Source organism: Porphyrobacter sp. ULC335, assembly GCF_025917005.1.
Lineage (GTDB): Bacteria > Pseudomonadota > Alphaproteobacteria > Sphingomonadales > Sphingomonadaceae > Erythrobacter.
In genome coordinates this window covers 897693-1353193 of the sequence record NZ_CP078091.1, presented here as the reverse complement: position 1 = coordinate 1353193, position 455501 = coordinate 897693, and the positions used below count along the sequence as shown (strand labels likewise).

441 protein-coding genes, 7 tRNA genes, 2 pseudogenes and 1 riboswitch (2 of these 451 cut by a window edge) are annotated in these 455501 nt (G+C 64.6%); of the genes and pseudogenes, 222 read left to right on the top strand and 228 right to left on the bottom strand.

Annotated elements, in window-relative coordinates:
• The 8 genes from KVF90_RS06605 to KVF90_RS06570 all read left to right on the top strand — a co-directional run.
• Positions 1-238, top strand: the end of a protein-coding gene (locus tag KVF90_RS06605; protein WP_264394051.1) for a carotenoid oxygenase family protein. The gene continues 1241 nt to the left of window position 1, outside the view; only the last 238 of its 1479 coding nucleotides appear in the window; the start codon falls outside the window, past its left edge; the stop codon is at positions 236-238.
• A gap of 161 nt (positions 239-399) precedes the next feature.
• On the top strand, positions 400-1662 hold the full coding sequence (locus KVF90_RS06600; RefSeq protein WP_264394050.1) for a hydroxymethylglutaryl-CoA reductase: 1263 nt from the start codon (positions 400-402) through the stop codon (positions 1660-1662).
• Between the two features lie 3 nt (positions 1663-1665).
• Positions 1666-2595, top strand: a complete 930-nt coding sequence (locus KVF90_RS06595) for a UbiA family prenyltransferase (protein WP_264394049.1) — start codon at positions 1666-1668, stop codon at positions 2593-2595.
• Entirely contained in the window at positions 2592-5003 is a 2412-nt protein-coding gene (locus tag KVF90_RS06590; RefSeq protein WP_264394048.1) for a PEP/pyruvate-binding domain-containing protein, read from the top strand. The genes KVF90_RS06595 and KVF90_RS06590 overlap by 4 nt, the downstream gene beginning before the upstream one ends.
• Positions 5000-6088, top strand: a complete 1089-nt coding sequence (locus tag KVF90_RS06585; RefSeq protein ID WP_264394047.1) for a DUF3419 family protein — start codon at positions 5000-5002, stop codon at positions 6086-6088. Before KVF90_RS06590 ends, KVF90_RS06585 begins: the two co-directional genes overlap by 4 nt.
• Positions 6085-7383 carry a diacylglycerol/polyprenol kinase family protein gene (locus KVF90_RS06580; protein WP_264394046.1) on the top strand — a complete coding sequence of 433 codons (1299 nt, stop codon included), beginning with the start codon at positions 6085-6087 and terminating at the stop codon, positions 7381-7383. Before KVF90_RS06585 ends, KVF90_RS06580 begins: the two co-directional genes overlap by 4 nt.
• Positions 7380-8201: a GNAT family N-acetyltransferase gene (locus tag KVF90_RS06575; RefSeq protein ID WP_264394045.1), complete on the top strand. Its 822-nt coding sequence runs from the start codon at positions 7380-7382 to the stop codon at positions 8199-8201. Before KVF90_RS06580 ends, KVF90_RS06575 begins: the two co-directional genes overlap by 4 nt.
• Positions 8198-9616, top strand: coding sequence for an AMP-binding protein (locus KVF90_RS06570; RefSeq protein WP_264394044.1), 1419 nt, complete (start codon positions 8198-8200; stop codon positions 9614-9616). The genes KVF90_RS06575 and KVF90_RS06570 overlap by 4 nt, the downstream gene beginning before the upstream one ends.
• 80 nt (positions 9617-9696) lie before the next feature.
• On the opposite strand, the gene KVF90_RS06565 is transcribed toward KVF90_RS06570, so the two are convergent.
• The 9 genes from KVF90_RS06565 to KVF90_RS06525 form a co-directional block, all read right to left on the bottom strand.
• Positions 9697-10668, bottom strand: coding sequence for a zinc transporter ZntB (locus tag KVF90_RS06565; protein ID WP_264394043.1), 972 nt, complete (start codon positions 10666-10668; stop codon positions 9697-9699).
• Positions 10669-10727: 59 nt separating this feature from the next.
• Entirely contained in the window at positions 10728-11855 is a 1128-nt protein-coding gene (locus KVF90_RS06560) for a cobalamin-independent methionine synthase II family protein (RefSeq protein WP_264394042.1), read from the bottom strand.
• Positions 11852-12712, bottom strand: coding sequence for an alpha/beta fold hydrolase (locus KVF90_RS06555; protein WP_264394041.1), 861 nt, complete (start codon positions 12710-12712; stop codon positions 11852-11854). The genes KVF90_RS06560 and KVF90_RS06555 overlap by 4 nt, the downstream gene beginning before the upstream one ends.
• A 24-nt stretch (positions 12713-12736) precedes the next feature.
• Positions 12737-13282 carry a VOC family protein gene (locus KVF90_RS06550; protein ID WP_264394040.1) on the bottom strand — a complete coding sequence of 182 codons (546 nt, stop codon included), beginning with the start codon at positions 13280-13282 and terminating at the stop codon, positions 12737-12739.
• A gap of 21 nt (positions 13283-13303) precedes the next feature.
• The gene (gene wrbA, locus KVF90_RS06545) at positions 13304-13906 is read right to left on the bottom strand and encodes an NAD(P)H:quinone oxidoreductase (protein ID WP_264394039.1); all 603 of its coding nucleotides are present in this window, start codon (positions 13904-13906) and stop codon (positions 13304-13306) included.
• Positions 13907-13916: 10 nt separating this feature from the next.
• Positions 13917-16136, bottom strand: a complete 2220-nt coding sequence (locus KVF90_RS06540; RefSeq protein WP_264394038.1) for a TonB-dependent receptor — start codon at positions 16134-16136, stop codon at positions 13917-13919.
• Positions 16137-16445: 309 nt separating this feature from the next.
• Entirely contained in the window at positions 16446-17981 is a 1536-nt protein-coding gene (locus tag KVF90_RS06535; RefSeq protein ID WP_264394037.1) for a hypothetical protein, read from the bottom strand.
• A gap of 147 nt (positions 17982-18128) precedes the next feature.
• Positions 18129-18959, bottom strand: a complete 831-nt coding sequence (locus KVF90_RS06530; RefSeq protein WP_264394036.1) for an IclR family transcriptional regulator C-terminal domain-containing protein — start codon at positions 18957-18959, stop codon at positions 18129-18131.
• On the bottom strand, positions 18940-20100 hold the full coding sequence (locus KVF90_RS06525) for a CaiB/BaiF CoA transferase family protein (protein ID WP_264394035.1): 1161 nt from the start codon (positions 20098-20100) through the stop codon (positions 18940-18942). The genes KVF90_RS06530 and KVF90_RS06525 overlap by 20 nt, the downstream gene beginning before the upstream one ends.
• Before the next feature lie 103 nt (positions 20101-20203).
• Between KVF90_RS06525 and KVF90_RS06520 the strand changes: the two genes are divergently transcribed.
• The gene (locus KVF90_RS06520; protein WP_264394034.1) at positions 20204-20986 is read left to right on the top strand and encodes a citryl-CoA lyase; all 783 of its coding nucleotides are present in this window, start codon (positions 20204-20206) and stop codon (positions 20984-20986) included.
• Positions 20987-21048: 62 nt separating this feature from the next.
• Entirely contained in the window at positions 21049-22401 is a 1353-nt protein-coding gene (locus KVF90_RS06515; RefSeq protein ID WP_264394033.1) for an aminopeptidase P family protein, read from the top strand.
• On the opposite strand, the gene KVF90_RS06510 is transcribed toward KVF90_RS06515, so the two are convergent.
• Positions 22398-23333: an SMP-30/gluconolactonase/LRE family protein gene (locus KVF90_RS06510; RefSeq protein WP_264394032.1), complete on the bottom strand. Its 936-nt coding sequence runs from the start codon at positions 23331-23333 to the stop codon at positions 22398-22400. The two genes, KVF90_RS06515 and KVF90_RS06510, sit on opposite strands and share 4 nt — an antisense overlap.
• 139 nt (positions 23334-23472) lie before the next feature.
• Between KVF90_RS06510 and KVF90_RS06505 the strand changes: the two genes are divergently transcribed.
• From KVF90_RS06505 to KVF90_RS06490, 4 genes are all read left to right on the top strand, one after another.
• Complete coding sequence (locus tag KVF90_RS06505; protein ID WP_264394031.1) at positions 23473-24966, top strand: CoA-acylating methylmalonate-semialdehyde dehydrogenase; 1494 nt, start codon at positions 23473-23475, stop codon at positions 24964-24966.
• Positions 24967-24971: 5 nt separating this feature from the next.
• Positions 24972-25916 carry a polysaccharide deacetylase family protein gene (locus KVF90_RS06500; protein WP_264394030.1) on the top strand — a complete coding sequence of 315 codons (945 nt, stop codon included), beginning with the start codon at positions 24972-24974 and terminating at the stop codon, positions 25914-25916.
• A 125-nt stretch (positions 25917-26041) separates the two neighbouring features.
• On the top strand, positions 26042-26809 hold the full coding sequence (locus tag KVF90_RS06495) for a hypothetical protein (protein ID WP_264394029.1): 768 nt from the start codon (positions 26042-26044) through the stop codon (positions 26807-26809).
• A gap of 176 nt (positions 26810-26985) precedes the next feature.
• Positions 26986-28293, top strand: a complete 1308-nt coding sequence (locus KVF90_RS06490; RefSeq protein WP_264394028.1) for a lipopolysaccharide biosynthesis protein — start codon at positions 26986-26988, stop codon at positions 28291-28293.
• A gap of 126 nt (positions 28294-28419) precedes the next feature.
• Here KVF90_RS06490 and gcvPB read toward each other — a convergent pair whose 3' ends face one another.
• From gcvPB to gcvT, 5 genes are read right to left on the bottom strand one after another with little or no spacing between them, the layout of a single operon-like run.
• Entirely contained in the window at positions 28420-29976 is a 1557-nt protein-coding gene (gene gcvPB, locus KVF90_RS06485; RefSeq protein WP_264394027.1) for an aminomethyl-transferring glycine dehydrogenase subunit GcvPB, read from the bottom strand.
• Positions 29976-31349 carry an aminomethyl-transferring glycine dehydrogenase subunit GcvPA gene (gcvPA, locus tag KVF90_RS06480; RefSeq protein ID WP_264394026.1) on the bottom strand — a complete coding sequence of 458 codons (1374 nt, stop codon included), beginning with the start codon at positions 31347-31349 and terminating at the stop codon, positions 29976-29978. The genes gcvPB and gcvPA overlap by 1 nt, the downstream gene beginning before the upstream one ends.
• Positions 31350-31383: 34 nt before the next feature.
• The gene (locus KVF90_RS06475) at positions 31384-32175 is read right to left on the bottom strand and encodes a hypothetical protein (RefSeq protein WP_264394025.1); all 792 of its coding nucleotides are present in this window, start codon (positions 32173-32175) and stop codon (positions 31384-31386) included.
• On the bottom strand, positions 32172-32540 hold the full coding sequence (gene gcvH, locus KVF90_RS06470; RefSeq protein WP_264394024.1) for a glycine cleavage system protein GcvH: 369 nt from the start codon (positions 32538-32540) through the stop codon (positions 32172-32174). The genes KVF90_RS06475 and gcvH overlap by 4 nt, the downstream gene beginning before the upstream one ends.
• Before the next feature lie 3 nt (positions 32541-32543).
• Positions 32544-33683, bottom strand: coding sequence for a glycine cleavage system aminomethyltransferase GcvT (gene gcvT / locus KVF90_RS06465; RefSeq protein ID WP_264394023.1), 1140 nt, complete (start codon positions 33681-33683; stop codon positions 32544-32546).
• Positions 33684-33852: 169 nt separating this feature from the next.
• Positions 33853-33954: riboswitch (glycine riboswitch) on the bottom strand.
• A 140-nt stretch (positions 33955-34094) separates the two neighbouring features.
• On the opposite strand from gcvT, the gene KVF90_RS06460 reads away from it, so the two are divergent.
• The gene (locus tag KVF90_RS06460) at positions 34095-35294 is read left to right on the top strand and encodes a cation:proton antiporter (protein WP_264394022.1); all 1200 of its coding nucleotides are present in this window, start codon (positions 34095-34097) and stop codon (positions 35292-35294) included.
• An 89-nt stretch (positions 35295-35383) separates the two neighbouring features.
• On the opposite strand, the gene KVF90_RS06455 is transcribed toward KVF90_RS06460, so the two are convergent.
• From KVF90_RS06455 to KVF90_RS06420, 8 genes are all read right to left on the bottom strand, one after another.
• The gene (locus tag KVF90_RS06455) at positions 35384-36580 is read right to left on the bottom strand and encodes a serine hydrolase domain-containing protein (protein ID WP_264394021.1); all 1197 of its coding nucleotides are present in this window, start codon (positions 36578-36580) and stop codon (positions 35384-35386) included.
• A gap of 31 nt (positions 36581-36611) precedes the next feature.
• The gene (metH, locus tag KVF90_RS06450; RefSeq protein WP_264394020.1) at positions 36612-39242 is read right to left on the bottom strand and encodes a methionine synthase; all 2631 of its coding nucleotides are present in this window, start codon (positions 39240-39242) and stop codon (positions 36612-36614) included.
• 87 nt (positions 39243-39329) lie between these two features.
• The gene (locus KVF90_RS06445) at positions 39330-40373 is read right to left on the bottom strand and encodes a homocysteine S-methyltransferase family protein (RefSeq protein ID WP_264394019.1); all 1044 of its coding nucleotides are present in this window, start codon (positions 40371-40373) and stop codon (positions 39330-39332) included.
• Complete coding sequence (gene metF, locus KVF90_RS06440) at positions 40370-41299, bottom strand: methylenetetrahydrofolate reductase [NAD(P)H] (RefSeq protein WP_264394018.1); 930 nt, start codon at positions 41297-41299, stop codon at positions 40370-40372. Before metF ends, KVF90_RS06445 begins: the two co-directional genes overlap by 4 nt.
• Positions 41296-42282: an ArsR/SmtB family transcription factor gene (locus KVF90_RS06435; RefSeq protein ID WP_264394017.1), complete on the bottom strand. Its 987-nt coding sequence runs from the start codon at positions 42280-42282 to the stop codon at positions 41296-41298. The genes metF and KVF90_RS06435 overlap by 4 nt, the downstream gene beginning before the upstream one ends.
• Positions 42283-42380: 98 nt before the next feature.
• Positions 42381-43565: a galactokinase gene (gene galK / locus KVF90_RS06430; RefSeq protein WP_264394016.1), complete on the bottom strand. Its 1185-nt coding sequence runs from the start codon at positions 43563-43565 to the stop codon at positions 42381-42383.
• Between the two features lie 18 nt (positions 43566-43583).
• A complete protein-coding gene (locus KVF90_RS06425) occupies positions 43584-44612 on the bottom strand; it encodes a UDP-glucose--hexose-1-phosphate uridylyltransferase (protein ID WP_264394015.1) in 1029 nt (342 codons plus the stop codon).
• Positions 44609-46099, bottom strand: coding sequence for a sodium:solute symporter family transporter (locus tag KVF90_RS06420; RefSeq protein ID WP_264394014.1), 1491 nt, complete (start codon positions 46097-46099; stop codon positions 44609-44611). Before KVF90_RS06420 ends, KVF90_RS06425 begins: the two co-directional genes overlap by 4 nt.
• 108 nt (positions 46100-46207) lie before the next feature.
• On the opposite strand from KVF90_RS06420, the gene KVF90_RS06415 reads away from it, so the two are divergent.
• The gene (locus KVF90_RS06415) at positions 46208-48313 is read left to right on the top strand and encodes an alpha-galactosidase (protein ID WP_264394013.1); all 2106 of its coding nucleotides are present in this window, start codon (positions 46208-46210) and stop codon (positions 48311-48313) included.
• Positions 48310-50214, top strand: coding sequence for a beta-galactosidase (locus KVF90_RS06410; RefSeq protein WP_264394012.1), 1905 nt, complete (start codon positions 48310-48312; stop codon positions 50212-50214). Before KVF90_RS06415 ends, KVF90_RS06410 begins: the two co-directional genes overlap by 4 nt.
• 28 nt (positions 50215-50242) lie before the next feature.
• Here KVF90_RS06410 and KVF90_RS06405 read toward each other — a convergent pair whose 3' ends face one another.
• On the bottom strand, positions 50243-51139 hold the full coding sequence (locus KVF90_RS06405) for an NAD(P)H-binding protein (protein WP_264394011.1): 897 nt from the start codon (positions 51137-51139) through the stop codon (positions 50243-50245).
• A 101-nt stretch (positions 51140-51240) separates the two neighbouring features.
• Between KVF90_RS06405 and KVF90_RS06400 the strand changes: the two genes are divergently transcribed.
• Together KVF90_RS06400 and KVF90_RS06395 are read left to right on the top strand one after the other, a co-directional pair.
• The gene (locus KVF90_RS06400) at positions 51241-51645 is read left to right on the top strand and encodes an MAPEG family protein (RefSeq protein WP_264394010.1); all 405 of its coding nucleotides are present in this window, start codon (positions 51241-51243) and stop codon (positions 51643-51645) included.
• A 3-nt stretch (positions 51646-51648) separates the two neighbouring features.
• Positions 51649-53370: an N-acyl-D-amino-acid deacylase family protein gene (locus KVF90_RS06395; RefSeq protein ID WP_264394009.1), complete on the top strand. Its 1722-nt coding sequence runs from the start codon at positions 51649-51651 to the stop codon at positions 53368-53370.
• On the opposite strand, the gene KVF90_RS06390 is transcribed toward KVF90_RS06395, so the two are convergent.
• The 5 genes from KVF90_RS06390 to KVF90_RS06370 all read right to left on the bottom strand — a co-directional run bounded on the left by KVF90_RS06390 (position 53367) and on the right by KVF90_RS06370 (position 57893).
• The gene (locus KVF90_RS06390) at positions 53367-54155 is read right to left on the bottom strand and encodes an SDR family oxidoreductase (RefSeq protein WP_264394008.1); all 789 of its coding nucleotides are present in this window, start codon (positions 54153-54155) and stop codon (positions 53367-53369) included. The genes KVF90_RS06395 and KVF90_RS06390 overlap by 4 nt on opposite strands.
• 80 nt (positions 54156-54235) lie before the next feature.
• On the bottom strand, positions 54236-55798 hold the full coding sequence (locus tag KVF90_RS06385) for a hypothetical protein (protein WP_264394007.1): 1563 nt from the start codon (positions 55796-55798) through the stop codon (positions 54236-54238).
• The gene (locus KVF90_RS06380; RefSeq protein ID WP_264394006.1) at positions 55795-56178 is read right to left on the bottom strand and encodes a GtrA family protein; all 384 of its coding nucleotides are present in this window, start codon (positions 56176-56178) and stop codon (positions 55795-55797) included. The genes KVF90_RS06385 and KVF90_RS06380 overlap by 4 nt, the downstream gene beginning before the upstream one ends.
• A 4-nt stretch (positions 56179-56182) precedes the next feature.
• Positions 56183-56872 carry a class I SAM-dependent methyltransferase gene (locus tag KVF90_RS06375; protein ID WP_264394005.1) on the bottom strand — a complete coding sequence of 230 codons (690 nt, stop codon included), beginning with the start codon at positions 56870-56872 and terminating at the stop codon, positions 56183-56185.
• A complete protein-coding gene (locus KVF90_RS06370; protein ID WP_264394004.1) occupies positions 56859-57893 on the bottom strand; it encodes a glycosyltransferase family 2 protein in 1035 nt (344 codons plus the stop codon). The genes KVF90_RS06375 and KVF90_RS06370 overlap by 14 nt, the downstream gene beginning before the upstream one ends.
• A gap of 557 nt (positions 57894-58450) precedes the next feature.
• Between KVF90_RS06370 and KVF90_RS06365 the strand changes: the two genes are divergently transcribed.
• Positions 58451-61228 carry a TonB-dependent receptor plug domain-containing protein gene (locus KVF90_RS06365; protein WP_264394003.1) on the top strand — a complete coding sequence of 926 codons (2778 nt, stop codon included), beginning with the start codon at positions 58451-58453 and terminating at the stop codon, positions 61226-61228.
• Positions 61229-61348: 120 nt separating this feature from the next.
• Here KVF90_RS06365 and KVF90_RS06360 read toward each other — a convergent pair whose 3' ends face one another.
• From KVF90_RS06360 to KVF90_RS06345, 4 genes are all read right to left on the bottom strand, one after another.
• Positions 61349-62011 (bottom strand): hypothetical protein, encoded by a 663-nt coding sequence (locus tag KVF90_RS06360; RefSeq protein ID WP_264394002.1) that lies wholly within the window; start codon positions 62009-62011, stop codon positions 61349-61351.
• Between the two features lie 141 nt (positions 62012-62152).
• A tRNA-Thr gene (locus tag KVF90_RS06355) sits at positions 62153-62228 on the bottom strand.
• Positions 62229-62314: 86 nt separating this feature from the next.
• Positions 62315-63181: a class I SAM-dependent methyltransferase gene (locus tag KVF90_RS06350; RefSeq protein ID WP_264394001.1), complete on the bottom strand. Its 867-nt coding sequence runs from the start codon at positions 63179-63181 to the stop codon at positions 62315-62317.
• Between the two features lie 187 nt (positions 63182-63368).
• Positions 63369-63442, bottom strand: a tRNA-Cys gene (locus KVF90_RS06345).
• 126 nt (positions 63443-63568) lie between these two features.
• Between KVF90_RS06345 and KVF90_RS06340 the strand changes: the two genes are divergently transcribed.
• Both KVF90_RS06340 and KVF90_RS06335 read left to right on the top strand, forming a co-directional pair.
• A complete protein-coding gene (locus KVF90_RS06340; protein WP_319641057.1) occupies positions 63569-64360 on the top strand; it encodes a thioesterase family protein in 792 nt (263 codons plus the stop codon).
• Between the two features lie 118 nt (positions 64361-64478).
• Entirely contained in the window at positions 64479-65192 is a 714-nt protein-coding gene (locus KVF90_RS06335; RefSeq protein ID WP_264394000.1) for a hypothetical protein, read from the top strand.
• A gap of 156 nt (positions 65193-65348) precedes the next feature.
• On the opposite strand, the gene KVF90_RS06330 is transcribed toward KVF90_RS06335, so the two are convergent.
• The 7 genes from KVF90_RS06330 to KVF90_RS06300 form a co-directional block, all read right to left on the bottom strand.
• A complete protein-coding gene (locus KVF90_RS06330) occupies positions 65349-66167 on the bottom strand; it encodes a crotonase/enoyl-CoA hydratase family protein (RefSeq protein ID WP_264393999.1) in 819 nt (272 codons plus the stop codon).
• A 72-nt stretch (positions 66168-66239) separates the two neighbouring features.
• Positions 66240-66590, bottom strand: a complete 351-nt coding sequence (locus tag KVF90_RS06325; RefSeq protein WP_264393998.1) for a hypothetical protein — start codon at positions 66588-66590, stop codon at positions 66240-66242.
• A complete protein-coding gene (locus KVF90_RS06320; RefSeq protein ID WP_264393997.1) occupies positions 66587-67009 on the bottom strand; it encodes a JAB domain-containing protein in 423 nt (140 codons plus the stop codon). The genes KVF90_RS06325 and KVF90_RS06320 overlap by 4 nt, the downstream gene beginning before the upstream one ends.
• A 62-nt stretch (positions 67010-67071) precedes the next feature.
• Positions 67072-67578 (bottom strand): hypothetical protein, encoded by a 507-nt coding sequence (locus KVF90_RS06315; RefSeq protein ID WP_264393996.1) that lies wholly within the window; start codon positions 67576-67578, stop codon positions 67072-67074.
• 4 nt (positions 67579-67582) lie between these two features.
• Positions 67583-67927 carry a hypothetical protein gene (locus KVF90_RS06310; protein WP_264393995.1) on the bottom strand — a complete coding sequence of 115 codons (345 nt, stop codon included), beginning with the start codon at positions 67925-67927 and terminating at the stop codon, positions 67583-67585.
• Complete coding sequence (locus KVF90_RS06305; protein WP_264393994.1) at positions 67905-68507, bottom strand: hypothetical protein; 603 nt, start codon at positions 68505-68507, stop codon at positions 67905-67907. The genes KVF90_RS06310 and KVF90_RS06305 overlap by 23 nt, the downstream gene beginning before the upstream one ends.
• Positions 68508-68661: 154 nt before the next feature.
• Entirely contained in the window at positions 68662-69861 is a 1200-nt protein-coding gene (locus tag KVF90_RS06300) for an LL-diaminopimelate aminotransferase (protein WP_264393993.1), read from the bottom strand.
• A 160-nt stretch (positions 69862-70021) separates the two neighbouring features.
• Here KVF90_RS06300 and KVF90_RS06295 point away from each other — a divergent pair, with 160 nt between their 5' ends.
• The 7 genes from KVF90_RS06295 (at position 70022) to KVF90_RS06265 (ending at position 76930) form a co-directional block, all read left to right on the top strand.
• A complete protein-coding gene (locus KVF90_RS06295; RefSeq protein WP_264393992.1) occupies positions 70022-71929 on the top strand; it encodes a PHA/PHB synthase family protein in 1908 nt (635 codons plus the stop codon).
• A 126-nt stretch (positions 71930-72055) separates the two neighbouring features.
• Positions 72056-72850, top strand: coding sequence for a phasin family protein (locus KVF90_RS06290; RefSeq protein WP_264393991.1), 795 nt, complete (start codon positions 72056-72058; stop codon positions 72848-72850).
• Positions 72851-73042: 192 nt separating this feature from the next.
• The gene (gene clpS / locus KVF90_RS06285; RefSeq protein WP_264393990.1) at positions 73043-73453 is read left to right on the top strand and encodes an ATP-dependent Clp protease adapter ClpS; all 411 of its coding nucleotides are present in this window, start codon (positions 73043-73045) and stop codon (positions 73451-73453) included.
• Between the two features lie 10 nt (positions 73454-73463).
• Positions 73464-73970 carry a DUF427 domain-containing protein gene (locus KVF90_RS06280; protein WP_264393989.1) on the top strand — a complete coding sequence of 169 codons (507 nt, stop codon included), beginning with the start codon at positions 73464-73466 and terminating at the stop codon, positions 73968-73970.
• Between the two features lie 161 nt (positions 73971-74131).
• Positions 74132-75307, top strand: coding sequence for an LptF/LptG family permease (locus tag KVF90_RS06275; RefSeq protein WP_413677044.1), 1176 nt, complete (start codon positions 74132-74134; stop codon positions 75305-75307).
• A 7-nt stretch (positions 75308-75314) separates the two neighbouring features.
• Positions 75315-76424, top strand: a complete 1110-nt coding sequence (gene lptG, locus KVF90_RS06270) for an LPS export ABC transporter permease LptG (RefSeq protein WP_264393987.1) — start codon at positions 75315-75317, stop codon at positions 76422-76424.
• Entirely contained in the window at positions 76421-76930 is a 510-nt protein-coding gene (locus KVF90_RS06265) for a GNAT family N-acetyltransferase (protein WP_264393986.1), read from the top strand. The genes lptG and KVF90_RS06265 overlap by 4 nt, the downstream gene beginning before the upstream one ends.
• A gap of 7 nt (positions 76931-76937) precedes the next feature.
• Here the strand turns inward: KVF90_RS06265 and KVF90_RS06260 are convergent, their stop codons facing one another.
• The gene (locus KVF90_RS06260) at positions 76938-78038 is read right to left on the bottom strand and encodes a fatty acid desaturase family protein (RefSeq protein WP_413677016.1); all 1101 of its coding nucleotides are present in this window, start codon (positions 78036-78038) and stop codon (positions 76938-76940) included.
• Between the two features lie 115 nt (positions 78039-78153).
• On the opposite strand from KVF90_RS06260, the gene KVF90_RS06255 reads away from it, so the two are divergent.
• Positions 78154-79359: an N-acetyltransferase gene (locus tag KVF90_RS06255; protein ID WP_264393985.1), complete on the top strand. Its 1206-nt coding sequence runs from the start codon at positions 78154-78156 to the stop codon at positions 79357-79359.
• 333 nt (positions 79360-79692) lie between these two features.
• Positions 79693-80481, top strand: coding sequence for a response regulator (locus KVF90_RS06250; RefSeq protein WP_264393984.1), 789 nt, complete (start codon positions 79693-79695; stop codon positions 80479-80481).
• Between the two features lie 28 nt (positions 80482-80509).
• Here KVF90_RS06250 and KVF90_RS06245 read toward each other — a convergent pair whose 3' ends face one another.
• Complete coding sequence (locus KVF90_RS06245) at positions 80510-82345, bottom strand: CHASE domain-containing protein (RefSeq protein WP_264393983.1); 1836 nt, start codon at positions 82343-82345, stop codon at positions 80510-80512.
• 109 nt (positions 82346-82454) lie between these two features.
• Between KVF90_RS06245 and KVF90_RS06240 the strand changes: the two genes are divergently transcribed.
• Both KVF90_RS06240 and KVF90_RS06235 read left to right on the top strand, forming a co-directional pair.
• Positions 82455-82673 (top strand): NepR family anti-sigma factor, encoded by a 219-nt coding sequence (locus tag KVF90_RS06240; protein WP_264393982.1) that lies wholly within the window; start codon positions 82455-82457, stop codon positions 82671-82673.
• Positions 82670-83293, top strand: a complete 624-nt coding sequence (locus KVF90_RS06235) for a sigma-70 family RNA polymerase sigma factor (protein ID WP_264393981.1) — start codon at positions 82670-82672, stop codon at positions 83291-83293. Before KVF90_RS06240 ends, KVF90_RS06235 begins: the two co-directional genes overlap by 4 nt.
• Positions 83294-83357: 64 nt before the next feature.
• Here the strand turns inward: KVF90_RS06235 and KVF90_RS06230 are convergent, their stop codons facing one another.
• Together KVF90_RS06230 and KVF90_RS06225 are read right to left on the bottom strand one after the other, a co-directional pair.
• A complete protein-coding gene (locus tag KVF90_RS06230; RefSeq protein WP_264393980.1) occupies positions 83358-83966 on the bottom strand; it encodes a superoxide dismutase in 609 nt (202 codons plus the stop codon).
• Between the two features lie 72 nt (positions 83967-84038).
• Positions 84039-85349: a dicarboxylate/amino acid:cation symporter gene (locus KVF90_RS06225; RefSeq protein WP_264393978.1), complete on the bottom strand. Its 1311-nt coding sequence runs from the start codon at positions 85347-85349 to the stop codon at positions 84039-84041.
• A 95-nt stretch (positions 85350-85444) separates the two neighbouring features.
• On the opposite strand from KVF90_RS06225, the gene glmM reads away from it, so the two are divergent.
• On the top strand, positions 85445-86782 hold the full coding sequence (glmM, locus tag KVF90_RS06220; protein WP_264393977.1) for a phosphoglucosamine mutase: 1338 nt from the start codon (positions 85445-85447) through the stop codon (positions 86780-86782).
• 12 nt (positions 86783-86794) lie between these two features.
• On the top strand, positions 86795-87019 hold the full coding sequence (locus KVF90_RS06215) for a DUF1272 domain-containing protein (RefSeq protein ID WP_264393976.1): 225 nt from the start codon (positions 86795-86797) through the stop codon (positions 87017-87019).
• Positions 87020-87140: 121 nt separating this feature from the next.
• Here KVF90_RS06215 and KVF90_RS06210 read toward each other — a convergent pair whose 3' ends face one another.
• Positions 87141-87959, bottom strand: coding sequence for a sterol desaturase family protein (locus tag KVF90_RS06210; RefSeq protein WP_264393975.1), 819 nt, complete (start codon positions 87957-87959; stop codon positions 87141-87143).
• 76 nt (positions 87960-88035) lie between these two features.
• The gene (locus tag KVF90_RS06205) at positions 88036-89097 is read right to left on the bottom strand and encodes an AraC family transcriptional regulator (RefSeq protein WP_264393974.1); all 1062 of its coding nucleotides are present in this window, start codon (positions 89095-89097) and stop codon (positions 88036-88038) included.
• 200 nt (positions 89098-89297) lie between these two features.
• On the opposite strand from KVF90_RS06205, the gene KVF90_RS06200 reads away from it, so the two are divergent.
• The 3 genes from KVF90_RS06200 (at position 89298) to thiD (ending at position 91337) form a co-directional block, all read left to right on the top strand.
• On the top strand, positions 89298-89609 hold the full coding sequence (locus KVF90_RS06200) for a UrcA family protein (RefSeq protein ID WP_264393973.1): 312 nt from the start codon (positions 89298-89300) through the stop codon (positions 89607-89609).
• A 269-nt stretch (positions 89610-89878) separates the two neighbouring features.
• On the top strand, positions 89879-90304 hold the full coding sequence (locus tag KVF90_RS06195; RefSeq protein ID WP_264393972.1) for an NUDIX hydrolase: 426 nt from the start codon (positions 89879-89881) through the stop codon (positions 90302-90304).
• A gap of 193 nt (positions 90305-90497) precedes the next feature.
• On the top strand, positions 90498-91337 hold the full coding sequence (gene thiD, locus KVF90_RS06190; RefSeq protein WP_264393971.1) for a bifunctional hydroxymethylpyrimidine kinase/phosphomethylpyrimidine kinase: 840 nt from the start codon (positions 90498-90500) through the stop codon (positions 91335-91337).
• On the opposite strand, the gene KVF90_RS06185 is transcribed toward thiD, so the two are convergent.
• The 3 genes from KVF90_RS06185 to KVF90_RS06175 all read right to left on the bottom strand — a co-directional run bounded on the left by KVF90_RS06185 (position 91292) and on the right by KVF90_RS06175 (position 92846).
• Entirely contained in the window at positions 91292-91831 is a 540-nt protein-coding gene (locus KVF90_RS06185) for a GNAT family N-acetyltransferase (protein ID WP_264393970.1), read from the bottom strand. The genes thiD and KVF90_RS06185 overlap by 46 nt on opposite strands.
• On the bottom strand, positions 91812-92687 hold the full coding sequence (locus tag KVF90_RS06180; protein WP_264393969.1) for an LOG family protein: 876 nt from the start codon (positions 92685-92687) through the stop codon (positions 91812-91814). Before KVF90_RS06180 ends, KVF90_RS06185 begins: the two co-directional genes overlap by 20 nt.
• A gap of 85 nt (positions 92688-92772) precedes the next feature.
• Positions 92773-92846, bottom strand: a tRNA-Gln gene (locus tag KVF90_RS06175).
• A gap of 184 nt (positions 92847-93030) precedes the next feature.
• On the opposite strand from KVF90_RS06175, the gene KVF90_RS06170 reads away from it, so the two are divergent.
• Together KVF90_RS06170 and KVF90_RS06165 are read left to right on the top strand one after the other, a co-directional pair.
• The gene (locus KVF90_RS06170; RefSeq protein ID WP_264393967.1) at positions 93031-94293 is read left to right on the top strand and encodes a Ppx/GppA phosphatase family protein; all 1263 of its coding nucleotides are present in this window, start codon (positions 93031-93033) and stop codon (positions 94291-94293) included.
• Positions 94290-94949 (top strand): RlmE family RNA methyltransferase, encoded by a 660-nt coding sequence (locus KVF90_RS06165; protein ID WP_264393966.1) that lies wholly within the window; start codon positions 94290-94292, stop codon positions 94947-94949. Before KVF90_RS06170 ends, KVF90_RS06165 begins: the two co-directional genes overlap by 4 nt.
• 50 nt (positions 94950-94999) lie before the next feature.
• Here KVF90_RS06165 and KVF90_RS06160 read toward each other — a convergent pair whose 3' ends face one another.
• Positions 95000-95692 (bottom strand): c-type cytochrome, encoded by a 693-nt coding sequence (locus tag KVF90_RS06160; protein WP_264393965.1) that lies wholly within the window; start codon positions 95690-95692, stop codon positions 95000-95002.
• Between the two features lie 118 nt (positions 95693-95810).
• Here KVF90_RS06160 and KVF90_RS06155 point away from each other — a divergent pair, with 118 nt between their 5' ends.
• From KVF90_RS06155 to bla, 8 genes are all read left to right on the top strand, one after another.
• Entirely contained in the window at positions 95811-96704 is an 894-nt protein-coding gene (locus tag KVF90_RS06155) for a prephenate dehydratase (protein WP_264393964.1), read from the top strand.
• 73 nt (positions 96705-96777) lie between these two features.
• Positions 96778-97473, top strand: a complete 696-nt coding sequence (locus tag KVF90_RS06150; RefSeq protein WP_264393963.1) for a hypothetical protein — start codon at positions 96778-96780, stop codon at positions 97471-97473.
• The gene (locus tag KVF90_RS06145) at positions 97470-98801 is read left to right on the top strand and encodes a DUF4350 domain-containing protein (RefSeq protein ID WP_264393962.1); all 1332 of its coding nucleotides are present in this window, start codon (positions 97470-97472) and stop codon (positions 98799-98801) included. Before KVF90_RS06150 ends, KVF90_RS06145 begins: the two co-directional genes overlap by 4 nt.
• Entirely contained in the window at positions 98798-99760 is a 963-nt protein-coding gene (locus tag KVF90_RS06140; RefSeq protein WP_264393961.1) for an AAA family ATPase, read from the top strand. Before KVF90_RS06145 ends, KVF90_RS06140 begins: the two co-directional genes overlap by 4 nt.
• A gap of 15 nt (positions 99761-99775) precedes the next feature.
• Positions 99776-101149, top strand: a complete 1374-nt coding sequence (locus KVF90_RS06135) for a DUF58 domain-containing protein (RefSeq protein ID WP_264394704.1) — start codon at positions 99776-99778, stop codon at positions 101147-101149.
• On the top strand, positions 101146-102219 hold the full coding sequence (locus tag KVF90_RS06130) for a stage II sporulation protein M (RefSeq protein WP_264393960.1): 1074 nt from the start codon (positions 101146-101148) through the stop codon (positions 102217-102219). The genes KVF90_RS06135 and KVF90_RS06130 overlap by 4 nt, the downstream gene beginning before the upstream one ends.
• Positions 102220-102273: 54 nt before the next feature.
• Positions 102274-103161, top strand: coding sequence for an RDD family protein (locus KVF90_RS06125; protein WP_264394702.1), 888 nt, complete (start codon positions 102274-102276; stop codon positions 103159-103161).
• Positions 103158-104090 (top strand): class A beta-lactamase, encoded by a 933-nt coding sequence (gene bla / locus KVF90_RS06120; RefSeq protein ID WP_264393959.1) that lies wholly within the window; start codon positions 103158-103160, stop codon positions 104088-104090. The genes KVF90_RS06125 and bla overlap by 4 nt, the downstream gene beginning before the upstream one ends.
• An 82-nt stretch (positions 104091-104172) precedes the next feature.
• Here bla and KVF90_RS06115 read toward each other — a convergent pair whose 3' ends face one another.
• Positions 104173-105264: an isoaspartyl peptidase/L-asparaginase family protein gene (locus KVF90_RS06115; protein WP_264393958.1), complete on the bottom strand. Its 1092-nt coding sequence runs from the start codon at positions 105262-105264 to the stop codon at positions 104173-104175.
• Positions 105265-105339: 75 nt separating this feature from the next.
• On the opposite strand from KVF90_RS06115, the gene KVF90_RS06110 reads away from it, so the two are divergent.
• Both KVF90_RS06110 and KVF90_RS06105 read left to right on the top strand, forming a co-directional pair.
• Positions 105340-105852 (top strand): GNAT family N-acetyltransferase, encoded by a 513-nt coding sequence (locus tag KVF90_RS06110; RefSeq protein WP_264393957.1) that lies wholly within the window; start codon positions 105340-105342, stop codon positions 105850-105852.
• Positions 105853-105868: 16 nt separating this feature from the next.
• Positions 105869-106819, top strand: a complete 951-nt coding sequence (locus tag KVF90_RS06105) for an SDR family NAD(P)-dependent oxidoreductase (RefSeq protein WP_264393956.1) — start codon at positions 105869-105871, stop codon at positions 106817-106819.
• Here KVF90_RS06105 and KVF90_RS06100 read toward each other — a convergent pair.
• On the bottom strand, positions 106816-107754 hold the full coding sequence (locus KVF90_RS06100) for an alpha/beta hydrolase (RefSeq protein WP_264393955.1): 939 nt from the start codon (positions 107752-107754) through the stop codon (positions 106816-106818). The genes KVF90_RS06105 and KVF90_RS06100 overlap by 4 nt on opposite strands.
• Before the next feature lie 102 nt (positions 107755-107856).
• Between KVF90_RS06100 and ispG the strand changes: the two genes are divergently transcribed.
• The 5 genes from ispG (at position 107857) to KVF90_RS06075 (ending at position 111758) form a co-directional block, all read left to right on the top strand.
• Positions 107857-109014: a flavodoxin-dependent (E)-4-hydroxy-3-methylbut-2-enyl-diphosphate synthase gene (gene ispG / locus KVF90_RS06095; RefSeq protein ID WP_264393954.1), complete on the top strand. Its 1158-nt coding sequence runs from the start codon at positions 107857-107859 to the stop codon at positions 109012-109014.
• Positions 109011-109514, top strand: coding sequence for a thioredoxin family protein (locus KVF90_RS06090; RefSeq protein ID WP_264393953.1), 504 nt, complete (start codon positions 109011-109013; stop codon positions 109512-109514). The genes ispG and KVF90_RS06090 overlap by 4 nt, the downstream gene beginning before the upstream one ends.
• Positions 109511-110056, top strand: coding sequence for a manganese efflux pump MntP family protein (locus KVF90_RS06085; RefSeq protein WP_264393952.1), 546 nt, complete (start codon positions 109511-109513; stop codon positions 110054-110056). The genes KVF90_RS06090 and KVF90_RS06085 overlap by 4 nt, the downstream gene beginning before the upstream one ends.
• 37 nt (positions 110057-110093) lie before the next feature.
• Positions 110094-110987, top strand: a complete 894-nt coding sequence (locus KVF90_RS06080; RefSeq protein ID WP_264394700.1) for a histone deacetylase — start codon at positions 110094-110096, stop codon at positions 110985-110987.
• Between the two features lie 69 nt (positions 110988-111056).
• Positions 111057-111758 (top strand): murein L,D-transpeptidase catalytic domain family protein, encoded by a 702-nt coding sequence (locus tag KVF90_RS06075; RefSeq protein ID WP_264393951.1) that lies wholly within the window; start codon positions 111057-111059, stop codon positions 111756-111758.
• 73 nt (positions 111759-111831) lie between these two features.
• Here KVF90_RS06075 and KVF90_RS06070 read toward each other — a convergent pair whose 3' ends face one another.
• Positions 111832-113265: a L,D-transpeptidase family protein gene (locus KVF90_RS06070; RefSeq protein ID WP_264393950.1), complete on the bottom strand. Its 1434-nt coding sequence runs from the start codon at positions 113263-113265 to the stop codon at positions 111832-111834.
• 157 nt (positions 113266-113422) lie between these two features.
• Here KVF90_RS06070 and KVF90_RS06065 point away from each other — a divergent pair, with 157 nt between their 5' ends.
• From KVF90_RS06065 to KVF90_RS06055, 3 genes are all read left to right on the top strand, one after another.
• Positions 113423-114313, top strand: coding sequence for a DMT family transporter (locus tag KVF90_RS06065; RefSeq protein WP_264393949.1), 891 nt, complete (start codon positions 113423-113425; stop codon positions 114311-114313).
• Positions 114314-114430: 117 nt separating this feature from the next.
• On the top strand, positions 114431-117103 hold the full coding sequence (gene acnA / locus KVF90_RS06060) for an aconitate hydratase AcnA (protein WP_264393948.1): 2673 nt from the start codon (positions 114431-114433) through the stop codon (positions 117101-117103).
• A gap of 7 nt (positions 117104-117110) precedes the next feature.
• Positions 117111-117635: a rhodanese-like domain-containing protein gene (locus tag KVF90_RS06055; protein WP_264393947.1), complete on the top strand. Its 525-nt coding sequence runs from the start codon at positions 117111-117113 to the stop codon at positions 117633-117635.
• 77 nt (positions 117636-117712) lie between these two features.
• Here KVF90_RS06055 and KVF90_RS06050 read toward each other — a convergent pair whose 3' ends face one another.
• From KVF90_RS06050 to KVF90_RS06040, 3 genes are all read right to left on the bottom strand, one after another.
• Positions 117713-119119: a hypothetical protein gene (locus tag KVF90_RS06050; RefSeq protein WP_264393946.1), complete on the bottom strand. Its 1407-nt coding sequence runs from the start codon at positions 119117-119119 to the stop codon at positions 117713-117715.
• Between the two features lie 243 nt (positions 119120-119362).
• Positions 119363-120400: a Holliday junction branch migration DNA helicase RuvB gene (gene ruvB, locus KVF90_RS06045; protein ID WP_264393945.1), complete on the bottom strand. Its 1038-nt coding sequence runs from the start codon at positions 120398-120400 to the stop codon at positions 119363-119365.
• The gene (locus KVF90_RS06040) at positions 120397-120825 is read right to left on the bottom strand and encodes a hypothetical protein (RefSeq protein ID WP_264393944.1); all 429 of its coding nucleotides are present in this window, start codon (positions 120823-120825) and stop codon (positions 120397-120399) included. Before KVF90_RS06040 ends, ruvB begins: the two co-directional genes overlap by 4 nt.
• 122 nt (positions 120826-120947) lie before the next feature.
• Here KVF90_RS06040 and KVF90_RS06035 point away from each other — a divergent pair, with 122 nt between their 5' ends.
• Positions 120948-121265: a GIY-YIG nuclease family protein gene (locus KVF90_RS06035; RefSeq protein ID WP_413677043.1), complete on the top strand. Its 318-nt coding sequence runs from the start codon at positions 120948-120950 to the stop codon at positions 121263-121265.
• A 113-nt stretch (positions 121266-121378) separates the two neighbouring features.
• On the opposite strand, the gene ruvA is transcribed toward KVF90_RS06035, so the two are convergent.
• Positions 121379-121987 (bottom strand): Holliday junction branch migration protein RuvA, encoded by a 609-nt coding sequence (ruvA, locus tag KVF90_RS06030; RefSeq protein ID WP_264393942.1) that lies wholly within the window; start codon positions 121985-121987, stop codon positions 121379-121381.
• A 78-nt stretch (positions 121988-122065) separates the two neighbouring features.
• Between ruvA and aroC the strand changes: the two genes are divergently transcribed.
• Complete coding sequence (aroC, locus tag KVF90_RS06025; protein WP_264393941.1) at positions 122066-123136, top strand: chorismate synthase; 1071 nt, start codon at positions 122066-122068, stop codon at positions 123134-123136.
• A 46-nt stretch (positions 123137-123182) separates the two neighbouring features.
• Here the strand turns inward: aroC and KVF90_RS06020 are convergent, their stop codons facing one another.
• The gene (locus tag KVF90_RS06020; RefSeq protein ID WP_264393940.1) at positions 123183-123455 is read right to left on the bottom strand and encodes a hypothetical protein; all 273 of its coding nucleotides are present in this window, start codon (positions 123453-123455) and stop codon (positions 123183-123185) included.
• 280 nt (positions 123456-123735) lie between these two features.
• On the opposite strand from KVF90_RS06020, the gene ahpC reads away from it, so the two are divergent.
• Entirely contained in the window at positions 123736-124302 is a 567-nt protein-coding gene (gene ahpC / locus KVF90_RS06015; protein WP_264393939.1) for an alkyl hydroperoxide reductase subunit C, read from the top strand.
• A 311-nt stretch (positions 124303-124613) separates the two neighbouring features.
• Positions 124614-126203: an alkyl hydroperoxide reductase subunit F gene (gene ahpF, locus KVF90_RS06010; protein WP_264393938.1), complete on the top strand. Its 1590-nt coding sequence runs from the start codon at positions 124614-124616 to the stop codon at positions 126201-126203.
• Here the strand turns inward: ahpF and KVF90_RS06005 are convergent.
• Entirely contained in the window at positions 126200-126814 is a 615-nt protein-coding gene (locus tag KVF90_RS06005; RefSeq protein WP_264393937.1) for a DMP19 family protein, read from the bottom strand. The two genes, ahpF and KVF90_RS06005, sit on opposite strands and share 4 nt — an antisense overlap.
• A gap of 178 nt (positions 126815-126992) precedes the next feature.
• On the opposite strand from KVF90_RS06005, the gene katG reads away from it, so the two are divergent.
• Complete coding sequence (gene katG, locus KVF90_RS06000; RefSeq protein WP_264393936.1) at positions 126993-129212, top strand: catalase/peroxidase HPI; 2220 nt, start codon at positions 126993-126995, stop codon at positions 129210-129212.
• A gap of 62 nt (positions 129213-129274) precedes the next feature.
• Here the strand turns inward: katG and KVF90_RS05995 are convergent, their stop codons facing one another.
• A complete protein-coding gene (locus tag KVF90_RS05995) occupies positions 129275-130102 on the bottom strand; it encodes a LytTR family DNA-binding domain-containing protein (protein ID WP_264393935.1) in 828 nt (275 codons plus the stop codon).
• Positions 130103-130265: 163 nt separating this feature from the next.
• Between KVF90_RS05995 and KVF90_RS05990 the strand changes: the two genes are divergently transcribed.
• The 4 genes from KVF90_RS05990 (at position 130266) to KVF90_RS05975 (ending at position 134783) form a co-directional block, all read left to right on the top strand.
• Positions 130266-130811: a DUF2306 domain-containing protein gene (locus KVF90_RS05990; RefSeq protein WP_264393934.1), complete on the top strand. Its 546-nt coding sequence runs from the start codon at positions 130266-130268 to the stop codon at positions 130809-130811.
• A gap of 48 nt (positions 130812-130859) precedes the next feature.
• A complete protein-coding gene (locus KVF90_RS05985; protein ID WP_264393933.1) occupies positions 130860-132698 on the top strand; it encodes a gamma-glutamyltransferase family protein in 1839 nt (612 codons plus the stop codon).
• Positions 132699-132792: 94 nt separating this feature from the next.
• Positions 132793-133626 carry a cupin-like domain-containing protein gene (locus tag KVF90_RS05980; RefSeq protein WP_264393932.1) on the top strand — a complete coding sequence of 278 codons (834 nt, stop codon included), beginning with the start codon at positions 132793-132795 and terminating at the stop codon, positions 133624-133626.
• Entirely contained in the window at positions 133623-134783 is a 1161-nt protein-coding gene (locus KVF90_RS05975) for a GNAT family N-acetyltransferase (RefSeq protein WP_264393931.1), read from the top strand. Before KVF90_RS05980 ends, KVF90_RS05975 begins: the two co-directional genes overlap by 4 nt.
• Here the strand turns inward: KVF90_RS05975 and KVF90_RS05970 are convergent.
• Complete coding sequence (locus tag KVF90_RS05970) at positions 134780-136735, bottom strand: hypothetical protein (RefSeq protein WP_264393930.1); 1956 nt, start codon at positions 136733-136735, stop codon at positions 134780-134782. The genes KVF90_RS05975 and KVF90_RS05970 overlap by 4 nt on opposite strands.
• A gap of 163 nt (positions 136736-136898) precedes the next feature.
• Here KVF90_RS05970 and KVF90_RS05965 point away from each other — a divergent pair, with 163 nt between their 5' ends.
• The gene (locus tag KVF90_RS05965) at positions 136899-139211 is read left to right on the top strand and encodes a trypsin-like serine protease (protein WP_264393929.1); all 2313 of its coding nucleotides are present in this window, start codon (positions 136899-136901) and stop codon (positions 139209-139211) included.
• Between the two features lie 110 nt (positions 139212-139321).
• On the opposite strand, the gene KVF90_RS05960 is transcribed toward KVF90_RS05965, so the two are convergent.
• Together KVF90_RS05960 and KVF90_RS05955 are read right to left on the bottom strand one after the other, a co-directional pair.
• Positions 139322-139564, bottom strand: a complete 243-nt coding sequence (locus tag KVF90_RS05960) for a hypothetical protein (protein WP_264393928.1) — start codon at positions 139562-139564, stop codon at positions 139322-139324.
• Between the two features lie 50 nt (positions 139565-139614).
• Positions 139615-141594, bottom strand: a complete 1980-nt coding sequence (locus tag KVF90_RS05955) for a TIR domain-containing protein (protein ID WP_264393927.1) — start codon at positions 141592-141594, stop codon at positions 139615-139617.
• 180 nt (positions 141595-141774) lie between these two features.
• Here KVF90_RS05955 and KVF90_RS05950 point away from each other — a divergent pair, with 180 nt between their 5' ends.
• The 4 genes from KVF90_RS05950 to KVF90_RS05935 are packed head-to-tail and all read left to right on the top strand — an operon-like array spanning position 141775 to position 144211.
• Positions 141775-142680: an SPFH domain-containing protein gene (locus KVF90_RS05950; RefSeq protein ID WP_264393926.1), complete on the top strand. Its 906-nt coding sequence runs from the start codon at positions 141775-141777 to the stop codon at positions 142678-142680.
• A gap of 7 nt (positions 142681-142687) precedes the next feature.
• A complete protein-coding gene (locus KVF90_RS05945; RefSeq protein ID WP_264393925.1) occupies positions 142688-142903 on the top strand; it encodes a toxin-antitoxin system HicB family antitoxin in 216 nt (71 codons plus the stop codon).
• On the top strand, positions 142896-143219 hold the full coding sequence (locus KVF90_RS05940; RefSeq protein ID WP_264393924.1) for a hypothetical protein: 324 nt from the start codon (positions 142896-142898) through the stop codon (positions 143217-143219). Before KVF90_RS05945 ends, KVF90_RS05940 begins: the two co-directional genes overlap by 8 nt.
• Before the next feature lie 17 nt (positions 143220-143236).
• A complete protein-coding gene (locus KVF90_RS05935; protein WP_264393923.1) occupies positions 143237-144211 on the top strand; it encodes a hypothetical protein in 975 nt (324 codons plus the stop codon).
• On the opposite strand, the gene bchJ is transcribed toward KVF90_RS05935, so the two are convergent.
• The 6 genes from bchJ to KVF90_RS05905 form a co-directional block, all read right to left on the bottom strand.
• Positions 144186-144803 carry a bacteriochlorophyll 4-vinyl reductase gene (bchJ, locus tag KVF90_RS05930; protein WP_264393922.1) on the bottom strand — a complete coding sequence of 206 codons (618 nt, stop codon included), beginning with the start codon at positions 144801-144803 and terminating at the stop codon, positions 144186-144188. The two genes, KVF90_RS05935 and bchJ, sit on opposite strands and share 26 nt — an antisense overlap.
• On the bottom strand, positions 144793-146418 hold the full coding sequence (gene bchE / locus KVF90_RS05925) for a magnesium-protoporphyrin IX monomethyl ester anaerobic oxidative cyclase (protein WP_264393921.1): 1626 nt from the start codon (positions 146416-146418) through the stop codon (positions 144793-144795). The genes bchJ and bchE overlap by 11 nt, the downstream gene beginning before the upstream one ends.
• Before the next feature lie 80 nt (positions 146419-146498).
• On the bottom strand, positions 146499-147062 hold the full coding sequence (locus KVF90_RS05920; RefSeq protein WP_264393920.1) for a VOC family protein: 564 nt from the start codon (positions 147060-147062) through the stop codon (positions 146499-146501).
• Positions 147059-148174: a 4-hydroxyphenylpyruvate dioxygenase gene (gene hppD, locus KVF90_RS05915; protein ID WP_264393919.1), complete on the bottom strand. Its 1116-nt coding sequence runs from the start codon at positions 148172-148174 to the stop codon at positions 147059-147061. Before hppD ends, KVF90_RS05920 begins: the two co-directional genes overlap by 4 nt.
• 70 nt (positions 148175-148244) lie before the next feature.
• Positions 148245-149771, bottom strand: coding sequence for an acetyl-CoA acetyltransferase (locus KVF90_RS05910; protein ID WP_264393918.1), 1527 nt, complete (start codon positions 149769-149771; stop codon positions 148245-148247).
• A gap of 10 nt (positions 149772-149781) precedes the next feature.
• Complete coding sequence (locus KVF90_RS05905; RefSeq protein WP_264393917.1) at positions 149782-151050, bottom strand: acetyl-CoA C-acetyltransferase; 1269 nt, start codon at positions 151048-151050, stop codon at positions 149782-149784.
• Between the two features lie 119 nt (positions 151051-151169).
• Here KVF90_RS05905 and KVF90_RS05900 point away from each other — a divergent pair, with 119 nt between their 5' ends.
• Together KVF90_RS05900 and KVF90_RS05895 are read left to right on the top strand one after the other, a co-directional pair.
• Positions 151170-151943 (top strand): crotonase/enoyl-CoA hydratase family protein, encoded by a 774-nt coding sequence (locus KVF90_RS05900; protein ID WP_264393916.1) that lies wholly within the window; start codon positions 151170-151172, stop codon positions 151941-151943.
• Between the two features lie 41 nt (positions 151944-151984).
• On the top strand, positions 151985-153148 hold the full coding sequence (locus tag KVF90_RS05895; RefSeq protein ID WP_264393915.1) for an acyl-CoA dehydrogenase family protein: 1164 nt from the start codon (positions 151985-151987) through the stop codon (positions 153146-153148).
• Positions 153149-153494: 346 nt separating this feature from the next.
• Here KVF90_RS05895 and KVF90_RS05890 read toward each other — a convergent pair whose 3' ends face one another.
• Entirely contained in the window at positions 153495-156107 is a 2613-nt protein-coding gene (locus tag KVF90_RS05890; RefSeq protein WP_264393914.1) for a TonB-dependent receptor, read from the bottom strand.
• 205 nt (positions 156108-156312) lie between these two features.
• Positions 156313-158346, bottom strand: coding sequence for a TonB-dependent receptor (locus KVF90_RS05885; RefSeq protein ID WP_264393913.1), 2034 nt, complete (start codon positions 158344-158346; stop codon positions 156313-156315).
• A 129-nt stretch (positions 158347-158475) separates the two neighbouring features.
• On the opposite strand from KVF90_RS05885, the gene KVF90_RS05880 reads away from it, so the two are divergent.
• From KVF90_RS05880 to KVF90_RS05865, 4 genes are all read left to right on the top strand, one after another.
• The gene (locus tag KVF90_RS05880) at positions 158476-159984 is read left to right on the top strand and encodes a flavin-containing monooxygenase (RefSeq protein WP_264393912.1); all 1509 of its coding nucleotides are present in this window, start codon (positions 158476-158478) and stop codon (positions 159982-159984) included.
• 136 nt (positions 159985-160120) lie between these two features.
• The gene (locus KVF90_RS05875; protein WP_264393911.1) at positions 160121-160882 is read left to right on the top strand and encodes a competence/damage-inducible protein A; all 762 of its coding nucleotides are present in this window, start codon (positions 160121-160123) and stop codon (positions 160880-160882) included.
• A gap of 56 nt (positions 160883-160938) precedes the next feature.
• A complete protein-coding gene (locus KVF90_RS05870; protein WP_264393910.1) occupies positions 160939-161922 on the top strand; it encodes a polysaccharide deacetylase family protein in 984 nt (327 codons plus the stop codon).
• Positions 161923-161934: 12 nt separating this feature from the next.
• The gene (locus KVF90_RS05865) at positions 161935-162834 is read left to right on the top strand and encodes a GNAT family N-acetyltransferase (RefSeq protein ID WP_264393909.1); all 900 of its coding nucleotides are present in this window, start codon (positions 161935-161937) and stop codon (positions 162832-162834) included.
• Here KVF90_RS05865 and KVF90_RS05860 read toward each other — a convergent pair.
• From KVF90_RS05860 to rplK, 3 genes are all read right to left on the bottom strand, one after another.
• Positions 162793-163104 carry a hypothetical protein gene (locus KVF90_RS05860; protein ID WP_264393908.1) on the bottom strand — a complete coding sequence of 104 codons (312 nt, stop codon included), beginning with the start codon at positions 163102-163104 and terminating at the stop codon, positions 162793-162795. The genes KVF90_RS05865 and KVF90_RS05860 overlap by 42 nt on opposite strands.
• Positions 163105-163397: 293 nt before the next feature.
• Positions 163398-164090, bottom strand: a complete 693-nt coding sequence (rplA, locus tag KVF90_RS05855; protein ID WP_264393907.1) for a 50S ribosomal protein L1 — start codon at positions 164088-164090, stop codon at positions 163398-163400.
• Between the two features lie 4 nt (positions 164091-164094).
• Positions 164095-164526 (bottom strand): 50S ribosomal protein L11, encoded by a 432-nt coding sequence (gene rplK / locus KVF90_RS05850; protein WP_264393906.1) that lies wholly within the window; start codon positions 164524-164526, stop codon positions 164095-164097.
• 255 nt (positions 164527-164781) lie between these two features.
• Between rplK and KVF90_RS05845 the strand changes: the two genes are divergently transcribed.
• Positions 164782-165456 (top strand): PspA/IM30 family protein, encoded by a 675-nt coding sequence (locus KVF90_RS05845; protein ID WP_264393905.1) that lies wholly within the window; start codon positions 164782-164784, stop codon positions 165454-165456.
• Between the two features lie 194 nt (positions 165457-165650).
• On the opposite strand, the gene KVF90_RS05840 is transcribed toward KVF90_RS05845, so the two are convergent.
• The 7 genes from KVF90_RS05840 to KVF90_RS05810 form a co-directional block, all read right to left on the bottom strand.
• Positions 165651-166637: a hypothetical protein gene (locus tag KVF90_RS05840; RefSeq protein ID WP_264393904.1), complete on the bottom strand. Its 987-nt coding sequence runs from the start codon at positions 166635-166637 to the stop codon at positions 165651-165653.
• Positions 166576-167478 carry a hypothetical protein gene (locus KVF90_RS05835; RefSeq protein WP_264393903.1) on the bottom strand — a complete coding sequence of 301 codons (903 nt, stop codon included), beginning with the start codon at positions 167476-167478 and terminating at the stop codon, positions 166576-166578. Before KVF90_RS05835 ends, KVF90_RS05840 begins: the two co-directional genes overlap by 62 nt.
• 243 nt (positions 167479-167721) lie before the next feature.
• Positions 167722-167916, bottom strand: a complete 195-nt coding sequence (locus tag KVF90_RS05830) for a hypothetical protein (protein WP_264393902.1) — start codon at positions 167914-167916, stop codon at positions 167722-167724.
• Positions 167917-168049: 133 nt separating this feature from the next.
• Entirely contained in the window at positions 168050-168586 is a 537-nt protein-coding gene (gene nusG / locus KVF90_RS05825) for a transcription termination/antitermination protein NusG (protein ID WP_264393901.1), read from the bottom strand.
• A gap of 58 nt (positions 168587-168644) precedes the next feature.
• Positions 168645-168887, bottom strand: a complete 243-nt coding sequence (gene secE, locus KVF90_RS05820) for a preprotein translocase subunit SecE (protein WP_264393900.1) — start codon at positions 168885-168887, stop codon at positions 168645-168647.
• A gap of 176 nt (positions 168888-169063) precedes the next feature.
• On the bottom strand, positions 169064-169216 hold the full coding sequence (locus tag KVF90_RS05815) for a hypothetical protein (protein ID WP_264393899.1): 153 nt from the start codon (positions 169214-169216) through the stop codon (positions 169064-169066).
• A 256-nt stretch (positions 169217-169472) separates the two neighbouring features.
• Positions 169473-169548: transfer RNA gene (locus KVF90_RS05810), tRNA-Trp, on the bottom strand.
• Between the two features lie 95 nt (positions 169549-169643).
• On the opposite strand from KVF90_RS05810, the pseudogene aat reads away from it, so the two are divergent.
• Positions 169644-170234, top strand: a pseudogene (gene aat / locus KVF90_RS05805) (leucyl/phenylalanyl-tRNA--protein transferase); the annotation flags it as partial.
• Between the two features lie 74 nt (positions 170235-170308).
• On the opposite strand, the gene KVF90_RS05800 reads toward aat, so the two are convergent.
• The 4 genes from KVF90_RS05800 to KVF90_RS05785 all read right to left on the bottom strand — a co-directional run bounded on the left by KVF90_RS05800 (position 170309) and on the right by KVF90_RS05785 (position 172523).
• Positions 170309-170908 carry a DUF2155 domain-containing protein gene (locus KVF90_RS05800; RefSeq protein WP_264393898.1) on the bottom strand — a complete coding sequence of 200 codons (600 nt, stop codon included), beginning with the start codon at positions 170906-170908 and terminating at the stop codon, positions 170309-170311.
• 5 nt (positions 170909-170913) lie between these two features.
• Positions 170914-171357, bottom strand: a complete 444-nt coding sequence (locus tag KVF90_RS05795) for an NADH:ubiquinone oxidoreductase subunit NDUFA12 (protein ID WP_264393897.1) — start codon at positions 171355-171357, stop codon at positions 170914-170916.
• Positions 171358-171441: 84 nt separating this feature from the next.
• Complete coding sequence (locus tag KVF90_RS05790; protein WP_264393896.1) at positions 171442-171927, bottom strand: DUF192 domain-containing protein; 486 nt, start codon at positions 171925-171927, stop codon at positions 171442-171444.
• Positions 171928-171932: 5 nt separating this feature from the next.
• A complete protein-coding gene (locus tag KVF90_RS05785) occupies positions 171933-172523 on the bottom strand; it encodes a regulatory protein RecX (RefSeq protein WP_264393895.1) in 591 nt (196 codons plus the stop codon).
• 227 nt (positions 172524-172750) lie between these two features.
• Here KVF90_RS05785 and KVF90_RS05780 point away from each other — a divergent pair, with 227 nt between their 5' ends.
• The 7 genes from KVF90_RS05780 to KVF90_RS05750 all read left to right on the top strand — a co-directional run bounded on the left by KVF90_RS05780 (position 172751) and on the right by KVF90_RS05750 (position 181620).
• Complete coding sequence (locus KVF90_RS05780) at positions 172751-174484, top strand: fatty acyl-AMP ligase (RefSeq protein WP_264393894.1); 1734 nt, start codon at positions 172751-172753, stop codon at positions 174482-174484.
• 159 nt (positions 174485-174643) lie between these two features.
• The gene (locus tag KVF90_RS05775; RefSeq protein WP_264393893.1) at positions 174644-175738 is read left to right on the top strand and encodes a phytanoyl-CoA dioxygenase family protein; all 1095 of its coding nucleotides are present in this window, start codon (positions 174644-174646) and stop codon (positions 175736-175738) included.
• Between the two features lie 189 nt (positions 175739-175927).
• The gene (locus KVF90_RS05770) at positions 175928-177139 is read left to right on the top strand and encodes a toxic anion resistance protein (RefSeq protein ID WP_264393892.1); all 1212 of its coding nucleotides are present in this window, start codon (positions 175928-175930) and stop codon (positions 177137-177139) included.
• 11 nt (positions 177140-177150) lie between these two features.
• Complete coding sequence (locus tag KVF90_RS05765) at positions 177151-177969, top strand: hypothetical protein (protein WP_264393891.1); 819 nt, start codon at positions 177151-177153, stop codon at positions 177967-177969.
• Positions 177970-177972: 3 nt separating this feature from the next.
• Positions 177973-178272, top strand: a complete 300-nt coding sequence (locus tag KVF90_RS05760; RefSeq protein ID WP_264393890.1) for a polyhydroxyalkanoic acid system family protein — start codon at positions 177973-177975, stop codon at positions 178270-178272.
• Between the two features lie 163 nt (positions 178273-178435).
• Entirely contained in the window at positions 178436-179077 is a 642-nt protein-coding gene (locus KVF90_RS05755; protein WP_264393889.1) for a biliverdin-producing heme oxygenase, read from the top strand.
• Entirely contained in the window at positions 179074-181620 is a 2547-nt protein-coding gene (locus KVF90_RS05750) for an HWE histidine kinase domain-containing protein (protein WP_264393888.1), read from the top strand. Before KVF90_RS05755 ends, KVF90_RS05750 begins: the two co-directional genes overlap by 4 nt.
• 3 nt (positions 181621-181623) lie before the next feature.
• Here KVF90_RS05750 and KVF90_RS05745 read toward each other — a convergent pair whose 3' ends face one another.
• From KVF90_RS05745 to KVF90_RS05735, 3 genes are all read right to left on the bottom strand, one after another.
• A complete protein-coding gene (locus KVF90_RS05745) occupies positions 181624-182421 on the bottom strand; it encodes a class I mannose-6-phosphate isomerase (protein WP_264393887.1) in 798 nt (265 codons plus the stop codon).
• The gene (locus KVF90_RS05740; protein ID WP_264393886.1) at positions 182421-183461 is read right to left on the bottom strand and encodes a mannose-1-phosphate guanylyltransferase; all 1041 of its coding nucleotides are present in this window, start codon (positions 183459-183461) and stop codon (positions 182421-182423) included. The genes KVF90_RS05745 and KVF90_RS05740 overlap by 1 nt, the downstream gene beginning before the upstream one ends.
• Positions 183462-183547: 86 nt before the next feature.
• Positions 183548-184273, bottom strand: coding sequence for an energy transducer TonB (locus KVF90_RS05735; protein WP_264393885.1), 726 nt, complete (start codon positions 184271-184273; stop codon positions 183548-183550).
• A gap of 311 nt (positions 184274-184584) precedes the next feature.
• Here KVF90_RS05735 and KVF90_RS05730 point away from each other — a divergent pair, with 311 nt between their 5' ends.
• On the top strand, positions 184585-187509 hold the full coding sequence (locus tag KVF90_RS05730) for an ATP-binding protein (protein ID WP_264393884.1): 2925 nt from the start codon (positions 184585-184587) through the stop codon (positions 187507-187509).
• A gap of 147 nt (positions 187510-187656) precedes the next feature.
• Here the strand turns inward: KVF90_RS05730 and KVF90_RS05725 are convergent, their stop codons facing one another.
• From KVF90_RS05725 to KVF90_RS05715, 3 genes are all read right to left on the bottom strand, one after another.
• On the bottom strand, positions 187657-191199 hold the full coding sequence (locus tag KVF90_RS05725) for a TonB-dependent receptor (protein ID WP_264393883.1): 3543 nt from the start codon (positions 191197-191199) through the stop codon (positions 187657-187659).
• A 262-nt stretch (positions 191200-191461) separates the two neighbouring features.
• Complete coding sequence (locus KVF90_RS05720) at positions 191462-192391, bottom strand: isopenicillin N synthase family dioxygenase (RefSeq protein ID WP_264393882.1); 930 nt, start codon at positions 192389-192391, stop codon at positions 191462-191464.
• A 51-nt stretch (positions 192392-192442) separates the two neighbouring features.
• Positions 192443-193924: a NupC/NupG family nucleoside CNT transporter gene (locus KVF90_RS05715; protein WP_264393881.1), complete on the bottom strand. Its 1482-nt coding sequence runs from the start codon at positions 193922-193924 to the stop codon at positions 192443-192445.
• A 213-nt stretch (positions 193925-194137) separates the two neighbouring features.
• On the opposite strand from KVF90_RS05715, the gene KVF90_RS05710 reads away from it, so the two are divergent.
• Positions 194138-194833, top strand: coding sequence for a queuosine precursor transporter (locus tag KVF90_RS05710; RefSeq protein ID WP_264393880.1), 696 nt, complete (start codon positions 194138-194140; stop codon positions 194831-194833).
• Positions 194834-194993: 160 nt separating this feature from the next.
• On the opposite strand, the gene KVF90_RS05705 is transcribed toward KVF90_RS05710, so the two are convergent.
• From KVF90_RS05705 to KVF90_RS05690, 4 genes are all read right to left on the bottom strand, one after another.
• A tRNA-Lys gene (locus KVF90_RS05705) sits at positions 194994-195069 on the bottom strand.
• Positions 195070-195078: 9 nt separating this feature from the next.
• Entirely contained in the window at positions 195079-195588 is a 510-nt protein-coding gene (gene folK / locus KVF90_RS05700; RefSeq protein WP_413677014.1) for a 2-amino-4-hydroxy-6-hydroxymethyldihydropteridine diphosphokinase, read from the bottom strand.
• A 2-nt stretch (positions 195589-195590) separates the two neighbouring features.
• On the bottom strand, positions 195591-196469 hold the full coding sequence (aguB, locus tag KVF90_RS05695) for an N-carbamoylputrescine amidase (protein WP_264393879.1): 879 nt from the start codon (positions 196467-196469) through the stop codon (positions 195591-195593).
• A gap of 18 nt (positions 196470-196487) precedes the next feature.
• Positions 196488-197384, bottom strand: coding sequence for a class I SAM-dependent methyltransferase (locus tag KVF90_RS05690; protein ID WP_264393878.1), 897 nt, complete (start codon positions 197382-197384; stop codon positions 196488-196490).
• Between the two features lie 105 nt (positions 197385-197489).
• Between KVF90_RS05690 and msrA the strand changes: the two genes are divergently transcribed.
• On the top strand, positions 197490-198035 hold the full coding sequence (gene msrA, locus KVF90_RS05685) for a peptide-methionine (S)-S-oxide reductase MsrA (RefSeq protein WP_264394696.1): 546 nt from the start codon (positions 197490-197492) through the stop codon (positions 198033-198035).
• 104 nt (positions 198036-198139) lie between these two features.
• On the opposite strand, the gene KVF90_RS05680 is transcribed toward msrA, so the two are convergent.
• The 3 genes from KVF90_RS05680 to KVF90_RS05670 form a co-directional block, all read right to left on the bottom strand.
• Entirely contained in the window at positions 198140-198451 is a 312-nt protein-coding gene (locus tag KVF90_RS05680) for a GIY-YIG nuclease family protein (protein ID WP_264393877.1), read from the bottom strand.
• A gap of 198 nt (positions 198452-198649) precedes the next feature.
• Positions 198650-199054, bottom strand: coding sequence for a DUF6924 domain-containing protein (locus tag KVF90_RS05675; protein WP_264393876.1), 405 nt, complete (start codon positions 199052-199054; stop codon positions 198650-198652).
• Positions 199055-199161: 107 nt separating this feature from the next.
• The gene (locus KVF90_RS05670) at positions 199162-200415 is read right to left on the bottom strand and encodes an RsmB/NOP family class I SAM-dependent RNA methyltransferase (RefSeq protein ID WP_264393875.1); all 1254 of its coding nucleotides are present in this window, start codon (positions 200413-200415) and stop codon (positions 199162-199164) included.
• 125 nt (positions 200416-200540) lie between these two features.
• Here KVF90_RS05670 and KVF90_RS05665 point away from each other — a divergent pair, with 125 nt between their 5' ends.
• Positions 200541-200702, top strand: a complete 162-nt coding sequence (locus tag KVF90_RS05665; RefSeq protein WP_264393874.1) for a DUF1674 domain-containing protein — start codon at positions 200541-200543, stop codon at positions 200700-200702.
• A gap of 122 nt (positions 200703-200824) precedes the next feature.
• On the opposite strand, the gene KVF90_RS05660 is transcribed toward KVF90_RS05665, so the two are convergent.
• The 4 genes from KVF90_RS05660 to KVF90_RS05645 form a co-directional block, all read right to left on the bottom strand.
• Positions 200825-202240 carry a cytochrome P450 gene (locus tag KVF90_RS05660; protein ID WP_264393873.1) on the bottom strand — a complete coding sequence of 472 codons (1416 nt, stop codon included), beginning with the start codon at positions 202238-202240 and terminating at the stop codon, positions 200825-200827.
• A gap of 83 nt (positions 202241-202323) precedes the next feature.
• Positions 202324-203358 carry a ferrochelatase gene (hemH, locus tag KVF90_RS05655; RefSeq protein WP_264393872.1) on the bottom strand — a complete coding sequence of 345 codons (1035 nt, stop codon included), beginning with the start codon at positions 203356-203358 and terminating at the stop codon, positions 202324-202326.
• 79 nt (positions 203359-203437) lie between these two features.
• Entirely contained in the window at positions 203438-205711 is a 2274-nt protein-coding gene (locus tag KVF90_RS05650) for a molybdopterin cofactor-binding domain-containing protein (RefSeq protein ID WP_264393871.1), read from the bottom strand.
• A gap of 3 nt (positions 205712-205714) precedes the next feature.
• Complete coding sequence (locus KVF90_RS05645) at positions 205715-206722, bottom strand: Mrp/NBP35 family ATP-binding protein (RefSeq protein ID WP_264393870.1); 1008 nt, start codon at positions 206720-206722, stop codon at positions 205715-205717.
• A gap of 132 nt (positions 206723-206854) precedes the next feature.
• On the opposite strand from KVF90_RS05645, the gene hflK reads away from it, so the two are divergent.
• The 3 genes from hflK to KVF90_RS05630 all read left to right on the top strand — a co-directional run bounded on the left by hflK (position 206855) and on the right by KVF90_RS05630 (position 210532).
• A complete protein-coding gene (gene hflK, locus KVF90_RS05640) occupies positions 206855-207964 on the top strand; it encodes a protease modulator HflK (protein ID WP_264393869.1) in 1110 nt (369 codons plus the stop codon).
• Positions 207965-207968: 4 nt separating this feature from the next.
• The gene (gene hflC / locus KVF90_RS05635) at positions 207969-208814 is read left to right on the top strand and encodes a protease modulator HflC (RefSeq protein WP_264393868.1); all 846 of its coding nucleotides are present in this window, start codon (positions 207969-207971) and stop codon (positions 208812-208814) included.
• 176 nt (positions 208815-208990) lie between these two features.
• A complete protein-coding gene (locus tag KVF90_RS05630) occupies positions 208991-210532 on the top strand; it encodes a Do family serine endopeptidase (protein WP_264393867.1) in 1542 nt (513 codons plus the stop codon).
• A 95-nt stretch (positions 210533-210627) separates the two neighbouring features.
• Here the strand turns inward: KVF90_RS05630 and KVF90_RS05625 are convergent, their stop codons facing one another.
• The 4 genes from KVF90_RS05625 to KVF90_RS05610 all read right to left on the bottom strand — a co-directional run bounded on the left by KVF90_RS05625 (position 210628) and on the right by KVF90_RS05610 (position 214625).
• Positions 210628-212781 carry a transglycosylase domain-containing protein gene (locus KVF90_RS05625; protein WP_264393866.1) on the bottom strand — a complete coding sequence of 718 codons (2154 nt, stop codon included), beginning with the start codon at positions 212779-212781 and terminating at the stop codon, positions 210628-210630.
• 158 nt (positions 212782-212939) lie between these two features.
• Entirely contained in the window at positions 212940-213350 is a 411-nt protein-coding gene (gene msrB, locus KVF90_RS05620) for a peptide-methionine (R)-S-oxide reductase MsrB (RefSeq protein ID WP_264393865.1), read from the bottom strand.
• Between the two features lie 140 nt (positions 213351-213490).
• Entirely contained in the window at positions 213491-214159 is a 669-nt protein-coding gene (locus KVF90_RS05615) for a glutathione S-transferase family protein (protein WP_264394694.1), read from the bottom strand.
• A gap of 76 nt (positions 214160-214235) precedes the next feature.
• On the bottom strand, positions 214236-214625 hold the full coding sequence (locus KVF90_RS05610; protein ID WP_264393864.1) for a hypothetical protein: 390 nt from the start codon (positions 214623-214625) through the stop codon (positions 214236-214238).
• Between the two features lie 121 nt (positions 214626-214746).
• On the opposite strand from KVF90_RS05610, the gene KVF90_RS05605 reads away from it, so the two are divergent.
• On the top strand, positions 214747-215139 hold the full coding sequence (locus tag KVF90_RS05605; RefSeq protein WP_264393863.1) for a VOC family protein: 393 nt from the start codon (positions 214747-214749) through the stop codon (positions 215137-215139).
• Between the two features lie 2 nt (positions 215140-215141).
• Here KVF90_RS05605 and metW read toward each other — a convergent pair whose 3' ends face one another.
• Both metW and metX read right to left on the bottom strand, forming a co-directional pair.
• Positions 215142-215729, bottom strand: a complete 588-nt coding sequence (gene metW, locus KVF90_RS05600; protein ID WP_264393862.1) for a methionine biosynthesis protein MetW — start codon at positions 215727-215729, stop codon at positions 215142-215144.
• On the bottom strand, positions 215726-216817 hold the full coding sequence (gene metX / locus KVF90_RS05595) for a homoserine O-acetyltransferase MetX (protein WP_264393861.1): 1092 nt from the start codon (positions 216815-216817) through the stop codon (positions 215726-215728). Before metX ends, metW begins: the two co-directional genes overlap by 4 nt.
• Before the next feature lie 127 nt (positions 216818-216944).
• Between metX and hisC the strand changes: the two are divergent.
• Together hisC and KVF90_RS05585 are read left to right on the top strand one after the other, a co-directional pair.
• A pseudogene (hisC, locus tag KVF90_RS05590) lies at positions 216945-218012 on the top strand (histidinol-phosphate transaminase); the annotation flags it as partial.
• A gap of 30 nt (positions 218013-218042) precedes the next feature.
• Entirely contained in the window at positions 218043-218951 is a 909-nt protein-coding gene (locus KVF90_RS05585; RefSeq protein WP_264394691.1) for a prephenate/arogenate dehydrogenase family protein, read from the top strand.
• Positions 218952-219073: 122 nt separating this feature from the next.
• On the opposite strand, the gene KVF90_RS05580 is transcribed toward KVF90_RS05585, so the two are convergent.
• The 4 genes from KVF90_RS05580 to ftsE are packed head-to-tail and all read right to left on the bottom strand — an operon-like array spanning position 219074 to position 221999.
• Positions 219074-219757 (bottom strand): lysophospholipid acyltransferase family protein, encoded by a 684-nt coding sequence (locus KVF90_RS05580; protein ID WP_264393860.1) that lies wholly within the window; start codon positions 219755-219757, stop codon positions 219074-219076.
• Between the two features lie 8 nt (positions 219758-219765).
• On the bottom strand, positions 219766-220299 hold the full coding sequence (locus tag KVF90_RS05575; protein ID WP_264393859.1) for a YdcF family protein: 534 nt from the start codon (positions 220297-220299) through the stop codon (positions 219766-219768).
• Between the two features lie 9 nt (positions 220300-220308).
• Entirely contained in the window at positions 220309-221256 is a 948-nt protein-coding gene (locus tag KVF90_RS05570) for a cell division protein FtsX (protein ID WP_264393858.1), read from the bottom strand.
• On the bottom strand, positions 221253-221999 hold the full coding sequence (gene ftsE, locus KVF90_RS05565; protein WP_264393857.1) for a cell division ATP-binding protein FtsE: 747 nt from the start codon (positions 221997-221999) through the stop codon (positions 221253-221255). Before ftsE ends, KVF90_RS05570 begins: the two co-directional genes overlap by 4 nt.
• 166 nt (positions 222000-222165) lie before the next feature.
• Between ftsE and KVF90_RS05560 the strand changes: the two genes are divergently transcribed.
• Together KVF90_RS05560 and KVF90_RS05555 are read left to right on the top strand one after the other, a co-directional pair.
• On the top strand, positions 222166-223173 hold the full coding sequence (locus tag KVF90_RS05560; protein ID WP_264393856.1) for a zinc-ribbon domain-containing protein: 1008 nt from the start codon (positions 222166-222168) through the stop codon (positions 223171-223173).
• Positions 223174-223282: 109 nt separating this feature from the next.
• Positions 223283-223369, top strand: a tRNA-Leu gene (locus KVF90_RS05555).
• Positions 223370-223561: 192 nt separating this feature from the next.
• On the opposite strand, the gene KVF90_RS05550 is transcribed toward KVF90_RS05555, so the two are convergent.
• Together KVF90_RS05550 and KVF90_RS05545 are read right to left on the bottom strand one after the other, a co-directional pair.
• On the bottom strand, positions 223562-223798 hold the full coding sequence (locus KVF90_RS05550; protein WP_264393855.1) for a hypothetical protein: 237 nt from the start codon (positions 223796-223798) through the stop codon (positions 223562-223564).
• Between the two features lie 17 nt (positions 223799-223815).
• Complete coding sequence (locus tag KVF90_RS05545; protein ID WP_264393854.1) at positions 223816-224580, bottom strand: DJ-1/PfpI family protein; 765 nt, start codon at positions 224578-224580, stop codon at positions 223816-223818.
• Between the two features lie 664 nt (positions 224581-225244).
• Between KVF90_RS05545 and KVF90_RS05540 the strand changes: the two genes are divergently transcribed.
• Entirely contained in the window at positions 225245-227101 is a 1857-nt protein-coding gene (locus tag KVF90_RS05540; RefSeq protein WP_264393853.1) for a DUF1800 domain-containing protein, read from the top strand.
• 20 nt (positions 227102-227121) lie between these two features.
• Positions 227122-228570 (top strand): DUF1501 domain-containing protein, encoded by a 1449-nt coding sequence (locus KVF90_RS05535; RefSeq protein WP_264393852.1) that lies wholly within the window; start codon positions 227122-227124, stop codon positions 228568-228570.
• Positions 228571-228590: 20 nt separating this feature from the next.
• Here the strand turns inward: KVF90_RS05535 and KVF90_RS05530 are convergent, their stop codons facing one another.
• The gene (locus tag KVF90_RS05530; protein WP_264393851.1) at positions 228591-230243 is read right to left on the bottom strand and encodes a DUF885 domain-containing protein; all 1653 of its coding nucleotides are present in this window, start codon (positions 230241-230243) and stop codon (positions 228591-228593) included.
• Positions 230244-230537: 294 nt separating this feature from the next.
• Here KVF90_RS05530 and KVF90_RS05525 point away from each other — a divergent pair, with 294 nt between their 5' ends.
• From KVF90_RS05525 to KVF90_RS05515, 3 genes are all read left to right on the top strand, one after another.
• Positions 230538-232331 (top strand): hypothetical protein, encoded by a 1794-nt coding sequence (locus KVF90_RS05525; protein WP_264393850.1) that lies wholly within the window; start codon positions 230538-230540, stop codon positions 232329-232331.
• 2 nt (positions 232332-232333) lie between these two features.
• Complete coding sequence (locus tag KVF90_RS05520; RefSeq protein ID WP_264393849.1) at positions 232334-233719, top strand: patatin-like phospholipase family protein; 1386 nt, start codon at positions 232334-232336, stop codon at positions 233717-233719.
• Between the two features lie 100 nt (positions 233720-233819).
• Positions 233820-236015 (top strand): putative bifunctional diguanylate cyclase/phosphodiesterase, encoded by a 2196-nt coding sequence (locus KVF90_RS05515; protein WP_264393848.1) that lies wholly within the window; start codon positions 233820-233822, stop codon positions 236013-236015.
• Here the strand turns inward: KVF90_RS05515 and KVF90_RS05510 are convergent, their stop codons facing one another.
• Both KVF90_RS05510 and KVF90_RS05505 read right to left on the bottom strand, forming a co-directional pair.
• Complete coding sequence (locus KVF90_RS05510) at positions 236016-236531, bottom strand: DUF6702 family protein (RefSeq protein ID WP_264393847.1); 516 nt, start codon at positions 236529-236531, stop codon at positions 236016-236018.
• Positions 236528-238963, bottom strand: a complete 2436-nt coding sequence (locus KVF90_RS05505; RefSeq protein ID WP_264393846.1) for a M1 family metallopeptidase — start codon at positions 238961-238963, stop codon at positions 236528-236530. Before KVF90_RS05505 ends, KVF90_RS05510 begins: the two co-directional genes overlap by 4 nt.
• Positions 238964-239101: 138 nt before the next feature.
• On the opposite strand from KVF90_RS05505, the gene KVF90_RS05500 reads away from it, so the two are divergent.
• The 5 genes from KVF90_RS05500 (at position 239102) to KVF90_RS05480 (ending at position 244066) form a co-directional block, all read left to right on the top strand.
• The gene (locus tag KVF90_RS05500; protein WP_264393845.1) at positions 239102-239287 is read left to right on the top strand and encodes a DUF5522 domain-containing protein; all 186 of its coding nucleotides are present in this window, start codon (positions 239102-239104) and stop codon (positions 239285-239287) included.
• Positions 239288-239342: 55 nt separating this feature from the next.
• Positions 239343-240455 (top strand): S-(hydroxymethyl)glutathione dehydrogenase/class III alcohol dehydrogenase, encoded by a 1113-nt coding sequence (locus KVF90_RS05495; protein ID WP_264393844.1) that lies wholly within the window; start codon positions 239343-239345, stop codon positions 240453-240455.
• 81 nt (positions 240456-240536) lie between these two features.
• On the top strand, positions 240537-241640 hold the full coding sequence (locus tag KVF90_RS05490) for a GNAT family N-acetyltransferase (protein ID WP_264393843.1): 1104 nt from the start codon (positions 240537-240539) through the stop codon (positions 241638-241640).
• Positions 241633-243138: a lipopolysaccharide biosynthesis protein gene (locus KVF90_RS05485; protein ID WP_264393842.1), complete on the top strand. Its 1506-nt coding sequence runs from the start codon at positions 241633-241635 to the stop codon at positions 243136-243138. Before KVF90_RS05490 ends, KVF90_RS05485 begins: the two co-directional genes overlap by 8 nt.
• Before the next feature lie 55 nt (positions 243139-243193).
• Entirely contained in the window at positions 243194-244066 is an 873-nt protein-coding gene (locus KVF90_RS05480) for an alpha/beta hydrolase (protein ID WP_264393841.1), read from the top strand.
• Between the two features lie 44 nt (positions 244067-244110).
• Here the strand turns inward: KVF90_RS05480 and KVF90_RS05475 are convergent, their stop codons facing one another.
• From KVF90_RS05475 to KVF90_RS05385, 19 genes are read right to left on the bottom strand one after another with little or no spacing between them, the layout of a single operon-like run.
• The gene (locus KVF90_RS05475) at positions 244111-244479 is read right to left on the bottom strand and encodes a hypothetical protein (protein WP_264393840.1); all 369 of its coding nucleotides are present in this window, start codon (positions 244477-244479) and stop codon (positions 244111-244113) included.
• A 9-nt stretch (positions 244480-244488) separates the two neighbouring features.
• Complete coding sequence (gene fliD, locus KVF90_RS05470) at positions 244489-245919, bottom strand: flagellar filament capping protein FliD (protein WP_264393839.1); 1431 nt, start codon at positions 245917-245919, stop codon at positions 244489-244491.
• A gap of 30 nt (positions 245920-245949) precedes the next feature.
• Positions 245950-247089: a flagellar biosynthesis protein FlhB gene (locus KVF90_RS05465; RefSeq protein ID WP_264393838.1), complete on the bottom strand. Its 1140-nt coding sequence runs from the start codon at positions 247087-247089 to the stop codon at positions 245950-245952.
• Positions 247090-247881, bottom strand: coding sequence for a flagellar biosynthetic protein FliR (locus KVF90_RS05460; RefSeq protein WP_264393837.1), 792 nt, complete (start codon positions 247879-247881; stop codon positions 247090-247092).
• A gap of 14 nt (positions 247882-247895) precedes the next feature.
• Positions 247896-248168, bottom strand: coding sequence for a flagellar biosynthetic protein FliQ (locus tag KVF90_RS05455; RefSeq protein ID WP_264393836.1), 273 nt, complete (start codon positions 248166-248168; stop codon positions 247896-247898).
• Complete coding sequence (gene fliP / locus KVF90_RS05450) at positions 248168-248980, bottom strand: flagellar type III secretion system pore protein FliP (protein WP_413677013.1); 813 nt, start codon at positions 248978-248980, stop codon at positions 248168-248170. Before fliP ends, KVF90_RS05455 begins: the two co-directional genes overlap by 1 nt.
• On the bottom strand, positions 248980-249270 hold the full coding sequence (locus tag KVF90_RS05445; RefSeq protein WP_264393835.1) for a flagellar biosynthetic protein FliO: 291 nt from the start codon (positions 249268-249270) through the stop codon (positions 248980-248982). The genes fliP and KVF90_RS05445 overlap by 1 nt, the downstream gene beginning before the upstream one ends.
• A 15-nt stretch (positions 249271-249285) precedes the next feature.
• Entirely contained in the window at positions 249286-249609 is a 324-nt protein-coding gene (locus tag KVF90_RS05440) for a FliM/FliN family flagellar motor switch protein (protein ID WP_264393834.1), read from the bottom strand.
• Positions 249606-250556 carry a FliM/FliN family flagellar motor C-terminal domain-containing protein gene (locus KVF90_RS05435; RefSeq protein WP_264393833.1) on the bottom strand — a complete coding sequence of 317 codons (951 nt, stop codon included), beginning with the start codon at positions 250554-250556 and terminating at the stop codon, positions 249606-249608. Before KVF90_RS05435 ends, KVF90_RS05440 begins: the two co-directional genes overlap by 4 nt.
• Positions 250553-251149, bottom strand: coding sequence for a flagellar basal body-associated protein FliL (fliL, locus tag KVF90_RS05430; protein WP_264393832.1), 597 nt, complete (start codon positions 251147-251149; stop codon positions 250553-250555). Before fliL ends, KVF90_RS05435 begins: the two co-directional genes overlap by 4 nt.
• A 32-nt stretch (positions 251150-251181) precedes the next feature.
• A complete protein-coding gene (locus KVF90_RS05425; RefSeq protein WP_264393831.1) occupies positions 251182-252552 on the bottom strand; it encodes a hypothetical protein in 1371 nt (456 codons plus the stop codon).
• Between the two features lie 27 nt (positions 252553-252579).
• Positions 252580-253017, bottom strand: a complete 438-nt coding sequence (locus KVF90_RS05420) for a hypothetical protein (RefSeq protein ID WP_264393830.1) — start codon at positions 253015-253017, stop codon at positions 252580-252582.
• Complete coding sequence (locus KVF90_RS05415) at positions 253010-254344, bottom strand: FliI/YscN family ATPase (RefSeq protein WP_413677012.1); 1335 nt, start codon at positions 254342-254344, stop codon at positions 253010-253012. Before KVF90_RS05415 ends, KVF90_RS05420 begins: the two co-directional genes overlap by 8 nt.
• Complete coding sequence (locus KVF90_RS05410) at positions 254341-254982, bottom strand: flagellar assembly protein FliH (protein ID WP_264393829.1); 642 nt, start codon at positions 254980-254982, stop codon at positions 254341-254343. Before KVF90_RS05410 ends, KVF90_RS05415 begins: the two co-directional genes overlap by 4 nt.
• Positions 254966-255994: a flagellar motor switch protein FliG gene (gene fliG, locus KVF90_RS05405; RefSeq protein ID WP_264393828.1), complete on the bottom strand. Its 1029-nt coding sequence runs from the start codon at positions 255992-255994 to the stop codon at positions 254966-254968. Before fliG ends, KVF90_RS05410 begins: the two co-directional genes overlap by 17 nt.
• On the bottom strand, positions 255991-257652 hold the full coding sequence (fliF, locus tag KVF90_RS05400) for a flagellar basal-body MS-ring/collar protein FliF (protein ID WP_264393827.1): 1662 nt from the start codon (positions 257650-257652) through the stop codon (positions 255991-255993). Before fliF ends, fliG begins: the two co-directional genes overlap by 4 nt.
• A gap of 3 nt (positions 257653-257655) precedes the next feature.
• Entirely contained in the window at positions 257656-258015 is a 360-nt protein-coding gene (gene fliE, locus KVF90_RS05395; protein ID WP_264393826.1) for a flagellar hook-basal body complex protein FliE, read from the bottom strand.
• The gene (locus KVF90_RS05390) at positions 258012-259154 is read right to left on the bottom strand and encodes a sigma-54 interaction domain-containing protein (RefSeq protein ID WP_264393825.1); all 1143 of its coding nucleotides are present in this window, start codon (positions 259152-259154) and stop codon (positions 258012-258014) included. Before KVF90_RS05390 ends, fliE begins: the two co-directional genes overlap by 4 nt.
• Positions 259155-259188: 34 nt before the next feature.
• Positions 259189-259323, bottom strand: coding sequence for a hypothetical protein (locus tag KVF90_RS05385; protein WP_264393824.1), 135 nt, complete (start codon positions 259321-259323; stop codon positions 259189-259191).
• Between the two features lie 271 nt (positions 259324-259594).
• Between KVF90_RS05385 and KVF90_RS05380 the strand changes: the two genes are divergently transcribed.
• From KVF90_RS05380 to KVF90_RS05370, 3 genes are all read left to right on the top strand, one after another.
• Positions 259595-260425 carry a flagellin gene (locus KVF90_RS05380; protein ID WP_264393823.1) on the top strand — a complete coding sequence of 277 codons (831 nt, stop codon included), beginning with the start codon at positions 259595-259597 and terminating at the stop codon, positions 260423-260425.
• 267 nt (positions 260426-260692) lie between these two features.
• Positions 260693-261319 (top strand): cytochrome b/b6 domain-containing protein, encoded by a 627-nt coding sequence (locus KVF90_RS05375; RefSeq protein ID WP_264393822.1) that lies wholly within the window; start codon positions 260693-260695, stop codon positions 261317-261319.
• A gap of 9 nt (positions 261320-261328) precedes the next feature.
• On the top strand, positions 261329-261826 hold the full coding sequence (locus KVF90_RS05370; RefSeq protein WP_264393821.1) for a helix-turn-helix transcriptional regulator: 498 nt from the start codon (positions 261329-261331) through the stop codon (positions 261824-261826).
• Positions 261827-261836: 10 nt separating this feature from the next.
• Here KVF90_RS05370 and KVF90_RS05365 read toward each other — a convergent pair whose 3' ends face one another.
• The 13 genes from KVF90_RS05365 to flgB are packed head-to-tail and all read right to left on the bottom strand — an operon-like array spanning position 261837 to position 271582.
• Positions 261837-262742, bottom strand: coding sequence for a flagellar motor protein MotB (locus KVF90_RS05365; RefSeq protein ID WP_264393820.1), 906 nt, complete (start codon positions 262740-262742; stop codon positions 261837-261839).
• Position 262743: 1 nt separating this feature from the next.
• Positions 262744-263607 carry a flagellar motor stator protein MotA gene (motA, locus tag KVF90_RS05360; RefSeq protein WP_264393819.1) on the bottom strand — a complete coding sequence of 288 codons (864 nt, stop codon included), beginning with the start codon at positions 263605-263607 and terminating at the stop codon, positions 262744-262746.
• Between the two features lie 13 nt (positions 263608-263620).
• Positions 263621-264541 carry a hypothetical protein gene (locus KVF90_RS05355; protein ID WP_264393818.1) on the bottom strand — a complete coding sequence of 307 codons (921 nt, stop codon included), beginning with the start codon at positions 264539-264541 and terminating at the stop codon, positions 263621-263623.
• Positions 264542-264555: 14 nt separating this feature from the next.
• Positions 264556-265896, bottom strand: a complete 1341-nt coding sequence (flgK, locus tag KVF90_RS05350) for a flagellar hook-associated protein FlgK (RefSeq protein WP_264393817.1) — start codon at positions 265894-265896, stop codon at positions 264556-264558.
• Positions 265896-266228, bottom strand: a complete 333-nt coding sequence (locus KVF90_RS05345; protein ID WP_264393816.1) for a flagellar biosynthesis protein FlgJ — start codon at positions 266226-266228, stop codon at positions 265896-265898. The genes flgK and KVF90_RS05345 overlap by 1 nt, the downstream gene beginning before the upstream one ends.
• The gene (locus tag KVF90_RS05340; RefSeq protein ID WP_264394687.1) at positions 266225-267331 is read right to left on the bottom strand and encodes a flagellar basal body P-ring protein FlgI; all 1107 of its coding nucleotides are present in this window, start codon (positions 267329-267331) and stop codon (positions 266225-266227) included. Before KVF90_RS05340 ends, KVF90_RS05345 begins: the two co-directional genes overlap by 4 nt.
• A 19-nt stretch (positions 267332-267350) precedes the next feature.
• Positions 267351-268061 carry a flagellar basal body L-ring protein FlgH gene (locus tag KVF90_RS05335; RefSeq protein ID WP_264393815.1) on the bottom strand — a complete coding sequence of 237 codons (711 nt, stop codon included), beginning with the start codon at positions 268059-268061 and terminating at the stop codon, positions 267351-267353.
• Positions 268062-268069: 8 nt separating this feature from the next.
• Entirely contained in the window at positions 268070-268861 is a 792-nt protein-coding gene (gene flgG / locus KVF90_RS05330; protein WP_264393814.1) for a flagellar basal-body rod protein FlgG, read from the bottom strand.
• A 26-nt stretch (positions 268862-268887) separates the two neighbouring features.
• Positions 268888-269634, bottom strand: a complete 747-nt coding sequence (locus KVF90_RS05325) for a flagellar basal body rod protein FlgF (RefSeq protein ID WP_264393813.1) — start codon at positions 269632-269634, stop codon at positions 268888-268890.
• Between the two features lie 3 nt (positions 269635-269637).
• The gene (locus KVF90_RS05320; protein WP_264393812.1) at positions 269638-270453 is read right to left on the bottom strand and encodes a flagellar hook basal-body protein; all 816 of its coding nucleotides are present in this window, start codon (positions 270451-270453) and stop codon (positions 269638-269640) included.
• 31 nt (positions 270454-270484) lie between these two features.
• A complete protein-coding gene (locus KVF90_RS05315) occupies positions 270485-270814 on the bottom strand; it encodes a flagellar hook assembly protein FlgD (protein WP_264393811.1) in 330 nt (109 codons plus the stop codon).
• On the bottom strand, positions 270814-271224 hold the full coding sequence (flgC, locus tag KVF90_RS05310; RefSeq protein WP_264393810.1) for a flagellar basal body rod protein FlgC: 411 nt from the start codon (positions 271222-271224) through the stop codon (positions 270814-270816). The genes KVF90_RS05315 and flgC overlap by 1 nt, the downstream gene beginning before the upstream one ends.
• Positions 271225-271228: 4 nt before the next feature.
• Positions 271229-271582, bottom strand: a complete 354-nt coding sequence (gene flgB / locus KVF90_RS05305) for a flagellar basal body rod protein FlgB (RefSeq protein ID WP_264393809.1) — start codon at positions 271580-271582, stop codon at positions 271229-271231.
• Positions 271583-271801: 219 nt separating this feature from the next.
• Here flgB and KVF90_RS05300 point away from each other — a divergent pair, with 219 nt between their 5' ends.
• Together KVF90_RS05300 and KVF90_RS05295 are read left to right on the top strand one after the other, a co-directional pair.
• Positions 271802-272479: a MotA/TolQ/ExbB proton channel family protein gene (locus KVF90_RS05300; protein ID WP_264393808.1), complete on the top strand. Its 678-nt coding sequence runs from the start codon at positions 271802-271804 to the stop codon at positions 272477-272479.
• Entirely contained in the window at positions 272476-272964 is a 489-nt protein-coding gene (locus KVF90_RS05295; RefSeq protein WP_264393807.1) for a hypothetical protein, read from the top strand. Before KVF90_RS05300 ends, KVF90_RS05295 begins: the two co-directional genes overlap by 4 nt.
• Before the next feature lie 21 nt (positions 272965-272985).
• Here KVF90_RS05295 and KVF90_RS05290 read toward each other — a convergent pair whose 3' ends face one another.
• Positions 272986-274056, bottom strand: a complete 1071-nt coding sequence (locus KVF90_RS05290) for a GGDEF domain-containing protein (protein WP_264393806.1) — start codon at positions 274054-274056, stop codon at positions 272986-272988.
• A gap of 164 nt (positions 274057-274220) precedes the next feature.
• Between KVF90_RS05290 and KVF90_RS05285 the strand changes: the two genes are divergently transcribed.
• The 6 genes from KVF90_RS05285 to KVF90_RS05260 all read left to right on the top strand — a co-directional run bounded on the left by KVF90_RS05285 (position 274221) and on the right by KVF90_RS05260 (position 279493).
• On the top strand, positions 274221-274757 hold the full coding sequence (locus KVF90_RS05285) for a flagella basal body P-ring formation protein FlgA (protein ID WP_264393805.1): 537 nt from the start codon (positions 274221-274223) through the stop codon (positions 274755-274757).
• Positions 274758-274831: 74 nt separating this feature from the next.
• Complete coding sequence (locus tag KVF90_RS05280; protein ID WP_264393804.1) at positions 274832-275140, top strand: flagellar biosynthesis anti-sigma factor FlgM; 309 nt, start codon at positions 274832-274834, stop codon at positions 275138-275140.
• 4 nt (positions 275141-275144) lie between these two features.
• Positions 275145-275507: a flagellar protein FlgN gene (locus tag KVF90_RS05275; RefSeq protein ID WP_264393803.1), complete on the top strand. Its 363-nt coding sequence runs from the start codon at positions 275145-275147 to the stop codon at positions 275505-275507.
• Between the two features lie 106 nt (positions 275508-275613).
• Complete coding sequence (locus tag KVF90_RS05270) at positions 275614-276642, top strand: transglycosylase SLT domain-containing protein (protein WP_264393802.1); 1029 nt, start codon at positions 275614-275616, stop codon at positions 276640-276642.
• A gap of 95 nt (positions 276643-276737) precedes the next feature.
• Positions 276738-278759: a flagellar biosynthesis protein FlhA gene (locus KVF90_RS05265; RefSeq protein ID WP_264394685.1), complete on the top strand. Its 2022-nt coding sequence runs from the start codon at positions 276738-276740 to the stop codon at positions 278757-278759.
• The gene (locus tag KVF90_RS05260) at positions 278756-279493 is read left to right on the top strand and encodes a sigma-70 family RNA polymerase sigma factor (RefSeq protein ID WP_264393801.1); all 738 of its coding nucleotides are present in this window, start codon (positions 278756-278758) and stop codon (positions 279491-279493) included. Before KVF90_RS05265 ends, KVF90_RS05260 begins: the two co-directional genes overlap by 4 nt.
• On the opposite strand, the gene KVF90_RS05255 is transcribed toward KVF90_RS05260, so the two are convergent.
• Positions 279490-282273: a DUF3857 domain-containing protein gene (locus tag KVF90_RS05255; RefSeq protein WP_264393800.1), complete on the bottom strand. Its 2784-nt coding sequence runs from the start codon at positions 282271-282273 to the stop codon at positions 279490-279492. The two genes, KVF90_RS05260 and KVF90_RS05255, sit on opposite strands and share 4 nt — an antisense overlap.
• A 117-nt stretch (positions 282274-282390) precedes the next feature.
• Between KVF90_RS05255 and KVF90_RS05250 the strand changes: the two genes are divergently transcribed.
• Positions 282391-283353: a bile acid:sodium symporter family protein gene (locus tag KVF90_RS05250; protein WP_264393799.1), complete on the top strand. Its 963-nt coding sequence runs from the start codon at positions 282391-282393 to the stop codon at positions 283351-283353.
• 91 nt (positions 283354-283444) lie between these two features.
• On the opposite strand, the gene KVF90_RS05245 is transcribed toward KVF90_RS05250, so the two are convergent.
• From KVF90_RS05245 to KVF90_RS05235, 3 genes are read right to left on the bottom strand one after another with little or no spacing between them, the layout of a single operon-like run.
• On the bottom strand, positions 283445-284731 hold the full coding sequence (locus KVF90_RS05245; RefSeq protein WP_264393798.1) for an acyl-CoA dehydrogenase family protein: 1287 nt from the start codon (positions 284729-284731) through the stop codon (positions 283445-283447).
• Complete coding sequence (locus KVF90_RS05240) at positions 284731-286098, bottom strand: phosphotransferase family protein (protein WP_264393797.1); 1368 nt, start codon at positions 286096-286098, stop codon at positions 284731-284733. The genes KVF90_RS05245 and KVF90_RS05240 overlap by 1 nt, the downstream gene beginning before the upstream one ends.
• Before the next feature lie 7 nt (positions 286099-286105).
• A complete protein-coding gene (locus tag KVF90_RS05235) occupies positions 286106-287533 on the bottom strand; it encodes an aldehyde dehydrogenase family protein (protein ID WP_264393796.1) in 1428 nt (475 codons plus the stop codon).
• 185 nt (positions 287534-287718) lie between these two features.
• Between KVF90_RS05235 and KVF90_RS05230 the strand changes: the two genes are divergently transcribed.
• Both KVF90_RS05230 and mtnP read left to right on the top strand, forming a co-directional pair.
• Complete coding sequence (locus KVF90_RS05230) at positions 287719-288423, top strand: glutathione S-transferase family protein (protein WP_264393795.1); 705 nt, start codon at positions 287719-287721, stop codon at positions 288421-288423.
• 39 nt (positions 288424-288462) lie between these two features.
• Positions 288463-289329: an S-methyl-5'-thioadenosine phosphorylase gene (gene mtnP, locus KVF90_RS05225; protein ID WP_264393794.1), complete on the top strand. Its 867-nt coding sequence runs from the start codon at positions 288463-288465 to the stop codon at positions 289327-289329.
• Position 289330: 1 nt separating this feature from the next.
• Here the strand turns inward: mtnP and KVF90_RS05220 are convergent, their stop codons facing one another.
• The 3 genes from KVF90_RS05220 to KVF90_RS05210 all read right to left on the bottom strand — a co-directional run bounded on the left by KVF90_RS05220 (position 289331) and on the right by KVF90_RS05210 (position 291789).
• Complete coding sequence (locus KVF90_RS05220; protein ID WP_264393793.1) at positions 289331-290119, bottom strand: transglutaminase-like domain-containing protein; 789 nt, start codon at positions 290117-290119, stop codon at positions 289331-289333.
• A 129-nt stretch (positions 290120-290248) separates the two neighbouring features.
• A complete protein-coding gene (locus KVF90_RS05215) occupies positions 290249-290860 on the bottom strand; it encodes an LON peptidase substrate-binding domain-containing protein (protein WP_264393792.1) in 612 nt (203 codons plus the stop codon).
• Positions 290857-291789, bottom strand: coding sequence for a tetratricopeptide repeat protein (locus KVF90_RS05210; RefSeq protein ID WP_264394684.1), 933 nt, complete (start codon positions 291787-291789; stop codon positions 290857-290859). The genes KVF90_RS05215 and KVF90_RS05210 overlap by 4 nt, the downstream gene beginning before the upstream one ends.
• Positions 291790-292021: 232 nt before the next feature.
• Between KVF90_RS05210 and KVF90_RS05205 the strand changes: the two genes are divergently transcribed.
• A tRNA-Gly gene (locus tag KVF90_RS05205) sits at positions 292022-292096 on the top strand.
• Between the two features lie 124 nt (positions 292097-292220).
• Here KVF90_RS05205 and KVF90_RS05200 read toward each other — a convergent pair.
• Positions 292221-293120, bottom strand: a complete 900-nt coding sequence (locus KVF90_RS05200; RefSeq protein ID WP_264393791.1) for a LysR family transcriptional regulator — start codon at positions 293118-293120, stop codon at positions 292221-292223.
• Positions 293121-293325: 205 nt separating this feature from the next.
• On the opposite strand from KVF90_RS05200, the gene KVF90_RS05195 reads away from it, so the two are divergent.
• Entirely contained in the window at positions 293326-293937 is a 612-nt protein-coding gene (locus KVF90_RS05195; protein WP_264393790.1) for a glutathione S-transferase family protein, read from the top strand.
• Positions 293938-293992: 55 nt separating this feature from the next.
• Positions 293993-296056, top strand: coding sequence for a pyridoxamine 5'-phosphate oxidase family protein (locus KVF90_RS05190; protein ID WP_264393789.1), 2064 nt, complete (start codon positions 293993-293995; stop codon positions 296054-296056).
• Positions 296057-296243: 187 nt separating this feature from the next.
• Here the strand turns inward: KVF90_RS05190 and KVF90_RS05185 are convergent, their stop codons facing one another.
• Entirely contained in the window at positions 296244-296762 is a 519-nt protein-coding gene (locus KVF90_RS05185) for a nuclear transport factor 2 family protein (RefSeq protein WP_264393788.1), read from the bottom strand.
• A 52-nt stretch (positions 296763-296814) separates the two neighbouring features.
• On the bottom strand, positions 296815-297540 hold the full coding sequence (locus KVF90_RS05180) for an SDR family oxidoreductase (protein WP_264394682.1): 726 nt from the start codon (positions 297538-297540) through the stop codon (positions 296815-296817).
• A 143-nt stretch (positions 297541-297683) separates the two neighbouring features.
• On the opposite strand from KVF90_RS05180, the gene KVF90_RS05175 reads away from it, so the two are divergent.
• Positions 297684-298553, top strand: coding sequence for an AraC family transcriptional regulator (locus tag KVF90_RS05175; protein WP_264393787.1), 870 nt, complete (start codon positions 297684-297686; stop codon positions 298551-298553).
• A 13-nt stretch (positions 298554-298566) separates the two neighbouring features.
• On the opposite strand, the gene KVF90_RS05170 is transcribed toward KVF90_RS05175, so the two are convergent.
• Complete coding sequence (locus KVF90_RS05170; protein WP_264393786.1) at positions 298567-299538, bottom strand: alpha/beta hydrolase family protein; 972 nt, start codon at positions 299536-299538, stop codon at positions 298567-298569.
• 59 nt (positions 299539-299597) lie between these two features.
• Positions 299598-300224 (bottom strand): NAD(P)H-dependent oxidoreductase, encoded by a 627-nt coding sequence (locus KVF90_RS05165; protein ID WP_264393785.1) that lies wholly within the window; start codon positions 300222-300224, stop codon positions 299598-299600.
• A gap of 119 nt (positions 300225-300343) precedes the next feature.
• Here KVF90_RS05165 and KVF90_RS05160 point away from each other — a divergent pair, with 119 nt between their 5' ends.
• The 3 genes from KVF90_RS05160 (at position 300344) to KVF90_RS05150 (ending at position 302615) form a co-directional block, all read left to right on the top strand.
• Positions 300344-301210: a LysR family transcriptional regulator gene (locus KVF90_RS05160; protein WP_264393784.1), complete on the top strand. Its 867-nt coding sequence runs from the start codon at positions 300344-300346 to the stop codon at positions 301208-301210.
• Between the two features lie 182 nt (positions 301211-301392).
• Positions 301393-301704: a hypothetical protein gene (locus tag KVF90_RS05155; protein ID WP_264393783.1), complete on the top strand. Its 312-nt coding sequence runs from the start codon at positions 301393-301395 to the stop codon at positions 301702-301704.
• 206 nt (positions 301705-301910) lie between these two features.
• On the top strand, positions 301911-302615 hold the full coding sequence (locus tag KVF90_RS05150) for a CPBP family intramembrane glutamic endopeptidase (RefSeq protein ID WP_264393782.1): 705 nt from the start codon (positions 301911-301913) through the stop codon (positions 302613-302615).
• Positions 302616-302681: 66 nt separating this feature from the next.
• On the opposite strand, the gene KVF90_RS05145 is transcribed toward KVF90_RS05150, so the two are convergent.
• Both KVF90_RS05145 and KVF90_RS05140 read right to left on the bottom strand, forming a co-directional pair.
• Complete coding sequence (locus tag KVF90_RS05145) at positions 302682-304010, bottom strand: sensor histidine kinase (protein WP_264393781.1); 1329 nt, start codon at positions 304008-304010, stop codon at positions 302682-302684.
• Positions 304007-304798 (bottom strand): response regulator transcription factor, encoded by a 792-nt coding sequence (locus KVF90_RS05140; RefSeq protein WP_264393780.1) that lies wholly within the window; start codon positions 304796-304798, stop codon positions 304007-304009. The genes KVF90_RS05145 and KVF90_RS05140 overlap by 4 nt, the downstream gene beginning before the upstream one ends.
• 151 nt (positions 304799-304949) lie before the next feature.
• On the opposite strand from KVF90_RS05140, the gene KVF90_RS05135 reads away from it, so the two are divergent.
• The 4 genes from KVF90_RS05135 (at position 304950) to KVF90_RS05120 (ending at position 308171) form a co-directional block, all read left to right on the top strand.
• Positions 304950-305159: a ParD-like family protein gene (locus tag KVF90_RS05135; protein ID WP_264394680.1), complete on the top strand. Its 210-nt coding sequence runs from the start codon at positions 304950-304952 to the stop codon at positions 305157-305159.
• 1 nt (position 305160) lies between these two features.
• Entirely contained in the window at positions 305161-305928 is a 768-nt protein-coding gene (gene map / locus KVF90_RS05130; protein WP_264393779.1) for a type I methionyl aminopeptidase, read from the top strand.
• A 199-nt stretch (positions 305929-306127) separates the two neighbouring features.
• Positions 306128-307075 carry a CPBP family intramembrane glutamic endopeptidase gene (locus KVF90_RS05125; protein ID WP_264393778.1) on the top strand — a complete coding sequence of 316 codons (948 nt, stop codon included), beginning with the start codon at positions 306128-306130 and terminating at the stop codon, positions 307073-307075.
• A 91-nt stretch (positions 307076-307166) separates the two neighbouring features.
• Positions 307167-308171 (top strand): alpha/beta hydrolase, encoded by a 1005-nt coding sequence (locus tag KVF90_RS05120; protein ID WP_264393777.1) that lies wholly within the window; start codon positions 307167-307169, stop codon positions 308169-308171.
• Between the two features lie 48 nt (positions 308172-308219).
• Here KVF90_RS05120 and KVF90_RS05115 read toward each other — a convergent pair whose 3' ends face one another.
• From KVF90_RS05115 to KVF90_RS05100, 4 genes are all read right to left on the bottom strand, one after another.
• Positions 308220-308903, bottom strand: coding sequence for a glutathione S-transferase family protein (locus KVF90_RS05115; RefSeq protein ID WP_264393776.1), 684 nt, complete (start codon positions 308901-308903; stop codon positions 308220-308222).
• Positions 308904-308920: 17 nt separating this feature from the next.
• Positions 308921-309829, bottom strand: a complete 909-nt coding sequence (locus tag KVF90_RS05110) for an NAD(P)/FAD-dependent oxidoreductase (protein ID WP_264393775.1) — start codon at positions 309827-309829, stop codon at positions 308921-308923.
• Positions 309819-310283 carry an RrF2 family transcriptional regulator gene (locus tag KVF90_RS05105; protein WP_264393774.1) on the bottom strand — a complete coding sequence of 155 codons (465 nt, stop codon included), beginning with the start codon at positions 310281-310283 and terminating at the stop codon, positions 309819-309821. Before KVF90_RS05105 ends, KVF90_RS05110 begins: the two co-directional genes overlap by 11 nt.
• 104 nt (positions 310284-310387) lie before the next feature.
• A complete protein-coding gene (locus tag KVF90_RS05100) occupies positions 310388-310801 on the bottom strand; it encodes a RidA family protein (protein ID WP_264393773.1) in 414 nt (137 codons plus the stop codon).
• Between the two features lie 223 nt (positions 310802-311024).
• Between KVF90_RS05100 and KVF90_RS05095 the strand changes: the two genes are divergently transcribed.
• Positions 311025-311927, top strand: a complete 903-nt coding sequence (locus KVF90_RS05095) for a LysR family transcriptional regulator (protein ID WP_264393772.1) — start codon at positions 311025-311027, stop codon at positions 311925-311927.
• A gap of 16 nt (positions 311928-311943) precedes the next feature.
• On the opposite strand, the gene KVF90_RS05090 is transcribed toward KVF90_RS05095, so the two are convergent.
• On the bottom strand, positions 311944-312567 hold the full coding sequence (locus KVF90_RS05090; protein ID WP_264393771.1) for a TetR/AcrR family transcriptional regulator: 624 nt from the start codon (positions 312565-312567) through the stop codon (positions 311944-311946).
• A 161-nt stretch (positions 312568-312728) separates the two neighbouring features.
• On the opposite strand from KVF90_RS05090, the gene KVF90_RS05085 reads away from it, so the two are divergent.
• From KVF90_RS05085 to KVF90_RS05075, 3 genes are all read left to right on the top strand, one after another.
• Positions 312729-313136 (top strand): VOC family protein, encoded by a 408-nt coding sequence (locus KVF90_RS05085; protein WP_264393770.1) that lies wholly within the window; start codon positions 312729-312731, stop codon positions 313134-313136.
• Between the two features lie 92 nt (positions 313137-313228).
• Positions 313229-313717: a hypothetical protein gene (locus tag KVF90_RS05080; protein ID WP_264393769.1), complete on the top strand. Its 489-nt coding sequence runs from the start codon at positions 313229-313231 to the stop codon at positions 313715-313717.
• Between the two features lie 40 nt (positions 313718-313757).
• Positions 313758-314720, top strand: coding sequence for an alpha/beta hydrolase (locus KVF90_RS05075; RefSeq protein WP_264393768.1), 963 nt, complete (start codon positions 313758-313760; stop codon positions 314718-314720).
• A 105-nt stretch (positions 314721-314825) separates the two neighbouring features.
• On the opposite strand, the gene KVF90_RS05070 is transcribed toward KVF90_RS05075, so the two are convergent.
• Together KVF90_RS05070 and KVF90_RS05065 are read right to left on the bottom strand one after the other, a co-directional pair.
• Entirely contained in the window at positions 314826-315665 is an 840-nt protein-coding gene (locus KVF90_RS05070; RefSeq protein ID WP_264393767.1) for an NmrA family NAD(P)-binding protein, read from the bottom strand.
• Positions 315658-316113, bottom strand: a complete 456-nt coding sequence (locus KVF90_RS05065; protein ID WP_264393766.1) for a nuclear transport factor 2 family protein — start codon at positions 316111-316113, stop codon at positions 315658-315660. Before KVF90_RS05065 ends, KVF90_RS05070 begins: the two co-directional genes overlap by 8 nt.
• A 57-nt stretch (positions 316114-316170) precedes the next feature.
• Here KVF90_RS05065 and KVF90_RS05060 point away from each other — a divergent pair, with 57 nt between their 5' ends.
• Together KVF90_RS05060 and KVF90_RS05055 are read left to right on the top strand one after the other, a co-directional pair.
• On the top strand, positions 316171-316791 hold the full coding sequence (locus KVF90_RS05060) for a TetR/AcrR family transcriptional regulator (protein ID WP_264393765.1): 621 nt from the start codon (positions 316171-316173) through the stop codon (positions 316789-316791).
• A gap of 109 nt (positions 316792-316900) precedes the next feature.
• On the top strand, positions 316901-317503 hold the full coding sequence (locus KVF90_RS05055; protein WP_264393764.1) for a DUF4269 domain-containing protein: 603 nt from the start codon (positions 316901-316903) through the stop codon (positions 317501-317503).
• 22 nt (positions 317504-317525) lie between these two features.
• Here the strand turns inward: KVF90_RS05055 and KVF90_RS05050 are convergent, their stop codons facing one another.
• Together KVF90_RS05050 and KVF90_RS05045 are read right to left on the bottom strand one after the other, a co-directional pair.
• Positions 317526-317957, bottom strand: coding sequence for an organic hydroperoxide resistance protein (locus tag KVF90_RS05050; protein WP_264393763.1), 432 nt, complete (start codon positions 317955-317957; stop codon positions 317526-317528).
• Positions 317958-317992: 35 nt separating this feature from the next.
• On the bottom strand, positions 317993-319009 hold the full coding sequence (locus KVF90_RS05045) for an alpha/beta hydrolase (protein ID WP_264393762.1): 1017 nt from the start codon (positions 319007-319009) through the stop codon (positions 317993-317995).
• A 112-nt stretch (positions 319010-319121) separates the two neighbouring features.
• Here KVF90_RS05045 and KVF90_RS05040 point away from each other — a divergent pair, with 112 nt between their 5' ends.
• Positions 319122-319586 carry a MarR family winged helix-turn-helix transcriptional regulator gene (locus KVF90_RS05040; protein WP_264393761.1) on the top strand — a complete coding sequence of 155 codons (465 nt, stop codon included), beginning with the start codon at positions 319122-319124 and terminating at the stop codon, positions 319584-319586.
• A 176-nt stretch (positions 319587-319762) separates the two neighbouring features.
• On the opposite strand, the gene KVF90_RS05035 is transcribed toward KVF90_RS05040, so the two are convergent.
• Together KVF90_RS05035 and KVF90_RS05030 are read right to left on the bottom strand one after the other, a co-directional pair.
• Positions 319763-320386: a hypothetical protein gene (locus tag KVF90_RS05035; protein WP_264393760.1), complete on the bottom strand. Its 624-nt coding sequence runs from the start codon at positions 320384-320386 to the stop codon at positions 319763-319765.
• A 287-nt stretch (positions 320387-320673) separates the two neighbouring features.
• Positions 320674-321783: an aldo/keto reductase gene (locus tag KVF90_RS05030; RefSeq protein ID WP_264393759.1), complete on the bottom strand. Its 1110-nt coding sequence runs from the start codon at positions 321781-321783 to the stop codon at positions 320674-320676.
• A gap of 94 nt (positions 321784-321877) precedes the next feature.
• Between KVF90_RS05030 and KVF90_RS05025 the strand changes: the two genes are divergently transcribed.
• Entirely contained in the window at positions 321878-322765 is an 888-nt protein-coding gene (locus KVF90_RS05025; protein WP_264393758.1) for a LysR family transcriptional regulator, read from the top strand.
• A gap of 59 nt (positions 322766-322824) precedes the next feature.
• Here the strand turns inward: KVF90_RS05025 and KVF90_RS05020 are convergent, their stop codons facing one another.
• Positions 322825-323730, bottom strand: coding sequence for an SDR family oxidoreductase (locus KVF90_RS05020; protein WP_264393757.1), 906 nt, complete (start codon positions 323728-323730; stop codon positions 322825-322827).
• Positions 323731-323828: 98 nt separating this feature from the next.
• On the opposite strand from KVF90_RS05020, the gene KVF90_RS05015 reads away from it, so the two are divergent.
• Positions 323829-324653: a helix-turn-helix transcriptional regulator gene (locus KVF90_RS05015; protein ID WP_264393756.1), complete on the top strand. Its 825-nt coding sequence runs from the start codon at positions 323829-323831 to the stop codon at positions 324651-324653.
• A 5-nt stretch (positions 324654-324658) separates the two neighbouring features.
• Here the strand turns inward: KVF90_RS05015 and KVF90_RS05010 are convergent, their stop codons facing one another.
• From KVF90_RS05010 to KVF90_RS05000, 3 genes are read right to left on the bottom strand one after another with little or no spacing between them, the layout of a single operon-like run.
• Positions 324659-324814: a hypothetical protein gene (locus KVF90_RS05010; RefSeq protein ID WP_264393755.1), complete on the bottom strand. Its 156-nt coding sequence runs from the start codon at positions 324812-324814 to the stop codon at positions 324659-324661.
• A gap of 19 nt (positions 324815-324833) precedes the next feature.
• On the bottom strand, positions 324834-325421 hold the full coding sequence (locus tag KVF90_RS05005) for a uridine kinase (protein WP_264393754.1): 588 nt from the start codon (positions 325419-325421) through the stop codon (positions 324834-324836).
• Between the two features lie 19 nt (positions 325422-325440).
• Entirely contained in the window at positions 325441-326157 is a 717-nt protein-coding gene (locus KVF90_RS05000) for a winged helix-turn-helix transcriptional regulator (RefSeq protein WP_264393753.1), read from the bottom strand.
• Positions 326158-326237: 80 nt separating this feature from the next.
• Between KVF90_RS05000 and KVF90_RS04995 the strand changes: the two genes are divergently transcribed.
• The 20 genes from KVF90_RS04995 to KVF90_RS04900 all read left to right on the top strand — a co-directional run bounded on the left by KVF90_RS04995 (position 326238) and on the right by KVF90_RS04900 (position 342950).
• The gene (locus tag KVF90_RS04995) at positions 326238-326606 is read left to right on the top strand and encodes a DUF1428 domain-containing protein (protein ID WP_264393752.1); all 369 of its coding nucleotides are present in this window, start codon (positions 326238-326240) and stop codon (positions 326604-326606) included.
• A 5-nt stretch (positions 326607-326611) separates the two neighbouring features.
• Positions 326612-327409, top strand: a complete 798-nt coding sequence (locus KVF90_RS04990) for a VOC family protein (protein ID WP_264393751.1) — start codon at positions 326612-326614, stop codon at positions 327407-327409.
• A gap of 11 nt (positions 327410-327420) precedes the next feature.
• On the top strand, positions 327421-327897 hold the full coding sequence (locus KVF90_RS04985; protein ID WP_264393750.1) for a VOC family protein: 477 nt from the start codon (positions 327421-327423) through the stop codon (positions 327895-327897).
• A 2-nt stretch (positions 327898-327899) separates the two neighbouring features.
• Entirely contained in the window at positions 327900-328571 is a 672-nt protein-coding gene (locus KVF90_RS04980; protein WP_264393749.1) for a dihydrofolate reductase family protein, read from the top strand.
• Between the two features lie 553 nt (positions 328572-329124).
• A complete protein-coding gene (locus tag KVF90_RS04975; RefSeq protein ID WP_264393748.1) occupies positions 329125-330099 on the top strand; it encodes an ArdC family protein in 975 nt (324 codons plus the stop codon).
• Entirely contained in the window at positions 330096-330314 is a 219-nt protein-coding gene (locus KVF90_RS04970) for a hypothetical protein (protein WP_264393747.1), read from the top strand. The genes KVF90_RS04975 and KVF90_RS04970 overlap by 4 nt, the downstream gene beginning before the upstream one ends.
• A gap of 14 nt (positions 330315-330328) precedes the next feature.
• Positions 330329-330730 (top strand): DUF2958 domain-containing protein, encoded by a 402-nt coding sequence (locus KVF90_RS04965; protein WP_264393746.1) that lies wholly within the window; start codon positions 330329-330331, stop codon positions 330728-330730.
• Positions 330731-330865: 135 nt separating this feature from the next.
• On the top strand, positions 330866-332704 hold the full coding sequence (locus tag KVF90_RS04960) for a ParB/RepB/Spo0J family partition protein (RefSeq protein ID WP_264393745.1): 1839 nt from the start codon (positions 330866-330868) through the stop codon (positions 332702-332704).
• Between the two features lie 549 nt (positions 332705-333253).
• On the top strand, positions 333254-333577 hold the full coding sequence (locus tag KVF90_RS04955; RefSeq protein ID WP_264393744.1) for a DUF736 domain-containing protein: 324 nt from the start codon (positions 333254-333256) through the stop codon (positions 333575-333577).
• A gap of 215 nt (positions 333578-333792) precedes the next feature.
• Complete coding sequence (locus KVF90_RS04950; protein WP_264393743.1) at positions 333793-334065, top strand: helix-turn-helix transcriptional regulator; 273 nt, start codon at positions 333793-333795, stop codon at positions 334063-334065.
• 12 nt (positions 334066-334077) lie between these two features.
• Entirely contained in the window at positions 334078-334959 is an 882-nt protein-coding gene (locus KVF90_RS04945; RefSeq protein ID WP_264393742.1) for a replication initiator protein A, read from the top strand.
• A gap of 176 nt (positions 334960-335135) precedes the next feature.
• A complete protein-coding gene (locus KVF90_RS04940) occupies positions 335136-335642 on the top strand; it encodes a DUF2840 domain-containing protein (RefSeq protein ID WP_264393741.1) in 507 nt (168 codons plus the stop codon).
• A complete protein-coding gene (locus KVF90_RS04935; protein WP_264393740.1) occupies positions 335639-336220 on the top strand; it encodes a S26 family signal peptidase in 582 nt (193 codons plus the stop codon). Before KVF90_RS04940 ends, KVF90_RS04935 begins: the two co-directional genes overlap by 4 nt.
• Positions 336217-336549: a DUF736 domain-containing protein gene (locus KVF90_RS04930; protein ID WP_264393739.1), complete on the top strand. Its 333-nt coding sequence runs from the start codon at positions 336217-336219 to the stop codon at positions 336547-336549. Before KVF90_RS04935 ends, KVF90_RS04930 begins: the two co-directional genes overlap by 4 nt.
• A gap of 4 nt (positions 336550-336553) precedes the next feature.
• The gene (locus tag KVF90_RS04925; RefSeq protein ID WP_413677011.1) at positions 336554-337222 is read left to right on the top strand and encodes a lytic transglycosylase domain-containing protein; all 669 of its coding nucleotides are present in this window, start codon (positions 336554-336556) and stop codon (positions 337220-337222) included.
• A gap of 239 nt (positions 337223-337461) precedes the next feature.
• Positions 337462-339219: a relaxase/mobilization nuclease domain-containing protein gene (locus tag KVF90_RS04920; RefSeq protein WP_264393738.1), complete on the top strand. Its 1758-nt coding sequence runs from the start codon at positions 337462-337464 to the stop codon at positions 339217-339219.
• A gap of 71 nt (positions 339220-339290) precedes the next feature.
• Positions 339291-339722, top strand: a complete 432-nt coding sequence (locus tag KVF90_RS04915) for an antitoxin Xre-like helix-turn-helix domain-containing protein (RefSeq protein WP_264393737.1) — start codon at positions 339291-339293, stop codon at positions 339720-339722.
• Entirely contained in the window at positions 339709-340410 is a 702-nt protein-coding gene (locus tag KVF90_RS04910; RefSeq protein WP_264393736.1) for an RES family NAD+ phosphorylase, read from the top strand. The genes KVF90_RS04915 and KVF90_RS04910 overlap by 14 nt, the downstream gene beginning before the upstream one ends.
• A 99-nt stretch (positions 340411-340509) precedes the next feature.
• Positions 340510-342498, top strand: coding sequence for a conjugal transfer protein TraG (locus tag KVF90_RS04905; protein ID WP_264393735.1), 1989 nt, complete (start codon positions 340510-340512; stop codon positions 342496-342498).
• Positions 342495-342950 carry a CopG family transcriptional regulator gene (locus KVF90_RS04900; RefSeq protein ID WP_264393734.1) on the top strand — a complete coding sequence of 152 codons (456 nt, stop codon included), beginning with the start codon at positions 342495-342497 and terminating at the stop codon, positions 342948-342950. The genes KVF90_RS04905 and KVF90_RS04900 overlap by 4 nt, the downstream gene beginning before the upstream one ends.
• A 389-nt stretch (positions 342951-343339) precedes the next feature.
• On the opposite strand, the gene KVF90_RS04895 is transcribed toward KVF90_RS04900, so the two are convergent.
• The 3 genes from KVF90_RS04895 to KVF90_RS04885 form a co-directional block, all read right to left on the bottom strand.
• The gene (locus KVF90_RS04895) at positions 343340-344152 is read right to left on the bottom strand and encodes an outer membrane protein (RefSeq protein ID WP_264393733.1); all 813 of its coding nucleotides are present in this window, start codon (positions 344150-344152) and stop codon (positions 343340-343342) included.
• A 179-nt stretch (positions 344153-344331) separates the two neighbouring features.
• Entirely contained in the window at positions 344332-345039 is a 708-nt protein-coding gene (locus tag KVF90_RS04890) for an anti-sigma factor domain-containing protein (protein ID WP_264393732.1), read from the bottom strand.
• Positions 345032-345601, bottom strand: coding sequence for a sigma-70 family RNA polymerase sigma factor (locus tag KVF90_RS04885; RefSeq protein WP_264393731.1), 570 nt, complete (start codon positions 345599-345601; stop codon positions 345032-345034). The genes KVF90_RS04890 and KVF90_RS04885 overlap by 8 nt, the downstream gene beginning before the upstream one ends.
• A 343-nt stretch (positions 345602-345944) precedes the next feature.
• On the opposite strand from KVF90_RS04885, the gene KVF90_RS04880 reads away from it, so the two are divergent.
• Positions 345945-346853, top strand: coding sequence for a hypothetical protein (locus KVF90_RS04880; RefSeq protein ID WP_264393730.1), 909 nt, complete (start codon positions 345945-345947; stop codon positions 346851-346853).
• A 243-nt stretch (positions 346854-347096) separates the two neighbouring features.
• Here the strand turns inward: KVF90_RS04880 and KVF90_RS04875 are convergent, their stop codons facing one another.
• Genes KVF90_RS04875 through KVF90_RS04865 form a run of 3 tightly spaced genes read right to left on the bottom strand, consistent with a single transcriptional unit; the run spans position 347097 to position 348381 of the window.
• Complete coding sequence (locus KVF90_RS04875; protein WP_264393729.1) at positions 347097-347714, bottom strand: LysE family translocator; 618 nt, start codon at positions 347712-347714, stop codon at positions 347097-347099.
• Complete coding sequence (locus tag KVF90_RS04870; protein WP_264393728.1) at positions 347711-348055, bottom strand: antibiotic biosynthesis monooxygenase family protein; 345 nt, start codon at positions 348053-348055, stop codon at positions 347711-347713. The genes KVF90_RS04875 and KVF90_RS04870 overlap by 4 nt, the downstream gene beginning before the upstream one ends.
• Entirely contained in the window at positions 348052-348381 is a 330-nt protein-coding gene (locus KVF90_RS04865) for an NIPSNAP family protein (RefSeq protein WP_264393727.1), read from the bottom strand. Before KVF90_RS04865 ends, KVF90_RS04870 begins: the two co-directional genes overlap by 4 nt.
• Before the next feature lie 75 nt (positions 348382-348456).
• On the opposite strand from KVF90_RS04865, the gene KVF90_RS04860 reads away from it, so the two are divergent.
• The 6 genes from KVF90_RS04860 to KVF90_RS04835 all read left to right on the top strand — a co-directional run bounded on the left by KVF90_RS04860 (position 348457) and on the right by KVF90_RS04835 (position 358306).
• On the top strand, positions 348457-349146 hold the full coding sequence (locus tag KVF90_RS04860) for an ArsR/SmtB family transcription factor (protein ID WP_264393726.1): 690 nt from the start codon (positions 348457-348459) through the stop codon (positions 349144-349146).
• 415 nt (positions 349147-349561) lie between these two features.
• Entirely contained in the window at positions 349562-350440 is an 879-nt protein-coding gene (locus tag KVF90_RS04855) for a diacylglycerol/lipid kinase family protein (protein WP_264393725.1), read from the top strand.
• A 434-nt stretch (positions 350441-350874) separates the two neighbouring features.
• A complete protein-coding gene (locus tag KVF90_RS04850; protein WP_264393724.1) occupies positions 350875-352614 on the top strand; it encodes a hypothetical protein in 1740 nt (579 codons plus the stop codon).
• An 82-nt stretch (positions 352615-352696) separates the two neighbouring features.
• A complete protein-coding gene (locus KVF90_RS04845; protein WP_264393723.1) occupies positions 352697-354181 on the top strand; it encodes a hypothetical protein in 1485 nt (494 codons plus the stop codon).
• Positions 354182-354185: 4 nt separating this feature from the next.
• Positions 354186-355148 (top strand): hypothetical protein, encoded by a 963-nt coding sequence (locus KVF90_RS04840; protein ID WP_264393722.1) that lies wholly within the window; start codon positions 354186-354188, stop codon positions 355146-355148.
• A gap of 89 nt (positions 355149-355237) precedes the next feature.
• Positions 355238-358306 carry a thioester reductase domain-containing protein gene (locus KVF90_RS04835; RefSeq protein WP_264393721.1) on the top strand — a complete coding sequence of 1023 codons (3069 nt, stop codon included), beginning with the start codon at positions 355238-355240 and terminating at the stop codon, positions 358304-358306.
• Between the two features lie 361 nt (positions 358307-358667).
• On the opposite strand, the gene KVF90_RS04830 is transcribed toward KVF90_RS04835, so the two are convergent.
• The 6 genes from KVF90_RS04830 to KVF90_RS17420 form a co-directional block, all read right to left on the bottom strand.
• Positions 358668-360935, bottom strand: a complete 2268-nt coding sequence (locus KVF90_RS04830; RefSeq protein ID WP_264393720.1) for a YadA family autotransporter adhesin — start codon at positions 360933-360935, stop codon at positions 358668-358670.
• 145 nt (positions 360936-361080) lie between these two features.
• A complete protein-coding gene (locus tag KVF90_RS04825; protein ID WP_264393719.1) occupies positions 361081-361962 on the bottom strand; it encodes a hypothetical protein in 882 nt (293 codons plus the stop codon).
• Positions 361963-362648: 686 nt separating this feature from the next.
• On the bottom strand, positions 362649-363314 hold the full coding sequence (locus KVF90_RS04820) for a hypothetical protein (RefSeq protein WP_264393718.1): 666 nt from the start codon (positions 363312-363314) through the stop codon (positions 362649-362651).
• A gap of 209 nt (positions 363315-363523) precedes the next feature.
• Positions 363524-364189 (bottom strand): CPBP family intramembrane glutamic endopeptidase, encoded by a 666-nt coding sequence (locus KVF90_RS04815; protein ID WP_264393717.1) that lies wholly within the window; start codon positions 364187-364189, stop codon positions 363524-363526.
• Between the two features lie 100 nt (positions 364190-364289).
• A complete protein-coding gene (locus KVF90_RS04810; RefSeq protein WP_264393716.1) occupies positions 364290-364517 on the bottom strand; it encodes a DUF4287 domain-containing protein in 228 nt (75 codons plus the stop codon).
• A 20-nt stretch (positions 364518-364537) separates the two neighbouring features.
• Complete coding sequence (locus KVF90_RS17420) at positions 364538-364960, bottom strand: DoxX family protein (RefSeq protein ID WP_413677010.1); 423 nt, start codon at positions 364958-364960, stop codon at positions 364538-364540.
• A 72-nt stretch (positions 364961-365032) separates the two neighbouring features.
• Here KVF90_RS17420 and KVF90_RS04805 point away from each other — a divergent pair, with 72 nt between their 5' ends.
• The 8 genes from KVF90_RS04805 (at position 365033) to KVF90_RS04770 (ending at position 374118) form a co-directional block, all read left to right on the top strand.
• Positions 365033-365569 carry a MarR family winged helix-turn-helix transcriptional regulator gene (locus tag KVF90_RS04805; protein WP_264393715.1) on the top strand — a complete coding sequence of 179 codons (537 nt, stop codon included), beginning with the start codon at positions 365033-365035 and terminating at the stop codon, positions 365567-365569.
• Between the two features lie 536 nt (positions 365570-366105).
• Positions 366106-367713 (top strand): phage tail sheath family protein, encoded by a 1608-nt coding sequence (locus tag KVF90_RS04800; protein ID WP_264393714.1) that lies wholly within the window; start codon positions 366106-366108, stop codon positions 367711-367713.
• 34 nt (positions 367714-367747) lie between these two features.
• Positions 367748-368314 (top strand): phage tail protein, encoded by a 567-nt coding sequence (locus tag KVF90_RS04795; RefSeq protein ID WP_264393713.1) that lies wholly within the window; start codon positions 367748-367750, stop codon positions 368312-368314.
• 283 nt (positions 368315-368597) lie between these two features.
• Positions 368598-369026, top strand: coding sequence for a thermonuclease family protein (locus KVF90_RS04790; RefSeq protein ID WP_264394676.1), 429 nt, complete (start codon positions 368598-368600; stop codon positions 369024-369026).
• Complete coding sequence (locus KVF90_RS04785; protein ID WP_319641064.1) at positions 369023-369388, top strand: excalibur calcium-binding domain-containing protein; 366 nt, start codon at positions 369023-369025, stop codon at positions 369386-369388. The genes KVF90_RS04790 and KVF90_RS04785 overlap by 4 nt, the downstream gene beginning before the upstream one ends.
• Positions 369389-369439: 51 nt before the next feature.
• Complete coding sequence (locus tag KVF90_RS04780; protein ID WP_413677009.1) at positions 369440-369661, top strand: DUF6961 family protein; 222 nt, start codon at positions 369440-369442, stop codon at positions 369659-369661.
• A 326-nt stretch (positions 369662-369987) separates the two neighbouring features.
• Positions 369988-370491, top strand: a complete 504-nt coding sequence (locus KVF90_RS04775) for a hypothetical protein (RefSeq protein ID WP_264393711.1) — start codon at positions 369988-369990, stop codon at positions 370489-370491.
• A 288-nt stretch (positions 370492-370779) separates the two neighbouring features.
• Positions 370780-374118: an amidohydrolase family protein gene (locus tag KVF90_RS04770; protein ID WP_264393710.1), complete on the top strand. Its 3339-nt coding sequence runs from the start codon at positions 370780-370782 to the stop codon at positions 374116-374118.
• A gap of 261 nt (positions 374119-374379) precedes the next feature.
• On the opposite strand, the gene KVF90_RS04765 is transcribed toward KVF90_RS04770, so the two are convergent.
• From KVF90_RS04765 to KVF90_RS04745, 6 genes are all read right to left on the bottom strand, one after another.
• On the bottom strand, positions 374380-375780 hold the full coding sequence (locus KVF90_RS04765; protein WP_264393709.1) for a DUF1501 domain-containing protein: 1401 nt from the start codon (positions 375778-375780) through the stop codon (positions 374380-374382).
• A gap of 8 nt (positions 375781-375788) precedes the next feature.
• Positions 375789-377693, bottom strand: a complete 1905-nt coding sequence (locus tag KVF90_RS04760; RefSeq protein ID WP_413677008.1) for a DUF1800 domain-containing protein — start codon at positions 377691-377693, stop codon at positions 375789-375791.
• A 127-nt stretch (positions 377694-377820) separates the two neighbouring features.
• On the bottom strand, positions 377821-378171 hold the full coding sequence (locus KVF90_RS17415; RefSeq protein ID WP_413677042.1) for a winged helix-turn-helix domain-containing protein: 351 nt from the start codon (positions 378169-378171) through the stop codon (positions 377821-377823).
• A gap of 179 nt (positions 378172-378350) precedes the next feature.
• Entirely contained in the window at positions 378351-378818 is a 468-nt protein-coding gene (locus KVF90_RS04755; RefSeq protein ID WP_264393707.1) for a MarR family transcriptional regulator, read from the bottom strand.
• 958 nt (positions 378819-379776) lie between these two features.
• Positions 379777-380025: a hypothetical protein gene (locus KVF90_RS04750; protein ID WP_264393706.1), complete on the bottom strand. Its 249-nt coding sequence runs from the start codon at positions 380023-380025 to the stop codon at positions 379777-379779.
• 104 nt (positions 380026-380129) lie between these two features.
• Entirely contained in the window at positions 380130-381935 is a 1806-nt protein-coding gene (locus KVF90_RS04745) for a recombinase family protein (RefSeq protein WP_264393705.1), read from the bottom strand.
• 424 nt (positions 381936-382359) lie between these two features.
• Here KVF90_RS04745 and trbB point away from each other — a divergent pair, with 424 nt between their 5' ends.
• The 14 genes from trbB (at position 382360) to KVF90_RS04675 (ending at position 394492) form a co-directional block, all read left to right on the top strand.
• Positions 382360-383292 carry a P-type conjugative transfer ATPase TrbB gene (trbB, locus tag KVF90_RS04740; protein WP_413677007.1) on the top strand — a complete coding sequence of 311 codons (933 nt, stop codon included), beginning with the start codon at positions 382360-382362 and terminating at the stop codon, positions 383290-383292.
• Positions 383292-383621 (top strand): TrbC/VirB2 family protein, encoded by a 330-nt coding sequence (locus KVF90_RS04735; RefSeq protein ID WP_264393703.1) that lies wholly within the window; start codon positions 383292-383294, stop codon positions 383619-383621. The genes trbB and KVF90_RS04735 overlap by 1 nt, the downstream gene beginning before the upstream one ends.
• Complete coding sequence (locus tag KVF90_RS04730) at positions 383621-383896, top strand: VirB3 family type IV secretion system protein (RefSeq protein ID WP_264393702.1); 276 nt, start codon at positions 383621-383623, stop codon at positions 383894-383896. Before KVF90_RS04735 ends, KVF90_RS04730 begins: the two co-directional genes overlap by 1 nt.
• Before the next feature lie 2 nt (positions 383897-383898).
• A complete protein-coding gene (trbE, locus tag KVF90_RS04725) occupies positions 383899-386361 on the top strand; it encodes a conjugal transfer protein TrbE (RefSeq protein WP_264394672.1) in 2463 nt (820 codons plus the stop codon).
• Entirely contained in the window at positions 386358-387110 is a 753-nt protein-coding gene (gene trbJ, locus KVF90_RS04720; RefSeq protein WP_264393701.1) for a P-type conjugative transfer protein TrbJ, read from the top strand. The genes trbE and trbJ overlap by 4 nt, the downstream gene beginning before the upstream one ends.
• Positions 387111-387116: 6 nt before the next feature.
• Complete coding sequence (gene trbK-alt / locus KVF90_RS04715) at positions 387117-387449, top strand: putative entry exclusion protein TrbK-alt (protein WP_264393700.1); 333 nt, start codon at positions 387117-387119, stop codon at positions 387447-387449.
• Between the two features lies 1 nt (position 387450).
• Positions 387451-388764: a P-type conjugative transfer protein TrbL gene (gene trbL, locus KVF90_RS04710; RefSeq protein ID WP_264393699.1), complete on the top strand. Its 1314-nt coding sequence runs from the start codon at positions 387451-387453 to the stop codon at positions 388762-388764.
• A gap of 7 nt (positions 388765-388771) precedes the next feature.
• Positions 388772-389452 carry a conjugal transfer protein TrbF gene (gene trbF, locus KVF90_RS04705; RefSeq protein ID WP_264393698.1) on the top strand — a complete coding sequence of 227 codons (681 nt, stop codon included), beginning with the start codon at positions 388772-388774 and terminating at the stop codon, positions 389450-389452.
• A complete protein-coding gene (trbG, locus tag KVF90_RS04700) occupies positions 389452-390417 on the top strand; it encodes a P-type conjugative transfer protein TrbG (RefSeq protein WP_264393697.1) in 966 nt (321 codons plus the stop codon). The genes trbF and trbG overlap by 1 nt, the downstream gene beginning before the upstream one ends.
• The gene (locus tag KVF90_RS04695; RefSeq protein ID WP_264393696.1) at positions 390414-391610 is read left to right on the top strand and encodes a TrbI/VirB10 family protein; all 1197 of its coding nucleotides are present in this window, start codon (positions 390414-390416) and stop codon (positions 391608-391610) included. The genes trbG and KVF90_RS04695 overlap by 4 nt, the downstream gene beginning before the upstream one ends.
• Positions 391607-391849: a DUF2274 domain-containing protein gene (locus tag KVF90_RS04690; RefSeq protein ID WP_264393695.1), complete on the top strand. Its 243-nt coding sequence runs from the start codon at positions 391607-391609 to the stop codon at positions 391847-391849. Before KVF90_RS04695 ends, KVF90_RS04690 begins: the two co-directional genes overlap by 4 nt.
• Positions 391850-391962: 113 nt before the next feature.
• On the top strand, positions 391963-392100 hold the full coding sequence (locus KVF90_RS04685; protein ID WP_264393694.1) for a hypothetical protein: 138 nt from the start codon (positions 391963-391965) through the stop codon (positions 392098-392100).
• A 47-nt stretch (positions 392101-392147) separates the two neighbouring features.
• Positions 392148-392771 (top strand): lasso peptide biosynthesis B2 protein, encoded by a 624-nt coding sequence (locus KVF90_RS04680; protein WP_264393693.1) that lies wholly within the window; start codon positions 392148-392150, stop codon positions 392769-392771.
• Positions 392772-392929: 158 nt separating this feature from the next.
• A complete protein-coding gene (locus KVF90_RS04675; RefSeq protein WP_264393692.1) occupies positions 392930-394492 on the top strand; it encodes an asparagine synthetase B family protein in 1563 nt (520 codons plus the stop codon).
• Here KVF90_RS04675 and KVF90_RS04670 read toward each other — a convergent pair.
• The 3 genes from KVF90_RS04670 to KVF90_RS04660 all read right to left on the bottom strand — a co-directional run bounded on the left by KVF90_RS04670 (position 394489) and on the right by KVF90_RS04660 (position 399607).
• Positions 394489-396621: an Atxe2 family lasso peptide isopeptidase gene (locus KVF90_RS04670; RefSeq protein WP_264393691.1), complete on the bottom strand. Its 2133-nt coding sequence runs from the start codon at positions 396619-396621 to the stop codon at positions 394489-394491. The two genes, KVF90_RS04675 and KVF90_RS04670, sit on opposite strands and share 4 nt — an antisense overlap.
• Positions 396621-398774 carry a TonB-dependent receptor gene (locus KVF90_RS04665; protein ID WP_264393690.1) on the bottom strand — a complete coding sequence of 718 codons (2154 nt, stop codon included), beginning with the start codon at positions 398772-398774 and terminating at the stop codon, positions 396621-396623. Before KVF90_RS04665 ends, KVF90_RS04670 begins: the two co-directional genes overlap by 1 nt.
• A gap of 287 nt (positions 398775-399061) precedes the next feature.
• A complete protein-coding gene (locus tag KVF90_RS04660) occupies positions 399062-399607 on the bottom strand; it encodes an RNA polymerase sigma factor (protein WP_264393689.1) in 546 nt (181 codons plus the stop codon).
• A gap of 666 nt (positions 399608-400273) precedes the next feature.
• On the opposite strand from KVF90_RS04660, the gene KVF90_RS04655 reads away from it, so the two are divergent.
• The 6 genes from KVF90_RS04655 (at position 400274) to KVF90_RS04630 (ending at position 404377) form a co-directional block, all read left to right on the top strand.
• Positions 400274-400582: a transcriptional regulator domain-containing protein gene (locus tag KVF90_RS04655; RefSeq protein ID WP_264393688.1), complete on the top strand. Its 309-nt coding sequence runs from the start codon at positions 400274-400276 to the stop codon at positions 400580-400582.
• Positions 400530-401075 (top strand): DUF2285 domain-containing protein, encoded by a 546-nt coding sequence (locus KVF90_RS04650; protein ID WP_319641056.1) that lies wholly within the window; start codon positions 400530-400532, stop codon positions 401073-401075. Before KVF90_RS04655 ends, KVF90_RS04650 begins: the two co-directional genes overlap by 53 nt.
• A 191-nt stretch (positions 401076-401266) precedes the next feature.
• Entirely contained in the window at positions 401267-402055 is a 789-nt protein-coding gene (locus KVF90_RS04645; RefSeq protein ID WP_264393687.1) for a LuxR family transcriptional regulator, read from the top strand.
• A gap of 233 nt (positions 402056-402288) precedes the next feature.
• Positions 402289-402915 (top strand): acyl-homoserine-lactone synthase, encoded by a 627-nt coding sequence (locus tag KVF90_RS04640; RefSeq protein WP_264393686.1) that lies wholly within the window; start codon positions 402289-402291, stop codon positions 402913-402915.
• Positions 402912-403781 carry a phytanoyl-CoA dioxygenase family protein gene (locus tag KVF90_RS04635; protein WP_264393685.1) on the top strand — a complete coding sequence of 290 codons (870 nt, stop codon included), beginning with the start codon at positions 402912-402914 and terminating at the stop codon, positions 403779-403781. Before KVF90_RS04640 ends, KVF90_RS04635 begins: the two co-directional genes overlap by 4 nt.
• On the top strand, positions 403778-404377 hold the full coding sequence (locus KVF90_RS04630; RefSeq protein WP_264393684.1) for a GntR family transcriptional regulator: 600 nt from the start codon (positions 403778-403780) through the stop codon (positions 404375-404377). Before KVF90_RS04635 ends, KVF90_RS04630 begins: the two co-directional genes overlap by 4 nt.
• A 232-nt stretch (positions 404378-404609) precedes the next feature.
• On the opposite strand, the gene KVF90_RS04625 is transcribed toward KVF90_RS04630, so the two are convergent.
• The 4 genes from KVF90_RS04625 to KVF90_RS04610 all read right to left on the bottom strand — a co-directional run bounded on the left by KVF90_RS04625 (position 404610) and on the right by KVF90_RS04610 (position 407389).
• Positions 404610-404867: a tyrosine-type recombinase/integrase gene (locus KVF90_RS04625; RefSeq protein WP_264393683.1), complete on the bottom strand. Its 258-nt coding sequence runs from the start codon at positions 404865-404867 to the stop codon at positions 404610-404612.
• Entirely contained in the window at positions 404860-405870 is a 1011-nt protein-coding gene (locus tag KVF90_RS04620) for a tyrosine-type recombinase/integrase (protein ID WP_264393682.1), read from the bottom strand. The genes KVF90_RS04625 and KVF90_RS04620 overlap by 8 nt, the downstream gene beginning before the upstream one ends.
• A 272-nt stretch (positions 405871-406142) precedes the next feature.
• Complete coding sequence (locus tag KVF90_RS04615) at positions 406143-406283, bottom strand: hypothetical protein (protein ID WP_264393681.1); 141 nt, start codon at positions 406281-406283, stop codon at positions 406143-406145.
• A gap of 380 nt (positions 406284-406663) precedes the next feature.
• Positions 406664-407389 (bottom strand): LuxR C-terminal-related transcriptional regulator, encoded by a 726-nt coding sequence (locus tag KVF90_RS04610; protein WP_264393680.1) that lies wholly within the window; start codon positions 407387-407389, stop codon positions 406664-406666.
• Positions 407390-407830: 441 nt separating this feature from the next.
• Between KVF90_RS04610 and KVF90_RS04605 the strand changes: the two genes are divergently transcribed.
• The 4 genes from KVF90_RS04605 to KVF90_RS04590 all read left to right on the top strand — a co-directional run bounded on the left by KVF90_RS04605 (position 407831) and on the right by KVF90_RS04590 (position 411927).
• Positions 407831-408838 (top strand): GlxA family transcriptional regulator, encoded by a 1008-nt coding sequence (locus KVF90_RS04605; RefSeq protein WP_264393679.1) that lies wholly within the window; start codon positions 407831-407833, stop codon positions 408836-408838.
• A 163-nt stretch (positions 408839-409001) separates the two neighbouring features.
• Positions 409002-409799, top strand: coding sequence for a S1 family peptidase (locus KVF90_RS04600; RefSeq protein WP_264393678.1), 798 nt, complete (start codon positions 409002-409004; stop codon positions 409797-409799).
• Positions 409800-409955: 156 nt separating this feature from the next.
• Entirely contained in the window at positions 409956-410576 is a 621-nt protein-coding gene (locus KVF90_RS04595) for a ferric reductase-like transmembrane domain-containing protein (RefSeq protein ID WP_264393677.1), read from the top strand.
• Between the two features lie 46 nt (positions 410577-410622).
• The gene (locus tag KVF90_RS04590; protein ID WP_264393676.1) at positions 410623-411927 is read left to right on the top strand and encodes a serine hydrolase domain-containing protein; all 1305 of its coding nucleotides are present in this window, start codon (positions 410623-410625) and stop codon (positions 411925-411927) included.
• Positions 411928-411989: 62 nt separating this feature from the next.
• On the opposite strand, the gene KVF90_RS04585 is transcribed toward KVF90_RS04590, so the two are convergent.
• The 5 genes from KVF90_RS04585 to KVF90_RS04565 all read right to left on the bottom strand — a co-directional run bounded on the left by KVF90_RS04585 (position 411990) and on the right by KVF90_RS04565 (position 415983).
• A complete protein-coding gene (locus KVF90_RS04585; protein WP_264393675.1) occupies positions 411990-412634 on the bottom strand; it encodes a hypothetical protein in 645 nt (214 codons plus the stop codon).
• Positions 412622-412960, bottom strand: a complete 339-nt coding sequence (locus KVF90_RS04580; RefSeq protein ID WP_264393674.1) for a PadR family transcriptional regulator — start codon at positions 412958-412960, stop codon at positions 412622-412624. The genes KVF90_RS04585 and KVF90_RS04580 overlap by 13 nt, the downstream gene beginning before the upstream one ends.
• 307 nt (positions 412961-413267) lie before the next feature.
• Complete coding sequence (locus KVF90_RS04575) at positions 413268-413993, bottom strand: LuxR C-terminal-related transcriptional regulator (RefSeq protein WP_264393673.1); 726 nt, start codon at positions 413991-413993, stop codon at positions 413268-413270.
• A gap of 320 nt (positions 413994-414313) precedes the next feature.
• Complete coding sequence (locus KVF90_RS04570; protein WP_264393672.1) at positions 414314-415036, bottom strand: ABC transporter permease; 723 nt, start codon at positions 415034-415036, stop codon at positions 414314-414316.
• Positions 415033-415983 carry an ABC transporter ATP-binding protein gene (locus tag KVF90_RS04565; protein WP_264393671.1) on the bottom strand — a complete coding sequence of 317 codons (951 nt, stop codon included), beginning with the start codon at positions 415981-415983 and terminating at the stop codon, positions 415033-415035. The genes KVF90_RS04570 and KVF90_RS04565 overlap by 4 nt, the downstream gene beginning before the upstream one ends.
• Before the next feature lie 170 nt (positions 415984-416153).
• Between KVF90_RS04565 and KVF90_RS04560 the strand changes: the two genes are divergently transcribed.
• Together KVF90_RS04560 and KVF90_RS04555 are read left to right on the top strand one after the other, a co-directional pair.
• Entirely contained in the window at positions 416154-416528 is a 375-nt protein-coding gene (locus KVF90_RS04560) for a DUF2975 domain-containing protein (RefSeq protein WP_264393670.1), read from the top strand.
• Entirely contained in the window at positions 416528-416764 is a 237-nt protein-coding gene (locus KVF90_RS04555) for a helix-turn-helix domain-containing protein (protein ID WP_264393669.1), read from the top strand. Before KVF90_RS04560 ends, KVF90_RS04555 begins: the two co-directional genes overlap by 1 nt.
• Here KVF90_RS04555 and KVF90_RS04550 read toward each other — a convergent pair.
• Positions 416712-417452, bottom strand: coding sequence for a LuxR C-terminal-related transcriptional regulator (locus tag KVF90_RS04550; protein WP_264393668.1), 741 nt, complete (start codon positions 417450-417452; stop codon positions 416712-416714). The genes KVF90_RS04555 and KVF90_RS04550 overlap by 53 nt on opposite strands.
• A gap of 134 nt (positions 417453-417586) precedes the next feature.
• A complete protein-coding gene (locus KVF90_RS04545) occupies positions 417587-418015 on the bottom strand; it encodes a DUF6640 family protein (RefSeq protein WP_264393667.1) in 429 nt (142 codons plus the stop codon).
• A gap of 69 nt (positions 418016-418084) precedes the next feature.
• On the opposite strand from KVF90_RS04545, the gene KVF90_RS04540 reads away from it, so the two are divergent.
• On the top strand, positions 418085-418699 hold the full coding sequence (locus tag KVF90_RS04540; protein WP_264393666.1) for a TetR/AcrR family transcriptional regulator: 615 nt from the start codon (positions 418085-418087) through the stop codon (positions 418697-418699).
• Positions 418700-418741: 42 nt separating this feature from the next.
• Here the strand turns inward: KVF90_RS04540 and KVF90_RS04535 are convergent, their stop codons facing one another.
• On the bottom strand, positions 418742-419446 hold the full coding sequence (locus KVF90_RS04535; RefSeq protein ID WP_264393665.1) for a hypothetical protein: 705 nt from the start codon (positions 419444-419446) through the stop codon (positions 418742-418744).
• Positions 419447-420030: 584 nt separating this feature from the next.
• Between KVF90_RS04535 and KVF90_RS04530 the strand changes: the two genes are divergently transcribed.
• Entirely contained in the window at positions 420031-420513 is a 483-nt protein-coding gene (locus KVF90_RS04530; RefSeq protein ID WP_319641055.1) for a GFA family protein, read from the top strand.
• A 301-nt stretch (positions 420514-420814) separates the two neighbouring features.
• Here the strand turns inward: KVF90_RS04530 and KVF90_RS04525 are convergent, their stop codons facing one another.
• Positions 420815-422191, bottom strand: coding sequence for an apolipoprotein N-acyltransferase (locus KVF90_RS04525; RefSeq protein ID WP_264393664.1), 1377 nt, complete (start codon positions 422189-422191; stop codon positions 420815-420817).
• A gap of 94 nt (positions 422192-422285) precedes the next feature.
• On the opposite strand from KVF90_RS04525, the gene KVF90_RS04520 reads away from it, so the two are divergent.
• Positions 422286-422843, top strand: a complete 558-nt coding sequence (locus KVF90_RS04520; RefSeq protein WP_264393663.1) for a PadR family transcriptional regulator — start codon at positions 422286-422288, stop codon at positions 422841-422843.
• Between the two features lie 32 nt (positions 422844-422875).
• On the opposite strand, the gene KVF90_RS04515 is transcribed toward KVF90_RS04520, so the two are convergent.
• Positions 422876-423520: a DJ-1/PfpI family protein gene (locus KVF90_RS04515; protein WP_264393662.1), complete on the bottom strand. Its 645-nt coding sequence runs from the start codon at positions 423518-423520 to the stop codon at positions 422876-422878.
• A gap of 53 nt (positions 423521-423573) precedes the next feature.
• Between KVF90_RS04515 and KVF90_RS04510 the strand changes: the two genes are divergently transcribed.
• A complete protein-coding gene (locus tag KVF90_RS04510) occupies positions 423574-424584 on the top strand; it encodes a GlxA family transcriptional regulator (RefSeq protein WP_264393661.1) in 1011 nt (336 codons plus the stop codon).
• A 237-nt stretch (positions 424585-424821) separates the two neighbouring features.
• Here KVF90_RS04510 and KVF90_RS04505 read toward each other — a convergent pair whose 3' ends face one another.
• Both KVF90_RS04505 and KVF90_RS04500 read right to left on the bottom strand, forming a co-directional pair.
• Positions 424822-425529: a LytR/AlgR family response regulator transcription factor gene (locus tag KVF90_RS04505; RefSeq protein WP_264393660.1), complete on the bottom strand. Its 708-nt coding sequence runs from the start codon at positions 425527-425529 to the stop codon at positions 424822-424824.
• Positions 425523-426884: a sensor histidine kinase gene (locus KVF90_RS04500; RefSeq protein ID WP_264393659.1), complete on the bottom strand. Its 1362-nt coding sequence runs from the start codon at positions 426882-426884 to the stop codon at positions 425523-425525. The genes KVF90_RS04505 and KVF90_RS04500 overlap by 7 nt, the downstream gene beginning before the upstream one ends.
• Between KVF90_RS04500 and KVF90_RS04495 the strand changes: the two genes are divergently transcribed.
• The 3 genes from KVF90_RS04495 to KVF90_RS04485 all read left to right on the top strand — a co-directional run bounded on the left by KVF90_RS04495 (position 426883) and on the right by KVF90_RS04485 (position 431293).
• Positions 426883-427041 carry a hypothetical protein gene (locus KVF90_RS04495; protein ID WP_264393658.1) on the top strand — a complete coding sequence of 53 codons (159 nt, stop codon included), beginning with the start codon at positions 426883-426885 and terminating at the stop codon, positions 427039-427041. The two genes, KVF90_RS04500 and KVF90_RS04495, sit on opposite strands and share 2 nt — an antisense overlap.
• Before the next feature lie 179 nt (positions 427042-427220).
• Positions 427221-428090, top strand: coding sequence for an ABC transporter ATP-binding protein (locus KVF90_RS04490; RefSeq protein WP_264393657.1), 870 nt, complete (start codon positions 427221-427223; stop codon positions 428088-428090).
• The gene (locus tag KVF90_RS04485; protein WP_264393656.1) at positions 428084-431293 is read left to right on the top strand and encodes a hypothetical protein; all 3210 of its coding nucleotides are present in this window, start codon (positions 428084-428086) and stop codon (positions 431291-431293) included. Before KVF90_RS04490 ends, KVF90_RS04485 begins: the two co-directional genes overlap by 7 nt.
• A 67-nt stretch (positions 431294-431360) precedes the next feature.
• On the opposite strand, the gene KVF90_RS04480 is transcribed toward KVF90_RS04485, so the two are convergent.
• Together KVF90_RS04480 and KVF90_RS04475 are read right to left on the bottom strand one after the other, a co-directional pair.
• Positions 431361-432002: a TetR/AcrR family transcriptional regulator gene (locus KVF90_RS04480; protein ID WP_264393655.1), complete on the bottom strand. Its 642-nt coding sequence runs from the start codon at positions 432000-432002 to the stop codon at positions 431361-431363.
• 22 nt (positions 432003-432024) lie between these two features.
• On the bottom strand, positions 432025-434214 hold the full coding sequence (locus KVF90_RS04475; protein ID WP_264393654.1) for a TonB-dependent receptor: 2190 nt from the start codon (positions 434212-434214) through the stop codon (positions 432025-432027).
• Between the two features lie 134 nt (positions 434215-434348).
• Between KVF90_RS04475 and KVF90_RS04470 the strand changes: the two genes are divergently transcribed.
• The 4 genes from KVF90_RS04470 to KVF90_RS04455 are packed head-to-tail and all read left to right on the top strand — an operon-like array spanning position 434349 to position 438398.
• Positions 434349-434948, top strand: a complete 600-nt coding sequence (locus KVF90_RS04470) for a hypothetical protein (RefSeq protein WP_264393653.1) — start codon at positions 434349-434351, stop codon at positions 434946-434948.
• Entirely contained in the window at positions 434945-436492 is a 1548-nt protein-coding gene (locus tag KVF90_RS04465) for a GMC family oxidoreductase N-terminal domain-containing protein (RefSeq protein ID WP_264393652.1), read from the top strand. Before KVF90_RS04470 ends, KVF90_RS04465 begins: the two co-directional genes overlap by 4 nt.
• Before the next feature lie 27 nt (positions 436493-436519).
• Entirely contained in the window at positions 436520-437299 is a 780-nt protein-coding gene (locus KVF90_RS04460) for a hypothetical protein (RefSeq protein WP_264393651.1), read from the top strand.
• Positions 437292-438398 carry a saccharopine dehydrogenase NADP-binding domain-containing protein gene (locus tag KVF90_RS04455; protein WP_264393650.1) on the top strand — a complete coding sequence of 369 codons (1107 nt, stop codon included), beginning with the start codon at positions 437292-437294 and terminating at the stop codon, positions 438396-438398. The genes KVF90_RS04460 and KVF90_RS04455 overlap by 8 nt, the downstream gene beginning before the upstream one ends.
• 309 nt (positions 438399-438707) lie before the next feature.
• Here the strand turns inward: KVF90_RS04455 and KVF90_RS04450 are convergent, their stop codons facing one another.
• Entirely contained in the window at positions 438708-439532 is an 825-nt protein-coding gene (locus tag KVF90_RS04450) for a CPBP family intramembrane glutamic endopeptidase (RefSeq protein ID WP_264393649.1), read from the bottom strand.
• Between the two features lie 81 nt (positions 439533-439613).
• Between KVF90_RS04450 and KVF90_RS04445 the strand changes: the two genes are divergently transcribed.
• Together KVF90_RS04445 and KVF90_RS04440 are read left to right on the top strand one after the other, a co-directional pair.
• Complete coding sequence (locus tag KVF90_RS04445) at positions 439614-440060, top strand: hypothetical protein (protein WP_264393648.1); 447 nt, start codon at positions 439614-439616, stop codon at positions 440058-440060.
• Between the two features lie 49 nt (positions 440061-440109).
• Complete coding sequence (locus KVF90_RS04440) at positions 440110-440379, top strand: transcriptional regulator (RefSeq protein ID WP_264393647.1); 270 nt, start codon at positions 440110-440112, stop codon at positions 440377-440379.
• Positions 440380-440540: 161 nt separating this feature from the next.
• Here KVF90_RS04440 and KVF90_RS04435 read toward each other — a convergent pair whose 3' ends face one another.
• Positions 440541-442289, bottom strand: coding sequence for an FAD-dependent oxidoreductase (locus tag KVF90_RS04435; protein ID WP_264393646.1), 1749 nt, complete (start codon positions 442287-442289; stop codon positions 440541-440543).
• A 41-nt stretch (positions 442290-442330) separates the two neighbouring features.
• Here KVF90_RS04435 and KVF90_RS04430 point away from each other — a divergent pair, with 41 nt between their 5' ends.
• Complete coding sequence (locus KVF90_RS04430) at positions 442331-443242, top strand: LytTR family DNA-binding domain-containing protein (protein ID WP_264393644.1); 912 nt, start codon at positions 442331-442333, stop codon at positions 443240-443242.
• Positions 443243-443330: 88 nt separating this feature from the next.
• Here KVF90_RS04430 and KVF90_RS04425 read toward each other — a convergent pair whose 3' ends face one another.
• The 5 genes from KVF90_RS04425 to KVF90_RS04405 form a co-directional block, all read right to left on the bottom strand.
• Entirely contained in the window at positions 443331-445376 is a 2046-nt protein-coding gene (locus KVF90_RS04425) for a serine hydrolase domain-containing protein (RefSeq protein WP_264394667.1), read from the bottom strand.
• Entirely contained in the window at positions 445376-445723 is a 348-nt protein-coding gene (locus tag KVF90_RS04420; RefSeq protein WP_264393643.1) for a hypothetical protein, read from the bottom strand. The genes KVF90_RS04425 and KVF90_RS04420 overlap by 1 nt, the downstream gene beginning before the upstream one ends.
• A 124-nt stretch (positions 445724-445847) precedes the next feature.
• Positions 445848-446564 carry a DUF4386 domain-containing protein gene (locus KVF90_RS04415; RefSeq protein ID WP_264393642.1) on the bottom strand — a complete coding sequence of 239 codons (717 nt, stop codon included), beginning with the start codon at positions 446562-446564 and terminating at the stop codon, positions 445848-445850.
• A 292-nt stretch (positions 446565-446856) separates the two neighbouring features.
• On the bottom strand, positions 446857-447957 hold the full coding sequence (locus KVF90_RS04410) for a CPBP family intramembrane glutamic endopeptidase (protein ID WP_264393641.1): 1101 nt from the start codon (positions 447955-447957) through the stop codon (positions 446857-446859).
• Between the two features lie 111 nt (positions 447958-448068).
• A complete protein-coding gene (locus KVF90_RS04405) occupies positions 448069-449148 on the bottom strand; it encodes an AraC family transcriptional regulator (protein ID WP_264393639.1) in 1080 nt (359 codons plus the stop codon).
• Between the two features lie 196 nt (positions 449149-449344).
• Here KVF90_RS04405 and KVF90_RS04400 point away from each other — a divergent pair, with 196 nt between their 5' ends.
• The gene (locus KVF90_RS04400; RefSeq protein ID WP_264393638.1) at positions 449345-450178 is read left to right on the top strand and encodes a DUF2306 domain-containing protein; all 834 of its coding nucleotides are present in this window, start codon (positions 449345-449347) and stop codon (positions 450176-450178) included.
• 85 nt (positions 450179-450263) lie between these two features.
• Here the strand turns inward: KVF90_RS04400 and KVF90_RS04395 are convergent, their stop codons facing one another.
• The 3 genes from KVF90_RS04395 to KVF90_RS04385 all read right to left on the bottom strand — a co-directional run bounded on the left by KVF90_RS04395 (position 450264) and on the right by KVF90_RS04385 (position 452919).
• The gene (locus KVF90_RS04395; RefSeq protein ID WP_264393637.1) at positions 450264-450647 is read right to left on the bottom strand and encodes a response regulator transcription factor; all 384 of its coding nucleotides are present in this window, start codon (positions 450645-450647) and stop codon (positions 450264-450266) included.
• A 275-nt stretch (positions 450648-450922) separates the two neighbouring features.
• Entirely contained in the window at positions 450923-452212 is a 1290-nt protein-coding gene (locus tag KVF90_RS04390) for a sensor histidine kinase (RefSeq protein ID WP_264393636.1), read from the bottom strand.
• A complete protein-coding gene (locus tag KVF90_RS04385) occupies positions 452212-452919 on the bottom strand; it encodes a response regulator transcription factor (RefSeq protein WP_264393635.1) in 708 nt (235 codons plus the stop codon). Before KVF90_RS04385 ends, KVF90_RS04390 begins: the two co-directional genes overlap by 1 nt.
• A gap of 133 nt (positions 452920-453052) precedes the next feature.
• Here KVF90_RS04385 and KVF90_RS04380 point away from each other — a divergent pair, with 133 nt between their 5' ends.
• The 3 genes from KVF90_RS04380 to KVF90_RS04370 all read left to right on the top strand — a co-directional run.
• Positions 453053-454075, top strand: a complete 1023-nt coding sequence (locus tag KVF90_RS04380; RefSeq protein ID WP_264393634.1) for a type 1 glutamine amidotransferase domain-containing protein — start codon at positions 453053-453055, stop codon at positions 454073-454075.
• 127 nt (positions 454076-454202) lie between these two features.
• Positions 454203-454862, top strand: coding sequence for an ABC transporter ATP-binding protein (locus KVF90_RS04375; protein ID WP_264393633.1), 660 nt, complete (start codon positions 454203-454205; stop codon positions 454860-454862).
• On the top strand, positions 454859-455501 hold the 5' end (the start) of the coding sequence (locus KVF90_RS04370; RefSeq protein ID WP_264393632.1) for an ABC transporter permease. Its footprint extends 1835 nt past the window's final position; 643 of the gene's 2478 nt are visible here — the first part of the coding sequence; it begins with the start codon at positions 454859-454861; its stop codon lies beyond the right edge, outside the window. Before KVF90_RS04375 ends, KVF90_RS04370 begins: the two co-directional genes overlap by 4 nt.

Here is a 455501-nt window from a genome sequence, read left to right as displayed (position 1 = left end):
GCGCGCGGACAGCTTCGACTTCGGGGAACATCAGCTCGTGGAGGAGTTCCAGTATGCACCAGGCAAAAGCGCGCGCGAAGGCGATGGCTGGCTGATCGGATCAACCCTCAATCTGAAAGCCGGTGTGAGCGAGTTGCATCTGCTTCGTGCTGGCGATGTGGCAGCTGGCCCGGTTGCAAGCTGGCGCGCCGATGTCGCGCTGCCGATCAGTTTTCACGGGGTGTTCGTCGGGGCATAATCGCTACGGCGCCTCACCGGAGGAATTCTGCCGGCCGCTCATTTGGATCGCCGCCCGGTTACTTCGCCGCGCACGCGCCACGCTTTGGCGTTGCATTAATTTAAGCACTCATGGTTTAAGCCCCTTACGTGCCGGGCCCGCCGGCGCGTGGGAGAATGAGTGTGTTGTTTCCCCGGCGTCTGCTGGCTTTCATCGAATCGCTGGGGGGTGCCGGTGCGGCAGACGCCTTGAGCGCGCGGCTTGGCGGTGCGGGCACGGCGGGGACGAAGCGCTTCACCGTCCGTCGCGGGATTGATCCCGATGCGATCCGCCAATGGTGGGCCGATGCAGGCACCGGAGCGACGGGGCCAATTGCCAGCGAAGAGGCGCTCGCCGCGCTCGGACAATGCGCGGGCAATATCGAAAATCCGATCGGCATGACCGCCCTGCCGCTGGGCGTGGCGGGGCCGCTGCGGGTCAACGGCCTCCATGCATCGGGCGATTACTGGCTACCGCTTGCCACTAGCGAGGCGGCGCTGGTCGCCTCCTATGCACGCGGTGCGCACGCCATCAATCAGGCCGGCGGGACGAGCGCGGCGCTGCTGGGCGAGAATGTCGCCCGCGCGCCCGCCTTCGTCTTTACCTCGCTGGCCGAAGCCGGAAGCTTTGTCGCCTGGGCTACCCAGCATGAAGCCGAGCTGGCCGCCGCCGCGCACGCCACCACCCGCCACGGCCGCCTGCAATCGATCGAGCCGATGATCGACAGCGACACCGTGTTCCTTGTCTGCCGCTACACCACCGGCGATGCATCCGGGCAGAACATGGTCACCATCGCTACCGATGCGCTGTGCCGCTGGATCATCGCGCACACACCGGTGAAGCCGCTGCACTGGTTCATCGAGGGCAATTTCTCGGGCGACAAGAAGGCGAGTTACCTGGGCCTGATCGGCGGGCGCGGGCGCAAGGTGTCCGCTAGCGTCACCCTGCCCGAAGAGGTGATCCGCCGCACGCTTGGCACGTCGGCAGAAACCATGCTTGCCTATGCGCGGGTGGCGCAGTTGGGCGCGACGCTGTCAGGCCAGATCGGCGCGCAGGGGCATTTTGCCAACGGCCTCGCCGCGCTGTTCATCGCTACCGGGCAGGACGCGGCCTGCGTGGCCGAGAGCGCCGTCGGCTTTACCCGGATGGAGGCGCGCGCGGACGGCGCGTTGTTCATGAGCGTCACCCTGCCCAACCTGATGGTCGGCACGGTGGGCGGCGGAACGGGGATGCCGCACCAGCGCGCAGCGCTCGACCTGATGGGCCTTGCGGGCAGCGGCAAGGCGCGGGCGCTTGCGGAAGTGACCGCGGGGCTGTGTCTTGCTGGCGAAATCTCGATCATGGCGGCGATTGCCAGCGGGGTCTTCACCAGCGCGCACCATAAGCTCGCCCGGACGCGCGGCTGACGCATGGCGACCGCCCGCCCCTCCCTGCCCGCCCGCCTGTGGACCTATCAGGCCGAACGCTTCCCGCTCGGCAAGACCGCCGTGCTCTGCGCCGTCTTTGCAGGCGCGAGCGTCAGTGTTTCGGCGCACCTTGCCGGGCGCGGCGCCCCGCCGCTGGCCGCCTATCTCGCCGCTTTCGTCATCACACTCGCCTTCTTCTTCCAGTTGCGGGTGCTCGACGAGATCAAGGACAAGGAAGACGACGCCCGCTTCCGCCCCGAACGCCCGATCCCGCGCGGACTGGTGCGGCTGGAGACGATCATCGCGCTCGGCATCGCAAGCGCCGCCGTCGCCGCGCTGGCCGCGCTGTCGGTCGGCCCGCTGCTGCTGCTGGGACTGCTCGGCGCAGCGTGGCTGTGGATGACGCTGATGAGCTTCGAGTTCTTCGTGGCCGACTGGCTGAAGGCGCGGGCCTTTGCCTATCTGGTCAGCCACATGGCGGTGATGCCGCTGATCGACCTCGTCATCACCGGGGTCGAGTGGACGCCGCACGGCACCCCGCCAGCGGGGCTGTGGCTGTTCCTGTTCCTCAGCTTTGCCAATGGCTGCGTGCTGGAGATCGGGCGCAAGCTGTGGGCGCCGGAGAGCGAGCGCGAGGGGGTGGATAGTTACAGCCGTATCCTCGGCCCCGCGCGGGGCGCGGTGCTGTGGCTGGCGTGCCTCATGGCGGCGCTTGCGCTGCTGCTCGCGGTTGGCTGGGCGACGCGGACGCCATGGCTGACGGGCGGGATCGGGCTGGTCGCGGTGGTCTATGCCGTGCGAGCAGCGCTGCGTTACCGCGCGCAGGCTACGCCGGAGCGAGCCAAGGCGCTGGAGGATGCCTCGGGCCTGTGGGTGTTTGCCTGCTACGGCGCAGCAGGCTTTGCGCCGTTTGCGGGAGCGGCCTTCGGATGATCCTTGCGGGGGCGGCGGCCAACACGGCGGGAGCGGGGGGCAAGGGCCAAGCGCTGGCCCGGGCGAGCGCGGCGGGCTTTGCCGTGCCGCCGTTCTTTGTCGTGCCCTCGGGCGGGATGCCTGATCCGGCCTCACTGGCCGATGCGCTCGAAACACTCGGTCCGGGGCCTTACGCGGTGCGATCATCGGGGTTGGCGGAAGACGGGGCCGAAGCGAGCCACGCCGGTCAGTTCGAAAGCCTGCTGAATGTCCCCGCTGGAGCGGTTGCCGACGCGATCGCGCAGGTTGCGGCATCGGGCGCTGGCGAGGGCCTTGCCGCTTATCGCAGCGAACGGGGCATTGCCGAAAGCGCGCCACCCGCCGTGGTGGTACAGCGCATGATCCCGGCCGATCACGCCGGCGTCGCCTTCTCCGCAGACCCGGTGGCGGGCCGCCGCGACCGGGTTGTGGTGTCAGCCACGCGCGGCCTCGGTGACCGGCTGGTGGCAGGCGAGGTCGACGGGAGCGGCTGGTGGCTGGCGCGCCCTGCTCTGGAGGTGGTCGCTACCACCGGCGAAGGCGAAGGGATGACCCCGGCTCAGGTGCGCGAAGTCGCCGAATTATGCCTCGCCGCCGAAGCCGCTTTCGGCGGGCCGCAGGATATCGAATGGGCCTTTGCCGAAGGGCAGCTCTACCTGTTGCAAAGCCGCCCGATCACATCCCCCTTACGCCCCGCGCCGCTGGCCGACCCCGGCTTCATGGTGTTCGACAATTCGAACATCGTCGAGAGCTATCCCGGCATCGTCGCCCCGCTAACCTTCTCCTTCGCCAGCTACGCCTATGCGCGGGTCTATATGGCCTTCGTGGCTCTGTTAGGGGTGGAGCCGGAACGCATCCGTGCCGAGCGGGTGGTGTTCGAGAACATGCTCTCCCGCATCGAGGGGCGGGTCTATTACAACCTCGGCAACTGGCACCGCGCGCTGGCGATGCTGCCGGGATACAGCCTCAACCGCGGCTTCATGGACGGGATGATGGGGACAAGCGCCCCCCTGCCCGAACGGCTGCTGGGGCAGATCGAGCATGGCCAGCCCCAGCGCTTCCGCGAATATGTCCGCATGGCCCGTTCGGCGTGGCGGTTGTGGCGGGCGTCGCGCGCTCTGCCCGAAACGTCGGCACTGTTTCGCAAGCGGCTCGACCGGGCGCTGGCGGCGACCACGCCCGAGCGGGTGGCAACCCTGTCGCTCACCGAACTCGCGGCGGAATACCGCCGGATCGAGGCCGACCTGCTCGACCGCTGGGACGCGCCGATCGTCAATGATTTCCTGTGCATGATTGCCTTTGGCGCGGCGCGCAAAGCGCTCGAGAACTGGGCGGGGGCCGAGGGCACGGCGGCGCTCAATGATGTGCTGATCGGGCAAGGCGACATCATCTCGGCCCGCCCCGCTCAGCTGATCCGCGCCATGGGAGAGACCGCGCGGGACGATGCGGCGCTGCTCGAAGCGCTCGATGCGCAGGACCGCGCGGGCGTGGAGGCCAGCGCCATCGCGCCGGGCGTCGCGGGCTACATCGCCGAATTCGGCGACCGCTGCACCGAGGAGTTGAAGCTGGAAAGCGTCACGCTCGACGAAGACCCCACCCCGCTGTTCGCCGCCATTGCCGCCGCCGCGCGCAGCCGCCATGGCCCCGCGCCCGAACGCGGCGATGCTTGGGCACGGCTCGACAGCGCGCTCAAGGGCAAACCGGTCAAACGCCGCGTTGCCCGCTGGCTGGTGCGCTGGGCGAAGGACCGCGTGCGCGACCGCGAGAACCTGCGGTACGAGCGCACCCGTATCTTCGGCCGCGCGCGCCGCGTGCTGCTGGCGATGGGCACGCAGTTTCACGCGATGGGCCTCATCGGTGCACCGCGCGACGTGTTCCTGCTGACCCTGCCCGAAGTGCTCGGCGCGATCGAGGGCTTCGGTGTCACCGCCGATCTCGCAGGCCTCGCCGAAGTGCGCCGCCGCGAAATGGAGCGCGCCGCTGCCCTGCCCGACCCGCCCGAACGTATCATCACCGAAGGCCCCGCCTGCGCTGCCGCGACCCTCGCTGCGCCGCAAGCCGCCACCAGCGATGAACGCACCCGCTCCGGCACCGGCGCGTCCGCAGGCACCATCACCGCGGTCGCCCGCGTCATCGCTGACCCGCGCGGGCAGAGCATCGCGGCGGGCGAGATACTGGTGGCGCGGCACACCGATCCGGGATGGATCGCGCTGTTCGCCAGCGCGGGCGCCATCGTGGTCGAGCGCGGCAGCCTGCTGTCACACAGCGCCATCGTTGCGCGCGAGCTGGGTATTCCCTGCGTCGTCGGGCTTTCCGATGCAACGCGGTGGATCGTGGACGGGGAAAGCCTGACCGTGGACGGCGCAACCGGCAGGGTGAGCAAAGCATGAGCGAGATTGCCACCAAGGCCGCCTTCGATCACATCCGCTATGCCCAGCTGTGGGAAGATGCCGATGTGCTGGTCAACGCCATCGGCCCGCGCCCCGGCGGGCGGCTGGTGTCGATCTGCTCGGCAGGCGACAATGCGCTGGCGATGCTGCTGTGCGATCCGGCCGAGGTGATCGCCGCCGACCTGTCGCCCGCGCAGCTCGCGTGCCTGAAGCTGCGGTTGACGGCCTTCCCGCTGCTGGATCATGCCGAATTGACCGAATTGCTTGGCGCGGCCCCCTCCTCGCGGAGAGGCGCGCTGCTCGATCGGGTGCTGGCAGAATGCGACGCCGAAACCGCCGCCTTCTGGGCCGCGCTGCGCCCTGAAGTGATCGCCCACGGCGCGGGCGGGGTCGGCAAGTTTGAACGTTACTTCCGCCTGTTCCACCGCCGCCTGCTTCCCTTCGTCCATTCCCGCCGCACCGTCGAAGCGGTGTTCGAGCCGCGCGACCAAGCCGATCGCGCACGCTTCCTCGCCAAGCGCTGGAACAATTGGCGCTGGCGCTGGCTGCTCAAGGCGTTCTTCTCGCGGACCGCGATGGGCGCACTGGGCCGCGATCCGGCGTTCTTCGATCAGGTGGATGGCAGCGTGTCAGACCATGTCGCACGGCGCATCGAGCATGCCTTCGTCGCCAATGACCCGGTCGCCAATCCCTACCTGCGCTATGTGCTGACCGGCACGCACGGCCCTGCCCTGCCGCTCGCATGGCGGGCGGAGCATCATGCAACCATTGCCGAGCGGGTGGGTCGTATCCGCCTCCACCTCGGCCCCCTGGAGGAAGCGGCCAGCGGCGGTGTCGATGGCTGGAACCTCTCGGACATCTTCGAATACATGTCGCCCGAGGGATTCCGCGCAGCCTATGGCGCCATCCTTTCCGCCTCCAACCCGGGTGCGCGGCTCGTCTACTGGAACATGATGGCCCCGCGCGCCATGCCGCCCGAATACGCCCCGCGCGTCCAGCCCCGTCCCGATATCGCCGCGCCGCTTGCCGCGCGCGATCAGGCGTTCTTCTACTCGGCCTTCCATGTTGACGAGGTTTTGCCTTGAGCATCGCGCTGAGCCTGGCACTGCTCGCCGGATCGGTCGCGCTGCTGATGGGCGTGATCGCCGCCGTGCGTTACGCGGGCGAGCGCTTTGGCTGGCACGCAGAGGTCAGCCGCAAGACCATTCACGTCGCCATCGGCCTCTATGCCATGGCCCTGCCGCTGATGTTCGATGCCGCATGGCCGGTGGTGGCTTTGCTGCTGATCGCGCTCGCGCTGATGGGCTGGCTGCGTCTGCCGCAGGTGCGCACCAGCGGCCTCGGCAAGGCGATCCACGCGGTCGAGCGGCGATCGCTCGGCGATATCTGGCTGGCGCTCGCCATCGGCTTCGTGTTCCTGCAATCGGGCGGCGAATACATCTACTACGCCTTGCCGCTCGCAATCATCACCCTTTCCGATACCGCCGCCGCGCTGACCGGCAGCGCCTATGGCCGCAGCCGCTTTGCTGTCGAGGACGGGGTGAAAAGCTGGGAGGGGGTGGTCGCCTTCTTCATGGTCAGCGTGATCGTGGCGATGACCATGCTGCTGCTGCTGACCGATGCCCCGCGCGTGAACGTGGTGGTGCTCGCTCTGGCGATTGCGGCGTTCGGCGCGATTGTCGAGGCAGTCTCTTGGCGCGGGCTCGATAACCTGTTCGTGCCGATCTGCCTGCAATTCTTCATCAAGGGCTACCTCTTTGCAGCACCGGTGGAGCTCGCGCTGATCGGCTTGCAATTCGGCGTGGCGGTGATCGCGGTGGCACTGATCGCGCGGCGGCTGGCGCTGTCGGTTCATGCCAGCCGCGCCTTCGTGATCGCGATTTTCCTGTTCCTGGGCGCGGGCGGGCCTTACGGCGCGGCGGTGCCGATGCTGGCGATGGGCGCGCACCTGCTTGCCCGGCGGCGGCCCTGTGCCAGCCCGCACAGCGATCTCGATTTCATCGCGACCCTCTGCGGTGCGGCGCTGATCTGGTATTTCGTTGGCGAGACCATCGGGGCGAGCGCGCTCAATTTCTACAATCTCGGCATGGCGGGGATGGCGCTGGGGCTGCTGCTGGTGGCGACCCACGGCAGGATCGTGGCGGGCGTTGCGCTCGCAGCGCTGGCGGTGGCTGGCTATGTCGGGCTGCTGGGGCTCGCTCCCGGCCATGCGCTCCAGTCGGTGCACCTGCCGCTGGCAGCGGGCGTGAGCCTGCTGCTGGTCACCGCGCTGGTGCTGACGCGCACCGCATGGTTCGACCGCTGGCGCGCCCCGCGACTGGGAGTTGCGGCCAATCTGGTGCCCTTCGCGGCCTATTTCGCAACCTTGGGGATGCAATGAGCGGTTTCGACGAGATGCGCGCCAAGGGCGCGAGCCTGCGGTTCTACAACGACGGCCCGGCCTGGGACGGGGTCCCTGCGGTGGCACTGGGAACGCTAGCCTTTGACGACCCCGCCGCCGGTGCGGCGCTGCTGGCCGAGGCTTTGGTCCGGGCAGGCGGGCGCCCGGTGCTTGCGCCGATGGATGGCGACACCTGGCACGCCTACCGCACGGTGACGCAGAGTGACGGTAGCCCCGCCTTCCTGCTGGAGCCCGCCGCCCATCCGCATGTGGCCGAAGCGCTGGCCTTGGCGGGCTTTGAACCGGTCGCGCACTACGCCTCGACCCGCCTGGCGCTCGACACCCCGCAGGCCGAGCCCGCTCCGGTCGAAGGGATCACGGTCGAACCGTGGGACGGCAAGGATGCGCAGCCGCTGCTTGAACAGGTCTTCGCCTTTGCGGGCGGGTCTTTCGCGGACAAGCAGTTCTTCAAAGCAATCACGCGCGAGCAGTTCCTCGGCCTCTACCTGCCGCTGCTCCCGCTGCTCGATCCGCGGCTGGTGTTTCTGGCGCGGGAGGGGGACGGTATCGTCGGCTTCCTGCTCGGCTACCGCGATCCGGCCATGCCGACCCGCGCTGTGCTCAAGACCTATGCGGGGGTGCGGCGCGGGATCGGGCACCTTTTGGCGCACCATTTCCACGAGGCAGCGCGGGGGCTGGGCTGCACCCATGTGATCCACGCGCTGATGCACGCCGACAATGTCTCGCTGGTGCGGAGCGGCCAGCACGGGGCGGAGGTGTTCCGGCGCTACACCCTGTTCGGGCACCGCCCCGCTTGACGATCCTCGCCGCCTTTGACGCTGCTGTTGCCGCCCATTGGGATCGGCCTGCGATCATCGACAGCAAGGGGCACAGTGTCAGCTTTACAGACCTCTATCACCGCGCCGGGTTCCTGGCCGACGAGTGGGCCAAGCGCGGGATCGGGCCGGGCGACCGGGTGCTGATCGCGATGGGGGTGACGCCCGATCTCTACGCCGCGCTCGCCGCGCTGTGGCGGCTGGGGGCGGTGGCAGTGCTTCCGGAGCCTGCGATGGGGCTGAAGGGCGTCAGGACCGCGCTTGCTGCGGCTGACGTGAAGGCGTGGATCGGGGCGGGGATGCTCAGGGTGCTGCCACTGCTGGTGCCGCGGTTGCTTGCGGTGCCGCGCCTGCCGCTGAAAGGCGGAATGCTGCGCGGCACGGAGCTTTCGCCCGACTGGCCGGACGACCACCCCGCGCTGATGAGCTTCACCTCAGGATCGACCGGGCGGGCCAAGGCGATCCTGCGTAGCCACGGCTTCCTCTCCGCGCAGAATCGTGCGGTGGGACCATTGCTGGCGAGCGACCGGCAAGAGGTTGATCTGGTTGCCTTTCCCGTGTTCGTCCTCGCCAATCTCGGCAGCGGAGTGACTTCTGTGCTGCCCAACTGGCCGCTGCGCCGTCCCGACCGCGCCCGGCCTGAGGCGATACGCCAGCATTGCGCCCGGCAGGGCGTCACCCGCCTGCTGCTCCCGCCCGTGCTGGCCGAGGCGCTCACCGATGCGCCGCTGCCAGCCAGCGTCACCACGCTGTTCACCGGCGGCGGTCCGGTGTTCCCCGATGTGGTCGACCGGCTGACGGCGCAGAACCCCGCCCTCCGCGTGATGGCGGTCTATGGCTCGACCGAGGCCGAGCCGATTGCCGAGCTAGAGGTCAGCGCCCTCGCCCCTGCCGACCGCGCCCGGATCGCTGCGGGGGAAGGCCTGCTGGCTGGCCCTCCCGTGGCGGCGGTGCGGGTGCGGATTGTCGATGACGAGATCCTTGTCGCAGGCTCGCATGTCGTTGAAACCTATGTCGATCCTGCCGACAATGCCGCGACCAAAACGCGCGACGAACACGGCACCGTCTGGCACCGCACCGGCGATGGCGGGCGCTTCGATGCCGAGGGGCGGCTGTGGCTGCTGGGCCGGACGCAGGGGCGGATCGGGGGGCTTTGGCCCTTCGCCATCGAGACGGCCGCGCGCAGTTGGCCGGGGGTCCGCCGCGCAGCGCTGTGCGGGCTGGAGGGACAATCCTGCCTCGCGATCGAGGGTGATCCGGTGCACCTTCCCGACTGGCAAAAGGCAGCAGCACGGCTTGGCGTGGAACGGACCATGCCGCTCAAATCCATCCCGCTTGACCGCCGCCACCGTTCCAAGGTCGATTATGCCCGGCTTGCGCAAATGGTGCGGGCTTAGGCCTGACAGCGGCCCTCTGTTTCACATGAAACACCGGTCAAAACGGGGTAAGGGGGGTCTGGAGGGGGTCTAGGAGGGGTCTAATCCTCAAGCCAGTGGCGCCACGCGAACCAGCCCATCACGATCAGCGCGATGATGAGGCAGAACGCAACCACTCCCCAGAACGCCCACGGGTGGCCGGCATAGGGGATGCCCTCGACATTCATGCCGAGCAGCCCGGTCACGAAGGTCAGCGGCAGGAAGATGAACGCCGTCACCGCGATCCCCAGACTGCGCTGGTCGATCTTTTCGGCACGCAGATCGGTGAGCTGTTCGTGGAGCAGCGCCGCACGTTCGCGCACCGATTCCAGTTCTTCGGCCATGCGGGCAAAGCGGTCCGCCGCCTCGCGCAGGTGCATCCGGTCTTCCTTGCTGATCCAGTCGAATTCGAGCTGGGCCATTTCCGCCAGCGCATCGCGATCGGGGGCGACGAAGCGGCGCAGCACGATCGCCTGCGAGCGGATCGCGGCGATCTTGCGCCGCAGCGCATAGATGTCCCCGCCGTCGAGCATGCCCTCGCAATCGTCGAGGCTGTCGCCCAGATCGGCGACTTGCGGATCGAGCTGGACCGAGATCGCCTGCGCCAGGGCCGCCACGAAATCGCCCCCGTCGGTCAGCCGACCGGCACGCATCGCGCTTTCCACCTTGGCGAGCGCGGCCATGCGGTGGCGGCTGACCGAGGTGACGCGCTGTCCTTCCACCCAGACGCGGATCGAGACCAGCCCGTCGCTGTCCTGCATCGTATCGACAGCCGTGCCGCGCAGGTTGATAAGCGCCGCGTCATCCACCTCGTCGCAGCGCGGGCGGGTCTCGCTTGCCACCAGCGCGTTCGCGGCCATCGGCGGGACATAGTCGGGCAAGTCCATCGACTCGCCGTGGCCCACCCCCTCGACATGGAGCCAGACAAAGCCGGGGCCGGTGAAATTCGCCACATCACCCGGCCCGATTTCGGTGACGACACCGCCGCGCACCATAAGCGCTTGCACGGTGATCGGGCGGATGATTGCGTCCATCGCGGCAGTGTTAGCGCCGCCGCTGCGCTGTCGGCAAGCGGCGGCGGGGGAAAAGCCGGTCAGAAATACCTGGCGCTGGCGATCTCTGCCCCTTCGGCGAGCGCGGCAAGCTTCGCCCAGACGATTTCGGGATCGAGCGCATTGCTGCCCGCATGGACCGAGAAGCCGCAATCGACCCCCGCCATCACCCGCTCGCGTCCGAGCAGATCGGCGTAGCGGCCAATGCGCTGGGCGATCAGTTCGGGGTGCTCGATATAGGGGCTCTGCGGTTCGACCATGCCGGGACAGAGCACCTTGTTATCGGGCAGCGGGTTGGTTTCGAAGAAGACGAATTCATGCGCGTGGCGCGGGTTGGCGCCTTCGATCAGCACGGTCTGCGGCTTGGCCGTCCAGACGATATCGGCGATCTCTCCCAAGGCGACATCGCAATGGTGCGGGCCGGGGTAATTGCCCCAGCACAGATGCATGCGCAGTTGCTCGGCAGGGATGTTCTGCACCGCGTGATTGAGCGCGGCGATGTTCATGCCGATGCGCTTGCGGAATTCCTCAAGGCTCAGGTCGGTGAACTGCACATGGCGGCCCATCGCGAGATCGGGGCAATCGACCTGCAAGGTGATCCCGGCGGCCGCGATGGTCTCGTATTCGTGGCGCAGCCCTTCGGCGAGGGCGAAGACATATTCCTCGTCGCTGGCGTAGTACTGGTTGGGGAAGAACAGTGCGGTGACGCCCGGCGATGCGGCGGACATGAAGGTGGCGTGGCCATCCGCGAGGCGCACCAATCGCTCGGCATCGATGCGCGGGGCTTCCATGTCGATCACGGTGATGGGCGCGGTGCAGGCGGGTGCGGAACGCTTGGCGCGGCCCTTGTTGCCGAACACTTGGGCCTTGGCGCCGGGGAAGGCTTCCAGATCGGCGAATTCATACTGCCCCGCCTCCCCGCCAAAGCCTGACAGGCGGTGCTTGATATAGGTGGCGTAGCTGGGCTTGGACTGCTCGCCATCATTGACGATGCTGACCCCGGCTTCGATCTGGCGCTTGATGACATAGGCCGTGGCCGCTTCCACGGCGGCATCGAAATCAGCCTCGGACACCGCCTCGCCGCCTTCGCGCGCGAAAACCAGATCGAGCAGGGCTTCGGGGCGCGGCAGGCTGCCGACGTGGGTGGTGAGGAAGCGGTTGGTGGTCATGGGTTCGGCCTTGTTTGCAAAGGGGAAGACAATTGCGCAGCAGCGTTGTGCAGGAAGGCGCCCAGCATCGCGTTGAAGCGTTCGGGATTGTCAGCATTGGCGAGGTGGCCCGCGCCCGGGACCAACCCGTGCATCGCGCGCGGGACGACCGCGGCGAGCGCCTTGGCACAGGCGCGCCGCCATGCGGTATCATGCTCTCCGGTCACGGCCAGCAGCGGCACGCCCAGCGCGCCCAGCACGGCGCCGGACAGTTCGGGCGGGTCGGACGGGGCAAGCAGATCGCGACCGTCATAATCGGCCAGCATCAGCGCCAGCAGATCGCGCGCGGCCGGCGCATGGGCCTGCATCAGCGGATGGCGTGCCCAGTCGGCCCGCAGCGCCGCCATGTCGCCCGCCGCCGCCAGCGCCGCATAGCGATCAAGATCGATAGGCTCGTCGCGTGCCACCAGTCCGGGCAAGGGCGTGCCCGAGACGACCACGGCGTTGAGGCGGTGGGGATATTGCCGCGCCACATCCAGCGCCACGCTTGCCCCTTGCGACAATCCGGCAAGCGCGAAGCGATCCAACTCCAGCGCATCGGCGATGGCGATCACGTCATCAGCTTCGCGCCCAAGGTCTGGCGGGGCTGCCGTGCGCCCGCACCCGCGCCGGTCGGGCATGACGAGAAAATACTCCTGCCCCAGCCCGGCGATCTGCGGCTGCCACATGCGGTGATCGAGCGTCCAGCCGTGCAGCAGGATCAGCGGCGCGCGCCCCAGCGATCTGGCCCCGGCCACCGCAACGGACAGCACGCCGCCGGGGACCGCGACATCGACGAACTGCACCGGCTCAGGCGCGGCAACATGGGCAGCAGGCATTAGCGGCGGCCCTGTTGCGCTGGCTCAGGCCGCTTCTTCGGCGCGGAACGGGTTGTTGTTGTGGTGCTGCCCGGCGAGCCAACGCTTCAATTCGGCGTGGGCTGCCGTACGGCGGTCTGCATCGAGCGGCGCGGCGCGCGGATCATCATGGGTGAATTCGATGATCATGCCATTGGGATCGGTGACATAGAGCGAGCGGCAATAGCCATGCTCCAGCACATAGGTCTGCGGTTCCACGATCCCGGCGGCGGCGATGCGCTTGGCCAATTCGGCCTGGCCCTCGGCATCGACCTGTAGCGCGATGTGGATGAAGGGGCTGGACGGCATTTCGGGGCCGAATTCGGCCTGGTCGTCCGGATCGGCAAACTGGAAGAAGGCGAGCGCGCTGCCATCGGCCAGTTCGAAGAACACGTGGCAATAGACGCGTTCCTTGCCGAACAGTTCGTCCTTCTCGCAATAGGTCGCCATCAGCGGGAAGCCGAGCACGTCTTCATAGAAGGCGCGGGTCGCTTCGAGGTCCTTGGTGACATAGGCGGTGTGGTGCAGGCGGTTCGCCAAAATCTTCGTCATCGTGCGGTCTCCTGTAGTCAATCAAGCGGCCAGCTTGGCAGCGATCTTGGCCACGTGCGCGCCCTGGAAGCGGGCACCGTCAAGCTCGTTGTCGCTCGGCATCCGGCTGCCGTCATTACCCGCCAAAGTGCTCGCGCCATAGGGGGTGCCGCCGCTGATCTCGCCCATCTCGGAATTGCCCGCGAAGGTATAGGGCAGGCCGACAATCACCATGCCGTGATGCAGCAGCGTGGTGTGGAACGAGGTGATGGTGGTCTCCTGCCCGCCGTGCTGGCTGGCGGTGGAGACGAACACGCTCCCGACCTTGCCGACCAGCGCCTTGGTGAACCAAAGCCCGCCGGTCTGATCGAGGAAGTTGCGCATTTGCGCGGCCATGTTGCCGAAGCGGGTGGGTGTGCCGAAGATGATCGCGTCGTAATCCGCCAACTCGTCCGGGGTCGCAATCGGAGCGCGCTGGTCAACCTTCATTCCTGAAGCCGCCGCCACCGTCTCCGGCACCAATTCGGGGACGCGCTTGACCGTCACCTCGGTGCCGGGGACGCTGGCAGCGCCCTCGGCAACCGCAGCGGCCATGGCCTCGATATGACCATAGCTCGAATAGTAGAGCACCAGCACCTTGGTCATGATCTAACCCCTAAAACTTGTAACCGACTTCAAACCCGTAGCGGGCCGGACGGGCACGGAAGACGAAGCCGCCGGGCGAGAATTCGGCATTATACGTCTCGTCGAACAGGTTCTGCGCGAAGGCAGTGATCGACACGCCGTTGCCGAGCGTCACGCCCGCACGCACATCGACCAGATCGACCGGCTGACGGACCGTGGTGTTGAACGGCTCCCACCAGGTCTTGCCGATGCGGCGATAGTCGATCCGCAGCAGGCCATCGACGCTGTCGCTGATCGGGCCTGCATATTGCGCGCCGAGGTTGAATGTATAACGCGAGATCTGCGGCGCTTCGTTGCCGATCACCGACGGGTCGGCGAAGGCATTGATCTCGCTGTCGGTCACGCCGATTGCGGCGTTGATGTCGAGATCGGGGAGGATCTCCGCCGTCGCTTCCAGCTCGAAGCCGTTGATCCGCGTCTCGGGGATGTTGCCGAGGTTCTGGGTCGAGGACTGGGCGAGGAAGACGAAGAAGTAGCTGTTTTCCGACTTGGTGGTGTAGGCCGCGCCCGCCAGACGCACCGGGCCGAGCTGGGCCTTGGCCCCGATCTCGAAGGTGTCGGCGGTTTCGGAGTTGAAGATATCGCCCACGCCGACAATGCCATTGTTCACCGCTTCCGCGCCGACGCCGGTCTGGTTGAACCCGCCCGAACGGAAGCCGCGCGAATAGCCGCCGTAGATCGTCAGATCGGGGGTCGGTTCATAGGTGAGGGTCAGCTTGGGCTGCCAATCGTCGAAGGTGACAGTGCGCACCTCGCCGCTCACGGCCTGCGGCACGCCCGGCACGTTGGGCAGGAAGGCCTGCGGGGTCAGCGTTGTCTGGCGGCGGCGGTCGCGGTCATAGCGCAGCGAGGCATCGGCGCGGAACTGCGGCGAAAACTCGTAACCTGCATTGGCGAACAGCGCCCAGGCGAAGTTCTCCTGACCATCGGCCAGATAGGAGAACTGCGGGTTGATCGGGTTGGTCGAAGGACTGCGGAACACCGGGAAGACGCCCTGCCCGGTATCGATCATGTTGCCGGTCGAGATGAAGCGGGTGGTGTCGATCATGTAGCCGCCGACCATCCAGTTCAGCGCGCGGCCATCCTCGGGCGAGGCGAGGCGCACTTCCTGGCTGAACGCCTTGACGTTCAGATACTGGCTCTGGTTGAGGTCGAAGCCGTTGCCCGCGCCGAACAGGAATTCGAACAGGTTGAAGAAGAAGCTGTCCGGGATCGGCTTGAAGTCGAAGGCGTCCCCGGTCAGCACTTCCTTGACCGTGTCGTAGGACGACACCGAGGTGAGCACGGCGTTGTCGCCCGCATATTCGACCTTCAGCGCGATGTTGTAGATATCGCGGTCGTTCTGGCCGGGGTTGTTCACCTCGACATCGGCAACCGTGTTCACGTCACCGACGATGTTGTAATAAAGGCCCTGCGTGCGCAGCTGGTTCACCGAACCGCGCAGATCGAAGGTCAGCTTGTCGGTCGCCTCGATCACGAGGTTGCCGCGCAGGCTGAAATCCTCGACCGGATCGGCTTCGTCATTCAGGAAGGTGTTCTGGATGAAGCCGTCGGTGTTGTAATATGACCCGGCGATGCGGAACTTGACGTTCTCGGCAATCGGCCCGCTGATCCCGCCACGCAGGAAATAGCCGAAGCCATTGTCCACACCGGCAGTGACATTGCCCGCAAACTCGTCGGTCGCGGGCTTGGTGGTGATGATGATCGCGCCGCCGATGGCATTGCGTCCGTAAAGGCCGCCCTGCGGACCCTTGAGCACTTCGATCTGCTCGATATCGAACAGGTCCTGATTGAACTGCGCCGGGTTCACCTGCTGCACGCCGTCAACGATCACCGCGACCGAAGGCTCGGAGTTGCGGTTCTGGGTGATGCCGCGAATGATGACGAAGGCATTGCCCGCGTTCTGCGTCTCGACGAGGTTCACGTTGGGGGTCAGGGCGATGAAGTCCGCCGGACGCTCGATCCCGGCGTTCTGGATCGCCTGGGAATCAAACGCGGTCACCGCTGCGGGCGTGTCCTGAAGGGTTTCGCTGCGGCGCAAGCTGGTGACGACGATGCCCTGATCGTCGCTGGCCTCTTCCTGTGCTGCGGCGTCCTGTGCGGCGAGCGGCGCGGCGGCGAGCGCGGCGACAGCGATGGCCGTGGTGCTGACAAGCCCGCGCGCGGCGAGGCTCATGCCCGGAAACTTCATACAACTCTCCCCTGTGTGCGCGCGAACGCGCCGCTCTTTTGGCGACCCCTCCCTAGGCTGCAACTATGAAATTCGCAATGCGAAGTCAACTTCGATATGCGAAATCTCGGGATTGTGGCAACGCGGCCACGCTGCGCGGCGTTTCAGGCCGCGCCAGAGGTAACCCAGCCTGCGTCAGAGGTGCCTTGGAGAGCGTTAGAGGTGGCTTTGCGGGTGCTTGTGGGTGGAAAGCCGCCACTCCTCAGGAGGGGGCAGATTATCCCTGCGCTGTGCCTGAATGCGCCCAGAAAGCCGGGATATTGGGCCTGGTTAGCGCTCGCTCCGTTCGGCGATCAGCTTTTCGACCAGCTTTCGGGCATAGGGGACCGCGTGCTCGGTCAATGCGTCGAAGAACATCGGGCCGTTGAGATATTCCAGCGCATATGCCTCGGGCGGGTTCTTCTCGTTGTGGAATTCCGTCCAGACGCAGGCGACGATATGCGCGCGGCTTCGCTGTTCCAGATCGGTCTTCGCACAATATCTGCGTAGGGCAGGCAGATCTTTCCACAACTCCAGCGCACCAATGTCGGCAAGCCTGTCCGTTGCTTGCGTGCAGGCGAGATTGACCTCGTCATCCTCTTCATAAGTGACCGGCATCTGTTTGCAGAGGATGTCATAGGCGCGCGCGTCGCGCACCAGAAGATGGAGCACCACTGCGCCCATGGCCCAGCGATAACCGGCGCAGGCTTTGTCCATCGTCGTAATCGTGGGGACCTTGGTCGGGCCGACCCAGCAAGCCTCTGCCACCGTATCGGTTTGCAGCTTCAGCATGCTGTCCGCCTCGGCTTGACTGAGATCGGACTGGCGATAGTCGCAGGCCCGCGCCAAGGCTGGGCGGCGGGCGGCCTCGGCTACCCTTTCGCATTCTATGTCAAGCGCTGCGATGTTCCGGGATAGTTCGAAGGCCTCGTCCAATATGGCCTGCCGGGCCTGAGAACGCCGTTCCCGGGCGGCACAGCGTTCCGCGGCATGAGCACCGCGATATTGGGCGTATTCCGCCAGATTGCAGACCCGGCCAGCCATGTCATCGCTCAGGAGATCAATGGCGAAACGGTCGTCGTCACGGGCGCCAAGAGCAAGGCCCATGGGATCATCCACCAGTTCTGGCGAGGTATCCGTGCCGTTGATAGGCACAAGCGCGGCGTCGAGCCCAATTAGCGCTGCGGCGTCCTCGAAACGGCCCAATTCGCGGGTGGCATTGACGATCCGTTCGCGGGCCCAGATTTCTTCCTCTATTTTCCCGGCAAAAGCCGCTTCGATCAGCCCAGGGCCATCGCGCAGCAGCCATTCCAGCGCGGTACGTCGTTGCTCGCCATCTTCTGCGCCCCAACTGGCGTGCAGCAGCAAATGCCACCGCGCCTTCGCCGCAAGGCCCAACTGCGTCGCCAGCCAATAGCCACGCAAGGTGCGGGTCTGCCCGCGCAGTGCCTGCCAATCCGCGCTTGCGAGCAGGCCGGGCAAGCGATCGAGATCGGCGGCGCTGTAGGTGTAATATTGCGGCGGCACCTGCCCTTCCGGCGTGGCGGCGTAGTCGGGGAGGATCAGCAGGCCATTGTCGGGGCATTCGGGGATGACCTGATCAATCCATTCGTCGCCGGGATGACTGCCGTCCGGAAAGCTCTCCAACGGAAAATGCGGATGCGTCACCGCCTGTTTGAATTTCTCCCCGCCGAGCGGACAAACGAACCGCAGCTCCTCGAAATCCAGTCGGGCCACCTGCTGGTCGCTGAGCGTTCTAGCGATAGCATCGGATGGTGGAGAGATCAGGGCGACCCCGAGCAACACCGCTGTGAGAACAGAACGCATAATGCAGCATATTCTGACCGGGCGTTGAAGCCAACCTCAGCAGCAGAAATTGCTTGCGATGATCCTTGCAGCGAGACGGGCGTCGTTTCACGACCGGCAGGTTTTTCTGCGCCCGCGCGAAAGTGGGCGCTCGTATCGCCCTGCCCCCTAAGGCCGCAGCGAGGCCTCAAGCGCGGGCCAGCGCTTCAGCGACGCCTCGATCTCGCCCGCAGCCTCGCGCAGCAGCGGCAGGCGGGTGCGCACCAGCTCGTCTTGCGAAATGCGGGTGGTCGAGGTGGAGCAGTTGATGCTGGCAATCACCCGCCCGCCACGCCCGAAGATCGGCACCGCGACCGAGACGATGCCGTAATCGAGTTCATCCAGCGCCGAATCGTAACCGCGCGTGGCGATCAGGTTCAGGCGCTCGGCCATCGCCGCGCCATCGGTGACGGTGCGTTCGGTGAAGCGCTGGAACGGGGCGGCAGCCATCAGGCTCTCCCGCTCGCCCTCGGGCAGGTGCGCTGCGAGCGCCTTGCCCAGCGAGGTTGCGTGGAAGGGAAAGCGCGTGCCCACCCCCGCCGCCACGCGGAAGCGCCGGTCGGTCGAGACATGGGCGACGTAGAGGATCTCCGCCCCTGACAGCACGGCGAGCGACGCGCTGTCGCCGGTCTGGTCGCGCAGCCCTTGCAAGGGGGGCAGCACCACCTGTTCGATCTGCATCGAGGCAAGGAAGGCCGAACCAATGGTCAGCACCGCCGGGCGCAGCAGGAACTTGCGCTCGTGCTGGCCAACGTAACCCAGCTCCACCAGCGTGATCAGGCAGCGCCGCGCCACCGCCGGGGGCAGCGCCGTTTTGGCTGCCACCTCGGAGAGGGTCATTTCGGGGTGATCCTCGTCAAACGCCTTGAGGACGCGCAGGCCCCGCTCCAGCGTCGAGAGAAATTCCGGGTCTTTCCCCCCGGCAAGCTTGTCTGCGGCGTCAGCCCCTGCGGATCCCATGCACCGGCCTTTCGATGGAGCGGCGAACCGCCGCGTCGTCGGCCCCCAATAGGGGCGGCGCGGTGACGCTGTCCATCCGTTCGCCATCGAAGCTGAGGGGGAAACGGATCGTGCGGAACTCGCCCTTCGGCCCGTGCGCGTCGGTCACTTCGATGCCGAGCACCTTGGCCTGCTCGGTGGCGAGGACTTCGGCACTGTCATAGACGGGCGAATTGGGGACTTCGAGGCGGGTCAGCTCCGCCGTCCAGTGATCGCGGGTCTGCTGCGCAAAGATCGGGGCGAGAAAGGCGACGACATCTTCGTAATGCGCGATGCGCGCTTCGCGGCTGGCGAAGGCGGGCAGGCCCAGCATGTCGGGCTGGCCCACGGCAATCGCGAGGTTCTCCCAGAACTTGGGCGGGGAGGACATGTGCAGCGCCAGCCACTTGCCGTCGGCGCATTGGAAAACATAGCTCTGCGAGACGTGGGGGCGCGAGTATGGCCCCATCACCTGATCGGCGGAGAGCAGGTGGGTGAAATCGTCGAGGTTGAAGTGGCACATCGCCTCGAACATCGAGGTTTCGACCACGCGGCCCTTGCCGGTGGTGTGGCGTTCATTGAGTGCCGCCAGAATGCCCAATGCGGTGTAGAAGCCGGTCATGGCGTCGGCGATCGCCGGACCGACGACGCGGGGATGCTCGGGGTTGACCAGCAGCCGCAGGAATCCGCTGGCGGCCTGCGCCACGGTGTCGAAAGCGGGGCGATCACGCTCCGGCCCCTCGGGCCCGAAGCCCGAGATCGAGGCATAGACCAGCGCGGGGTTGATCGCCTGGAGCCGCGCCGCATCGACCTTCAGCCGGTCCGCCACGCCGGGGCGGAAGTTCTGGATGAACACGTCCGCTTCGGCCACCAGCCGGTCGAGCACGGCCAAGTCCTCGGGGTTCTTGGGATCGATGGTGATCGAGCGCTTGTTGCGGTTATAGGTCTGGAAGTGGGGCGAATAGAGTTCACCCTTGAAGCTGCGGAAGGGATCGCCGGTGCCGGGCTGTTCGACCTTGATGACATCCGCGCCCATGTCGGCCAGCAGCATCCCGGCGGCAGGGCCGGTGATGAAGGTGCCCATTTCAAGCACGGTAACGCCTGCCAATGGCCGAGCTGTCATCCAACAAATCCCATCTGATTGCCCAAAGCTTGCCTCGCGGTCGATGTGACACTATATTCTTCGCATACCGAAATCAACTTCGAATAACGAAAAGGCACGCCCCATGCGCATCGGCAAGCAGGATAACGCCGTCACCTCGATTTGCACCTCGGATGCGACGAGCATCACCGTGCGGGGGTTGGATCTGTGTAGCGAGGTGATCGGCCATGTCGACTTCACGAGCTATTTCTGGCTGCTGGTGACGGGCACCATGCCCTCGGCCCCGCAGAAGGCGCTGGCGGACGCGGTGCTGTGCGCGATTGCCGAGCACGGGCTGGTGCCGAGCGTCGTCGCCACGCGCATGACCTATGCCGCCGCGCCCGAGGCCTTCCACGGCGCGGTGGCCGCCGGGCTGCTGGGCTGCGGCTCTGTGGTGCTGGGCAGCGCCGAGGTCGCGGGCAAGTTCTATGCGCAGGTCGTCGCCGATGCCGAGGGCGGTGATGCCGCCGCCACCGCCATCGCCGCCATCAAGGCGCTGCGGGCCGAGAAGAAGGCGATCCCCGGCTTCGGCCACCCCCAGCACTCCGGCGGCGACCCGCGCGCGCACCGCCTGCTCGCCCTCGCCAAGGAGCACGGGATGGAGGGCAAGCATATCGCCATGCTGCGCACCATCGAGCAGGTTTTGCCCGAGGCTATCGGCCGCGGCCTGCCCATCAACGTCAACGGCGCAATCCCCGCCGTGATGCTCGACGCAGGCTTCCCGCTTGCCGCGCTCAAGGGCATCTCGCTCCTTGCCCGCACCGCCAGCCTGATCGCGCACCTTCAGGAAGAGACCGAGCGGCCCATCGGCTTCATCATGAGCGGCGCGGCGGCGGAGCGGATCGGGTTCGACGACGGAAGCGAATAAGCTGCCCGCTTGATCCGGCGCTGCCCCTCGGCCACTGTTGGCGCGCAGCAAAGGGGACGAGCATGATCGGACGGCATTTGATTTCATTCGCGGCGCTGTTGGCTGCGACGCCTGCGCTGGCTGACGCACCCCTGCCGCTCAGCCAAACAGAGGTCGCCGCCCCCGCCCTGCCCGCCATCCTCGCCCCGCGCGAACGGGCGGCGCTTGAGAACCGCATCCTTGCTGAACGGCTCGACACCCTGATCCCGCAGATCATGCGCGCCGAGGGCGTGGACATGTGGCTGCTGGTCGCGCGCGAATATTTCGAGGAGCCGGTGGTCGCCACCATGCTCGACGCGGAAAACATGCACGCGCGGCGGCGGACGATCCTGATCTTCTTCGATCCGGGCGAAGGCAAGCCTGTCGAGCGGCTGACTGTCAGCCGATACGGCCTCGGCGGGCTGTTCGCGCCCACGTGGAACCCGGACAAGCAGCCCGACCAATGGGCCGCGGTCGCCGAGATCATCGCCGCGCGCGATCCGAAGAAAATCGCGATCAACTCCTCGGACCTCTATCAGTTCGCAGATGGCATGACGCTGAGCCAATATGATCGCTTCATGTCCGCCCTGCCCACCGAACTGCACGAGCGCGTCACCAGTGGCGAAGGGCTGGCGATCCGCTGGCTGGAGACCCGCACGCCTGCGGAGATGGAACTCTACCCCACCGTGGTACGCATCGCCCATGCGGTGATCGGGGAAGCGTTCTCTCGCAAGGTCATCACCCCCGGCGTCACCACCGCAGAACAGGTGCAATGGTGGTACCGCGACCGGCTGCTGGCGCTGGGGCTCGACCCGTGGTTCCACCCCTCGGTCGCCATCCAGCGGCAGGGCGTGAAGGGGATGATTGAAGGCGTGGAAGTGATCCAGCCGGGCGATCTGCTGTGGACCGATTTCGGCATCACCTATTTGCGCCTCAACACCGATACGCAGCACCTAGCCTATGTATTGAAGCCCGGCGAGACGGCGGCTCCGGCGGGTCTGCGTGCGGGGCTGGCGAACAGCAACAAGGTGCAGGATTTCCTCACCCGCGCCTTCAAGGTGGGCATAAGCGGCAATGATGCGCTGGCACAGGCCCGCGCCGATAGCATCGCGGCGGGGCTCGATCCGTCGATTTACACCCACCCCATCGGCCACCACGGCCACGGCGCGGGGCCGAGCATCGGTTTCTGGGACAACCAGAAGGCTGATCCGCGCGGCAGCGGTCCGATCCGGGCGAACACGGCATGGTCGATCGAGCTGACCTCCTATGCGAACGTGCCCGAATGGGGCGACCAGCGCGTCGATTTCCGCACCGAGGAGGACGCCTTCTTCGACGGCGAGACCGTGCGCTATATCGACGGGCGCCAGACGGAAATCACGCTGATCCCCTCGGGCTAGCGGCTCGACGAACCGGTGCCCTTCGCGCGGGTCTTGACGCGGTAAACATCGGTCAGCGCGGTGATGTACAGTTCCGACAGGTCAGCCCCGCCCCACGCAAGGTTGGTCGCGCGCTTTTGCGTGGCAAGCCGTTCGATCACCTCTCTGCGAGCGGGATCGACCACGCAGATGCCGCCGGGGCAGGTGAAATAGACACGGCCTTCCGTATCCACGCGCACGCCGTCCACGCGGCCCGGCTTGCTGTCGTCGGTCACATCGACGACCAGCCGCTTGCCCGAAGCGGTGCCATCGGCAGCAAGGTCATAGGCCCACAGCGTCTGGGTGGCGGTGTCGCCGACATAGAGCACCTTTTCATCGGGCGAGAGCGCGAGGCCGTTGGGACGGGACAACGCATCGTCGATCAGCACCATCTTGCCGGTCGCCTCGTCGAGCGCGAACACCCCGGAGAAGCCCAGCTCGGCCGCACGCTGGCCGAGGCCATAGGGCGGATCGGTGAACAGGATCAGCCCGTCGCTGCGCACGACGACATCGTTAGGGCTGTTGAGGCGCTTGCCTTCATGGGCCGCAACGATGGTCTTGCGGCCACCCTCCTGCGTCCAGCGGGTGATTTCACCGCTGCCATGCTCGGCATTGAGCAGCCGGCCTTGCAGATCGAAAGTGTGGCCGTTGGCGTTCGCGCTCGGCGTGTAGAGCACTTTCGGCACGCCCGCTCCCGGCGTCAGCAGATAGACCGTGTCACCCGGAATATCGCTGAAGATCAGTCGCGCCCCGTCCCACGCCGGACCTTCGGTGAAGGTGTATCCGGTTGCCGCAAGCTCAAGGCTTTCGGGGATGATGATGCCGCCCTCGGTCTCGGGCGTTTCAGCGAGCGCACCGCTGGCCGCCCACGCCGCTGCCAGTCCTGCAATCCAGCCCCAAGTCTTGCCCATCATCCGTACCTTTCGCATCTCGTCGCACGCGCAACCTGCCCCGCCGCGTTCAGCGATGCCAGCACTTTTGAGGGGAGCCGCAAGGCTTGCATGAGGCCTTCGCGGGGGGCATTGGGGCGGCAGAGACAGGAGACCCCAATCCATGCGTCAGATCGACCACTTCATCGTCGGCGACAGCCCGGCCCCCACCCGCAAGCACGCCATCTGGAACCCCTCGACCGGCGAAGTGCAGGCCGAAGTCGCGCTGGGCGATGCCGCGCTGCTCGCCCGCGCGGTGGAGACCGCCAAGCGCGTCCAGCCCGCCTGGGCCGCCACCAATCCGCAGCGCCGCGCACGGGTGATGTTCGCCTTCAAGGAGCTGGTCGAGGCGAATATGCAGTCGCTGGCCGAAATGCTCTCCAGCGAACACGGCAAGACCGTCCCTGACGCGCGCGGCGACGTGCAGCGCGGGCTTGAAGTGATCGAATACGCCTGCGGCCTGCCGCAGATCATGAAGGGCGAATACACCCACGGCGCAGGACCGGGGATCGACGTCTATTCGATGCGCCAGCCGCTCGGCATCGGCGTGGGCATCACGCCGTTCAACTTCCCGGCGATGATCCCGATGTGGATGTTCGGCATGGCCTGCGCGGCGGGCAATGCCTTTATCCTCAAGCCCTCGGAACGCGATCCCAGCGTGCCGGTGCGCCTCGCCGAACTGTTCCTTGAAGCGGGCGCGCCCGAAGGGCTGCTGCAGGTTGTCCATGGTGACAAGGAAATGGTCGACGCGATCCTCGACCACCCGGATATCGCCGCGATCAGCTTCGTCGGAAGTTCCGACATCGCGCAATATATCTACGCGCGCGGGAGCGCCAACAACAAGCGGGTGCAGGCCTTCGGCGGCGCGAAGAACCACGGGATCGTGCTGCCCGATGCCGATCTCGATCAGGTCGTCACCGATCTGACCGGCGCGGCCTTCGGCTCGGCGGGCGAACGCTGCATGGCGCTGCCCGTGGTGGTGCCGGTGGGCGAGGAGACGGCGGAGCGGCTGAAGGAAAAGCTGCTCAAGTCGATCGCGGGGCTGCGCATCGGTGTCTCCAACGATCCTGACGCCGATTACGGCCCCGTCGTCACGCCTGAACACAAGGCGCGGATCGAACAGTGGATCACCACGGCCGAGCAGGAAGGCGCGGAGATCGTCGTCGACGGGCGCGGCTTCACGCTGCAGGGGCACGAGAAGGGCTTCTTCGTTGGCCCCACTCTGATCGACCACGTCACCCCGCAGATGACATCCTATCAGGAGGAAATCTTCGGCCCCGTCCTGCAAATCGTCCGCGCCAAGGACTTCGAGGAGGCCGTGCGCCTGCCCAGCGAGCACCAGTATGGCAACGGTGTCGCGATCTTCACCCGCAACGGCCACGCCGCGCGCGAATTCGCCGCGCGGGTGAATGTCGGCATGGTCGGCATCAACGTGCCGATCCCGGTGCCGGTCGCCTACCACAGCTTCGGCGGGTGGAAGCGGTCGGGCTTCGGCGATATCGACCAGTACGGGACGGAAGGCCTGCGGTTCTGGACGAAGAACAAGAAGATCACCCAGCGCTGGCCGGATGGCTCGCAGGACGGGTCGAACGCCTTTGTGATTCCGACGATGGGGTGAAGGGCGTGCGCGCATTCCTCATGGCGCTGTGCGCGCTGATCCTTGCGGGTGCCGCGCCTGCTGCCGCGCAGGACAAGCGGATCGCGCTCACCTTCGACGATGTGCCGCGCCAGGCGGGGGCGTTCTTCACGCCTGACGAGCGCGCGCAGCGGCTTATCGCAGCCCTGCGCGAAGCGGATGTCACGCAGGCGGCATTCTTCGTGACCACCGGACGGCTCGACACCCCCGACGGTGCAGGCGGCGAAGCGCGGATTTCAGCCTATGTCGCGGCCGGGCACGTGATCGCCAATCACAGCCATGACCATACCCGCCTGAGCAAGACCGAAGCGGCCGATTATCTCGCCGACATCGACCGCGCCGGGGCTTGGCTGGCTGGCCGCCCGGGCGTCAGGCCGTGGTTCCGTTTTCCCTATCTCGACGAGGGCGCCCGCGACAAGGCGCGGCGCGATGCCGTGCGCGCGGGGCTCGCGGCGCGGGGGCTCAGGAACGGCTATGTCACCGCCGACGGGTCGGACTGGCATCTCGAGCAGCTGAGCATCGATGCCAAGCGCGATGGCCGCGCCATCGACATGGCCGCGCTGCGACAGCTCTACCTGCAATCGCAGATGAGCGGCATCGCCTATCACGAGGCGCTGGCCCGGCGCACGTTGGGCCGTGTGCCGCCGCAGGTGATGCTGCTGCACGAGACCGATCTCGCCGCGCTGTTCATCGCCGATCTTGTCGCCGAACTGCGGCGCGATGGCTGGACGATCATCACCGCCGACGAGGCCTATGCCGACGTCGAGCTTGCCGCCGCCATGCCCGACGTGCCCTACGCCTATGGCACCCTGACCGGCGCAATGGCGTGGGAACGCGATATCAAGCCGCCCATCGCGCCGCTGTGGATGAGCACCGACATGATGAGCTGGCTGTTCGAGCAGAAGGTGCTGGCGGAGCCGCAGAAGAAGTGAGGAAGCGTGCCTGAAACCGATCTCCACAGGCAATGGCAGATTGCACCAGTACGTTACTGACCATTGGGCGACGGTCCGCCACCGGCTACGCTCGGTCGCTTCGCTTCGTTCACAGGATTCCCCCGATGTATCGCCTCGTTCTCACCGCAATGCTGGCCGCTGTGGGCGCGGGCGGCCTTCACGCAGAGAGGCCGGTCGCCCTCCGGCTTCCCGAGGCATTCCACGGCGAATGGACCACCCAGCCTGAGGCTTGCCATGCCAATCCGTCGCCTTTCGCGCTGTGGCAGGTTTCGGACAGCGGGCTCATTACCGAAGAAGGCGGTGCCGATATCCTGACGCTGGAGAAGGTCGCCGACGATCCCGCTGCCTATGATGCGGTGGTGGACATATCGGGGGGCGGCGGAGAATGGCGTGCGAAAATCCGCCTGACGATCGATCAGCGCCGCATGGCGATGGATATCGAAGATCTCGAAGGTGAAAGCGCATTGGCCAGACGGCTGTGGCGCTGCGCCGATCCGATCCCTGCGCAGTTCGTTGGCGAATGGGCGACCGAGAAGAAAGATTGCGGCGTCGATTACGCCAGCTTCCGCGTGACGCCGGCCGGCTTCGTTTCGCCCGAGGTCGGCGAGCGCACCTTGATGGTCAAGCCAACAGGCAGAAACCCGGACGAAGTCCTGATCGAAGCTTCGGTTTCCATCGCCGACATTTCTTTCGATGAACAGCGCGTCCTGCGCCTGTCACCGGACGGGAAGCAGCTGACAATTCTCAGCCTTGGCCAGATCGGGCGGGCCTCCGCAGATCCTGACTGGCAGCCCAACCCCTATGCAAGATTTCGCCCGATTGACGATCCGGAACAGGTGGAAACCTTGCTGCGCTGCCCGTCCGCAGGTTAGCGTCCTCCAGTAACGTGGTCCGCGTCCGGTGCATGGCGCGGGGGCGTTTGTTGCAAGTGCCACACCATCCGCACTTGGCGAACCGCTCGCTTTGCGGCTAAGGCCGCGCGCATGGTAAACCTGCCCCTGCCCGCCCTGCGCGCCAAGGCCGAAAGCTAGGCCGCGCCGGTCACATCATGAAGCAGGTTTTCGCCAATATGGGCTGGCTGCTCGGCGGGCGCGGGTTCAACGCGGTGTTGAGCCTCGTCTACCTCGCCATCACCGCGCGCACGCTTGGCACCGAAGCCTTCGGCTATTTCGCGCTGATCATTGCGCTGGGGCAGGCGATCACCGGCTTTTCCAGCTTCCAGACCTGGCAGTTCATTGTCCGCTGGGGGGCCGATCCCGACAATCCCGGCGTCGATATCCAGCGCGCGCGAGAGGCGACGGGGTTTGCGGTTGCGCTCGACGGGGTCTCGGTGGCGGTCGGCACGCTCGCTTCGATGGTGCTGGTGCTGACCGCGCCGCTGTGGCTCGACGTGCCGCCCGATCTGATGTGGCTGACCTTTGGCTATTGCGTGATCTCGCTGCTGACGATCCGCACCACGCCGACAGGGATGCTGCGGCTCCATTCCGAGTATGGCAGAGCGACCTGGGCGGAAGCCGTGCAGCCGATCGTGCGCACCACCGGCGCGGGGCTGGCCCTGTGGCTGATGCCCGATGTGACCGGATTCATCCTCGCCTTCGCCGCGTCCGAAGTGGCGACCGCCATTGCCCTGTGGATCGTCGCCGCGCGGGTGCAGCCGGTGCCGCTGTCTTCGATCAGCCTGCGCACGATCCCTTCGCGGCACAAGGACGTCTGGAAATTCGTGCTGTCGACCAACATGTCGGGCAGCCTCGCGGTGGCGGGCAAGCAGGTGATGATCCTGCTGGTCGGTACATTTGGAGGGGCCTATCTGGCGGGCGGTTTCCGCATCGCCAACCAGCTGGGCGTGGCGCTGATCGCGCTGGCGCAGACTATCTCGAAGGCGATCCTGCCCGAACTGGTGCAGTCCAAGGACGGCGCGGTGGAAATGGCGCGGCGCATGGCGAACATCGCCGCGATAGCCGGGGTGACGGCGGTGGTCAGCGCGATCCTGTTCGGCCGCGAAGGGCTGGCGCTGATCGCGGGCGAGCAGTTCACCGGCTTCTACTGGGCGATGATCATCCTCAGCATCGCGGGTGCGGTGGAACTGGTGGGCGCGAGCCTTGAATCGCTGCTGATCTCCGCGGGCAAGGCGCATGTTGCCTTCCTCGTGCGGCTGTTCCCGACGATCCTTGCGCTGGTGATGCTGGAAATGGCGATCGACTGGAAGGGCGCGCAGGGCGCAGGCTTTGCGGTGCTCGGGTCGAGCGTGCTGACGGTGGTCGGCTTCTATCTGGCGATCGTGAACCTGCGGCAGTTCCGGCTGGTGGTGGACGAGCCGGACGACGAAGGGGCGGACCCCGCTTCACCACCTCGCTAACGCCCCCCTCCCCTTGCGGGAGGGGTTGGGGGAGGGGTACGAGGCCGCAGGCCTCGCCACTTAGCAGCTGGCGTGGGAGCCCCCTCCCCCCGACCCCCTCCCACAAGGGGAGGGGGAGAAGGGCTGTCACCCCTCGAACGCGAGCTTGGGCTTTCTTGCCGCGCCGGTCTCGTCGAGGCGGCGGCGGGGCGCGTAATAGGGCGCCTGCTTCAGCGCCTCGTCCCCGTCCAGCGCCCGCGTCACCACAGCCCGGAAGGCGGTGATGAACTGGTCGATGGCGGCCTTGCTCTCGGTTTCGGTCGGTTCGACCAGCATCGCGCCGTGGACCACCAGCGGGAAGTACACCGTCATCGGGTGATAGCCTTCGTCGATCAGCCCCTTGGCCACATCGAGCGTGGTGAGCCCCTCGGTGAAGTCCTTGTCGCCGAACAGCGCCTCATGCATGCACGGGCCAGACGCCGCGAAAGGCGCGTGGAGAATGTCCTCCATCGAACGCAGGATGTAGTTGGCGTTAAGCACTGCATCCTCGGCCACCTGCTGCAAGCCATCGGCTCCGTGGCTGAGCATGTAGGTGAGCGCGCGGGTGAACATCCCCATCTGTCCGTGGAAAGCGGTCATGCGCCCGAAGGTCGGCCCGCGCTCCTCGCGGTTTTCTTCCTCGACGAGGTAGAACTCGCCGCCGTCCTTCTGACGGATGAAGGGCAACGGCGCATAAGGTGCGAGCGCTTCGGACAGCACCACCGGCCCCGAACCGGGACCGCCACCGCCGTGCGGGGTGGAGAAGGTCTTGTGCAGGTTGATGTGCATGGCATCGACGCCGAGGTCGCCCGGTCGCACCTTGCCGACGATGGCGTTGAAGTTCGCCCCGTCGCAATAGACGTATCCGCCCACTGCATGGACCGCATCGGCGATTTCGCGGAAGTCCTTTTCAAACAACCCGCAGGTGTTGGGGTTGGTGATCATCACTGCCGCCACATCAGGGCCGAGACGCGCTTTGAGCGCCGCCACATCCACCCGGCCTTCGGGCGTCGCAGGGATATCCTCGACGCGGTAGTTGGCGAAGGCGGCGGTGGCGGGGTTGGTGCCGTGGGCGCTTTCAGGCACCAGCACCACTTCACGTGCATCGCCGCGGGCTTCGTGCGCGGCGCGGATCGCGAGGATGCCGCACAGCTCGCCATGCGCGCCCGCCTTGGGGCTCATCGCCACGGCGGGCATGCCGGTCAGCGTGCACAGCCAATGACCGAGCTGGTGCACCACCTCCAGCGCGCCCTGCACCGTCGATTGCGGGGCGAGCGGGTGGATGTCGGCAAAGCCCGGCAGCCGCGCCATCTTCTCGTTGAGGCGCGGGTTGTGCTTCATCGTGCACGAACCGAGCGGGAAGAACCCGAGGTCGATCCCGTAGTTCTGGCGCGACAGGCGAGTGTAGTGGCGCACCGTCTCGGGCTCGGTCAGGCCGACGAGGCCGATCGCTTCCGAGCGGGCAAGGCCGCCGAGACGCGTCGGCGCATTGGCGTCAACCGGCGGCAGATCGACACCGGTCACTTCGGCGCGGCCGATTTCGAACAGCAGCGGCTCTTCCAGCATCAGCGCGCGGTTGCCGGTGGTGGTGGCGGGGCCGTTGTGCATCCCGTCCTCGGAGAGTTCCATCTCGGGCTTCCAGCCGGACTTGTTGGGGGCGTTCATCACACGGTCTCCTTGATGCTGGCTTCAAGCTCCTGCGCGAGCCGCTCGATATCCTCTTCGGTGGTGGTCTCGGTCACGGCGACGAGTAGCGCGTGCTCCAGCGCCTCGACCCCGGGATAGAGCCGCCCCAGCGACACACCGCCCAGCACGCCGCGATCCGCCAGATCACGGATGATCTCGCGCGCGGGCTTGCCGCCGAGCATCAGGGTGAACTCGTTGAAGAAGGCGTTGTTGAGCACTTCCACGCCCGGCACCTTGGCCAGCCGGTCGGCGGCGATGCAGGCCAAGCGGTGGTTCTCGGCGGCGAGTTCGCGCAGGCCCCGTTCACCCAGCAGCGTCATGTGCACGGTGAAGGCCAGCGCGCACAGGCCGGAATTGGTGCAGATGTTGCTGGTCGCCTTCTCGCGGCGGATGTGCTGTTCGCGGGTCGAGAGCGTGAGCACGAAGGCGCGCTTGCCCTCGGCATCGGTGGTCTCGCCGCACAGCCGGCCCGGCATCTGGCGCACGTGCTTGGGATCGCGCACCGCGAACAGGCCGAGGTAGGGGCCGCCGAACTGGAGGCCGACGCCGAGCGATTGCCCCTCGCCCACCACAATATCCGCGCCCATTTCGCCCGGCGATTTGATCGCGCCCAGCGCCACAGGCTCGGTGTTGACCACAACCAGCAGCGCGCCCTTGGCGTGGGCGGCTTCGGCCACCGGGGTCAGGTCGCTGATGCGGCCGAGAATGTCGGGATATTGCACCACGACGCAGGCGGTATCCTCGTCGATGCGGGCGATCAGGCCCGCAAGTTCGGGATCGGGCGTGATCGCGGGAAGCGCATCGGCGATGGTGTCACCCGTGAAGTGCGCCATGGTCTTCACCACCTGCGCGTAATGCGGGTGCAGCGCGCCCGAGAGCACCGCACGCTTGCGCTTGGTGACGCGGGTCGCCATCGCCACCGCCTCCCAGCACGCGGTCGAGCCATCGTAGAGCGAGGCATTCGCCACTGCGCAGCCGTAAAGCCGGGCGACCTGCGTCTGGAATTCGAACAGCATCTGCAGCGTGCCCTGCGCGATTTCCGGCTGGTAGGGCGTGTAGGCGGTCAGGAACTCGCCGCGCTGGATGATGGTATCGACGCTGGCGGGCACGTGGTGGCGATACGCCCCCGCGCCGAGGAAGAACGGCACCTCGCCCGCCACCAGGTTCTTCGCCGCCAGCTTTTTCATGTGGCGTTCGACCGCCATCTCGCTCGCATGCATCGGCAGACCATGGATCGGGCCATCGAGCCGGGCGACTTCGGGCACGTCCACGAACAGATCATCGACCGTGGCGGCGCCGATTGTCGCCAGCATTTCCTGCCGGTCGGTATCGGTGAGGGGAAGGTAGCGCATGGGGAGAGGTGTCCGTGGCTGGTGGTGGAAAGGCTCAGGCGCTCAACTGCGCAAGATCGGCAAGGGTCCCGGCAAATCGCGCCGGGCCAGTGTGGGTGGTACGCATCCAGGGGGCGAGCCAGATGCGGTAGCCGGCCGCGCGGGCGCGGTGGCAGAAGGCGTAGTCGTCGGACAGCAAGTGGCCCGTCTCGGGGTCGATCAACGGCTGGAACAGGGCGGTGATCGTGTCAGCTGCCAACCCGCTATCGCGGTCAAGCTGGTCGGGCATGTAGCGCAGCTCGGCGTGGCGCGCGGCGAGGGCTTCGATCACGTCGCGGCGGATCACCATCAACCCGGTGCCCGCCCGCAGCAGCTCGATCGGCTCTCCCAGCGGGAACTGGCCGTCCGGATCGGCAAGGTCGATCGCGAAGAGGCCGGAGTAACGCTCCAGCATCATCGGATTGCCTTCCCCCAGCCCCTTGGCGGCAGCCGAGGCAACAAGGCCCCAGTTGATCCGCCGCTTGGGACAGGGCGCGCCGAGCACGGCGAGGCGATCATCGGCCTGCATCCGCGCCACCGCATCGACGAGCTCTTCCGGTACGAAGCCGATATCGCCGTCGATGAAGACGAGGTGCGTCGCATCCGATTGCAGAAAGGCCGCCGCGAGCGCATTCCTTGCCCGGTCGATCGACGCATTGTTGCTGAGCCAGGCGAAGGAACAGGCAAACCCCGCTCGCTCCGCCGCGCCCGAAAGCCCGACCACGCTGCGCAGATAGTCGGCTTGCGCCCCGTCATACAGCGGGGTCGCAACCAGCAATCGCACAGGGGGCGGCGCCGACTGGGTCACAGTTCCTCGACGAACGCCTTGTAACCGTCTTCGTCCATAAGCCCGTCGAGCTCGCCGACATCGGCAATGGTCATCTTGAAGAACCAGCCGCCATCTTCGGGAGCGGAGTTGACCAGCGAGGGGTCTTCTTCCAGCGCCGGGTTCACTTCGGTGATCTCGCCGGTGATCGGGGCGTAGACGTCCGAAGCGGCCTTCACGGACTCGACCACGGCAGCATCCTTGCCCTGCTCGATCAGCGCGCCGACTTCGGGCAGTTCGACGAACACGATGTCGCCAAGCTGGCCCTGCGCATAATCGGTGATGCCAACGGTCGCGACGTCGCCTTCGACGTCGATCCATTCGTGCTCGTCAGTGTAGTAACGCATGGGTCAGTTCCCCCTGTAATAGCGGTGCGGGACAAAAGGTGTGGGCGAAACGGTGGCGGCGAGGCGCTTGCCGCGAACCTCGACTTCGAACGTGGTGCCGATGGCGGCGTAGTCGCTGGCGACGTAAGCCATCGCAATCGGAGCGCCCAAGGTGGGCGAGAAGCCACCGCTGGTGACGGTACCGATATGGTCGTCGCCTGCGAAAACCTCGGCGCCTTCGCGCGCGGGCAGGCGGCCTTCGATCTTCAGGCCGACCCACTTGCGCGCCGTGCCTTCATTGATCTCGCGGATGATACGGTCAGCGCCGGGGAAGCCCCCTTCGGTGCGGCGGCGCTTGTTGATGCCGAAGGTGAGCCCCGCTTCGATGGGCGAAGTCTCGGGCGACATGTCGTGGCCATAGAGCGGCAGGCCCGCCTCCAGCCGCAGCGAATCTCGTGCGCCCAGACCGATGGGCTTCACTTCGGGCTCCGCGCAAAGCAGATCGGCGACTTCGGCAGCGGCCTCGGCAGGGAGCGAGATTTCGAACCCGTCCTCGCCGGTATAGCCCGCCCGCGCGATGGTCACATCGTGGCCGGCCAGCTTGAACTGCCCGAACTTCATGAAGGTCAGCGCCGACAGCGGGTATTCGCCCGTCGCGTGACGCGCCAGCGCTTCGGCTGCCTTGGGGCCTTGCAGGGCCAGCAGCGCGCGGTCGTCCAGATAGTTCAGCGTGATATCGTCGGGCAGCGCTTCACGCAGGGTGCCCATGTCGTCCCACTTGGTCGCGCCGTTGACGACAAGGTAGAGCGCCTCGGGCCAGCGCGAGACCATCAGGTCATCAAGCACCCCGCCCTCCTCGTCCAGCAGCAGCGAATAGCGCTGCTGACCGAGCTTCAGCGTGCTGAGGTCGATCGGCAGCACGGCTTCAACCGCGGCGTCGAGATCGGGGCCGGACAGAACCAATTGTCCCATGTGCGAGACATCGAACAGGCCAGCGCTTTCGCGGGTCCAATTGTGCTCGGCAACAATGCCCTCATACTGGATCGGCATTTCGTAGCCCGCAAACGGCACCATCCGCGCCCCGCGCGCACGGTGCCACGCGTCGAGCGGCAAAGCATCGAGCGGGATATCTTCGACGAAATCTTCGGTGTCGTGGTCGCTCATCAAAGGCCTTCCGAAGCAGAATACGGCAGTCCGGCAGCGCCAAAGGCACCGCCCATTAACTGCCCCCTCTGTCGGGTGACCTGAGAGCTTCGATGCAACCGCCAACGTGGCGCAGCACCTCCCCTTCGGTGGCCGCGGATTTACATCCGAGACGCTTTCCAGAGTGTCACGCAGCCGAGCGGTCCGTTGGCCTGAGAGTTTCCGGGGCGGTTGCTCCTTCGGCGCCTTTGCCCCCCGCAAAGGGTGCATCGGGCTCTCCCGCTCGCCTGCCCGGCACAGAATCACTTCTGCCCCGGAAGACGCGCCTGCCCTGCTTGATTTGCTGCAGCGCGTCAATCGGGCGAACAGCGGTTAGCCATGTGGAAAACACGTTTGCGCGCACAGGCGCGGCGCAATAGACACGGCGGCGGGATGAACCTCACTGAAATCTATCTGATCGCGCTGACGATCATCTTCGCCGTGCCGTGGCTCGTCTGGCGTGTGCTGCGCACAGATTACTGGGCGCCGCTGGTGGTGGTGCAGATCGTGGGCGGCATTCTGCTCGGCCCCGGCGTGCTGGGCGCGGTGTTCCCGGACTACTATGCCTTCGTGTTCCGGCCCGACGTGATCATCGCGCTGAACGGCGTCGCGTGGTGGGCGGTGATGCTGTTCGTGTGGATCGCGGGGATCGAACTCGACCTGTCGCAAGCATGGAAGCACCGCGGCGAGACCGGGCTGACCGCAGGGCTGGCGCTGGGAATGCCGCTACTCGCAGGAACGGCGGCGGCGGCGGTGATCCTGCAATTCCCCGGCTGGCGGGGTGCGCAGGGGGAGTATTGGCAGGCCTTGCTGGGCATCGGCATGGCATGTGCGGTCACGGCGCTGCCGATCCTTGTGCTGCTGATGGAGAAGCTGGGCATCCTGCGCGAGGCGATCGGCCAGCGCATCCTGCGCTATGCCAGCCTCGATGATATCGCGATCTGGGGCGTGCTGGCGCTGATCCTGCTCGATTGGGAGCGGATCGGACGGCAGGCGATCTTCCTCGTCGGCTTTACGCTGGCCGCTATCGCCGTGCGCTGGCTGATGAAGCGCCTGTCGGAGAATGACCGTTGGCCGGTGGGCCTGATCTGGCTCGCGATCTGCGGGCTGGCGGGCGACTGGTCTGGCCTGCACTACATGGTCGGCGCGTTCCTTGCGGGCGTGGTGCTCGATGCCAAGTGGTTCGGCCATGAAGCGATGGACCGCTTCCGCAATGTCGTGCTGCTGACGGTGATGCCGGTGTTCTTCCTCTCCACCGGCCTGCGCACCCAATGGGAGGGCGGCGGGCTTGCCGTGTTCGGCGTCGCAGCGCTGCTGCTGGCCGCGGCGGTGGGGGGCAAGCTGCTGGGCGTCCACATCGCCGGACGCCTGCTCGGCTGGAGCCGCACCGAGGCGAGCCTGATCGGCTGGCTGCTCCAGACCAAGGCGCTGATCATGATCATCTTCGCCAACATCCTGCTCGACAAGCAGGTCATCACGCCCACGACCTTCACCGCGCTGCTGCTGATGGCGGTGGGCAGCACGATGCTGACGACGCCGCTGGCAACGCCCTTGCTGAAGAAGCTGGGGGATCGGGTGAAGGCGGAGGCTTAGGCTTCCTCAAACTCCGTTCGCCTCGAGTGCAGTCGCGAGGCCTTAGCGTCGCGCCATGGTGTCTCGACTTCGCTCGACACGAACGGAGATTATGGCTTCTCCACCATCCCCAGCGCTTGCGCCATCAGCGCCTTCTCGCGCGGGGTGAAATTGCCGGTATCTTCGCCGCCTTCAGGGGGCGGGTTCTGGGTGGTGAAATAGACGAAGCCCTGTTTGCCCTCGCCATCAACCCACAGCCCCGAGAGCAACCCGTAGGCCTCGCCAGGATGTCCGAGCCACGGCCCTCTTCCGAACAAGGCGTCATTACAATCGATCACACCCATTTCGATCGCTTGCAGCCCGAGTCCGTAATGACAGAATAACTCCTGCGCCCCGGTTTCACCAAAAAATGCCGACTTGGCGAGGCGCTTGAATGTCTCTGTCGCAAGCAATCTCTCGTCCCGCCAACTGATCAGCGCCTGCCCGATCTTCGCCAGATCGACCATCCCGATCCGCACCCCGCCCTGTGGCGAGAAGATCGAGGCATTGGTGCCGGGAACATAGTTGGAAAGATCGCACGCCTGCCCCTCAGCCACCGGGATCGTGCAGGCGGGCGACAGCCTGTCTGCGCCATCGGCGGCGACTTCGCCGGTGTGGCGGTAGAGCGTCACCTTGCGGGCCTGCATCTCCGCATCGCAGCCGATCCAGTTGAGGCACGCCTTCACCCCGAGCGGCGCAAACACCAGCCGCTCGACCAGCCGGTCATACCGCTCGCCGCTCGCCGCTTCGAGCGTGGTGGCGACCAGTGGGGAACCGAGGTTGGCATATTCGAACGCCGCTTCGCCCGGCGGGCCAGTGTCACGCCACGCGGCAGGGTCGGCGAGCTTGGCTTCAAGGCCCTCGCCCAGGGGGATGACATAGCCCGCCTTGTCGCTGAGACCCGCGCGGTGGGACAGCAGGTGCGCAAGCGTCACCGGCGCATCGGGATGATGGGGCGAGCGCAGGTTCCAGCCGAGGTAGTCGGAAACGTCGCGGTCGAGATCGACCTTCCCCTCGTCCATCAGCCGCAGCGCGGTCAGCGCCATGATCAGCTTTGAGATCGACGCAATCCGCACGGGATCATTGGCTTCGACCGGGCGCCCTGTCTCCTTGTTCGCCAGCCCTTCGACGATCAGCGGGCGGATGCTCTCGCGGTCAAACGCCACCACCACCGTCGCGGGCGGCGGGGGCGTGTAAACCTCGGCAGCGGAGGGAACGGCGACGAGGGCCCCAAGGAGCAGGGGAGCGGCGAGGATGCGGCGGATCATGCCGCGCATCATCGCTCCCTGCGCGCCCGCGTCAATCGAGATTCGGCCGCAGCCAGCGCTCTGCCGTCGCCACGTCAACGCCGCGCCGCGCGGCATATTCCTCTACCTGATCGCGGCCCACGCGGGCGACGCCGAAATACTGGCTTTCGGGATGGCCAAAGTAGAAGCCGGAAACCGCAGCCGTCGGCCACATGGCGAAGCTTTCGGTCAGCGTCAGGCCGGTGTTCTTCGGCGCGTCGAGCAGGTCGAACAGGATCGGCTTCAGCGAGTGATCGGGGCAGGCGGGATAGCCCGGCGCCGGGCGGATGCCGCGATATTGCTCCTTGATCAGCGCCTCGCAGGTGAGCTGCTCGCCCGGGGCATAACCCCACAGCGTGGTGCGCACGTGCTGGTGCAGCGCCTCGGCAAAGGCCTCGGCAAAGCGGTCGGCGAGCGCCTTCAGCAGGATATCCGAATAATCGTCCTTGTCGGCCTGGAAGCGCGCCGAGTGCGGGTCGATCCCGTGAATGCCGACCGCAAAGCCGCCGATCCAGTCGCCGTTCGGGTCGATGAAATCGGCCAGGCACATGTTGGCCCGGTCGCGCGATTTCTTGACCTGCTGGCGCAGGAAGGGAAGGCGCACATGCTCCTCGGTTTCCGGCAGGTGGATGGTCACATCGTCCCCGTCACGCGCGCAGGGCCACAGGCCCGCCACGCCGCGCGCGGTCAGCCACTTTTCGGCGATGATCTGGTCGAGCATCGCGTTGGCATCGGCAAACAGCTGCGTCGCGGTTTCGCCCACCACTTCGTCGGTGAGGATCGCGGGGTAATTGCCGTGCAACTCCCATGCGCGGAAGAACGGCGTCCAGTCGATGAAGCCGCGCAGGTGCTCCAGCGACCAGTCGGGAAACACATGCACCCCCGGCTGCTCGGGCGGAGCGGGCTTGTCCGACAGATAGGCGTCGTAGAAATTCGCCCGCGCGTCCTCGAGGCTGAGCAGCACGCTCTGCGACTTGCCCGCGCGCGCATCGCGCACGTGGATATATTCGTCTTCGACCTGCGCGACATATTCATCGCGCTGGGTGTCGGAGAGCAGCTTGGACGCCACGCCCACCGCACGGCTCGCGTCGAGCACGTGGATCACCGGGCCTTCGTAAGCCGGGTCGATCTTCAAGGCGGTGTGCACCTTGGATGTGGTCGCCCCGCCGATCAGCAGCGGCATGGTCATGCCGGCGCGCTGCATTTCCTCGGCGACCGTGACCATCTCGTCGAGCGAAGGGGTGATGAGGCCGGAAAGCCCGATCATGTCGGCCTTGTTGTCATTGGCGGATGCGAGGATCGTGGGCCACGGCACCATCACGCCAAGGTCGATCACGTCATAGCCGTTGCACTGGAGCACGACGCCGACGATATTCTTGCCGATGTCGTGCACATCGCCCTTCACCGTCGCCATGATGATCTTGCCCTTGGCCTTGCGCTCTTCCTCGGGGAGCAGGTCTTTCTCGGCCTCGATATAGGGGATGAGGTGGGCCACGGCCTTCTTCATCACGCGGGCGGATTTGACCACCTGCGGCAGGAACATCTTGCCGGAACCGAACAGGTCGCCGACCACGTTCATGCCGTCCATCAACGGGCCTTCGATCACTTCGATCGGGCGGCCACCGGCTTCGGCGATGGCGGCGCGCATGATTTCGGTATCGTCGACGATATGCGCGTCGATCCCCTTGACCAGCGCGTGTTCGAGCCGCTTTTCGACCGCCCAGCCGCGCCATTCCTCGGCAGCCTTTTCATCGGCGACCGACTTGCCCTTGAAGCTTTCGGCGAGCGTGATGAGGCGCTCGGTCGCGTCGGGATCGCGGTTGAGGATCACGTCCTCGCAGGCGTCGCGCAGCGCCGGGTCGATCTGGTCGTAAACGTCCAATTGCCCGGCGTTGACAATCGCCATGTCGAGGCCCGCCGGAATGGCGTGATAGAGGAACACCGAATGCATCGCGCGGCGCACGGGCTCGTTGCCGCGGAAGCTGAAGCTGAGGTTGGACAACCCGCCCGAATAATGGGCGTAGGGGCAGAGCTCGCGCAGTTCCTTCACCGCTTCGATGAAGTCGACGCCGTAGTTGTTGTGTTCCTCGATCCCCGTCGCCACCGCGAAGATGTTGGGATCGAAAATGATGTCCTCGGGCGGGAAGCCTTCCGCCACCAGCAGATCATAGGCGCGCTTGCAGATTTCGACCTTGCGCTGCTTGGTGTCGGCCTGACCGACCGTGTCGAAGGCCATGACGACCACCGCCGCGCCGTAATCCATGCAGATGCGGGCGTGTTCGAGAAAGGCTTCCTCGCCCTCCTTCATGCTGATCGAATTGACGATCGGCTTGCCGCTGACGCACTTCAGCCCCGCCTCGATCACGTGGAATTTCGAGCTGTCGATCATCACCGGCACGCGGGCGATGTCCGGTTCGGCGGCGATCAGTTTCAGGAAGGTCGTCATCGCGTGGACCGCGTCGAGCAGCCCTTCGTCCATGTTGACGTCGATCACCTGCGCGCCGTTTTCGACCTGCTGGCGCGCGACTTCCACGGCCGCAGCGTAATCGCCCGCCATGATCAGCTTCTTGAACGCGGCCGAGCCGGTGACGTTGGTGCGTTCACCGATATTGATGAAGCGGGCGGAGGAAGAGGGTTGGTTCATTTTCAATATTTCCGTTCGCCTCGAGCGTAGTCGAGAGGCCCCGCTTTTGTGTCTCGACTTCGCTCGACACGAACGGGCTTGGTTGTTCTATGCAGCAATAAAGGCCTCAAGCCCCGCGAGCCGCATGGCGGGCTCGGGGTGCGGCACCGTGCGCGGCGCTGACTTGGCCACCGCCCGCGCAATCGCGGCGATGTGATCCGGCGTCGATCCGCAGCAACCGCCCAGCAGATTGACCTGCCCGTGATCCGCCCAGTCAGCGACCAGCCCAGCGGTCGTTTCGGGCGCTTCGTCATATTCGCCCAGCTCGTTGGGGAGCCCTGCGTTGGGGTAGATCAGCAGCAGCGTGTCCGCGATCTGCGAGAGCACCTTCACATGCGGGCGAAGCTGCTCCGCGCCGAAGCTGCAATTGAGCCCGATGGTGAGCGGCTTGGCATGGCGCACCGCGTACCAGAACGCCTCGACCGTGTGGCCGGACAGGTTGCGACCCGAAAGGTCAGTGAGCGTCATCGAGATCATCAGCGGGATGTCCTGCCCCGTCTCCCGCTCCAGCTGCTTGACCGCCATGATCCCGGCCTTGGCGTTGAGGGTATCGAACACGGTTTCGATCAGGATGAAGTCCACCCCGCCCGCAACCAGCGCTTCGGCCTGTTCCTTGTAGACCGCGACGAGTTCATCGAAGTCGATCTCGCGGTAACCGGGGTCTTCGACATCGGGGCTGAGCGAGAGGGTCTTGTTGGTCGGCCCGATCGCGCCTGCGACAAAGCGGGGTCGGCCATCCTTGGCGGCATATTCATCGGCGAGCGCGCGGGCGAGCTTGCCGCTGGCGATGTTGATATCCGCCACGAGGTCCTCGGCCGCGTAATCGGCCTGGCTGATGCGGTTGGCCGAGAAGGTGTTGGTCGAAACCACATCCGATCCCGCTTCCAGATAGGCGCGGGTGATGTCGCCGATGACATCGGGGCGGGTCAGCGCGAGGATGTCGTTATTGCCCTTCTGGTCGGCGGGCAGGCCCAGCGAACCGGCATAATCCGCCTCGGTCAGCTTGCGGTTCTGGATCTGCGTCCCGAACGCGCCGTCGAAGATCAGCACGCGCTCCGCGGCAGCGGCGAGGAGTTGCTGGCGGGCGCTCATGCGGTCTCTCCAACAGGGCGCTTCCCGAGCATGTGGCAGATCGCATAGGCCAGTTCGGGGCGGTTGAGGGTGTAGAAGTGGAAATCGCGCACCCCGCCCGCATAGAGCCGGCGGCAGAGTTCGGCGGCGACCGTGGCGGCAACCAGCTGGCGCGCGGCGGGCTTTTCGTCGAGGCCTTCGAACAGCCCGTCCATCCACGCCGGGATCGCCGCACCGCAGGCGGTGGCGAACTTGCGCGCCTGGGCGACATTGGTGACAGGGAGGATGCCGGGCAGGATCGGCGCATCGATCCCGCTCGCGGCGCAGGCATCGCGGAAGCGGAAGAACGCCTCGGGCGAGAAGAAGAACTGGCTGATCGCGCGGGTCGCCCCGGCGTCAAGCTTGCGCTTCAGGTTGTCGATATCGTCCTGCGGGCTGAGCGCATCGGGGTGGGTTTCGGGATAGGCGGCGACCGAAATCTCGAAATCGGCGATCTCCTTGAGGCCCGTCACCAGTTCGGCCGCGCTAGCGAAGCCTTCGGGGTGCGGGGTGAAGGGCGCGCCGGGTTCGCCCGCGTCGCCGCGCAGCGCGACGATGTGGCGCACGCCCGCTTCCCAATATTGCTCCGCCACCTCGCGGATTTCCGCCTTGGATGCGGCAACGCAGGTGAGATGCGCGGCGGCGGGGAGACCGGCTTCGGCAATGATCCGGGCGACGGTCGCATGGGTGCGTTCACGGGTCGATCCGCCCGCGCCGTAGGTCACCGAAACGAAGCTGGGGGCAAGCGGCTGCAACTGCGTCACCGCGTCCCACAGCTGTTCTTCCATCTTGGCGCTTTTGGGCGGGAAGAATTCGAAGCTGACCGCGACATCGCCCGGCAGTCCCGAAAACAGCGGGGTATCGGTGGCGGTGCGGTATTCGTTGAGCTGGTCGAGGGTAGGGGTCATCGGGCAGTTTCCAGAGCAGGGGTCTTGGCAGGGGAAGCGGCGGCGGCACGGCGCTTGCCGATCCAGATCTTCACGATCAGCTCGCCACCTTCGAGCGCGAGCGGGGGACTGGCGGTGAAGCCGGCGGCGCGCAGCAATTCGGCCATCTGGCGGTCGGTGAAGCCGAGGCGTGCGTGCTGGTGGCGGGTGCGCAGTTCCTCGTGATCGTGGCTGGCGAAATCGACAATCGCGATCCGCCCGCCGCTGCGCAGCACGCGCGCGGCCTCAGCCAGCGCGGGCGCGGGATCGGTGGCGAAGTGCAGCACCTGATGCAGCAGCACGGTATCGAAACCGGCATCGGGGAACGGCAGATCAGCAAAATCGCCCTGCACCAGCTCGATCCGGGCGGTGGGCAGATGCTGGAGCTTGGCTCGGGCGACACGCAGCATTTCCAGATTCTTGTCGAGCGCGACGATGCGGTCGGCCTGCGGCGCGAACAGTTCCGCCATCCGGCCGGTGCCGGTGCCGATGTCGAGCAGCGCGCCGAGCGGCGCTTCGGCCAGCGCATCGGCAAGGTGGCGTTCGACCTCGGCGTCGGCGCTGTGGAGCGCGCGCAGATCGTCCCACTCGCCGGCGTGGCGCGCGAAATAGGTTTCGGCCGCAGCCTCGCGCGATTCGCGGATCGCGGCGAGCTTGCGCCGGTCAGCTTCGCACAAGGCGGCAAAGGCGGGTTCGGTGGTTTCGGCAAGAGCGAGCAGATCCTGCACGGCGGCAATCACTGCCCCGCTCGATTCGCTCTGGCGCAGGAACACCCAGCTGCCTTCGCGGCGGCGCTCGGCCAGGCCGACATCGCACAGGATGCCGACATGCCGCGACACGCGCGGCTGGCTTTGCCCGAGCACCTGCGCGAGTTCGCCCACGGCCAGCTCCATCGTCCCGAGCAGGCGGGCGATGCGCAGCCGGGTCGGATCGCCCAGCGCTTTGAAGATGTCCTCGATCACCATGGTGAGGGCATCATATAAAGATATTTTTATATGTGTAAATCGTCCTCGGAAGGGTGCGGCGCCAATTTGCGCTTCACGGGGCCGCGCTTGGTCCTTCGTCAGTCAATCCTGATCGCCGCTGCCCCACTGATCGGCCGGAACGTCTCGGTCCGGGCGGGCAGATCGGCACCGGTATTGTAGAGCGCGACAGCCGCTTCGATAACGGGGGCGGCATCATGGGCAGTGACGGCGACCAGACAGCCGCCAAAGCCTGCCCCCGTCAGCCGCACGCCGCCCGCATCGTCCAGCCCTTCCGCGATCAACGCCGCCAGCCGGTCAATCTGCGGCAGCGAGACATCGAAATCCGCTGAGAGCGACAGGTGCGCCTCGCGCATGACCTCGGCCAGCAGAGCCGTGTCGCCCTGCGCCAGCGCCGTGCCGACCGGTTCGACCCGCTGGATTTCCCCGACCACGTGCCGCGCGCGGCGATAGAGCGTGGGATCGAGCGAATCCTGCGCCGCCTCAAGCGTGGCCCAATCGAGATCGCGCAGGGCCTTCAGCCCGAAATGCGCCGCCACTGCCTCGCATTCGGCGCGGCGCTGGTTGAATGCACTCTCGGTCAGACTGCGGCGGATGCCGGTGTCGATCACCGTGATGGCAAGGCTCGGGTGGACCGGGATCGGCATGTGTTCCAGCGTCCGGCAATCGAGCAGCAGCGCATGGTCCGCCACGCTCGCCGCCGATGCCATCTGGTCCATGATCCCGCAGGCGCAGCCGACGAAATCATTCTCGGCAATCTGCGCCACCTTGGCGAGCATGGTCGGCGAAAGCCCCAGCCCCGAATGTTCCGAACAGGCCAGCGCCACCGCCACGCCGAACGCCGCCGAGGAGGAAAGCCCCGCGCCGATCGGCACGTCGCCAGCAATCGCGATCCGCGCCGGCTTGACCCGGTGGCCATAGCGTCCCAGCGCCTGGATCACCCCGCGCACGTGGTTCTGCCAGTTATTCTCGCCCTGCCGAATCGGGCCGACCAGATCGAAGCTGTCCCGCGCGCTGGCCATTTCGCCCATATCGAGCGCGACAGCCTCGAAGCGCGGCACCGGGTCATCCCTGTCCGCCGGGCCAAGCGCCACGATCGCCTCGCGGTCGATTGCGCAGGGCAGGACATAGCCATCATTGTAATCGACATGCTCGCCGATCAGGTTCACCCGGCCCGGCGCCGCAAAAAAGTGCGTCGGCTCTGCCCCGTAGGCAAGCCGGTAGCCCTGCCTTGCGCGGGCCATCAGTTTTTCGCGGCGGTCCATGTCGTGTCTTTTCCCTCTTCAGGCCCGGTAATGCACTGACCCGCTGACGGAACGCAACATCTCCGCTGCCCGCTCGGGCGTGAGATCGCGCTGCGGTTCTGCCAGCATTTCGTAGCCGACCATGAATTTGCGCACCGATGCCGAACGCAGCAGCGGCGGATAGAAATGGGCGTGGAGCTGCCAGTGATCCTGCGCGCCCGCCGTGAAAGGTGCCCCGTGCCAGCCCATCGAATAGGGAAAGCTGGTCTGGAACAGGTTGTCGTAGCGGGTGGTCAGCGCCTTGAGGATCGCGGCGAGGCTGGCGCGCTGGCTGGCGGTCAGATCGGGCATCCGCTGCACGGCAAAGCGCGGCAGCAGCAGCGTTTCGAACGGCCATGCCGCCCAGAAGGGCACCACGGCCAGCCAATCATCATTGCTCTCGACCACCCGCTCACCCGAGGACGCCTCGCGCGTCGCCACGTCGAGCAGCAGCGGGCGGCCATGGGCGGCGTAGTAATCGCGCTGCTGTGCGTCCTCGGTGGCGGTTTCCTTCGGCAGATGCGCGGTTGCCCAGACCTGTCCGTGGGGATGGGGGTTGGAACACCCCATCATCGCGCCCTTGTTCTCGAACACCTGCACACTGGCGAAGCGCGCGCCGAGTTCGGCAGTCTGGTCGGCCCAGCAATCGACCACGCTGCGCAATTGCACTGGGGTAAGCAGGGGCAGCGACTTGCCGTGATCGGGTGAGAAGCAGATCACCCGGCACACGCCTGCGGAAGCCTCGACCCGGAACAGCGGATCATCGCTCGTGCCGCCCGGCGCATCTTCGGCCAACGCGGGAAAGTCATTGGCGAAGACGTAAACGCCTTCGTAGGCCGGGTTCACCTCGCCGCCGACACGGGCATTGCCGGGGCACAGGTAGCAGCCCGGATCATAGGACGGCGGCGGGGGATCGGGCGGGCTGACCTCACCCTGCCACGGCCGCCCCATGCGCTGCGGAGAAACCTGCACCCAGCCGCCGGTGAGCGGATTGAAACGCCGGTGCGGCTGGGCGAGGTCGAGCATCATCGCGCAGTCTCCGCCAACCCGGCAAAGACCTTGCGCGGCGCGAAGGCGGCCCGGCCGCCCAGCACGAAGCGGTTGAAGGCCAGCGCCGCGATAATGCTCGTCACCAGTGTCACCACCATGAAGTCGATATAGTGCAGCGGCACCGCCCCCAGGGGCTCGGCAACGAAGGTGTAGACAGCATAAAGCGCAAAGCCCCACAGCACCCCGACAATCGCCGCGCGCGATTCCACGCCGGTGAACAGCAACCCGACCACGAAGGCCGACAGGATCGGCATTGAGCTGAGCCCGTTCAACTGCTGGAGCAGGTTGATGATGCTCGTCGCCGTCGCAAACACCGGAACCAGCGCGATCGAGGTGACGGTCAGCAGCGCGGTGACGATGCTCGACAGCCGCCAGTGGCTCTCCACCTTGCCGACGAACTTCTCGTGGAAGTCGACCGCATAGAGCCCAACCGCCGCATTCATCACCGCCGCCGTGTGCGCGATCACCGCTGCGGCAATGGCGGCCGCGAACACGCCCGACAGCCATGGCGGCAGCACCTCGCCCACCAGCCTGCCATAGGCGGCATCATCGATATCGCCGAACAGCTGGAAGGCCACCACGCCCGGGATCACCACGATCGCGGGGATGATCAGGATGCGCACGCAGGCCGCCGCCAAGACGCCCTTCTGCGCCTCGCGCACATTGGGTGCGGCCATCGCCTTCTGGGTGATCGGCTGGTTGGTCGACCAGTAATAGATCTGGATGAAGATCATGCCGGTGAAGAGGGTATGGAACGGGATCGGCGAATCCGCCGCGCCCACCATCGTCAGCCGCTCTGGCGGAACGCCGCGCGCGATGTCCCAATCGACCGCATTGAGCGCCAGCACCACGATCAGCACTGCGATGGCGAGCACGCCGATGCCCGCATAGGTCTCCATCACCGCCACCGCCCGCAATCCGCCCGCCATGGTATAGGCCGCCGCCACCACGCCCAAGAACGCCGCCAGCACCAGCAGCGGCAGATCGATCCCCGCCGTCTTGAGGAACAGCGCGCCCGAATAGAGCCCGGCAGGCAGGTAGATGAGGATCATCCCGAACAGGAACAGCGCCGACACCAGCGTGCGGATGCCGCCCCCGTTATAGCGCTGTTCGAGCAGCTCGGTCACGGTCGTAACCTTGGCGCGGTAATAGATCGGAACAAACACATAGGCGAGGATCAGCAGGCCCACAAAGCCGCTGATCTCCCACCACGCGAGCAGCAGCATCTGGTTGCCGTTCATCCCCACCAGCTGATCGGTCGAGAGGTTGGTCAGCGTGATCGCCCCCGCGACGAACAGCCACGACAGCGAGTTACCGGCAAGATAGACGTCCTTGTCCGATCCGTCGTGCTTGTCCCGGCGGATGGTCAGCCAGGTCACAAGCCCGATGACCGCGGTCACCCCGAGGCATACCGCAATCTGGACCAGACTTCCGCCCGTCCCTCCGGACATCACAGCTTGCGACATTGTGCGCTTTCCCCTCTCGTTGGGGGCGGTTACAGCGCATTGGCGGGTGCCGGACAAGCCCGCGCGCACCGCTCATCACCGGTGCCGGGGTAAGGGAGAGGGCTTCGCGTGGAATTTGTCAGGCTGGACGGCGAGCGGCTGACGCTGGTGTTCGCGCTGGAGGAAGGGGGCGCGGCGGACCTCGCCTATTGCGGCGCGCGCCTTCCCGATGGCGACGATCTGGCGATTCTCGCAACCGCCAGCGCGCGCGGGCGGCACGAAAGCCAGCCCGATGTGCCGCCGGTGCCGGGACTGCTCCCCGAAGGCAAGGCGGGGTGGAGCGGGATGCCTGCGGTGCGCCTGCGCGAACGCACAGACCACGCCTCCACCGAATGTGCCACCGATTTCCGCCTCGTCGCCTGGGAGCATTACCCGACCGAGCTGATCCTCACCTTCCATGACGCCTTGCTCGGCGTCGATATCGAGCAATGCTGGTGGATCGGCACGTCGGGCATGGTCTGCACAGAAGCTTTCCTCACCAGCGGCGGCGGGCGCAAGCTCGTCCTCGACCGGCTGAGCGCGCTCGCCCTCCCCATTCCCCGCCGTTTCACCCACCTCACCAGCTTCACCGGGCGCTGGGCGGGAGAGATGCGCGAGCACAGCCGCCCGGTCGCGCCAGAAGGCTTAGCCCGCACCTCGGTCGCCGGCAAGCCGGGCTTTGCGGGCGGCAATTGGCTGATCCTCGAAGACCCTGCCTCGGGCGAAGTGCTGGGCGCGCACCTTGCGTGGAGCGGCGATCACGATACCCGCATCGACGTGGACTTGGTGGGCAGCGCCGACGGGCGCGCGGTGCTCCAGATGGGCGCAGCGTGGGACGGGGGGGAGGTCGATCTCGAACACGGCGTCGGCTACCGGACACCCACGGCGATGTTCGCACTTGCCCCCGACCGGTCGGCTCTGGCGCAAGTGTTCCACGATCATGCCCGCGCCATTCTCCCGAACCGCAAGGCCTGGGGCCTGCGCAAGGTGCATCTCAATTCGTGGGAGGCGCTGGGGTTCAACCTTTCCGAAGACGCCCTGATCGCGCTCGCCGAAGACGCCGCAAGCCTCGGCATCGAACGCTTCGTGCTGGACGACGGCTGGTTCGGTGGACGCCGCAACGACCAGACCAGCCTCGGTGATTGGTTCGTCTCGCCCGACATCTTCCCGAATGGTCTCGGCCCACTGATCGACCACGTGAAGTCGCTCGGCATGGATTTCGGCCTGTGGGTCGAGCCCGAGATGGTCTCGCCCGTCAGTGACCTTTACCGCACGCACCCCGACTGGAGCCTGCAACAGGATGGCCGCGACAAGTCAACGATGCGCGGCCAGCTCGCACTCGACATGGCGCGGGCGGAGGTGTGCGATTACCTGTTCGAACGTCTCGACGCCCTGCTGCGCGCGTACGACATCGCCTACCTCAAGTGGGATCACAACCGCGACCTCTTCCCCTCAGCGCCCCGGCAGACAGAGGGCTTCTACGCCCTGCTCGACCGTCTTCGCGCCGCGCACCCGCACGTGGAAATCGAAAGCTGTTCAAGCGGCGGGGGGCGGATCGACTATGGCGTGCTCAGCCGTGTCCACCGCGTCTGGCCCTCCGACAACAACGACGCCATCGAGCGCCTGCGGATTATCCCGGCATGGTCGCAGTTCCTGCCGCTCGAAGTGCTGGGCAGCCATGTCGGCCCTTCGCCCAATCCGATCACCGGGCGCAGGCTCGCGATGGACTTCCGCGCCAAGGTCGCGGTGTTCGGGCACATGGGGGTGGAGGCCGATCCGGCCCGCATGAGCGAAAAGGAGCGCGAGACCCTCGCCGCGCATATCGCGCTCTACAAGGCATGGCGCGGGGTGTTGCACGCAGGCGCGCTCCACCACCTCGCGCATCCCGATCCGAACGTCACATTGATTATGGTGACGCACGAAGGCAGGGCGCTGGCGCTCGCAGCGCAGACGGCGTTCTCGCCGGTGTTCGATGCCGCTCCCTTGCGGCTCGCGGGCCTTGAGCCGCAGGCGCGTTACCGCGTCACCCTGCCTGACCCTTGGCCACCCCGCGCGCGGCACTACCTCGCCAACCCGGACGCATGGCGCGAAGGGCTGACCCTTTCGGGCGCGGTGCTGATGGGCCATGGCCTTGCCCTCCCCCTCACCCATCCCGAAACCGCGTGGCTGATCGCGCTGGAGAGACTGCCGCAATGAAACTCGGCTGCTGCTACTATCCCGAACACTGGCCGGAAGAATGGTGGGCCGAGGACGCACGCCGCATGGCCGAGATGGGCCTGAACCTCGTGCGCATCGGCGAATTCGCGTGGAGCCGGATCGAGCCGGAAGGCGGCGCCCGTTATGACTGGGGCTGGCTCGACCGCGCCATCGAAACGCTGCACGCGGCGGGGCTGAAAGTGATCCTCGGCACGCCGACCGCGACCCCGCCCAAGTGGCTGGTCGACGCGATGCCCGACATGGTCGCCATCGACGAACAGGCCCGCCCGCGCGGCTTCGGGTCGCGGCGGCACTATTGCTTCAGCCACGAAGGCTATCGCGCGGAATGCCGCCGCATCACCGCCGCGCTGGCGACCCGCTACGGCCAGCACCCCGCCATCGCCATGTGGCAGACCGACAATGAATATGGCTGCCACGATACGGTCTTGAGCTTCTCCGCCGCAGCCGCATCCGCGTTCCGGGGCTGGCTGGCAGCGCGCTACGGCACGCCCGATGCGCTCAACGCAGCCTGGGGCAATGTGTTCTGGAGCATGGAGTATCGCAGCTTCGCCGAGGTCGATCCGCCGCACCTCACCGTTACCGAAGCGAACCCTGCGCACTGGCTCGACTACCGCCGCTTCGCCTCGGATCAGGTTGCGAGCTTCAACCGCGAGCAGGTCGACATCCTGCGCAAGGCTTCACCGGGCGTCGACATCACCCACAACTTCATGGGCTTCTTCACCGAGTTCGATCACCACGATGTGGGCCGCGATATCGACGTGGCGACGTGGGATTCCTATCCGCTCGGCTTCCTCGAACAGTTCTGGTTCTCGCGCGAGGAGAAGCAGGCCTATCTGCGGCAGGGCCACCCCGATATCGCCGCCTTCCACCATGACCTTTACCGGGGGTGTTCGAACGGTCGCTGGGGGGTGATGGAACAGCAGCCGGGGCCGGTAAACTGGGCGCGCTTCAACCCTGCACCGCTGCCGGGCATGGTCGCTCTGTGGACGCTGGAGGCCTGCGCGCATGGGGCAGAGCTGACGAGCTATTTCCGCTGGCGGCAGGCGCCGTTCGCGCAGGAACAGATGCACGCGGGGCTCTTGCGCCCTGACAGCAGCGAGGCCGAGGCGGCGGACGAAGTGCGCGCGGCGGCGGCGGTGCTGGCGGAGATCGGCCCGCAGACCTGCGCCAAGGCTCCGGTCGCGCTGGTTTTCTCCTATGAGGCGGCGTGGACCATCGGCATCCAGCCCCAGGGGCAGAGCTTCCGCTATCTCGAACTGGTCTTCGAATGGTATTCGGCGCTGCGGCAGCAGGGGCTCGACGTCGATATCGTCGCGCCGGGGGCCGATCTGTCAGGCTACCGCATGGTGCTGGTGCCGACCTTGCCGATCATCCCCGAAGGCTTCGCCGAGAAGCTGGCGGCGCTGGATTGCCCTGTGCTGATCGGCCCGCGTTCGGGCAGCAAGACGGCAAGCTTCTGCATTCCCGAAGGCCTTGCGCCCGGCGCGTTGCGCGATCTGATCCCCCTCACCATCACCCGCGTCGAGAGCCTGCGTGACGGTGTGGCTGAACCCGCAGAAGGCTTTGCCGTCACCCGCTGGCGCGAGGATGTGGCGAGCGACCTCGCTCCCGAACTCGCGGATTCCGGGGGGCGGGGCGTCGTTTACTACAAGGACGGCGTGCGATATTGCACGGTCTGGCCCGACCGCGCCTTGCTGAAGCTGCTGGTGGAACGCATGGCGGGCGAAGCCGGTGTGGAATTGCTCGCTTTGCCCGACGGAATCCGGGTGCGGCGCACGCAAGCCCATGTTTTTACGTTCAATTACGCGGCCACACCGGTTTTTGTGCCCCATCTAGAGGCCACTTTGCCCCCCGCCAGCTGGCACCTAGACCCCCGCTAGCCCCGTTTAGACCCCCTCCAGACCCCTCCTAGACCCCCGCCAAAAGCCGCCGGTAATGCGATTCCAGCGTTTCCTGTCCGAATTCGGGGGTGAGGTCGGCGGAATACTCGCCGGTCGCCGGATCGATCACCAGCATCGATTCGGTGGCGTAGTAATGGGCGATCCGGGCATATTCGGCCTTCTCGGCGAACCAGGCAGAAAACGGCGCGCCAAGTCCCAGAACGCGACCGGCCCAGGTGAACATCTTCGGCGATACGGACTTGAATTTCGGCGTTTTTCCCGTTGCCTCGAACAGCATCTCCCCCGCATCGCGCAGGGAAAGCGCCGGGCCGGGACCGCCGATGGGAAGAATTTTGCCTGACATTTCAGGGTTGTCGATGCACCCGGCGATAAACCGCGCCAGATCATCATCGCTGATCGGCTTGCAGCGGGTCAGATTGCCGTCGCCAAAGATCAGGAAAGGCTTACCCGCTTTCACCCTTTTTGCCTGTCCGGACAGTGACTTGAAGAAGGCGGTGGGGCGGACGATGGTGTAACCGATCCCGCTCGCCGCCAACTCCGCCTCGAAGGCGAGTTTGGCGTGCTGGAAGGCGAGCAAGGGCTTCTGCACGCAGATCGCCGAAAGCAAGATGAAGTGCTCAGCTCCCGCCGCCTGTGCTGCTGCGAGCAGGTCGGAATTGGCACCATAATCAACGGCCAGCGCATCATGCGGCGCGCCCGAGCGCGAGGCGATGCAGGAAATCACCACATCGATTCGATCATCCGCCAACCCTTCCGCAAGCGCATCAACCTCGGCGATCGCGCCGCGTGGAAGGGCCGCAACATAGTGCCCGTCCGCCTCAAGCCGCCGCAGCACCGCTGCGCCTATCGTCCCGCTCGCCCCGGCAAGGGCAATGCGGCGCGGCGTCGGGGTGGTTGCGGTCATCCCCGCTCCCTAGCGCGCCAAACCCAGCCGCAAAAGTGCGAGTTGCCGCAAGCCCTCCACACGCCCAGCTTCGCCGCTGCGCTTGGGGAGAGGCGCCGGACATGCAGGACCCGTATATCTACGTCGCGATCGTCAGCGCTCTGGCGCTACTCGCCTATTACTTCACGCTGCTCATGGCCGGGATTGCGCGGGTCAAGTTCAAGGTGCCTGCGCCCTCGCATGAAGGGCCGGAGGAATATGTCCGCCACGTGCGCGCGCATCTCAACACATTGGAACATCTCGTGCTTTTTCTCCCGGGCTTGTGGCTGTTCGCCTATGTGGTGAGCCCGATCTGGGCGGCGGGGATCGGGGCAATCTGGCCGCCGATGCGTGTGCTCTATGCGATCGGCTATCACAAGGCCGCCGACAAGCGGCGACTGCCGCTCTACATCTCGATGCCGCCGATCTATATCTTCGTTCTCGGCTCGCTGATCGGCGGGATCGTGAAGCTGGTTGAGGGAGCTTGAGGAATGGCCGATTACGACCTTGTGATCCGCGGCGGTACAATTGCCGACGGGACAGGCGGAGATCTGATCGAGGGCGATGTTGCCATCAGCGGCGGGCGGATCGCCGCGATCGGGCAGGTCAGCGGGAGCGGCGCGGAGGAGATCGACGCCAAGGGCAGGATCGTCACCCCCGGCTTCATCGACGTCCACACCCATTACGACGGCCAATGCATCTGGGCCGAAGAGCTTTCGCCTTCGTCCTCGCACGGGGTCACGACAGCGGTGATGGGCAATTGCGGCGTCGGCTTCGCCCCCTGCCGCAAGACCGATCACGAAATGCTCATCAACGTCATGGAAGGGGTCGAGGACATCCCCGGCGTGGTCATGACCGAGGGACTCGATTGGGACTGGGAAACCTTCCCCGAATATCTCGACAAGGTCGCCGCCGGAAAGCGCGACATCGACATTGCCGCCTACCTGCCGCACTCGCCTTTGCGGGTCTATGCGATGGGCGAGCGCGGCGCGGCGCGCGATATCGCCACAGAGGATGACCTTGCGATGATGCGCCGCCTCACCGCCGAAGCGATGCACGCGGGCGCAATCGGCTTTGCGACGTCGCGGCTCTCCATCCACAAGACCGCCGATGGCGCGGCGATCCCGACCTTCGACACCGATATCGCCGAGCTTGAGGCGATTGGCCGCGGCATGGCAGATGCCGGTGCGGGGACCTTCCAGGTGGTGCTCGATGCCTTTGTCGGGTGGGACAAGGAGTACCGGGTGATCGAGCGGATGATCGCGGCTTCGGGCCGCCCTGCGACTTTCACTCTCGCTTCGGGCAATGACGCCCCGCCGCGCTGGCGGCGGGTGCTGGAAATGCTGGAGGCCACCAATGCCGCAGGCGGCGTCGCCAACGCACAGGTGATGCCGCGCCCGATCGGGCTGATCGCCGGGCTGGAACTGACAGTGCACCCCTTCGTGCTCTGCCCGAGCTGGGCCAAGATCGCGCACCTCTCTATCCCCGAACAGGTCGCCGCGATGCGCGACCCTGCCCTGCGCGCCGCGCTCATCACCGAGGATTTCACCCCCGGCCACCCGTTCAACGAACTGGCGCGCAACTGGCGCTGGTTGTTCCCGCTGGACAATCCCCCCGACTACGCCCCGCCGGCGCACATGAGCATGACCGGCCAAGCCGCTGCGCGTGGGCGCACGCCGCAGGAGATCGCTTACGACCGGCTGCTCGAAACCGAAGGGCGCGGGCTGTTCCTTGCTGCACTGGGCAATTACGAGAACGCCTCGCTGGAGAGCGCGCACGAGATGCTCCGCCACCCGCACTGCGTCCCCGGTTTGGGCGATGGCGGCGCGCATTACGGGGCAATCTGCGATGCGAGCTATTCGACGTATCTGCTGACGCAGTTCGTGCAGAAGGACGGCCCGCTCAAGCTGGGTCTGGCCGAAGCGGTGCACATGCTCGGCCAGAAGGCGGCGCGCGCGGTGGGCTTCACGGACCGGGGCACGCTGCACGTGGGCGGACGGGCCGATCTCAATGTGATCGACCTCGACGGCCTCACCCTGCACCTCCCCGAAGTCGTGCGTGATCTTCCCGCAGGCGGCCGCCGGTTGCACCAGCGCGCGACCGGTTACGAGGCGACCATCGTCGCAGGCGAGGTGATCCGCCGCTTCGACCAGTCGACCGGTGCGCGGCCAGGCAAGCTGGTGCGCGGGGCGGGGTATCGCGCGGCGGCCTAGAACGTAGAGGTGCCGATCCCGCCATCGACCACCAGCGACTGGCCCGTGACGTAACTCGCCTGCGCCGAGCAGAACATCGCCACCATTGCGCCCAGATCCTCGGCATCGCCGAAGCGACCGGCGGGCAGGCGCACCGCATTCACGAAGGCGGCGACCTCCTCGTCATAGCTGCGCCCGTTTGCCGCCGCGCGCGGGGCCAGCACCTCCTCGATCCCCGGCGTGTGGTGCATCCCCGGCAGCACCGAGTTGATCGTGACATTGTGCTTCGCCAACTCCTTGGAGATCGCGTGGCAATAATTCGCCAGTGCTGCCCTCGGCGGGCCCGAAAGCACGCGCATGGCGGCGGGATACTTGGCCGCCCCCGTGCTGATATTGATGATCCGGCCCCAGCGCCGTGTGACCATCGGGCCGGTCACCGCCTTGATGTATTCGATCGGGCTGAGCAGCGCGGTCGCCACGGAAGTCTCGAAATCCTCGCGCGAGACTTCGCGGAAATCGCCGGTGAAAGGCGGCGGAGCGCAGGTGGCGACGAGGATATCGGGATCAGGGATCACAGCGAGGATTGCCTTGCGCCCTTCGTCCGAGGCGTGGTCGGCGACCAGCGGGTGAACTGTGGCACCGGTCTCGGCGGCGATGGCGCGGCAGGTCGCCTCGAGCCGTTCGGCCCCGCGCGCGGAGATGAACACCTCGCATCCCTCGCACGCCAAGGCCAGCGCAGCGCCGCGCCCCATGCCTGCACTTCCGCCGTTGACCAGCGCCCGGCGCCCCGCAATTCCCAGATCCATCGCCGCATCCCCTTCGCGTTGCGAGCCGCCCTTGTGGCGCGGGCGCGGGGCTAGCGTAAACTGGCGAACTTGCTGGCGGGTCAGCCCTGCGGCTTGGCGACGAACAGCAGACCGCGTCCTGCATCGGGGACAGGTACGAAACCCTCGGGCGCGGCCATGTCCTTGGGAAAATCGCCGACGATCCAGATGTGGGTGAACGCGCCGCGCGGCAGCTTGGCGAGCGCGCTCGACAGCTTGGGCCGTGTCTTCCCCTGGCAATCCTCGCGCTGGACGAGGTGCGAGGGATCGCGCACGAAAGGCTCGGCCGCGGGATAACGCACCTTCAGCGGATTGACGCCCGGCTGCTGCCACTGGTCATTCACAAAAGCATCGCGCCGCGCCATCGCTGCACCCGCAAGGTGATCGAGCGCGGCCAGCGCCCAAAGCGTCCGGCATGGCTTGACCGAGAAGAAGGCAACTCGCGCGCCCTGCGGCATCTTGTCCAGTGCCGGGAGCGCGGCCTGCACCGTCCGGTCCTGCGCCACATAGGCGGCGGCGGTGGTCGCCATTCGCACCCCGAAGAAGGCCAGCGCCAGTCCGCTCGCCACCAGCAGCACCTTCGAACCGAAGCGCACCGGGCCAATCGCCAGCAGCGCCATCGCAAAGGCATAGGGCAGCAGCCGCATGTCGGCAAAGGCCGAGCCGAACACGCGGAAGGGCAGGATGAAGAAGAACACGAAGCACAGCAGCGCCGTGATGCCTATGCCGCGATCAAAGCGCACGGTCTTGCTGAACAGCGCCCAGAGTAGCAGCGCGCCCACTGCCGCTAGCGACCCCAGATCGAAATCGCGCCAATAGGTCCTGAGCGGAGACAACAGCCAGTTGATCTTGAACTGGTAGGCCCAGCCCGACATTGCCGCGCCCGAGGATTCCGCGCGCCAGATCACCATCGGCACCACCGGCAAAAGCAGTGGCCAGCACGCCGCAAGGATGCGCTGCACGGCTTTGACAGGATGCATCCGCGCCGCGATCACTTCGGCCAGCATGGTCGATCCGCACATCAGGCCAAGGAACGCCCAGCCATAGGTGTGGCTCACCCAGATCGCCGCGCCCGCTGCCGCCAGCCACAGCCCCGCAGCCAGCGCGCGCTCCTGCTGGTGAAGGCGCAGCCACACGACATAGGCCAGCATCGCCAGCGCCATGCTCAGCGCGTAGTTGATGAAGCCGTAGTTGAAGGGAAAGCCGTACAACATCGGGATCGCCGCCAGAGCGAAGGGCGTGATCCGTCCGTGAACTTCGCGGCTGACCAGCAAAAGCCCCACGGCGCCCAGAAGCTGGGTCACGATCACCGCCGCACGCACCGCGCCTTCGAGTCCGAGCAACGGATGCAGCACCTGCACCAGAATGTCGCCGCCAAGGTTCCCGATCAGCTTCCACTCGTAGGTGAAGAAAGGCTGGAGCGCGGGGCGCTGGGCCAGCTCGGTCTGCACCGCATAGCGACCGAGGTGGCCGTAAAGGTCAGTCAGCGGGGCGATGCCCACCACCAGCAGCGGCGCGATGGCGGCAAGGCACACCAGCACCACCACCGGCCAGCGGTCAAGCAGCCCAAGCGGCTGCGGCGTGCCGCCCAAGGGCACGCCGGGGGTCGAAACGGAAAGGTTCATTCGGAGACTGCGGGCTTGAAGACGAAGAATTGCGAGAGGACGAAGAAGATCACGATATAGGCGCCAATCGCGGGCAGTTGCGCCAAGGCGCTATCGGCGCCGAGCACGCTCTGCGCGGCCAGCAGCACCGCGACATTGGCTCCGTATGCGACCGCGAAGGCCGCAAGGAACTTCGCCACTTCGCGCCCCGACACCGCGCCCGTCATCCCGAAGACAAACCGGCGGTTGAGGGTGAAGGACAGCGCCAGCCCCACCGCATAGCCTGCCGCGTTGGCCCCAAGCCCGCTCATTCCCGCCCACAGCCCGCCAAAGATCACCGCCCAGCCGACAGCGGAATTAGCAAGGCCGGTCAGCACGAAACGGAACAGGCGGGCGATCATCGTCTCAGCGGGCGACGAGGCAGTATTGCGCGCCCAGCGGCAGCCAGCCGAGCGCAGGCTCGAGCGGGCGCAGGGCCGCGAGGAAGCCCGGGAAGAACAGCGTCCAGCGCAGGCTCACATCCTTGAAGCCCGCAGCCTTGAAGCGGCGGCGCATCTCGGGCGCGCTGATCAGCACCGCGTTTGCATCGAACGGGCAGGTGCGCACCGCGTGCTGGGTGAGCGGGTTCCAGGGGTTGTGCTCGAACAGGATGAAGCGCCCTTGCGCGCTCAGCGTGCGGCGGATCTCGGCGAGCAGGCGGATGTGGTCTTCGGCCGGGATGTGGTGGAACACGCAGGCGGTGAAGACGAGGTCGAAGGTGCCTGCACCGAAAGGCAGGGTCTGCCCGTCGTAACATACCGTTTCCAGCGGACGGATCGCCCGCGCTTCGCAATGGGTGAGCGAGCGGGCCGAAACGTCGAGCGCGGTCAGCGCGGCATCGGGGAATTCGCGCTGGAGGTGGGCGACACAATTGCCCCGCCCTGCGCCGAAATCCATGATCCGCGCCGGGGCCACGCCCGCCGCCGCCATAACCCGCGCCGCTTCCTTGGCCTTGTACTCGGCGAAGAACTCCGGGTCCTCACCGCTCAGCTTGACCGAGGCGGCGTGCTGCGCGTCATATTCATCGACATAGGCGTCGAATTCAGCTTGCGACACGGATACCCTCGCGCAGGTCAGGTTCGATCACCGGTGCCTCTCCATCGGCGGCAGCATTGGCGGCCAACGGATGGCGGCGCACCTCAGAGATGATGAACAGCGGACGCTGCTTGCCCTCCATGTACATCCGGCCGAGATATTCGCCGAACACGCCAAGCACCATCAGCTGCACGCTGCCCATGATGAGGATCAGCGCGGCCAGGCTCGCCCACCCTTCGACCGTGCCGCCGCGCATCCACACCCAGACAATCCCGAGCAGCGAGACGAGGCCCGCAAGGCCGAAAAGCATCCCGAGATGCGAGGCAAAGCGCAGCGGTACCACCGAGAAGCTGGTAACCGCGTCCACCGCCAGCGCGACCATCTTGCGCAGCGGATAATTGGTCTCGCCCGCGTAACGCGCATCGCGGTCATAGGGGAAGGCGGTCTGGTTGAAGCCGATGTAGCTGACCAGTCCGCGGATAAAGCGGTACCGTTCCGGCATCGCGTTGAGCTGGTCGACCACGCGGCGCGTCATCAGGCGGAAATCGCCGGTGTCGCGCGGGATATAGGTATCGACCATCGAACCGAGCATACGGTAGAACAGCGATGCAGTGCCGCGCTTGAAGGCGGTCTCGCCGTGGCGCTTGATGCGCTGGCCGTAAACGACGTCATAGCCCTGGCGCACCTGCTCCAGCATCGGGCCGAGCAGTTCGGGCGGATCCTGCAGGTCGGCATCGAGCACGAAGATCAGATCACCGCGCACATGGTTGAGCCCGGCAGTCAGCGCCAGCTGGTGGCCATGATTGCGCGACAGGTTGATCGCGACAATGCGCGAATCGCGGTCGGCATGAGCGCAGATTGACGCCCAGCTGCCGTCCTTCGACCCGTCGTTGACGAGGATCAGTTCGTAACGGTTGGCAAAGATCGCCTGCGCTGCTTTGGTCACGCGCTCGATCAGCGCATCGAGACCGGCCTCTTCGTTATAGACCGGGATGACGACAGACAGCTCGCAGGAGCCTGAGAATGTGTGCGGAACGTGCAAGTTCCCGGTCCTCCTGAAGCGATGTTTGCGGCAAGCGAGAATGGTGGTCTGGAGCTTTGGGCCCCCTGCCCCGATGTGCCCTTGCCGATCCGGCCATTGCGGCGCTGACCTGATGCCCAGACCGCCCGGACATCAGCGAGCCACCACGGCTGGCGGGGCTATATCCAGCATGGCCCCGCGAATTTCAAGGCCTGAGGTCGCCTCCTGTGCTGCATTGCAACAACACCGTTGCCTTATGGCACTGTGGCAAAAGCATGACATGACGCAAGCTTTGATAACTTATGGCGGGTTGGAGGCTGTTTTTCGTTGACCCTTCACTGTGATCCACGCAACCTTTGCAATGTCAGCAAGGTGCATGGGGGTCACGCCCGGCTGGATACCGATTGCGAGGATGGGCGGCGCGCATGAGCAGTCGCACCATTGCGCAGAAGAAAACCAAGGGATGCCACTCAAGGTCGGGCTGCAAAGCGCTCGCCGCCGTGTGGCCGATGACTTCTTTTCTCGCGGACACACGCTCGTCCGCATCAAGATGCCAGAAAACACAACAAGGGGTAGCAATGCGTAAGATCCAGAATATTCTTCAGTCCGGCTCGTCGATCGCTCTTGGCGGGGCCCTGTTGGCCGCGATGGGCGCCACTTCCGCCCATGCCGCTGGCAATAGCGACGCTGAAGCATCCGATCCGGTCATTGATGTGAGTGTCACCTCGCAAGCCTTGTTGGGCATTGCACAGCAGGCAGCCACCGAGGTCGTGGACGAGGTGGAGGACAGCGGCAATGTGCTGATCGTCACCGGCACGCGGCGCTCGAACCGCACCGTCTCGGAAAGCCCGGTGCCCATCGACGTCATTTCGGACGAACAGATTCGCCAGTCGGGCCTGACCGAAACCGCGCGCGTGCTGCGTGACCTGGTGCCTTCGCTGAACTTCCCCCAGCCTTCGATCACCGATGGCACGGACGCGATCCGCCCTGCAACCCTGCGCGGGCTCGGACCTGACCAGACGCTGGTGCTGATCAACGGCAAGCGCCGTCACGTCGCTGCTCTGCTCAACCTCAATGGCTCGGTCGGGCGCGGCAGCACCGCGGTTGACCTCAATCAGATTCCCGCCTCCTCGATCGGCCGCGTGGAAGTGCTGCGCGATGGCGCGGCAGCGCAATATGGCTCGGACGCGATTGCCGGTGTGATCAACTTCCAGCTCAATGATTCGCACGAAGGCGGTCGTTTCTTCGTCAATTACGGCGGCTTCAACACCCGCATCGACGGAGTGCAGGAAATCACCGGCGTCAACGGTACCGCAGGGCAAACGCCGACCCTGACGCCCGACGGCCAGTTGCAGCTGACGGGCACCGGGCGCGACCTCAAGGTCACCGATGGCGAGGTTCTCACCGTCTCGGGCAATATCGGCCTTCCGCTCGGCGCTGAAGGCTTCGTCAACATCACCGCCGAATACCGCGACCGTAACGACACCAACCGCGCCGGTTACGATCCGCGGCGCAATTATTCCCAATCCGGCGCGCTCGACCCGCGCGAGCTGACGCTTGACCGGCGCTATCACCGCTATGGCGATCCCAAGACCGAGGATCTCAACATCGTCGTCAACATGGGGATGCCGCTTGACGATCAGGTGTCGTTCTATGCCTTCGGCACCTACGGCACGCGCGAAGCGGAGTCGGCTGGCTTCTATCGCCGCGCTGCCGACAACCGCAACGTGCTGGCGATCTATCCCGACGGTTTCCTGCCGCTGATCAACACCGACACCAAGGATCTCGCCATCGTCGGCGGGCTTGAGGGCGACTTCGGCGGCTGGAACTGGGACCTTTCGATGTCCTACGGCGAGAACGAGACCGAGTTCTTCATCACCGACACGCTCAACGCTTCGCTCGGCGCAGCGAGCCCGACCGAATTCGATGCCGGCGCCATCGCCTATAGCCAGCTGATCGCCAACCTTGGCATCAGCCGCGACATCGAAGTGAGCGGGATCGAGGAACTGACCCTGTCATTCGGGACCGAATGGCGGCGCGAGGAATACCAGCTCACCGCCGGCGAGCCGGACAGCTACCGCGCCGGTCCGGTGCGCGTGGGTACGAACAACTCGTTCATCACCGGCTCGGGCGCAACCGCCTTTGCCGCGCCGGGCGCACAGGTGTTCCCGGGCTTCCAGCCGGTGATCGGCGGCGTGAACGTCACCACGCCGAACTCGCGCGAGAACGTCTCGCTCTATGCCGAACTTGATGCCGATCTGACCTCGGGCTGGAACGTCCAGGTCGCAGGCCGCTTCGAAGATTACTCCGATTTCGGTTCGACCTTGAACGGCAAGCTGGCGAGCCGGCTTGAACTGGTTGATGGCTTCGCCCTGCGCGGCGCGCTGTCGACCGGCTTCCGCGCACCTTCGCTCCAGCAGCAGTTCTTCGCTGCCGCGGCCACCAACAACATCGGCGGCGTGCTGGTCGATGCCGTGACACTGCCGGTCAACAACCCGGTGGCGGTCGCACTCGGCGCAAGCCCGCTCAAGGCCGAGAAATCGTTCTCGTGGTCGGCGGGCGCAGTGTTCGACCGGATCGACGGGCTCAATATCACCTTCGATTACTACCAGATCGATATCGACGACCGGATCGTGCTGACCGACAACCTCACCGCCAACCGCGATGCGGCGGGCGCGCCCACCGGCACCAATCCGGGCCGCGGGATCGCGCAGATTCTCAATGATGCGGGCTTCACCAGCATTTCGGCGGCGCGGTTCTTCTTCAACGGGATCGACACCCGCACCCGCGGTTTCGATGCCATCGCAACCTATCGCACCGGCCTTGGCGATCTCGGCACGCTGTCGCTGACCGCAGGGTACAACCGGAACGATATCGACATCACCGGGCGGCGCAGCACCCCGGGGGATCTGGCGCAGGTGCCCGGGATCGATCTGTTCGGGCGACTCGAATCCCTGCGCATCGAGCGCGGCCAGCCCAAGGATCGCATCAACCTCGGCGCGGACTGGGAGTGGGGCTGGCTGAGCACGACCCTGCGCACCAACCGCTTCGGCGAGGTGTTCTCCGCCGGTGCCACGCCGATCAACGACGTGCTGCTCGCGCCGCGCTGGGTCACCGATCTCGAATTCCGGATTCGCCCCGAAGGCACCTTTGCCGATGGTGTCGAGCTGGCCTTCGGCGCGAACAACTTGTTCGACGTCTATCCGACCACCAACCCGGTCGGCCGCGCCACCGATCCGGTCACGAACCAGCCGGGCAACCTGTCGGTCAATAACTACTTCCTGCCCTTCTCGTCCTTCTCGCCTTTCGGCTTCAACGGACGGTTCCTTTACGGCAGGATCAGCTTCGCGTTCTGAGGCTCTGGCGGCGGGCGATCAAGGCGGCGGCAAGCGGGGTATACCGTCTGCTGCCGCCAGATCCTGCGAAGAGAAACTACCGCGCACGCCTTCCAGCGACCCGCAAGGACCAGCCAAAGATCAGCGCGCCTCCCGCCAGAAACGGCACGCATTCTTGCCCATGACAAAGCTTGCCCATTTGTCTGGCTCGGCCAGTTTCCGGGCAAGTTGCGCCATGACATAGGGCGGCTCGCATTTCTGGTCCGGGGTCTGGCCACCGCGATGCGAATAGCCGCCCTTGTGCGCCGCTTCGTGCACATAAGTGCTCACCAGCCCACCCAATGGCCTGTCCAGCCGATAGCGATTGAGCATAATGAACCGCTCGCCGGTGCGCCTGTCGGTGCTGCCTTCATAGGCGAGATTGCCGCCGAACGCGGCGCTTCTGCGCGCCCGCAAGCCCCCCCTTGTATCAATATGCAATCCTGCGAACGCCGCCCGGATCGCTTTGGGGGCTTCGACCGGATCAAAGCCGCGCCAGTAACGGTTCTCCTTCACCCAGCGCAGCGGCAGTGCGGCGTGAAACGCGGCAAGTTCTGCGGCGAATTGGCGCGAGCTGACGATGTCGATCGCAACCGGCGCGGCGGCAGCGAGCTTTTCCCGTTCATCGGTCGAAAGCTTGCCGCCCCGGTCAACCGACGCAAAGCAGATGGCCGAATTCTTGCCCGTGCCACACAGGGGGCCGGTTGCGGCGTTGGCAATGGACACCCCCACGCCCAGTATGGCGAGCAACGCCGACGCCGCCATCGAACGCCTCACGTGTCGCCCGTACCCAGCGCACCGCTCATATATTGGCCTCCAGCAATTCAATGTCGGCCAGGGTGAGGTCGAACAGCGCATAGACGTTGGCGATGATTTCCGTCTCAGCGATGTGGGGGAACAGGAAGGTGGTGCCGCTTACGTGACTCGAACACGTGACCCCATCATTACGAATGATGTGCTCTACCGACTGAGCTAAAGCGGCACTCTTGGGTGCGCCCTAATTCGCGTTTGGCGCGCGTGCAATGCAAAGTTTCCATTCTGCGCACAGGCTGAACGGCCAGGACTGCGCTATCGCCTGAAGGCCCGGACGATCCCGGGGGCCGAGAAGGTAACCTCGCACCCGGCCTGTTCGAACATCCTTACGACGCTCCTGGTCCTCTGCGGATTGTCGAATTCGGGCGAGAACATATCGAAGGTGTCCAGAAGCGCCCACTCGCGACGCTCCGCCGGTGTCAGGTCCGGCGGAAAGGTTCCTGCGATGTCGACCAGTGGCAAAAAGCGGGTGAGATGGCGCAGCGGCGTTTTCACCAACGTGTCGTGCACGGCCATCATCCAGTCGAGATTGCGATCAATGAGCCCTAGCAGCCGGTCGTTGGACATGCGCCTGGTGAAAGGCCGCAGCATGTATTTGGCGTTCACCTTGGTCCACCAGCCGCGGATCTCGTAGAAATCGACAACGATCTGCCCGCCGTGCTTCGCCTTGGAGACCAGCGCGCGCACCGATTGGGCAAAGTCCGGCGTGTGTTGCAGCACCCCGCGGCAGAGCACCTTGTCGAAGGATTCGTCGGGATAGGGCATGTCGTAGATGCTGGCCTGGCACAGGTGGAAGCGTTCCGGCGCGATGCTGCCATTGGATCGCATGTTCGCTTCGACAGCGGACGAATAGTCGAGCGCGTAGAGATTGGCCTCGGTCTCTTGCAGGATCACCCGGCTGAGCCGTCCAGCGCCTGCCCCCGCCTCAAGCAGGTCGATGCCGACCAGTTCCGCGGGCGTCCAGCCAGTCAAGTGCCAGAACATCTCGGAGCTGTGCCGGTGCAGCTGGGTCCGATCAAACTTGTTCCACTGGAAACCGAAGCTTCCCGAATAATTGTCGAGATCGCCAAAGCGGGGGATGCCGCCGATGATTCTGGCATTACAGTTTACCGCAACCGTCATGATCGACCCTCGGGCTGCAACCTAAGGGGCAAAAGCTATCTGCTTGGGTTGGCCTGCGCCACCCACGCACTGTTCCGTAGGTGTTCGAGACAAGGTGTCGGACAGAACCTGCCGCACCGTCCAGCCGGCTATCGCGCCGCGCCCTCTGCAAGAGAGTGGGCGACTTCGGGGCTATATGCATGAAAGGTGGAGGCCCGAGCCGGAATCGAACCGGCGTGCAAGGATTTGCAGTCCTCTGCGTAACCACTCCGCCATCGGGCCGAGCCTTCCGGGGCACGGGGCCTCGAAGGGAAGCGGCGCACTAGCGATTCGGCGGGGCAAAGGCAATGCGAGATTGCTGGGCGACCTTACGCAACGTCAGTCTGGACGGAACGCGCGGGCCGCGCCATGTCTGGCGGCATGACCATCGCCAGCCTGCTCGCACCTGTCACCGGCCAGCCCGGCCCCGCTCGCCTGACCTATGCCGCCGACTGGATGCAGGGCCGCACGCTCTATGGCGGAGCCTCGGCGCTGGTGGCCTATACCATGGCGGTGCGCGCCTTCCCCGGCCTGCCGCCGCTGCGTGCCGGTCAGGTCGCCTTCGTCGCGCCGGTGGGCGAGGAGATCGAGCTTTCCGCCCAGATCATCCGTCAGGGCCGCAACGTCACCCAGCTGCGCAGCGAGATCGTCTGCGACGGCAAGGTGGCCCTGACCGCCTTCTGGCTATTCGGCGAAGGGCGCGAGGCCAATGCCGTGCATCCTTCCGCCCTGCCAGAGGACTGGCCCGGCCCGCCCGAGGATAATGAGGCAGTCACTCACAGCTTCGCGCCCAGCTTCGTCGCCAAGAACTTCGAACTGCGCCACGGCCAGACCAAAGGCACCGATCGCGGCGCGACCGTGCGGCGCTGGGCGCGGTTGACCGAGGCGCATGAACTCGACCCGGTGTCCAAGCTGGTGCTGATGGGCGACGTTATGCCACCCGGCGCGATGCGGGCGATGGTGCGGCAGGGGCCGATCAGCTCGATCAACTGGTCATTCAACGTGCTCGACCCGGAGAGCCGGTCGAAGGATGGCTGGTATCTGGCCGAAAATGCCAGCCAGCATGCGGACGCCGGCTATTCTTCGGAACGGCTGCGCTTGTGGGATGCGGAGGGCCGTCAGGTGCTTGACGGGCTGCAATGCGTGGCAGTGTTCGGGTAGCGGCACAGCGAGAGTGACTGTCCGCATGAGGTGCGCGGGAAGCTTTCCGCGCAGTCGCTCTTGTAAGCGGCAATAAAGCACGGCAAACCCTGCGCAAACAATCGGGAGACAGTATCTCATGCGCATCGCTCTTGCCTTCGCGGGCCTCGCACTCGCTCTTTCCGCGCCGTTGCTGGCCCAGTCGGCACAGGCTCCCGCACCGCCAGCGGCCGAACGCCCGCAACCGGTGGCGACGCTTGAGAACCGCGCAATGTCCACCAAGGATCTGAGCGATCAGCTGCGCGCCGGTGGCCTCGTGATCCTGATGCGGCATGAACGCACCAATGTGCCCTCGCGCGGGGATGACTATGATCGTCCGGCCAATGATTGCAGCGCGCAGCGCAACCTTTCGCCTGCGGGGGTAGCGGGAGCGGCGGAAACCGGCGTGGCGATCCGCGCGCTCGGCTGGCCGATTGGCCGCGTTCTTTCCAGCGAGATGTGCCGCGCGACCGAGACCGCGCGGTTCATGTTTGACCGCTACGAGATCGAACCGCGACTGATGCACCATGACAACACCGCCGAACGGACCGTGACGGTCTCCGGCCAGGAGCTGAATGCCCTGCTGGCCGACATCCCGCGGGGAGCAAAGGACAACACGGTGATGGTCAGCCACATCGGCAACATCTATTTCGCGACAGGCCAGCGCCTCAGCGAGGGCGAGTTTGCCGTGTTGCAACGGCAGGAGGATGGCCAGTACGTCATCCTCGGCACCTTCGATCCCGGCTACATCGGCGCCCATGCCCGGCAGGCGCAATACGAAGCCGAGCAAAGCGCGGCTGCCTCGGCCAAGTAGCGCGGGGACATTCGTACCGCCGCCGGCTCTTAAGCTTGCGGCCCGATTGCTGACGGTGATCGCCTCTGATGACGCCTGGGCCAAGGAAGCCATAGCCCGGATGGCTTCACCCTAGGGCGGGTGGAGGATTCCCGGAAGGAACAAGCGGCCCAGGGTTCACAGGTCTTCGAAGTTCGGCTTGCGGCGCTCCATTTCGGCCATCACCGCTTCGACCTGATTGCGGCTGCGCATGATGCCGTGCTGTTCGATGCTTTCTTCCAGCAGGATTGCATCGGTCTCGCGCTCCCACATCCCGGCCTGGAGCCGCTTGGCGGCGCGGATCGCATGGGGGTTCTTGAGCGCGATCTGGCGGGCAATGGCGAGCGCGCGCTCGCGCGGGTTCTCGTCGACATGGGTCGCAAGACCGAGAGCCTGCGCCTCGTCGCCCGAGAACTCGCGGTTGGTGTAGATCAGTTCGCGCAGCACATCATCGCGCACCAGCCCGCGCCACAGCACATAGCCGCCCATGTCGGGGACGAGGCCCCACTTCATTTCCATGATCGCCATGCGCGTGGCAGGGTGGACGATGCGTATATCCGCGCCGCTGGCGATCTGGAGGCCCCCGCCAAAGCACACGCCGTGGATGGCGGCGATGACGGGCACGGGCAGCTTGCGCCACTGCATTGCCACCTGCTGCGGACGGTTGGCGTTGCCATAGGTGCGTTCGGTCAGGCTCGGCTCATCCTCGGGCACCTTGCGCGAGAAGTTCGACAGATCGAGCCCGGCGCAAAAGGCGCGGCCCTCACCCGACAGCACGACCGCGCGCAGGCCCTTCATCCGCTGGAGCACGCTGCCCGCCTCGATGATCCGCTGAAACATCTCGGGATCGAGCGCATTCATCTTGTCGCCCCGCACGAAGCGGACTTCGGCGACGCCGTCTTCGCCAAGGGTGATGGCGACGCGATCATTGGCGATCGTGGTGGCGGTGGCCGACATGGTGGTATGATCCCTGTGTTCTCTGTGACTGGGCAAGATTGACCGAACAGCCGCCCTCTGTCCAGAGCCGTGCTAGCGCCCGGCGATGCGCGAAAGCGAGGAGGCTGGCGGGGCGTCAAGGAAGTAAATGCCGTCATCCGCCATGGCGATCAACTGCGCGAGCCCCACGCGCGCCAGCTTCGCCTGCATCCGTGCGAGAAGCGCCGCGCCCCCGTCACTGTCCGGCGCGACTGTGATCCTTTCGCCCGGCTGCTCCGCAAGGCGCCATAGCAGCGCGAATTCGCGCGGATGAAGGCCGAGCCAGCAATCATCGACCCTCCCGTCCTGGTGGGTCAGATCCAGCGTCAGATCCCCCGCCTCGCGAAAGCGCGGCACGCTGCCGTCAGGATCGGGGAAATGCCCGGTCGGCAGCGGGGCGTTCAAAGCAGGCCCCCCGCCCGCATCGAATAGACCGCGTCGGTGGTGAAGATCAGGTGATCGATGAGCTTGATATCGAGCGCGCTGGCGACTTCGCCCAGACGACGGGTGGCGGCAATGTCGCAGCCGCTCGGCCGGCAATGTCCCGATGGGTGGCTGTGCGCCAGAATGATCCCCGCCGCATCAAAGCGCAGCGCGTCGCCCAGCAAGGCGCGCATTCGCAAGCCCAGCGTGCCCATCGTGCCGATTCCGCAGGGTGCATCGCCCAGCCAGGCGCTCTGCCGGTCGACAAAGATCGCATGGCCGCGTTCGTGCGTTGCCGGCGGGGCGAGCACAACGCTGCGCAGATAGGCGATCATCGTCGTGGTGCGCTGCTCTTGCGAGACAGGCTCGTCGCGCCCGCGGGCTAGGGCGGCCATCAGCATGCGCGCGTTCCGGGGCCAAGAGTAGCGGGGGCTAGGTCAGGCATCTGGCGCTCTCCCAACCGTCAGAGTTGCAGCCCACGCGCGGAAGGCGTGACCTGCCGCCATTCGCGATAGGGACCGAAGCGTCGCTCGCGCAGGGCGTGGCGGATAAACCCTCCGAGCAGCAGCAGCAGCTGGCAATAGGCCGGGCCGATAACGAGAATCGCTACGGCCAGGGGGGAGATCGTGTCGATGATTGACCGCACCAGATGCGCCCCGACCGCCACAAGCTGGAAGCCGGCAATCCACAAAGGGTAATTGCGGTTCGCCTTGAGCGCGACGCCGATGAACAGGGCTGCCGCCAACATGTCGAGCAGCATAACGGCAGGCGCATAAGGGCCGACTTCGGCGGCCCCCAGCTCGAACCACCATATCACATAGGTCGGCAGCACCATTATAGCGATGAAGATGCCTATCAGCCAACGCTCCGGGGCCCCACCCCACCGCCAGGTTCCCCCGAGAAGGAGAAAGCTGGTCAGATGCAGGGCGGGAACCCGGTACGCGTTAAAGAAGTCGAGCAGATCGCCCATCAGTTCAGGCCAGGGCCCGCTCCCGTTCGGCCGGCGTCGGCATCAGGTCGGACGGCGGAAGCTTGGTCGGCTCGCCGCTGTCAGGGCCGGCATGGATGCGCGCAACCTTGCTCAACTCGTCATGCACGCGCAGCAGGCTGGTCGACATGGCGAGCGCCTGGCTTTCGGCCTCGGTCAGACGGACGAGCGCACGCTGGCCGGTGTTGACTTCGATTTCCGGGTTCTGCCGGGCGGAGAGCATCGCCTGCTTGAGCCGTGCCATGGCGATGATCGATTCATCGGCAAGGGCTTCGGCTTCGCGGATCAGCTTCTTCAGATTGTGCGCGTCAGCGACGATACGATTTTCCATTGGTGATCTCCAGCGTAGCGGGTGCCCTTCCCGCAACGATGCCTGTTTCCTCGGAGTAGGTGGCCTTGCCGTCTGTCGCGTCGCTGAGCGTCTTTGCCGCGGTGATCGCGAGGATCACCGAAGCCAGAATGCCCGTGGCGATACCAATGATCGCCCCCAGTCGAAACAGTACGGCATGCTCACCATCGAGCACTCCGGGGACCACCCTCGGCTCGCCCGGTCTCAGCCACGGTGCCTGCTCTATCAGAGGCATCGCGTCGCTGAGCACAAGCTGGCCCGGATCGTCCCGACCGCCGAAATCAGTCAGATCAGTCGCCAGGTTAATCTGAGAATTTATGTATGCATCTTCGCTGAAGGGGTTGAGCAATTCTGCATCCGCAGGCTTGCTTAAGTCATTCTCCGCAGCGGCCTCGGCCACTTCTGGAGCTAATGTGGCGCGATAGTTTTCAACCAGTTCGCCCAGGCTTCCGGCTTCATAGAAGTCCTTAAGCGCGCGGATATGCTGGTTGATCCGCGTTTCGGACACACCAAGTTCCGCCGCGATCACCTTGATCGGGACGCGTCTATCGATGCGTTCCATTACGGCACGTTGTCTGTCGGTCAGCCGCCGTGCGGCTCCGGACACCATCTTCTTCTCCCTTCAGCTATTCGCCCCACCTTACGCGCAAACTAACCCGAATCGCACAGGAATTCTCCCGTTTTGGATGATGACGCGCCTGAACAAGGGAAACGGTCTAGGCCGCCGAGCTGTTGACCCCCACGGATTGGAGGTAGCGCTTGATGTTGCGCGCGGCCTGGCGGAGGCGTTGTTCGTTCTCCACCATGGCGATCCGGACATAGCCTTCGCCATTTTCGCCGTATCCCACGCCCGGTGCGACGGCGACCTGCGCCTGGGTGAGCAGCTGCTTCGAGAACTCGAGACTGCCCATCGACTTGAGCGCCGGGGGCAGCGGGGCCCAGGCGAACATTGAGGCTGGCGGCGGGGGAATATCCCACCCGGCGCGCCCGAAGGCCTCGACCATCACGTCGCGGCGCTTGTGGTAAAGCTCGCGGTTGGTGTCGATGATATCCTGCGGACCGTTCAACGCCGCGCAGGCGGCCGCCTGAATCGGCGTGAAGGCCCCGTAATCGAGATAGGACTTCACGCGCGTCAGCGCCGCGATCAGCTGCTTGTTGCCCACCGCAAAGCCCATGCGCCAGCCGGCCATAGAATAGGTCTTGGACATCGAGGTGAACTCGATCGCGACATCCTTCGCGCCAGGCACCTGCATGATCGAAGGGGTCGGCTTGCCGTCGAAATAAAGCTCGGAATAGGCCAGATCGGAGACAATCCAGACCTGATTCTCCTTCGCCCAAGCCACCAGCCGCTCGTAGAACGACAGCTCGACTGTCTCTGCGGTGGGGTTGGAGGGGTAGCTCACGACCAGCACGCTCGGCCGCGGCACAGTGTAATTCATGGCCCGTTCGAGCGATTCCCAATAAAATTCGTCGGGAGTCGCCGGCACCGAACGGATCGTCGCACCGGCAATGATGAAGCCGAAGGTGTGGATCGGGTAAGACGGGTTGGGCGCGAGCACCACATCGCCCGGCGCGATGATCGCCGTGGCGAGGCTGGACAGCCCCTCCTTCGACCCCATCGTCACCACCACTTCGCTATCGGGATCGAGATCGACCCCGAAGCGGCGCGCGTAGTAGCCAGCCTGTGCGCGGCGCAGCCCGGGGATGCCCTTGGACTGCGAATAGCCATGCGCATCGGGCTTGGCAGCCACCTCGCACAGCTTGTCGATCACGTGCTGCGGCGGGGGCTGGTCAGGGTTGCCCATGCCAAGGTCGATAATGTCCTGTCCTTCCAGCCGCGCCGCATGACGCATGGCGTTGACCTCCGCGATCACGTACGGGGGCATCCGCTTCATGCGATAGAACTGGTCATTCATGGCCGTTATCACCTTTTCTTGCACGAGGCTGGTCCGGCCATCGCACTCTCTCCCTAGGCCAAACCCGCGGATCGTGGGAAGGCGTTTTCGGCGAGTTGCGACTGGGCCCGATTGACGGCACTATCGCACAAGCGCGGCAAACAAGGGACGATTTCAGGCAATGGCACAGGATACGGACCTGATGGCGGCAGCGGGCGAAGGCCTCAAAGGCTTCTTCGACATGCAGGGCGAGGCGATGCGCGAGATGATGTCCGGCAACGGACTCGAATCGCTGATGGCGAAGGGAATGGACGCTGGCGAGCTGACCGAATGGACAGCCACCGGCGCGCAGCTCCAGCAGCTCTGGCTCGATTTCGCGACCCATCAGGCACAGTCTGCTGCCGAGAAAGCGGGCAAGCAAGGCGCGGGCCTGCTCGATCCGGCGCAGTGGCTGGTGATCTCGCAATCGATGCTCGGCCAGATGCCCAAGGGGATGTTCGAAGCATCGGCCAAACTGGCGCAAGACCAGATGCAGTTATGGTCGGGCGTGATGCAGAGCTTCGTCGCCGGGGCAACTGGCGGCAAGATGACCGAAGCACCCGAGGCGGCGGCCCTGCCGAAGAGTGACCGGCGCTTTGCCGATCCGGCCTGGCGCGCACACCCCGCCTTCCTGCTGCTCCACCAGACCTATCTGATGCTGGCCGATTACTTCCGGCAGGCTGTGCGGAATGTTGACGGGCTGGACCGCGCCAAGCGCCAGCAGCTCGAATTCGCGGTGACGGCGCTTGCCGAAGCGATGAGCCCGGACAATTTCCTCACGCTCAATCCGGTGGTCCTGAAACGCACGATCGACACCAAGGGTGCCAATCTGGTGCGCGGGATGCAGCACCTCATCAACGACATGAAGCGCGGGCAGCTGACCCATACCGACCCGCAGGCCTTCCGGCTGGGCGAAAACCTCGCCGCGACGCCGGGCAAGGTGGTGCATGAGACCCCGCTCTACCAGTTGATCCACTATTCGCCTTCGACCAGCGAGGTGCTGGAAGTGCCGCTGGTGATCTTCCCGCCGTGGATCAACCGCTTCTATATTCTCGACCTGACGCCCAAGAAGAGCTTCATCAAATGGGCGGTCGATCAGGGCCTGTCAGTCTTCGTGGTCAGCTGGAAATCGGCGGACGAGACAATGGGCGATGTGGTGTGGGATGATTACATCCGCGCCCAGATGGACGCGATCGATCACGTCCGCGCGCGGCTCGATGTGCCTGCGGTGCACACCATCGGCTATTGCGTGGCCGGCACGACGCTGGCGGCAACGCTGGCGATCCAGTCACGCCGGGGCGAGGCGGACAAGGTCAAGAGCGCGACCTTCTTCACCGCGCAGGTCGATTTCGAGAAGAGCGGCGATCTGAAGAACTTCATCGACGAAGGCCAGCTGGAGATGATCGGGCAATTGTCGCCGCAGGGTTATCTCGACGGGCGCTATCTGGCAGCGGCTTTCAATGCGCTGCGTGGCCGGGATCTGATCTGGAACTACGTCGTCAACAATTACCTGCTGGGCGAGGACTACCCCGCGTTCGACCTGCTGCACTGGAATGGCGATGTCACCAACCTGCCCTCCAAGTGGCACAATGCCTATCTGCGCGACCTTTACCGCGACAACAAGCTGGTGCTTCCGGACGCGCTGGAGGCCGACGGCACGCCGATCGATCTGACCCGTGTTGCCACTCCCAGCTTCGTGCAGGCAGGGCGCGAGGATCACATTGCCCCTGCCGAAAGCGTGTGGCGCATCACCAAGCACTTTACCGGGCCGATGGAGTTCCTGCTGGCGGGCTCAGGCCATATCGCAGGCGTGGTCAATCCACCTGCTGCGGGCAAGTACCAGTACTGGGTCGGAGACAGCACCGCGCCCTCGCTCAAGGCCTTTGTCGAGAGCGCGACCGAGCACCCGGGCAGCTGGTGGCCGCACTGGCTCGAATGGCTGCACCGCCAGTCCGATGCGCGCGTTCCCGCGACGGGCAAACGGGTGCCCGGCGGCAAGGGCGACAAGGTGATCGAGGATGCGCCGGGCCGCTACGTGAAGACGCGGTAGCGGAGCATCCCCGCATCAACGTCCTGAATCTGCTAACATTCCTACATTTTTGTGCACTGCACAAAAACACTTGACTTCGCATCGGCACTCGCTATTTTGTGCAGTGCAACATGAAGCGAGGTCGTCATGTCCGAAGTTGAAAAGAATGCTACCGAAGTGAAGCCCGCCGCCGCCGCTCCGGTCGCCAAGATCGATGCTGCTGCCGAGAAGGCCTATGCCGAAGCATCGGCCAAGGCTGTTGAAGCGCCCGCCGCTGCCAAGGTGGTGAAGGCTGCTCCGGCTGCTGCGACCAAGAAGGCCCCGGCCGCCAAGAAGGCGACCCCGGTCAAGAAGGCCGCTGCCAAGACCGTCAAGAAGACGGCCGCCAAGAAGACTGCTCCGGTCAAGAAGCCGGTGCTGGCCAAGAAGGCTGTGAAGCCTGCCGCACCCAAGGCTGCCGCGCCGAAGACCAACCCCGTCATCAAGCTCAAGGATACCATCATGGCCACTGCCAAGAACACCGACATCACCGCCACCGCCAAGGAAGTCCTCGCCGACGTCCAGACCCGTGCGCAGACCGCCTACGCCCAGACCACCGTGCTCGCTTCGGAAGCGACCGAGTTCACCAAGGCGAACGTTGAAGCTGTCGTCGAGAGCGGCAAGATCTTCTTCAGCGGCGCGCAGGAACTGCTCAAGGACAACGTCGAAACCGGCAAGACCGTGATCGAAACCGTTACCGCTGACGCCAAGAAGGTTGCCGCCGTCAAGTCGCCGACCGAGCTGATGCAGCTTCAGGGCGAAATCGCCCGTCGCAACTTCGATGCGCTGGTGTCCTACGGCTCGAAGCGCACCGAAGCCTGGGTGAAGCTCTACAACGAAGCTTTCGCCCCGATCTCGAACCGCGTCAGCGTCGCGGCCGAAAAGATCAAGAAGGCTGCGTAAGCACCACAAGTTTCTGGACCGGGCCTCTCTCCTCTCTCTCCCAACCCGGTTCACGAGAGCGCGCTGAAAAGCGCAGGCCGGCCAGACGCAAGTCTGGTCGGCCTTTTCTTTTGGCCCTGCAGGATCGTGCAAGGCCAAACAAATCGCACCTATCGCTTGCACCCGCGCAGCCAAATCCCATAATGGAGGCTCATGCCGAACCTGTCCGACTTCGATCCCGCTTCGAGCGCCGCGCTGCCTTTGCCGCACGCAGCCCCTGTGCGCGGGGAAGATGAGGATGGCGGCAAGGATGAAGGCGGCTCTGGCGGCAGCCAGATCGGCGTCGCCACCAAGACCCGCGCCAAGGCCAAGAAGCCCAGCCAGTACAAGGTGCTGATGCTCAACGATGACTACACCCCGATGGAATTCGTGGTGCTCGTCCTGAAGCGCTTCTTCAGCATGGATCTGGAACAGGCCACCCGCGTCATGCTCCACGTTCACCAGCGCGGCGTCGGCGTATGCGGGATCTTCACCTACGAAGTGGCCGAAACCAAGGTCAATCAGGTGATGGACTTCGCGCGCCAGAACCAGCACCCGCTGCAATGCACGCTTGAGAAGGCTTGACCGGGCGGCCATGCGCCAGCCCCATCATCCTGAGCCCGATCCGCTCGCACCGGGGCAGGAAAGCGTCTGGGATTACCCCCGCCCCGCCATTGCCGAACCGGTGTCGCGGCATATCCGCATCACCCACAAGGGCATCGTGCTGGCCGACACCCGCGCCGCGTGGCGCACGCTCGAAACCTCGCACCCGCCGACCTATTACATCCCGCAAGCCGACATCGCGATGGCGCAACTGTTGCCCAATCCGGCGCGGTCGATCTGCGAGTGGAAGGGGCAAGCCGCCTATTGGGACGTGCTGATCGCGGGCGAACGCATCGCTCAGGCTGGCTGGAGCTACCCCTCGCCCACCCCCGCCTTCGCCGGAATCTCGGGCCACATCGCCTTCTATGCCGCGCCCTTCGATCATGTCGAAGTGGACGGCGAGCAGGTCACACCCCAGCCCGGCGGCTTTTATGGCGGGTGGATCACCTCGCGCGAGGCCGGGCCGTTCAAAGGCATTCCCGGCAGCCGCTTCTGGTAAATTGCCGGGCAAGCTTGTGTGCGGCACAGCAATTGGGGGCATGACGTGCAAGGTCAGACGCGCTAGGGCGGCTTGGCCTTCGTGCCTTCGATGGAAAGCCTCATTTGTCCAACCTGATCCCCAGCATCGATCGCTATATCCTGCGGCTGACCGTGGTGCCGATGCTGGGCGTGTTCGCGCTGGCGGCGAGCCTGCTGATGCTCGACAAGATGCTGCGCCTCTTCGATTTCGTCGCGGTCGAAGGCGGGCCGGTTGGCGTGGTGTTCAAGATGCTGGGCGCGCTGATCCCGGAATATGCGAGCCTGGCGATCCCCCTCGGCCTGCTGCTGGGCGTGTTGCTGGCCTTCAGGAAGCTCGCGACGTCATCCGAACTGGATACGATGCGCGCTGTCGGCCTGTCCTATAACCGCCTGCTGCGCATGCCTTATATCATCACGGCGGCGCTGGTGGCGGTCAATATCGCGCTGGTGTTCTACATCCAGCCGATCAGCCGCTATTATTACGAGCAGATGGAATACGAGCTGCGCTCGGGCGCGCTTGGCGCGTCGATCAAGGTCGGCGAATTCACCACGCTGGCCGACCGCATGGCACTGCGGATCGAAGAGAGCGAGGATGATGGCCGCCGGTTGATCGGCATCTTTGCCCGTGTCGCCAACAGCAAGGGGCAGGTGCTCTCGATTTCGGCGCGGGAAGGTGCATTCCTCGCCACGCGCGACAATCCCGATACGATCATCCTGCGCCTGACCGAAGGCACGATCATTCAGGACACGGGGAACGCCACCCCGCGTGTGCTCAGTTTCAGCCGCCACGATCTGCCGATCGATCTGCCCGCCATCGAGAAATTCCGCGCGCGCGGCGATGCCACGCGCGAGTACATCCTGCCGGAGCTGCTCAGGATCGGCTGGAGCGGCGACAGCGCGCCCGACCAGCGCGAGGCGAGCGTGGCGAGCTTCAATTTCCGCCTAGTCGAGATCGTGATGATGTTCCTGATGCCGCTGCTCGCGGTGGCGCTGGCGATCCCGCCCAAACGGTCAACCAGCGCGCTGGGCGTGTTCGTGTCGATCGTGATGGTGGTCGCCTATCACAAGGTGAACCAGTATGGTGAGGACGTGGCCTCGCTGGGGCGGCTCGATCCGATCCTCGCCTTCTGGGTGCCCTTCGTGCTGTTCGCGGGGCTGATCGTGTGGATGTATTACCGCGTGGCCTATGTCCCCGGCGGACAGGCGATCGGCGCGCTGGAAATGGCCTTCGCCAAGCTGGGCAAGCGGATTGGCAAACTGTTCAAGCGCCGCGCACCGCGGGCCTATCAGCCGGTAGAAGCCGCTGCGGCGGAGTAGACTGGCGATGCAGCTCGATTTCTTCCCCTCGCGCACCTTGACGCTGTATCTGGCGAAGCTGTTTGTGGTGCGCATCTTCGCGGTGCTCATCATGCTGGTCCTGGTGCTGCTGGCGCTCGATCTTCTCGCCGAGACCGGAGAGATCCTTGCCGCACCGGGCAATGGTCAGGCCGAGATCCTGCAATATGCCAGCCTCAGGGTGCCGCAGCTCCTGTCGCGCTTCCTGCCTTATTCGGTGCTACTGGCGACGCTGATCACACTGGTGACGTTGAACCAGAACAGCGAGGTCGTGGCGATGAAGGCGGCGGGCCTCAGCGCGCATCAGGTGCTCTCCCCGCTGCTGTTGACGGCGGCGGTGGTCTCGCTGGTGAGCTTTGGCTTCAACGAGCGGATCGTGACCCGCGCCAATGCCACGATCAAGGCATGGCAAGCGGCGGATTACGGCCCGATCCCCGCAGCGACCGGCGGCGCGGGTACGCCGCGGTCGAACATCTATCTGACCGACGGCGACAACATCCTCACCGCTGCGACGCTGACGGGCTCGGGCAATGCCACCGTGCTGACCGGCGTGACCTGGTATGCGCGTGCGCCGGGCGGGATCATCCGGGAACAGGTCCGCGCCTCCCGCGCGACCTTCGCCGCGCCCGGCTGGCGGCTGGAAAAGCCGGTGAAGTTCGATGTGGCAGGCGCCATCACCGAACGCCCGGCAGCGCTGGTGGTGGGGCAGAGCCTCTCGCCCGAACGGATCATGCTGCAATCGGTGGATGCCGATGCGCAAAGCTTCTGGGAATTGTCGCACAGCATCGACGCCTATGAGGCGGCGGGGCGCAACACCGACGAGATGCGCGCCAAGTGGTGGCACCGCTTGTCCGGGCCGCTGTCCGCGCTGCTGATGCCGCTGCTCGGCTCGATCGCCGCCTTCGGGCTGGCGCGGTCGGGGCAGCTATTCGTGCGGGCGATCATCGGCATGGCGCTCGGCTTTGCCTATTTCGTGGTCGACAATGCCGCACTGGCGATGGGCAGCTTCGGCGGATATCCGCCGCTGCTCGCCGCATGGGCGCCATTCTTCCTGTTCCTGCTGCTGGGTGAGACTGTCCTGATCCGGACCGAGGAATGAGCGGCTGGTCGCTCAGGCTCGCGCGGCCGACGGATGCCGAGGCGATGCCGGGGATTGAGCGGGCGGCGGCTGTCGCCTTTGCGGGGGAACCGGCCATCGACCCCGATCACACCCGCTCCGAAGCCGATTATGCCCGCCTGATCCGCAAGGGTCACAGCCTTGTCGTCCATGTCGGCGAGGCGATGGCGGGTTTCCTCGTGGCCGAGCCCTTCCGGCGGGAACTCCATATCTGGGAGATGGACGTCGCCCCCGCCTTCCAGCGGCGCGGGATCGGTGCGGGGCTGGTGCGGGCGGCCCAGATCGACGCGCGCAACACCGGCTTCAAGGCGCTGACGCTGACCACCTTCCGCGATCTCGCGTGGAACGGCCCGTTCTACACCCGCCTCGGGTTCGAGGAAGTCACCGCGCTCGACGCGCACCTTCGGCTGGCGGGGGAGCTGGCGAACGAGGTCGACGATGGCCTGCCTGCCGACCGGCGCTGTGCAATGATCTGCTTTCTGGATTGATGAGGGCTTAGGCCCGCTTGCCCATCGTGCTCTTGGCGATCCGGCCCACCAGCACCAGCATCCCGGGATGGTTCGCGCCTTCATAGGTCGAACCCGTGCCCAGCTCACGCGCGAGACGGCGGTGCGCTTCGGGCAGGTCGTGATAGGGCATCGACGGCATCAGGTGGTGCAGCGCGTGATAACGCAGGCCCACCGGCGCCCAGATTTCAGCCGCCAGCCCGGGCGGGGGCACGTTGACAGAGTCGAGGAACTGCGCGGTCACGGTCATCGCCTCGCCCTCGTTCTCCCACAGGTGCGCGACCAGCGTGCGCAGCTGGTTAAGCACCGCGGTCAGCGACAGCACGCCCATCGCGATGGCGAGCGGCTGCCAGCCGATCAGGAAGGCACTGGCGATCAGCGCGATCGCCCACAGGCTCGCGCCCGCTTCCTGCCAGCGCACACGGCCCACGAAATCACCCTCGGGCGCCTTGCGGCGGAACTCGGGATTGATCGACAGCGACGAGAAGCGCTCCCACGTGAACTTGCGCAGCGGCGGGACAATCAGACCGAGCGGGTAGAGCACGCCAAACCGCACCAGCAGCGCCACCGGCAACAGCATTGCCACCACCACGAACAGCGGCAGGCTCCACGGCTTCATCAGCGCGAGCGGCAGATATTCGGGGTCCTCCACCGTGCCATATTGCGTGCGCTTGTGGTGGATGGTGTGGACGCCTTCATACATGAAGCTCGGCGTCAGCAGCGGAATGCCGACGAGCAGGTTCCACGCCGTGCGAAAACCCGGCAGGGCATCGCGGTGGATGTGGGTCAGCTCGTGAATGAACATCAGCGCGCGGTACATCGCCAGCGCGGCGACCAGCCCTGCGGCGATCTGCACCGCAAGGCTCTGCGACAGGATCGCCACCGCGATTCCCGCATAGCCGATGCCTGCGGACAGCAGCATGTCCGGCCAGTAGATCCCCGGCTTCGCCTCGCCCAGACCCTTGGTCAGGTCGCGCGCGGCGCGCAGCATCGCCTTGTCATCCTCGGCCATGAACTGGACGCGGGTGGCCTTGGCAGGCGGCGCGGTCGCTTCGGCGCGCTTGGGATCGATGGTCTGTTGCATGTTCATTTCGGCAATTTCCTGAGGCTCGCCCTACCCGAAAACGGGGACCGAGCCAAACGCGGGTTGTTGGTGACAGTGATCGACAGCCTTGCGTGATTGGCGCAGGCGCGACACAGACACCTTGATTGATCGCAAATACGAGGACGGGTGCGTGACGGATGTGACGGCCAATGCTGCAGAGATAAGGATCGAGCCGGTCAGCGACAAGCGCGGGCGAGCAGACTTCGTCGATCTTGGGCGGGCGTTCTCCGACCGTCTGCCCCACTTCGTCCCGCAAATCCGTTCCGAACAGCTGGAACTGGTCGATCCGGGCAAGAACCCCTTTTTCGGCCACGCGCGGGTGCAATTGTTCATCGCGCACCGCGCTGGCAAGCCAGTGGGGCGCATCTCGGCACATATTGACGAACTCGCGCTCGCCATGCCGGCGGAACAGGGCTTTGGCCCCGGCACCGGTTTCTTCGGCTATTTCGATGCCGAGGACGAGGACATCGCCCGCGCTTTGCTGGCCACGGCCGAGGCATGGCTGGCGAGAGAGGGCATGAAGCGCGTGCTCGGCCCGATTTCGCTGTCGATCTGGGAAGAACCCGGCCTGCTGGTGCAGGGGCAGGATCATGCCCCGATGGTGCTGATGGGCCACCACCCCGCGCATTACGCTGCGTGGATCGAGGCGGCAGGATATGCCCGCGCCAAGACGCTCTACACCTATGATCTGGACATCACGCACGGATTTGGCCCGCTGGTCGACCGGCTTGTCCAGACGGGCAAGCGCAACGCACGGATCAATCTGCGCCGGGTCCGGAAGGATCGCTGGGACGAAGAGGTCGCGATCATTCTGGCGATCCTCAATGATGCCTGGTCGGACAATTGGGGCTTTGTCCCCTTCACCCCCGCCGAGGTCGCCTATGCGGGCAAGAAACTGCGCGCGATCATCCACGAAGAACTGAACGTGATCGTCGAGTTTGATGGTCGGCCTGTGGCCTTCATGCTGACCTTCCCCGATGTGAATGATGCGCTGGCGAAGATCAGGGGCAAGCTGTTCCCGTTCGGCTGGATTCACATGCTGCGCTGGCTGCGTCGCCCGCGCGGAGCAGGGATGCGGGTGCCGTTGATGGGCGTGCTGAAAGAACTGCACAACACCCGGCTCGCCGGGCAGCTGGCCTTCATGATGATCGAGGCGATCCGGCTGGAAGCGATCGGCAAGTTCGAATCCACCCGCGGCGAGCTTGGCTGGGTGCTGGAAGACAATCAGGGCATGCTGGCGATTGCCGATACGATCAAGAGCAAGGTCAACCGCGAGTACGTGATCTACGAGCGGAAGTTGGGTTAGGGATCGCGCTGGCGCAGAACTGTGTGCGCCACCACAGATGGCCGCCAACAAAAAAGGCCTCTACTCGCGAACGAGCAGAGGCCTTTCGGGATCGTATCACCAGCCGCTTGGACGGGAGGGGGGTCTCGGCGGTGACAATTGCATAATGATCGTCCCGAAGACCAGTTCCCGGCATCGCCGAAATTTTTTTCGACGTAACGGAAACCTGGGCAATACTGCCAAAAACCAGAGGGTTGCGGGATAACCGCGACGACGCGGTGGGGAACCGCTATGGCCTCGAATCGGTTGGGTTGGCAAATCGTGTCATCGCCTCGACCCTGCGAAAGGTGCCTCATGTCTCTCGGAAACCAGATCGCCGCCAACCTGCCGTTTCTGCGCCGCTATGCCCGCGCTTTGACCGGATCGCAGGCGAGCGGGGACGCCTTTGTGCGAGAGATGCTGGAAGCGGTGTTGGCTGACGAGGACCTCAAGGCCAGCCTCGCAGGCGGGCGCGTGCCGCTTTACCGCGCCTTCGGCAAGGTTTGGGCGAGCGCCTCGGGCAGCGCCGCAGCCGGCACCGCCGCCAGCGAGCATGAGGCCGGCGCGCAGGCCCGCCTGGGTGCAATCACACCCCCGGCGCGGCAGGCGCTGCTGCTCACCACGCTGGAAGATTTCACCACCTCGGAAGCCGCAGCAATTCTCGACCGCACGCCTGCGGAGATCGAAGCGCTCGTCGCCGAGGCCATCGCCGATATCGAGCGCGGGCAGACCACCAGCGTGCTGATCATCGAGGATGAGCCGCTGATCGCCATGCAGCTCGAAGACCTCGTCACGGGCCTCGGTCACACGGTCAGCGGCACCGCAGCCACGCGCACGCAGGCGCGCGCTGCCGTTGCAGAAGCGATGCCGGGGCTGGTGCTGGCCGATATCCAGCTCGCCGACGGATCATCGGGGCTCGACGCAGTCGACGACATCCTGAGCGTTGGCGCGATGCCGGTGATCTTCATCACGGCCTATCCCGAGCGTCTGCTGACCGGCGACCGGCCCGAGCCGACCTATCTGGTCACCAAGCCGTTCCAGGAAGCGACCGTGCGCGCGGCGATCAGCCAGGCGCTGTTTTTCGGGTCGACACGGCCTTTGTGATGCGATCGCGCCGACGCGCGATGCAGACCTAGACTTTCCCCCGCCGATCCGCGTCTTTCTCGCGGATGCGGAAGTCTGCGGGACGCCGCACCGGCACACGCAGCACGCAGCGCACGCCGGTCGGGGCGAAGTCGAGCGTCACCGGCTGGCGCAATTCGTGGGCGACGACCTTCTCGATCAGCTCGGTCCCGAACCCGCGGCGGCGCTGGGTGGGGACGGGCGGCCCACCGGTCTCCTGCCATTCGACTTCCGCCCATTCGGTCTCGGCCGCCGGGTCCTCGCCGCGCTGCCAGCGGATCGTGATGGTCCCGCCTGCCACGCTCAACGCGCCATACTTGGCGGCGTTGGTGGCAAGTTCGTGGATCGCAAGACCGAAGGACAGCGCATCATTGGGCGCCAGTTCCAGCTCCGGCCCGTCAAGCAGGATCGCATCCCCCAGCGCCACGCGGAAGTGCTGCAACTCCGCCTCGATCACCGCGCGGATCGGGGTTGTGCCCCAGTCCGTCACAGTGAGCAGATCATGCGTCGCCGATAGCGCCCGGATCCGGCCTTCCAGACTGTCGGCGAAGTCATCCAGCCCGCTCGCCCGGCGGCGGGTCAGCGACAGGATCGACAGCACGTTGGCCAGCGTGTTCTTGACCCGGTGGTTGAGTTCCCGCGTCAGCGAGTTGCGGATCGAATGCTGTTCTTCAAAGAAGGCGAGCCGCGCCTGATCCTCGAACGCCTGCTGCGTCAGCAACCGCGCCAGCAGCATCAGCAGGCTCGCCAGCGCGAGGCCGAAGATCAGCGTCACCATCGACAGCGGGGAGAGCACCTGCACATTGGCACTTTCGATCACCAGCATCAGCTTGCGGTCGGCGATGGTGACTTCCTGCTCGACCGTTTCCTTGGCGGAATCCGCGATGGTGTGGGAAACCAGCAGGTGCCCGGTCGAAACCTCGCCATCGTAAAGCCGCACGCCAAACCGGCCCTGCCCCTGCCGGTCGATCGCGGAATCGAGGAATTCGCGCGCGCGGAACGGCGTGTAGACAAAGCCTGCCAGCCGCCGGTCGCCGGATGCCTCACCCGCCCCGGCCAGCCGGAACACCGGCATGTAAATGGCAAAGGCGGGCGCAGTGCCGCTGGTTTCCTGCACCAGCACGATCCGGCCCGATGCGGCGGGGCGAAGCGTCAGTTCCGCCTCGGCCATGGCGGCGGCGCGGGCGGCGTCGGAATACATGTCATAGCCCAGCGCGCGGCGGTTGGTCGCAGTGGCAGGCGCGAACATGGCGACGGGCGCGATCCGGCCGGTGGTGCTGGACGGGCTGGGATAGATGTCGGGATAGGCCGGCTGGCTGGCGCGGGTGCGGGCAAGGAAGGCGGGCAGATCGCGCGCCTCGATCACCGGAATCCAGCCGATCCCCTCGGCGCCCGAATATTCGGTATTGAGCTTCAGCGCGCGCACGAAGCTGTCGAAGGTGTCGGGGCTCACTTCCTCGACACTGGCGAACAGCGCCGCGCCTGCGCGCAGGTATGAGGTGAAGCCGCTGCCGCTGCGGTCGAGCGCGGCGGACACGCCTTGCGCATATTCGCGCATCACCGCGCGTTCGCGGGCGCGGGCATTACTCTCGATGGCGAAGACGCTGAGCGCGGTGATCGCGGCCAGCGCGAGGAAAATCACCAGCGGGATCGCGCGCGGATACAGCACCAGCCAGCGCCGCGCCCGCCCCGAGGAGGTCGGCGGCGGCAGCGCGGCCGCATCGTCATCGGGGTTGAATGCGAGCGGGTCGATAATGCGCAATCCTGTGCGGGCATCGGCGCAAAGCGGAACGCTGGGGCCGGTGGCGGAACCAAACTGGTAGCGCATCGTTCCCGAATCGTCCAAACTCGGCTCTCAAGGGTATCGACCGGAGCGTGATGGTTCGGCCCTTGCAGCGGCGAAATCGGCTCCATCGCGGGGCCGGGACACGGGATCAGGGACGAAACCTAACATCATGGCCTCGAATCACAGACAGGGTGGCAATGGCAGCGGGGGCAAGGATGGCGCCCTGCAACGCCCGCCCGAATGGGCCGACGGGCTGAAGCAGCTCTATGATTCGGTGGTCGAGGAAGCCCTGCCAGACAGCTTCAAGGACTTGCTCGACCGGCTCGACGCGACCCCTCCCGCCCGCGGCGGGGGCGGATCGCAGAATAGCCGGGACACCAGCCAATGAGCGGCGACCCGTCGATCGGCGGCACCCGGACCCCATCGGAAAAATCCGACTTCAAACGTGATCTGACCCAGGTCGTCCCGCACCTGCGCGCCTTCGCGCGCGGCCTGTGCGGGCGGCCCGATCTGGCCGATGATCTGGTACAGGAAACGCTGCTGAAGGCGTGGGCGGCGCAGGACCGGTTCGAACCGGGCACCTCGATGCGCGCCTGGACCTTCGTGATCTTGCGCAACGCCTACCTCACCGACATGCGCCGCAACCGCTTTCGCGGCGAGTATGACGAGGGCGTGGCCGAGCGCATCCTGACCGCACCCGCCGGACAGGAAGAACCGATCCACCTATCCGATCTGCACCGCGCGCTGCTCACCCTGCCTGCCGAACGGCGCGAAGCGCTGCTGCTGGTGGGTGCAGGGGGCTTTTCCTACGAGGAAGCCGCCGCGATCTGCGGCTGCGCGGTCGGCACGATCAAGAGCCGCGTGGGCCGCGCCCGCGCCGCGCTGACCGAGATGCTCGCCAATGGCAGCATCCCGCGCCGCTCCACCGATGACGCCATCGCCCACCGCGCGATTCTGGAAGAGCTTGATACGGTGGCGGCGGGCAACGGGGTCAGCTCGCGGGGGTGACGAGCAAGAGAAAGGCCCGGAAGCGTCTCCGCCCCGGGCCTTCCCTTAAACCAAACCCGCTAAATCAGGCGTAAGTCCACACCGTGCCGCGCGCGAGGTTTTCGCTGGCGAAGGCCCAGTTGAGCTTGTTCTCGACCACCGCGTCGAGATAGCTCGGACGCTTGTTCTGGTGATCGAGGTAGTAGGCGTGCTCCCACACGTCGAGCACCAGCAGCGGGTTGAAGTCGCTATCGGCGAGCGTGTCGGCATCGTGGGTTTCCTCGATGCTCAGCTTCCCGCCCTTTTCGGCGAGCCACACCCAGCCGGACGCGAAGTGGCCGACGCCGCGGTCCTTGAGCTGCTGCTTGAGCGCATCGACCGAACCGAAAGCGTCGTTGATCTTGGCGACCAGATCATCCGAAGGCGCGGTGGTCGCCGGAGCCATCGAGTTCCAATAGAACGCGTGGTTCCAGGTCTGGGCCGAGTTGTTGAACAGGCCCTGGTTGGTCCCGCGCGACGCGGCGACGATCGCTTCGAGCGAGGCATCGGCGTGCGGGGTGCCTTCGATCGCGGCGTTCATCTTGTCGAGATAGGTCTGGTGATGCTTGCCGTAATGGAACGACAGCGTCTCGGCCGAGACGGCAGGTTCGAGCGCGGTGTCGGCATAGGGAAGCGGGGCAAGTGCGAAAGCCATGGGTGTCCTCCGGAAGGCTGGGTTGAAATCAGTCAGTATTGGTAACGCAGATGTGGGCTAAGGGTTGCAGCTTCAAGTCGCGGTTGCCTCCTTTGGCGTCTCGTCCGAGCCTGCCGCGCGGTCAACTGCGCTTGTGACAGCGACGTTCATGGTGACATTGCCGAGCGTGCGCATCAAATCGGGCAGCATCTCCACCGCCACCAGCAGCGCCAGCGGCTCGACCGGCACGCCCATCGCCAGCGCAATCGGCCCGATCGAGACGACGAAGCTGATCGAGCCCGGCAGGCTGACGGCGGAAAGGCTGATGACGCTGGCGATCAGAATGCCCGCGATGGCGACCGTGGGCGAAACTTCGACCCCGGCCAGCGCGGCGATATAATAGACCACCGCGAGGTTCATTGCCGCACTGGTCGCGCGGAAGATCACCACGGCGAGCGGCAGGACGAATTCGGCGGTCGAGGCCTTGAGCCCCAGCCGCCCCGCAGAATCGAGCATCGCGGGCAGGCTGGCGAGCGAACTTTGCGTCGAGAGCGCCACCGCCTGCGCCGGCAGCACTGCACTGGCAAAGCGCCCACCGGTGCGGCCCATTGCGATGGCCACGACATAGGCGAGGAGGAAGATGAAGGTGCCCATCGCGGTCACGGTCAGCACATAATGGCCGAGCGCGGCAAAGGCCCCGCCCCCGCTCTGCACGCCCACGCCGTAAGCCAGCGCCAGCACGCCGACGGGCGCAGCAGCGAGCACCCAGCCGATAATCAGCAGCATCGCATTGCCCAATGCGTGGAAGAAGCCGAGCAGCCGCTCGCCTTGGTCGCCCGGCAGGCGGGTGATGGCGACCGCGAACATCACGAAGAACAGCGTCAGCGGCAGCATCGCGGTTTCGGCCGCGGCGGCAACGATGTTGGGCGAGACCAGCGAGGCGAGGAAATCGAGCACCTGCGGCACCTCGCCCACGTCAGCCGGGGTCTGGGCGAGGAATGCACTCGCGCCCTGCGGCACCGGGAAGGCGCGCAGCAATGCGGGCATGGCGATCGAGGTGAAGGCCCCGCCCGCCAGCTGGATAACCACCATCAGCGCGATCATCCGCCGCGCCACCGTGCCAACGCGCGCGGCCAGGATCATCTGCACCAGCCCCAGCACCAGCAGTGCCGCGACCAGCGGGATGATCGTCATCTGCAAGGCGCGCAGCCACAGCCCGCCGATCAGCGCGGCAATGTCGGACACGGCTTGCGGCGCGCCCGCTGCGGCTCCGGCAATCCCGGCGACAAGCCCGCCTACGAGCGCGGCAAAGGTCAGCGCCACCGGCAGGCGGATCGAAACCAGCGCGAACTTCCCTTGACCGGTGCCTTCTGCACCGGCGTCCGTGTTTTCACTTTCCAGCAATGGCCTGTCCTTATGCGGGCGCAGTGCCCTTCCCTTTGCGCGATAACCGCGCCAGAAGCGCCAGACAATCTTGCTGAAGCGGGGACGGAATTTTCATGGGACGCAAGCTGTTCGGAACTGACGGAATCAGGGGCCGCACCAATGCGGGCGCCATGACCGCGGCCACCGCGATGAAGGTTGGTCAGGCCGCCGGACGCCATTTCGTGCGCGGCGGGCATCGCCACCGGGTGGTGATCGGCAAGGACACGCGCCTGTCCGGCTACATGATGGAAAGCGCGCTGGTCGCGGGTTTCACGAGCGTCGGGATCGACGTGATCATGACCGGGCCGCTCCCCACCCCGGCTATCGCGCTGCTGACCCGCGAAATGCGCGCGGACCTCGGCGTGATGATCTCGGCCAGCCATAACCTTTACGCCGATAACGGCATCAAGCTGTTCGGCCCGGACGGATTCAAGCTGTCTGACGCAGCCGAGATCGAGATCGAGCGGCTGATGGAGACCGATATCCCGCTCGCCCCCGCCGAAAAGATCGGCCGCGCGCGGCGGATCGAGGATGCGCGCGGGCGCTATATCCACGCGGTCAAGGATTCGGTGTCCTCGGAGATCCGCTTTGACGGGCTGAAGGTCGTGGTCGATTGCGCCAATGGTGCGGCCTATCAGGTCGCCCCTTCGGCGATCTGGGAACTGGGCGCGGATGTGGTTGCGCTCGGCGTCACGCCCAATGGCATCAACATCAACGATGGCGTCGGCTCTACCGCGATTGCCGCCCTGCAAGCCAAGGTGGTCGAGGAAGGCGCGGATATCGGCATTGCGCTGGATGGTGACGCGGACCGGCTGATCGTGGTCGACGAGAAAGGCCGCGCGGTCGATGGCGACCAGATCATGGCGCTCATCGCGGGCCGGATGCAGGAGCGCGGTTCCTTGCGCGGCGGCGGGATCGTGGCGACGGTGATGAGCAACCTCGGGCTCGAACGCTATCTGGCGGGCCGGGGCCTCGATCTGGTGCGCGCCAAGGTGGGTGACCGCTATGTGCTCGAGGCGATGAAGGCGGGCGGGTACAATGTCGGCGGCGAGCAATCGGGCCACATGATCCTGCTCGATTATGCCACCACGGGCGACGGCACGGTTGCAGCGCTGCGGGTGCTGGCGAGCCTCGTGCGATCGGGCAGGCCGGCCAGCGAATTGCTGCACGTCTTCGATCCGGTGCCGCAGCTTCTCAAGAACGTGCGATACGAGGGCGGCCAGCCGCTGGAAAATGCACAGGTCAAAGCCGTGATCGCCGAGGCAGAGGCTGCGCTGGCCGGCAAGGGCCGCCTCGTGATCCGCCCCTCCGGCACGGAACCCGTGATCCGCGTGATGGCGGAAGGCGATGACCAGGGCCAGGTCGAACAGGTGGTCGACGCGATCTGCGAAGCTGTGCGCGCGGCGGTTTAGGAGACTCACGCGATGCTCGAAATGCGCCCCGATTGCGAAATGTGCGGCGTCGGCCTTCCCGCCGAGGCGCCGGGTGCTTTCATCTGCTCGTTCGAATGCACCTTCTGCGCCGAATGCGCCGAGGATCTCGACGACCGCTGCCCCAATTGCGGCGGCGAGCTGGTGGACCGCCCGACTCGGGCAAAAGCGCTCCACGCGAAATACCCGCCGAGCACCGAGCGCAAGCACAAGGGGTAAGCGGGAGAGGCCGCGTCTGCTTTGGCGCGGCGCTGGAAAAAGCTGTCGTTCGGGAAGCTCGCCCGGAGCGGTCTTTTCGCAGGCCTGATTCTATCGCTCGATTGTCTGAGGCGCGGGTTGGTCAGGCGGTCACTTTGCTGCTGGCCTGCGCCGCAATTGGCTGCGTGTGCCCCGTCACTTCGCGAAACTTCTCGTGATATCTCGGGTGCTCGGTGCCCATCCACTTGTCCCACCAGGTGAAATAGAGCCCGAAATTGGAGTTGAAGCCGCCATTATGGTGCAGGTCGTGGTGCACCGTGGTGTTGATCCAGCGGGTGAGCGGCGAATCCAGCCACCAGCGCGGGAAGAACTCGAACCCAGCATGGCCCATGGCGTTACGGATGATCTGGAAATTCAGCCATGCCACCATCACCCATCCCGGCGTCGGCACGAAAAACAGCCACAGGGGCACGAACAGGAACATCACCGCCGCTTCGGGCATGGCAAAGCTGTAAGCTGCCCATGGCGTCGGGGTGATCGAGCGGTGGTGCGCGCGGTGGAAATGCCGGAACAGCCGGGGATGGTGCATCATGCGGTGCGCCCAGTAGAAATAGGCGTCATGTGCGATGATGATTGCGGCGAGGATCAGCAGGTCCACGCCCAGGCCAAAGCTGACGCCGAAGACGTCATAGAACACCCCGACCTCGCGGCCCCAGATCAGGAAGCAGGCCCCGATCACGTAGACGAACACCGATTGCAGCGACTGCACAAATTCGCGCCGCATATCGGCGCCGGTGGCCTCACGCGGCTGGATCTTGCGCTGCCTGAGGGCCGTGCGCCGCAGAACCCAGACCAGCGCGAAGATAATCGAGGCGGCGATCAGATAGCGGGTGAAATCGATGGCGAAGACAAAATGCCCCCGTTCAAGCAGGATATCGAGAGGCGGAATTCCGGTGGGCATTGTCACGTCCTTTTGCCGATGCTCGCCGCTGGCTGCACCCGTTCATCGATCTGTGCGCTGCCGTATCCGATAACGGCTAGCCGATTTCGGAAACGGCCAGCGTGCCGGCGCGGAATTCGCTCGGTGTCATGCCCTCTGCCTCGCGGAAGGCGCGGTTGAAGGGGCCGAGCGAACCAAAGCCTGCATCCAGCGCGATGGTGATGATCGGCACCTCGCGCTGCGCAGGATCGGCGAGTGCGGACTTCACCTCGGCGAGACGATAGCCATTGAGAAAGGCCGAAAAATTGCGGTGGCCCAGCTGGCCGTTGATCGTGCGGCGCAGACGATATTCCTGCTCCCCCAGCAGCGATGCAAGCTTCGCGATGGACAGGGTCTCGTCGCGGTAGGGCATTTGCGCTGCCATAAACTGCAGCAAGCGCGCAGCGAGTGGATCTTCGCCCGGGTTCTGTGAAGGTTTCACGGGCGCGCCCGTGGCCTCTGCCGGGCCGAACATGTCGGCCTGACGCATCCGCAGCAGCACGGCGCAGAAGCCGAAGACCGCCAAGACGGAGAGGCTCCCCACCAGCTGCTTCAGCGAACCGCGCGGCACGCCGGGCGGGCCGGAGAACTCGACGAAGGCGATCACGATCACATAGAGCGCGACCACGCACACCAGCACCGGACGGATGCGCCGCCGCCGCTCGACCAGATCGCCTTCCCGGCTGCGCCACACCTCCCACAGCGCCGCGGCGGCAAAGCCCAGCATAGCGGTCCGGAACAGCCCGGCGGCAATCGTGTTGACGATCCCGCCGCTGGGGAAGGTCAGCTGGACCACCAGCGTGTTGAGCACCGACAGGCCGACCAGCAGCGCGCCCAGCGGTGTGACCTGCCGTTCGTCATTGAACCAGGCCCGTGCGAACAGCCAGAACAGCCCCGGCGTCGTCCCCGCTCCCAGCGCCAGCACAAGGCCCAGGAGGTTGCGTTCGGCATTCCAGCCCGCCGTGACCAGCAGATAGCAGCCGATCGCCGCATTCATCGCCACCGCAAGCCGGGCGGGCATATCGCGCCAGTGGTCGCGGATCAGGATCCAGCTCCACAAGGCGAGCAGCGCGATCGATCCGCCACGCGCCATCTGATCGACCTGTTCCCACGCTGTCATGGGCGCTTGGCTGCCAGAGCGCGGGCGGAGCGACAAGCCGATTTCGGAATCACCCAGCCTGTCCGGATTCCATCAGCATTGCGTGATGCGAAAACGACCAGCCCAATTTCGAAACCGGACAGCCTCAGGCGTGCCGAGCTGCAAATTCTGCTGCCTTGCCGTTCAAATTGGTGGGCGGCCAAATATCGAAGGAAATGCTCATGAAGCTTGTTCACGCCCTGCTCGCCGTCGCCGCCATCGCGGCTTCAGCCACCGCAACCGCCACCCCAGTTCCGCAGAGCATTCCAGTCGCGACTGGCGACCTCGATCTTGGATCGGACAAAGGGCAACGCATCTTGGCGCTGCGCATTCAGCGCGCGGCGCGGACGATGTGCAAAAGCCAAGCGCTGGAAAGCCTGCCGCACAACATCCGCCGCGAGCGCGGGTGCATCCGGCAAGCGCAAGCGAGCGCCGAAGCTGCCGTGAAGACCCTGACTGCCGCAGGCGATCCAGCTTCGGGGAAGGGCGGTTGAGGATGCGGATCTGATCGAACTGCGCGCAAAGGTTGGCAACAAGCTGCGATAGGGTAGAAAAAATCGCCATTCGCGTTCCCACCCAATTCCGGTCAGGCGCTGGGTCGGTGCGCGATCCCGGACGCGGCACGTCGGCTTTGCCTGTCTTCCGGAAAATTGCCGACATGCAGAAAGCGACCCCTGAGCCGAACTTTCTTCCGATTGCAGCGGCACTTGAAAGCTGACATCCATGTCGCACACAGGGCGATCAGATCTGAGAATGCAATGTTATGATTGATGACAGACCATTTTCTGGAGCAAAGATTGTCCTTTATTCCGGCAGTCACCTGATCGCCTACCTCCGCGACGATAAACCGAATATCCCTTTCCCAGGTTTATGGGACCTACCGGGAGGGGGCCGTGAACTCGACGAGACGCCAGCGCAGTGCGCAGTGCGGGAAGTCGAGGAAGAATTCGGCCTAACCATCGCCATCGATAGAATTGTTCTGAACCGAAGATATGAAAGCAGGACTCGAGGCGGACGGTGTAGTTTTTTTCTAGCCGCTCCACTTCAAGCGGCAGAAATCGGACAAATCGTGTTCGGCGAAGAGGGCCAGCGTTGGAGAATGATGAGCTTCGATGAGTTTTTGGGCGAAGAAAATGCGGTTCCCGATCTGCAGGCGCGCCTTAAGGAATGCCTCCCCGAACTGAAATGATCAACTTCGGGGGGACTGCAGTATTGCAATCGCCCAGCAGCTTTTGCGCCAAAGCGACCTGTAAGGGGTCATTCCGCAAACCACCCAATGCCAGCCGCTCCGTCCGCCGCGGTGCATCCCGCAAAGCCGCCGCCCGGGACGATCACGCGCAATTTGCATGCCGCCTTTCGCGCACGCTTGCTATGGCATTGCCATGACCACGCCCCTCCCCCCTCGCATCCTCAGCATCGCCGGTTCGGACTCGTCCGGCGGCGCGGGCATTCAGGCGGATATCAAGACCATCACCATGCTCGGCGGCTATGCCATGACCGCGGTGACCGCGATTACCGCGCAGAACACGGTGGGCGTGCAGGGCATTGCCCCCATCGTCCCCGATATGGTCGCGCAGCAGATCGCATCCTGTGTCGACGATATCGGCGTGGATGCGATCAAGATCGGGATGCTCCACGACACGGCGGTGATCGCCGCTGTCGCCGGGGCGCTGGCCAAGGCACACGGCGGCGTGGCGGTGCCGATCGTGCTCGATCCGGTGATGATCGCAACATCGGGCGCGGTGCTGGTGGGACCGGATGCGGTTATCGCCTTGCGCGAGCGGCTGTTCCCGTTGGCGACACTGCTCACCCCCAACCTGCCCGAACTGGCGCATCTTGCTGGCCGCCCGCTTGCCACCACACAGGACATGATCGACGCGGCAGAGGAACTGTCCGAAGCCACGGGGGCGGCGGTGCTGGCCAAGGGCGGGCATGGAGAAGGCGACCGCATCACCGATGTGCTGATCGTCCCCGGCGCGCGTGCGATGGCCTTCGATCACGCGCGGATCGACACGGTGCACACCCACGGCACCGGCTGCACGCTGTCGTCAGCAATCGCCACGTTGCTCGGCCACGGCCAGCCCTTGGAACACGCGGTCAGGCTTGCCCGGCAGTTCGTTGTTCAGGCGATTGCGTCCGCGCCCGGTTACGGCGCTGGCCACGGCCCCTTGGGCCATCAGGCGGTGCGCGCCGCCCAGTCTTCCGGCGTCAGCGCGAAATAGACCGAATCGCACCACACGCCCCCGATCAGCGTGGTCTTTTCGGCCCGGTGCGTTTCGGTGAAGCCGAGCTTTTCGAGCACCCTGATGGACGCCGGGTTGCGGGGATCGACTTCGGTGATGACGCGCGTCACCGCACCGCCCGCGAAGGCCCGCGTGATGATGGGCACCAGTGCCTCCATCACCAGTCCCTGTCCCCAGAACTCGGGCGCGATGATGTAGCCAAGGGTCGGGAACCGGTAGAACCCCGCCTTGCCGATTGCGCGCCCCTGATATTCGAGGATGAAGTCATCACCTTCGTCATCGGTGGTCTGCGCCATCGCGGCGAGCCAATCGCGGGTTTCCTCCTCGCTGGCGTGCGGCGGGGTTGCCCAATAGGCCATCGCCTCGGGGTCAGTGAGCACCGCGTGGATTGCGGCGAAGTCCTCTTCCGGCCGCACCCGTCGCAACACCAGCCGGGCCGTGCGGATCACCGTGTCAGTCGCGGGGGAGGTCATAGAAATCGCAGATGCAGTCCCAGGCCGCCTCGGCAGTCTCAACCCAGGTAAACAGGTCGAGATCGCTCTTTGAAATCACGCCTTCCTCGGCCAGCGCTTCGAAATCGATCACGCGGGTCCAGAAATCCTTGCCGAACAGGATGATCGGCATCGGCTTCATCTTGCCGGTCTGGATCAGGGTCACAAGCTCGAAGAACTCGTCGAACGTCCCGAACCCGCCGGGGAACACCGCCACTGCGCGGGCGCGCAGCAGGAAGTGCATCTTGCGCAGCGCGAAGTAGTGGAACTGGAAGCTGAGATAGGGCGTCACATAGGGATTGGGCGCCTGTTCGTGGGGCAGCACGATATTGAGCCCGATCGATTCGCTGCCCGCATCCGACGCGCCGCGGTTGCCCGCCTCCATGATCGAAGGCCCGCCGCCGGTGGTGACGACGAACTGCCTGAGGCCGTTTTCGATCAGGCCCTTTTCACTGACGAGGCGGGCCAGCTTGTAGGCCTCGTCGTAATACTTGGCCTTCTCGGCAAGGCGGGCGGCGACCTTCTGGTCGTATTCATCGCCGTTCTTGGCAGCCGCGATCCGCGCCTCGGCCTGCGCGGGCGAGGGGATGCGCGCCGATCCGTACATCACCAGCGTGGAACCGACGCGGGCTTCGTCGAGCAGCATTTCGGGCTTCAGCAATTCCAGCTGGAAGCGCACCGGGCGAAGCTCGTCGCGCAGCAGGAAATCGGTGTCGCGGAAAGCGAGCTTGTAAGCAGGGTGCGCGGTCTGCGGGGTGCGCTCGGGGCCACCCTCGGCAAAGCGGGTTTCTTCGCCCGCGCGGTAGAACTTGCGGTCGGTCAGGTCTTTGTCAGTCATGCCTAGACCCCTAGTAGGGGTGCCCCAGACCCGCAATAGCCTAGGCTTGCGGGATGTTTCGCGTGGAACATCGGATGGGTGTGGCTGGATGCCCCGCAAGGATTCGAACCTTGATTGACGGAGTCAGAGTCCGCTCTCTTACCATTAGAGGACGGGGCATTGGCCTTCCCCCGGACATCGTCCGGCGGTGTCAGCGAGCGCGCTCCCTAGTTTCGTGCGCTGCTCAGGTCAAGCGCGGCGTTGCGCCGCCCTGCTTGCTCTTGCCGGGTGCTTGCGTTAGCTTGGCCCCAAGTGCCGTGCGCGGCGAGGTCTCGCGCAGGGTGGAAATGAAAGCGTTACGATCATGGCGGAAACTCTCCCGCCGGACAGGAATAGAAGTGCTGGGAAAAACCGGGGCGGCAAGTCCGGCAAGGTAGCCGATTTCCGCTACAAGCGCCCCCCTCAGCCCGATGCCAGAGCAGGCGGCCGCGATGGCCGCTCTCCGGCCGCAAACGGTCACGGCCGCCGCGGCAGTGCGCCCCGCGCCGAACAGGATCTCGCCGCCATCGGCGCGATGAAGCCCGCCGCCCATGGTGAGGCCTATGCTGCGCTTGATCTTGGCACCAATAATTGCCGCCTGCTGATCGCGCGCCCTTCGGGCCGGGATTTCACTGTGATCGATGCCTTCAGCCGGGTGGTGAAGCTGGGCGAGGGTCTGGCCACCAGCGGGCGATTGTCGGATGCGGCGATGGAACGGACGCTCGCCGCGCTGACGATCTGCGCGGACAAGCTCCAGCGCCGCAACGTCCGTCTCGCCCGATCGGTCGCGACCGAAGCATGCCGCCGCGCCGAGAACGGTATCGAATTCATCGAGCGGGTGCGGCAGGAAACCGGCATCGCGCTCGACATTATCAGCGCCGAGGAAGAAGCGCGCCTTGCCGTGCTGGGCTGCCACATCCTGCTCGAATCCGGCGATGGTCCGGCAGTGATCTTCGATATCGGCGGCGGTTCGACCGAGTTGGTGTTGGTTGAGGCGGGCGGCGAAGGCAGTCGCGTGCCGCGCATCCTCGATTGGCAGAGCGTGCCGTGGGGCGTGGTCTCGCTGACCGACACCGTCGGCCGCAGCGAGGACAGTGAGACTGCACGTATCGCCCGATTCGCCCAGATGCGGCAAATGGTGGCGGACAGTTTCGCACCCTTCACCGCGCGCGTCGCCGGGGCAGCAAAGCACCCCGATATTCGCCTGCTCGGCACCAGCGGCACGGTGACGACCCTCGCCAGCCTTTACCTCGAACTGCCGAGTTATGACCGCAAGGCGGTGGACGGGCTGATCGTGCCCGCTGCGGAGATGCGCGAGATCAGCGCGCGGCTGAGCGTGATGACCCCCTACGAACGATCCACCCTGCCCTGCATCGGACAGGACCGCGCCGATCTGGTAGTGGCAGGTTGCGCCATTCTTGAGGCAATTCTCGACCTGTGGCCCGCGCGGCGACTGGGCGTGGCCGATCGCGGCATCCGCGAAGGAATCTTAAGGAGTATCATGGCCGCAGAACGTCAGTCGGAACGTACGCTCAAGGCCCTGCACCGGCAGCGCGGCGGCAATGGTTCAGGGCGGCCGGCGCGATGACGCGCGGCTCCAAAACGCAGGACAAGCGGGTCAAGACCGCCAAGGGCCGTACCGCTTCCCAGGTCCGCTGGCTCGAACGCCAGCTCAATGATCCTTACGTCAAACAGGCCAAGGCCGATGGCTACCGCAGCCGCGCCGCTTACAAGCTGATCGAGCTTGATGAAAAGTTCGGCCTGCTAAAGGGCGCGAAGCGAGTGGTCGATCTCGGCATCGCGCCGGGCGGCTGGGCGCAGGTGGTGCGCGCCAAATCACCCAAGGCCGAAGTGGTGGGAATCGACCTTCTTGAAGTCGAGCCGCTTGATGGCGTCACGATTTTCCAGATGGATTTCATGGCCGATCACGCCCCCGCCGCACTCGCCGAGGCACTGGGCGGGCCGCCCGATCTGGTGATTTCGGACATGGCGGCCAATACCGTCGGCCACAAGCAGACAGACCATCTGCGCACCATGGGCCTGGTCGAAGCGGCAGCGTGGTTCGCGACGGAAAACCTTGCGCCCGGCGGCGCCTTCGTGGCGAAAGTGCTGGCGGGCGGGACCGATGCCGATCTGCTGGCGCTGCTCAAGAAGCACTTCACGACAGTCAAGCACGCCAAACCCCCGGCGAGCCGCAAGGGCTCGTCGGAGTGGTATGTGATCGCACAAGGCTTCAAGGGGTAAAAGGGACAGGCAGACGCGGGCCATTCGCCCGCGCCTTGCCCCGCGCAGGCTTACTCGGCTGCCTTCGGATCGGTGCCCGCCTCAGCTGCGGCGACGCCTTCAGCTTCTGCTTCGGCCGCAGCCGCTTCGCCTTCCGCAGGTGCGGCAGCCGGAGCAGCCGCCGCCGGGATCGCGATGTTGCCACCAATGGAGTTGAGATAGGCGGCAATCGCGGCGCGATCCTCGACCTTGGAAAGGCCGGCGAAGCTCATCTTGGTGCCAGCGACATAGCCCTTGGGGTTCTTGAGCCAGGCATCCATCTTGTCCCAGTCCCACGTGCCGCCCAGCGCTTTCAGTTCCGCGCTGTAGGCGAAGCCGCCCTTGGCTGCGACGGGGCCGCCCATCACGCCAGCCAGATTCGGGCCGATGCCGTTGGCACCGCCCGCAGCAACCGTGTGGCAGCTCTGGCACTTGGAGAACGCCTTTTCGCCTGCTGCGATCAGATCGGCTGCGGGCACTGCGTTGAGCGCCTCGCCAATCGAGATTTCCGCCGGGCCGGCAGTGTCCTCGACCACGCCTTCGATCACGTAGCCGAGCTTTTCCGGACGCTCCGGCTTGTCGCCGTGGAAATACTTGCTCGACAGGATCGAAAGACCCAGCCCGAGGCCAGCCGCGAACAGCACCCAGCCGGCCGCAGTGTTGAACAGATCGCCGCCGCCATTCTGGCCAGCCGCGTTATCTTGCGAAGAGTTGTCCTGTGTCATCCCGCGCGCTCCTTAATGTCGGCTTCCCATACGCGCAAGACTGATCGTGGCACGAATTCTTGCACCTTTTGCAAGCGGGCTTGCCGCAGGGGTCGCGCGGCTCTAGGCGCATGGCACCATGCGATCCTTCCCCGGCCCTGCCCTAGCCATTGTTGACCGGATGCGCGCCGCCGCCGCCGCAGAGCCTGCGCGCGCGATAGCCTTCCAGGGATCGCCGGGCGCCAATTCGCACCGCGCCGCCACCGAAGCGCGGGGCGACATGCTCCCGCTCCCGTGTTTCAGCTTCGAAGACGCGCTGGAAGCGGTGAAAGATGGCCGCGCGGCGCAGGCCATCATTCCGATCGAGAATTCGCAGCACGGGCGCGTGGCCGACATTCACTTCCTGCTGCCCGAAAGCGGCCTGCACATTGTCGGCGAATATTTCATGCCGATCCACCACGCGCTGATGGCGCTGGGTTCCGGCCCGTTCGAAGCCGCCTATTCGCACCCGCAGGCGCTCGGCCAGTCGCGCCATTATCTGCGCGCGCGGGGAATCGTGCCGCTGAGCCATGCGGACACGGCGGGCGCGGCCGCTTACGTGGCGGAGCGCGGCGATCTTTCTGTAGCGGCCATCGCCCCGGCGCTGGCGGCGGAGCTCTACGGGCTCACCATCATCGAGCATAATGTCGAGGACAGCGCGGACAACATGACCCGCTTCGTGATCCTTGCGCGCGATCCGCTGCCCGCGGGCGCGCTGGCGGACAAGCCGGTGATGACCACCTTCATCTTCGAAGTGAAGAACATCCCCGCCGCGCTCTACAAGTCGCTCGGCGGGTTCGCCACCAACGGGGTCAACATGACCAAGCTGGAAAGCTACCAGCAGGGCACCAGCTTTGCCGCGACGACTTTCTACGCCGACATCATCGGCGCGCCGGGCGATCCGGCGGTCGACCGGGCGCTGGAGGAATGCGCGTTCCATTCCAAGGAATTGCGCATTCTCGGCAGTTACGAACAGGCCCGCGCCAGGGGTTGAAGCACGGCTAAGGGGGCGCACGCGCGGTTTCCCGTTGCGCCTGCGCGGACGGCGTGCCACCAATCGTGACGGGATGACCGCAACGGCCGCAACAACGCCTTCCGAATCAACAGCCAATTCAGGCGGATCACCCCCCGCCGGGTGGGAAGCGCTGCGTGCCGATGGCGATGTGCAGTTCGCACCCGTCACGATCCCCGAAATCCCGCCCCGCCAACCCGGCTGGTTCGAGAAGATGCTCGTGGACCTGTTGTCATTCCTCGGCGATCTGCTTGCCCCGCTGGGCCGTGCGCTCGGCGGCAACTGGTGGTGGCTGCAATGGGTGCTGCTCGGCGCAGTGGTTTTGCTGGCGGTAGTGCTGCTGGTGCGGCTGATCGCCCCCGGGTTCGGCCGCAAGGGGCCCAGCACTGACGGCGCTGAGGAGGAGTGGCGGCCCGACGAAGCGGCGAGCCTCGCGCTGCTCGAGGATGCCGACAGGCTCGCCGCCGAGGGCCGCTTTGACGAGGCGACGCACCTGTTGCTCCAGCGCAGCGTAGGCCAGATCGCGGCGGTGCGGCCGGACTGGGTCGAACCGTCGAGCACCGCGCGCGAGCTCGCCGTGCTACCTGCCTTGCCCGAAGCCGCGCGCACCGCCTTCGGCGTGATCGCCGCGCGGGTGGAACGATCATTGTTCGCGCTCAGCGCGCTCGACCGCGCCGATTGGGAAGCTGCGCGCGGCGCCTATGCGCAATTCGCTCTGGCGCGGCTCGATCAGCCGGGAAAAACCGCGTGAAGGGCGGCGGCGCATTCTCAAAGGCAGGCGTCTTTGCCCTTGTGGCGGGCGGATTCGCGCTGTTTCTGGCGGCGCTCTATCTAATTGGCGCGGGCGAGGAATTTGCCGACCAGCGCGGGAACGGGCAGGCCCATGCCGCGGCAACGGGCCTCAACGGCTATGTCGGTCTCGTTCGGCTGGCCGAGGCGAAGGACTATTCGGTTGATCGCTCGCGCAGCCCGGAGGGGCTGGAGACCGATGGGCTGCTGATCATCGCCCCTACCCCCAATACCGAAGCCGAGGCCATCGCCGAAATCCTCGAAAAGCGCGCTTATCTGGGGCCGACGCTGGTCATCATGCCCAAGTGGTCTGCCATACCGCCCCCGCCGCTGCTGCCCTCCGAAGCCCGCGACAAGTTCAAGCCCGGTTGGGTCATGCTCGGCCCGGCAAACCCGTCCGATTGGCCCGAAGAGCTGCCCGGCCAGTACAGCTTCAAGCACAAGGTCTTCCCGGAAACCAAGATCACGGTTCCCGATGTTGCGATGGGTGTCGGACCCGCCAAACCCGCCAAGCCGACACCCCCCGGTCGCTGGAGCGGCATGGGTCAAGCTGGCGCGTTGCCCGCTTCCCCGACGCTCTATGCAGAGCCCATCGCACCGCATGACGCGCTGATTACCGACAGCGCGGGGCGGGTGCTGGCCTACACCGTCGTTCCCTATGCCAACGGTGAACCGGACGAGGAGGCCTATCCCGTCATGTTCATCGCCGAGCCCGATCTGGTGAACAATTACGGCCTCGCCGATCCCGCGCGCGCGGCCGCCGCTATCGCGCTGGTGGACGAGCTGACCTATGATGGCGAGATCGATTACATCACTTTCGATATGACGCTGAACGGCTTCGGCGCGGCGGAGAACCTGCTGACGCTCGCGTTCCGCCCGCCCTTCCTCGCCGCAACGCTGAGCCTGCTGGTCGCGCTGCTGATCGTCGGCTGGCGCGCCTTCATGCGCTTTGGCCCGGCTGCCTCCCCGGCTGGTCCCGACATCGCCTTCGGCAAGCGCCAGCTGATCGCCAATGGCGCGGGGCTGATCATCCGCGCGCGCCGCTTTAGGCTGCTGGCCAAGCCCTACGCGGCGCTGTCCGCGCGGCGTCTGGCGGAGCGGCTTGGCCTGTCACGCGCCGAGCCCGAGGCGATCGACGACGCCCTCGCCCGCCGTCTGCCGATGGAAGAACCCTTCACCCGCCGCGCCGCGCGGATGGAAGCGGCGACAAAGCCCGCCGACATTCTCGCCGCCGCACAAAGCCTCGACGATCTCAACGCCAAATTGCAACAGGGACAGACCACCCGATGACCATGACACTCGACGACGTCCGGAGCCTTGCCGACGCCATCCGCGCCGAAATCGCCAAGGCGATTGTCGGGCAGGAGGCGATGGTCGACATGCTGCTGGTGGCATTGCTGTCCGAAGGGCACGTGCTGCTGGAAGGCCCGCCGGGCACGGCCAAGACCTTCCTCGCGAATAGCTTTGCGACGGCGCTGGGCCTCGATTTCGGGCGCATCCAGTTCACGCCCGATCTGCTGCCCGGCGACATTCTGGGATCGAACCTGTTCAACTTCCAGACCAGCCAGTTCACCCTGACCCGCGGCCCGATCTTCTGCGACCTGCTGCTGGCCGACGAGATCAACCGCACCCCGCCCAAGACCCAGGCCGCGCTGCTCGAAGCCATGCAGGAACGCCGCGTCACCCTGGACGGGGAGACGCATCTGCTCCCCCAAAGCTTCATGGTCGTCGCCACTCAGAACCCGATCGAGAACCAGGGTGTCTATCCGCTGCCCGAGGCCCAGCTTGACCGCTTCCTTTTCAAGCTGCTGGTGTCCTACCCTGCCGAGCACGAGGAAGCGCGGATCGTGGCAACCTATGGCCAGCGCAGCGGCCCGCAGCGTCCCGCCGATCTCGGCGTGGTGGCGGTGACCAATGCGGCCGGCATTAGTGCTGCCAGCGCGGCGCTGTCACAGGTGACGGTGGCGGACGAAATCACCACCTATGTGGTCCGCCTGATCCGCGCGACCCGCGACCACAGCGAACTGACCGTCGGCGCATCGCCGCGTGCCGCCGTGCTGCTGGCCGGGGCCGCCCGCGCCCGCGCCGCGCTAGAGGGCCGCGCCTATGTCATCCCCGATGACGTCAAGGCGCTCGCCGTGCCGGTGCTGCGCCACCGGTTGACGCTCAGCCCCGCCGCGGAGATCGAAGGCCGCGACATGGAGGCGCTGGTCGCAGAACTGGTCGAAGCAACCGAGGCCCCCCGGTGATCGGGCGCTGACGTGATCCGCGTCCTTCGCCTTGTCCTCAATATCCTGCTGCTGCCCTTGCGGCCGCTGCTGATCGTCGCGCCGACCGAGCGCGCGGCGTGGATCGCGGCCGCGCTCGCCCCGGTGGCCGTGCTGATCGCCGCCACCGCGCCCGGCGCATGGGTGGCCGCGCCGCTGATGGGGGGCGCGCTGCTGCTGCTGATCGCGCTCGACGCGGTGATGACGGGCAAGCTCGATGGCTGGGAAATCCGCACGGCCGAGGATATCGAAGTCGGTCAGCCGAGCGTGCTGGCGATCACCGCGCGCTTTGCCGGCCGTGCGCCTTCGCGCGCCGAGGCAGCGCTCGAATGCGACCCGCGCCTTGCACCCGATGGCCGTGTGACCTTCGCGCTTGCCCCCGATCCGCTCGCACCGGGCTGGCGCGGCGAGACCACGCTTACCCCCGCCCGGCGCGGCACGGCCACGGTCGCACGCGCCTGGATGCGCTGGGAAGGCCCGCTGCGGCTCGGTGCGCGGCATGTCGACTATCCGCTGGACAAGACCATCCGCATCTGGCCCGACCTGTCGCCGGTGCGTTCGCCCGATTTGCAGGCCTTCCTGCGCAACGCCCAGATCGGCCTGATCGCCCGCCGCATCCGGGGCGAAGGCACGCAGTTCGAGGCATTGAGCGAGTACGAGCCCGGCATGGACCGGCGCCGGATCGACTGGAAGGCGAGCGCGCGTCACACCCGCCTGTTCGCCCGCGAGAACGAGAGCGAGCGCAACAACCAGATCGTTTTCGCCTTCGATTGCGGACAGGCGATGTGCGAGCCGGTGGACGGGCTCCCCCGCATCGACCGCGCGGTTTCCGCCGCGCTGACCTGCGGCTATGTTGCGCTGAAGGGCGGCGACAAGGTCGCGCTGTTTGGCTTTGCCCGGCGGCCCCAGATCATGACGCCCTTCATCGGCGACGCCCGCGCCTTCCACCGCTTGCAGAGCGCGGCGGCGGGCCTCGATTACGAGCCGGTGGAGCCGAACTTCACGCTCGCCCTCGCCACGCTCACCACCAAGCTCAAGCGCCGCTCGCTGGTGGTAATATTCTCCGACTTCACCGATCCGACCGCCGCAGAGCTGATGGTCGAGAGCCTCGGGCGGCTGGTGAACAAGCATCTGGTGCTGTTCGTCACCATGACCGACAGCGAGGTTGAAGACCTTGTCGCCGCACCGCCGGGTGACATCGCGACGCTCGCCCGGTCGGTCACCGCCGACAGCCTTGCCCAGCAGCGCAAGCTGGTGCTGACCCGGCTGCGGCGGCTCGGCATCGACGTGCTCGAAGCACCGTGGGAAACCATCGGCCCGCGCCTGATCGACCGCTATCTGGCGATCCGAAGCAGCGAGGCGATAGGATGAAGGCACCGATCATCTCATCGTGGTTCGGACGGGGTGCGGTTGCCGCGCCGCCCGACATCGAAAGCGCCGCGCTGCGTTCCGACCGCTTCCGGCTGGAGCGCGAGGGCGACTGGCGCAGGCTCGAGGATATTCTCGCCCGCATGGAACGCGGCGGATTGCGACGGATCGCCGATGACGATCTGATTGCGCTGCCCGCGCTGTACCGCACCGCCGCATCCAGCCTGTCGGTGGCGCGCGAGACATCGCTGGACGCGGCGACCCTCGCCTATCTCGAGGCGCTGGTGCAGCGCGCGTGGTTCCAGGTCTATGGCCCTCGACAGGGCTTCATTCGCTGGCTGCGCGGGTTCCTGCTGGGCGGATGGAGCCGCGCCGTCCGCGCGCTGTGGCTCGATATCTGCATCGCGCTGTTCGTCATGGTCACTGGCACCATCGTCGGCTGGCTGCTCGTGGCGCAGGACGAGGCATGGTATTACCGCCTCTTCCCCGCAGGGGCCGGAGAGACGCGCGTGCCGGGGGCAAGCCGCGAACAACTGCTGAAAAGCCTCGGGCATGATGAAGGGGCAGCGGGCCTCGCCGGGTTCGCCGCGCAGCTGTTCAGCAACAATTCGGGCGTCTGCATCCTCGCCTTCGCGCTGGGCTTTGCTTTCGGCATCCCTTCGCTGATGCTGCTGGTGCAGAACATGGCCTTGCTTGGCGCGATGCTGTGGCTGTTCAACGGGCAGGGGCTGGTGGTGGAACTGGCCGCGTGGCTCAGCGTGCACGGCACAACCGAACTGTTCGGCATTCTGCTGTCGGGCGCGGCAGGGCTGCATATCGGGCGGGCGATGGCCTTTCCCGGCAAGCTTCCGGTGCTCGATGCTGCTGCTGCCGCCGGGCGCCGCTCGGCGGTGGTGATGGTGGGCGTGGTCATCATGATGGTGGTGGCCGCGATACTCGAAGCCTACCCGCGCCAATTGGTCGAGGACACCGGCAGCCGCTTCGTGATCGGCGGTACGATGCTGACCTTCTGGCTGAGCTATTTCATTCTCTACCGCCCCGCCGGTGATGCCGCTGCGCAGGAGGCCGGATGACCGCGCACAAGCCCCCCCCGCGCCGCCGTTCGCGACGACCGGCGCGCACGTACGCTGATCACGCCTGAAGGGCTTACGCTGCCGATCACCATCGCCCCGCGCGCCAGCCGCGCAGGCGCGCTGATCATCGATGTGATGATCATCGTCGTCTCCCTGATCGCCGTAGCCTTGCTGCTGGTGTGGATCGCCGAAGGGCTGCTGGCTGGCAGCGCGCTCGACCCCGAGCAGCTGTCGAGAGGCGCGCTGGAGTTCCTCGGGATCATCATGGTGCTGTTCATCTTTGCCTGGTGGTACGGTTATTTTCTGGTGCAGGAACTGGGCCCGCGCGGGGCGACGCTCGGCAAGCGCATCACCGGCATCCGCATCGCCGCCCGGGGCGGCGCGCGGCTTACGCCCGAAGCGGTGATCGCACGCAACCTGCTGCGCGATATCGAGATTTTCTATCCCCTGGTGACGCTGTCGGTGCTGGCCGTGCTGGCCGATACGGGGCAGGATATCGGCAGCCTCGGCTGGGTGCTGACCGGCTGGTTTCTGCTGTTCCTGCTATTCCCGTTCTTCAACCGCGATGCCCTGCGCGCGGGCGATATCGTCGCCGGCACCTGGGTGGTCGAGCGGCCACGCGGCAAGCTGGCAGCGGTGCTTTCCACCCAGGGCGCAGCCACCGCCGAAGGGGCGAGCGAGGTCACCGGCGTGCGTTACGATTTCGGCGAGGCCGAGCTGTCGATCTATGGCGAGAAGGAACTGCAAACGCTGGAGCGGATGCTGCGCGACTCCCCGCCCGAGGCGCTCGCCACCGTCCACGCCACGATCTGCCGGAAGATCGGCTGGGATCCGGGCGCGGGCGACGAAAGGGCTTTTCTCGAGGCCTTCTATGCGCAATTGCGCGAGCGGCTGGAGGCCGACATGCGGTTCGGCAAGCGCAAGGCGGACAAGTTCTCATGATGATCGATCGGCGGTTCTTCATCGGCGGCTCGCTGGCACTGGGGGCGAGCGCGTGCATCCCGCCCGATCAAAGCCCGGCCGGCAGACTGGCGGCGGAACTGCGGATCATCGAGGCGGCGGGCAACGGGACACTCGGCGTCGAGCTTTACAACACCGCCACCGGCGCATCGGTGGGGCTGAACAGCGACCGGCGCTTCGGGCACGCCTCCTCGTTCAAGTTCTCGCTCGCCGCGCTGCTGCTGCAACGCCATGCGGCTGGCATGATCGACGCCGACAAGCGGGTCACGTGGACCGAGGCGGACATGCTGGAATGGGCGCCCTTCACGCGTGAACGGATCGCGGCGGGCGCGACCTTGCGCGAATTGGCGCGGGCAACGCAGACCACTTCGGACAATCCGGCGGCCAATATCCTGCTGCGCAATCTGGGCGGCCCGGCGGGGATCACCGCGTTCTGGCGTTCGATTGGCGACGATGTCAGCCGGGTGGACCGTTACGAGCCGGAAATGAACAACGTTCCGCCCGCCGAATTCCGCGACACCACCACGCCCGCCGCAATGGCGCGCACCGTGGCAAAGATCGTCTACGGCGACGTGCTGCCCGAGGCCGAGCGAGCAGAATTGAAAAGCTGGATGGTCGAGACCGAGACCGGCCTTCGCCGCGTGCGCGCGGGTCTGCCCGAAGGCTGGGTGGCGGGCGACAAGACCGGCAGCAGCGGGCTGATCGGCACCGAATACAACTACATCGACATCGGTTTCGCCGAAGGGCCGAAGGGCCAGCCGCCGATCACCTTCGCCTGCTACTTCCGCGCGCGCGGCCCGGTCGAGGACATGCAGGCCCGCGCCGAACTTGCGCTGTCACGCGTGGGCCGGATCATCAAGGAATTCGCCGAGCCGGAGCGCGGTTTGCCGCTGGTGGGGAAGATTTACTGATACCAGACCCCGTTCGTGTCGAGCGAAGTCGAGACACCTTTGACGGGCCTCTCGACTACGCTCGAGGCGAACGGAGGTTGGCTCAATGATCCGGCGTCGCCGACGCCTTCTCCTCGCCGCCGAAGATCGCCACTTCGTTGACGCCTGCACTGGTCGCGCGGCCGCGATACATGCCGGTGGTGTTGAAGCTGAAGATCGCCTCGCCCTCGGGCGTGACGAGGATTACCCCGCCGTCACCGCCGAGCGAGGCAACGTCGGCCATCACTGCATCGGCAGCACCTTGATCCGATCTGGCGAGCACTTGGTAATAGTGGCTCATCGGCGTCGGTGAACGATGAGGATCCCCGATGCCCATCTGCCGGGGCAGCAGCTCGCGCTGAACCCGCAGCCGCGCACAAATCTCATGCGCCACCCCGACGCGGATGAAATACTCCCCCCACCCCGTTGCCGACACAGCACAGGCGCGGTTATCCGCATAGGTCCCCGCACCGATCACCGGCGCATCGCCAACACGGCCCCACCGCTTGCCGGTCATCCCGCCGGTCGAGGTGCCCGCAGCGAGGTTCCCCTGTTGGTCGAGCGCCACCGCGCCGACCGTGCCGAACTTGTGGTCGACATCCAGCGCCGAAAGCTTCTCCGCCTTCAGCCGCTCCAGCGCCTCTCGCCGCGCGGGGGTGGCGAAATATTCGGGCGGGGTGACCGCAAAGCCCTTCTCCACCGCAAAAGCTTCCGCGCCAGCGCCCATCAGCATCACGTGTTCGCTCTGCGTGCGCACGGTATCGGCCAGCAGGATCGGGTTCTTCACCGTCTTGACCCCGGCAATCGCCCCGGCCGAGCGGTCACGTCCGTCCATGATCGAGGCATCAAGCTCGTTCGTCCCGTCCCATGTGAACACCGCGCCCTTGCCGGCGTTGAACAGCGGCGAATCCTCCATGATGATGATCGCGGCCTTGATCGCGTCCATCGCGGCGCCGCCCTCGGCGAGGATCTTTGATCCGGCATCCAGCGCCCGCTGCAAATCCGCCTCGTAAGCCGCGCGCTTTTCGGGCGTCATCGCCTTGGGATCGAGCGTCCCTGCCCCGCCGTGGATCGCCAGCGACCATTTGGGCGCGTCTTGAGCGGAGGCAGGTTGGGACAAGAGGGCGAGAGCGAGCAGCGCGATGAGTTTCTTCATGGCCGGAAGGTGTAACGCGGCCCTCGCCGTTTCGCCAGCTTAACAGCACGCGTCCCGCACGCTAAGGCCCGCGCCATGATTTTGCGCCCCGCCACCCTCGCCGATGCCCCGGAGCTTGCCAAGCTTGGCGCAGAGACCTTCGTCGCCGCCTTCGGCCATCTCTACACCCCGCAAGACCTCGAAGCCTTTCTGGCCGAAGTCCACAATCCGGAAGCGGTTGGCGAAGAGATCGCGGGCGACAGCTGCACCCACCGCCTGGTCGAGGATGACGGCGCGCTCGTCGCCTTCTGCAAGCTGCGTTACCCGACCAAGTTCGTGGAATATTCGGACGCGCGCGATCCGATCGAGCTCGGCCAGCTCTATGCCCTGCCCGGATACACCGGCACCGGAATTGGCGCACAGCTGATGGACTGGGCGCTTGAGGTCGCGCGGGACGCGGGCCATGATGCCATCCTGCTTTCGGTCTATGCCGAGAATTTCGGCGCCCAGCGCTTCTACCAGCGGCATGGCTTCGGCAAGATTGCGGACATCACCTTCCGGGTGGGGGAACATATCGATCCGGAATTCCTATACGAACTGAAGCTTTAATCACGGGAGACAAGCGATGAGCGGATTCGGTTGGGCAAGCACCACGGACGAGGTGCTCGGAGCCATCGACCTGTCGGGAATGACTGTGTTCATCACCGGCGCCAATTCCGGTCTGGGGCAGGAAACCGCCCGCGCGATGGCAGCCAGGGGCGCTCACGTGATCATGGCAGGGCGCGATCAGGGCAAGCTTGACGAGGCGGAGGCCGCGATCCGCGCCGCGGCGCCCGATGCGCAGCTCGACACCATCACCGTCGACCTCGGCTCGCTCGACAGCATCCGCGCATCGACGTCGCGGGCGCGCCAGCGGTTCGCCAAAATCGACATCCTCATCAACAATGCCGGCGTGATGGCCACGCCCTTCACCCACACCGCCGATGGGTTCGAGATGCAGTTCGGCACCAATCACTTGGGCCACTTCGCGCTGACGGGTGAGCTGTTCCCGCTGATCGAGCGCGGGACGGCCAAGCGCATCGTCAACCTGTCGAGCCGTGGGCACCATATGGGGCCAGTCCATTTCGACGACCCCAATTTCACGCATCGTCCCTATGATCCCTGGTCCAGTTACGGCCAGTCCAAAACCGCCAACGTGCTGTTCAGCGTGGGGCTGGAACAGCGCTTTGCGGTGCTGGGCATCCATGCCTACGCCGTCCACCCGGGCGGAATCGAAACCAACCTCGGCCGCCACATGACGCAGGGAATGCGCGATGGCCTGATGGCGCGCATCTCCAAGAGCGACACGGGCTTCGCATGGAAGACCATCCCGCAAGGCGCGGCGACCAGCTGCTGGGCGGCAACCGCGCCCGAACTGGAAGGTAAGGGTGGGGTCTATTGCGAGGACTGCCACGTCGCCGAGGTGGACGAAGAATCCTCGACCGGCGGGGTGCGCAGCTATGCGCTCAACCCCAGCTTCGCCGACCAGCTCTGGAAGCTGAGCGAGGAGCTGACCGGGGTGAAGTATCCGAGCTAGCTCGCGATAAACTCCCGCATCAACCCGATCACATCCTTCGCCTCGCGGGTCGGGAGGATCGCCATGAAGACATGCGGCGCGGCCTCGTATTCGTAGAGTTTCGCGTCCACCCCGGCGGCCCGCAGCTTGCCGAGGAAGCTGCGCGAATCGACGATGAAGATGTCATGCCGCCCGGTCCAGATGCGGGTCGGCGGGAGGGCGGCGAGGTCTTCGGGCGCGGCGTAGAGCGGGCTGACTGCCGGATCATCGATCGCCCGGCCTGCCGCCACAAGGCCTCCGCAGGCGCGCAGCGTGCCAATCTTGAGCATGATGTCATGCGGCTCCACCGCGGCAATCGCCGGGTCGGCCAGCCCGAGATCAAGCCACGGCGCGAACAGAGCGAGCTTGCCGGGCAGCGCCCCGCCCGCTTTCACCAGCCGCAAGGCCAGTGCCAGCGCCATATGCCCGCCCGCGCTATCGCCATTGAGGATGATCCGCGCCGGATCGTGCCTGGCGGCAAGCTCGGCATAGACCGCGTCGGCGAGGTCGTCCTGGGCGGTATATGGCGCCTCGGGCACCATCGGATAAAGCGGCACGGTGACACTGATCCCGCAGGCCTTCACCATTTCGGCGACCAGCGGCCAGTGCACCTTGAACATCGGCTGCACGAACCCGCCGCCGTGGAAATAGAGCATGTGCCAGGCACCCGGCCCCGATTTGGGGTGCAACGTCACCACCGGGCTGCCCAGCACCTCCCGCTCCTCGACGATGAAGCGCCTGTGGAAGCTGGCGGGCATCGGCGCATCCGGCGGCAGCCGCCTGCCTGCCATCGCACGGTGAAAGCCTTCCGCGTCATGCGGGAAGACCGGCTTGCCCCGCGCCACGATGAACTTGATCGCCCGCATCAGCAGGCTCGGCGTGGCACTGCGCAGCGCGATGGCACTTTGGGTCAACATGCTAATTCCCCTTTGGTGCGACAGAGTGCCTCGCCGCAAGGCCAAGTCAAGCGCGCCGACTGGTCATTGCCCCGCAACGCTTTGCCGCCTATATGGTGTGCCATGTCTTCCATCCGTCCGTGGCGCACGATCGAACGGCGCAAATGTCGCCAGATCATGGTGGGGAATGTCCCCGTTGGCGGTGATGCCCCTATCACCGTGCAGACCATGACCAACACCCCTACAGAGGACGTGCGCGCCACGCTGGACCAGATCCGGCGCTGCGAGGAAGTGGGTGCGGATATTATCCGCGTCTCCTGCCCGACCGAGGAATCGACCCGCGATTTCAAGAAGATCACCCGCGGCGCGCGCATCCCGATCGTTGCCGACATTCACTTCCACTACAAGCGCGCGCTGGAAGCGGCTGACGCGGGCGCGGCGTGCCTGCGCATCAACCCGGGCAATATCGGCTCGGCGAGCCGCGTCGCCGAAGTGGTGCGCGCCGCCAAGGCCAATGGCTGCGCGATCCGCATCGGCGTGAACGCGGGCAGCCTCGAGAAAGACCTGCTCGAAAAATACGGTGAGCCCTGCCCCGAAGCGCTGATCGAAAGCGCGCTCGATCACATCAAGCTGTTGCAGGACCACGATTTCCACGAATTCAAGGTGGCGGTGAAAGCCTCCGACGTGTTCCTCGCGGTCGCCGCGTATCACGGGCTGGCCGAAACGGTCGATTGCCCGCTGCACCTGGGCATCACCGAGGCGGGCGGCTTGATCGGCGGCACGGTGAAGTCCAGCATCGGCATGGGCTCGCTGCTGTGGGCCGGTATCGGCGACACCATCCGCGTGTCGCTATCGGCCGAACCGGAAGAAGAGATCAAGGTCGGCTACCACATGCTCAAGGCCTTGGGCCTGCGTACCCGCGGCGTGCGGGTGGTGTCGTGCCCCTCGTGCTCGCGGCAGGGCTTCGATGTGATCCGCACGGTAGAAACGCTGGAAAAGCGGCTCGAACACATCAAGACCCCGATGAGCCTTTCGGTGCTCGGCTGCGTCGTCAACGGCCCCGGCGAAGCGCGCGAGACCGATATCGGCCTGACCGGCGGCGGCAATGGCAAGCACATGGTCTATCTTTCGGGCATGAAGGCCCATGCGATCGATGACGAAGCGATGCTTGATCACATCGTCCGGCTGGTCGAGGAGAAGGCCGCTGCCATCGAAGCGGGCGAGGCAACCGCCTTCGATCCGCACGCCGCGCCTGCACAAGCCGCCGAAGCCGCAGAGTGATCCGCGCCGCCATTGCCGCAAGTCTGGCGCTGGCGCTCACCGCCTGCGCGACGACGCCCGAAGTGGCAGCCCCGGCGCGGCCCGATGCCAAGTCCTATGCCGTCAGCGCCAATGCGATGGGCGATGTCGATGCCGCACTCACCCGCGCCGCCGCCAGTGGCAAGCGCGTGCTGGTGGTGTTCGGCGCGAACTGGTGCCACGACAGCACCGCGCTCGCCGGATGGCTCGAAACCCCGCGCTTCACTGCGCTGCTGGCCGAGCGTTACGAACTGGTCTTCGTCAATGTCGGCCTGCCGCAGTCCGGCGACGGGCATAACCTCGATGTGGCGCGGCGCTTCGGCCTTGCGGAGATGACGGGAACGCCCGCGCTGGTCGTGCTCACTGCCGAGGGTAAACCCGTAAACCTCGACACCGCCGCTAGCTGGCGCAATGCAGCCAGCCGCAGCGAGGATGCGATCTTCGCCGAGCTCCTCGCGCTGTCCGACCGCCCTGCGGCATGATCGCCGCCCTGCTGCTCGCCCTCGCCCTGGCGATGGACGCCTTTGCGGTCGCGCTGACGCAGGGCGCGAAATTTCGTCCCTCGGCACGCGGCGGGTTCGCTATCGCGCTCACCTTCGGGGTGTTCCAGGCGCTGATGCCGCTCGCAGGCTGGGTGATCGGTGCCGTGGCGCTGATCTATGTCGAGGCATTCGACCACTGGATCGCCTTCGGATTGCTGACCTTCCTCGGCGTCAGGATGCTTGGCGGGCATGTCGGCGAGGATGAAGCCGCCCATGCGCTGACCGGCCGCGCGCTGCTGCTGGCGGGTGTGGCGACCAGCATCGACGCGCTCGCCGCCGGGATCACCTTGCCCACGCTCAGCATCGCACCCCCCGTAGCTGCCGCGCTGATCGGGATCGTGACGTTCGCCATGAGCGGGGCGGGCGTGTGGCTGGGCCGCATAGCGGGTGATCGCTGGGGCCAATGGGCCGAGCGCGTCGGGGGCGTGATCCTGATCGGGCTGGGCTGCAAGATCCTCGCCGAGCATTCGGGCTGGCTCTGAGCGGGCCGTGCTCCACGTCGTCCACCACGCCGACTATATGGCCCCGCGCCCCGAACGCGGCACCTTCCGCTTCGACAAATACTACCTCGTGATGGAGCAACTGCGCGAAAGCGGCGCGCCCATCACCGAACACGCGCCCGAACCGATGCCGCGCGAATGGCTCGAAGCGGTGCATTGCCCCGATTACGTCGACGAGGTGTTCCGCGCCGAAGTCCCCCGCGCCAAGGAACGGCGCATCGGCTTTCCGGTGACGCCCGCGATCACCTCCCGCGTGCGGCACACCAATGGCGGCACGTGGCTCGCCGCACAGCTGGCCCGCGCGCATGGCTATGCCGCCAACTCCGCCGCCGGGAGCCACCATGCGCTGCACGACACCGGCGCAGGCTATTGCGTGTTCAACGACCTTGCCGTCACCGCAAACCGCCTGATCGCCGAGCGCCATGCCGCCCGCGTGCTGATCGTCGACTGCGACGTGCATCAGGGCGATGGCACCGCCAGCCTCACCGCGGGGCGTGAGGACATCTTCACTCTGTCGCTCCACGCCGAAAAGAACTTCCCGGTCAGGAAAGCGCGCTCCAGCCTCGACATCGCCCTGCCCGATGGGCTGGATGATGATGGCTATATGGAGACGCTCACCCGCCACCTGCCGCAGGTCATGGCCGACTTCGCGCCGGATTTCGTGCTGTATCAGGCAGGGGTCGATCCGCATGTCGACGACAAGCTCGGGCGGCTGGCGCTGACGGACGAAGGACTGGCACTGCGCGATCGCTTCGTCATCGGAGAATCCCGTCGGCTTGGGCTGCCGGTCGCCAGCGCCTTGGGGGGCGGTTATGGCGACGATCCGCGCCTTGTTGCCGCGCGCCATGCGGCCTCGATGTTAACAATGGCGGCGGCGAACAGCGCATTTCCGGCACCTTCCCCCACGAATTGAGCCATAGCTGCGATGAACCGTTGACGCCCTTATTGGGAACCTGACGCGCGCGGGTTACGTTAGGTCCTAATGAAACGTCGGGACATTCTGAAAGGCACTTTGGCAGCGGGAGCGGCGTTGGCGCTGCCATCGCGCCTGTTCGCCTCTGTTGCGTCCGGCACACCGCGCGACCGTATCCTGTTCGATATCGCCAAACGCGAATTGCTGCGTGCGGGCAATGCGATCTGGAAGCACGACATTGTCGGTATCGCCGATTTCGGTCTGCATTCGGCCAAGCCGCGCTTCCACTTCGTCAATTTCGAACGCGGCGAGGTGCAGTCCTATCACGTCAGCCACGGACAGGGCTCCGACCCGCAGCATGATGGCTGGCTGAAGCAGTTCTCCAACACCGAAGGCTCGAACGCGACCAGCCGCGGGGCCTATGTCACCTGGGAATGGTACAAGGGCCGGTATGGTACGTCGGTGCGGCTTGGCGGGCTCGACGAGAGCAACAATGCAGCGCTGCAACGCTACATTGTGATGCACCACGCAGACTATGCCGAGAATTCGCATCTCGAAAGGTTTGGACGGCTCGGGCGCTCGAACGGGTGCTTTGCGATGGGCACCACACAGTTCCGCGAGGCACTGATGCACCTGTCCGGCGGGCGGCTGCTGTTCGCAGACAGCCTCGGACTGGAGGAAGACGGCAGCATTCAGCCGCTACCCGAACTGGCAATGATTGACCGCCAGCCGCTCGACTTCGGCCCCAGCGCCGCCGCCAGCGCGTTCTGAGGCGCTTCGCCGCCCCGACAACAATCCGGATTTAAGTGTTTAGTCAGGAGAGAGGGCCGGAAGCCCCCTCTGCCTAGCTATCCTGCAGATCGTCCTCGATCACGATCACCTCGTCATCCACCACATTGCTGCGGTTGCGCACGCGCGGCTTGTCGAGGCTGGCGAGCACCGGCGTATCGCGGCCGTAGATGTCCTTGAAGGTCGCCATCTGGCCGTTGATGTCGGAGGCCATCGTGAAATAGGTGATGTAGGCGGGCCACTGCTTTTCGAGCATCACCTTGGTGTATTTGCCCGAGGTCGAGATCGCCACGGCCTCGTCCTTGGTCGCGCCCTTGCCGAGGATCGCCATCGTCATCGCCAGTTCCAGCGCCCGCTCGGTGCGCACGCAGCCGTGCGACAGCGCACGGAAGTCCGATGCGAACAGATGGCGTGACGGCGTGTCGTGGAAGAAGATTGCGTGCGCATTGGGCATTTCGAGCTTCATCATGCCCAGCGAATTGCCCGGACCGGGCTGCTGCACCACAGTGATGTAGCCATTCGCGCCTTTGGTCGCGACATAGCCGTTGCGCTTGCCCCAGGCGGGGTTGGCGAGCACTTTCGCGCCCAGCCCTTCACCCTTGACGATCGACTGCGGCACCGTCCAGGTCGGGTTGAACACCACGCCTTCGACCACTTCGGCCAGCTGCGGGGTCGCGGTGCGCCCCGGCTTGCCGACGATCGTGCGATAGGTGCTGATGATCCGGTTCTTGACCGTCAGCCGCAGCTGGAATTCCGGCACATTGGTGATGAGGTATTGCGAGCCGAGGTCGCGCGCCAGCCAGCGCCAGCGGTCCATATTGGCGCGGATCAGCTTGCGCTTCGAGGTGGCGCTGGCAGGCGTGTTCGCCAGCTCGGCCTTGAGCTTGGCGTAATCCGGGTGGGTCGGATTGAGCTTCATCAGCGTGCCGCGGATGTCGCCAGTGCTGATCGCTTCGGCCAGCACGTTGCCGGCGGGGTTCAGGTCACGGTCGGGATCGACGACGAACCACTGCTCGCGCGCTTCCATCGGGGTGCGCCCGTCGCGCAGATCCTCGACCAGCCAGATGAAGCTTTGCGAGGCAAGCTCGTTCAGTTCCTTCGACGGGCCGGAGGCCAGCGCGACCTTGAGCGGCGCGAGGTCATAGTCCTTGGGATCGAGCCCTTCGGCCCCGATGCCTTCGATCAGCGCGACCAGCTGCGCGGCCTGCCCGACGGTCCAGTTCTGCACCAGCGGCGCGGCGATGCGGAGGCCGCCCTGCACCACAGGCTCTGACACCGTCTGTGGGAAAGCCTGCGCAAAGGCGTCGGTGGACTTGGGGGCCGGAGCGGGCGTCGGCGCGGGAACCTGCACCGTTGCGGGGCCGCCATAATTCTCGCCGCCGGGGATCATCCCGCGGCTCACAGCCGTGCCGTCCTGCGCCAGAGCTGCTGTCGCCACCAGCGCTGCCACGGCGGCGCCGCCTGCGAGTTTGCCCGAAAACCTGATCATTCCTGTCGCCTTTTCGCCCCATGCTGCCGCATCCGGCCGCATAATCGTCGCTGTTATCTTACGCGCAGCGCCATCCCCCTATCAACCATCTTGGCTTTCACCTGGATTAATGTTCACAGGCGTGACCTTGGAGCCGCATGCGCTTATGGGACCGGCCATGCGCCCCAGCCATCACGCCTTGTTGCCCTTTGTCGTCGCGCTGGCGGGGGTCGGCTTCCTTTCGCTGATGGACGCTTTCATGAAAGAGGCCGCGCTGCTGATCGGCGCCTATACGGCGACAGTGCTGCGCGCCTTTATCGGCACCGCGCTGATCGGACCCGTCTGGCTGGCGCGCGGGCCTGCCATGCCGACGCGGGCGGTGTGGAAGCTGCATATCGAGCGCGGGATTGTCTCGGCCTTCATGGCGCTGACCTTTTTCTATTCGCTCACCCTGCTGCCCTTGGCAGAGGCTATTGCCCTCAGTTTCATCGCGCCGCTGATCGCGCTCTATCTTGCCCGCGTCCTGCTGGGCGAGGTGATCAGCCGCGCCGCCATCGGGGCGAGCGTGCTCGGGTTTGCGGGGACGCTGGTGATCGTCGGCGGGCGGATCGGCCAAGGCGCCTTCGACGAGCGCGCTGCGCTGGGTGTCGCCGCGCTGTTCATATCGGCGATGCTCTACGCATATAACTTCATCGTGATCCGCAAACAGGCGCAGGTTGCAGGCCCGCTGGAGATCGCGACCTTCCATTCAGGCGTCGGGGGCGTGGTGCTGCTGATCCTTGCCCCCTTCCTGTGGGAGCCACCGGCGGGCGAGGCGCTGATGCCGCTGCTGGCCGCGGGCGCGCTGACTGTGGCGGGATCGCTCTCGATCGCCTGGGCCTATGCCCGCGCGGAGGCGAATGTGCTGGTGCCGACCGAGTATTCAGGCTTCGTCTGGGCCGCGCTGTTTGGGTGGCTTTTCTTCCGCGAGCCGGTGACGTGGCCGACACTGGCGGGAACCGCGCTGATCGTCACCGGCTGCTGGCTGGCGACGCGCCCTGCCCGGCCTGCGCCGATCCCTGCCAACTAAGACAAAAGACGCAAGGGAACCCCCCTTGACCTCGCGCGCGAGGCAGCGCAGGAGCGCCGACATATACCGCGCCCTTGGTGGATCGGGGGCGGGTCAATCAAAAGGACGGAACCCCCCATGACCGCAATCGGCCAGGATTCGCTCGGCACCCGCCAGACGCTTGACGTGAACGGCAAGCAATATGCCTATTACTCGCTCGCGAAAGCTGCCGAGCAGCTGGGCGACATCAGCAAGCTGCCGATCTCGATGAAGGTGCTGCTGGAAAACCTGCTGCGCTTCGAAGATGGTGGTTTCACCGTGGCGCGCTCGCACATTCAGGCGCTGGTCGACTGGCAGAACAACCCCTCGACGGGCGAAGAAATCCAGTACCGCCCGGCGCGCGTGCTGCTTCAGGACTTCACCGGCGTGCCCTGCGTGGTCGATCTGGCCGCGATGCGCGATGCGATCAAGAAGCTGGGCGGCGATACCGCCAAGATTAACCCGCTGGTGCCGGTCAACCTCGTGATCGACCACTCGGTGATGGTCGACGAATTCGGCCACCCCAAGGCGATGGAAGCCAACATGGCGCTCGAATACGAGCGCAATGCCGAGCGTTATGACTTCCTCAAGTGGGGCTCCAAGAGCTTCCAGAACTTCACCGCTGTGCCCCCGGGCACCGGGATCTGCCACCAGGTGAACCTCGAACACCTCGCGCAGGCCGTGTGGTCGTCTGAAGGCCCGGACGGCATGATGGTCGCCTATCCCGACACCTGCGTCGGTACGGACAGCCACACCACCATGATCAACGGTCTGGGCGTGCTGGGCTGGGGCGTCGGCGGGATCGAGGCGGAAGCCGCGATGCTCGGCCAGCCGGTTTCGATGCTGATCCCCGAAGTGGTCGGCTTCTACCTTGAAGGCGCGATGGCCGAAGGCGTGACCGCGACCGATCTGGTGCTGACCTGCGTGCAGATGCTCCGCAATGTCGGCGTGGTGGGCCGCTTTGTCGAATTCTACGGCCCGGGCGTGGCCAACCTCACGCTGGCGGATCGTGCCACCATCGCCAACATGGCGCCCGAATATGGCGCGACCTGCGGCTTCTTCGGCATCGACGACAAGACCCTCGATTACCTGCGCCTCACCGGCCGCAGCGAAGAGAACATCGCGCTGGTCGAAGCCTATTCCAAGGCACAGGGCATGTGGTTCGATCCCGCCAACGTGCCGGTCTTCACCAAGACACTGAGCCTCGACATGGCCACCGTCGTCCCCAGCCTCGCCGGCCCCAAGCGCCCGCAGGACAAGGTGATCCTGCAAGAGGTCGACGATCTGTTCAATTCCGACCTCTCCAAGGTCTACGGCAAGTCCGCCGCCGCGCGCGTAGGCGTCGAAGGCGCTGCGCATGACATCGGCGATGGCGACGTGGTGATCGCCGCGATCACCAGCTGCACCAACACCTCCAACCCCGACGTGCTGATCGCTGCCGGTCTGGTCGCCAAGAAGGCGAACGAGCGGGGGCTGAAGCCCAAGCCGTGGGTCAAGACCTCGCTGGCGCCGGGCTCGCAGGTGGTCACGGATTACCTCGTGAAGTCGGGACTTCAGGAGCATTTGGACGCGGTCGGTTTCGACCTCGTGGGCTATGGCTGCACCACCTGCATCGGCAATTCCGGCCCGCTCGCCGCGCCGATCAGCGCCGCGATCAACGGCAATGATATCGTTGCTGCCAGCGTGCTGTCGGGCAACCGCAACTTCGAAGGCCGCGTCAGCCCCGACGTGCGCGCAAACTTCCTCGCCTCGCCGCCGCTGGTGGTGGCTTACGCGCTGAAGGGCACCGTGACCGAGGACATCACCACCACCCCGATCGGCCACGACCAGAACGGCGATCCGGTGATGCTCGCCGATCTGTGGCCGACCAACGCCGAAATCGCCGCCAACCGCGCCGCGAACATCGACCGTTCGATGTTCGTCAGCCGCTACGCCAACGTCTATGACGGTGACGAGCACTGGCAGGCGATCACGGTCGAGCCTTCGGACACCTACCAGTGGCGCGCCGGTTCGACCTATGTCGCCAACCCGCCCTATTTCGAGGGCATGACCATGACCCCCGCGCCGATCATGGACATCGTCGATGCCAAGCCCTTGGCGATCCTCGGCGATTCGGTCACGACCGACCACATCTCGCCGGCCGGTTCGATCAAGGAAGACAGCCCAGGCGGCAAGTTCCTGATGGCCAACCAGGTCGCCAAGAAGGACTTCAACTCCTACGGCTCGCGCCGCGGCCACCACGAAGTGATGATGCGCGGCACCTTCGCCAACATCCGCATCAAGAACGAAATGGTCCCGGGCGTCGAAGGTGGCTTCTCGACCTTCGGCGGCGAGACCATGGCGATCTACGACGCGGCGATGAAGCACAAGGAAGCCGGCACACCGCTGGTCGTCATCGGCGGCAAGGAATACGGAACCGGGTCGTCGCGCGACTGGGCGGCCAAGGGCACGATCCTGCTGGGCGTGCGCATGGTGATCGTCGAGAGCTTCGAGCGTATCCACCGCTCCAATCTCGTCGGGATGGGCGTGCTGCCGCTGCAGTTCAAGGAAGGTGACACCCGCCAGAGCCTTGGCTTGGCCGCGACCGACACCTTCTCGATCCGCGGTCTGGCCGACATGGTGCCCGGTCAGGACATCACGGTCGAGGTCACCCGCGAAGACGGATCGACCTTCAGCTTCACCGCGCTGTGTCGCATAGATACCGCAAATGAAATGGAATATTACCGCCACGGCGGGATTCTCCATTACGTTCTGCGCAAGCTTGCGGCATAAGGAGGACATGACACCGCGCCGCCTCGCTCTTCTGTTTGCCCCGGCCCTGCCGCTAGCGCCGCTGATGCTGGGGCTGGCGGCGTGTGGGGGCGGGCCGGATAACAGGGGCGAAGCGCCGTCCGCACCGCTCGGATTCGAACTTGCGTTTGCGGGGCTTGGAACCGGAGCGGGCGGCAATGATGATACCGCTGCGGCATCCGAGGCTCCCGCGCCCGCGGCGCTGATTGCGCTGTCTCCGGAAGAACTCTCCGCGAGGATCAGGGACGGCAATCTCCGCCTGATCGACGTGCGCACCGATGCCGAGGTGGCCGAGGGCATGATCCCCGGCGCCGAGCACATCGCGCTCGACCAGTTTGATCCGGCGTCGCTCGATCTGTCGGACGGACGCGAGGTGGTGCTCTATTGCCGCTCGGGCCGTCGTTCCGCGGTTGCGGGCGAGAAGCTGGCGGCGGTGACGGGTGAACCGGCGACGCATCTGGAAGGCGGGATGCTCGCCTGGGAAGCCGCCGGCCAGCCGGTCGACAAGCCCTAAAGCGCTTCACCTCATTGCAAACGAAAAGGGGCGGCCAATGACAGGCCGCCCCTTTTGTTTTGTGTGTGCGGTACGCCTCAGCCGAGGAACTTGCGCCGCCCCAGGATGGCAGCGGCGGCGAGGCCGAACAGGATCGTCATGGGCGGCGCGGGCACATCGTGACCGCCCGAGGACGAAGAGCTGCTGCTGGAAGACGACGAGGACGAAGACGAGGAGCTGCTGCTTCCGCTCGAGGAACTCGAACCCGAAGACCCGCTGCTGCCCGACGAGCCACTGCTGCCCGAAGACGAGGACGACGACGAAGAAGACGACGAGCTGCTGGTGCTGCTCGTCATGTCGCCCGAAGTGCTGCCGCCGCTGGTCGCCCCGCCCGATGACGAGGAGCTGCTGCCCGACGACGAGGACGACGACGAACTGCCGCCCGAACCGCCCGAGGACGTTGTCCCGGGATGACCACCCGAGCTCCCGCCCGGCTTGCCGCTGCTGCCGCCCGAAGATGACGACGACGAAGACGAGGAGGACGACGAGGAGCTCGAAGACGAAGACGAGGACGAGCTGGACACCGCGCCGGTCGAGGAACTGACATTGCCCGAGCTGCTCGACACGTTGCCGGAGGAGCTCGACACGTTGCCCGAGCTGCTCGAAACATTGCCCGAAGAGCTCGACACCGCGCCGGTGCTCGACGACACGGCGCCCGTGCTGCTCGACACTGCACCGGTCGAAGAAGAGACATTGCCCGACGTGCTGGTGCTCGACACCGCACCGGTGCTGCTCGAAACTTGGCCGGTCGACGTCGAGGTCGACACCTGGCCGGTCGAGGAACTGATCTGACCCGACGAAGACGTGGTCGTCGAACTCACCTGGCCCGAAGACGAGGTGGTGGACGTCGAATTGTCGATGTCGATATCGACAATCACGCCGCTTGATCCGCTGCTGCTGCCGCCAGAGGTCGACGTGGTGGTCGAAACCGACACATCGCCCGAGGAGGAACCGCCGCCGCCGAAGAACCCGCCGAAGAAGCCGCCGCCGAAGCCGCCACCAAAACCGCCTCCGCCAAAACCGCCGCCCCAACCGCCGCCCGGCCCGCCACCGCCCGAAATCGGGGGAAGCGGCGGAAGCGGCGCAGGCATATAGGCAACCTGCGCCAGCGGCGGACATTCACTGGTGTCGATATAGGCTTCGATCGCACCAGCCGGCACGCTCGCCGCAGCGACGTTACCTGCCGGGCCGATCGGCTGGCATTCGATGGTCCGCTCGACGATGCGGCGGCGACGCTGTTCGACATCGGGGATGATCCGCTCGCGCGTCTTGATGTAGCGCGCGCCCGTAACCGGATCGACCTGCACCAGCTTGCCGTCGATATTGGTCGAGAAATCCGGCGTGTCGGTGTTCATCGGCTCGGCCATGCGCACCGCGCCGCCTTGCAACAATGCGACACCCGCAGCAGCGGCGGAAAGCTTCGCGATGGCCAGTTTGAGCGACATGGTCAGATACCCTGTTTGCCTGTGGCGGTGGGAACGGGGTCTGCCCGCACCTCCTCCAAATCCAGTGCTCTACTGATGACATAAGGCACACAGGGGCAATGGCGATTAACCATGCCGGACCCTCGGAGACGCCCTGACTCCCACAGAATCACGTGGTTTTCGGGTGCGCTGTCCCGAACTGGTACCGAAAAAGGGGGCTCCGTTAGCCTAAAGGTTAACACGGAGCGCCGGTGGCCGCGGGACTCAGTCCTCGAACAGTGTGGACTGGCTGGGGGGTGATTCTCTGGGTGGAGTAAGCTCCAGATGGGCCCACCCGGCATCGTTGAGCACCCGCCCGCGTGCCGTGCGCGCGATCAGGCCGAGCTGGATGAGGTAGGGCTCGACCACCTCCTCCACCGTGTCGCGCGGTTCGGCGAGACCGGCGGCCAGCGTCTCGATCCCGACCGGGCCGCCCTTGTATATCCCTGCGATCATGGTGAGGTAGCGCCGGTCCATGGCGTCGAGGCCAAGCCGGTCAATCTCCAGCCGGGTCAGTGCCTCGTCGGCCACATGGCGGGTGACACTCGCCGCCCCCGCAACATCGGCGAAGTCGCGCACGCGGCGGAGCAAGCGCCCTGCGACACGCGGCGTCCCGCGCGAACGGCGGGCGATTTCATGCGCGCCGTCAGGGGCGATGGCGAGGCCCAGCAGCCCTGCGGCGCGGGTGACGACCCGCTCCAGCTCCTCGTGCGTGTAGAAATTGAGCCGGACCGGGATGCCGAAGCGGTCACGCAGCGGCGTGGTCAGCAGGCCCTGCCGGGTGGTCGCGCCGATCAGGGTGAAGGGCGGCAGGTCGATCCGCACCGAACGCGCCGACGGCCCCTCGCCGATGATGAGGTCCAGCGCGCGGTCCTCCATCGCCGGGTAGAGCACTTCCTCGACCACGGGCGAGAGGCGGTGGATCTCGTCGATGAACAGCACGTCATGCGGTTCGAGATTGGTGAGCAGCGCGGCAAGGTCGCCAGCCTTGGCGATGACCGGGCCGGAGGTGGCGCGGAAGCCGACGCCCAGTTCGCCCGCGATGATCTGCGCCAGCGTGGTCTTGCCAAGGCCCGGGGGGCCGAAGAACAAGGTATGGTCCATCGCCTCCCCCCGCGCGCGCGCGGCGGCGATGAAGACGGCAAGGTTCCCCTTGGCGGCTTCCTGCCCGACGAACTCGGCCAGCCGGCGCGGGCGCAGGGCGGCGTCCGGGTCACCGGGTTGGCGGGTGGGGGTGTGGAGGGGGGTGTCGGGGGTGGTCATCGCAGTCCCTCATTGCCGACCGCTCCGAAGAACTCCCCGTCCCGATACAGTTGCCACGTCTCGTAACCCATGGACATCGTCAGGAATTGAAGGGTTAACACGTCGCCAATTCTCAAGGTGCAATCACCAGTTCGTGTGTCAACCTCTACAGCCACAATCTTCGCTCCGGTGAGCGCGTCATTGGCCGATTTCTCCGAATCGACTGGAGAGGGCAGGCCGTATTGATGGCCGTCGTCATCGCTGGTAACTATGATGGACTTGGAACCAATAAGGCGCCAGCCATAAGTGGTCATGACGAATTGCGATCCCACGGCAAAAGACCATTGGCCTTCGCCGCGCGCCACAACAACCGTTTGCCCGATCAACAAACCCGACAGCTCTGCCGCATAGGCTTCGGTTTGCGACTGCTTCCGAAATAGGTTCATCCAATCCGGCTCCGACAGATGGACCCTGAAACGAGTTCAGGGTGACGGTAAGGAGGCGGAAAATCAGCAATTTCGTCATGCTGAACTTGTTTCAGCATCCATCCTGCCGCATCCTCAGTACCATGCGGCACGAGCGCCTGCCCTGCGTCTACATCCTCGCGAGCCAGCGCAATGGCACGCTCTATATCGGCGTCACCAGCGACCTGATCGGCAGGCTCTGGCAGCATCGTAACGGCGGCGTCCCGGGGTTCACCAACCGCCACAAGGTTCACCGTCTCGTTCGCTACGAGCTGTTCGGCGACATGGAAGGCGCGATCTTGCGCGAGAAGCAACTCAAGCGCTGGCACCGGCAATGGAAGATCAACCTGATCGAGAGCGAGAACCGCGACTGGCATGATCTGGCGGTCGGTTTGGGTTTGCCGCCGCTCAACCATCTCTGAGAACCCGTCACCATGAACTTGTTTCAGGGTCCATTTCTCCTCAGGCACCGAAGGCGCGGTGGGAAGGATGGATGCTGAAACAAGTTCAGCATGACGGTGTTGGGCAATGCCCATCACCCCGCCGCCTTCTTCAGCGCCACGCGGATCAGGTCGCCCTCGCTCGCACCCTCGCCCAGTTCTTCCAGCGCGCGTGCCACCGCCTGTGCCGCGACCGCGGGCTTGAACCCGAGGTTCTCCAGCGCGCTCGCCGCGTCTGCGCCCCTGCTCCCCGCAGGCGCCGCCGCAACGCCAACCGCAAAGCCGCCGCTCCCGCCCGGCATCGCGCCCGCCTTGTCCTTCAGCTCGTTGACGATCCGCCCCGCCAGCTTCGGCCCCACGCCTTGCGCGCGGGCCACCATCGCCGCGTCTCCTTTGCCGCAGGCGTCGCGGAGGTCTCCGGTGGAGAGCGCGGAGAGGATCGCCAGTGCCACCTTGCTCCCCACGCCCTGCACACCGGTCAGCAGACGGAACCAGTCCCGCTCGGCGCTGTCGGCGAAGCCGAGCAGGCGCATGTCGTTCTCGCTCACCTGCAATTGCGTGTGGACGGTGCAGCCCTCCCCCACCTCGCCCAGCGCGGCAAGCGTGCGGCTGGAGCAGTGGACGAGGTAGCCCACCCCGCCGACATCGACCACGGCCCAGTCCTCGCCGGTCGCGTCGAGCCTGCCTGAGAGTTTGGCGATCATGGTTTGTTCCTGCCTCAAGCCGCACACGGCGTCCAGCCTTTATGGACAGATGCCCACACTTGCGCCAGATGGCGTGGCATGAGCTGGAACACCTTCGGGCGCGTGCTGCGCTTTACCACTTGGGGAGAGAGCCACGGGCCTGCGCTGGGCGCGGTCGTTGACGGGTGCCCGCCGGGCCTCGCCATATCCGAGGAGTTCATCCAGCCCTTCATGGACGCGCGCAAGCCGGGCACCAGCCGCTTCACCACGCAGCGGCGCGAGGATGATCTGGTGCGGATCCTTTCCGGGGTGTTCGAGGGCAAGACCACCGGCACCCCGATCAGCCTGATGATCGAGAACACCGATCAGCGGTCGAAAGATTACTCCGACATCGCCCAGTCCTATCGCCCCGGCCATGCCGATTACGCCTATGACGCCAAATACGGCATCCGCGACTATCGCGGCGGCGGGCGTTCCAGCGCGCGTGAGACAGCGGCGCGGGTCGCGGCTGGCGCAGTGGCGCGGCTGGTGATCCCGGAAGTCACCATCACGGCTTACGTGTGCGAGTTGGGCGGCGACCGGATTGATCCGGCGCGGATCGACTACAGCGAGATTGCCAACAACCCGTTCTTCTGTCCCGACCCCGAAGCCGCCAAGCGCTGGGAAGCCAAGGTGGACGAGGCACGGAAGGCCGGATCATCACTCGGCGCCATCGTCGAATGCGTCGCCACCGGCGTCCCCGCAGGCTGGGGCGCGCCGATCTATGCCAAGCTCGACAGCGATCTGGCCGCCGCGATGATGAGCATCAATGCGGTCAAGGGCGTGGAAATTGGCGACGGCTTCGAAGCGGCACGCCTGACCGGCGAACAGAACGCCGACCGGATGCGGCCCGGTGAAGACGGGTTGCCGGTCTACGCCAGCAACCATGCGGGCGGCACCGCAGGCGGCATTTCGACCGGGCAGCCGGTGGTGTGCCGCGTAGCCTTCAAGCCGACCTCGTCGATCCTCACGCCGGTGGAGTCGATCAACTCAGCGGGCGAAGCGGTGGAGGTCGTCACCAAGGGCCGCCACGATCCCTGCGTGGGCATCCGCGGCACGCCGGTGGTCGAAGCGATGATGGCGCTGGTGCTGGCCGATCACAAGCTGCTGCACCGCGGGCAGGTAGGGTAAAGCAGAGCGCGGCGGCTCCTACTGGTTCCTCAGTCCGGCAAGCCGGTCAGTCGCAGCAGGTGCAGCCCGCCTTGCCCGCGCCGATGATTGCGGTGCGCAGCGCATCGGCGAGGCGGCCCTCGGCGACATTATCGAGCACTTCGTGCTTCACCGCGATGGTGCTCTGGCTCGCCGGTCCGATCGCTTCAAAGGCTGACTGAACGATCCCGAGCACATCGCTCCGCGACAGAGTGACATAGGCCTGCGCATCTGTAAGCCGGGCGCTTTCGAAATCGAACCCGACCGGCACGATGGCAGGCTTGCCATATTGCTGCGACATAGAATGGACTTCCCCTGGTGAGCAACTTCCGGCCACCGCCCGATTGCCGACCCATCGCATTCTACCGGGTGACATAAATAACTTGCGTTAGTTTCGGACCGCCGGGTCTGCATTCGATTTGCAGGATTTTCCGATGGTTCCCGCTGTCACGGTTGAAAATTCCGATTTTCGCAATCGCAACAATCAACTTTTGTGCAGCGCAAAACTTCCTATTTGGGCCCAGTCGCTTTCAATCCCAGTTTCGACCTCTCTCAACCACCCCAGATAAGGACAAACTCCCATGGGTATCATCGGTTCGACTCTCAAGCCGTTCACCGCCACCGCCTTCCAGAAGGGCAAGGACTTCTTCGACATCACCGACGCCGATCTCGCCGGCAAGTGGTCGGTGTTCTTCTTCTACCCGGCCGACTTCACCTTCGTGTGCCCGACCGAGCTGGAAGACATGGGCGAAAAGTACGGCCAGCTTCAGGCGATGGGCGTGGAAGTCTATGCCGTCAGCACCGACACGCATTTCAGCCACAAGGCCTGGCACGACACCTCGGACAAGATCGGCAAGCTGACCTTCCCGTTCCTGGGTGACCAGAACCACGTGCTTTCGAACAACTTCGGCGTGCTGCGTGAAGGCGTTGGCCTTGCCGACCGTGCGACCTTCGTGGTCGATCCGGACGGCGTGATCCAGATCATGGAAATCACCTGCGAAGGCGTGGGCCGCAATGCCAACGAACTGACCCGCAAGATCAAGGCCGCCCAGTACGTGCGCGCCAACCCCGGTCAGGTCTGCCCGGCAGCGTGGGAAGAAGGCAGCGACACGCTGGCCCCCTCGCTCGACCTGGTCGGCAAGATCTAAGCCTTCGGGCTCAAGCATACGGCCGGCGCGAGGCTTCTCCCCCCTCCCCCACAGCCTCGCGCTGGCCGCAAATCCCGAGAGCCTTTCAGCGCTCTCGGGTCGTGACCGGGACCGGATATGCCCGCCCCTTTCCCCTTTGGGGCAGGGCGATCCGGTCCCGCGTTACCCGCCCCCTCCTCCTCGTCATTGCGAGGAGCCGGAGGCGACGCGGCAATCCATGGTCTGATGTTTCCGCCGTCGGATCGGTCGGTTCATGGATTGCCGCGTCGCCCCTTGCGGGGCTCCTCGCAATGACGAAGGAATATTGACCCATGCTCGACGCCGCCATGCAGGCCCAGCTCAAGACCTATCTCGGCAATCTGCGCGAGGGCATCGAACTGGTCGCCTCGCTCGATGACAGCGAGAAGTCGCGCCAGACCCGCCAGCTCATCGAACAGATCGCCGCGCAGCACGATCTCGTCACCGCGCGTTTCGACGGGACCGACGCGCGCAAGCCCAGCTTCGTGATCCGCCGCGCAAGCGATGCGGAGAAGTGGGTGCGCTTTGCGGGCCTGCCGATGGGCCATGAATTCACCAGCCTCGTGCTCGCGCTGCTGTGGGCCGGCGGACACCCGCCGAAGGTCGACGCAGACCTGATCGAACAGGTGCGCGCGCTGGAAGGCGACTACAATTTCGAGATGTTCTTCTCGCTGTCGTGCCACAACTGCCCCGATGTGGTGCAGGCGCTCACCCTGATGGCGCTCGAAAATCCGCGCATCACTGCAACCCTGATCGAAGGCGGCACGTTCCAGGACGAGGTCGAGCGCCGCGACATCATGGCTGTGCCCGCGACCTTCCTCAACGGTGAGAGCTTCTACAACGGCAAGATGGAACTCGCCGAAATCCTCGCCAAGCTCGACAAGAATGCTGGTGCCAAGCAGGCGGAAAAGCTCGCCGCCAAGGCCCCGTTCGAGGTGCTGGTGGTGGGCGGCGGCCCCGCCGGTGCAGCGGCGGCGGTCTATACCGCGCGCAAGGGCTTCAGCACCGGCATCGCGGCAGAACGCTTCGGCGGGCAGCTGATGGACACGCTCGGGATCGAGAACCTCCCCGGCACGCCCTACACCGAGGGCCCGAAGCTGACCGACAGCCTCAAGAAGCATGTCGGCGAATACGAGATCGACCTGATGGACCTTGCCCGCGCGGTGGAACTGCGCGCGGCAAAGGACGTGGGCGGTTATCACGAGGTGGTGATGGCCAACGGCGCGACGCTCAAGGCGCGTTCGCTGATCCTCTCCACCGGAGCGCGCTGGCGCAACCTCGGCGTGCCGGGCGAGGCGGAGTATCGCAACAAGGGCGTGGCCTATTGCCCGCACTGCGATGGCCCGCTGTTCAAGGGCAAGCGCATCGCGGTGATCGGCGGCGGCAATTCGGGCGTTGAAGCGGCGATCGACCTTGCCGGGATCGTCGGCCACGTCACGCTGATCGAGTTCGATACCAAGCTGCGCGCTGACGAGGTGCTCCAGCGCAAGCTGCGTTCGATGGCCAATGTCGAAATCATCACCAACGGCCAGACCACCGAAGTGCTGGGCGATGGCACCCGCGTGAACGGCCTTGTGGTCAAGAACCGCGCCAATGGCGAGGAACGCCGCATCACCCTCGAAGGCGTGTTCGTGCAGATCGGCCTCGTCCCCAACACCGAATGGCTGCACGAAACCGGTCTGGAGCTCAGCAAGCATGGCGAGATCGTGATCGACGATCACGGCGCGACCAACATCCCAGGCATCTACGCCGCGGGCGATTGCACCACCGTGCCGCACAAGCAGATCGTGGTCGCCATGGGCGAAGGCGCGAAAGCGGGCCTGGGCGCGTTCGACTTCCTGATCCGGAACGAACCAGTGGAGGAAGTCGCGCAGGCGGCCTAAACCTCTTTCTCGAAGGGTTTAAGGATGCCGGATTGCTGGGCGAAGGCGGTCAGCTTTTCGCCCAGACGATCCGGGTCCTCCCAGAAAGATTTGTCTAGCTTATCGAGCTTCGCCGAAGCCTTCCCGCTTTGGCCCAACCAGCCTTGAAGGCGCTCCCGGCGCTTCATCGCTGTCCAGCGAGCATGCCGGTCCACTGGCGGCAGCGTGGCTCCGAACAGAAGTCTTGCCGCTGCTTGCAGGATCAAGAGTGACGTCTCGGCCTCCAGCGCCTTCAATCCCGCGATTGCGTCTGCGTAATAGGTTCCGGAGCTGTTCCAGAAGTACTGGTGGAAGCCCCCATTGTAGACCTCGCCCTCCAGCACGCCGACAGCGAAGTAATGCCGGTGTGCTTCCGACAGGTTGGCAAGGCCCGGGTTGGCCTGCACTTCGCGGACCAGCCAGATCCAGAGCTCGCGATGCGGGTCGTATTCCTTGAGCTTCCGATAGAATTCCCGCGATGCCTCCATGCTGGCGCGGATGCCCTGCTTGCAGGCCATGCAGATACCACCTGTCTCGGCGGCAGTGCGCGGAAGGATCATGGCACTGCATTGCGTACAGGCGACTTTGCTCATGCTGACGTTATGGAATGCGGACACAGCACGGACAAGATCGCTTTCACATGCACCCCACTTATCGCCCCACTCAATCAAAAAGCGCGTATTAATCGATTGGACGCGCCATCCTGAAAGCGTAATCTTCTCGCCATAGACCCCCGCAAGGGACGAGTCTGAACTCGAGAGGAGACACATCATGGACGCAAAAACCGGAGATATCAGCGGCGGTTGCCCGTTCCACGGCAGCAACGACATGCGCAACCTGCTGGGCCGCACCAACCGTGATTGGTGGCCGCAAGCAATGCAGGTCGACATCCTGACCGAGCAGGGCAAAAGCGCGAACCCCTATGGCGAGGACTTCGACTATGCCGAGGCGTTCAACACGCTCGATTATGCCGCGCTGAAGGCTGATCTGACCGCGCTGATGACCGACAGCCAGCCCTGGTGGCCGGCGGATTACGGCCATTACGGCCCGTTCTTCATCCGCATGGCCTGGCACGCGGCGGGCACCTATCGCACCGGTGACGGGCGCGGCGGGGCCAACAGCGGTCAGCAGCGTTTTGCGCCGCTCAACTCGTGGCCCGATAACGGCAACCTCGACAAGGCGCGCCGCCTGCTGTGGCCGATCAAGCAGAAGTACGGGAAGAACATCAGCTGGGCTGACCTGTTCATCCTCACCGGCAATGTCGCGATCGAGAGCATGGGCGGCCCCGTGTTCGGCTTCGGCGGCGGGCGCGCGGATGTGTTCGAGCCTGAGTCTGTCTACTGGGGCACCGAGGAGCAGTGGGTCAACGAAGGCGTTGCCACACGCATCAACGCGCAAGAAGGCAAAGCGCTCGAAAATCCGCTCGCGGCAATCCAGATGGGGCTCATCTACGTCAACCCGGAAGGGCCGCAGGGCGACCCGCATGATCCCGAGGGCATGGCCCGCGACATGCGCGAAACCTTCGCCCGCATGGCGATGAACGACGAGGAAACCGTGGCGCTGGTCGCGGGCGGTCACGCCTTCGGCAAGGCCCACGGCGCGCACCCGGCGGACACCTTCGGCGGCGCGCCCGAAAGCGAAGACCTGCACCTGATGGGCTTCGGCTGGCTCAACGATGCTGACGAGATCGCCAGCGGCAACATCACCACCTCGGGGATCGAGGGCGCTTGGTCGAACAACCCGACCCAGTGGGGCGGCGACTACTTCCGCATCCTCTTCAAGTACGATTTCGAGCTGGTGAAGTCGCCCGCCGGTGCCAACCAGTGGCAGCCGATCAACCCCGATCCCGAAGACATGGCCCCCGACGCGCGCGATCCGAACAAGCGCGTGCCGACCATGATGACCACCGCCGACATGGCGCTCAAGAACGACCCGGGCTACCGCGCCATCTCCGAGCGCTTCCACCGCGATCAGGCGGCGCTGGACGATGCCTTCGCCCGCGCGTGGTTCAAGCTGTGCCACCGCGACATGGGGCCCAAGGTGCGTTACCTCGGCCCGGAAGTGCCGTCGGAAACACTGATCTGGCAGGATCCGGTTCCGGCGGGCACCACGCCCTCGGACGCGGAAGTCGCCCGCTTCAAGGCGGCGATCCTCGGCAGCGGGTTGTCTGTGCGCGAGCTGGTCAAGGCGGCCTGGGCTTCGGCCTCGACCTACCGCAATTCGGACCACCGCGGCGGTGCCAACGGCGCGCGCGTCCGGCTTGCCCCGCAGCGTTCGTGGGCGGTCAATGATCCGGCTGAACTGGGCAAAGTGCTCGACACCATCGATGCGCACCGCGGCAGCCTCAGCATGGCCGACGCGATCGTGCTGGCCGGCTCGGCAGCGGTCGAGAAGGCGGCACGCGATGCCGGGCATGACGTGACCGTGCCGTTCATGGGCGGCCGCGGCGATGCCACGGAAGCGCACACCGACGCGGCAAGCTTTGAACCGATGGAGCCCTTTGCCGATGGCTTCCGCAACTACCTCAAGACCAAGGCGCAGGTCCGCACCGAGGAGATGCTGATCGACCGGGCGCACCTGCTCGGCCTGTCGATCCCCGAGATGACGGTGCTGGTCGGCGGGATGCGGGCGCTGGGCGCGGTGAGCGATCATGCCCACCACGGCCACCGCATCGGTGTGCTGACCGAAACCCCCGGCAAGCTGACGCCGGACTTCTTCCGCAACCTCCTCGACATGGGGACCAAGTGGTCGCCCGTGGACGAGAGCGGGGACGAGGAATATGTCGGCGTTGACCGTGCGACGGGCCAGGAAAAGTGGCGCGCCACCCGCACCGATCTGGTCTTCGGATCAAACTCGATGCTGCGCGCGCAGGCCGAGGTCTATGCCGAGAACGGGAACGAGGGCAAATTCGTCTGCGACTTCATCTCGGCCTGGAACAAGGTGATGAACGCGGATCGCTTCGATGTGAGCTGGGCAAAGTACCACGGCTGATACGAGGCAGCGCCAAGCAGAAAGGGGCCTCCGGTGGCGGCACCGGGGGCCTTTTTCGTGGGTCAGATCCAGCGTGCGTCTTTAAGGTCGGCGATCTTGGCACGGGCGACGGGGGCTTCGATCCCGCGCGCCAGCTTCAGGCGGACGTTGCGCCCGTCGCGCAGCACATCCTCCACCGCGCCGCGCGCCACCCACCAGCTGCGGTGGACCTGCATCCCCTCGATACCGGTGACCAGCACCATCGCGTCGCGCAGCCGCATCAGCACCAGCGCCGATCCCAGCGCGGTGTGGACGCGGACATAGTGGTCCTCCATCTCCAGCGCGACGATGTCGCTCCCCAGCTCGGCGGGGAGCTGGTCGAGCAGCGGATTGGGCGGCGGAGTTGCAGGCGCAGAAATCGGGTCCGGAGCAGGCTGCGGCGGCATCGGCGCTGCCGGCTGCGTCATCGCAGGAGCGGGCGCGCGCGGGGGGCCTTGCACCAGATTGAACAGCACCGTCACAGCCCCGCCGATCACCAGCACCGAAAGATAGGTCCCCATCGCCACGTCGAGACCGGGCCAACCGATGCTGCCGAACGGCTTGCTGTTGATCGCCAGCACCGCCGCCGTCATCGGCACGGTCCCCACCAGCACCGCCGCCGCCAGCACGCCCCAGCGCGGCAGGGCCAGCGTGCGCTCACCCCATGTCGCCACACTCTGCATCGGGCGGTAGCAGGCATAGCCGAGCCACGCGAAGCCGATCCATGTCACAAGCCGTTCGGTCAGCGGCGCGGCGATGCTGCCGAACGGGCCGATGATGGCAAGGAACACGCCGATCGCGGTCATCGCCGCCAGATCGATGATGATCCGGCGCACAAGCGCGTGCTGCGGTGAGGCGGGTTGAGCAGTCATGGCGCTGGTCTGAATGCCCGCTCGCGCTTCGTAAAGTGGCAGTTCGCAGGATGTGCGGACATTTCGCGCAAGGCCCGCGCCATTTGCGCAAGTGCGATTGCCCGCAAACGGGGCGGCGGCACACCGGTCTCGGCAACCACCCATCGCATCGAGGAGACCCGCCATGAACGCCATCACCCTGCCCTTCGCCTCCAAAGTCGCTGCCGCCAAGCCTGCTTCCGGCTTCGACATCGGCCCCGCCACCCGCACCGCGATCAGCCTCGCCTGCTTTACCATGAGCTTCGCCGTCGTCGTGGCGCTGGGCAAGGCGGCGCTCGGCATGGTGGGCGACCTTGGCCACTATGCCAAGCTGCCGCTGATCCTCCACGTCGGCGCGGTGCTGCCGACCATCCCGCTGGGGGGCTGGCTGCTGCTGGCGCGCAAGGGCACAGCGATGCACAAGCGGCTGGGCAAGCTGTGGCTGGTGCTGATGCTGATCACCGCCACCACCGCGATCTTCATCCAGACAAGCGGCAGCTTCAGCTGGATCCACCTGTTCGTGCCGCTGACCTTCCACGCCGCATGGAAGGTGATGACGACCGCCCGCAAGGGCGACATCCGCGGGCACAAGAACCATCTGGTGCGCACCTACCTGCTGGCGCTGATGATCCCCGGGATCGCCGCCTTCCTGATCCCGGGCCGGATGATGAACGTGATGCTGTTCGGGTAAGCCGAAGCGCCCTTGCGCGGCGCGGATCGGGGCTTAGGGTGCGCTCCCATGCTGAAGCTCACCCGCTCCCTGCTCCTCGCAGGCGCCGCCGCCTTCCTCGCCAACCCTGCACTTGCCGAGGATGCGCCCAACCCCGCCGCCACCACAGCCGAGGCCACCAAGGGCATCGGCCCCGGTGCCCGCCCCGTCGGCGCGCAGTGGAGCCGCAGTCCGGTCATCGCCCCGCACGGCATGGCCGCGACCGCCCACCCGCTCGCCACCCAGATCGCGCTCGACATCCTGAAGGCGGGCGGCAGCGCGGTCGACGCAGCCATTGCCGCCAACGCGGCGCTCGGGCTGATGGAGCCGACCGGCAACGGCATCGGCGGCGATCTGTTCGCGATTGTCCATGATCCCGAGACCGGGCAACTGGTCGGCATCAATGGCTCGGGCCGCTCGCCTGCGGGCCAGACATTGGAGCAGTTGAAGGCCAAGCTCTCCGCAGGCGCAACCAGCCTGCCGCCGGTCGGCGCACTGCCTGTCACCATACCCGGTACGGTCGATGCGTGGTTCGACATGCACGCGCGCTACGGCACGCTGCCGATGGAGCAAGTGCTTGCACCTGCCATCCGCTACGCCCGCGAAGGCCACCCCGTCGCTCCGGTGATCGCCATGTATCTCGACCGCGGGCTGAAGAATTACGAACGCCAACAGGCCACGACCATGTTCGACTTCACCAATGCCCGCGCGACCTGGTTCAAGGAAGGCCGCGCCCCGCGCGCGGGCGAGGTGTTCCGCAATCCCGATCTGGCCAACACGCTGGAAGCCATCGCCAAGGGCGGGCGCGACGAGTTCTACGCAGGCCAAACCGCGCGGGTCATGGTGGACTACCTCCAGCGGCAGGGCAGCGCCTTCACGCTTGCGGACTTCGCAGCCCATGACAGCGAGTGGGTCGATGTCGCATGCGTCACCTACCGCAAGGGCTATGAACTGTGCGAACTGCCGCCCAACTCGCAGGGCTTCGCAGCGCTCCAGATGGTCAACATCCTGAAGAACGTCGACCTGTCGCAGTGGGAGCGCGGCTCTCCGCAAGTGCTGCATTACATCACCGAAGCCAAGCGGCTCGCCTTTGAAGACGCTGCCCGCTTCTATGCCGATCCCGATTTCGCCCGAGCGCCCGCCGAACTGCTTTCCGACGATTACGGCAGGCAGCGCTTCGCCCTGATCGATCCCGCGCGCGCCACTCCGGCGTTCAGCCCCGGCGCACTGATCGCGCCCAAGCTGGAGGGTGAGGGCGACACCACCTACATGACTGTCGCCGACAAGGACGGGATGATGGTCAGCCTCATCCAGTCGAACTATCGCGGCATGGGCGGGGGGCTGGTGCCCGACGGGCTCGGCTTCATGTTTCAGGACCGTGGGGAACTCTACAGCCTCGATCCCGCGCACCCCAATGCCTATGCCCCCGCCAAGCGGCCCTTCCAGACGATCATCCCGGCCTTCATCAGGAAGGACGGCAAGCCGTGGATGAGCTTCGGGCTGATGGGCGGCGGGATGCAGCCGCAGGGCCATGTGCAGGTGCTGATCAACCTCGTCGACTATGGCATGAACCTGCAAGAGGCGGGCGATGCCGCGCGGCTGCACCATGATGGCGGCCGCCAGCCGACCGATGCGCTGGCGGGCAGCCCCTTCGACACGGCACCCGTCGACACGCTGGGCGTGCTGCAGGTCGAACCCGGCATTCCCGCGGCGACGGTGGAGGCGCTGCGGGCGATGGGCCACAATGTCGAGGTGGAGAGCACCGGCATCCCGTTCGGCGGCTATCAGGCGATTGTACGCGATCCCGTGACAGGGGTCTATACCGGCGCGACCGAGATGCGGAAGGACGGGCAGGCCAGCGGCTACTAGATCGCCATGCCTAAGCCACTGCGTTAACCGGACTTTCATTGGCTCTGGATAGGCCATCGGGATCGAGCCGTGTTTCTCGCGCAGGGTCGCATCCATGTCGCTGATCGATTTTCCCTCGGTGCACCAGCTGGCACAACGCTACCCGCGTGAGCCGGGCCGTCTGCGCCATCACCTCGCCGCCGAGCCACTGCTCGGCTATGCCGCGCTGGCCGAAGCCGCGCGCGCCCTGCCGCGCCAGCAGGTCGAGCGCCGGGTCCACGATGCCGCCGACGCCGCAGCGTTCCGCATAATCGAGAATGATGCCCATCCGGCCGATGCCATTGCCGCAGGCGGAGCCGCTTCGGCGTGGGTCATGCTACGTTATATCGAACAATTGCCGGAATACCGCGCACTGCTTGAACGTCTGCTGGCAGAGCTTGCGCCGATGATCGGCCCCGCGACCGGGCCGGCGCTCGACATCAAGGGCTTCGCCTTCATCTCCGCCCCCGGCACCCGCACGCCGTTCCATTTCGATGCCGAATACAACATCCTGTTCCAGATCGCCGGAGACAAGGTCTTCGCCGCCTATCCGTCCGCCCCGCCCTTCCTCGATCTGGCGCAGCGCGAAGCCTATCATCGCGCGGGCGAGAACATGCTCGAATGGCGCGCCGAATACGCGGCGGCGGGTAACAAGCATCTGCTGGCGCCGGGCGATGCGCTGTTCGTGCCCCATGCCGCGCCGCATTGGGTGCGGGCCGGCGATGCGCCCTCGATCTCGCTGTCGGTGACATGGCAAAGCCGCAAGAGCCGCGCTGTGGCCGATGCGCTCAGCCTCAACCAGCTGCTGCGGCGGATCGGGTTGCCGGCCTATGATCCCTCTGCCAGCAGCGGTGCGCCGTGGCTGCGGGCAGCGGCAAGCCGGGCGGGCCAACGGATCGGGCTGGTATGAAGCCGCTGGATGGTTCCGGACTGATAGTCGACCCGCAGGCGCAGGCCCATGCCAGCCCGCCAGCGGGCGGCGGACTGCGTGCGGAATTGCTCGATCCCGCCCGCCTCTCCCTGCCGGAACGGCGGCGCTGGGCCGCGCTCACCGCCAACGCCGCACCGGGCAATGTCTTCGCGGCCGACTGGTTCATGGAGCCTGCCCTGCGCCATTGCGGGCCGGGACGATCAATGCGGCTTGCCGTGGTGCAGGACGCCGCGGGTGCGTGGGTGGGGGCGCTGCCCTTGAGCTTGAAGCCGCGGATCGGGCGCTGGCCGGTGCCGAGTTTCCACGGCTGGCACAGCACCAACCAGTTCATCGGCACCCCGCTGGTGCGCGCCGGGGCGGAGAAGGCCTTCTGGCAGGGACTGCTCGCCCATTTCGACCGCCATCCCGGCTTGGCGCTGGGCCTCTATGCCGAAACCCTGCCGCTCGGGGATCCGGCCGGCCTCGCGCTGGCGAGCCTCTGCGCCGAACAGGGCCGCGCGCTGCACCTTTGCCAAAGCTCCACCCGCCCTGCGCGGGTAACGGGAAGCACCGCCGCAGATCCGCGCGCTGAGCGAAAGCTGCACAAGCGGCTGGACGGGCTGGAGGGCAAGCTCGCGCAGGCTCATGGCGCGGTGCAACTGGTGCTCCACACGCGCCCGGAAGATTGCGAGCCGTGGCTGGCGGCCTTCCTTGCGCTCGAACGCGCCGGGTGGAAGGGGCGTGCCGCCAGCGCGCTCGGTTGCCACGCCGCCACGGCCGGGCTGTTCCGCGAAGTGATCCGCGAAGGCCACCGGCGCGGCACGGTGCGGCTCGCCAGCCTGACTGCGGGCGAAAGCATCGTGGCGATGACCAGCTGGATGGTCGATCAGGGCCGGGGGTACGGCTTCAAGATGGCCTTTGACGAAGCGTTCCGCAGCTTCGCGCCGGGGCGGCTGCTGATGCGCCGGGTGGCAGAGCTGTCCGCAGGCGAGGGGCTGGCCCTGTTCGATAGCTGCGCGGTCCGCGATGCGCCGCATGATCCGTTGTGGCCCGACCGCCGCGCCTTCGGCAGCGTTGCCGTCGGGATCGGCGGGAGTGCACGGCGCGCGCTGTTCGACCGGCTGATGCGCGCGCAGGTGGGTATCAGCCAGACCTAAGCCGGAAGCGCGAGGTGCTTGGCGCCGAACACCGCCTGCCAGCTGGCGATTTCCTCGACCACCGCCTCGTCGAGCGCGTGGACCAGATCCGCGACCGCAGCATAGGTCACCGCATCATCCGCCCCTGACAGCAGCAGCCCGATCCGCGCCTCGATCTCGCGCAGCTTTTCGGCCGCCACCCGCGAAATAGCGGCGAAGCGTTCGAAATCGCCGAAATAGCGGATGCCCGAAAGGTTGGCACCAAGGGTGGGAAACGCCACCCCGAAGAAGGTGAAGATCGGCGACAGATCGCTTGCAAGGTGCTTCGGCACCAGCCCCGCAATCCCTGCGCCCTTCAGCCCGAGATAGGCCAGCACCGAAACGACCGCGAGCACGAAGCAGCTCTCGGCAACCTTGTCGAGCCGGTGGTGGACCCTGTGGAGCCGTTCCGCCTTCATCTCGTGATAGGCGGCCTGGGCAATCACGTGGGGACGCGCGACGCCGGCGAGGCCGCTTCTGAGGTAATCTCTGGTCACCGCCGCACGCGGCAGGCCTACATCGCGCAACATGTGGCGGGCGAAGTGCTCGGGCCACTCGGCCTTGTCGCTGCGCGGCCAGCGCCCCGTCGGCCGCGTTACGCCGAGCAGCAGCAGCGCGGGCGCATGGCGCAGGTACTCCGCCACCCGCCGCATCGCGAACCAGCGCCGGTGCCAGCCAAGCCGCGATCCTGCCGCCGTCATCACCAAAATGCCGCCGAGCAACACCAGCTCGACCAGCGCGAAGACCCATTTGTATTCGATGAGCTGCGTCGGCAGGAACAGGATACCGATCATCACCGCCAGCGCCGCCAGCACGAAATTGACCGTCATCCCGCTGCGATAGGCATCGGCGAGGCGGTTGGCGACGCCGTCCGACCAGGCCAGCATCGGCAGCACATCGCTGGCGAGTTGCTGCGCGACCTGCGGATCGCCGCCCGGCATCGCCTCTGCCGCTGCGACCACCTCTGCCCCGCTGCCGGTGGCAATCGCATCGGGCGCTTCGTAATCCTGCCTGAGCGAGCCGAACCAGTGCCCGCCGCCGAACACCCGTTCGATCCGGCGATACAGCCCGAAGGCGCGGCTGGAGTGGGGGCGCCATTGCTCGGCAGAGAGCAGCGCAGGGCTCCACCCTTCCACCACCACCGCCGCGCGAATGATCGCTTCGAGCCGCGCGAGATCGGGTTCGGCCATTGTCGCAGGCTGGCCCAGCTCCTCGGGCCGATTGAGGATCCGCCACGTGCCGGGCGCTGCGGGATCTATCAGCAACACCGGCGCGCCCATCATCAGCGCGGTGGTGACCGTATGCCCCGTCCCGCCGGGCAGATTGGCGACCTTGCCGTCCCAAACCGCGATGACGAGATCGGTGCGTTCAATCATCACGCGCCCCGCCAGCGCGACATTGTCCGACGCCAGCGCCTCGAACGCGCGGGCGGCGGCGCGGTCAGCCGGATCGGCGAGGCTTGCGCGCCACAGCTTCGCAACCTCGGCATCGCGGTCGGCGATTTCGAAGCAGCTGGCAGCGGCAGTCACCGCCCGGATCGCCGCCGCCTTGGCCTCGACCGCCGGATCGCTCGCGGCGCGGCCCGCCAAGATGGCATCGGCATCGGCCAGCGTTTCGGGGTGAGCATTGATCGCGCAGTTCAGCGCGGCACCGAAGGGCAGCGGCACGGCCAACTCCCAGTGGCGAGCCAGGGCAAGCTCGGCGGCGATCTGATCGGTGCCATCGACCAGCAGGCTGTGCAACCGCACCGCCCCGCGCGTGCCGGGCAGGCTGTCGGCGATGCTATCGATCTGCGCAAACAGCCCCGCCAAGGCTTCGGCAATCGCGGGAGCGTGCGCGGAAAAGACCGGGTTGGTGGCACGGTGCCCGGTGATCCCGAGCGCCAGATGCGGCTGCCAGCTGTCGCGCACCGGAGCAGGCAGGCTGGCTGGCATCGCTACGTCGTCTCCCCCCCACCCGCGCCACGCCGCAAGCTTCCCAAAGCCTGCTTAATCACTCGCTTGGCCTGCTTACAAGCGCGAAGCGCGCCAAGCCCCGCAGGTTTGACCTTCTCCAGCGAAAAGCGCATATTTCAGGAGGTTTTCGGGGGGCATGACGATGGGCAAGTTGCCAGTGAAGGTGCCGGGGATGTTGGCGGCGCTGATCTTGGCCTTGGCAGCGGCGGCAACGCCCGCATGGGCGCAGGATGCGCCGATCCCGCGCAGCTACGCCGAACGCACGAGCGACCGCGCCCGGCCCGGCAAGCCTGCCGAAGAGATCGCGCGCGAAACCGCCACCGCCGATGCCGCAGAGGCGGCTTGCAATGCCGGCCAGATGGCGGGCTGTTCCGACCTTGGCTGGGCCTATCATCGCGGCGAGGGCCGCCCGCAGAACCGCCCGGTTGCCGAACTGGTCTATCGCAAGGCCTGCGCCGCAGCGGAGGCGAGTGCCTGCTACCGGCTGGGCCGCTTGCTGGACAGCGTGAACAACGACGATGACGAGCGCCGGGCTGCGGACGAGTACGAAGCGGCTGTGATGATCGCCCGCGGCTGCCGCCTCGGCTCGCTCGAGGCTTGCGATGCCGAAGCTGACGATCTGGCCGCTGGCACTCTGGGAGAGGCCGACCCGGCGGCGACGGAAGCGCTGCGCCGCCGCAATTGCGAGGCCGGCTGGCAGGCTTCCTGCCGGACCCTTGCCGACCTTCTGTTCGGCAGCGACCGCAGCGACGCCGACAAGGCCGAAGGCCGCGCTCTGCTCGACCGACTATGCCGCGCGGGAGACAGGTACGCTTGCAATGACGCCGAACGCCACTGGACCGCGATCGAAGGCATTCATGGCGCAACCGTGCTCGCCTACGAAGCGCTCGCCTGCGATGCGGGCGATGGCTGGGGCTGCGCGAGGATGGCCAAGGCAGCCCTGCGCCGCGCTCCCTCCGACCGCGCGGCGGCGCTCGCCTTGTTCGACCGCGCCTGTGCGGCCGAAAGCGGGACCTGCGCCGATGCCGCCAACCTGCGCGAGGAGCCGTTGCTGACATCGCGCTGCGACAATGCGGATCTGGCAGCGTGCCGCAGGCTCGGGGAATTGATGGCGCAGCAGAATGGTCCGCTCGAAAACCGCCCGCGCGCACTGGAACTGCTGGGCGCGGTATGCGAGGCGGAGGCGAGCCCGGTTTGCACCACCGCGGCGTCGCTGGTCTTTGATGCGTGGCGCGATACGGGCATGGGCCAGCCCGAACGCGCCGATTACTATCTTGTGCGCGGCTGCGAAAGCGGCTCGGCCGATGCCTGCCATCTGCTTGCGGATTCGCTGGCCGATGGCGCGCTGCTGGCGCAGGATGTGTCCCGCGCCGCCGAACTTTATGCCGATCAGTGCGATGCGGGCCGATCCAGCGCGTGCCGGTTTGTCATGCAGCTGAGCGAGACCGATCCCTCGGCCCCCTTGCTGCTCGCCACCGATTACCTGCCGCCCGATCAGACCCCCGAAGAAATCGCCGCTGCCCAGCAGGCCGAACGCGAGGCCGAGGAACGCGAGCGCGCGGAACAGCGCGCGCGGCGCTGCACCACCACCGTCGTGGTGTATGAAGGCGTCGCCTATACCGATACGCTGTGCGACAATGTCACCCGGGTCGTCAACGGCTTCACCGTGGCACGAATCGAGCAGGCCCCGTGGCAGGCCATGCTGTGGCGGCCGCCCGTGGTGAATGGCAAGAAAGTGCCGCTGCATGATCGTGTGCTGTGCGGCGGCACCCTCATTCGCACCGGATGGATCCTGACGGCGGCCCATTGCGTGACCGACGAAGGCGGCATTACCCTCGACAAGGGCGGGCATCAGGTCAGGCTCGGGGTGATCCAGCCGCTCTCGGAAGAAGGCACCAGCTACAAGATCCTGCGCGTGATCCCGCACAAGGATTACAGGCGCAACACCATGCAGTTCGATATCGCGCTGGTGCAGTATGACCCACGCTCGGGAACCAGAGGTGAAAACCTGTATGTTGCCAGGCACATCAATCTCGACCGCCGGACGCTCGCCGAACGACCGGTCCGGGCGCAGGCTCCCGTCTTTGTGTTCGGGTGGGGGCGGACCGCCTTTGGCGGCAAAAAGACGCCTGATTTCCTGCAGGGCGCACGGCTGCTGCTGCAAGACGCCAACGACTGCACCGAACTCACCAAGTTCAGAGACGAGCGCAAGGATTCGATCCTGTGCGCAGCAGGGGCGAAGAGGGAGCAGGCCTGTACCGGTGATAGCGGCGGCCCGCTGATCACCTATGGCGACAAGAAGGGCGTGCCGACCTTGATTGGCGTGGTAAGTTCAGGGGTGGATTGCGGAACGAGAGGCATCGCGAGCCGGTTTGTCCGCATCGGCCATCCCAAGGTTCAGGAATGGCTCGCCCAGAATCTGCCGGGGTTCAGACACGGGCGAACCGGACCTTGACCCGGTTCAGCGCGCTCCAGACCCCGTCTAGACCCCCTCTAGACCCCCTCTAGGGGTGCCCCCGCGCGATGTTTCGCGTGAAACATTCGCGCAGGGGCTGATACCTGGGCTTATTCAGCCGCCGGAGCTTCTTCGCCAGCGGCGGGCGCGTCTGCGGCCGGGCCGATCGGGTTGCCGGTCGGGTCAAGACCTTCGGCAGCGGCAGCGGCTTCATCGGTCGCTTCAGCAGCCGGAGCCATCATTTCGGGTTCGGCAGTCGCTTCGGCCACGGGGGCCTCTTCGGTCTTGCCGCCGCATGCAGCCAGAGCCAGCGCGCCGCCAGCAACCATCGCAAAAGTAACGATTTTCTTCATGTTGAGAACCCCCTCAAACACGCCCCAGAATGGGCGCAAGGGCGGTGCTATCATGACCCGAGGCGGATTAGCAAATCCTTGAACCGCGCCTCGCCGCGCAGGGGATCGAGCAGCGGATCATTGTGCGTCCACAACATCCCCGGATCGCGCGCGGCATAGGCTGCCTCAAGCCGAGTCAACGCCTCCGCCGTGGCACCGCGCTGGGCGAGCACTTCGGCCTGCTGGTAATGGCTGTCGTCAAACGCCTCCGAAAGCCGCGCCATTGCAGCATCGGCCCCCGCGGCATCGCCCAGCCGGTGCTTGGCAATGGCCGCGGCGGTCAGGGCATAGGCCTCGCCTGTCTCGGCCTCCGCAGCTTTCAGCGCGGCGGCAGCATCGCCCTCCATCAGCCGCGCAATGGCGACCGCGAACTGCGCGCTGGCGAGGCTCGGGTTGAGCGCCAGCGCCCGCTCCATATCGGCGATGACCTTCGGATAATCGCGCGCGAACAATGCGATATACCCCGCCGACCGAAACGCGCGGGCGTTGAGGGGATCAAGCTCAAGCACCTTGGCGATCATCTTCACGGCCAGCGCCTGATCCGCGCCATAGGCATGGAAGCTCGCCACTGCGCGCAGCACATCGGCGTCGCCGGGCGCGAGCTCCTCGGCGGCGCGGTAGTGCGGGGTGGCAGCGGTGCGGTCGAGCCGTCCGTTGTTGAGCGCAAAGCCCAGCGCGAGGTGCCCGCGTGCCAGTCGCTTTTCGATCGCCACCGCCCGTTCCGCCGCTGCCACCGCCTCGTCGAACAGCCGGCGGGTTTCGCTCTGGTCGCTCGAGACATTATTGGCGATCGCGGCAAGCATGGTCGACCGCATCGCGTGGGCGGCGGCGTAGTTGGGATCGGCGGCGGTGGCGGAATCGAACTGCACCAGCGCGGCGCGATCAGTCTCGTCGCCCGCGGAGAGTTCGTACAGCGCAAAGCCGCGCAGAAACGCCTCGTACGCGGCCACTGACTGCGTGCCGCCGATCTCCCTCTGCGCGGCAAGAGACTGCTTGGCCTCGGTGTCCGACGCGATCTGAGCCACCAGCTCAAGCGCCACCGTCTCGGCAATTTCTGACTGTACTGCAAAGGGATTCTCGAGCGCGCGGTCAAAACTGTCTGACCAAAGCACCTCGCCGTCCTCGACCGCCACAAGCTCGGCCCCAACCCGTACGCTGGCCATGTCGCGCTGGACACTCCCGCGCAGGACATGGGCCACGCCCAGCTTGCGGCCGAGCGCGAAGTCATCCTCGCCTTCGACCGAGGATGACGCGGGCGCAGCGACTTTGAGGCGCGGATTGCGCGCCAGAACCGACCGCAATTCGCGCGAGAGGCCATCGGAAAAATACTTCTTTTCCGGATCGCCCGTTTCGTTGGCGAAGGGCAGCACCACCATCGACATCGCGGCAGAAGCTGGCGAACCCAGCAGGCCGAACTGCCATGCGCCAAGCAGGCCAGCGCCCCCTACGACGCCCGCGCCGCCGATCATCAGGGTGCGCCGCGAGAGCGCAAGACCGCCCGTTTGCTGCACGGTAGGCGCAGGCAGGACGGGGTCTGGACGGCGCTGAACCGGGGCTGCGGGGGGCGAAGCCTCGCCTGCCTTGGCCCTGACAGCGACCAGAATGCGCGCCGCCTCGGCACTATCGGGCTTGCCGTCCCAGCCGCTGATGTCGAGCAGCTGGAACTGGCGGAAACCGAGCGGCGCGAATGTCCCGTCGATGGTCAGCGGCACCAGGCACTCGCGCTCGCGCCCGCGCTGCGCCTCGTCACGCACCCAGTGCGAATTGACCGAGGTTGCCGACCACAGCACCACCACACATGCGCAGGTCTCGAGCGCGTTCTCGGTGGTCTGGAGAAAATTCTCCCCGCCCTCCAGCCGTCCGTCCCACCAGACATCGAACCCGCCCTGTTCGAGCAGGTCGATCACCGGGCGGGCGCGGTCCAGATCGGTGCGCGAATAGCTGATGAACAGCCGGGGCGGCGCGAGGCTCGGATTGTCGTCGCCACTCACCTGACCTTCCCCCCCTCGCCCTGCGTAAGAATACCTTGGATGACTGCTACAGCCAAATCGCCCTCCGCGCCAAGTGTCGATACGCACGGAGCGGTGCGTGGCAGATGCCCGATCCTCTTGACAGCCCCAACCTATGATATAAAAGTGATATCACAATTATATCGTTTATGGAGATTCGTCATGTCCCCTGCTGATACCCCCGCCCTCAACCGTAGCCGGGAAATGCCGGCGGCGACCCAAAGCGGTTATGTCATGCTGCTCGTCAGCCTCGCGATGGTCGCGCTTGCCGCGTGGCTGTTCTTCAGCGCCGTCTCGGGTGAAGGCCCGCCGAACGGCCTGCCTCTGATCGGCGCTGTGGTGATCGGCTTCGTCGGCCTGTTCATCCTGACCGGCTTCTACATGATCAACCCGAACGAGGCCGCCGCGATCCAGTTGTTTGGCGCTTACAAGGGCACCGACCGCAACGAAGGTCTGCGCTGGGTGCTGCCGTGGCTCGGCAAGACCAAGATCGCGGTGCGCGCCAACAACGTGATTTCGCAGACGATCAAGGTCAACGACGCGCGCGGCAACCCGATCGAGATGGCCGCGCAGGTCGTGTGGCGTGTCACCGACACCGCGCAGGCGCTGTTCGATGTTGATGATTACCGCGAATTCGTCACCGCCCAGATGGAAGCGGCGGTGCGGGCGATCGGATCGCGCTACCCTTACGACGATATCGAGCATCTCGAAGTCACCTTGCGCGGCAATCACGAGGAAGTGGGCGTGGAACTGCGCGCCGCCCTGATCGAGCGTCTGTCGGTCGCGGGCATCACGGTTGACGAATGCGGCCTCACCCACCTCGCCTATGCCCCCGAGATCGCCGGGGCGATGCTGCGCCGCCAGCAGGCCGAAGCGGTGATCTCGGCGCGCAAAAAGCTGGTCGAAGGTGCGGTGACGATGGTGGAAATGGCGCTCGCCCAGCTCAGCGAGCGGGGCGTCGTCGACCTCGACGACGAGCGCAAGGCGGCGATGGTGTCGAACCTGATGGTCGTGCTGTGCGGAGAGCGTGACACGCAGCCGGTGGTCAACGCAGGGTCGCTTTACTGATCGTGCCATGACCGGGAAGAAAGCCTTTCCCCTGCGCCTCGATCCGGCGCTTCACGATGCGGTCCAGCGGCTCGCCGATGCCGAGCTGCGCAGCGTGAACGCCGAGATCGAGGTGCTGCTGCGCGAGGCGCTGGCGCGGCGCGGGGTCAGGCCTGCGCGCAGCGAAGCGCCGAGGCGCGGACGCCCGCCGGGCACCGCCCCTGAAGGAGATAGCGATGCGTGAACAGGACAAGCCCTTTGTGATGTACCGGCGCGGGCCGTGGAATTTCACCATTGTGCCGCGGGGCAAAGCCGGGTGGACACAATTCGGCGTGTGGATGGCGGTGTTCGCGGTGCCGACCGTGGTGTTTGCCATCTACGCGGAAAGCCTCGAAGGTCGTCCTGAATTCTGGGCCGCGCTGGCGCTATACCTGGCGGTGACGCTGGTCTGGAGCCTTGCGAGCATCCGCTGGATGAAGGCCCGCGCCGAAGTGGTCGATGTCGAGAAACTGCTGCGCCAGCAGCGCGAGGCCGAGCGCAAGGCGCGCGGCGGGCGATAGGAACGGCGCGCTGCCCGATGCGTTTTGCAGCAATGGTCGCACATTTTCACACAGCCCTGTCAGCACTCGGCTTGCTCGCTGTCCCGGCTCTTGCCACGGCGCAGGACATCGCCGCCCCCGCAGCGCCGCTGCTCGATGCTCTCGTGCTTGAGGGTGACAACATCATCACCGTGACACTCAACGGCGTTCCCCTGCGGCTGGAGGTCAGCAGCGACTCCTTCGGCCCGCCCGTCATCAACAGCGCGGTCGCGGCGCGGTTGCAGCTGCTGCCCCAGACGCGCCGCGGCTGGCGCTTCGGCCCGGTCGTGGTCGATGGGTTGAGCGCCGTGCAGGCCATCGACTTCGGCGACGGGCTGCCGGCAGCAAAGACCATCAGCTGGAGCGAACGTTTCGCCTCGCGCAAGGCCGATGGCGTGATCGGCGTGCACAACCTGCCTTACAAGCAGGTCACCTTCATGTTTGCGCCGCCCGGCGCGGATGAGACCATCCAGCGCTTTGCGATGACCCGCAGCGGGGGCGAGCGCGATACGCGGCTCGGGACACAGGTCATGGTCGGCAAGAAAAAGCTGACGATGGTGTTTGCGCCGCAGCGGGCCGAAAACCTCGTCACCGCGCCCACCGCCAACTTCATCGCCACCCATCAGGAAGGCGGGTTCGAACCGGCATCCGACGGCATCGCCGTAATGAACTTCGGGGTCGAGCGCCCGACCAGGATGATGCGCATCGCCGAGCCGATCATGCTCGGCGAGTTGGCGGTGGCGCGCTTCGCGGTGCGGGTGGAGGATTATGGCGATCCCAAGCGGGTGGGCGAGATCGCCGAAGATGACCCGCGCTTCGAAAAGGATCGCATTCTCGTCAGCCGCCGCAAGGGCAGGGGCCGGCCCGACCTGCTGACCCGCATCGGCCGCGACCAGATCAGCCATTGTTCAAGCATCACCTATGACTTCGCCTTGAGCGAAATCCGCCTCAGCTGCGGCCCTGCGCCCGAATGAACGCGTAAGCGCGGCGGGGCGGAAAGTCCTGCCCGGCCTCATCCATCCGGCAGGTGCAGTCGCCTGCCACCAGCATGCGGTAGAGGCGGGTGAAGACCGCCGCGTACCACAGGAACAGGCTGGGTGGCGGCGGAATGCTGTCATCGGCCTTGCTGCGGTCGATGGTGAAACGCCATGCTCCGCTGGGTGTGAACACGCCCGCGCCGATGAAGGTCCATGCATGCTTCCTGATCGCGGCCATCAGCAGCGGCGCGGCGAGGCTTGGGGGCAGGTGGCGCAGCAGCCAGCAGGCGGCACGCGGAATGCGGTTGGCGATGATGTAGTCGGCGGTGCGCGCTCCCGCCTCCTCGGCGATGACAAGCGCGCCCATCGGATCGTGCAGCGCCAGCCAGCGGTGCAGCCGCAGCGCCTCGATCTCGGGGATCATGTGCGCGCCACTCGGCAGCCGCGCGATCTGCGCATCGGCGAGGATCGCGGCGGTCTCGGTGTGCCCGAGCCGTTCCTCCATCACTGCCACCGCTTGAAGGACGGCGTTCGGTCCGATCAGCGCGCCGGGTTTGCGGCGCGGCAGTAACCGGCGCTCAATCGACATCGATCCGGTCCCGCCGGCGTGTCTCACCGCGTTCCTTCCCTCGGGCTTTCATCTGCGCGCGCACTGCCTCGCGGCGCTCCTGCGCCTGCGCGGCCTTGTCTGCATTGGTCACCCAGTCGGTCGCGGCGTCGGCAGCGGCGAGGCGGCTCTCGTCGAAGTGGAATTCGACCTTCTTCGCGGTCTGTGGTCCCCAGTAGCCCGCCTTGCCGAGATCGTAGAAGCTCCGCTTGAAGCCCGCCCGCAGGAAGGCATAGAGGCACCCGAGCAAGTACCGCCGCCGGAAGCCGGTGCCGCGCCACGGATAGTGAAACAGCGCCTTGCGCATATAGAAGCGACGGTAGTTCTTCATGACTCCGTCGAGCAACTCGCCCCGCTCCATCGCGGCGGGCTTCATGATCGGGGTAACGAAGTTGTACTTGCTGAAATCATGGACCTCGACCTGGTCCTTCAGCGTCTCGAACAGCGGCGTGTAGGGCCAGGGCGTGTACATCGCCCAGTTGGCGAGATCCGGCTGCCAGTCCCACGCCATCTGGAAGGTCTCCTCCAGCGTTTCGGGCGTTTCATTGTCGAGGCCGACGATGAACTGCGCCTCGACGAAGATATCCGCCGCGCGCAGCAGCCGGATCGCTTCCTTGTTCTCCTCGACCTTGGTTTCCTTGTTGAACCGGTCGAGCTTCATCTGCGCCGCGGCCTCGGTGCCGAGGCTGACATGGACGAGGCCGGCGCGGCGGTAGAAGGAGAGCAATTCCTTGTCGCGGTAAATATCGGTGACGCGGGTGTTGATGCCCCACTTCACTTTGTCGGGCAGGCCGCGGTCAATCAGCTCCTGACAGAACTTGATGAAGGTCTTGCGGTTGATGGTCGGTTCCTCATCGGCGAGGATGAAGAAGCCGACGCCGTGCTTTTCGTGCAGTTCCTCGATCTCGTCGACCACGTCTTTCGGATCGCGCACCCGGTAATCGCGCCAGAACTTCCACTGCGAACAGAACGAACAGGTGAAGGGACACCCCCGCGCGAGGTTGGGGATGGCGACGCGGGTGCCCAAGGGGATGTAGGTGTACTGGCTCCAGTCAAGCACGTCCCAGTCGGGCTTGATCGAGGCCATATCCTTGATCGTGTCGGCAGCTTCGGTGGCGATGACCGTCTCGCCCTCGCGATAGGCGAGGCCCTTGATGGCGCGCGCGTCCTGCGGCCAGCGGCCTTCCTTAATCGCAGTGAAGAGTTCGACCGCGATTTCCTCGCCCTCCCCGCGCACGATCACGTCGATGTGCGGCGCCTCGGCGAGCACCTGCGCATACATAAAGGTCGCGTGGATGCCGCCAAGCACGCGCACGGCCTTGGGCACGGTGAAGGCGGCGACTTCGAGCACGCGTTCGGCGGCGTAGATCGACGGGGTGATAGCGGTTGTGCCGACGATATCCGGTTGGAGCGCGGCCATCCGCTCCGCCAGTTCCTCATCCGACAGCCCCTCGGTCATGGCGTCGATGAAGGTGATGTCGTCGAAGCCTGCGCGCTTAAGCGGGCCGGAGAGATAGGCGACCCATGCGGGCGGCCAGGTGCCGGCAATCTCGGCTCCGCCGGAACGGTAGTTGGGATGAACGAACAGAATGCGCATGGGCCGACTCCCCCTTGTTGGTTGGCCCAAACTGGGGGAGGTGGCGGCCTCGCGCTTTGCGTCAGATCAAATGTTAGGTGTCATGCCTTCGCGGCATGTTCCGCGCGCGCCAGTTCGTGCAGCCAGTCGGCGTGGCGCGGGGCTTTCTTGGTCTGCGACCATTCCTCCAGCATCACCGGCGCGACGCGGGCGAGTTCCTCGTATTGCTCTGGAGTGCCAATGTCCGCCGCGAGTTCCACGCGGTGACCGTTAGGGTCGAAGAAGTAGATAGACTTGAAGATGCCGTGATGCGTCGGGCCGAGCACGTCGATGCCCTGCGCCTCGATATGCGCCTTGGCGGCGAGCAGCGCCTCTTCGGAAGGCACTTTCAGCGCCAAGTGCTGCACCCACGCCGGGGTGTTCGGGTCCTTGCCCATCTCCGGCTGGTTCGGCAGTTCGAAGAAGGCGAGGATGTTGCCGTTCCCCGCATCCAGGAAGATGTGCATGTAGGGATCATACTCGCCGGTCGAAGGCACGTGATCCTCGGCAAAGGCGGTGGTGTAGGTCATGCCGAGCACGCGGGCGTACCATTCCACCGTCTCCTTCGCGTCCTTGCAGCGATAGGCGGCGTGGTGGATTCCTGACAGGGCAACGGGGTGGGTCATTCGGCCGGCTCCTCGACATTGAGCACGCCGCGGATGATCTGGTCGCGCTCCATGCTCTCGAACAGCGCCTTGAAGTTGCCCTCGCCAAAGCCGTCGTCGCCCTTGCGCTGGATGAATTCGAAGAACACCGGCCCGACCTGTGCCTGCGCGAAAATCTGGAGCAGCAGGCGGGGCTGGCCGCCTTCTGTGGTGCCGTCCATCAGGATGCCGCGCATCTGGAGCTGGCTCACATCCTCGCCGTGACCCGGCAGGCGTTCGGCGAGCATCTCGTAATAGGTCGCAGGCGGCGCGGTCATGAAGGGCACGCCGAGCTTTTGCAGCCGGTCCCAGCAAGCCGGAAGATCGTCGCAGATCAGCGCGATGTGCTGGATGCCCTCACCGTTGAAGGCGCGCAGGAACTCCTCGATCTGGCCCTTCCCGCCCTCGCCCTCTTCATTGAGCGGAATGCGGATCTTGCCATCGGGCGCGGTCAGCGCCTTGGAAGTGAGGCCGGTATATTCGCCCTTGATGTCGAAGAAGCGGATCTCGCGGAAGTTGAACAGCGTCTCGTAATAGTCCGCCCAATACTTCATGCGGCCGGTGTAAACGTTGTGGGTGAGGTGATCGATGGTGTGGAAACCCGCGCCTTCGGGGTGCTTGTCCACCCCGGGCAGATATTCGAAATCGATGTCGTAGATGCTGAGGCCGCCCGCCTTTTCCGCGCCTTCGTAGCGGTCGACGAGATAGAGGATCGCGCCGCCGATGCCGCGGATCGCGGGGATGCGCAGTTCCATCACCCCGGTCTGCACCGCGACGGGCTCTGCACCCTTGGCGATCAGGTGGTCATAGGCCTTGGCCGCGTCGCGCACCCGGAACGCCATGCCGCAGGCCGAAGCGCCATGCTCGCGCGCGAAGTACCAGGCAGGGCTGCGCGGCTCGTAATTGGCGATCAGGTTGATGCCGCCCTGACGCCACAAGTGCACGTCCTTGGAACGGTGCTGCGCCACGCGGGTGAAGCCCATCGCTTCAAAGACGGGCTCAAGCATGCCCTTTTCCGGCGCGCAGAACTCGACGAATTCGAAGCCGTCGAGGCCGACAGGGTTTTCGAAAAGATCCTTGGTCGGCGCGTTCATCACTTCAGTCCCCGCTGTCGAGATAGTTTCAATTGAAACCATCTACCGCAAACGGGCGATTCGCGCAAGGTCAGGCGATGCGGCCCACCGTCCGGCCGCGTTCGTCCTGCGTCAGGGTCAGGCGCTTGCCAAAAGGCTCGCCGCTTTCGAAGGCTGCTGACGTGGCGGGATCGGTCAGATCGGCATTACCCACCACCCGCTCGCCTGCGTCGGAGCGCCCGATAAAGATCGCCTCGGCACCCTTGGGCCCGCGGTTGATGGTGTAGGTCTCCACCACAGCCGCAGCCACCGGCTCCTTCGCCACCGGCACCTTGTCGGTCGCCTTGGGCAGCACAGCGAAGCGGTCGTTTCCGCTCCAGTCGGCAGGCTCGGTGGAATAGACGCCGGTCGCATATTTGCTCATCCACCCGCCGTTCGCACCGACCAGCGCATAGGAGCCCCGGTCGCCGCGCACGCGCTGCACCGCTTCGGCGATGGCGTGGGCCGAGTAGTTGTTCCCCGCCCCGCCGAAGAACGGCAACCCGCCCGTCAGCGTCAGCCCGCGCGGATCATCGACGGAGAGGCCGAAATGGTCGCACTGGTTGAATACGGGGATCGCGAAGCACGAGTAGAAATCGATATAGTGCATCGCGTCGATGCCCTTGCCCGCGCGCGCCAGGGCCGCATCGACACTGCCAAGCGAGGCCGGGTTGCCCGCCAAGTCAGGCCGCTGCGAGAGCTTCAGTTCGGTCGCGGCAGTGACAGCGTGGATGTGGACCCACTTGTCCTCGGGCACGCCCAATTCGCGGGCCAGCCCGGCGCTGGCGACGATGATCGCCGCCGCCTGATTCACCTGATCGCGCGCCACGGTCATGCGTGGATAGGGTTCGGCAACGATGCGGTTGCGGTCGGTGACCGTGGCGAGTTCCTCCGCCGTCCGTTCGACCGGAGCCGCCGAGTGCGGGTTTGCCGCCGCGACGCGCGTGAAGGGTGCAAACAGCTTGCCGATTGCGAGGCGGTATTCCTCCAGCCCCAGCCCAAGCTTATGCCGTCGCGCGTTCTCCGCCAGCGCATAAAGCGGGATCGCCCCGCTGGCGCCGTGCATGAACAGCACCGGCTCAAGCAGTTCCTCGACCCCGAAGCCCTGATCTTCAAACTCGCCGCCGATGGCTTCCGACCAGTCTGGGATCTCGCCCTTGGCCGTCAGCGCAAGCACGGTCGAGATCGCCTCGGAACCGACGATCACCGCGCAGCGGCTGTCGCCTGCCGCGATGGCCGAGGCAAACTCGCCCACCAATTGCTGGTTGGTCTGCCCGCCGGTGGTGGTGAGGATCGCGCGCTTCGGATCAGCCCCCACCCGCTTGGCAATCGCGCGCGGTACATTGTCCGCCGCACCGAAGGGCGGCTTGCGGTCAGGCCGCGACATTTCGAAAGCACGGATCGCGGCGAGGGTGTCGATGGCCTGCGCCACGTCACCACTCGCCCCCGAATCCGCAATCGCCGACCCCAGCGCCCGTCCGGCGAGGTCCATATAGGACAGCGCTTCGTAGCCGGGTTCTCCGACCCGTTCCGAATACTGCCCGACCCCGATAATAACGGGCGTATTGTCAGCGATCATGTGTGCAGCCTCAGTCGACGAAGCCGTCGACGCGCTCGACGATGATCGCCGGGGCCATGCCGCCCGCAGCGCACATGGTGACGAGGCCATAACGACCGCCGCGACGCTCCAGCTCGTCCACCACGGTGCCGATCAGGATCGAACCCGTCGCGCCGATCGGGTGGCCCAGCGCGATTGAGCCGCCGTTGACGTTGACCTTGTCCCAATCCAGATCGAGATCGCGCACGAACTTGGCCGCGACGACCGCGAAAGCCTCGTTGATTTCATATAGGTCGATATCGTCAGTGGTGAGACCGGCCTTGGCCAGCACCTTCTTCGCGGCAGGCACCGGCGCGTTGAGCATCAGCGTCGGATCATCGCCCATGTTGCAGGTGGCGACGATGCGGGCGCGGGGCTTGAGGCCGTGCTTTTCGGCATAGTCCTTCGAGGTGATCAGCACGGCGGCCGCGCCATCAACCACGCCCGAGGAATTGCCCGCGTGATGGAAGTGCTGGATGTCCAGATCGGGGTACTTCTGGTTGATCAGCTTGCGGAAGGTCGTGCCCGCCTCGTCCAGAGGAACGTCGGCGATCTTGGGGAAGGCCGGCTCCAGCTTGGCAAGGTCTTCGCGGGTGGTCTGCGGGCGGGGATATTCCTCGCGGTCGAGCAGCACCGTGCCGTCATCGCCCACCACCGGCACTACCGATTTGGCAAAGCGGCCCGCGGCAATCGCCTCGGCGGCGCGCTGCTGCGAGCGGTAGCCGACTTCGTCCAGTTCTTCGCGGGTGAAGCCTTCCTTGGACGCGATCGCATCGCCGCAGATGCCCTGGTGCGACTGCGGGTGCACGGCCTGAAGGCGCGCATTGTAGCTGCCCATCATCGGCGGCTTGATCCCGGCGCGCATCTTTTCCTGGCTCATCGCGGCGGTGAGGCTCATCATCTCGGTCCCGCCCGCGATGACGCAATCTTCCATCCCGCTCATCACCTGCGCCGAAGCCAGCGCAACGCTGGTGATGCCGCCGCCGCAGAAGCGGTCGAGCGTGGTGCCGCTGGAGGTGATGTCATAGCCCGCGTCGAGCGCAGCCATGCGGCCCATGTCGCCCGCCTGCATCCCGTCCTGCGTGCTGACCGACCAGATCACGTCATCGACCGTCGCCGTGTCGAGATTGTTGCGGTCCTTGATCGCCTTGAGGACCGTGGCGGCGAGGTGCTGCGGGTGGCACGCGGCCAGCGCGCCCTTGCCCTGCTTGCCGATCCCGCGCGGGGTGCGCACTGCGTCGATGATGTAAGCCTCGGCCATGATGGTCCTCTCTCCATTTATAGCGAAATTGCGGTTGACGCGTCCGTAAACCCACTGCACCACTCGCACAAGAATTGCGTTTCAAATCGCAATCACATTTTTGACAGGAGAGAGATGTCGTGAGCGAGACCGCTGCCCCCGAAGTGCTGACCGAAGTTGTCGATGGCGTGTTGATCGTCACCATCAACCGCCCCGAAGCCAAGAACGCCATGACGCGCGCTGCGGCCGAGGGAATCGCTGCGGCGATGGAACGGCTGGATGCGGAAGACGACCTGCGCGTCGGGATCATTACCGGTGCGGGCGGTACGTTCTGTTCGGGCATGGACCTCAAAGGCTTCCTGCGCGGCGAAACCCCCTCGGTCGAGGGCAAGGGCTTCGGCGGCGTGGTGCAGGCTCCCCCGGCCAAGCCGCTGATCGCTGCGGTCGAAGGCTATGCGCTGGCAGGCGGGCTGGAACTGATGATCGCCTGTGACCTCGTCGTGGCCCACAAGGACGCCAAGTTCGGCATCCCCGAAGTGAAGCGCGGGCTTGTGGCGGCGGCGGGCGGTGTGATGATGCTGCCCGACCAGATCCCCGAGCGCATCGCGCTGGAACTCGCCCTGACCGGCGATTTCATCGGGGCAGAGCGCGCGTACCAACTCGGCATGATCAACGAAGTGACCGAAGGCCAGGCGCTGGAAGGTGCCAAGGCGCTGGCGGCAAAGATCGCCGCGAACGGCCCGCTCGCAGTGAAGGTGTCCAAGGCCGTGATGAAGCAATCGCGCGGCTGGGCCATGGAAGACCGCTATGCCAATCAGGGCAAGCTGATCGGCCCGGTGTTCGTCAGCCACGACGCGCGCGAAGGCGCGGCGGCCTTTGCCGAAAAGCGCAAGCCGAACTGGACGGGCAAGTAAGCCTTCGCTGAATTCTGGGATCAAACGAGAGAGGAATAACCATGCCCGTCATCGATGTGCCGCCCCCGGCCTTCATGGAAGAAGAAGAAATCGCGATTTTCGCCGATGCTGTCGGCAAGTTCTACGCCCAGCACGCGCCGCAAAAGCGGGTCGAAAAGTGGCGCGAGGACGGGATGGTGGAGCGCGAGTTCTGGCGCGAAGCGGGTGCAGCGGGCCTGCTCGGCGTCTCGGTGCCCGCCGAATATGGCGGCCACGGCGGCGATTTCCGGCATGACATGGTGGTGATCGACCAGCAGGGCAAGCACGGCGTCGACGGCTTCGGCGCTTCGCTCCACAACACGATCATCCTGCCCTATCTCGTCCGTCACGGCACCGAAGAGCAGAAGCTCAAGTATCTCCCCCGCCTCGTCGCGGGCGACCTCGTCAGCGCGATCGCGATGAGCGAACCGGATGCGGGCAGCGACCTCCAGTCGATCAAGACCACCGCGCTGAAGGACGGCAACGGCTACCGCCTCAACGGCTCGAAAACCTGGATCTCCAACGGCCAGCTCGCCGATTTCATCATCGTCGTTGCCAAGACCGATCCGGCCGAGGGCGCCAAGGGCATCTCGCTCCTCCTGCTCGAAACCGAGGGTGCGGAAGGCTTCGCGCGCGGCAAGAAGCTCGACAAGATCGGGCTCGATGCGCAGGACACCTCGGAGCTGTTCTTCGACAACGTGTTCATTCCGGCTGACAATCTGCTCGGCGGCGTTGAAGGTCGCGGGTTCTACCAGCTGATGGGCGAACTGCCGCAGGAGCGCCTCGTGATCGCGATGAACGCCATTTCGGGCATCGAGAAGGCGCTCGATGTGACGGTCGACTACGTCAAGAACCGCAAGGCCTTCGGCAAGACGATCTGGGACTTCCAGAACACCCAGTTCGTGCTGGCCGACCTCAAGGCGCGGGGCACTGCGGCCCGCGTGTTCGTCAATGATTGCATCGCCAAACTGCTCGAAGGGAAACTCGACGTGGCGACCGCGAGCATGGCGAAGTACTGGGTGACCGAGCTTCAATCGGAAGTGGTCGACAAGTGCCTCCAGTTCCACGGCGGCGCAGGCTACATCAATGATTACGCCATCGCCCGCATGTACCGCGATACCCGCATCGCGCGCATCTACGGCGGCTCGAACGAGATCATGAAGATGCTGATCGCGCGTTCTATGTGATCGTGCCCGCCTCCGCGGGCACGTCCTCGGTGCGTTTCGATCCTTACAGGATCGAGCACCTGCGGGCGGCCGGTCGGCCTTGCGGTCGCTTCGCGGCCGTTCCAGCGCGATGATTGAGGTAAGGAATAGGCGGCTTGGGTGACCGGGCCGCCTTTTTCGTGGCCACTTGCCTTGCCGAAGGTGCGCTCGCCCTCAAGCAGCGAAGCGGTAGGGCAACAAAAACGCACCGAGGACGCCAAAGATTTCAGGGCGCGGAGGCACCCTCGCACACAAAAGCGAAAGGGCGGCTCGCCGTAGCGAGCCGCCCCCTCTCCCACTCCTTTGCGGAGCTAACTTGTGATGCGCCTCAGAACTTGGCGCGCAGTGTCACACCGTACTGCCGCGGCGGCAGGGTGAAGGCCGAACGCGAGTTGGCCGCGCCCGATCCGCGCAGGGTGGTGTTGAAGGTCACCCCGCGCACCACTTCGTCGGTCAGGTTGTTGACCCAGCCTTCGATCGCATACTTGCCATCGGCGAAGCGCAGACCCGCACGCAGGTTCACGAAGGCCTTGCCGTCCTGGATATCGGCGATGATCGGGGCCGCAGCGTTAACCGCGGTCTGCACCTGCGCCTGAGTCGAACCGGCTGCGACAGTCGGGAGGATCTTCGCCTGGGTGGAGGTGCGCTGGTCACCTTCCATGCGCACCTGACCGGCGACGAAGAATTCCATCGAGTCGTTGATCGGCTTTTCCCACATCGCCCCGGCCAGCGCGACGATCTGCGGCGCGTTGGTGAGGTCGTTGCCGCACAGCGCCACCACCTGAACCGAAGTCTGCGTGCCCGCGCAATCATCCGGGTAGCTCGCTTCAAGGAAGGTCGCAGCCAGATTGAAGGTCAGTTCGTCATTCGGACGGATGACGCTTTCGATTTCGATCCCTTGCGTTTCCGCGAGCGGCACGTTGAAGGTCGCGAAGGCGGTGCCGGTGAATTCGAGCACCTGGAAGTTGCTGAACTCTTCGTAGAACGCCGCGACATTGACCGTCACCGCGCCGTCAGGGGTCTGCGCCTTCACGCCGAGTTCGTAGGCGTCGACTTCTTCCGACAGGAAGGTCGGATCCGCGCCCAGCACGGCTGCGGTGGTATCAAGGTTGATCCCGCCCGCCTTGTAGCCGTGCGTGAAGCTGGCATAGCTGGTCACGAACGGGCTGAATTCGTAGCCGAGCTTGATCGTGTAGATCAGCTCTTCATCTTCGAAGTCTGACTGGAAGGTGCGTACCAGCGGCAGTGGCGCGACCGGCGGGGTCGCGGTGGGATTGCCGAAAGCGGCCGGAAGATTGGCCGGAGCAGTAAACCCGAAGCAGCCCAAGGCCAGGAAGGTGGGACGCAAGGACGCCGGCAACCCGCCAAGCGCACCAAGCGTCGACGGGCAAACCTGATTATTGACCGCCGTCTGGGTAAAGCCGCCCGACTTTTCTTCCCACGAATAACGCGCACCGACCGTCAGTTCGAGCCCATCGGTGATCTCCAGCGAGTTGTGCGTGAAGATTGCGTAGCTCTTGGCGTCCTGCTGGAAGCGGTTGGTGTTGCCCGATCCGGCGGGATTGATTCCGGTCAGCCGCTGCAACGGGGTGGGGCCAAAGAAGATCGGCGAGGCCGGGTTGAGGCTGGCGCCGGACGTGCCGCCAGCCAGCAGCGCGCCGACATTGCGGTCATAATCCGCGCCCAGCTGGAAGGTGACCGACTGGTCGATCTGCTCGTCGGAATAGAACCCGCCGATCATGTAGTTGAGCTTGCCTCCGAGGCCTTCGCCCTGAAGCCGCAGTTCCGCTGTCCAGTTGTCGATTTCGAGGTTGAGCGCCGGCACGTTGAAAATGTCGGCAGCGGTGAAGTCCGAATCGTACTTCTCGAAGCTTTGATACTTGCGGTACGAGCCGATGAAGATCAGGTCGGCGTTTTCCGAAATGGGGAATTCAAGTTCCCCGGTGACGCCGTAGTTGTCCACGTCCGCTTCGGGCACGATGTTGGCCGAAATGATGCGGTTGTCCATCGCGCGCTCGAAGGTGCCCTGATCGTCGCGGTTCGTGGCGACCAACGGCTGACCATTGCCGCCATTGGCGCCAAGCCCGACCGCATTGTACAGGCCCAGCGTGGCGAGCGGCGTCTGATACAGTTCGATCGCGCCGCAGCAGCTCGACTGGCTCTTCGCATAATCGGCGATGATGCGTCCGCGCAGACCGCTATCGGTATCCCAGCCGATCTGGCCGCGAACCAGCCACTGGTCGACATTGTTGGTATCGCCGATTTCAGCCCCGGTGCGGTCGACGACCGTGAGGAAACCGTCACGCTCGCGATAGGCACCGGTCAGGCGCAACGCGAGGGTGTCCTTGACGATCGGCACGTTGATTGCGCCCTGCAGGCTCTTTTCGTCGAAGTTGCCGTATTCGGCGTTCACGAAGCCGCTGAACTCGGTCACGTCCGGACGGACATTGGTGATGTTCAGGGCCCCTGCCGAGGTGTTGCGGCCGAACAGGGTGCCTTGCGGGCCGCGCAGCACCTCGACGCGTTCCACGTCGACGAATTCGGTCAGCGCCACGCCGGGGCGGGCCTGATAGGCACCGTCGATGAAGATGCCGACCGCGCTTTCGAAGCCGATATTGTTCGAGGTCGTCCCCACGCCGCGAACACGCAGCACGACCGAGCCAGAGGCCAGCTGCGCCTGACTGGCGGTAAAGCTGGGAGCAAGTGCGGCGATCTGCTGGATGTTCACCACGCGCTGCGCTTCAAGCTGCTGCGGGGCAATCGCGGTCACGGCCAGCGGAATGTCCTGCACGTCCTGCGCGCGCCGCGTAGCGGTCACGATGATGACGTTGTCTTCACGGGTCGAATTTGCTCCGGCATCTTCGTCCTGGGCAAAGGCGGGGGTGGTCAGTGCGCTGCAGGCCAACAGGCCGCAGGCGTAAGTTGCGAACTTGCGCGTCATGGTTTCCCTCTCTCCACTTACCAGCCGGTCTTGATGCCGGGCTTGGATTAGCGTGCGGAAGCCTATCAGTGTCGCGCCGCCTAACAAGAGTCATAGGAAAAGTTCTGATCAGGCGTATCAATTATGCAACATGTCCTGTTGCAACGCAGCATGAGTGCCGTGCAACAGACCAAATGGTAATATTGTTTCGCCGATCAGCAGAAGATCAGAAGCCGTAGCGTAACCCGAGCCAGAAGGTGCGCGGGACGCCGAGGTCGATCGACCCGCCCTGGTTGCGGGTGACGATTTCCTCGTCTGTGAGATTTTCCGCGCGGGCCACCAGCGAGAGCTTTCCGTCCAGCGGAACGGCCAGAAACGCGTCGATCGTGGTCGCCGGGGGAAGCGAATCAAGCTCGCGATCATCCTCGAACTGGGCCGATACATGGCGCAGCGTTCCGGCGATCCGCCAGCCGGGGGCCGGTTCCCAACCAAGTGTCAGCGTTGCGGCGAACTCCGGCGTCTGCGCCGGACGGTTGCCATCAAGATCGGCCGAGGTGCCTTCGCCCCGCACTTCGGCGTCGGTCCAGGCGAGGCCTGCGTCAAGGCTGACCGCACCAAACTTTGCCGCCACACTCGCCTCGATCCCGCGCGCCGTGATCGCGGGCAAGTTCGCCCGGCGGCGCAGGTTGGGGCCGATGGTGACATTGGCGATGGCGTTCTCGACCTCGTTGTCGAAGGCGGTCACCGCAATCACCACGGCGTTGACCGGCTGCCAGTCAAACCCGATCTCGAAGCCTTCGAGCCGTTCGTTTTCTAGCGCGGCGTTCGCTTCGGTCACCACAGGGAAGACCACGAAGGGGCGGTACAGCTCGTTGAGGGTCGGCAGGCGCAACCCGGTATAGGCCGCAGCGCGCAGATCGAGGCGGCGGGTCGCATAGAACAGCGCGCCGGCCCGCCAGTTCACCGCCCAGTCGCTGCGGTCGGGTGCGACGAGGCTGCTGACCGGCGCGCCATTGGCCGTGACGGCACGGTAGAAGCCATCGGTGATGCTGGTGCGGTCGGCGCGCAGGCCGCCGTTGATGGTGAGCGGACCGATCTGCCAGTCGTCTTCGATGAACAGGCCGAGATTGCTGGTCGCCCCGCCCGCCCGGCGACGCTCGGTGATGGCGCCGGAAACGGCGTTGAGCGCTTCCTCCTGCAACTCCCCATCGGCGCGGCGGTAATCGGCGCCGATGCGGATATCATGGCCCTCAAGCAGCGGCGGGCGCAGCTCGAATTTGCCGCCGATCCCGGTGGACGGCGTGCGTCGCTGGTCGAGCGTCGGGGTGAAGCGGGTCGAGGAGATGACGATGTTCGAAAAGTCGCGCGCCTGCACATAGGCCAGCGCATCGAATTGCCACGCGCCCCGTCCGACAAAGCGGATCGAGGCTTCCTCGCCATCGCTGGTGGAATCCGCCCCTTCGAAGCGCAGCGTGCGCGCATCGCGGAAGGCGGCGACGCGGGCCTGCACTTCGACCGTGTCGGTGAGCGGCGCGACAGCGCGCAGGGCCGCGTTCCAGCTTTCGAAAGCCGCGCGCGCAGTGGCGGGAACGCGTTGATCCTCGGGCGTCGTGAAGAAGCCCTGCCCCCGGTCCCAGCGCCCGCTTGCCGTCGCAAAGCCGCGCCCGAGCCGTTGGGTGAGCACCCCGCTCGCCTCCGTTTCGCCCCGGTCATTGACCGCCGCACTGCCGAGGAACGGGCCACCCGCCCCCGGCTCGGCGCTCTCCATGTCGATCGTGCCGGCCAGCGCGCCCGCGCCGAACGGCCCGGACCCGCCCCCGCGTGTCACGCGGATCGTACCCAATGTCTCGGGTGCGATAGCGGACAGGGGAATGTAGCCGAAGAACGGATCGGCCAGCGGCACCCCGTCGAGCAGCACCAGCGCGCGGCTCGTCGCATTGCCGCCCAGCGCGCGCAGCGTCACGCCTTGTGCGCTGGGGTTCGACGAGCGGCTGTCGGAGCGGCGGAACTGCTGGAAGCCCGCGACATTGCGCAGCACATCCTCGATCCGGCCCGAAGGGCTGGCGATGATCGTCTCGCGTTCAAGCGTGGTGGTGGCGTAAATCCCGGTCGAAAGCGCCGGATCGAGCCCGCGCCCGGTGACGATGATCTCCTCGGCCAACGCCTCGTCTTCGGGCAGATCGGCCTCGTCCTGCGCGGCGAGCGGCGCGGCGGCGGGAAGGAGCAGGGCGCAGGCGAGAAGGCGGGCACGGAAGGTCATGGCTGCGCGCCTTAAAGCCTGGCTGGCGGCGCGTCACCCCAAACTCGGTTGCACTTTGCCATTCAAGACTCGCTTTTGCTGACCCGCTGTGGTTACATCAGTGTCAATTAGGGAGAGAGAGGCCCCGTCATGCTCGCAACACCGCCAGACGTCGACGTGCTGATTGTCGGTGCCGGGATCTCCGGCATCGGGATGGCCGCGCACATGGAAATGAAGGCGCCCCACCACACTTACGCGATCGTGGAACGACGCGATAATCTGGGCGGCACGTGGGATCTGTTCCGCTATCCCGGCATCCGCTCGGACAGTGACATGCACACCCTCGGCTTCGATTTCGAACCGTGGCGGCATGAAAAGAGCATCGCCGATGCACCCGCGATCCTCGAATATCTCGACCGGATCGTCGACGAGCGTGGCATCCGCCAGCACATGCGTTTCGGCCACAAGGTCATCAGCGCCGACTTCCATCACGATGACGCCCGCTGGCATGTCGAGATGGAAAAGGCCGATGGTTCGCGCACGCACATGACCGCGAACTTCCTCTACCTCGGCTCTGGCTATTACGATTACGATGAGCCCTATGACCCCGGCTTCGACTTTGGCGAATTTGACGGTCAGGTGCTCCACCCGCAATTCTGGCCCGAAAACCTCGATTACAAGGACAAGCATGTCGTCGTGATCGGATCGGGCGCGACGGCGGTGACCATTGTCCCCTCGATGGCGCGCGAAGCGGCGCATGTGACCATGCTCCAGCGCACGCCGACATGGATGTTCACCCGCCCCGCCAAGGATGCGATTGCCAATTTCCTGCGCAAGATCCTGCCGGAAAAGCTCGCCTACCGGCTGACCCGGTTCAAGAACATCAAGATGCAGGACTTCAGCTTCAAGCTGGCGCGCGACAATCCGCAGAAGGTCAAGGACGCGCTCTACAAGAAGATCGAAGCCGCGCTCGGCCCCGATTACGACAAGGACGCCTTCACTCCGCCCTACAACCCGTGGGAACAGCGGCTGTGCCTGGTGCCTGACGAGGATCTTTTCACCGCGATGAAGGCGGGCAAGGCGGATGTCGTCACCGGGCATATCGCCAAGTTCGAAAAGGGCGGCGTGCGCCTGACCGACGGGAAGTTCCTGCCTGCCGATATCGTCGTCACCGCAACCGGCCTGAAGCTGGCTGTCGCGGGCAAGATCGACGTGCGCATCGATGGCGAGCCGGTGAAGTTCAACGAGCGGTTCTATTACAAGGGCTGCATGTTCTCGAACCTGCCCAACCTTGCGGTGGTGTTCGGATACTTGAACGCCAGCTGGACCCTGCGCGCCGACATCAACTCGGATTATGTGTGCCGCGTGCTGGAACAGATGCGCGCCAGCGGTGCCACCATCGCCACGCCGGTGCTGACGCCCGGGGCCGAGGCGCAGATCGTAGAGGACGACGTGTTCGATTTCTCGTCCGGCTACATCCAGCGCGGCAAGCACATCATGCCGCGCAATTCGGTCGCCTATCCGTGGCGGCTCAATCAGGAATATGTGCTCGACCGCAAGCGCATGAAGGAAGACCCGCTGGGCGACGGCATCCTGACGTTCACCCGCGCCGGTGCGAACGCGCGGGGGCACGACGAGCAGCTGGAGGCGGCGGAGTAAGACACCCCCAACTCCGTTCGTGTCGAGCGTAGTCGAGACACCTGTCTTGGTGCCTCTGGACTTCGCTCGACGCGAACGGGTTGAGGAATGTGACGAAGCCCTTTTGTCCTTCGCCATTCTCCCCTAACCTTCCCCCATGACCTCTCCCGACAAAATCTGGACCGCCGGGCTTATCGTCATCGGCGATGAAATCCTTTCCGGCCGCACACAGGACAAGAACATCGCGCAGGTCGCGACCTGGCTGCAGGTGCAGGGCATTCGCCTTGCCGAAGTGCGCGTGGTGCCCGATGTCGAAAGCCGGATCGTCGAGGCGGTCCATGCACTCAGCGCCGCCTATGATTACCTCTTCACCACAGGCGGGATCGGGCCGACGCATGACGACATCACTGTCGATGCCATCGCCGCCGCGCTGGGCGTGCCGGTCGTCATCCACCCCGAAGCACGCGCGCTGCTGGAACGCTATTACGAAAGCCGCGGCGGCATCAACGAAGGGCGCCTTCGCATGGCGCGGGTGCCGGAGGGTTCGGAGCTGATCCCCAACCGCATGTCGGGCGCGCCCGGCATTCGCCGCGGTAATCTGTTCGTGATGGCGGGCGTGCCGCACATCACCGCCGGGATGCTCGACGCGCTCACCGGCCAGCTTGAAGGCGGCGCGCCGCTGCTGTCCGAAACCATCGGTTGCTGGGTCGCCGAAAGCGAGGTTGCCGATCTGCTCCGCAAGGTCGAAGCCGCGCACGAAACCTGCCAGATCGGCTCCTACCCCTTCTTCCGCGAAGGCAAGGTCGGCGCCAATTTCGTGGTCCGCTCGGTCAGCGCCGAAGACCTGAAACGCTGCTGCGACAGTCTTGCCGACGGGCTCGCCGCGCACGGTTACGATTTCACGCCGGGCGGCATCTGACACCCACAAGAGACAGCATCACCTCGTCTTAACCCTCTGGCGATATAGCCGGAGACATGACGACGCGGGTCTTCATCACGATCGACACCGAATATTCCTCCGGGCTCTACACGGGGCCGGGGACGGCTGACCGTGCGGAAAACTTCGCCCGCTCGATCGCCTGCATCACGCCCTATGGCAGCGCCGGGATCACCCACAAGCTTCAGGTGCTCGAGGAGCACGGCCAGAAGGCGGTGTTCTTTGTCGACCCCATGCCCGCACTGGTGTGGGGCGTGGCCGCGATCGAGGACATTGTCGCACCCATCATCGCCGCCGGGCAGGACGTGCAGCTCCATTGCCACACCGAATGGCTCGCCCACTCAGGCAGCGCCAATCCGCTCGCGTCCAAGGCCACCGGTCTAAGCATCGCGGACTTCCCGTTCGAGGAGCAGTGCCAGCTGCTCGAATACGCACGCGCCACGCTGATCGCGGCAGGCGCGCCTGCGCCGGTCGCCTTCCGTGCGGGCAATTACGGCGCCAATGACGACACGCTGCGCGCGCTTTCGGCGCTCGGCATCGCTTATGATTCGAGCCACTGTCCGGCGCTGGCAGGCGCGAGCCTGTGCCGCATCACCCTCGGTGCCGAAGACCGCGATCCGGTGGGCCACATGGGCGTGATCGAAGTGCCTGTTGGCGCGATCGGCGCGTTCGGCGGCGGGCAGCGTCATGCCCAGATCACCGCGCTGACGCTCAGCGAGATGCTTTGCGCGATCCGCCATGCGCGCGATTGCGGGCGCGACAGCTTTACGCTGGTCAGCCACTCCTTCGAACTCATCAACCGCCGCAAGCTGGCGGTGAACCACATCGTGCGCCGCCGCTTTGGCGGGCTGATCAAATCGCTGGCGACGATGCGCGGCGTGGAAACGGGCAACTACAAGGACAGTCCTCCGGTCCTGCGCCTGACGGGCGGTTCCGCACAGCCGCTCCCGGCAAGCGCGATGCGCACCGGGCACCGGCTGGCCGAGCAATTCGTCTCCAACGCGCTTTACGGTGCGACCTAGCGGCATCCGGGCATGGCCAGCGCAGCGATCGACTTCACTCTCGGCTCGCGCCGCCTGCTGAGCGTGCCGCGCGCGCTTTCGACCTGGAGCTTCAGCCTTGAAGACGTGCTGGCCGGCACCCTGCCCGCGGCCTGCCCCAGCGGGCGCGACGGGGTGCGGGTGCTCTCCGCCCCGACCGCGCGGCTGGCCGAAGTGACGGCGCACTACCCCGGTTTCATTGCCGGAGGGCGGCAGGATTATCGCCGCCACTATATCGACATGGCGCAGGGCTTTGATGCCTATCTGGCGCAGTTCTCGGGCAAGACCCGATCAACCCTGCGGCGCAAGGCGCGCAAGCTGGCGGACGAGGCGGGCGGCTATACCCTGACCGAGCATCGCAGCCCGGCCGAGATCGAAGCCTTCCTCGACGCGGCGCTGCCCCTGTCGGCGCTGACCTATCAGGCGCGGCTGCTGGGTGCGGGCCTGCCCGAAGATGCCGCGTCCCGCCGCGCGATGCTCGAAGCTGCCGGAACGGACCGGATGCGGGCCTTCCTGCTTCATGCCGGCGGCCAGCCGGTCGCCTACCTGTCACTTCCCGTGACGGGCGAGACGCTGGTTTACGCCCATCTCGGCTACCATCCCGATTGGGCGCGGCTGTCACCCGGCACAGTTCTCCAGATGGATGCGCTGGAGCGGCTGTTTGCCGAAGGGCGGTACCGGTGGTTCGATTTCACCGAGGGTGACGGGGCACACAAGGCAATGTTCGGCACGCATTCCGCCGCATGCTCCAGCCTCGTGTTGCTCGAACCGACGCTTGCCAACCGCACCCTGCTGGGCGCGCGGGCGGGGTTCGATGCGGGCGTCGGCCAGGCCAAGGCGCTGGCGCAGCGATCAGGGGCGCTGGGCCGGATCAGAGCTTTCCTGCGGGGCTGATCCCGCCCGCGTGGTTGCCAGCCTGCGATTGGCCTCCTGCTGCTGCGCGCGCTCGACCAGAGTGGTGCGCACCGAAGGCACCCCGCTGAGCGAGCCGTAACGCAGCGCGATATAGAACCAGACGACCAGCACCGCGCCAAGCAGCGCACCCGCCGCAAGGCCCAGTCTGACATCGTAACTCAGCAGCAACCCGAAGGCGGCGAGCGCAACGCCTGCCACCAGCCACTTGGGCTTCAGCCACCCGGCCAGGCGTTCGGAAGGAACGGGCATCGTCAAACCTCTTTCAAGAAACGCGGCGGGGGGAGGAGAGAGGGGCCGCGTCACCTGATGACATGGGAGAGCGCGGGCAAAAGACAAGGGAGCGAATGACCTATCCGCCAAAAGGGAAGGGACCGAAAGCACATGGCTTCCGATCCCTTCTACGTCCTCATTCAGGCAGCGCAGGAAAAACGACTCATCGATCCTGAAAGGATCGCAAGCGCGACCGCGCGCCCGCAGCGATGCGACCGACAGGTCGCATGAGCGAGGAAGCGAAGCCGCGGATGCGGCTTCGCCCCTTCAAATCACGCGCCTTCGACTTCGCTCAGGTCGACCTTCAGGCCCGGACCCATCGACGAGGTCATGGTAACCTTGCGGACGTACTTGCCCTTGGCGCCCGAGGGCTTGGACTTCACGACAGCTTCGGTCAGCGCCTTGAAGTTCGCCTTCAGCGCGTCATCCGAGAAGCTGAGCTTGCCGATGCCGGAGTGGATGATGCCCTGCTTTTCGACGCGGTATTCGACCTGGCCGCTCTTGGCGTCCTTGACCGCCTGCGCGACGTTCGGGGTAACCGTGCCGAGCTTCGGGTTCGGCATCAGGCCCTTGGGGCCGAGCACCTTACCGAGACGACCGACGACGCCCATCATGTCGGGCGAGGCGATCACGCGGTCATAGTCGAGGTTGCCGTTCTGCATGTCTTCCAGCAGATCTTCCGCACCGACCTTGTCAGCACCGGCAGCCAGCGCCTTTTCGGCATTGTCGCCGCGCGCGAACACAGCCACGCGGACGTCCTTGCCGGTGCCCGAGGGCAGCGAGACCATGCCGCGGACCATCTGGTCGGCGTGACGCGGATCGACGCCGAGGTTCATGGCCACTTCGACGGTTTCGTCGAACTTGGTCTTGTACTGGCGCAGCACGCTGAGCGCTTCGTCAACGGTGTAGAGCTTTTCGCGATCGAGCGAGGCCAGAACCTTCGCCTTCTTGGTGATCTTGGTCATGTGCTTAGCCCTCCACCACTTCGAGGCCCATCGAGCGGGCGCTACCGGCGATGATCTTCATCGCCTGATCAATGTCGTTCGCGTTCAGATCGGCCATCTTGGCTTCGGCGATCTCGCGGATCTGCGACTGCTTGATGGTTCCGGCCGAAATCTTGCTGGGCTCCTTCGAACCCGACTTCAGGCCAGCCGCCTTCTTGAGGAAGTACGATGCGGGCGGGGTCTTGGTGATGAAGGTGAACGAGCGATCGCCGTAGACCGTGATGACGGTCGGGATCGGCATGCCCTTTTCCATTTCCTGCGTGGCGGCATTGAACGCCTTGCAGAATTCCATGATGTTCACGCCGCGCTGACCCAGCGCCGGACCGATCGGCGGCGAGGGGGTTGCAGAGCCGGCGGGCACCTGCAGCTTGATATAGCCTTCGATTTTCTTGGCCATGTGGCCTTACTCCTGTCGCACTGTTGCCCGGCTGTTTCCATCCGGGCTCATGTTAAGCGGTCCAGCGCCTCTGCTTCGTGCATTGCAGAGGCTCCCGCACGGAATCACTCTGGCCTGGGGCCGAGCGAAGGCGCGCGGTTAGAGGCAGCAGCGCAAAAAAGCAACCCGCCGCGTGCGGCTGAATATTTTGGCAAGCCACTTCAACCATTAACCTCCACGTGATAGGCAGACGGCACCGTTCCATCGGGGGAAACCATGATCACTATCGCCATCCGTGTGCGCGAACTCGTCTCTAGCAATGTCGACAACCTCGTCGGCAAGGCGGGTGATCCGCGCAAGATGCTGCGGCTGCTCCAGTCCGAGATCGAGGAAACGCTGATCGCGCTTCATGGCGATGCCGCCAAGGCGAAGCGCCAGCGTGACCGATTGGAAGACACCGCCGTCCGCATCGCCGCCGGGGCCGAGGAATGGACCGGCAAGGCCAAGATCGCGGTCGATCACGGCCGCGAGGATCTTGCCCGCGCCGCGCTGCTGACCCGCGAGGCCGAGCGTGCCAAGGCCGCTGATGCCACCGCCGCCGCCGCCGCGCTGGGAGATCAGATTGCCGAGGCCGCCGCCGTTATCACCGATCTGGAAGCCAAGCGCACCGCCATCACCGCGCGCATCGCCGAAATGGTGAAGGCCGAAGCCGCAGCAAGGCCCGCTGCTGCTGCCGCCACTGACACCCACGTCGACCGCCGCATTGACCGGATTGACGCGCTGGAACGCCGCGCCGGTTTTGTGGATGTGCCCGGAGAAGCCCCCTCACCCGCCTCGCTCGACGACGAGATTGCTGGCTTGCAGAAAGCGAGCGCAATCGAGGCGGAACTGGCGGCGCTCAAAGCCGCCGCCCCCACCCCTGCAAAGAAAGCAGCGGGCAAGAAGCGCTAGGTCGCCTCGATCACGAAAGCCCGTCACCTTGGGTTTGGCACGGGGCGGCACCTGCGGTCGCTTGTTGGAGATGGTGAGGTGGAATGCCTTGCACGGCGCGCACTTTTAGGCGCGCATGGTGGACCGATGGGACTTCGGGTCGCGACGCGGAACCATTCCCTTCCTTATAAGGCGGCGGTTGTCGATCCTCCTGTTTACCGCGACCGCCCGGATAGGAAGTCGTGCACGAACAGGCCCGGCTCACGGGCGGAGTACTGCTTCTGCAGCGTGCAGCTCTTGGCCTTCTCGCGTTTGCAGATCGCTTTGGCTGCCTGCGCCGCGCGCTTGGAACTGGTGTGCGCAGTGCTTACCGCCCTTTCGCCGAGAAAATAGGGCTGCAAATATCCATCGCCCGTCCAGGCGGCGGCTTCGCAGGTAGCGCCGGGATTGGCCGCCGAGCAGGCAGCCATCGCCTTGGTCTGTGCTGCGGCAAGACTGGGTTCGCCGCTGGCAATGTAGAGCTTGCCGTCGTCCTGCTTCACATCGGCCACCCACGCCGACCCGAGATAGCGCTTGCGCACTTCGGGCCCCGGATCGCGGTCATAGGACGAATGGATCTTGACCACCTTCTCGCACGGCAGGACGGTCTTGCCCTGGCACTCGGCTTCCACCTGCGCGACTTTGGCCTTGTCGTAGGTCCAGGCGATCCACAGCTCACCGCGATCGTTGCGGTAGATCTGCTGGCTGGAATCGTTCCAAACCGCCCCCACAACGCAGCCTTCGCCCATGACGCGGGCGCACATCGCCAGCGCCCCCTCCTGAGCTCCGTTGTTGGGACCGTTCCAATTGCCATCGACCCACACGTCGGACGCGTCGGGATGCCAAGCGAGCGCAGCATGGGTTGTCACGGGCGGTGGAGGGGGCTGAGGCGGGCCGTCCTGCACGCAAAGCGGCACCGTCACCCCGCCCGAGTTGGTCATGCCGACCACCCGCTCGCCCGGCGCGTTCGAACAGGGATAGGGTGATTGGGCTGCGCCGGGCTGGGCAATGGCGGCAAGGACGAGCGCGCAGATGCCCATTGAGAAGGTCTGGATCAGAGTTCGCATGATTACTCCGGAAGGAACGGATAGGGAAAAACGTTCATTCGCCTCCGCCTGCTGATTTGAAATCATGGACGAACTGGCCCGGGCGGCGAGCGTCATACTGCGCCTGAAGGGTGCATTTGACCTTGGCTTTCTTGCAGACGCCTTGTGTGGCCTTGGCCGCGCGCGCGCTTGTGGTTTCGACTACCACACCTTGTTCGTCGGCTGAGCGATAGGCCTGCAACACGCCATCGGCGGTGTAGTCTATCACCGCGCATTCGCGTCCGCCTGTGGCGGCTCGGCAGGCGTTTATCGCCTTGTCGGCAGCCGCGGCGTAAGTCGGCTCTCCACTGGCGATGTAGAGCTTGCCGTCGTAGCCTTCCGCGCCTTTGACCCAGGCGCCAGCCAGATAGCGTTTGCGGGCTTCAGCGCCGGGAAAGCGTTCGCGTGTGCTCGATCCCAGCTTCAACACCTGTTCGCACGGCAGAATAGCATTGGCGCGACAATCGGTCTGGGCCTTGTTCACGCTGGCCTTGTCATAGCTCCATCCCCAGAACAGTTCGCCCCTGCCATTGCGATAGACCACCATGGCTGCGTTGCCCCAGCCACCGCCCGACACGCAGCCGCCGCCCATGACGCGGTTGCACTGTTCGAGGGAGATTCGCTCGCCGGCATGGCCCGGTCCCGTATAGTTTCCGTCGATCCAGAAATCCGAGGCGTCCACGTGGAAGGCAAAGGCGGCGTGAGTTCCTTGCGGCGCCGGAGCCGGAGCTTCTTGCGGCGATGCACCGGGAATACATAGTGGAACCGTCGCCCCGCCTGGCTCCGTCTTCACTGCCGCCATTTGTTCGCCAGGTGCACCGGTGCAGGGATATTGCGCCTGCGCGGGCGAGGCGACTCCGATGAGCGTTGTCAGCGCTGCGGCAAGCAGGCCGGTGGCAACTTTGCGAAAACTGATCATGCTACGCTCCGACGGCAGAGGGCGAACATAGTGGCGCCATCGTGGCCGGCCATCATCTTGGCGCATTAGTACGTTTTCTCATGTGCGCCCGAGCGTCCTTCCGCGCCGGGACGGACCAGAGGCTTGGCGATGCATCTCCGCGCGTAACGATCGGGACGAGATCGCAAGGTTCACAAGGCGATGGCGCTTGCAACCCAGTTTGCTTGGACGACGACGGCGGGCAGGGGCAATCGCCCCCTGGCCTCAAGGAATGGCAGCTTCCCCTGCACTGCCGCGCGGCACTCGCAGCCCCTTGGTGCGGCTGGTGAGGTGGAACTGGCGGCACAGCGCACACTTGTAGGCGCGCAAGGTGACGTCGGCCTGCACGGCAACCGCTTCGGCCTCCTCACGCGAGGCGAAGCGGCGCTTGCGATTGCAGATGCCGGGACGGGTTTTCACTGCGCCAGCGAATAGCGCGAGAACGGCATCGCAAGAGGCCGCAAGGGCGACCGCCCGCCCGCAGGCGCCCGAAGGAGCGAAGCGACGAAGGAACAGCGCCGAGGACGCTCGCCCGGAGGGGCGAGCGCAACCATTATTTCGCGAGTTCCACGTGCTCGAAATCGAGCTCCACCGGAGTGGCGCGGCCGAAGATCGAGACCGAGACCTTGACCTTGGCCTTGTCGAAATCGAGCTCTTCCACGATCCCGTTGAAGCTGGCGAAGGGCCCGTCGAGCACCTTGACCGAATCGCCGATCTCGTAATCGACGCTGATCTCGCGCTTGGGCGCGGCCTGGGCGTCGGCCACGCCGCCGAAATAGCGCGAGGCTTCCTTTTCGGAGATCGGCTGCGGCTTGTTGCCCGAGCCGAGGAAGCCGGTCACCTTGGGGGTGTTCTTGACGAGGTGGTAGACATCGTCGGTCATGTTCAGCTTGGCGAGGACATAGCCGGGCATGAACTTGCGTTCGACCTGCACCTTCTTGCCGCGCTTGACCTCTGTGATGGTCTCGGTGGGAACCTGCACTTCCTCGACACCGTCCGACAGGCCGAGGCGTTCGGCCTCGGAAATGATCGCGTCGCGCACCTTGTTCTCGAAACCGGAGTAAGCGTGGATGATGTACCAGCGAGCCATGGAGAGTCCTTGGAAAATTGGGTCTGACGGGCAGAGGAATGCGAGGGGGGCGCGGGGCCTATTGCAACAGGCTGATCGCGCCGCGGACGACAGCGCCAAACAGGCTGTCCACTCCGAGGAAGAAGATCGAGAGAATCAGCATGAAGATGAACACGAAGATCGCCGTGCGCACGGTTTCTTCACGGGTCGGCCAGACGATCTTGTTCGTCTCGGCCTTGACCTGATTGAAGAACTCGCCGGGCGAAGTCTTGCGCTTCTTTTCTACTGTCCCGTCTTTGGGAGCGATCATCTTGTCGGCCATGCCAGCCCTGTTCCTTCGCGTAATGCCTTCACGTCTCGTCCGGCCGGCTTTCAGGTAGGGCTCCGCGCCGCCCGGGACAAGGTCTCGGAGGGGCTGGATGATCTGCCGATGTCGGAAAGACGCGGAGGCTCTTACGCCGGGGACGGCGCAATTGCAAGAACGCTTGGCGGCGCGGTCTAGCGCAGGGCGAAAAGGCGCGCGATGAGGCCCGGCTCGGCCTGCATCGGCCGCAGCGGGCCATGAATGGCAGACAGCCGGGCGGGATCACGGGTCGGTCGCGGGCTGACCCATTGATCGGGACGCGAGGAACGGAAGGTGTAGGCGCTCATCCTGTGGTCTCCTGTGAGAGGGTCAGTCCAACGGTTCGTCGACAGGAATACACGGCTCGCCTTGCGGCAGGATGAATGGCGCTCGCGATGAAACGCAAGGATTCGCAGAAAAAGCCCGATAAAGACGTTTGCAAGAGCGGGCAGGATCGACGCCAAAGGCGTCGCAAGGCCAAGCGGCCGCCCCGCAGCGAAGCGTTCGAAGATCGTGAGAGCGAGGATTTCGCATCGCGGAGGCGATGCGGAAACAAAGACGCAATGGCAGGGGTGTGCGGACTCGAACCGCAGGCCCTCGGTTTTGGAGACCGATGCTCTACCAACTGAGCTACACCCCTGCAGCGCGTTGAAGCGGTGCCCCTTAACGAAGCCGCCCGTGATAGGCAATCCTCTTTGCCTCAAGCCGCACTCGCCTGTATTGTGCAATGCAATCATGCACGCCCCCACCCGCCCTCCTGTCCCGGTAGAGACTCTGCTGCTCGCCTATCGCAGCGGGATTTTCCCGATGGCGGACAAGCGCGACGATCCCGAGGTGTTCTGGGTCGAGCCGCGCGACCGGGCGATCATCCCGCTCAAAGGGCTGCATCTGTCCAAAAGCCTGCGCAAGGTGATCCGCAGCGACCGGTTCACGATCACGGTTGATCGCGCCTTCGAGCAAGTGATCCGCGCCTGCGCACAGCCGCGCGAGGATCATCCCGAAACCTGGATCAGCGAGCGGATCGTGCAATCCTATATCGGCCTCCACCGCGCGGGCCATGCGCATTCGGTCGAGTGCTGGCTGGCGGGGGAAGACGGCGCGGAGCCGGAACTGGTCGGCGGGCTCTATGGCGTCAGCTTCGACCGGGTGTTCTGCGGGGAGAGCATGTTCAGCCGCGCGCCCGATGCCAGCAAGGTCGCGCTCGCCTGGCTGGTGGCGATGATGGACCACGCGGGGTTCGTGCTGCTCGATTGCCAGTTCATGACCGAGCATCTGCGATCAATGGGCGCGCACGAATTGGCGCAGGCCGATTACCGCCGGCTGGTGGAACGCGCCAAGGGCCAGCCGCAAAAGAGCCTTGGCACGGCGTGGCGGGCGTTTTCGACCGGGGCCGGTTCGGGCTATGCGGCCGGAGCGGGAGTCGCTGCGGGCGCAGGCGCGGGTGTCGGTGTCGCCGAAGCGGCCGGAGCAGGCTTGGCCGAGGGATCGGCGGTCGGCGATGCCGAACCTTCCTCTCCCGGGAAGCGCATCGTGCAGTCCTTGACCCAGACGTCATAGACCGGGTGTTCGACCACATTGAGGCTGGGCGATTCGAGGAACATCCAGCCCGAGAAGACGCGCGCATGCTGGGCCGCCCCGCGCCCGCGGATGTCGACCTGCACGAAGGCGCCGGTCTGCTGCGGCAGTTCCCACGGCGCGGTGCGCTCGCAGGCGGAGACGCGGATGATCACCGGGCCGATCTCGCGGCTTTCGCCCGGCTTCAGGCGGATTTCCTCGGAGACATTGTTGCGCTTGTTGAGCAGGCCCAGCACGGCGACACGCTCGTTCATCGGGGTCGCGCCATAATCATTGACCGGCGCGGCGGGGGCAGAGGCCGCCGCCACGGGGTTCGCCTCGTCGATCGGAACCTTGACCGTGTCAGGCGCGGGCGAGACGAAGTCGCAGGCAGCAAGCAGCAGGGCGCCAGCCAGCGGCGCGGCAAGGCGAAGGGCCGCGACCATCAGCCTCAGCTATCCGCGCTGCCGGGAGTCCACGCCTCGTAATCGCCCACGGCGCGGGCACGCTGGCCGCCGCGCTCAAGATCGCCTTGCGGGCGATAGGCTTGCGCAGTGCCGGTGGCGTTGGGGGTGTAATCCACCTCCCAGATCTTGGCCGGGGGCAGATGGCTTTCCGGCACATCGTCATAGGTGCCGTGGATCCAGCCATGCCATTCGGGCGGGACGCGGCTTGCGTCATTGGCGCCGGCATAGATCACCCAGCGCTTGTCGCGGCTGGTGTAGGAACCGTCCGGCCGCCCTGCGGCTTTGGCCCCGGTCTTTGGCCTTGCCCGGTAATACTTGTTACCGGCCGCATCGGTGCCGACATGTTCGCCCTTGGCGCGGCTAGCCCAGAGGTGAGTGCCAATCGTGGCACCGTCCCACCAGGTGAAGATTTTTGCGAGGATACCCATGGGCGAGCGCCTAGCGGATTCGCGGCGGTGCGCCAAGAATGATTGTCGCTGAAACGTGAAACGAACGGCGGCGCAGCCGCGCAATTACCAGTCCACTCTATCCCCCGGCACGATGCCCAGCGCCGCCGCGCGGCCTGCGCGCAGTTCCAGCACCGCGCTGGCGAGGCCTTTCGACGATACCGAATCGAGCGAATAGGGGATGGTGTTGGCCGCGATGTTGAGCACCCGCCCGTCCGCGCCGATGAAAATGATGTCGAGCGAAAGCGGTGTGTTCTTCATCCAGAAGCTGCGCGCCTCGGGCACGGCGGAGGGGAAGATCATCCCCTCGTAATCGCCAAGCGAGGTGCGGAACATCAGCCCGCGCGCCTGCGCCTCGGGCGTGGCGGCGACTTCAACCTTGAAGGTCAGCTTCTTGCCGCCGCGATCCACCACAAGGTCGATCACTTCCAGGCCGGAGACCGGATGCCGCGCGGCCTCTGCCTGTGCGGGTGCCTGCGCGCTGGCTGTCGCGCCCTCGCCCGGCGAGCACGCTGCGAGCGCCCCCAGCATCAATCCTGCTGCCGCGAGCATGTGCCTTACCATCGGTCCTCGATCCCTTCCTCGTCGCCGGAGGCTTCGAAAGCCTCGTCGATCCATTCCTCGATATCCTCGCTGGTGCGTGCGGCAAGGATGAAGCGCGTGTGATCGTACTGGTGGCCTGCGCGCAGCATTGCTGCAACGGCTTTTTCGTGGGCCTTGCGCGCGGTGAGCGGGTCGCGGCCCTCCACCTGTGCGCCGAACGGGCCGAGCCGCTTTTTCTGCGCCATCAGCGCGGCTGCACGGCGGCTGGCCGCCTCGCCCGGCTTGTGCGCCTGTCGCAGGCTTTCGCCCACCCCGGCATGGCGCAAGGTCTCCTCGACCCGCCGCGCGCCATAGCCCCTTGCGCCCAGATCGCGCGCGCGCATCCGGGCATAGGCATCATCATCGACATAGCCGAGCTCGACCAACCGGGCGACAAGCGCGGGAATGTCCACCTCCAGAGTGCGCCCGTCCGCATCCTCGGCGAGGCCGCGTTCCCGGATCTTGCGCACCAGATAGCTTTCCAGCCGCGCGCCGGTGGTGGCGAAACGCGCCGCATAATGCAGCGCCAGATCGCGCAAAGTGGCCTCACCCAGCGGAGGTTTCACCCGCTTCGTGCCCCGGCCTCCGCCGGTGCGATCCTCCCCGGTTTGGCGACCGGGTGATGACGAATTCGCTTTACGTGAAACCATTTCGCCTTATTCGTGCCACTTTCCTTATCAAATGCGAAATATTGGACGCCGCCGGACTATGCCCGGCGACACGGGGTTATGCCAGAGCGCGGACGGGAAACTACCATGAACCGTGCCGCAACTTACGGGTATCGCTTAAAAATATGACCGAGGCTGTTTTGACGCCGACGCCGAATGATTGCGACCTGCCGCGAATCCGTGCGCAATTTGCAACCTTCAATGATGCGATCGACTATGCCGCGCGCAGCCGCAAGGGGCTGAACTTCCACGACATGCGCGGGGAACTGGCGCGGGTCTATCCCTATGCCGACATGCGCGAAGATGCGCTGGTGATGGCGCGGCGGCTGATTGCTGCGGGGATTGGCAAGGAAGACCGCGTTGCCCTGATCGCGGAAACCGGGGCGGAATTCGCCGCGCTGTTCTGCGCCTGCGTCTATGCCGGGGCCTGGCCGGTGCCGCTGCCGCTGCCGACGACCTTTGGCGGCAAGGACAATTACATCGACCAGCTGGCGATCCAGCTGATGAGCTCTGATCCGAAGCTGCTCCTCTACCCCGAAGAGATCGCGGAGATGGCTTCGACCGCCGCCGCGCGTCAGGGCTGTGCCGCGCAAAGCTGGCAGGATTTCGCACAGACGCCTGCGCCCGATTGCGATCTGCCGCAGGCCTCGCCGGACGATATCTGCTATCTGCAATACTCCTCCGGATCGACCCGCTTCCCGACCGGCGTGGCCGTGACGCACCGCGCGCTGCTGCACAATCTCTACGGCCACTCGACCACGATGGAGCTTGGCACCAACGACCGCTGCGTCAGCTGGCTGCCGTGGTATCACGACATGGGGCTGGTCGGCTGCCTGCTCTCGCTGATCGCCAATCAGGTCTCGGGCGATTACCTCAAGCCCGATGCCTTTGCGCGCCGCCCGCTGGCATGGCTCGACATGATCAGCCGCAACCCGGGCAACACGCTCTCCTATTCGCCGACCTTCGGTTACGACATCTGCGCGCGCCGCATTTCGAGCCAGAGCCAGGTGGCAGAGCGCTTCGACCTGTCGCGCTGGCGCATCGCGGGCAACGGCGCGGACATGATCCGCCCCGACGTGATGCAGAACTTCGTCAATGCCTTTGCCGAAGCGGGCTTCAAGGCTTCGTCCTTCACGCCGTCCTATGGCCTCGCCGAAGCGGTGCTGGCGGTGACGGTGATGCCGCCGGGCGAGGGTATCCGCGTCGAACTGGTCGAGGAAGAGCGCCTCTCAGGCGCCCCGCGTGACCTGTCGCGCCCGGCCCGCTACCGCGCCATCGTCAACTGCGGCAAGCCGCTGCCCGACATGGAAGTCGCCATCAAGGGCGAGGATGGCAAGCATCGCGCCGATCACCAGATCGGCAAGGTATGGTGCCGCGGCCCCAGCGTCATGCACTCCTATTTCCGCAACGAGGAAGCGACCAGCGACTGCCTGGTCGACGGATGGCTCGACACCGGGGACATGGGCTACACCGCCAACGGCTATCTGTTCATCGTCGGCCGGGCGAAGGATATGATCATCATCAACGGCAAGAACCACTGGCCGCAGGATATCGAGTGGGCGGTGGAACAGCTGCCCGGCTTCAACCACGGCGACATCGCGGCCTTCTCGATCGAGATGGAAAACGGCGAGGAAGCGCCCGCGGTGCTGGTGCATTGCAAGGTCTCCGACCCCGAGGAACGCGTGAAGCTGCGCGACCAGATCGCCGACAAGGTGCGCTCGGTCACCGGCATGAGCTGCATCGTCGAACTCGTCCCCCCGCGCACCCTGCCGCGCACATCATCGGGCAAGCTCAGCCGCGCCAAGGCCAAGAAGCTGTATCTGGCGGGCGAGATCGTTCCGATCGACTTGGCGGCCTAGGGTAACTCCGGGCGAGATTGCGCTCGCTACCGCCGGGTTAACCCGATGGTGAATGTTCCGCGCCAAGAAATCCGGCTGGGCCCCGCGCCACTGTCCCGCACGCATCGCGACCGGCGGCAGACCGCGCGTGGATTGCCGGATCGTTCAAGGCGGATCGACATGACTGAACTCGAGGTTTCCAGCGACACGTCCGTGTTCGAAGTGCCAGCCGTTCTGGATGAACACGGCAGGCTTGCCGATCACTGCGTCCGCAAAGCCCTGACGATGATGGATGCCCACGGACTGGTTGTCCTGACAGGCCTCCTGTCGGACGCCGAAGCCGATGCCGGTCTGGAGCTGATGCGCGAGACGATCGACAATCCCGATCGCAGCAAGTGCTCTTTCGCGAGCGAGACCGATAATCGCTACAAGCGTCGCGACTTCTGCTCGCTGCCTTCGACGCCGCCCGTAAAGAGCTTTGCGGCGACCTTGTGCCAGCGGCTTGAAGGCGTGCTGTCCGAATATTGCGGCCGGTCGCGCCCGCTTCTCGAAGTCGCCACCTTCACCAGCTACATTGGGTCATCGCATCAATATATCCACCGCGACCCCAGCGGCGTGATCAGCCTTTTTGCTGCCGTGGAAGATGTCTCGGAACAGCAAGGCGGCACCGTGTTCGTTCCGGGTACGCACCTCTATGGCGGGGTCGGCAACACGCATGACGGCCAGGCCGAGGAACTGATGGCGCTGTTCCGCCTGAGCTGCAATTACCGCATTTTCCTGCACAATTTCAGGAAACTGTGGCGCATGCGCAAGGGCGCGCAGCCGCCCTTGGCCCCCGGTGAATTCACCGATCGCGTGTTCTCGCGCAGCTGGGATCAGCACCAGCCAAACGTGCTGCGCTTCATGCTGGGAAAGAACGCCCAGTTCAGCATCGCCATGCTCGGCCCCCGCACCTTGTGGAAGCTCCATCGCCACCGTGCGGAACTGCGCAGGCTGTTCCATCTGGTGCAGACAGCGCCGCGCAAGGGATCGGTGATCCTGTACCGGAGCGATCTGCTCCATGCCGGGCCGGACAACCGCTCGCCCGCCCCCCGGCGGTTCTTCGGGATGAGCATCGCGCGCGATGTCATCGAACACAAATACTGGCACGATGGCTATTCGCCGCACCCCACCCTTACCGCCCAGCCCTTGTGCTTCGGCGATCTTCTCGACTTCCCCGGTCTCCCCGCATCGTCAGCGGCGCCGAGCCGCCGGGTCGCCGGGCTGGCGGATTGATCCTGTCAGGGTCGATCTGCGGCCATTGTTGCCGCTCATCACGACGAAACCGGTGATAGACGCGGCCGCGGTTTCAAGCGTAGCATGCACCCCACGCTTGAAAGGCGTGTTTTAGATGACTAATACAGTGGGGATTGCCCGGCGCGCGCATGCGGCGTGTGGCTGGCCATGAGGGAGCACGAGACTGGCATGAGCACCGAAACGCAGACGGCAACCGCCACCCCCTTCTCGCTGACCCCGCCCGATCCGGTGCCGCAGGTCGCGCCCGAACAGGCGGCAGGGTTGGTGCCGGTCACCACCGAACAGAAGTCGAAGCTCGACAGCAAGGTCGATGCCTTCGTCAATGATCTGGTGGTCGCCGATGCCAACTCGCCCGCATTCGGCGAGAAGGTCGACCAGATCACCCGCATGGGTCAGGAACAGATCCGCGCCGCTGCCGCGATGTCCAACCGCTTCCTCGACCGCCCGGTGCGCGCGATGGATGCCGATGGGTCGGTGGGCAATGATCTGGCCGAACTGCGCCGCACGGTCGAAGACCTCGATCCGGGCCGGCAGGGCAAGCTTTCGGGGCCGCGCAAGATCCTCGGGATCATTCCTTTCGGTAACAAGATCAAGAACTACTTCGATAGCTACACCTCGGCGCAGGGGCATATCGTGGCGATCCTTCAGCGGCTGGAAAGCGGCAAGAAGGAGTTGCATCTCGATAACGCCGCCATCGATACCGAACGCCAGAAGCTGTGGGCCGCGATGGGCGAGCTGGAGCAGATGATCCACATCGCCAAGACGCTCGACGCGCGGCTGGAGGCCAAGGCGCTGGAGCTGGACAGCTCCGATCCGTCCAAGGCCAAGGCGCTGCGCGAATCCGCGCTGTTCTATGTCCGCCAGCGCACGCAGGACCTGCTGACGCAGATGGCGGTGAGCGTGCAGGGCTACCTCGCGCTCGATCTGGTCAAGAAGAACAATGTCGAACTGGTCAAGGGCGTCGACCGTGCCAGCACCACCACCGTCGGCGCGCTGCGCACCGCGGTGACTGTGGCGCAGGCGATGACCAACCAGCGCCTCGTGCTCGGCCAGATCACCGCATTGAACAAGACCACCAGCGACATCATCGATTCGACCAGCACGTTGCTGCGCGAACAGACCGCGCAGATCCACGAGCAGGCGGCGTCCAGCACGATCCCGCTCGAAACGCTGCAGCGCGCCTTCCAGAACATCTATGACACGATGGACGAGGTCGACGCCTTCAAGGTGCGCGCGCTGGATTCGATGAAGCAGACGGTGAACGTGCTGACCAGCGAGGTCGAGAAGTCCAAGGGCTATATCGCCCGGGCAGAAGGCCAGGCGCAGGCGCAATCCAAGGTCGCGGCGAGTGAGCCTTCGCTGCTGTCGCTGGATCGCTGATCGGGAGTCTGATGGTCTACGAAACGCCCGAACAGCAGCTTCAGAGCGCCAAGCGGTCGCTGGCGACGCAGCGTGAGGGCGGCACCCACCGTCCCGCCCCGCGCGGCAACAGCATCGGCAAGGGTTCGGCCGAGCTCAAGATGAAGAGCCTGCTCAAGCGGGTGCGCAATATCGCCATCGCGGTGGTGGCGATCTGGATCGGTGCGGGGATTTTCAGCGCGGTCATCGGCCCGCTGTTGTTCTGGGGCTTCATGGCGATGCTGCTTGCCACCGGCATCGCGATCGCCCTGTTCGCGTCCTTCCCCAAGGTGAAAGTGCCCAAGCGCGAGGAACTCAAGCTGGGCAATCCGCAGCAGATGGTCGCGCGCACCGAATTGTGGCTGGAATCGCAGCGCTCCGCCCTGCCCCCGTCCGCTCAGGTGATCGTCGATCAGCTCGGCGTGCAGCTCGATGCGCTTGGCCTGCAACTGAAGGGGCTGGGCGATAATGAGCCAGCGATGGCCGAGGTGCGCGAACTCGTCGGCGAATACATCCCCGAAACAATCGACAATTATCGCAAGATTCCGGCGCACCTGCGCTCCGAGGAATATGCCGGCAAGACCGCCGACGAGCGCCTGACCGAAAGCCTCACCAAGCTTTCGGGCGAGGTCGACCGGGTGACGCGGCGGCTTGCCGAAGGTGCGCTCGACGATCTGGCGATCAAGAGCCGCTATCTCGAATACCGCTATGGCGGGGCGGAGGCGCTGGAAGACATGATGCCCGATACCGGCGTGCCGCTGCCGGACTTCTCGGCCATCCCGACGAAACAGGCCAGAGAACAGGAGCGCTGAGCCATGCGCGTGACCCTTCCCCACACCCTCGGCAAAGAGGAAGTGCGCCGCCGCATGCACAAGCACGCGGACGAGATCGGTAACTTCTTTCCGGCAGGACTCGCCAAGGTGACGACGGGCTGGCCGAACGAGGACCGCATGAACATCACCGCCGAAGTCATGGGTCAGGCGATCCCCGGCGGCGTGGAAATCCGCGAGGACGAGGTGGTGATCGAAATGGACCTGCCGCTGCTGCTCAGCGTGATGAAGGGCCCGCTGGAAGCTGCGGTGAAGAAAGAAGCCGGACGGCTGCTTGCTCCCTGAACAGCGCAGCGCGCACGATCCGAACCCGATTGCCAGTCCCTCACCTATGTGTCATAATTATTTGACACATTAAGTTGCCTAATTTGCCTTACACTCGGGTAGAATGCCGAGGATCGCGCGGCAATTCGGCCGCGAGCCGATTCGGGCAGGAAGGACGGGTGGCATGGCGCCGGTCAGGGACATGGCAAAGGTAGAGCCGGGCGAAAGCCTGCGCGCAGGCCTGCGGGCTGCGACGATGGCCGCGCATGATCTGCTCGATCACGCAATGCAGGCCGCCAGCGGATGGCAGACCCGCGCCGATTATGCCCGCTTCCTCGCGCTGCAACACGCCGCGCGTGTGCCACTGGAAGCATGGCTGCTAGCCAATGCGCCTGCCGATCTCGTCCCGCCAGCGCAGACCCCGCTGCTTGCCCGCGATCTGGCGGCGCTTGGTGTGGCCTTGCCCCCCTCCAGCCCCCCCTTTGACCCCCTCCAGACCCTGTCCAAACCCCCGTCGGCAGGGGCGTTTCACGTGAAACATGCCTGTGTGGGGGCGGCATGGGTGCTGGCCGGATCGGCGCTCGGCAACAAGGCGATTGCCAAGCAGGTGGCGCGGATCGGCGGCGGCGAATGGCCGGTCGCCTTCCTTGGCGACGATATGATGATGGCGTTCTGGCAAGGCCTGCGCGCCCGGATCGAACGTCCCGCCGCGCCGGAGGAGGCAGAAGGCGCAACCCGCGCGGCAGAGGCCGTTTTCGCCCATTTCCTTGCCATCGCGGAACATGGCGAAGTGGCTGGAAGTGCTGCGGAAAATCTGCCCGCATGAACCTCCACCAGCGCAACGACACGCTCACCGAATGCGACCGCGAGGCGATCCACCATATCGCTGCCGTGCAGGACTTCGGCGGATTGATCGCGGCGGACCAGCACGGCCGGGTGGCGCACATCTCGGCCAATGTCGCCGAATTTCTCGGGCTGGAAAACCTCCCCGCGACCGGAACGCCGTTAGCGGACATCATCGCGCCCGGCGCATTTGAGACCCTCACCAACGCGCTCGCCAACCTTGCCGGTATCGACACGCTGGAACGCCGCTTTGGCGTTGATTTGACAGGCAAAGGTCAACTGTTCGACTGCGCGGTGCATATCAGTTGCGGGCTCTCTGTGATCGAGTTCGAACCCCACGCCCGCAATGATTTTGCCGATCATGTCAGCATGATCGTTCCGGTCGTCGCCCAGCTCGAACGGGCCGGAACCGTCACCGCACTGTGCGACACGGCCGCGCGGTTGGTGCGGCAGATGACCGGCTATGACCGGGTGATGATCTACCGCTTCCACCCGGACGACAGCGGGGAGGTGATCGCTGAAGACCGCGACGAGGCTCTCGAACCGTTCAAGGGCCTGCGCTACCCCGCCGCCGATATCCCGCAACAGGCCCGCGAACTGTTCCGCCGCAACCGCTTCCGCATCATCGCCGACATGGATTCGGACGCCGTGCCGATCATCCCTGCCACCGGGCCGGAGGACACCCCGCTCGACCTGTCGATGTCGATGCTGCGTTCGCACTCGAAGATGCACCTCGCCTATATGCGCAACATGGGCGTGGGCGCGTCGCTGGCGATTGCGATCGTGCGGCACGACCGGCTGTGGGGGATGATCTCCTGCCACCACCGCGAAGCCCGCCTGCCGCCCTACTCGCTGCGCACCGTGGCCGAACTGCTCAGCCAGACCTTCTCGCTGATGCTTGATCGCATTCTGGTGGCGCAGGCCGAAGCCTTGCGCGAACGGGCGCGGCAGTTGAACGACCGGCTGCTGCTGCGCCTCGCCGGGGGTGTGACCCTGGCGGACAGTCTGCCGATGATCGAGGAGCTGCTGCACGGCACGATCCAGCATGACGGCATATCGCTCTTCGCCGATGGCGAATACCGCGCCAGCGGCGATGCGCCCGCAGAGGCGGAGTTCCGCGCCATCGCGCCGCTGCTCGCCAGCACGCTGGGCGGGGCGACCCATTCGACCACGCGGCTGGCCGACCAGATCAAAGATGCCGCCTGTTTCACCCAACGTGCGGCGGGCGCTCTGGTGCTGCCCCTGTCGCGCGGTACCCGCGATGCGCTGGTGCTGTGGCGCCGTCCGCTGGAACGGGTCATCACCTGGGCAGGCGATCCGGCGAAGGCGGCCGCAGCGCCGGGCGAACTGCTCCAGCCGCGCGCCAGCTTTGCAGCGTGGCAGGAGACCGTGCGCGGCCACAGTGCCGAATGGAGCGCCGACGAATGCGAGATCGCCGCGCGCCTGCGCCGCACGCTGATCGAGGTGATCCTGCGCATGAGCGAGGATCTGACCCGCGAACGTGCCCGCGCGGCCGAACAGCAGGACCTGCTGATCGCCGAGCTCAACCACCGGGTGCGCAATATCCTCGGGCTGATCCGCGCGCTGGTATCGCAATCGCAGGCCGAGGCGCTGAGCGTTCCCGGCTTTGCCGCGATCATCGGCGGGCGAATTGCCGCACTGGCGGCGGCGCATGACAATATCACCGCCAAGAACTGGGGCCCGGCAAGCCTCGCCCAGCTGATCGCAGCGGAACTCGCCCCCTATGGCGGCGCGGAGCGCGCGCGCTTCCGGCTGAGCGGCGATGATGTGCTGGTCACGCCCGAGGCCTACACCATCCTTGCGTTGGTGGTGCACGAACTTGCCACCAACAGCGCCAAATATGGCAGCCTTTCGGCCCGCGCCGGAACCATCGAGGTGAGCCTTGCGCGCACCGCTTTCGGCGATCTTGCGCTGCGCTGGCGCGAGGCGGGCGGCCCGCCGGTCACCGCGCCGACCCGCCACGGCTTCGGATCGACGATCATCACCCGCTCGATCCCCCACGACCTTCAGGGCGAGGCGGACGTGCGCTACAAGCTGACGGGGGTGGAGGCCGATTTCCTCGTGCCGGCGCGCTATCTCGCTCTCCCCGAAGCGGGCGCAAGCAGCATCCCCCCGCGCCCGCGCGAGCCGCTGCGCGATCCGGCCAGCCCATCGGGCGCCCATCCGGCGCGGGTGCTGGTGGTGGAGGACAGCATCATCATCGCGCTCGACACCGAAGAGAACCTGAAACGCCTTGGCGTGGCCGAGGTGCGGCTGGAAAGTTCGGTCACCGGCGCGCTCGCCGCGATTGCCGAGAGCCACTGGGAATTCGCGATCATCGACTTCAATCTCGGCGGCGAATCCTCCGAACCGATTGCCGATGCCCTGCGTGCAGCGGGCGTGCGCTTCGTGCTGGCCACGGGCTACGCCGAAGCGGCGGGCGGGTTCGAGCGGATGGGCGCGGAAGCGGTGCTGCGCAAACCCTATGGCATGACCGAGATCGAGCGGCTGCTGGTCGAGGCGTAAAGGTCAGGCCGAACGCGTCAGCAAGGTCACACCCGCGCCGCTGAAATCGAGGGTGCCGAGGCCATGAGCCACAAGGCACTCCCCTGCCCCCGCGCGCGCCGATCCATCCTTTGCGGCCACCTCTCCCGCCAGCGGCAGCACCAGCAGCGCGCCCGGATAGGCCGCCATGGTCGCCGCGTCAGGCGCGCCCTCTACCCGGTCGAGCCGGAAATGCGGACCATCGACCAGCACCGGGCCATCGGCAATCGTGCGGCGATGCTGTGCGGCGTAGGGCGTGCCCTCGGCCACAGCCAGCGCGCGTTCGAGATGAAGCTCGCGCGGGCGGCCATAATCGTAGAGGCGGAAGGTGGTGTCCGAGGTCTGCTGCACCTCGACCAGCGACAGGCCGGGGCCGATCGCGTGAACAGTGCCTGCGGGCAGGTAGAACAGATCGCCGGGCTGCGCGGGATGCCAGGTCAGCAGCGTCTCGATCGTGCCGTCCTTTGCTGCCGCTTCGATCTCGGCAGGTGTCACCTCCCGCTCGAACCCGATCGCCAGCCGTGCGTCAGGCTCGGCATCCAGCACCAGCCAGCATTCTTCCTTGCCCGCCTCGCCGGGCAACGCCGTCGCGTCCGACGGGTGGACCTGCACCGACAGCTTCTCCGAGGTGAACAGGTATTTGACCAGCACCTGCGGCACTTCGGGTGGAGGTTCGAACCAGATCTCGCCGATCCGCTCTCCCGGCGGCGCGGCGAAGGGCGCGGGCAGCACATCGCGGCCCCACACCTTGTCGACCATCCGCGTCGGGAGCTGACGCGCCATCACTGGTTCAGCGCTCCCGGCAGCTTGCCGACAGCCTGCGCGCCGTCGCGGGTGGTGACCAGCACCTCGCCATTGGCGACGATGATGCAGATATCGGAGAGCCCCACCGCCGAAATGCGCGGGCCATCGGTCATGGCGAATACGCCGCTGCACCCGGCGAGGTCGGCAGCACCGCGCGCCACATTGCCCGCGCCGTCCGCCTCACCCGCGAGCGCATCGGCGAGCGCGGCCCAGTTGCCGATGTCGGACCAGCCCATGTCGGCCGGGACCATCGCGGCGCGGGCGGTGTTCTCCATCACCGCGTAATCGATCGAGTCCCCGTCAATCGCGGCGAAGGGACCGGGTGCGGGGTGGAAGCAGGCGCCCTCGGTGCTGCCGCCTGCCACCGCTTCGGCCACCAGCCGCGCCATCTCTGGCCGGTGGGCGGCGAGTTCGGCGAGCAGGTGCCCGGCGCGGAAGGCGAAGATCCCGCCGTTCCAACTGTATTCGCCGCTGGCGAGGTACGCCTCGGCGCGCGCCAGATCGGGCTTTTCAACGAATTCGCGGATCGCATAGCCGCCCGGCAGGGGCTCGCCGCGCCGCAGGTAGCCATAGCCGGTCTCGGGCCGGTCAGCCGCGATGCCGAAGCTGACGAGGTAATCCTCGCGCGCCAGCGCCGCGGCGGCATACGCGGCGGCGCGGAAGGCATCGGTGTCCGCAATGTGGTGGTCGCTCGGGCAGACCAGCATCACCGCGTCCTCGGGCAGCAAGGCGGCGGCGAGCGCGATGGCGGGGGCGGTGTTCTTGGCTGCCGGTTCGATCACCAGCCGCGCGCCGGGCGTATCGCCCCACTGCGCCATGATGAGATCGGCATGGGCCGCGCCTGCCACCACCATCGGCGGGGCAAAGCCGCCATCGCCTGCCACCCGGCGCACGGCCTGCTGAAACAGCGTCTCTTCGCTCACCAGCGGCAGGAACGGCTTGGGAACAGCCTTGCGGCTGACCGGCCAGAGCCGCGTGCCGCTGCCCCCGCACAGGATGACCGGATGTATCACTGACACTCGAATACCCCTCGTTTGCAGCTGGCTATAGCAATTCGCCTTGCGGAAACGAGTCTGACCTTCGGATTATTCCGCCGTCGGTCGCATCAGAACCACTGTTGGCGCCAGTAGAACGGAGCGGCAACCGGATTGCCTTGGGCGTCCATCGCCGGACGGAAGCCGAGGCGCGTCTCGACCAGCCGGCAGGTGATGCGATCGGCCTCGGCATCGGGACTGGGGCGGACCACCGCGCAATCGCGCGCGCGGCCATCGGTGCCGACAACCACGCGAACGATCACCTGCGTCCCGCGCCGTGCGTCCCGCCCGCCAGGCGGAACGGGAAAGTCGCGGGCATTATCGATCCGGCCGGAGATGTGGACGGGTTTCGACACCGCAATCCCCCCGCGCCCGCTCCCGCTGTTGCCGCTGCCGGTGCCCAGCCCGCTACCCGCCGCGCCGGTGCCATCGCCCGCCGCCGCCGCGCCCGACTGGTTGGCCGTGCCGGTTGACGACGCGCGGGGCAGCGGATCGTCCTTCTTCACCCGCACCTTGGGCGGCTGGCTGGTGACAGGCTTTGCCACGGCGTCGCGCCCGGGATCGCCCTGCGCGCCTTCATCCGGTTCGGACTGATTCTCCGGCGGAGGCGGAGCCGGAGGCTCGGGCGGGGAAAGGTTGAAGGCGGCCACGACCTCGCGCTCGACAGCGGCGGTCATATCGGGCGCCAGCGCACGCGCGAGGCCATAGAGCGCGGCGATGTGCAGCAGCACGATGCCCGCAATCAGCGGCCAGCTCAGCCGCCGCTTGCGCGCGCCGAAGGTCTCCTTGGTCGCCATATCTGCCAGCCTGCCCCTCCGATCGATCCGTTCCGGATGTGGTTTTCCGCGCAATCGCCGAGACCCGATTATAGCAAAGCCCCAGCAATTGGCGATGGAGCGCAGCGATCGAGCGCGCACTGGATCAGGAGTGGCCCGGCGGAACCGCCCCGCCGGACGCCGACGCCGACTTCGCCCAAGGGGAAGCGGTTGCCGAAGGCATGCCCTTGCCCGCTCGGACACGCTTTGCACGTCGCCGCTCCGGGCCTTTCGCATGGGGCAAGCAAACTTCGAAAAGCGCCAGCACCGCTTCGCCCATCAGCGGCGATAGCGTGACATCATCCCTTTGGCACCGGGCGCACCTTGCCGGGATTGCCACCGGGCCCATCGACCGCAGAAGCCTCGCCGCGGCGCTGATCGGCGGTGCGGGATATCTCGCCTTTGCCTGCCTCAGCCTTATGCTGGCCCATGCGGGCGACACCGTCAGCCCGATCTGGCTGCCCAATGCCTGCGTGGTTGCCTTCCTGTTGCGCGCGCGGTTGCGGTGCGAGGTGCCGTTCCTGCTCGCCTGCCTGGCCGCCAGCCTCGCGGCCAACGCCGTGGTGCAGCTGCCCGATCAGACCGCGGTGCTGTTCTCCTTTGCCAATCTGGTGGAGATCATCGCCGTGCTGGCGCTGACCCGCGTCGCGGGACGACGGGCGCCGGATATGAACCGCATCGGCGATTTGGCCCGCTTCGTCTGGGCGGGCGGACTGATTGGCCCGTTGCTCTCGGCGCTCGTCGTCCTGCCGGTAATGGGCAGCAGCGTCGATCAGCTGCGCGCCGGAGCGATGGCGTGGTTCCTCACCGAAAGCATGGCGATGCTGCTGATCGTTCCAGTGGCGCTGCTGCTGGTTGATCGCTTCGCCGGCCGGCTCGCCCCTGCCCCGGCCCGCCCGCTGGAGAGCGCAGCCCTGCTCTGCGGGGGAATGGTCAGCGCCTTCCTGGTGTTCAACCAGACGCATTATCCGCTGCTGTTCCTGATCCAGCCGGTCACCCTGCTGCACGCCTTCCGGCTCGGCAGCCTCGGCAGCGCGCTCAACGTGGTGGGGGTGGCGGTAGTGGCGGGGGTGATGACCCTTGTCGGTTTGGGGCCAATCGCAGCGGCGAGCGGCACGGCCATTGCCGAACTGCACCTGCTTCAGGCCTTCATTGCCGCCAATTTCCTGACCGGACTCCCCGTGGCCGCGATCCTTGCCGGGCGTGACCGGATCAGGGCGCGGCTCGAAGCGGGCAAGCGCGAGGTCGATCTGCTGGCCGAGAATATCAGTGATGCGATCCTGCGCTTCGATCTGGCGGGGGTGTGCACCTATGCCTCGCCTTCGGTCCGCGATGTGATGCAAACGCAGCCGGAAACCTTCGTGGGCCGTCACGTCACAGCACGCCTGCATCCCGATGCGCATGACCGCGCGGTGCAGGCGCTGCAACGGCTGCTTGAGGGCGAAAGCGATCGCGAGCGGGTGACCTATCGCCGTTTCGCCGATGCTCCCGATGGTTCGCCCGTGTTCATCGAGGCCGATTGCGCGGTCGTCTGCAATCCCGAAACAGGCGCGCGCGAAGGCGTGGTGGTCGCCGCGCGCGACGTGACCGAGCGGGTCGAGCTGGAACTGCTTCTCACCCGCGCGCGCCGCCATGCCGAGAATGCGGCGCGGGCCAAGTCCGAATTCCTCGCCAATATGAGCCATGAGATCCGCACGCCCATGAACGGGGTGCTGGGCTTTGCCGAACTGATGTTGCAGGGCGATCTTGCCGACGATCAGCGCCGCTTTGCCGAGCTGATCGTGCAGTCGGGCCGGTCGATGATGATGCTCCTCAACGATGTGCTCGACCTCTCCAAGATCGAGAGCGGGCAGTTCGCGATCGACCCTGCGCCGGTCGATCTGCACGCCAGCCTGGCGGAATGCGCCGCGCTCCACCGCCCCGCGGCCGAGCGCAAGGGGCTGACCTTGGAACTCGCATGGGAGGGCGGCGAGGAGCCGGACCCCCGCCCCGGCGAAGCGCGCGCGCCCTGGGTGCTGACCGATGGGCTGCGGCTGCGGCAGATCCTGCTCAATCTCATCGGCAACGCGGTCAAGTTCACCGAAGCAGGCCATATCCGCGTGAGCTATCGCATCAGCCGTAACGAAGTGCGTGTCACGGTTGCCGATAGCGGCATCGGGATCAGTCCGCGCCAACTTGAAACGATCTTCCATCCCTTTACCCAGGGCGAGGCCGATACGGCCCGGCGCTTTGGCGGAACCGGGCTTGGCCTGTCGATCAGCCGCCAGCTCGCCGCGTTGCTCGGCGGGCGGATCGAGGTGGACAGCACGCCTGGCGAAGGGTCACGCTTCACGCTGGTGCTCCCCGCCACGCTCGCACCGCCGGTGGCCGACGATATCCTGCCCGAAGTCACGCCCTCGCCCGAACTGCCGCCGCGCGCGCTGGCGCCTTCGCGCATCCTGCTGGTCGAGGATCACGACATTAACCGCCTGCTGGTCAGCGAGATGCTCGAACGCTGCGGGCAGGAGGTCGATCAGGCGCATGACGGGAACGAGGCCATCGCGATGGTGATCGATTCGATCATGCGCGGGCGGCCCTATAATCTGGTGCTGATGGATGTGCAGATGCCTGATTGTGACGGACTCGCCGCAACGCGCGCGATCCGCGCCGAGGGGATCGGGCCGGGCCTGCTGCCGGTGATCGCGCTGACCGCCAATGCCTACCCGGAGGATGTTGCAGCGGCACGCGCGGCGGGGATGCAGGGGCATCTCGCCAAGCCCGTGGTGTTCGCCCAGCTCGCCCGCACATTGCAGCGCTGGCTGCCGACGTGGATCGTCGAAGCGGACGAGCTTGGCCCGCCGGGTCCCGGCAACGCGGCCATGCCTGCCGCCGCGCGGGCATCGGCGATGGCGCGATCCCCGCGGCTCGTGGCACGCTGGCAGGCGCGGCGGCGCGAGGCGATTGTGGCGGTGGAGGCCGGGCTCGGAGAGGGCTGGCTGGCCGGAACGGGCACGACGCCTGATGAACGTGCGGGCGATCTGGCGCGAATGCTCCACCGGATCGCAGGCACGGCAGCGATGTTCGATGAAGCCCCTCTGGGCGAAGCGGCCGCGGCGCTCGAACGGGCGCTGGTCGCGGGCGCGGATGCTGCAACCTGCACGGCGCTCGCCACAACGCTCCTCGCCGAGGGTCAGGGACTTACCGCAACCAGAGATGGCACCCCCGCCGGGCGGCCCTGAACCAGCGCCGCCGGGGCCCTTTAGAGCAAAAGCGCGGCACGTTTCGGGACCACCCCTTCGTTCGTCAGCAATTGCACAAGCCACAATACACAAACGGCGGAGCCCGAAGGCCCCGCCGCTCATGTGTCCGGAACGTAGTGCTACGAATTAGAATTCGTAACGTGCGCCGATCTGAACGCGCCAGACCGAAGGCGCTACGATCGTGTCGGGCAGGCCCTGTGCGGCGGTGAAGCCGGTGATCACATAGCGACCCTGCGCGTCGTAGCTGCCATCGACGAGGTCGACGCGGCCATCGGAACCGCCCAGCGTGCGCACCGAGTTCGCTTCATCGTCGATCAGGTTGAGCACGTTGACGACGTCGGCGAACAGTTCGATCCGGTCCTTTTTGATGCCGGTCAGCTTGCCGAGGAACGGCAGTTCCTGGCTGATCCGCAGATCGAGATCGAACACCCAAGGGTTGCGGCACTGGTTCCGCTCCACGGTCTGGCCGGGAGTGAAGTTGCAGTTGAGCTGCTGGCGACGGCCGGTGGTGCCGATCGGAACGCCGTTCTGCAAGGCATCGATGAACGCGGCCACAGCTGCCGGGTCCGAACCACCCGTCCGCACACCCGACGAGTTGAAGATCGCCGGAGCGATGTTCGGATCGTTGGCGCCGGTCGGAATGTAGGCCAGAATGTTTTCTTCAGCCGACTGGCTGCCGCGGAAGGTCGGAGTCGCATCATCATAGACGAGGCTGTACGGACGGCCTTCAGAGGCACGGAAGAAGAAGCCGAAGCTGGTCTTGTAGTCTTCGATGAACTCTTCCTGGAAGGCCATCGACATCGTGAAGTTGTGGCGGGTTTCAAAGCCCGACTGCGACACGCCGAGGTTCTGCGGATCAAACGCCGCAGTACCATCGAAGAACGAGCCGGCCGTGGCATCACGCGCGTTGGGCGACTGCTGGCTGTCGGTGAACGCGTAACCGAAGTTCACGTTCACGCTTCCGCCGTCGGTGATGATGCCCTTGCTGAAACGCTTGGTCAGGATCAGCGAGGCGTTGTGCGCTTCGAAGCTCGGCCCGTTGGTCAGCTGCAGGAACTCCTGCAGCGTCGAGTTTGCCGAGTTGAAGCATGCCGGGCTCACACCGGTCCACTGCGGATTGTTGCCACCAGTGCCGACAATCCGTGCCGAGCAACCCGCGCGCAGCGGATCGATCGGGCGGTAGATCGGGCGACCATCCACCGTGCGCCCGTTGAGGCCCTGCGAGGGGTCGATCTGCTGGAGCAGGTCGACGACCGTCAGCGTGTCGTTGAAGCGGGTGTAGATGTAGTCGAGGTTCAGACGCCAGTTGCTGAAGAACCCGCTCTCGGTGCCGAATTCGGTCGAGAGGCCGATGTTGGCACGCACCGCAGTCGGCACGTCAAGGTTCGGATCGACGGTCTGCACGTTGCCACCGCCAGCAGCAGCAATGGCCTGACCGGCATTGGCCACGCACTGCGGGATACCGGTGAAGCGGCCCTGCGCATCGAGCACGCTGATCTTGCCGCCCGCACCGCGGGTCAGCTGACCGGCCGCGCAGCTATTGGTGTTGCCGAGGCCGGAGGTGAAGCCGTCGTTCGAGAACGCGTTCGAGAAGAACACAACCGGATCGCCACCCGAGAAGATCCCGACGCCGCCGGTGAGGCGGGTGTTCGACAAGAAGCCATCATTGTCGAAGTCGTAGGTTGCCGAAAGACGCGGCAGGATCTGCGGATCGAGCGACGAGAAACCGGTCGAGTTCGAGAAGCCGATGCGCTGGCTGTACAGGTTGTTCTGGCTGGGCGCGCCGCCATCGAACAGCTGTACGCGAACACCGGCGTTGATCGAGAGCTGATCGGTTGCCTGCCAATCGTCCTGTGCGAAGAACGAATAGATCGTGCGCGAGAATTCAGCCGCCGAATTGTTGACGTCAAAGCCCACGGGGACGTTGATGTCAGCACCGATGGTCTGGTTGGCTACCAGGCGATCGCTGTTGACGTTGATGTTGGTGCCGCCCGCAATCAGGCCGTTCTCGAAGTCGTTGAGGTTGGCGAAGTACAGCGTGCCGGTGGCATTCTGGAGGAAGAGGTTGAACACTTCCAGGTTGTTGTATTCCGCACCCAGCTTGATGTTGTGGCCGCCGCCCGCATCGATGTTCATGATGAAGCGAGCCTGATCGACCTTCGAGTCGAGCTGGTTAAGAGCGCGCGAGAAGCCCGGGCCCGAGAACAGCTGACCATTGCGGCCGCCCGCGATCGAGCCTGCCGGGGGCAGGTTGTTGGTGCCGACGATCAGACGGGGCACGGGGTTGGCGCCATTGGCTTCGTCGAAGCCCAGCGGGCCCTGAACGTCGGAGACGTCAGCACGGCTCATGCGGAACTCGGTCGACACCGAATCGCTCCACTGCGAGTAGAGCTGGGCGGAGTAGTAATCGGAGATGGTGCCTTCGTTTTCGAAGGAATTGATGCCCGAGAAGGCCGCACCCGAATCGTCTTCGATCTTGCTTTCGTCGAGGCGCTGGTAGGTCACAACCACGCGGTGATCATCGGTGATCTGACCGTCGAGACGGCCGAAGTAACGCAGGCTGGTGTTGGCAAGCGAGGTGGCAAACGGGCCGGTGTCCTGCCCGTAAACGCGCTGGGCGATTTCACGGAAGCGGTTGAATTCCGCCAGCGTCACGCCGAGTTCGGGGTTGCCGATGCCCGCGCCCGACGGCGAATCGAATGCGCCTTCGATCAGGTCGACTTCTTCATAAGCGAAGCTGAAGAACAGGCGGTCCTTGAAGATCGGGCCGGAGAGCGTCGCGCCCCAGCGCTTTTCTTCGCCGGCGTTCACGTTCTGGCGGCGGCCGTCGGCAAGCACGACTTCGTCGTTCTGCATTCCGCCATCGAAGTAGGTGACGAAGGCCGAGCCCGAGAACTCGTTCGAACCGGCCTTGGTCACCACGTTGATGAGACAGCCGGTGAAGTCCGAGTACTCGACGTCGAACGGAGCGAATTCGACCGAAGTCTGATCGACCGCGTCGAAGGGAAGCGGCAGCGAGTTGCGCGCAGCGAAGGGCGTGCCGTTCAGGCCGAACACGTCCGCCTGCACGATGCCGTCGACGGTGAAGGTGTTGGCGCGGTCGTTGCCGCCAAGGCACGAAATGCGGTCAAAGCCTTCGGTGCCGTTGAATTCGAGGCTGACGCGCGGGTCGATGCGGATGATGTCGCGGATGTCGCGCGTGATCGACGGGAAAGCTTCAAGCTGGAGCGAACCAAAGGCCTGGCCCGGACCGACTGCAACCTGGGCCACGCCAGCGCGCGAGCCCGAAACGATGATGACATTGTCCGATGCGCCCGCAGCGGTCGCGGTCAGGCCGAAGCTGAAGGAGGTCGGACGACCGAGCGCGGTGTAAACATCCTGCACGGTCTGGCCTTCGAAGCCGTCCGAGTTGGCCGTCACTTCGTAAGGGCCGCCCGGCGGCAGAGCAGTCACGCGGAAAGTACCGTCGCTCCCGGTGGTGACGGTGCGGACCGCGTTGGTGCTGGTGTTGGTCACGGTGACGACCGAACCCGCAAGCGGGTTGCCGTTTTCGTCGGTCACGCGACCTTCGACTTCGGTGACGATCTGCTGAGCGAATGCCGGCGTGGCGATGGTGGTCGTCGCAGCAAGGCTGACGATGCTCGCCGCAAGGAGATACTTAAGCTTCATGGTTGCAAGCCCCTGGTAACAGTGGAGAGTGGTACAGAATAAGGTGATGCGGCCTGCCCTAGGCCCGAACGCTTGCGGCAAAGCGACTGTTCTGTGACAGTTTGATGAAATGCCCTGCCCCTACGGGCCGTTTCATTACTGCGAGTCTCCGCGAACACCAGAAAAGTGTCGGATTTGCGCGAGTTCCGCCTCCGGGTGTTGCATCGCAGCAACGCCCGGAACGAATTTCTTCAAGCCTATCAATGGGCCGAAAATGACGCCCTCAGGCGAGATTGATCTCGCGCAGGCGCTGCATCAGGAAATCATGCGCGGTGATCGGCGCGGGCGGCGGATTCGCGGCGCTTTCATCGATGCATTCGGGCAGGGCTTCGATCAGGAAATCGGGCCGGAAATGCAGGAAGAACGGCATCGAATAGCGCGCCCGCTGCGCCGCTTCTCCGCGCGGGTTCACCACCCGGTGCGTGGTCGAGCGCAGCTTGCCGTTGGTCTGGCGTTGCAGCATGTCGCCGACATTGATGACCAGCGCGCCTTTGGGCACGTCCACCGCATGCCACTCACCCGAACGGGTGAGCAGTTCGAGACCCGCTTCCTCCGCGCCCAGCAGCAGGGTGATGGTGTTGATGTCCTCGTGCCCGGCTGCGCGAATCGCGCCTTCGGGCGCACCGGGGCCAAGCGGCGGGTAATGCAGCAGGCGCATCACCGAATTGCCGTCCTCGACGCTGTCAGCGAAGAAGGTGCGCGGGCGGCCAAGATGCAGCGCGATCGCTTCAAGCACGCGCCCCCCGGCGGTTTCGAAGGCGGCGAACAGCGCGCTCAACGTTTCGCGGAAACCTTCGACCTCGGTGGGCCAGACATTGGGGGCCATGAACGCGCTCAGCGGGTGGCCTTCGGGAAGCGAGCGGCCGACATGCCAGAATTCCTTGAGGTCGAAGACCTCGGCGTCCTTGGCCTTTTCGGTGCCGAACGGGGTGTAGCCGCGCGCGCCGCCGCCGCCTTCGATCTTGTAGGCGCGCTTGACCGCATCGGGCAGCGCGAAGAACGCTTTCGATACCCGCTCGGCCTCGTCGATCAGATCTTGCGGGATGCCGTGATCGCGCACCACGGCAAAGCCATATTCACCGAAGCTTCGGCCGAGTTCGTCGGCGATGGTTTCAAGCGGCTGGGCGAGGCTGACAGATGCGATGTTGATCATGCCCGCGCCTTTACACGCGGGCACACACGCCTGCCAAGCCTGAAGCGCCGGTCAGTAAGGCAGGAACAGGCTGGCGAGCGCCGCGCTCATCAGGTTGGCGAGGCTGCCTGCGGCCAGCGCCTTGAGGCCCAGCTTCGCGATCACCGGGCGCTGGTTGGGGGCCAGGCCGCCGGTCACCGCCATCTGGATCGCGATCGACGAGAAGTTGGCAAAACCGCACAGCGCAAAGGTGACAATCGCCCGGCTGCGCGCGGTCAGCTCGCCCGCCTGCATCTTGCCAAGGTCGATGAAGGCGACGAATTCGTTGAGCACGATCTTGGTGCCGAACAATCCGCCCGCGATCTGTGCCTGCTCCCAGTCGGAAATGCCGATCAGGAACATGACCGGCGCGAACAGGTAGCCGAGCAGCTTCTGGAAGCTGACAGCCTGCAGCCATGACGCCGCTTCGGGGCTGAGCGGTGCGCCCATACCGTCAGCAAGGTTGACGATCCCGCCGCCGATCCCGGCAAGCATCCCGTTCGCCAGCGCGACAAGCGCGACGAACACCATCACCATCGCACCGACCGCGACCGCGAGCTTCACCCCGGTCTGCGTGCCTTGTGCGGCGGCTTCGATAATATTGGCGGGGCGCTGGCCTTCCTCGAAGGTTTCCGCTGCGCTCACCTCGTCAGCCTTCGCGCCGCCCTCTACCAGAGAGGCCGGGCCGACCGCGCTGATGCGTGCCTGGGGGAGTTCGACCTCCTGCCCGTTTTCGTCATACATGACGACGCGGGTCGCCTCGGTCAGGGAATTGCTCTTGCCGCGCGCCCGCGCGACCGCCGCCACGCCGACACCATTGCCCTGCGCAAAGGGGGCAGCGGGATCATCAGGCATCATGATCTTGGCCATCAAAATCCCGCCCGGCGCCGACATGAAGGCGGCGGCCAGCAGGAACGGCACTGCATCCTCGCCAATGAAGCTGGCATAGGCGGCCAGGATCGTCCCCGCCACGCCTGCCATGCCCACGGTCATCAGCGTGAACAGCCCGGCCGGGCTGAGCGCCGCGAGATAGGGCCGCACCACCAGCGGGCTTTCCGACTGGCCGACGAAGATGTTTGCCGCAGCGCCCAGCGCCTCGACCTTGCTGATGCCGGTGATCCAGCCGATCGCCCCGCCAACCCAGCGCACCAGCCGCTGCATGATGCCGAGGTGGTAGAGGATCGAAACGATCGCGGCGAAGAACACGATCACCGGCAGCGCGGCGATCACGAAGGTGTTGGCGAAGGGATTGGTCTCCATCGGCCCGAACACCGAAGTGATGCCGATCTTGGAGAAATCGAGCAGCGCGATCACGCCGCTGGACAACCCGCCGATCACCGCCACGCCCGCATCGGTGCGCAGTACGATCAGCGCGGTGACGGCCTGAAGCGCGAAGGCCGATCCGACCACGCGCAGGTTGATCCTGCGCCGCGCCGAGGACAGCGCGAAAGCAATGCCGAGAATGGCGAAAACGCCGACAAGGCTCAGCAGAATGGACGTGATACTCTCGTTCACGGCGGCAAATGTCCCTCAATGTGGCTGAAAGCGACTTGATCCCCGTGCGCGCAAGTCCCCCTGCCCCGCGTGCAGCACGTTCGGGCGTGGCAGTTTGCGCTTCGACTTGCAAGCGGGGATGCCGCGAGCCCGCGCCTATCCCGCAATAAACCACCGGTGACAGGGCGGGCCTCGCGCTTTTCTTTTGCCCGCGCGCTGGCTAGCACTCAGGCGATGAACACACCCGCACCCGAGACGCCCACCCACAACCCGCTCGATTCCATGCCGCTGGGGCTGTTTGTCTTCACGCTGCTGTACGGCGGGATGACGGTGCTGGCGGGCGTGCTCGCCTTCAAGCAGGTGCAATTGTGGCCGACGGGGCTGGCGGTGGAGAGCGGGATTTTCCCCTTCCTGCTGCTGGTCGTGATCTCCAGCACGCTGTCGCAGTTGTATGGGCGGCAGATGGCGCAGCGGATCGTGTGGTGGGGATTCTTCCCGCTCGGCCTGTCGGCGCTGCTGATGTGGCTGGTGCTCTCGCTCCCCGCCTCGTCCGAGATGATCGCCTTCCGCCCCGATGATCTGGCCGCGTTCGAGCGGGTGCACCGGTCGACCTGGCGGGTGTGGATGGCGGGCCCGGCGTCCTACATCACCTCGCTGCTGCTCAACATCTGGATCTTCGACCGGTTGCGCGGCGGAGGCGAGGAGAGCACAATCGGGCTGATGGTGCGCGGCGCGATTGCCTCGGCGCTCAGCCAGGCGGTCGATTCGGTGATCTTCATCACCCTGGCCTTCTACGGCGAGTTCGACATCACCGACCTGATGATCGGGCAGGTGCTCGCCAAAGTGGTGCTGAGCCTGGTGCTGGTGCCGTTCCTGATCACCGGCGGAGTGCGGGCGGCGCGGTGGCTGGACCGGAAAAAGAAAGGCTGACGTCGCGCGCCCAAACCCAAAGCGGCAAACGCAACCGGAACGTTAGGCGCAAGAACGGTCGCACAGCGACCGCAAGCCCGACCGGGCGCCCGCAGCGACGCGAGCTTCAGCTCGTGTGAGCGAGGATTTCGCAGGCCGGACGGCGTGCGGAAACAAGCAATGGTGGACCCGTCGGGGCTCGAACCCGAGACCTACAGATTAAAAGTCCGCCGCTCTACCAACTGAGCTACGGGTCCTCACATGCCTCACTTCGGCAATGAGCGCGCTCCCCTAAGGAGGGGGCGCGGGCGGGTCAAGCGGGCATGGTGATGGGCGAGGGTCAAACCGCTCACCGGGTCGCGCCAACCGGGGGCGATGGTGCAGGCCGGATCGAGCACGAAGCGCCGCTGCGCAAAGGCCGGATGCGGGATCGTGAGGCCGGGGCTGACCCAGCGCCCGCCGCTCCACAGCACAATGTCGAGGTCAAGCACGCGGTCCCCCCAGCGTTGCCCACGGCGGCGGCCGAATTCACGCTCCATGCGCTTGAGCGCGGCGAGGAGCGAAGGGGGCGCAAGCTCGCTCTCCAGCACCAGCGCCGCATTGGCGAAACGGCGGCGGGCCGCGCCCATCGGCGGGGTCGCGATCACCGGCGAGCGTGCTGTAACCGTGCCGAGCGCGGCGCATTCCTCCAGTCCCGCGCGCACCACCGCTTGCGGCAGGCCATAGGCGACATGCCGCCGGTTGCTGCCCAGCGCGATCAGGTAGGTGCTGCTCAAGATCAGATATCTTGCGCGATGCGCCCGTAAAGCTGCGGGCGGCGGTCGCGGAAGAAGCCCATCCCCGCGCGGTGCTTGGCCGCCTGCGCCAGATCGAGCCGGGCGGTCAGCACGCCGGTCTCCCCCGCGCCGAACAGGGCGAGATCATCCCCCCATTCGTCGCAGATGAAAGAATGGCCGTAGAAGCTCTGTGCGCGGTCCTCGGGCCCTTCGTGGCCGATGCGGTTCGACGCCACCACCGGCATGCAGTTCGACACCGAATGGCCGATCATCGCGCGCCGCCACATGCGGCTGGTGTCCAGATCCGCGTCATAGGGCTCGGAACCGATCGCGGTGGGATAGAGCAGCACTTCCGCGCCCATCAGCGCCATGACGCGCGCGCATTCGGGATACCACTGGTCCCAGCAGATGCCGACGCCGACCTTGACGTGTCCGCCGTCCTCGCCCGGCACATCCCACACCTTGAAGCCGTCGTTTCCGGGGCGGAAATAGTACTTTTCCTCGTATCCCGGCCCGTCGGGGATGTGGCTCTTGCGATAGGTGCCCATGACCTGCCCGTCGGGGCCGATCATCGCGAGGGTGTTGTAATAGTGGTGCCCGTCCCGCTCGAAGAAGCTGGTGGGGATCGTCACCTTCAGCTTCGCGGCAAGCGCCTGCATCGCGATGACGCTGGGATGCTCCGCCGTGGGCCGGGCGAGCGCGAACAGCGCTTCATCTTCCTCGCGGCAGAAATAGGGGCCGGAGAACAGCTCGGGCGGCAGGATCAGCTGCGCGCCTTTCGCGGCAGCCTCCTCGACCAGCGCGCTGACGGCAGCGATGTTGGTGGCTTCGTCTTCGGAGCCGAGAGCAAGCTGAAGGGCGGCGACGGTGATTGCAGTCATGCCGCCGCCCCTAGCTTATTACTTGGCCTTCTTGAACAGGAGAGTCATCCGGTCGCTTTCGCCAAGACCCTTCAGGTCTTCGCGCTTGGTGGCGAGCACGGGGGGCATTTCCCACACGCCTTCCTTGTGATCGGCGGTGTCCTTGGGATTGGCGAGGATCTCGCTGGTGCCGACCAGTTCGAAGCCGTTGATGCGCATGAAGTCGATCACGTCCTGCTGACGCAGGTAGCCCTTGGTGCCGTTGGCATAGGACCACGCCGCATCCGTCTTGGCACGGTGCTGTTCGATGCCGAGCAGACCATCATCCTTGAGCAGTTCGCGCATCGCGCGCAGTTCGGTATCGGCGGTGCCGCCGCGCATCAGGTTGTGCATCGCGCGCATCACCAGAATGCGGTCGAAGGTGCCCTTCTGCCCTTCGAGATTGTCGAGCGTGATGCCGCTGAACTTTTCAGCCGGAAGCCCGGTGTAGCCCGCCACTTCCTTGCCGAAACCGGCCGCCGTATCGCGGATGCGCTGCTGGCGCGCGGGATCGGCGGTGGCGGTGAGCGGGTTGGCATAGAGGCCGACCAGCTGACCTTCGCCGCCCAGATAATGGCCGAGTAGGCGCGAATACCAGCCGCCGCCGGGCGCATATTCGCCGACCTTCATTTCCGGGCCGACATGGAAGAAGGCCAGCGTTTCAGCGGGTTTGCGGAAGGCATCGCGCGCCTTGTCTTCGGCGCGGGTCGGGTGATTGATCGCCGCCGACACCTGCTCGCCATGCATCTTCATGAAATGCGCGGTGTCCTTGATATGCGCTTCGTCGGCGTCGGCGCCGTTCATGGCATGGCCGGCGTGCCCGGCATGCTGGGCCAGCGCGGGCGCGGCAAGGGCAAGGCCGCTCGCGGTGGCGAGGGCAAGGATCAGCTTCTTCATGGGTTCTCTCTCCGGGGAATCGAGGAATGCCACCCTTTGGGAGGTAGCAATCGCGGTTTGCTAGCCTATCTCTGCCACAAACCAACGGAGATTTCGATGAGCAACATGGACACGGCGATCATTGCAGGCGGGTGCTTCTGGTGCACCGAAGCGGTGTTCCGCGATGTCATCGGCGTGAGCCTGGTCGAAAGCGGCTATATCGGCGGCACCAAGGCGAACCCGACCTACAAGGAAGTATGCACCGGCACGACCGGCCATGCCGAAGCGATCCGCGTGACGTTTGATACGGATGTGATCGGCCTTCCCCAGATCTACGACGTGTTCCTCGGCACGCATGATCCGACGCAGCTGAACCGGCAGGGCGGCGATGTCGGGACGCAGTATCGTTCTGCGATCTTCCCGCTGTCAGACGAACAGGGCGCCGAGGCCGAAGCCGCGATTGCGCGCTGGAATGCGGATCATGGCAAACTGGCTGTGACCACCATCGAAGGCCTGTCCGGCGGCGCGCAGACTGCCGAATGGTACCCGGCCGAGGATTACCATCAGGAATACTGGGACGGTCAGGGCCAGAGCAATCCCTATTGCCTCGCGGTGATCCCGCCGAAGCTGATGAAGCTGCGGAAGAGTTTTCAGAAATATGTGAAGGACTGAGCGGAAGGGCTGCTTTCGTCATCATTCAAAAAAGCTGCCGTTGGGGTATCGCCCCATTGCGGTCCTTCCCCTCGTCGTCGCCCCGTGCTTGACACGGGGCTTGGCTACTTCTGCTCCGGCGGGAGTGCGAACCATCTTTCCCAAAGATCGTCCCATTCTGGATTGTCCGCCTCGATCAGCACAAACTTCCAATCGCGCCGCCATCTCTTGATCAGCTTTTCGCGAGCAATCGCCTGTTCGATCTCTTCATGGCGCTCGACATAAACGAGCCGGGTCTTTCCGAAATCAGCGACATGGCGCGAGCCCATCCCCTCGCGGTGCTGATACACGCGGGCCAAAGCATCCGAGGTGACGCCGACATACATGCCGCCGCGGTAGCGATTTGCCATGATGTAGACCCAGCCACCCGTCGCCATGGTCCGAGTATCGCCGCGACGGCTGAAAAAGAAACGCCAAGCCCCGTGTCAAGCACGGGGCGACGGATCTTGGAGCGGCAGAAATCCACCCACAAACGGTCATGAGACGGGTCGATACGCGATCCCGAAAGCGGCATGTCGGCTTCAGCGGCCATCTAAAAAATTTCTGCCATTCTGAAACCGACCCCGAAATGGACATTAGAACCCTCTGAATATGCCGTCCGCCCCGGTAGCATCAGCGAACTCCTCAAAGTCCATGTTGCCCAGCGAAAGGTTGTTCTCCACGCCCCAGAGTTCACTGGGAATGACCCGAAACCTCTGTTCGGTCGCAGAGACATTAAGACATAGGACAGAGAGGTCATCATTACCCATCGTGATTTCGTCAGCAATGAACACGACCGCATGATTGGTGTCGCGCGCTGCGCTCCCAATCTGGTTGGCCGACGCTCCATCATAGCGATCGTTATCGATGATTTGCAGATTTGGCACGAAGCCGTCGGGAGATGGCTCTTTTGTCGCTGCGACGAGCCTCTCCCAAGCGGCCATGTTTGAGAAGTCGCATCTAATCAGCGGTGCATCACCATCTTGCGGTATCTCGACCATTCTCACTCCCAACACAGCTTGAAGAGATTAGCAGCGGAATTTCAGCAATCCACCCACTGCCGGACATTCCAGCCGAGCGCAGCAAATCCTAAAAGCGGTCAGCGTGACTATGGTTTCACCCACCGCCCTACGAAAAACCCGTCCAGCCCGCCCTCGTCCGCCAGCATCCCGGGATGGGTGCGCAGCCAGCCCTCGGCGGTGGGGGCGAGACCGGCGGGCAGTTCCTCCGCCGTGATCGGCTTGGGCGCAAGGCCGCAATTGGCGTCAATCCACACCGCCTGCTCCTCGCCTTCCTCCACCTCCAGCGAGCATACCGCATAGACAAGCACCCCGCCGGGGTTGAGCCATTCGGCAGCCTTGGCCGCCAGCGCGCGTTGCAGTTCTACCATGTCGCCGATCTGCCCCTTGCCGATGCGGTGGAGCACATCGGGGTGGCGGCGGCAGGTGCCGGTCGCCGAGCACGGCGCGTCGATCAGGATCGCGTCGAAGCGGTGTTTCGGCTCCCACGTCAGCGCATCGGCGCGCACGGGCGAGGCTTTCAAGCCGGTGCGCTTGAGATTGTCCTTGAGCAGTTCCAGCCGGCGTTTCGAACTGTCGAGCGCGGTAACATTCCACCCGGCTGCGGCGAGTTGCATGGTCTTGCCGCCGGGGGCCGCGCACAGGTCGAGCGCGTGTTTGCCCTCCCCGGGACCGAGAAGGCGCGCCGGGATGGAAGCCGCCAAGTCCTGCACCCACCAGTCGCCCGCCTTGAAATCGGCGAGCGTGTCCACCGCCGCGCCGCGCGGCAGGCGGACATGGCCGGGGGCAAAGGTCACGCCGCCCATCGCCACGGCGCGGGTTTCGGTTTCGGCAGCGTCCTTCAGCGCCAGATCGAGTTCAGGCGGGAAGGCGAGGCCCGGCGCGATGGCGGCGGCCTTCTGAGCGCCCCAGCGCTCGGCCACGCGCTCCGGCAGGGTTGGTGCTTCGGGCAGCACGCTGCGCCCCGGCTTCACCAGAGCTGAAAACACCCCATGCGCCAGCCTGCGCGGCCCGCCCGCCAGCAGTGGCAGGCCGGTAGCGATCACGGCATGAGCCGGGGTATCGAGCCGCAGCGCCTGCGCCAGCATGATCCGCAGCACCATCCGCACCTTGGCGTCATGGGGCAGGGTCTGCTTGGTGGCGCTGTCGATCAGGGCGTCGAGATCGGTGAGCCAGCGCAGGCTCTCCCCAGCGATCGCCTTGGCCAGAGCGCGGTCGGGCGCCTTGCGGACATCGCCAAGCGCCGCCGCCTCGGCCTGTTCGAGCGTCTCGCCCCGCCGGAACACGGCATCAAGCAGGCGAAGCGCGGCGCGGCGCACGGGAAGTCCGGGGGTGGCTGACATGGGAGGCCTCTAGAGCATCGCGCGAAAAAGTGGGAACCGGTTTTTCGCTCCCCGGCGATGCCGGCCAATCACGGCGCCCCTACCCGCGCTTGAAACAAGGTGCCAGCATGGGCATTTGGTAAGGCATGACCAAAGAGAAGTCCGAAGCTGCCAAGCAGTTCAAGAAGCCCGCCCACTGGAGCAACGATCCGGTGCCGGCGCCAAAGGCAGTCGAGAACAACGAAAAGCTCTCTCCCACCCGCTATGGTGATTGGGAGAGGGGTGACGGGATCGCGGTCGATTTCTGATTCCAGACCCGGCGCAAACGGATCCAGACCCCGCCCAGCCGCGCTTAGACCCCTGCTAGACCCCCTCTAGACCCCGCTTAGGCCCCCGCCAGAACGCGTGTTCCACGTGAAACACGCAATTTTCAGAGCGGCGTGAACGTCACCTTCAACCCATCCTTGGGCTGCGGGATCGGCCAGTCCTGCCATTCGGGGTTATACCCCTCGGCCGCCTCGATCCGGTAACGCTGGAGCAATTGGGCGAGCAGGATCTTCACCTGCATATAGGCAAAGTGCAGGCCAAGGCACATGTGCGCGCCACCGCCGAACGGCACCCATGCGTATTTGTGCCGCGCCTTCACCTGCTCCGGCGTGAAGCGCAGCGGATCGAAGGCGAAGGGGTTCTCCCAATATTCCTCGGAATGATGGGTCCAGTAGATGTTGATCCCCACCATCGCGCCCGCCGGAATGCGATAGCCGCCATATTCGAACTCGCGCAAAGCCCTCCGCGGCATGGAGGGCACCGGCGGGATCATCCGCAGCGATTCCTTGAACGCCATCTCGGTCAGATCAAGCTTGGCGAGATCGTCATAGTCGAGCGGGCGCGGGTTGCCATCGCCGTCCGGTCCGCCGGTAACCGCCAGAATTTCCTCGCGAAGTTTTTCCTGCCACACCAAGTTGGTGGCAAGGTGATAGATCAGCGAAGTGGCCGAGGAGGTGATGGTGTCATGCGCCGCCATCATCAGGAAGTTCATGTGATCGACCACCTCGTCGACCGGCAGCAGGCTGCCATCCTCGCGCGTTGCGGTGGCGAACTGGCTGAACATGTCCTGCCCCCCGCCTTCGGCGCGGCGGCGCAGGGTTTCGCGGGTGAAATACTCGACGAGGAAGGCCCGGCCATCGACACCCTTCTTCATCTTGGTGAAGGGCAGCGGACGACGCACCGGCGCGACCGAGGCCTGCACCATGTCGACGAAGGCTTCGTTGATCTTGTCGGCTTCCGGCCCCCAGGGCAGGCCGATGAAGCTGTCCGCCGCGAGATCGAGCGTGAGCTTCTTGATCGCCGGATAGAACTCCATGGGCCCAGCCCAGTCCGCCACTTCGCGCGCGATCCCGCGATTGAGCGCACCCGAATAGTGCCGCATCGGCTCCGGCTTGAAGGCGATCGAAAGCGCGCGGCGGTCGATCCGGTGATGATCGAAATCCATCAGCATCAGCCCGCGCGGGAACAGCTGGTCGAGCACCGGGCCCCAACCCTGTTCGCTGGAGAAGATCTTGTCCTTGTTGAACAAAAGCAGCTCGTTCGCCTCGGCGCCAATCAGCGCGATCTGCCAGCCACCGAAGGCGCGGTTCTTGTAGACCTTGCCATGGGTCTTGATCATCCGGTCGGCAAAGGCGTGCGGATCGGCGAGCATGGTGAAGGTGTTACCGACCAGCGGCCAGCCTGCCTCGCCGGGGATATGGGCGAGGTCCGCCTCGCTCAGGCGCAGATCGCTCCAGTGGCGGGGCGCATCCGCGGGCGCGCCGTCAGGGGAGTGCGGGGCTTTGGCAAGGGTGGCCATGGTCGTCTCGATGCTCCGGTGAAGGTTCGGATTCGCAACTGACTCTGGTGTAAATACTCGCGCCGGTCAATCTGGCGCGATTGTCAAATCCATCCCGCCAGCTCGCGGCGCAGCATCGCATCGATCATCGCGAGGCCATCATCCGAGGTGTTGAGGCAATCGAGCACGGCGTATTCCTCGCCCCCATGCTCCATGAATTCATCCCGCCCTTCGAGCGCCAGCTCCTCCAGCGTCTCCACGCAGTCCGCCGCAAAACCGGGGGCAGCGACCACAAGCCGCTTGGTGCCCTTGTCGCCCTCGGCCATCAGGGTCGCGTCGGTCGAAGGCTCAAGCCATGCCGCCGGGCCGAAGCGCGACTGGAAGGTGGTTTCAAACCGCACGCCGGCAAATTCGGGTCGCGTCGCCAACTCCTCGCGCAGCAGCCGCGCGGTCTTGGAACAGTGGCAGTAATAGGGATCGCCCTTTTCCAGCGTCTGCTGCGGCATCCCGTGGAAACTGAGCAGCATGACCTCGGGCTTGAAGGTCAGCGCCTTGACCTGCCGGGTCAGATCATCGGCCAGCGCGGCGATGTAACCGGGCTCGTCGTGATAGGGCGGGACGAAGCGCAGCGCCGGTTGCCACCGCATCTTCTTGAGCACCCGGGCGACCTCGTCGAACACGGTGGCGGTCGTCGCGGCGCAATATTGCGGGTACATCGGCGCGATCAGGATGCGGTCGCACCCGTCGGCCATCATCGCGGTCAAGCGGCTTTCGATCGAGGGGTTGCCGTAACGCATCGCGTAATCGACCGCGACCTTCTCACCGAACCGCCCGACCATCGCCTCGGCCTGGCGCGACGTGATGTCGGCCAGCGGCGATCCGCGATCGGTCCAGATCTTGGCGTAGGCCTTGGCGCTTTTCTGGGGCCGCGTGTTGAGGATGATCCCGCGCAGGATCAGCTGCCAGGCGATCGGCGGAATCTCCACCACCCGCGTGTCCGAAAGGAACTGCTTGAGGTAGCGCTTGACCGAATCCGGGTCTGGCCCGTCAGGTGTGCCGAGGTTGATCAGCAGCACGCCGATGCGGCCGCTTTTCGCAGGAGGGTGGTCGCCCGGAAGGCGCTGGGTCTGCCAGGTCATAGCCCGCCTAACGGTCGGCAGGCGTTTCGTTTCCGGGCAAAGCGGCTGACCCGGCGCGAATGTTGCAAATTTGTCGGGATCATATGCCGTCCGAAAGTAGGGGCAGTCGTCTCAGTCGCAAGCCTGTAGCCGAATAAAGCGCATTGGCAATCGCGGGCGGGGCAACCACCGCGCCAAGCTCCCCCGGATCGGCAGGCGGTGCCTCACTGGCGATGAATTCGATCCGCATCTCGGGGCAATCGGCCAGCGTGGGCAGGCCCATCGCGTTGTCGTCAGCTGCATCGGGCAGCCCGCCGCGTAGCTGCACCGCGTTGCCAAGGGCAATGCCGATACCGAACACCAGACCGCCCTCGATCTGCTGGCGGGCAATGTCGTGATTGACGATCCGGCCGATATCCGCCGCTGCCGAAAGGCGGATGACGCGCACGCCGCCTTCGCCTTGGCGCGCAGTGGCGACGCAGGCGATGCGCGCGGCTTCCGGCCCTTCGCCGATACGGGCGCAGGCGATGCCCTGCCCGCTCTGGTCAGCGCCGCCGTCCCACCCGGCAAGCTGTGCCGCGCGCTGGAGACAGGCGGCCAGCCGCACATCGCTGCCAAGCATCGACATGCGGAACGACAATGGCTCGCGCTTATTCTTGGCAGCGATCTCGTCGATGAAGCTTTCGATGGCGAAGATCGTCGGCCCGTGGGCGTTGCCGCGCACCCGCCCGACCGGAAGGCCGATCTCCACCGGCACATGCTCCACCAGCAGCGCGGGCAGCTGATAGGGCGGGACAGCGCCCTCGCAGGCGAGCGGATCGGGTTCGCCGCTGGTCTCGCGGATCGCGGCCATGCTGGTGAGGTTGCCGAACAATCGCTTGCCGAACTCCAGCGCGGCGGGCGGCGTGGCGATGCGGATGCGCATGGCGTCAATCGCGCCGTCTCCACCCTTGGCAAGTTGTGCGCCGAGCAGCAGCCAGGCCGGGGCACGCGGACGGGCGCGGATCAGCTCGTCACGGCGCGGCCAGGTGAGCTGCACCGGACGCCCCAGCTCCTTGGCGATGAGCGCGATCTCGATGGCGTGGTCATGCTCGAGCCGCGCGTCGAAGCTGCCACCGGCGGGCATGGGGTAAAGCGCGACATCCTCGGTCGGAATGCCGATCGCGCGCGCGGCGGCGATGCGCGCCTGTTCGGGCGCCTGGGTGGCGATCCACAGGTCCAGCCGCCCGTCCGCGTATCGCGCCGTTGCGGTCGCAGTTTCAAGCGGGGCGGCGTATGTCGGCTCGACCTCGTAGCGCCGTCCGATATCGACCCGCTGGAGCGCATCGCCGCCATAGCCGGTCTCGGCGATGACATGCGCCTCGCCCGCGGTCAGCACGGCATCGAGCCGCGCGGCGATATCGGTGCTGCTGACCGCGCCAGTGGTCTTGAAACGCGGCTTCATCGCGGCGAGCGCGGTCTCCGCGCTCCACCATGTGTCGGCGGCCACCGCCAGCCAGCGCTTGCTCTCGACGATCCCGGCGAGGCCCCTGATCCCGGCGGCAGCATCGCGGTTGAACCCGGAAAGCTCCGAAGCGCCGATCTGCCCGTGGCGGATTGAGGCGAACACCATGCCGGGCAGGCGCACATCGCCGGCAAAGCGGTAGGAGCCATCAACCTTGGAAGGCAGATCGATGCGCGGATAGGCCGGCGCGCCGTCGACATCGGCGGGCAGCGGCTTTTCACGCGGAGGCTCGGGGCGCAGCGGCGGAGGATCGGGCGGCGTGTATTCCGCCGCCGCCTCGGCCAGTTCGCCAAAGCTGGCGCGCTGGGTTCCGTGGGTGACAAAGCCGTTCTCGACCTCGCATTCCTCCCAGGCGACGCCCCAGCGCGAGGCGGCTTCCTGCGCCAGCATCGCCCGCGCGGCGGCAGCGGCTTCGCGGCAAGGCAGTTCATAGGCTTCGAGCGAAGTGCCTCCGGCGGTCGCGTTGAAGCGCTGCGATCCGGCAAAACGCGCCGCGATCAAGTCGTCGGTTGCGGCAGACAGTCCGGTGAAGCTAGGGTCCCACAGGGCCATCCACTTCTTCGCCAGCGGAAGATTGGCATAGATGCCTGAAATCGGCGCAGGCTCGACCGCGACCTGCCGCCAGTCTGCACCCAGTTCATAGGCGACGATCTGCGGCAGGATCGTGGTGATCCCCTGACCCATCTCGAGCTGCGGCACCGCGACGGTGACCACGCCATCGGTCGCAATCTTGAGCCACGCCCCGAAGATATGCTCGCCTGTCGCCGCGATCAGCGGGGTGCGGTAATTGCGCGGCATCAGCCACCAGGCGACCACGAGCCCGCCGCCCGCCGCCGCCCCCACCAGCAACCCGCGCCGCGTTACCGCCATCGGTCAGGTTTTCCCCGTGTCGAGCCAGCGGGACAGCTTTTCCGCGATGGCGCGGAATGGCGCGGCGGTCTCGTCGTCACCCGCGGCAGGCGGCTCACCCTTGTCGCCCGCAATACGGGTTGCCAGCGTCAGGGGAATGCGGCCGAGGAACGGAATCTCCAGCGCAGCGGCGAATTTCTCCACCCCGCCCGAGCCGAAGGGATCGCTGATATGCCCGCATTCGGGACAGCAATATCCCGCCATGTTCTCGACCAGGCCGATGATCGGCACCTCGCCCTGTTCGAAGAGTTGCCCGGCGCGCGCGGCATCGATCAGCGCGAGATCCTGCGGGGTCGACACCAGCACTGCGCCATCGGGCTTGTGCGCCGAGAGCATCGAAAGCTGCACATCGCCCGTTCCCGGCGGAAGATCGACCAGCAGCAGGTCGGTATCGCCCCAATCGGCATCGACCAGCTGGGTCAGCGCCTTGCCGGTCATCGGCCCGCGCCAGGCCAGCGCTTTGCCCGGGGCGACGATGTGGCCCATCGACAGCACCTTGACGCCGTAGGGGCTATCGATCGCCACAAGCTGTTTGCCGTCGGGCGTGGCGGCGGGCTTGATCCCTTCGGTCTTGAGCAGCTTGGGCTGCGAGGGGCCGTAGATATCGCCATCGATCACGCCGACGCGGCGGCCCATCTTCGCCAGAGCGACTGCGAGATTGGTGGTCAGCGTCGACTTGCCGACTCCGCCCTTGCCCGATCCGACTGCGATCAATCTGCGTCGGCGCCGCTCTCCGATAAGCGCCACGCGCACCTCGTCTATTTCCGGCAGTGGCTGGAGCGCGGCAGTGATCGCGGCTTCCAGCTCGGCGCGGCCGGAATCCGGCAGATCGCCTGCCTCGGCAACGATCACAGCGCGGCGCGAAACGATCCTTGCAGATCGCAAGCGGTGGTTGATTTCAGGGCTCAGCGCAGCGCGGATGAGCGCCTCTTCGGCATCGGGCTGGCGGGGCGGTTGGGGCGAGTTGTTCATTTCGGCACGCCTCTAACACCAAAATCACGCAGCGAACCCCTGTTTTTCGCGAGAACCCGTGCCTATAACTGCCTTATGCAGAGTATGGACGGCTGGAGAGAACGTCTTGGCGCGGGCCTTAAGGGCTTTGCCATGGCTGGTAAGAACAACCCCTGGGGCGGCGGCGGTAACGGCGACGAGCCGGGTGGCGACGGGTCATCGGGCGATGACGGCGCAGGCGGTAGCGGCGGCGATGGCGGCGGCCCGCGCAATCCGTGGCTTCCGGGCAGCGGCGAGCCGGGCAAGCGGCGTTCAGCCAGCATCGAGGACATTTTCAAGAGCCGCGGCCCCGAAGGACCGCGCCGCGCCGGTGGCGGAGGCGGCGGCCCGACGTTCCGCCTGCCCGAACGTCCCGATGGCAAAAGCTGGCTGCCGGTGATCATTGGCGGCGTCGCGCTTGTGTGGGTGGCGGTGACAAGCTTCCACTTCGTCCAGCCGGGCGAACAGGCGGTGGTCACCTGGCTCGGCGGCAAATATTACGACACGCTCGATTCCGGTACCAACATCACCGCACCCTGGCCGCTCCACATGGTCGAAAAGGAAAACGTGACGCAGGTACGGCTTGAAGAGGTGCCCGGCACCAAGACCGAAAAGCTGATCCTGACCGGCGACCAGAACCTCGTCGATCTGAGCTACCTGATCCGCTGGAACATCTCCGACCTTGCACTGTACAAATACCAGCTCTCCGATCCGCGAAACGCACTGCTCGAGATCGGCGAGGCGGCGATGCGCGCGGCGGTGGCCAGGCAGAAGCTCGATTCCGTTTTGACCGGTGCAGGCCGCGCCGAGATTGAACAGGATGTTCGCGCGGCGATGCAGGCGCGGCTTGATGCCTATCGTTCGGGCATCAGCGTGCAGGGGATCGAAATCAACAAGGTCGATCCGCCGAGCCGCGTGGAAGAGGCCTTCAAGGACGTCTCCTCCGCCCAGCAGGACGCCGACGCAGCCATCAACCGTTCGCGCGCAGTGGCCCAGCAGGTCCTCGCCCGCGCGCAAGGCGACGCCAGCGAATTCAACGACATCTACGAGGAATACAAGCTCGCGCCCGAAGTGACGCGCCGCCGCCTTTATTACGAGACCATGGAGCAGATCCTGTCCAAGACCGACAAGACCATCGTCGAATCCGGCAATGTGACACCCTATTTGCCGCTTCCCGAAATCAAACGTCGCGCCGCGCAAGCCGCGCCGGCACAGGGGAACTGAGGCGATGGACAGCGTATTCCAAAACGCCAAGGGCCTGATCATCGGCGCGATCGTGGTGGTGGTTGCCCTGCTTTCGAGCATGGTGATCGTGCCTGAAACCCATCAGGCGGTCGTGATTCGCACGGGCGAACCCGTGCGTGTCATCAACCAGTTCCGACCCGATAAGCCCTATGGATCGACAGGTGCGGGCATCGCGCCGCGCATTCCTTTTGTCGAGGAAGTGCGGATGATCGACCGCCGGGTGCTCGATCTCGATATGGAGCGCACGCAGGTGCTCTCCAACGATCAGCAGCGCCTGCAGGTCGATGCCTATGCGCGATATCGCATCATCGATCCGGTCAAGCTGGTCGAAAAGGCCGGGACCGAACGCCAGCTTGAAGCGCAGTTGCTGCCGATCCTCACTTCGGTGCTGCGGCAGGAGCTGGGACGGCGGCCCTTCTCGGCGCTGATCAATGCCGAACGCGGGACCGCGATGGCGAACATCACCGCAACGCTCGACAAGCAGGCGCGCAATTACGGTGCGCAGGTGCTCGACGTGCGGATCAAGGCGGCTGACCTTCCCGAAGGCCGCCCGCTTGATGCTGCCTTCACCCGCATGGAGACCGACCGGCAGGAAGAAGCCGCTACCATTCGTGCGGCGGGGCAGCGCGATGCGCAGATCATCCAGGCTGAAGCATCAGCGCAAGCCGCGAACATCTATGCCGAAGCTTATGGAAAAGACCCGAAGTTCTACGACTTCTATCGCGCCATGCAGAGCTACCGGCAGACGTTCCTGACGGGCGAAGGCCAGAGCACGATGGTGCTGTCGGAGGACAGCGAGTATTTCCGCCAGTTCAAGGGCGAGCGCTGAGCAATCGACCAAGCGCCAACCGATGGCGATGGGCGACACCTATGTTCAATCGGCGTTCAGCCCCGGAAAGGGCATTTGGGGCGCGAAGACCAGCCATCCCGGCTGGCTCCGTCAAGGGTTTGAGGAACGCTGCGGCAACCCCGCGCATTCCTGCACAGGATAAGGACCATGAGGACGTGAACAACGTGCGCTACGTGTATGGACTTTCAAGCGCGCTGCTGGTGGGCGGCGCTGCCATTTCGATGATCACCGGATCGCCGCTGGGCGCGCAGGTGGCGCAGAACGATGGTGCGGTGATGGACCGCGTGGTGCCGGTTGCGGGCGCCCCGGCCAGCTTCGCCGATCTGACCGCGCAGTTGCAGCCGGCCGTGGTCAACATCGCCACGCGCCAGCGGGTCGAAGTGCAGAACAACCCCTTCGCAGGCACGCCCTTTGCCGAACTGTTCAACCGCCGCGGCGGAGACGGCAATGGCGCGCAGCCGCAGACCCGTGAAGCGCAGTCGCTGGGATCGGGCTTCATCATCTCCGCCGATGGCATCGTGGTCACCAACAACCACGTGATCTCGCCCCCGGATACGCGCGCGAAGCTCGAATCGATCACCATCACCCTTTCCGATGGCACCGAATACGAAGCCGACGTGATCGGCGCCGACGCCGCCTCAGACCTTGCGGTGCTGAAGATCCGCTCCAACCGCACCTTCCCCTTCGTACGGTTCGGGGATTCGAGCTCGGCCCGCGTGGGCGAGTGGGTGGTGGCGATCGGCAACCCCTTCGGCCTTGGCGGCACGGTGACCAGCGGGATCATCTCGGCGGTGTATCGCAACACCGGCCAGGGCGGCGCCTATGACCGCTATCTCCAGACCGATGCCAGCATCAACCGCGGCAATTCGGGCGGCCCGCTGTTCGACATGCGCGGCAACGTGATCGGCATCAACAACGCGATCTTCTCGCCTTCTGGCGGCAGCGTCGGAATCGGCTTTGCGATCCCCGCCGAAATCGCCGCGCCGATCGTCGAAAAGCTGCGCAGCGGCCAGGAAATCCAGCGCGGTTATCTTGGCGTTCGGCTGCAGCCGATCGACGAGGATCTGGCGCTGTCGCTTGGCCTGCCCAAGCGCCGCGGCGAACTGGCGCAGACGGTCGAGGACAACAGCCCCGCCGCCAAGGCCGGGCTCAAGTCGGGCGACATCCTTACCAAGGTCAACGGCAAGGACGTGACCTCTGAACAGACTGTCTCGTTCCTCGTCGCCAATCTCCAGCCGGGCACGACCGTCCCGGTTGAAGTGCTGCGCGAAGGCCAGCGGGTAAGCATCAACGTCACGCTGGGCAAGCGCCCCAGCGAGGCGGAATTGCAGACTCAAGCGCAGACCTTCGATCCCGATGCCGAGGAGCCGATGGCGCCCGGCACCTCGGACGGCACGATCGAGCAGAAGCTCGGGATGCAGGTGATGCCGATGAGCGCGGCGATTGCCCGTTCGCTCGGGGTTCCGGTCGAAACGCAGGGTGTGGTCATCGCAACGGTCGATCCGAACGGCGATGCAGCCCGCAAGGGCCTTCGCCGCGGGGACATCATCCTGTCCGCCAATTATCAGCCGACCGCCACGGTCGACGCGCTGCTGGCGCAGGTCAACGCCGCGGTCGCCGAAAAGCGCGAGGCGATCCTGCTGCGCATCCAGCGCCGCACCACGCCGGCGGCCTTCGTGGCGGTTCGCCTGCGCTGATCCGGCGCAGCGCGGCACGACAATCCGCCAAGACAAAAGGCGCCGGGAGCAGATCCCGGCGCCTTTTTGTTTGGCCTCGATCCTCGCTTGAGCCGCTACTGATCAGACGGCTTCAAGCCCGGCTGCGGCGGCGGACGGCGCGGCTCTCGCTGGGGCCGCTGGTTCTGCGGCAGGGTGCCGCCGGTGGCTTCCTCAAGGAAGTCCTGACTGGCCGCCGGCGGTGCATTCGGCCCGCGCTCGCCTTCGATATCGAAGGGCTCGCCATCGGGGTCGCGCCGCCCGGGCTCGACCATGTTGCCCTGTTCGTCGATATAGTAATAATCGTCAGGCTCGCCGAACAGCGCTTCCTGATCGGGCTCCAGCTGCCATTCGGGCAGTTCGAGCGTCACGTCGAATTCCTCGACCGGGCGGCTCTTAACGGCATAGCGCATATAGGATGCGAAGGCCTGTGCCGGGGCACGTCCGCCCTGAAGGCCAGGCACCGCCTTGGCGTCATCGCGGCCCATCCACACGCCGGTGGTGATCCCGCTGGAGAAGCCGATGAACCAGCCGTCCTTGTTCGATGAAGTGGTGCCGGTCTTGCCCGCCACCGGCCTGCCAATATCGGCAGCGCGGCCTGTACCGGTCTGCACGGCTGCCTGCAGCAGATCGGTGATTCCGGCCACCACGTAGTCGGGCACGGCGGGCGACTGGCGCTGGCCTTCGCGGCGGAAAAGCACCTCGCCGCTCGCGCCGGTCACCTTGGTGATGCCGTAAGGCTCCACAGGCGTACCCTTGGCGGAAATCCCGGCGAAGGCCTGCGTCATCTCGATCACCCGCATTTCGGACGCACCGAGCACCATCGAGGGATTGGTGTCGATCTTCGAATTGACCCCGAACCGCCGCGCCATCGACGCGACCGTCCCGAACCCGACTTCATTGCCAAGCTGCGCGGCAACGGTGTTGATCGAATAGGCAAAGGCGGTGCGCAGATCGGTCTCGCCGACATTGCGGCCATTGGAATTGCGCGGCGTCCATCCGTCGATCGTGACCGGCGTGTCGACCACCTTGTCCTCGGGCTTGTAACCCGCCTCCAGCGCGGAGAGATAGACGAACAGCTTCCATGCCGAACCCGGCTGGCGCAGTGAAGCGGTGGCGCGGTTATAGTTGCTCGCGACATAGTCGGTGCCGCCGACCATCGCGAGGATCGCCCCGTCGCGGTCAAGGCTGACCAGCGCGCCCTGTGCGCCCTTTGGCGTATTGGACTCGATCGCGGCGGTCGCGGCGCGCTGCATCCCGACGTCGAGCGTCGTCCACACCTCGATCGGTTCGTAGGTCTCGGGCAGGATGATATCGAGCTGCGGCAGCACCCAATCAGTGAAGTAGCGCACCGAATTCTGTCCGGCCTGCTCCTTGAGCTGCACCGCGCTGACATCGACATTCGCCTGATCGGCGTTGATATAGCCCTGCTCGCGCATCAGGCCGAGCACCACCCTGGCGCGGTCCACCGCTGCCTGCACGTCGGCAGTCGGCGAATACTGGCTGGGCGCCTTGACCAGCCCGGCAATGATCGCTGCCTCGCCCACGTTGAGTTCGGTCGCGGGGTGGCTGAAAAATTTGCGGGAGGCGGAATCGATGCCGTAAGCCCCGCCGCCGAAATAGACCTTGTTGAGGTAAAGCTCGAGAATCTCTTCCTTGGAGAACTTCCATTCGAGCGCCAGCGCCAGCACAGCCTCGCGCGCCTTGCGGTCGAGCGAGCGGTTATTGTTGAGGAACAGGTTGCGCGCCAGCTGCTGCGTTATCGTCGAAGTGCCGCCAAGCCGCGCGCGCGATCCGGTTATGCCTTCGATAAGCGCGCCGGTCAGACGCACCGGATCAACGCCGATATGCGAGCGGAATCGCTTGTCTTCCACCGCGATCATCGCGTTGGTCATGTTCTCGGGAATTTCGCTGTATTCCAGCCAGTCGCCGAAGCTCGGCCCGATCTCGACCAGCTCGCGCCCGTCACGTGCGCGCACCACAATGGTCTGACCCGGCTGAGTTGCCTGGAGTGTCTGGTAGTCAGGCAGCGAGGACGCGGCAAAGGCGACTGCGAAGCCGAGGAACACAAGGCCGAGAACCGCCAATGCGCCGCCCCACACAAACAATCGCTTCAGCCATAACCGAAAGCGCGAGCGTGGCTTCTCCGGCCCCGACCCGCCGGCGCCGGTGCCCGAACCGGCGTTTGCCGTGTCGGAACGCTCGGCCGCGGCACGACGTTTTCCGCGCATGCCCTTGTTCTGCAATTGCTCACCCCGTCTCGACATTCACCCTGCCCATCTGATGCCCCCCCTGTCCGGGGTGGGTAGCGGCCCATTGCATAGGCAAGTTGTAACCGGGGGTGAACCCGCGTTTACCATGCTCTCCCCCAATGCGGCGTCAGAACGGCTCAGCCATCAGCCGGGGTGAAGACCAGCGCGGCCGAATTGATGCAGTAACGCAGGCCGCCCTGTTCGGGTGGGCCATCGGGGAAGACATGGCCAAGGTGCCCGCCGCACTTGCCGCAGCGCACTTCGGTGCGGATCATCCCGTAGGCGGTGTCGCGGTGCTCCTCGATCACTTCCTCGTCCGCCGGACGGGTGAAGGCGGGCCAGCCACAGCCGCTGTTATACTTCGCGGTCGAGTAAAACAGCTGGGTGCCACAGGCGGCGCAGTGATATTCGCCCTCGTCATAGAACTTGTCGTATTCGCCGGTGAAGGCGCGTTCGGTGCCGGCCTCGCGCAGGATGTGATACTGCATCGGGTTCAGCTTCTCGCGCCACTCTGCGTCGGTGATGGTGCGGGGGTCGGGGTTATCCATGAAATGTCCTCTCTAGGAGGCACTATATCGGTTCATCGCCGATGAACCGCAAGCGCGACCGCGCGGCCGCAGCGTTGCGGCCGCCTGGCCTCAATTAGCGAAGCGGTAGGCCCGCAAAAACGTCGCGTGAGCGAGGATTCTCAAGAATCGAGAAGCGCGTAATGCGGCGGCGGCTTGATCACGTCCATCCGCTCGGTGAGCAACGGGCGGAAGCTCGGGCGGCTCTTGAACACGGCATACCAGCCGCGCGATTGTTCATGCCCCGCCCAGTCAATCCCGCCGAGATAATCCGCGACCGATATCTGCGCGGCGGCCGCCAGATCGGCGAGGCTCATGGTAGAACCGGCCACCCACGGGCGGTTGTCGATCAGCCAGTCGAGATAGTCGAGATGCCCGTGCGCCATCTTCATCGCATTGCGCAGCGCGCCGCTATCGGGCGGCAGGCGCAGCATGCGTTTCTTCATGCGTTCGGACAGCAGCGGCGCGGTGACATCGGCGTAGAAATTCTCGTCGAACAGCGCGACCAGACGGCGGATTTCGGCGCGCTGGGTGGCGGTGCCGTTGATCATCGGGTTGCGATCCACCGTCTCCTCGAAATATTCCGCAATCGCGCGGCTATCGGGGATGGTGATGTTCTTGTCCTGATTGACGATCACCGGCGTGCGGCCGGCCGGGTTCAGGTTGAAGAACATGTCGGACGCGGCCCACGGATCCTCGCGCGCCAGATCGAAAGGCACGTTCTTTTCGCTCAGCAGCAGCCGGATCTTGCGGCTGAAGGGGCAGAGCGGGAATTGATAGAGCAGCCACATGGTGACTATTTCCATGCCTCACTTGCGCGGGCGAATCCAGCGCTCGCCGGGGCAGGCGCGGGGATATGTCGTGTGCTTACAATCCGGCGGAGGATTTCATCAGCTCGCAAGCAGGCATCATCGCTGCAATCCGGGCGTCGCCTTCGGGATTGTCGTTGCTATCGACCCCCTTGCTGGCGATCATAACGATGTTTTCCCGCGTGAGCCCCTTGTCCATCAGCTTGGCCATCACCTGCACGAAGAATTCGCGTCCGCCGGTTGCTTCGACATCGGGATAGGCCGCACCGCGCGGGTCCTGCGCCTTCTGCCAGCGGCTGACGGTGGCAAAGGCCAATGCGCAGCGGGTGGCGGCGGCCTCCTTGATCGGCAGTTCCTCGATTGCGATGACATCTGCGGGCGGGGTTGGCGCGGCAACAGGCGGGGCATCCTGAAGCGCCAGCGCGGCAAGGAGGAGGGGCATGAGCATGACCTTACCTATGCCCTGCGAAATGAACCTGTGGCTACCGGAATCGCCGAAGATTGCCGATTGTCGAGGACGAAAATCCGTCCTAATCCGCAACCCGTCCTATGAGAGGAGACGGATTTACATGTTCAGTCACATCATGCTCGGAACCAGCGATTTCGACCGGGCCAAGGCGTTCTACGATAGCGTGCTCGCCACGCTCGGCGCAGGGCCGGGAATGATCAACGTCGCCGCCACCGGCCACAAGCGCGCCTTCTGGATGCACAATGGCGGGATGTTCTCGATCAGCGAGCCGATCAACGATTCGCCCGCGACCTGCTCGAACGGTTCGACCGTCGGCTTTGCCTGCGACAGCCTTGAGCAGGTGCAGGCCTTCCACGATGCGGCCGTGGCTGCGGGTGGCAAGTCGATCGAAGACCCCCCGGGCCCGCGCGTCGGCCCGATGGGCACGCTGAACCTCGGCTATGTGCTCGATCTGGATGGCCACAAGCTGTGCATGCTGCACCGCGCGGGCTGATCTTACCGACTTAACTCGAACACTGCGAATTCGGCGCGCCAGTTAGCAGCTGGCGCGCCGATCTGCTTTTCGCCCGAGAAGAACCAGGCGCGCTCGATCGCCGCGCCCTTCATCTTCGCAAGATCGCGGAAATCCTCGACCGTGACGTGGTGGATGTTCTGGGTCTCGAACCAGCTGACCGGAAGCGCGCGTGTGACCGGCATCCGCCCGCCGAACATCAGCGCGGCACGGGTGCGCCAATGCGCGAAGTTCGGGAACGATACGAAGGCCCGCCGCCCCACCCGCAGCAGCTCGTCAAGCATCAGATCGGGCCGGGTCGCGGTCTGGAGGGTCTGGCTGAGGATCGCGTAATCGAACGCCTTGTCGGGATATTCGGCAAGGTCGAGATTGGCGTCGCCCTGCACCACGCTCAGGCCCCGCGACACGCAGCGCTCGACCAGCGCGCCGTCCAACTCCATGCCGCGCGCATCGCAGCCGCTGGCGCTTTCCAGCTCCGCCATCAGTGCGCCGTCGCCGCAGCCGATATCGAGCACCCGGCTGCCGGGCGCGACATGCGCGGCGATGGCGGCAAGGTCGGGGCGCAAGCTCATTCGACAAACCCCTTCACCACGCGGTCGAGCTGGTCATGCTCGAGCAGGAAGCTGTCGTGCCCATGCGGCGCGGACAGTTCGACAAAGCTGACCTTCGCGCCCGCCGCATTGAGCGCGTGGACCACGTGGCGGCTTTCGGCGGTGGGATACAGCCAGTCGGTGTCGAAGCTGACGATGCAGAACCGCGCCTGCGTTCCCGCGAAGGCATTGGCAAGCTTGCCGCCGTGTTCCTCGGCGATGTCGAAATAGTCCATCGCGCGGGTGATGTAGAGGTAGCTGTTGGCATCGAAGCGCCGGGTGAAGCCGCTGCCTTGATATCTGAGGTAGCTTTCGACCTGAAACTCGGCGTCGAATCCGAAACCCTTGGCCTCGCGGTCCTGCAAGCGCCGCCCGAATTTCTCGGTGAGGCCCGCCTCCGAAAGGTACGTGATATGCGCCGCCATCCGCGCCACGGCGAGGCCATTGTCGGGCTTGGCATCGCTCGCGTAATAATCGCCTTCGGCCCAGGCGGGGTCGGCCATGATCGCCTGCCGCCCGACCTCGTGAAAGGCGATATTCTGTGCCGAATGGCGCGCGGTCGAAGCGATCACCAGCACGCGCGCGGCACGCTGGGGCCAGTTGGCGGCGAGGCTGAGCGCCTGCATGCCGCCCATCGAGCCGCCAACCACGGCGTGAAGCCTGTCGATCCCCAACCCGTCAAGCAGCGCCACCAGCCCGCGCACCATGTCGCGGATGGTGATGACGGGGAACCGCATCGCGTAAGGCTGGCCGTCGGGCGCAAGACTGGCGGGGCCGCTCGATCCCATGCAGCTGCCGATGACATTGGCGCAGATGACGAAGTGGCGGTCGGTATCGATCGGCTTGCCCGGGCCGACCATCCGCTCCCACCAACCGGGCTTGCCGGTGATCGGGTGCGGGCTGGCAAGATACTGGTCACCGGTCAGCGCGTGGCACACCAGCACCGCATTGCTCTTGTCCGCAGCGAGCGTGCCATAGGTCTCGTAGGCGATCTGCGCGCCTTCAAGCACCTGTCCGCTATCGAGCGGCAGGGGTTGGGCGAGAGAGAAGACGGGCGAAGAGTTCGACACTTGGCACTTTACCGGAGGAACGACAGTGCTTCGACAGGCTCGGCACGGGCGGGTTTTTTGAGGCTCGCCCCCATAACCGCTCGTCCCAAGCTTGTCGAAGGGCTGTTTTTCTATAATCGGGCTTGCGATGAGCACCAGACCCCAACCCAAGCCCTGGATCGCACAGATTCACGCCTATGTGCCGGGCAAGTCCAAATCGGCGAGCGGAAAGCCGCTGGTGAAGCTGTCGGCCAATGAAAACCCGCTGGGAAGCAGCCCGGCGGCACTGGCGGCGCTTGTCGAAGGCCATGTCGCGGCGGACTATCCCGATCCCGATGCCCGCGGCTTGCGCGAGAAGATCGCCGAAGTGCATGGGCTCGACGCTGACCGGATCGTGTGCGGCACGGGTTCGGGCGAGCTGCTGCATTGCGCGGTGCAGGCCCTGTGCGGGCCGGGGGACGAGGTGCTGGCTTCGCGCTATTCCTTCTCGCTCTACCCGCTGCTCGCGCAGAAGATCGGCGCAACGCCGGTGCTGGCGGCGGACGATAACTACGCCGCGAGTGTCGACAATCTGCTGGCCGCGGTGACCGGGCGGACGAAGGTCGTGCTGCTCGACAACCCTAACAATCCGGTCGGCACTTTCCTGCCGCCCAGCGAGGTCGCGCGCCTGCACGCCGGGCTGCCCGCCGATGTGCTGCTGGTCGTCGACGAGGCTTACGGCGAGTATATCGATCCCGCCCTGCAACGCGTGGGCTTCGAACTGGCGGCGGCGCACGAGAACGTGCTGGTCAGCCGCACATTCTCCAAGGCCTATGGCCTCGCGTCCGAGCGCGTGGGCTGGGTGACCGGAGCGCCGCATCTGATCGACCTCGTCAACCGCATGCGGGGCGCGTTCAACGTCTCGGTCAGCGGGCAGAAGGCCGCGCTCGCCGCGCTGGACGATCAGGACTTCGTGGCTGCCTCGCGCGAGCACAACGCGCGTGAACGCACCCGGCTCGCCGAAGCTATCGCGATGCTGGGCAATCACGGGCTTTCAGCCTCCCCCAGTGAAGCGAACTTCCTGCTCGTCCATTTCGAGGGCGAGGTGACCGCGACGCAAGCAGTGGAGGCGTTGTCCGAAGCGGGCTACGCCGTCCGCCATCTGCCGTCACAGGGCCTGCCCAATGCCTTGCGCATCACCATCGGCAAAACTGACGACATGACCCGCGTGATCGCCTGCTTGCGCACCCTGTGCGGGGGTAGCAGCATGAGCGTGCGCTCCGTCGCGATTATCGGCCTCGGCCTGCTCGGCGGCTCGATCGGGCTGGCGATCAAGGCGCGCGGGCTTGCCATCGCCACCACCGGCTGGGACCGCGATGCTGCCGTGCGCGAAAGGGCCGCAGAGCGCGGTCTGGTCGAGACGGTGTGCGAGCGGGCCGAGGATGCCGTCGCGAATGCGGATCTGGTGATCCTCTGCGTCCCGGTCGGCGCGATGGAGGATGCCGCGAAGGCCATCGCCCCCGGCCTCTTACCCAGCGCAATCATCAGCGATGTCGGCTCGTCCAAGGAGGCGGTCGCCGATGCCCTTGCCGCTGCGCTGCCGAGCGCTTGCATCATCCCCGCGCACCCCGTGGCCGGAACCGAGCAGAGCGGGCCTGATGCCGGCTTTGCGACGCTGTTCGCCGGCCGCTGGTGCATCATCACCCCGCCCGAAGGCGTCGATCCGGCAGCGCTGGAAGCCTTGTCGGACTTTTGGACGCAGCTCGGCTCGAAGGTCGAGCTGATGGACGCCGCCCACCACGATCTGGTGCTCGCCGTCACCAGCCACATCCCGCACCTTATCGCCTACACCATCGTCGGCACCGCCAGCGATCTGGAGGATGTGACGCAGAGCGAGGTCATCAAGTATTCCGCCGGGGGCTTCCGCGATTTCACCCGCATTGCCGCATCCGATCCCGTCATGTGGCGCGATGTGTTCCTGACCAACAAGGGTGCGGTGCTCGAGATGCTCGGCCGCTTCACCGAGGATCTCACCGCGCTGCAACGCGCGATCCGTTCGGGTGACGGGGACACGCTGTTCGACCTCTTCACCCGCACCCGTGCGATCCGGCGTGCGGTCATCGAACAGGGTCAGGACGACGAGCGGCCCGATTTCGGGCGGGAACACGGCGAATAGGCCGTCCGGGCAATGTTTCACGTGGAACAGACGCTACAGCGCAGGGCTGGAAGGGGTCTAAGGGGCGTCTAGACGGGGTCTAACCATGATCTGGCGGCCCCTGCATAGGATCAAGCCCCGGCCTACGCTTCGTTCAGCGCATTGATCGCCGCATGCACCCGCGCCTCGACATCCTCGCGCGGGAGGCCTGCGGGGATCGTCTCGCCAATCTTGTAGGTGATCCGCCCCGGGCGCTTGACGATGTGGTGATAGGCCGCGCCGCTATCGACCGCGATGGGTACCACCGGCAGGCCGAGCAGCTTGTAGAGACCCGCAAACCCGGCCTGAAGCGGCGGCGTTGTGCCGTGGGCCACCCGTGTCCCTTCCGGGAAGATTACCAGCGGCCGTCCCGCCGCTACCCGCTCCTTGGCGCTCGCGATCATCGCCCGCAATGCCCGCGCGCCTTCGCCCCGCGCGACCGGCACCAGGCCGTAGACAATCGCCGAATAACCCCAGCCGGGAATGCGGAACAGCTCCTGTTTGGCGAACACGGCCGGATAGGGAAACAGGCGCGGGGTATCGATCGCTTCGAAGTAGCTTTCGTGCTTCATCGCCACCAGCATCGGGCCTTCGGGCAGGGTGCCGTCGAGCACCACTTCGATCCCCAGCAAGTTGTTCACGCACCACAGGTGCCAGTGCCCCCAGCGCGCCACCACGCAGCGCAGCCAGCGCCGCTGCGCCGCCACGGCGACCACCGATGCAATCACCAGCAGCGCGCTGCCGCTGTAGAACAGCACATAGAAGGCAAGCGAACGCAGCGCGGCCATCAACCAGTTCAAAGGTCGGCCAGTCCTGCCGCGCGGCTGGCGATCAGCTTGTGATATTCAAGGAACAGCGTCTTCAATTCGGGCTGCGAGGGCACCGCATCGCGGATCACCGTGACATGATCGGGCAGCATCCGGTCAAGCTCGCCCGCCGCACGGCGCATATGCCAGTCGGTCGTCACCAGCCGCAGCGAGCGGACCTCGTTCTGCGCCACCCACTTGGCGGTCTCGGCAGCGTTGGAGCGGGTATCGACCGCCGTATAGCCGAGCGTCACGCAGCAGGCCATCTGGCGCGGGGAGACACCGAACTCGGCGGCGAATTCGCCGGGGCGCACCTCAGGATCGACCCCGCTGACCAGCAACTTGTCGGCCAGCTTCTCGTCAAGCACCACCAGCCCGCGCGCGATCCGCCCCGGCCCGCCGGTGAGCACGATCACCGCGTCGGTCTTGGTCAGCCCCTCTGCCGGCTTCGGCAGGGCCACCACAAACCACAGGAACCCGATCGCCCAGACCAGAATTGCCAAAGAGATAACGCGCCGGATCATTGCCGCGTCCTAAAGCATGTCGCGCAGGGCGAGCGCAATGGTAATGCGGGCGGTCACCAGCGCGAGCAGTACCCCGGCCAGCGGGATGGCGGCAATCACCAGCCAGTCGGCCAGCACCAGCCCGCCGCCGCTCACCATCCCGCTATCGAGCGCCGCGAACTGCTGGCCGAGCAGCCAGACGGCCCCGACGCCAAGCCCCGCACCCAGCACCGCCCCGAAAATCGCCTCCCGCACCACATCGCGCAGGAACACCGCAGAAATCTGGCGCTGGCTCGCGCCGAGCAGGTGCATGATCTCGACCGTTTCGCGCGCGCTGGCAAAGGCATTGCGTGCCGCCAGCCACACCGCCGCCGCCGTCGCCAGCGCAACCAGCGCGATCAGGCCGAGCGCGAGCCATTGCAGCGCCATCAGCGCATCATTGACCGGGCGCAGAAAATCGCCCTGCGCATCGACCCGAGCGCCCGGCACCTTGGCCGCGAGTGCGGCCTCGATCCGCTTGATCTCGGCAGGCCCCGCGCTGCGGCCAAGCTCGACATCGATCAGCGCGGGGATCGGAATGTCACCGCTCGCCGCGGCCTCGCCAAGCCAGGGTTCGAGCATCGCGACCAGTTCGGCCTCGGGCACCAGGCGAACCGCCGTGACGCCTTCGATCCCGGTCAGAACCTTGACCGCTGCCTCGCCGCGCTGGGTGCGCAGATCGGGATTCGGCTCGATCACCTGCACGCTCACCGCGCTCGAAAGGCCTGCGCTGGCGCTGGTGGCAAGGTTGCGCAGCGCGAGGCCCCCCGCGGCAGCGATGACCACCAGCGCAATCAGGATCGCGATCACCCAGGGGATCGGCCCGGTAAGGCGCGTCGGCGGGAGCAGCCGCGCCGCAGCCCGCCCGCGCGGACGCACCGGCGGGGTATCGGCCTCGTCGCTCTCGGGCGGGACGGGAAGCGGGGGAAGCGTACTCATACGATCCCGCTCCCTCCCCCGCTCATGCCGGAAGGGCGCGGCGGATAGCGTAGCGCCCCCGTCGGATCGGAGAGCTGGCCCTTGTGCAGGCGCATGATCAGCGAATCCGGCACCTTCTTGAGCAGGTGGACATCGTGCGTCGCCACAACCACCGTGGTGCCAACACGGTTGTTGAGCGCCTCGAACAAGCGCAGCAGTTTCAGCGCCATTTCGGGATCGACGTTGCCGGTCGGTTCGTCGGCGATCAGCATCCGGGGACGGGCGATCACCGCGCGGGCAATGGCAACACGCTGCTGCTCCCCGCCCGACATCGTCGCCGGGATGGCATGGGCGCGGTGCGACAGGCCCACCCAGTCGAGCATGTCGCCAACCGCCTTGACGACCTTCTTCTCCTCGGTCCCCGCCAGCCGCAACGGCAGGGCGACATTGTCGAAAGCGGTGAGATAGGGGACCAGCCGGAAGTTCTGGAACACCACCCCCAGCCTGCGCCGCAGCTCCGGCAGGCGGGTTTGCGGCATGGTCACCAGATCCTGCCCGAACATCCGGATCGCCCCGCGCGAAGGTCGCTGCGCGAGGTACAGAAGTTTGAGCAGACTGGTCTTGCCCGCCCCGCTCGCCCCGGTCAGAAAATAGAAGCTGCCGGGGAAGAGCGTGAAGGACAGATTGCTCAGCACCTCGGGATCGGTGCCGTAGCGCAGCCCGACATTGTCGAATTTCACGATCTCGGCGAGATGATCACTCATGTCGCGCACCTATCAGGGGGGCAGGCGGCGGGAAAGCCGCAGATCGCAAGACGGGCCTTGGATCGGGCGATTTACGCCCCGTAATGTGGAAAACAACAGGTAAATGGGGACGCGGACGGCGGTTGCTCTTGTGCGCGGACACGCGAAGGCTATTGCAAATTGTGACATGATAATCGCTTGCCCAGCCTGCGGCACCCGCTACGCCGTGCCCGATGCTGCCATCGGCAGCGAAGGCCGCACCGTGCGCTGCGCCAAATGCAAGCATAGCTGGTTTCAGGATCCGCCCGAGCTTGCAGCGGCCGGAACGCCGCCAACAACGCCTCCTCCAGCACCCGCGCCGCAGCCCGCGCCCGAACCGCAGGCACCGCCCGCAACCACAGCGGCCGCACCGGAACGCGAACCCGTAACTCCGCCGCCCCCGCCGCCGGCACCCGCGCCCGAGCGGGCGGGCGAAGGGCCGTCGGTCAGTCATTGGCGCACACCCGAAGGTGCTGCGCCCGAGCGTGGCTACACCGAAGAGAACGCATCCCTCGCCGTCCGCGCCCTGCGCCACGGGTTGAACAACACGGGTGAGGCATCAGCCCCGCCTCAGGAGCCCGAGCGTAACGATCCGCAACCGGCTTTCCCGGAGCCGGACGCGCCGGGGGACGACATTCCCGACCCACCCTTCGAAGACGAAGATGGCTACGCGGGCGACGAAGACGACGGCGGCTCGCAGTTCGATTACCGCGCGCCCTTCACGCGGCGGCGCAACCCGCTGCGGATGTGGACGCTCGCAGCCGCGCTGTTCGCCGTGCTGGCGACCGGCACGGTGGCGGCGGTCAATTACTACGGCCTTCCCGAATGGCTGCCGCTCCAGCGCCCGACCTTCGGGGTGGGCCAGCCGGGGCTTGAGCTCGATTTCCCCAAGCCCCAGCAGAAGAAGGAACCGCTCGAGAACGGGGAAGTGATTTTCCGCGTGCGCGGCACGATCACCAATACCGCAAGCGAAAGCCTCAACGTGCCCGACGTGCTGGTGGTGTTCAGCGACCGGCGCGAGCGCAATATTGGTGACTGGGTGGTGGCCCCCTCCAAGCGGCGGCTTGCCCCGGGCGAGACCGTTACCGTGACCGAGGCGATCGCCAATATCCCGGCAGGTGCGGCGATGGCTGATATCGGCTGGGCCCCCAAGTAAGGCGGCAATCGCGCGCCTTCGTCAAAGAGCTTGCGCAGCCCCGAACCCCTTGCTAGGGGCGCGCTCCTACCGCGGGGAAGGCGCTTTGGCCACCCCGACAAACCCGAGTGCGGTCGTGGCGGAATTGGTAGACGCGCAACGTTGAGGTCGTTGTGGGCGAAAGCCCGTGGAAGTTCGAGTCTTCTCGACCGCACCAAACAGTCATCCCTGAAATTGAGATTTCGCCGACCGGCGAGCAGTGCGCCAAAAACGGCGCAGTTCTGCGGGATTTGGGGTGCGGTCATCGGGCCTGGTGTGCCAGAGCACGCAGAAAGAGCCGGATCTCCCGGCCCTTTTCTCCTTATATCTCTGCCCGGAAAAACGTGACCACAAGTGCGGCCGCGCTGCATTAGGCAGCGAACCCCAGCATGCGCTCCTGCGCGCTCCAGCAGATCGGCAGTTTAGCTTCGAGCTGCTGCTTGCGATACAGGCGAGCGGGTTGGCGCCCATCGATGATCGCTTCGATGATGCGTGGGCTCAGCCATGAAAGCCGGAACAGCTTGCCAAGCTGAGTCCGACATCGCCCGTCGCGCTTGCCCAGCTGATTGACGCTAAGTTCTGGCGAGGCCTGCACCAGCTCGCGCACCTCCATCGCCTCGGCGATTAGCGATACCAGTTGGTGTCTGGGTTCATCCAGCCATTGCCGAGGTATTCGAGTTCAGTGGCCGTCGCTTTGGCGACCTCCCGTCCGAAGTATCTCTCGACCAGCCTGAGCGCGAGATCCTGTCCGGACGTCAGGCCACCGGCTGTGGCAAGCCGGCCATCTTCCACCCAGCGCTTGCCTTTAATCACATTCACACGCGGAAACATTTTCTTGAGCTGGGCGGCACCGCCATGATGGGCAGTAGCGGTCCGCCCATCAAGAACGCCGGCCTTTGCAAGGACGAACGAACCATTGCAGACCGACATAGTGACTTGCGTTGTCTCATGAACCAGCCGGATCCATTCCAGGACCTCCGGAGAGACCTGGCTGAGGTCCATAGCTGGTATGATAAGAATGTCCGGCTTTGGTGCATCCTCGATCGCAAAATTGGGAACGACGACCATTCCGCCCGACACTGTTACTGGCGACTGTGTCGCTGCTACCGTGTACAATCGGAATGGGTTGCGCGGAGGCGTTCCGACATAGACGTATTCGAGCACACCCCATGGGCCACCGAAATCAACGATTTCCGCGCCTTTCGAAATCAGAAATCCTGCATTGATGACGCCCGCCGCGGGGACATCAAGAGGGGCAGTGGTACGAGCGTCCGGAACGGCTGATTGATTACCGCCAACGCAAATCGCTTGCTGCGCACTCACCGGGATAGGCACTGCAGCCGGCACGGTCGCAATCGCCAGATACTGTAAGAAATTGCGGCGTTCCATCGTCCTGTCACTCACAAAGACTATGCTGGGCAGCGCACAACGCGTGCCTTTCGTTGCGGTGGCGCACTCCAAATGCAGCATAAGGTCAAACCCGCCACCGACTGTGCACTAGCGCGACATAAATTTGGCAGGAATGACAAAGATGCGTGATTTTCCGCCAGCAGCAAAGTCTCGAAAAGCGCAACTCGGCCTCGGCATAATCGCCGGTCGCACAGGGATCGCTGCTGCGCAGCCCCGCCGACCGATTTGGGGGCGCGCCGAAGATTGGCCTAATGACCCGGATCAGGACGTATCAAGTAGCGGCAGCTTCACCCGCCTCAGCAATCCGCTTTCAATGTGACCGGAGATTTCCCTTGGCGAGAAGCGCGTGTCAGTGAATTGAGTGGAGACGCGCGCATCCCCGCTGTTGCCGCTGGGGTCATGGGACAGCCGTCTACCTACGAGATTTATTGTTGCGGACCAACACCAAGCAACCATCTGCTTCACAGACCAAGCACGCTATTTATGACAGGTTTCGGCAAGGCCCAAGCACCAGCCGGATGGCCCGGCCTGTTCTCCCCGAGCCGCTCCGGTTCAGCTCTTTTCAGCCGGACGCAAATTTAATTGGAATTCAACGAAGGGTATCATAGCCCTCGTGCGTAGGGGCATAGAAGGGGGCGGGCGCATGTATCTTCCGGGTGATGACGACAATGTCGGGGGGCCGAATGAGGTGCGCGAGGTGCCTCGGCATTCGCCAACCCTTGGCGCTCCCACAGCTGCTTCGACCCAGACGGCCCCGTCGCCTCTTGCCCCGCGCGCGAAATTCGCTGCCGCGAGCACGCTTGCGCTGGCGGTCGCTGCTTGCGGCGGCGGCGGGAGCGAAGGCGGCAGCAGCGGCGGCGGCGGCAGTCCGCCCGTCGCCACGGTGCGCAAGCCCCAGACCGATGCGGAAGCCGCGCGCTTCCTGCTTCAGGCCTCGCTTTCGGCATCGACCGGGGCGATCGCCGACCTGCGCAGCGAAGGCTATGGCCCCTGGCTTGATCGCCAGTTCGGCATTGCCAATGCGCAGACCGGTCGCGGATTCCTGGCCGACAGAGGCTTCGACCGGGTCGACGCCAACCGCTTCTACAATGGCACGATCACCGGCGACTACATGGTCTGGTCGCAGCTGCTTTCGGGTGGCAACAGCGTGCGCAAGCGGATCGCCTTTGCGCTTTCGGAATTCTTCGTGGTGTCGCTCACCGGGATCAACATGGTCTGGCGCGCTCCGGCGATCGGCGAGTATTGGGACATCCTCAACCGCCACGCATTCGGCAATTTCCGCGACCTGTTGCAGGATATCACCCTGAACCCGGCGATGGGGACATTCCTCAACACCCGCGGCAACCGCCGGGCGGACAGCAGCGGCCGGGTGCCCGACGAGAACTATGCGCGCGAGGTGATGCAGCTGTTCACCATCGGCCTGTTCGAACTGAACGCCGACGGGACGAACCGGCTGGCAAGCGGCAATCCGATAGAGACCTATACCAGCGCCGATGTGAGCGGGCTTGCCAGAGTGTTCACCGGCTATGACTTCGATCAAGCGGGCCTCGCCTTCACGACCGAAGTGGGCGGCACGCGCCAGATTCCCGATCCCGAATTTGCCCGGCGACCGATGACTGCCGATCCCGCGCGCTGGGTTCCGGCCCGCGCCACAGGTTTCCATTCGGCCGAGGCCAAGACTTTCCTCGGCCTTACGATCCCGGCCAATACCAACGCTGCCGACAGTCTGCGCCTCGCGCTCGACCATCTGTTCAACCACGCCAATGTCGGGCCGTTCTTCGCCAGGCAGATGATCCAGCGGCTGGTGACCAGCAATCCCTCGCCCGCCTATGTCGGACGCGTCGCGGCGATCTTCGCCAATAACGGGCAGGGGCGGCGCGGCGATCTGGCGGCGGTGTTCAAGGCGATCCTGACCGACAACGAGGCGCTGGATGCGGCGGGGCTTACCAATCCCAATTTCGGCAAGCTGCGCGAACCCGTGCTGCGCTACGTCCAGCTAGCCAGAACTTTCGGCGCGCGGTCGAACAGCGGCAACTGGCAGATCGGCGACCTCAGCGATGCGGCCAACGCACTGGGACAAAGCCCGCTGCGCTCGCCTTCGGTGTTCAACTTCTTCCGGCCGGGCTATTTCCCCACCAATACCGAAATCGCCAATCGCGGCCTGCTCGCGCCCGAGTTCCAGCTGGTCAACGAGACCTCGGTGGCGGGCTATGTCAATTTCCTCGAGCGTGCCCTCACCGGCGGACGGGCGCCGGTGGCCGACATCGCGCTCGATTTCGCCACCGAGGTTGGCCTTGCCCAAGACGCCGCTGCGCTGCTCGACCGGCTCGATCTGCTGCTGACAGGCCGACAGCTCAGCGCAGGCGTGCGCGACACGATCCGCACCGCGATGGAAGATGTGGCGCTGACCGCCAGCTCCACCAACGCGGACCGGCTGCGGCGGGTGCAGATCGGCGTCACGCTGATCCTCGCTTCGACCGACTATCTGATCCAGAAATAGGCGCGGGAGGGAACGCGGATATGTTCATCGGCAAGAGCATCGAAATCGAGCGGCGGGCGTTTCTCAAGCGCACCAGCCAGCTGGCGATGATGGGCGCAGCCTCGTCCTACGCGCTTGACCTCGCCGGGTTAGCAGAGGCGGCGGCGTTCAGCAATGCGGGCGGTTACAAGGCGCTGGTCTGCGTGTTCCTGTATGGCGGCAACGATCACGGCAACACCCTGATCCCCGTCGATGCGGCGAATTACGCGCGCTATGCCACGATCCGCGGAACGGCAGGATCAGAGGAGGCATCGGGCATCGCCATCGGCCGCGGCGCGCTTGCCAACACCGTGCTTGCCACGCCGTCGGACCAGCGGCTGACCGACGACATCACCTATGCGCTCGCGCCCACCATGCCGCGCCTCAAGACCCTGTTCGATTCCGGCGCGATGGCCCCGCTGCTGAATGTCGGCCCGCTGATCCAGCCGCTAACCCGCGCGCAGTTTGATGCGGGGGTTGTCCCGCGCCCGGCCAAGCTGTTTTCGCACAACGACCAGCAATCGACCTGGCAAAGCTCGCAGCCGGAAGGATCGCGGACAGGATGGGGCGGCCGGATGGGCGATCTGGCGCTGACTTCGAACACCAATGCCATGTTCACCGCGATCAACGCGACCGGCAATGCCGTGTTCCTGAGCGGACAGACCGCTTTGCCCTATCAGGTGTCCCCTGCCGGTGCGACGCTGTTCAACCCGTTGCAGAACAACCGGCTGTTCAATTCCACCGCGGCCTCGCAGGCGCTCGGCACCTTGCTGCGCAGCGGTTCGGGCAATGTCATGGCGGCCGACTATGCGCGCTTCAACGACCGCTCGATCCAGTACGGTTCCTTCGTCAATGATGCGCTGCGGAGCGTGACGCTGAACACCAGCTTCGGGACCGGCAACCGCCTTGCCGACCAGCTCCGGGTGGTTGCCCAACTGATCGGCGCGCGGGCAAGGCTGGGGGTAACGCGGCAGGTGTTCCTCGTTTCGCTCGGAGGGTTCGATCACCATGACGGGCTGATCGGATCGCATGATGCGCTGCTTGGTCAGGTCGACGCCGCGATCGACGCCTTCTACCGCGCCACGCTGGAGCTGGGCGTGGCGGACAATGTCACCACGTTCACCGCCTCCGATTTCGGAAGGACGCTATCTTCGAACGGCGATGGCTCCGACCATGGCTGGGGCGCGCACCATTTTGTCGTAGGGGGGGGCGTGCGCGGTGGACGCTTCTATGGACGCGCCCCGCAAGTCTCGCTCACCAGCAGCGATCAGGTCGGGCAAGGTCGGCTGCTGCCAACCACTTCGGTTGACGAGCTGTCCTCCACCCTCGGCCTGTGGTTCGGTGTCGCGCCTTCGGAGCTGCCGTCGGTTGCGCCCAATATCGGGCGCTTTGCCTCGCCCGATATCGGCTTCATGAAGCCCGCGTCGACAACCGTGGCCGCGTCCCGATAGCGGCGCGGCGCTGCCGGAGCTTACGAACCACCCGGTATCGGCGGTGTCTGCCAGAACAGCGCCACTTCATCATCCGCGCCGGTCATCTCGTAACGAACCAGCGCGATCGGCAGCCGGCCTGACGCCAGAAACGCATCGTGAAATTCACGCAGCGAGAACGCGTCTCCCAACTGGCTCGCCCGGTCAGCGAGCAGCGCGTCCATCTGCAGCTTGCCGATCGTATAGGCGACGCCGTAACCCGGCGGGCGGCGCAGGTAGATCTCTGCATCGACGCGGGCGACATCCTCATCCAGCCACGGGGTCTTGGCGCGCATGTAACTGACCGCCTCGGCAACGCTCCAGCGGTTGTGCTGCATGTAGATATCGGCCGGTACGCGGGCGGCGCGGAAGATGCCGAACAGTTCCATGAACTCGTCAGCGCGCGGGGTATGGCGGGTGCCGCCTGCGAGCATCATCGCTTCTTCAAGATAGGTCGCCCAGCCCTCGGCCCGCGCGCCATCGCTATAGCGCCCCCGGATCGGGCGCGTGTCGCGCGCGGCGAGCACGGCGTCGAAACGGTGGCCGGGGATCACCGCGTGCAGGTGATCGGGGATCGGATCGCGAAACTGGATCTGCTCCCAGAAATTGGGGCCACCCGGCCGCTCGATATAGGGCGTGTTGCTGCCCAGCTCGCCGACGAAATCGGGGATGGTGACGATATCCTCTTCGGTGAGGAACCGGCGCACTTCCTTGTCGGTGGCACTGACCTTGCCCGCCTGTTCCTCGGCGCTTTGCGACAGGGTGAGCGCGGGCAGGTTGCGGTTCCTGTGGCGCAGCAGCGCGAGCGCGGCGGTCATGCGTTCATGCTCGCGCTCGGCCAGCGTCACCATTTCACCCGCGGTCAGCGGGATCATGCGGACGTGGCGGATGTACCAGTCGTAACGCTCGGCCCCGACCCCGCCCGGTGCGGCCATGCGCGGACGCTCGTCGCGCAGCCAGTCCCGGAATTCGGCAACTGCGGCGCGGGCTGCGGCAACATCGGCCGTGATGTCGGGTCGTTCCGCACGGCTGCGGGCCAGCAGGTCATCATACCAGCCGATGATCCCCGCTGGCGGGACCTTGCGATAGGGGTGGTAGTGGTTGACCCCGTCGCTGTTCTCGAGATTGTGGATCGCAAGATCGGCATAATCGCCCGCCACCTCGGTCAGGTTCTGGCGGGCAGAAGCCAGTAGCGGCGGCACCATGCGCAGGCGCGCGCGCAGTTGGGCGACCTTCTCGTCACCCCCTGCGAGGTCCGTGAAGGCCACCCCCATCAGGGGATCGAGGTAAAAGCCCGGATCGCGCTTCCATGGCCGCAGCACTTCAAGATTGAAGCGATAGCCGTTGAGGATCGATTTGACGGCGAGGAAATCGACCTGCCCGGCACGCGACCAGCTCTGCACAGGCATGGCCGCAAGGCTCTTCTCGAAATGGTCGAGCCCGGCCAGCTTCTCGGCCATCAGCGTATCGGCATAGACATCGCCGATCCGCGCGCCCGAATCCATCACGACACCGGTGGTGAAACCGGGGAGCATGAATTCCTGCAACTCGTCGTGCAGCGCCACAAGCTTGTCGTAATCCGCGTCAGGCCCTGCGGCGTGAAGACCGCCGGCCCAAAGAAACACCGCGGCCAGAAACCCGAGGATCGAACGCATCTTTGCCTTCCTTGCTAGCCGGAGCGCGTGATCGCGGTCGCGCCAACTGACCGCTCAGATCCTTCATTCCATCGCACAGGGTAAGTGGCAACCTTCCTCAGCTTTCCTGCACAGATCGGACACGAGGGCCGGATTGGCTGCAGGCTCGACATGTGCTGTGCCGGGGTCGCCGCATGGGGATGTGAAAGAACCGCCCGCAAAGTGAGAAAAGTGCAAACTCCCATTGCACTGACGACGAAGCGTGGCAGATTTGTCCCGAAAACCAAGCAACTGCCAAACGGGGGAGAGCAGCCGGTGCCGAGCATTTCGGAAAACATGATGGGTCTGTGGCGCAATTATCACCTGACAGAGCAGGGTCGCTATGTCCCCGTGCTCCCGACCGATCCCGACTATGCGCGCGTGCTGGTGCAGGGTGACTATCCCGACGGATCGGTGCGCGATTCCGCGAACATCAATTGCAGCGATCTGGCGGGCGAGCCCGGCCCGGCGATGTTCGCAGCCACCGCGGCCGAACTTCAGGCCTATGTGGCCCGGGTGCTGAACCCGCCCAGCCTGCTGGTGCCCAAGCGCAAGGCGGTCGACTTCGTGCCAATTGGCCGGGGCTGGAGCTTTTCGGCACTGGTCGGCGGGATCGACACGCAGATCGACATGACCGGGCTGTCCGGCTTTGCGCTGGCGCGCAAATCGCACATGGCAAAGCAGGCGGCCTACCCTGCACGGCGGACCGCGTTTGTCCTCGGCGGGACGCGGCTTCGCGAATTGCTGGCCTGGGCGCAGCGCGAACACAAGCTTTCGATCAAGACGTCCGGCACCCATCTCGGTCTGACCGTCGCCGGGGCGATTGCCACGGCCAGCCACGGATCGCGGCTTGGGTTTGGCGGGATGCAGGATCTCGTCACCGGGCTGCACCTAGTGAACGGGCCGAAGCAATCGGTGTGGATCGAGCGCAAGTCACGCCCGGTGCTGAACGACGCGATCATCGCCAGCTTCACCACCCAGCCGCCGATCCGCGACGATGCCGTCTTTGCCGATGCCCTGGTGCATCTGGGCGGCATGGGGATCGTCAACGGCGTCACGATGGAGATGGTGAGCGACGTCGGCTACGAGCTGAGCATCAAGCGCAAGCTGATCGACGATGCTTGGCTGTGCGACGTGGCGGCGGGCCACTGGCCCAAAATTGCCAAGGCACTGGGTCACAACGCCAAGCCGGTGTTCTACGAACTCACCATCGACCCGCTGAACTGGAACGGCAACAGGGCGGTGCACACCATGTACCTGCCCGGCCGGAAGGCGGCTTTCATGCGCGATTTGGAGGTTTCACCGCGCTGCTTTGGCGATCTGTCGGGCACGATGATCGCCGCCTATTCTGCGGCCAAGACCAATCTCAAGGCCCGGGGCGGGTTGCAGGAGATCAGCCCCGGCGCCTTCGATCTGTATTGCCAGGCGCTCGAGGCGAGTCCGAATTACACCAACCCGCCGCGCAATGCCCGCTGGAACCAACTGCACATGGACGAGATCACCGGGGGCTATCCCGGCGCGCTCTACAACGCGTCCTACGCGGTGCGGCGCGAAGAGGTGGCCGATATCATCCCGCTGATCTGCGAAGCGGTGAAGGGGCTGCAACCGACCTTCGTGTTCACCTTGCGGTTCGTATCGAATCCGGGCGGCACCCTCGCCTTCACCCGCTTTGCCGAGACTTGCGTGATCGAGATCGACGGATTTTCGCGCAACGCGCCGGGCTTCCCACCCGCGCTTGGCGAGGTGATTGCGATGGGCGCGGCGCGGATCAGGGCCTGCCTTGATGGTGCCAACGCGCCGGGGCGCAAGTTCGATTACAGCATGCACTGGGGCAAGCTGGGCAAGCTCGACGCCGCCAAGGTCCGGGCAGATTTCGGCCGGCCCGGAAAGCGCGGCTCAGCGATCGACCGCTGGCGTGCCACCCGCGCTAGGCTGCTCGATCCGGCCTTTGCCCGCGTGCTGTGGAACAAGGCGCTGATTGATTACGGCCTGCTCGACCGGCCGGAGCCTGCGCCGGAAGACGAAGCCGTTGTGAACCATCCCGACCAGACCTGCGCGAAGGAGGCGTAATCATGCGCACCGCTTTTGCCCTGATGATCGGGGGGCTTTCCCTCGCCGGATGCAGCACAACACCGATGACGGTCGACTGCGACCCGTTCCGCACGCAATTCACGGGCGCGGTCCCGCACTCCACCACGGTCGCGCAGATACAGGAGGACGTTCTCCCGCCCGGTCAGGCACTGGCGGCCGAGGCGGACGCCGAAGCTGCCAGAGCCGAGGCCTATGGGGCGCTGGTCAATCTCACGCAGCCTAACAACCTCCGTTCCGGGCAGGACGCAAGCGGGGCCGTGCTGGCGCTTTCGGGCGGCGGGCAATGGGGTGCGTTCGGCGCCGGGTATCTGCAGAGACTGAACGAGAAGGGGGCGTTGCCACGCTTCCGGATGGTCACCGGGGTCAGCACTGGGGCCTTGCAGGCGCTGTTCGTGGGCGCAAGCCAGGCACCCGGCGCGAACACCGGCGCGCTGCTGGATCAGCTGGTGGCGGAATACACGATCAAGGACGAAGACGAGGTCGTCCATCGCGGCGGCTATGCCGGGGCGCTGCTCAGGGGCTCGGTCGCCAAGCTCGATCCGCTTCGCCTGAAGATCGAAAAGGCTTTGTGCAGCAAGGTATCCGCCAACCCGCAAACGGTTGATGATTGCCCCCTCATCAAGGCGCTGGGCACTGCGGGCGCGCCTGTTGTCATGCTGGGCTTTGTCGAGGCCCGTTCGGGCGAGATGCAGGCGATCAATGTCAGCGCCATCGCGCAGGCTGCCGTCCATGACAGCATGCCCATCAAGGACGCACAGCAGTGCATTACCGGCGGCGCGCTGGCATCGGTGGCGATGCCGTTCTTCTACCAGCAGGTGCAGGTCACATCGGACCCGCCGCGTACGGTGGCAGAGCGGACGCTGACCTATTACGATGGCGGCGTGCGCCAATCGATGTTCCTGTGGGAAACCGTCAAAGCAATGGCGATGGTCGACGCCAAACGCCTTGCCCCGGCCAAGGCCTATATCACCGAAGCCGATGCGCTCGCTGTGGCCCCGCCGGTGTACATGATCCGCAACGGGCCAACGGTGGCAAAGGTCGACAAGAATGCCGATCGCAAGCGGGACGCCATTCCCACCGCCGAGCGGGGCTACAGCCTGATCGTCAACCAGTCCGAAGTCACGGCCATCGAGGCGATCCGGCTGCGCAATGGCGCGTCCGAGATGCGCGTCGCCACCGCTGACGGCTACGAACGGCCATTCCCCGGCTGGGAGGCCACAAAGGACGAACCCGGAGGCTGCATGAAAAAGACGGACGGCGCGATGTTCGAACCGGTGTTCATGCAATGCCTTCGAGACCTCGGCCGCTACAAGGCCGACGACTACAAGGGCAGGCAGGATGGCTGGATCATGCTGACTCCGCCGTAAGTCACGGCGCACTTACTTCCTAACCTGCTATACGCAGTTTCCGCGAGTACGGGTCTGTTCTGGCACGGTTTGTTAAGCGCTTGCGGGGCATGGGACGGGCGTGAAAGACACGCGCCGCCTTGATGCCATTCGCAGTCTCGGACTGGACGCGATTCCGGATCGCGACCTGTTCTCGCGCATCACCTTGCTTGCCAGTACGATGCTCGGTTGCCCGATCTCGCTGCTTTCGGTTGTCGAGCAGGATCGCCAGTGGTTTCTCGGGCGTACCGGCACCGATCTTCGGGAAACATCGATCGAGGACAGCTTCTGCGCCGTTTGCGTGCTGGGCGAAATCCCCTTGCTGATCACTGATGCGCGCAAGGATCCGCGCCTTGCCGACAATGATCTGGTCACGGGTGCGCCGTTTATCCGTTCCTATATCGGTGTGCCGATCCGCGGCGAGGGCGGCGTATTGCTGGGCGCCTTGTGCGGCATTTCGCCCGAGCCGGATGCATTCCGCGACGACCAGATCGCCCCCTTGGCGATGCTCGCCGAACTCGCCGAACAGAGCCTCGCGCTGCACGCCCGCACCCGCGCTCTCAGCCTTGCCAACACCGCACTCCAGCAATCGACCCAGATTTTCCGCCAGGCCGAACGCGCGGTCAATGTCGGCAGCTGGCGGGTGGATATCGCCCGGCGGAGGTTGCAATGGTCGGATCAGGTTTACGCGATCACCGGGCTTGAATCCGGGAATTCGGTAAGCGTGCCCGATGCTGTGCAGATGTATCATCCCGAAGACCGGATGATGGTCAGCAAGGCGCTCAGCGACACGATCGATGACGGCAAGCCGTTCATGTTCGAAACCACAATCCGCCGCCGTGACGGTGAACAGCGCCGCATCCGGGTGGTGGGAGAGCGGGTGGATATCGACGGTCGGCCCGATAGCGTTGCCGGGATCATTCTCGATTGCACCGAAGAACACCTGCGCAATGTCGCGCTGAAACGCGCGGCGGAGCGGGATCGCCTGACCGGACTCTACAACCGCGCCAGTTTCGACCGGCGGTTGGCCGAAGCGATGCAACAGGTCGAAAGCGAGCCGGTGACGATCGCCCTGCTCGATCTCGACGGGTTCAAGGACGTCAACGACACGCTGGGCCACCTCGTCGGCGACCGTGTGCTCGAAGCCATTGCCGCGCAGCTACAGCTGAGAACCGCATCGGGCGTGTTTCTGGCGCGTTGGGGCGGTGACGAATTCGCTCTGCTGTTCCCGCCGGGAATGGCGCTGGGGGACGTGACCAGCTTCCTCGAAGAACTGCTCGCCGAATTCGGTGAGATACCGCCGCTCGGCTCCACGCTGCTGCGCATCGGGGCGACCTGCGGGATTGCACGGATGACCACATCGGCCGGCAGCGAGGAAATCATGCGCCGCGCCGACCTTGCGCTCTATCGCGGCAAGGAACTGGGGCGCGGCACGGTGGTGTGCTGGGATAGCCAGATCGAAGCGCGGCAATCCGAGCGTCAGCACGCGATTGCCCGGCTGCGCAGCGCGCTCAACGGGGGCCGCGCGCTGGCCGCTTACCAGCCGATCGTCGAGCTGGAGAGCGGGAAGGTGGTCTCGGTCGAGGCGCTGCTGCGGCTGCGGGACGAGGACGGCCGGATGTTCGCGGCAAGCGATGTCTTTGCGGCACTGCTCGATCCCGAGCTTTCGCGCCGGGTATCGCGGGTGATGCTGGATCAGGTGGTGGCTGATGGCCCCGCGATCCTCGCCCTGTTCGGACCCGAGACACGGATCGGGATCAACCTATCCGACGCGGATCTGCGGCGCGGGGAATTCGTGCAGCATCTGGTCGAAGTGATCGATGACAGCGCGCTTGGCCCCGACAACATCACCATCGAAGTGACCGAGACGATGCTGCTCGATGCTGGCGGGCATCTGCGCGAATCCCTCGCCATGCTCGACGCTTGCGGGTTCACCATCTGCCTCGACGATTTCGGCACGGGCTTTTCGTCGCTCACCCATCTGCGCGCCTTCCCGATCCACAAGGTCAAGATCGACCGCGACTTCATCGCCGCCATCGGCGAGGATCACCAGTCACGGCTGATCATCCAGGCGATCGTGCAGATGGGCTACAGCCTTGGCCTGCGCGTGGTGGTGGAAGGGGTGGAGACCGAAGAGCAGGAGATCTTCCTGCGCGCCATTGGCTGCCGCCATGTGCAGGGCTATCGTTATGGCCACCCGATGTTGCTGGCAGATTTGCAGGCGCGCTTCGAAGCTTCGGCGCAGGCGCTTCCCGGTTCGGAACGCCGCCGCGCCTGATTATTCGGTCAGCGCCGCGCTGCGGGGCGCGTCTCCGGCCTTGAAGATGAAAGTGGCGACATTGGTGCCGCCGCCGATGTTCACCCGGTTTTCCTGCCGCGCCCAGACGTCGGTGAGGATCTGCGAATTGAACCGCAGCAGCGCCGGATCGCTCCCCGCAGGCGCAGGAGCTTCCTGATAGACCCACAGGCTGCCGCCGGTGATTTCGCTGCCCACGTAAGCGGGCTCGATCACTTGGCCATTGATCTGGAACAGGAAGCGGCGGGTGACATAGCCGGCAAAATCCTCGCGGCTTTTGGCGCTGCCGATGATGTCGGGGTTTTTCGCCCCCTGCACCCGCAGTGCGTGTTCGGCATCGTGGACCGGCACCTGATGCGCGATCTCCACCATCCCGCTGCGCGGGTTGAGCGCGATGGTGCTGATCGCGATCTTCTGCTGATGCGCCTCGGCGACTGGCCCGGCGAGCGGGGCCAGCGCCAGAGCAAGCCCCAGCGCCAAAGCCCGCCGCCGGATCACTTCTTCTTGCCCTGCGGCTCGGCCCCGGCCGCTTCGCCCATCAGATCGCGGCCGACGCGCGACTTGGCCGCTTCGTCCTTGAAGGCCTCGACCCGGCTCGGGATGATGCGGCGCGGGTAGTGGTTGTTTTCAAGATCGGCGTCGCCGGTTTCCCAATCGGGATCGACCACCACCTGCACCAGCTCCTTGCCCTTGGGATAGACCAGCAGCTTGGCCACTTCCTTGCTGTTGCGGCGCCAGATTTCGGCCGGGATGGTGAGCTTTTCCTTCTTCCCGTCAGCAAAGGTCAGGCCGAGGACAATCGGCATCACCAGCCCGCCCTTGTTGGTGAAGTTGAGGACGTAGTAATTGGCGTCCTCCTTCACCGCGCGGTCGAATGCGGCGCGCTCCCACGGCTGTAGCCCTTCGAGGAAGTCGGTGTAGCCCTTGCGGTCCTTGGGCGTGACGGTGAATTCATCGTTCTTGTCGTAGAAATCGGTGACGCCCGGGTTTTCGAGCACCCAGATCGGCAGGCCCTGCTGCTCGTTCATCGCGATGCCGACCGGGGTCGGCTCGTCGGCACGTTCCTGACGGCGGCGGGGCAGGTCGATGTCGGGGTTCTTGCTGTCCATCTTGAGGCGGTAGATCGAGTCGAGGCTGATATCGACGTGATCGGTGGTGTAGAACCAGCCGCGCCAGAACCAGTCGAGATCGGTGCCGCTGGCTTCCTCCATGGTGCGGAAGAAATCCGCCGGCGTCGGGCGCTTGAACTTCCAGCGGCGCGCATATTCCTTCAGCGCGAAATCGAACCGCTCGCGCCCGATCACCGTGTCGCGCAGGACATGGTAGGCCGCCGACGGCTTGCCATAGGCATTGGAGCCGAGATCGGTGATCGAGTCCGACTGCGTCATGATCGGCTGCTGGTTGTTGGACACCATGTAAGGCACCAGATCGCGCGCCAGGCTGCGGGTCCACGGCATGTTCGGATCCCACTCGTAGCCCGCGACCGAATCGAGGAAGGAGTTGAGGCCTTCATCCATCCAGGTCCACTGACGCTCGTCCGAGTTCACCGTCATCGGGAAGTAGATGTGCCCGATTTCGTGGATCACCACGCCCACCAGGAACATCTTCTCGGCCAGCGAATAGGTGCGCGTGCCATCCTTGTTGAGGGTGGTGCGCGGGCCGTTGAAGGTGATCATCGGATATTCCATCCCGCCGACCGGCCCGTTGACGGACTGCGCGGTGGGATAGGGGTAATCGAAGCTGAAGCGCGAATAGACCTTCAGCGTGTGGACCACCGCGGCGGTCGAATATTTGCGCCACAACTCGCCGCCTTCCTTGGGCCAGAAGCTCATGGCGAGCACGGTTTCATGCTCGGCGCCCGGCTGCTTCACACCCTGCGCGTCCCACATGAACTTGCGGCTGGAGGCCCAGGCGAAGTCGCGCACATTGGTGGCGGCGAACTTCCAGGTCTTGGTGCCCTTGGGATTGCCCGCCTCGGCAGCCGCGGCTTCCTGCGGGGTGACGATGAACACCGGCGCATCGGCATTCTTCGCGGTTTCGAGCCGCTGGCGCTGGGCTGCCGTGAGCACGGCGTCAGGGTTCTGGATCGTGCCCGTCGAGGCCACGATGTGATCCGCAGGCACGGTCATCTCGACCTCGTAATCGCCGAATTCCAGCGTGAACTCGCCGCGGCCGAGGAACTCCTTGTTGTGCCAGCCTTCGTAGTCCGAATAGGCCACCATGCGCGGGAACCACTGCGCCATCAGGAAGATGTCGTTGCCGCCCTTGCGCGGATCATCGGGGAAATGTTCGAAGCCCGAACGCGCGCTGACCGCATCTTCCTCGACGATGTTGAAGGCCCAATCGATGGTGAACTCCACCGTCTCGCCCGGTGCGAGCTGGGCGGGCAGATCGATCCGCATCAGCGTGCCGACGATGGTGTGCGGCAGGTCAGTCCCGGCGAGCGACTTCACTGCGCTGATATCATAGCCATAATCATTATCGGCCATCGCCTGCTGGCGGCGCAGTTCGTCCATCGAAAGCTTGGTCGGCTCGCTGCCCGAACCCAGCGTCACCTTCGGCCCGCGGCGACCGGGTCCGCCGAAAGCGTCGGTCAGTTCGGCCATCGAGTCGCGCTTGAAGATGTTCTGGTCGAGCTGCATCCACACCCACGGCAGGGCATCGGGCGAGTTGTTCGTGTAACGCACCGTGGCCCGCGCGGTCAGGCGGCGCTTGGCCTCGTCCAGCGTGGCGGTGATCTTGTAATCGACCTTCTGCTGCCAGTATTCATGCCCCGGCGCACCGCTCGCGTTGCGGGTAGCGCTGGGATCGGGCAGCACTTCATCGAGCTGGCGGAACTTGTCTTCGAAACTGCCCTTGGTCTGCTGGACCCCCTGCGCATGGGCGGGGATAGCGAACAGCAGGGCGGCGACAAACAGAACGAAACGCAAGGGGCGCTCTCCGGCAAGCATGGCAAGGCTGCCGAGAGAGCGTAAAAGCGTGCGCCGCGCAAGCGGGTATCCTGCGCAAAGCGGCAATTTTGTTTCGCACATGGCATCAGGAACACTTTCGCACTATCGACCCGCACCATGACCCAACCCGAATGGTACGCTCTGCACGAAGCCGCCTGCGCGCGCGGGGAGACGACCTATCGCGATCCGGAAACCGGCTACACCGTATTCACGCGCCTCGCCCATCTGGCGCGCGGCAAGTGCTGCGGATCGGCCTGCCGCCATTGCCCTTACGATCACGAGGCGGTGCCCAATCGCCGCTGAGGCTTGCAAAGCTGCAAACCTGCGGGAATAGGCGAGCGGTCAAGGAGACCCGCCCATGAAGACCCGCGCCGCCGTTGCCTTTGCCGCCAAGCAGCCGCTCGAAATCGTCGAGCTCGATCTGGAGGGCCCCAAGGCCGGTGAAGTGCTGGTGGAGATCATGGCGACCGGCATCTGCCATACTGATGCCTACACGCTCGACGGGTTCGATTCGGAGGGCATCTTCCCGAGCGTTCTGGGCCATGAAGGCGCAGGCATCGTGCGCGAGGTTGGCGCTGGCGTGACCAGCGTGAAGCCCGGCGATCATGTCATCCCGCTCTACACGCCGGAATGCCGCCAGTGTAAATCGTGCCTCAGCGGCAAGACCAACCTTTGCACCGCGATCCGCGCCACGCAGGGCAAGGGGCTGATGCCCGACGGCACCACGCGCTTCAGCTACAAGGGTCAGCCGATCTTCCACTACATGGGCTGTTCGACCTTCTCGAACTTCACTGTCCTGCCCGAGATCGCGGTGGCGAAAATCCGCGAGGACGCCCCGTTCCAGTCCGCCTGCTACATCGGCTGCGGGGTGACCACCGGGGTCGGCGCGGTGACCAACACCGCCAAGGTGCAGGTCGGCGACAATGTCGTGGTGTTCGGCCTCGGCGGGATCGGCCTCAACGTCATCCAGGGCGCGCGGCTCGCGGGGGCGAACCTCATCATTGGGGTCGATATCAACCCCGCGCGCGAGGAATGGGGCAAGCGGTTCGGCATGACCCACTTCCTCAATTCCAAAGGGCTGAGCCGCGAGGAAACCGTCGCCAAGATCGTCGAAATGACGGACGGGGGCGCGGATTACACCTTCGATGCCACCGGCAATACCGAGGTGATGCGCACCGCATTGGAAGCCTGCCACCGCGGCTGGGGCACATCGATCATCATCGGCGTGGCCGAAGCGGGCAAGGAAATCGCCACGCGCCCGTTCCAGCTGGTGACGGGGCGCAACTGGCGCGGCACTGCGTTTGGCGGAGCCAAGGGCCGCACCGATGTGCCCAAGATCGTCGACATGTACATGACCGGCAAGATCGAGATTGATCCCATGATCACCCACGTGATGGGTCTTGAAGAGATCAACACCGCCTTCGACCTGATGCACGAAGGCAAATCGATCCGCAGCGTCGTCGTCTTCTAGGCGTGGTGTGCTGACCCGAAGCTGGCCTGCGAAGTCCGTGGTTAACTGCGTGGTTACGCGCGCGCGCTATGGCCGGGCAGTATGTACGAAAGCACGATTGCAGCCGATCATCTGAAGGTCGCGGCGACCTCGGGCTTCCCGCCCGAGATTGACGCGCTGGCGGAGCGCAATCTGGCCGGACATCGCTTCCTGCGCGCAAGCTGGTACCGGGCGGGAAGTCCTGATGCGGGCCGCACCCTGCTGCTGCGCGGAACGGACGGCGCGCCGCTGGCCGCCATTCCGACTGTCCCTTTCGGCCCTGCGATCACCGGCGCGCGCAAGGTGCCGGGATCATACTGGCCGCTGCGCTCTCCCCTCATTTCACCCGATTGCGACATCTTCGAACTGGCGCACGCGCTGGAACACGCCGCCGCACGCAGCCTTGGCCCTGTCTGGCGAATTGGCCCGGCACGCCGCGACGACCCCGCGATCGCCCTGCTGATCGGGGCAGCACATCTCGCCAATTGGCGGATCGTTGCCCGCCCCGCCGGCACAAGCTGGGTGGTCGATCTCGACAAGGCCCGGAAAGATGGCTGGCCGCGCGCGTCGAGAGCCCGGAAACTGCGTGCCGCCTGGCGCAAGCTTTGCGAGCTTGGCACGCCGCATTGGCGCCAATACCGCGGGAGCGAATGGAACGCGGGCGTGCTTGAAGCCATGGGCCGGATCGAGGCACAAAGCTGGATCGTTCGCAAAACCGACGGACGCGGCGCCAAATTCCTGACCGCCGCCCAGCGCGGATTGTGGCAGGATGCCCTGTGCGATCCGGTCATTGCCGAAAGCCTCGTGGCGACGATTCTGACGCTGGATGATCGTCCGGTCACCTTCAGCTTCGATCTTGACGATGGCCCGGTGCGATATGGCATCGCCAGCAGCTACGCCGAGGATCTCAAGAGTTTCAACATCGGCAAGCTCGTCAATTCCCGCGTGCTCGAGGAAGCGATCGGCGCTGGCCAGCGGCTGCTCGATCTCGGTGTGGGCGATAGCGGCTACAAGGCCCAGATGGGCGCGGCCGAAGGCTATGCCATGACCGACCTCCTGTTCGTGCGCAGCCCTGCCGCGGCGCTGCTGCTGGCGCGCGTGTGGGGCAAAGAATTGCTGCCCGATTACCCCGGAACCCTCGCGCTGCGCAGTCCGGCCCATGGTTGAAGGCGGCCCCGCACCCACCGGCCCGTCGCTCGCATCTCAGGTGCGCACGGCGGTGATCTGGCGCTCGGGCAGTCAGGTGCTGACCCAGATCGTCTCCTGGGCCTCGACCCTGATCGTGATCCGCCTGCTCGCCCCGCAGGATTACGGCCTGTTCGCGATGGCGCAGGTGATGCTGATGCTGCTCAGCACGATGAACGGCTGGGGTCTGGCGAGCGCACTGATCCGCGAAGAAGAGGTTTCCGAAGAACGCCTGCGACAGACGCTGGGGATGCTGATCCTGCTCAACGGCGGGCTGGCCTTGACCCAGTTCCTCGCCGCGCCGCTGGTCGCCATGTGGTTCGAACAGCCAATGGTGACAGACCTGCTGCGGGTGCAGGCGCTGCTCTATCTGGCGGTGCCGTTCTGCGCCCTGCCCTATGCGATCATGGCACGCCGCATGGAGTTCCGCCGCCCGGCGCAGGTGCGGCTGGTGGTCGCGGTGGTTGGCGCGTTGACGGCGCTGACCGGGGCGCTGTCAGGCTGGGGCGTGTGGACGCTGGTCGCGGCGCCGCTGGCGATGATCGTGACCGAGGCGGTGGGCATGACATGGGCCGCAGGCGCGCCGATCCGCCCCAGCTTCCGCTTCACCGGCGCAGGCCACATTGCGGGCTTCGGCGGAGTGATGACCGCGACGCAGCTGTTCTGGTTCGTACAGAGTCAGGCCGATGTGGTGATTGCAGGCCGCGTGCTTGATGCGCATGATCTGGGGGTCTATTCCACCGGACTGTTTCTGGCGCAGCTGCTCGCGGCCAAGTTCGTGCCGCCGATCAACGAGATCGCCTATGCCGCCTATTCGCGCCAGCAGGATGTCGCCGCAACCGCGCTGCTGGCGACAATCCGGCTGGTGATGATGGTGGCGCTGCCCGCCTATGCCGGGCTGGCGGTGGTCGCCCCGGTGCTGGTGCCGGTGCTGCTGGGCGAGCAATGGATCGAGATCGTCCCGCTGCTGCCGATCCTGTCGGCCGCGATGGCGATGATGACGCTCCAGATCCTGTTCGCCCCCGCCACCAATGCGCGCGGCGTGCCGTGGGCGGCGCTGCGGATCACGATGATCGGCAGTGTGGTGATGCCCGCTTCCTATTTCATCGGATCGCATTGGGGCGTGCCCGGTTTCGCGTGGGGCTGGGTCGGCGGGATGGCGCTGCTGACCTGCGCGACGGTGGTCCTGTCGGGCGGCATTATCGGGCTGACGGTCCGCGGATTGATCCGCGCGATTGCACCGCCGCTCGCCGCCGCGGCGGCGATGGCGGCGGGGGTGTGGCTGGTGCTGTGGGGACTGCCGCCGGTGATGGACCTCGTCGCGCTGGGCATCGCGGTGCCGCTGGGCGTTGCCCTGTACCTTGGCGCACTGCACCTCATCGCGCCCGGCCGCATTGCCGAGGCGCTGCATTTCGCGCGCAACCGGGGCGAGAGCGAGGATGCCGCGCAAGCTGTGCCTGCCCCCGCTCCGGCCGAGTGAGCCTGTCAAAAGCGCCTGATTGACACCCCGCCCGCGATGCGGTTGGGGCAGAGGGATGAGCACCCTTCGCCCCGCCCCCGTCACCCACCTCTACCCCGCCAATGGCATCGACCTGGCGGTGCACGAATGGCCGTCGTCCGGCAGTGGAGTGCCGCTGGTGTTCGCCCATGCGACCGGCTTTCACGGACGCGTGTTCGACGCGATCATCGAGCGTTTCCCCGATCATCCCGCCTATGCCATCGACCTGCGCGGTCACGGGCAATCGCGCGCCGGGCCGATTGACGACTGGCGGCTGGTTTCCAGCGATGTGGCTGAATTTCTTGCGCAATCCGGCATCAGCGGAGCGGTCGGCATCGGGCATTCGATGGGCGCGCACACCCTGCTGCAAGTCGCCGCCGATAAGCCCGGCCGCTTTTCCCGCCTCGTGCTGTTCGATCCGGTGATCCTCGCGCCGGAATTCTACGCCCCTGGCCAGCCGCTCTACACCGCCGAAAATCCCCACCCCGCGATCCGCCGTAAGCGCGATTTCCCGAGCGCCGAAGCGATGATCGAACGCTTTGCCAGCCGCGATCCGTACAACCTGTTCGACGCCAAGGTGTTCGCAGATTACTGCCGCCACGGCCTCGTCCCCGCCCGTTCGGGAGAGGGTCTGGAACTGGCCTGCGCCCCCGAAGTCGAGGCCAGCGTCTATGCCTCAAGCCGCAGCAATGGTGCGGTGCTGGAGGCGGCGAAGCGCGTCGATATTCCGGTGCTGGTGGTGCGCGCGCAGATGACCGATCTCAACGATTTCAAAAGCTCGCCGACCTGGCCGGAGCTGGCGAATGTCCTGCCGAAGGGCACCGACCTCTACCGCCCGGACATGACGCATTTTCACCCCTTCCAGGACCCAGCCGATGCGGCGCGGATTATCGGGGAATGGATTGGCTGAAACCGGTGTTCCGCAAATGTTTCACGTGAAACACTGCCGGAAAGTCATCTCGCCGCTTCAAGTATATCCCTGATATCGCTTTGAATTCTTGCAAGCGATGCGGCGTCCGCCTGTTGGAGATTGGCGCCGATCTGCCCCGCCAGCCCGCCATAGAACGCCTTGAGGCTCGACCCCAGCGGATGGCCCGGCGCGACCGACTGGGCGAGCCACAGCATGATCGTCTGCGCGCGGGTCAGGGGCTCTCTGGGAGGGGTCAAGGACCGGTCAAGCGCGATCAAGGCCTGGCCTAACGCGGCCTGCGCCTCCTCAAGACAGATGCGGGTAAGGTCTGCGCTGCCCGACGCCTCGATCCGCGCTTCCAATGCGACGCGGCGATAGGCGGCGGCCGGGTTGCGGCTGAGCATATGCATCATGGCCCTCCCTTACCGGTCGCTGTTCGACCAGATGTCGACCTGCTGGCGCAGGAAGCTCAGAGTCGATTGCGAGGCTGACACACGCCGTTCCGAAGCGGTGAATTCACGGGTCAGCCGTTCGCGCAGATTTTCCTGCTGCTCGGCAATCTTGGCAAGGCGATCATCGCTGGCGGCCTTCTGCGTCTCGAACCGCTTGAGCGATCCGCCCAGTGATCCGGGATCGGTGACAAGGCTGTTCTCGCGCGCGAAGCGGTCCATTGTCGCAAAGACGCCGTTGACCCCGGTGGTGAACATCGCCGCAACCGCGTCGGGGCTGGTTTCCAGCGCGCGGTTGAGCCGCGCCGTTTCCAGCCGGAAAGTACCATCGCGGTTCACCGCAAGGCCCAGATCGCCCAGCGTGCGCGGCTCGCTGCCCGTAGCGCCCGGCATCACCACCCGGCTTGCCAGCCCGGCCAGATCGCGGCGCAACTCGCGCGCGCCCGGATCATTGCCCAGCTCGCCCCCGATTGGCGCGGCGAGATCATTGATCTGCGAGACGATATCGTTCAGCGCGGCGACGAAATCGCCCATCACGCTGGACATGGCATCGGGGTTGCTGGCGAAGCTCAGGCTGGTCGGCGCGCCGGTGTTGGTGCCGGTGAGGTTGAGGGTGAAGCCGCCCGGCAGGCCGGTGACGCGGTTGGTGGGGCTGGTCATCGCCACGGTGTCGAGCCGGAAGGCGGCATCGCGTGCGGCGGCTTGCAGTTCGGTGGTGTTGGTGGCGGGGCTCCAGCCGATATAGCTGAGATCGCCGGGAGCCTCTGCGCCGCCCGCACCAGCGGCTTCCAGCACAAAGCCGTTGGCCGCGCCTTCCTTGCCCTTCATCACCAGCTGCGCGCCGCTTGCGCCATTGGCGACATAGGCGCTCACCGCCCCGCCGCTCGCCTGATTGATCTTGGTGGCAAGGGTGGCAAGGGTGTCGGTCGCGGTGACGGCGATATCGACCGCGGCGCGCGCACCATCGGCCGTGAAGCTCGCGCCGCTCACCGTGCCGAAACGCAGCGTCAGCGTGCCCTCTCCCACCAGCGCATCACGGCTGGCGAGCGAGCGGCCGACGAGCGTCTGCCCCTGCGCAAGCTGGGTCACTTCAAGGCTGAAGGTGCCGCGCGGCGACAGGCCGGCAGGCACGCTGACCCGCGCCACGGACGCATTGGCAATATCGGCTTTCGGCGCAAGATCGCCGCTGCGGATCCGGTCGCCCAGCGCGCCTGCCAGCCCGGTGATCGCGCCGCGCAGCTGCCCGGCAGCGGAAATCTGCGCCTCCAGCGAGGTCTTGCGCGCGGACAGCTGGTTGCGCTGGGCAGCGAAGGTCGCGTCCGAGATGTCCGCGGCCAGCTTGGTAAAATCAATACCGCTGCCCGCGCCAAGCGCCGAAATGATCGATGAGCCTGAGGTTTGCATGTCAGTCAGAACGGGTGCTCCGGGGTGAGTTTAAGCATGATTTTCCGGCCTCCCATCGCCATCGAACCGCAGGGATTGCGGCACGTCGACCACCGGGCGGCGCGGGCGCTGGCCGCGTTTCAGCGCGAGGACGAACGCCACCAGCGAAGCAAGCGCGACATACAGCTCCTCGCGCACCATCTGGTTCGGGCGCGTGGTGAAATAGACCGCGCGGGCGAGCTGCGGATATTCGAGCACCGGCAGGCCTTCTTCCGCCGCGATCTCGCGCATGGCGAGCGCGGTTTCGCCCCGCCCCTTCGCCAGCAGCAGCGGCGCGGGCGCGCGGTCGGGATCGTAAGTCAGTGCCACTGCAAAGTGCAGCGGGTTGACGACGATGAACTGCGCTTCCTTCATCGCCTTGGCCACGCCCCCGCGTGCCAGATCGCGCTGGCGCTGGCGGCGGGCGGATTTCATCTCGGGCGAGCCTTCGGCCTGCTTGTTTTCGTCGCGCATGTCCTGAAGGCTCATCTTCAGCCGCTTGTCGCGCTGGAAGCGTTGCAGCGGATAATCGATCCCGGCGATGATGATGAGGCCGATCAGCAGCGCGCCGATCAGGCTGGTGATCGCCTCGGTCGCGACGCCCAGTTGCGCTTCGAGCGGCAGCGTGCCGAGCGCCAGCAGTTCCGGCACGCGGTCCCTGGCCCAGTACCACGCGATCCCGCCCAGCAGCGCGAGTTTTGCCAGCCCCTTGCCCAGCTCGATCAGCCCCTGCCAGCCGAGGATGCGCTTGAAGCCCGACAGCGGATTGATCCGCGATCCCTTGAAACCTGCATTGGCGGCGATGAAGCGTCCATCCTGCCCCAGCAGCAATTGCGAGGCCGTGGTGACGACAGCGACGATCAGGCCCAACGCCAGCACCGGCGGCAGCGCGGCCAGTGCGGCATCGCCCATCATCGCGCCCGGGGTAAAGCCATCCAGCGCGGCGCGATCGAAGCTGAAACCCGCGCGGGCGACCTGCGCCAGCCCTTCGTTGAGCCACGACCCCAGCCCCAGCAGCGCCAGCGCGCCTGTGCCGGTGGCGGCGGCAGTGGCGAGTTCCTTGGAACGCAGGACATCGCCCTTCTTGGCGGCGTCCTCACGCCGCTTGGGGGTTGGGTCGAAGGTCTTTTCGCCAGCAGTTTCCTCGGCCATTTACGGGGCCTCCCCCGCGATCAGGGCAGAAGATTGCTCGAGCGTCGCCTCGATCACGCCGCGCATCTGCCCGACCATCACGGGCAGCGCGATGATCATGGCGGCAATGCCAGCCAGCACGCCCGCCGGAAGCCCCAGCGCAAACAGGTTCAATGACGGCGCGGAGCGGGCGATCAGGCCGGTGACGATCTGCACCAGCAGCAGAACCAGCACCACCGGCAGCGCAATCGCGGCAGCGGTGGCGAGACCATAACCCATAAACATCACCACACTTTGCGCGCGCCACGCGCCGAAAGCGAAGCTCCCGGCGGGCAGCAGGCGGTAGCTTTCGATCAGCAGTTCAAACCACAGCAGATGCGCCCCGGTGGCGTAGAACAGCAGACTGAGGACAAGGCCGAAAAAGGTGCCGAGCGCCCCCGATTGCGCGCCGCTCGCCGGGTCGATCGAAGTGGCGATGGCAAGGCCCATGGTGCCCGAAATCTGCTCGGCGGCGATCAGGGGGATGGCGAAGGCGAGTTGCAGGACGAAGCCCAGCATCAGGCCCACCGCAACCTCTTGCAGCACAGCCAGCACGGCGGCGATGCTCATCATCGCGGGCGCGGGAGGGAGCGGCACCCAGGCGGCGATGAAATATCCGAGCACCAGTGACAGGAGTATCCGCAATTGCGGCGGCACCGCCGTCCCCCCGATCATCGGCGCGGCCATCAGCGCGGCCCCGCAACGGATCGACAGGAACATGATCTGCCACAGCTGCGCCTCGATGCTGCCGAAGCCGAAGTCGAGGACGTTCATCGCCGCGCGTCCGTTCAGGCTGACAGGTCGGCGACCTGCGCCATGATCTCGCGGGTGAAGTCCGCCAGCAGTCCCATCATCGCCGCGCCCAGCACGACAAAGACCAGCGCGGTGATCGCGAGCTTGGGGATGAAGCTCAATGTCTGTTCGTTGACCGAGGTGGCGGCCTGGATGATCCCGACCACCAGACCCACCACCAGTGTCGCGATCAGCACCGGCCCGGCGATCAGCGCGGTCACCCACAGCGTCTGATCCGCGAGCGCGAGGAGGGCAGCATCTTCCTGCATCAGGCAAAACTCAGGGCCAGCGACCCCATCAGCAACGCCCAGCCATCGACCAGCACGAACAACAGCAGCTTGAAGGGCAGCGAGATGATCGTCGGGCTCAGCATCATCATGCCGAGGCTCATCAGCACGCTCGCAACCACCAGATCGATGACGAGGAAGGGCAGGAAGATCATGAAGCCAATCTGGAAGGCGGTCTCCAGTTCGCTCGTCACGAAGGCGGGCAGCAGGATCGAGAAAGGCACCTCGGCGCCATTCTGGAACGCCCCTCCGCCGGCAATGTCGGTGAACATGATCAGGTTCGCCTCGCGCGTCTGGGCGAGCATGAAGGCGTGGAACGCCTCGCCCGCCTTGCCGATTGCGGCATCGGCGCCAAGGCTCCCGGCGGCATAGGGGGCGATGGCGTTGGCGTTCACCAGATCGAGCGTCGGCGCCATCACGAACAGCGAGAGGAACAGCGCCAGTCCGGCGAGCACCTGTCCCGGCGGGGAGCCTTGCAGGCCGAGCGCCTGCCGCAGGATCGCCAGCACCACCAGAATGCGCAGGAAGCTCGTCATCATCAGCACCAGCGCGGGCAGGATGGTCAGCAGGCCCATCACCACCAGCAGCTGGAGCGAGAGGCTCAACGGGCTGTCATCGCCAGCACCCTGATCGCCCAACGCCCGCTCGATCGCCGTACCGACGCCCGCCGTAACCGGATCGGGGACAGGCATGGCCGCAGGCGCGGCGGCCTGCGCGATGTCGGGCGCGGCGAAAAACATGGTTAACGCGGCAAGGCAAATGAAGGCCGCGCGCAAGATCGGATGGCGATGCATCAGGCGTTCTCCGGCAGCGTCACAACGGCAGCAGGCGCTTCGCCCAGCCGGACCATGCCCTGCCGGGTGCAGCCCAGCAGGATCTCGCGATCATGGAAGCGCACCACGGCGAGCTTCATTCCCGGCGCGATCAGGCTCGTCTCGATCAGCTGGAGCTGGCGAGCGCCGCCCGCCGCTCCGGGCGCGCCGTGCAGACGCGTCTGGAGCCAGCGGGTCAGCCACAGGCTCCCCCAGATCAGCCCGCCGAGCAGCGGCAGCAGCAGCGCAAGGCGCAAGAGATATTCGAGCATCGCCGCGCGCTCCGCTTACAGCGCGTCGGCGGCAGGCACCGCCTCGTCGGCGGGCGCATCATCCGGCGCGGACGGCACATCCTGCCCGTCCTCGCCGACAAGGCTGACGATGCGGAGCGCAAAGCGCCCCTTCTCCGCCACCACCTCGCCGCGCGCGATGACGCGGCCATTGGCGGTCACATCGAGCAATTCGTCAGTCAGCCGGTCGAGCGTCACGGTGCTCCCCTCGCCCAGCATCAGCACATCGCGCAGCGGCATTTCGGTGCGGCCAAGCTCGACCGAGAGGCGCACGGAGACATCGCCGAAGCGGGAGAAAGCAGCGGGTTGGTAAGCGGTCATGGTGCGACACCTTCGGCAGAAGCGGGGGCGGAATTGGGGAAACGGGTCAGGCGGATCGCCATGCGGTCCTCGGCGGTGCCGACAGAGCCGTGGGCCAGCACGGCCTCGCCCACCATCAGTGGCACCTGCCGGCCCATCGCCAGCGGGATCGTGTCACCGGGCGCAAGGCTCTGGAGCCGGGTCAGCGAGAGATCGAATTCGGCCAGCACCACGTGGAGCGGCAGCGGCATTGTGGCAAAGGGCGCGGCCATGCCGCTCGCCGATGTGCGCGGCGTGCGGCTGCGTGGACGGCGGCCGCCACCGGGCAGCAGACGCGCCATCCGCTCGGTCGCCACCACCAGGCTGGCACGCCAGGTGCAGCCCTGCCGGTTGGCGATATCGAGCGTGAAAATCAGCGTTTCGGCTTCCAGCGCGAAGGGTTTGAGCCGCGCCGCGCTTTCGCTGCGCACGATCACCTCGCCGCGCGTGGCCATCCCGCTGGGCGGCGGCATGTCGCCAAAGCTGGCGCGGGTGATCGCATCGGCAATCATCGTCGCGGTTTCCTCGACCAGCAGCGCGGCTGACCGCGGGAGCAGTTCGGGCAGGCCACCGCCGATCCGCCCGTCCCCGCCGAACGACCGGTCGGTCAGCGCGATGGCTGTGGCGAAATCGAAGCTGAGCAGCGCGGTCTCCCCGCTCGCGCCGCAACGCAGCAGCGAGTTGGCAGCAATCTGGCCGATCCGGCGCAGCGCATCCGCACCACTCAGCCGCTCGGGTTCCGAAATGCTGACATCGAGCCGGTCGCCGGACAAAAGCCCGGACAGATCATCGGCCAGCAGCCGCGACAGATCGCGCCGCCATGCCGCCATCAGCGCAGCGCTTTCTTCGGGGCGCGGGCCACGGGATGTCAGCTCGGGGCAGTGCACCGCCGCCGCGCGGACGGGCGCAAAGGCGTGTCCCATCCTCATTGGACCAGGAACCCGCGGAAGTGCACGGCATCGACCCCGCCAAAGCCCTCGTTCTCCTCAAGCACCTTGTTGACCGCCTTGGTCAGCCGCTCGGCGAGGCGCTTCTTGCCTTCGACATCATAGGCCTCGGCCTCGGTTGTCGCGGCAAGCTGGGCGAGGATCGCGGACCGGATCGCCAGTTCATGGGTCTTGACCCATTGCAGCACGCGGCCATCGCGGCGGGTGGAGACCGCCAGCTCGACCTGCACCAACCCCGGCGAATCCGCGAGGTTGGAGGTGAAGGTGTCGGAGAATGAGTAATAGGCGGTGCGATACTTGCTGCCACCTTCGCCATAGACGGTGGCGGCCGCGTCCTTGTCTTTGTCATCGCCGGGCGCGGCATAGGGGTCGGCCTCGGTCTTGAGGACGAATTTGGGCTCGTCGGGCACATGCTCGCCGGTTTCGCCGATCAGGCCCATGGCAAAGGCGCCATAGGCACCGCCCGCGCCGAGCCCGAGCAGCAGCACAGCGCCGATCGCGACCTTGATCACGCCGCCCTTGCCGGACTTGCCGCCTTCACCCGAATGTTCGGACTTGTCCTTGCCCTTGGCCATGCCCTGTCAGCTCCCTGTGTGTGCGCGTACCATCAGGCGAACATCCCGCCCGAGGTTGTGGCGCGGCTGCCGGAACCCTCCTCCCGCTCCTCGCCGCGTGCCGCGAGGGCGGCGGCGGTCGAGGGGCGGCGGTGGTCCGGCGCAGCCTCGCCGTCTCGCGATCCCGAATGGCCCAAGTATGGTTGCGAGCCTCCTTGCCCGGAGTTAGGGGAAGCCCCGTAACGCTGGTCGGCTGTGCCATTTTGGCCCGTACCGGATTGACCGAAGAAGCTGGCGGCACTGTCTGACGCTGCCGCAACGCTGCGATCGGCGAGCGCGGCGTGGATGGCCGGGACAAAGCCGGGGTCGCGGCTGGCCAGCACCGCGCGCCAATTGTCGGGCGCGGCCTGTTCCACACGGAGCGAAACCATCCCGAACTCGGCATGGCGCAGCGTCATTTCGGGCCGCGCGGAACGCAGCGCCTCGCGGATGTCGCCGACCTGGGCGATGGTGGATTCGATCTGCGTGGCAGCGGGGCGCTGTTCGGGCGCGGGGGACGCAGGGGCGGCGGCGGGTTGTTGCGGGGCCGGAGCGAGGTTCGCCAGCACAGGCGGGGGTGCCGGTGCGGGCGCTTCTGGCCCGGACAGAGCGGCGAGCGGGGCAGAGGGCATTGCTGATGAAGGCTGGGCCGGTGATGGCTGGGCGGGCGATGGCGGTGCGCCAGGGTCCGAGGTGTCCTCTGTCGCTGCGACCGGCATGGCGACGCGGGCGGGCAGCGGCACATTCTCGGCACGCATCACCGGCGACTGGGCGACGCGCAGCACGCGGGCGGCTGCGGGAGGATCGGACTTCGCCGTAACGACAATCGGTGCGGGCGGCATGAGCGCTACGGACGGGGCGAGCGGCGCGGGGATCAGGGCTGCGATCTGCGCCGGATCGGAATTCTCGAGGGCGGGGACAGGGGCAGGTGCGTCGTGGTCATCCGGCTCAGCCGCGAGCGCCGGGCGAGCTGCGTCAGGCGCGGGTTCGGAGTGAGGCAGGGGAACGGGGGTAGCGCCTTCGTCCCCATCGGCAAGAGCCGGTGCCTCGGGCATGGCATCATCGCCGGCCGGCATTGCGGCAAGTTCGGGCTTGGAAAGCAGCGGCGGCACCGCCAGCGGCAATTGCACGCCAGGTTCCGGCAAGACCTTGCCGGTCGGCACGGCAAGCGCCGGTGCGGCGATCTCCGCAGCAGGCTCGGCCCACATGGTTGCGGGGGTGGGCGGTAGAGGTGCGGGCATTGTCGCAGGGGTGGCCGCATCGAGCAGTCCGGCAAAGTCCAGCGACACGCCCGGCAGCGCCGATACTTGCGGCACGGCACCGCTCGCGGGGAGCGCCCCGGGAAGGGCGGGCATTTCGGGCATGAAGGCGGGCAAAGTCGTCACGCGGGGCATCTTCCTTCGGCAGCGGGGTCAGTCTGTCGAACGGTTCTGCAACTTGCGTGCCATCGGGATTGTGCGCGCGGCCTCGCGCCGATCTTTTACCGCGTCGAGCGCTGCGCGGGCATCGGCGGTCATCTCGGTGAGGCGCTTGGCGCGGGTCTCGGCGCGGGTCAGGCTGTCGGCCTGCCATGCGCGCTGGCGGGCGGTATCGCGCGCGGCGTCTCCGGCGTTGGCGGCCAGCTGGGCGAGACCGGCGGTAAAGCCCGCACGCGCCTGCAAGGCTGCCCCGATGGTCGCCCCCGTCCCCGGCGCGCTGGCGGTGACGAGGCGGCGGCTGCGTTCGGCAAGGGCGTGGCTGCGCGCCTCGGCCTCCAACGCTTCGGCCAGTCCGCGCAGCGCCTGCTTGCGCGCGACTTCGGCGATCAGGCTCTGGCGGCGCAGCAGCGCGAGGCGGCGCGCCTCACGCATGGTTCTGCGCCATCAGCGCGGCGAGCGCGGCGTGGCTGGGGCCAAGCGCCTCGGCAGCGCCGCGTGCCTGCGTCAGGAAAGCGTCGATCGGCCCGCTCAGCGCCAGCGCCTCGTCAAGCAGCGGGTCGCCCCCTGCACGATAGGCGCCCATCATCACCAGATCGCGCCCGCTCTCGCGCGCGGCGATCAGCGCGCGCAGGTGCCGTGCGGCAGCGGCAAGATCGGGTGGGACGAGATCGTCCATCACCCGGCTGAGCGAGGCGGGCACGTCAATCGCCGGATAATGCCCGCGCTGCGCCAATTCCCGCGAAAGGACGATGTGCCCGTCCAGAATAGCCCGCGCGGTGTCGACCACCGGGTCGTTGGCATCGTCTCCGTCAGCGAGCACGGTGTAAACCCCCGTCACCGCCCCGCCAGTGCGTGCGGAATTGCCCGCGCGCTCGACCAGCCGCGTGATCGCGGCGAGCGCGGATGGCGGATAGCCCCGCGCCGCGCCGGGTTCGCCCAGCACCAGCGCCAGCTCCCGCGCGGCGTGGGCGACGCGGGTGAGGCTGTCGAGGATCAGCAGCACGCGCTTGCCCTGCGCGCGGAAATATTCGGCAATCGCGCTGGCATATTGCGCGGCGCGCAGCCGCAGGTTGGGAGCGTGATCGGCGGGCACTGCCACCACCACGATTCCGCCGCGCCGGTGGCCTGCCATATGCCGGTTCACGAAATCGGACACCTCGCGCGCCCGCTCCCCGATCAGGGCGACCACGGTGACATCGGCAACCGCGTGGCCTGCGATGGTATCGACCAGCACCGATTTGCCGACGCCCGATCCCGCCATGATCCCGAGCCTTTGGCCGACGCCCATGGTGGCCAGCGCATTGATCGCGCGCACGCCGCAGTCGAAGGGATGCTCGACACTGGCGCGCTCCAGCGCCCCTTCGCGCTTGCCCGCCAGCGGCCAGACATTGGGCAGGTCCAGCCGCGGGCCGCCGTCGATCGGATCGCCCAGCGCATCGACCGCGCGGCCGAGCAGCGCCTCGCCCACGCGCACCTCGCCGGGAGCGCCCAGCGCCCGCACCCGCGCCTGCGGGCGCAGCAGCATGGCATCGCCGAGCAGCATCATAAGCGAGTGGCCGGCACGAAAGCCGATCACCTCGGCAAGGCATTCCGCGCCCGCATCATTCTCGATCAGCCCGAGCGAGCCGACCGGCAGCGGCAGGCCCGCAACCTCGATGAGCCCGCCATCGCAGGTCACCACGCGCCCGGTCAGCACCGGGCCGCGCGCCACAGGGGTAGCGCGCATCCGCGCCAGATCGAGCTGGAGTTCGGCGATCATAGGCGCAGTGCAGCCGCGATCGCGCGGCGCCATTCTGCGGGGCCATCGCTGATGGTGCCTTCCGGCCCCTCGATCACGACAGAGCCCGGCTCAAGCGCCGGGTCGGGCGCAAGCCTCATCATGGCGAGCGCCTCTTCGCCCTGAAGGGCAATGTCATCGGGATGGAGATGCAGCACCAGCGTATCGGCCGCGCCGCCGATCCGCCGAGCAGCGGCGATGCAACGTTCACGCAAGGCGTCCGCATCGCGTGCCGCTTCGCCCAGCACACTGTCGCACAGGTGAAGCACGGTCGCGGCCAGATCATCGGCGAGCACGCCAATGGCCGCTTCATCCATCGCGCGGAAGTTCAACCGCAATGCCCGCTGCCGGGTGGCGTGCGCCTCGGCTTCGGCCTCGGCGGCGGCGCGTCCGGCCGCTTCGCCCTCGGCAAAGGCACGCGCCATCGCTTCGGCGAGCGGATCGGCCACCAGAGGTTCCGGCGCAGGCGGCGGGACAAGGCTTTCTGGCGCACCAAACGGCAGCGCCTCGCGGAAGCCCCCGCCCGCGTCCAACAGTCCGAGCCAACCCGGTGCGCCCGTCTCCAGCTCCACGACATCGTCCCCGGCGAACGCGCCGAGCCAATCAGACGAATTCGCCATTGCCGCTTCCGATCACGATCTCTCCCGCATCGGCGAGGCCGCGTGCGATCTCGACAATTGCCTTCTGCGCCGCGGCGACATCGCTCTTGGCGAGGCGGCCGCGCAGTTCGATCTCGTCGCGAACGCCGTCCGCCGCGCGGCTCGACATGGCGGCGAAGAAGGGCGTGCGTTGCGCTTCCTTGAGGCCCTTCAATGCATCGACCAGCTTCTCGTTGTCGACATCGCGCAGCAGGCGGCCCATCGACATCGGATCGAGCACGAACAGCATTTCGAAGGTGAACAGCTCCTCCTCGATCCGCTCGGCCAGCGGCGCATCGCGCTCGGCAATCGCGGGGATGACCGTGTTGCGCAGTTCGCCAGCGGCCAGGTTGATAAGGTTCGCCGCCTCGCGCGGCCCGCCCAGCATCAGCGCTGCCGTGCCATAGGTGGCAGCAATGCGCTGGGTCAGCAGCGTGTCGATGGTGGCGATGGCGGTGCCCGAAATCGCGCCGCTTTTTGCCACGCGCTCCACCACCAGCGATTGCAGTTCGAGCGGGAGCATGGCGAGCACTTCGGCAGCGGGTTCGGGTTCGATCAGCAGCAGCAGCGCGGCGATCACCTGCGGGTGTTCGTCAAGGATCAGGCGCACCAGCACGCCGGGCGCGAGCCACTTGGCAAGCTCCAGACTGCGCGGCGCGGCATCAGGCTCGATACGCTGCATCATGCTGTCCGCGCGTGCCGGGCCGAGGGCCTTGTCGAGCAGCGTGCGCAGACGGTCCGTCCGGCCACGCATCGGCAGCATCTCGCGCGATGCCTCGCCCGCGAAATCGGCGAGCGCTTCGGCCATGTGCGGCTGGTCGATCTCGCCCAGCGCCATCATTGCGGCGCCCAGCTTTTCAAGCTCGCCGGGGGAGAGGCGCGCAAGGATCCCGGTCGCTTCCTCGTCACCGAGCAGCATCAGGAACACCGCGGCGCGGTCAATCCGGTTGAGCAGCGTGGACTGGGTCTGGGTCAGGGCGGTATCGGACATCATGCCGCATCCGCCTCGGGCCCGCGCGGTTCGGGCGCTTCGAGCATCCGCTGGAGCGCCTCGACCGCGCGTTCGGGCTGGCTGGCAGCGAGCCGCCGTGCGAGTTCAACCTGGCGCGGCAGATCGCCAATCGGAACGCCGTTGCCGGACGCATCGAGCGCAGTGCCATTGTCCTGCGCTGCCTCATCCTCGCCGGTCACCGTCAGCGGCGCATCCTCGGCGGCAGGCGCGGCAGGCTTGTCGCCCTTGCCCTTGAGCTTGCCGATCAGCGGGCGCACCGCCAGCATCAGAACCAGCAGCACAGCGATCAGCGCCGTGCCGTACCGCACCAGCATCGCGAACCAGGGTTCCTCGTAGAAGGCAGGCGGCTCAAGATCGGCGGGTTCGAACTTGCTTGCCACCACTTCGACCATGTCGCCGCGCTGGACGTTTGCGCCCACGGCGGCGCTGACCAGCGCTTCGAGCTGCTGCGCGGTCATCGGCGCGGCTTTCTTCAAGGCGGCATCGCTGACCGCGACCGCGACCGAGAGTTTCTTGAGGCTACCCGGTCCGGCAGTGGTCACGGCCACCTCGCGGCCCAGTTCATAATTGCGGTCGGTCGCGGTTTCGGTGTCGGTCGACGTCGCGGTGGCAGGCGGTGCGGGCTGGGGTGCGCCGTCGACCAGCTGCGCCTGCGGCGGCGGCGTGTTGGCGGTCACGCCGGGAACGCCGCCCGCCGGGCCTGCGCCGGTGCGGGTCGCATTGCGCTCGCTTTCGGCACGGACCACGCCTTCCTTCTCGTAAGTCTCGCGCGCGGTGGTGACTTCGCTTTTGTCGAGTTCGACTTGCACCTGCGCCGAGAAATTGCCCTCGCCCAGCAGGGGGAGCAGCAGCGCATCAACCTGTTCGCGCAGCTTGGCCTCATGCTCGCGCTGGAGGTTCAGGCCCTCGCCTTCGGCCGTGCGCGGATCGGACAGCAGGCGGCCATTCTGGTCGACCACCCGCACCGCATCGGCATTGAGCCCCGGCACCGAAGCCCCCACCAGATTGACAATCGCGCTGACCTGATCGGGCGAAAGGCTGCGCCCGCCCACCAGCCGCACCATGACCGAGGCTGAGGGCGCATTGTTCTCGCGCACGAACACCGAGCGTTCGGGCGTGGCGAGGTGGACACGGACAGACTCGATCCCGTCGATCTCCTTGATCGTCAGCATCAGCTCGCGCTCGCGCGCCAACCGCAGGCGTTCACCCTCCAGCGTGCGCGAGGTGCCGAGCGGCATCGCGTCGAGCATGGCTTCGGCCCCTTCGGGCGCGGCGATCCCGGCATCGCTCGCAACCAGCATCTTGGCGCGGTAGACATCGTTCTCCGAAACCGAGAGCGCGCCGGTGGAGTTGTCGATCGAATAGGCGATCCCGCCGGTTTCGAGCGTTGCGACAACCTTGGCACGCTCGGCGTCGGTCAGACTGGTGTAGAGCACGCGGTCTGGGCCAGCAGAGATCGTCATCCACAGCGCAGCGGCCGCCGCGACCGCGCCCAGACCCGCCAGCGCGGGCAGCGCGCGGGCCAGCGCGGGCTGGCTGGCAAAGCCGGCCATCTGCGGGGGCAGCATGGTGCGCCAGCCGGTGGCAGGGGCAAGGGGAAGACCCGCGGGATCGGCGGGAACGGGCAGAGCATCGGCCATCTATCAGCCCCCCATCCGCATGATGTCTTGATAGGCGTTGAGCAGCTTGTTGCGCACCTGCAACGTCGCTTCGAAGGCCACGCCCGCCTCCTGCCGCGCCAGCATCACCTGTGCGATGTCGGTCACCGCGCCGCGTTCATAGGCGACCTGCATCTGCGACGAATGCGCCTGCACCGCGTTCACCTGCTTCAGCGCGTTGTTGAGCGTATCGGCAAAGCCTGCCCCCGGCGCCTTGGCCGGGGCGAATGCCTGGCCTGCCTCGCTCGCCGCGCGCACATCGCGCAAGGCGGCGCTGCGGGCGAGCACCTGACTGCGCAGCGCCATCACGTCCTCGACGCCGAACCCAACCCGAAGCGCGCTCATGCCGCACCTCCGGCGGCCAGCATGCCTGCGCCGCGCATCGAGGCGAGGCGGTAGCGCAGCGTGCGCTCCGATATGCCCAGCGTGCGCGCGGTCGCCGCGCGGTTGCCGCCATTGCGGCTGAGGGTATCGATGATTGCCCGCGCTTCGGAGGCGAAGGCAACATCGGACAGCGATTGTGCCGTGGCCACGCGGGCCAGCGGCGGGACGGCGCTTTCCGGCACGGCGCGTACCGCCGTGTCGAAGACGATATGCTCCGGCAAGATCGCCGCTGCATCGCCTGCCAGCAGCAGCGCGCGGCGGATGACGTTCTCCAGCTCGCGGACATTGCCCGGCCAGGCGTGGGTCTCAAGCGCGTCCAGCGCCTCGCGCGTGATCCATCCCGGTTCGCCGGAAGCAGGCGCGTGGCGGAGCAGCATCGCAAAGGCGAGCGGCGCGATATCGCCCGGCCGGTCGCGCAGCGCGGGCAGCGTCAGGGGGAAGACGTTGAGGCGGTAGAGCAGGTCTTCGCGGAAGCGCCCGGCCTCGACCTCGGCGGCAAGGTTGCGGTTGGTGGCGGCAACCACGCGCACATCGACCTTCACCGGCTTGGTCGCGCCCAGCGGCAGCACCTCGCCTTCCTGAAGCGTGCGCAGCATCTTCGATTGCAAGGCCAGCGGCAGCTCGCCGATCTCGTCGAGCAGCAGCGTGCCGCCATCAGCCGCGCGGAACAGCCCCTCGGCCGCTTCCGCCGCGCCGGTGAAGGCACCCTTCTTGTGGCCAAACAACAGCGCTTCCAGCATCGCTTCGGGCATGGCGGCGCAATTGACCGCGACAAACGGGCCATCGGCGCGGGCCGACAACCGGTGCACGAACTGCGCCAGCACTTCCTTGCCGGTGCCGGTCGGGCCTTCGAGCAGGACGGGAATGTTACTCGCCGCGATGCGCTCTGCCAGAGTCAGCAGCGCCAGCGACTGGGGATCGCCCGCGACGGGCCAGCCCCCTTGCGCCGAGGCCGCGATCAGTGCCGCGCGCGCTTCGGGCAGGGCGGCGGGATCATAGGCAAGCGAAAGGCGGTTCGCTCCTGTCAGCGCCAGCGCGGGGCTGTCTGAATGATCGAGCGTTATGGCGATCTTGCCGCTGCGCGCAATCCCGGCAGCCATGGCGGGGGGCATCGCCTCGCCCAGCACGATCCGGTCACGCTGCCAGCGCCCCCCCCATCAGCGGCACGGTCATGCCGATCAGGATATCGTGCGCGCCGGTTGCCGTGGTGGTCGCTGTCTCAGCGTCCGCCATTAGACGGCGCACCGTGCCGATCGCCGGTTGCATCATGTTAGCCCCTGTTTGGTTGGTCTCGGCAAACCTCTGCCGCACGCACGCTGGACAGGTGGCAAATTTAAGCCCCCGTAGCATCACCTAAGCCGGTCGCGGAGAACACCTAGGGAGGCGCAGAAGCGATCCCTACCAAGCCGCCCGGAAGCGGAATATATCGTTGTTTTTCAGACATTATTTTTCTGGCTTAAACATCCCGCCGGGCGGCCGCTCTTATGGCCAGCAGCGACGGGCTTGTTCGTCCTGCCTGACCATTCAGGAGTTTCGACCAATGAACGTGATCAACACCAACACTTCGGCGATGCGCGCCACCAACTCGGCCGTTGCTGCGGGCAAGATGCTCGGCACCGCGATGGAACGCCTTTCTTCGGGCAAGCGCATCAACAGCGCCGCCGACGACGCCGCCGGCCTCGCCATCGTCAACTCGATGACCTCGCAGATCCGCGGCATGTCGCAGGGTATCCGCAACGCCAATGACGGCATCAGCCTCGCCCAGACCGCTGAAGGCGCGCTCAACGAAGTGACCAACATGCTCCAGCGTGTCCGCGAACTGGCGGTGCAGGCCGGTTCGGACACCTATGCCGACACCGACCGCGCCAACATCCAGGTCGAAGTCGACGAACTGACCGCGCAGATCGGCCAGGTTGTCGCCAACTCCGAGTTCAACGGCGTGAAGCTGTTCGACGGTTCGGTTGCCACCGTGACGGTGCTCGCCGGTGCCAATGATGCCGATACGGTCGACCTGACGCTTGATGACCTGACCGCGCTGACCTCGGGCGGCGGCGCTGCCGGCTCGTTCGACGTGACCGGCACGGACGGTACGGCGGCACGTGCTGCGCTGACCGACATCGACGCCGACATCGAGAGCATCTCGACCACCCGCGCTACGCTGGGTGCCGGGCAGAACCGTCTGCAGTCCGCGGTGAACAACCTCACCAACGTCTCGACCAACCTGACCGACGCGCGTTCGCGGATCGCGGATACCGACTATTCGCAGGAAACCACCGCGCTCGCCAAGGCCCAGATCCTCGGCCAGGCCTCGACCGCGATGTTGGCGCAGGCCAACCAGTCGCAGCAGAACGTGCTGTCGCTGCTGCGTTAAGCGAAACACCCAAAGCGCCGCCCCTTGCCCCCTTGGGGGCGGCCACAGAGCCCGGAGCCGCAAGGCTCCGGGCTTTTTTCGTGGCGCATTGCCCGGGCCGCGCCGCAATCGCAGGGCGTAAGCAGCCGCTTAGGCGGCGGCCCATAAGCGGATTGCCAATCGCCCAGCCACGGCAGGCTGGCCATGTGGGCTGCGTCAGCGGCGCGTTCTTGCCCCCAATAAGAGAGCGGTCGCTGGCACCCTTTCACGCGAAGGAGCCACGCCGCCATGACCGCACCCGCACCCGCCGCCACCATCGATACACCCCCGCGTCCCTGGGACCCGATCGTGAAGATCACCCACTGGACCATCGTGCTGGCGGTTCTCGCCAATGCGCTGGTGACCGAGGAAGGCTCCGGCCCGCACATCTGGGTAGGCTACGGGCTTGCCGCGATCCTTGGCCTGCGCCTGTTGTGGGGGCTGGTCGGCCCCACCGAAGCGCGCTTCGCCGCCTTCTGGCCAAGCCCGCGCAAGGCGCTTTCTCATATCCATGACATCCGCGCGGGGCGGGTGACGCAGCATGCCTCGCACAATCCGCTCGGCGCATTGATGGTCTGGGCGATCTGGACCTGCCTGCTCGCCATTATCGCCACCGGCATTGCCATGGCCGGCCCGCCCTCGCTCGACCCCACCCTGCGTGATGACGAAGCCCATGTCATTGGTGAAGCGAGCGCGGAGCATGACGCACGGGAGGAAGGCGACGAGGGCGAGGAGGAAGGCCCGCTCGGCGAGGTGCACGAGATTGCCGCCAATCTCCTCTATGTCCTGATCCTGCTCCATCTGGCGGGCGTCATCTGCGAGACCCGGCGCAGCGGGCGGCAGGTTCTTGTGGCGATGGCACCGCACAGGCGATAGGCTGGCGCGATGAAGACAAGAGCCCAGCAGCTCGATCGCAAGGCCACGGGAATAAGCATCCTCGTGGCCTTGCAGGCGCTTGCCTGCGCCTTCTTCCTTGCCGATCTGGCCGGTGACATTGCCGCCGAAGGCATCGGGCTGCACCTTGCGGTCGAGGGACTGGCCGCCATGGCCTTGCTGGTGGCGGTGGTGCTCGGCGCCTTGCAGGTGCGCGGCCTGATTGCGGCGGCCCGGCGTGACGAGGCCGCCGTGGCGGCAGCGCAAGGCGCGCTTGGCGATCTCATCCGCTTGCGTTTTGCCGAGTGGCAGCTGACCGCAGCCGAAGCGGATGTTGCCCTGTTCGCGCTGAAGGGTTGCGACATCACCGAAATTGCGCGGCTGCGCGGATCGGCGGCGGGAACGGTGCGGGCCCAGCTTGCGCGGGTCTATGCCAAAGCCGAAGTCGAATCCCAGTCAGGGCTGATCGCGCAATTCCTCGAAGAACTGATCGTCAGCCCCGTAAAGTGACCACGCGCGCTCAGCGCTTGCCCTTGCCCCCGGCCTCCTGCTGCGGCCCGCTCTTGGCCGCCCCCCGCCCCTCCAGCAGCAGCAACGAGATGCGGCGGTTGCGTGGATCGGCGGGGCTGTCGGCGACCAGCGGCTCGGTGTCGGCGACACCTTCGATGCGGACGATGCGCTTTTGCGCCACGCCGCCCAGCACCAGCGCCTGACGCGTCGCTTCCGCGCGGCCGGACGAGAGCGACCAGTTATTGGCCGTCACCCCGCCGCGCCACGGCAGCGAATCCGTGTGACCGCGCAGGATCAGCGGAGCGCTTTCATCCTTCAGCGTCTCGGCCATCACTTGCAGCAGCCCGCGCGCTTCCTTGGTGAGGATCGTGGTGCCGAGTTCGAACATCGAGAAATCGGCATTGTCCATCAGGTCGATGCGGATACCCTCGGGAGAGCGCATCACCCGCACCTGCCGCGCGAGGTGGCGCAACTGGCGGCGCTGGACGAGCTTCTTGTCGATCTTGTCCTGAAGCTCCTTCAGCTTCTTGGAATCCAGCTCGCCGCGCCCGCCCCCTTCGGCCGGCCCGCCGGTGACACCGCGCGGAATGGTGATCGACCGCGTGCCGGTTTGGCCCTGACGGTTGGGATAATTATCCGCATCGGTTATTGATGATCCACCCAGCAGCCCGTCTGCCCCGGCGCTTTCCTGGCGCATCTTGACGAGCGTCGGGGTGAAGTAATCGGCAATCCCCTTGCGCTGCTTCTCCTCGGTCGCGCCGAGCAGCCACAGCAGCAGGAAGAACGCCATCATCGCGGTCACGAAGTCGGCATAGGCAACCTTCCACGCGCCGCCGTGATGGCCGCCTTCGATAATCGTGACCTTCTTGACGATGATCGGCGCGGGGATCGCCAGTTTCGCATCGGCCTCGGCCACGTCAGCGACCTCTCATCATGTCGAGCAGGTCGGTCAGCTTCGGGCGGTGCGCAGGCGGCAGGCCCGAGCGTGCGGCTTCCAGCACCAGCGGCTGCGGGTAACCGTGCAGCGACGCGATGATGACCTGCTTGATCGAATGGAAGATCTGCTGGTCGTGGGTGTTGATCTGCTTCAGCCGCGTGCCCAGCGGCCCGGCAAAGCCATAGGCGAGCAGCACCCCGAGGAACGTCCCGACAAGTGCGGAACCGATCATCTTGCCGAGGATTTCCGGCGGCTCGTTGATCGCGCCCATCGTCTTGATGATGCCGAGCACCGCCGCGACGATCCCGAGCGCGGGCAGCGCATCGGCGAGCGACTGGATCATGTGCGCAGGCTCGTCCATTTCGTGCAGCTGGGTCTTGATCGCGCTGTCGATCACATCCTCCACCGCATGGGTATCGAGCGTGCCCGAGGACACGACCATCAGGGTGAGCGGATCGCAGATCATCGCGGTGACCACCGGATCGGCCTGAAGGCGCGGATATTCGGAGAAGAGCGTCGATGATCCGGGCTCGGTCACGTGGCTTTCCAGCGCGACCGCACCTTCGGACCGCAGCAGCTTCATCAGCTTGGATGTCAGCGCGATCGCGTCGATATGGTCTTCGTCGGTGTATTTCGGCCCCTTGAACACCTTGCCGATCCCGCCGCCAAGCAGCTTGATCGCGTGCATCGAGTTGCCGATCAGCGTCGCGCCGACGGCCGCGCCGCCGATCATCATGAATTCGAACGGCAAGGCCGCCAGCACAGGGCCCATGGCCCCGCCGGCGAGCATGAACCCGCCGAACACCATGACCAGCAGCACAACAATGCCTATTGCAACAAACACGGATCAGGACTCCTCAGCGCAGCGCGTCGAACAGCGTCAGCGAACTGACGCGGGCGAAGGCGGCCTGGCTCGCCTCGAGTGCGGTGAGCGATTGCTGGAGCCGGACGATGGCATCGGCGACGTCGGTATCGCCAACCCGCTTGCGGCGCTCGGCCAACGCGACCTTGCGGTCGGCCTGCTGGGTTTCGACCTGCTCGACCCACGCCATGCGGGTGCCGAGGATGGTGGTCGCGCGGTTGGTGGTATCGAGCGCGGCGTCGATCCCGGCAAGCGCGCCATTGGCCGCCGCAACCGGATCGCCCGCGCCGCCCTGCAAGGCGGTGGTCAGCGCGCCCAGCACAGCGAAGGCGCTGGTGGGCGTGCCATTGAGGTTGAACTGGAACACCTCGTTACCCGGCAGGCCCCGCTCGATCGCGGTGCCTGCGGCCACCGGCACAGCGCCGCTTTCGGGCGTGCCGACATAGGTGACATTGCCCGCCGCATCGCGGGTGAAGGCGTTGCCGGAGGATTGTCCCGCAAACAGCGGCTCCCCGGTCAGCGATGTGCCATTGGCGCGGGAGAAGAGTTCCTGCCCGAGCTGTTGGAGCTCGAAGGCGATGGCCCGCCGACCATCGGCGCCGGTCGCGGTGCTGGCAGCCTGCACCGCCAACTCGCGCGCGCGCTGGAGCAGGTTGGTGACAGCCTGAACCTCGTCCGCCGCGGAGCCCAGATCCTGACCGAGCCGCGCGGCATTGTCACCTTCGACCACGGCAAGCGCCTGACGCCGTTCGACGCTGCGCAGCTGCGCCGCGGCGGCGGGATCTTGCGATCCGCGCTCGAACTTGAGCCCGGTGGCGATCTGGGTGCGGGTGCGCTCGATCCCGGCCCGCAAGTCGGACATTTGCGACAGCGAGCGGTTGAAGAACGAACCGGCGGAATTGGTGATGGACCCCATGGCGGCGCGCTCCCCTATCTCAGATCAAGGACGGTATCGAACAGCGAGGCGGCGACCTGGATCACGCGGCTGTTGGCTTCGAAAGCCTGTTGCAGACGCACCAGATTGGCGGCCTCGGTATCGAGATCGACGCCGGTTTCGCGCAGCAGTTCGGCATCGGCGCTGGCGGCGACGACGCTGAGGCCCTCGGTGCGGGTTTCAAGTGCGGAGACCCGGCTGGAAAGACCGAGCAGCAGCGAGTCCGCGCCATTGGTCGGCCCGGTCGGCGCGCCGAGCGCGGCGATCAGCGCAGCAAGGTTGGTGGTATCGCGGCTGCCCGCAGGAGAGCCCGCCGCAGCCGTCGCCAGCCCGGCAGCCGAAGCGAGCACCACATTGATGTTGCTCGCGCCCGTGCCGGCGAAAAGCGGCTGGCCGGGGGTGCCATCGGTACCCACCCCGTTGGCCTGCGCAGTGTTGGAGATGGTGATCGCTGAAACCGCCAGCGTGTCGAGCCCGGTCTGCAGCGCGGCCATTTCCGCAAGAGCATTGGCGCGGCCCGCCATTGCGCCGCCTGCGGGGGCGAATGCCGAGCCGCCGACGGAGAAGCTTGCAGTGCCATCGGCGGCGTAGCTGACGGCCACGGCCTGCGCGGCGCCGCCCGTGACAAGCGCCACCGGGGGCGTTCCGGACAGCGTGACATCAGCCGTGCCATTGGCATTGATGGTGGGGTTGATCGCAAATTCCTTGGCGAGGCCCCGCAAGGCCTTGTCGCGGGCGTCGAGCAATGATGCGCGGCCTGCGGTGCCTTCGCGCGCGCCGACCAGATCGGCGTTGATCGCGGCGAGTTCATTGGCGAGTTCGTTCACCGTCAGCGCTTCGGCGCTGACCTCGGCCTGCACCAGCGTGCGGGCATTGGCCAGCGTGCCGTTGGCGATGCGGAGATTGCCCGCCATCTTGCGCGCGCTTTCCAGCGCGGACAGCCGCAGCGCCGGTTCGGTCGGGTTGTTCTGAAGCCGCGTCAACGCCGCCTCGTAATCGACGAGGCCCTTGTAAACGCCTGAAGTCTCCAGCGCGCTTTCCGCCTCGCGCAGGGCGAAGAACTCTGCCTCCGCCGCCGCCAGCGCCGACGAGGAATCGCGCGCCTGGCGCTGCACCAGCGCGCTTTCCGCACGCTCGATCAGGCCGGGACGCACCCCGCCAAGTGAATCCTGCGCATTGACGCCGATCGATCCGGTCATCACCAGCTCGCCCTGCGTCAGGGTGCGGCGCGAATAATCCACGTTTTCCGCATTGGCGATGTTCTGCGCCGTCAGCTCAAGGCTGCGGCGGCTCGTGGTGAGGCCCGAACGGGCAATGGTGAAGATTGCGGTGGGCATCAGCTAACCCTCTGGACCGGAAGGTGTTGCGCAAGCTGCGCTTCGATACTCCGTGCAAACCCGAAGGCACCCGACTGCGCGGCGACATCGGCGAAGTGTTCATCGCGCATTGTCTGGAACTGCTGGAGGCCACCGCCAGTCAGCGGGGTTTCCTCGGCGAAGCTGGCGGCACGCGCGGTGGCGAGCATCTTGCGCACCATGATCGCCTCGAAGCCTTCGGCCGCCTTGCGCAGCGCGGCCCGCTCGGGGGAGAGACCAGAGGAACTGGCCGCCTCCGGGCGAACCGCGCTGCCGGGCGTGACCGGGCCGTAGGGGGCAACAGGCCCGGTCACAGAACCACCATTTCGGCTTGCAGGCTGCCGGCCTGCTTGAGGCTTTCGAGGATCACCACCAGGTCCGATGCGCCCACGCCCAGCAGGTTCAGCGCATCAACGATCTCGGAGAGAGACGCCGCGCCGGGCATGTAGGCCACCCGGTCGGAGCGTTCCTCCACCGTGATGTCGCTGGATTCCTCCTGTGCGGTTTCGCCGCGGCTGAAGGGGGCAGGCTGGACGATCGCCGGGTTCTCGTCGATGCGGATCACCAGCTTGCCGTGGCTGACTGCGGCGGGGGACAATCGCACGGCATCATTGATCACCACCGTGCCGGTGCGGCTGTTGACGATCACCCGCGCGGCGACCGGCGCGGGGTTGACGCCCAGCATCTCGATTTCCGCCATGATCCCTGATCTGAGGTCGTTGCCCTGCGGCAGGGCAAGCTCGATGCTCACCCCGTCGGCGATGGCGGCGATGCCCGGATAGCGGCTGTTGATCGCGTCACGCACCCGCGCCGCGGTGAGGAAATCGGCCTTGTGGAGGTTGAAGCGCAGCGTGGGCGACAGGTCGAAGCCGGTGGCAACCGCGCGTTCGACGCTCGCTCCGTCGGCGATGCGGCCGACTGTGGCGACATTGACGCTGACTTGCGAACCATCGCGCCCGGTCACGCCCAGACCGCCGACCGCGACATTGCCCTGCGCCATCGCGTAGATCTGCCCGTCCGCGCCATACAGCGGGGTGAGGATCAGCGCCCCGCCGCGCAGGCTCAGGGCCTGACCCAGAGTGGAAACGGTAATGTCGATCCGCTGCCCGGGCTTGGCAAAGGGCGGCAGTTCGGCGGTGACGATCACGGCCGCGGCATTGCGCAGGATCGGCGAGACGCCGGGCGGCAATTGCAGCCCCAGCCTGCCGGACACACCGCGCATCGCCTCGGTCACGTATTCGAGATTGTTGTCGCCCGTGCCTTGCAGGCCGACGACCACGCCATAACCGGTCAGCTGGTTGGCGCGCAGACCTTCGAACTGTCCGAGATCGCGGATACGCTCGGCAGAGGCAGAAGCGGGGATCTGCCCGGCGACCAGCGCGATCAGCAGATAAAGGATCGGGGCGAGGATACGCATACGGTTCATGGCGGCCTCCTCAGAACGGCGAGACGAAGTTGAAGAAACGGCTCAGCCAGCCCGGACGGCTCGCCTGCTGCACCGCGCCCTTGCCCGAATAGATGATCCGGGCATTGGCGACCTGCGAGGACGCGAGGCGGTTGTCGCTGTCGATATCGACCAGCCGGATGCGGCCGGCGAATTGCACCCATTCGTCACCCTGGCTGAACATCATCTGCTTTTCTCCGACCACTTCGGCGGTGCCGTTGGGGTAGATCGCGGCAATGGTCACAGCGACCGCACCGTTGAGGCGGCTTTGCTGTGCGGCATTGCCTCCCCCAGTGAACGACCCTTCGGCCGCAGCTTTAAGGGCGTTGGGGTTCAGGAAATCGAGCGGCCCGGAGGTGGGCGGGGTGATTCCAAAGCTGCCTTCGCGCTGCGTGCGGCCCTGCGTGCTCTTGGTGGTGGTGGTGGCTTCGGTCAGGATAATCGTCACCATATCGCCCAGCGCCCGCGCGCGGGTGCCGGTGACAAGGCCGGAATAGCCATTGCCGATCTGGAAGATCGCGCCCGCGCTGGCGGGCTGCGGCGCGGGAACGGCGACGCCGAAGGGATCGCCCATTTGCGCTGCCGTCATGGCGGCACCCGGCGGCGGCGGCGCGGTGAAGCCTGCCTGCGGGCCCTGTCCGCCAGAGCCCATGCAGGCCGCCAGCGCCAGCGGCGCGGCAAGGATGAGAAGACGTCTTTGCATGATTGGCCTCACAGCGTCTGGTTGGCGTTGCGCAGCATCTCGTCGACCGCGCTGACCATCTTGGAATTGATCTCGTAGGCGCGCTGGGCCTCGATCATCTCGACCAGCTCCTCGACCACATTGACGTTCGAGGCTTCAAGCATGCCCTGCCGGATCTGCCCGCGCCCGTTCTCGCCCGCAAAGCCGAGTTCGGCGGGGCCGGAGGCGGCGGTTTCGACAAGGAAGTTGTCGCCGATGGCGCGCAAGCCCGCCGGATTGACGAAGCTCGCCACGGTCAGCTGGCCGAGCAGCGTCGGCTCGGCATTGCCGGGGGTCAGCGCGCTCACCGTGCCATCGGGCGCAATGGTGATCGACTGCGCACCCGCGGGCACCTGCAGCGGCGGCTGGAGCGCATAGCCCTGCGCGGTGATCAGCGTGCCATCGTTCGCCAGCGCGAAATTGCCCGCGCGGGTGAAGCCGATCTGCCCGCCCGGCGGCAGTTCAACCTGAAAGAACCCGTCGCCATCCAGCGCCAGATCGAAGGTGTTGCCGGTGGGATTGAGCGTGCCCTGCGTGGACATCCGGCTGGTGCCCTGCACCTGCACGCCCGTGCCAAGGTTGAGGCCCACCGCAAAGGCGGTCTGCCCGGTCGAGGCCTGCCCGGCGACGCGCTGTTCCTGATAGGCGAGCGAGGCGAAATCCACGCGGTCGCGCTTGAAGCCGGTGGTGCCGATATTGGCGAGGTTGTTGGCGATGACGCGCATCCGCGCATCCTGTGCCTCAAGGCCCGTACGGGCGACGTGAAGGGCGGAAGTGGGCATGGGTCAGGTCTCCTGAATATGGGGGGTCAGCGCAGCGCCATCAGGCCGCTGCCGGCTTCATCGAGCGTGCCTGCAGTGGCGATGATCTTGGCGCGCTGTTCAAAGGCGCGCTGCGCCTCGATCATCTGCACCAGCGTATCGGCGGTCTCGACATTGGACATTTCGAGCGCGCCGGAGGTGAGCCGCGCGGTCGGATCGGGGGGCAGCACGCCGCCACCGGGGACTTTCAGAAAGCTGTCGACCCCCTTGGCGAGCGGGCTGCCTTCGGGATTGACCAGCCTGATGCGGTCGATCGCTTCGGCAGCGGCATTGGGCGCGGCCGGATCGCTGGCGAGCACCGTGCCATCGGCGGCAAGGCTGATGCTGAAGCCGGGCGGCACCGTGATCGGTGTCCCGCCCTCGCCCAGCACCGCCAGCCCCTCGCCATTCTCGATCACGCCAGAGGCCGCCACCCGAAGGTCGCCGCGCCGCGAGTAGATCTCGCCCTGGCGGTCGGGGGACTGGTAGGCGATAAGCGCCTTGCCTTCGAGCGCAACGTCGAGCGGATTGCCGGTCGGCACGACGCGCGCCGGGGCCATGTCCGCCCCGCGCACATTGCCGCGCGCCAGGGCGCGGGCCTCCAGCGATCCGTCCTTGAGCGTTGCCGGGGTGACCGCGAAGATCTCCTGACGAAAGCCCGGCGTGCTGGCGTTGGCGAGGTTGTTCGCCACCACCCGCTGCCGGTCCATCGCCGCGTTCATCGCGGTCATGGCGGTGTAGATCAGCCGGTCCATGGCTTACTGCTGGCGCAGGTTGATGACGGTGGTCGAAATCTGCGTCGCGGTGTCGATGGCGCGGGCATTGGCCTGGAAATTGCGCTGTGCGGTCAGCAGCGAAACCATCTCCTCGGCCAGATCGACGTTCGACCGTTCAAGCGCGCCGCTGATCATCTCGCCATAGGAACCGATGCCCGGATTGCCGAACACCGCCGCGCCGGAATCGCCGGTCGCCTGGAACTTGGTCTGGCCGATGGTGCGCAGGCCATTCGGCGCGGGGAAGGTCGCCAGCGCCACCTGACCGACCGGCTGGGTGGTGCCGTCCGAATAGGCGGCGGTCACGATCCCGCGCACATTGATGGTGACATTGGCAAGCGTCGCACCGGCCCCGTTGGTCACCGGGACGGCGACATCGCCGGGGACGGTCGACGTCGGGTTGCCCGCCGCATCAACCGGGAAGGCCTGCAGGCGGTTGCCCCACGCATCTTCCACATCGCCGCCCGCGGTCAGGCGGAAATTGCCGTTGCGGCTATAGGACACGTCGGTCGAGAAGGGGTTGGACAGCGCGAAGAAGCCGTCGCCGTCAATCGCAATGTCAAGGCTGCGGCCAGTCTGTTCAAGCGGGCCGAGCACGAAATCCTGCGTGATCCCGGCAATGGTCGCGCCGATGCCGGGGCTGCGGCGCGGATCGGTCGCGGAACCGGTGGCGACCAGATCGGCGAACTGCACCGAGCTTTTCTTGAAGCCCACGGTTTCGGCGTTGGCGATGTTGTTGGCGATGACGCGCAGATCGGTCTCGGCGTTCTTGAGGCCGGACAGGGAGGTGAAGAAAGACATGGCTGTGTGATCCTCTTGGCTGAGAGTGGGGTCAGGGTTTCGGAGTGGTGGCGGGAGGCCGCAAGGCAGCCTCTTGCGCCGCGATCAGGCGGTCGAGCTTGGTGGAGATTTCTTCCAGCGTCGCGCCGCTTTCGGTGGTCGCGGCCAGTGCGGAAAACTGCGCCATCTGCGCCAGCATCGCCTCGTTATCGGTCGGCTTGAGCGGGTCCTGAAAGGTCAGCTGCGTGGTCAGCAGCTTGAGGAAGTCACCGCCGTCGAGCGAGCCGAGACCGCCGCCCTTGAGCTGCGAGGGCTTGTTGAGGCGATCCAGCGTCGCCTGCGCGGCGGGGGCAAGACTGGTGGTGGTCGTGGTGGTGGTCATCACTGGCTCCTCAGGGTTTCGAGCATCAGTTGCTTGGCGGTCTGGAGCGCCTGCACCAGGTTCTGGTACTGGCGGGCGGATTCCATGATCTCGACCATCTCGGCGGTCTCATCGACGGGGGCTTCGAACACGTAGCCCTCGGCATCGGCGAGCGGGTGGGAGGGATCATGGCGCTTGGTGGGCGCGGTTTCGGCGCGCACCAGCCCGCCGCTCGTCACCCCGGCAAGGCCCGAGGCACGGTCAAGCTCCACCGCAAACACCGCGCGGATCGGGCGATAGGCGCCTTCTTCGGTACTGGAGACGGAGCCAGCATTGGCGAGGTTCGATGTCGCCGCGTTCATCCGCACCATCTGCGCACTCATCGCGCGGGTGGTCATGGAGAACAGCGTCATGGGGGTGCGATCGGGCATCGGCCTACTCGCCCTTCAGCGCGCGGGTGATGGTGTTGACCTTGCCCTGCACGAAGCTGAGCGTTGCCGAGTACGCCACGGCGTTTTCGGCAAAGGCGACCTGTTCGCGGTTCAACTCGACCGTGTTGCCGTCCAGCGATGGCATGGTCGGGTTGCGCCACACCATTCCGGCTTCCGGGTTGGCGGTGGTCGCGCCGTTCGCCCGCGCCATCCGGGCATCAAGCGCGGCGTTGAAATCGATGTCGCGCGCCTTGTAGCCGGGGGTCGCCGCATTGGCGATGTTCGACGCGATCACGCCCATGCGTTCCGAACGCAGGGTCAGCGCGGCGCCGTGGATACCGAAAAGTCGCTCGTTCACGTGACGGGCCTCCTGATGCTGCGGGCGAGCCCGCGGGTCGCAGCCCAATCAGCAGGAAGCGTGCCAAACCTGCGCGTTACGGCGCGCGGCGCGGCGGCGCTCACGCAGGGCGGCAGGCCTTTGCCGCTTCGGGGCAAGCCGCTGCCGCTGCAGGACACCGGCTTAATCCGATGATCCCTTCGCCGTTCTGGGAACGTCTCCATCAGAAAGGGAACGCCGATGCCGCCCGCCATTTCAACGCTGTTCGATCCCGGCGCTCTGGCGATCGTTGTCGCTGGCACGGTGCTCGCCACGGTCGCGCGCTGCGGCTGGCGCGATTTCGGGTCGGCACTGCGATCGGCCGCGGGACTGACGCGGCGCGGCTTTCATATTGAGGCCAACCGCAAGGCGCTGGCGCTGGCGGCGGGCGCGATCCAGCGCGATGGCGCTCACCGCGCCGATCCCGCCCTGCCGCCGGACCGCGCGCTCGGCCTGATGCTCGAAACCTATCTGCGCCACGGCGCGCTTGATGCGCTCGGCCATATGCGCCGCGCCGAACGCGCGCTTGACGAAGCGCGGCGGGTCAATGCCGCGCAGGTGTTCGGCTGGGCGGGCGAACTTGCCCCGGTGTTCGGGCTGATCGGCACGCTCTATGGCCTCACCCAGCTCGCCCCGGCCGGTGGCGGAGCAGACGCGGCCGCGACAATCATGGGCGCCGTCTCCACCGCGGTGCTGACCTCGCTTTACGGCGCGCTGATCGCGCACCTCGTCTGCTTCCCGCTGGCAAGCGCGATCGAGCGGCGCGGGGTCTCCGAAGAGCGCGACCGTGAGGCGCTGGCCGAATGGTTCGTCGCGCAGATTGGCGGAACCGAAGCCGCCGCACGGGCCCGCCGCGCGCACTTGCGAGGCGTTGCATGACGCACGCCGCCTCGAACCCACCCGGCGGGCAAGCGCGCGCTGGCCATGGCTGGCAACTGATCCTGGCCGACCTTGCGCTGATCCTGTTCCTGCTGACCCTTTCCGCACTCCCCGCTGCCGAGGCCGAGTCCGGTGAACGGCTTGCCGATACCGACGCGCGCGAGAAGGAGGCACAAGGTGCCCTGATGCCCGAGGTCGCGCCTGCGCTGGCGCTGTTCCGGCCTGTTGCTGGCGGCCCGAGCCTTGGCGCATGGCTGGCCCAGCAGGCCCCCGATCCGCGCGCGACGCTGACAGTCTTCGTCACCTATACCAAAGGCGGTGAACCCGCCGCCTGGCGCCGCGCGCAGGCGCTGGCGGACGAAGCGCGGGCGAGCGGCACGCGGGTGCGCACGATCATCACGGCGGGGGCAGAAGCGGATGTCTATGCCAGCCTCGCCTATGACGAGCGGCTGGCGGAGACCGGGGGCAGCGACCGCGCCTCCTGATCCAGCGGCGCGGTGGGCGTTTCAGTCCAGCTCCACCCGGTTTCGGCCCTGCTGCTTGGCGCGGTAAAGCGCCGCATCCGCCCGGGCGAGCGCGCCGCGGGTATCGGCATCCTCGGTCACTTCAGCGACCCCCGCGGAAAAGGTGATCTTGCCGAATGGCTGGCCGGTGTCGCGGTTCATCAGCATCCGCGCGGCCTGGGCGCGGCGGATCGCGTCAAGCCGACCTTTCGCTGCCTCCTTGCCGAACCCGTAGAACAGCAGCACGAATTCCTCGCCGCCATGGCGCGCGACGAAGCAGGCATCGCCCGCCGCCTCGCTGAGGCTGGCCGCCAGCGCGCACAGCACCCGGTCGCCTGCGGCATGGCCGTGACGGTCGTTGACCTGCTTGAAGTGATCGACATCGCAAAAGGCAAGGGCGAGCGGTTCGCCCTTGGCGCGGGCCTCCATCGTGGCGGAAACCAGCCGCCGTTCAAAAGCACGGCGGTTGGGCAGACGGGTGAGGTGATCGACATCCGCCTCAGTCCGCGCCTTGGCGAGGTTTTCGCGCAGTCGCTCGGTCTCGGCCTCGCTGCGGGCCATCGCCGCTTCGACCTGTTCGATCCGGTCGAGCATCGCGCGCGACAGATCGAGCACCTGTGCCAGCCCCTCGGGCCCGGCCAGCGTTTCAAGCTGCACGCCGATTGCGCCGCGGTGGTCGCTGGTCTCGTTCTGCGCCGCGCGGGCGGTCTGTGCGAAGCGCATCAGTGCATATTCAAGCTTGTCGGACAGCACCTCCAGCGCGGCAATCCGGCTGTGCCCTTCGGGGTCGAGCCGGGTGAGCGTATCGAGCCAACGCTGGTCGATCGGTTCGCCCGCGACCTCGCGCTGCACCAGTGCGCCCGCCAATTCGGGGTTCGATCCCGACAGCGCACCGCAGATGGTGGCGAGGTTCTGCCCGGTTACGGGAAGGTCATGCCGGGTGACGAAATCGCCGATCTTCTCGAGCAGCACCCGCCGCGCTTCCTGGGCGCGGGTCTCATTGGGATGCAAAGCGGGCGCAGCCTCGACACGGGCGCGGGACGAGCGGGAAAGATATCCGGTGGGGAAATGCATGGGATTGTTCGCGACCATTCTTTTTTGTGGTTCGGTCCGATCTACCAAGGCGTGCTTAAACCCTGCCGCACGCAGAGGCGGGAAAACTGCGTAGCGGGGCGCTTGGCATGGCCCTTGCTGCACTTCCGGCGCGCGACATGCGCTGGAACAAGGACTGCTAACCGATGGACACAACATCATCCTGGCTCGGAGGCTGGCGGCTCAGCCCGCTGGCACTGCCGCTGCTGCTGCCGCTGTGTGATCCCGCTGCCGAGGCGCGCGGCGTGACCGATCCGGCGGCAATCGACCGCGCTGTGGAAGCCTTCACCGGCGCCGCCATCGGCGCCCCCGGCGGCGCGCGCTTGGCGACCGATACGCGGCTCCAGCTCGCCGCCTGCGCCGCGCCGCTCGGCGTCAGCTGGCACACTCCTGCACGTGCAGCGGTGCAGGTTGAATGTGCGGGGCCCGGCGGATGGCGGATCTTCGTTGCCGTCAACGCAGCGCCCGGCTCTCCCAGTGCTGCGAAAGCCGCCCCGGCGGTCAAGCGCGGCGATGCCATCACCGTCCAGGTGCGCGGGCGCGGCTTCAGCGTGCAACAGCCGGGCGAGGCGATGGAAAACGGCGCGGTGGGCGACTGGATCGACGTGCGCACCAGCCGCAAGGCCGAAGCGCTGCGCGCGCGGATCGAACGTCCCGGCCTGGCTGTTATCCCGGCGCGTTGAGGCCGCTTATCACGCCCCCTTAAACCTTTCGCTGCCCCGCCGTTCTCGCTGGCAGGAAGCTTACACGAAGGACCATGTCCATGCCCTCTGTCGAACTGAGCAAATTGCCCGGCGTCAGCGCCCCCCGCGCCGTGACCGCCAGCGACCGCGCGCAGATCGAAGCGCGTCCCCGTGCCGCCGCGCCCGCCAGCCCCGGCGCTGCGCCCGGCATCAGCCTTGAAGTCAGCGGCGCGAGCGAAGCGGCCAGCCCGCCGGTCGATGCCGAGCGCGTCACCCAGATCAAGCAGGCGCTGCGCGACGGCTCCTACCCGCTGGTGCCCGCCAAGATCACCGATGCGATGATCGCCGCGCAGGTCAGCCTGTCGCTGCCCGAACGGAGCTGAACCGATGCCCGAAACCCTGATCCCCGCACACCGCCCCGCAGCCCCGGCACCGGCCAGTCCGCTGGCGGCAGGTCTGCGGCAGATGATTGCCGTTCTCGAACGCGAGCGGCAGGCGCTTGCCGCACTGGATGCCGACGGGCTGATCGGCGCAGCGCACGAAAAGGAAACGCTGTGCGATGCGCTGGCCGAAATCGGCCCCGCGCAGCTCGACGGCGAGACCCGCACCCTTGCCGAGACCGCGCGCCAGTTGAACGAGGTCAACCGCCGGGTGCGCAATCTGCTCGCCGCCAATGTCGCCGCGCGGATCGAGGCGCTGGGCGGCCCGCGCCGTCTGCCGCGCGCAACCTATGCGCCTGCCCGGGCTTAAGTATTCATCCCGATCCGGCTTCGGCCGGTTCTGGCACGCCGTTTGCTCCAACCTCTTCTGACAAAGCGCCGCGCCGTTGCGGTGCTGGCGATCAGGCGGAGGATGCGTGAGCCAATATTCCCCATCACTGGGCCTGCCCGCGGGATCGATCCGCGCAGGGTTTGAAAACGCCGCGCGCTCCCATGCCGCCGCGCGCGCCGCGATGGAGGGCCAGGCCCTTCCCGCTGCCCGCCAGATCGCCGTCTCCGGCGGCCCGGTCGAAGCGGCGATCGCCAATGCAGCGCAAGCCACCAGCGTCGATTTCAACTACCTGCTCGCTCAGGCCGAGGTCGAATCCTCGATGAACCCCGATGCAAAGGCCGCCACTTCCAGCGCGACCGGGCTCTACCAGTTCATCGACAGCACCTGGCTCGATACCGTCAGAAAGCACGGACATCGCTTCGGCCTGGGCAGCGTGGCCGACCAGATTGACGTGACCGCATCGGGCAGCGCCTATGTCGCCGATCCGGGCCAGCGCGAGGCAATCCTTGCCTTGCGCAGCAATCCGCAGGTCGCCTCGCTGATGGCCGCTGGCCTTGCCGAAGATAACCGCGCGCATCTGATGCCGATCCTCGGCCGCCAGCCAAGCCATGGCGAGCTGTATCTTGCCCATTTCCTCGGCGCCGGGGGCGCAGGGCGTTTCCTCAGCGAATTGCAGGCCGATCCCGGCCAGAGCGCCGCCGCCCTGTTCGCCCGCCCCGCCGCCGCCAATCGCGGCATCTTCTACGCCCCCGATGGCTCCCCCCGCAGCCTTGCGCAGGTGATGGACGTGATCGATGGCAAGCTGGACCGCGCGCTTGACCGGGCCAGCGATGGCAGCAGCGCGGCGCGCTTCGCCCGCGCCGATTACGGCAACAGCAACCGCAGCAATGCCGCAGGCTTCACCCCCGCGCCCTACCTTGCCGCCGACGAGGCCGTGTTCGGTCCCGGCCTGACGCCAGCGCTCACGCAGGCTTCGCTTTCCGGGCCCTCGTTCCGTCAATCCCAAAGAGCCCCGATGTCGCAGATCCTCGGCTCAACTTTCGGCACCGATCCTGCCGCTGCCCCGCCCCAAGTGCGCCGCGCCTATGACCGGCTGAAAGCGTTCGGCCTGTGACCCAGACTGTGCTTGCCCCCTCCCTTGCCGCACGCTTCGGCGGAGCGTCCGCCGGGCTAGCCCTGCCGGTCGGGATCTTCGCGCTGCTGGCGCTGATGGTTCTGCCGATCCCGGCGCTGCTGCTCGACATCTTCTTCGTGCTCAACATCGCGATTTCGATTGCGGTGCTGATGGTGGCCTTGAACGCCCGCCGCCCGCTCGACTTCTCCTCTTTTCCCTCCGTGTTGCTGTTCGCGACGCTGTTGCGCCTCGCATTGAACGTCGCCTCGACCCGCGTGGTGCTGGTCCACGGTCACGAGGGCGGGGCTGCGGCAGGCCACGTTATCGAAAGCTTCGCCGCCTTTCTGGTCGGCGGCAATTTCGTGGTCGGGTTGTTCGTTTTCGCAATTCTCATGATCATCAACATGATCGTCGTCACGAAGGGTGCTGGGCGCGTTTCGGAGGTCTCTGCACGCTTCGTGCTCGATGCCTTGCCCGGCAAGCAGATGGCGATCGACGCCGATATCGCCGCAGGCCTCGTCACCGCTGACGAAGCGCGCGACCGTCGCCGCGAGGTTACGGTCGAGGCCGATTTCTACGGTTCGATGGATGGTGCCTCCAAGTTCGTGAAGGGCGATGCGGTTGCCGCGCTGCTGATCCTCGGGGTGAATATTGTCGCCGGTTTCGCCATCGGCATGATCAGCCACGGCCTCTCCGCGACAGAGGCAGGCGAAGTTTATGTCACGCTGGCGGTGGGCGATGCGCTGGTGGCGCAGGTGCCCTCGCTGCTGCTGTCGATCGCTGCCGCTGCGATCGTCACGCGCGTGTCGGACCAACGCGATCTTTCGGGCCAGATCGGCGGCCAGTTCGCCGACCCGCGCGGGTGGCTGCCGGTGGCGCTGATCCTCGGCGCGGTGGGCATAGTCCCCGCCATGCCGCAGACAATCTTCCTGCCCGCCGCCGCCATCGCCGCCGGTCTCTGGTGGCACCTCAAGCAGCGCGCCGCAGCGCCCGCCCCGGTGGTCGAGGTGCAGGAGGATGTCTCGCCCGACACCATCGCGCTGGCCGATGTCGCTGATGCGACGCTGGTCACGATCGAGCTGGGCTATGGCATCGTCGGGCTGGTCGATGCCGCACAGGGCGCACCGCTGATCACCCGCATCACCGGCATCCGCAAGCAGCTTTCCCGCGATCTCGGCTTTGTGCTGCCCCAGTTCCGCATCCGGGATTCGCTCGACATGGCGGCGCAGGATTATGCCGTGCTGATGGGCGGAGTGAGCATTGCGCGCGGCAATGTGCGGCCCGGCAAACTCCTCGCCATTGACGCAGGGGACGTACGCGCCGGCCATGGATTGACCGGCGAGCCGACCCGCGATCCCTCTTTCGATTGCCCCGCCCTGTGGATCGTCCCGTCCGCGCGCGATCATGCCGTGGCGGAGGGCTTCCTGGTGGTCGACCCCGCCTCGGTCATCGCCACCCATGCCAATCAGGCACTACTCGCCGAGGCGCACCAGCTGCTCGGTCCGGACGAGGTGCGCGAGTGGGTGGACGGTCTCAAGGCCCGCGCGCCCGCACTGGTCGAGGCGGTGACGCCCGATCCGCTGCCGCTCGCCGCGCTGACCCGTACCCTGCGCGCGCTGATGGCGGACGGGATCGGGCTCGCCCACCCGCAGCCGCTGTTCACCAGCCTTGCGCTGGCGCTTCAGAAGACCACCGATTTCGATGCAGTGATCGATGCCGTGCGCGCCGATCTGTCGCAGCGATTGGTGGCGCGCATTGCCGCGCCGGGCGAGCCGCTCAAGGTGGTGACGCTCGACGCCGGGCTGGAGAGCGCGATCCTTGGCGGGATGATCGATCCGGCCAATGGCCAACCGCTGATCGAACCCGATTGCGGCGGCATGATCGTGCGCGAGGCCGGGCGGATCGCCGATGCCGAGGGCACCCCGATTGCGCTGATCGTCCAGCCGCCCGCCCGCCGCGCGCTGACCGCACTGCTCAAAACCCGCGCGCCGCGCTGCCTCGTCCTTTCGATTGCGGAGCTGCCCGCGGCGCAGGCGATTGTCGTGGTGGGCGTGATCGGTGCGCCTGAAGAAGCCCCCGCACTCGCCGCGCCGCAGGTTGAAGGACTGGCCGCATGAAGCACGATCACGCCACTTTCAGCGCGCTGGCCCCCTCCTATGCCGCGCCCTACGCCCCCTCCCGCGCCGAGGTGGAGGAGCGCGTCCGCCGGTTCCTGCCGCTGGTGCGCCGCACCGCGTGGCATATCAACGGGCGCGGGCGAGAGGGGCTGGAGATCGAGGATCTGGTACAGGCCGGTATCCTTGCGCTTACCGAATGTGCCCAGCGCCACGCCGGGCCGACCGAGGATGGCTTTGCCGCCTATGCCAAGATCCGGGTGCGCGGCGCGATGCTGGATGAAGTGCGCCGCGTCGCCCATGACAGCCGCACCGCGCGCAGCAAGCGCGCCGGATATGAACGCGCACTCTCCGCTTTGCGCGGATCATTGGGCCGCGAGCCGAGCCGCGCCGAACTCGCCCGCGCGATGGAGGTGAGCGATGCCGATTTGCTCGCCATCGAAGCCTCGGGCGTGAAGCTAACCCCGATCGACGACGCCTATGACGAAACCAGCCTTGCCTTCGCCAGCGACGATCCCGATCCCTTCGAGGCGCTATGCGCCGCAGAGGACCGCGAACGGCTCCTGGAAGCGATGATCGCGCTGCCGGACCGGCTGAAGCTGGTGCTCCAGCTGTTCTTCGTAGAGGAACTGAACCTCACCGAAATCGCCGCCGTGCTCGAAGTCAGCGTGCCGCGCGTCCACCAGCTGCGCGCGAAAGCCCTCAAGGACCTGCGCACGCTGCTGGAGGCCGCCTAGAATGTCAGCCCGAACGCCTTGTAGCTTACCGCCAGTGAAGGCTGCATCCTCAGCGCCAGCGCGATTTCGTCCTTGCCTGACTTGTCGCCCATCTCACGCAGGATGATCCCGCGCAGCAGGCGGGATTCGGCCTGATAGGGCTCCGCCAGCAGCGCCGCATCGATATCCGTCTTGGCCGCCGCAAGGTTGCCGAGCCGGTAATGCGCCATCGCCCGGCTATCGAGCGCGATCGACGAATAGCTGCTCTTCTCGACAGCCTTGGTGCAGGCTTCGAGCCGCGCCTGATCCATCTTCGACCAGATGCCCGCCTGCCAGCACAGGGCATTGAGCAGATCACCATCGGTCGGGCGCTGCGCGATCATCCCGTCGAGCAGATCGATCCCTGCCTCAACCGCGCCCTGCCAGCCGAGTGCGGAGGCCATGACCAGCGCGCCTTCCGAACGCTCCTTGGTCAGCGCGTCGAAATCCTCGGCGAGTGCGACGCCTTCCTCCGCCCGGCCCAGCAGTGCGAGCACGTCGATCTGGTCGGAATAGGTCGAACCATCGGGCTGGAGCGATTCGGCCTCGACCAGATCGGCCAGCGTGCCTTCCAGATCGCCCGTTTCGCGCCGCAGCGCTGCGCGGGCAAGGAACAGATCGCGCGAATCCTCGATGGCCATGGCCGCCTCGACATCCAGAAGCGCGCCGGCGTAATCGAAAATGCCCATGCGGAAATAGGCGCGGTTGACCAGCTGCCACGGCTCGTCCGGCTTGGCATCGGCGATGGCCTTGGCATAGAGCCCTTCAAGCTCGGAAAGGCGCGCGCGGTCCTTGCCGAAATATTGCCACAGCTCGCGCACATCGCCCTTGGACCGCAGCACCGGCAATTGCCGGTCGAACCGGTTGAGTTCGCGCCGGGCGCTGCCGAGGCTCGCTGCGGCAAGCTCCTCCTCGCGGGTGCGCATCGACTGGGTGACGGCAAGGCGGCTACCATCCAGCTTCGCCTCGGCAAGCAATTCCACGCCGCCAATCGTGGCGGACACAGGCGCCGTGCTCCCTTCGAGCGCGACGTTATCCATATCCTCGGGCAGCAGCACTTCGGCGGTGCTGGTGACGTAGGTCGGCCCGGCAAGGCTGAGCGGAATTGCGCGCCAAGCGGCCCGCGCACGGTCGGCCTCGAACCCGACGTCGCGCGCGGCCTGTGCGGGCGGTTCGAACCGGTAGTCCGTGCCGTCACGCGTCCATCCCGTGCCGATGATCCCGCGCGCGGTCAGCACCGCAAGGCCTGCATCGGCATCATAGCGCAGCGTGTGATCGACCAGCTGGTTCTCGCCGATCACCTCCTCGACCGCCGAGCCGACCGAATTCTCGCGCATTTCCTCGTTGCCCTGATCGGCAAGCGTGCGCCACGCCGCCCCGGTGCTGCCGCGGAATTCGATCGTCACGTCATAGATCGCCGGAAGCCTGATCCCGGCGCGCTGATCGAGCGTCAGGCGCACCACGCGGTCGGGCGTTGACTGCATCCGCGTGTCGAACGGGATCAGCCCCGCCCCCTCGTCGCGCAGCGGCAAGCCGTGGAAGAAGCGCGGCACTTCATCAATGGTGTCGGCTCGCACCCCGGCGGTTGTGCCGTCGAGCCAGTAATTCGTGCCGCCGATCATCGCGCGCACGATCACGTGGTCGAAATTGCCCGGCATCGGCGCAAGACCCGGCAAGGCGTCGCCGCCCTCGGTCCGCACCAGCACCGGCTCGGCCTCGATCCCCAGCTCGCGCAGCATCGTGAGCAGCAGCAGCGTCTTGGCCTTGCAATCGCCGAAGCGCTTCGCCCATGTCTCTTCGGGCAGCTGGGGGATGTAATTGCCGCCCGCCATGCCGTTCATCAGATAGCTGACATCATCCTGCACCAGCCGGAGCGCCATCGCCGCGCGGGTCAGCGGGTCCTTGCTCGCCGCCGCGATGCCCGCGATCCGGCCCGCCAGATCACCGCCGGGCGTCACCTGTCCGCTGGTGCCGTAGTGCTTGGCATGATTGCGCGAAACCGCCGCCCAGTCGGCATAGGTCGACACCTGCATCAGCTCGCCCAGCTGGAAGCGCGAGGGCGCATCTTCCGGCACCTCGTCGGCCTCGGCCACGGGCACACTTGCCGACCATGTGAGGAAGCCGTTCTTGGCCACGGGTTCCGCCACCTCGGCCTTGCCGAAGCGCTGGCGGGAGACGGGCATCCCCTCGGGCCAGGACACCGTGACTCGCCCCTGCTGGAGCGGGAAGGGCTTGGCGAACAGCCCCGCCTGCCACTGCACGTTCTCGCCCATCGCCTGATCGCTCGACGTCACCGAATAGCTGAGCCGCAGCACATCGCCGAGCTTGGCGCCCTGCACCGCCAGTGTCGCGGTCAGCGCGCCGTCGACAAGCCGGTTCTCAAGCCCCCGTTCCCGCCGCAGCACTTCGAACTTCGCGCCGTCCTTCAGCACGTCGATCACCGTGCCGCCGCGCCTCAGTTCGACACGGTGGATGATGAGATCGCCCTTGTCCGGCATCCAGCTTGCCGTCAGCGTGCCGAAGCGGGTCAGCGCCTCGGGCGAATCCAGCGCGATGGCGGTATCGGCAAAGGACCACAGCCGCCCGGTCTCGATCCGCGCCTGCTGGTCGAGCAGCACGATGATGGCGTTGGAATCGGCAGGCTTGGGCGCGATTTCGGACACCTCGACCCACCCGGGCACCGCGTCGTAAAGCACCGTCTCGCCCGCATAAGCCGGCACGCTGGCAACCCCTGCGAGCAGCGCGGCGGTAAGGTATCGCATCGAAAAGCTCCCTGTTTTCAGAGCGGAGACTAGCGCGGGGTTGGGATATTGCTAGGGGTCAAATGATCCGGCCGGTTTGCGGACAGGAACCGGGGCGGGGGCCACAGGGGGCAAGCCATGCTGCGCATCATCACCAATAATTTCGCCGTGCTGACGGTGCTGGGCGTGGGTGCGGCGTGGTTCGTACCGGGCGCCTTCACCTGGATGACCGATGGGCGGATCACGCTCGCGGGCCAGCCGCTGCTGAGCCTCGCGCTCGGCGTCATCATGCTGGCGATGGGCCTGACGCTGACCTTCGAAGATTATCGCGGCCTTGCGAAAATGCCGCGTGCGCTGCTGGCGGGGGTCGGGCTGCAATTCGCGGTGATGCCGCTGTCGGGCTTCGCCATTGCCCGCGCCTTGCAGCTGGAGCCGGGGCTGGCGGTGGGCCTGATCCTCGTCGCCTGCTGCCCGGGCGGCACCGCGTCGAACATCGTCACCTATATCGCGCGCGGGCACGTGGCGCTGTCGGTGGCGATGACGATGGCCTCGACCCTCGCGGCGGTGGTGCTGACCCCGCTTCTGACGGGGTGGCTGGCGGGGGCCTATGTCGAGATTGATCGCTGGAACCTGCTCACCAACATGTTCGTGATCGTGCTTCTGCCGGTGGTGCTGGGGACGCTGCTGAACCGGTTGTTCCCGCGCGCAGCGGAGAGGGTGAGCGCGGTGCTGCCGCTGGTGGCGATCGTGCTGGTGATCCTGATCGTGGGCGGGATTGTCGGCGGGGCGAAAGCGCAGATCGCGGAGCACGCGGGCGTGCTGCTGCTGGCGACCTTCCTGCTCCACGCTTCCGGCTTTTCGTTGGGATACGTGCTGGCGCGGGTGCTGGGACTGGGCGAGGTGGAGGCGCGGACCATCAGCATCGAGGTCGGGATGCAGAATTCAGGGCTAGGTTCGGGGTTGGCGAAGACCCCTGCGTTTGCCGCACAGTTCGCCGACATCACGCAAGCCGCCCTCGCCCCGGTGCCAGCCGCGATTTCGGCGGTGTGGCATGTGCTGATCGGCAGCCTGCTGGCGGGATGGTGGCGGCGGCGGGGTTAGCTACCCGTTGTCATTCCCGCGAAAGCGGGAACCCAGAGCGGCCACAGCATGACCTCGCTCCTGGTTCCCCGCTTTCGCGGGGATGACAAGGTTAAGCGAATTGACCCCGCTTCGGCCCCAAATAGCCGAACAGATACGCCCCCACTTTCCGCATCTGGATCTCTTCCGAGCCCTCGGTGATCCGGTAGCGGCGGTGGTGGCGGTAGATGTGCTCGAAGGGCTTGTGGCGCGAATAGCCGATGCCGCCGTGGACCTGCATCGCGCGGTCTGCCGCTTCGCAGACCAGCCGGTTCGCCCAGTAATTGCACATCGAGACCTTGTCGCTGATGGTCCGCTCGATCTGTTCGTGGGGCATATTGTCCATCTCCCACGCGGTCTTGAAGATGAGGAGGCGCAGCATTTCGGCCTGCGTCGCCAGCTCCACCAGCGGGAACTGGATCGCCTGATTGCGGGCCAGCTCCTCGCCAAAGGGCTTGCGCTGACGGGCGTATTTCACGCTTTCATCGATGCAATAGAGCGCCGCACCGCAGCTGCTCGCCGCCTGCCGGATGCGGTTCTGGTGGACGAAGCTCTGCGCCAGCGCGAGGCCGCGGCCTTCCACGCCGAGGATCGCGCTGTCGGGCACCCACACGTTCGTCACGCTGAGGCGCGGGTGATCGGTGGGCATGTTGAAGGTCCACATCCACTCCTCGATCTTGAGGCCCTCGGTGGGGTTGGGGACGAGGAAGCAGGTGATCCCGCTCGCATCTCCCGCCTTGCCCGCCGTGCGCGCGAACATCGCGCAGTGGGTGGCGACGTGCATGCCGGTGATCCACATCTTCTCGCCATCGATCCGCCAGCCATCGACCCCGTCACGGGTCTCGCGCACCGCGGCGGTTTCCATGTGGGTGGCGTCCGATCCGTGGTCGGGTTCGGTCAGGCCGAAGGCGACGCGGCGGGTGCGCTCGAACCCGCCGAGAATGAATTCCTGCTTCTGCTCCTCGGTCCCCCACTGGTCGAACATCGCGACGAAGGGGAAGTTGCCGACGATGGAGTGTTCGTTCTGCAAATCGTTATGCAGCCCGAGGCCTTGGCGCGCGAAATGCTCGCGGATCACCGCCATCCACAGGTTGCTGCCGTCCTTGCCGCCGTAGCGTTTCGGCGCGGAGAAGCGCCAATGGCCCGCCTTGTCCGAGCGGCGGGTGCCTTCCTTGAGCAGTTCCTCCCACTCGTGCCGGGGCAACCCGCCCGCCTCGAAGTCCGTGCGCGCATATTCGCGGCGGTGGTCGAAGAAGCGGATGTTGTCGTCCTGCTGCTCCAAGGGCTTGATCTCGGCGGCGATGAAGGCGTCGAGTTCGTCGAGATAGGCTTGCAGGTCGGCGGGGATGGCGAAGTCCATTAGGCTTGCTCCGTTCTCTTGTCCGGGGTCGGCCACTTCTCCCGTACGATCTGGAGGGCCGGGTATTTGGGGGAATCGTCCTGCACCTTCTCGAGGATCGCAGAGCGCAGATCGTGGAGCAGGCCGTGGGTTTGCAGGGTCATCTCGCCTGACAGGATCAGGCCTGCGAAATGGCTGTTGTCGCACAGCTCCGCATCGGAGGTGGAGGACCGTGCGATGATGCCCAAGGCGTTGCGGGCAACCGCCAGCTGAAATCGGTCGTGCCCGTCCAGCTTGTCTTTGATGGTCGCAAGCCACTCGGAAACTGCGACGGCAATGTCGGCGATTTTCGCCTCACCGGTTGGCCGCACGAGCGCACGCGTACTGAAAAGGTCCTGGTCCTTGTCCTGTTGCGGCGCATCCTCTTCCAGCAGCAACAGAAGATCGAGTTCCTGCTCGCTCGTCCGGCGCGAGATCACCACGCGCTCCAGCATCCGGTCTGCGCCCGAGCGCCATTGCGCCGCCATCTTGAGGCAGCCCAGCGCCCACCACACGGTGCGGTAAATCGTCCAGAAGCGGAAGCGCGCTGGGTCGACCGTGACGCCAGCCTCGGCCTCATAGGCGGCGATGTAGTCCTCGATTGAGCCCAGCCCCAGCGCTGGGCGGTCGTAACGGTGGAAGCGCCACACGGCCATGCAGCCGAAGGCCAAGTCCTCGTGGCGGTCGCCGAAATGGGCGATTTCCCAGTCGAGCACGCCGGTGAGGGTCGAGCCTTCGACCAGCAGATTGCCCATCCGGTAGTCGCCGTGGTTGAGGACTGGCTCGACCTCGGCGGGGGAGTTGTCCTCCAGCCACTTCAGCCCCAGCGCGATGATCGGGCGATCCCCGCCGGCGTCCATGAACTGCGCTTTGAGGTCGGCAATGGCCGCGCGGTATTCCATCACCGGCACGCCCGCGGGCACATCGCCCTGTCGCAAGCGGTGAATCCGCGCCAAGTCCCGCGCCGCCTCGCGCAGCAGCCCGTCGGGATCGTCGCATCCCAGAATGACCTTGGGATCAGCCGTCCCCGGCAGCGCGCGCATAACGAAGCCCGAGCCCAGCCCGTCCGCCTCCTCCAGCACCGCCACCACTTCGGGCGCGGTCACGCCCTTGGCGCGCGCCGCCTCAATCAGCGCGGCCTCGGTGGAATGCCCGTAAGGCCGCCCCTCCATGAAGGCGAGGCTCGGCGCGCGGCGCAGCACATAGACATCGCCGCCAACACCGAACCGCCAGCTCTCCATTACTGCGCCGCCCGTCAGGCGCTGCGGCGCCAACGACAAAGCGCCGAGGCCGACGCGGGCACATACCCGCGCCAGCCCGGCGCTCAGTTCTTCAACCGAAATGCCCACGCGTCACTTACGCGGGGGCTTTTTCCTTCTTCACGGTGATCACCTGAGCATAGGTGAACTCCTTCAGGCCTTCCTTGCCGTATTCAGCGCCGAAACCCGACTGCTTGTGCCCGCCAAACGGCGCGAAGGGCGACAGGTGGAGGTATTCGTTGACCCACACCGTGCCGGTTTCGAGCTGCTCGGCGATCTCGACGCCCTTTTCCGGGTTGCCGGTCCACACCGCGCCCGCGAGGCCATATTCCGAGTTGTTGGCGCGCGCGATGACTTCCTCTTCAGTCGAGAACTTCATCAGCGGCATGACCGGGCCGAACTGCTCCTCGGCCACGATCCGCGCATCTTCGGGCGGGTTGTCGAGGATGGTCAGCGGCACGAAGTAGCCGGTGCCGCTGGGATCGGCATTGCCGCCCAGCAGGAACTTGTAGCCATTGTCCTTGGCATCCTCGATCAGCTCGAGCACGCGCTCGTATTGCTTCTTGTTCTGGATCGGGCCGACGCCGGTGCCCTGCTGCGCGCCGTCGCCGACGGTGACGGTCTTGGCGTATTCGACGATGGCGGCGGACAGTTCGTCATAGATATCCTCGTGGATATAGACGCGCTTGGCCGCGACGCAGATCTGGCCCGCGTTGGAGAAGCTCGACCAGAACAGCTGTTCGGCGACCTTCTTGGGATCGGCATCCGGCAGCACGATCGACGCGTCGTTGCCGCCCAGTTCGAGCGTGATGCGCTTCAAGTCGGCGCTGGCGCCTTCCATGATCTTCTTGCCCGTCGCGGTCGATCCGGTGAAGGTGATCTTGTCGATATCCGGATGCGAGGTCATCAGCGGGCCGAGGTCGTCCTCACCCGTGATGATGTTGACCACGCCCGGCGGCACCACGCCAGCGATCAGCTCGGCGATGCGCAAAGTGGTCAGCGGGGTGAAGGGCGAGGGCTTGAGCACAATGGTGCAACCCGAAAGCATCGCGGGCGCGATCTTCTGGATCGCCATCATCACCGGGAAGTTCCACGGCACGATGCCCGCGACCACGCCTACCGGCACGCGCCGGGTGCGGCTGAGGCGGGTATCGCTGTCCTCGTTGATCTCGTCATCAAGGCTGAGGGTGGACTGCGCCGCGCTCATGCCAGCAGCGCCGTAGATTTCGCCCTTGGCCTGATCGTGCGGCTTGCCCTGCTCGCTGGTGAGGAGGCGGTACAGCTCCTCCGCATTGGCCTTGATCGCGCCCGAGATCGCCAGAATCGCTGCGCGGCGTTCCTCGATCGGGGTGTTCTTCCAGGTCTTGAACGCGGCGCGCGCTGCCGCGACGGCCTCGTCAAGCTCGGCCTTGCCGCAGGCGGGAACCTGGCCGATCACCTGCTCGGTGGCGGGGTTCACGACATCGAGCCAGCGATCGGTGCTGATCATCTTGCCGCCGATAAGGTTCTTGTACTGGGTGACCATGGTCGTTCCTCTCTCGTCGAATGGGGGAGTCGTCTCTCCCGCACAGGTTGGCGCGTTGCATACGAAAACGCAACGCTGGCGTTGGCGGCATAGCTAGCGCGGCGCACACGGACGATCACCTGATGATTGCGCTATCGGCGCGCGGGCCTATGGAGGCGGCGAGAGACGCCCTGGAGGAGAGCCGCATGAGTGATTCCCGCCCCGATCTGGTGATTTATGGCAGCCCTGTTTCGCCCTTCGTGCGCAAGGTCGCCGGGGTCTGTATCGCCAAGGGTGTGGAATACGAGGTGGAGGCGATCAACGTCTTCGACCCGCCGCAGTGGTTCCGCGACATTTCGCCGATGAAGCGCATTCCGGTGCTGCGCGACCGTTCGGTGGCAGAGGAAGGCCTGGCGGGCACCATCGCCGATTCATCCGCGATCTGCGCCTTCATCGAGAAGAAGCACCCCTCACCCGCGCTTTACCCCGAAGCGCCGATGGCGCTTGGCGAAGCGCTGTTCATCGAGGAATATGCCGACACCGCCCTCGCCATGGCAGGGGGGCTGGGCATTTTCCGTCCGATCTTCTTTGCGGTCTCGAAGGGCGAGGAGCCGGGTCTCGAAAAGGCGCGCGAGGCGTGGAACGCGCAGCTTCCGCCGGTCTTCGATGTGCTCGAAGCGCGGCTGGCGGGGCGCCAGTTCTTCGCGGGTGACGCGCTGTCGATTGCCGACATCACGGTGGCCTGCGTGCTGATGCAGGTGTCGTTGGTCGCGGAAACCCCGCTCGACCGATGGCCGTCCCTCGGTGCGCATTTCGAGGCGATGCAGGCCATGCCGCTGATCGCCGGGCCCTATGCCGCGGCGGAAAAGATGATCCGCAGGGCCTTGCCCACGCGCTTCGACCTGACCTAAGCCACACAAGACACGGCGAGCAAGGAACAGGCGAGCAGCATGGCCAGCGAATGGTGCATCGGGATCATCGGCGGATCGGGCCTCTATGCCATCGACGGGCTCGAGGACGCGCAGTGGATCGCCATCGAAACGCCGTGGGGTGATCCCTCGGACGAGATTCTGTGCGGCCGCATTGGCGACGTGAAGGTGCGTTTTCTCCCCCGCCACGGCCGCGGACACCCGATCTCGCCCACGGAACTCAACGCCCGCGCCAATATTGACGCGCTCAAACGCGCCGGTTGCACCGATATCCTCGCGATCTCGGCCGTCGGGAGCCTGCGCGAGGAGCTGGAGCCGGGGCGCTTCGCCGTGGTCGAACAGTTCATCGACCGCACCGTCCAGCGCCCCAGCACCTTTTACGGCAGCGGCTTTGTCACCCATGTCTCGATGGCCGATCCGGTCTGCCCGCGCCTGTCCGAAATGGCCGCACAGGCAGTCGCCAAGGCCAAGGGCAAGGTCGCGGTGGGGGCGACCTATCTCGCCATGGAAGGCCCGCAATTCTCGACCCGCGCCGAAAGCCGGATGTACCGGGCGTGGGGCGCGGACGTGATCGGCATGACCGCGATGCCCGAAGCCAAGCTCGCCCGCGAGGCCGAACTGCCTTACGCGCTCGTCGGGATGGTCACCGATTATGACTGCTGGCGCGAAGGCGAGGCGGTCGATGTCGCGCAGGTGGTCGGGCAGATGCAGGCCAACGGCGCGCTCGCCCGGGCGATGGTCAAGAATTTCATCGCCGGCCTGCCGCAGGAGCGCGAGCCCTCCCCGATCGACACCGCGCTCGACGATGCGGTCATCACCGCGCCGGACGAGCATGATCCGGAACTGATGGCAAAGCTCGACGCGGTGGCCGGGCGGTTGTTCGGCTGATTCAGGCCACAGTGCCGAGGGGCGTTACCGCAACGCTCTGTCCCCGCATTTCCAGCGCTCCGAAAGCGGTGAGGAAGGCAACGTCCCCGATATCCCGGCCAATGCCGATAATGGCAATGTCCTGCGCGCTTGCCATGCCGGTTGCATCGACCAGATGCCATGCCCCGTCCAGAAACACCTCCGCCACGGCATGGAAATCGGGCGGCGTCACGCCCGGTGCATAGACACTGGCGATCCGCGCGGGGATGTCCGCAGAGCGCGCAAAGGCTATCATCAGATGCGCATAGTCGCGGCATACACCTTTGCGATCGACAAAGGTATCGACCGCCGTCGTATCGGCGTTGCTCGCCCCCGGTTCATAGGTGAGATGGTCCGCGATCCAGTCGCGCATGGCCACGATCCTGGCCCCGCCCTGGAGGTTGGCGAACTCCGTCGCGACAAGATCGGCAAAGCGGCTGGACGGACAATAGCGCGACGGCATCAGATAGGGGACAGCCTCGCCGGGCAATTGGTGGAGCGGCACCTGCGGCAGCTTCGCCAAGTCTGCTGCGATTCGGTCGATCGTGACCCGCGCCCGGTAATCCACCAGCATCTGCCCGGCGACACGCAGCCAGATCCTCTCCCCGATATGGTCCTGCGCGGGAACCTTGGCGAATTGCTCGTGCGCGGAAACCGTCATCCGGGCGTCGGCAATGGCCTGTCCGGGGATGGCCGCGGCTTCCACCTGCAGCAGGACATCGCAAGGGTTTTCAAACCAGTAGTCAAGCTGCACGTGTAGTTGAAGATCCACGGTCCGGGTTCCATTCGCGTGAGTGGCCAGGCAGGTGGCATCACCCGCGAGGATGCATACCGGCCGCGCGGGCCTTTGTTTCGTAACCGCCAGAGATAGTCTGCGGGCAGGCCGTTCCGCCCCCCACACCTATTGCAGGGTAACGATTTCCTCGCCGCCGTCGTGGCGACCGAAGAACTGCATCAACTGCACCAGCAATTCGCAGCGGTCAGTCAGCGTCTCGGCTTCGAGCAGCGCCTGCTTGCTGGCCGGATCAAAGGGAGCGATCTGGGAGACGCCGTTGATCAGCGATCGATCATCCAGCCGCTCGACCGAATCCCAATCGACACTGTAGCCCTGCGCATCTGCAAAGTGCCGCGCTTCGCGCTCGAACCCGCCGCGCTGGGCATGGGTGAGGGTTTCGTCCTCATCCTCGGCATAGATCTCCGCCTCGATCTGACGGTAGGCGGTGGTGACATCCAGCTCGCGGACCAGCCGGAACCGCGCCGTGCCTTCAAGCACGAGGTTGTAGCGCCCGTCGTCCATCGCCTGCACCTCGCCGATCCGCCCGACGCACCCTACCGAGTACAGCGGCGCACCGTCCACCGGGCGTTGCGGCTGGATCATCGCGATCTGGCGATCACGGATCAGCGCATCGCCGACCAGCGCGCGATAGCGCGGTTCGAAGATGTGGAGCGGCAGCTGCATGCCGGGAAACAGCACCGCGCCCGTCAGGGGGAAGATGGAAAGACGTTTTGTCATCCGAACAATACGCGCGAAAGACGGCGGCGGACGCCGACCACCCATTCGTCTTCAAGTCCGGTGGCCTCGAAGATCTTGAGCAGCTTGGCACGTGCCGCGCCTTCGTTCCATTCGCGATCGGCTGCGATCATGGCGAGCAGCGTGTCGGCGGCATCATCCCGCTGACCTGCGGCAAAGGCGGCCTCGGCAAAAGCAAGCTGCGCGTCCATATCGTCCGGCGCAGCAGCGGCGGCGACACGCAGCGCGGTCAGCTCGCTATCATCCACCCGCGTGCCAGCCAGTTCCAGCGCAGAACGGGCCGGAGCAATCGCGGCATCGGTGGCGAGGCGCGGATCGCTGTCGATCACCTCCATCACCTGCCGCGCCTGATCGACCTCGCCCAGCTGCACCAGCGCCCGCACGAGGCCTGCGTGGGCGGGGGCATTGTCCTGCGCGAATTCGGTAATCTGGGCAAAGATGCTTGCCGCGCGCTGCGGATCGCCGGTGGCAAGCGCTTCCTCGCCCAGCTTGATGAACTGTGCCAGCTCCTCGGGCGAGGGGCCTTGCGGCGTACCAGCAGCACCTTCGGCACCGCCTTCGACCGGCAATTGCGCGAGCAGTTGGTCGAGCATTGCCTTCAGCTGCGATTCGCTGCGGGCGTTGGTGAGATCGGCGATCGGTTGGCCCTGGAACATCGCATAGACCGTGGGGATCGAGCGCACTTGGAACTGCGCGGCGATGAACTGTTCCTCGTCGACATTGATCTTGGCGAGAATCACCCCCTTGTCGGCATATTCGGCTGCGACCTTTTCCAGCACCGGGGTCAGCGCCTTGCACGGGCCGCACCATTCGGCCCAGAAGTCGAGGATGACGAGCTTGTTTTGCGACGGGTCCACCACCGCTTGGCGGAAGCGTTCCACGGCCTTCTGTTCGTCGATGCTCAGTCCCATGCTGGCCAAGGTATCTGCTCCTGCTGTCATTGTGCGCACGTAGCGCCAGTCCGCCCCCAATGTGGGACGCCGCGCGCCAATGTGAAGCGCACAATTGTGCTGGCCGCTTGCCCGCGCGCGATCAAGCCTTAATCGCGCCAATTTAGCGCTTGCAGCGGGCATGGGTCGCTGCTAATCGCGCCGCCTCTCCGGCAGGAACCGCGGCATTGCGGCTTTCTGTCAGCGCCAGTGAGCGGGCGTAGCTCAGGGGTAGAGCACAACCTTGCCAAGGTTGGGGTCGAGGGTTCGAATCCCTTCGCCCGCTCCATTTTTTCCTAAGAAAATCAGTGATTTCCGGGCAGCGCAAGCTGTCCGAAAATGCTTATTTATACAATCAATGACGCTTTATAAGCGCTTTGAAAGCTGGAATTGGAGTGCCCAATGGCGCCCATTCAGCCTTCAGACTGATGCCCGGATCTGAACGTTTGGTTGGCGCGCAGTCGGTCACGCGCGAAATCAATGAAGGCGCGTACTTTGGCGGACGCGTTGCGGCCCCCGGCATGAACGATATGTACAGGCAGCGGTGGTTGTTCGAAATCCTCCAGAACGATCTGGAGGCTTCCTTTGGCGAGGTCCGGACCAACCTGATAGGACAGCGCGCGGGTCAAACCCCAACCTGATCGCGCCGCACTGATCGTTGCCTCGTTCGAATTGGACAGCAGCGCAGGCTTAACATTGACTGTGATATGAGCATCGCGTCCGAAGCGCCATTCGAGCGACGGCCAGGCACCCGTCGCAGCGACGATCCGGTGATTCGCCAGATCGGCAGGCGTGCGCGGCATTCCGTGTTTCTTGAAATATGCGGGTGAACCACAAACAACGCGCCGCACCGACCCGACGCGCACCGCGCTATAGCTTGAATCCGGGAGGCGCCCGATGCGGATTGCAACATCCACGCCTTCATCGACAAGGTTCACGATGCGATCTAGCAACAGCAGCCGTCCGGACACCTGGGGGTGACGATCAAGGAACTCGGTCATAACGGGCATGATGTAGATCTGGCCGAACATGACCGATGAGGTTACCGTCAGCGTGCCAGAAGGCGTTGCGTAAAGACCGGCCGCGGCGGCCTCGGCCTCCTCGATTGCAGCAAGAATGTTCCGGCAATCCTCAACATATCGCGCCCCTGCCTCGGTCAGTTTGACCGAACGGGTGGTCCGGGTGAGGAGACGAGTGCCGATAGCGTCTTCAAGCGCCGCGACAGCACGGGTGACGGCGGGCGGGCTCGTATTGAGCTGGCGCGCGGCCTCTGCGAACCCGCCGGTTTCGGCGATTCTCATGAACACCCGCATTGCATGAAAACGGTCCACTTGAGTCTTCCTTGCCTGCCGCACGCGCCTGCCCGACGTTACATGACTTCATGAGAGGCATCGACACATTATTCCGCTTGGCGGAACGCTGGCTTCCAGATTTCCAATGTTCTTGCGATCATCTGAAAGGATTAGTGGGTGATGCGCAGCGGTGACGCGCACTACACCCTCAGAAAGGCTCCTTGCCATGAAGCTCTTCTTTCACCCCATTTCCGGCCATGCCCACCGCGCCCAATTGTTCCTCTCCCTGATTGGCGTCCCGGTCGAGATTGTTGTCGTCGATCTTGCCAAGGGTGAGCACAGGTCAGCCGATTATCTCGCCATGAACCGCTTTGGCCAGATCCCGGTGCTGGAGGATGACGGCCGATTCATTTCCGATTCGATTGCCATTCTCGTCTACGCGGCCAAGAAGTTCGGCAAGACCGATTGGCTGCCCGAAGATCCGGCCGGCGCAGCGCACGTGCAGCGCTGGTTATCCGTGGCGGCCGGGCAGATTGCTTACGGTCCCTGCGCTGCGCGGCTCATTAACATCGTCAGCGCGAACTATCGGCCGGAGGAAGTCATCGATCGCGCGCACGCTATCCTTGCGCTGATGGAAGACGAGCTCGATGGCCGCGAGTGGATCGCCGCGGACTACCCGACTGTCGCCGACGTCGCGCTCTATAGTTACGTTGCACGCGCGCCTGAAGGAAATGTCGACCTGGCTCCTTACGACCATGTGCGTGCCTGGCTCGAACAGATCGAGGCGCTTCCCGGGTTTGTGGCTTTCGAAAAGACGCCGGTCGGCCTTGAAGTCTGAACCTTGAGACGGCCGGGCGGACTGCGCCGCTCTGCGTCCCTGAAGGAGCATTTGCGTGGATCGCCGGGCAATCGATAAACCCTCTCCCTTCCACCCCGGCGAAATCGCCATGCAAGCCACGGTCGGCGTTGCCGAACGAATGGAGACGCTGGGGCAAAAGGTGATCCGCGACTATATGCCGGACCAGCACCGCGACTTCTTCGCCCAGCTGCCCTTCGTGGTGCTCGGCGCAGTTGACGAGGCGGGCGATGCATGGGCGACGCTGATTGCTGGCGGCCCGGGCTTCATGCGCAGCCCCGATCCACAAATCCTCGAGTTCGCAGTTGTCCCCGACCCTCGCGATCCTGCCGTTGCCGGGCTTGGCGACAGCTCAGCGATAGGCTTGCTCGGGATCGAGTTTCATACCCGCCGTCGCAACCGCATGAACGGCCGCGTGCATAAGAACGGGGCCGGGCAATTTGCCGTCAGGGTCGAGCACGCGTTCGGCAACTGTCCGCAATTCATACAGCCGCGCGACTGTCAGTTGGTGCGCGATCCTGCCCGGTTTTCCGCCGCACCTGCCCGCAATCTCGATCCTGCCGACCCAAAGGTGCGAGCCGCGATCACTGCTGCGGACACGTTCTTCGTCGCTTCCTATTTCGACGACGTCGCCGGACGGCATGTCGATGTTTCGCACCGCGGCGGCAAGCAAGGGTTTGTGCGAATCAATCCTGACGGCTCGTTGACTATTCCCGATTTTGCCGGGAACCTCCACTTCAACACACTCGGCAATATTCTGGTCAATCCGCATGCGGGGCTGGTCTTTCCCGATTTCGAGACCGGCGCATTGTTGCAGCTGACCGGGGATGCCGAGGTCGTCCTGGATTCCCCCGAGATCTCCGCCTTCGACGGCGCCGAGCGGCTCTGGACCTTTCGTCCGCGCCGCGCGGTGGTGCGCGAGGAGGCGCTGCCGCTACGCTTCCACTCCCAGCCTCAAGGCTCGTCACCCGACAGTCTGATGACGCGCGATGGGCAGGCGGCGCGCCAACGCCTTGATGCGGAGGAGCTGTCCGGTAACTGGCGACCGTTCCGGGTGGCAAGAATTGTTGAGGAGAGCAGCACCATCCGCTCACTTCACCTCGAGCCCGCAGACAACGAGGGTATCATCGCGCATGCGTCGGGCCAGTATCTGCCGATCCGCGTCCTTCCGGAACCGGGAAAGGATCCTGTCGTGCGCACCTACTCGCTTTCAAGCGCACCTTCGGACGGGTTCTATCGTCTGAGCGTCAAGCGTCAGGGGCGTGCCTCAAATCTTCTTCACGGGCTCGCAACAGGCGACCGCATAGAGGTGCGCGCACCGGCAGGTGACTTTACCATCGAGCCACTTGAGCCACGTCCCGCGGTGATGCTGGCTGCGGGTATCGGCATTACCCCGATCCTCGCTATGCTTCGCACGCTTGTATCCGAAGGGTTGCGCCACCGCCATGTGAGGCCAACCTACGTCTTTGTCGCGGCCCGGACCCTCGCCGAGCGCGCCTTCGATAGGGAAATCTCGGAGCTCGTCCAATCAGCCAATGGAGCAATCCGACTGGTACGCGTGCTCGGCGATCCCCAAGGCGCCGAACCGGGTATCGATTACGAGGCCACCGGCAGGATTGACCTTGCGCTTTTGCGGAGCGTGCTGCCCTTCGATGGCTACGACTTCTACATGTGCGGCCCGCCGTCCTTCATGCAGGGGATTTACGATCAGTTGCGTGACCTCGGCATACCCGATGAGCGCATTCATGCTGAAGCATTTGGGCCGGCATCGCTTGAGCGCCGACACGATCAGGCAGCACCTGCCGCTGCACCCGCTGCTGCCGGGCCGGTGGATGTCGTATTCATGAAATCGGGGAAAGAAGCGCGCTGGCAGCCAAGGGGCGGATCGCTCCTCGAGCTTGCCGAAGCGCGCGGTCTGGTACCTGAATTCAGTTGCCGGAACGGGAGCTGCGGGACCTGCGCCACGCGGATTATTGCAGGGAGAGTTGCCTATCCCAAGCGACCTGCCGCCGGGGTTGCGGATCAGCATGCCCTGATCTGTTGCGCGGTTCCAGCCGCCCAGGAAGAAAAGGCGAGCAACAGCCTGGTGCTCGACCTCTGAACCCATCCCGATCCCGGTCGATCCGGACGGGGATGTGCGCACGAGTCGGGATCCTGCCGAGCTGGATCAGCAATATTCCGTGACGAATCTGTCATCACCACAAGGGTTTTGCCTGGCCTGGTAAGTGGTCTCTAGCGACGTCGTTTCAGCCGGACGGGGATCGCCAATGAAAAGCAGTTTCTGCTCCTCACTTTTTGCAGTGCGACCCGCTGCTCTCAATCACGCGCTGATAGGCCACGAGATCGAGAAAGGCTTCGGCTTCCACGACCTGTCCGGCAGCCATCCGGAATATCCACACAAACTCGTTTCGATAAGGCTGGCCCAAAGTCGTCCTGGCGGCAGCACCAAAGCGGACGATCACGCGATCGCAATCGCTGACAATGAAATGAACGCTTGGGACGAGCGGCGTTGCCAGTCGACTTACCAGAGGTCGGGCCGCATTTTCCGTGAAGTCCCGCAAACCCTTGTAGGTGCCCGCGACCGGGCCCGATCCGTGAATTGTCCAGACGACATCTTCGGCGAGCAGCCCTTCAAACACACTGCCTCCGGCGCTCCACCTGACAAATGCCGATTGAACGCTCTGCAGATTGCTGCGCTCTTCCGGGCATTGTGATCGGGATCGGGGCGGTGGCCCGGAACCGGCATGCAATGGTGTCAGGGCGCCGAGGAGGCCCCCGGCGACCAGTGCCGTCATCTTCGCGAGCACGGAGCGTTTTGATGGCGAGGGTCTCAAAGGGGATACTCCTCAAAACATCAACTCACATGCCGGCCGCCGTGGGACGGACAATGACTTCGTTGATGTCGACGCCAGCGGGTTGTTCGAGCGCAAACCGCACCGCGCGGGCGATGGCATCAGGGGTCAGCGATTTTCTGCGCCATTCGATCAGATCGGCAGCCAGAGCCGGGTCACTGATATCATGGCCCAGTTCGGTGGCGACGACGCCAGGCGAGATCAGGGTGGCGCGGATCTCGTCGTGCTCGAGCCGCAAGCCTTCGGTAATTGCCCGCACGGCATGTTTTGTGCCGCAATAGACTGCTGCTGTGGGCACAACCAAATGCGCCGCAATCGATGCGACATTGATCACATGCCCGTCGTGCTGCGCCGTGAAACGCGGCAGCACGGATGCGATACCATTGAGCACGCCGTGAATGTTGACGTCGATCATGCGCTTCCATTCGTCACGCTTGATCGATACCAGAGGCGACAGCGGCATGACGCCGGCGTTGTTCACTAGCGCATCGATCCGACCGAAGCGTTCCTCGGCTGCATCGACGAAGGCGTCAAAGCTGGCCGCATCGGTGACGTCGAGAGCGCACCACCCGGCCCGCTCGCCAAGCTCCTCCGCCAACGCAGAAAGTCGGTCGGTTCGCCGCGCGCCCAGAAACAGATTGGCGCCGCCAGGTGCGAGTTCGCGCGCAGTGGCTTCGCCAATTCCGCTCGATGCACCGGTGATGAGGATCGTCCTGTTGCGTATTTGAGCCATCATTCGTTCCTTCTTTCCGTTGCGTTCAAGCTGCCCGAACCGCTCTCACAGCGTTAGCCCGATCGTCCGCAATGCTTGCACGATCCTCCAAATCTTCCGTGCTTTTGCTTGCGTGCGATCCCGCGATCGGCGACGAGATCCCCATGTCCGATACTCCGGAACTCGCGCAAATCATTGCCCGGCACACGCCGCAGCCCGGGGTGTTCGAAACACCTGTGCCGGGATTATCGCTGATCCGTGCCGATGCTCCGGGCATGCCCATGCCAACGGTCTACGAGCCGTCGCTTTGCATTATCGCTCGGGGTGCGAAGACCGTGTCCCTTGGCGCGCGGATGCTGCATTACGATCCTTCACACTGTCTCGTCGCCTCGGTGGACCTTGCGCTGATCGGTCAGGTCATGTCCGCTGCCCCCGATGATCCTTACCTGTGTTGCAAGATCGACCTCGATCAGTCCGTTCTTGCCGATCTGATCACGGCCGATGGCACCGCCTTGCTGCCGGGCGATCCCCCTCCGCTTGCAGTGCACCCCACCGGCCCTGATCTGCTGGATGCCGCATCCCGCCTGCTGCGTCTGATTGACCGGCCTCATTCGATCCCTGTGCTCGCTCCGCTGGTGCAGCGCGAAATCCTCTACCATCTCATCACTGGACCTCAGGGTGAGATGCTTCGCCACGCAGCCTCGGGTGACAGCCATCTGGGCCAAGTGAGCCGCGCCATCGGCTGGATCCGCCGCCACTCGCGTGAACAGCTTCGTATTTGCGACATTGCCGGTGCGGCGCGGATGAGCGTTTCCTCGCTGCACCATCACTTCAAGCGGATCACCGGGCTGACGCCTTTGCAGTTTCAGAAGCAGTTGCGCCTTCAGGAAGCGCGCCAGTTGATGATTGCCGAGGGGGTGGGCGCCGGCTCTGCCGGATTTGCCGTGGGCTATGACAGCCCTTCGCAGTTCAGCCGCGAGTATCGCCGCTTGTTCGGCGCGCCGCCGCGTGCGGATGTCAGCGGGATCAGTTGAGCAAGCTTCGCCCTCAGGCTGCTTTCCGGTCCTTGCGGTCGATACGGCCCAGTGCGCCAGCCGGACCATCAAGGGCGGCACAGGCGTCTTCCCAGGCATGGTCATCTTCAATCAGCGCGGAGCGCAGATAGGACCAGACCATGCGCCGGGTCAGCTCGAGCCGGTCCGGGCCCTCATCATCGGTCTCCTTCGCATCATATCCGGCGATACCGCCGAGGCCATGCCTGCCGCCGGCGACCGTCAGCAGCGCCTCGGCACCCGGGCTGAGATGGTAAGGGTCAGCGTGCCAGTCGGCACCGCGGACGGTCAGATGAGGGCTCACGTCCCTGTCGCCGAAGACGACGAGGGTGCGAGTGGCCAGATTGGCAAAGTCGGGAGAGAATGCCGGGCCATAGGTCTTGCCGTTCTCGCTGAGATTGTCGCCGCCTGCACCGGGCGCTGCCAGCAGCACGCCAGCCTTGATCCGGGGATCGCGCAAGTCGACCTCGGCTCCGTTGATCGTGACCCGCATGCCAAGCAGCAAGGCAACCGTGTGGCCGCCGAGCGAATGGCCCACGGCACCGATTTTCTCGTAATCCAGGCGGCCCCTCAGAAGGGGCAGCGCCGTTTCAATGGCGCTCAGCCCATCCAGAATAGCGGTCAGTTCCTCTGCTCGCTCGCGCCAGAACAGAGGAGCGCCGGGCAGATCGCGGGGCAATCCGCCCACCTTGCTGTTGGCCTGCGTGGGCTGGATGACGACGAAGCCGCGCTCGGCCAGAAAGTTGGTAATCGGACCATAGCCATCCTTCGAGGGAAGATAGAGCGAAGGTCCGTGGCCATGTGACAGCAGAACGATTGGCAGGGCATCGCCATGAACGGGCGCGGTGACGCGCAGCTGCAACGGTTGCGGGCGCCCGGGCATCGGTAAGGACACCGGGCTGAAGGACGCAGTGAGGACCGGCTCCGGCGTCGGAATGAGCCGCGCGAGGTCGATCAGATTGTTCATTGCATTTTTTCCTTTTGGCGGAGCGTGCTCCGGGTCGTCGCCTGACTGGTCCGGCTCGTTCAGGCCGCGCGGCTGTCCTCACTACCGCCAGAGCCGGATCCGTTTGGCCGGATAGCGAGTGGCAGTGATGCCAGGCGTGACAGTGCGCGAGTGTAGGTGTGACCGGCTTCGGCAAGATCATCCCCGCGCACGGCGTCTGCGCCAAACACGAGAAAGGGATCTTGCCAGTCCATTGCGAAGCGATTCGCAGAGGCTTCCAGAGGAGCCAGAAGCTCGGCGACGGTGAAACGGTTGCGTCCGTCTGGCCGGTATGTGACCTCCCCGGCACCCATGGTCGCAGCGACCATCAGAGGCTTGCCGGCGAGCCTTGCGCCTTCAGTGTCCCAGTTCATATAGGCCATCCGGGTCAGGACGATGTCCTGCCACTGCTTCAGCAATGCAGGCGTCGAATACCATTGCATCGGAAACTGGAGCACGATGCGGTCTGCGCCGAGAAGCCGCGATGCCTCTCGTGCACTGTCGCGCTCCATTGCGAGCCCTGCCGGGTAAAGGGCGGCCATGTCGGCAATCGCGACATGATGCAGTCCCACCGCCGCCCGCGCCAGGGCTGCATTGACCTTCGATCGCTCGGAATCCGGATGGAAGAGCAGGATCTGCGTAACGGTTGGCCTGAGTTCGTCGTGCATTGGTTCAGCTCGCCTCGTGTCCGCTAATGACGGGTCGCATATGGCCGGCCGCAATCGATCCTTCCAATCGATATTGGTTCTGTCTTATTATCGATCATATGAATTTACGTTCAATCGACATGAACCTGCTCGTCATCCTCGACGTCCTTCTTGACGAACAGCACGTCGGGCGCGCGGCCGAGCGCGTGGGGCTCTCGCAGCCGGCGATGTCCGCTGCGCTCCAGCGGTGCCGTCACCTTTTCCGCGACGCGCTGTTCGAGCGGAGCCGGGGAACGATGCGCCCCACACCCAAAGCCGAGAGCCTGAGGCAGCCGCTCAAGGAACTTCTCGCCGCAACCACGAAGATCATCGCGCCTCCGGTGGTGCCCATTCAAGAGCTCAAGGCAACGCTGAGACTCACGATGGCCGACCTTTCTGCGTTGCTCGTCCTCGAGCCACTGCTTGCCGATCTTGCTGGGTCGGCCCCGGGGATCGACATCGTCCTCCAGCCGTGGGCCGGTGCTGCGGATGCCCGGCGCGCGCTGAAGGACGGATCGACGGACATTGCCGTCTCGGTGTTCGAGACAGACGATGACGATCTGTGCTGCCAGCCTGCGAGCAAGGAGGCCTATGTGGTGGCCATGCGCGAGGATCATGCTGCGGCGCAGGGCTTCACGCTGGAGACGTGGTTGTCGTTTCCCCACATCGTTGTTTCAGGGCGGGGCGAGGCGCGTACGGCACTGGACAGCGAACTTGCGGCGCGCGGGCTCAGGCGCCGGATCGGCGTGGTGGTTCCGACCTTCGGCATGGTTGTCCCGCTCCTGCGCTGCACTTCGATGATTGGCATGGTGCCGGAAAAACTGGTGAGGCGGACATCCGGCCTCGCCCTTTTCCAGCCGCCTGTGGCTGTGCCGAACATCAGCCTGTCACTGGGGTGGCATCGCCGGCGCGAGAACGATTCTGCGCTGCGCCATGTGGCCGACCGGCTGGCAGCCCATCTTGGTTGATGGGCCTGCTCCGGGGCCGGATCGATCACCTGACCTGCCATCCAGTCAGGCTATCGCACAAGGTCTGCACAAGGCCGGGGCACGCCATGTTTACGCAATCTACGCCTTTCAGTTGAGCCCGAACCGCATCTCACGGTCGTCGTCCGACGGCGGTGATGATGCGTCAACTGAAAGGACCGAACATGACCAATCATTATGCCAGCAATTTCTTCCGACCGCTTCGAAGCCTCGGGCTTATCGCCCTGATGGGCGCCTCTGTTGCTGCCTGTTCGACGGATACCGGGAGCTTGAGGAGTGCCGCGGCCGCAAACCTTGCGAGTGAGACGGCGCTCAACGCACAGATCATCTCCGACCGTGCGCGGGCGCAGCGGTGCGATCGTGACCCGAGCAGGAAGGAGTGTCCCCGCGCGGATCGCGAGCGGGCAGAGCGCGACAGGGAGCTGGAAGAGTGGTGCAACCGCTATCCGACCCATCGTGATTGTCGTCGCCGCTGATCGGTGCCTGCCAGTTCGCTTGGTCGGCGCCCCTCCGATGTCGCCGGAACGCCGAGGATGAGCAAGCAATTCGGGGGGAAGCGGCACTTCCGCTTCCCCATTTTCCTGCACGCATCGCGACCCCAGGCGCGCCAACCGGCCATTGGCGAGCTTGCGCCAATACGCGTGTCACCTCTCTGGAACCTTGCATTGGCGGAGCAGACCACATGAAATTCACAAGTCGCGACGCAATGGTCCCCGACGACTGGCAGAGTCCCGATCGGCCCAGCTGGGCCGGCATCGGGATCGGGCTTGCCTCATACTCGATCTGTCTCGTCCTCGTCGCTCTCGCGATGGGATACTGGGCCCGTGATGTGCCGGTCTGGCAAGGCGTGATCGGGTCCTATGCAGGCGCGATTGCGGGTCTGTGCGGTTTTGCGGCCGCCTGTCTCGTCCGGCGCACGCCGGCCAACAAGCTCGGCCTCGTTGCTACACATTGGCCCTGGTATGCCGTTGCGGTCGGCCTTGCGATCGCAACCTACGGCCTGAGCCTGTCGATCATCGATGCTCATATGCAGGTCACCGGAAGGCCGGACGAATCACAGGCTGTTCTTCACGCAGCGGTGCGCGGCGGGGCGTTGCCGTTTCTGCTGGCCCTTGTGGGCGGCGCGATCCTGACGCCGCTGGGAGAGGAACTCCTGTTTCGAGGGATCATCGCCAACGCGCTCAACAGATATGGCGCCTGGGCCGGTATCGCTGCCAGCGCGCTGATTTTCGGCATGGCGCATGGCACCGGCGCCATCCTGTGGGTGGCCATCATGGCCGGACTGGTCTCTGGCCTGCTGTTTCGCAGGACCGGTTCAGTGTGGCCTTCGGTCCTGCTCCACATGGCCTATAACGGGCTGCACTCCTTCGCGTCCGCGCTGTCCTGAATTCAGCGCCACGCCGCCAGACATGTCCAGAGCGGCAAAGCCTGGACCCTGCCTGTTGCACCTGGCTCAGCCTGCAGAAGGCTCGGCACGCAGGCCTACCCTGACAAGAGTGCCGCCGCCGGGCGCATCCAGGACGTCCACCCGTCCATCATGGCGCGCGATCACCTCCTCCACCAGGCTGAGACCCAACCCGCTTCCGGAAGCAGACGGTCGCAGCCGGTAGAACGGCTCGAAGATTCGCTCCCGCTCGCCTGGCGGGATCCCGGGGCCGTCATCCTCGACTTCGAACCCCACGCCGGTCACTCGAACGATAATCTGCTGTCCGCCGTGTTGTGCCGCGTTCTGTACCAGATTCATCACCACGCGCTCGATCGCCGCAGGATCTCCGAGGACCGGTTCGTTCGCCGCAACCTCCACCGCAACTGTCTTGCCGCTGGCGATCATGAGCGGTGCCAGCTCCGCGACCGTTGCGCGGACGAGGGCTGCAAGGTCGAAGCGTTCGCGGCGCTTGTGGTTCTCCATGCGCTGAAGGTCCAGCAACTGCTCCGCGAGGGTCGCGAGCCGTTGAATGTCACCGGCAAGAGAGCGTGTCTCGGCGTTTTCGGACGTTTCCACCTTGCTGCGCAACACTGCGATAGGCGTTCGCAGCTCATGCGCTGCGAAGCCCAGGAAACGCCGCTGGCGCTCATGATCCTCGTCAAGCCGCTGAAGGGCCGCGTTGAAGGCACTGACCAGGGGCGCGATCTCGCGGGGCGCTTCGTCCTCGCTAAGAGAACCCCTGCGCGTGTGCGCATCAATGGCCTCTGCCTCGCGCGCGATGCGATGGACCCCCGCAAGCGACCGCCGCACGATCCACGGCGTCACCACAAGCGAGGTCAGTGCCAGCAGCACGAAGATCGGCAGGACGATGACATTTGAAGCGAGGATCACCGTGAGGTTCAGATCCGAAAGCGCCCCATGCCCAAGGATCGTGAGATCCCCGATTTCAGTCTTCTGCCTTCTGGCCACCGCGGCCAGATGGTAGGGCGGATTCCGATCGCGCAGCTGGGCAAAGGACAGATCGCTCAATCGGCCAACAAGTGATGCGTAATGCTGCGGCACCGATCCGAAGCTGACACTGCGACCGGCATCGTCCTGGACCACGAACCATAATTGCGGCGTTGCCGCTTGCAATTCGGCCAGTTCAGGGGTCATTTCGACCGAAAGCTGCCCGGCTTCCTCGCGCTTGATCGCACCGGCTATCACCGGGATGATCCGCTCGTCAGTGTAGGGACCGCCGCTGTCGAACCGGATCGCAATCGCAATGATAATGGCGAAAGAGACGATGAGGATCGCAAAGTTGACGGCGAGGGGATAGATGATCAGCGGCCGCCTGAGGGAGCGGAGCTTTGTCATGCTGCTTCCCGGAGCAGGTAGCCAACACCTCTGATTGCGTGGATTTCGACACCCGCACCTGAATTCGCCAGTTTCTTCCGCAGCCGGGAGATATGCGAGTCCAGCGTATTGGACTGGACCTCGTCATCAAAGCCGAACACCGCCTGTTCGAGTGTTTCGCGCAGCACAGTCCTGCCCCGGCGTTTCATCAGTGCGGCAAGGACGCGCAGTTCGCGGCGCGGAAGATCGAGCCGTCCGCCCCGTACCTCGACCTCCTCGTTCGCAAGATCGAAAACCACGGATCCCGCCCGGATCTCGGCGCCCTCCAGTTCTGCCGGGCGCCGACGAACGGCACGGATGCGCGCAAGCATCTCGTCCATTGCGAAGGGCTTGACCAGGTAGTCGTCCGCTCCCTCGTCAAGCCCGGCCACCCGGTCCGCAACCTCGCCGCATGCGCTCAGAATGACGATGCGGATGCCGGGATTGCGGGCGCGCAATTCAGGAACGAGTGACAATCCTTCCCCATCGGGCAGCTTTCTGTCCAGCAACACCAGATCGAATCCGGCCATCAGAACGGCCTCCCGCGCGCTTGCGAACCGATCGACGTGGTCGACGACAAACCGCTCTTTCCTGAGGACCGCACAAACGGATTCGGCGAGCCGCGGTTCGTCTTCTATCAGCAGAATTCTCACAGCTTTACCCGTCGTTTCCCGGCAAAAGACTCGCCCCCGCATTCTTCGCCACCTGACGAGCGCGATCTGGCCGGAGCCTGAATAATCATCCGGATACGATGCGCTGTGCACGATCATCGGTCGGCAGCGCCCCGATCGCCACATTGCAAATCCTACTCCGCGCTTGCACGGGATTCCGGCGCAGAGACAGGTGAGGCCAGCGACATCCGACCCGATTGACCAAATGGCATATGAAGCGTATACGTTTCATATAAATGTGGAGGTCAAATTGGGAATAGTGAAAATCGACGACGCGCTGCATGAAGAGGTGCGCCGGGCAAGCGCTGTGATGTGCCGGTCCATCAACGCGCAGGCCGAATTCTGGATGAAAATCGGCAGGCTTGCTGAAGCCAATCCGGCACTCTCTTTCAATGATATCATCAGCCGCGAGCTTGCGAGCGTTCAGGTGCCCGAACCAGACGAGCGCGCGGCAGCCTGACATGGTAAAGACACCTGACGAGCTCGCGCTGATGCGAATATCAGGACGCCTGCTTGCATCGGTTTTCGCGATGCTGGACCGTCTCGATCTGACGGGCATGTCGACACTCGAAATCAATGATCTGGTCGAGCGGTACATTACTGTCGACCTTGCTTCCCGCCCGGCCAGCAAGGGCCAGTATGGCTTTGCATTCGTGCTCAATTGCTCGCTCAACGATGTCGTCTGTCATGGCGTGCCCGACGCGAACGACATCATTCGCGACGGAGACATCATCAACCTCGATATCACGCTGGAAAAGAATGGTTTCATCGCCGATTCCAGCAAGACCTGGATTGTCGGAAACGCTTCGGGCGCCGCGAGACGGCTTGTCCGCATAGCCAATGAGGCCATGTGGGCGGGGATCCGTCAGGTGCGCCCTGGCGCCCGTCTCGGGGACATCGGCTTTGCCATCGAAAAGCATGCGAAGAAAAATGGCTACTCGGTTGTCAGGGAGTATTGCGGGCACGGAATTGGCCGCGAGATGCACGAGGAGCCGCAGGTGCTCCATTTCGGCCGACCGGGCAGCGGGCTCAGGCTGCGCGAGGGCATGGTGTTTACCATAGAACCGATGATCAATGCCGGGCGGCGGCAGGTGGTCACCGACAGCGATGGCTGGACTGTCAGAACTCGCGACGGACGCCTGTCCGCGCAGTTCGAGCACACCGTCGCAGTGACCGCAGGCGGGGTCGAGGTGCTGACGCTGAGGGACGGTGAATTGGCTCTAATTTGAGCAACAGGCGCCTGCCTGACGGGATGCTCATGCGCATCTCCTTTTCCCTGCTCCCGGCTGGCCAGCGCCTCAATCCGACGAAAGCCGCAAGCCATCACGACCCTGCTCAGCCAACAGTCGTACCTTGCCCGGGACGCCATGTTCACGCAACTTTCGGGCTGCATTTCCCACGAAAGGCCAGATGAAAGAGAACGGGAAAATGCCTGAAAAGAGTGAGAGCTGGTTTCTGCGAACCGACAAGATTGCCGAAACAACCCGGGTGCCTGCGGGCGTTGAATACCACCGGGTCTACGCAGGCGAAAAGCGCCGCATCCTCCGCGGAGTTACCGCGATAGTCTTTCTCTTTGCAGGCCTGATTATCCTCGCGCAGGCGTGCCTCGCCGCCGCTGCGGCGATCGACAGTCAGCTGCTGCCGGGGCGGACAGGCTTTACGCCACTCCAATACGCAGCCGGGGCGTTCTCTCTGGCTCTTCTCATTCCGTACAGCATGCTGCTCCAGCGCTGGCTCTACGGAGTGCCCGCGCGCTCTTTGCATTCGGTCACTGGCAGCTTTCGGTTCGGCGTGTTCGGCCGCGCATTGCTCGTGTTCGGCCCTTTGGTCCTTATCGTCATGTCCGCCGGCTTTTTCGCGCCGGATGACAGGATCCCATGGAGCACCAGCGACCTCACAGCATTTTTCATCATCGGCATGACGCTCACCCCGCTAGCGGCCGCTGGTGAGGAATATGGACTGCGCGGCCTGATGTTCCGCGTAGTCGGTAGCTGGACGCGCGGATCCCTTTCCGGCGCAGTCCTCGGGATCACGCTTACGACTGTCCTTTTCTCGCTCTTCCACGGCAGCCTCGACCCTTACATCCTTGGCTCCTATCTCGTGCTCTTCGCCGCGATGGCGATCATCACCTGGAGGACGGGAGGCCTTGAGGTCGCCGTCGTGCTGCACGGCGTCTACAATGTCAGTGCGCTTGTCCTTGCGACCACGCTCCACCTCGACCTGGGAGGTGATCTTGGCAGCCGCGGCGAGATCGCCGGTACACCCGCAAACCTGGTGCCAAGCGCAGCGCTCGCGATCATTACCGCAGCTATCTGGTGGACGACACGCAGGTCGGGACCTGCACGGACGCCAGCGATGTCAGGCGAACACTCTTGACTGGCTGGCTCCCAGAATCGGTGACGCACGAGATGATCGCTGGTGTCAGGTGACCGGGGAGCGAGCTGTCCGGCAAGAACTGGAGTATTGGATGTCAGAAACTGAAGCCACTGCCGAACAGACGGGTGTGAAGGTCGCGGACCGTATTATTCCCGTGCCCGCCTCCATCAGTCCCGAAGCGCAAGCGCGGCTGCATGCTGCTGTCGGACCGGATGGCACCCCGCTCAACGCGCTGTACGCTATGCCGGGCGAAGATGATCCCGAAGCGTGGCGCCGCATGAAGCATGCTGCCGATACGCACTATGCTGCTGCGATGAAGGATCGCGGCCAGTCAGGATCTGTCGAGCTTGAGACAAGCCGGATCGGGTCTGCGACGGTGCATATCGCGACGCCGTCCCAGCTTGTGTTTGAGGACTGCGTCTACCTTGATCTGCACGGCGGTGCCTTTGTGTTCGGCAGCGGTGAAGCCTGCCGCGAGGGCGCGCGCAGTCAGGCGGCCGCGCAAGGAATGTGCTGCTACGGGATCGACTATCGCACACCGCCTGATTACCCCTTCCCGGCGGCGCTCGATGATTGTCTTGCGGTCTATAGACACGCGGTTGCGACGTACGGCGCGGGCAGGGTCGTGCTTGGCGGCCGGTCTGCGGGTGGAAACCTGGCGCTGGCCACTGTGCTGCGTGCGCATGATGAAGGCATGGAGATGCCTGCCGCGCTCGTATTGCTCTCGCCGGAGGTCGATCTGACAGAAACCGGCGACAGCTTTCACGTCAACAGAACCGTGGACGTCGTTCTGCCAAACCCCTTGATGCCTGCAAACCTGCTCTATGCGAATGGCGCGGACCTGACCCATCCCTACCTCTCTCCGCTCTTCGGCGAATTCTTCGAGGGCTTTCCGGCGACGTTAATTCAGAGCGGAACCCGCGACCTGTTCCTGTCGAACGCCGTGCGGTTGCACAGATCCTTGCGGCGCTTGGGGATAGTGGCTGAATTGCATGTGTTTGAGGCTATGCCCCATGGCGGCTTCGGCGGCACGCCGGAAGACGCTGAACTGCTGGACGAGGTGGTGCGCTTCGTCCGCCATTCCCTCCTCCGATAGATCGCCTGCCGGCAATCCTGCTGTCCGCGGCGGCCCTCCCCCTTTTTGTCAGGGACAGGTCGGTGGACATAGCGCTGGCAAGCCATGGGCCAGCTTTACCACCGGCTCCGGATAGGTCGGCAGCGCCGCGCTTGGCCGCTCGGCGAAGAATGCATACCATTCAGCCAGTGCATCGCAGCCTTCTGGTAGTGGCACGCCATAGACATGTTTGGCGAATTGCAACGTCGCCATGGTGACGCAGTCAGCGATGGTGGGCTGCGCTCCCGACAGGAATGGACCCTCATTTTCCTGTGCGAGCAGGTCGAGCATGCGCAGTCGCCCATAATAGGCATCAGCCGCAAAGGTCGCCGCTTCGCGGCTCTGACGTTCACCTTTCGCGAACAGGGGGCTGGCCTTGTGGCACCAGATCCCGAACTGCATCGCAGCCTCATCGATCACGCTCAGCATCTCGCGGATGCGTGCCCGCTCCTCCGGCGTTGCTCCTGCCATGTCGGGTGACGGAAAACGCTCCTCCAGATAATCAAGGATCGCAATCGAGGAACGGATCAGTGTTCCCTCCTGTGTCTCGAGGATGGGAACCGTGCCGAGCGGACCAAGTCCTGCAAGCTCAGGCGGCGGCCAGGCCGCGAGCGCATCAAAGGCAATCCGCTCGATGCCAGTGATCCCTTTTTCGGCGAGGTAGATGCCGACACGGCGGGGGTAGAGCCCCCATTCGAGTTCGTAGAGCTTCATGGGTATGCTTTCGTCAATCACGCCGGGAGGGGTTCGAACACCAGCGACTGGTGGAGAGATATGCCTGCAGTCACCCCGTCGGCAGCCGCCCAGCTGGCGTTGTGCGGCGCGCGCGCGGCATCGCCTGCTGCATATACTCCTGGCACGCTGGTAAGCTTTGCGGCGTCGGTCCTAATAATTGCGCCGAATGGACCATCATCAAGCACGCAGCCGAGTTGCGCCGCGATCGGGCTGTTGAGGCGGGAACGCGGTGCGAGATAGAGCGCGTCGATCGGCACCTCGTGACCGTCGGCGAGTGTCAGCGACGACAGGGCGGCATCTTCACCACAAAGCCCTGCAATCGGTCTCGGCTCGATCGCTACGCCGCGACGCGCCAGCTGCAATTGCATTGTGGCATCCGGCATATCAGCGCCATTTAGGAAAAGCGTTGTTGGTCCCCAATCAGCAATCAGCAGGGCCTGATGCGCAGATACCGGCATGGTCTGAAGCACGCCGAGGCGCCGTCCCCCATACTCGAAACCGTGGCAGTAGGGACAATGCAGCACGCTCTTGCCCCAGCGCCCGGCGAGGCCGGGGATCTCCGGCAGAACGTCGGATATCCCGAAAGCGAGAACCAGCCTCGCCGCATGAAGGCTGATGCCGTCAGCAAGGCCCACTTCGAAGCCGTCAGCCATCGCCTCCGCGCTGGTCGCGACGCCTTCGAGCATCTGGACTGTGGGGTATCGCTGGAGCTGGGCGCGCGCCTCGGCGACCATGGTCTGCGGGCTCTTTCCATCATGACCCAGGATGCCGTGCGAGGCATCGGCAAAGCGATTGCGCGGGGCCCCTGCGTCGATGACGCATACCGAGCGGCGCGCGCGGGCGAGCTGCAATGCAGCAGACAGGCCGGCGAAGCTGCCGCCGATGACAACAGCATCATTTCGCATGAACAGTCTCCAGATCAATGGACTTGCCGCTTGCAACCATGCGTGCGTGGAAGTCGGCGCTGAGTTCTGCGAGCGTCACCTTGCCGAAGTGCTCGAGAAGCAGCGCTTCTGCGTCGCTGAATGCGTTGTTCAGCGAGGCGTTGACTGCCTGTTCGACAAGGCAATCGGGTTCGTCGCTGCGGTTACCGACGGCTAGGAGCCCTGGACTGCCCAACGCTATGTAGACGTCGCGCAAGCTGATGGAGTGCAGTGCCTTTGCAATCGTCCATCCGCCCCCGTGACCTTTCCCGGACCGGACAAAACCGGCATCGCGCAAGCCCGCCATGATCCGGCGAATGACGACCGGATTGGTCTGCATGGCGGTGGCCAGAACCTCCGAAGTAATCGGTCCCGCCGCTTGCGCCATGTGAAGAAGGACGTGGAGCACGCCCGACAGTCTGCTATCCCGTTTCATGTAACTTTTATAGTTACGAATCTTTCCCGTGTCAAGGTTCACGGCGTAGCGCGGGAGAGATCCTGGCGCGGAGTTCACGGATCGCCCGGCAAGGACCGGTCCGATCAGGTCCGATCAGGAACGCGGGCCACCATTTCGATCTCGATCCTGAGTTCGGGCGAGAACAGGGCGCTTACACCGATCCCGGTCATTGCCGGCATCGTATCGCCGAGAAAGGCCACCAGCGGTTCAAATACCTCTGCGGCCTTGTCCGGTGTCCAGTCGACAATATGGGCCCGCAGGCTGACGATGTCGGAAGGCAACGCCCCGATGCTGTCGAGGCAGTGTTTGAGGTTCTGGCAAACGATGTCGGTCTGCTCTCTCAGCGAGGCCGGCACGTGATCCGTGCCCTTTTGCGCGGCGATCTGGCCCGAAAAGATCGCCAGCGGTCCTGTGTCGACCAGCGTCCCCTGCGAATGATGGTTGCCGGTTGAGTCCCAGAGCGCCGGCGGATTGAGGCGGACAAGCGGTGTGTTCATGTCGGATCTGCTCCTGAATGGGCACCATGGCCCGTTGGATGTCACGCCCCTCCATAGCCCGACCGGCAGTGAACGGATGTCCGCCCAACCATGACCGTGCGTCACGGATGACCCATGCTTTTGAGCCCCGCATCAGTGGACAGGCGAAAGCAGGAGCGGCAAGATCGCAGCAGCGTTAAGGACACTACGTGATGACCAATAGCAGCAGGGCGGCACGCGGATTGTGACCGCACGAAGCCTCAACGAGATCGTCATTTTCATGGCTGTGGCTGATGCAGGAAGCTTTGCCCGGGGCGGCCAGGCAATGGGGCTTACCGGGTCGGCTGCCAGCAAGGCTGTCGCCCGTCTGGAGGCCCGGCTCGGTGTCAGGCTGCTGCACCGTAACTCCCGCGCTGTCAGCCTCACATCAGAAGGTGAGCGTTTCCGCCAGAGCGGAAAGAATATTCTCGAAGCTGTCGATGAGGCTGAAGCGAGCATCGCTGCGCCGGATGGCAGGCCGCGGGGGCTGCTACGTCTGAGTGTTCCCGATGCCTTCGGCCGACGCGTGATCATGCCGTTGGTGAACGATTATCTTGAACGTTGGCCAGAGGTCCGCATCGACATCGATTTTTCCGACCGTCCCGTCGACCTCGTAGAGGAAGGCTTCGATCTTGCCATCCGCATAGGAGGAGAGAGCGCGCCAGATGGTATCGTGTCCCGGGTCGTCGCTGAATATCCCGTGTGGTTCTGTGCTGCCCCGTCCTATCTCGAACGCCGGGGCCATCCCGCGGACGCGGAGGCCCTGAGCGCGCACGACTGCATTCTGTTTCGATCCCGGAGCCGGACGCAGGAATGGCTTGGCCTGTCGGGGAGCGAACACGCCGACAAGTTGCTGGCCCACGGACGGTTGCGAATGAACAGCGCAGAGGCCATCCGCCTCGCTGCCCTTGCGGGCCTCGGAATTGCGCTGCTGCCGTCTTTCCTCGTCGATGACGAGTTTGCGACCGGACACCTCGTCCGGCTTTTCCCTGAACTAGGGACGCAAACCGTGCGCGTCCTATGCCTCTATCCAAGCAGACGCCTCGTTGACCCGCGGGTGCGCACTTTCATCGACAATGTGAGTGCGGCATTGACCCGTGTAGCCTGAACCGCCTCGCAGCTTGTTATCGCCCGATTGCGCTGCCATCCTGTGTGCCGCACAGCCCCGCTGCCGAGAGCGTCAACTCGATGACGGGGCGAAGGTCATCCATCGTTGCACCGTCTCGCGCCTGGACCGAAAGACCCTGGAGAACCGTCACAAGATAGCGGGCAAGACGATGGGCGTCCGGCTCCGGCATCCAGCGAAGAAGCTGCTCGCTGATTGCCTGCCGGAACGCGGTCCGCCGTTTCGCGAGTGTTCCCGCGACAGCCTGATTGTCAGGATGGCACATGATCATCCCGTTCGAAATCAGACACGCCTTGCCGCTCTTCGTCACACTTTCCGCACCTGCCTCAAGCAGCCCACGCGCCCAGTCTCGAGGCGTTTTGCTCGTCGACAGTTTCGTGAGATCTAGCCCTGCCTCGCTGTCTTCGTAGAACGCGATGGCTTCTTCCATCAGGCCAGCCTTGCTGCCGAAGGCATGGTATAGGCTTGGAGGCGCAACACCGATCGCAGCCGTCAGATCTGCGATCGACACGCCCTCGTAGCCGCGTTCCCGGAACATGCCCAGCGCGGTGCGCACCGCGGCGCTGCGCTCGAAGCTGGCCGGGCGACCGCCAGATCTGACCCCTTGTTTTTTATCGATCACTAAAATTTCCTTGATGCCCTGAGGCGATCTTTTATATCGATCGCTAAAGAATGCAAGGCGGCGAGATGGGATCCAGCGTGTGAGCATCTCGCACAGCGACCTTGGTCGCGACGCTTTGCGCGCAGAGCCCCGCCACCTTTTTCAGTCAGGAAATGAATCTTATGATCCTCAAGACTTACACCCGCATTCTGACGACAGACCTTGAGTCGACCGTCGCATCCCTCAAGGCGGTCCATGGAACCGAACCGCATCTCGCGTTCGGGTTCGATCCCTGGAAGCTTGTCGGGATCGGAGACGTGCTCGTCGTGGCCGGAACCGAGGAAACGTTGGAGCCCATCCGTGGCAGCCTTGGTCCATGGATCGTCGAGGACATTGTTGCTGCAAGGTCGAAACTTCTTGAGCACGGCGCTTCCATCTTGCGCGACATCGAAGAGGTCGCCACCGGGCGCATGATGTATATGAAGCATGCTGATGGCCATGTGGTCGAGTATGTCCAATGGCTGCCTGAACTCGCCGAGAAGCTTGTCTTCGAGCCGCTGCAGGCGGGCACGCTCTCCTCCCGGATCTGACGCCACACGAGCCGCGACCTGTTGGGACCGAACCGGAACAGCCCGGAAATCAGCGGGCTTGCAAGTCCGCCCTGCTGCCAGGGGTCTGGGGCATGGCCCGCGATCCCGGCAATCAGATCAAGCAGGCGCTCGAGCTCACTGACGGCAGCTGGAAAAACCTGTTGCGCCAGGATGTTCGCAGCCGTCAGCTCTCGGGATATGATGGCGCGACGATGCGGGGCGGGATCACATCAGCCGCGCAATTCGCGCTTGAAGAAATAGTGAAACACGAAATGGGCCGGCGAGGCGACCATGACCAGTTCCCAGCCGTCCGCACCGAGTTCGTTCAATTGATCGGCATTCATGGTTTCGGTGACGAGTTTGTATTCCCATTGCACAGCATTTTCTCCGGTTGTTGCGATATCGGGATATGGGCTGCGGACGGCCATGCGCATCGCCGCCAAATCCGAGGCGTGCCGGATTTGCGCCGACCCGCCATCGGCAAAGACTCCGGATTAGGGTCGTGGCCTGCCGCTCTCTCTGGTCGTGCGCGCAAGGCAGCTTGTCGTGCTCTGTTGGTCCCGATTTCCCGGAGCTGCTAGCCGTGGCTTCAGACCGCGAGCCGGGGCCAAGGGGAATGCCATGATCAAATCTGCCATCATCCTGACATGCGCGACGGCGCTTGCTCATCCCAACGGTTCAGCGCCTGCCTCTGTTGCCGTTCCGGTCGAGGCGCCAGGGCCGCAAGGCGCTCTGGCAGGGACGATGCTGCGCAGCGCGGACGGCGAGGGGCCAGTCGCCCTGATTATACCAGGCTCCGGTCCGACCGACAGGGACGGCAACAATCCGATGGGCGTGAAAGCAGCCAGCTACCGCCTTCTGGCAGAAGGATTGGCCGCACAGGGAGTTACTACGGTGCGCATCGACAAGCGCGGCATGTTCGGCAGTTCTTCAGCGGTTCCGGATGCCAACGCCGTGACCATCTCCGATTATGTGTCTGATATCGCCGTATGGGTACGCGCCATTCGGGAGCAGACGGGCGCGTCCTGTCTCTGGCTTATTGGCCACAGCGAGGGCGGTCTGGTGTCGCTTGCTGCGGCGCAGGAGATCGGGGACGTATGCGGGCTGGTGCTTGTCGCAGCCCCGGGCAGACCGATGGGCGAGGTCATCAAGCAGCAGCTCCGCGCTAATCCGGCAAATGCGCCCCTGGTCGCGTCGGCCGACGCGGCGATCGATCAGCTCATCTCGGGCCGAAAGGTTGAGGTTTCGACACTACCGGAGCCACTGCTGCCGTTGTTCAGTCCGGCGCTGCAGGATTATCTGATCAGTGTCTTTGCGCTTGATCCGGCCCAGTTGGCGGCACACGCCGACCTTCCCATCCTCATTGTCCAAGGGGGCAAGGACCTGCAGGTATCGGTGGAGGATGCCAACAGACTGAAAGTTGCCAACCCATCCGCCGTGCTCGAGATAGTCCCGGACGCCAATCACGTCCTGAAGGAGGTTCCGGGCGACAGTATGGCTGGCAATTTCGCCACCTATGGCAATCCGGACCTTCCAGTCGCCGAGGAGATCGTCACGATCATCGCCAATTTCGTCCGGCGCTGAAGCCCGGCGTTTGGACGCGGGATGAGATTGCTGCCGCCCGGACGGCGCAGTCTGCCAAACTGCAAGAAAGCTCGGCCGGAACGTTCTCCTTGCCCGGCTCTGCCCCTAGGATCGCACGGGCAGCAAGTCGCGCTGGCTTTCGAGAAAGCCTGCAAGTGTGTTCGCTGGTCGCCCCGTGATCCGCTCCACTTCCATTGTGATCCGGTCCTCGGACCCTTGGGCGATAGCCTCGTCCATGCCGGCGAGCGTGAGAGCATAGGATCGGGGGATGCCGAAACCGGCGTACCGGGCAGCCAGCTCGTTTGCAGAAAGGCGGCAGTGACGGACAGCGCGACCGATCCGCGCGCTGACTGCATATGCCACCTCGTCGTAGGTCAGAGCCTCAGGACCGGTCAGCACATGCTCGCCCGACGGAAGCGCGGAATCGGTCAGCGCCTCTGCTGCAACAGCAGCAATGTCGGCAGCATCGATGAACGGCACGCGTCCATCCCCCGTCGCGGAATAGAGGCACCCTTCCTCGAGGATTGCCTGCCGATGCTGGGTCGTGAAGTTCTGCATGAACCAGGTTGGGCGCAGGACCGTCCACAATGCCGCATGGGCAGAGAGCCAGGCATGAACCTCGCCCATCATCGGGCCGCCCGCCTCAAGCGAGGAGGCGCTCAGAAGGACCAGGCGTCCGGGGACCTGCGTCCGCGCCCGTTCCAGAAACGGGCGCATGACCGCCAGATGCTCTGTCTGATCGGTCGGAGCGACGAGGTATACGCCGGTAACGCTCTCGAGCGCTGCGGCGTGGGTCGCCGGATCATTCCATTCGAAGCGAACCTGGCCGGTCGCGCAGGGGCGCCGCGTTGCGATCCGCGCCGCGATCCCGCGACGTGCCAGCTGTCCGGCGACGAGCTGACCCGTCTTGCCGGCGCCGCCGGTCACGAGGATCTGCTCATCCATGGCTCGCATCCCCGCCCGTCAGCGCATCGACAAGCGCTGCGCCCTTCGTCGCGCGCAGCACAGCGATCGGGTTCCAGTAATCGCGGTAATGGACGATGCGGCCGCCCTCGGTGCGGATCACCGAGATATAGCATTGATCATACGGCTCGCCAGTCTCCACGCCCTGCCCGAAGCCTTCGAACTCGATGATCGTAACATCGGGATCGGTCGAGGGATGAACGGTCGGCTCGCCCATCCGGTCAAAGGCGATGAGGCCTGCTGCCTTTTCCAGATGGCGGGCGACGGCGTCCCTGCCATCGAGGCGGCTTGGCAGGCCCGGCAGCGCATAGGGAAACTCCATCACCGCGTGTTCGGCCATCATCTCGGTGAAGGAACCGGCATCAGCGGCGATCCTGCTACCGAGTGCCCTGCGAAGCATGGCCGAGAAACCTTGAATATTATCGCTCATGATTTACCTCCGATTCGTCGGAACGATTGCGTTCCGTCCATAGTTAGGGGATTTTCGATGGAACGCAACCGTTCCGACCACATCGGCTCCGGAAGCCGCGCTCTGAGCGGAGCGGCCATCATGCGTGCTGATGTCACCGAGGCGCTGACCCGCGCCTTCTTCCAGGAGTGGGCCCGCGCCGGATACTCAGCTTTGAGCCTAGAGCGTGTCGCCCGCTCCGCCGGGGTCGGCAAGGCCGCGCTCTATCGGCGGTGGCCCGAAAAGCCTGCGATGGCCGGCGATCTTCTGTCGCGTGCCGGGCTGACGCTCACCGATGTTGGCGACCAGGGATCTCTCGAAGCCGATCTGAAGGCCTTGCTCTACGCGCTTCGCCGGGTGCTCCGACACCCACTGATCCGGCGGATCATTACAGACCTCCATGCGGAGATCGGGCGCACTCCGTCGCTGGAATCGGCGATACGGCCTTTCCAGCGCGCGCGGCGCGAACGGATCAATGGATTGCTCGATCGCGCCATTGCCAGAGGCGAGTTGTCACCCTCGGTGGACCGCGAAACAGCAGCCGATTTCGTCGCAGCTCCGCTCTACTGGCGCCTGGCGGTGGTGGGCGGGCAAGCCGACAAGCATCACATTGCGCGCCTTGCCCACATGCTCGCCTCTGCCCTTCGTGCCGACGCCTGATCCGTCTCGACCTTCAGGGGCGTCGTGCATCTCCGGCCTGAGCCTTGACACGCCGGCTTCACCAAGGCCGCTCACAGTGCGGGAACCATCCTGACGCGCACACTGCGGCATGTTCGAGCGGATTCCAGGACGCTATCACGTGACAATGAGCAGGCCGTATTATCCGGACGCGCTGCGCAGGATTGGCGCACTGTCGGCGCTGGCGCAGTTCGACCCCCACATTGCAGGCACGCCGCCGCTGGGACTCGACCTCGCAGACAGCGACATCGACGTGCTCTGCCATGCGTCGGACCCGATGCAGTTCACCCTCGCCATTTGGACTGCCTTCAGCAGTCGGCCGGGCTTCGCGGTATGGCAATGGGTGTCTGGCGACCGCCCGGTCGTCGCCACATTCAGGGCCGAGGGCTGGACATTCGAACTGTTCGGATCGCCGCAGCCGGTGCAAGAACAGATGGGCTGGCGCCACTTTCGTGTCGAGCAGCGACTGCTTTCAATGGGCGGAACCAGGCTTCGCACTCTGGTTATGGACCAGCGGCGCGCGGGGCTGAAGACAGAGCCCGCGTTTGCTGCTGTCCTCAAACTTTCCGGGAACCCCTACCAGGCGCTGCTGGACCTCGAGACATGGTCCGACGACGCACTTGTCCGCCTCGTGGCCCAAGTCAGCGACGAGGATCCACTGAGCCCGCAACGGACCGGCCAGCCCTATGGCTGACCGGGCCGGGGCGGACGAGGGATCAGTCCCCGGTCGACACGTCGATGGTGACCTCGATGTTTCCACGCACCGCGTGGGAATAGGGACAGACGGTGTCGGCTTCGGCCACAAGAGCTTGTGCCTCAGCCGGATCCAGCCCCGGCAGCACAATGTCGAGCGTGACCGCGAGGCCAAAGCCCTTGTCGGCGCGCGGACCGATCCCGACCGTGGCGCTGACACTGGCATCGGCGGGAACGCGGGCGTGGGTGCCCTGCGTGCCGACGAGCTTCATCGCGCTAAGGAAGCAGGCAGCGTAGCCTGCGGCGAACAGCTGCTCGGGATTGTTGCCCTTGCCGTTACCGCCCATTTCCCTGGGTGTGGCCAGCGCCACCTCAAAGGCCCCGTCATCGGTGCGGGCGCGGCCGTCGCGGCCGCCGGTGGCCGTGGCGCGGGTGGTGTAGATGATCTTGGTCATGTTATTGGTCCTTTGTGCGTGGTGGGTCGGGGATATCACTTGCCGAAGGCATTCCGGAGACGCGCTGCACCCTGGGCGATGGCCGCCCGGGCCGGTTCGCTCGCGGCGAGCGGGTTGAGCATAACGAAATCATGCATCGTGCCATTGAAGCGGGTGGTGGCCACCGGCACCCCGGCTTCGATCAGGCGGCGGCCATAGGCCTCTCCCTCGTCGCGCAGCAGATCGTTTTCGGCGACAATGATGGTTGCCGCAGGCAAGCCCGCAAGCTGCTGCTTCGAGGCACGCAGAGGGAAGGCCAGTACATCATCGCGACGTTCTTCCGGGAAGTTGGCTTCGAGGAAATAGTCCATCGCCTTGCGGGTCAGGAACGGGCCGTCGCCGAAAGCCTTGTAGGAGGCGTTGTCCGAGACGTCGTCGGTCACCGGGTAGAACAGCAGTTGGTGGCGGATCGCGGGGCCGGCGCGATCCTTGGCCATCATCGTGACGGCGATGGCCATGTTGCCACCGGCGCTGTCACCCGCGACGGCCAGCCGCATGGGATCAATGCCGAGCGCTGTCCCATTCGCTGCAACATATTCCAACGCGGCAAAGGCTTGTTCGTTGTTGACCGGGTAACGGACTTCGGGGGCGTTGTCGTATTCGACGAAGACCACTGCAACGCGGGCCTGCACCGCCAATTCGCGGATCAGGTGATCATGGGTGTTGCGGTCGCCCATTACCCAGCCGCCGCCGTGATAATAGAGCACCGCGGGAAGCTCGCCCTGCAGATCGGCGGGCCGGACAATGCGGATCCGCACCGCGCCGGTCGGGCCGATGTTCCAGACGAGGTTCTGCGTAGTGGTGGGGGCCGAAGCTGCCACCTTGTCGGCCTGCACGCCCGCGAGCAATGCCCGGGCATCGGCATAGGACAATTCATATATCGGCTGGCCAGCGGCAGCGGCTTCAGCAAAGCCCGCGGCGGCCGGCTCGAGCGTTTCGGCAATGGCAGGGACAGGTGACAGGGCCAGCAGGGCGCTGGAGGACATGGCAGTCAGCAGGATCGTCTTGGTCATGGCAGAGCTCCTTTTAAGATCGATCACGATTAAATCGTGTACGATCTAAATATGCCGGTGATCCGCCATGTCAACACTTGCGATTAAATCGTGTGCGATTTATATTGCGCGAATGCGCGCTTCCCCCTCATCCGCCCCCGATCGCGATCCGCTCGACCAGTTTCTGTGCTTTTCCGTCTATGCGGCGGGACTGGCATTCAACCGCGTCTACAAGCCACTGCTCGATCCCTATGGCATCACCTATCCGCAATATCTCACTCTGGTGGCACTGAGCGGCAAGGAGGGGCAGACGGTCAGCGAGCTTGGCGAGAAGCTGCACCTGGAATCGAACACGCTCACACCGCTGATCAAACGGCTGGAAGCAGCCGGGCTGGTAACCCGCACGCGTGACACGAAGGACGAACGGGTCGTGCGGTTAGGCCTGACACAGGCTGGTCGCAGTCTGGCAGAAACAGCCCTCGGCTGCGTTCCGTCCGAGGTTCTGAAGGCAACGGGCATGGACCGCGCCGCGCTGGGCGCACTCAACGCCGAGCTGGCTTCGCTGGGCAAGGCATTGCGAAAGACTGCGGCCGGATAGGGCCCGCTTGCCGGATTTTGGCCTCCGCGGACGCAAATGGTCCTTCCTTGTCGCCCGACATCGCATTCACACATCGCTGCTGCGGCAGCCGGCAATTGACGCGTTCGACATCGCGGCAATTGTAACGGCTAGTCGCCACGGCCAGCTACAGGTTCGCGCCAGACTGTGAAGAGCCGTCATGCGCACCCTTCAACATACGCAAGCACCGGCATCAGGCCGACATGGATGAAGCCGACCTTGCCGTCGCGGTCGATCTCGAAGCGTAGCGCAACCCGGCCAGGTACCGCATCGGGGGACGTAAGATATTTGGCGGGGCTCTCGACATATTTATGCGGCTCCTCGCGGAAGTTCGGAAAGGCTGCACGCACTTCTGCTTCGGGGGTTCCCACTCCGATACCTTCGCGAAGCTTGACTTCGGATTGCCCGCCAACAGTAACGCGCTGGACCTTTCGCGCCTCAACGATGGCGTAAACGCCCGGAAACTCCGGCGATGTGATCGTGGTGCAGGATCCGGGAACCTGTGCGCCGCGTTCGATCCAACTGCTTGTCGGCGGCACTGGTTCTCCGAGTCTGAGCATTCCAAGCCCCTCCAGGCCCAGAACATTCCTCTCTGACAGCGCAGCCGCTGAAGTGTTGGCCGCGGCTGTTGCGGCCGGCGCAGAACTGCTGCCAGTAGCCGATCCTGCATCGGACGTGTCGGCCGGACCGGGCGCGCAGGCGCCCACGCACAAAACCAGCGCGGCACAGGATCCGAGCAAGGACGCTGTTTGCTGCACCGGGCTGAAATAAAGAATCTGCATGTCATTTCCCCGGATCGTGACTGTATTCCTGAGCGGCTCCTGACGAGGAGATATCTGCCGAGGCGGATCATCTTTGCCACATTTGCACTCGTCGCTATGGCGCTGGCACCGTACATGAACGGCCCTCCGCTTTTCCTGCTCCAGGTGAGCGCAGGCGCTGCCGCGCTGCTGGTTCCATGGCCCTTCACCGAGCAGCCTTGGTGCAGGTTTGCCGCCGCCAGGTCCGCAACGCTGATATCAGTCATATCAGCTGCGACGGCGACGGCCTTGTGATTGCCTCAGGCCCTTCACTCAGGGCATCTGATATCAGCGCCTCCGAAAACGACGTGGTTTCGGGCAGGTGGGCGCGACAGGCTGTACAGCATGCTCTCGCTGCCAGCGCTCACCTTGTCGAGGGCAGCGAGGTGCTCCGCAGACAGAGCAAGACCAAGCGCATCCGCATTTGCAGTTACCTGCGCGGGCCGGCTTACGCCCATCAGGGTCGAAGTGACACCCGGTCGCCCGATGACCCAGGCGAGGGCCACGCGAGCCGGTGTCTCTCCCGCCTCGGCAGCGATGCGCTTCACCTCGTCCGCGATGCGCCAGTTGCGGTTGGTGAAAAGCATGTCGCCGAACGGATTGTCACCATCAAGCCGCCTGTTGCTGGCGAGACGCTCCTCCCCGTCACTGGAACCGGCATTGGGGACGCCGCTCTGGCGCGAACCGGCCGCCTCGACGGCCGCACGATCATATTTGCCGGTCAGGAGGCCATAGGCAAGCGGGCTCCATGGCATGAGCCCCATGCCGAATGCCTTTGCGAGGGGAAGGTGTTCGCTCTCCACGGTGCGGTCTGCAAGAGAATAGAAATACTGCAGGCCGACCGGCGCAGGCAGACCCCGAACCGATGCGAGGGTCGCTATCCGGGCGACGTACCATGCCGGTGTGTTCGAGATACCCCAGTACCGCACCTTGCCGGCGCTGATGAGGCCCGCCATCGTCTGCAGCAGTTCCTCGGCCGGTGTGATACCGTCCCAGACATGGATCCAGTACAGGTCGATGAAGTCGGTTCGCAGGCGCTTCAGTGAAGCATCGATCGCGGCATTGACGTGTTTTGCTCCATTTCCGCCTGCAAGCAGGCCGCGACCGTTCGAGAACCCTGATTTGGTTGCCAGTATGATCTCGTCCCGCAAACCTCGTTCAGCGACAAAGGTCCCGATGATCTCCTCCGACTGCCCCCCGGCATAGACGTCGGCGGTGTCGATAAAGTTGCCGCCGAGCTCGACATATTTTTCCATGACAGCGCGGCTTCCGGCCTCATCGAGGCCCCAGCGTGGTGTGCCGAAGGTCATTGTCCCCAACGACAGCGGACTGACGAGCAATCCCGATTGGCCGAGCGGGCGGTACGTGCGCAGGTTCATGGCGGGTCCTTCTGTTCGAGGGAACCATTTAGTTATGGAAACAGCGTGATATCAGGTAGCAATCGCGGCATGGGTTGCTGAACGGAATTCATGAGTGGACAAGGACATCTGGGCCGGGCTCTCGGTGTTTTCCAGGATTGCTGAAGCCGGGAGCTTCGCAAAGGCAGCCGCGCGCCTCGGCGTATCGCCTTCAGCCCTGAGCCATGCCATGCGGACGCTGGAAACGCGGCTCGGCATCAGACTTCTCGATCGCACAACCCGCTCGGTCTCTCCGACCGCAGCGGGGGAGGCGCTGCTCGCCAGCCTGCTACCGGCACTGGACTCGGTTGCGCAGGCGCTGGATGCTTTGGACGCCGGACGTAACGAGCCTGCAGGCAGCATCCGGATCAATGCGCACCGTCCGGCCGCTGTCTATGTCGTCATGCCGCGTCTTTCGCGGCTCGCCGACATCGCTCCCGGTGTCAAAGTCGAGCTCGTCGTCAATGACGGCATGGTCGATATTGTCGCGGAGCGCTTCGACTGCGGGATACGCCACGAGGGCAAGCTCCAGCAGGACATGATTGCACTGCGGATCAGCGATCCCATGCCTCTCATATTCGTTGCCTCGTCGGCCTATATTGCATCGCACGGCGCTCCTGATGGCCCGGACGATCTCGACAGCCATCGCTGTGTCGTCTATCGTCACACGTCCTCTGGTGCAGTGCACCGCTGGGAGTTCGAGCAGGAAGGAAGGCGCGTCGAAAGATCGGTCGCGGGCGCATTTACGACCAATGATGTCGATCTCATGCGCGACGCGGTGCTCGCAGGTCTCGGAATAGGCTGCCTGCTACGCTCGCAGGCCGAGCCGTTTCTGCTGTCGGGCGAACTTGTCGAGGTGTTGCCGGGCCTGGCGCCCCCGCTTCCTGCCAATTATCTGTATTATCCCAGCAGACGGCAGCCGACGGCAGCGTTTCGCGCGTTCCTTGAGGTGATGCGTGAATGAGCACGGTTGGGAAGATGCCGCTTTAGCGAAAGGGATTGCAGCATCGCTTGCAGCGTCCGTCAGATTGCCGACCGCGCGGGCCCGTAATCCATGGCCTGCAGATCGGCTATCAGGCACGGACCCATCGGCGCCCAACCCAGCCTGGCCTTCGTCCAGCCGTTTGACGCTGCACCATTGCGGCCAATGAACATCGCCAGCCAGCCGAAATGGTCTTCGGCCTCTTCGGGTGACAGGGATACCAGCGGAACGTCGAGACCGGCGGCCACAGCTTCAGCGATGTTCCGGAAAGGAACGCCCGGCTCGCCCACCGCATGATAGGTCTCGCCGCAAGAGCCTCGCTCGAGCACTGCTGCAAACATCTTTGCGACATCGGTGACATGTGCCGCCGCCCAGCGGTCCGCGCCCGCACCGATGTAAGCGGCGAAGCCTGACGCGCGGGCGTGGTCGATGTAGAAGGTAATGAGACCCTGTCTGAGCGGATCATGCACCTGGGGAAGCCGGATAATCCGCACATCGACGCCTGAAGCGAGAACTGCCCTTGCAGCATTCTCGGTCGCCACCCGGGGAATGGGCGCGTTTGCGTTGAACACCGCCTCGAGCGCAGGCTCATCATCGCCCTGGTCACCAAGCACGGTTGCCGAGGTGATTATGAGAGGCCGGTCCGATCCCTCAAGTGCAGCGCCAAGCGCGGAGATCACGCGGTGGTCCTTCTCGCAGTTGGCCGCATAGTTGGCAAAATCATGGTCGAAGGCCGTGTGAATGACCGCGTCAGCCTGCGCTGCACCTTCTTGCAGGCTTCGGGCATCCTCAATGGTGCCGAAGTGCGGACGTGCACCGGCCCACTCAAGCTGATGCCTGCCGCTTTCGGAGCGCGTCAGACCCAGGACCTCATGCCCTGCGGCCAGAAGCACAGGAATGATGCGCGAGCCGACGAAACCGGTCGCACCTGTAAGAAATATACGCATCAGGAGCCTTTCACGATGGTTGCGAAGGCATCTTCGGCGTAAAGTGCACCCTATTAAAGTAGTGACGTTATCATGTTATAATTGCTGACAGGATCCCGATGCCCGAAAACAGCAGCACAGCCACTCCGCTCGGGGCTTTCCTCAGGGACCGACGCACAAGAATGGATCCGGCGTCCTTCGGCTTTGGCGGTCGGCGGCGCACGCCCGGCCTGCGCCGTGAAGAAGTGGCCCAGCGAGCCAATATCTCACCGACCTGGTACACCTGGCTCGAACAGGGGCGCGGCGGGGCGCCGTCCGCCGATGTGCTCGATCGTCTCGCCAACGGGCTGATGCTGACTGCACCCGAGCGCGAGCACCTGTTCCTGCTGGCACTGGGACGGCCGCCGGCGGTCAAGTATTCGCGGCCCGATCAAGTCACGCCGCGGTTGCAAAGGGTGCTTGATGCGCTGCCGAACAGCCCGGCGATCATCAAGACGGCCACCTGGGACGTCATTGCATGGAACGCAGCGGCGGCCCGGCTGCTCACCGATTACGGCAAACTCCCGCGCGAGGAGCGCAATGTCCTGCGTCTGATCTTCACAAATCCCGTCACGAGGGCAGCGCAGGATGACTGGTGGAATGTCGCAAGATATGTGGTCGGTGCCTTCCGGGCCGACGCCGCCCGCGCCGGGGCGGGCGCGGAAATCAATGCCCTCGTCGATGAACTGAGCCGCATCAGCCCCGAATTCGAAAGCCTGTGGCGCGAAAATGATGTTGCATCTCATGCTGATGGCATGAAGCGCCTGCGGCATCCGGAACACGGGCTGATCGAACTGGAGTTCTCGGTGTTTGCCGTGGAGGGGCGCCCCGACCTCGGGATGCTGGTCTATAATCCGGCGACACCTGAATCGGCACGCCGTGTGACAACACTGCTCGGCGCATAGGACGGTTAGGGCGAAGGCACTTCTGGCCTTGTTTCCGTGAAAGCGGTCGGTGCTCCTGGATTGGTCAGGCGCTTGGAGCGCCGCGCTGCGTTCGGGCGGCCCAGCACGGTTTTCAGCTCGTCCGCGCCCTGTTCCGGTCGCGGAAACAGTTCGTCCGCCATGATGACATAACCCCTGTCATCACCCGGGTACGATGATATCAAAGCCGTCAGGCGGCATGACGGCTTTGAAGTAATGATCTTCTGCCACATGCCACTGACGCTCCCACGGGCCGATATTGCCTTCGCGCGCCATGAGGCGTGCATGACGCTCGGCATCGGGAACGGTGACAAAGACCCGCAGATCGACCAGATCTGCCAGCTCCGGGCGGGCGGAATATGTGCCTTCGAGGATAATGACCGCCCGCGGCCCTAGGCGGATTGCCGCAGCACACTGGCTACCGTCGAATGCATCCCAGTCGAAAGGGTGCCATTGCGCTTCCCGCCCGGCACGCAGGGCTTGCAGGACCGGTCTTTGCCTTTTCCAGTCGATGCACACCGCCGCGCGCGAGGCCGGGCTGTCGGCCCGCAGCACGGTCCCGCCCGCGTAGAAATCGTCGCCTTCGATCACGGCCGCGTCAAGCGTGCTTGCGAGCGCTGCTGCCAGCGTCGATTTGCCGGAACCACTCCGCCCGTCAATCGCAACGACAAGGGGCCGTTCCGATTCCCTTGCGCGGCGCGCCAGCGTGTCTGCCAGCACAGCCTGTTCACTGATCCGCTCAAGCGTCATGCGCTCCGGCTCCCCCTCTTTAAGCCAGAGGTGGCGGAAGATGAAACAGTTCCGCAAAGCGCAAGGCGAGCGCACGATCACCTACGATGGAAAGCGCACCGTCTGCTTCCAGTTCCTCCCACGGCACCCCTGCGTAAATACCGGCAGCGATGATATCTGCAGAACCCGCACAGAAGACGGCTTCGGCCCCGTCGACGGAGGCGCGACGGATCGGCAGTTCGTTTCCTGCAGGCTCGGCAATGAATTCGTTGTCACCGATGGCAAAACCGATCCTGGCGGTTGTTCTGCTGCACGCATCCCGGTTGAGCATGGTTCGTAGCGATAGCATCAGCGACACGGCCGAGAGCGGCAGACGTGGATTGTGTGCGGTCGATTGGGCGGCCCAGCGGCCGAGTTCCTGGATCAGCGGCTCGGCGGCCTCACCCCAGGCCGTCAGACCATAGGATTGACCCTTGGCAGGCTCCGGCAGGGGCTGGCGGGCCACAACACCCGATGCTTCCAGCGCAGCCAGACGTTCGGTCAGGACCTTGGCTGAAATCCCGGGCAGGGCCGCGCGCAGGTCCGAAAAGCGGCGCGAACCGAGCATCAACTCGCGCACCACCAGCAGCGCCCAGCGCTCTCCCAGTATCTCCAGTGCGAAGGCAGTGCCGCAGGCATCGTCATACCACCGACCATGTCGGTTCGCACCCGAAGAAACACCACTGGTCGCATTTATGGTTTCTTTTAGTAACTTCATAGTTGACTAAAGTAACCTCTGGATTGACCTTGGGCAAGGGACGAGTCGCAGGCGATGGCTCGCGAGGAGGAGGACAAGCAATGTATATCGATGGTTTCGTCATACCCGTGCCCGCCGCCAACCGGCAGGCCTTCATCGACCATGCTCGCAATGCGGACAGCATGTTCATCGAAATGGGTGCGACCCGCGTGGTTGAATGCTGGGGCGACGACGTGCCCGATGGCAAGGTCACCGACTTCCGCCGCGCGGTCGATGCCCACGCCGATGAAGTGGTGGTGTTCAGCTGGGTCGAATGGCCCGACAAATCCACGCGAGACGCCGCGATGGCCAGGATGATGAGCGACGATTTCGATGACCCGCGCATGGATCAGGCCAAGAACCCGATGCCGTTCGATGGCAAACGCATGATCTACGGGGGTTTCGCCGCCCTGGTCGATCTGCCGGAGTAAGGCACATGGATCAGCAGCAACAAGCACCGGAGCACGGCGACTTCAACTGGTACGAGCTGATGACCCCTAATCCCGATGCCGCCCAAGGGTTTTATAGCCGGGTTCTCGGTTGGTCGTTCGGTCAGAGTGAGGCGATGGGCAGGGATTACCGCATGATCCATGCCGACGCGGGCCCTGTGGGAGGGGTGCTGACGCTGGACGCGGGGATGCAGCAGGGCGGCACAGCGCCAGGATGGGTCGGCTACGTCGTGGTTAACGATATTGGTGTGGCACAAAGCGTTGTGCGCGACGCGGGCGGGCAGATCATGATGGACGGGTTCGAAGTGGCTGGCGTCGGCTCCTGTGCGCTCGCGGTCGATCCTGAAGGCGTGCCCTTCTATTGCATTGAAGATCGCTCGGGCCATGTCAGCAACGCCTTTGCCAGGAATGCGCCCATCATCGGCAGCTGTGCCTGGAACGAATTGTCGGCAGGCGATCCCGACCGTCAGATTGCCTTCTACACCGGCCTGCTTGGCTGGCGGCAGGAGGGCGAGATGCCGATGGGTGAGCTGGGCGCCTATCGCTTCCTCCAGCATGGTGATTATGCTGTCGGCGCGGTCATGCCACGTTCGGATGCTTTCCCGTTCACTGGCTGGGTCTTCTACTTCCGCGTCGCTGACATCGATGCCGGAGCAGAGGCGGTGCGGGCCGGTGGCGGATCGCTGGTGCTGGAGCCTTCGGAGATTCCCGGCGGCGAATACGCACTCGTGGCGCGCGACCCGCAGGGCGCATTGTTCGGGCTGGTCGGCCAACGCGGCCAATAAGGGAGGACACGATGCACAAGAACACCATCTGTCTGTGGTATGACACCGAGGCCGAGGCGGCGGCGCATTTTTACGCCAGCATCTTTCCTGACAGCCACGTCAGCGCAGTCCACCGCGCGCCGGACGACTATCCGGGCGGGAAGGCGGGCGATGTCCTGACGGTTCAGTTTACCGTGTTGGGCGTGCCCTGCCTCGGGCTCAATGGAGGGCCTGCCTTTCCGCACACCGAGGCATTCAGCTTTCAGGTGATGACCGAAGATCAGGACGAAACCGACCGCTACTGGAACGCCATCATTGCCAATGGCGGCGCGCCGAGCGCCTGCGGTTGGTGCAAGGACCGCTGGGGCCTCAATTGGCAGATCACCCCGCGCACTCTCACTGAGGCATTGGCTGCCGGTGGCGGCGAGGCAGCACGCGCGTTTGCCGCGATGATGGAGATGACCAGGATCGACATCGCTGCCATCGATGCAGCGCGCGCGGGAGAGTAGTGATGCGCAAGATCCGCGGCGCCGCCTTCATCTCGCTTGATGGCGTGATCCAGGGCCCGGGCGGCGTGGGCGAGGACACCACCGGCGGCTTCGAAGCGGGCGGATGGGTGTTTCGCCTGTGGGACGACGCTGCGGGCGAGGAAGTCGATCGCCTGTTCGGGCACGATTACGACCTGCTGCTGGGCCGGCGCACCTACGACATTTTCGCCGCCTACTGGCCCTACGTCGAAGGCGAGGCCGCGGTGATGGGAGAAGCCTTCACTGCGGCCAATAAATACGTTCTGACGCGCGGGGATGCGCCGCTCGGTTGGGACAACAGCATTCGGCTCGGCGGAATCGCGGACGTGGCCGCGCTCAAACGGCAGGACGGTCCCGATCTCGTCATACAGGGCTCGAGCACGCTATATCCGCCACTGCTCGCGGCGGGGATGATTGACCAGCTGACGCTGATGATTTTCCCGGTGGTGCTGGGCAAGGGAAAGCGCCTGTTCGGCGAAGGGTCAGTGCCTAGCCTGCTCGAATTGGTCGCGTATCGCGCAAGTGCAAAGGGAACAATCATCGCAACCTACCAACAGCGCGGCGATCTGCCGCCGATGCCCGACTTCGCGCCCCCTGCCAGTACCAGTGAGCGCGAGGCCGAGCGGCAAAAGGCGATGAAAAGGGGAGAGTGGTAACGGAGCGGGGTTTGCGGAGCGGGGCTTGAAGACGCGCTCTGTCCCGCAGGTCCTTCGTCCCTGCTCCTGAGGGCGCGGCGTTGCCTGTTTCGGGCCCCGCGCGCACGCCGCCTCCGGCCGGAATGAGCGAGGGCCCGGCCTGCCCGGCGACAGGGTCCCGCCGGAGCGTCCGATCCCGGTCATGATGCGTTGCCTGCCTGCGGTCGGAGTGCGCGTTGTTTGCTGGCGCAGCTCGCTGGTCGCTCGCCTCGCATTACGCAATGTGGGGGCTGCGGACGGCGCGCATGCGCGCCGGCGTTGCCAGTGGCGGCCCGCGGAAGCGGCGGGATGAGCGGCGCGCCCGTCTGGGCACGGTCCGGCCAGCCGCAACCCGGCCTCTGCGAGGACCGGGTCCTCCATTTGCATTGCGGTCCTCGATGCATGGGCTGCCGATCCAGCCATTGGCGGCATGCGGATGCGGCTGTCCCGGCCCGCACCCTCCTGGTCGCTGTCACCGCCCACCCCGCCCCTTCCGAGGGCCGGTTTGTGGGGATTTGGGCAGTGCGGGAGACGGATGATGGCGCGTGGGAATGGCAAGGGCAGTGCGGGTGGCAGGCATGGGAGGGCGGCGCGCGGCGCCGCTGGCGCGCAGGACGCGCGCGGGTCGCTCTATGACGCGGTGACCGCAAGCATTATCGCGCAGCTTGAGGAAGGCGTGTTCCCGTGGGTCAGGCCGTGGAGCAAGGCGGCTGCCGCGCCCGGACTGCCGCGCAATGCCGTGACGGGACGGGCCTATTCTGGGATCAATGTCCTGATCCTGTGGGGCGCGGTAATCGAGGGCGGCTATCCCTCGCAGGACTGGTTGACCTTCCGGCAGGCGCTGGCCGCAGGCGGCGCGGTGCGCAAGGGCGAGCGCGGGCGGACCGTGTTCTATGCCGACCGCTTTGTGCCGAAGGCGGAACGCGAGGGCAGCGACAGCGGCGAGCGCGGCGAGGAGGCGCGCGCGATTGCCTTTCTCAAGCGCTTCACCGTGTTCAATGTCGCGCAGTGCGAGGGCCTGCCCGAAGGGATGGTCACCGCGCCCATGCCGCTGCCCGCGCGCGAATTGCATGACAACGCCGAGGCGCTGATCGCGGCCACGGGCGCGGATTTCCGGATCGGCGGGGCCGAGGCCTTCTATTCGCCTTGCGGCGATTATGTGCAGGTTCCCCCCCAACCCGCATTCCATCACCAGATCGACTACTACCGGACCGCGCTCCACGAGCTCGGCCACTGGACCGGTCACGGCGCGCGGCTGGGCCGCGACCAGACCGGGCGGTTCGGATCGGCCGCCTATGCGCGCGAGGAACTGGTCGCCGAACTGGCCGCTGCCTTCCTGTGCGCCGCGCTTGGCGTCGAGCCGACCGTGCGCCATGCCGACTACCTTGGCAGCTGGCTGGCGGTGCTGCGCGCCGATAATCGCGCGATCTTTCGCGCTGCCAGTCAGGCGAGCAAGGCCGCCGAGTTCCTGCTGCAGTTCCAGACCATCGGGCAGGAGCAGGCAGCATGAGCGCCGCGCCCGAACCTGCCAGCGATGGCGAGGGTTTCGCGGTCGAGGCGACCGAGGCCGGGCTGCAGACGCTGGTGCCCGGCGTGGTGCCGGTCACGCTCGGCGACCGGCTCGCCGTCCTCGCCGCCGCACCACTGGTCGCAACAAAGCGCCAGCGCCCTGCCGATCACGGGCTGTTCGATACCAACGCCCGCAACCAGCTCGAGATGTTCTGAAGGAGGCCCACGTCATGGAATTGCTGACCTTGACCCTGCGCCAGCGCTTGCTGGCCAATGGCGCAAACCGGGGCGACCATGTGCCGGTCGTCAAACTCTTCAATCCGCTCGGCGCGGCGACCTGGCTGATTTCCGAATGCGATGGCGACGGCGACACGCTGTTCGGCCTCGCCGATCTCGGCTTCGGCTGTCCGGAACTGGGCTGCGTCAGCTGGGCCGAAATCGCGGCGGTCCGCTTGCCGCTCGGCTTGCGTCTCGCGCGCGACCTGAACTTCGCCGCGCGCCATCCGCTCTCAGTCTATGCCGCCGCCGCGCGCGCGCAGGGCCACATCACCGAACGCCCCCACCATCTGGTCCGCGCCGCTGCTGATTTGGCGCGCGCGCGCGGATCGGGGCGCAGCCGTTCACCGCCGTAGCCCCACACGGCGGATGAACCCCGCGCGCAAGTTGCCCGCGCGCGGCAACCGGCCCCGCCCTGCTGCGTCCCCGCCGTCCCGCGAACGGCAGGCGCGGGGCCACCCTTTTTCTGAGACGTTCGAAGGAGAATTCCCATGCAGATCGATCATATTCCGCTCGGCCAGCTGTCGGTTGCGGCCATTAACATGCGGCGTGGGCGCAAGGTCCCCGATGTCAGCGATATCCTGCCTTCGGTGAAGGCGCGCGGCGTGCTTGCGCCGCTGTTTGTCAGACCGAGCGGTGCCCCCGACCATTTCGAGATCCTCGCGGGCAAGCGTCGCTATTTCGCCAGCCTTGAAGCCGCGCGCGAGGCGGGCGAGGAGCGCAGCCTGCCCTGCATCGTCGTCGGCGCGGACGACGACGCCGAGGCGCTGGAAATCTCGATGATCGAGAACCTGCTGCGCGAGGACCCCGACGAGGTCACCCAATGGGAAAGCTTCACCCGCCTCGCAAGGGAAGGGCGCAGCATCGCGGATATCGCCGCGACCTTTGCGCTCACCGAATTGAAGGTGAAGCGCATCCTCGCGCTAGGCAATCTCCTGCCCCGCATCCGCGAGGCCTATCGCAGCGAAGCGATCGATGCCGCGACCGTGCGCCATCTGACCCTGGCCAGCAAGGCGCAGCAGACAGCATGGCTGGCGCTGTTCGAGGATGCCGAAGCCCATGCACCGCGCGGCAGCCAGTTGAAGGCATGGCTGTTCGGCGGCGCGTCGATTGCGACTTCGGTCGCGCTGTTCGACCTGGAAACCTATGCGGGCCAGATCGTCACCGACCTGTTCGGCGAGGAAGGCTGGTTTGCCGATGCCGATGCCTTCTGGGCCGCGCAGCAGGCGGCGGTCGAAGCGCGCAAGGCCGAATACCTTGCGGCAGGCTGGGCCGATGTAGTGATCGTGCCTGTCACGGGCCATTTCGCCAGCTGGGAATATGAGTGCGCGGGCAAGCGCAAGGGCGGGAAGGTCTATATCCAGCTGCGCCGCGACGGCGAGGTGGTGTTCCATGAAGGCTACATATCACGGCGCGAGGTCGAGGCAGCCGCGCGCCGCGCGCGCGGTGAGGACGAAAGCGCCAAGCCCGCGCGGCCCGAAATGACCGCGACGCTGGCAAGCTATGCAGACTTGCACCGCCAAGCGGCGGTAGGCGCGCAGCTTGCCAGCACGCCCGCGCTGGCATTGCGGGTGATGGTCGCGCATGCGATCGCCGGATCGCCGCTGTGGAGCGTGCGCCCCGCCGATACCGCAAGCCGCAATGCGGCTATCGCGGCCAGCCTTGCGGCTGCGCCTGCAACCCGTGCATTGGCAGAGCAGCGCCGCGCGGTGCTTCGCCTGCTCGGGATGGACGAGGCGCGGGTGGGCCTGTGTCAGGACCGTTACGGCTCCGATCTGGTGCCGGTGCTACACCGCCTGATCGCGCTGTCCGATGCCGAGGTCATGCAGGTGCTGGTGCTGGTCATGGCCGAGACGCTCGCCATCGGCAGCGAGGCTGTCGAATATCTGGGCGAGCATTGCGGCATTGACATGGCCGACCACTGGCAGGCCGACGAAGCCTTCCTCGGCCTGCTGCGTGACAGGGAGGTGATGCTCGCCATCCTCGCCGAAACCGGCGGGGCGGCGGTTGCCAGCGCCAATGCGGGCGAGAAGGGCGCGACCCTCAAGGGCCTGATTGCCGATCATCTGACCGGCGCAAATGACCGGCCAAAATGCGTGCGCTGGGTGCCGCGCTGGATGGCCTTCCCGCCGTCGGCCTATACCGGGCGGGACGGCGTGCCAATGGTCGCGGCCGCGCGGCGGGCGCAATGGATGATCACGGACGAGCAGGCGGAGACTGAAAAGAACGAAGCGCTCGCCAGTGATACAGCGACGCATGATGACGCTCCGGCAGACGAGGCCCAGCCCGCCTCTCCCGATAGTCCGCAGGGCGCGGCGCTGGCTGCCTGAGCCTGCAGCGCTGCCTTGCGATGGGCGGGGCTTTGCCCCCCGCCCGTCCCGCGACGCGGGCTGATACGGGCACACAGTGCGGGGCTTCCTCGCTCGCAAGTGAACCTTGCCGCACCGCCCCGCGCGACCGGATCGACCGGCAACCAACGCATCCCTGGGCTGCCCCCCCTTTCGCGGTTCGGCCCAGCCTGCTTTGCACGCGAGGCATGGTCTGGACGCGCCCCGTGCGCCTGCCGATGCGGATGCTGCCTGACAGTTGGCCAAAGTTCGCTGTCCCCCCGTTCCTGCCCCACCGGCTGCCTCTTCCATGGCCTGTCTGGCGGCGAACGGGCTTCGCCCTTGCGCGGCCCTCGGCGCAACGGCGCGGCAGCGGCTATTTTCCGCCGATCGCTGGCGCGCTCTTTGCATCGCGAGGCAAAATAGCCGCCGCCGCTGCCGTCCTCCGCTTCGCTGCGGTCCCTGTCGGGATGCGCCGTCCGCACACAGCCGCCTGCACAGGGCCATCGAGGCTGCGATGGGCGCAGGCTCGAAAGGACAAGGAACAGTACAATGGCCAATATCGGCAACTTCACCCGCACCACCACCGGCTTCAAGGGCGAGATCGTCACCATGAGCGTGCAGCAGAAGAATGTGCGCATCACCGCCGAAACCGAGCAGGCAAGCGAGAACGCGCCCTCGCACCGGGTCTTCGCCGGCCGCGCCGAGATCGGCGCTGCCTGGAGCAAGCAGAGCCAGGAAGGCCGCGACTACCTCTCAGTCAAGCTCGACGATCCGAGCTTCCCGGGCCCGATCTACGCCAACCTCTTCGCCGAGGATGACGGCGAGACCTACAGCCTGGTGTGGACCCGCGCCCGCAAGGCCACCGGCGAATAAGGCCGCCGATCGTGCCCCGCCCGGCCATGCCGGGCGGGGCTTTCTGTGCGAACGCAAGCCGCGCGAAGGGCTGCGCCATCATCGCTTGCACTCCCGGACGGGCGACAAAAGCTGACGGCAATTCTGTCGCTCCCCCCGCCCCCGAGCAATCCGCCATCCCTCTCCGCAGCAAGCGGTCCCGCGCCGCCGTCATCACCAGCTTGCGGAGATTGTCCATGACCGCCGTTCCCGCTCCGATCCGCCCGCGCTATCTGCGCACGCCCGATGCAGCGGTGCATCTCGGGCTCTCGCCGCGCACGCTGGAAAAGCACCGCTGCTATGGCACCGGTCCGGCCTATCACAAGCTTGGCGGGCGGATCGTTTACCAGGTCGAGGACCTCGACAGCTGGGCCGCGCAGGGCCTGCGCCGGTCGACCAGCGATCCGGGCAAGGGCGTGGTCCACCCGGCCAAACGGATCGACGGCTACACCGCCCCGGTCCGGCGCTGAGGGGCAAGGCCGATGCAGCGCCGCGCCGCCTTCGATCAAGCCTCCTTGCAGCTGGATCTGTTCGTCGGTGCCGGCGGCGCAATCGCCGCGCGCGACGCACAGGACCTGATGGCCTGGCCCTTCTTCAGCTTGGCCAAGCGCAAGCGCGTCAAGCCCATCGACTTCCGCATGGGCGAGGTCGCGATCCTCGTCGAAGCCACCGCCGAACACGGCATGGCCACCATCTGGGACGCCGATGTGCTGATCTGGATTGCCAGCCAGATCGTCGAGGCGCGCGACGCCGGGCGCCCGACCTCGCGGCTGATCGCCGCCACGCCGCACGAGATCATGCGCTTCACCCGCCGCGGCACCGGCAAGGTGGGTTACGAACGGCTGAAGGCCGCGCTTGACCGGCTGCAATCGACCAGCATCGCCACCTCGATCCGTCAGGCGAGCGCGCGGCGGCGGCATCGCTTCTCGTGGATCAACGAGTGGCGCGAACGCATCGATGGCAGGGGCCGCGCGACCGGGATCGAGATGATCATCCCCGACTGGTTCTACGAAGGCGTGCTCGACCGCGCGCTCGTGCTGACCATCGACCCGGCCTATTTCCGGCTGACCGGCGGTCTCGAGCGCTGGCTCTACCGCATCGTGCGCAAGCATGGCGGACGCCAGAAGAACGGATGGAGCTTCGATATCGAGCACCTCTGGCTGAAATCCGGATCGCTCTCGCCGTGCAAGCGCTTCGCTTTCGAGATCCGCGATATCGTCCGGCGGCAATCGCTGCCCGGCTACACGCTGGCCCTGGATCGCCCGCTCGGCCGCGAGAGGCTCAATTTCGTGGCGATCCCGGTCGATCCCTTCACGGCCGCCATGCGCCGGATCGGCATGCGCCCTGTGGAGAAGTCGGTGTGATGTTCGGTCTATCGGGAACCCGTTCGCTCGGTCCATCAGGAACCGGAACTTCGGTCCATCGGGAACCGGAATCGCCCGCAAGTCGTGAGAATCGCTGCGCTTTGTGGCCGCTTAACCATCCTAACCCGGAATCCTCCGGATTCCTGCTAACGCCAGCGAGCCTGTCGGCAGCCGCAATGCGGACGCCGCCGGCGACGCCGCGGTGCGCCAGTGACGGTGATCCGCCGCTGACCCACGTCACGCTTGTCTGGCGCGGGGGTATTCGCGAGGACTGGCTGCGGTTCGGCAAGCCGGTCGCCGAGCGCATCATTGATCGCCGCACCCGTATCGAGAGCTATGCGCCGGGTCAGGTGTTCGCCCTCGTGCGCTGGGCTTCCAATGATTTTGGCACCCGGCGGTCGCTCTTCGCAATCATGCGCGCGGTGGGTCCCGGCGAGGCGTACAGCACGCTGCCGAGAGTCGATCCGGGCGGCGAGATCCTGCTGTCGGTCCGCAGCTGGCCGAAGGTGCGCGCCGTCTTCAGCCTGATCGACGCGATCGAACAGGCCGGTTTCGACCCGTGCGACATTGCGCCTGATCACTGGCGGCACATGCACAACCGGCTGTCGGTCGGCATGCCCCCGCGCCCCTATGACCGGCACCGGCACAGGGCCTGGTGTCTGCGCAGGCGGCTGTCATCATGAAGCGGCGCACGATCCTCATCGCTGGCACCGTCGCCGCAGCCGCCCTGCTCAGCGCCGCGCTGCCCATGTCGCGCGTGCTGGTCTGGAACGCGACGGCGAGCGTGCCGACCGGCCTCTATCACATTCGCGGGACAGCGGGGCTGCATGTCGGCGAGCGGGTCGCCATCGATCCGCCGCCGCGCCTGCGCCAGATCCTCGCGGCGCGCGGCTATCTGCCGGGCGGAGTGCCCCTGCTCAAGGAGGTTGCCGCGCTCACTGGCGACAGGGTCTGCCGCACGGGCCTTCTGGTCACCATCAACGACAAGCCGGCAGGAAAGGCGCGCGCGCGCGACAGCCGCGGGCGTCCACTGCCCGCATGGCAGGGCTGCCACCGCATCGCGGCCGATGAGCTCTTCGTCATGAGCCGGCGCGCGCCCGGCAGTTTCGACGGGCGCTATTTCGGACCCATAGCCCGTGCGCAGCTGATCGGCCGCGCGAGCCCGGTCTGGACCGATGAAGCCGGTGACGGCGTGCACGTCTGGTTCGCGCGCCCGACATTCCTTCCACCAGCCATCAACCAAGAGGAGTCAAAACCATGACCTGTATCGGCACCTTCACCGCCACCCGCGACGGCTTTGCGGGGCGTTTGCAGACATTGACCATCGACCGCGCCCTGACCCTTGTTACGGCTGAAGCGGGCGATGCCGGGAATGCGCCCGACTACCGCGTTCTGGCCGGCGAAGGCGAGGACAGCTTCGAAGTGGGGGCAGGCTGGAAACGCACGGGCGACAAGGCGGGCGCCTATGTCGCTGTGCTGATCGACGATCCGGCGCTCGGGCAGCCGCTGCGCGCCAACCTGTTCCAGTCCGACCAGCGCACGCATGTGCTGATGTGGTCGCGCAGTGCGCGCCGCGAAGCAAAGGACTGACGCCGTGCCCTCGCTTCGCCTCGCGATCGCGCGCGGCTGCGCTCTGGCCGTTGGATGGTCCGGCACGGCCCGCGCGCAGCTGGTCGGCGAAGTTCGGGCATCTGCGCGCATCGCCATCGCCGCGCACGTGCGCGAAGCTGCGCAGCGCTTTGCCCTTCCGGAAGCCTGGATCTATGCGGTCATCCGTGTCGAAAGCGCAGGCCGCACGCGCGCGGTCTCGTCCGCGGGCGCCATGGGTCTGATGCAGCTGATGCCCGGGACCTGGGCCCGGCAGCGCGCGCGCTTCGCGCTCGGCCGCGACCCCTTCGATCCGCGCGACAACATCATGGCGGGCACATCCTACCTGCGCGAAATGTACGACCGCTATGGCGCGGCGGGCTTCCTCGCTGCCTATAACGCGGGGCCCGGACGCTACGAGGAATGGCGCGACAAAGGGCGTCCCCTTCCGCTCGAAACCCGCCGTTATGTCGCTTCGCTTGCCGCGCTGCTGCAGCGGGACAGCGTCCCGGTTGCAGCAGCAATGCAGCCCGCCAACAGCGCGCCGCCGCGCGCGGGACACGAGCGGCAGGGTGACAGCGATGGCGACGCCGCGGCTCCGGCGAACCCCTTTGCCCGGCCTGCCCTGCCCCGCCATGATCTGTTCGCCCCCGTGACCGCCAGGAGGGACGAGTGACGCCTTGGCCGATGCATGCCCTTTCCCCCTGCCCTTTGGGCAAAGCACCGGGAGGCTGGAAACGGGTGAGCAAGCAACGAGAGGGGGATGGCAAGATAAAAGCACCGCCGCCGCGCGGGGTGCAGGTGGCTGGATTTGTTGACAAAATTGCGCCGTCTCCGGCAACCCGCCGCCAGCGCTTCTGTGAAAATGCACAGAAAATTCAGCGGAATATGCGCTGGCGGCAGCGCTGCTGACCCGTGGCCGACGACGAATTCACGATTCGACCCGGACGCGTCGGCGATCGGGGCGGTCAAGGCTACAACAAGGCCACAAGCCTCGTCGGACGCGTCCAGCAGATTGCCCGGCGCGGCGGTCGTCTGCGAACTGCCGGCCTGCCCGGTGCGCGGCGCGGGACCAGCCCTCTGGGCCGCGGCGGGCGCGCGGCACTGAGCCGGGGGCAAGCGCGCTTCAGCCGCCGGGTGATCGTCAAGGCCCGCATCGTCCGCCATCGCGGCACCCGCTTTCGCTCGGCCCCGCTGGCGCGGCACATCGCCTATCTCGAACGCGACGGCGTGACCCGCGACGGCAGCGATGGCACGATGTTCGATGCGCGCGGCGAGCGCGCCGACACCGAGCGCTTCGCAGCGCGCTGCGAGAGTGACCGGCACCATTTCCGCTTCATGGTCTCGCCCGAGGACGCCGCGGAGCTCTCCGATATCAGGACCTTAACCCGCGAGCTGATGGACGACATGGCGCGCGACTGCGGCACCACCCTCGACTGGGTCGCGATCGATCACTGGAACACGGCCAATCCCCATGTCCACATCCTCGTGCGCGGCGTTGCCGATGACGGAAGCGACCTGGTAATCGATCGCGGCTACATCACCCAGGGTCTGCGGGACCGCGCGCAGGAGCGCGTCACGCTTGAGCTCGGGCCGCGCAGCGAGCGCGACATCGCTGCCGCATTGCGCCGCGAGATCGGCGCTGAACGGTGGACCGGGCTGGACCGGCAGCTGCAGCGCGCTGGCGGGCCCGAAGGCCTGCTGGATCTGCGGCCCGATACAGCAGCAGGGAATGCGCGCGAACGGCGCTTCCTCATCGCCCGCGCTGAAATGCTCGAACGGATGGGGCTCGCCGAACGGGCCGGTCCGGCGATGTGGCGCCTCTTGCCGCGCCTCGAGCCGACCTTGCGCGAACTCGGCGAGCGCGGTGACATCATCAAGACCATCGACCGTGCCATGGCGGGGCAGGATCGCGTCCTCGCTCCCGAGCGTCTGGTAATGGACCCGCTGCAAGCCGGGGCGCTTGCGGATACCGCCATCGAGGGCCGGCTCATCGCCCGCGGTCTTCACGACGAGCTCACCGGCGAGGCCTATGCCATCCTTGATGCGACGGATGGACGCGCGCATTATCTGCGCTTCCCCGACATCGAACGCACCGGCGATGCGGCGCCCGGCGCGATTGTCGCGCTCAGCCGCTGGACCGACCGGAACGGACGCGCCCAGGCGGGTCTGCTGGTCCGCTCCGACCTTCCGCTCGAGCAGCAGATCGGGGCCCGCGGGGCAACCTGGCTGGACCGCCGGATGCTGTCTTCCTCGCACGCGGTGCAGAGTGTCGGCTTTGGCGCAGAAATTGAAGGCGCGATGCGCGGACGCACCGAATGGCTGGTGGAGCAGGGCCTGGCCACCCGGCAGGGCCAAAGGGTGGTGTTCGGCCGCAATCTGCTCGAGCGCCTGCGCGCCGACGAGATCGCGCAGGCCACACAGGCGATCGCCGGACGGCTCGGAACCGAGGCCCGACCGGCAGCAGAAGGCGGGACCGTCGCGGGCATCTATCGCGAGCGCGTCGCGCTCGCCTCGGGTCGGTTCGCGGTGATCGAGGAGGGGCGCGGCTTCCAGCTGGTGCCATGGCGCCAGGACCTCGACCACCATCTGGGCGAGGCGGTCAGTGGCCGGATCAACGCACGCGGCGGCATCGACTGGAGCTTCGGTCGCAAGCGCGGACCCGCGCTATGAGCCGATCACGGGTTGGCAACGTCTTGACATTTTCGTCATGTGATGCTTATGTGCGCGTCAGGAGATGCGATTTGGCACTTGCCGCTGTCCACTATGCAGAGGCCCCGCAGGGGCTCCAGACTTTCGCCGGGGACGTGGACCGGCGTCGCCTCACCGGCGCGGCGGTCAAGGCGGTGCTCCGCCTGACCGAGGCCTGGACCACCAGCAATGCCGAGGGGGCCGCGCTGCTCGGCGTGTCCGACAGCACCTGGGACCGGATGAAGGCGGGACGCTGGGAAGGCGTGCTCAGCCAGGACCAGCTCACCCGGGCATCGGCGCTGATCGGGATCTTCAAGGGGCTCCACCTGCTCTTCGCCAATGATCTCGCCGATCGCTGGCCGCAGCTGGAGAACCGCGCGCCGGTATTTGGCAAGCGCACCCCCATCCGGGCCATGATCGAAGGCGGTATCCCGCGCATGCTCGAAACCCGGCAGTATATCGACGCGCTGCGTGGCGGGCTCTGATCCGGCGGGAGATTTCCCGCTTGCCCGAGAAGCTTTCGAACGCACCGTCCGTCTCGTCTCGAGCGCGAGGCTGCGCGCGGCCGTGCTTGCCCCGCTTGCCGACACTGCGGACGAAGAAGCGCTGCTCGCCGAGATCGAGGGAGCGACGAGCAGCCGGCTGATCGCCGAAGAGCGGGGTCTAGCTGGGCTGGCCGCTGACGAGCTGGTGCACGGGGTCCCGCATGCCCGGTTCATCAACGCCAGCTTTGCCTATGCCAAGCCGCGCCAGCCCTCCCGCTTCAATCCGGCAGAACGCGGCGCTTGGTACGCAGCGCTCGATGTCGCCACCTGCCTTGCCGAGGTTGGTTTCCACCTCACCCGCGCGCTTGCCGATGCCGGCGACTTCGACGCCATCGTCGAATATGGCGAGATGATCGCGAGCATGTCGGGGGTCTTCGTTGACCTGCGCACGGACCCGGGCCATCCCGCGCTCGCGCCTGACCCGGCGGCAGGCTATCCGGCCGGAAACGCGCTCGCCGCGCGCGCCCGCGCCGAGGGACACAACGGCATCATCTACCCGTCCGTCCGCCATGATGGCGGCACCTGCATTGCGGCGCTGTGGCCCAATGTCGTCCAGTCGGTCGTCCCGGGCGCGATGTACCGCCTGATCTGGTCCGGCGGCCCGGCCTTTGTCACCGAGACGCTGTAGTCCGCTCCTATCCGTTGCTTCGCTGTCCTGCGACCTCACCCGTTCGGCCTTGTCATAGGCCGCCGCAAAGCCCTCCATGGCAAGCGAAAGGAGACGCCCATGCCGGCGACCCAAATCCTGTGGGGGCAGATAATCGCGGTGTTCGCTATCGCGCTCGGCGGCGTCTGGGCAGCGACCCAGTGGACCGCCGCCGCACTTGCCTACCAGCCCCAACTCGGCAGCGCCTGGTTCATGGCGCTGGGCCGGCCTGTCTATCCGCCCTGGTCGATCTTCTGGTGGTGGTTCAGCTACGAGGCCTATGCGCCGCGGATCTTCGAGACCGGCGGGATCATCGCAGCATCGGGCGGGCTCGTGTCCGTGGTCGCCGCGATCGCCATGTCGGTCTGGCGCGCACGCGAGGCGAGAAACAGCGCCACCTATGGCTCGGCGCGCTGGGCGAGCCGCGCCGAGGTCGCCGCGGCCGGACTGCTTGAGGGACGCGGCGTCGTCATAGGCCGCCTCGCCAATCTCTATCTGCGCCATGACGGTCCCGAACACGTGCTGTGCTTCGCGCCGACCCGCAGTGGCAAGGGGGTCGGGCTGGTCGTGCCGACTCTCCTCACCTGGCCGCATTCGGCGATCGTCCACGATATCAAGGGCGAGAACTGGGACCTGACCGCCGGCTTCCGTGCGCGCTTCGGACGCGTCCTTCGCTTCGATCCGACCAATGCGGCTTCGGCTGCCTACAATCCCCTCGCCGAAGTCCGCCGTGGCCTCAGCGAGGTTCGCGATGTCCAGAACATCGCCGATGTGCTGGTCGATCCCGAGGGTTCGCTCGAGCGCCGCAACCACTGGGAAAAGACCAGCCACGCGCTGCTGGTCGGTGCCATCCTCCATGTCCTCTATGCCGAGCCCGACAAGACCCTGGCCGGGGTCGCAGCGTTCCTGTCCGATCCCGCCCGCACGATCGAGGCGACACTCGATGCGATGATGCGCACCCCGCATCTCGGCGAGGACGGCGTCCATCCGGTGGTGGCGAGCGCGGCGCGCGAGCTCCTCAACAAGTCGGAGAACGAGCGCTCGGGCGTGCTCTCAACCGCGATGTCGTTCCTCGGGCTTTACCGCGATCCGGTGATCGCCGCGGTGACGCGCCGCTGCGACTGGCGCATTGCCGACCTTGTCGATCCGCAGCATCCCGTCACGCTCTATCTCGTGGTGCCGCCGTCCGACATCAGCCGCACCAAGCCGCTGATCCGGCTGATCCTCAACCAGCTGGGGCGGCGCCTGACCGAGGACCTTTCCGCCGGCTCCGACCGCCAGCGGCTGCTGCTGATGCTCGACGAGTTCCCGGCGCTGGGGCGCCTTGATTTCTTCGAGAGCGCGCTCGCCTTCATGGCCGGGTACGGGATCAAGGCTTTCCTGATCGCCCAGTCGCTGAACCAGATCGAGAAGGCCTATGGGTCAAACAACGCGATCCTCGACAATTGCCATGTCCGCGTGTGCTTCGCGACCAATGACGAGCGCACCGCCAAGCGGATCTCGGATTCCCTCGGTACGGCGACCGAACTGCGCGCGATGAAGAACTATGCCGGGCACCGGCTCTCTCCCTGGCTCGGGCACCTGATGGTCTCGCGCACCGAGACCGCGCGCGCCCTGCTCACCCAGGGCGAGATCATGCAACTGCCCGACACCGACGAGATTGTCATGCTGGCAGGCGCGCACCCGGTGCGGGCGAAGAAGGTGCGTTACTACGCCGATCCGCGCCTCGCCGGACGGGTGCTTGCGCCGCCAGAACCAGGGGCAACCAAGGACACGCCGCAACCGAGCGACTGGCAGGACTGCCTTGCCCTGTCCCCGACACTCAGTGCCGGCGAAGCCTTGGTGATGGGAGACGGTGACGCCAACGAGGGCGGCATCCGCCGCGAGCCCGAAATCACGGAACACGAGGATATTGCCCCCGTGCCGCAGCCGGTCCGCAATGAGTTCGCGTTTGACGAGTGCGGCAGCGATGCGGAGCATACGGCAGCCCGCAACCGACTCATGGCCGGTCAGATCCAGGACAATGCCCGCAGGGCCTCGCTTGATCCGGACGACGGGATCGACCTGTGACCGCGGGCAACCGGGTAAAGCATACCTTCAGGCTGCCCCCGCAGCTCTCGCGCCAGCTCGCCGACTATGCGGCTCGCAAGCGCGTCTCGCAGGCCGCGGTGGTCGAGGCCGCACTGGCTTCGTTCCTCTCGCCCGATAGTTCGGAGCGGCTCGAGGCGGCCTTCAGCCGGAGGCTCGACCGGATTTCGCGCCAGCTCGACCGCTTGGGCTATCATGTGGACGTCGGCAACGAGGCCTTTGCTCTGTACCTGCGGCGTTGGCTCTCGGTGACCGCTGCGTCGTCGGGTACCGAGACGGCAGGAGCGCGCGCCGAGGTTGAGAAGCGCTTCGCCTTCTTTGTCGAGGCGCTGGCGCGGCGCATGGAAAGCGGACGACTCCTCCATGACGAGCTTGTGCGCGGCGACGCGCCAGCCGGGACAGGTCCGGACAGAGATACTCCCGAAACCGACTGACTTCGACCTTTCATGACAATGGACGGGTGCAGCCGCGCGGTGCGCAGCCTTGGTAGAAGCTTCTCCGCGATCAGCGCTGGCAACGCTTGTAACGGCGGACTTTCAACAGAAGGCGGACCGGGACCTTAAGCCGCCCTTCCGCTCCCCACCCACGATCGGCCATGCGCCGGGCTGGTGCGCGATCCCAAAAGCGGCATGGCGGCTGCGCCTTGCTTCTGGATATTTCCTGCCACGCAGCAACCGACCCCGTTTCGGACATAACCGCTTCGGCGTTAACTACCCTCTGCGCACTTTCGGACCACTTACCACGTAAGTGATCGTGTTCCGGTTTGAGTGCCAAGCATACGGGCACGGGAGCAGGTTGCAGATGCCCCCGTGCAGGATGATTATCAGAAGCGGTAACGCACCACTGCCTTGACGGTTTGCAGGTTGAAGTCGTCATTGGCCCGCTTGAAGTCGACGCCGCCAGCCAGCACGAACGGGTTGGTGGCCGGAGCGGTGCCCTGGCCGACGCGGATCAGCGTGTCGTCGTCATTATAGCCGGTGTAAAGATACTCGATGCCGATCGAGAACGCCTTGCCGACCTTCTGCTCGATGCCAGCGCCGAGCTGGTAGCCCCAGGCTTTGTCGTCGGCAATCACGGTGAAGGAGTTGGCGGTGTTGCTGGTCTCGAACTCCTGGTCGAGCTTTGCATAGGCAAGGCCGCCCGTAAGGTAGACTAGGGTCGAGGTTGCCGGAGTGTACCCGGCCCGCAGGCGCAGCGCGGCAGTGTAATCGATCTCGCGCTCCATGTAGTAGAACGCCGGTGTCGTGCTGAAGGCTGAAACGGCATCGCGCACATTGGCGGTGCCGACCTCGCCCACCAGACCCACGACGAGCTTCCCCATCTGGCTGTCATAGCCGAAGTGGCCATTGAAAGAGACACCGTCGGAGTCGGACTCGCAATTCGCGTTCTGCGGCGAGGTCGCGGCACCGCCGCAGAACCCCGGTGAGAAGGCATTGGCGCCCGCAGCAGTGGTCACGGTTTCACCGAAGCTACCGTTCGATCCGCGGTCGAAGGAGATGAATTCATCGCCGTCGCTCGCCTGAAAGTCATAGCCGATCGAGGCACCGGCATAGAAGCCTTCAAACTCGTCTTCAGCGTTGACAGGCACGGCGACCAGAATGGTCGAAGCGGTGGCGGCGAGGAAAATTGGTTTCATGAAATACTCCTGGAAATCGCGATTCTTGTGAACTTCACGTGCGCGAGAAAGCGGGGCGATTGCCGTGACAATCGTCCTGTCGGCACCGACGGGGGCTATCGCCGGCCGCAAATAAGACTTCGCAGCCCGCTCTCTCGGTTGAAGATACGAGGATCTGAAGACGATCAGATGCGGCAGGCTCAGATCGCTGAAATTTTTCCTGTCGCGATCGGCGTGGTGCTTGGCGCCGTGTGAGGCGCACCTTCCGGGGACTCCAGCGAAACCGCAAGAATAGCGCCGTCGACCACCAGCGGCCTCAGGCGTTCAGGTAGCATCACCTGCGTCGTGCCGTTGGATGCAATCAGGCCCAGCGAGCGGGGCACGCCATCGCCGGGTATGACCCAGAGTTCAGGCGTCAGATCGGTGTCAGGCAGGGCGACTGCCCGAATGTCGAGGTACTGGCTCGCGGGTCCGATGCTGGCAGCGAGCAAGGCTCCGTCTCCCCCTGCAAGTTGGGCTATGACCACGGGCGCGGGGCTGGCAGCAGCGGGGGGGACGCCGTCCTCACGTGGGGAAAAAGGGCCGAACAGCATGATCGCCGCGAGGCTTGCCGCCATCGCTCCTGAAAGCGCGGCGGCGCCTTGCCAAAGACGGAGCTTGCCGACCTCGCCGGTGGTCCGGTTGTCATCCAGCCGCGCATCAATCGCCGCCCACAAGTCGGGAGGCGGAGCTTCCTCAAACGCTTCGCTGAGGGGATCGAGGCGTTGCCGCCACTCCACGACCTGCGCAGCGAAGGCTGGGTTGGATAATGAAAGCCTCAAGGCTTCGGCTCGCTCCTCACCTTCGAGCACCCCGAGAGCGAGCTCGGCTGCCAACGTGGCTTGTTCGGGTGTGAGTTCGTCAGTCACCTTGGAGGCACCCCCGCAACTCTAGCAAGCCTCTGCGAATCCAGCTTTTGGTTGTCCCGAGCGGTGTTCGCATCGTGGTTGCAAGTTCCGAATGGCTCAATCCGTCGAAAAAGGCGAGGGTGATTGCGCGCTGCTGTTGGGGCGAAAGCGCCTCAAGGCAGTCAAAGATCTGCGCACGATCCTCAGCCGCCGCCATCACTGCCAGCGCTTCATCGAACCCCGCGTCGCCGGCTTCAGCTGCGCGGGGCGCCACCAGGGCGGGGCTGCCGTGCTTGCGCACCCAGTCAATGGCCGCATTTCGGGCGATGGCGCATAGCCAAGTAATCGGGCTGGCAAAATCGGGATTGAAGCGTCCAGCACGGTTCCAGACTTTAAGATAGACGGACTGGAGGATGTCGTCTGCCGCATCGCGATCGCGTGCGATTTGAAGACACACGCCATAGAGTTTTGCCGATGTGCGATCATAGACGGCGTTCAGCGCTCTTCGGTCCCCGCGCGCTACGCGAGCAATTAGGCCGGACAGCTCTGCACGGCGGGCATCGGCATTGTTGGCTGTCGGCATTGCTGGGGAGTATTGAGAGCTGCCCGACCTTGCAAGTCATAATCTGGTGCGGGCCAAGGCAGGATTCTCACGCAACGGCTGCCTCGCTCGGGCGGGTTGAACTATCGTCGGTTGACTGGTCTGAAATAGCGCAGACTCGACGGCAATAGTGGACGCTGCCCGTCCGGAATCCACCCATCATCTGCCATGAGCGGGCGGTCGCCGCGATCCTAGAACCTGTCCGGCAGCTTCGATGGGATTCTCGCCAGAAGCGGAATTTCTCAAAGCGACCCCGTTGCGGACATTAGCTTGGTTGAATGTCCTGAAAAAGCTGACATTATGGTCATGTCCGGGAGACCAAAGCATGAAGCAGCTTTTCTTTGTCCTCGCATCCGCCCTTGCCTCGGTAGGTGGTGCCGCGGCGTCGGCAGAAGAACCGGAGCTGGCTGCCATCCACTGTGATTTACCTCGCGGATGGTCGGATGTGGCGGAACTCAACGCACGCTTCGTTGTGTTCGGAGAATTGCACGGGACCAATGAAGGGCCGAATTTCGTTGGCTCCCTAGCGTGTACGTTGGGACGCGAAAACAACCGTGTGCTTGTTGCGATTGAGCACGATGCAGCCGAAAACGAGGCTCTTCAGTCTGCATGGAACTCGGATGATTTCGAGCAACGACTGCGCACTTTGCTATTTGCCGAAGGCTCGGACGGGCGCAGCAGTTCGGCGATGTTTGACCTGCTGGTTCGGCTACACCGGGTTAAGCAGAGCGGCGCGCCGTTAAGCATCATCGCATTCAACGGGTTCAGAGACGAACAACAAGCGGATCGATTTTCCAACTTAACTGGGCAAGGACCTTGGGAAGCGGCGCAAGCTGAAAACATAGCTATTGCATCAACGTCGCCAACCTATGACCATGTGCTTGTCCTTGTTGGCAATTTTCACGCCATGAAGACCCCAGTCAGCCGAGGCGGATACGACTTTGATCCCATGGCGCTGCGTCTTTCGCAGTATGGCAAGACGGTCTCGTTGAACATGCGCTTTGCCGACGGAACGAGCTGGAATTGCCTGTTGAGGCCCGGCGTCGATCGGACCAAAGGTCCAGTAAAATCCGACGACATCGACTGTGGTCCGCACTCCACGAAGGGGGAGCCGAATTTGGGATCAGAACCGTTCATCAGGATCGAACAGACTGATGCGTCGAACGAGCAATCGACCTTTGACGGTTTTTTCTGGGTAGGCGCCATCAGTGCATCCGGGCCAAAATCGCCATAGGCGAAAGGCACCGCCCTTCCGCTACTGCTCGACCATAAGTCGCCTTTCCGAAAACCACCCACGAGCGGCCATGCCCGGCTACTCGGCGCGATCCTGAAACCTGACTGGCAGCTTCAACGGATTTTTCGCCGAAAGCCGAAATTCTCAAACCGACCCCCTTGCGGTCATTCGCGAGGGTCGCGGCAAGTCACTGAGCAGTTGCCTGGGTAACTCGTGCTGCACGTCCGGCAAAAACCCGCTGTGCTAAAGTGAGCGATGCACCAAGACCATTCCCAGCCCGCAGAACAGAGTGCCAAAGATCGCCTCGCTCGCGGCATGAAATCGCGAATATAAGTCTCGGATACCCCCAATCGAAAAAAACCATCCGTATGTGCCGTAAATGAAGAATGCGATGATGGCTGATCCCATCGTGAAGAGCAGGAGGGCCGGCCAGTCGGCGATTTCCGAGCCCACGAATGTGGAAAGGGATGCCCAAAGCAGGGCAACCTTTGGGTTTGTGACTGTCACCGTGAATCCGTGCAGAAAATCTTGTCGTGCGCCCTGTCCTATTGCTGGCGCAATTTGCCCGCCTTGGCCGGTCAAGACGGCCCGCCATCCCTTTAGGCCAAGCCAGAAGAGATAGGCACCACCAAATAAGCCCATTAAGCGCAGCATTACGGGGTAGGTGTCAAACAACGCGCCTAGCCCTACTGCTGTTAGGAATGACCATAGGAATGCACCAGTGGCCAATCCTGCGGCGACATGCAGAGCCGCGTTTCTCCCAGAACCGAGAGCGCGGGAGGCTACCGCGACGAGGTTTGGCCCGGGCGATATCGCCGCCACAGCAAGCGCAACCCAGGCTGTTAAGATAAACGAACTCATGTGTGTGCGGCCTTGCTGTCGGACGGAGCCTCGTCGCGGTCAAACTTGCCATAGTCCCTGATGACTCTGGCGATACGCAGGCGGTAATGGTCAAAGATGCCCTTCCGCCCCTGCGCCTGCGCACGTCGGTGTGCGTCCAGATTGCGCCAGCGAATGATGGCCTCCTCATCCTTGAAAAACGATAGTGAGACAAATCTGCGAGGGTCGCTCAGGCTCTGAAATCGCTCGACCGAGATGAAGCCCTCGACCTCGTCCAGCATCGGACGCATTTGGGCGGCGATATCGAGATACTCGCCCAGACGCCCCTCTGTTGGTTCCAATTCAAATATCACTGCGATCATGCCGTGACTCCTGGATGATGCGGGCCTGATGCCAGCTTCAGGAACGTCCGGTCCTCGCGCAGAAGGAATTTCTCTTTTTGCGCGAACTCATAATTCTCCCGACCCAGCGGGTCCGCCGCCAGCCGCGTGCGGTAGGCCTCGTAATCGGCAAGGCTTTCTATGTTGTAGATGCCATAGGCCAGCGTCGATGACCCCTCATGGGGTGCGTAGTAGCCGATCAAATCGGCTCCACAGCGCGGGATGGCCTGGCCCCAGTTGCGGGCGTACTCCGAGAATTGCGCCTTCTTCGTCGGGTCGATTTGGTAGCGAATTATACAGGTGAGCATAACAGTCTCTTTCCAAGTGAATCTTCACCCGGCTAGGCGATTGTGCGGACTGAATGCTTCGATTAGGGTCGAAGTATGAAAGAAGGTCCGGATTTCGCTTTTATCGCCACGATGATTGGCGACCCGGCCCGCGCCAACATGCTAACGGCATTGATGGGCGGGAAAGCGCTGACTGTGAGCGAGCTTGCCGACGAGGCGGGCGTTACGGTCCAGACAGCCAGCTCGCATTTGTCGAAGCTTGCCGCCAGTCGGCTGCTACGCCCGCGCAAGCAAGGGCGGCACAAGTATTTCTCGCTCGCCAGCGATGAAGTCGCGTATGTTCTTGAAAGTTTGATGGGCTTGGCGGCTGAGGCAGGTCATATGCGCAAACGGACGGGTCCAAAGAACCTAGAATTGCGCGAAGCACGGGTTTGCTACAACCATTTGGCTGGAAGCATGGGCACGCGGATGTTCGATAGCCTGGTTGCCAAGGGACAACTCGTTCTTGAGAGCGGCGATCTCACCCTGACCGGCTCAGGCGCGTCTTTGGCAATGGATTTGGGGATTGACGTTGAATCGCTAAAGAGGGCGCGTTCGCCGCTATGTCGAGAATGCCTGGATTGGAGCGAGCGAACGTCGCATCTGGCAGGTAGTCTTGGGCGCGCATTTCTCAACAGGTTCGAAGAGTTGTCTTGGGCCAAGCGTGATCAAAAATCCCGAGTGGTTTCTTTTTCGCGCTCTGGGATCGAGGCGTTCCATAGGCTGTTTCCAGCAGACAGCGCCTAATTGAACGCGCCAATCACACAACTGCAAACATCGCTCGCCCTGCCCATATGGCTCACGCGTGGAAGCAATGATCCGTCTGTCCGCTTCCCACCCAGCTGCAGTCATCAGCGGGGTCGGAGCTCGATCCCGAAAGCCGCCTGGCGGCTTTCGGCGGACGCAGTCGTTCAATCTGGAGATCGTGAACGACCGAGCCTGGGTCGCAATCCGACTCCAAGTCCACAGCCGATCGACCTTACATCACGATGCAGACTGGGCCGACTGCCGACTGCCTCGGTTTGGGTGGTGTCTCAATGCCGCCGCCTATTGCGCACGGACGAGACGGCAACCGGCGCCAGCTGTGCTATGCTCTCAAGGTGTATTGGATGAGAGAACAAAAATGTCCGGTTCTATGGCTTCACAGAGGCAAAGGTTCGGCTTGATCATCAATTCACATGCCCGTCAGGCCCCGCGCTACCTTGAGCGCAATCAGTTCTGGAAAGGTGCCATCCCGGACACAAATGTGCTGGTCACATCGTGCATCGCGGATCTGGAAGCCGCGGTTGCCATTTTACGTGAGCGTGAGGTTGATGTCATCGCCAGTCTAGGCGGAGACGGCACTCTGCATCACCTCGTAAATGCGATGGACACAACGAGGTGCTCCGCGACTATACTTCCGCTTGCGGGCGGAACGATCAATGGGATTGCGAGAGCGTTCGGCTTCTCGGGACGATCCGACCAGGTGTTCTTGCGCACGCTGATCGCCGACGCAATGCCCGCACGCCAGCAGCATATGCTACGGCTGGAAGGAGCGATAACTCGGATCGGGTTCACCATGGCGGCAGGTCTAGGGTTTGCAGCAGCCAGAAGCTATGCGGTCCTGCCGCGCCGGGGAACCGCCGCGGTCATTCGTTCCGTCGTTATGGCCGCCACGGGCCGACTGACGCACTCTGGGGTGGAAATCGCTCTCGGTTCCACTGAGCGCGAGTATTTCGATCTGGTAGCGGCGGGGACAATCACCGAGCCCTTCCTGTGGTTTCGACCATTCGGCCGTCAGCCTATCGGCTCGGCCGAACTGGGATTTACCGCTCTCAAGGTTCCACGTTCCGGCCTGCTGTTAGGTTGCTGGCCAATGCTGCGCGGAGATTCAAAGAATCCCGGAGTTCAATACTTTCGGGCACCGCAGACACAAATCGATCGTTGTGATGGTATCGTATTCGATGGCGAATTGTATGAATTCGACAAAACATCATCGCTAATTCTCAAAATTGGTCCTAAAATCAACATCATGGATGCGCATGCCTTGGGAAGGTTTTGATCAGAGATGGAATTGCCTTCAACTAGTTGTTATACTCCGAGTCGCACTTAACTCAGTAAAACTCTGTTTATTGGGATCAATTAACAAGTAAACTGATTCAATCTTCGGAAATTTTCCTAAAGTATATCTTTGGGCCCGAAAAAGCACGTCTAAGCAAAACATGTTTGCCGCTTCCAAACCAAGTCACTCATGCAGCATTCTGCACGGGAGGATGAAATATGCTTGGAATTACGACACGACTGAGTGGGCTAGTCGGGCTCAGAAACCGCCTTGCTGCCTCGTCAGATGCCAATCTCTTCGCCTATGCGACCTTGATCGACAACCATTCCCAATGGGCGCATTTCGGGGCGCTCGGGCCTGCCTGGGGCGAGTTGACCCCCACCCGGCAGGAAATGCCGGTTTTCGGAACGCCCGGCGTTCCGGGCTATGCCGCCTTGTGGAAGCGCATCCTTTCGCTGTTCGGCGGTGACGGCACCGCCACCAATCCCGGTCTCAAGCCCATCCTCGACGACATCCGAACCCTGCTCGACACGTTAGATGCGATCGCAGCTGCGGAAGATCTCGATGCGCTGCGGGGCATGGAGCCTGCTATCGCGCAAATCGGCGACATTGCCGAGCGGCTGACCGCAGTCGTGACCGCCATCCGCGGGGACGGAACCCTCACCAACACCGGCATCGTGGTAGATATCGCGAACCTGATTGGATCGACCAATACTCCCGGCATCATCCGCCCGCGCCCCGATGGAAGCGGGCGAGGTTTCCCTGCGCAATTCTGGACCCTGCGGGAGTTCCTTTCGTGGCGGCGTACCGGGCGGTTCGCGCAGAAACTGTGGGCGGCAGCGCAGGCCAGCGGACGTGACGAGCTGGTGGCCTATGCACTGGGCTGGATCAGCGGTTGGGCGCTGGCAACCGGCGGGGCGAGCGCGATCGCAAGCATCATCGGTGCCCCATATCGCAATGAATGGTGGCGGGCCCGATTTGTAGGCAATCATGTCGACCTTTGGGCGTGGGGTCATGCGACGGTCGGCCCGGCGACCAAGCCATACGACGCGTGGTCCAATCTATGCGAAGCCGAACTGCAGAAGACATTCGAAGTGCCCGGTGCCGGTTTCGATCCGGATGCGATGATGCAGTCGCTGCTAGCTGAACAGCCCTTGGGTTCGGCGCTTCCTGATTGGTTCACCGACTTTTTTATCGGCGCTTATGACGATGTGTACGGCGATCTCGGCCCCAGGCGCCCCAAGCTTGATGCTGCAATCCTGCAAGATGGTTATGCGATGACATGGTTGGTGCTGTGGTTCCAATCAAGCGCACAGAGCATCGGCTGCCACGCATCTGCTCCCGCTGCGCCAGGGGCTTGCGCCGATCCCCCTGCGTGGACCACGCCAACCGTGGCGGGCGGGCCGGAAAGCGGGGGAATCACGACCCCTCCCGCACCGGAAATTGACCCCAAAATCAAACCAGAGAACATCGTGTGCGCGATCATTCTCGCGATTCTCGGGGTCGCATCGATTCTGACAGGCGGCATCGTGACGGGCGGAGCAGCGATCGCCGGCGCAATCGCACTCGCCATCGACGCGGGCACGATCGATTGGGCCAAGTTCCGCTGCGATCTGGCCTGGTATCGGCTGTACCTCTACAATGCCCTGCGCGCCCTTCAGGAAGTGCTGATGCTCGGGGCGCTGGTACATCCATACAAGAACCAGATCGATACACCCGAAACCGTCATCAATCTGCTCGGCGGCCTTCTAGAGAAGCAAATCCGCACCGGCGACAACATCGTGATGAGCAACCCGACAGGCGAGAGGTTTCCGGCTGAGCCATGGGACGGCTCCCTGTTCTCATGGTTCGATCCGCCATCGCGAGCCATCGAGGGGCCGGGCGCCGTTGCGACCTATGCCGCGGCCTATCCGTCCGGGTTCATCAACGATCCTGCCAACCCCTTCGGTTCGGCCTCGGTGTTCGATCCGGCGGAATTTCCCTTTGCGCCAAGCACGGTTGCTCAGATGCCTGCAGGCTTTCGCAATGCGGCCGATGCTGTGGCGGACTGGCTCGTCGCGGGCGGCGACATTCCGGATCGCAACGCCGACGGCGACCGTGGTCTCGATTTCGTCTGCTGGGAATTCGTAGACGGCAACTGGAGCAATCCGGTCAACATCCGGCAGGAGAGCTGACATGGCCCGGACACCTCGCGGAAAGGACGAACAGGACGATGGCACGCGCGACGATGCCTATTACAACGAGCAATGGGCGCGCTTGCAGGAAGAGGAAAAGCAGCGGGCCGAGCGCTTTCGCCAAATCTGGTACCGGCGGTTGCAGGGGGAGCAAAAGCGCGCTCGCTACACGCCGTGGCTGGTGATCCCAGCGGCGCTTACCGATTACGGCGCACGCCCGCTTGACGGCAGCCTCGCTCACTGGTGCTCTCCGCATATCGGCGTGTTCAGCCCCGACCCGAGTGGATTGGCGCTGGCGGGCGCACAAAACACGGTGTGGGCGCGCGTGTTCAATCTTGGCGCAATGACCTCCGCGCCCACGCGCGTCAGGTTCTTCTGGGCGGATCCTTCGGTCGGCCTCGGCGCGAACGACGCGCAATTCATCGGCGAAACCATGATCGAGGTGCCACCGATGAAATCGGTGCTGGTCGAGTGCCCCGTACCGTGGGTGCCCAGTTATCTCAACAATGGCCACGAATGCCTGTTCGTGGAGGCCGGAAATCAGATCTTCGATCCGGTCACGGCACCCTTTGCCCCGCGGCAGGATCGCCATGTTGGCCAACGCAATATCCAGGTGCTGCCTGCAGTTGATCAGACCATGATGATGTGGATTCCGGGCGGTACCGGTGCCCTTCGAGGTGAGCTTCGCGCACTTGTCTTGCGCGGGCGGGCACGTGAGTTGGTGATGCAGGAAACGCCGGTCGCGACCCTAATGCAGATCGTGAATGCGATCCAGCAGGGGTTCGGTCAAGGAACGCGAGGGCACAGGGCCATCGCCGTCAGACGTGAACCGCCAGAAGCGGCGATCCGCAAGGTGACACTGACCGATGAGGCTCGCAAGGCGCATGACGAAGCTGCGCCGACCCACCGTGAGCCGACAGCCAATGCCGACCGGTGGGGCGAAAGGATTTTGGAGCTCACCACCAAGCCGGGTCTCCACCAGCAAATCCGGATCGACTTTCATGACCTCGAACTCGCGCGCGACGAAGTGATGCATGTGCAACTGACGTGGCTCGCGGAAGGCCGGTTGGTCGGTGGCTACACAGTGGCACTGGCAGATCGGAACTGGTTCGCTGACGCAAATACCAAAGTCAAACAGCAAGGAGGAGTTATGTCTGCATCAAAAGACGGATATGAGGACTTGCGGGATCTGGTGATCCACCACAACCCGCATGCTCAGGCAACGCTGACCATTGCCAAACAGCTGCACGATGATCTGCCGATCAAATCGGCGCGCCAGCTGCGCGACGGGATCAAATTGGGCGAGGCTTACATCTCTCCCGAAGTGCTCGATCAATTGGGGGCTGCACTGTTCCCGATCGAAACGGCTGAGGATCTGGTCAAGCGCGTCGGCGCCATGCTGCGCATGTTCACCGCCTTCGCGGCGCAGAACCCGGCCAGCCTCTCGGCTCCCGAGTGGCTGCTTCACAGCCGTCTGACCGGTGCCGGCCCGCGCGAATCCGTGCGTCAGGTGCTTGTCGCACAAGGCGAGCCGATCTTCGCCCTGCCCCCAGAAGAGAAGGAGTGAGACGATGGTTGCGATTGTCACACTGCGCGTAAACAGCTGCGCGACCGGTTCGGCTCTGAGCGGAGCCGCCGTCACTGATGGCTACAACATCGTGTACACCAACGCTTATGGCGAGATTGCGGTGTACTGGGACAACTCGGTCTATGCCGGGTACGGGGTATCCATCAGCAAGAGCGGTTACCAGACACGTCCTGTGAACCTTTACAACTCCCAGAACGGTACCACAGTGACGACTTGCCTAGAAGCTCCCACAAGCGGCGGCGGGGGCAGCACCGGAGGCGGGGGCAGCACCGGAGGCGGAGGCAGCGGCGGGATCAGCTGCTTCATCGTAACAGCGGCGACGGGTTCGCCCTTGTCGCAGGAAGTCGATCGGCTACGCGGGCTACGCGACGAGATCGCTGCTCGCAGTCAGGCTGCCGGAGCGCTAATCGATGCGATCTATGACGAGTACTGGCAGTTCAGCCCTGCCCTTGCCTCGCGGATCGACGCAGATGGTATGCTACGCCATGGCGCGCTGCTCGGTGCGGTGCGGCCATTGCTCGCCTGGTACAGTGCAGCAGCCGCGCTCGCTACGGGGAAGTCTGTAAATCGGCCCACGGACGAAGTGCGCAATGCTTGTGCGCCGGTCCTTCCGCCCGATCAGATCGCCGGATTGGTTGCACGTATCCGCGCGGACAAGAGCGTTCCGCCCGAAGCGCCTGCAGCCCTGCGCGAGATCGGCGAGCATCTCGTCGCAGCAACCCGATTGCCGCTGGTGGACTGGGCGATTCTGTGGCCCCTCGAGACATGCTGGCGGCTTGCCAGCGGCGAGGGCGAAGCCGAAACGGCTATCGCGCAATGGCTGGCGTCGGCACCTCTGCAGCCGCTGCTTTCAGCCGGGACCAAGGAAGCCCTGATAGCCGCCGACCTGCTTCGCTTCGCCCCCGAAGCCAGATCCCATCTGCTCACCCGCCTTGGGCTAGGCTGAGCCTGTCCGAGTGGCATGCTGCGGCCTCCCCTGCCCCCGGGGGCCGCAGCACTTCCATTGTTTGGGCCTAGAGCAAGGATGATTCAGACTTGTCTGCAGAGACCCTGATCGATCCGTTGACGGCACAGGCCATAGCCGACCCTGGCAGGGTGCTGTTTACCTTCAGCGATAGCGGCGGCACACAGCGCGAGTGCATGACCACCGGCGACCTGCTGGGCCGAGCGGCAGGCATCGCTACGGAACTTGAAAGGGCGGGCGTCGCAGCAGGCGATCGGGTTCTCTTGGTGCACCCGCCTGGTCTCGAACTGGTGGCCGCCCTATTTGGTGCCATGCGGATCGGCGTTTTGGCGGCCATAGCACCGGTCACAAGCGTCTCCGGAATGAAGTCCGAAGCGACTCGGAGCCGGATTGCTGCGATCCGACAGGATTGCAATGCCGGGCTCGCGCTCGGCCTGGCGCAGCAGGCCGGACCGGCGAATGATTTGGGCCTCGACTTCCTGGCAACCGACTCGATTACCGCCAATGGAGAGCCATCCGGTCGCCCCGGGCCCATCGCCTTTCTGCAATACACTTCGGGCTCCACGCGCCAGCCGCGCGGCGTGGCCGTGCGTCATGACAACATCATCGCAAATGCGCGCGCGTTGATCGATCATCCGCCGATCGGAGCGACTTGGCTGCCGATGTTTCACGACATGGGGCTGATCGGACACTACCTTTTCCCGGTCGTTCTGGGCGGTGCCAACCATGCGATAAGCGCACAGGACTTTTTGCGCCGTCCCTTGACGTGGTTGCGGCTCGTGACCTGCAATCGCGCCACCTATGCCGCAACTCCGCCATTCGGGCTGGAGCTTGTCCTAGAGCATCTCGCGCGCGATCCGGCGATCACGCGGGATATCGACCTGTCATCGCTGCGCGTTCTCATGCTCGGCGCCGAACCAATTTCTCCGGACCTGATGGACCGGGCGACGACGCAACTCGGCGCATGGGGCCTGCGGCCGGGCGTTTTGGTTGCCGCCTATGGGTTGGCCGAAGCAACACTGGCGGTAACGCGAGGTGGCAGCCGGTCACAATCCTTCGATCCCGGCGCTTTGTCCCGTGGGCTCGCCCGCGTCCATGGCCAAGGCAAGGGCCGCCGTCTGGCGAGTTGCGGAACGCCGGTAGAAGGGACTTCGGTGATCATTCGCGAGCCCGCATCGCACCGGATTCTGCCCGCTGGCAAGATTGGCGAAATCTGCGTTTCGGGTGCCGCTGTCACACCGTTCTATTGGCACGATCGCGACAAATTGCCCTCCCCTACGCTTGAAACCGGCGATCTCGGCTTCTTCTACCAAGGCGAATTGTACGTTTGCGGGCGCGCCGATGATGTGATGATACAGAGGGGCGCGAATCATCATCCGCAAGACATCGAAGCGATCTTGGAAGGCACGCGGTGCGCCGCTTTCAACGACGAGTTGGGACGCGCCACTTTGTTGGTCGAATCCCCCCCTCCTGCCACACCTGCAAGGATTCGGGATATGGTTGCAGCTGCCACCGGTCTCGATCTCGACCGGGTGGTCATCGCGGCGCCGCGCAGTGTGCGCAGGACAACGTCGGGCAAGGTTGCGCGCCGTCATACTGCGGCGAGCCTGCGCGAAGGGCCCGTTCGCGTCGTCAGCGATACGATCTGGACCAGCAAGGATCAGGACGATGTTCTCGCCTGGCTCACCCAACGGATTGATGAGGCACCTGATCTCCTTGATGAACCTCTGGCTGCGACCGGCATCACGTCGTTGCAGCTAGTAGAGTTGCAGCTATCGCTCGAACAGCTTGCCGAGCAGGCAGGAGTTGGAACCGAAACACCCTTGATTGACGGTCTTCGGATCCAGGCGGCCAGTAACAGGATGATCCTCGAACTTGCTGATGCCCTGAAAAGCAAAAGCGCCGTTGCCGATATGTTTAGGGACATCGCAATCTTTGCAGAAAGGGCGCAGGATCAGGAGCGTGCGCAAATGAGGACCGACGCCTGTCTCGAACTTCCGCCCTTGCACACCGCCGGTTCCGGTCCGCCCGAAGCCATCCTTCTAGTCGGAGCGACAGGATTTTTTGGCCCCCATCTTCTGTCAGCGCTGCTGCGCATGACCAGGCTGCCTGTAATCGTTATGGCACGTTCGTCATGCGGCCAGACGGCGCAAGCGCGGGTGCTCGCCAGTTTGATAAAGGCGACACCGCACGCCGCCAGCTTAGCCTCGCGCATCGAAGTGATCGAGACTGACCTGGGTGCGGAACGGCTGGGATTGCCGGACGCGGTATGGCGGCGATTGCAGCGCACGCGTCTGGCGATCTACCACAATGCCGCAACGGTCGATTATGTCAGAACCTATGATGCGCTGCGCCCCGCGAACGTGATCGGAACCAAAGCGCTGCTTGACCTTGCGCTCGGTGGGAACACGGCGCAGTTTCACTACGTCTCGACCACTTTCATCTTCGGCTGGACGCGCAAGCCGGTCCTGTTCGAAGGCGATGCCAACCATGCTATGACAGGCCTCGATTTCGGATATTCGCAATCGAAGTGGGTCGCCGAGCGCTTGGCTTTAAGGGCAAGGGCACAGGGCTTGCCGGTCACAATCTATCGCCCATCGCTAATCTCGGTTCCAGAATCATTGCAGGGCGCATCGAACGACGTTGCCGCGCGGCTTCTTGCGTTCATGATCAATCACCGCGTAGCAGTCGACACCCCGAACCAGCTCAGCCTGGTTCCGGTCGACGTCACCGCGAATAATCTGGCCGCGCTTTCGCTGCAGAGCGGCTCCCGTGGCGCGACATACCATCTGACCGCAGACCGGTATTACAGCATGACTGCACTGACACGCGAGATCGCCAGGGGTTCTGGCATCAGGTTCGACGAGTTGTCGATTCCCGAATTTCTCCGTTTCTTGAACGACAATGCCCGCGCGAGCGATCCCGTTTTCCCCCTTCTCGACTTCTTCAATCGTTGCGCACCGCAAATCTCGCAGATGACCCTCAAGCGATATGATAATCGCGCATATCGCGCTGCAAGGGACAATTCACCATGGGGCATGCGGGACCCTGAACTTGGTGAAACAAGCTGGCGGCTTGTGCGTTTCGTGGAAGAGATGGGTTGGGTGCAACAAAGCGTCGGCCGGGAAGTCTTCGCTTAATGGTACAGGTCTGATCGAAACCGCATCTAGGCGCAGTCAGATTGTTCACCAAATCGATTATGTAGCCAGAACCTGCCTTGCAGCTAAGGGCCCGGTTTCAGCCATCCGGGGCGACTGCGCGAGCTCCTCAAACCGGCTCGGCGGCTATCGCGACACTTGAGCCGAACTGAGACCTTCCGCGATCCAGCTCCACAGCGCCGGTGCGACCTTTCGATTTCTGCGCTAAGAGCACCAGGTGGTCTGGCATGTGTTGGGAGGGGCAGACCGGCATGCTGGCGGGCCAGCCGGTTGGTTGCAACGCACTTGATCAGCCTTGCGACGCCAATCCGGTACAAAGTTCTGCAGGCACTCATCAGCGTAATCAGAAGGAAAAGCCGACGCCGCCGGCCGCGCCCCCATCGCCGCGCGAATTGATGCTGGCGCGCAAGTTGACCACGAAGTCGCCATCAGCCGTCGCTTTCGAGATGCCGAGCGCAATCGCGGTCTCGCCCTGCCACGTGGCCGTGCCGATGCCGAACATGCCCCTTCCGGGCTGGATCGCCTGCGGGATCGTCGCGATCGCCATCGAAGAGGCTGTCGCGGCATCGGTGTCCTGCCGCAGCTGGCCGAGATCGAACCTCACCTCGGCAATGCGCAAATCAGTATAGGTGTTGGCCGACAAAAGCGTCTGATTGCTCGCTGAGACCAGCTGCGCGAGATTCACCGCATCGGTTGCCCGTATCCCGGGGCCGACGTTGGCGATCCGGCGGGTCGCACCCCGTCCCCCAAGCGAGACGACATTGTCTTCCCCCTCATCCGTTGAGCCAGCGCCGATCGCGACGGAGTTGGTCCCACTTGCTTGCGCACCTTCCCCGATCGCAACCGAGCCGTTGGCGCTGGCCGATGCATCGGTGCCGAGCGCGAGGCTCGCTGTGCCGGACGCGGAGGCGCTGGTCCCGATGGCCATCGTGTTGCCACCGGCCGCTACCGCCCCGCTGCCTGCGGCCAGGCTGTTGTCGCCCGTGGCGCTTGCAGCACTGGCACCTGGCGCTGCATTGGTCCGGACCGGCCCCGCTCGTCCGTCTTCGAGCGCGACGATGCGAGTGCTATTATCGGTTACGTCTGCCTCGAGCACCACGATGCGATCGGTATTATCGGTGACGCGAGCGTCGAGCACGTTAATGGCGACGGTGTTGGCTTCAACCCTGACGGTCAGCGCGCCGATAGCATCACTGTTGCCTTGGGTCTGAGCGGCTACGGCATTAAGCTGTCCGACATTGGCGGCGTCGGTCGGTGCGATCCCGGCCGCAAGGTTGACGATCCTGCGCTCCGCCCCGACCCGCCCGATCGAGACTGTGTTGCTCTGATCTGCGTTCGAGCCACGCCCGATCGCCACTGAATCCTGCGCCCGCGCCGCCGCGCCTGCACCGAGCGCGACTGCGCCTTCGGTCTCGGCTGTTGCGCCTTGTCCGGCAGCAAGGCTGGATGCCCCGGTAGCCCGCGAGGCTTGACCAAGCGCAGTGCTGAAGTTGCCCGAGGCGAGGCTGTTGCCGCCAATGGCGATGCTGTTGTTGGCGCTCGCCGTGGCCGCTTCACCGAGCGCCGTGGTGCTGCGGGCAGTCGCTCCTGCATTTGCTCCAATGGCATTGGAGGCAAAGCCGCTCGCGACGGCACCGTTGCCGACGCTCGTCGAAGCAATCCCGCTGGCAATGCTGTTGGCGCCAATGGCGGTTGTCAGGATCTCGGTTGCGCCCGCGTCCTGACCCACCGCAACCGCGCCGGTCGCGGTCGCGCGCGCGCGGGTTCCAAGTGCGGTGGTATTGAATCCGCTCGCGCGCGCCTCGAGGCCGAGCGCCAAGGCATCACCGCCAGCGAACGCGCCGTTGCCGATGGCCACGTCGCCAGGCGTTGTGGTCTGTGCGATCGCTCCCTCGCCCGCACCAGACACCGCGCCTCCGCCTATGGCTATGCCACGCTGATATGTAGTCCCGTCAGGATTTCCGAGGCTGATCGCGCCGTTGTGCGCGGAAATGCCCTGTGCCGTGGCGAGATTGGCGTAGCCCCGGATCGTTCCGGCAAAGTCGGCGTCACAGTTCGGCAGGTTGATCTGGCTAGCGCTGATCGAGGCTTCGGCTACGGCAATGCCGGAACTGGCCGTGCTGATCGCCAGGCCTGCCGTCAAAGCGTTGGCAATAACAAAGTTGCTTCCGACCAGTTCTGCAATGTTACCACCCAGGGCAGTCGCGGCTCCTGCAATACTCAACGAGGATACGATCGGATCTAGCTGCTGGGAACATACGCCCGCGACACCGCCTGTGGCCTCCCTTAAGGCCGCGTCGATAGCAATTCTGATGATCTCAGCCTTAGCTTCCTCTGGAACATTGGGGTTTCCGTTGACGCCGTCAATAATCCTGCGGATATCCGCCTGCAAGGCGAGCTGATCGATGTCGGTGCCAAGCTGCTGCGTCTCCACGTTATAGGAAGGGTTCACGGGGCCAAAGCTTGAGCCAACCGTCTGCGCCGTCAAAGCCGATGGAATGGCTAGCATGGTGGCGGACGCCATGGTTGGGGCGCAGGCCAGCAAACGGGCCCGCCAGGAGATACGGCGGGACAGATCGGCGCGAGCTTCGATGGCGGTCAGGGTCATCATGGCATCCTTCTCATGACTGGTGCCGAACGGCGCGCGCACAGGTGAACGTGCCCCCTTTTCTAGGGCCGCGCGAGCAGATCGGCATTTTTTTCAATGAGGTAGATTTACCGTAGGGGGCGCGGCCGCGCCCCCTAAACGAAAATAGCTATTTTTCTTGAGGGTCGCTTTCATCACCTGGCTTGCGCCCGAGCTTGGCCTCGATCCACATGCCCACGATCGTCAATTCCCGTGCGATCCAGATCTCGAGTTGCTCGGCGAAGGCGGGGGCGAGGATGATTTGGCTCGAGGGCAGCGCGCGCCGCACCCAACCCTTTTTCTCGGCATCGGCAAGCATGCCGGCGATATGGGCAGGGGACACGCCGTAACGCTCGGCCATCGCGGCCCGGTGGACATCGGTTGCAAGACCGTGTGCGCCAGCCAGTTCGAGCATCAGCAGATAACCGTGCTTGCGGTCCATGAAGGAGGCGATTTCGGGCATTCCTTCCATTAGCACGAAGTTGTCGTGTCCGGCGCGCAACACCACGCTGGTCCAGTATCTCTCCATGAGTTCGGGCATATTCGCCAGCGCGTGAGGCGTGTCCGGCAGATCAAAGACCATGGCGACGCTCTCGAGAACGGTCTCGAAATAATTGCGCTGAGATTCGACAAATGGCTCTGTCAGCTCAAGCCGCTTGCGACGGCGATCTTGCGGATCGCTGTAGGCCCGCATCATGCCGCGGTCGATCATCTGATCGATCAGAGCGCGCAGGCGGGTCGCGGAGGCAACCCCGGCCTGTTCCAACGTGCGAATGATCGTCGAGACCGCAGCACCGTTGATCGGATCGATCCGGTTGTGGGCGACGACATTCATGATCAGTGCGAAGGAGCCCGTGTCGGCATTGAGATCATGGCGCGTCTGAATGAAAAGCCGCGAGAGCGGGACATCGGCAGTAAAGCGGTGCCTGGCCGCAGAAAACGCGGGATGCCGACGAGTTTCCTCGACCATTTTATGAAAGCGGACCCGATCGAATCGGCCAGGCTTGGTCATAAAGCTCTTTGTGCCTTTGAGTGTGTGCCGGATAGTGCAACCATTGTCGTGAGCATGCGTTAACATGGACTTGCAAGCGCTTGTTGCTGCATGCGCTTTTGCGACGGCCCTTGGGTGAGAGACCGAGGGCCACGCGCTGAAGATGGCCAGGCTCGGCAAAAAAGCGAAACAATTGGATCGATCGAATGCTCAGGCCAATCGCTCCCCTCCCGAACGGTGGGCTGCATCTTTTTAAGATTGTGCACGACCTGAATGTGACCTGCCCGCTCGGGATCATTGCCCTAAGGTAGTCGCACAAGCAACGCCTTGGCGCCCGGCCAGTGGATCGCCAAAGCTGCCCTCGATTGCTCAGCGATCGAGGGGGCAGGGCCCGGGCAAGGCGGTGTCCGATTTCCACCCATAAGCGTCCAAATGCACCGTCGAGGCGCAATCCCGAAAGCGGTATGGCAGCTTCGGGCGGAACCAGACGTCCAATTTGGCGGACGCTAGCGGCCGGTTCTGGGTCGAGATCTGGCGGCAAGTCTTGGGACTTAGCCGTCGTTGGTAAACGGCTTGCCGAAGGCTCGTTTTGCCAGAAGCGGACGATGGTTTGCTAGAGAACGTCAATGCCAGGTATCCAAGTCCACTAACTACATTCCGATAAACAGGAACCGACCACAAAGTTGCCATCTCTCACTGCGTCACGCTTATCGAGCGACGCAATTCACGCCCGCCCACATATCGGTCACGCGGGCTTCTGCCGAGGCACCATCCAATACGCCATGCAGAGCGCCAGCACTGAACTCCCTTCCGAGCGATGATTGGCTGACGGTAACGTCGTAAGTGGCTTCTAGCTCTGCTCGAGTACTGCCAGGGCGAATACCTGCGGCGGTCGCGACATCGCTGCCCGCACGCCTGCTTAGGCCCCATCCGGCAAATCGGTTATCCTGAAAAATGACACTCAGCCCGTCCGGCCAGGTTGCGATCCGGACCGCGCCGGCGCCGCAATCCTGATTGACGCCAATTTTGGCGGGGCCGCGGATCTTCTCCAGTGAACCGAGTACCTCCATCTCCGGACCTCCAAAGGGCACAGGGCGGGCGCTGCCGCTTGGCTGAAGAAACCATCGGAGGCCCTCTCCCTCTACGGCCAGACGAGGATCAAGGGCCTGTTCGGTCGTGGCCCCAGCACCGCGTGCAGGGTTGCTGTCGGGAAACAGTTTGGCATTAGTGGGAGTTTTTCCTGCACTCTGGGCCGAACGCGCTTCGTCGGCGTCAGGATCGGCAGAACATCCGCCTGTGAACGCGAAAATCCCGATATAAAGTGCCAAAAGCGACGCGCACAAAAACTTCGATAAAAACATCGCAAGCTCCATGTTTCGTGTCGATCAGTTGTGAACGAACTGAGAGGCATATGTGCGCGATGACACAAACAGGTCCGTATCTGGAACGAAGAAGTCGCAAACTAAGCGCTCTTTGCGCAGCTTTCAGGTCAGCTCGAGGTGTTTGCACGGCAGATTGCCACCGACCTTGCCATCCGCCGCGGGTTGACCGCGGCGCAACCCGAGACGCAGGCTCTCTTAGGTCACATTTGCAGGCGCGCTAACGTGAAGCCGATCAAGTCCGCAGCGGTGTGAGCCAAGATGCAGCTCCATAGATCCCTGCGCCACATGTACAGCCCAGTCAGGATGATGGTGGCAAAGCCAACAATGATCATTTGTGCGCCACCCCATGACCAATGGGTCAGGAGAAAGGCTGCGCCTGCGATCACTCCGGCCAGCCAAGGACGACCACACAGGAACTGCAGCCGCTCAACCGCGTATCCGCGATAAAGAATTTCCTCCGTCACGCCTGCGACTACCGGCGTAAGAATGAACAGCCATAGCGGGACTTGAACGATGGCTGCCGTTGCTGCCATATTCTGGCGCAACCCGAGCATTGGAGCGATCACCGCAAACGACAGCATCACGGTCGCCATCAGGAGGACCGTGGCAAGAGCGCCCCATTTGAGTGTAGCCCAAGTGGGTTTGATCAGGCCCACCGACGAAAGCGGCAGTTTTTCCGCCTGCGTCACCCAGATCAGCATAAGGATCGCAAACCCAACCCAGACGATCTCACGCCCGTTTCGTGTTCCGATGGCAGTGTCCTCGAACAACAGCTTCGGGAGCCCCAGTTCGGGAAGTCCAAAGGCCAGCAGCAGACCGGCGACGGCGAGCGATGAGAGGCGGCGGCGGTTACCGGATTTCAGCAAGATGAACATTCCTTGAGAGCAGAACAGAGGTGACCGAAGTCGTCTTCACCCGCCGCGTGCGAGGTTGACAACAGCGACGCCCGCTTAAGCCGGTCCCGGCTCAATTGCCGGGCTCGCGTTTTCCGGAGAGCAGGGCATACACTGCCATGGCATGCCCGTGGCCAAGACCGTGCTCGGACTTGAGCCAGTCCACTATCTGCCCCGCTTTCACGCCCGCCTTCAGTCTGCCCTCATCAGAAAAACCCTTGGCATCCGCGGCAGCTTTAAGATGGGTAGGATTGAGGCCCGTTTGGCGTTCAATCGTATCCAGATAGGCTTGAAAGGACATGGTCAGGGCTCCTTGATCGATCAGGGTTGTGCGCGACGTAGAGGGAAGATCGCCCGCAGCGCAGGGTCACGGAGCCAAAGCCCGCCCCACATCACCAGACCGAGGTATAAGCTGAAGAGCGCGTGACTTAACAGCGGGGCATCGACGCGGACCTGCGTTGCCATAGCTCCCCCAAGCAGCCCAGTGGTGACAACTGCGCCAAGGATGCTCGAGCGCCGCCACAGCAAAAGGAGCAAGCAGCCAAGCTCAATGAGACCGATCCGCAGAGCCATGTCTGCGTCCCAGCCGAGAGACACCAGCGTGCCGGTTGCCACGTCTGCCATGAGCAGCTTGGGAGCGATGGACGCTCCCAGCATGAAGATGGCGAAGAGCCCCGTAAGTCCATAACCGGCCCATGTTCTCCATTTTGGCCAGACCGGGCTATTTGAGGATGGCGTTGTCATTATGAGGAACTCCTTGCACCTGACGGCGAGATCGCAATATCTTGATGTCGAGATTTATCGGAGAGTATCTTGATGTCAAGACAAATGCGCTCGCCTGATCATGTTGAAGTCCGTCGCGAGCAGTGGGTGCGCGAATTGCCCGATGTTGATACCATCGGAATGGCCGTGCTGGGCCGCGCCCGGCTGATCACGTTGCATGTCCGGCCGGCAATCGAAGCCGTGTTCGAGAGGCATGGGCTCGATGCAGGCGAGTTCGATGTGTTATCGACCCTCTTGCGCGCGGGTCCCCCCTATCGCCTCAGGCCAACCGAACTTTACACCTCGCTGATGATCTCCTCTGGCGGTCTGACCGATCGCCTTAATCGGCTCCAACGGGCGGGCCTGATTGATCGTGAGCCGAGCTCTGAAGACGGGCGGAGCCTGCTCGTCCTGCTTACGCCTGAAGGAAAGAAGCGGACCGAAACGGCATTTCGCGAAGACATGGAAGTCGAGCGCGATTTGGTGGCAGGCCTCGATGGTGACGAGTTGAACCAGCTTGCCGCGCTTCTTGCAAAACTGGCATCGAGCATAGCTGGAATGAACCGCACTCAGGCCGACCCGACTTCCTAGAATGAGGCCTACGACCAATATCGGCAGCGTCACTGATGTACGCGGCGCCGAAAAGCAATTAATGATACCGACAGCCTTTGGAGCGGTGGGTTGGAAGCCGCCATAAGCCAATCCACCCATCCCCGGTCATAAGCGGATTCGACGCGCGATTCCGAAACCAGAATGGCGGATTCTGGCGAAACCAGACATTGAGCCCCACGGTCGCGAATGACGAGGGTTGGTCGGCAGCAGCCGGAAGGTCATGGGACATTGCGCCATTTCTGACGGGATCGCTGAAGGCCTGCTTGCTCAAGCAGCTGACATCCTAACGGAAGCTTCAGTGACGTGGTCGAATGGCTAGTGGGCCCGGTGGCGGACTGTCTGTTCACGGGCTAGAGTTGGGCCACAGCAACTCTCCAGGTTGAGGGCGAATTGGCTCCGAAAGGCGTACGATCGGCAGCCCTGCCCAATGTACGTTAGACCGTGCATTGAAGTCGTCGTCAGCGCTAATTTATGGCAAGTGCAGTGGACTTTGGATTGCTCGACAAGGAAGTCTCATGCCGATCGAAGTGAATTTTCCGGGCGTCTATGAACAGTTGTCTAGCGGACAACACACGATCGCTCCGGTCGGTACGTCCATCGCCGCCTTTGTCGGCCGTGCGCTGTTCGGTCCGACGGACCGGCCGAGCGCGGTCTTCAGCTTTATGGATTTTGTCAGCCATTATGGTGGACTGCAATTCGACTATCCGCTCAGCTACGCGGTGCAGGATTTCTTCGCCAATGGCGGGTCACAAGCAATCATCGCAAGGCTGTTCGAGCCGAATGACGGCGATGGGGTTGCCAGGCTCAAATTCCCAGGCCTATCGCCGCAGTTGATCCTTTGCGCTGCCAATCCCGGCGAATGGGGCAATGGCCTGAGCGCGCAAGTGGATACTCGGGGGATTAGCGACGCGACCTCGAAGCTACTCGGCGAATATGACCTGACCGCGATCGATCTGTTCAACCTGACGCTGACCCTCACCAACGCCCGCGGCCAGACGCTGAAGTCCGAGCGCTTCGTCAACGTTGCGGTCAAGCAGACCGGTAACGCCGCACATTACCCGAACCGGCTCGATCAGGTGCTTGCCAGTCAGTCCAATCTCGCGCGGGTGGCGGCGCTGTCGCCGGTCCCGCCCGCCGATGGCGCAACGGCGGTCTGCGTCGGCGGCAACAACGGCACCTATCTCGAACCGGGCACCTATATCGGCGACCCCGATGAGAAGACCGGGATGTACATGCTTGAGCATGTCCAGGCCTTCAACTTGCTCTGCATTCCGCCTGATCACCGGATCCTGCCCGCGGTTCCCGATGCCAATCAGGACCTGCCGATCTCGGTCCGCCGGGCCGCCGCGCACTATTGCACCGATCGTCGGGCGTTCTTCATCGTTGATCCGCCGGTCGACTGGATCAACAAGGCTAAGCAGGGCCAGCTATCGGCGATCGACCCCGACGCGGTCGGCATCTCCGGCAATAACGCTTCGGGGATCGAGGTAGCGCGCAATGCAGCGGTTTATTTCCCGCGGGTCATCAAGCCCGACCTCATGAGCGAGGCGCAGCCGGCGATCTTCCCGCCGTGCGGCATCGTCGCCGGCATCATGGCCGCGACCGACGTCAGGGGCGGCGTGTGGAAGGCGCCTGCCGGAATCGACGCTGAACTCGCCGGCGTATCAGGGCTGGAACTCAATCTCACCGACAACGAGAACGGCCTGCTCAACCAGCTGGGGATCAACTGCCTCCGCAACTTCCCGATCATCGGGCCGGTGGTGTGGGGAACACGCACCATGCAGGGTGCCGACAGGTTAGACGACGACTATAAATATGTCCCGGTCCGCCGCCTGGCGCTTTTCATCGAGGACAGCGTGTTCCAGGGGACGAAATGGGCGGTGTTCGAGCCCAATGACGAGGCGCTTTGGTCATCGCTGCGGCTGATGGTGAGTTCGTTCCTCGCCGGCCTGTCGCAGCAGGGCGCGTTTTACAACTATTCGGTGGCGTGCGACGCAACGACGACGACCCCCACCGACATCGCCCTCGGCAAGGTCAACATCCTCGTTCAGATCGCGCCGGTGAAGCCGGCCGAGTTCGTCGTTATCCAGATCCAGCAGACCGCCGGTAGCACGCCGAGCTGATCCAAGCCCGCGCCATTATTGAACAGGAACCGTCATGGCCAATACCGAATTGCCCAAGGCGACCTATCGTTACGACCCGTACCGCAACTACAAGTTCCGTGTGACATGTGACGGCAAGTATGTCGCCGGCGTCTCCAAGGTCAGCGCGCTCAGCCGCTCCACCCAGGTCATCTCCCACTGCGCGGGCGGGGATCAGACAACGCCGCGCCGTATGCCGGGGCAGAGCAAGTACCAGCCGATCATCCTCGAACCGGGCGTCACCCACGACGCCGTTTTCGAACAATGGGGCAACAAGGTCTGGGACTACCACAGTTTCACCTTCGACGATCAGCAAGGCGGGACGGGCAACCAGGACGTCTCGCAAAAGAACTTCCGCAAGGACATCATCCTCGAGGTCTATAACGAGGCCGGCCAGAAGGTGATCGCCTACAACATCTATCGTTGCTGGCCGTCTGAGTTCACCGCGCTCGCCGAAATGGATGTTAACGGCAATGGCGTCGCTATTCAGATGCTCAAGCTCGAAAACGAAGGTTGGGAACGCGATACGACCATCGAAGAACCGTATGGCTGGCACGGCGCATTTGGCCACAAACTCGGTTGATCTTGGGGTAAAGCACTGGATGACGCGAGGGCGCGGCTGCATGCAGCCTTCGACCGGGCGATCAAACGAATAGGAAGTCCCGTCGGCAAAAGTAGTCTGGTTGCAGAAATTTTGAAATGGACATGGGCATCCGGTTCCGTGACCGTGCCTGCATCGCACTCGCGCGTTGACCGCGCTGGCGACGGAGGTAATAAACTGCCATCCCTTTCAGTGGATTAAATGCCAGCCGAGCCCCGGAGCCGTTCCGGTTTGTGTCACAGCATTATGCAAGCGGGATTGACTAATAGTGTTTTCACTCTTTCTTCTGGCTGCTGTGCCCGCAGGTGAAACCTTCGCCTGCACGCCGGTGGCGGTGTGGGATGGTGACGGGCCGATCTGGTGCGATGAGGGGCCAAGGATCCGGCTTGCCGGTATTGCGGCACGCGAGATTGACGGGTCCTGCAGTGCCGGCCATCCTTGTCCCAAGGCGAGTGCGCTCGAGGCTCGCGACGCTCTGGTTCGGCTCTTGGGCGAGCCGACAGGGATCGGTCCGCACGGCCACGTTACAGTCCGTGGTCCGACTATGCGATGTCTGTCAGACGGTTCTGGCGGCGGCAATCGGACGGCAGCATGGTGCATGTCGCCCAAGGGGGGTGACCTTTCTTGCGCGATGGTTGCGTCGAAGATGGCTGCCCGTTGGGATCGTTACTGGCGCGGGCACGTCTGCCAATGAAAGATTGGGGTGACGGCGAGGAGCGTCCTTCGGTCGGATTGAAGATCGAGTTCTTCGTCCTCTCATTCGCATGGGGGATGGCGATCCTGGCCACTATATTTACGCTCGTTGGTCCTACCCCGGATGGCGCGCATTCTGGTAGACTTGCCACTGTTGCGTGCCACAGCGATAGAGTAAACGGCGATAGACATTGCGATCACGCCCCGAGTGCAATTCGCCCGTTCGCGTCCAAAATCAACAGCAGCGTATATTACCCGAGTTGCGCTGCGGCGCGAGGAGCCGGTGCTGCGCCACTCTATCGCGGTCAAGCTGGCTATGGCCTTCATCTCGACATGGATAATGATGGGAAGGCCTGCGAATAGAATGCAGGCGATATATCCTAGGCCAATTGCGCCGCGCTTGATTCTCCGCTCATGGCGCTGACCCGAGACCATGAAATCTGGGCAATGGCGCTGTGGGTGGCGAAGCACCACCAGGCAGATGGGCACGCGTATATTGCTGATCGCATTGCCACCCTTGAAGCCGAAGGCGCGCCTGGCGGTGTGGCACTTTGGAAAAAAGTGGAGCAGCGTTACTCACAGCTCACAGGTACGCCAGAGCCGATCCATGGTCAGCCAAGACACATGCAGAATTAGGGACTGTCCTACACGGAACAAAAATAGAACAATGCGGCCGACTCAGCAAATCGGAGGCCCAAATGTTGATACTCGACCCGGCAGTCATCGCCGCGATCGCAGTGCTCATAACTGCAATCTCAGCGCTCATTTGGTCCATTCGGCGTAAACCATGAGAGCGGCCAGCCGAAGTCGGCTGCAACAGGCAGGGGGGGGCTTGCGAAGCAACTCGGAAGCCATGGCGACGAGCTTTTCCGACGTCGCCAGTTTTCTGGTTGCCGCAGGAAACCGGTTTGCTAACAGATGGCTAGCGAACTATTCGCTGATATGAACTAATAGGGGGAACAATGAAGAACATGGTTCTAGCGGCGGTCGCCGCTGCAAGCGCATTTGCCACTGGCGGCTGTGCTACGGTCCTCAATGGGACGAATGTGGACTACACGACAGAAACGCGACCAGACGGGGCAACTGCAAAGTTTACAAGCGGGCAAGAATGCAAAACACCTTGCACGCTTGAGATGAAGCGTAAGACTGATCAGCGTGTCGATCTTTTCGCTGCTGGTTACAAGCCCACTTACGTTCTAATCCAATCCAAGCTCGGCGGTGGTAGCTTTGGCAATATCCTGCTCGGCGGCGGCATTGGCGCTGTTGTTGATGGTACTAACGGCTCCTCTAACCGCCTATATCCGCGACCTCTTATTGTGCAGCTCGCTCGGGAAGGGACGTCTGACGAAGCCGTACTTCTTGACGAAAAAGGCACTGTCGTCTCGACAGTTCAGGCTCACAATGACTCTGTTCGTTTGGACGTTGCGAAGACCATTGGGCCGAAACTTGCGGGCCTAGAAGACTGATCAAAGGAGGCTGATAGGAACGTGGGGACGAGCCTCGAGGCTCGTCCCCACGTTCATTTATCACGTTACGCTTGATCTTGATATCGAAGCAAACGGAATGTCTTAGGGTTATCACGAATGGCCCCGACGTCGTCCTTTTTCCTGGAGACTGGCAGCAATAGCTCAGGATCCAATCGCGCAGTGAACCAGATTGCGTGATGCAATTCGTCGTCGACCAACGACATGCCCTGCCTCTGGATAAAATCCTATGTCCCGCTACTCTCTCGCGCCGACAGAGGGAGACTTTCCATGCACCGTTTCGCCGCCGCCTTGCTGGCCGGGACCGCCTGCCTTGCACCCAACCTTTTGGCACCTCTTGGTGCCGCCCCTGCAAAGGGGAAAGACACCCAGGCCGAGGAAAAATGGGATGTTGAAGCGCCAAAGGGGGCGGTGCTCAAGCAGGTGACCATCAAGACCGATGAAGGCACCTGGATGGATGTCGACGTGGCGCCCGACGGGAAGACGCTCGCCTTCACAATGCTGGGCGATATCTACACCATGCCGATCACTGGCGGGACACCGAAGCGCATTTCGGAAGGCCTGTCATGGGATGTGCAACCGCGCTTTTCGCCCGATGGCACACGCATCGCATTCACATCCGACCGCGGCGGCGGGGACAACATCTGGGTGATGAACGCTGACGGCAGCGACAAGCGGCAACTGACCAAGGAGGACTTCCGCCTGCTGAACCAGCCGGCCTGGTCGCCTGACGGGCGTTTCATTGCGGCCAAGAAGCACTTCACTACCGAACGGAGTGCCGGCACCGGCGAGATCTGGCTTTACCACGTCTCGGGAGGCGGCGGGGTGCAGGTCGTTGAGCGCGCCAACGAACGGCTGCAGAAGGAATTGGGCGAGCCCGTGTTTGCGGCAGATGGCACCGCGATCTACTACACCCGCAACACCACGCCCGGAAACACCTTCGAGTACGCGCAGGACTCGCAGGCCGGCATCTTCGCCATCGAGCGCCATGATCTGACGACGGGCGAAGTGACGACCGCAGTCAGTGGCTATGGCGGAGCGGTACGTCCCGCGCCCTCGCCAGACGGCAAGGACATCGCTTTCGTGCGCCGCGACAAGGATCAGACCCAGCTCTGGGTCAAGGACCTCGCTTCGGGCCGGGAAAGGATGATCTACGGCAAGCTTGATCTTGACGTACAGGAGACCTGGGCCGTCACCGGCGTCTATCCCAACCTGGACTGGCTGCCTGACAGCAGTGGAATCGTGTTCTGGGCGGGCGGGAAGCTCAACCGCGTGAACCGCGACGGGTCGGGTCATGCGGTGATCCCCTTCGCGGTCAATGACACGCGCGCCGTAGCTGCCGCGCCGCATCCCGTGATCGATGTCGCGCCTGACACCGTCACGACCACGATGCCGCGGTTTGCCACGCTTTCGCCCGATGGCACCCGCGTGGTGTTCGAGAGCCTGGGGCGGCTCCACGGCAAATCGGCCCGCGGCAAGGATGCGCCTGCACCGCTTACCGGCGATCCGGCCGATGTTGTCGAAGCCTTTCCCGCATTCAGCCGGGACGGCAGCCGCCTCGCTTATGTCCGTTGGAGCGACGACAAGCTCGGCGAGATCGTTATCGCCGATGCGAATGGCCAGAACCGCAGCGTGCTGACCGGACCCGGGCATTTCGGCAACATTGCCTTTTCCCCCGACGGCACGATGATCGCCTTCGAGAAACGCGAAGGCGGATACCTGACCGCCCCCGACTTTTCGGAAAATCCCGGCATCTATGTGATGCCTGTCGATGGCTCTGGCGGGGCGAAGCTTGTGACCCGTGACGGTGCCAATCCGCAGTGGGGCGAGGCGAATGACCGCTTGTTCATGGTCGCACGCGACGGCGGCAACCTCGCACTGGTCTCGACCGACCTGTCGGGCGAGGCGAAGCGCACCCACGCCAAAGGCGACCTTGCCAATGATCTGAGGATTGCGCCCGATGGCCGCACGATCGCCTTCCGCCAGAATTACGAAGTCTTCGCCATGCCGCTGGCGCCCGGCGGCAAGCCGGTCGACGTCAGCGAGACTGGAGGTTCGTTGCCTGTCACCAAGGTCAGCAGCGGAGGCGCGGATTACCTAGGCTGGGCCAATGGCGGCGAGACGCTGTTCTGGTCAATCGGGCCTTTGCTCCAAAATGTGAATGTCCCGGCGCTGTTTGCCAGTACCCCCAAGGCCGAAACCGACAAGACCGCTGCCTACACGCCGCCGACCACCGGCATTCCGCTGCAGGTAACGGTGCAGAAGGCCAAGCCTTCGGGCACGACCATCATCACCGGGGCGCGGATTCTGACAATGCGCGCTGGCCTCGGCGCCAGCGATGCCGGGGTGATCGAGAACGGGCTGATCGTGATCGAAGGCGACCGGATCGTGGGGGTGCATGATGCTACCACGGTCAAGATTGCCTTCCCCGAGGATGCGACCCGCATCGACGCCAGCGGCAAAACGATCATACCCGGCCTCGTCGATGCCCACGCCCACGGTGCCTACGGGGTGGGTGATCTCATACCGCAGCAGAACTGGTCGCTGCTACAGGACCTGGCGATGGGTGTGACCACGATCCATAACCCTTCGAGTCAGGCGAGCACCGTGTTCGCCGCAGCCGAACGCCAGCGCGCAGGGTTGACGCTGGGCCCGCGCATCTTCTCGACCGGCGAGATCATCTACGGGGCCAAGGCCCCCGATGTGTACGCGCGAATCGACAGCTACGAGGACGCGCTGGCGCACGTGCGCCGGATCAAGGCGCAAGGCGGCATTTCCGTGAAGAACTACAACCAGCCGCGCCGTGAACAGCGGCAGATGGTGGTGCGCGCCGCCGCGGCGGAAGATATCCTGGTGGTGGCCGAGGGCGGTTCGTTGTTTGGCATGGACATGAACATCGTCGCCGACGGCAACTCGACGCTCGAGCACAATGTGCCGGTTGATGTGATGTATGAAGACGTACTTCAGCTGTTTGGCCAGTCGGCTACCAACTACACACCCACGCTTGTCGTGACCTATGGAGGGCTGGCGGGCGATCCCTACTGGCGGCAGGCGACCAATGTCTGGGAAAACCCGCTGATGGTGCATACCCCACCCAAGATGCTGCTTGCCGATACAGCCCGGCGCACCAAGGCACCCGATTGGGCCTTCGTCGATGACGACAATGCGCGCGAGGCGAAGAAGCTTGCCGAGCGCGGGGTCAAGGTCAGCATCGGCGCGCATGGCCAGCAGGCGGGCGTGGGCGCGCATTGGGAGCTATGGAGCTTCGTACGCGGTGGAATGAGTCCGGTCGAGGCACTCAAGGCAGGGACTATCAGTGCCGCGCAGTCGCTCGGCATGGCCAAGGACATTGGCAGTATCGAAGTTGGCAAGCTTGCCGATCTGGTCATCCTGTCGGACGATCCCAGCGCCGACATCGCCAACACCGACAATATCGAGAAGGTCATGCTTGGCGGGCGGCTCTATGATGCAAGGACGATGAACGAGATCGGCACCGGCACCGACACCCGTCGCAGCTATTGGTGGGAGCAGGCCGGCGGCATGGGGGCGGGCGGCTCTCAGCGCTCTACCAACGAAGGCCGCGGCCACGCTGATGGAGACGCAGGATGAGCGAGAATTTAGAGGTCTCAGGGCAAGCGCGAACGCGATTAGATTTCGATAGAACTGCCGCAACGCAACGCCCCCGAATGTCAGGACGCAGCAAAGTCTGAGTAAATTTGATTAAATCTTGCGGCCCTATGATGGGGGTCTCTATAATTCATACCCCCCTCAGGGCCGAAAGCATATCGGCCAGAGACATGTGCAAGCCCTTAAGTCCAGGCGACTTTTCGCAACATGAAATCCTATTGTTGGAAAAACAATGTCTGCGCATCAAAGGCGCATGAACCCAAGGTTGGGACTGGCAAATCGGGCGATATTTGGTGCCACGAACCCGAGATTGCTCGGCGAGACGCCAAACCAGAGACCGAGTGTCGCAGCATATTCGTCAACGGACGTCGTCGGAAGGAGTCTCCCGCGTCCAACCTGATCGTCGCTTGTGAGCGAGATGCTGGGAGCACGTCCATAATACCTTCCACCGTTGACGCTTCCTCCGAGAATGAAGTGATGCGATCCCCAGCCATGGTCGGTTCCATCACCATTGAAGCTCAGGGTCCGACCAAAATCCGATGCTGTGAAAGTCGTGACAGCGTTCTCGACGCCGAGCTGTTCGATTGACGCGTAGAACCGGCCAACCGCGCTGTCGAGCGCGGCCAACAGGCCTTGATGCTTCGTCTTGAGGTCATCGTGATTATCGAAACCGCCCATGGTCACGAAGAATATCTGGCGCTTGACACCGAGCTGCTGGCGCGCGGCGATCAGGCGTGCGACCGTAGACAGCTGACCCGAAATTGAGTTCGGATCACCAAATCTCGTATGCTCCGGTGAATTGGAAAGAACGCTATCGATGAAGCCGGAATATTCGATCGAACGTGCGTTGATCCGGGCATAATCGTTCTGGAGGACATTCTGGCTTTGCTGTTTGAGGAGCGCCAGCAAAGCTGTCGAGAATGTGCTCGTGCCCGCCGCGGGGTACATTTTGATCGGGCCATATGGACTGATGTTTGTGGCTGTCGTGTTCTCGCCATTAACGAACACAGAGTTGCCGTTGGTGCTGATCGCAGTGAACATGGCGTTCTGGTTGTGCGAGAGCATCAGGTCGCCGAGCCTCCCGCCCCAACCGAAACGTGCCCTCTCGGGTGCAAAGGCCTGCCAGGTCGACTGCTGATCGTTGTGAGAAAAGAGCTTGTCCGGCCTCGGAAAAGAGCCAATGTTCTCGCTCTCGAACTGGGCTTTGGTCAGGGGGGCGATCAGCGGACCTACATTAAGCAGCGTCGCCATTTTGCCTTCATTGAAGCGTCTCGCAAGGTTTGGCATCGCGGGCGCAAGCGCAAATCTCAGGTCGTCGGTGAGGACCTGATCTTGCGGGTGGACCAAAGCGGTCCCGGCCAATTGTTCGTGCGGAATTGCAACACCAGCGCTGCCGCCCCTGATTGATGCATAGCGGGAATAGTTTGCAGCATCACAGGGGATAAGCGTGTTCGCGTGGTCATTTCCTCCGAACAGGAAGATGCATACGAGAGCCTTGTAATCGCTGGGTTGTGACTGAGCTGCGGCATCGCCAAGGCCTGCAAGGCCAAGTGCGTAGCCCGAGCCGGCTCCTGCCAGACTGAGTGCGCTGGCACGCCGGACAAACGTCCGGCGCGTGATGTCCCCAATACGTAAGATGTGCATCGTACCCTCTATTTCTGGATCAGGTAGTCGTTTGAACACATGATCAGGATCACTGCCTGACGCAGGCGCTGTAATTTCCCGTTCTGGTCGGCCGGAGACGATACGGAGATCGACTCTATGGCACCGAGTATGGTGACTCTGGAAAATTCACTGAGCTGACCTGCGGTAAGTGCAAGATCAAGTGCATCCAAAAGCTTCAAAGGTTGATCGGCTATATCTAGAAAGTATGTGTAGTCAGCCTTGATATCATCATACCAATAGACATTGTCTTCAACTGTTCGCCATATATAGTTGACGTAGCTGGCGACGGTTGTGTCGTTCGCGATCTGGAATTCCGGCGCGACCAGATTATTGGCCATGGCCTGAGATCGCGGAGGGACATATTCGGGTCTGAAGAAGTTGAAGACCGACGGAGATCTGAAGGGGGATTGGTTGAGGAGGTATTCCGGACTGAGGTCCCTGATTTTCCATGCGCCTGAAGTTGATTGCGCTCCAAAGGTTCTTCCCCATTGTGCAAACCTGACGATCGGTTCGCGCAACTTCCCGAATAGCGGGTTCTGTGCGGTGCTCGGATCGGTCGCTTCGGGGTCGAGTGCGATGGCGCGGAAGACTGCGCCCAGGTCTCCGCGAACCCCGCGGCCGTTGTCATTGAACACCGCCGCCACTCGGGCGACGTAGGCGGAACTCGGATTGCTTGTGACCAGCCGTTGGATCAGCTGCTTGCCGATGAAGGGACCGACATTCGGATGACCTGCAAGGACGTCGAGGGCGATCTTGAGGCTATCAGCTGGCCCGGTCCCCGCCGGGATGACGGTGCCGAGAAAGCGTTTTTCCTCGAGGGAATGTGTCGATCGCGAAGAAGGAGGATTCCACCGCGAGGGATCAGACGTCATCGGTTGACGGACAAGCCGGACATCGGGAACTGCCGGGCCAGGGATCGGAGACGGGAATTCGCGCACGCCCGAATAGTCGAGGTTGAAGCCGGTAAAGACTTTGGCGAGCCCCTCCACGTCCGCGTTCGTGTATGTTTCGATCGGCCTTCCGTTGCTGAGCTTCGGGGTGCCGTCGATGTTGAGATGGACGAGGCCGATTGAGAACAGCTGCATGATTTCGCGAGCATAGTTCTCGTCGGGGACCCTGCCGGTCACGGGATCGCCCATCTGGCTTCCCCGCATGTTGAGATATGCCCCCATGGCGGGACTAAGGGTGACGGCCTCAAGCAGATCACGGAACCGGCCGAAGGCGTGGATATTCAGAAGGTCCCAATAGGCGCCCACGGCCTGCGGCCGCCATGGAAGATTCATCCCGGTGAGAGAAACCACGAAGATCTGGGACAATGCGAGGGCCATTCGCTTTCGGACCTGGTTTCCCTGCGAAAGCAGCTGAGACCAGATCATCGCATCGAAGTTCAGTTCGTTTCTGAAATGCGCATTCGTATCGATTGCGTCCATTCCGCGAGAGGAAAAGAAATCGACCGACGTGGAATCGTTGGACACAGGGATCTGACGATTCAACCATGAGGCAAACCCCTCCTTCTCGACCTGGTCGATCAAAGCCGGGCTTGCGCCGAAAGTGACATGCAGCAATCCCCGTGCAGCAGCCTGCCTCGTCGGGGTAATTTGCTGGTTCGATGACGTCGGCGCGGGTGTCGGACTGGGTGTCGGCGTGGGCGTAGGACTTGGCGTCGGCGTGGGCGTAGGACTGGGCGTCGGAGCAGGGCTTGGTCCTGGCTGTGACACGGGTCCGGTTGTCGCCTTCGGCGTTTCACCTCCGCCGCATGCGGCGGTGGCAAGCGTCGAAGTCGCAAGAAGCATGCGGCGCGAAACGCCTTGCGCTGCCCGCGCCTGTCGCGGAGCTATCCTATCTCTGGCCAGCTCTTCAGAACCGCCACATTCATGGTTTCGGGCACCCATGTATTACTCCGGCTTGACAAATCGGAGCACAAGCCCCGATGCCGGACATATAATTGGGCGCTTAGTCTAATTAACCTTGTTGGGGAATTTATGGAGAAACACATATACGTGAGCATAACTCGTATATTTACTTAACTTCCCTATAAATCCATCGATAGGCGGAGAAGCCTTTCACGCATTCAATCTGATCGAAATTGGGATCGAATGTTCGAAATGCCTCTCTCAATCTGTTTATATACTTGGTAACTGAGGAGTCGTTGATTTCCGAACTCAAAAGATTTGCTAACATCGAGCGCGTTACGCTTCTGCCACGAGCACGGACAAGAGCGTCAGCCAGAATGAATTGAGTAGGCGGAAGATAAACCGGGTCAGCATTATAGGCCAACCTGCCCGGCTCATCGATAGTTACGTTTCCAAACGAAAGTGCATCAAAGTCCTTCAGTTGAACCCCGCAGTTCGGACAGTGATGTGTAGCCATTATATTGCCCCCCGCACCTGTTCTGAGAAGCGATTCTATCAGGGTAATTCCCATGGACCTCTTCCGTGAGACTACTTATGACTTCGTTCGGCGGCACTCAAACCTGCGTGCATTGTCCGTTGGTGCTCGGGTTGGCTGCATGAGATCTGGCGCTTTAAAGGTCCGGCGGCGCCTCTCAGTCAGTCCTCAATCTCATGAAGAAAATTTGCCATAGCCTCGATGGCACGAGGACTCAGGATGACGTTCCTGCGTCGGTGATCGGCGGGATCGTCCTCAAGAGCAACCAACCCCTCCATGGCAAGTAGATTGAGCCACCGCAGCGCCGTCGTGTGGGGTACCATAGACCCGATGCAAGCGCTCTTTATGGACACCACTTCCCCGCGCTCCTGCCTGATAAACAGGTCCAGAAGCATGTCCCACGCCGGCTCGCCAAACAACCTCTCGACAGAAAAGTGCTTCGCACGCGCTCTACGCTGGCGATAAATCCTGAGAGCAATATCGACGGCCGATCCAGTTCGCGCCGAAGAGGGCACCTGCTCGTCAATGCCAATCGAACGGCTCGCATAGTTCTTTATTTCGGCAATCAATACGTCAATTTTTTCGAGATGTTCGAAGAGATTCATGTCTTCTGCTTTATTCATCGGCATGGCGACCGATCTCCTCCCAAAGGGGAAAACTGATTCAGTCTAATCACTCTCGCTCTTTGAGCAGGCAGAAGAGGATTTGCCGAAAAGCTGCTGACGTCCATGAACAAGCCCACGCGCACCGCAGACTTGGACCAGAATGGGGGGGAGCCCATAATTGAAGCACGGCCGGCGCGCGTTGACACCGCCCGGAGTTAAGGCGCAAATCAGGCCTCAACCAAAGCATCAGCGATTTTCCGTAAGAGGACATTATTGCCAAAAGCAAAAGCCTCCTTTGCGTCAGAGTATCCCTCTGACCGAGTATTTTTATCAATATGGACAAGGCGACCCTCTTCCCCAATTAGGTCAGCAAATTAACTTAAAGGAATTGGTTATGCAACGGGCCTGATCATTTTAATGGTTTAAATCGATTTAAATTCAGAGACTCATTTGATTGCGGCGCTTGCCAAACTGCAGGTTTTACACCTCACGCCCCTTACCCGGCCGGGCCATTACGGCGCGCCGCAATGGGCGGCGCAGATCTCGCGACCGCAAACTTGAAGAAGAGCATGTGGCGAGCAGGCCAGGCGATTGGCTCTATCTGGCTACCAGCGCGCAAGCTCCAAAAATCTACCCAAGCCCTGACCACACAGCATGCCAACCTTTCGACATGGATGCGAAACCAGTGCGTCTTGGACCGTCTTTTACGACGGCGAGGACGCACGATTTCAACCGGCGCGCCAGTCATGCAGCATGTTTCGGAGAGAGATCGACCCCGGACGCCGGACGCCGGATCTTCTTTTGGTTTAGAATTCCGTAACGCGCTCGTCTTAATGGTCGGCCAGCGGTACACTCCAAGGTGAGTTCATGCATTCTCGGCGTGCGCCATAAAATATCTTTTCCCGGAATACGCCGAGTGCGTGTTGAGGCCCCCCTGTGGCTGCACGACATCGAGCAGCGTCGCCATCGCCTTGCAGTACGCTCAAGTATCAATTACAAAGTTCCACATCTCTTTTGTTGCGCCCTTCTGCACTTTGATAATTTGACTGAACACTGGACAATAATCAACATGAATGCAGACCATTTGCAACGGATAGAGGAGCTCATAAATGAGCTTGAGGATGCGGGCCATCTGGCTTGCGCTGCCCACATGCAGATGGCTCTCGATCTTCTTTCCGCTGAAATTGCCCGCTCTGTGCTTTAAGTCGACGACTGCAGATGGATTGAACATTGAGCCGACCGGGCGTCACATCCCGGTAATCGGGAATCTTCGCCCTTCCTTGAGGACTGCCGGACAAGGCTGAAGAAGCAACCAGAACGCCGCAGATTTCGAGATTACTCGCTAGCAGGCCTCCGCCCGGCACTTGAAGGCCACAAACCCCGCCCGTAAAGCGTTCTGGGTGCCAACGCGCGCTCCTGCGCAGGAAATCCGAAGAGTTTTCGCTGCACGGACCAGCTGGTCGGAACATTTGAGTCGAGGAGCGTTTTGCGGTCGAGGCTGGTCGGCTGCGTGCCGTCAAGGATCGACGTGGCGATGTCGGGCGCAAGATAATTCAGCCTGATAAGGCGGGCAAAGTGCGTCGGGCGGCAGCCCTGTTTCTTAGCGAGGGCCTCAATCGACAGGTCGCGATGCTCATCCACGAGGATCTGGGCTTTCCGCGCCGCTCTGATCAGATCGACGAGCTTGGGATCGGGAAGCGCGCCGGGAGCATCCGGGCGCGGTCTGATATGGAGTGAAGGCCACCGCTCGGCGGTAATCACCCGCACATCAACGTCAAGAACATAACAGGCGTCGCTGCATGGCCAATCTGCAGCCCGGCCTCTGAACGCCGTCTTTCCATCCCACGCCATGAGACGGCGCAGCTCGAGTGACCGAAAAGTAACCGACACGACTTCTTCTGCGATCTCGATCCGGTGGACAAGCGCCCGGAACAGATCCGCGCGCCATTCCGGCCGGATATCTTCGAGCGTCGTACTGAGCACTTTGCCGCGAGCGGCGAGCTGGTCGAGTTCATTACCGAACAGTCCAAGGCCCTTAAGAGCCCCACGGAGCTTACCTCTGTCGCCGAGGAACTCGCAAACGGCGGCCAAAACGGTCCTGTCGAGATTGTCGGCATTGCAGCGATAAGCGCGGCGATACTCGACCTGCGACCACGCCGCATTGCTTGACACATAAGCGCAGTAAGTGCGCCCGCGCTGCCAGTTGAGATCGAGCAGCATGTGCCGGCCCAGATCATCCCAGAGCAAGCCCGCAAGAAAATGATGCGTTGCCTTCGCGTGCGGCGACCGCTTCTTGCGCTTCTCGCTAAGGGCCTGGGCCGCTACCCATGTGGCTTCGCTTATCAGCGGCTTGTGGAGGCCCTGGTAAGTCGTGTCATGACCGTGGATCTGCCCGACATAGATCGGGTTGCGCAGAATACCGTAGACTGTACCGGGCGACATAGGGGTCCCCCCGCGTGGCACCCCCCGGCGAGATAGCTTGACCGAACTGCAGTAACCCGCTTCCCGCACTGCACGCATCACCGCCGTGTAGCGCCGGGTCCGAAGGAACTCAGTGAAAATGAACCGCACGATCGCGGCCTCAGCTTCATCAATGTGGATGCCGTCGGTACCGGCGATATAGCCAAACGGCGGCAAGCCGCCGTGGATTCGCCCATGGCGCTTGCGCGTGCGGATACTGTCGCGGACCCGCTCGGCGATCAGCTCCCGCTCGAATTGGGAAAAGGTCAGCAGCACATTGAGGATCATCCGTCCCATGCTGTCCGAGGTATCGAATGCCTGAGAGATGGACACGAGCGTGATCGATTGGCGGTCAAACATCTCGATCAGGCGCACGAAATCGAGCAGGCTCCTTGTGAGCCGGTCAATCTTGTAGACCACCACAGCATCGACTTTTCCGGCTTCGATATCCCGCATCAGCTCGGCGAGCGCCGGGCGTTCGAGTCCGCTGCCGGAATGGCCACCATCGTCATGGTGCTGCGGCAACTCGACCCAGCCCTTGTATTGCTGGCTCTTGATATAGGCACTGCTGATCTCTCGCTGGGTCACCAGTGAGTTGACCTCGTGGTCCAGGAGATGAGTTGTGCTCTTGCGAGTGTAGATCGCGCAGCGTTTTATGGGCTGGTCTGAGAATTCGCGCATCGGCCTTCTCCATGTCGAGAGCCCGAATTTGCGACAGCCAGCACGGTTTGTCGTGACAATTGCTGCCAACTCAGGACTCGGGCGGCAATCGGATCCGGGCAATCCATTCCTGTCCGAGATTACCCGCGATCCTAATGGCAGGCCCGCGACCGCATCGCGATCGCGCGGCGCAATGCCACGAGGTGCCGACGACTATTGGACGCCGCGAAACCGATGCAACGGCGCGAGATTCGTCCGCATGCGCCCTACGCCGGGGTTCCCGTTTCTGCGCCGCTTCTTGCTCGCGTGAACGCACTGTTGCCTTGTCGCTGATCCGTGTCTTCTTGCTGGGCCTCGCAAGCGCGTCCGGTGGTCGGTCGCGTTCCGGAGGCCCGCAATGAGCGTCGTTTCAATCCTTCCGGACCCGCCCTCGCGCAGCGCGCGGATGCTGCGCACCGCGCTCGGGCCCGAGATCGCCAGCTGGCTCGCCGATATTGCCATCATCGAGGTGATGCTCAACCCCGACGGGCGCCTCTGGGTAGACCGGCTCGGCAGCGGGATCTGCGCGACGCCCTTCGGGATGTCGGCCAGCGATGGCGAGCGGATTGTGCGGCTCGTCGCGCACCATGTCGGTGCCGAAGTGCACAGCGGTGCGCCGCGTATCTCGGCCGAGCTTCCCGATGGCGGGGAACGCTTCGAGGGCCTGCTGCCACCGGTGGTTGCCGCACCGAGCTTTGCGATCCGCAAACCTGCGGTCTCGGTCTTCTCGCTCGGCGACTATGTCACAGCCGGCATCATGCGGGATGCCGAGGCTGAAGCCCTTGCAGATGCTGTGCGGGGGCGCCGGAACATTCTTGTCGCGGGCGGCACATCGACCGGCAAAACAACCCTGGTGAACGCCCTGCTCTCTGAGGTCGCTGCAGGTGATGACCGCGTTATCCTCATCGAAGACACGCGTGAGCTGCAATGCGCGGCGCCCAATCTTGTTTCGCTCCGCACCAAGGAGGGGGTGGCGAGCTTGTCGGATCTCGTTCGCTCGGCGCTTCGCCTGCGACCGGACCGCATCCCGATCGGTGAGGTGCGCGGGCCCGAAGCCCTCGACCTGCTCAAGGCATGGGGCACGGGTCACCCGGGCGGCATCGGCACCATCCATGCAGGCTCAGCCCTGGGCACGCTGCGCCGCCTCGAGCAGCTCATCCAGGAATGCGTTGTCGTCGTTCCACGCCCGCTGATCGCCGAAACGATCGACGTCATCGCAGTCCTCGCGCGGGACGGCAGCGGCCGGCGCCTTGCCGAACTTGCCGCGGTGCGGGGCCTCGATCCGCGCGGCGAATACGTGCTCGCCCCACTCGTCACGAACGATGGAGAACCCTTGTGATGAATATTCTGCCCTTTGCGCGCTCGCGCCTCTCCTGCCTTGCCACCGGCGGCCTGCTCACCCTGCTGGTCGCCGGCCCCGCACAGGCCGCCGGATCGTCGATGCCCTGGGAAGCCCCGCTCCAGGCGATCCTGGAATCAATCCAGGGGCCGGTCGCCAAGATCATTGCGGTGATCATCATCATCGCCACCGGACTCGCCCTGGCATTCGGCGATACCTCGGGCGGCTTCCGCCGCCTGATCCAGATCGTGTTCGGACTCTCGATTGCCTTTGCGGCCTCGTCCTTCTTCCTCTCGTTCTTCTCCTTCGGCGGGGGAGCGCTGGTCTGATGGAAACCGGGATGCCCGATTGGCCGTCCGGTTTCGTGGTTCCGGTCCACCGCGCGCTCACCGAACATATCCTGCTCGGCGGAGCGCCGCGCGGGCTCGCGATAGCCAATGCGACACTGGCCGGCGCGATCGGGCTTGGGTTGCAGCTGTGGATTGCCGGGCTCGTCTGCTTCGCGCTCGGCCACGCCGCTGCGGTGTGGGCCGCGCGGCGCGACCCGCAATTTGTCGATGTCGCGCGGCGGCACCTGCGCTTCCCTGTCTTCTGCGAGATCTGATGATGTTCAGTTTACGCGAATACCGTCGTAAAGCAGACCGGCTCGCCGATTTCCTGCCCTGGGCCGCGCTGGCCGGGCCCGGGGTGGTCCTCAACAAGGACGGCAGCTTCCAGCGGACCGCACGTTTCAGGGGCCCCGATCTCGACAGCGCAACACCCGCCGAACTGGTTGGCATCACCGCGCGCCTGAACAGCGCGCTGCGGCGTCTGGGATCTGGCTGGGCGATCTTCGTCGAGGCCGTGAGGCGCCCAGCGCAGGATTATCCGGGATGCACGTTTCCCGATCCGGCCTCGGCGCTCGTCGAGCGCGAGCGCGCCGCACAATTTGCGCAGGAGAGCGTGCATTTCGAGAGCCGCTATTTCTTCACGCTGGTCTGGATGCCGCCTGCCGAGGATGCAGCGCGGGCCGAGGCCTGGCTCTATGAGGGCCGCTCGACCAGAGGCGTCGATCCACGCGAGCTGCTCGCCGGCTTCGTCGATCGAACCGACCGCATGCTGCGCCTGTTCGAGGGCTTCTTTCCCGAGGCGGCCTGGCTCGATGACAGCGAGACCCTGACCTATCTGCACAGCTGCATCTCGAGCAGGGTGCAACATGTGCGGGTCCCGGAGACCCCGATGCATCTCGATGCGCTGTTGGCGGATGAACCACTCGCCGGCGGGCTCGAACCGCGCCTTGGCGGGGCCCATCTGCGCACCCTCAGCGTGATCGGCTTCCCGAGCGTGACGTTCCCGGGGCTGCTCGACGAGCTCAACACCCTGGGCTTTGCCTATCGCTGGTCGACCCGCGCAATCATGCTCGACAAGGCGGATGCGGCAAAGCTGCTTGGCAGGATCCGTCGCCAGTGGTTCGCCAAGCGCAAGTCGGTCGCTGCGATCCTCAGGGAGGTGATGACGAGCGAGGCCTCGGTGCTCGTGGACAGCGATGCAGCGAACAAGGCCGAGGACGCCGACCTGGCACTGCAGGAGCTTGGTGCAGACCATGTCGGCATGGCACTGGTCACGGCAACCGTAACAGTCTGGGATGAGGACGCAGGGCGGGCCGCAGAGAAGCTGCGCCAGGCGGAAAAGGTCATTCAGGGCCGAGATTTCACCTGCATCGCCGAAGGCATGAACGCGCTCGAAGCCTGGCTCGGATCGCTCCCCGGCCATCTCTACGCCAATGTCCGCCAGCCACCGGTATCGACCCTCAATCTTGCGCATATGCTGCCGATCTCGGCCGTCTGGGCCGGACCAGAGCGCGACCCGCTCTGGGGCGCACCACCGCTGTTCTACGCGCGCACGCAAGGCACCACCCCGTTCCGCTTCGCGCTGCATGTCGGCGATGTCGGACACACGCTCGTGGTCGGGCCGACCGGCGCGGGCAAATCGGTGCTGCTCGCTTTCATGGCGATGCAGTTCCGGCGCTACCCGGGCGCAAAGATTGCCGCCTTTGATTTCGGGGGTTCCATTCGCACTGCCGCGCTCGCCTGCGGCGGCGACTGGCAGGACCTGGGCGCGAGTCTGGCGTCCGAAGGTGATGACACAGTTCTCTTGCAGCCGCTTGCAAGGATCGATGATCCGGCGACACGCGCCTGGGCCTCCGGGTGGCTGCAAGCGATACTCGCCTCGGAAGGCGTGACGCTTGACCCCGCAATGAAAGAGCACCTCTGGACTGCGCTCGGATCGCTGGCGAGCGCGCCGCAGGCCGAGCGCACCCTGACCGGACTGGCCGTCCTACTGCAGTCGCAACCACTCAAGCAGGCACTCGCGCCCTATTGTCTCGGCGGCCCGTTCGGGCGCCTGCTCGACGCCGAAAGCGAAAGGCTCGGCTCTTCAGACTTTCAGGCCTTCGAGACCGAGGGGCTGACCGGATCCGCGGCAGCACCCGCGGTGCTTTCCTATCTCTTCCACCGGATCGAAGCGCAGCTCGACGGCGCGCCGACCCTCATCATCATCGACGAGGGCTGGCTGGTCCTCGACAGCCCGGGCTTCGCTGCGCAATTGCGCGAATGGCTCAAGACGCTGCGAAAGAAGAATGCGAGCGTCATTTTCGCGACCCAGAGCCTTGCTGATATCGAAGGTTCGGCGATTGCTCCGGCCATCATCGAGAGCTGCCCGACACGGGTGTTCCTGCCCAACGAACGTGCGCGCGAACCGCAGATTCTTGCGATCTACCGGCGCTTCGGTCTCAATGATCGCCAGATCGAGATCGTCAGCCGGGCGACACCCAAGCGCGAGTATTATTGCCAGTCGGCGCGCGGCAATCGCCTCTTCGACCTCGGGCTTGGCGAGGTGGCGCTCGCCTTTGCCGCTGCCTCGTCGAAGATTGACCAGCACGCCATCGCCCGGATTTACGCGGAGGCGGGCCGCGAAGGCTTTGCCGCCGCGTGGCTGACCCATCGCGGGCATGGCTGGGCCGCGAGCCTGCTGCCCGCAGCCATCGCCGGTACGCGTTCCCCCACCCTCCACCAAGGAGACCCTGCATGAACAGACCTATCCGCAACCTCGCGGCGGCGAGCGCGCTCGCCCTCGCCTGTACCGGCGCCATCGCTCCCGTGCCTGTACAGGCACAGTTTGGCGGCATCGTCTACGACCCGACCAATTACGCGCAGAATGTGCTGACTGCGGCGCGCACGCTCGAGCAGATCAACAATCAGATCCGCATGCTGCAGAACCAGGCAAGGTCGCTGATCAACGAGGCGAGGAACCTCGAGAGCCTCCCCCAGACAATCGCCCAGCCCCTGCAGGACCAGATCCGCCAGACGCAGCAGCTGCTGCAACAGGCCCAGCGCATCGCCTACGACGTGCAGGCGGTCGAGACCGCCTTTGATCGACAGTACCGGGGGGTTACGCTCGGTGCATCGCAGCAGGCGCTGGTGGATGGCGCAGAAGCGCGCTGGCAAAACAGCGTTGCTGCCTTCGAGGACGCACTCAAGGTCCAGGCAGGCGCGGTCGCGAACATCGAAGGGTCGCGCAGCGCGATCGGCGAATTGCTGAGCGCCAGCCAATCCGCGCGCGGCGCGCTGCAGGCCGCGCAGGCCGGCAACCAGCTGCTCGCCCTGCAGGCGCGCCAGCTTGCCGACCTCACCGCCACGCTGGCAGCCGCCAACCGCGCGCAGGCGCTCGATGCAGCCGAACGCGCCGCCGCCAAGGCACAGGCGCGCGAGCAGCTGCGCCGGTTCCTCGCCGACCGGCCCCGCTATGTGCCGGGCCAGTCCCGTCCGGGCGGGAACTGAACCGCAATGGAAAGCAAACGCCCCTTGCAGATCGGTGCCGCCATCTTCGTCGGCCTCGCCCTGGCCATGACGCTCGTTCAGCTGCGCGAAGAGCCGGAAGCAGCTCGACGCTCGCCGCTGCCGGGTGCGGAGGCAAAGGTAGATCCGCTCGCGATGCAGCTGCGTGCCTGCAGCACATTGGGCGAGCAGGAGCTCTCCTCACCGGCCTGCCGCGCCGCATGGGCCGAAAAGCGCCGGCGCTTCTTCGGCGCCACGCCTTCGAACGCCGCGGGCAGGCGCGACGAGAACGCTGCTCCCTCTGCCGGTGCGCCTCAACCGACCGCAAGCGGGAGCGACTGAGATGGGCGGAACCGGTGTCGTCGATCGCTTCCTCGCGATCTTCTCCCAATACATCGACAGCGGCTTCGGCCTTCTGTCGGGCGAGGTCGCTTTCATTGCGACGACCCTGATCGTGATCGACGTCACTCTGGCAGCCCTGTTCTGGAGCTGGGGCGCGAACGAGGACATCATCGCGCGCCTCGTGAAGAAGACGCTCTTCGTCGGCATCTTCGCCTATATCATCGGCAACTGGAGCGCGCTCACCACCATCATCTTCAACAGCTTTGCCGGGCTCGGTCTCAAGGCAAGCGGTTCAGGACTCGGCGCCGCTGACCTGCTCCGGCCCGGCCGCGTCGCGCAGGTCGGCATCGATGCCGCCTGGCCCATGCTCGAGGCCATCGCCGATCTCGTCGGCTATGTCGGCTTCTTCGAGAACTTCCTCCAGATCGTGATCCTGCTCATCGCATGGGCTGTGGTGGTGATCGCCTTCTTCATCCTGTCGATCCAGCTCTTCGTCACCCTCATCGAATTCAAGCTGACGACGCTTGCCGGCTTCGTCCTGATCCCCTTCGGCCTGTTCGGCAAGACCGCCTTCCTCGCCGAACGCGTGCTCGGCAACGTCGTCTCATCAGGGATCAAGGTGCTCGTGCTCGCCGTCATCATCGGCATCGGCTCGACCCTGTTTGCCGAGTTCCAGAATGCCATTCCCGGCGAGCCGACCATCGAGGACGCGCTGGCGATCGTGCTCGCGAGCCTCACTCTGCTCGGACTCGGTATCTTCGGCCCCGGCATTGCCAACGGCATTGTTGCCGGCGGTCCGCAGCTGGGCGCAGGCGCAGCCGCGGGCACGGCCCTGCTCGCAGGCGGCGTGGCTGCGGGCGGCCTTGCCAGCGCCAGGCTGGCCGGCGGCGCCGTCGCGAGCGCCGCCTCCTCTGTTGCTGGCGGTGCCACGCGCGCAGCAGGCGGCGCAACCATGGCCTATGCCATCGGTTCGGCCGGAAAGAGCGGCGGCGCTGCGGTCGCCAGCGGCATGGCCGGCGTCGGACAGGCCGCGGCCGGTGTCGCCACATCCCCCTTGCGCACAGCCGCCGACAGCGCGCGCTCGAGCTTCCGCGACGGCGCACGCAGCGCGGTCGGACACATGGGCGGCCACATCACGCCCGCACCGGGTGCTGCTCACGATGAGCAGCCCGCCGGAGGGGCGATGCCCGGTTGGGCAAGAACCATGAAGCAGCGCCAGAGCCTGGGCCAGGCCGTCTCGCTCGCGGTGCACACGGTGCGCAGCGGAGACGGCCACGGGGCGGGCGCATCGATCGACACGCGAGAGAAGGACTAGAGTGCCGATGTTCCGACGCCCCTCCATCCGTTACGGCAAGACCCTGCAGCCCGAGACCCCCTACCAGCGCGCGAGCCAGGTCTGGGACGAACGCATCGGATCAGCGCGGGTCCAGGCGCGAAGCTGGCGCTATGCCTTCTTCGGCGCATTGGGGCTCTCGGCGGCGCTGACGGCAGCGCTTATCTGGCAGAACGCACGCGGCACGATTGTCCCCTGGGTGGTCGAGGTCGACAAGCTCGGCGAGGCGCGCAGCGTTGCGCCCGCCGAGGCGGGTTTCAATCCGAGCGATCCGCAGATTGCCTTCCACCTGGCGCGTTTTATCGAGCATGTCCGCGCGCTTCCCGACGATCCGGTGGTGGTGCGCACCAACTGGCTGCGCGCCTATGACTTTGTCAGCGACCGCGGCGCATTGGCGCTCAACGACCATGCTCGGCTCATTGACCCCTTTGCACTGATCGGCCGCGAGCAGGTGGCGGTCGATGTCACCAGCGTGATCCGCGCCTCGCCGCAAAGCTTCCGGGTGGCCTGGACCGAGCGCCGCTACCGCGATGGCGCGCTCGCCGAGAGCAGCCGCTGGACCGCGATCCTCGGCGTAGCCGTGCAACCGCCGCGCACGCCCGATGCCCTGTCGCGCAACCCGCTCGGCATCTTCGTCACCTCGATCAACTGGTCAAAGGAACTCGGCTGATGAAACGCCCCAACAGAATCTTGCACGCCATGGCCCTCATAATGGGCGGTGCCTCCATGCTGTTCGCGCCGGCCTCGGGGGCAACGCCGACTTCGTCGCCAATGCTCACCCAGGTTGCTCAAGCTTTCAACCTTTCCGCTCCGCCTTCGCGGCAGTCTGCCCCCGCTGCCGCGCGCCGCTCCCCTGACTCCGGCCATGCCCCCGACCCCCGGAGCCAAGTGGGAGCGGCGAACCGGGCGGCGCGGGTGGAACCCGAAGGTGCGGGTTTCGAGAACGCGATCCAGCGCTACCCCTGGCGCGAAGGCGCGCTTTTTCAGGTCTATACCGCGCCCGGGCAGGTGACCGACATCACGCTGCAGGAGGGGGAAAAGCTGGTCGGCCCGGGTCCTGTCGCTGCAGGGGACACGGTCCGTTGGATGATCGGCGACACGCTGAGCGGAACGGGAGCGACGGCTCGCGTGCACATTCTGGTAAAGCCGACGCGGCCCGACATATCCACCAATCTTGTCATCAACACCGATCGCCGAACCTATCATCTCGAACTGCGTGCGACGCCGCGCATCTGGATGGCCTCGGTCAGCTGGACCTATCCGGCCGACGAGCTCATCGCCCTGCGCCGAGCCGAGGAGGCCGCGGCGCGCGCAGAGCCACTCGCTCAGGGCCTGGCGCTGGAGCAGCTCAATTTCGACTACCAGATTGCAGGTGACCGGCCGAGCTGGCGTCCCGTGCGGATCTTCGACGACGGCCGGCGGACGCTGGTCGAGTTTCCCGTCGGCATCGCACAGACCGAGCTGCCGCCCTTCTTTGTGGTCGGTGAGGACGGTACGGCCGAGCTCGCCAACTACCGGGTGTCAGGCCGCTACCTTATCATCGACCGGTTGTTCGCGAAGGCCGAGCTGCGCCTCGGGGCGGGACGGCGCGAGCAGCGCGTACGGATCGTCAATCGCGCTTGGAGCGGCTCGTGATCCCGCCGGGCGAACAGCTGCCTCAAGCCGCAGCGAAGCGACCGGAGCATCCCGAGGACCCCGAGACCGTGGTGCGGCTGCACGGCGATCATCCCCGGGTCGTGCGGCTGTCGCGAAAGGCGGTCGGGCTCGCGAGCGCAGCCGCTCTCGCGCTGGTCGGCGGCGCGCTGATCTTCGCGCTTCGCTCGCCATCCGGCGGGACCGAGCCAGAAGTCTACAACACAGGCGGCATCGCAGTGGCCGATGGGCTCGCGTCAGCGCCCACCGATTACAGCAAGGTCCCGCGCCTCGGCCCGCCGCTCCCTGGCGATCTTGGCAAGCCGATCCTCGATGCGCAGGATCGCGGCGCTGTCGCCGAACTGCCGCCTGCAGCGCCCTCTGCGGCATCGGTCGGTGGCCCCGACCCCGGCGAACAGGCGCGCATGCGAAGGGAGCAGGAGCGCGAGGCCGTGCGGGTGAGCGGCGTGTTCACGGGCGCGGGCAGCCGCTCCGATCGGCTGGCCGCTTCGCCGGCCCCGCCGTCTGACGGTCCGGCTGTGGTCGTGCCGGCCGACGCGGGAACTGCGCCCGCGGGAATTCGCGACCGCGTGTCCGAACCGCAAACGCGTTCGGCCGGGCGGCTTGGCGCTGCAGCCAGCGAACACACACTGCTCGCCGGGTCCGTCATCCCGGCTGCACTGATCACCGGCATTCGCTCTGATCAGCCGGGGCTCGTCACAGCGCAGGTCACCCAGAACGTCTATGACAGCGTGACGGGAAGCCGCCTGCTCGTACCCCAAGGCGCGCGCCTTGTCGGCGATTACGAGTCCGAGATAGGCTTCGGGCAGCGCCGCGTTCTGCTTGCCTGGAACCGGCTGATTATGCCCGACGGACGCTCGATCGAGCTGGATCGCCAGCCCGCTGCCGATCCGTCCGGCTTTGCCGGGCTTGAGGACCGCGTCGATTACCACTGGGGCGGCGTGCTCAAGGCAGCTTTCGTATCGACGCTGCTCGGTGTCGGTGGTGAACTTGGAGCGGGCAATGATGACAATCTCGTTCGGGCGCTGCGTCGCGGCAGTCAGGACAGCATCAACCGGGCAGGCGAGCAGATTGTCTCGCGCGAACTCGCCATCCGCCCGACCCTTACCATCCGCCCCGGTTACCCGGTTCGGGTCATGGTGACCCGCGACATTGAATTCGGAACTCGTGAATGACCCGGCTCAAGCTATCCGATATCAACAGCAATACCCCGGTGAAGCTGACGATCGAAATTCCGGCGCGGCTGCACCGGCGCCTTGCCGAATACGCCGTCGCGCTCAATGGCGGGGTCAGCGAGGGCGCACCGCAGCCATCTGCGCTCGTCGCGCCGATCATCGAGCGCTTCATCGCAGCGGACCGCGAGTTTGCCAGGCAGAGACGGAACGCAGCGAAGGACGTAGCGTCAGGAAGATGAGCTGCGGCCCCTGCCGATTATAAAATCATTATAAAATAGCGTGGCTTGGCGACCCGGCACATCCTCGGCATCGCGACGATTGGAGTCGCACTTCAGCAAAGAGGAGCAAGGCAATGCACAATCCGAACACGCGGGACGAACGTCCCCTCGATCTCGGCAAGGCTTCGGTCGAAACGCGCGGCAACGCGGTCTTCGACGTCGATCTGAGCACCGGGCCGTCGCGTTACATTCCCGGCGTTGCCGGCGAGTGAGTTCGCGAGGTGCGCACGCCAGCCGGTGTGCGCACCTCGTTTATTCCATGTCCCATCTACCCGATTCCGCAACCCATGCATGGCGCGCGCTGGAGGGCGAGATCATCTTTCTCGATCTTGCAGGCGACAGGTATTTCCGGCTGCCGGACGATCAAAATGCCGGCGTCGTTACCCGGATGACGTCTGGTAACCTTGCCGGTTGGCATTTGCCCGACGGCCTCGCCTTGCCGGAAGAATGGGAGGAGCCATCAGGCGCCTGGCATGCGGACGATCATCCCGCATTCTCGCTTCCGGATATTGCCCGCGCTCTATGGATGCAGCGGCGCATCGAACGGCGGATCAAGTCGACCGGCTTCGGCGCCGTCATGCGTTCGACCCGCCGGTTGCTGGATCAGGCAGCCGGGCGTACGGTTGCCGATACTGACGTCGTCATTACCCGTTTCGTCCGCGCCTTTGATCAGGCACGGCTTCTGAAGACAGCCGCAAATCGCTGTCTTCCCCGCTCGATCGCTTTCGCACTGGTGCTTGCAGGCCACGGCGTGCGGGGTACTGTCGTCATCGGGGTCAAGCGTTCTCCGTTCGGCGCCCATTGCTGGGTGCAGGCAGGACCTGTGGTCCTCAACGACACCTGGGACGAGGTGCAGCGCTTCACACCTCTGCTGGTGCTGTGACACCTGTGCAATTTGCCCTCGCGATTCCGCTCCGCGCCAGAGGCGTGCAGCAGCAATTGCCGACGGCTGCGTCAATTCCTGACTCGCTCTGTGAGCCGGAGGCCCGCTACTGGGCAGGCTGTGCGACCCCGGTGCATGCCCTCGGAAGCGTCGGGCTGGTGCTGGGCCATATCTTCGGCCGCGATGGGCCGGCTCCCTTGCCCGGTGATTCTTCGGATGAGCCCCCTGATCCCGATGCCGCCGCCGTGCAGCTCATCACCAGGTTCTGGGGTACCTACCTCGCTGTCCTCGCCAGCGGCGATACGATCGGTCTCCTGCCTGACCCTGGCGGTCTCATGCCCGTCTTCAGTCGCATGACAGCGACACATCTGCTTGTCGCATCGCAGGCGCGCCTGCTGTTTGCGGCTGATGGCTCGCATCCCTCGATCGATCTGGCGGCACTGGGGGATTTCCTTGCCCGTCCCGAACTACGCACCACGACCACATGCCTTGAGGGTGTACGTGAACTGCGTCCCGGCAGCATCACTTCACTTCAGGGCGGTGTGCTGTCAGAACGCCAGCTCTGGCGCGCAGGCAGTTTCCTGCCTGACAGAAAATCGCCAAGCTTCGAAGAGGCTGCGGATCTGCTGCGGCATGAGGCGGTGGCCGTCATGAAAACCTGGCACGAAGCGCTCGGCGCTCCGGTGGTCGCAGTGTCCGGAGGCGTGGATTCCTCATTGATCTGTGGCGCGCTGTCGGCAGCAGGACTGCCCTTTTCCTGTGTTACGCTCGCCACGCGGGATCCTGGCGGCGACGAAAGGCCCGCAGCCCGGCAGCTTGCCGGCCACCTAGGCGTCCGGCTTCACGAGGAGATCTATGCGCCGGAGGACTTCGATCCCTTCCAATCCGCGTCGGCCGGTCTGCCACGCCCTTCGCGCAAATCTTTCCTGACGCGTGTCGATGCCATGCTCGCGGGAGCATGCAGTCGCCACGGTGCCTTGAGTGTCTGGGACGGCAACGGCGGAGACAACCTGTTCTGCTACCTGCATTCTCCCGCGCCAGTGGTCGACCGCCTCATGACAGAGGGCCTGTTCTCGCAATGGCCCAGGACCCTGCTCGACATGTGCAGCGTCACAGGAGCCGATATTGGTGAAATGGCGCGGGCCACCCTGCGCCGCTTTCTGGGTCGCCCCGGATTTCCGCCATGGCCTGCAGATGCGCGCCTGACACGCGGTTGTGCGCCTGCTTTCGCGGCCCTGTCGCCGGTGGCGCCCTGGAACAGGGAGGTGGCGGCATGGCACGGCGGCAAACAAGATCATCTCGCCCTGATCATGCGCGCACAGCTCCACTGTCACGGGCCCGCGAACCCCGTCAGGCGCTTCTCGCCCCTGATGAGCCAACCGATACTCGAGCTCTGTCTGTCCCTTCCGACATGGCTCTGGTGCCATGGCGGGATCAATCGCGCACTTGCCCGCATCGCCTTTGCCGGCGATCTGCCGCAGGTCCTCCATCGCAGGACATCAAAGGCCGGGCCTGACAGCTTCCTCGGGGCGATCTTCGACCGCAACCGGAGAATCTTTCGCGAGCTTCTTGCGGGCGGCATTCTCGACGAGGCCGGCCTCATCGACATGGGCGCCGTTGAACGAGCGCTGCAGACCGATCGGGACCGGGACGATCCCGTGATCTACAGGGTCCTCGACCTCGTCGAAGCCGAGAACTGGGCGCGGGAATGGCAGAGCTAGGGCAGTGGGACGCAGGTCAGGTCTTCCGGTGCAGGTGCGTCGGGCATGGCCTGCCATCTTTCAAGTTCCGCCTGTGTCGCAGCGTCAGCATCGCAGGGCTGGCGGTGCATCAGCCAGAATTCGAGCCAGCGTATGTTGCGTTCGTAGACTGATCGCCGGTGGGCCGGCTGCCACTTGTAGTGGGTCTCGTCCTCGAAAACATAGAGCGCGATGGCCTTTTCGTTCTGCCGGAACACCTCGACAACATCGAGACCGCCCTCGTACTCGCTGTCGGCATTCTGGATCAGGATCGGTGCCGATACCCGGTCCACATTCTGGATGAGCGACATGGGCCGCCAGAATTCCGCATCACCCGGTTCGAAGAACTTGTACCCGATGCTGCGGGTGAATGCGCTGTAGGCGGGTCCTGCTGCGAGCACATAGCTGTACATGTCCTCGCAGCAGGACCCGAGGGCTGCCACCTTGAACAGGTCGGAATTGATCAGCGCGAACTGTGCCGAGGACACGCCGTCACTCCAGCCGGTGATTCCCATGCGTTCCCGGTCAACCGTGCCGGTCTCCAGAGCGAGGCCGACCGCGATCTCCAGCGAGGACTGGCCATTGCGGCGGTCGAGCCAGTCGACACGGTTTGCCTTGAGGAGCTCGGTCGAATCCCTGGCTGTCGCAACCTGCGGAACCAGATCGGGCTTCGCGAAACTCAGGACAGCGAATCCTCTCGCAGCCAGTGGCTGAATCGGCACCTCGTCGCCCGAGCCGCCGCGCAGCAGCCCGTGACTGATATACTGGACCACCACCAGCGGATGCTTTGCGCCTGGCCTGTGATCGGGAGGCAGCACCAGATCGGCATAGCTCTCGACACCATAGGCGTTGCGGAACCGGAAGCGCTGCACCGGGCCGGTTTTCCGCGCCGCAAATTCGGGATTGGGATCATAAACCAGACGCTCCGCTCCGCTGCGCGGGTCGAGGGCGACCAGCCTGCGGGGTCTCACAGCGCCTTCACGGGCGCAAATCAGCTCGACGCCGACGGGGCTGCAGCCGATCAGCATATCGTCGCTGACCATGACTTCTCGCGGGGCGGGCTCATCCAGGTCCCAGCGCAGGATGCCCATTGCTGACATGCCCCAACCGGTCTTGCGGACCGCCAGAAACGCATTCATTGCATCCGACCACCACAGGCGGAGGATACCTTCGCACAGCGCGCTGTCACACCGCATCTCCCGCCCATCGCGGCGCAGGACCAGCCGCGACGGAGAGATGAACCTTTCGGGGAGTTTCGGTTCAAGCCATGCAGCGACGCCCGCTGACCCCGGCGTGAACAGCCGTGCCCTCTCCGGTGCATCCGCAGGCGGCGGAGGGGCGAGCAGGGCAACCTCGTCCGGACCGGCAGCACCGACCTGCCCGGAACCGACGTCTACCTTCGCGTAGGACCTTGCTATCGGTCCCGTCGGGATCGGCCGGACGCCAAACTGGGGCGAGACCGTCTCATCGTAGAGATATCCGCGGCGCGCGCCGGCCGCGATCGCTTCAGCCGCGCGCCTGAGCCCGGGGCGGGTGGCAATGACGATGCCTCGCCCGTCCTTGGTCCAGGCGAAGTCGTCGACATTGTCGGGCGAGGTCGTCATCTGGCGCGGTGCGGCTGATCCGTCCGCATCAGCCATCCAGACCTGGCTGATCCCGTCGGCCTGGCCCAGCCAGGCGATCGTGCTTCCATCCGGCGACCAGCGTGGCACGATCACCTTGGCCCAGCCGGCAGCCACCGAGACGAATGTGCGCAGCGCGAAGTCGTCACGGATGAACGCGGCGTCGCGGGCGATCTCTCTTGGTGTGCCAGTTCCATCGAGCGGCATGACCAGCAGCTTCTGGCAGTAGCTGTTGGTCTGCGCATTGCCACGCCGCATCAGGAAGGCGATCTGCCGGCCATCAGGCGAGATACCGTAGGGGCTGACCGTCTCGTTGGGGTCCGAGCGGCCAATATCCGCCAGCTCAACGAGATCATCGATCGAGACGGCCTCTCCGGCCGGAATGTCTGTCTGCTGTTCGGATAGCGTGCAGGGATTACCCTCCGGCACAGGAATGTCCGCCACTGGAACAATCGAATGGGCAAGGACTGCCGCCGTCAGGAGGCCCATTACCAGTGCCTCCTGATGCCAAGGGCAACGAACCTGCCGATCGGCGAGAAGTTGGTCGAGTCATAGGGCGTATCGTTCGGGCCGGTGATCCTGATCACCTCGGGCTCGCGGTCGAACATATTCTGGACCGTGAGCGAGACCGTCAGCCCGGGTTCGCGGCCCTCGCCTGCGATGACGTCATAGCTCAGGCCAAGGTCGAATGTTGCCTGCGGTGCTATGCGACTTTCGGTTGCGAATCTGAGGTCCGCCAGCGCACCGGTGTAGTTGATCGCCGCATTGGCCTTGAGGCCGCCAATCTCGGCGCGCGCCGTCCCGCGCGCCCGGTACCGCGGGGGATTGAAGACCGTGCCCGACAGCTGCACCTGCGGAAGATCTGCCGTCAGCTGCTGGCTTGAGTCCAGCCAGCTGCCCGCCAGTTCGAAGCCAAAACTCCTGTCAGGGGCGAGGCGCCGGTTCCAGGCAATCCGGGCATCAATGCCCTCGATGTTCTGGAGCGCGACATTGATGTTGCGGTTGTCGATATAGGCCAGAACCCCGGCAGGGCTGTAAGGGGCACCCGAGAAATTCTGGAGGCCCAACTGAGCTCCACCGATCAGATTGTCGAGCAGTGCCTCTTCGGGATTACGGATGATGAGGCTGGCAAAGCCCGGATCGCGGAAGGCGGCGGCGATTGAGCCTGGTATCGGCTGCACCACCCGGTCCGTGTAGCGGATATCATACCATGTCGCCGAAACCGAAAGGCCCGGGATTGCTTCGGGCTCGAGCTCAAACCCGGCTGTCCAGCTGCGCGCCCGCTCGGATTCAAGATCAGGGTTGCCGCCGCTCGTGAAGATTATCGTCTGACCCGGCGATCCGGTTCCGAAGGCAACAGCCGGGAGCAGGAAAGCCTGGTAGGGGGTAAACTGCTGGAACAACGTGGGCGCCTTGAAGGAGCGCGCCCAGCTCGCCCGGAGCCTGAGGCCCTCGACCGGCGCATAGGTCGCCGCAAGACGCGGAGTCGCCTGCCGGTCAAGATCGGTATAATCCTCGTATCGCAGCGCCGCCGAGAGAGTCAGTTCGGCAACGCCGCTGATGGCGTTGTCGGGTGCGATGACCGGAAGGTAGAGCTCGCCATAGGCAAAGCGGCTGCGCCGTGTCCGGTCAAAGGCAGCCGCGGCAGTGCCGTTCACTTCTCTTGTGAAATCGAGCCTATTGTTGCGGAAACCCGCTCCGAAGGCGAGCCGTGCACTGCCGCCGGGAAGGGCAAAGAGCGGCCCTTCCGCGCCTGCTTCCATCGAGACGACCTCGTTGCAAAAGCAGCCGGTCGTGACGTTGCCGGTGCCGGGCTGGGGCAGGAAATCGGTGCGGAAGTTGGTGCGGTCCACACCGTAGACGCCAAGGACCCGCGCTTCCCATCCGCTGCCCAGATCAACGTCGATCGACGGCGCAAGCGTATAGCTTTCGACCTCCGGCTCGGAAATGAACCGTGCTGCGGGCGTGCCGCTCACAATCCGCGAGGTGCGCGAGGAATAGAGCGCATCGAGACCTGCGCGTACTCCGCTGCCCAGCTCCTGGTGCCCCGAGATGGTCAGCGCATGGCGGCGCTGTGACGGAAAGAGGAAGGTCTCCCCATCGAGAGACCTGGCATAGTCGCGCTGGTCGGCCCTGATCGCGCCATTATTTGCGAAATCATAGGCAATGAATGCACCGCCAGTGCTCCATTTGGTGCCGGCGACGATGTCGGCCTGCTGCCGGAAATTGCCCCCGTCCGTGCTCGCCCCGAGCTGACCCGAGGTCGTGACGCCTTCGAAGTCACGGCGCAGGATCACGTTGATCACCCCGCCGACCGCGTCCGATCCGTAGATTGCCGATGCCCCGTCGGGAACAACCTCGATCCGCTCGACAGCGGCAAGCGGGATCGCCGAGATATCGACACCCTGCAGGGCGGAGTCATAGGGCAGCCGGTGCCCGTTCAGCAGCGTGAGCGTTGCGTCGGCACCTAGCCCGCGCAGGTTGGCGCTCGAGGCCGAATTGACATTGCTGTTTGCTCCCCCGGCCCCAAACCCGACACCGGGGTTCTGGCCCCCGGAGAAATTCTGAGGGAGCGTGCGGATGGCCTCACCGAGGTCGACCTGCCCGGCCTCGACGATCGTTTCACGATCGATTGTCGTCACGTCGCCTATGATCCGCGCGCCCCGGATTCGCGTGCCGGTGACCACGATTGGCGTGTCGCCTGCGTCCTCGCCAGATTCTGGTTCCGGCGCACCGACCTCGGCCCTGGGGTCTTGCGCAATGGCGGGAACAGCCAGTCCGACGGCTGCAACCCCTGACATAAGGGTCCTGATGGTCCCGCTTCTGAACAACATGATCTTCTCCCTCTTCACGTTCCGGCATGCGTTGACCGACATTGCCGCAAGGGAGATGACGCAGGACCGGCGCCCCACCTTAGTTTCAATTGAAATTAAATCTGGCGCGCAGCGACCAAGTCGCCGCGCGCCTCGGCGAGGCGTGATCTGAGGCACCGCAGCGCACGCATCATGTGGTACTCAACAGTGGCAGGCGTGATCATCAGCTCTTCACCGATCTGCCGGTAGGTCTTCTGCTCGACCCTGCTCATGGAGAAGATCAGGGCCGTCCGCGCAGGAAGCAGGGCCAGCGAGCTTTCATAGGCCGCGAAGGTCTCCCGCTCGTGCAGGCCCGCTTCCTGTTCGGGCTCCGTGGCGGTATCGATGGATTCGAACAGCGGTACGGCGGATCTCATCTGATGCTGCCTGCGGACACCATCTATGATGAGGTTCCGGGCGATCCGCCGCAGGAAACCGCGGGGGTTGTGAAGGTCGCACAGCTGGGCGCAGCGCGCTGCGCGCAGGAATACGTCATGGGCCAGATCTTCGGCTGCGTCATGGCCGACCCGCCGCACAAGCCAGGCTCGCAGCGACTTGGACTCGCACCGATAGAGCGTCTCGAGCCTCGACCGGTATCCGGCGCACAGGGTTGCGCGCGTCACGGGTTGCGAACATTCCGGAGGCGCCGGCAGCGCCGTCCCGACAAATCGGCCATCGGTCATTGATCACGCAAACAGGCGTCGTCGAGGCTCCGGCCCTGAGGGCTCGTTGCACCGTCGTATCCAGAACTGTGCCGCCGTTTGGTCCGCGCTCCGCGGGCCTTATCCGGTGCGGCCGCCGGGCCATCATCAGACCGGCGTGCATGATGTCTGGCGGAAGGTTCCGCGCGGTTTTTGCCAGTGTTCGAAGCCGCGCATCGTCATTGTGCGCGCAAAGGGTCACGCGGGCAACCCGGAATAAGATGCATTATGAATGAGATATGCCCCTCGGGTTGGTCTTGCTCGCCTCGCCTTTCCCGCCAGATCCGGTGCTGCGCGAACGGCGTCGGACAAGGCGACCGCGACTAATCCTCTATAATCAGGCTCCTGACCGCGACGTGTTATCAGCGCTCCGACCGGGCGCCGGTACGCATGTCCAGGCGTCAGCTAAAGGTGCCGGTGCATCTGCCAACGGATGCTTTCAACGCCCGGTTACGCGCCAGCCACCAATGATGCACTGCGAGCGGCGGCACACAACATACCCAGAAGCGGGGAGGTCCTGCCCGGACTGATGGGATGCCGGGGTCCGCGTCGTGAGGATAGATGCCGGTGCCGTGAAGGAGGTGCCTCATGGCCCGATCCGAAAGCCGCTACCGTCAGCCGGACACGCATGATTTTGCTGATTACGCACAGGAATTCCTGCGCCGTAATCGCGAATACCAGCGCCAGTTTGCCCGGCTCGCAGGCACGCGGGCAAGCGCAGGGGAATCATCCGCTGCGCATCGGATGGCGCACGCATGGGGCCTTGAATTTCCCCTTCGATCCCGCCTCTGCGCCCGATGGTGTTCCGGCAGTCTGGCGCAGCGACTGCAGCTCGTTCATCCTGATGCTGACGGGCCCCCTCCATCGCTGGCCGCAGCTTGTGGAGGGGTTCGCTGATGGCAGCGTAATATGCGACAGAAAGGGCCCGTCGGGTCGCCATTTCGTTCTCGACACCAATGGCATCCGGCACCGGATCATGCTGAAGGCCGATGACGAGGCAGAGGAACCATCCTATATGCTTCCTGCCGACGGGTCACTGGCGCTCAGAAGCGCGGCAGCTGCGGCATTTCATCACTACAAGGATCGGTCGGCGCAGTGTGCTCACGCCCGCGCCATGCGGCCGACGGACTACCAGGGTTACCGGCTTCGTCTGATGCTGGCGGTGCTGGATGCCCGCGAAACAGGTGCAGCATTGCCGAGAAGTCTCAGGCAGGTGGCCGCTGCTGTTCTGGGCGGGGATCCGGCAAGCATTCGTGCGGTCGAGTGGAAGTCATGCTCCCAGCGCCGCCAGCTCCAGCGCCTTCTTGGTGAGGGCTTGCAAATGGTCGAAGGAGGCTACCGCGACCTCCTCAACGCCCGCTGGCCTGTCAAATCCGGAAGGACCGGCTGACTGCCAGTCGGTCACATGTCTGTCACAAGGCTTTTCGTTCAAAATGAGGGCGTTATAACTTTTCGCACGGCGTGCCGTGCCGATAGCTTGGCGCGCCCGAGAGGAAAGGATCAGATTCGCTTCGGCAGGCGCTGCAACGACGGATTGAAACCGGCGGAGCAGGCTTCTTAGGGCGATCTGGCGAGGGCGCGTTGGATGGTGCCTCCGCCGATCGGACGGTCTTACCCATGGAAGTTCGATTTGCGGAGGAATGTGCAAACGCGTTTGCACAGGTCGCCACAACTGCCCAGCTCGACACGACGCTCGGCAGGTTTTCCCGCGAGCTCGGTTTCGATCATTTTGCGCTCAGTCTGGAGTTCCGGGCAAAAAGGGCACTCGCGCCGGGCATACTCCTTCACGACTATCCGGATGAGTGGGCAAGGGTCTATGTCGGCTTCGAGCTGGCCGGGCGGGACCCCGTCCGGCGAGCCTGTGACAAGTCCTTCACCGGCTTCGCCTGGGACGCGCTCGGATCGCTGATCCCGATAACCCGCGGCGACCGACAGATGCTGCAGGTCGGCAAGGACTGCGGGATTGGCAACGGGTTCACCGTGCCGCGTCATCTGCCCGGTCTGGCACGCGGCACATGCACATTTGCGGTTGCCCCTGGCCGGAAGCTTCCCAGCGAACAGCTGACCATCGCCGAGACCGTGGGAGCACAGGCGCTCGGTTGCGCTCTGAGGCTCCATGACGCGGGCCGGGCTGCGGCGCTTCCTGCCCTTACCGAGCGGCAGCGCGAATGCGTCTTGTGGGTCGCGCGCGGAAAGACCGCGGCCGAAACAGCGATGATCCTCGGGATCGGGACCGAAACAGTGATTCAGCACCTCAAGACCGCGCGCGAGCGGTATCAGGTGCACTGCAAGCAATCGCTGATCATATCGGCCCTGTTCGACGGCCTGATCGGGTTTTCGGACCTGCTGCGGTGGCACGATCCGCACTAGCCACGACCGATCATCGGCTATCGCCATGGCGGCGGCTATGGCTGACGTCCACCGGCCTGAACGGCCGACCTCGACGTCATGCTATCGGGCCCCGGTCGCATTCGCTCGTGAATACAACATACCCAATCGGGTGCGCCGCAGCGCTGGCTGCGGGGGTCCCCATTTCTTGGGATACCTCGCATGCCGATTGCCGCCGAGAATAGCCCTGTCCACTCCTTTGAAGGCAGGCCGCTATGCAGTACCGATCAACCCGACCGCACCACGGCATCGAAGATCAAGCGCTCAGGCAGATGTTTCATGCCCGCAAACGAGTCTTTGTCGACGTACTCGGGTGGGACATTCCGGTCATCGATGGCATCTATGATATCGATCAGTTCGACACTCCTGACGCCACCTACATCATCATCACCGATGAGCTTGGAAGGCACCGGGCATCGGCGCGCCTGCTCCATACCGACCTTCCGCATATTCTGGGCGATCTGTTTCCGTGCCTGTGTGACGGTCCGGTCCCGCGAAGCCCGAAACTGCGCGAGATTACGCGATTTTGTATCGAACCAGAATTGCCTGCTCGAGAACGTCGGCTGGCCCGCAACCAGCTGGTAAGCGCTCTGGCTGACCACGCGCTCGATTGCGACCTGTCCGGCTACTCCGCTGTGGCGAGCCGGACCTGGTACGGGCAGATCGCGAAGTTCGGCTGGAGATGCTCCCGCCTCGGTCCGCCATGCGAGATCAACGGCGAAGAGCTGGTCGGGCTGCATATTGGGATTGATGCACAAACTCCCGCCGATCTGGCCAGTCGCGGCATCTATACACCTGCCGCATTCCGCGCGACCGCGACAGAGCTGGAGCACGCCCAGTGAACTCACCACCGGCAACGACGCGCTGGCTCGGCCAGCTGGAAAGCAGGGGCTACTGCATTATCCCGCACGCATTGCCGGCCGAGACGGTCCGAACGCTTGACCGGGATCTCGCACCAGCATTCGAGGCTGTGCCCTTCGGGCACGGCGACTTCTATGGCTACCGGACGCAGCGCTTCGGAAGCCTGTTGCGCAGGTCGCCGGTTGCCGCAGAACTCGCCCTCCAACCCCTCGTACTGGGTCTTGCGCGGGCAATTCTCGGACGCGCCTGCGACCGCATCCAGCTCAATGTCGCACAGGCGATCGCCATCCACCCCGGCGAAGTCGAGCAGTTCCCACATCGTGATCACGACATGTGGGCAGGGGCAAAAGGAGAGCTCGAATACCTGCTCAATGTGATCTGGCCGCTGACCGACTTCACGGCGGAAAATGGTGCCACAAGGATATACCCGGGGACCCATTGTGCGGACATCGCAGACCTCGACGAACTGGGGCCGCCCGTGATCGCCGAATGCCGGACCGGCGATGCCATCTGCTTCCTCGGCTCCACAATCCACGGGGCAGGGCCGAATTCGACCGATACCGTCCGGCGTGCTGTCGTGATCGGTTACAGCCTCGGATGGCTCAAGCCCTACGAGAACCTCTGGCTTGCCTATCCGCCCCACATCGCCCGAACTTTTCCGCCCGAGCTGGCCGAGCTCGCAGGATATTGCCAGCATCGCCCGAATCTCGGGAATTATGAAGGGCAATGCCCGTCTATCCTGTTGTCCGAAGACCCGGATGATTATTTGCAGGCGCGGGACGCGCTGCGCCCGGACCAGGAAGCTGCGGTGCGAGCGTTTGCGAAAGCGCGTCGAAAAGACCCATGAGTCCGGCTCATGTCCTCGAGCCGACATACCAGCGCCTCAAGCGGGAGCTGATGGCAGGCACCTATCCGATGGGCTCGAAACTCGAGGCCATGCGGCTTGCCGAGGAATTCGGCGTCAGCATGACGCCGGTACGAGACAGTCTCAACCAGCTGACAGGGGAAGGGCTTGTCGATCTCAACCCGGGCGAGGGCTTCCGGGTCAGCAGGATGACCGATCAGGGGCTGCGCGACATGCTCATCGTCAATCACGTGCTACTTCTCCATGCCGCCATGACGGGGGAATCCACCGGTAGGCTGCCCAGCGAGGGGCCGGAAGCTCATAACTACGCCGCTCGTTTGGGGGCAGTTTTCGCAGCGATTGCTTCGGCTTCGGGAAACCGGTTCCTTGTCCGCTCAGTTGACCAGATCGGCGAGAGGCTTGGTCCTGCGCGAAGGATGGAGCCTGCCATCATACCCGCGGCCAGAGACACGCTGCTGCTCCTCGAGACCAGCATCTCCCACTCGTTGAGCGACTGCGTCCCGGCGCTCGCAACCTATCATGCCAGTTGCCTGGACGCAGTGCCTCGCCTTATTGCTGCCATTCCTGGCTCTACCTGACACTCGCCACTGCTGCCAGTCAGGCTGCTCTGCAAAAATGCTCCAACTCACCCACCAGGATGCGTTCGAAAACTGTCGCAATCTGATCAATCCAGAGCAGCTCACAGTGCAGCTTATGGAACCGGTAGCGCGCCTTCCTCGTACCCCGCCCTCGATGGACGAGACGATAAGTGTCGATCAGCACCATATCTCCGGTCGCGCCGACTTCTGCTCGCGATGCATCAGTCCATGTTCAATCGTCGATCGCCTCGGCACCTCTTTGTGAGCTCAGCAGAACCAGCATTCGATTTGATACTGCTGTTGCTGCCGCCCTCAGCGGCTCATCGATATGAATGTATCTTTGGGTTATGCCTCGCGACGCATGACCGAGAAGAGCTGCAATGGTGAGCTCGGAGTAGCCCAGACCGCCAGCCACGCTGGCAAATGTATGGCGAAGGACATGCGGGGTGACTTTCTCGACGCCGGCCCGTTGGCAAACGCGATCAAGCACCCGGACAACCCCGATGAAATGCCCTTCCCCCCCAGTCGGCGGGGAAGAAGAACTTCGAGCCTGTGTCAGGTTGAGCCTTAAGGAGGTCAACGGCAGCTTGGCCGATGACGCGGCGCTGTGCGCCGGTCTTGGTCGTGGCGAAATGGACCGCGTTCTCCTCTTCGAGAAGCCATGCCCGTTCGAGGCTGAGAGCTTCGAGCCGACGAAAACCTGTCAGGAGCAGGAGCCTGATAACGGCAATACCCTTGGGGTGTTCGAGATCCGCTTCGGCTTCCTGCAGGGCTTCTCCGAGTCTGCGCAGCTCGGCGTGAGAGAGCCAGCGCATCTTTGGTGTGCTTGCCAAACGCCTGACACCACGTGCCGGGTTCTTTTCGATCTCCCCCAGTCTGACGGCATGTTCAAGGATCGAGTGGAGCGTGGACATCGTTCGGGACGCGACACCCTCCCCGCCTTTGGTCGATCCGCCGCGGCTGCCGATGCGCGGCTTTGAAGTCAGTCCCGCCGCGATGTCGGCCTGCGCCGCTTCAATGTCGCCAAGCTTGAGTGTCTCGATCACGCGGTGTCCGAGCAGTGGTCTGATATGCGCTTCAATCCGGCTGCGATCCATAGCGAGCGTGGACTGCTTGATCGGTCTTCGACTACGACCAATGATCCTCCCGGCCTCGGCTCGATCAAGATACCAGTCGCAGATCTGGCTAATGGTGTGGCCGCGCACATGCTTGGTCTCTTCAATCGGATCCGTCCCCTTCGCGACCTCGCCGAGCATCACGCGAGCGCTGCGCCGAGCCTCTTCGACGGTCATTAGACCGAAGCGGCCAATGACCTTTCGGCGGCTCTGTCCAGCCGGATTGCGGTACTGGACCACGAAGCTTTTGGTGCCCTGATATCCCACCGAAACACCAAAGCCGCGCAGCTCCGAATCCCACACGAACTGACTCGAACCTTTGACTGCATCTCTCGAAGGTTTGAGAGCTTCGACAAGACTCTTCGTGATTTTAGGCATCACTTCAATACCTTGGCTGGGAAACAGAAAACTTGCTTATTTTCGACGCCAGATCAGCCCAAATTGCTTACTTCGTAATCATTTCAGATCAAAATCTGGCGTGTCACAGAGTACCACGGGCGGCGGCGAATCGCAATATTTCCTATGAAATTTAGGGTATTGGAGAGCTGTAGCGTGCAATCGGCAAAGCTGTAAAAAGTGTCTCGGGCGAATTGCCAAGGTTGGGGTCGAGGGTTCGAATCCCTTCGCCCGCTCCATTATTTCCGAGAAATTCACGGATTAGTTTCCGGGCGCCCCAGCGCCACGACCGCGCGATAGGCTGTGGCTTCCACCTGGAATCCACCGATATCCGCCTTTTCGAAATCCGGTGCGCCACGGAAAATCGACAGTTTGGCTCGCGCGCTGTGGATCACGGCCGGTCACTCTCATAACCGCAGCCCAACGAGCGACGAATATGCTCCTCTCCCCCTGAAGAAGGCTCTGCTGCTTGTCGGCACAGGTCCCCCCTGGATGGTCAAAGCCGCAATCCTGCGAGTTGGCGGGATCAGGTTTTCAGAACGGCAGCGAACGGGCGATGCACTCGTAGGTCTGCCCGGCGTTTACGGTGGACGAACGCTCGGCCGGTCGCCCAGCTATCTCTTCGAAAGCCGCGTTATCCGCGAGCAGCCCGCCATTGCATCGACAGATTAGATGGCGGCAGACGGAGCCTGGCCTTGGTCCGCGCGGGTACAACATGCGCCACTGGTCTGTTTTTGCCATTCATCCGAAAGGAAACAGGCTGGCGTATTGAGCATCAATCGTCAGGCAGCATTCCGAGGACCCGTGCCTTGGGCGCGACTTCGCTCCGACGGGTGACACCGAAGATGCGCAACAGGGCAGAAACATGGAGACGAACCGTGAGATGGGAGATCCCAAGCTCGCGGGCGATGAACTTGTTGGTCGCGTGCCGCGAGAGCATGTCCAGCACTTCGCGCTGTCGCCCGGTGAGGGCCAGCGCATGATCAACCGCCGGGGCCTGTTTGGCGGCGACACCCGTGCCGCTGCGCTCAATCACACAGGCGCCGGCCAGCACCCGGCCGATTGCCCCGCCGCATTGCTCGCGGGGCAACCCCTTGTGGATGAAGCCGTCACAGCCCGACCGCATGGCAGCTGCGATGGTCGCATCGTCAGCGTCGAGCGACATCGCCATGATCGAAGCATTGCGATAGGTCCGGCGCAAGCGGGGAAGCGCAAAGCCGATCTCAAGCCCCGGCAGACCAAGATCGATAAGGAAGAGGTCCGGCGCTCGCCCCGCTCCGGCAAGCTCCCAGATCTCGCCAACGCTGCCCAATTGCTCGACCCTGACGCCGGGGGAGGAAGCCTCGGCCAGCCGGGCAAGCCCATCGCGGAACAGCGGCAGCCCATCAGCGATCATCACACAGCCGAGCTGTGGCCAGGCAAGACTGCAGCTATCAGCAGGCTCGACGCAGCCTGTCAGGCCTGACGGGTCAAGGCCGTGCTTGCCGGCGTCGCCAGTCAATCTGCGAACCTGCGGCATCATTGCCAAAGCGATCCCAAGCGTAACGGGCGAGCGCACTGCTTAGGGGTATCGCTGTTGCTCCAATTCAAACCACTGACAGCGATGAACCAAGCCAGACGGACGAATGGAGTGCGGAACACTGGGGTCGGTTGTCGCCCGTGCCGCTGAGGTACGGCGCAGTCTGCCATCGGCATCCGCAACACGAACCCAAACCATTTTGCAGGCGAATTGAGGCTCATGACCGTTTCATTTATAAATATAACGCGTAATAATTAAATGAACCGGCCTTCCAGTCAAGCTCCGGCGCGCGCGGGTCGAGCCGTGCAGATCGGGCATCACTGGTTCGGCGTGAAAGCACCATCCCACTGCCCCCGGAGGTCAGCTGCAAGCCGCAAGGTAAGGCGTGTCTCGTAAGCAAGACAAAGGGATGGAAGGAAAAACATGTGGCAGCAACGACAGACATCTTGCATTTCCCGCCAAATGAAGGATCGCCACATTGTCATTGTCACCTTCCCCGGATGCCAATTGCTTGACGTATCAGGGCCCGCGAGCGTGTTCGCCACCGCGGCCGAAGTGCCGGGAACAAGCCCGTACAAAATCACTCTGGTATCATCTCAAGGGGGCGAAATAGCCAGCAGCTGCGGCATAGGAATTTCAACCCAGTCTGCCGAATCCATCGCCGTTTCCTCGATAGATTTGCTGCTTGTTGCCGGCGGCTCCGAAGAAGGGCTCAGGCTTCTATGCACCGACCAGAAGATGGCTTCATGGGCGCGCGCGGTTTCCCAGCATGCTGCGCGTTTCGGGTCAGTATGTACCGGCTCCTTTGTCATTGCAGCATGGGGCCTTGCAGATGGGAAAAGGATTGCCACACACTGGGCATCTTCCCGCCTACTGTCTCAGCTTTTCCCTTCGGTCACCATTGATCCGGATCCCATCTATGTCGAAGACGGGAAGTTGTGGACTTCGGCGGGGATCACGACGGGCATTGACATGGCGCTCGCAATTGTAGCGCGCGATCACGGTGAGGGCGTTGCAGCAAGCGTGGCCCGCCACCTCGTGCTGCCGTTGCGAAGGCACGGCAATCAGGCCCAGCACTCCTTGCTGCTCGAAGCCCAGGCGGGGATCGACGGACGATATGCCGAGCTGGCATCGTGGATAGTCGAGAACATTGGCGAGCGGATCCCGGTTGCCGAAATGGCAAAGCGCATGGGCGAAAGCGAGCGCAGCTTCCAACGTCGCTTTCGACAGGCCACGGGACATTCTCCTGCTGCCTTTGTCGGACGGCTCAGACTTGAGCACGCACGTGATCTCGTGATGTCCGGCCGAAGCGTAAAGGAGGCAGCCCGGGCCTGTGGCTTCATTTCGGCAGACCACTTTTCCCGGGCCTACACTCGGGCATTTGGCGTGCCACCTTCTGCTCTGAAGCCTCGTGCCCCGGTCGCCGATTGACGGGCCTCAAGCGACGCCGGGAGGGTACGCGCCTCAGGAAACTAGTTCGCTTTTCTAGTTCCCCAGTGTGACCCGGCAAATTAGAGGCGGCGGCCCCAAGTACCCTCAGGCCGCGCCTGTAATCCGGAAGGTCGATGAAATGCGCAAAGTGACAGTGTTTCTGATGGCCCTGATCGCCCTGCCGGCACATGCAGTGGTTATCCGTCACGACGTGGATGACGCAAATTACCGGATCGAAACATCCGATTTTCCCGCGCTCGTCGACATTCCCGGCTCGGGACATGGGACACTGATCGCGCCCCAGTGGGTGGTCACTGCGGCCCATACTCTCCCGCAGGACCATGCGCTGACACAAGTAACGATCAATGGCCAGATCAGGCCGGTGGAGCGGGTGATCGTGCACCCGGGCTACAAGACGATTCCCCAAGAGCTTTTCGATCAGGCGATGGCGACCGGCGAAGCGGTCCTGATCCTCACCATTATCGGGTCATCCGACGATATCGCACTCATCAAGCTCACGACCCCGGCGACCGACGTTAAGCCGATCGCGCTTTATGCTGGTAACGAAGAGTTCGGGCAGACTTTCCGCTTCATCGGCAAGGGCGCGACCGGGGAGGGAAGCAAAGGGTATAGTCCGATGAGCTCGCAGCGCACCGAATTGCGGCACGGGTTCAACAAGGTGACCAGCGCGTATGACCGCTGGTTCTGCTATCAGTTCGACACAGGTGCATCCGCCTTGCCGCTCGAGGCGGTCGGCGGGAACGGAGACAGCGGTGGTCCGGCCCTGTTCGATGTCGACGGCGAATGGGTGGTTGCTGGCATGATGTCGTGGAAGTTGGCAGGTGGCGATGTGCGGACCGCAAACCAGGGATTGTACGGACAGATCAACTGCAATGTCCGGATCTCGCATTATCGCCAGTGGATCGAGAGCGAGATAGCGTCAGACCCGGCCGGGCACTGAAAACCAGGAAGCGACCCTGCCTCACCTCTACCGATCTGAATGACCTAGGTTTCTTGGCCCGCGCAATAACCCCCTCCTTTTCGGAAAAAACTACCTTGCGTTGCTAGGTATAACCCGTCTACCTAGTGTTGCTAGGCATAAAGACGGGGAAGTTTGATGACGACGCGACCTGCGGTAAGGCCCATCATCAGTGGGCAGGCATTGTTTCTGATCATCGCGCTCGCGATGGGCGGGGTGATATGGGCGGTGCTCTATAGTGGCGCCTTCAGCGTCGAATCCATCCGGCTCACAGTCAGAATGACCGCGCGGTTCTCGCTCGCGCTTTTTCTGGCCGCCTTCTGCGCCTCCGCTCTCCAAAAGCTTTGGCCCTCCCCTACCTCGCTGTTTCTGGTCCGCAACAGGCGCTGGTTCGGGTTGAGCTTCGCTTTCTCCCACCTGCTGCATGCCATACTTCTGATTATGTTCCTGAATGCCGATCCAGTCACTTTCTGGTCGATGGTCAAGACAATCAACCTGGTTCTTGGCGGCACCGGATACTTGTTCATCACGATCCTGGCGGCCACGTCTTTCGATGCCGCCGTGCGGAAGTTGGGGCCGGCGCGCTGGAAGCAGCTCCACACCCTCGCCGTTTGGGTTGTCTGGGGCAATTTCATGCTTTCGAACGCCAAGCGCATTCCGGTCAGCGGGTTCTATCTCATCCCGGTTGCACTCCTCCTGCTCGCGGTCGTGTTGCGCCTGTCTGCAAGCAGGGCCGCGCGCAAACCGTTCACCGCATGACGATTGCAGCCAGCCAAGCAATCCTCGCACCGTCAAGGACGCTTTCATGAGAAGACCTATCCCGTTTCTCCTCGCCTGCGCAGGCTTGGGGGGCTTGCTGTTTGGCGCCCCCGTCTTGGCATCGCAGGACAAGCCATCGGCTGCTCCCGCCATTGAGCCTTTGCCTTCGACCAGGATGGCGGGCTTTCCTCCGGCAGCTGATGCCGTCGTGAGCAAGGCTAATATTCTGAGGCCGGAGAACTTGCGCTGGGCGTTCCGCAATCTGCGGCAACTCTACCCTACCCAATCGGTCCGGCGAGCCGAGATAGTGAGCCCGCTAATGGCAGGGCGGCAACACGATCTGACGAAGATCGAGTTCGCGATGGCAGGAGGCGAAACGCTGTCGATCGCCGAATGGCAGAGACGCACCCACACTGATGCTCTCGTGGTGCTCCACCAAGGCAAGATCGTCTACCAACAGTACGACTCTGGAATGACCGGGCGGACTCCTCACGCTTTGTGGTCCATGAGCAAGTCGATTGTCGGCTTGCTTGCCATGCAAGCGATCGAAGATGGCCTGCTCGATCCTGAAAAGCCGATCACCGCCTACATCCCCGAGCTTGAGGGCAGCGGTTGGGAAGGCGCTACATTGCAGGACGCGCTCGATATGCGGGTTGGCATCGCCTACCGGGAATCGTTCTCCGACCCCAAAGCCGACGTCTTCAGGTACCTCTTTGCCGCAGGGTTGCTCGTCCCGCCGAAGGACTTCCCGGTCACCCGGAACATGTATGACTATCTTGCCACGATCGGCGCGGGATCGGGACACGGCGGTGCATTCGCCTACATGTCCGCCGATACCGAAGTCGTCGCCTGGATCCTACAGCGGACGTACGGCACATCGCTGTCCGAGATGGTATCGCGGCAACTGTGGTCTAAGATCGGTGCTCAGGATGATGCCTACTATATCGTCGATCCCTACGGCCTGAACATTGGCAGCGTGGGATTGGTGGCAACGCCCCTCGACCTCGCGCGACTGGGCCAAGCGATGCTCGATAACAGGGGCCGTGAAAAAGCGGTCATCAGCAGGTCGTCTCTCGGCAGGCTTCATGACGGCTCGGCCCGGGATGCGTTCGCCCAGTCGGCGCAAGCCTCGGTCCGTACCGGTTACAGCTACCGCAACCAGTGGTGGATTCCCGGCGATGCCGACCGATCGATCGAGGCAAAAGGGCTGTTTGGCCAGCATCTCGTGATCAACCCGAAGCACAATGTGGTAATCGTCAAGCTTTCGGCCAACCCGGCTGGCGACACGATCCAGACGCATGCGCTCGACAAGGCGGCCTTTTCTGCAATCCTCAAGGCCGTGGCGAAATGACACCTGCGCTGCGCCAGGGCGCTGCCGGGAGCCGGACAGGGAAGGAGCACCTCGCAGGGCTTTCAGCCAGCGGCAGAGGCCTGCATGAAATACCGGTCCATCTTGCGCACCCGTGCGCCCGCAACAACGAGCGCAATCATTTCAGCAGCGGCCGTGGCAACGATGCACAAGGCAAGCCAGCCCGTCGAAATCGCCTCATAGGCGAGGGCCGCCCGCCCCAGCCCGAAGGCCACCGAACAGGCAATCGCCAGCACCGAGATCCTGAAGGCTGTGCGCGGCGAGCAGACCTGCAACGGCAGGCTGAAGGAGTAGCCTAACCGGCCGATGGCTGCGAAGCACAGGCATGTGGCAAGCGCGAACCGATCAGCCCAGAGAAGCGCGCTGAACAGCTCGCTCACCTCAGCTTCGATAGTGATGGCGCGCAGGCGCATGGCCACAAATGCACCCGTCATTGCCAGAAGGAGGCTGAGCCATGTCTGGCTGATCTGCCGCCCCAGTCCCGATGCTGCATACTGCCTTGCAACCGAGTCCGAATCTCCGAAGCCCGCAATCGCGTGCAGCACAGCATCTTGCGGACCCAGATTCCGGTCAGCAGCAAGTTCGTGAAGATACTCTTCGATGTCCTCGCGAGCCCGCAGCGCCAGGCTGGAGTCGAAATCGAGCTTGCGCTCGATGCTCAGCAAGTATTCCTGGATCAGCTGTGACACAGCTTGTCTTCGCTCAGGCAGTGGCTGATCGCCTCTGCAAACTTCGTCCAGTCCGACTGCCTCTGGTCAAGTGACGTGCTGCCCTTCCGGGTGAGGATGTAGACCCGGCGGCGCCTTCCATTGGGTGACTGCTCCCAGTTGCTCTCGACGAGACCGGCAAGTTCAAGGCGGTGCAGGGCCGGATAGACGGTGCCTTCCGGTAAATCGAAATGCCCGCCGCTGCGCTGCCGCAGCACTTCGATAAGGCCGTAACCGTGCGCAGGCCCAGTGCGGAGGGCAGCCAGCAGAATGTTGTCGAGATGACCTTTGAGCATTTCGGCGTTCATGACCGTGATCATAAGCTTTGCAACGCTAGGCGTCAACGAAGCGGGCGTCGCCGAGAGTCGATGCGTGGCCACCGCAGGCGCTGTGAAGGTAGGCACGGTGCTTCCGTTTGCTGAGCGACAGGCCTGAGACGTTTCGGGCTGAAGCCACTCGCGAGAAAATGCCGGGCGCCTGATGATCATCGCGCGAAGCTTCAGATACGACCTACCGAGCCCGAACCTCTCGGCTCACGTTCTCGGCGACGTGTTGCGACCAGTCCCAAATGATCTGTCAGGCACAAGGTCTGCGCCGGCATCTGGAGGTTCCAGCTCAGGTTGCTGGCAGCGCCCCGAGTGTCCTTGCTTTGGGTGCGACCTCGTTGCGCCGGGTGACGCCGAAGATGCGCAGGAGACTTGAGACGTGGAGTCGCACGGTGAGGTGGGATATCCCGAGCTCGCGGGCAATGGCCTTGTTGGATGCACCAACGGACAAGAGGTGGAGCACGGCGCTCTGGCGCGCCGTGAGAGCGATCTCGTGATGAAAGGGCGAGTCTGGCGTGGCGGCCCGACCGGCATGGCGGCGCTCCACCACACAGTCGCCGGCAAGCACCCGGCCGATGGCCCTGCTGCATTGCTCTCGCGGCAGTCCCTTGTGAATGAAGCCATCGCAGCCTGAGCGCAAAGCAGCGAAGATAGTCGCGTCATCGGCATCAAACGACATCGCCATGATCGAGGCACTGTGATAGGTCCTGCGCAGCCGCGGAAGCGCGAAGCCGATCTCCAGACCCGACAGGCCAAGATCGATGAGGAACAGGTCGGGCCCCCGCCCTGCTCCGGCAAGCTGCCAGATCTCGCCGAAGCTACCCGACTGCTCGACCCGCACGCCGGGAGAGGCCACCTCGGCCAGCCGGGCCAGTCCGTCGCGAAACAGCGGCACCGCATCGGCAATCAGTACACACCCAAGCGGTGGCCAAGCGGGACTGCTGTCGTTCGCCAGACCCAACGCGCCGCTTTCGGAGTGCACGGCATTCCCGCCCAATCTGCGTATCTGCGGCATCAGCGAGGCTCCCGCGATGGGCGCTGTGCTGGCCCAACTTGGTATTGCCGGGCGACGCTTGTATGCAACATAGTGCATATCCCTAATCAGGCAGGCATTGGTATGCAATAGAGTGCATATTGCCGATTGCGTGCATCATTTGTCTTGAGGCTTTTTATGCCTCGCGGGCCTGTGCTCGGTTTGCAGTCGCCGCTTGCTGCGCGGCTCCGCAAGGCGGACCGCCGAGACTGACCCATGACGCCGTTCCATTCCTTGCCGGACCGGGCACCGCTACGTCACGCCTTCCCGACCGCGCTAGGTAGTTCGATCAGACATCCTGATCAGCGGAACTGGTGCCTCGAGAGATGCGGAATCAAGAAGGCAATGATGGCCAATCCACCGAACAATCCCGCCATCGCGAACGGATGGGGCTCGGGCGCGACCATGGCGTTGAATGGCAGAACCCATGGAAACCACTCGGCCTTCTGCGTGCCGGTGATCAACACCGCCAGTCCAACCAGGGTGCCGCCGATTCCGACAACAAGCGGGACCACAAAGCTCGCAAAGCGCAGGGAAGCCCATATCTGGATCGCAACCAGAGTAGTCATCGCAGCCATCACGAGCAGGCTGGTCTTCAGCAAGTTGTTCCAAGGGAAGGTCTCGACTGGCACGCCGCCGCCCATGGCACCACCGGCCAATGTCCCCAATGCGACACAAACGACGACAAGGGCGGTCATGACAACAAGGACGGCGAACACGACGACAATCTTGGCGACGAAAATCCGCCATCTTGCCACGGGCAAAGCGAGGATATGATCCCATCCCCGCCCGCGATGTTCGATCTGGGCGGTCAGGGCGGTGAATGCCGCGATCACCATGGGACCAAGAAACAACGCCCAAAGCGGCAATGCCATCTTGTAGCTGTCCGACCAGTTCGCCGGCGTGTCTCTGGAAACGAGACCAAGCATCACAAGCAGGCCCGGAAGCGCAGGCGCGGCGACAGCCACCAGCAAAGCGAGTGACCCGTTAAGCTTCTGCAGTTCGTTACGGATTAGCGTGATCATGCTGCCATCCTCTTTGTGCTATCGCTGTCCGGGACTGTGGCGGTCAGGGCATTCCGGTAGAGATCTTCAAGGCTGCGCTTGCACGGCACGATTGATCGGACAGCGAAACCGTCGATCACCAGCAACCGGTTGGCCTCGACCGCTGTTGAATGATCCCCGTGACCACAACTCAGGCGGATGGTCTCGTCACCGTCCAGACGGGCATGCATCCCTGCAGCAGCAAGTCTCTCAAGAGCAGGCATTGGCTGATCGAGTGTGATCTCAACCTCCGCATCGCCGCTCAGAAGTTCCGACACCCGACCCTGCAAAACAATCGATCCCTTGCGGATCAAACATACATCCCTCGCCGTCTGCTCGACTTCGGACAGGATGTGACTGGAAACGAACACGGTTCCTCCGATGCGGTCGGGCAACTCCCGAATAAGTGCCCGCATGGCGATGATCCCGTCCGGGTCGAGCCCGTTGGTCGGCTCATCGAGCAAGAGCAGGCGCGGCGAGCCAAGCAAGGCACGGGCGAGTGCAAGCCTTTGCTTCATCCCCAGCGAGTAATCCTGGACGCGCTTTGCACCGGCATGCACGAGATCGACCACCTCAAGCACCCGATCGATCTCTTGCGGAGGCAAGCCAAGCAGCCTCTGGGTCAGCCCAAGATTTGCGCGGGCGCTGAGGTGCTCATAAAGGGACGCGCTTTCGATGAAGGCCCCCACCGCTGAAAGGGCTTTGCATCGCTCTCGGGCAAGATCGTGGCCGAGCAAGCGCACGGATCCGTCGTCAGGACGCAGGAGGCCGAGGAGCAAGCGCATGGTCGTTGTCTTGCCAGCGCCATTCGGCCCTAGAAAGCCATAGACACTTCCAGCAGGAACGCTCAGGTCGAGCTTGTTGACGATCAGGGTGTTGCCAAGATGTTTGGTCAGATGTCGTGCCTCTATGGCAAACATGGTTCTCATCCTTGCGAATCTTTAACTAAGACCTAAATACCTACTGGCACCGAAATTTAATTCAAGGTTAAATTATGTCTGACGCATACAAGGCCCTGCGCGATCGGAGCCGCTGGCTGCAACGGCTTGCAACCTGCGTGTTTTGCGCGCTTGCGGCCGCGCTCGGGTTGGAAGCCGGGATGGCATTGAACTCGCATGACACGGCTCTCGCGGCAGCCTCGCTTGTCATTTACCGTCTGCCGGTGCTGTTTTATCTGACCGGAGTTTGGGCGATCCGGCAAACCTTCAGCAAGTTGGCCGGAGGCGATATCTTTAGCGAGCTGCTGCCGGCACTTCTTCGCAGGCTCGGTCTTGCATTGGCAGGCGGCGGGGTCGCCAGCGTGTTCCTCACTCCATGGCTGTGGCGAGCCCTTCCGGGGCCCATGCGAGGGTCCTGGGCCTCCTTTGACCCCTCGGCCATTGCGGTCGGACTGGCGGGGTTGCTGATGATCGTCCTTGGCGATCTGATGCGCCGGGCTGCGGACATGAAGCACGAGCTGGACGGGTTTCTCTGATGCCGATCCGTGTCACTCTGGATGAGGTGCTTGGCACCCGGGACATGACGGGCAAGGACTTGGCCCGGCGCATCGGCATTAGCGAGACACAATTGTCGCTGTTCCGGTCGGGGAAAGTGCGCGGGATCCGGTTTTCCACGCTGTCACGGATGTGCGCCGTCCTGGAATGCCGGCCGGGGGATCTTATCGACTATGATCATGCCGATACAGATCTCGAAGCGTCCGAGCAGGACTGACCGGCGACTTGGCTTCAGGGCTTGGCCCGAGCATGCCGATGAGCCGCGCCTTGGGGGCGACGCTGTTCCGGCGGGTGACGCCGAAGATGCGCAACAGGGCCGAAACGTGAAGACGGACCGTGAGATGGGAGATGCCGAGCTCGCGGGCGATAAGCTTGTTGGAGGCCCCCTTTGCCAGCAGCTTGAGCACTTCGCGCTGGCGTCGAGTGAGGACGATTCCGGTATCGCCGATACGGGCTGGTCGGGCAGCGGGACTCCGATCGGACTCGATCACATGTTCGCCGGCCAGAACCCTGCCGATAGCCTCGATACACCGCCCACGCGGCACAGCCTTGTGAATGAACCCGTCACTGCCTGAACGCATCGACCGCGCAATTGCTGCGGGATCCTCTTCGGTCGAGAGCGTGACGATCGCCGCCTTGCGATGCTGCCTGCGCAGCTCGGGAAGCGCCATGCAAATATCCAAACCCGGCAAGGCGAGATCGATGAGAAAAAGGTCCGGCGCAACACCGTCGGAGGCAAGCTCCAGTATCTCGGCGACCGAACCGGCCCGGACAATTATGGCACCAGGGCTCTGCGATCGGGCGAGCTGGGCAAGTGCGTCACGGAATAGTGGCAGCGTTTCCGCAATAACCACGCACCGCAGCCGGGGCCAGATCGCGCCAGCTTGAGCAAAGGGCAACACCATTCCGGTCTCACCCCCCGCATCGTCGCCGACATATTGCGATGGCTCGAGAGATGTAAAGGGAGGCGCAGCATCCGTGAGAAAGCGGGGCAGCACCACACTGGGCGCCCGCAGCCGGAGCGGATGCGGGGAGCCGCTCACCTTTCTCTGCCCCGCTCTGCCGCGTTACCGTCGGCGATCGCGAGATAGCTGAGCACTGCGCTGACCATCAGCATCATCACCAGAGAAGCGTTAACCGATCCAAAGCGATGCTCGGTTCCATCGCTGTTCACCATCGACCCGCCGTAAAGATCCATTGTGAAATACGAGACCAGAAATGCCACCGGCGCCACCAGACCAAGTCTTGCCGCAAGGCGAAGGTCCTGTCGGGTCCAAGCCATGAAGACTGCGGCGGCGGCGAATGCCGAGTTCGTCAGCAATTGCCAGACATCATGCAACTTCGCGTGCCCGGGCCAGTCGGGGTTGAAGATGTGGGTCGGACTGTACTCGAGGTAAGGCACGAGAACACCGAGGACAGATACCGCGACGGTAAGCATGACGCGGCGGATAGAGAGAGTCGAAATCACACCATTCCTCAGAGCATCTATTGACAGTGTCAATTTACAAGCCGCATTGACACTGTCAATAAGCTTGCGATGAACGGACATCTCGCTCCTCAGGCACGCCAGACCTCCTTAAAGGATTCCCTCCTACAGAATGCACTGGCGATCCTTGACGAGGCAGGTCCGGATGGCGTGACCATCCGCGCTGTTGCGCGAGCATCGGGAGTGTCGCATGCCGCTCCGGCGAACCACTTCAGGGATCGACGGGACCTCCTGACCGAATTGGCTACCGCGATCTTCGGCCAGTACCTTGCCGAGGTGGAGCGTCAGCACGTTATGCACCACGACCGCGCCAGCGCTTATCTCACGTCGCTGTTCAATTTCTCGCAGGTGTACCCCTGGCGGTACAGCCTCCTGTGGCGCAAGGACCTCATCGACTGGGAGGATGCTAAACTCCTCACTGTCTGCGAGAAAGCCTATAAGGACTTCTTGGGGGCTCTATCCTCTCGCAAGACAAGTAGCGCTCCAGATGTAACCGATATAGAAACTCTCGGAACAGCCCTGTGGTCCATGGTTCACGGCTATTCCGATTTGCGCGCGACTGGCTTTTTTGAAGCCCGAACGGACAGTGTCACAGGCCAGCCGCGCCTCGTAGCCATGCTGAGATTGCTGCTGCCGTCATGCGGGAACGACCGACTACCGGATTGAGCTCTGCCGGCTTCGACCTGCGTCAGTTATCGTCGGCACTGTTCAATCTAGAGGCCATTTCAGCGTCGTGACGCCAGCCTGCCTCCCTTCCCCCTCGTCACTAGTACCCAGCGCACCGATTACCTTGCAATATGTGCCCCTGCTCTTGCAGATCGCATCGAGCATTTCCGTTTCCCGGTTCTCCGGATCGATCAGCGTATTTGATCCTCGCACGAGAAGCGTGAATATGCCCTTGGAGCCATCGAGGCCCGAATAGCCATGGAACCGGGTGCTGAGCCCGCGACCTACGATCTGGCACGGCCGGCTGCCCGAATTCTCGCGCTGGCAAGCCTCAATGGCATAGCGGTCCGCATCGACCTGCGTGTCCATGTTATAGGCAACCCAGGCCGTGCGGTCCGATCCGACCTTGCCGTCGGGCAGTGCGGCTGCACCGTAATGGCGGAAGTCATATTCCTTTGCGCGCGGCCCAAACACTCGGAGGTCGCCGGCGAGCCGCGTCAGCACCTTCTTGCATGGGAGCAGCATTTGCGGCTGACACCTGCTGCGTCCGTCCGCAAGCGCCGAGGCCTCATCAACACCCGTACCGAGGAACAGCTGCCCTTCCTCGTTGCGGACCCAGACAGCAAAACCATCCCGCGCTTCCCCGGCAGCCACGCACCCGCCGCCGGTAAAGCGGTTGCACATGTCGAGAACAGCGCTGCGGGCCGCCTGCAGATCGGTGAAGCCGCCAACTGCAAAAGGAATCACGTAGCGCGGGTGGATGGCATAGGCGCCCCAGTGAACCAGTACATTGCGTAACGCGCATGCATGTCAGAGGACTTGTAGACTTCGGCTGCTGATCAGGAGCGCAAGGGCCTGACGGCGCGGGTCGGGCGCATTCCTCCTCTAGGTTACACCGCCCGACCTGCTTTTTCACACTGCAGCGCCGCTTTCGAGCACCGAATCGAAAAGAGGACCGGTTGAATCTGGCGATCACACTGGATGCAGCTATGGCTTGGCGCTTGACCGGATCCTGACGCAGCACTTTAAACGGCCATACTTCCGCGAAGGCAGTGATGATTCTGGATGATCTGCTGGTGATCGGCAGTGGCCGGGACGAACTGGCCTGGGAGATCAGGTTATCGTTGGACACCTTTGAAGCGAGCCAAACCCTGCTACGCGGACGGTTCCCCTTGCATGCTGCGGAACAAGATTGATGCGATTGCAGAGTTGCGCCGCAGGCTTGAGGCGAAAATCGCAAGTTTTGAGGCAAGCTGCAATCCGGTGGCGATTGTCAGCATGCCATATTCGGGCGGCGCGGAACCAGTCAGACAAGGTGCAGGAGCAGAGCTATGGCACATAACAGCTTCGCCTTTACAGGAGGCTGCCAATGCGGTGCGATACGATACCGGATCATGGTCCGGTCCGCAGCCGCGCATCTGTGCCACTGCCGGATGTGCCAGAAGGCAAGCGGCAACATTTTCGCTGCCCTGGTCTGTGTGCCGAAGACCGAAGTGTCGTGGACACGGGGCAGCCCTGCAGCATGGCGCAGCTCGTCGCAGGTCGATCGAGGATTCTGCCCCGCGTGCGGAACACCCCTGTTTTATGACGATGTCAGCTCGGACACCATTTCGTTCATGGTCGGATCCTTTGACGAACCTTCGCGATTTCCGCCGGACTCTCATCACGGGATCGAGAGTCGGGTTAGCTGGTTCGCAAGCCTTTCAGAGATACCCGATCACCAGCCTGCCCAATCCGCCGAGCGAGCCGAATGGGCTAATGCCATCCAAAGGAGCAACCGCCAGCATCCGGACCACGATGGCGGTCTCACCTGAAATCCGGAATACTGGACGTCGCGATCTCGGCGCCCGCGGCGCGCCGCTCCTTTGCAGTTCATCGCCGAAATTGATCGCAGGGTCCTGGCTGGTCCAGCAGGGCGGCGCTCGTCAGTGCGACATGTACGCGGGAACGTGACAGGGTCCCTACCTTGGTCTCGCACTAGGCGGAGATACGCGTCCTCAGGCCGCCGCCTGCTCGCCTGAAGCCCGGATCCGCTTCCGGCGAAGCAGAGCCTTGGCCATCGCAAGTGCGATCAGGACAACAGTAGCCAGCAGGCAAAGACCGGCAAACAGATCATCAACCTGTCCGTAGAGGGTCGCAACCTGCCGGGCAGGGACATCGGCGATCGCGATGCCCCCCCCTGTTCTCGAAGGAATTGACGCGCTTGAGGGCCCGGCCAATCGGGTCCGTAATGATCGACAGCCCGTTGCTGGTTGCGCGAACGATCGAGAAGCCACTTTCGATGGCGCGGAAACGGACCATCTCTCCATGGAGGGGGGTGATCTCCGGCCAGTCATTGGACGGCACGGCCAGAATATCGATGCCACGGGCTGCGGCCTGGCGGGAAAGCTCCGGAAAGTCGGCGTCAAAACAGACCATAGCTCCGACCCGCCCATGTGGCGTGTCGAGCGTAGGGATCACACCATCGCCGGCGCGGATCGGTTCGCCCGGCACTGGCTTGGCCTTGTGGTAGGTAAAGGCCAACCCGCCTTCAGGCGTGAATGCCATGGCTTTGTTTTCGAACGGGGCATTCGGGTCTTGCGGTGCCACGGCAGCGCCGATGATGAGATAGACGCCATTATCCCTCGCGAAGGCCTTCGCTTCAGCGATGAACTCTTCCTCGATCGGTTTGTCGTACTGCGCTGCCGACTCGTACCAGACGATGATCTTCGCCCCCTCCCTGGCAGCCTTGCGCGAACGTTCGAACAACTTGCCCCAGCGGCCGCGTGCCTTCTGGCTGCGGCAGCCAAGATCCGCGCGGTCGTTGCAGCCTTCAAAGAATTTGTCCGTGACGTCGGCGGGGTTGCTGAGCGCCGCTACGCGAACCTTGGGTGCGTCATCGAACGACATCTGCTGGCGCAAGAGACCATATCCAAGCACACCGATCAGACAGAGGGCGAAGAGTACGGGGGCAAGGGCCGGCCTGGGTGAGGGGCTGGTCAACAGCGCTGCAAGGATGCTGGCGCACCAGCCGATAAGGAAAGTAATACCCCATATGCCGATGACCGATGCAAGCTGCGCAAGCGGCGCAAAGTCGAGCTGGGTATAGGCTTCATTGCCCCAGGTGCCGAACGGAGTGCCGGAAGCTGCAATGAATGTCAGCGCCGTTGCGGCAGTCGGGAACACCAGAGTACCCGTGAAGCGGTCGAGTTGCGGTGCCGCGACACGGTGAAGTGCATAGGGGACGGCTGACAGGAGTCCCCCAATCACGCTCACCGCGATATATTCCGCTTCCGGCATAGGCAGAGCGCCGCGAAACATGATGTAGCCCGCGACAGACCAGACACCTGCCATGACCAGCACACCGATCCAGGCCCGCGTAGTCATCACAAAGGCGAGCAGCAGTGCGGGGGCGAGCCATGCGCCCCAGACGGTCCCCGTAATCCCGTTGCTGAAACAGGCAGCGAGGGCGCCGCCCGCAAGTGCGGCCCAGCGCCAGGCGGAATTGGACATGGTCAACCTTCTTCCTTATGCAACTTGATGCATATCTGGTAGCCAGCATCGCGGGCTTATGCAATAGCGGGCATATCTGCCAGGGAGCCCGAATTTGTCGCTTCGCCACCTCATCCTCGCCGTCCTGCTCAGGGAGCCTTCCTCAGGCTATCAGGTCACGCAGGAATTCGATCTGGTCGCCGGCTTTTTCTGGAAGGCCACGCACCAGCAGGTCTATCGCGAGCTCGCCGCGCTGACGAAGATCGGGCATGTGGAATTCAGGACGGTCGAACAGACCGGGAGGCCCGATAAGAAGGTCTATTCGATAACGCCTGCGGGAATTGACGAATTCAACGCATGGTTCGCTACGCCAACCCAGCCACCGCGCACGCACGATCCGTTGATGATCAAGTTTTTCGCTGGCGGTGAACGCATTGATGAGCTGTCTCGCCAGCTCAGGCTCTCGATCGCGGCTCACGAAAAGGCCCTAGCTGTTCTCAGGAAGGTGGAGAGCGAATACTATCCGGAACCGCCCGATCAGATGCCCTCGTGGAAGCTGTGCATCTATCTCAGTCTGCAATTCGGAATCGAGCGAGAGGTGGCCTGGCTCAATTGGGCGGACCGGAGTGCGAAAATGTTGGAGGCTTCCAGAGCGGACGAGCACAGCGCCTGAGCGCAACGCCCGTGCGTGGGTGCCGGTCGCGCTTATTGCTGCGGAGCCATGGCTGCAAATGCGGCGCGCACCTCGGCCTCGATAACCGGACCTGCCTTGGCCGGGCTGCCAGCCTCAAAGGGCGGTGCGGGATCATATTCGAGAAACAGCTGGATTCGCTTTGCCGTGTCTTCCCCGGCGATCTCGGCGGCGAGTGCCAGACCGAAATCGATCCCGGCCGTGACCCCACCGCCCGATATGCGGTTGCGATCGCGTACGATCCGCTCTGCCACCGGCTCGGCACCGAACAGGGGCAGATGGTCGATGAAGGCCCAGTGGCAGGCCGATTTGTATCCCTTGAGCAACCCAGCCGCGCCAAGCAGCAAGGCGCCGCCGCAGACGGAAGTCACGTAGCGCGCCGCGCACTCTTGTCGCTGGAGAAACGCAAGAGTCGGCGCATCCTGCATCGCGGCGAGCTGGCCGGGGCCTCCGGGCACGCAGATGACATCTAGCTGCGGGCAATCATCGAAGGTGCCGGTCGGCATAAGCGCAAAGCCCGCATCAGTTTCGACCGGTTCGTTCCTCTTCGCTACCATGTGAATACGCGCGTCGGGGAGCTGGCTCAATACCTGGGCCGGACCAGTTGCATCGAGCTGAGTGACGTAAGGATAGATCAGAAAGCCGATATGCAATGTCATGGTGCGTCTCCTGGAGGACGGTTTAGACACAATTGCGTTTGGCAGATATGACAATGATCGACTATATTATGCCAATGGCGCGACGCATCATTTTCCTCGTCTATGACGGCTTCGAACTGCTCGATCTGGCGGGGCCTATGTCGGTTTTCGCGACAGCAACGGCGCTTTCTCCGGACGCGCGATACGAAACGAAGGTCTGCGCCAGTGCCGAGAAGGTTACGTGCTCCAGCGCCGTCACGCTGGCTGCCGAACCCTTCGCCCGGCTAAAGGTTGGCCGAGGCGATACGGTTCTGGTGGTGGGCGCTTACGGGGAGGCCCTCCGCGTCGCCATGCGCGATGCTGATCTTGCCGCGCTGTTGCGCGTCTGCGCGGCTGAGGCTGATCGCTATGGTTCGATCTGCACCGGAGCCTTTGTTCTTGCGGCGGCAGGCGTCTCACAAGGCAAGCGCATCGCCACGCATTGGCGAGCAGTCGATCCCTTGCGGCGCAGGCACCCGGAGCTCACCGTCGAAAACGAAGCCCTTTACGTGGCCGACGGTTCGCAGTGGACTTCAGCAGGCGTTACGACTGGCATCGATATGGCGCTCGCGATGGTCAGGGCCGACCATGGGCCGACTCTGTCCGGCGAGGTGGCAAAGCAGCTTGTCGTCTATGCGCACAGGCCTGGGCACCAATCCCAGTTCAGCGGGATCACCGACCTGCAATCGAGGCAGGACGCCCTGTTCGCCGACCTGCTGGCCTGGTTGCCGACGCAGCTGGCGAACCCGCCATCTGTCGCCGACATGGCGCAGACTTGCGGCATGAGCGAGCGCAGCTTCAACCGCCGGTTTAAGAGCGTGATCGGGATGCCACCGGGGCACTACCTCGAAGACCTGCGTATCGCACACGCGCGCGCCCTGCTGGAATCCGGCGAGTCCGTGAAGCGCGTTGCCGCCATGGTCGGGTTCAGTTCCGAAGCCGCCTTTCGCACACGCTTCGGCAAGCACACCGGGATTGGCCCGGCGCATTACTCCCGCATGCACAGGACCGTCTCGACTCATGGCTCAAACGACGGACCGCGTTGAGTGTCTGCGTCGCGGTCGAAAGGAGAATTTCAGCTGCTGGAGACCAAAAGTCTCAAACTTCCCTGCGGCTTCCGGCTTAGAGCCGTGCCAATGTTTAGCGTCGCGACTTGTTGACCCAATGCCTTGCACTGCTCGCCCGGATGCGCGTGCCGTGGCGGTTCCTATCGCTGTTACAGTTCACTCCCCGGCCGCTAATCCTGAATCCGGTTTGATCGCGGCGCGAGGGGCGTAATGTGTTCAGCGCTTCAAATGCGTCTGTTTCAGGCGCTGCAGCGTGCGGGATCCGGGGCCCCGATAGCTGCGGCCGATCGATATTCTGATTCCGTTTGCGAGGCTCACGGCACCCGACCGCAGCTCGGCGATCGCATCCACATTGACGATGTAGGACTTGTGCAGCCGCACGAATGCGTCGTCAGGCAGCGTTTCTTCAAGCTTCCGAAGCGTAATTGTAGCAAGGGCGCTTTGCCCATTGCTCCAGACTCTCGTGAAGTTACCCTCGGCCTCGAAGCAGGTAATCTCCGCGAGACGAAAACGACGAAAGGCGCGATCGACCTTCAGAACGATGTCGCGTTCAGCCGCCGATGGATCTGCATGGAGCCTGCGACGCGCCTTCCCGAGTGCTGCTCCCAGACGTTCAGCGCTTACCGGTTTCAGGAGATAATCAATGACATCGAGATCGTAGCCGTCGAGGGCATGGTCGCGGTGTGCGCTGACGATGATCGCCAATGGCGGCGTTTCAAGCCCGCGAAGCAGGTCCAGTCCTCCGAACCGGGGCATCTGAATGTCGAGCAAGAGCAGATCGACCTTGCAGGCAGAAATGGCTGCCAACGCTTCGGCGGCATTGAAGCACTGTCCCACGATGCGCACGTCAGGATGCGCGGCGCAATGATGAAGCAGCACATCGTGCGCGAGAGGTTCATCGTCCACGATCAGCACGTTCAGCATGGGCGCAATTCCATGATCAGCTCAGCCTGCCAGCTGTCACCGTCGCTGACGCTCGAGAGAGAAAAGCCAGTGCCGATCAGAAGCTCAAGACGGCGGCGAAGATTAGCAAGGCCCACACCCGCGCCGCCTGTCGCAAAGCCCGGCGCAGGCAAACTGTTGCGGCAGGTAAAATACATGGAAGCATCGCTCAACGTCATGGCAATCTCGACATGGCTTTCGCCATCGCACGGTTCAACTCCATGTTTGAAAGCGTTCTCGACCAGCATGATGAGCAGCATGGGGGGGATGCAATAGCGATCGGGATCTTGAGGCCAGCGAGAGGTAACGCGGCACCGCTGGCCGAAGCGGAGCAACTGGAGGTCGATGTAGTTGCGAAGATAGGCGATCTCTTCATCCAGCCCGACCTGTTCCCGGTCGCCTTGATAAACCGCGTAACGCAGCAGGTCCGAAAGCTTGACGATCGCCCCGGCGCTGGTTTCACGATCGCGCAGGGCCAAGGCGTAGAGCGTGTTGAGCGCATTGAACAGGAAGTGCGGATTGATCTGCTGATGAAGCATGTGCAGCTCGGCCCGCACCTGATCATGGCGCCCGATTGCTACCGCCCGCTCAGCCAACAGCCGCTCGCTGACCAGGATCAACGGGATAAGGGCGACCCAGATTGCAGCACAGAGCGCGTAATTGAGCGGGTCGAAAGGATTATGATTTTCCGATGGCAGGAGGCTCCAGTCCGGCCCGTTCAGTGGCAGAAGCAGGACAAGGCTTGACGCGATCGGTGTGTAAAGGATCCAGAAAGCCAGGCTGGCAAATAGAAATTCAGCCCAGCCGCGATTGCGAAGAACCCAGCGGATCAGCACGTGTCTGCAACACCAGTAAAAGCCGATGACCAGCGCCCCCATGACAATAAACTGGGAAAAGTAGCTTAATGAAGTGAGCGGATGGGTGACGATGTAGCCGGGATCGAACCACGTCGTGAAAGGCTGGTTGTTGACGGGATCGTCGACCGAGGCAAACATCGAGGTAGCGGTCAGTACGAAGACAGCGACGAGCGACGTGATGGCTGCATCAAGCGTAACGGGAAGGCGCCTCAAAGCAGATAGGATCGAGCGGGGCTGTGCTGTCCTGCCCAGCAACGTCGCCGCGCTGAAGCCCGCCGCCACTGACCAGTCCCTGATGCTCACAGGGTAGCTGCTGCCCTGCGCCCACGCGATCGTGGCCGGAAACAGCAGGAATCCAGCCAGCCACGTGAGGAGAGCCTGCCCCCCCACGCAATTTGCCAGCAGCGATATGCGCTGCGAGCAACGGCAAGGAAACCGCCAGCAGCGTGACGCAGTGCAGAGCAAACGCTGCCCAATCATGGGCTCCTTCCGCCTGCTGGCGACTGAACGCGGCAAGCAGAACAGCGGCGAGCACAGGAAGGGCCTCAAGAGCCCATCTGGTCAGCATCGTCATGTCTGGTCGGTTACCGTTCACATCCTCGCCCATGGTTTCCTGAACGCTGGTCTGGCGGAATGAGGCGCGACCTGTAACGCGCCGAATGACGAACAGCGCAAATGCGATGATGAACAGCCCGATTGGCTGCAAATGGGCCCGAGAATGCGCTTCATCACTGTTCGCTGACCTATCGTCATCGTTCGCTTGCTCCGGTCGTGGGCCAGCGCAATCAGCCCCGCGCAATTGCTGGCGGAGAACCCATGCTTGAAATTCGCAATCTGAGAAAGACGTACCGCGGCAATCTGCTTGCCCTGAACGGGCTCGATCTTGTGCTCGGACCCGGCATGTTCGGCCTGCTTGGCCCCAATGGTGCGGGCAAGAGCACTCTCATGCGGACGCTCGCAGGTCTGCAGTTGCCGGACGCGGGAAGCATCAGCTTTGCTGGCATCGACGTCCTTGCCGACCCCTTCGCCTTGCGACGGCGGCTTGGTTACCTGCCCCAATCCTTTGGCGCTTATCCCTATATTGGTTGCAGAGCACTGTTGCGCCACATGGCAGTACTCAAGGGACTGCCGGATGATGTCACAACCGCGCGTCAGATCGACAGCCTTATCGAACTGACCAACTTGGCGGCACATGCGTCGCGGCCCGTCACCAAGTTCTCCGGCGGGATGCGCCAGCGCTTCGGCATCGCGCAAGCGTTACTGGGCGATCCCGACCTGCTCATCCTTGATGAACCCACCGCCGGGCTCGATCCGGAGGAACGGCTGCGCCTCTACAATCTGCTCAGCCAGTTGAGCGCTGATCGGATCGTGCTGCTTTCCACCCATATCGTCGACGATGTCGAGCAACTCTGCAGCGAAGTCGCCATTATCCAAGCCGGCCGGATCGTCGCTCGCGGATCCACCGACGCGCTGGTCGGGGACATGGCCGGAACCATCTGGGAAGGACAATCCCTCGCGGCTCCCGCGTCTGACGCCGTGCTGCTGAACTCCGCTTTCCGTCGCGGCGCGCCGATCCACCGCTATCGCAGCATGACCAATCCAGGCGCCGGATTTGCCGCCGTGCAACCCACCCTTGAAGATCGTTATTTCGATGAACTGCGCCGGGCGCAGGCAGCAACATGCTGAACCAGCTGCAATGGCGCAACGAATGGCGCCTGCAATCACGCAACCCGCTGGTGTGGATCGCATTGGCGATCACGGCTGGCTTCAGCCTGATCATCGCCGATGGCAGCCCGGCAGACCCGGGCACACCGGCCGTTGCAGCGCTGCTCCGGATCAATTTGTTTATTCCAGCCTTTATCCTGCCGTTCCTCGCCGGCGCTCTGGGCTCGCTTTACTACCTGCGCGAGAGTGACCACGGCATGGCGGAATTGTTCGGGGCCTATCCGATTACGTTACGCCAATGGCTGCTTATGCGCCTTGGCAACTTCACTTTGCTTCTGGCCGGCGCATGTCTGATCGCGCAGCTTGGCTTTGTTGCCGTGCTTGCCGATGAGCATCCGGGTCATGTGTCGTCGATGGTCGGCCACTCGGCACTGTGGCTGATGGTCCTGCACCTGCCCTCGTGCCTCGTCTGGGCAAGCGCTCTGGCGTGGGTAGCATGCCGTAAAGGGGGAAGCGGGTTCCTCTATGCTGCGGCCGCAATCGGGTGGATTGCCTATTTGGCGATCGCCAGCCTGATCGGCCTGCCGCTCATTGCGGGAAGCGAAGTGGTATTCCCCAAGCTCTGGCAGGCCATGATGGTGCTCGATCCCTATGGCGCCACCACAATGATAAGCGCCATGCCGCAAAGCGGGCCACTGCACTCGCGTGAGGTGAATGTGGCGGTGAGCAGGGTCCTATGGCTGGCGATCTGCTTCCTGTTGCTGAGAGGGATCCGGGACAGGCCCAACCAGACCGAGCAGGACACCAAAGCCAGCGGGCCCATAGCCCGAGCAGTCGGGTACATGAGCCAGTTTCGTATCCGCTGGTTCGATTATGGCGGGTACAGCAGCCTTGCGCTTCATTTACGATACGTCCTGCGCGACCGGATTTTTGTGCTTATGGTTGCAGGCTGGACCGCCATCATCCTGCCCGAAGCTTTTGCCGGACCGGATTACGCCGAAGAACTTTCGCGTGTTCTGCCTGACAGCCGCGATGCGCTCAACCGTGTGATGTGGGATGTCGTGCCGATCGCAGGGGCACTGCTGCTTCTCTACGCCGCTGACAGGGTCTGCCGGATGTACCCGGCCACGCGGATGCACGAACTCTACGCGGCCACACCGCATCGTCCAGCGCGCCTGATGGCAGTCCAGGTTGCAAGCCTGTGGTGTATTGCCGCCTTCTTCCTGGCTGTTGGCGGGATAAGCGTGGTCATCGCGCAATGGCTCAACGGATCGGTCATACAGCCCATCGAGTTCGTTCTTCAGCTTGGCTATTCGCTTCCCGCCTGGTTGCTGATGGGCGCAGCTTTTGCCGCACTGCATGCTCTTGTTCGCCTGCGGTTTGTGGCGAACCTTGCGTGCCTGCTCCTAGCCGTGCTCGGCTTCACCAGCCTTGCCCCTCGACTGGGGCTTGAACACCCGCTCTGGCGCCCGCTGTTCACCCCCTTGTCCGCACCGGACCATTACTGGGGGTTCGAAGGCAGCCTGTCCGGCCACACCCAATATCTGTTGTTCTGGGTGCCGGCATGCGTTGCTGTGGCTTGCCTCGCGACTGCCTCGCATCACCGCACCCTCCCGTTTCGCCAGACATCGCTGCGCCGCGTCATGCGCGACCCTGTGGCATTGCTGGCGGCTGCGCTCGTGGGGCTGGCTGCCTGGCAGGGCAACCTGGTTGATCGGGAACTGCGGAATGAAGGTCTGCTGGTATCGTCAGAAGCGCGGGCAAAGCAACGTGCCGATTACGAGCGCCGTTACGCGGTGTGGCTGCAGCGCCCGCAGCCAGAGATTGAGCACATCGGCGCTGAGGTCGATTTCCGGCCGCGCGAAGGCCGGGTCAGCGTCCGCGCCCGGCTTCGCCTCATCAATCGCACCGCTGGCCCGATCACCGAGATTCTGGTCGGCCGGAACCGTTTCTATCAGGGCAGCACCATCACGCTCGGTAATGCTTCGATCCTTCGGCGGGACGTTGCACTCGGCCAGACGATCTATCGGCTTCACCGTCCGCTTGCACCCGGCGGCACAGTCGATCTCGACTTCGGTACAGTGCTGACCCAGTCAGGAATCGAAGCTGCCTCTTTCCCCTTCGTACTGCGTCCATCATTCAGCAGCGTGCCAGTCCACGCAATATTGCCGGTGATCGGTTTCAGGCGCGAATTGACGCTCCGCGATCCTCTCACGCGGCAGCAGCAGGGCCTGCCTCCGCTCACGCTGCTTCCCCCGTCGGCATTGCCCTCCCCGCCGACTGGTTCGCTTCTTAGCGACCTCGTGAAGCTGGACGCAATTGTCACTACCGACAGCGATCTTCACGTGGTCGCGCAGGGTGATCGCATCAGCCGCTGGCAAAGGCAGGGACGCAGCTACTTCCAGTATAGGACAGGTGGGCCAATTCGGAACCTCCCGGTGTTCTATACCGTTCCCTGGAAACCGCAGATCTGGTCAGCCGGTCCATTGAAGATTGAAACCTATTCGCCCGAAGGCCTGAGGGACGATGATCCCAACCTTCAGGCAATGCGTGATACGCTGGCGTGGCTGGGCCGTGACATCGCCCCCTACCCGGGCAATACCCTGCGGCTTGTCGCCATTCCGGACATCGGGCCAAGCGGCTACGCCTATCCCCAGATCATGGAGATATCGCACCGGCTGGGCTTTCTCGCCCATCCGGAGCCCGGAGCCGGTTTCAGCCAGGTCTATCGCCGCGCCGCGCATGAGACCGCGCACCAGTGGTTCGGACATCTGCTTGGCCACGGGATTCCCGAAGAACGCGGCTTTCTGGTCGAGTCGCTGGCGAAATATGCCGAACTCGTCATGATCGAGCGGCGCTTAGGCAAGGGAGCAGTGCAAGCGCTGGTCCAGTTTGAATGGGATCGCTATCGGCAGGCAAGGCTCGACCTGGATCAGCCGGTTGCACCACTGATTGATGCGGAAGCCAGCGAAGACATGTATTCGCGCGCCACTCTGGTCTTTGCCTGCGCTCGGTCAAAGCTTGGCGACCAGCCCGTCATTGAGGCGCTCCGGCACATGGCAGTCCGGAGCAACGCAACTCAGACACCTGCCAGGTCCATCGAATTTGTCAGGGCCATGACCGCCAATGTAGCGCCTTCTTTGCGCAAACCGGTCGCGGCGCTGTTTCTGTCATCGACCCCGCTCGAAGATCAGCTGGCCCGCCTTGGTTGCGCGCTCGAATGAGGCCAAGAGTCAAACGCACCGGTTCGCCAGCTTTCGGGCGGCTTCAGGTTCTTCAGGTCGCGGATCATCATTGCGTAAGCTCGTCCTTGGCCAGCTGCTGGCACAACTCTTCGATCGCACGTTCAAACCCGGCGAGTGCGGACCGCCGTCGCTTGCCGTAACCTCTCAACAGCGATGCGCCCTCGATCAGCGCAACGATCAGGCCGGCCTGACGCTTTGCCTTGCGTTTGCCGAGGCCGGGAGAGACCTGCGCGATGGCCGATGCGATCTCCTCGATATAATAATCATAGTAATGATCCATGATCTTGGCGATCGCCGGGTCCCGCCCTGCAAGAGCCCACATCTCCCAGAAGATCTGGCAGCTCGCCTTGGTTTCTTGATCACGCAGAAGATATTCGATGATCTGCCGCAGCCTAGCCTGCGGGCTCCCCCGGCTGCGCCGACCCGCGGCTTCCAACGCAACCTGATAAGCTTCGATGGCCCGCTGCAGCAGCGCAGCCAGAAGGTCTTCCTTGGTCCGGAAATAATATTGCAGATTGCTCAGCCGGATGTCGGCAGCATCGGCGATACCGCGCATGGTGACGGGGCCATAACCGTCTGCGATGATCAGGTTCGTCGCTATGTCGAGGATCTCCTCGACCCGGCGCTGGCCCTTTTCACGTACCGCTGTGCCGGGCCGGGTCGATGGGCTTTTCTCTGCTCCTGGCAACCTGCAACGCCCTTTTTTCCGGTCAGTATTTCCAGCTCAAGACGATACCATACTGGCGCGGAGCGGCCAACTGGGCGGTCTTGAGATCGAAGTTTTCGGCAAGAGCGTCGATACCATGGGCAAGGTACACCTCGTCAGTGAGGTTGCGCCCGAACAGCGACACCCGCCAGCGACCATCGGGTGACGTGACGCCAAGCGACGCATTGAACAGGCCGACATTCCCTGTCGACAGGTCCGGATCATTGAACGGCGTAAAGAAAAGATTGCTGCTGTAGACATATTCGCCGCGCAGACTGAGTTCCAAGCCGTTGTCCAATTGCGGCGACCATTCTGCAGCCAATGACAAGGTATTTCGCGGCGCGCGCGGCAGGGAATTGCCCGCCAGATCGATCCCGCCAAAGTCGAATTCACGATAGCGAGAGACGAGGTGGGCATAGTTGATATCGAACGTCAGGGCGCGTGTCGGCGCGATCCGCAGCTCCACCTCCCCGCCCCTGATCCGCGCGCGCGCCGCATTGGTGATCTGCACCAGCGGCAGTTGTCCGCCTGTATCGATCGGGGCGAACACCTGCAGATCGGAATAGTCGTACTGGAAAAGGGCACCGTTCAAGCGGACCAGCCGGTCGAACAGAGTGGTCTTGGTTCCGAGTTCATAGGCCGTGATCGTCTCCGGCCGGAAGGCAGTTTGCGCGGCCACCCGATCACCGGGGAAGTTGTTGAAACCGCCGCTCTTGAAGCCGCGTGTCACGCTGGCATAGAGTAGCACGTCGTCTGCGGGCGAATATTCGAGGATCGCCCGCGGCGAGAGATCATCGAAGCTCACGGAACTTTCAGTCAGCGGAATGAAGTCGAACGTGCTGCCATCGAGCAGTTCGTAGGTGCGGGTGATGGCGATGCGCTTGCGCTCGTTCGAATAGCGCAGCCCGGCAGTGAGTTTTAGCTGGTCCGAGAAGCGGTAGCCGAGCTCGCCGAACATGGCGACGCTCTGCGTCTTTGTGCGGGCGTCCGTCAGCTCGTCGGGAATTTCAAAGAACGACAGCATGAATTCGTCGTCGGATTGGCCGCGTTCATCGAGGAAGAAGCCCCCCACAATCCACGAAAAGCCGCGATCCCCTTCGTGCGATACCAGTCGGACCTCCTGCGTGAACTGCCTGGCTTCCTGAACGGTATCAACATGGACAACGGGGAACGGCGTGCTGTCGTAGTCCTCGGTATAGGCAATGTCGGTTTTGCGATAACCGGTCAGCGCGGTCAGGGTTGCAGGGCCCACGTCCCAACTGAACTGGCCTGACAGGCCAAAGATGTCGCGGCGGATAAAGGCATCGACCAGGTCATAGCTGCCGGTGAAGCGGTCTGGGCTTTCGCGATAAAGGTCGAACAGGGTCCCGGCGACCACTTCCTTGAAGGTGCTGCCAGGCCGGTCACGCGCGATATCGGCACTGATGGTCGCCTCGAAATCCGCTGAAGGCTCGAAGCGCAACTGGCCGCGGATGCTGAAGCTGTCCTCGTCGTTCAGCCGGCGCTGGGTCGTCTCGTCGCGCGACCATCCATCCCGCTCCTTGTAGGCAGCGGAAACCTTGGCAAAGACCGTGTCCGACAACGGGCCGCTGATCGTGCCCCGGGCTGTGCGCTGCGAGAAATTGCCGACCCCCAGCTCCACTGCAGCCCGCGTCTCCGGTCCCGCCTTGGTGGTCTCGATCCTGATCGCACCGCCATTGGTGTTGCGTCCGTAAAGCGTGCCCTGAGGGCCGCGCAGAACCTCGACCCGGTCGATATCGTAGAGGTCGAACAAGGCGGCCGAGGCGCGCCCGACATATATTCCGTCGAGATAGACGCCAACGGCGCCCTCTGCGGTGATCCCGTCATCGTTCGATCCGACCCCGCGGATATAGAGCTGCGGCGAGATCGTCGAATAGCTTGAAAGATAGAGCCCCGGCACCTGCGCCGAGATGCCGGTGAGGTCGGTGACACCGCTACTGGCGAGAGATTCGCCCCCGACACTCGAAATCGAGATTGGTATGTCCTGCAAGCTTTCCGAGCGGAACTGGGCCGTAACCACGATCTCTTCGACCCCGGCTTCCTGCTCGACATTTTCCGCGACAGTCACGTCAGCCGGTGCATCGGGCTGCACCTGTGCCGAGGCGGCACCCAGTGGAATTGCGCTCGCCGCCGATGCGATCAACAGCCGCCGAAAATATTGAATTCCTGCCATATCAACCTCCCCTTCAAAATTCGCTTGCATTTAGGTCATATGACACATTACGAGTCAAGTGATGATCGAGTTTTGCCTTATCGGGCATCCAGATCGCGATTTCGTTGGTTACTTGACCTATAAGGGGGCTGCCCATGAGTCGGGCCGGAGTTCTTTCGCGACGCAGCTTTCTTGGTGTCGGCGGCGCGGCGGTGGCGGCGTCATTGGTGGCCGGATACGTCACGCTTGGCGGGGATGATGCGGAATACCGGGCGCTTGGCGGCGGGTTCGAGCCGGTGGTGCTCGACATTGCCGAATTCGGGATCCTCAGCGCGGTCGCGGCAGCGATGATCGCGCCGCTTCCCGGTGGCCCGAGTGTGGTCCAGACCATGACGGCGGCACGTATCGACCGCGAATTGTCCCTGCACCACGACAACACGCTGGCGGCGGACATCAAGGCGTCGCTCACCTTGCTGGAATATCTCCCGCTTACGCAGGGCTTCGGCGCCCGTTTTTCGGCGCTCGGGACCGGGGATCAGCTGAAATTTCTGAAGCAATGCGCAGCCGGTGGGCCGGGCGTCGTGCGCGCGGCCTATGCAGGCATCCGCTTTCTGGTCGTGTTCTTCTATTTCACCGACGACCGGACCTGGCCCGGCCTCGGCTACGCGGGTCCGCAAATGCCCGAAAAGCTGTTCGAAGGCGGCAACCGCATCGCAAACCTCGGACCTGGCCAGAAGAAGGGGTTGCAACCATGATCATCGAACACGACCAGGTCCGCGGCGATCTGAATGAACAGGCCGACGTGGCAATCATCGGTTCGGGGTTCGGCGGCATGACGGTCGCACAGGATCTCGCGGCGGCGGGCTACAAGGTCATCGTCGTCGAGCGTGGTGGCTATTACACGGCGGCGCGCGGCGATCTGGATCAGCGCAGCGACAACATGCTGGCACGGATCGACGGCGGCAGAGGCCTTGGCGCGACGTCGAGCGGCGAGATTTCGCTGATGTACGGCAACTGCGTCGGTGGTGCGAGCGTCCACTACTGGGCTGACAGCTGGCGCCTGCCCAAGGACCGGGCTGAGCTTTACGAGCAGCTGGGTGTCGAAGGACACGAGCACGACACGCTGGCCCCGATTTTCGACCGGATCGAGCGCGACCTGAATGTCCATCTGGCCGGGTCCGAATACTACAACCGGATGAACCAGCTGTTCGATGAGGGCGCGAAGAAGCTGGGATGGCATGTCGAAGGCGTGCCGCAGGCGCGGCGCGGCTGCGCGATGAGCGGCCACTGCTATCAGGGCTGCTCTTACGACGCCAAGCAATCGGCGCTGGTGACCAGCGTGCCGGGCGCAATGAACGCCGGGGTCCGCATCTTTGCCGACGCCGAAGTCACCGCAATCCGCCGCGACAGCAAGGGCGCGGCCAACGGCATCGAAGCGCGGATCCTCGATCGGGCCACCGGGCTTCCCAAGGGGCCGGTGCTGCGCGTGAATGCGCGTGCGGTTGTGCTGGCTGCGGGGGGCTTCTCGTCAGCGGCAGTATGGTTGCGGGCAGGACTGCCCAACAGTAGCGGGCAGGTGGGCCGCAATCTCTACGTCAATCCATGCCCCTATCTTTACGCCTTGTACGACGAGCCGATCAACCTGTGGGAGAATATCCCGACAGCAACGGGAACGGCCCAGTTCCGCCTCGCGCGCTACGATGCGGCGGGCAATTATATTGAGGGCGGCTACCTTCTCCATCCCAATCAGATCCAGGCCGAATTCCTGGCTGTGACGCTCCCCGGCATCGGTCAGGACCTCGGCAGCCTGCTTGAGCAGTTGCCCAATATCGGCAGTGCGGTCTCATGGATTGATGATGAGCTGCCGGGATATATGGCGATCGATAGCTATGGCCGGGCTTCTTATCATTACGAAGTGCGCGGGGTTGACCTGCTCAAGACCCGCGATGCCTTGAAGAAGCAGGCCGCGCTTCTCTTCGCCTCCGGCGCGCGCGAGGTGATCGTGCCCGATATTCCCGGGACGCGGATCAAGGGGCCGGAACAGATCGGCATGCTGGATACGCTCGACATTTCCGGCGGAACTGCGCTGTGGGGCGGGCCACACCCGGCCGGGACCCTGCGCATGGGCCCCGATCCGGCCCGCTGCGTGGTCAAATCGAACCACGAAGCGCACGAGGTGCCCAACCTGTTCGTCGCCGATCCGAGCGTGCTGCCCCTCCCGCCCAGCGTCGATCCCTCGCTGACCATCATTGCCTTCTCGGTCGTTGCGGCCCGCGCAATTGCGGAACGCCTGGGCTGATCCAATCCTGCAAGAGGAGAGACTTCCATGTTCTCACCGCTCGGCCTGCGCCTGTGCCAGTTTTTCATGCTGCTCCAAGTCTTCAGCTATACCGACACGGTCCGTTCGATTTCGCGCGGAGCTTTCGACACGATCGGACTTGTCGGCCCGATGGTCCGGATGGAAGCCGTGGCGAACGGCTTCTCGGCGCTTGGATGGGCCATGGCCCTGGCGCTGACCTTCACATCACTCGCGCCGCTGGCCGGCCGAGTGGTTTTCGTGCTCGCGGGCATGATGTGGTTCGACGTGCTGACCACCTGGCCGCTCGACATGCCCTTGCCTGACGGCTTCCTCTATTGGGGCAGCGCGGTCGTCCTGATCCAGCTGGCCATCGGGTTGGCACTGGACCGGCGGTTCGGCGCCGCCGCTAGCGGCGTCGTGCCAGGCTGGTCGCGTTATGCGTGCATCGCTTTCGCTCTGGTCTTTGCCTGGTCGGCATTCTCGGTCTGGCGCGGTGATTTCGCGGATAGCGCGTTGCCTGCGATTGTCCTGGGCCCGCATGCCATCGCCAATGGAATCGCGGCGGCTGGCTGGATCGCGGTGTTCGCGATGGCGACCGCCGGCCGTTCGGACTGGGCCGGGCGGTTCGGCCTGTTCCTGTTGGGCATGTGGTTCTGGGACATGGTCACGACCCTGCCACTCGCATTGCCCCTACCGCCTGCGCAGGCGGTGTGGGGGCCCCTCTCCGTCGGATTGATGCTGGCCGTGCTCGCCCCTCTTTTCGGCCGTATCGCCCTTACGAAGAACCAAGGATTGAACAATGAGTGAAGCAAGCCGGGGCAAGCCCTCGCGGCTCTTGATCGTCGGTGCCTATGGTGTGGTTGGTGAACAGATCGCCGAGATCATGGCGCGCGAGCATCCTTCAGTGGAGCTATGGCTGGCGGGGCGATCCTTGGAGAAAGCTGCGGCATTGGCCAGCAATATCCCGGCGTCGATTGCGTGCCGGATCGACATCGAGGATGCCGATCCACTCTGCGGCCTGGAGGCCATGCCGGACTTGATCCTGGCGGTCGCCAATGACGCGAGCAACAATCTGCTGCGCGCGGCGCTGGACCGGAATATCGCCTATATCGACATCACCCGCTGGACCGAGCGCATGGTGCACGCGGGCGACTATGTCCGGGCGCGGAAACCATCGCAGCCGGTCTTGCTGGCATCAGGCTGGATGGCAGGGGTGGTGGCAACAGTCTCCGCGCATCTCGCAAGCATGTTCGATCGTGTCGAACAGCTGGAATTCGATGTCCTGTTCGCGCTGAAGGACAAGGCAGGGCCGAATTCGTTCGAATATGCGGATCGCCTTCGGGTGCCGTTCACAGTCTCGATTGGCGGCAAGTCCGTCAAGAAGATGCCGTTGTCCGATCCCAAGCAGGTTGCTTTCTCTGGCGGAAGAACCTTCACGGCGGTTCGCTTCGATACGCCGGATCAGGTTACGTTGCCGGGAGACTTGGGCATACCGACAGTCGCGTCTCGCGTCACATATGATGATGCCAAGGTGATGGGCTTCATGCGGTTCATGGTCGGCAGCGGGATCTGGTCGGTCCTTTCCCTTCCGCTCTTCGACAGCCTTCGCCGTTCGCTGCTGTTCAACCCGGGACCGGGCGCCCCGCACGAGGTCCAGATTACGGCAGCAGGCAAGCGCGCGGATGGATCAGAGGCTCGCGAAACCGGGACACTTGTGGATCCACTTGGCCAGACGCACATGACTGCGATCGGTGCAGTGCTTCAGATTGAACGCGTGCTGGGCCTCAGCGGCCTGGCTGTTCCGATCAGCGGCCTTTCCTACCCCGAAAAGCTTGCTGACCCGGCAAGGGCGGTGGAAAGATTGAAGGAGCTTGGGCTTCAACTGCTGATTGATCCACCTGTCTGATTGTCAATTCTTAGCCTCTATCAGACCATCTGGTTTGTTTTGCACTCTCTGGGGTCGTTTGCTGAACTTCGGCTTCCGGAAAGCAGGCAACACAAGCCGCTGCACAAACGCCGAGGGTGAGCCGCGACGCCACAACTGGCACAGGTATTATGGCACATTGTGGGCATTGCGGCCATGCGCTTGTACTTCCTACCTGCACCCAACCCAATTGCCCGCCCAGCGGAAAGTACAGTTTGCGCGTTTGGCAATTCAACCGCGGGAAAGGGCGGTCACAGGTCGATAACATCCCTCCCCTATGCGCTCTGAGGCTCAAGCAGCATCAGCCTCACTTTTGTGATGGGAAGCAAGCGGCGCGGCACTTTTGGGCGAAAGTACACGGCGCGCCCAAGGGCGCACGAACAGGGCGACAATGTCGATCGCACCATGCAGCAGCATCACGTGCAGCAGCGAGCCGGTCCGGAGATAGACGAGGGTAAGGATTCCGCCCGCGAACATCGTGGCAAGGACTCCGCGGACGCCCTGATAGGCATGCGCGAGCCCGAAGCAGAGTGCCGCAAACACGAAAGCGAAGGGCAGCGACCCCGTGATGTGCAACATCAGAAGCGGCAGCGCGAGCCGGAAGAACAGCTCTTCGCTGAAGCCTGCATTGATGCTCAGCGCGATGCCATACAACGCCTCGCGCCCATTGCGCGGGATCAGGGCGTCAACGTCATTCGGCGACTGGTCATCGGTATCCCTTGCGCTCTTCTTATCCCGCAACCGCTGTACCAACACGAAGATCGCGACATTTATGGAAACGCCGATTGCCATGCCAAAGAGCATTTCCGGCGTGACGGGCCGATCCGGCAACTTGAGCATAGCATTTGCCTGATCGAACGCCTGCGGAAACGGATCAAAAGGCACGAGGCCGCCCGCCAGCCAGAGGCTGACGAAACTGGCAAAGGTGAAAAACGCAAAGGTGGTCGCGATCCAGCGCCCGTAAGTGCGCTGCCGCGACAGGCTGTCCTTGATCCTCACAAAGCGTCGGAATTCGGCCATATCGCGGCGCACCCACACCGCGCCCGCTGCCAGCATCACGATGACCCAGATCACTTCAATCAGCACAACAGCCTCACAGTTAAAATCACTTTCCATTTTGGAAAATGATTGATTTCCGCCTACAGGTCAACGATTGTTTTCCAGATTGGAAAGTGAAGCGCGGGTGGATAGGCAGGTATGAAAGTGGATGATGCAGCCGCTGGCCTCGATGCCGTTGCTCGGGTCCGATCCGATCTCGCCGATCGCGCCCGGTGGTCCCTGCTCCGACATGCGGCATTCGGCATCGTGATGGGTGGAATTGTGGCAGGCTGGGCACTGCCGGGTCGCTGGCCACTTGTTGTCGTCGGGCTGTGCCTTGCCGCTACCGCTCTCATCGCCGCCCGGGACCGGCAGCGCGACGGTATGTTCATCAGCGGCTACCAGCGCGGCAAAACGCGCCCGGTGACGCTTACAATAATCGTCGTGAGCTTGTCGGCATTGTTCGCCGCTGTCTTTCTCCGCAGCCGCATGGGTCTGGTGTGGGCGCCCGCGCTGCTCGGGCTTATGACCTTCGCCTTTTCGACCGGCGCCAGCATCATCTGGGAAAAACGCTATCGCTCCCAACTTGTGGAGCAGGACCATTAGCGCTTCGGGGTTCGATCCGCTCATTCATCCGCTCGCGCGGTTGCAATTGATGGCTTTGCTGTCCGATGTCACGGACGCGGAGTTCGCTACGCTGCGCGACATGCTCGGCATCAGCGATTCGCTGTTGTCGAAGCACCTCGCTGCGCTGAACGAGGCTGGCTATGTGCACCTGACCAAGGCAAAGGCGAATGGTCGGCAGCGCACATGGGTTGCTGCGACAACGGCCGGTACCAAGGCGTTCAGAGGCCACCTTACCTCGCTCCAGATGCTCGCAGACCGGACCAGATCTGCTGACCAGCCAGAAGGTTCACACAGCTAAACCGCGCAGTCGCAAGCTTGCGATGGACACAGTGCCTGTCGAGAATTTCTCGACCATTCTCGCGCCCCTTGTGTCGCACGGCAACAGGTTGCCCGCCATGCGAGGCGGTCAGTCCGGCGAGACGCAGGCCTCTCGAACCAGTGCCATCAGCCACCTCCAAATCATGAGCCGGTCCCGTGATGCACGCTGAACAGGCCTGTCGGATCATACTGCAGCTTTAGCTGCCTGAGCCGCTCAGCATGCTTCCCCCAGTACCGGTTCCCGGCATCGGCGAGATGAAAATCGCTCTCGTAGAGGTACGAGCCTGCCTCCGGAGAGACCTTGCGCAGGGCCTGCATCGCGCCCTTCACTGCCACCGCGTCCTGTCGTGCACCATCAAGGTCGGGTCGCGGCAGGACGCCAGGGTACGAGGACGAGCCACTGCTCGCAATCAGCGCGAGACAAAAGGCGTCGACAGCGTCAGGGTTGATTGCAGTTTCAGCAGAGGCGGCGCGCGCGAATTCGCTTCCTCCGGCGATCCCCTTGTTGAAATGCAGCGAAACCGACCAGATGCGGGACGCAGCGAACAAGGCATCGACGAGCGAAACGCGTGCATCGGACTCGAGCAGTTTTTGCGAAAGCCACATGGACTGCATGCCATGATGCAACTGCCCTGCCTGCTCTCCATCGCCCGTCCACCAGAAAGCCGATGCACCGACATCGCTGCGCGTATCACTGGTCATGACCCCGGGAATCAGACGGTTCATGTTGTCCGGATCCCAGAAGAGCCGGGCCGGTGTGATGAAAATGGTAAGGGGATCGACAAGCTCGAACGCTTCTTGGTCAGATGCCGCAAAGTCCATAAAGTCCGCCCAGTGAGCGCGAACCTCTTCTTCCCTCAGCCCCTGGAACACCATTTCGCCGATCAGCTTGCGGCTGCGCGTGAAGATGGCCTGCTCTCCCCAATGCGGATTGAAAAGCCGATCACGATAATGGACGAGAAACCGATCGATCAGGCCCCGGAATGCCTTCTCGTTTCGTGCCTGGATCGTGAAGCGGATCGCGCCAAATGTCGATGGCAGATCATGCGTGCGCAGGGTGACTCGGGTAACGACACCGAATGTCCCCCCTCCACCACCCTTGAGCGCCCAGAAGAGGTCAGGGTCACGGGCGGCGTTCACAATTCTGATTGCCCCGTCAGCTGTAACGACTTCGGCCTCGAGCAGGCTCGCCGCAGCCATGCCGTACGCTTTTGAGAAGTTGCCGAAACCGCCGCCCTGGATCAGGCCGGCCACACCGACGGTCGTGCAACCGCCGCCCTGGACATAGCGCCCATGCTGTCGTGTAACAGCATCATAGGCAGCCCCCCAGATACAGCCTGCTCCCAGCGACACCGCCGGTACCGGTGCCGCTTCGCTACCTGCAGGCACGAATGCATCATGAAGCTCGATGCCGTCCAGCCCGCGTGTCCAGAGCATCAGGGAGTCTGGTGCGCAGGATGTGCCGTGGTAGCTATGCCCACCGCCCCTGATCACAAGTCGCACGCCCTTTTCCCTGGCAAACCTGACTATCCGCGCAACATCCTGCGCATCGCGGACCCTTGCCGCATAGGCGCTCGGCGCTGATTGCCAGGCATCGATCCAGCCTGAACTCTGTGTGAGCCCCGCCTCGTCACCGACAGCTACGGGATTCGAGAGCAGGCGCTTTCCCGCCTCGCCTGCCAGATCGGGCAAGACAACAGGGAAAAGCTTCTCTCCAAGTGCAACGCGCAATCGATTCCAAGCGCGACCCGATGCCCAGGAGGTTTGCGAAATGGCCGGCTGGGCCAGTGCGAGCGGGGAATTGAGGGCGAGGGGCAGGACTGCCATGCCCTCAAGCAACTGGCGACGCATAAGATGCGGGCGATTGCCTCGCTGCAGATGATTTGTCATGGAACAGGCCACACACGCTGAAATGGATGCTGCCCGTTTCGATGTCCGCATTCTCTGCCATCAGGAAGCTGCGCTGGTTCGAACGGTTCGATTCTCGTGACGAGCGGGAAGGCGCTGCCGCCAACGGAGCGCTCATCGGTCCGAATGGCTGCGTTGCCTGGAAAAAGGCGCTGCTAACGATCGCGGTGTTCCTCATCCTCATGAACACTAGCAATACCTTTTCGGCAGTGAGTGATGCGAGCAGGCAAGGGCGTGTGGTGCCCTTCTGGCATTTTGCCCTTTGGGAAGCATCGAGCGCTTTCGGGGCGCTCGCTGCGTGCCCTGTTGTTGGCTATGCCATCAAGGTCGCCAGACCCGGCCAGGTAGCTTGGCGCAAGGCACTGTCGGTGCATTTCGCAGCCAGCATCATCTATTCCCTTGTCCATGTCGGGTTGATGGTCGCGCTCAGGTTCGGGGTGCATGCATTTGCCGGCGAGACCTATCGCTTTCAGCCCTCGGAGTTGCTTTACGAGTATCGCAAGGACGCTGTCGCATACCTCATATTCGCGGCGGTGTTCTGGTACTTTTCCGGTGTGGTGCGCCGCGAAAGCAAGGCGCACCCCGAGGTCACCAATCCGGCCGACAGTGAGATCGCGATCCCGCAGGGAGCCGGCTTCGTCCGCGTTCCTGCCGCGATGATACTTACCGTCAAATCTGCCGGCAATTATGTCGAGTATGAGTTGTCCGACAGCAGGGTTCTGCTTGTTCGCGCGGCAATGCGGAAAACCGCCGAAGAGTTGAGATCTTTCGGCTTTGTGCGCACCCACAGGTCATGGTTGGTGAACAGGTACGCTGTCAGCGAGGTCATGGCCCGGGAGGGAGGGGACCATGAGATCAGGCTGAAGGACGGGCGCGTAATCCCGATCGCGCGCCGCTATCGCTCCATTGCCCTTGCGGAGTTGCGGCCCGTTTGAGTGCTGCTCCGGTTACCGCTGTCCGTGCGTCGAATGTTGTTGAGCAATCCGACGATGCCGCAATCGTGCCGGCAGTCAGGGAGCCGGATCACCTGACCTCCTCGAAGCTGTAGGAGCTCTGGGCCTCGCGTGTGATGAGCACTTGCCGTCCATCTTCGCTGGCAGGCTCGAATACAAAACCGCTCGTTCCCGGCGAAATGGTGATGAATGAAATGCTGCCGTCCTCACCCTTCGAAGTGGCGACTTCGCTTTTCCAGCCCCCGAAGTCGAACCAGGTGCGGCCAGCCTCCTCGTAGACACGGAGGTCGCCGAGATCCTTGCTCCGGTAGTCCCGTGCAAGTGCGGCAACCGCAGCAGGATCGGCGGGAACCGTAAGGCTTGCGCGCTCGCTCGCGACCGCTTCGCGGTCGAGCACTGCGAACCGCGCGAGATCCGCATCGGCAGTGGGTTCGCCATCGAACAACAGCTCGAGCAACCGTCGCCGGAACGCGCTGCGCAGGTTCCCGCCGGTGTCCGAATTGACGAGGATGACGGCCCCGACGTTGTGGTCGGGCAGCCAAATCATATGGGCGCGATACCCGGCGGTAGTGCCGCCATGGTGGATCACCGTGACGCCCCACTGGCGATCGATCTTGAGACCCATACCGTAGTGCTCGTTGAGGCCCTCGGTGACTTGCGGCAGTGCCCGCACGCGCAAAGCACCTTCATCAATGTACCGCGTTCTGTCCGGCAGCAGCCCTCCCGCCAGCTCCATCTGCAAGTATTTCAGGATGTCGGTGATATTGCTCCAATGGTTGCCCGAAGGGCGGGTGGAGATCGAAGCGAGATTGATGCCCTGGCTGGCGATTTGGATCTTGCCATCAACATCCAGCGCATGACCGCTTGCGTGATTGCCGGCCATTGCACGCGCGAAATCCGCGGTGGTCGAGGTCATCTCCAGCGGGTCGAACACCAGCTCCTGCATGGCCCGATCATAGGCCGCGCCCAGTTCTTCATTCGGATAAAGCATGTGCCCTCCGAAGAACCCGCCGGCTGCCGCCATGATATTGGAATATTGGTACGTGTCGCCAAATTCGCTGGTCGGCTGCGAATGCGCCAAGGTCGCCATGACGGACTCCGGAGACGAATTCTCACCCTCGAACAACCAGCCATAGTCGTTGCGCGGCATTCCAGTGCACGCGCAAACCAGATGCCTGACCCGGACGGCATCTGTCGTCTTCGCGTTGCCGATCGCAAATTCCGGCCACAGGGAACGGACCGGACTGTCCCAGAAAAACCGGCCATCCGCGACCTGCTTCGCCAGCATCAATGTGGTCCAGGGCTTGCCGATCGACGCGACGTTGAACAGCGTGTTCGCGTCGACCGGTTCGGATCCCCCGGCCTCACGCACGCCGAAGCCGCCCGCAAAGACAACCTTGCCATCCTGGATCAGGCCCAGTGCCACGCCCGGAATGGCGTATTCCTGCCGTGCGGTCTCGATCATTCCGGTAAGCTTGGCGACGCGGTCCTGATCGAGCGGCCGAGCACTTCGCCCTGCGAAAGTCTCGCGCACATATCCGCGCGGAAGAAGCGAATTGAAGATCACTTCGAGCTGGGCATCGCGGCGCTCTGCCACCGCCTCGCTGACATCGTAGAGGAGGACGGTCCAGCCTTCACCTTTCGCCAGAGCGAGGGCCAGAACGGTTCTCGGCTCTCCCTCCGGAGGGTCATACTGGAACCGGATAGTTCGATCCCAGCCTTCGCGGGCGGTGCGGTTCTGGCCTTCGCCGGAACGTACGAGACCGGGCCTGTAAGCCGCCCAGGCAGCGGCAACCGCGGCCGCCGCATCAGCCTCGCCCCGGCTCAAAATGGCAATGTCGGATCCCTGTTCGGGTGCGGTCAGAACCACGCCGCCTTCGACATTTCTGAAGGACCACCCTTTGGGCGCCACGAAGCGGGCACCTCCCGGCAGCTCCATATCGGTGTCTGCAGAAAGCCGATCAGGTGAGCTGGTCTCTGAGAGCTCATGCGCCAGAAGGGGCTGAGCCGATACCAGTGCCGTGACCGGCGCAGCAGTGGCGAGCAGAGCGAATGCCAAGGCCCGGCATTTGTTTTTCACGGGTCCGCTTAACCTGCGCCCTGATACTGGCGCCATCACCAGACGTTCCACGCCGCACCGAGCAGAACGAACCAGGCAAAGATGATCATCGCCGCGCTGATCCCCCCCAGCGACGCGGCGAGGCGTTGCGTGAGCGAACCGGTGAGCGCGAAGGCATTAATGCCGAACGCGCGGAACAGGTAAGGAAGCGGATTGAGCCAGCCGCCCAGCACCATCGTCCAGACGACGTAGGGCGACGGGGTCAGGCCGAAAACCGCGATCAACCCTCCGGCCAGCCCTTGCATCAATCCGAGCATGACCCAGTCCAGATGCGCGGCCAGGAGTTGCTTGAAATTGATACCCTTGAAGGCGCCCTTGCCCCATGGTTGCAGCGGGATCAGCATGGCCGATCCCAAGAGCGATGCGAAGAGTATCGACAGACCGCCAGAGAAAATCAGCAGCCGTGTGGCTTCCACCTGTTCCAGATAAACCTCCCGTGTTTGTACCGATCCGGACGAAATTGGCCGGCTATTGCGCGCCCTGCCCTGCCGGCTGCATCTGTCCGCCGCGTGGCCGTGCGCCGATCAACAGCAGCCACAGGCCGATCCCGATTTCGCCGAGAGAGGCGGGCAGGCTCATGATCGAAGCGACCGTCATCTTGGTGTAGCCTGGCACCAGGATCACGCCGAACAGGTTGATCAAATATCCAAAGCATCCCGCCATCAAGAGAAGGCCGAGGACCCGCGGCAAAAAGCCCGATCGGAACACGAGGTATCCAAAAGGCAGCAGCCACAACCCCCAGAAGGTCCCGGCAAAGGCAACAGCCCAGTTGGCTCCGGCGCGGAAAACAGCGACAAAGTCGGCGATCGCTGCGGGTGCGACGACGACACCATCAGTCAGCAGGTTGAGGACCATCATGCGCTCGATCGCGCTCACCAGACCAAGCGGAATGCCTGTTAGTGCTGCGAGGACCATGACCTGCGCAATCTTCGGGTTCGTGGGCGAGAGCAGCACATAGAGCGCCAGAGGCAGGAAGAAGAACGCGATCTGGTTGAGCAGCAGGGCCGCAATACCGCTACGATAGAGAAACTCCTGCGAGCGGATGCTGGCAATCGTCGCGCCCGCATCGTCCGGCACGATGATCTGCCCAGGAACGTACATGAAGGTGAAGATGCCCGTCCCGATAACAATGAAGTAAAGGAACCCCGAGATCCGGGCCCAAACCGGGTTGCTTTCAATGGTCATGCGTCTCTCCGGGTTCAGGATAACAGAAGGCGTGTCATTGCTGACTTGGTGAAATGCGCGCCTGAAACATATTCGACTCCCAGGCTTCGGCCATGGTTTGCTCGGATGCAGACATCGAAGAAATTCCTGTGCGCGCAGATTTCGGGACGCAGGGTTATTGGCCACATCGGCAAGCGGCAATGACCACAGCCGACAAGGTCAGGACACATTTCGTCATCGCCATCCGGCTTCTGGTTGCAGAGCGACGCCAGCGCATAGCGCAGCCGTTCAGAAATGCCGCGCCCGACGGGGATCATGCTCTCTGGGCTGGGTCTCCGACTTCCGGAGCGCGCAGGTGTCTAGGCGTGAGCAAGACGCACAATATGGCAACCAGCACGATCAGGCCAATCTGCACAAGCTTCGGTGCGGTCGGAGAGATGTCATCAGCCGTGGTCAGGCTCTCGACCAGACCCTGAGCCGCACCGTTGACAGAACCATGCAGCAACACCGCGGGCCAGAAACTCCGCCCCGCCCGGGTAAAGCAGGCCATGATGAACGACATGGCGATAAGCTCGATCGGGAAGAGGATCAGTGCGCCCAGAAGAGGGGCATGCGGAAAGTTGTAGCCCGCAAGATTGATCGGAAGATGCCAGATTGCCCAGACAAAGCCGAGCAGGGCTACCCCGCGGAAGAACCCGAGATGGCCGATCAGCTGGTCCTGCAGGAGTCCGCGCCAGCCGAACTCCTCGCCGAATGCAAAGAGGGAGTTGAGGCAGGCGAAGTAGAGCGCTGTCAGCCCGACATTCGCGGCAAGATAAGCCCAGTTCTGCGCCCCCATTCCCAGCAACCAGGGGCCATCAACAACATCAGCGCCGCCCAAGCTCAGATCGAAATAGCTGGTCTCAGCAGAACCTGACCCGACCATCAACGTGACAACGCCGAAGGCGATAGCCGCCGGCAGCAATCCGGAAAAAATCAGGATGAGCGGCTTGCGGGGACGAAACCGGATCTGCTTCCAGGCTTCCCGATTGAAAGCCACGATGTAGACAATCGTCCAGAGCGTCGGGATAAACATCGTTGCGATTTGCCATGGGATCATCGCTTCAGACCCCGGGCCGCCCGTCACATGGACCGCCACGATCTGGAAGAGCCAGCTGACAATTAGCAGGCTAATCATGAAGACTGTCAGTGCGCGCAGGTTCATTGTCATGTCAGGCTGCTCACCCTCGCTATCGGATACAGCCTTTCTTTGGGCAGAAGATGCATCGCCCGGACGGGGGACGATTGCATAATGCCGCGCAAGGCCCAGATGCCGCAATGGGTAATCAGAGCGCGCCAGTGCCACAATTACCTGTGCCGACAAGTTCATGACACTCTGCGTCAGCCACGAGGCGATGGCCTCGGGTCCGACCACTCAGGTCCCGCAATGATCGCCAGTTCAGGTATCGCCGCAAGCGAACTTCGCCAGTGCCTTGCGGTTGGCCCGTTCAACGGAAGCGGATTTGCGGGACGGGATTTCGCCCCGTCAGGCGTTACTCAAGTGGACGAAATCAGGGGTGGCTTCGCGCATATATGCGCCCGGCGAAACGCCTTCGCGCCGCTTGAAGGCGCGAGAGAAGGCCGAAACATCCGAGTACCCCAGCAGATAGGCAATCTCTTTCAGCGACACCCGCTGTTCGGCGAGATAGCCTTTGGCGAACCTGTGGCGCAGTTCTGCCAGCAGTTCCTCGAACGTGGTCCCTTCCCCCCGTAGCGCGCGGTAAAGACCCTGACCGCTCATGTTCAGTTGCCGCGCCACGTCTTCAGCCGTGACTTTCCCGGTGTGGAGCATCGGCAGGATCAGTCGCTCCACCTGTCCTGCAACCGAACGGCTCGCGTCGAGCTCCGCAAGGAGGCGGTCGGCATGAGAGCAGAACACGCTAAAAGCATAGCAGGGGTATTGGTTGATCCGGTAGTCAAGCCATGCCCGGCTGATACGGATGGCATTGCGCGATGCGCCGAAACGGATGGGTGCCCCCAAAGCGCGCTCGAACGCGGCGCGCGTGCCCGGATCCTCGTGAGTGACATCCGCCAGACTGCAATAGGGCGCATCGCCGGGTTCGCGGGCGGCCCTGACGAACCAGATGAAAGTCGTCTCGGTGCATTCCGGAAAGGGCGGCTCGTCCAACCGGTTGTCCGTCAGCCAGATTCCGTCGCTTTCGTCCGAGAGCGTGAACCGATCGGTTCCGACAACGCTGATATCCGTGACAAGACGGCCAAACCGGTTGAGTTGCTCGATGGCGTCGCGCATCGTGGCTGAGGCATATGCAATGAGGCCGACGATCGAAAGATTGTCAAAACCATGCGAGACCGCGTGCTCGATGGCGAGAGCGGGGTTGTTGCACAGCCGTTTCGCTTCGCGCCAAACCCTAGTGTAAAGTTCAAGCGGCACGCGCCTGTTCGGGTCGATTTCTCCGGTCGCGGGAAGACCGGCTACGGCGAGCAGGTAACGCCGATCCGCGCCGCGCGATGCCGCGTGATCTATCAAACCAACCACCATCCCCGCCGCGACAGACTGGCGGAAATATCGCGTTGCCGGGAGGATGTTTCTGTCGGCCAGGGTCATTTGCGGTGTATTGCCAGCGCAATACGCAAAAGGCAATCCCGAGTTTTTCAAACCTCCCGCCCCCCACCATCTGGAGAAGGTGCGGGCTCTCGCAAACAGAAGGTGACGGACAAAGCTTTGTCGGCTTCGGTCATTCACTCCGCTGTGTTGCAAGCATAACACGGCTCCTTGAATACCAATCTTGCAAGGTCCAGAAATGAACGCTCCTGAAACCTTCACCGAGCCAACCCGGTCTGCATCATCGTCAGGCAAACGTGCACGGTGGCACCTCGATCTGGCAGTGAAGGGATGGTTCGCTGCAACGGCACTGGGTCAGATGCTGTTCGTGACCTTCATTCTGCTGTTCTACTACCGGAACACCATCGCGGGGAATTTTGCCGCTTGGGACGCAAAGCAGCACATCACCGGTTATCTCGCGGGCGACACAATCGGTAACGCCAGCTTTGCAGCACATGTGCTCGTCGCTGCCGTGATGACCTCCGCCGGGCTGCTGCAACTTGTTCCGGCGATCCGGATGCGCTGGCCGCGCTTGCATCGCTGGAGCGGGCGGATATTCATCGCCACCGCACTGTTTCTCTCGATCGGCGGCCTGTGGCTCACATGGGTGCGCGGATCCTACCTCGCCATCACTAGCGCTGTCGCAATCTCGATCGATGGGGCCCTGATTATCGGGTTCGGAATTATGGCCTGGTGGACGGCACGGCAGCGCAACTTCGCAGCGCACCGACGCTGGGCGATGCGCACCTTCATCGTCGCCAGCGGGGTATGGTTCATGCGCCTTGGCTATATGGTCTGGGGCATCTCGACCGGCGGGCTAGGCATCGCCCGGGGCATGTCGGGGCCCTTCGATATTGTCTGGGGCTTTGCGACCTATCTCCTCCCTCTTGCCGTGCTCGAACTCTATCTTCGCGCCGAGCGCAGCACGCCCGCCGCCAAGTTCGTGATGGCAGGCGGCTTGTGGGTGGCTGCAAGCCTGATCCTCGCAGGCGGCGGCCTTGCATGGATGGTGATCTGGTCACCCCACATCTGACAATCTCCGCCCAGCCTTTGGCTTGCAGAAGCGGAGAAGGGGGGCCAGTGAAAGGGCCATGGGAAACAGGCCGATGAGCCCGCGTTCAGGCCGGTCTATGCGGCTGCGTCAAAGCGATCAGTTCATCGCGGTTGCGCGCATCATACATGCGCAGCAGACGGGCAACGTGGTTGCGAACCGTGAAGTGCGATATCCCGAGCTGCCGCCCGATCGTCTTGTTGGACATCCCCTGACCGATCAGGCGCAGCACCTGTTCGAGCCTATGTGAAAGCTGCCCGGCAGGCATCGCGCCCGGCCGGTCACGGTTGGACCGGATGGTGTAGAAACTGGCGCCGGGAACTTGTGCGATCAGAGCATTGATCTCGTCCTGATGCGCCGCGTCGATGTCCAGCACGTAAGTCAGCCGGGCATTTTGTTCGATCGCGGAGGGCTCGGTCTCCCCCGCCTGAAAAGACGAAGCGGCAACCATTTTCGGTCTTTGATGATACAAGCTGCAACCTAACCGCCCGTGGGCCGCCCCCCTTGTGTGAGGGCGAGGAACAGATCGAAGGCCCTCGGCCAGAGAGACATCAGATCACCTCGCACGGATTGCCGGACGGCAGACCTCCCGCCCGCAGCCAGGTCGATGGTAAAGCGGGACACTCTGGCCGGGCAATGACAGCAGCCGACATTCTCTTGTCCCGCCCCCTCTCGTGGGAAAGGAATTGCCTGTCGCGCAAGGTCTGACGGGAAGCACCGCACGGCTCAGCGCCCGGAAAGATCGAGGCGGAAGTGCGTGCCCCTATCGCCGCTCACGCCGCTGCGGACGGTCAGGCCCGCACCCATCGCTTCGCAAAGGCGCCGGGATATATCGAGCCCGAGGCCGCTGCCGCTGGTCGAGATGCCGCTGGCAGAAGGAGCAAGCGGGGTAGAACCTGCCTCCAGACCCGGCCCGTCATCGGAAATCGTCAGGCAATCGCCCTCGAAGCCGATTGTCAGCCGACCCATTCCGACATGCTGGAAGCAGTTCCCGACGAGATTGTTGAGCACCAACTGAAGAGAGACCGGGTGAACCAGCCCCTGCGCATCCGCGCCGACCCCGACCGACACAGTGATGCGGCTGGCCGGATAACGGATCTCTGCCCAGGACACTGCCTTGTCGACAAACGGCCGTAACCGGACCAACTCTCTGGGAACGCCTTCGCTCTCGCGCGCCAGCGAGAGTAGCTGATCCAAAGCCAGTGCCATGTCTGTGGATGCGGTCTCGATACGTCGCAGGGGTTCAGCCAGATGTGATGGAAAATCTTCATTGATTCTCATCACTTCGGCCGCACCGTGGATCACCGCCAGAGGCGTTCGCAGCTCGTGGCTGGCGTCCCGCGTAAAGGCCCGCTCTCTTTCCATGAACGCCGATATCCGGCTGAAGGCCTGTTCCAGCGCTTCTGCCAGCGTTCCGATCTCGTTCGCCGGGAAAGTGCTCGCTTGCACGACAGGTACGGTCGCCCCCGACTTCGCCACAACCCCGGCAAGCTCGCTGAGCGGCCGCATCGCCCGGTTGGCGATCCACCATCCGAAACCTGCCATAATGGCTGCGATAATCAGGCTGACGACGGCGAGAAAGGCGATGATGGACTCGCGATAAGGACGGACCAGCAGTTCGTCGCTGACTTCCATGACCCCGACGACGGGCTCCGGCGCGGCACCGGGTCGCCCTTCATTCAGGTCGAACCGCCGGATATGGTAGTGACGCCCTTCGCGTCCGAAGAACTCGGTCTGCCCGGGGTTGTCGTTGAATGCCGGAAATATGTCCCGCGGCAGGGTCTCGCCAGCAAGATAGATTCTGACATCGGCGTTACGCGCCGGTGCGAGCCTGTCGGTGCGTTGCCAGACATCTGTCTGATAGAGGGCCTCGTCCGACAGCGCGTCCCTGAAGATCCGGTCTTCCATCGAATAGGCAATAATGAAGGTGGAAAGACCGAAGATCAGGCTTGTCGCCACGACGCTGCCGATAATGGTCAGGACAATCCGCCAGCGCAGGCTGTGCCGCCGTGCCATTATTGACCGACTTTCAGGCGGAAGCCGAAGCTGTGCACGGTCTCGATCAGCGGAACATCAAAGGGCTTGTCGACCACCTGACGCAGCAGATGCACATGGGCGCGCAACGTGTCGGAAGATGGCGGCTCGTCGCCCCATAGCCGCAAGGTCACTTCCTCCCGGCTGACCGGCTGGGGCCAGGCTTCGGCAAGCATCAGCAGAAGCTTCCAGAGGAGCGGCGTCAGGCGCAGCGCCCGCCCTTCTCTCGTCGCGAGGCGCGCCTGGCGGTCAATGGTCAAAGGGCCGACCGAAAACCGGTGCGGCTGCCCCAGCAGTGGCCGCTGCGCAAGCGCCGCAACCCGCGCAGCAAGTTCCGCGAGCGGGAAGGGCTTGACCAGATAGTCATCGGCACCATGCGCGAAACCCGCCAGCTTGTCTTCGAGCGTGTCGCGCGCGGTAAGCATTAGGATCGGTATGCGGCGATCGGAGATACGGCGGATTTCGGCGCAGACGTTCAGCCCGTCGCGGCCCGGCAAAGCTAGATCAAGCAGCACGACGTCGACGGGCGCGATGAGAGCCTCGCGCAATCCTGCCTCTCCGTCAGGGGCATAATGCAACCGGTGCCCGACCGCCTCCAGGTAATCGATGATGTTGCCTGCAACGTCGGCATTATCCTCAATCAGGAGGATATCGAAGCTGTCACTCATTTGCCCGGCTCCGAAGTTCATGACGGCCTTCTGGCGCAATCAACGTCAAACGAACGTCAAACGGGGTTTCACATCGGCATGACGCCGGATCCGCCAAAGCGGCCGCATCGCCAGATGTTCGAAAGGCTAGAAGATGCGGTTCCCGATAACAACAATGCTCTCAGTCACACTCGGCCTGCTCATGATCGTGCCGCAGCACGCCATGGCTGCGGGGAATGATCGCGTGCTGCTGGTCGTCAGCGGCAATGGCGCCGACGACGGAAAGACGCGCCCCGGCTTCGAAATGGACGAGCTGACCCAGGCCTGGGCCGTCTTCACCGACAATGGTTTCGAGGTCGACATTGCGAGCCCTTCCGGCGGTGCGGTGGTCGCAGACAAATTCAACGGCAAGAAGCCGTACAACAGCCGCTTCCTTGCTGACCCAGAGGCCGCAGCAGAATTGGCTAACACCCGCTCGCTCGCAAGCCTGGGAGAGCAGAAATATGCTGCCATCTTCGTCATCGGCGGCAAGGGCGCGATGTTCGATTTGCCGATCAGTGTCCCGCTCAAGACACTGCTTGCCGAAACTTACCTCGCCGGAGGCGTCATCGGGGCTGTGTGTCACGGGCCTGCCGTGTTCATGAATGTGGCTCTGGAAGACGGCACCTCGCTGCTCGAAGGGCGCGCCGTCACAGGCTTCTCGAACGAGGAAGAAGCCATGTTCGGCAAAGGCTGGGCGCCTTCGTTCCCGGTTCTTTTGGAAAACGGATTGCGCGGATCGGGGGCCATTTACAGCGAGGCTCCGATCATGCTGAACCATGTCGTCGCCGACGGACGGCTGGTCACGGGGCAGAACCCCTATTCCACTGCGGCGGCGGCCGAGGCGATGGTCAAGGCCTTGGGGCGTCCGCTCGCCACGCGCGAGCCCTGGGCCGATGAACGCAGCATCAGCCTGCTTTTCCAGATGGTAAATGGCGACGGAGCGCAAGCGCGCGCCGCGTTCGATGCCGATCCGTCGCTATACGATGTGCCGCTGATTGCCATGTGGGGCTTCTTCCGTGCCCAGTCGGCAGGATCGGATCGCGAGGCGCTCACCGAGGCGGTCGAGATCATGGAACTGGCCTTGCCCCATTTCAGCAGGCCGGAGCTCGTATCCGCTATTGCCGACGCCCGCACAAAGCTCGCTGAACCAAAATAATCGGGCGCATCCAGTGCGTCCGCTGAGGCGGCGCACGTCCTCACGAAGAAGCGGCGGCGCCTCCCCCTCCTTGCAATCCCGTCGAAATACAGAACCGCGCCCCCGGGCGGTACCAGGAACACATGCCATGCAGGATAAGATCGAACTCGATAACGTCAGTCACCACTTCGATACGGGACATGAACGGATCGAGCTGTTCCACGGCCTGTCCTGTGTGATCCGCGCGGACACGACACTCGCCATCGTGGGTCCGTCCGGCGCCGGGAAATCAAGCCTGCTGTCGATCGCCGCCGGGCTGGAGAAACCAGTGGGAGGCGCTGTGCGGTTCACCATCGATGGGGCCGAGGTCGACGCGCTGATGATGCGCGCCAGTTCCGGCTTCATCTTCCAGCAGTTCCACCTGATGCCCGAGCTTGATGCCATCGGCAATCTCGCCCTACCGCTGCGCCTGAAGGGCAGGCGGGACGCTTTCGATATCGCAGCGTCCTGGCTCGAGAAGGTCGGCCTCAAGGACCGTGCGCAGCACCGCCCCCACCAGTTGAGCGGCGGTGAACAGCAGCGCATTGCGGTTGCGCGGGCATTCGTCACCGGCCCCCGGTTCATCTTCGCGGATGAACCGACCGGCAATCTCGATATGCGCACATCTGATGTCGTCGCCGGCCTGATGTTCGATTGCGCCCGCGAAACGGGCTGCGGACTGGTTATCGTGACCCACAGCAGCACGCTCGCCAAGCGCGCCGACGCCACCCTGATGCTCGAAAACGGAAAGATGAGGGCGGCGGCGTGAACAAGCTCAGATTGATCCTTGAGAACAGCTGGCGTGATCTTGCGGGAAGCGATGGCCGTATCAGCCTCGCCACACAGACGGCGCTGTTGTTCTTCCTCCTGACGCTGACCCTGACCAGCGCTTCGATCCAGAGCTATCTGGCCGACAATCTCGATCAGATGCTCGGTTCCGATCTGGTGATCGAAAGCCACTCTCCGCTCAAACCGGGCGACGAGGTGAGACTCAGAAGCCTTTCGGGTGGCCTGTCTGTCACGCAATTGTCCGACATCACGCTGACGCATAATCAGCAATGGGCGCGGGTGCAGCTCAAGCTGGTCGATGACGCCTACCCGCTGCAAGGCAATCTCCAGATCAGCGACACACCTGCGAGCCCGCAGACCGCCGTGCGTTCGGGCCCCAAGGTCGGCGAGATCTGGCTGGAATCTCGGCTTGCAACCCGGCTGCAAACAAAAGTCGGCGACGTCCTCACCCTAGGCGGCACCAGACTGCGGCTTGGCGCCATCCTGTTTCATGAACCCGACCGCATCATGGAAGGTCACAGCACCACCCTTCGCGCGATGGCCCATCAAGCCAGCTTCGCTACCGGCGCAATCGACACCAGCAAGGTGCGCACCCGTTCTCTGGTGACTGCGGATGCCG

Bases quoted from the DNA above. Each gene is read 5' to 3' on its own strand.
- KVF90_RS04775 (WP_264393711.1), top strand. From the start codon at position 369,988: ATGAAGAACATGGTTCTAGCGGCGGTCGCCGCTGCAAGCGCATTTGCC.
- KVF90_RS06335 (WP_264394000.1), top strand. From the start codon at position 64,479: ATGCGCATCGCTCTTGCCTTCGCGGGCCTCGCACTCGCTCTTTCCGCG.
- KVF90_RS06410 (WP_264394012.1), top strand. From the start codon at position 48,310: ATGAAACTCGGCTGCTGCTACTATCCCGAACACTGGCCGGAAGAATGG.
- fliE (WP_264393826.1), bottom strand. From the start codon at position 258,015: ATGAGCGCGCTTCGGGTTGGGTTCGGCGTCGAGGACGTGATGGCGCTG.
- KVF90_RS06185 (WP_264393970.1), bottom strand. From the start codon at position 91,831: ATGACCTCCCCCGCGACTGACACGGTGATCCGCACGGCCCGGCTGGTG.
- KVF90_RS06525 (WP_264394035.1), bottom strand. From the start codon at position 20,100: ATGACAGCTCGGCCATTGGCAGGCGTTACCGTGCTTGAAATGGGCACC.
- KVF90_RS04400 (WP_264393638.1), top strand. From the start codon at position 449,345: ATGAACGCTCCTGAAACCTTCACCGAGCCAACCCGGTCTGCATCATCG.
- trbF (WP_264393698.1), top strand. From the start codon at position 388,772: ATGTTCCGACGCCCCTCCATCCGTTACGGCAAGACCCTGCAGCCCGAG.
- bchJ (WP_264393922.1), bottom strand. From the start codon at position 144,803: ATGTCGATTGAGCGCCGGTTACTGCCGCGCCGCAAACCCGGCGCGCTG.
- KVF90_RS06330 (WP_264393999.1), bottom strand. From the start codon at position 66,167: ATGTCGGCCACCGCCACCACGATCGCCAATGATCGCGTCGCCATCACC.
- KVF90_RS04770 (WP_264393710.1), top strand. From the start codon at position 370,780: ATGCACCGTTTCGCCGCCGCCTTGCTGGCCGGGACCGCCTGCCTTGCA.
- KVF90_RS04840 (WP_264393722.1), top strand. From the start codon at position 354,186: ATGGTTGCGATTGTCACACTGCGCGTAAACAGCTGCGCGACCGGTTCG.
- hflK (WP_264393869.1), top strand. From the start codon at position 206,855: ATGGCTGGTAAGAACAACCCCTGGGGCGGCGGCGGTAACGGCGACGAG.
- KVF90_RS05440 (WP_264393834.1), bottom strand. From the start codon at position 249,609: ATGACCGCTTACCAACCCGCTGCTTTCTCCCGCTTCGGCGATGTCTCC.
- ftsE (WP_264393857.1), bottom strand. From the start codon at position 221,999: ATGAGTGATCATCTCGCCGAGATCGTGAAATTCGACAATGTCGGGCTG.
- KVF90_RS06590 (WP_264394048.1), top strand. From the start codon at position 2,592: ATGATCCTTGCGGGGGCGGCGGCCAACACGGCGGGAGCGGGGGGCAAG.
- KVF90_RS05790 (WP_264393896.1), bottom strand. From the start codon at position 171,927: ATGCTCGCGGCAGCAGGATTGATGCTGGGGGCGCTCGCAGCGTGCTCG.
- gcvT (WP_264394023.1), bottom strand. From the start codon at position 33,683: ATGAGCGACCACGACACCGAAGATTTCGTCGAAGATATCCCGCTCGAT.
- KVF90_RS05940 (WP_264393924.1), top strand. From the start codon at position 142,896: ATGCGTGAACAGGACAAGCCCTTTGTGATGTACCGGCGCGGGCCGTGG.
- KVF90_RS04820 (WP_264393718.1), bottom strand. From the start codon at position 363,314: ATGGAGCTTGCGATGTTTTTATCGAAGTTTTTGTGCGCGTCGCTTTTG.
- KVF90_RS04455 (WP_264393650.1), top strand. From the start codon at position 437,292: ATGAGTGAAGCAAGCCGGGGCAAGCCCTCGCGGCTCTTGATCGTCGGT.
- KVF90_RS04465 (WP_264393652.1), top strand. From the start codon at position 434,945: ATGATCATCGAACACGACCAGGTCCGCGGCGATCTGAATGAACAGGCC.
- KVF90_RS05585 (WP_264394691.1), top strand. From the start codon at position 218,043: ATGAGCGTGCGCTCCGTCGCGATTATCGGCCTCGGCCTGCTCGGCGGC.
- KVF90_RS06200 (WP_264393973.1), top strand. From the start codon at position 89,298: ATGAAGCTTGTTCACGCCCTGCTCGCCGTCGCCGCCATCGCGGCTTCA.
- KVF90_RS04965 (WP_264393746.1), top strand. From the start codon at position 330,329: ATGGAATTGCTGACCTTGACCCTGCGCCAGCGCTTGCTGGCCAATGGC.
- KVF90_RS05040 (WP_264393761.1), top strand. From the start codon at position 319,122: ATGCGCGCTTCCCCCTCATCCGCCCCCGATCGCGATCCGCTCGACCAG.
- KVF90_RS06085 (WP_264393952.1), top strand. From the start codon at position 109,511: ATGATCGCCGCCCTGCTGCTCGCCCTCGCCCTGGCGATGGACGCCTTT.
- KVF90_RS06490 (WP_264394028.1), top strand. From the start codon at position 26,986: ATGAAGCAGGTTTTCGCCAATATGGGCTGGCTGCTCGGCGGGCGCGGG.
- metF (WP_264394018.1), bottom strand. From the start codon at position 41,299: ATGACCCCTACCCTCGACCAGCTCAACGAATACCGCACCGCCACCGAT.
- KVF90_RS05445 (WP_264393835.1), bottom strand. From the start codon at position 249,270: ATGCTCGAATATCTCTTGCGCCTTGCGCTGCTGCTGCCGCTGCTCGGC.
- KVF90_RS05615 (WP_264394694.1), bottom strand. From the start codon at position 214,159: ATGTGGCTGCTCTATCAATTCCCGCTCTGCCCCTTCAGCCGCAAGATC.
- KVF90_RS04830 (WP_264393720.1), bottom strand. From the start codon at position 360,935: ATGATGACCCTGACCGCCATCGAAGCTCGCGCCGATCTGTCCCGCCGT.
- KVF90_RS05775 (WP_264393893.1), top strand. From the start codon at position 174,644: ATGACTGAACTCGAGGTTTCCAGCGACACGTCCGTGTTCGAAGTGCCA.
- KVF90_RS04485 (WP_264393656.1), top strand. From the start codon at position 428,084: ATGCTGAACCAGCTGCAATGGCGCAACGAATGGCGCCTGCAATCACGC.
- KVF90_RS06350 (WP_264394001.1), bottom strand. From the start codon at position 63,181: ATGACGGTTGCGGTAAACTGTAATGCCAGAATCATCGGCGGCATCCCC.
- acnA (WP_264393948.1), top strand. From the start codon at position 114,431: ATGACCGCAATCGGCCAGGATTCGCTCGGCACCCGCCAGACGCTTGAC.
- KVF90_RS04375 (WP_264393633.1), top strand. From the start codon at position 454,203: ATGCAGGATAAGATCGAACTCGATAACGTCAGTCACCACTTCGATACG.
- KVF90_RS06020 (WP_264393940.1), bottom strand. From the start codon at position 123,455: ATGTCGCAGCAATATGGCAAGCCTGCCATCGTGCCGGTCGGGTTCGAT.
- KVF90_RS06055 (WP_264393947.1), top strand. From the start codon at position 117,111: ATGACACCGCGCCGCCTCGCTCTTCTGTTTGCCCCGGCCCTGCCGCTA.
- KVF90_RS06140 (WP_264393961.1), top strand. From the start codon at position 98,798: ATGACCATGACACTCGACGACGTCCGGAGCCTTGCCGACGCCATCCGC.
- KVF90_RS06510 (WP_264394032.1), bottom strand. From the start codon at position 23,333: ATGATGGGCAAGACTTGGGGCTGGATTGCAGGACTGGCAGCGGCGTGG.
- KVF90_RS05910 (WP_264393918.1), bottom strand. From the start codon at position 149,771: ATGATCGCTGACAATACGCCCGTTATTATCGGGGTCGGGCAGTATTCG.
- KVF90_RS05520 (WP_264393849.1), top strand. From the start codon at position 232,334: ATGCGCACCGCTTTTGCCCTGATGATCGGGGGGCTTTCCCTCGCCGGA.
- nusG (WP_264393901.1), bottom strand. From the start codon at position 168,586: ATGGCTCGCTGGTACATCATCCACGCTTACTCCGGTTTCGAGAACAAG.
- KVF90_RS06110 (WP_264393957.1), top strand. From the start codon at position 105,340: ATGATTTTGCGCCCCGCCACCCTCGCCGATGCCCCGGAGCTTGCCAAG.
- KVF90_RS06520 (WP_264394034.1), top strand. From the start codon at position 20,204: ATGCGCATCGGCAAGCAGGATAACGCCGTCACCTCGATTTGCACCTCG.
- KVF90_RS06230 (WP_264393980.1), bottom strand. From the start codon at position 83,966: ATGGCTTTCGCACTTGCCCCGCTTCCCTATGCCGACACCGCGCTCGAA.
- KVF90_RS05435 (WP_264393833.1), bottom strand. From the start codon at position 250,556: ATGAGGATGGGACACGCCTTTGCGCCCGTCCGCGCGGCGGCGGTGCAC.
- KVF90_RS05845 (WP_264393905.1), top strand. From the start codon at position 164,782: ATGATCACTATCGCCATCCGTGTGCGCGAACTCGTCTCTAGCAATGTC.
- KVF90_RS04420 (WP_264393643.1), bottom strand. From the start codon at position 445,723: ATGCTGATCCCGCTGCAACCATGGGGCAAGGGCGCCTTCAAGGGTATC.
- trbG (WP_264393697.1), top strand. From the start codon at position 389,452: ATGAAACGCCCCAACAGAATCTTGCACGCCATGGCCCTCATAATGGGC.
- flgK (WP_264393817.1), bottom strand. From the start codon at position 265,896: ATGCCCACCGCAATCTTCACCATTGCCCGTTCGGGCCTCACCACGAGC.
- KVF90_RS05645 (WP_264393870.1), bottom strand. From the start codon at position 206,722: ATGAACAACTCGCCCCAACCGCCCCGCCAGCCCGATGCCGAAGAGGCG.
- KVF90_RS05455 (WP_264393836.1), bottom strand. From the start codon at position 248,168: ATGCAGGAAGATGCTGCCCTCCTCGCGCTCGCGGATCAGACGCTGTGG.
- KVF90_RS05800 (WP_264393898.1), bottom strand. From the start codon at position 170,908: ATGGTCGCGGCCCTTCGCCTTGCCGCGCCGCTGGCTGGCGCCCTGCTG.
- KVF90_RS05530 (WP_264393851.1), bottom strand. From the start codon at position 230,243: ATGCGTTCGATCCTCGGGTTTCTGGCCGCGGTGTTTCTTTGGGCCGGC.
- fliP (WP_413677013.1), bottom strand. From the start codon at position 248,980: ATGCATCGCCATCCGATCTTGCGCGCGGCCTTCATTTGCCTTGCCGCG.
- KVF90_RS05710 (WP_264393880.1), top strand. From the start codon at position 194,138: ATGAACACACCCGCACCCGAGACGCCCACCCACAACCCGCTCGATTCC.
- ispG (WP_264393954.1), top strand. From the start codon at position 107,857: ATGTCTTCCATCCGTCCGTGGCGCACGATCGAACGGCGCAAATGTCGC.
- KVF90_RS06180 (WP_264393969.1), bottom strand. From the start codon at position 92,687: ATGACTGACAAAGACCTGACCGACCGCAAGTTCTACCGCGCGGGCGAA.
- KVF90_RS05390 (WP_264393825.1), bottom strand. From the start codon at position 259,154: ATGGCTGCCGGGATTGCGCGCAGCGGCAAGATCGCCATAACGCTCGAT.
- metH (WP_264394020.1), bottom strand. From the start codon at position 39,242: ATGAACCAACCCTCTTCCTCCGCCCGCTTCATCAATATCGGTGAACGC.
- KVF90_RS04415 (WP_264393642.1), bottom strand. From the start codon at position 446,564: ATGACCATTGAAAGCAACCCGGTTTGGGCCCGGATCTCGGGGTTCCTT.
- KVF90_RS06265 (WP_264393986.1), top strand. From the start codon at position 76,421: ATGAGCGGCTGGTCGCTCAGGCTCGCGCGGCCGACGGATGCCGAGGCG.
- KVF90_RS05935 (WP_264393923.1), top strand. From the start codon at position 143,237: ATGCGTTTTGCAGCAATGGTCGCACATTTTCACACAGCCCTGTCAGCA.
- thiD (WP_264393971.1), top strand. From the start codon at position 90,498: ATGACCACGCCCCTCCCCCCTCGCATCCTCAGCATCGCCGGTTCGGAC.
- KVF90_RS04620 (WP_264393682.1), bottom strand. From the start codon at position 405,870: ATGCCTAAAATCACGAAGAGTCTTGTCGAAGCTCTCAAACCTTCGAGA.
- KVF90_RS04435 (WP_264393646.1), bottom strand. From the start codon at position 442,289: ATGACAAATCATCTGCAGCGAGGCAATCGCCCGCATCTTATGCGTCGC.
- KVF90_RS06460 (WP_264394022.1), top strand. From the start codon at position 34,095: ATGAACCTCACTGAAATCTATCTGATCGCGCTGACGATCATCTTCGCC.
- trbJ (WP_264393701.1), top strand. From the start codon at position 386,358: ATGAACAGACCTATCCGCAACCTCGCGGCGGCGAGCGCGCTCGCCCTC.
- KVF90_RS06080 (WP_264394700.1), top strand. From the start codon at position 110,094: ATGGCCCCGCGCCCCGAACGCGGCACCTTCCGCTTCGACAAATACTAC.
- KVF90_RS04460 (WP_264393651.1), top strand. From the start codon at position 436,520: ATGTTCTCACCGCTCGGCCTGCGCCTGTGCCAGTTTTTCATGCTGCTC.
- KVF90_RS04895 (WP_264393733.1), bottom strand. From the start codon at position 344,152: ATGAAACCAATTTTCCTCGCCGCCACCGCTTCGACCATTCTGGTCGCC.
- KVF90_RS04680 (WP_264393693.1), top strand. From the start codon at position 392,148: ATGTCCCATCTACCCGATTCCGCAACCCATGCATGGCGCGCGCTGGAG.
- KVF90_RS05860 (WP_264393908.1), bottom strand. From the start codon at position 163,104: ATGCCCGTTCCTTCCGAACGCCTGGCCGGGTGGCTGAAGCCCAAGTGG.
- KVF90_RS04605 (WP_264393679.1), top strand. From the start codon at position 407,831: ATGTGGCAGCAACGACAGACATCTTGCATTTCCCGCCAAATGAAGGAT.
- KVF90_RS05140 (WP_264393780.1), bottom strand. From the start codon at position 304,798: ATGATCGTGCACAGCGCATCGTATCCGGATGATTATTCAGGCTCCGGC.
- KVF90_RS05985 (WP_264393933.1), top strand. From the start codon at position 130,860: ATGCTGAAGCTCACCCGCTCCCTGCTCCTCGCAGGCGCCGCCGCCTTC.
- KVF90_RS17420 (WP_413677010.1), bottom strand. From the start codon at position 364,960: ATGACAACGCCATCCTCAAATAGCCCGGTCTGGCCAAAATGGAGAACA.
- KVF90_RS05570 (WP_264393858.1), bottom strand. From the start codon at position 221,256: ATGAGTACGCTTCCCCCGCTTCCCGTCCCGCCCGAGAGCGACGAGGCC.
- ruvA (WP_264393942.1), bottom strand. From the start codon at position 121,987: ATGATCGCCAAACTCTCAGGCAGGCTCGACGCGACCGGCGAGGACTGG.
- KVF90_RS04875 (WP_264393729.1), bottom strand. From the start codon at position 347,714: ATGAGTTCGTTTATCTTAACAGCCTGGGTTGCGCTTGCTGTGGCGGCG.
- KVF90_RS04505 (WP_264393660.1), bottom strand. From the start codon at position 425,529: ATGCTGAACGTGCTGATCGTGGACGATGAACCTCTCGCGCACGATGTG.
- KVF90_RS06400 (WP_264394010.1), top strand. From the start codon at position 51,241: ATGCAGGACCCGTATATCTACGTCGCGATCGTCAGCGCTCTGGCGCTA.
- clpS (WP_264393990.1), top strand. From the start codon at position 73,043: ATGCCGAACCTGTCCGACTTCGATCCCGCTTCGAGCGCCGCGCTGCCT.
- KVF90_RS05575 (WP_264393859.1), bottom strand. From the start codon at position 220,299: ATGATCCGGCGCGTTATCTCTTTGGCAATTCTGGTCTGGGCGATCGGG.
- KVF90_RS04390 (WP_264393636.1), bottom strand. From the start codon at position 452,212: ATGGCACGGCGGCACAGCCTGCGCTGGCGGATTGTCCTGACCATTATC.
- KVF90_RS04440 (WP_264393647.1), top strand. From the start codon at position 440,110: ATGGCTTTGCTGTCCGATGTCACGGACGCGGAGTTCGCTACGCTGCGC.
- KVF90_RS05490 (WP_264393843.1), top strand. From the start codon at position 240,537: ATGTACGAAAGCACGATTGCAGCCGATCATCTGAAGGTCGCGGCGACC.
- bchE (WP_264393921.1), bottom strand. From the start codon at position 146,418: ATGCGCATTCTGTTCGTTCATCCCAACTACCGTTCCGGCGGAGCCGAG.
- glmM (WP_264393977.1), top strand. From the start codon at position 85,445: ATGGGACGCAAGCTGTTCGGAACTGACGGAATCAGGGGCCGCACCAAT.
- KVF90_RS05175 (WP_264393787.1), top strand. From the start codon at position 297,684: ATGTCCGATACTCCGGAACTCGCGCAAATCATTGCCCGGCACACGCCG.
- KVF90_RS04810 (WP_264393716.1), bottom strand. From the start codon at position 364,517: ATGTCCTTTCAAGCCTATCTGGATACGATTGAACGCCAAACGGGCCTC.
- KVF90_RS04550 (WP_264393668.1), bottom strand. From the start codon at position 417,452: ATGGTGTTGCCCTTTGCTCAAGCTGGCGCGATCTGGCCCCGGCTGCGG.
- KVF90_RS06300 (WP_264393993.1), bottom strand. From the start codon at position 69,861: ATGAATGACCAGTTCTATCGCATGAAGCGGATGCCCCCGTACGTGATC.
- KVF90_RS05325 (WP_264393813.1), bottom strand. From the start codon at position 269,634: ATGGACCGGCTGATCTACACCGCCATGACCGCGATGAACGCGGCGATG.
- flgC (WP_264393810.1), bottom strand. From the start codon at position 271,224: ATGCCCGATCGCACCCCCATGACGCTGTTCTCCATGACCACCCGCGCG.
- KVF90_RS06555 (WP_264394041.1), bottom strand. From the start codon at position 12,712: ATGCCTGCTGCCCATGTTGCCGCGCCTGAGCCGGTGCAGTTCGTCGAT.
- KVF90_RS05650 (WP_264393871.1), bottom strand. From the start codon at position 205,711: ATGGCGGTAACGCGGCGCGGGTTGCTGGTGGGGGCGGCGGCGGGCGGC.
- KVF90_RS04475 (WP_264393654.1), bottom strand. From the start codon at position 434,214: ATGGCAGGAATTCAATATTTTCGGCGGCTGTTGATCGCATCGGCGGCG.
- KVF90_RS05415 (WP_413677012.1), bottom strand. From the start codon at position 254,344: ATGATCGCCGAACTCCAGCTCGATCTGGCGCGGATGCGCGCTACCCCT.
- fliF (WP_264393827.1), bottom strand. From the start codon at position 257,652: ATGGCCGATGCTCTGCCCGTTCCCGCCGATCCCGCGGGTCTTCCCCTT.
- KVF90_RS05670 (WP_264393875.1), bottom strand. From the start codon at position 200,415: ATGTCAGCCACCCCCGGACTTCCCGTGCGCCGCGCCGCGCTTCGCCTG.
- KVF90_RS04880 (WP_264393730.1), top strand. From the start codon at position 345,945: ATGAAGCAGCTTTTCTTTGTCCTCGCATCCGCCCTTGCCTCGGTAGGT.
- KVF90_RS04760 (WP_413677008.1), bottom strand. From the start codon at position 377,693: ATGGGTGCCCGAAACCATGAATGTGGCGGTTCTGAAGAGCTGGCCAGA.
- KVF90_RS06005 (WP_264393937.1), bottom strand. From the start codon at position 126,814: ATGAGCAAAGTCGCCTGTACGCAATGCAGTGCCATGATCCTTCCGCGC.
- KVF90_RS04905 (WP_264393735.1), top strand. From the start codon at position 340,510: ATGCCGGCGACCCAAATCCTGTGGGGGCAGATAATCGCGGTGTTCGCT.
- gcvH (WP_264394024.1), bottom strand. From the start codon at position 32,540: ATGCGTTACTACACTGACGAGCACGAATGGATCGACGTCGAAGGCGAC.
- KVF90_RS04530 (WP_319641055.1), top strand. From the start codon at position 420,031: ATGGCACATAACAGCTTCGCCTTTACAGGAGGCTGCCAATGCGGTGCG.
- KVF90_RS04565 (WP_264393671.1), bottom strand. From the start codon at position 415,983: ATGAGAACCATGTTTGCCATAGAGGCACGACATCTGACCAAACATCTT.
- trbE (WP_264394672.1), top strand. From the start codon at position 383,899: ATGTTCAGTTTACGCGAATACCGTCGTAAAGCAGACCGGCTCGCCGAT.
- KVF90_RS06275 (WP_413677044.1), top strand. From the start codon at position 74,132: ATGCTGGGCGTGTTCGCGCTGGCGGCGAGCCTGCTGATGCTCGACAAG.
- msrB (WP_264393865.1), bottom strand. From the start codon at position 213,350: ATGGATAACCCCGACCCCCGCACCATCACCGACGCAGAGTGGCGCGAG.
- KVF90_RS06420 (WP_264394014.1), bottom strand. From the start codon at position 46,099: ATGTCGCAAGCTGTGATGTCCGGAGGGACGGGCGGAAGTCTGGTCCAG.
- KVF90_RS06310 (WP_264393995.1), bottom strand. From the start codon at position 67,927: ATGGAAAATCGTATCGTCGCTGACGCGCACAATCTGAAGAAGCTGATC.
- KVF90_RS05055 (WP_264393764.1), top strand. From the start codon at position 316,901: ATGTTCGAGCGGATTCCAGGACGCTATCACGTGACAATGAGCAGGCCG.
- KVF90_RS05195 (WP_264393790.1), top strand. From the start codon at position 293,326: ATGAAGCTCTTCTTTCACCCCATTTCCGGCCATGCCCACCGCGCCCAA.
- KVF90_RS04870 (WP_264393728.1), bottom strand. From the start codon at position 348,055: ATGATCGCAGTGATATTTGAATTGGAACCAACAGAGGGGCGTCTGGGC.
- KVF90_RS06195 (WP_264393972.1), top strand. From the start codon at position 89,879: ATGATTGATGACAGACCATTTTCTGGAGCAAAGATTGTCCTTTATTCC.
- KVF90_RS06385 (WP_264394007.1), bottom strand. From the start codon at position 55,798: ATGAACCTTTCCGTTTCGACCCCCGGCGTGCCCTTGGGCGGCACGCCG.
- KVF90_RS05285 (WP_264393805.1), top strand. From the start codon at position 274,221: ATGGACACAACATCATCCTGGCTCGGAGGCTGGCGGCTCAGCCCGCTG.
- KVF90_RS04490 (WP_264393657.1), top strand. From the start codon at position 427,221: ATGCTTGAAATTCGCAATCTGAGAAAGACGTACCGCGGCAATCTGCTT.
- ahpC (WP_264393939.1), top strand. From the start codon at position 123,736: ATGGGTATCATCGGTTCGACTCTCAAGCCGTTCACCGCCACCGCCTTC.
- KVF90_RS06550 (WP_264394040.1), bottom strand. From the start codon at position 13,282: ATGACGAAGATTTTGGCGAACCGCCTGCACCACACCGCCTATGTCACC.
- KVF90_RS05745 (WP_264393887.1), bottom strand. From the start codon at position 182,421: ATGGCGCGTCAGCTCCCGACGCGGATGGTCGACAAGGTGTGGGGCCGC.
- trbK-alt (WP_264393700.1), top strand. From the start codon at position 387,117: ATGGAAAGCAAACGCCCCTTGCAGATCGGTGCCGCCATCTTCGTCGGC.
- KVF90_RS05605 (WP_264393863.1), top strand. From the start codon at position 214,747: ATGTTCAGTCACATCATGCTCGGAACCAGCGATTTCGACCGGGCCAAG.
- KVF90_RS06260 (WP_413677016.1), bottom strand. From the start codon at position 78,038: ATGAACATGCAACAGACCATCGATCCCAAGCGCGCCGAAGCGACCGCG.
- aroC (WP_264393941.1), top strand. From the start codon at position 122,066: ATGAGCTGGAACACCTTCGGGCGCGTGCTGCGCTTTACCACTTGGGGA.
- KVF90_RS04685 (WP_264393694.1), top strand. From the start codon at position 391,963: ATGCACAATCCGAACACGCGGGACGAACGTCCCCTCGATCTCGGCAAG.
- KVF90_RS05875 (WP_264393911.1), top strand. From the start codon at position 160,121: ATGACCTCTCCCGACAAAATCTGGACCGCCGGGCTTATCGTCATCGGC.
- KVF90_RS06365 (WP_264394003.1), top strand. From the start codon at position 58,451: ATGCGTAAGATCCAGAATATTCTTCAGTCCGGCTCGTCGATCGCTCTT.
- KVF90_RS06250 (WP_264393984.1), top strand. From the start codon at position 79,693: ATGTCTCTCGGAAACCAGATCGCCGCCAACCTGCCGTTTCTGCGCCGC.
- KVF90_RS04955 (WP_264393744.1), top strand. From the start codon at position 333,254: ATGGCCAATATCGGCAACTTCACCCGCACCACCACCGGCTTCAAGGGC.
- KVF90_RS04500 (WP_264393659.1), bottom strand. From the start codon at position 426,884: ATGATTGGGCAGCGTTTGCTCTGCACTGCGTCACGCTGCTGGCGGTTT.
- rplK (WP_264393906.1), bottom strand. From the start codon at position 164,526: ATGGCCAAGAAAATCGAAGGCTATATCAAGCTGCAGGTGCCCGCCGGC.
- KVF90_RS04995 (WP_264393752.1), top strand. From the start codon at position 326,238: ATGTATATCGATGGTTTCGTCATACCCGTGCCCGCCGCCAACCGGCAG.
- KVF90_RS06150 (WP_264393963.1), top strand. From the start codon at position 96,778: ATGACCGCAACGGCCGCAACAACGCCTTCCGAATCAACAGCCAATTCA.
- KVF90_RS05170 (WP_264393786.1), bottom strand. From the start codon at position 299,538: ATGAACAATCTGATCGACCTCGCGCGGCTCATTCCGACGCCGGAGCCG.
- KVF90_RS04470 (WP_264393653.1), top strand. From the start codon at position 434,349: ATGAGTCGGGCCGGAGTTCTTTCGCGACGCAGCTTTCTTGGTGTCGGC.
- KVF90_RS05150 (WP_264393782.1), top strand. From the start codon at position 301,911: ATGAAATTCACAAGTCGCGACGCAATGGTCCCCGACGACTGGCAGAGT.
- KVF90_RS04560 (WP_264393670.1), top strand. From the start codon at position 416,154: ATGGCATTGAACTCGCATGACACGGCTCTCGCGGCAGCCTCGCTTGTC.
- KVF90_RS04980 (WP_264393749.1), top strand. From the start codon at position 327,900: ATGCGCAAGATCCGCGGCGCCGCCTTCATCTCGCTTGATGGCGTGATC.
- KVF90_RS04800 (WP_264393714.1), top strand. From the start codon at position 366,106: ATGCCGATCGAAGTGAATTTTCCGGGCGTCTATGAACAGTTGTCTAGC.
- KVF90_RS05000 (WP_264393753.1), bottom strand. From the start codon at position 326,157: ATGAAGTTACTAAAAGAAACCATAAATGCGACCAGTGGTGTTTCTTCG.
- KVF90_RS04975 (WP_264393748.1), top strand. From the start codon at position 329,125: ATGATGGCGCGTGGGAATGGCAAGGGCAGTGCGGGTGGCAGGCATGGG.
- KVF90_RS06565 (WP_264394043.1), bottom strand. From the start codon at position 10,668: ATGGACGCAATCATCCGCCCGATCACCGTGCAAGCGCTTATGGTGCGC.
- KVF90_RS04395 (WP_264393637.1), bottom strand. From the start codon at position 450,647: ATGGTTGCCGCTTCGTCTTTTCAGGCGGGGGAGACCGAGCCCTCCGCG.
- KVF90_RS04430 (WP_264393644.1), top strand. From the start codon at position 442,331: ATGTCCGCATTCTCTGCCATCAGGAAGCTGCGCTGGTTCGAACGGTTC.
- KVF90_RS06070 (WP_264393950.1), bottom strand. From the start codon at position 113,265: ATGATCAGGTTTTCGGGCAAACTCGCAGGCGGCGCCGCCGTGGCAGCG.
- KVF90_RS04575 (WP_264393673.1), bottom strand. From the start codon at position 413,993: ATGCCGCAGATACGCAGATTGGGCGGGAATGCCGTGCACTCCGAAAGC.
- KVF90_RS06315 (WP_264393996.1), bottom strand. From the start codon at position 67,578: ATGGGCGATCTGCTCGACTTCTTTAACGCGTACCGGGTTCCCGCCCTG.
- KVF90_RS05870 (WP_264393910.1), top strand. From the start codon at position 160,939: ATGACGACGCGGGTCTTCATCACGATCGACACCGAATATTCCTCCGGG.
- KVF90_RS05045 (WP_264393762.1), bottom strand. From the start codon at position 319,009: ATGACCAAGACGATCCTGCTGACTGCCATGTCCTCCAGCGCCCTGCTG.
- KVF90_RS06040 (WP_264393944.1), bottom strand. From the start codon at position 120,825: ATGAACCTATTTCGGAAGCAGTCGCAAACCGAAGCCTATGCGGCAGAG.
- KVF90_RS05560 (WP_264393856.1), top strand. From the start codon at position 222,166: ATGATAATCGCTTGCCCAGCCTGCGGCACCCGCTACGCCGTGCCCGAT.
- KVF90_RS05155 (WP_264393783.1), top strand. From the start codon at position 301,393: ATGACCAATCATTATGCCAGCAATTTCTTCCGACCGCTTCGAAGCCTC.
- KVF90_RS05250 (WP_264393799.1), top strand. From the start codon at position 282,391: ATGCTGCGCATCATCACCAATAATTTCGCCGTGCTGACGGTGCTGGGC.
- KVF90_RS06380 (WP_264394006.1), bottom strand. From the start codon at position 56,178: ATGATCGCCCGCCTGTTCCGTTTCGTGCTGACCGGCCTTGCTAATTCC.
- KVF90_RS05020 (WP_264393757.1), bottom strand. From the start codon at position 323,730: ATGCGTATATTTCTTACAGGTGCGACCGGTTTCGTCGGCTCGCGCATC.
- KVF90_RS04745 (WP_264393705.1), bottom strand. From the start codon at position 381,935: ATGCGCGAATTCTCAGACCAGCCCATAAAACGCTGCGCGATCTACACT.
- KVF90_RS05920 (WP_264393920.1), bottom strand. From the start codon at position 147,062: ATGACCCACCCCGTTGCCCTGTCAGGAATCCACCACGCCGCCTATCGC.
- KVF90_RS06455 (WP_264394021.1), bottom strand. From the start codon at position 36,580: ATGATCCGCCGCATCCTCGCCGCTCCCCTGCTCCTTGGGGCCCTCGTC.
- KVF90_RS06495 (WP_264394029.1), top strand. From the start codon at position 26,042: ATGTATCGCCTCGTTCTCACCGCAATGCTGGCCGCTGTGGGCGCGGGC.
- KVF90_RS05080 (WP_264393769.1), top strand. From the start codon at position 313,229: ATGGCCCGCGATCCCGGCAATCAGATCAAGCAGGCGCTCGAGCTCACT.
- KVF90_RS05035 (WP_264393760.1), bottom strand. From the start codon at position 320,386: ATGCAGATTCTTTATTTCAGCCCGGTGCAGCAAACAGCGTCCTTGCTC.
- KVF90_RS05545 (WP_264393854.1), bottom strand. From the start codon at position 224,580: ATGGAACGCCGCAATTTCTTACAGTATCTGGCGATTGCGACCGTGCCG.
- KVF90_RS06435 (WP_264394017.1), bottom strand. From the start codon at position 42,282: ATGGTGATCGAGGACATCTTCAAAGCGCTGGGCGATCCGACCCGGCTG.
- KVF90_RS05300 (WP_264393808.1), top strand. From the start codon at position 271,802: ATGCCGCCCGCCATTTCAACGCTGTTCGATCCCGGCGCTCTGGCGATC.
- KVF90_RS05260 (WP_264393801.1), top strand. From the start codon at position 278,756: ATGAAGCACGATCACGCCACTTTCAGCGCGCTGGCCCCCTCCTATGCC.
- KVF90_RS05660 (WP_264393873.1), bottom strand. From the start codon at position 202,240: ATGGCCACCCTTGCCAAAGCCCCGCACTCCCCTGACGGCGCGCCCGCG.
- KVF90_RS05675 (WP_264393876.1), bottom strand. From the start codon at position 199,054: ATGGTCGAGATACCGCAAGATGGTGATGCACCGCTGATTAGATGCGAC.
- KVF90_RS04515 (WP_264393662.1), bottom strand. From the start codon at position 423,520: ATGACATTGCATATCGGCTTTCTGATCTATCCTTACGTCACTCAGCTC.
- KVF90_RS06240 (WP_264393982.1), top strand. From the start codon at position 82,455: ATGGCCTCGAATCACAGACAGGGTGGCAATGGCAGCGGGGGCAAGGAT.
- trbL (WP_264393699.1), top strand. From the start codon at position 387,451: ATGGGCGGAACCGGTGTCGTCGATCGCTTCCTCGCGATCTTCTCCCAA.
- KVF90_RS06115 (WP_264393958.1), bottom strand. From the start codon at position 105,264: ATGAAGAAACTCATCGCGCTGCTCGCTCTCGCCCTCTTGTCCCAACCT.
- KVF90_RS06035 (WP_413677043.1), top strand. From the start codon at position 120,948: ATGCGGCACGAGCGCCTGCCCTGCGTCTACATCCTCGCGAGCCAGCGC.
- KVF90_RS04450 (WP_264393649.1), bottom strand. From the start codon at position 439,532: ATGGAAAGTGATTTTAACTGTGAGGCTGTTGTGCTGATTGAAGTGATC.
- KVF90_RS04735 (WP_264393703.1), top strand. From the start codon at position 383,292: ATGAATATTCTGCCCTTTGCGCGCTCGCGCCTCTCCTGCCTTGCCACC.
- KVF90_RS05945 (WP_264393925.1), top strand. From the start codon at position 142,688: ATGACCGGGAAGAAAGCCTTTCCCCTGCGCCTCGATCCGGCGCTTCAC.
- KVF90_RS06050 (WP_264393946.1), bottom strand. From the start codon at position 119,119: ATGTCGCTCAAACTGGCCATCGCGAAGCTTTCCGCCGCTGCTGCGGGT.
- KVF90_RS05160 (WP_264393784.1), top strand. From the start codon at position 300,344: ATGAACCTGCTCGTCATCCTCGACGTCCTTCTTGACGAACAGCACGTC.
- KVF90_RS05200 (WP_264393791.1), bottom strand. From the start codon at position 293,120: ATGCGGGTGTTCATGAGAATCGCCGAAACCGGCGGGTTCGCAGAGGCC.
- KVF90_RS05070 (WP_264393767.1), bottom strand. From the start codon at position 315,665: ATGGATGAGCAGATCCTCGTGACCGGCGGCGCCGGCAAGACGGGTCAG.
- KVF90_RS04930 (WP_264393739.1), top strand. From the start codon at position 336,217: ATGACCTGTATCGGCACCTTCACCGCCACCCGCGACGGCTTTGCGGGG.
- KVF90_RS05495 (WP_264393844.1), top strand. From the start codon at position 239,343: ATGAAGACCCGCGCCGCCGTTGCCTTTGCCGCCAAGCAGCCGCTCGAA.
- gcvPB (WP_264394027.1), bottom strand. From the start codon at position 29,976: ATGAACGCCCCCAACAAGTCCGGCTGGAAGCCCGAGATGGAACTCTCC.
- KVF90_RS05765 (WP_264393891.1), top strand. From the start codon at position 177,151: ATGGTCTACGAAACGCCCGAACAGCAGCTTCAGAGCGCCAAGCGGTCG.
- KVF90_RS04405 (WP_264393639.1), bottom strand. From the start codon at position 449,148: ATGACCCTGGCCGACAGAAACATCCTCCCGGCAACGCGATATTTCCGC.
- KVF90_RS04580 (WP_264393674.1), bottom strand. From the start codon at position 412,960: ATGAACGCCGAAATGCTCAAAGGTCATCTCGACAACATTCTGCTGGCT.
- KVF90_RS06165 (WP_264393966.1), top strand. From the start codon at position 94,290: ATGACGCGCGGCTCCAAAACGCAGGACAAGCGGGTCAAGACCGCCAAG.
- KVF90_RS06540 (WP_264394038.1), bottom strand. From the start codon at position 16,136: ATGAAGTTTCCGGGCATGAGCCTCGCCGCGCGCGGGCTTGTCAGCACC.
- KVF90_RS06535 (WP_264394037.1), bottom strand. From the start codon at position 17,981: ATGCGTTCTGTTCTCACAGCGGTGTTGCTCGGGGTCGCCCTGATCTCT.
- KVF90_RS06305 (WP_264393994.1), bottom strand. From the start codon at position 68,507: ATGGAACGCATCGATAGACGCGTCCCGATCAAGGTGATCGCGGCGGAA.
- KVF90_RS06445 (WP_264394019.1), bottom strand. From the start codon at position 40,373: ATGAGCGCCCGCCAGCAACTCCTCGCCGCTGCCGCGGAGCGCGTGCTG.
- KVF90_RS05980 (WP_264393932.1), top strand. From the start codon at position 132,793: ATGTCGCTGATCGATTTTCCCTCGGTGCACCAGCTGGCACAACGCTAC.
- hppD (WP_264393919.1), bottom strand. From the start codon at position 148,174: ATGAACGCGCCGACCAAGGATCTTTTCGAAAACCCTGTCGGCCTCGAC.
- KVF90_RS04380 (WP_264393634.1), top strand. From the start codon at position 453,053: ATGCTCTCAGTCACACTCGGCCTGCTCATGATCGTGCCGCAGCACGCC.
- KVF90_RS05975 (WP_264393931.1), top strand. From the start codon at position 133,623: ATGAAGCCGCTGGATGGTTCCGGACTGATAGTCGACCCGCAGGCGCAG.
- KVF90_RS06130 (WP_264393960.1), top strand. From the start codon at position 101,146: ATGAAGGCACCGATCATCTCATCGTGGTTCGGACGGGGTGCGGTTGCC.
- KVF90_RS05960 (WP_264393928.1), bottom strand. From the start codon at position 139,564: ATGAAGAAAATCGTTACTTTTGCGATGGTTGCTGGCGGCGCGCTGGCT.
- KVF90_RS05625 (WP_264393866.1), bottom strand. From the start codon at position 212,781: ATGCGCGGAAAACGTCGTGCCGCGGCCGAGCGTTCCGACACGGCAAAC.
- KVF90_RS06575 (WP_264394045.1), top strand. From the start codon at position 7,380: ATGAGCGGTTTCGACGAGATGCGCGCCAAGGGCGCGAGCCTGCGGTTC.
- KVF90_RS05075 (WP_264393768.1), top strand. From the start codon at position 313,758: ATGATCAAATCTGCCATCATCCTGACATGCGCGACGGCGCTTGCTCAT.
- KVF90_RS04650 (WP_319641056.1), top strand. From the start codon at position 400,530: ATGCTGACGGGCCCCCTCCATCGCTGGCCGCAGCTTGTGGAGGGGTTC.
- KVF90_RS05665 (WP_264393874.1), top strand. From the start codon at position 200,541: ATGACCAAAGAGAAGTCCGAAGCTGCCAAGCAGTTCAAGAAGCCCGCC.
- KVF90_RS06425 (WP_264394015.1), bottom strand. From the start codon at position 44,612: ATGATGCTCGACCTCGCCCAGCCGCACCGGCGTTTCAATCCGCTCACC.
- KVF90_RS05465 (WP_264393838.1), bottom strand. From the start codon at position 247,089: ATGGCCGAGGAAACTGCTGGCGAAAAGACCTTCGACCCAACCCCCAAG.
- KVF90_RS04495 (WP_264393658.1), top strand. From the start codon at position 426,883: ATGGGCTCCTTCCGCCTGCTGGCGACTGAACGCGGCAAGCAGAACAGC.
- KVF90_RS05210 (WP_264394684.1), bottom strand. From the start codon at position 291,789: ATGGGACTGAGCATCGACGAACAGAAGGCCGTGGAACGCTTCCGCCAA.
- KVF90_RS05340 (WP_264394687.1), bottom strand. From the start codon at position 267,331: ATGCGTATCCTCGCCCCGATCCTTTATCTGCTGATCGCGCTGGTCGCC.
- KVF90_RS06295 (WP_264393992.1), top strand. From the start codon at position 70,022: ATGGCACAGGATACGGACCTGATGGCGGCAGCGGGCGAAGGCCTCAAA.
- KVF90_RS05750 (WP_264393888.1), top strand. From the start codon at position 179,074: ATGAACCTCCACCAGCGCAACGACACGCTCACCGAATGCGACCGCGAG.
- KVF90_RS06065 (WP_264393949.1), top strand. From the start codon at position 113,423: ATGCGCCCCAGCCATCACGCCTTGTTGCCCTTTGTCGTCGCGCTGGCG.
- KVF90_RS05770 (WP_264393892.1), top strand. From the start codon at position 175,928: ATGAGCACCGAAACGCAGACGGCAACCGCCACCCCCTTCTCGCTGACC.
- KVF90_RS06585 (WP_264394047.1), top strand. From the start codon at position 5,000: ATGAGCGAGATTGCCACCAAGGCCGCCTTCGATCACATCCGCTATGCC.
- KVF90_RS05995 (WP_264393935.1), bottom strand. From the start codon at position 130,102: ATGACTGCTCAACCCGCCTCACCGCAGCACGCGCTTGTGCGCCGGATC.
- KVF90_RS05290 (WP_264393806.1), bottom strand. From the start codon at position 274,056: ATGCATTTCCCCACCGGATATCTTTCCCGCTCGTCCCGCGCCCGTGTC.
- KVF90_RS05480 (WP_264393841.1), top strand. From the start codon at position 243,194: ATGAGCACCCTTCGCCCCGCCCCCGTCACCCACCTCTACCCCGCCAAT.
- KVF90_RS05815 (WP_264393899.1), bottom strand. From the start codon at position 169,216: ATGAGCGCCTACACCTTCCGTTCCTCGCGTCCCGATCAATGGGTCAGC.
- trbB (WP_413677007.1), top strand. From the start codon at position 382,360: ATGCTGCGCACCGCGCTCGGGCCCGAGATCGCCAGCTGGCTCGCCGAT.
- KVF90_RS04795 (WP_264393713.1), top strand. From the start codon at position 367,748: ATGGCCAATACCGAATTGCCCAAGGCGACCTATCGTTACGACCCGTAC.
- KVF90_RS05965 (WP_264393929.1), top strand. From the start codon at position 136,899: ATGGGCAAGTTGCCAGTGAAGGTGCCGGGGATGTTGGCGGCGCTGATC.
- KVF90_RS04935 (WP_264393740.1), top strand. From the start codon at position 335,639: ATGAAGCGGCGCACGATCCTCATCGCTGGCACCGTCGCCGCAGCCGCC.
- fliG (WP_264393828.1), bottom strand. From the start codon at position 255,994: ATGATGTCCGATACCGCCCTGACCCAGACCCAGTCCACGCTGCTCAAC.
- KVF90_RS04885 (WP_264393731.1), bottom strand. From the start codon at position 345,601: ATGCCGACAGCCAACAATGCCGATGCCCGCCGTGCAGAGCTGTCCGGC.
- KVF90_RS04780 (WP_413677009.1), top strand. From the start codon at position 369,440: ATGGCGCTGACCCGAGACCATGAAATCTGGGCAATGGCGCTGTGGGTG.
- KVF90_RS05110 (WP_264393775.1), bottom strand. From the start codon at position 309,829: ATGCGAAATGATGCTGTTGTCATCGGCGGCAGCTTCGCCGGCCTGTCT.
- KVF90_RS05485 (WP_264393842.1), top strand. From the start codon at position 241,633: ATGGTTGAAGGCGGCCCCGCACCCACCGGCCCGTCGCTCGCATCTCAG.
- KVF90_RS04590 (WP_264393676.1), top strand. From the start codon at position 410,623: ATGAGAAGACCTATCCCGTTTCTCCTCGCCTGCGCAGGCTTGGGGGGC.
- KVF90_RS05835 (WP_264393903.1), bottom strand. From the start codon at position 167,478: ATGATCAGTTTTCGCAAAGTTGCCACCGGCCTGCTTGCCGCAGCGCTG.
- KVF90_RS04805 (WP_264393715.1), top strand. From the start codon at position 365,033: ATGTCAAGACAAATGCGCTCGCCTGATCATGTTGAAGTCCGTCGCGAG.
- KVF90_RS04990 (WP_264393751.1), top strand. From the start codon at position 326,612: ATGGATCAGCAGCAACAAGCACCGGAGCACGGCGACTTCAACTGGTAC.
- KVF90_RS04525 (WP_264393664.1), bottom strand. From the start codon at position 422,191: ATGTCCAATTCCGCCTGGCGCTGGGCCGCACTTGCGGGCGGCGCCCTC.
- KVF90_RS05780 (WP_264393894.1), top strand. From the start codon at position 172,751: ATGACCGAGGCTGTTTTGACGCCGACGCCGAATGATTGCGACCTGCCG.
- KVF90_RS05840 (WP_264393904.1), bottom strand. From the start codon at position 166,637: ATGACGCTCGCCGCCCGGGCCAGTTCGTCCATGATTTCAAATCAGCAG.
- KVF90_RS05380 (WP_264393823.1), top strand. From the start codon at position 259,595: ATGAACGTGATCAACACCAACACTTCGGCGATGCGCGCCACCAACTCG.
- KVF90_RS05230 (WP_264393795.1), top strand. From the start codon at position 287,719: ATGAGTGATTCCCGCCCCGATCTGGTGATTTATGGCAGCCCTGTTTCG.
- KVF90_RS06515 (WP_264394033.1), top strand. From the start codon at position 21,049: ATGATCGGACGGCATTTGATTTCATTCGCGGCGCTGTTGGCTGCGACG.
- KVF90_RS06205 (WP_264393974.1), bottom strand. From the start codon at position 89,097: ATGACAGCGTGGGAACAGGTCGATCAGATGGCGCGTGGCGGATCGATC.
- KVF90_RS05880 (WP_264393912.1), top strand. From the start codon at position 158,476: ATGCTCGCAACACCGCCAGACGTCGACGTGCTGATTGTCGGTGCCGGG.
- map (WP_264393779.1), top strand. From the start codon at position 305,161: ATGGTAAAGACACCTGACGAGCTCGCGCTGATGCGAATATCAGGACGC.
- KVF90_RS05895 (WP_264393915.1), top strand. From the start codon at position 151,985: ATGCCCGTCATCGATGTGCCGCCCCCGGCCTTCATGGAAGAAGAAGAA.
- KVF90_RS04825 (WP_264393719.1), bottom strand. From the start codon at position 361,962: ATGACCAAGCCTGGCCGATTCGATCGGGTCCGCTTTCATAAAATGGTC.
- KVF90_RS06560 (WP_264394042.1), bottom strand. From the start codon at position 11,855: ATGACCACCAACCGCTTCCTCACCACCCACGTCGGCAGCCTGCCGCGC.
- KVF90_RS05500 (WP_264393845.1), top strand. From the start codon at position 239,102: ATGACCCAACCCGAATGGTACGCTCTGCACGAAGCCGCCTGCGCGCGC.
- KVF90_RS05355 (WP_264393818.1), bottom strand. From the start codon at position 264,541: ATGGGGTCCATCACCAATTCCGCCGGTTCGTTCTTCAACCGCTCGCTG.
- KVF90_RS04630 (WP_264393684.1), top strand. From the start codon at position 403,778: ATGAGTCCGGCTCATGTCCTCGAGCCGACATACCAGCGCCTCAAGCGG.
- KVF90_RS05010 (WP_264393755.1), bottom strand. From the start codon at position 324,814: ATGGCGGACGAACTGTTTCCGCGACCGGAACAGGGCGCGGACGAGCTG.
- KVF90_RS06530 (WP_264394036.1), bottom strand. From the start codon at position 18,959: ATGGGATCCGCAGGGGCTGACGCCGCAGACAAGCTTGCCGGGGGGAAA.
- KVF90_RS05295 (WP_264393807.1), top strand. From the start codon at position 272,476: ATGACGCACGCCGCCTCGAACCCACCCGGCGGGCAAGCGCGCGCTGGC.
- KVF90_RS04730 (WP_264393702.1), top strand. From the start codon at position 383,621: ATGGAAACCGGGATGCCCGATTGGCCGTCCGGTTTCGTGGTTCCGGTC.
- KVF90_RS05890 (WP_264393914.1), bottom strand. From the start codon at position 156,107: ATGACGCGCAAGTTCGCAACTTACGCCTGCGGCCTGTTGGCCTGCAGC.
- KVF90_RS04785 (WP_319641064.1), top strand. From the start codon at position 369,023: ATGAAAGATTGGGGTGACGGCGAGGAGCGTCCTTCGGTCGGATTGAAG.
- KVF90_RS04510 (WP_264393661.1), top strand. From the start codon at position 423,574: ATGATCGACTATATTATGCCAATGGCGCGACGCATCATTTTCCTCGTC.
- KVF90_RS05795 (WP_264393897.1), bottom strand. From the start codon at position 171,357: ATGGGTATCCTCGCAAAAATCTTCACCTGGTGGGACGGTGCCACGATT.
- KVF90_RS05420 (WP_264393830.1), bottom strand. From the start codon at position 253,017: ATGCGTGAGGCGCGCCGCCTCGCGCTGCTGCGCCGCCAGAGCCTGATC.
- KVF90_RS05145 (WP_264393781.1), bottom strand. From the start codon at position 304,010: ATGACAAAGCTCCGCTCCCTCAGGCGGCCGCTGATCATCTATCCCCTC.
- KVF90_RS06395 (WP_264394009.1), top strand. From the start codon at position 51,649: ATGGCCGATTACGACCTTGTGATCCGCGGCGGTACAATTGCCGACGGG.
- metW (WP_264393862.1), bottom strand. From the start codon at position 215,729: ATGAGCTTGCGCCCCGACCTTGCCGCCATCGCCGCGCATGTCGCGCCC.
- katG (WP_264393936.1), top strand. From the start codon at position 126,993: ATGGACGCAAAAACCGGAGATATCAGCGGCGGTTGCCCGTTCCACGGC.
- KVF90_RS04555 (WP_264393669.1), top strand. From the start codon at position 416,528: ATGCCGATCCGTGTCACTCTGGATGAGGTGCTTGGCACCCGGGACATG.
- hflC (WP_264393868.1), top strand. From the start codon at position 207,969: ATGGACAGCGTATTCCAAAACGCCAAGGGCCTGATCATCGGCGCGATC.
- KVF90_RS05370 (WP_264393821.1), top strand. From the start codon at position 261,329: ATGAAGACAAGAGCCCAGCAGCTCGATCGCAAGGCCACGGGAATAAGC.
- KVF90_RS05165 (WP_264393785.1), bottom strand. From the start codon at position 300,224: ATGCACGACGAACTCAGGCCAACCGTTACGCAGATCCTGCTCTTCCAT.
- KVF90_RS17415 (WP_413677042.1), bottom strand. From the start codon at position 378,171: ATGGCTACACATCACTGTCCGAACTGCGGGGTTCAACTGAAGGACTTT.
- fliL (WP_264393832.1), bottom strand. From the start codon at position 251,149: ATGGCCAAGGGCAAGGACAAGTCCGAACATTCGGGTGAAGGCGGCAAG.
- KVF90_RS05970 (WP_264393930.1), bottom strand. From the start codon at position 136,735: ATGCCAGCCAGCCTGCCTGCTCCGGTGCGCGACAGCTGGCAGCCGCAT.
- KVF90_RS05760 (WP_264393890.1), top strand. From the start codon at position 177,973: ATGCGCGTGACCCTTCCCCACACCCTCGGCAAAGAGGAAGTGCGCCGC.
- KVF90_RS05315 (WP_264393811.1), bottom strand. From the start codon at position 270,814: ATGACCACCACCACGACCACCACCAGTCTTGCCCCCGCCGCGCAGGCG.
- KVF90_RS04860 (WP_264393726.1), top strand. From the start codon at position 348,457: ATGAAAGAAGGTCCGGATTTCGCTTTTATCGCCACGATGATTGGCGAC.
- KVF90_RS05280 (WP_264393804.1), top strand. From the start codon at position 274,832: ATGTCCATGCCCTCTGTCGAACTGAGCAAATTGCCCGGCGTCAGCGCC.
- KVF90_RS06390 (WP_264394008.1), bottom strand. From the start codon at position 54,155: ATGGATCTGGGAATTGCGGGGCGCCGGGCGCTGGTCAACGGCGGAAGT.
- KVF90_RS05680 (WP_264393877.1), bottom strand. From the start codon at position 198,451: ATGGCGACGGGTGGCTGGGTCTACATCATGGCAAATCGCTACCGCGGC.
- KVF90_RS04970 (WP_264393747.1), top strand. From the start codon at position 330,096: ATGAGCGCCGCGCCCGAACCTGCCAGCGATGGCGAGGGTTTCGCGGTC.
- KVF90_RS04640 (WP_264393686.1), top strand. From the start codon at position 402,289: ATGCAGTACCGATCAACCCGACCGCACCACGGCATCGAAGATCAAGCG.
- KVF90_RS05085 (WP_264393770.1), top strand. From the start codon at position 312,729: ATGATCCTCAAGACTTACACCCGCATTCTGACGACAGACCTTGAGTCG.
- KVF90_RS04985 (WP_264393750.1), top strand. From the start codon at position 327,421: ATGCACAAGAACACCATCTGTCTGTGGTATGACACCGAGGCCGAGGCG.
- KVF90_RS06405 (WP_264394011.1), bottom strand. From the start codon at position 51,139: ATGACCGCAACCACCCCGACGCCGCGCCGCATTGCCCTTGCCGGGGCG.
- KVF90_RS05885 (WP_264393913.1), bottom strand. From the start codon at position 158,346: ATGACCTTCCGTGCCCGCCTTCTCGCCTGCGCCCTGCTCCTTCCCGCC.
- KVF90_RS06360 (WP_264394002.1), bottom strand. From the start codon at position 62,011: ATGGCGGCGTCGGCGTTGCTCGCCATACTGGGCGTGGGGGTGTCCATT.
- KVF90_RS06280 (WP_264393989.1), top strand. From the start codon at position 73,464: ATGCGCCAGCCCCATCATCCTGAGCCCGATCCGCTCGCACCGGGGCAG.
- hemH (WP_264393872.1), bottom strand. From the start codon at position 203,358: ATGACCTGGCAGACCCAGCGCCTTCCGGGCGACCACCCTCCTGCGAAA.
- KVF90_RS05865 (WP_264393909.1), top strand. From the start codon at position 161,935: ATGGCCAGCGCAGCGATCGACTTCACTCTCGGCTCGCGCCGCCTGCTG.
- KVF90_RS05050 (WP_264393763.1), bottom strand. From the start codon at position 317,957: ATGACCAAGATCATCTACACCACCCGCGCCACGGCCACCGGCGGCCGC.
- KVF90_RS04690 (WP_264393695.1), top strand. From the start codon at position 391,607: ATGACCCGGCTCAAGCTATCCGATATCAACAGCAATACCCCGGTGAAG.
- KVF90_RS06320 (WP_264393997.1), bottom strand. From the start codon at position 67,009: ATGCTGATGGCCGCCCTAGCCCGCGGGCGCGACGAGCCTGTCTCGCAA.
- KVF90_RS05120 (WP_264393777.1), top strand. From the start codon at position 307,167: ATGTCAGAAACTGAAGCCACTGCCGAACAGACGGGTGTGAAGGTCGCG.
- KVF90_RS05180 (WP_264394682.1), bottom strand. From the start codon at position 297,540: ATGGCTCAAATACGCAACAGGACGATCCTCATCACCGGTGCATCGAGC.
- KVF90_RS06105 (WP_264393956.1), top strand. From the start codon at position 105,869: ATGAGCGGATTCGGTTGGGCAAGCACCACGGACGAGGTGCTCGGAGCC.
- ahpF (WP_264393938.1), top strand. From the start codon at position 124,614: ATGCTCGACGCCGCCATGCAGGCCCAGCTCAAGACCTATCTCGGCAAT.
- KVF90_RS05720 (WP_264393882.1), bottom strand. From the start codon at position 192,391: ATGATCAACATCGCATCTGTCAGCCTCGCCCAGCCGCTTGAAACCATC.
- KVF90_RS05540 (WP_264393853.1), top strand. From the start codon at position 225,245: ATGTATCTTCCGGGTGATGACGACAATGTCGGGGGGCCGAATGAGGTG.
- KVF90_RS04425 (WP_264394667.1), bottom strand. From the start codon at position 445,376: ATGGCGCCAGTATCAGGGCGCAGGTTAAGCGGACCCGTGAAAAACAAA.
- KVF90_RS04570 (WP_264393672.1), bottom strand. From the start codon at position 415,036: ATGATCACGCTAATCCGTAACGAACTGCAGAAGCTTAACGGGTCACTC.
- KVF90_RS04540 (WP_264393666.1), top strand. From the start codon at position 418,085: ATGAACGGACATCTCGCTCCTCAGGCACGCCAGACCTCCTTAAAGGAT.
- KVF90_RS05320 (WP_264393812.1), bottom strand. From the start codon at position 270,453: ATGTCTTTCTTCACCTCCCTGTCCGGCCTCAAGAACGCCGAGACCGAT.
- KVF90_RS04950 (WP_264393743.1), top strand. From the start codon at position 333,793: ATGACCGCCGTTCCCGCTCCGATCCGCCCGCGCTATCTGCGCACGCCC.
- KVF90_RS06160 (WP_264393965.1), bottom strand. From the start codon at position 95,692: ATGACACAGGACAACTCTTCGCAAGATAACGCGGCTGGCCAGAATGGC.
- KVF90_RS05460 (WP_264393837.1), bottom strand. From the start codon at position 247,881: ATGAACGTCCTCGACTTCGGCTTCGGCAGCATCGAGGCGCAGCTGTGG.
- KVF90_RS06595 (WP_264394049.1), top strand. From the start codon at position 1,666: ATGGCGACCGCCCGCCCCTCCCTGCCCGCCCGCCTGTGGACCTATCAG.
- KVF90_RS05735 (WP_264393885.1), bottom strand. From the start codon at position 184,273: ATGGCGACCAAGGAGACCTTCGGCGCGCGCAAGCGGCGGCTGAGCTGG.
- KVF90_RS05535 (WP_264393852.1), top strand. From the start codon at position 227,122: ATGTTCATCGGCAAGAGCATCGAAATCGAGCGGCGGGCGTTTCTCAAG.
- gcvPA (WP_264394026.1), bottom strand. From the start codon at position 31,349: ATGCGCTACCTTCCCCTCACCGATACCGACCGGCAGGAAATGCTGGCG.
- KVF90_RS05755 (WP_264393889.1), top strand. From the start codon at position 178,436: ATGGCGCCGGTCAGGGACATGGCAAAGGTAGAGCCGGGCGAAAGCCTG.
- KVF90_RS05950 (WP_264393926.1), top strand. From the start codon at position 141,775: ATGTCCCCTGCTGATACCCCCGCCCTCAACCGTAGCCGGGAAATGCCG.
- KVF90_RS05725 (WP_264393883.1), bottom strand. From the start codon at position 191,199: ATGAAGCTTAAGTATCTCCTTGCGGCGAGCATCGTCAGCCTTGCTGCG.
- msrA (WP_264394696.1), top strand. From the start codon at position 197,490: ATGGACACGGCGATCATTGCAGGCGGGTGCTTCTGGTGCACCGAAGCG.
- wrbA (WP_264394039.1), bottom strand. From the start codon at position 13,906: ATGACCAAGGTGCTGGTGCTCTACTATTCGAGCTATGGTCATATCGAG.
- KVF90_RS05610 (WP_264393864.1), bottom strand. From the start codon at position 214,625: ATGCTCATGCCCCTCCTCCTTGCCGCGCTGGCGCTTCAGGATGCCCCG.
- KVF90_RS04600 (WP_264393678.1), top strand. From the start codon at position 409,002: ATGGCCCTGATCGCCCTGCCGGCACATGCAGTGGTTATCCGTCACGAC.
- KVF90_RS05690 (WP_264393878.1), bottom strand. From the start codon at position 197,384: ATGAAGAAGCTGATCCTTGCCCTCGCCACCGCGAGCGGCCTTGCCCTT.
- KVF90_RS05990 (WP_264393934.1), top strand. From the start codon at position 130,266: ATGAACGCCATCACCCTGCCCTTCGCCTCCAAAGTCGCTGCCGCCAAG.
- KVF90_RS04595 (WP_264393677.1), top strand. From the start codon at position 409,956: ATGACGACGCGACCTGCGGTAAGGCCCATCATCAGTGGGCAGGCATTG.
- KVF90_RS04960 (WP_264393745.1), top strand. From the start codon at position 330,866: ATGCAGATCGATCATATTCCGCTCGGCCAGCTGTCGGTTGCGGCCATT.
- KVF90_RS05265 (WP_264394685.1), top strand. From the start codon at position 276,738: ATGGTTCTGCCGATCCCGGCGCTGCTGCTCGACATCTTCTTCGTGCTC.
- KVF90_RS06505 (WP_264394031.1), top strand. From the start codon at position 23,473: ATGCGTCAGATCGACCACTTCATCGTCGGCGACAGCCCGGCCCCCACC.
- KVF90_RS05030 (WP_264393759.1), bottom strand. From the start codon at position 321,783: ATGAACCTGCGCACGTACCGCCCGCTCGGCCAATCGGGATTGCTCGTC.
- KVF90_RS04945 (WP_264393742.1), top strand. From the start codon at position 334,078: ATGCAGCGCCGCGCCGCCTTCGATCAAGCCTCCTTGCAGCTGGATCTG.
- KVF90_RS05275 (WP_264393803.1), top strand. From the start codon at position 275,145: ATGCCCGAAACCCTGATCCCCGCACACCGCCCCGCAGCCCCGGCACCG.
- ruvB (WP_264393945.1), bottom strand. From the start codon at position 120,400: ATGACCACCCCCGACACCCCCCTCCACACCCCCACCCGCCAACCCGGT.
- KVF90_RS05385 (WP_264393824.1), bottom strand. From the start codon at position 259,323: ATGATGCAACCGGCGATCGGCACGGTGCGCCGTCTAATGGCGGACGCT.
- KVF90_RS05105 (WP_264393774.1), bottom strand. From the start codon at position 310,283: ATGAAACGGGATAGCAGACTGTCGGGCGTGCTCCACGTCCTTCTTCAC.
- KVF90_RS05255 (WP_264393800.1), bottom strand. From the start codon at position 282,273: ATGCGATACCTTACCGCCGCGCTGCTCGCAGGGGTTGCCAGCGTGCCG.
- KVF90_RS05005 (WP_264393754.1), bottom strand. From the start codon at position 325,421: ATGACGCTTGAGCGGATCAGTGAACAGGCTGTGCTGGCAGACACGCTG.
- KVF90_RS05375 (WP_264393822.1), top strand. From the start codon at position 260,693: ATGACCGCACCCGCACCCGCCGCCACCATCGATACACCCCCGCGTCCC.
- KVF90_RS05580 (WP_264393860.1), bottom strand. From the start codon at position 219,757: ATGGCCGCGCTGCGTTCGCTTGCCTTCTATGTGCTGTTCTACAGCGGC.
- KVF90_RS06290 (WP_264393991.1), top strand. From the start codon at position 72,056: ATGTCCGAAGTTGAAAAGAATGCTACCGAAGTGAAGCCCGCCGCCGCC.
- KVF90_RS05065 (WP_264393766.1), bottom strand. From the start codon at position 316,113: ATGAGCGATAATATTCAAGGTTTCTCGGCCATGCTTCGCAGGGCACTC.
- KVF90_RS05235 (WP_264393796.1), bottom strand. From the start codon at position 287,533: ATGGTCACCCAGTACAAGAACCTTATCGGCGGCAAGATGATCAGCACC.
- galK (WP_264394016.1), bottom strand. From the start codon at position 43,565: ATGGACCGCCGCGAAAAACTGATGGCCCGCGCAAGGCAGGGCTACCGG.
- KVF90_RS06170 (WP_264393967.1), top strand. From the start codon at position 93,031: ATGGCGGAAACTCTCCCGCCGGACAGGAATAGAAGTGCTGGGAAAAAC.
- KVF90_RS06215 (WP_264393976.1), top strand. From the start codon at position 86,795: ATGCTCGAAATGCGCCCCGATTGCGAAATGTGCGGCGTCGGCCTTCCC.
- KVF90_RS04750 (WP_264393706.1), bottom strand. From the start codon at position 380,025: ATGTTCAATCCATCTGCAGTCGTCGACTTAAAGCACAGAGCGGGCAAT.
- KVF90_RS05115 (WP_264393776.1), bottom strand. From the start codon at position 308,903: ATGAAGCTCTACGAACTCGAATGGGGGCTCTACCCCCGCCGTGTCGGC.
- flgG (WP_264393814.1), bottom strand. From the start codon at position 268,861: ATGCCCACTTCCGCCCTTCACGTCGCCCGTACGGGCCTTGAGGCACAG.
- fliD (WP_264393839.1), bottom strand. From the start codon at position 245,919: ATGCAAACCTCAGGCTCATCGATCATTTCGGCGCTTGGCGCGGGCAGC.
- mtnP (WP_264393794.1), top strand. From the start codon at position 288,463: ATGGCCAGCGAATGGTGCATCGGGATCATCGGCGGATCGGGCCTCTAT.
- KVF90_RS04445 (WP_264393648.1), top strand. From the start codon at position 439,614: ATGAAAGTGGATGATGCAGCCGCTGGCCTCGATGCCGTTGCTCGGGTC.
- KVF90_RS06340 (WP_319641057.1), top strand. From the start codon at position 63,569: ATGTCTGGCGGCATGACCATCGCCAGCCTGCTCGCACCTGTCACCGGC.
- KVF90_RS06210 (WP_264393975.1), bottom strand. From the start codon at position 87,959: ATGCCCACCGGAATTCCGCCTCTCGATATCCTGCTTGAACGGGGGCAT.
- KVF90_RS04865 (WP_264393727.1), bottom strand. From the start codon at position 348,381: ATGCTCACCTGTATAATTCGCTACCAAATCGACCCGACGAAGAAGGCG.
- bla (WP_264393959.1), top strand. From the start codon at position 103,158: ATGATGATCGATCGGCGGTTCTTCATCGGCGGCTCGCTGGCACTGGGG.
- KVF90_RS04765 (WP_264393709.1), bottom strand. From the start codon at position 375,780: ATGCACATCTTACGTATTGGGGACATCACGCGCCGGACGTTTGTCCGG.
- KVF90_RS06235 (WP_264393981.1), top strand. From the start codon at position 82,670: ATGAGCGGCGACCCGTCGATCGGCGGCACCCGGACCCCATCGGAAAAA.
- rplA (WP_264393907.1), bottom strand. From the start codon at position 164,090: ATGACCAAGATCACCAAGAAGGCGAAGGTTCTGGCCTCGCTCGATCGC.
- aguB (WP_264393879.1), bottom strand. From the start codon at position 196,469: ATGACTGCAATCACCGTCGCCGCCCTTCAGCTTGCTCTCGGCTCCGAA.
- KVF90_RS05100 (WP_264393773.1), bottom strand. From the start codon at position 310,801: ATGAACACACCGCTTGTCCGCCTCAATCCGCCGGCGCTCTGGGACTCA.
- KVF90_RS04655 (WP_264393688.1), top strand. From the start codon at position 400,274: ATGGCCCGATCCGAAAGCCGCTACCGTCAGCCGGACACGCATGATTTT.
- KVF90_RS04670 (WP_264393691.1), bottom strand. From the start codon at position 396,621: ATGGGCCTCCTGACGGCGGCAGTCCTTGCCCATTCGATTGTTCCAGTG.
- KVF90_RS04940 (WP_264393741.1), top strand. From the start codon at position 335,136: ATGCGGACGCCGCCGGCGACGCCGCGGTGCGCCAGTGACGGTGATCCG.
- KVF90_RS05215 (WP_264393792.1), bottom strand. From the start codon at position 290,860: ATGACAAAACGTCTTTCCATCTTCCCCCTGACGGGCGCGGTGCTGTTT.
- lptG (WP_264393987.1), top strand. From the start codon at position 75,315: ATGCAGCTCGATTTCTTCCCCTCGCGCACCTTGACGCTGTATCTGGCG.
- KVF90_RS05125 (WP_264393778.1), top strand. From the start codon at position 306,128: ATGCCTGAAAAGAGTGAGAGCTGGTTTCTGCGAACCGACAAGATTGCC.
- KVF90_RS05475 (WP_264393840.1), bottom strand. From the start codon at position 244,479: ATGATGCATATGCTCAGCCGCAACCCGGCCGCCGCCTATCGCCGCGTC.
- secE (WP_264393900.1), bottom strand. From the start codon at position 168,887: ATGGCCGACAAGATGATCGCTCCCAAAGACGGGACAGTAGAAAAGAAG.
- KVF90_RS05335 (WP_264393815.1), bottom strand. From the start codon at position 268,061: ATGCAAAGACGTCTTCTCATCCTTGCCGCGCCGCTGGCGCTGGCGGCC.
- KVF90_RS05245 (WP_264393798.1), bottom strand. From the start codon at position 284,731: ATGGACTTCGCCATCCCCGCCGACCTGCAAGCCTATCTCGACGAACTC.
- KVF90_RS06100 (WP_264393955.1), bottom strand. From the start codon at position 107,754: ATGTTGACCCAAAGTGCCATCGCGCTGCGCAGTGCCACGCCGAGCCTG.
- KVF90_RS05060 (WP_264393765.1), top strand. From the start codon at position 316,171: ATGGAACGCAACCGTTCCGACCACATCGGCTCCGGAAGCCGCGCTCTG.
- KVF90_RS06075 (WP_264393951.1), top strand. From the start codon at position 111,057: ATGAAACGTCGGGACATTCTGAAAGGCACTTTGGCAGCGGGAGCGGCG.
- KVF90_RS06155 (WP_264393964.1), top strand. From the start codon at position 95,811: ATGCGATCCTTCCCCGGCCCTGCCCTAGCCATTGTTGACCGGATGCGC.
- KVF90_RS05015 (WP_264393756.1), top strand. From the start codon at position 323,829: ATGCCCGAAAACAGCAGCACAGCCACTCCGCTCGGGGCTTTCCTCAGG.
- KVF90_RS04385 (WP_264393635.1), bottom strand. From the start codon at position 452,919: ATGAACTTCGGAGCCGGGCAAATGAGTGACAGCTTCGATATCCTCCTG.
- KVF90_RS05905 (WP_264393917.1), bottom strand. From the start codon at position 151,050: ATGGCCGAGGCTTACATCATCGACGCAGTGCGCACCCCGCGCGGGATC.
- KVF90_RS05410 (WP_264393829.1), bottom strand. From the start codon at position 254,982: ATGGCGAATTCGTCTGATTGGCTCGGCGCGTTCGCCGGGGACGATGTC.
- KVF90_RS04755 (WP_264393707.1), bottom strand. From the start codon at position 378,818: ATGCCGATGAATAAAGCAGAAGACATGAATCTCTTCGAACATCTCGAA.